Genomic DNA, 457,303 nt, shown 5'->3' with positions numbered 1-457,303 from the left:
ACCGAGCACAGGGAGCCCGCCATCACACGCCAGAACGTCACCGCGAAGCCCATCGACGCCCACGAGCCGTGGATGCGCGGACTGCACGCCGACACGGGCTACCTGCTGTACCGGCTGGGCCTGCGCTCGGGGCAGCTCTTCAACGCCTGCCTCCAGGAGTCGGGGCTGCGTCTGCGCCACTACGCCGTGCTGCGCTACCTCGCCACCACGGACGGCGCCCTGCAGCGCGAGCTGAGCGCACGGCTCGGCTACGACCCGAGCGCGATCGTCGGCCTGGTCGACGACCTGGAGAAGCTGGGCTTCGCCGAGCGCCGCCCCTCCCCCGACGACCGCCGCAGCCGGATCGTCGTGCTGACCGAGAGCGGCAGCGGCTTCCTGCGCGACACCGACGAGGCAGGCCTGCGCGTGACCGGCGAACTCCTGGGCCCGCTGGACCCGGCCGAGCGGGAGACCCTGCACGCGCTGCTGCTGCGCATCGCCGAGGACGGCCTGAACTGATGTTGTGCAAATGATTGACGGCTGCACGATGGATGCATAACTTCACGGACCAACCGCGCCCCGTCCCCAGGGAGCCCACCGTGCAGCCATCCCCGCTCTCCCCCCAACCCTCCCCCGATTCAAGGCAGTTGCGGCGCGTCGCCGTCTCCGGCCTGCTCGGCACCACCGTCGAGTTCTACGACTTCCTCGTCTACGGCACAGTCGCCGCGCTCGTCTTCGGCGAACTGTTCTTCCCTCGGGCCGACCCGGCGGTCGGCACCATCGCCGCGTTCGGCACCTTCGCCGCGGGTTATCTCGCCCGGCCGCTCGGCGGCATCGTCTTCGGGCACTTCGGCGACCGGCTCGGCCGCAAGTCGATGATGCTGCTGACCATGGTCCTGATGGGGTCCGGCAGCTTCCTCATCGGCCTGCTGCCGACGTACGACACCATCGGCGTCTGGGCCCCGGTGCTGCTGGTCGCCCTGCGCGTGGTGCAGGGCATCGCGATCGGCGGCGAGTGGGGCGGCGCGATGCTGATGGTCGTCGAGCACGCCGAACACGCGCGGGGTTCCCGGCGCGGCCTGTGGTCCAGCTTCACCCAGCTCGGCGCCCCGCTCGGTTCCGTGCTGTCGGCCGGTGTGGTCACCCTGGTCGCCACCCTGCCGGACGAGCAGTTCCGCTCCTGGGGCTGGCGGGTGCCGTTCCTGCTGAGCATCGTGCTGCTGGGCGTCGGCCTGTTCGTGCGGCTGAAGGTCGCCGAAAGTCCGCTGTTCGCGCAGGTCAAGCGGGATCCGGTGGCCCGGCCCCCGATCGTGGAGGTGCTGCGCCGCCCGAAGCCGGTCCTGCTGGCCGCCTGCGTGGGCATCGGCGCGTTCACCGCCCAGTCCCTGCTGACCAGCTTCATGATCTCCTACGCCGTCGGCGAGGGGTACACCCGCCCGCAGGTGCTGACCGCGGTCACCGTCGCCTCCTGCGTGGCCCTCGTCGTGCTGCCCGCCGCGTCCTCGCTGTCGGACCGGGTCGGCCGCCGGCCCGTCGTGCTCGCCGGTGCCGTCGCCTCGGCGGCGCTCGCCTTCCCGGTGCTGGCGCTGGTCGACTCGGGCTCCCCCGGCCTGCTGATCCTCGCCCTGGCGCTCGGCCACGGCGTCGCCCAGTCCACGATGTACGGGCCTCTGGGCGCGCTGCTCACCGAGATGTTCGGCACCCGCGTCCGCTACACCGGCGCCTCCCTCGGTTACCAGGGCGCGACCCTGATCGGCGCCGGGTTCTCCCCGCTGATCGCCGGCAGTCTCCTGGCGTCCTTCGGCGGCGGCAGCACCCCGGTGTCGCTGCTGCTGTGCGCGGGCGCGGCCGTCACGGCGGTCACCGTGTGGCGGCTGCGCGAGACGCACACGGACGCGCTGGACTCCCCCGCCGCCGCCCCCGCCCTGGAAGGAACCCCGCGTTGAGGATCCGCCTCGCCTTGCTGACGACCGCCTGCCTGTCCCTGGCGGCGACCGCCCTGCCCGCGCAGGCCGCCACCGAGGACACCCGCCTGGAGGGCCGGCTCCCGTCCGGCGCCGCGTACGTGATGGACGTCCCCTCGTCCTGGAACGGCACGGTCCTGCTCTACAGCCACGGCTACACCCCGGCCGGGGCCCCCAACCCGGCCCAGAACACGCCTGGTCCGGCCGCCCGCGACAAGCTCCTGGCCGGGGGATACGCCCTGATCGGCTCCTCGTACGCGACGAACGGCTGGGCGGTCACGGAGGCGGTGCCCGACCAGCTGGCCACGCTGGACCTGTTCACGGAGAAGTTCGGGGCGGCCCGGCGGACCCTGGCCTGGGGCACCTCCTACGGCGGCTTCGTCACCAGCATGCTCGCCGAGCGGCACGCCGGCCGGTTCGACGGATCACTCTCGATGTGCGGACTGGTGCAGGGCGGTGTCGCCAACTGGAACAGCACCCTGGACCCGGTGTTCGCACTGCGCACCCTGCTCGCCCCGGACTCCGGTGTCCGGCTCGCCGGATTCGCGGACCAGACCGAGGCGGTCGCCGCGGGCAAGGCGCTCGCCTCGAAGGCCGACGCGGCCCAGCGGACCCCCGGAGGCAGGGCCCGGATCGCCCTGGCCGCCGCCCTGCACAACATCCCCGGCTACAACGACCCCGCGCAGACGCGGCCGGGCCCCGACGACTTCGGTACGGCCCAGGCCAACCAGTACGCCGCCGTCCGGGGCCTGCTCCAACTGCCCGCGTTCAGCTGGCGGCAGGAGGCCGAGAGCCGGGCGGGCGGCAACCCGTCCTGGAACACGGGCGTCGACTACCGCTCGATGCTCGTACGCTCCCCGCTGTACAAAGAGGTGACGGAGCTGTACAAGGAGGCAGGACTGTCCTTGCGCACCGACCTCTCGGCTCTGGACCGGGCACCCCGGATCGCCGCCGACCCGTCGGCGGTGCGGTGGATGCGCGGCACCAGCGTGCTCTCCGGCCGCCTCACCGACCCCCAGCTGAACATCCACACGACCGGTGACGCCCTGATCCCGGTGCAGTCGGAGAACGCCTACCGGAGGGCCGCCACGGCGGCGGGCTCCGCCGGGCTCCTCCGCCAGGCCTACGTCGACCGCCCGGGCCACTGCACCTTCACCCCGGGCGAGACACTGGCCGCCCTGCACACCCTGGAGCACCGCCTGGACACCGGCCGCTGGGACGCCTCGCCGGGCGCCCTCAACTCCCGCGCGAGGGCGGTGGACCCGACGGCGGAGCCCCGCTACCTTCCGTACCGCCCCAGCAGTTACCCCCGCCCCTACGACCTCGCCCACCCGGGAGACGCCCGTCCATGACCGCCCCCACCGCGCCCGACCGGCTGCTGTCCGTGCTCGCGGCCTTCGACCACGAGCATCCGGCCCTGTGCCTGACGGACATCAGCCGGCGGGCCGGGCTGAGCCTGACCACCGCGCACCGGCTGGTCGGCGCGCTCACCGAGTGGGGCGCCCTGGAGCGGGACGAGTCCGGCGTCTACCACGTCGGACTGCGGCTGTGGGAACTCGCGGCCCTGGCCCCGCGCGGCCTCGCCCTGCGGCAGATCGCGCTGCCGTACCTGGAGGACCTGTACGAGGCGACGCACGAGAACGTGCAGCTGGCCGTGCGGGACGGCCGGGACGTCGTCTACATCGAGTGGCTGTCGGGGCGGTCGGCGGTCGGCGTGCACATCCGCATCGGCGCCCGCTGGCCGCTGCACGCCACCGGGGTCGGGCTCGCCCTGCTGGCCCACGACGACCCGGTGTTCCGGAAGGAGTACTGCGAGGGAGAACTCGCGTCCTTCACCCCGTACACCATCACCGAACCGGAGCGGCTGCGGCGGGTGCTGGCCGAGGTACGCAGGTCGGGGGTGGCGGTGAGCGACCGTCAGGTCACGGAGGACGCCCTGTCGGTGGCCGCGCCGGTGCGCGGTGCGGACGGCACCGTGACCGCCGCCGTGTCGATCGTGGTGCCCCACGCGGACGCCCAGGTGCCGGTCCTGGGTCCGGCGGTGCGGATGGCGGCGCGCGGGATCTCGCGGGCGCTGGGGTGGCAGCCCTGAGCGCTCAGGCCTCCCGGGCCGGGGCCAGGACCCAGCGGATGGTCCGGGTCAGGGCCCGGCCGGTGGGGCGCACGGCGAGGTCCTCGACGACCGGCACCCGGGGCAGCCACAGCATGCCGCGCGCCCAGGGCGGGAGCAGGGTGACGGCGTTCGCGGCCAGCCCGCCGTAGAAGGGCCGGACAGCCAGCGGCAGCGGGGGCTGGAACAGCAGGAAGCGGGCGGCTGCCCGGGCCTCGGGCGTGGCCCGCAGTTCGGGCCGGTAGGCGCTCAGGCGCTCGGTCAGTTCGCCGCGGTCGCGGGGCGGGTCGGCCACTCCCAGGGCCTCGGCGACGCGCGCGGTGTCGGTGACGTAGGCGTCGTAGCCGGCGGCGTCCAGGGGCCGGGCGCCGTAGCGTTCGTGGGCGCGCAGGAAGCTGTCCGTCTCGGCGGCGTGCACCCAGCCGAGCAGCTGCGGGTCGGCCGCGTGGTACGGCACGCCGTCGGCCGTCGTGCCGCGGATCCGTGCGTGAATGCCGCGCACGTGGTCGACGGCCTGCTGGGCGTCCGTGGCGGTGCCGTACGTCGTCACCGCCAGGAAGGTGCTGGTGCGCTGCAAGCGGCCCCACGGGTCGCCGCGGAAGCCGGAGTGGCCGGCGACGGCCGCCATCGCGAGCGGATGCAGCGACTGCAGCAGCAGAGCAGTGAGCCCGCCGATGAACATCGAGGCGTCGCCGTGGACCGTGCGGATCGGCCGGTCCGGCTCGAACCAGCGCGGGCCGGGGGTGTGGTGGATCCGGGCCCGGGTCGCGGATCCGCCGGGGCCCGCGACCCGGCGGAACAGGGCCTGGCCCAGCTGTTCACGGACTCCGGTCAGCACGGCGGCCTCCCCTCTCCTGCTGACCAGTGTCCGGCATGACCTGCCCGTCCGGGCCTGCCGGGACGCCTTCGTCAGGTTCCCGGCCCGGCCGCCGCACGGTCGGCCCGGCCGCCGGCGCCGAGCGGCCCGGTGTAGCGGACCGGGCCCGAGGCCTCCAGGCGGGGCAGTGCGCGGCGTGCCACGCGCAGGACCACCGGGGGCATGGCCGGGCGTATCGGCTGGGCCAGCCGCAGCCACGCCGGTGCGTACACGGCCGTACGGCGGCGCTCCATGCCCCTGACCAGGCGGGCGGCGACGGTCTCCACGGGGTACACGCGGCGGGCCGGCGGGGGCATGTGCAGACGCAGTTCGCGCAGGACGTCGTACCGGTCGGCGTCGCGGATCATGTCGGTGTCGGTCCAGTTGAGGTAGGCGATGCCCACCCCGACCCCGCGGTGCGCGACCTCCGCCCGCAGGGAGTGCGCGAAGGCCTCGACACCCGCCTTGGAGGCGCAGTAGGCGCTCATGAGCGGGGCGGCGCCGATCGAGGCCAGGGAGGCGACCTGGAAGAAGTAGCCGGCCGTGTCGATCAGGTCCGGCAGGAACGCCCGGGCGGTCTGGGCGCTGCCGGTGAGGTTGACGTCGATCACCCGGCGCCAGGCGGCCGGGTCCGAGGCGAGGAGCGAGCCGCCCTCGGCGATGCCGGCGTTGGCCACCACGGCCGAGGGACGGCCGAGCCGGGCTCGCACGGTGGTCGCCGCCGCCTCCAGCGCGGAGAGGTCGGTGACGTCGGCCTCCAGGGCGAGGGCCGGGCCCGGCAGCGAGGCGGCCACCGCGTCCAGGGCGGGCTTCTCGTGGCCGACGAGCGCCACCCGGGCGCCGCGCCGGGCGGCTTCGCGGGCCAGTGCCGCGCCCACGCCGCGGGCGGCTCCGGTGATGACGACGGTGCGCTCGGCGAGCGGGCTGCTGCTCATGGGCTGCCCTTTCCTTTCGGTGCCGGACCCACCCCCTCAGGGCCGGGTCAGCGCCTGGCTCCGGTGCGGTCGCGTTGGGCGAGGATCCGCTGGGCGCGGGCCAGACCGGGAGGCCGGTTGCGGCGCAGCGCGGCCCGGGCGGCGTTGGCTCCGGGCGCGCCGTGCACCCCGCCGCCGGGGTGGGCTCCGGAGGAGGCGAGGTACAGACCCGGCACCGGGGTCTCCGGGCGGCCGGTGCCGGGCAGGGGACGGAAGACGAGCTGCTGGTGCATCGCGGTGGTGCCTCCGTTGATGGCGCCGCCCGCGAGGTTGCCGTCGAGCGCCTCCAGGGTCGGGGGCGCCAGGATGCGGCGGCCTCGGATCAGTGAGCGGAAGCCGGGCGCGAAGCGCTCCACCTGGCGTTCGACGCGGTCGGCCATGAGCTCCTGGTCCTTGGTGTCCCAGCGGCCGGTGATGCCCTCGTCGGCCGCGTCGGCGCGGATCTCGTGGGGGATGTGCGTGTAGGCCCAGGCCGATTCGGTGCCCTGCGGGGAGCGGGTGGCGTCGGAGGTGGTCATCTGGCCGAAGATCAGGAACGGCCGGTCCGGGACCTGCCGCATGGCGATCTGCGCGGCGAAGCGGGTGAGTTCGTCCATGCCGTCGGCGAGGTGCACGGTGCCCGCCCGGGACGCCTGCTCGGTCTGCCAGGGCACCGGGCCGTCGAGCGCCCAGTCGACCTTGAAGGTGGCGAAGTCCCACTGGAAGCGCCGCAGGTCGTCCAGGAGCTGCGCGGGCAGGTGCTCGGGGTCGAGCAGCCCGCCGTACAGGGCGGGCACCGACACGTCCGCCAGCACCGCACGGCGGGCCGGCACCGCGTCCCCGCCCGCCGTGCGCACACCGACGGCCCGCCCGCCGCGGACGACGACGTGTTCGACGCGCTGCCCGCAGCGCACCCGCCCGCCCAGGGTCTCCAGCCGCCGGACCAGGGCGGAGGTCAGCGCGCCGGAGCCGCCGACCGGGACCGGGAAGCCGTAGGTCTGGCCCAGCATGGTCATCAGCCAGCCGAAGCCGCCGCTGCCCGCCGACTCGGGGGCGAGGTCCGCGTGCAGGGCGTTGCCGGCCAGCAGCAGGCGTCCGCCCTGGCCGCGGAACTCCTCCTCCCCGAGGCGCCGCACCGGCAGCACCAGGGTGCGGGCCATGCGCAGTCCGCCCGCGGCCCTCAGCCGCAGCGCCAGCCGGGCCGTGGCGCGCACGGGCGGGAAGGGGGCGAACAGGGCCTCAAGGATGCCGGGGCGCAGGCTCTGCCACACGTCGTGCAGCCGCCGCCAGGCGGCTCCGTCGCCCGGCTCGAAGGTGTCGAGGGATGCGGCGGTGGTGCCGATGTTCCGGTCCAGGACGGCGCAGCTGCCGTCGGTGAGGGGGTGGGCCAGCACGCTGGGCGCGTGGCTCCAGCGCAGCCCGTGCTCCTCGGGGTGGAGCGCGGCCAGGACGGGCGAAGCGGCCGCGAGGGGGTAGAAGGAGCTGAAGAGGTCGTTGACGAAGGCGGGGTCGACGCCCCGGTCGTGGCGTACGGCGCCGCCCGGTTCGGGCTGCTCCTCCAGCACCTCGACGCTCCATCCGGCGTCCGCGAGGACATTGGCGGCGACCAGTCCGTTGGGGCCCGCGCCGATCACCACGGCGTCAGGCATGGCCGGCTCCGTCCGCCTCGGATCCCACGGTCACCTGGCCCAGCGGGCGGCGGCGGCCGCTGCCCGGGGTCCGAGCCTCGGCCTCGCAGAGCTTGGCCAGGCGGGCCAGCATCGTACGGTGGCGCAGCTGGATCAGCGCTTCGAAGCCGACATTGTGCAGCCGGCCGCCCGCTCCCCGCAGGGGGTGCTCGTCCACGATCACCAGGCAGTGCTCGCCCCAGGGCCGCAGCTCGATGGCGATGCGTGCCGTGCCCAGCACACCGGCGTGGGCCTCCAGCTCCAGCCGGCTGCCCTCCTCGCAGTGGCGGACGACCGTCTCGTTGTCGAGCCGCAGGGGTCCGAGCCGGATCTCGTAGCGGATGGCCGCGCCGGTGCGGGGCCACTGTCCGCGCACGGGGTGGGACTCGGCGGTCCCCACCACCCACTCCGCGTAGCGGTGGCCGTCGGCGAGGACGTCCCACACGGCGCCCGGGCCGACTCGGATCAGGTGATGGCGTATGGCCACGGGTGCCTCCTGCTGCCTGGACCGGTAGTCCGTCGTCCACCCCGAGTGCCCCGCGACCCCGTGTTCAACAGCGCGCAGTGCCGAGGGCCCGGCCGGACAACCGTCGCGGCCCGCCGTGCGTCGGACTCTGCGGGGTGCCGGGCGGCACATGGGGCGAGGAGAGCCGGCGATGACACGGTCGGGCGGGGCGCCGCGGCGGGTGATGCGGCTGCTGGTGCTGCTGGTTCTCGCGGGTGCAGCCTGGCTCGTCATCGCCTGGGCCGGGCTTCCGGAGTGGACCATGGGTGTGGCTGTCGTCCTGCTGCTGATGCTCGACGACGTGCTGCGTCGCTGGGCGAAGAAGCGGGAGCCAGGTCTCGGCGTCAACAGCTGAGAGCGCTCTCACGCGGGTTCGCCTCCCACTCGGCCACCCACAACTCCCCGCAGCTCACCGGGCGTTCAAGCTGTGCACACACCACGACCCCCGCACTTTTCCTGGCTTTACCTCTTGACGCCCCGGACGGCGTGGAGCACATTGACGGCACTTTGAGAGCGCTCTCACCCCCCCCCTTCCCCGAGAGGCCCCCACATGAGCGGAACCTCAAGCACCCTCCGCAGACCCCGTCCCTTCCGACGGGCGTTCGTCGCCGTCGTCAGCACGCTCGGCCTCGCGGCGGCCGCCTCCGCGGTCGCCACCCCGTCCGCGAACGCCTCCGCGCCGCCGCCCCCGTCGGGCTGGACGCAGCTGTTCGTGGACGACTTCAACGGCGCCGCCGGCTCCGGCATCAACACCTCCGACTGGCGGTACGCGACGGGCAAGGGCTATCCCGGCGGTCCCGCCAACTGGGGCACCGGCGAGATCGAGACGATGACGAACAGCACGGCCAACGTCTCGCTCGACGGCAACGGCAACCTCCGGATCACGCCCCGGCGGGACGCCGCCGGCAACTGGACCTCCGGCCGCATCGAGACCAACCGCACCGACTTCCAGCCCCCGGCCGGCGGCAAGCTCCGCGTGGAGTCGCGCATCCAGGTGCCGAACGTCACCGGGGCGGCCGCCAAGGGCTACTGGCCGGCGTTCTGGATGCTGGGCGCCCCGTACCGCGGCGACTACTGGAACTGGCCGGCGGTCGGCGAGCTGGACATCATGGAGAACACCCAGGGCATGAACACGGTGTTCGCGACGATGCACTGCGGTACGTCACCGGGCGGCCCCTGCAACGAGACCAGCGGCATCGGCGGCTCTACGACCTGTCAGGGCACCTCCTGCCAGGCCGGCTTCCACACCTACCGCATGGAGTGGGACCGCTCGACGAGCGTCGAGGAGATCCGCTTCTATCTCGACGGCGTCAACTTCCACACCGTGCGCGCCAACCAGGTCGACGCGACGACCTGGAAGAACGCCACCGACCACGGCTTCTTCATCATCCTGAACGTCGCGATGGGCGGCGGCTTCCCCGACGCGTTCGGCGGTGGGCCGGACGCCGGGACGCAGCCGGGCCACGCCATGGTCGTCGACTACGTGCAGGTGCTGTCGTCCGGCGGCGGCACCACACCCCCGCCGACCGGGAACCGCGACGCCTACTCCGCCATCCAGGCGGAGTCCTACGACGGCCAGTCCGGCGTGATCACCGAGACGACGGCCGACTCGGGCGGCGGGCAGAACGTCGGCGCGCTCGCACACGGCGACTGGCTGCACTTCAAGGGCGTGAATTTCGGCTCCACGGCGGCCCGGCAGTTCAGCGCCCGGGTCGCGAGCGGAGCTGCGGGCGGCGTCAGCGGGCTGGTCGAGGTGCGGCTGGACAGCCGCAGCAACGCGCCGGTCGGGAGCTTCGCGGTGGGCAGCACCGGGGGCTGGCAGTCGTGGCGGACCGTTCCGGCGAACATCAGCGGCGTGACCGGCACGCACGACGTGTATCTGACCTTCACCAGCGGGCAGCCGGCGGATTTCGTGAACGTCAACTGGTTCACCTTCGGGCACTGAGAACGCACGAAGAGGGGCTCCACGCGCGCGTGGGGCCCCTCTTCACCGCCCTCAGCGCAGCTCCGCCCGGAAGGCCGCCGGGGTCCGGTCCGTGTGCTGGTGGAAGAACTTGGAGAAGTTGGCGGCGTCGGGGAAGCCGACCGCCGCGCCGACCCGGCCGATCGGCAGTTCGGTGTGGGCGAGGAGCCGTTTGGCCTCCAGGACGACGCGCTTGTCGATGAAGGCCTTGGGGGTCTCGCCGGTCGCGGCGCGCACCGCGCGGACCAGGGTGCGGCGGGAGTAGCCGAGCGCGTCGGCGTAGGCGCTGACGCTGTGGTTGGCGGCGAAGTCCCGCTCCACGGCGTCCCGGAAGAGGGTGAAGGTGGAGTCGGTGCGCCGGTGCAGAGCCGGGGCCGAACTCGCCGCGAGGTGGGCGAGCCGCAGCAGGAAGGCCGTCAGCGTGTGGCGCAGGACGGCGGTGTGCAGGCTCAGCGGGAGCGTGGCCGCGTCCTCGTACTCGCGCCGCAGTTGGGCGAGCGCGGCTTGCAGACCGGTGAGTTGGGCCGCGTCGGGGCGCAGCAGCGGCGGCAGGTCGTAGCGGTAGAGGCCGGTGGCCTCCACGGTCGAGCGGGGCAGGAAGCCGGGCTGCATGGTCAGCGCGGTTCCGCGGTACTCGCCGGTGCGCGAGAAGCGGTGGACCTGCCCCGGGCGGATCCACAGCAGGTCCCCGGCCGTGGCCTCGTACTCGCTGAAGTCGACCATGTGCCGGACCGGGCCCGCGCCGAACAGCATCACGACGTGGAAATCGATGCGGTGCACGCGCTCCAGGGGGGCGTCGGCGTGCCAGGTGCGGCCGGCCCCCATCGGCCCGACCTGCATGCCCACGCCGCCGACGCTCAGTTCGACCGGGAAGGGGAAAGTATCGATCCCGTCGCCGCCTTGGATGTTTCTGTCCGCCATATCCGCCTTGTACCGCCCCGTCGCGCGCCCTGCTGCCGGTGGGTGTCCCACTTTCACCACAGGCTGGCACACGCCGACCTTCCGGCGTAAAAGTCAGACTTTTAGTTTTGAACGCGCCAGACCAGCCACTTCGCTCCGATCGAGGACTTCTTGAAGATGAGCACGCAGTCAGCGGACAGTTTCGAATGGACCGAACTCGACCGGCGTGCCGTCGACACCGCCCGGCTCCTCGCGGCCGATGCCGTGCAGCGGGTGGGCAACGGACACCCCGGCACCGCGATGAGCCTGGCTCCTGCCGCCTACACGATCTTTCAGAAGGTGATGCGGCACGATCCCGCCGATCCCGAGTGGACCGGCCGTGACCGCTTCGTCCTGTCCCCCGGCCATACCTCGCTGACCCTCTACACGCAGCTCTACCTCGCGGGCTACGAACTGGAGCTGGACGACCTCAAGGCGTTCCGCACGCACGGCTCCAAGACGCCCGGCCACCCCGAGTACGGGCACACCGCCGGGGTGGAGACCACCACCGGCCCGCTGGGCCAGGGCGTCGCGAACGCCGTCGGCATGGCGATGGCCGCCCGGTACGAGCGCGGCCTGTTCGACCCGGACGCCCCCGAGGGCGACTCCCCCTTCGACCACACGATCTGGGCGATCGTCTCCGACGGGGACCTCCAGGAGGGCGTCTCCGCCGAGGCCTCCTCGCTCGCCGGCCACCAGAAGCTCGGCAACCTGGTCTTCCTCTACGACGACAACCACATCTCCATCGAGGGCGACACCGCGACCGCGTTCTCCGAGGACGTGCTGAAGCGCTACGAGGCCTACGGCTGGCACGTGCAGCGGATCGAGCCGCGGGAGGACGGCGACGTCGACGTACGCGCCCTGTACGCGGCTCTGAGGGCGGCTCAGGCGGAGACCGAGCGCCCCTCGATCATCGCGATGCGCACGATCATCGCCTGGCCCGCCCCGAACGCGCGCAACACCGAGGCCTCCCACGGCTCGGCGCTCGGCGAGGACGAGGTCGCGGCCACCAAGCGCCTCCTCGGCTTCGAGCCGGAGCGGTCCTTCGAGGTCGCCGACGAGGTGCTGGCCCACACCCGCCGGGCCCTGGACCGCGGCGCCGAGGCGCACACCGCCTGGGACAAGCGGATCGCCTCCTGGCGGTCCGACAACCCGAAGCGGGCCGTCACGTTCGACCGTGTCAGCAAGGGTGAGCTGCCCGAGGGCTGGGAGGACGCCCTGCCGGTGTTCGAGCCCGGCAAGGCGGTCGCCACCCGTGCCGCCTCCGGCAAGGTCCTCCAGGCGCTCGGCCCGGTCGTGCCCGAGCTGTGGGGCGGCTCGGCCGACCTGGCCGGCTCGAACAACACCACCATCGACAAGACCAGCTCGTTCCTCCCGGCGGACAACCCGCTGACGGAGGCCGACCCGTACGGCCGCACCGTGCACTTCGGCATCCGCGAGTTCTCCATGGCCGCGGAGATGAACGGCATCGCGCTGCACGGCAACACCCGCGTCTACGGCGGCACCTTCCTGGTCTTCTCCGACTACATGCGCAACGCGGTGCGGATGTCCGCCCTGATGCAGCTGCCGGTGACGTACGTGTGGACGCACGACTCCATCGGCCTCGGCGAGGACGGCCCGACCCACCAGCCGGTCGAGCACCTGGCCGCGCTGCGGGCCATCCCGGGCCTGAACGTCGTCCGCCCCGCCGACGCCAATGAGACCGCGGTCGTCTGGGCCGAGATCCTCAAGCGGCACGGCACCGCCCCGGCCCCGCACGGCCTCGCGCTCACCCGCCAGGGCGTGCCCACGTACGAGCCGGACCCGGACGCCGCGCGCGGCGGTTACGTGAGGTTCGAGGCCGAGGGCGGCACGCCCCAGGTGATCCTGATCGCCACCGGCTCCGAGGTGCACGTCGCCGCCGGGGCACGCGAGCTGCTCCAGGGCGCCGGAGTGCCGACCCGTGTCGTGTCGATGCCGTCCGTGGAGTGGTTCGAGGAGCAGCCGCGCTCCTACCGCGACAGCGTGCTGCCGCCGTCCGTGAAGGCCCGGGTCGCCGTCGAGGCCGGGATCGGGCTGACCTGGCACCGGTTCGTCGGGGACGCGGGACGCATCGTCTCCCTGGAGCACTTCGGTGCCTCCGCCGACGCGAAGACCCTGTTCGCCGAGTACGGCTTCACCCCCGAGAACGTCGTCGCCGCCGCGCGGGAATCCCTCGCCGCCGCCCGTGGCTGATCCGACCGCCCGAAAGAAGATGATCACTGTGACCGAAGCGACCGCGAACGCGGGAGCACTGAAGCGCCTGTCCGACGAGGGCGTGTCGATCTGGCTCGACGACCTGTCGCGCCGGCGGATCGAGTCCGGCAGCCTGGCCGGACTCGTCGCCACCAGGAACGTCGTCGGCGTCACCACCAACCCGTCCATCTTCCAGGCCGCCATCGGCTCCGGCGTGGGCTACGAGCAGCAGCTCGCCGACCTGGCGGTGCGCGGTGTGGCCGTCGACGAGGCGGTCCGGATGATGACCACCGCCGACGTCCGGTCCGCCGCCGACGTGCTGCGGCCGGTGTACGAGGCGAGTGGTGGCCGGGACGGCCGGGTCTCCATCGAGGTCGACCCGCGCCTCGCCCACGACACGGCGGCGACCGTCGCCGAGGCCCGGCAGCTTGCCTGGCTGGTGGACCGCCCGAACGTGATGATCAAGATCCCGGCGACGAAGGCGGGCCTGCCGGCGATCACGGAAGTGACCGGAGCGGGTATCAGTGTCAATGTGACGCTGATCTTCTCCCTGGAGCGCTACCGCGAGGTGATGGACGCCTACCTCGCCGGCCTGGAGAAGGCGCGGGCGGCCGGGCTCGGCCTGTCCGCGATCCACTCGGTCGCGTCGTTCTTCGTCTCCCGTGTGGACTCCGAGATCGACAAGCGGCTGACGCTGCTGGGCTCGGACGAGGCCCTCGCCCTGAAGGGTCGGGCGGCCCTGGCCAACGCCCGGCTCGCCTACGAGGCGTACGAACAGGCCTTCGAAGGGGAGCGCTGGCAGACCCTGGAAGGCGCCGGAGCCAACCGGCAGCGCCCCCTTTGGGCCTCCACCGGTGTGAAGGACCCCGCCTACAAGGACACCCTGTACGTGGACGAGCTGGTCGCCCCCGGCACGGTCAACACCATGCCGGAGGCCACGCTGAACGCCGTCGCCGACCACGGCGACGTCCGGGGCGACACGGTCACCGGCGGCTACGACCGGGCCCGGGCGGACCTGGCGGCCGTCGAACGGCTCGGCATTGCATACGACGAGGTGGTGCGGCAACTGGAGGATGAGGGCGTCGCCAAGTTCGAGGCGGCCTGGCAGGACCTGCTGGACGCGGTCACCAAGTCCTTGAACAGCAAGGGAGTTGACGCGGAATGAGCGAGGGCATCGAGGGCATCCCCCAGACGGCCGAACAGGAGACCAAGGGCACCAAGGAGGACAAGGAGGCCCGGGCGGCGCAGGAGGCTGCCGGGGTCGAGCAGACCGGGGTGAGCGGCACGGCGGAGGCCGCCCCGTCCGCGGACCGCGCCGACACCTACGCCGACATCGACATCGACATCGACATCGACATCGACACCGACTTCATCAACCCGCTGCGCGACCCGCGGGACCGCCGGCTGCCCAGGATCGCGGGCCCCTCCGGGCTGGTCATCTTCGGCGTCACCGGCGACCTGTCCCGCAAGAAGCTGATGCCGGCCGTGTACGACCTGGCCAACCGCGGCCTGCTGCCGCCGGGCTTCTCCCTGGTGGGCTTCGCCCGCCGGGACTGGGAGGACCAGGACTTCGCGCAGGTGGTGCACGACGCGGTCCGTGAGCACGCCCGCACCCCGTTCCGCGAGGAGGTCTGGCAGCAGCTCGCCGAGGGCATGCGGTTCATCCCCGGTGACTTCGACGACGACACGGCGTTCAAGCAGCTGCGCTCCGCCGTGGAGGAGCTGGACGCCTCCCGGGGCACCAGCGGCAACTACGCCTTCTACCTCTCGGTGCCGCCGAAGTTCTTCCCGAAGGTCGTCCAGCAGCTGAAGAAGCACAAGCTGGCGAGCGCCCCGGAGGGTTCCTGGCGCCGCGCGGTGATCGAGAAGCCGTTCGGGCATGATCTGCGGTCGGCCGAGGAGCTCAACCGCATCGTGCACGAGGTGTTCGATCCGGAGCAGGTCTTCCGCATCGACCACTACCTGGGCAAGGAGACCGTCCAGAACCTGCTGGCCCTGCGCTTCGCCAACCAGATGTTCGAGCCGATCTGGAACCGGTCCTTCGTGGACCACGTGCAGATCACCATGGCCGAGGACATCGGCATCGGCGGTCGGGCCGGGTACTACGACGGCATCGGCGCCGCCCGTGACGTCATCCAGAACCACCTGCTCCAGCTCATGGCGCTCACCGCGATGGAGGAACCGGCCGCCTTCGACGCCGCCTCGCTGCTCACCGAGAAGCTGAAGGTCCTCAAGGCCGTGCGGCTGCCGCAGGACCTGGGGCAGGGCACGGTGCGCGGACAGTACGCGGCGGCCTGGCAGGGCGGCACCAAGGTGCGCGGATACCTGGAGGAGGACGGCATCGACCAGTCCTCCACCACCGACACGTACGCCGCGGTCCGGCTCCAGGTGGACAACCGCCGCTGGGCCGGTGTCCCGTTCTACCTGCGCACCGGCAAGCGCCTCGGCCGCCGGGTGACGGAGATCGCCGTCGTCTTCCAGCGGGCCCCGCACTCCCCCTTCGACTCCACCGCGACCGAGGAGCTCGGCTCCAACGCGATCGTCATCCGCGTCCAGCCGGACGAGGGCATGACGGTCCGCTTCGGCTCGAAGGTGCCGGGCACCTCGATGGAGATCCGGGACGTGACGATGGACTTCGCCTACGGCGAGTCGTTCACCGAATCGAGCCCCGAGGCGTACGAACGGCTGATCCTTGACGTCCTCCTGGGCGACGCCAACCTGTTCCCCCGTCACCAGGAAGTGGAAGAGTCCTGGAAGATCCTCGACCCGATCGAGCAGTACTGGGCCACGCACGGCCGGCCCGCGCAGTACGCCTCGGGCAGCTGGGGACCCGAGGAGGCAGACGAGATGCTCGCACGAGACGGACGGAGCTGGCGCAGGCCATGAAGATCGACCTGACCGACACCACGGCAAGCAAGATCAACAAGGCGCTGGTGCAGGGCCGCCGCGCCATCGGCACGCCCGCCGTGGGCATGGTCCTGACGATGGTGATCGTCACGGACGAGGAGAACGCCTACGACGCGATCAAGGCGGCCGAGGAGGCCTCGCACGAGCACCCCTCGCGCACCCTGGTCGTCATCAAGCGGCACGCCCGCACCCCGCGCGACCGCCAGTCCTCCCGCCTCGACGCCGAGGTCCGGGTGGGCGCCGACGCGGGTACCGGCGAGACGGTGATCCTCAGGACCTACGGCGAGGTCTCCGACCACGCCGACTCGGTGGTGCTGCCGCTGCTGCTGCCGGACGCGCCGGTGGTGGTGTGGTGGCCGGTGGACGCCCCCGAGGTGCCCTCCAAGGACCCGCTCGGGGCACTGGCCCAGCGGCGGATCACCGACCTGTACGCCGTCGAGAACCCCCTGGAGACGCTCCAGGCCCGGGTCCGCTCCTACGCGCCCGGTGACACCGACCTGGCCTGGACCCGGCTGACGCCCTGGCGTTCGATGCTGGCGGCGGCGCTGGACCAGGCCCGGGCGCGGATCGTCTCGGCGGCGGTGGAGGCCGAGGCCGAGAACCCGGCCGCCGAGCTGCTGGCCCGCTGGCTGGAGGCGCGGCTGCACGTACAGGTCGACCGGGTGGTCACCGCCGGGCCGGTCGTCACGGCCGTGCGCCTGGGCACGGAGCACGGCGAGATCGTCATCGACCGCCCCGAGGGACCGCTGGCCACGCTGACCCTGCCGGGCCAGCCGTCGCGCACCCTCGCGCTGAAGGTCCGTGCCACCTCCGAACTCATCGCCGAGGAGCTGCGGCGCCTCGACGCGGACGAGATGTACGCCGTCGCCCTGAACGGCGCGGCCACCGAGGAGACCCCTGCCCATGTCTGACTCCCCCTCCGGAACCCCCCGGCTCACCCGGCGGCCCGAGTGGACCGCCTTGGAGGACCACCGCACGGACGCCCTGCCGCAGCCCGATCTGCGGGAGCTGTTCGCGGCGGACCCGGGACGCGCCGAGCGCTACGTCGTGCACGTGGGCGACCTGCGCATCGACTACTCCAAGCACCTGGTCACCGACGAGACGCTGGCCCTGCTCCAGGAGCTGGCCGCGGCGACGGGCGTGTTCGGGCTGCGCGATGCCATGTTCGCCGGCGAGAAGATCAACGTCACCGAGGACCGGGCCGTGCTGCACACCGCCCTGCGCGCGCCCCGGGACGCCGTCGTCGAGGTCGACGGCGAGAACGTCGTCCCGGGCGTGCACGCGGTGCTCGACCAGATGGCCGCCTTCGCGGACCGGGTGCGCTCCGGGGAGTGGACCGGCCACACCGGCCGGCGGATCCGCAACGTCGTCAACATCGGCATCGGCGGCTCGGACCTCGGTCCGGCGATGGCCTACGAGGCGCTGCGGCCGTTCACGGACCGGGATCTGACGTTCCGCTTCGTGTCGAACGTGGACGGCTCGGACCTGCACGAGGCGGTGCGTGACCTGGACCCGGCGGAGACGCTGTTCATCGTCGCGTCCAAGACCTTCACCACGATCGAGACGATCACGAACGCCACGTCGGCGCGCTCCTGGCTGCTGAAGGGCCTGGGGGGTGGGGGTACCTCCCGCTCGAGCGAAGCCGAGAGTGGGGGAGAGAAGGCAGTGGCGAAGCACTTCGTCGCCCTGTCGACCAACGCGGAGAAGGTCGCCGGCTTCGGCATCGACGTCGACAACATGTTCGAGTTCTGGGACTGGGTCGGCGGCCGCTACTCGTACGACTCCGCGATCGGCCTGTCCCTGATGATCGCCATCGGCCCGGACCGCTTCCGGGAGATGCTCGACGGCTTCCGCATCGTCGACGAGCACTTCCGCAACGCCCCGGCTGAGGCCAACGCCCCGCTCATCATGGGCCTGCTCGGCATCTGGTACGGCAACTTCCACGACGCCCAGTCGCACGCCGTGCTGCCCTACAGCCACTACCTGTCCAAGTTCACCGCCTACCTCCAGCAGCTCGACATGGAGTCCAACGGCAAGTCGGTGGACCGCGACGGGAACCCGGTGGACTGGCAGACCGGGCCGGTGGTGTGGGGCACGCCGGGCACCAACGGGCAGCACGCCTACTACCAGCTCATCCACCAGGGCACCAAGCTCATCCCGGCCGACCTGATCGGCTTCGCCCGGCCGGTCGCCGAGCTGAGCGGCGAACTGAAGGCGCAGCACGACCTGCTGATGGCCAACCTGTTCGCGCAGGGGCAGGCGCTCGCCTTCGGCAAGACCGCCGAGGAGGTACGCGCGGAGGGCGTGCCCGAGGAGCAGGTGCCGCACCGCACGTTCCGGGGCAACCACCCGACCACGACGATCCTCGCCACCGAACTGACCCCGTCGGTCCTCGGCCAGCTGGTCGCGCTCTACGAGCACAAGGTGTTCGTGCAGGGCGCGGTGTGGAACATCGACTCCTTCGACCAGTGGGGTGTCGAGCTCGGCAAGGTCCTCGCCAAACGCGTCGAGCCCGCCTTGACCGAGGGCGCTGACGTCCCCGGTCTCGACCCGTCCACGGCCGCGCTGGTGGCCGCCTACCGCAATCTTCGGGAAGTGAACTGACATGCAGATCGGTCTTGTGGGTCTCGGCAAGATGGGCGGCAACATGCGCGAGCGCCTGCGCAACGCCGGCCACACCGTCATCGGCTACGACACCAACCCGGACAAGTCGGACGTCGCCAGCCTGGCCGACCTCGTCAACCAACTGGAGGCGCCGCGCACGGTCTGGGTCATGGTCCCGGCGGGCGACCCCACCCAGCACGTCATCGACCGTCTGGCGGACCTCCTCAAGCCCTACGACACGGTGGTCGACGGCGGCAACTCCCGCTGGACGGACGACGAGAAGCACGCCGAGGAACTGAGCAAGCGCGGCATCGGCTTCGTCGACGCGGGCGTCTCCGGCGGCGTGTGGGGCCTCAAGAACGGCTACGCCCTGATGGTCGGCGGCGAGAAGGAGTACGTCGACCCACTCCGGCCGATCTTCGAGGCGCTGAAGCCGGAAGGCCCGTACGGCTTCGTCCACGCGGGCAAGGTGGGCGCCGGGCACTTCGCAAAGATGGTCCACAACGGCATCGAGTACGCCATGATGCAGGCCTACGCCGAGGGCTGGGAGCTGCTGGAGGCCGTGGACTCGGTGGACAACGTCCGCGAGGTGTTCCGCTCCTGGCAGGAGGGCACCGTCATCCGCTCCTGGCTGCTCGACCTCGCGGTCAACGCGCTCGACGAGGACGAGCACCTGGAGAACCTCCGGGGATTCGCCCAGGACTCCGGCGAGGGACGCTGGACCGTGGAGGCGGCGATCGACAACTCCGTGCCGCTGCCCGCGATCACCGCCTCCCTGTTCTCCCGATTCGCCTCCCGGCAGGACGACTCGCCGCAGATGAAGATGATCGCGGCGCTGCGCAACCAGTTCGGCGGCCACGCCGTCGAGTCCGCGAAGAAGGCGTAGGACGTGGGTGATCTGCTGCTCGTCCGCCACGGCGAGACGGAGTGGAGCCGGAGCGGACAGCACACCAGCTTCACCGACCTGCCCCTCACCCCGCACGGTGAGGAGCAGGCCGCGTCCCTCGCTCCGCTCCTGGCGGACCGTACCTTCGCGCTGGTGCTCACCAGCCCGCTCGCCCGCGCGGTGCGCACCGCCGAACTCGCGGGCCTGACCGGGACCCTGCGGGACGCGGACCTGCACGAGTGGTACTACGGCGCCTACGAGGGCGTCACCACCGAGGAGATACACCGCACCCGCCCCGACTGGGACCTGTGGACCGACGGGGGGCCGCCCGGCCCCGACGGCCGGCCCGGCGAGTCCCCCGAGGAGGTCGGCGAACGCGCCGACCGGGTGCTGGCCCGGGCGGAGAAGTCGCTGCCCGAGGGCGATGTGATGCTGGTGGCGCACGGCCACTTCCTCCGCGTCCTGACGGCCCGCCGGCTGGGTCTGCCCCCGGCGCGGGGGCAGTTGTTCCGGCTGGAGACCGGCACGGTCAGCCGGCTGTCCACCGAGCACGGCCGGCCCGTGATCGCGGAGTGGAACTCCAGGGCGTAACGAGCCCCGGCCGGAGGTGAGTTGACAGCCTCCGGCCGGGCGCGTCAGAGTCCCCGCTGATGGAGATCACCGACATGACACCCGCCGAGGAGCGGGTGTGGCGCGCCTTTCCGCGCGGGCAGGACGTGGACTTCCGGGGCCCGGCCGACGAGGACCCGGCGCGGGGCGCGGACTGGGGCCCCGAACGGACCGTGCGCGCGTCCGTGGTGCGGGCCCTGCTGCTGAGCCCCCCGCAGGAGGACGGGGAGACCGCCTCCCTCCGGCTGGCGGGCGCGCGGATCACGGGAGTGCTGAACCTCCAGTACAGCGACATCGACCACGCCGTGCGGCTCAGCGACTGCTTCTTCGAGGACGTGCCCGTGCTGTACGCGGCGCGGCTGCGCCAGCTGAACCTGCGCGGGTCCGTACTGCCCGGCCTGGAGGCCGCTACCCTGCGCGTGGACGGCGTCCTGCGCCTGTCGGACTGCCTCATCGACGGGCCCGTCAAGCTCGGTGGCGCGCAGATCTCCGGTGCCCTGTTCCTGGACGGGGCCGACATCGGCGAACCGCCCCCGGGCCAGCCGGCGCTCCAGCTCAACCACGTCACCATCGGGGACGGCCTGTCCGCGCCGGGCCTGCGCACACGCGGCGAGGTGCGGCTGACGGGTGCCTCGGTCGCCGGGACGATCGACCTCAACGAGACGCGGCTGGAGGCCGGTGCCGGAGAGATCGCCCTCGACGCCGAGACGCTCACGGCGGAGGGCGACGTCCTCCTGCGCAGCTCGTCGGTGAGCGGCTGGATCGGCCTGCGCGGCGCCCGCGTCGCGGGACGGCTCAACCTGTCGCACGCCGGCCTGGTGAACCCCGGGGGCCCGGCGCTGCGCGCCGGCAGCTGTGTCATCGGGGAACTCTGGCTGCGGGAGAGCCCCCCGTTGGAGGGCACGCTCAACCTGCGCCGCGCCCAGGTGGACGTCCTGTGGCTGGAGCCGGAGGTGATCCCGGAGAGGGTCCTGCTCGACGGCCTCGTCTACACCTCGCTCACTCCGCACATGCCCGCAGGCCGCCGCCTGACGATGCTGGAGCGGGACGGCGACGGCTATGTCCCGCACGCCTACGAGCAGTTGACCGCCGCCTACCGGCGGATCGGCGACGACCACGCCGCCCGGCTGGTCCAGCTCGCCAAGCAGCGCCGCCACCGCACCACCCTGCCCTGGTACGGCCGGCTGTGGGGTTATGTGCAGGACGCCACCGTCGGGTACGGCTTCCGCCCGCTGCGGGCGGCGGGCTGGCTGCTGTCGCTGCTCGTGATCGGCTCCCTCACCTTCGCGCTGCACCATCCCCCGCCGCTGAAGGCGGACGAGGCCCCGCAGTTCAACCCGGTGTTCTACACGCTCGACCTGCTCCTGCCCGTGATCTCCTTCGGGCAGGAGGGCGCGTTCGCGCCCGCCGGCCGGTACCAGTGGCTCTCCTACGCCCTGGTCGTCACGGGCTGGACGCTGGCCACCACCGTCGTCACCGGCATCACCCGGACCGTCAGCCGCCAGTGAGCGCCCGCACCGCGTGCTGCGCGGCCAGCCGCACCGGGGCGTTGACGGCGCCGTAGCCCCGGTAGCCGCCGTCGCGCTGGACCAGTTCGAAGAAGACCCGGCCGACCGTGCGGGTGTAGCAGTGGCGGAAGACGCCGTGGGCATCGCGGTCGTAGAGGATGCCCAGGTCGCGGTAGGTCTCCAGCTCGCCGTCGGCGAACTCGAAGCGGGCGGCGAGGTCGTCGTAGTAGTTCGCCGGGACCGGCAGCGGACTGCCGCCCGCGTCCCGGAAGCGGCGGGCCGCGGCGACCACGTCGTCGGTGGCCAGGGCGATGTGCTGGGCGTGGACGGTGTCGTCCGTGGGCGCGGCGCCGACCGTGAGGGCGATCCGGACGCTGCCGTCGGCGTTGGTGACGGCACGGCTGCGCATCAGACCGTAGGGGTCGGCGACGTCCACGCTCTCCTGGGCGTGCAGACCGAGCACCCCGCGGTGGAAGAGGGCCGCCTCGTCGAAGTGGTGCCAGGGCTGGGTGAGGGCGAGGTGGTCGATGCCCCGGATGCCCGCCTGCCCCGGCGGCCGGCCCGTGTCCTCGAAGTCGGCCCGCCAGCCGGGACGTTCCGGGCGGTCGCCGGCGCAGAAGAACAGCTCCGTGCCGTCGGGGGCGGCGACCGCGTCCAGCGGGGCGTCCTCCGGCGCGCGGCGGCGTGGCAGTACGGGCGCGAGCAGCGCCTCGGCTCGCCGGGCCGCCGCGGCCGGGTCCGGTGACTCCAGGCCGATCGCGGCGAGACGGGCGCCGTCCCGGCGGACGGCCGGCCCGGTGTTGACCAGGATCCGGGCGTCGCCCTGCTCCCACAGGCCGACGGGTTTACCGCGATGGCGTGCGGTGCGGGTGAAGCCCAGGGCGCCGAGCAGCGCGGCCAGGGGTTCGGCGTCGGGTGTGACCAGTTCGGCGAAGGCGACACCGGTGGGGAGGACGGGGCCGGGCAGCGGCGCCTTGCCCACCTCCTCCTGGAGCAGCAGCAGGGAGCGCCGGGCGTCGACGGCGGTCGGTCCGGCCTCGGACTGCCTGAACACGTCGTTGAAGACCTCCAGGGACAGCGGGCCGTCGTAGCCGGTGGCCAGCACGTGCCGCACCAGTCCCGCGACGTCGAAGCCGCCCTGGCCGGGGAAGCAGCGGTAGTGGCGGCTCCACTGGAGCACGTCCATGGCGAGCAGCGGGGCGTCGGCGAGCTGGAGGAAGAAGATCTTCTCGCCGGGGATGTCCTCGATGCCCTGGGGATCCGAGCCGCGCGAGAGGATGTGGAAGCTGTCCAGGCAGGTGCCGAGCGCCGGGTGCCCAGCGGCCTCGACGATGCGCCAGGCGTGGTCGTAGGTACTGACGTGCCGGCCCCAGGCGAGGGCCTCGTAGGCCACCCGGACACCGGATTCCCGGGCCGCGTCGGCGAGCCGGCTCAGCTGCTCGGCGGCGAGGGCGTCGTCGTCCACCGCCTGCGGGGAGACACTGGAGCAGACGAGGACCGTGGCGGCGCCGAGCCGGCGCATCAGCTCGAACTTGTGCCGGGCCCGCCGCAGGTTCCGGGCGAACTCGGCCTCGGGCACCGCCTCGATGTCCCGCATCGGCTGGTAGAGGTCGATGCGCAGACCGAGGTCGGCGCAGCGGACGCGGACGTCCTCGGGGGTGAGGGGGCTGGCCAGCAGGTCGTTCTCGAAGATCTCCACCCCGTCGAAGCCGGCCCGGGCGGCGGCGTCGAGTTTCTCGGTGAGGGAGCCGCTGAGGGAGACGGTGGCGATGGACGTACGCAACGGCGGTACCTCTCTCTAGTTCGAAGCCCCGACGGCCCCGGCCAGTTCGGTCAGGTCCGTCAGCATCCGCGCGGCGTCGGGTTCCCGACCGGTGAACAGGCGGAACGCGTCGGCGGCCTGGAAGGCGGCCATGCCCCCGCCGTCGAGGGTGGCGCAGCCCACGGCCCGGGCGGTGCGCAGCAGCTCGGTCTCCAGCGGCCGGTAGACCACCTCGGCGACCCACAGACCGGAGTGGAGCAGCTCGGCGGGCAGGGGCATACCGGGGTGGGCCGCCATGCCGGTGGGCGTGGCGTGGACGAGGCCGTCGGCGTGCGCGAGCAGCTCGGTCCGCCGTTCCGGGGGTGCGGCGGCGGCGCGTCCTTCCCCGAAGGCGCGGTTGAGGGAGCCGGCCAGGGCGGCGGCCCGCTCGGGCAGGGCGTCGACGACCGTGACGCGCTCGGCGCCGAGGGTGAGCATGGCGTGGGCGACGGCCGCGCCCGCACCACCGGCGCCCAGCTGCACGACCCGTTCCAGTGGCGCGTCGGGCAGCCCGCGTGCGAAGGAGGAGGCGAAACCGGTGGCGTCCGTGTTGTGGCCGACCGCGCGGCCGTCCTCGAAGACGACGGTGTTGACCGCGCCCAGCGCCTCGGCCTGCGGGGCGAGGGCGTCCAGGTGCTCGATGACGAGCTGCTTGCAGGGGTGCGTGATGTTGAGCCCGTCGAAGCCCAGGTCGCGGGCGGCCCGCAGCAGATCGCCCACCGCCTCGGGCGGCACTCCGAGGGTGTCGATGTCGATCAGCCGGTACACCAGGCGCAGGCCCTGCCGGTCGGCCTCCCGCTCGTGCAGGGCCGGACTGAGCGACGGGCCGATGCCGGAACCGATCAGCCCGACGAGATACGACCTGTTGGGCACGCGCGCCTCCTGAGGGGCTCACTAATGTACGAACCAGTACGTTAGCTATATCAGCCGGGGACGAGCCCGGGAAGACCCCCGCGGCCGGGCGGGCCCCTGCTTCTAGAATCACCGGCACCGGCCCCTCCGCCCTAAGGAACCTGATGACCAGCGTCGAAGAACCGGCACGGCCTGGCGAGCGCATCCGAGACGCGGCCCGCACCCGGGCCGAGATCCTCGACGTCGCCACGCAGGAGTTCGCGCGGGCCGGCTACGACGGGGCCCGGGTGGACGAGATCGCCGCCCGCACCCGCACCACCAAGCGGATGATCTACTACTACTTCGGCGGCAAGGAGCAGTTGTTCACGGCCGTGCTGGAGCGCGCGTACGGCGTGATCCGGGAGGCCGAGCAGCAGCTCGACGTCGACCATCTGGACCCGGTGGCGGCCATCCGGCGCCTGGCGGAGCTGACCTTCGACCACCACGAGCAGCACCCCGACTTCATCCGCCTGGTCAGCATCGAGAACATCCACGAGGCGCATCACATCGCGGCCTCCGAGAAGCTCGGGAAGATCGGCTCCCCCGCCCTGGACGTGATCCGCCGGATCCTGGCGTCGGGCCAGGACTCGGGGCTGTTCACGGCGGACGTCGACGCCGTCGACCTGCACGCGATGATCTCCTCGTTCTGCTTCTTCCGGGTCGCCAACCGGCACACCTTCGGCGCGCTGTTCGGCCGCGACCTCCTCGACCGGGCCCAGCGCGCGCACTACCGCGCCATGCTGGGCGACATGGTGATCGCGTACCTGACGGCGGAGCGGACGGCGGACTGAACACCCGGAGCGCGACCCCTTGACACCGGCGGCACTCGGGCGCAGCATCACTGGCCATCCCCTGTTAACTACCCAGTGGGTTAATTAGCCGCGATCCGGCACGTCCCCCTCTGCTCTCCGTTCATCTCACTCCGCCCAAGGTGGAGCCCGCCAAGGAGCCGCCGTGTCCGTCCCCGCCATGCCCTCAGGGTCCGCCGCCCCGCCCGGTCAGCCCAGGAAAGCCGCGACCGCCGCCTGGATCGGCAGTGCCCTGGAGTACTACGACTTCTTCATCTACGGCAGCGCCGCCGCGCTGATCTTCCCGGAGGTGTTCTTCGACGAGTCCGACCCGGCCACGGCGACCCTGCTGTCGCTGGCCACGTTCGGTGTCGCGTACGCCGCCCGCCCTGTCGGCGCGCTGGTGCTCGGGCACTTCGGGGACAAGCTCGGCCGCAAGAAGATCATGGTCTTCACGCTGATGCTGATGGGGCTGTCGACGTTCCTCATCGGCTGTCTGCCGACCCGGGACCAGGTCGGCGGCCTCGCCCCGGTCCTGCTGGTGCTGTGCCGGGTGCTGCAGGGCATCTCGGCGGCCGGTGAGCAGGCCAGCGCCAACTCCATGACCCTGGAACACGCGCCACCGGACCGGCGCGGCTTCTTCACCAGCTTCACGCTCAGCGGCACCCAGGGCGGCCAGTTGCTGGCCACGCTGGTCTTCATCCCCGTCGCCGCGATGCCCGAGGACCAGTTGCTGTCGTGGGGCTGGCGGCTGCCGTTCTGGCTGAGCGTCGCGGTCGCCGTCGTCGGCTGGGTCATCCGCCGCAAGCTGGACGAGACGCCGGCCTTCGCCCAGCAGGCCGCGGAGGACGGCGTGGCCAGGATGCCGCTCGTGGTGCTGCTCCGCGAGCACTGGGCGGACGTGCTGCGGGTGATCGCGGGTGCGCTGGTCGCCTCGGTCAGCACGATCTTCACGGTGTGGGCACTGGCGTACGCCACGAGCGACGCGGTCGGCATGTCGCGTACGGCCATGCTGTGGGTGGGCGCTCTGGCCAATGTCGTCGCGCTCGCCGCGATCCCGCTGTGGGCGACGCTGTCCGACCGGATCGGACGCCGCCCGGTGTTCCTGATCGGCGCCGCCGGCAGCGCGGTGACGATGTTCCTGTACCTCTGGGCGGTCTCCACGGGCTCCTACCCGCTGACGTTCCTGACGGGCATCGTCTGTTTCGGCGTGGTCTACAGCGCCGCGAACGGTGTGTGGCCCGCCTTCTACGGCGAGATGTTCACGACCCGGGTGCGGCTGTCCGGCGTGGCGGTCGGCACGCAGATCGGTTTCGCGGCGGCCGGGTTCGCGGTGACGTTCGCGGCGCAGATCGCGGGGCCGGGCGGCGACGACTGGTCGGCGGTGGCGCTGTTCACGGCGGCGTTGTGCGTGCCGCCGGTGATCGCGGCGGTGTCGGCGCGGGAGACGCACCGGGTTCCCACGGAGTCGCTGGGGGAACGGGCCGGGCTCGGGGCCGCGCAGCCGGAGAAGGTGACGGCCTGACGCCACGGTGTGCCTCAGGCACCCGCACCCGAGGACCTGAAGTGCATGGTCCTCGGGTGCGGGTGCGGGCGCGGGCGCCTGGGGGGTTGCCCCTGAGGGGCAGTGCCCCAGGCTCCTGAGAGGCACTGTCCTGGGCCTCACGCACCTGTTCTTGCGCGATCATGAACCGTTCCTGCGCCCCGAGGGGGTCTGAGGCGACCTGGGCGGGGTATGCCGGATCTCATCTCGAACAGCGCGACGGGAGAGAGCCATGGCACAGCTGCGACAAGAGATCGATCCGGGTGAGGCCGGGCTGGATCCGCAGGTGCTGGGCCGCCTGGACCGGCACTTCGCCCGGCTGGTCGACGACGGGCGTATGCCGGGCTTCCTCGTCGCCGTCGCCCGGGCCGGGCGCGTCGCCCATCTCACCACGCACGGCCTGCGCGACATCGCGGCCGGGCTCCCGGTGGAGCCCGACACGCTGTGGCGGGTCTACTCCATGACGAAGCCGGTCACCGCGGTCGCCGCGCTGCTGCTGGTGGAAGAGGGCCGGCTCTCGCTGGACGACCCGGTCGCCGACCACCTGCCCGCCTTCGCCGACCCGCGGGTCCACGTCGGCGGTTCCGGGGCGGAGGTCGAGACCCGCCCCGCCGAGGGCCCGATACTCGTCCGGCATCTGATGACCCACACCGCGGGTCTGACCTTCGGCTTCTACCACACGCACCCTGTCGACGCCCTGTACCGCGCGGCCGGCCTGGAGTCGTCGGTGCCGCCGGGCGCGGACCTGGCCGAGACCATCGAGGCGTACGCGAGCCTGCCGCTGCAGTTCGAGCCGGGCACCGAGTGGAACTACTCGGTGGCGAGCAACGTCCTGGGCCGGATCATCGAGGTCGTGTCCGGGCAGCCGCTCGACGCGTTCTGCGCCGAGCGGATCTTCGCACCGCTCGGCATGACGGACGCGGGCTTCCACGTCACGCCTGCCCAGGCGCCCCGGCTGTCCGAGATGTACGGGGAGAAGGAGGGCGGCGGCATCGAGCCGGCCCCGGGGCTCCCGCTGCACGGCCGGCCGCGGTTCCTGTCGGGCAGCGGCGGCATGGTGTGCTCGGCCCACGACTACCACCGCTTCATGGAGTTGCTGCGCCGCCGCGGCGAACTCGACGGCGTGCGGCTGCTCGCCCCGGGGACCGTGGAGCTCATGACCCGCAACCACCTGCCCGGCGGCGCCGACCTGCGGGCCTTCGGCAGCCGCCCCGCCCATGACGAGCCCGGCAACGAGGGGCTCGGCTTCGGCTTCAACTGCTCCGTGGTGATCGACCCGTCCCGCACGCTGGTGCCCTCCGGGCCCGGCGCCTTCGGCTGGAGCGGCGTGGCCACGACGACGTTCTGGGTGGACCCGGGCCGCGACCTGACGGTGCAGTTCATGACACAGGTGCGGCCCAAGACCTCCCACTCGGTCTTCAAGGACCTGAAGCGGCTCATCCACGAGGCCCTGTCGGACCGTTGACCGCTACCGGTCGACGCGCAGGGTGAACTCCACGCCGTCCCGGGCTAGTTCCCGCAGCCACTGCCCGGAGCGTGCGGCCGTCTCGGCTGCGCGGTTCAGACCCGGCGGCAGGGAGCCGTCCAGCACATGCCGGACACCCAGCGCGAGGGTCCGCGAGACGCAGCGGGCCATCGCGCTCTCCTCGGCGTCACCCACCAGGTCGAGGAGGTAACCGCCCTGCCACGACCGGCCCGACTCGGCGCGCACGTCCAGCGACACGGCGAGGACGACCCGGTCGTGGTCGTCGGCCGTGGTGGGGTAGGCGGCGGCCAGTTCCCGCGCGAGGGCGGCGATGCGTCCGTCGTCGCCGGCCTTGAGTTCCTCGAAGACGCCGTCCCAGGCGCGCAGCCAGCCCTCCAGACGCAGGGTGCCGCGCACGAACGTCCGCGGTGTCCAGGCGTCCGGCAGCCCGTACTGCGCGACGAAGGGGACGCTGTCGCGGTTGGGGTAGACCTCGAAGGTCTCCCCGTCGAGGACATGCCGCCGGGTGGCCTCCCAGGGCCGCTCGGCGACCGTCCGCTCACCGCCCTCGATGTAGCGGGCCGGGGAGCGCAGGGCGCCCAGGACACCCGCGGGTGCCCAGCTGAAGCGGTACGTGAAGTCGTTCGGGACGGCGGGGACCCCGCCGCAGTACGACGTGAGGGTGTACGAGGCGGGCGTCTCGTCGCCGATCGCCTCACGGGCCCGGGCGACCAGGTCATGGGCGAACAGGTGGTCGATGCCCGGGTCGAGCCCGGCCTCGGTGAGGACGACGAGCCCGGCCCGCCCAGCGGCCGGCACCTGCTCCAGCACCGCGTCCGACACATAGCTGGAGCACGCGAAGTGCGCCCCCTGACGTACGCACTCAGCGAGCAGCGGGGCGTGCTCCGGCGCGGGCAGCATCGACACGACGACATCGCCGGGCGCGAGTTCGGAGGCGAGCGCCGGCAGCGTGTACGCGCGGGGCTCGGCCCGGCCGGCGAGACCCAGCCGGCCGAGGGCTTCGGCGGCGCGGGCCTCGGTGCGGTGCCAGAGCCGGACGCGCCCGGCGGTGTCGCACAGCGCGGCGAGGCCGCTGCCCGTGGACAGGCCGGCGCCGATCCAGTGGACGGTGCCGCTCGCCGCCGCCGGTTCAGTGGTCATGGGGCTCCCCCTTGTCGAGGCCGAGTGCCCGGGACGCGTCACGGAACCGGTCCAGACAGCGTCCCCAGGCCCCGGAGACGCCGAAGTCGAGCAGGTGGGGCAGCAGGGCGGCCGAGAAGTCGGTGCTGGACTCCAGCGGCAGCAGGGAGGGCAGGTTGTCGATGGCGATGAGGTCGAGCGGGGGTTCGTCACGCAGCCGGCGGACCGGCTCGTCCCAGTCGGTGGTCTCGTCGTACACCGGAAGGACGTTGAGCGGGGAACCGACGTCGCAGGTCACGTCGCACAGGGTGCGCAGGCGGCGGCCGGGGGTGTCGAGGTCCTGCTCGCGGAGGAAGGGCGGGACGGGAGTGGTGGCGAGCACCGCGTTCACCATCACGTCGTGCCGCAGCAGGGCGGGGCGGTCCAGGTCCCGGGTCTCGGCGAGGTCCCAGCAGGTCGGGTCGACGCCCGCGGTGGTGAAGGCGGCGCGGGCGCCGCGGCCGCTGCGCCCCAGGGCACCGATGACGAGGCCGGTGAACTCGGCGTCGTCCGCGACGGGTTGCAGCGTCGCGTCCAGGTCCTCCTTGGTGGTCGGCGTCAGCGGTGCCCGCAGCCGGCCCCGGTGCCGGAGCACGGCCAGGGCGGCACCGAGATAGCCGGCCCAGAAGCCGAAGGCGGCCAGGCGCCGCCCGGTGTCGTCCACCAGGTACTCCAGGTCGAACAGCGTCCCGCCCCCGGCCGCGAACCGGCCCAGCAGCTCCGACGCTCCCGGCTGGCCCTTGTAGGCGTGGCCGAAGAAGATGTGCCGGTGCGTCAGCCCGGCCGGTTCCCCCGGCAGTTCCTTCAGGCCGAGCACGACGGCGTCCCGGGGCGCCGTCACCCAGGAGCCCGCGGGGGCGACACGGCAGCCGGCCGCCTCGTACTCCTCGATCGGGAAGACCCGCTGCGGGGACTCCTCGACGGTCAGTTCCGCTCCGTGCCCGACGAGCCGCCGGGCGTCGTCGGGCACGATCGGAGTGCGTCGCTCGGTCGTTCGGGCCTCGTGGCGCAGCCACAGATGGAGCTCGGTCATACCAGGTGGGCCTCCGGCGTGAGGCGTCGGCCGCTGAGGGCCGACGCTTCTGGGACGGACGTCCACGAAGCGTACGCGGCCCGCCTGCGGGTCGCGCACGGATTCGCCCAGGTCACGTCGGGGAGCCCGGACCGGCCACGGTGGTCAGGAGGAGCTGACCACCGCGTCCAGGTGCGGCAGGTGATGGTCGAGGCGCTCCCGCTTGGTGCGCAGATACGTGATGTTGTTCTCGCACGGCGGGATCAGCAGCGGCACCGTCTCGGCCACGGTGATGCCGTGGTCCACCAGCGCCTCGCGCTTGCGCGGGTTGTTGGACATCAGCCGCACCGACCGCACGCCGAGGTCCTCCAGGATCCGGGCGGCGACACCGTAGTCGCGGGCGTCGACCGGGAGGCCCAGGGCGAGGTTGGCCTCGACGGTGTCGAGCCCCTCCGCCTGCAGGGCCATCGCGCGCAGCTTGCCGAGCAGGCCGATGCCACGGCCTTCATGCCCTCTGAGGTAGACCACGACGCCCGCACCCTCGGAGACGACCGCGCGCAGGGCGGCGTCGAGCTGGTCGCCGCACTCGCAGTGCTGGGAGCCGAAGGCGTCACCCGTCAGGCACTCCGAGTGCAGCCGGATGAGGACGTCGTCCGGGCCGATCTCGCCATAGACCAGCGCGACCTGTTCGTCGCCGCGGTCGTGGTCCATGTAGCCGATCGCCTGGAATTTCCCGTACACGGTGGGCAAGGGGGCATTCACGACGCGTTCCACGCCGGTCCGCTGCGGTGCCTTCTTGCCGAGTACGCCAATGTTGTCTGTCATGATTCTCGAGTTCCTAAGCAGAGACGAAAGGCCGTGACGTTATGAGTGATCTGGTGCCGGCGGACACCACGGAAGACGTACGGACGCGGGGCGCCGGTGTCTCACGGCAGGTCGCGGTGCTTCCCGTGGGGAGCTTCGAGCAGCACGGTCCGTACCTCCCGCTGTCGACCGACACGCTCGTCGCCTGTGCCGTCGCGCGGGAGATAGCCGGCGCGTACCCGGTGCACCTCCTTCCTCCGGTGACGATCTCGTGCTCGCACGAGCACGCGGCCTGGCCGGGGACCGTCAGCATCTCCTCGGTGACCCTTCATGCGGTGGTTCGGGACATTGCGGATTCGCTGCGCCGGTCCGGGGTCGACACGCTGGTGGTGGTCAACGGGCACGGCGGCAACTACGTGCTGGGCAACGTGGTTCAGGAGTCCTCCGCGCGTGGCGAGCGGATGGCGCTCTTCCCGGCCGCGGAGGACTGGGAGGCAGCGCGCGAGCGGGCGGGGGTGATCACCTCGCTGCTCACCGACATGCACGCGGGGGAAATAGAGACCTCCATCCTTCTGCACGCTCATCCCGAAATGCTCCGACCCGGTTATGAGACCACTGATTTCGTCGCTGACGACCGGCGTCATCTGCTCACCCTCGGCATGTCCGGCTATACCGATTCCGGCGTCATCGGTCGTCCTTCGCTGGGTTCGGCGGAAAAGGGGAAGGAACTCCTGGCGAGCCTGGCGGATTCCTTCGGGGCGTATTTCTCGATGCTGACCTCCGACGCGTAGTCACCCTGCGGTGCGGGAGCGGGTTCCGGGGCCTGTGCGGTGGCCCGGGGCCCGGCCCGCAGGCCCGCGTACCAGCGCGCGACGAGCACGATCAGGCCGGGCAGGCTGGCCACGAGGCTGAGCACCCCGTAGACGACCGCGACGGCCAGTCCCCGGCCCGCGCCGAGCCCCGCGGCGCCGAACGCCCAGGCGGTGACGCCCTCCCGGGGCCCCCAGCCGCCCACGTTCAGGGGCAGGCCCATCGCCAGCAGGGCGAGGACCGCGAGGGGCAGCAGGACGGCCACGGAGGCGGCGGTCCCGGCGACACGGGCGGCGAGTACGAACATCGCGACGTAACCTGCCAGCACCACCACGGAGGAGACAACCACTCCGGGCCCGTTCCGGCGCGACAGCAGCCCTTCGCGGGCCTCGGCGAGGACCGCGCGCAGCTTGCGGCCGCGGGGGGAGGGCGCCGGGCGGTTCATGCGCAGGGCGAGGACGACGGCGAGCGCGCCCAGGGCGGTCAGGGCCGCGAGCGGGGCGATGTGCCGGGCCTCGTCCAGCACCGGGGACGGCATGACCAGCAGGACGACGGCGCCGACCGCGAACAACGCGATCTGCCCGGCGGTCCGTTCGAGGACGACGGCCTTCACTCCCCGCCGCAGATCCCCCTCGCTCTGCCCGTGCCGCACGGCCCGGTGCACATCGCCGAGGACGCCGCCGGGCAGGGCCGCGTTCAGGAACAGCGCGCGGTAGTAGTCGGCGACGGCCGGCCCGAACGGCAGCCGGATCCTGAGCCCCCGGGCGACGATGGCCCACCGCCACGCGCTGCACACGGTGGTGACGAGCCCGATGCCGAGCGCGAGCAGCAGCGACACGCCGTCGATCCGCCGCAGCCCCTCCAGGAAGACGCCGGTACCGAGCCGCCAGAACAGCACCGCCAGGATGGCGATTCCGGCGATGGTGCCGAGGTGCGTACGGACGGCGGGAGTGGCGAGCCGGGCGAGAGCGGTGCGAATGGGGCCGCGGGGGGTGGGGCCGGGGTTGTCCGGGCGGGTGCTGGTCGGGGTGGTGCTGTCCGTTCCGGTGCCGGTCGTTTCGGTGGCGGTGGGGCCGGTGCCGTTCCGGCCGGTGCCGATAGAGCCGACGCCGTCCAGGCCGGCGCTGCCCGTGCCGGCGTTGATCGGATCGGCGTTGATCGGGTCGGTGCCGTCCGGGCCGGTGGCATCAGGGCCGGTGCCGTCCGGGCCGCAGCCCTGGCCGGTGACCGGGCCGGCGCCCTCCAGGCCGGTGGCCGGCGACGGGACTTCGGTCGACCGGGCCGGGCCGGCCGGGGTCGAGGCGGCGGGGGCGCTGCTCTCGCCCACGGCCGGGCGCGGCACAGCCGTGTCCGCCCGGGCCGTGACCGCCGCACCGGACACCGGCACCGTACGGGTGCCGCTGCCGGTCGCGGGACGGCTCTCGGTGGGCGTGGTGCGCGGGCGCGTTCCCGTCGCCTGGGGGGTCATGACGCTCCGCCCACCGGGCGGGACAGGGCCAGGAGGTCGACGTGGTGGACGGTGACGCGCAACTCGCCCGCGGCCAGGGCCGCCAGCCGCTTGGTCAGGTAGACGTCGGCTTCGGCCCGCAGCTCGGGGCGTTCCTCGACGGCGGCGCCGACCCAGCCGCGCAGCCACTGCTCGGTGAGCGCGGCCTGCTCGGGACCGAGCTGCCAGGGGCTCGGGTGCAGCCGTACGGTCGCGCCGTGCTCGGAGAACGCCTCGGCCGCCGCCGTGACCGCGTCGGGGCCGAGCAGGCCGTCGCGGCGCTGGTGGTCGTTGAACGCCTGGGCGAGCTCCGCGTCCAGCGGGTGCGACGGGGTCAGTTCCACGCGCCCGGCGACGGACAGCGTCAGCAGGGCGGGGCAGCCGGCTCCGGCGCACGCGGCGGCGAAGGTGTCGATCTCCTCGCGGGTGAGGACGTCCAGCAGGGCCGACGCCGTGACCAGGGACGCGCCCTGCAGGGCGTCCGGGGTGAGTCGGGCGATGTCACCGCGCCGCGTCTCCACGGAGACCCGGCTGCCGTCGGCGGCCGAGCGCGGGGAGGCGACGGCGGCGAAATGCAGCAGGTAGGGGTCACGGTCGTGCAGGATCCAGTGCTGGGCGCCGTCCAGGCGGGGGGCGAGCCAGCGGCCCATGGAGCCGGTGCCGCAGCCCAGGTCGTGGATGACGATGCCCGACCTGCCCGGCAGGTTGGCGAGCCGGATCCGCAGCGGGTCGAGCAGGTCGTGCGCCCGCGCGGCGGCATCGGCCGGCTCCCGCAGCTCCAGCCACTCGGGCGCGTAGCGGGGCGGATCGTCCGGGCCCGCCTCACGCAGTTTGACGGTCGGCCGCGAGCCGGGCTTGCCGCTGGGCCCGGCACCGGGGATGACGCTCCCGGGGGCCTGCCCCGGACCGAACTCGATGCTGGAGCCCAGGCCCGGAATCATGCCGTCCGTCACTCCCGTGACCTCCCTCGGCCCGGGCTGGGCCGGAATCGCCCCGCTCTGCGGGGTCGTCGTCGCCGGGTTCGTCATGCTGACCTCCGGGGTTCGGTCGGGAGCCGGCGCAGCACCGCCGCCAGGCTCTGTGCGGTCGTCGCCCAGCCGCCGAGGGCGGCGCGGCGGCTGCGTGCGGCGGCCTTCAGCCGGCGTCGTACGTCCGCCTCGCCGAACCAGCCGCGCAGTTCGGCGGCGATGGCGGCGGGGTTCTCCGGCGGGACGAGGATGCCGGGGACACCGCCGTCGGGCGCGCGGCCGACCGCCTCCGGCAGCCCGCCGACGTCCGTGGCCATCACCGGGATGCCGCGTGCCAGGGCCTCGGTCACGGCCATGCCGTACGTCTCGGCGTAGGAGGTGAGGACCATCAGGTCGGCGGTGGCGTAGCTGGCGTCGAGCGCGGGGCCGGATTTCGGGCCGGCCAGTTCCAGGCGGTCCTGCAGGCCGTGCTCGGCGATGAGGGACCGCAGGTGGGCGACGTACTCCGGTTCCTGGGTCAGGCTCCCGACGCACACGCAGCTCCACGGCAGTTCGCGGACGGCGGCCAGCGCCTCCACCAGCCGGTGCTGGCCCTTGCGCGGGGTCACGGCGGCAACGCACAGCAGGCGCGACACACCGTCGGTGCCGGGCGCGAGCGGCGCGATGTCGGCGCCGGGTGCCGCGACGTGGACCCGCTCGGGCGGCAGGCCGTGGTGGGAGACCAGGCGGCGGACGGCCCAGTCGCTGGTGCCGATCACCGCCGGCACCGCCCGCAGCACGGTCCGCTCCTTGGCGTCCAGTTCGGCCGCGACCGCCGCGTCCAGCCCCGTCTCGTCACCGAGCGGGAGGTGGACGAGGACGGCCATGCTCAGCCGTTCCGCCTCGGGCACCACGATCTCCGGCACACCGCAGGCCACCAGCCCGTCGAGCAGGACGGCGGCCCCGTCGGGCAACCCGCTCAGGGTGCGGGCGAGTTCCGTGCGGGCGTCGGCCCCCGGCCGGGGCCAGTCACCGGCCACGGCGTGCTTGGTCACCTGCCAGCCGAAGCCGGGCAGGTCCAGGCAGACCCGCCGGTCGTAGGCGTTGCCGCCGCTGGGCGCCGCCGGGTCGTCGACGCCGCCCGGCAGCACGAAGTGCACGGTGCGCAGGGACATGGGGATGATCTCGGCGTTCTTCAGGGAAGCGTGCTGCACGGGAACATAATTCAGCCGCGCCGGCGCCGGACCCATGTGCTCGGGCCGCTCGATGGTCGTGTCGGTCACAACGCACGCTCGTAACTCGCCCAGGCGATGTGCGACTCGTGCAGCGTGACGGTGAGGCCCGCGATGCCCTTGGCGCCCTCGCCCAGCGCCCCCTTGTGGATGCGCTCGGCGAGCCGGTCGGCGATGACCTTGGCGAGGAACTCCGTGGAGGTGTTGACTCCGGCGAAGTCGGGCTCGTTGTCGAGGTTGCGGTAGTTCAGCTCGCTGACGACCGCGCCGAGTTCCTGGGTGGCCAGCCCGATGTCGACGACGATGTTGTCGTCGTCCAGCTGCTCGCGCCGGAACGTGGCGTCCACGAGGAACGTGGCCCCGTGCAGGCGCTGGGCCGGTCCGAAGACGTCGCCACGGAAGCTGTGGGCGATCATGATGTGATCGCGGACGGTGATGCTGAACAACGGACGACCCTCCAGGTGCGGCGCGTCTGCTCCCCCGCTCTACGGTGCCGGGGATGCCGAGTAGTACGGCTCGTTGCCTTCCCCTGTTCAGCCGTCCGTACGTCTTTTCTCAGGTCAGGCGCTCTTGTCGTGGCGAAACTCGTACCGGATGGAACGAATCGTCAGCCGATGCGTCAATCGCTCTCGTCGTAACGGACGCGGTGGCACAGCGCGGGGACCTCGCCGGAGACCAGTCGGGGCAGCACGTCCGGCAGCTCCTCGAAGGGGGACTCGCCGGTGACGAGGGCGTCGAGCGCGGGGTCGGCGAGCAGGTCCAGGGCGACCGCGAGCCGGTCGGCGTAGGTGCGGTTGGGGCGGGCCGGGGAGACGGTGCCGACCTGGCTGCTGCGGATGACGAGCCGCCGGGAGTGGAAGGCCTCACCGAGCGGGAGGCTGACCTGCCGGTCGCCGTACCAGCTGAGTTCCAGCACGGTCCCCTCGGCGGTGAGGAGTTCCAGGGACCTGGCGAGGCCCTGTTCCGTGGCACTGGCGTGCACGACCAGGTCGCGGTCCCCGTCGGCGTCCTCGGGGGTGGCGAAGCCGACCCCGAGCGCCTCGGCGGTCTTCGCGCGGGACGGGTCGGCGTCGACCAGCTGGACGCGGACGCCGGGGAACCGGGCGAGGAGGGCGGCCACCGAGCAGCCGACCATGCCGCCGCCGACCACGGCGATCCGGTCTCCGACCAGGGGCGCGGCGTCCCACAGGGCGTTGACGGCGGTCTCCACGGTCCCGGCGAGCACGGCCCGTTCGGCGGGCACGCCGTCCGGGACGGGGGTGACCGCGTCGGCCGGTACGACGTAGCGCGTCTGGTGCGGGTAGAGGCAGAAGACGGTGCGGCCGGTGAGTTCCCGGGGGCCTTCCTCCACCACGCCCACGTTGAGGTAGCCGTACTTCACCGGGCCCGGGAAGTCGCCCTCCTGGAACGGCGCGCGCATGGCGGTGTGCTGGCTGACGGGCACGCCGCCGCGGAAGACGAGCGTTTCGGTGCCGCGGCTCACTCCGGAGAAGAGCGTGCGGACCAGCACCTCGCCCTCGCCGGGGGCCGGCAGGGTGACGTCCCGGATGACGCCTCGCCCAGGCGAGTCGATCCAGAACGCCCTTGCGGTGTGCTTCATCGAAGTCCTCCTGAACGATCGGGAAGCTGCTTGCGTACCGAGGGGTGCACAGGCCGCGCACAAGGTAGCGGCGTTGATCGACTCTGTCACACGGCCGGAGGGTGTTCGGTGGCCCTGAACAACACTTACGACGCGAGGCTCCAGCAGGAGACCGCCCTGGGGGCGGGAGTGCAGGTCCTGCTGCTGGTCCTGATCGGCACGGCGATCGGGATGGGGCCGGCGGGCTGGCTGACCGGCCTCGCGTTCGCGATCGCCACCTGGGCGGTGCTCTCGCGGGCCCTGCACCGTTCCCGGCTGCGTTCGTTCGGCGCGGCCAACCGGGTCACCCTCGGCCGGGCCACCCTCGTCGGCGGGGTCACGGCCCTGGTTGCCGACTCCTTCCAGAGCTCACCGCCCGTGTCGCTGTTCGTGGGTCTGACGGCGGTGGCGCTGATCCTCGACGGCGTCGACGGCAAGGTGGCCCGACGCACCGGCACCTCGACACCGCTGGGCGCGCGCTTCGACATGGAGGTCGACGCCTTCCTGATCCTGGTGCTGAGCGTGTACGTGTCGATGCAACTGGGCCCGTGGGTGCTGCTGATCGGCGGCATGCGGTACGTCTTCGTCGCCGCCGCGCGGGTGTGGCCGTGGCTGACCGCCGCGCTCCCGCCGAGCACCGCCCGCAAGACGGTCGCCGCCCTCCAAGGCGTGCTCCTGCTGGTCGCGGGCGCCGATCTGCTGCCGTACGCGGGCAACTTCGCCGTCGCGGCCCTGGCCCTGGGCCTGCTGGTCTGGTCGTTCGGGCGTGACGTGCTGTGGCTGTACCGGACCTCACGCGTCGAGGAGCCGGTGGCGCCCCGTCAGGTGCGGGAACTGGTCGCCGGCTGACGACAGGTACGGCGGGGCGGTCAGTCGTCGAACCGCCCGCGCGCCGCCTCGATGTCACCGAGGTACCGGTGGGTCCAGCCGCAGATCGCGTCGACCGTGGCGCGCAGGGCCCGGCCGGGCTCGGTCAGGGTGTATTCGACCTTGGGCGGCACGGTGGGGTACACCGTCCGGTCGACCAGGCCGTTGCGCTCCAGCATCCGCAGGTTCTGGGTGAGCATCTTGTGGCTGACGCCCTCGACCTCGTCGCGCAACTCGCTGAAGCGCAGGGTGCGTTCCCCGAGGGCCTCGATGATCAGAAGCGCCCATTTGTTGGCCACGTCGGAGAAGATCTCCCGCGCCAGGGAGTCCGCCCGCCGCAGGTCCGCGTTCTCGGGCAGGTCCCTCAACTGCTTGGTCACCATCTGGTTCCCCCGTTACCGAAAAGTGCGTTCTTCCAGGTAGGCGGTCACTCTCCTACGGTTTCCCAGTAACCGCAAGAGAGCGCGGATGCGCGCCCGACGGAAGGACCCCGACTGTGACCACCACCGACGTCTACGACCACGGCATCCCGGCCGAGAGCCACTTCGGCTACGCGCAGGCGATCAGGTCCGGTGACCTGATCCATGTCTCCGGGCAGCTCGCGTTCGACGAGGCGGGCGGTTTCCGCCCCGAGGACGACCTCACAGCCCAGCTGGAGCGGACCTACATCAACCTCGACAGGGTCCTGGCCCACTACGGCGTGACGCGCAACCAGATCGTGTCCCAGACGCTGTACGCGGTGGACCTGGTGCGCAACTCCGAGGCCGTGGCGAAGGCCAACCGGGCGTACTTCGGTACCCACCGCCCGGTCAGCACGGCCCTGGGCGTCACCGAACTGACGTTTCACGGGCAGCTCCTCGAGATCGGCTGCGTGATCGACACACGGCTGCCCGCCTGAACGGGCCGGTCACCGACGCGTCCCGGTGCCCACCAGGGTCCGCTCGTACGGGTCGAGCAACACGCCCCGCACCTTGGTCGAGACGCCGGCGATGATCCGCTGGTGGGCCAGCGGCACGACCGCGTCCGTGCCGAGGATCGCCGCCTCTGCGGCCATGGCGGCGTCCTGCCGCTCACCGGTACCGTCGGTCCCGACGGCCTCGGCGACGGCCCGGTCGACCTTCTTGTCGCACAGCCGGGCCAGGTTGTAGCCGCCGTCGCAGGTGTAGTCGCCGCCGAGGACTCCGACGGGGTCGCCGGTGTCCAGGAGGCTGTTGCGGGCGCCGATGAACGCGTCGAACTTCCCGGCGAGCGCGTCGCTCTCCAGCCGTGAGTACTCGCGCACTTCCAGCTTCACCGTGAATCCGGCCTTCCGCAGCTGCTGTTGCACGACCTGGGCGACCTCGGGAAGCTCCGGCCGGTTGTCGTAGGTGGCCAGGGTGATCGTCGTACCGTCGGGCCGGGCGGGCTCGGCGCGGCCGGCCGGCTTCACCCGCTTGCTCTCGGCCCAGGTGACGGCGGGTCCGAAGAGACCGGCGCCCGGGTCGGCGTACCCCTCGAAGACTCCCTCGACGAGGGCGGAAGGCGCGATCGCCGTGCGGGCGGCGGCGCGCAGCTCCGGGTCCTTGAAGGGCCCGGTCTCCGTGTTGAGCTGCAGGCTGGTGGTCCGGGTGGTGCCGGCTTCCTTGAGGGTGGCCTCGTCGAGGGTCGCGGCCTGGGCGACGGGGATCGCCTCGGCGATGTCGACGTCACCGGTGCGGACGGCGTTGGCGCGGGCGGTGCCGTCCTTGACGAAGCGCACGTCGATGCCGGTGGCGTGGGCGAGGCCGTCCCAGTAGTCGTCGTAGCGGTCGAGGGTGGCGGAGCCGCCGCCGTTGACGTCGGTGATCTCGAAGGGGCCGGTGGCGGTGCCGACCGGGGTGGGGTTGCCCTTCTTCTCGTACGCCTTCGGGGAGAGGATCGCCAGGCTGGGGCCGGCCAGGCGCATGGGCAGGACGGGGTCGGGCTTCCGGGTGGTGATGCGGATGCCGTGCTCGCCGTCGGCCTTCGCGCCGAGGGTGACGCCGGCGAGGGCAGCGGGAGCGGGCTCGGCCTGGCCGGCGTGGGTGAGCGCGGCGGCCACGGCGGCCGGCGTGACGTCCGTGCCGTCCTGGAAAGTGGCCTCGCGCAAGGTGAACCGCCAGGTGCGGTCGCCCTCCCGTTGCCAGGACCGGGCGAGCGCGGGGGCCGCGGCGCCGTTGGCATCCAGGGCGGTGAGTCCCTCGGTGACGCCGAGTCGGCTGAGCAGGGTGGCGTCGGCTCCGTACGGCGAGAGGTTCTCGGCGGGCGGGAAGGCGAGGGCGACGCGCAGCCGCGAGCCCGACGACCCGCCCTCCGGCGAGGACTCCCCGCCGGGGGACACGAAGCAGCCGGCCAGACACGGCGCGAGGGCGAGGGCGGTGAGGAACCGGAGGCGGCTCTTGATGCTGCACTTGATGCTCGGATGACGCACTTGCACAGCATATGCATCAAGCGGAACACGCCGGTCAACCGGGTGATCCACGCCGGGGACGCTCCAGATCCCGTATGGAGCAGGAGATTTGACACGGGTACGGACCACTCCTTAAACCTATCCACATGACATCCATTTTCAAAAAGGTGGGGCGGTCGTGAGGGTCGCGTTCGTCGGCAAGGGCGGCAGCGGCAAGACCACGCTGTCAGCGCTCTTCTCCCGCCACCTGGCGCGCTCCGGCGCACCGGTCCTCGCCATCGACGGCGACATCAACCAGCATTTGGCCGAGGCGCTCGGCGGCACGGAGGAGCCCGCTCCTCCCCTGGGCGCGCACGTGCCCGAGATCAAGACCCTCCTGCGAGGCGACAATCCCCGCATCCCCTCCCCCGAGGCGATGATCAAGACGACTCCACCGGGTCGGGGATCCCGTCTCCTCCGCCCGCTCGGCGACGACGAACTGCACAGGCGGCACGTCGGCCGGGCGGGCGGCGTCCCCCTCATGGTGACGGGCGAGTTCGACGAGTCCGACCTGGGCGTGGCCTGCTACCACTCCAAGCTGGGTGCGGTGGAGCTGTATCTCGGCCACCTGATGGACGGCCCCGGCGAGTACGTCGTGGTCGACATGACGGCGGGCGCGGACGCCTTCGCGTCGGGCCTGTTCACCCGCTTCGACCTGACGTTCCTGGTGGCGGAACCCACCCGCAAGGGCGTCTCGGTGTACCGCCAGTACCGCGACCACGCGGAACAGTTCGGCATCCGCATCGCGGTCATCGGCAACAAGGTGACCGGCGAGGACGACCTGCTCTTCCTCAAGGAGCAGGTGGGCGACGACCTCCTGACTCACCTGGTGCACTCCCCCTGGATCCGCGCGGCGGAACAGGGCCGAGCCGGGTCCGGCCCGGACGCACTGGCGTCGCTGGAGCCGCACAACCGCCACGCCCTCACGGTCCTGCGCGAGGCGGTCGACTCCCACCCCCGCGACTGGGACCACCTCCACCGCCACGCGGTCGAGTTCCACCTGCGCAACGTCCACGCCTGGGCGGACGCGCGTACGGGCGGGGACCTGGCGGCGCAGGTGGATCCGGACTACGTGCCGGGCGGCGGGGCGGACGCCTGATCCCGGAAGGCCGCCAGGGCCGCAGTGAACGCCCCCGGATCGTCCCGCCACGGAAAGTGCCCCGCCCGGCTCTGCACGAGGAGTTCGGCCTGCGGGAACAAAGCGGCGTACTCCTTCATCACGCGCACGGGCGCGGCGATGTCGTACTCCCCGGCGACGACGAGTACCGGTGAGGGCGACTCGGCGAGAGCGGCACGCGCGGCGCCGGGGTCGAAGGCACCCTCGGAGGCATACACAGCCGCGGCCTCGTCGTTGCGCTGCTGCCGCTCGGCAGCGCGGAACTCCCGCGCCTCGCCGTCCCACCGGCCGAACCAGAAGGGGGCGACGGCCTCCCAGTCGGCAGGCTCCGCCCGGCCGGACGTGATCGCCTCCAGGGCCGCCTGTGCCGGGGTGAACCACGGTTCGTCCCGGCGCAGGCGGGCCGTCTCCAGCCTGTCCCCGGCGGTGATATCAAGGCCGACGGCGAACACACTGGGCGTGACGAGCACGAGCCTGCCCACCCGCTCCGGATACCGGGCCGCGTACAGTACGGCCAGGTTGGCCCCGGCGGAGTGCCCGAGCAGATCGATGCGCTCAAGCCCCAACTCCACACGCAGCGCCTCGACATCGCCGACCTGCCGGTCACAGCGATACGTCGCCGGGTCCCGCGGCACTGTGGAGTGGCCCGTGCCCCGGAGGTCCAGCCGGATCAAGGTGCGGTGGGCCGCGGAACCGCCCAGGTCTCCCAGGTAGACGGAGTCCTGCATGGGGCCGCCGGGGAGACAGACCAGCGGTGGCCCGTCCCCCGTGACGTGGTAGGCGAGGGTGGTGCCGTCGGGAGCGGTGAAGGCGGGCATGCGCGTGACCTTGTCAGGAGGTGGCGCAGTGGACAACGGGATTTCCGCTGCCGGAGTTGAGTGACGGTTGCTCCGGCTACTCGATTCCCGTGGCGTCGAGCAGCCGGACCACCTCCTTGCGCCCGTACCCGAGCAGCCGGGCGCGATCAGCGGCCATCAGCACCAAGTGGGCGGCGATCCTCGCTGCATATCCCTCCTTGTTGTCCGCGTCGAACCCTTCCTGGGGTTTCTCGACACCCAGACTGTTCATCACCAGCCCGTGCTCCCGGCGGACCTCCGCGACCGTACCGGCGACCGCGTCCATGAGCGTCTTGCCCGGCCGCTCGCACTCCAGGGCGAAGCACCCCTGGTCGACCGGCACGCATCCCTCCGGCGGACGCGCCCGCAGCCCCGCATACCTCTCGTCCTCGAACCCGCAGGACCGGAACTCGTCGTGCACCAAGGAGAACCGATGGAACCCGGGCGGAACGGGCGGCGGTGGAGGCGTGTACTCCCACCCGGCGTCCTCGTACAACTGCCGCTTCACCTCTTCTTCTTCGGCATGCGTCACGGTGAAGCCGTTGGCCTCGTTGCGCCCGGTCGTCGTGCCGTCGGGGTTGCGGTGGAAGTGCAGGCCCATGGTGTGCTCCCGTCACCGTGCTGAGAATGGACGACAAGTCCCGTCACCAGCTCGAACGGCCCGCGGGCCTGGCAGGTGCCCGCTCCCCGGAGCACCATCCGATCGCGTGAAAAGGCCAGCTGCGGGAACTTCCCGGCTCAACCGGGCGAGCGGTTGTTACGCTCCCCCGATGAGGATTCCGGGCCCCGCAGAGATCCAGGCACTGCACGAGAAGTACGCGCCCACCACCGAGGCGTTCACGCTCGTCCACACGCACTGCGAGATCGTCTGGGGAATCGCCGAGCAGCTCCTGGCCGCGCCCCACCTTGCCCATCTCGATGCCGAACTGGTCCGCGCCGGCTGCCTCCTCCACGACATCGGCGTCTACCGCCTCTACGGGGACGACGGCCGGCTGGACCACCGGAACTACATCAGGCACGGCCTGCTCGGCCACGAGATCCTCGAAGCGGAGGGCTTCCCCGACACCCTCCGCCGCTTCTGCTCGCACCACACCGGAGTGGGACTCACGCGGCAGGACATCGTGAGCCAGGGGCTGCCCCTCCCTCCCGCCGACTACGTGGCAGTAACGGAAGAGGAGAGGCTGGTGATGTACGCGGACAAGTTCCACACCAAGTCCCGGCCGTCGGCGTACCTCTCCCCCGGCGAATACGCCGCCCACATCCGCCGCTTCGGCGAGGACAAGGTGACCGCGTTCCAGGCCCTGCGCGCGGAGTTCGGCGACCCGGACCTCGTCCGGCCGGTGCCGGCCGGCGGCACACCCGTCCGGCCGTGACCGTTGGCGTCGTTCGCCGCCGTGATCAAGGCCGGAAGGCCGCCCCTCCTCGCGACCGGCGACGCCCTCCCGCCGCTCCTCGGCTCGCCGCCGGTCGGCACCCTCAGGCGCCGCAGGCCCGCCGTCCCACGAATGGCGGACGGCGGGCACTGCGTCACGGAGTCGAACGCCTCGAGTCGGCCGGAGTGATCACCCCCCTGTCGACAGGCACTTTTGGAGCAGCGGTTCCAGGCGCAGCCGTCCGTCTTCCTCCCGGTCGAACACCTGCATGGCGTCGAGGCAGGCGAAGCCCCACCGTGCTTCCTCTTCGTACCCACTGGTCTCGTAGGCGATGGCGGCCGTCACAACGTCTTCCGTGTCGGCCGTGCTGCCCTGGAACTGCTTGTCCAGCGCCCGGTAGCCCGCGGCGAGCGCGGCATCCGATTGCACACCCGTCGCCTCGACGAAGGCGCGGGCCTCGGAGAGGTCCGTGAGCATGCCGGCCAGCTTGCTCAGGACCCGGTCGGCGTCACCGAGTCCGGCGTGGAGCCGGTGCGCCCTGTCGACAAGCCAGGGCCAGCCACTGGTGACGGCATAAAGCCGCTCCAGGCGTTCTTCCGTGTTGAACGAACACCTCGCCCAGACGCTGTGCCCAGCCCCGCAGGCTGTGTCGGTCATGACGGCGGAGCACCACGGGAGCCGCCGGAATCTGCTGCTCACCGGCGAGCAGAGCCCGCCACAAGTGCAGCTGACCCGTGTCGGTCACCAGCACGACGGCCCGCGTGACCCCCGGGACGGTGGGGAGAAGGGCGCTCGCCAACTCGACCGCGTCACGACAGGTCTCCTGCTTGACCGGGTAGCGCGCGAAGTCGTGCTGGGGGGTGATGCTGTCCGCGGGGATGGTGGCGAAGTCCAGTGTGACGCCGTTGCTCAGGCCGACCGCGATCAACGGACCCCACTCGGCGGTGATATCCAGGCCGAGCAGCTTCGCGAAGAACTCCGCGGAATCCCGGTTGTCCCGGGCGTGGACGATCGTGTGGTTCAACTCGACTGACAAGGAATGCCTCCGAAGGCATGTCCCGACACCTCCATGCCTCACCCAGCCGGTGACCGACGCGCGATGCCGGCGTCCATCCTGGTCCTGTCGTCCAGATCGATCCGGCGGGCGGCATGGTGCCGCAGGAGCGAGACATCGGGTACCTGCTCCCCATGGGCGGCGCCCTCCACTACGGCGCCGCCAACACCTGAGTGGCAGCAACGGCTCCTCCTGAGCTCAAGCCCGCGGTAGCAGACGAGGGTGCAGGCGATGCTCATCGCACCGGCTCAGCCGGCCGGAGTGTCCGCTGCCGCCTCGCGTGCTTCGGTGAGGGCTCGCTGCCTGAGGTTGCCGCCGAACAACTGGATCGTGGTGGCGGCAAGGACGTCATCCCTGCCGATGGTCCGCCCGTCCCCCCTGCGGGTGGACAGGGCCAGGAGGGGATCCTTGAGGGACGGAGGTGGGGCCGGTTCGCCCGGCATCACCAGGGCGACCGAACCGAAGCGTTTGACCCCGCCCTCGCGGACGACCATGGCCGCGTCCCGGGCGAGGTCCGTCAGGAACACGCTCGCGATTCCCCTCAGGTCACGGACCATCGCCGGGACGGCCATCACCCCCTGGCTCCGCAGAAGCTTCCTGACCCCGGCCTCGAACCTGTGGGCGCCAACCACAGCACTCGGTCGACGCGACCTGCTGTGCTCAGGAGAAGGCACGATGACACCCTCGGCGTCGTGCACGACACCGGTCAGGCCCTGAAACGTCGGGCTGTGGTCGTACCACTGGCTCCCGACCTCGAGCTCGACGTTCCGGTCGATCGCCGACAGAAGGTCCCCGGGAACCAGCCTTTTCCGGGACTCCTCCGCCGCCGCTCTCCTCGCGCCGTCGATGATCTCCGTCAGCACTGTCCGCGTCACCGACGCGGCGGCCCGCGCGGCCGACCGGGAGACGTGCATCGGGGTCACGTCCCTGAACACCGCTTTCACGAGAGGAGGCTTGAACGGCGGGACATCCATGACCGAGGCGGTCTCGGGACCACTGCGCTCAAAGCGTGCGGGCTGTGCGGTCATCGGAAGAAACGCTCCCTGAGGTCGGACTGTTCAGAGGCCCACACTTCACCACGGGCGCTTCAGGTCCGGGCCGGGCCTGAGGGTTGAGCGACCGTCCGGAGAGTCGTGGCCGCGGACGTCTCGGCCAGGGCCATCGCCGCGAGGCCGCCGTAGGAGCCGCTCAGGAACGCCATCGTCCCGGTCCTCTCGGGCGGCCGAGCGACCACCTGCGCCGGTACATCGACGGCGGCCGGGCCGGCGATGCCGAACCGCGTCAATACGAAGGCGGAGGCTCAGCGCAACTCGGCGATCGGGCTCTCCAGGTAGGGCTCGATGAAGGAGACGGTCGCGCATCGCCGAGCAGGCCAAGGGCGACCACTGCCGTCGCCGCGGCGCCGGGCGGCCTCGGAATCCGTCCGCCCGGGATCCCGGAACGCCGGTGGGCAGGCGACCTCGCGAGGGAGGATGGCCGGCATGACGGTTGAAGGCCCCTCCATCGACTCCACCAGGCCGAGCATCGCCCGCGTCTACGACTACCTGCTCGGTGGCAAGGACAACTACGCAGTGGACCGGGAGGTCGGCGACGTGTTCTTCCGCGACCTCCCCGGCTCGGTGGCCATCGCCTTCGCCAACCGGGCGGCCCTGACGCGGGCGATCACGCAGATCGTGACGACCACCGACGTACGGCAGTTCATCGACCTGGGCAGTGGCCTGCCGACCGCCGACAACGTCCACCAGGTCGCGCAGCGGCACGCCCCGGAGTCCCGGATCGTGTACGTCGACAACGACCCCCAGGTGCTGGTCCACGGCTGCGCGCTGCTGGAGCAGAACGACCGGACCCGGGTCGTCCGGGCCGACGTACGCGACCCCGATGGCGTCCGCGCACACCCGGACACCCTGGAACTGATCGACTTCGACCGACCCGTCGCCGTCGTCCTCAGCGCCGTCCTCCACCACGTCAACGACGAGGAGGACCCGGCCGGGATCGTCCGCCACTGGCGCGACCACGTGCCGTCCGGGAGCCACTTCTTCGTCAGCCACTTCCGTTCCGGCGACAACCCGGAGACCGCGGAGGCCGAGCGGGTCCTCCAGCAGACCTTCGGCCGCGGCCGGTGGCGCACCGACGAGGAGATCGCTTCCCTGCTGGACGGCCTGGAGATCCTCGACCCCGGAATCGTCCCCGCACCCCTGTGGCGTCCCGACCCGGTCGGCAGCAACCCGTGGAGCGCCGACGGCGCGCAGCGGGAGCTCAGCGTCTGGCAGCACCTCATCGTCGCCGGGCTGGCCCGCAAGGCGTAGTGGCCTCGGCGGACGGCTATCCAGGGGGTGCTGGACCGGGCGGGGATCAACAGGGGCGGGACAAGGGAGTTGGACTCTCGACGGCGCCAAAACGGCTAATATCGCCTGAGTCTCGGCGGGGGGAGGGCATGGTGGCAGGGGCATCCGATGACCATTCCGCTGCCAAGGTGTGGGCACTGATCGGCGGAATCGCATCCGTGCTGTCGATCCTGGGCTGGCTGGGCTTGAACAACGTGGGCGAGCTGAAGGACTTGGTGGCCGACTCGCCCCCCTCCAGTTCCAGCCCGGCCCCGTACACGTCTTCGCCGACCGTCCGCATCCCCGATGACTCCGACACCGGTGAGGGGAAGGCTGACGAGCCCGACCCCGAGCCGTCGACACCCGCTCCGAATCCCACCGAAGAGGCGTTCGAGGCCATCTCGGCCGGCGACTGCCTGGCGGTCTACGACACGGGCCGCGGGGGCACCACCAGCGTCGACTGGAGCGTCGGTGCTCCGCCGGACCCCGTGTCGTGCGCCGGCGAGCAGGCGCAGGTCCAGGTGTCCGCCATCAACACGGCCTGCCCCACCGGCTATGGGAAGTCGTACTGGAGCTACCGGTCCGCCACCACCGGCGACTCCACGAAGCTCTGCCTCACCCGCGTCTACCACGCCAACTACTGCATTCTCGGCCGGCAGTCCGGCGACTCGATCTCCCTCGCCCTGATGACGGCCGTGGCCTGCCGACGCGAGCCGGTACCCGTCCCGTACAACCAGATCATGCACATCACAGGCGTCTACCGCGCCCCGGCGGGTGCCGACGCGAACAACTGCCGCCGGGTGGCAGGCGACCAGACGCGCTACTGGGCCGCCCTGGTGGACGACGGCGCCACGCTGCTGTGCACCACGATCTACCAGGGCGGCTGACCGGCGGCTCAGTTCCCCCAGCCCCCAAGTACGCCCGCGCAAGGGCCGGTTCAGACCCGTCTCTGTCGTCGTGACGGCCGTCGCGCCCGGGTTCACCGACACGGACGGCGTTGTCACCCGAAAGCCCTCACCCTGTGCGATTTCATCCCCCTTCACCCCAGTGCCGCATACCGTGAACCCGCCGCCCGAACACCTCTCGGCACAACGGGAAGCGGCGGCGACACGCAGGTCACGGGAGACGGAGGAAGAACGGGATGACACAGGCCGCCGCAGGGAGCGAGCGGGACGAACGGGTGCCGGGCCGCCGGTGGATCGTGCGTCTGGACCCCGTCGGCCGAGGCAGCGCGGAGGTGCGCGTCTCGTGCGGCCGACCCGCCTGTGCCGAGCGGCGTCTACACTCCGCGGCGGCAGGCCGTACGGCCGCGGTCGCCCACTTGAAGGCGCACCTGCACGCCACCCCCGCCCCCAGAGCCGACACCTACTGCGCCTGCCGGGCCGACGGCTGCCGCGCCCACCTCCCCGACACCGGCAGGCATGCGCGTACCGAACAACCCTGGCGGTGCGGCGGACCGATCGTCCTGGCCGTGATCACCGACCGGGCAGGACGCTGGTGGCAGGCCCTGGAGTGTTGTTCAAGGTGTGCCGCCGCCACTCCCGGGGCCCAGACCGCGGCCACCTCCCGTCCGTCCGCGCCCCGGGCCGCCGGCCGCCCGACCCCCGCAGCGGCGGGCACCGGCGCGGGCACGCCGCACTTCTCCGACCAGCAGATCACCACCCGGACGGGATGTCCGGCGCCCCTCCCCGTACCCGCACCCCGCCCCGTACCGGCGCGGCGCCGCCGCCCGTCGGAGGCGAGGATCGGCCGGCGCGTCATTCCGCGCGACCTGCGACCCGTGTCCCTGCGGGACGAACTCACCGAGCTCGGTGACCTCTTCCGCGCCTACCAGAAGCGCCCCGAGCCCGACCTGCCGCTGCTGGCCGATCTCCAGGAACGCAAGGCCCGCGCCTTCCTCACCTGGTCCGACGTCAGTTGCGACGTCACCCTGCGGCTGGAGGCCCAACGTGCCGAGCAGGCCGCCGCCGTCATCCGACGCCAGCACCAGCACCGCACCGGCTGCGTCCCGGACGGCGACGAACCGGGCGTGGCGCGCCTGCTGACCGTGCCGGCGCAGTGGGAGTACGCGCGCTCCGTCCTCGCGCACGTGGCCGGCCACACACCGCTGCCCGGAGCGGAAGCACGGCTGCTGGTGCTGATGCTGACCCTGCGCACCGCGCACACCGGCACCGGCAACCTCGTCGGCCAGGACGTCAACGCGCTGGGCCTGACCGACCCGGAGGACCTGGTCGAGCAGCTGACCGGCTGCGGCTGGCTGTCCCTCCCCGGCACCGTCGGCGACCTGCTCGCCTCCCGGCCGGAGAACCCCGCCCCGGTCACCGTCCCCTCCCTGGTGCCCGACGAGGACGGGACGGGCCCGTTCACGTTCGGCAGGAAGACACGGCCCAAGCTCTCCGGCTGGGCCCAGAGAGTCGTCTCGGACAAGAAGCTCCGCAAGGCCAAGGCACCCGCCGGCGCCCGGCTGCTCGCCGTGACGCTGGCCACGTGGACGGACGACGTGGGGCGCCTCGGACGCGGCCAGGGCGTCACCCTGAACGCCCTCGCCACCCGGGTCCCGGTCGGCTCCGGCGAACTCCGGGACCTGATCGACCGGCTGACCGCAGCGGACTGGCTCACCGACGCCGCCCTCACCGACACCCACCTCACCGGCCGGCTGACCGAACGCGTCCTCCCCCTCACCTGCCCCCTGCTGGATTGAGCTCCCGCCCACCCTCGTCCGCGACCGCACCCGTGGGCGGGGCGCCGTCGCCCCGCCCACGGGTTCACCACCACTCCACGTCGGTGGTCCGGGCGTTCTCCCCGTCGGCGAGCTCGGAGAATGCCACGCTGACGGTGGTGCATTGCTCGAAGCAGCGACCGAGGAGGCTGCTTCGGCAGCCCCTGCTTCCTGGCGGGCCAGCCGCCCGCCGTGCCCGTCCTCAGTCGACCTCCCGCACGCGTGCAGCGGTCCGCTCGGCTAGCTCGCGGACGCCCTTGGCGGCGTTGTCCGAGAGTTCGCCGAGTACGGCGTCGGCGGCGGTGAGGAGGGCACGGGCCTCCTCGGAGCGGCCCGCGTCGGCCAGGGCGAGGGTGAGCCGGTAGTGCTCCTCGGCGATGAAACGGCCGAGGTTGACCCGCTGCCAGTGGCGCAGTGAGTCGTCGCCCGGGGTGGCCAGGGCGTCGCGCACGGCAGCCAGGCTGTCCAGCGCCTGCGGCAGCCGGCCCGCCTCCCGTTCCAAGCGGGCGAGGGTGTGCCGCGCTGAGACCCGGTCCCATGCCGTCTCCTGGAGAGCGGCGTACAGGCGCTGGGCGCGCAGCGCCTGGGGAAGGTCGCCGAGTTCCTCGAAGTCCTGGGCGAGCCCGCTCAGCGGAGCCGTGGCCAGGGTGCGGGGCGCCCCGGGGCGGCGGAGTCTGCTCTGGTCCATGACGATGCTGTCGAGTTCGCGGATCAGCGTCACCCGCGCGAGGTCCGTCATCCCCTGGTCCCGCGCCAGGTCGGTCCATGTGGAGACCGGCTCGTCCGCCGGGTCCGTCCCGAACATCGACTCGTCGAGCTCCCGCGCCCACTGGCGCAACTCGTCCGCGCTCGCACCCGGTTCCGGCATACCGCCCAGGCCGCACGCCGTGTCGAAGTCCGTCTCCCGGACTTCGAGCAGCAGCGGCAGATCTCCGGTGTCCCCGTGCAGCCCCACCAGCACGGCAGCGAGCCGCAGTTCGTCCGTCATCGACGACCGTGTCTCGCGCCGCAGCAGATGCCGCAGCAACTCCAGATCGCCCTCGGCGCGGTCGAACTGCGCGGCCCGCAGGGTGAGCCGGCGCCGGACCGGGTCCTCGGCGACTTCACGCCATGCCGTGTGGTCGCCCTCCCGCAGGCGGGCGAGATCGGCGCGGCCCGCCGCGAGCACGGGCTCCCACAGCGGGGGACCGGCCGGGCCCAACCGGTCATACGCGCACCCCTCATCCGCGTTGAGCAGGACGAAGTCCGGCTCGGTGCGCAGCAGCGCGGCACGCAGTCTGCCCACCAGCTCGACCGGGGAGCGTTCCGGGAAGCCCAGCGCCGTACGGAGCTCGGCCCGCTCCTCGTCGATCCCGTAGCACTCACGGATCTCGTCCTCGGTCTCCGCGACGCACGCCAGGATCTTCTCCTCACCGTCGTCCGGCGACAGACGCGTGTAGCCGCGCCAGCCGGGCAGGCCGATCACGAGCTCCAGGGCCTCGTCGACGCTGGAGCCGACGATCCCCGCAGCGCCCTCCGAGTCGGCGTAGAGCACCGAGCCGTCCGCGCACACGAAGTACGTGCCGCCGGTGTCGTCCCCGGCCACCGTCTCCAGCGGCCCGCCCGAGGCGAGGCGGACCTCCTCGACATGACCGTGGGCGGCGCGGTCCAGGTCGAAGTCGAAGGGAAAGGCGGCCAGTTCGGCCAGGCGGCGGTCCTGCCGCAGCAGCCGTAGCGCGTGATCGGTCATGTCGCGGAAAGTAACACCGTCCACTGACCGCGGACTCGCGGCCCCTGCAGGAGGCCATGCGGACAGGGGATGCGGTCACGGCCGGCGGTTCGGGCGATCGCCCCGACGGGGGTACCTCGGCGGTGGCAGCCGCGTGGACGGTCCCGGCACGCACCGTGGCTCTCGCGCCACTTCAGCCCGCTTCCCCCGTACCGGGGACGAGCCCTCCGCCCCTCCCCCGTACAGCCCCCGCCTGTACACCCGCACCCGCGTGCTTCCCACCGCCACTCCAGGAACACCGTGGCGCTGGTCAAGGAATCAGCGGAGACAGGGATCGCGGCCCCTTCCCCCGAGGTCGACACCACCCGGAAGTCACCCAGGCCCAACGGCTGCCCCGAGCGGTCGTTGGGTGAGTGAACGGACGCGATGAACTTCTCACCGTCCACCGAGACCACCATCCCCTCGGCGACCCTCCCGTCGTCCTCGCGGACCACGGCGACGGCGTTCCCCTCGGGACGGCCGCTACGAGCGGACAACGGCATTGCCTGTCCGCAGAGTTGACACCTCCCGTTCCAGCCCCACACCGGCACCCCGCCTCCGGCTGGCCGCCGAGGCGGACTGTCGGCGGCTGCGCGTGGAGGTCTCCGACACCCGCGCGGAACGCCGACCCGTCGCCACGACCGCCACGGACCCCGATTCCGAGTCCGGCCGCGGCCTCCTCCTCGTCGCCGCCCTGGCCGACGACTGGGGCGTCACCGACCGCCGCGAGGGTCCCGGCAACACGGTGTGAGCGGTCGTGGCCGCCGCGTCGAGCGGCCGATAAGGCCCGCCGCCAGGCCCCTTCTCGATCAACCTGCCAAGCTGCCGGCCTGCCGCCGCACCCGTGACCACACGTTCACGCGGACGAACGCCGGCTCACCGGACCGACGACGCACCGGGCGCGTCGAGCCGCACGTGCGCTTCGGCTTCAGGCTTTGTGCAGCGGGAGAGATTCGCAAGGTTGCCGAGGAGCGGCGTGAGACCCGTAAGGTCACGGGTATGACGGACGATCAGCAGCAGGAGCAGGCTGTAACGGGCGCCTGGGCGAGGATCGAGAAGTGGCTGGAGCAGCACGCTCCGCGCTCCTACCGGATGCTTCCTCCGCCCGCCCCAGAGGCCGACGTCCGTGAGGTCGAGCAGGAACTCGACCTCACCGTCCCACCGGGCCTCAAGGCGTTCTACCGCCTCCGCAACGGGACGGGTCACCCCGGTGACTTCGGCTGGACACCCGAACCCGAGACCGGACTCCCCCCACAAGGACAGGAGACGGCCTGGCTGTTGCCGAGGAAGCATGGGATACCTCCCGTGCAGCATCTGCCGTACTGGGATGAAGGCCCTCACACGATCGGTATGCCGGACGACCCCGTGGTGCGATACCTGGCGTTCGCCGCGACCGACCGCAGCGGTCTGTACGGGCTGTTCACGGACTGCACGCCAGGGCCGGGGTACGGACGGATCGGCACCTTCGAAGAGGCCGGCATTCCCAAGCTGGGCGTGTGGCCGTCGTTTGCCGACTACCTCATCGAAGTCGCCGACGCCCTGTACGAGAACCGGGGTGTGGAGTACGCGGACGGACACCAGGACACGAAGGTGCCCGGCCTCGTCGATCAGGCCCTGGTGTGGGACGGTCCGGCGCATCCGCGGGATCCGGACTGGACGCGCTTCGCATAGCACCGTGGCCGGAGCACCACTGGATGCTCCGGCCACATGCTTGGTCAGTCAGAGGTCAGGTCAGTTCAGCCGACCTTCTTCCACGCGCAGACCGTGTCGGCGTTCTTACAGTGCTCGAAGCCGGGATCGCTGATGAAGAACCCGTCCTTGTCGAGCAGCCGCATCTGGGGAACGAACTTGATGCCGAGGTCACGGAAGGCGCCGGTGTTCTGATCCGTGGGAACGGATCCACGGCCACACTTCTCGTTCCACTTCGGGCCGGTGTAGCCGTCACGGTTCTCGGCAAGCAGTCCCCACGTGCCGCCGGTCATGGGCTTGGTGTAGAGCTGTGCGCACTCCTTACCGGAAGCAACCTGGTTCGGGCCCTTCGGCATGCCGCCGCTCTGGTACGTACTCGCGGGCGCGTACTCGTCGCACGATCCGTCGGGCGTGGCGGGGTTGGGCTTGAAACCGCTGGTTCCCGTGGGGCAGACGATGCCGCGGCTGTCGTCGTTGGTCCAGTCACCGCCATCCGGATCGGCGTTGTTGCCGGGGCCGAGGTAGGTGACGAGGGAGTCCCACTTCCGGCTGCCGGGGTGGGAGGGAAGCTTCTCCTGCAGCAGCCAGTAGTAGGCACCGGCCGCCGGGTACAGGTTGGTGTCCACCGTCCAGGTGGGCTTGAAGTACGGGAAGACACAGCCGGTCTTGATGCTGCCTCCGGCGATGTCGTCACAGCGCGGCGCCAGTTCCCGGACACGGACGTCGCCGCTGGTGCCGAGGCTGGTCTGCGCGTGAGCGTTGCCGGCGTCGACCGAACCGAGGAGGCTCCAGCCGAGGTCGAACTGCTCCTTGCCGGTGCCGTTCCAGATCGTCTGACTCTTCGCTGTCATGGCGTACGGGGCGCCGACTTCGCCAATCGCCCAGTGCGGCGTGGTGTTGAGGCCGTCGTTGCTCGACCACTTGACCTGCGAGCTGGTGCAGTCCTTGCAGTTGTCGCCCGGCTGCCAGGTGAGGTGAACGCCCTCGGTCGCGGCGTCGATCTGCGTCGGGACCACGGTGAGCTGCTGGTCGAACTCCGCACGGTCCGTGCCGGTGTCCGACTTCCTGTTGTACAGCTTGATCTGCTGGGACAGCGCGAACGTGGCGGTGCCGAACCTCGGCAGGTCATCGGCGTCGACGAAGATCAGGGTCGCGTAGCCGACGTTCTTGAGGCACGCCTCGCCCCGGTTCATGTAGTCCTTGCCGTCGGGTTTCGCGGCGCACCACGAGACCAGATCGGCGCCCCGAAGAGCTTGCCTCATCGCCCTCTTGGCGACCGCCGCGTCTTCGGCAGTCGGCGCGTCACGACTGATCTCGATGCACACCTTCCGACCGTCTGCGTCCGGGGCGGAGCATCTCCGGGAGGTGTCATCCCCGCGCAGTCCCCTGATCGGGCCGGGATCGGTACGCGTGAATTCGACCGGGGTCTGCGCGAGCGAGTCGATGCCGGACGTGGCCTGTGGTGCCGGGAAGGTGACGTACGGCTTCTCGGCCGGGGGGACGTTGATCTTGAAGGTGGAGTACGGGGACCAGTCGCTCTCGTACACGTTGCTGGTGACGTCGTACCCGGAGGAGCGGACCGCGTAGGTGACACCGTTCTTGAGTTTGCCGGCCGGAACCTTGACGGAGGCCGGTTTGCCGGCGGTCACCTCGCCGGAGACGAGGACGCCCCACTGGTTCTCGTCGGTCAGCTTGACGACCGTGGCCGTGGGCTTGCCGCTGGAATCGGTGGTGTGGACCTCGAACGTGGCGGTGGTCTTGTGACCGCTGGGGGCGATGACCGTGTTGCGTAACGTCGGTGTGGTGGTGTCGGTCTGCCACACGTTGTTGGTCTTCGTGAACGGCGGGCCGACTTCGGGGCCGTTGGGAGTGTTCGGCTCGGCGGCCGCGACGGTCCGTGCGCCGGGACCGTGAACGGCGGGAGGGCTGTCGGAGCCGACCGCATGGCTGATGCCGGGGGCACCGGACCCGATGACGATCGCGAGGATCGCACCGACGGTTAAGCGACGTCTTCTTGCAGTGGCGGGTATCAACCTGTGACCTCTCTCCTGGAGAACAACAGTTCGATACCAACAGGTCGTGGCGGCGCGGGCCATAGCCGAGATCACGGTTTGAGCGAGGAGGGAAAGAGATGAGCCACCAGGAATCCCGTATGCGTCGCCTCGAAGGCCGCCATCGCGAACAGGGGGGCGGATGCGTCCCGAAGCCATCAAGGTGGTCTCGGCAAGTCACGGAGGCGGACAGCGCTTTGCCTTACACCACGGTCGCCGGCCCCGCTGCGAAGTTGGTGCCGCCGGCATCGACGGGGTCGGTGACGGTCCAGGCACCGGGTGCATCTCCACAGGCGCGGATCAGTAGCAAGCCGACCAGGGAATGCCACTGCCCCCGGCTGAACGGCGGGTCAAGGGTGCGCTGAGCGTGGACACGCAGTCGGCCGTCGCCGTGCTGGTGGGGGCTGGTCTCGCCAGGACGGCAGGAATGCGGGAATCACTGCCGTCCTGCCGTCACTCACGGTGCCGGCCGAAGCGAGGAGAGCCACCGTCGAGCTCGAGGTGTCGGACGACCCCGCACGACGCACCGAGCCGCGGCGAGCGCGCTCACGCCTATGCGGCCAGCGCAGGGAACACGACCACCGAGCCGTCCTTGTCGCGGGAACCAGATCCACAGGTTGGGCGACGGCGTCTCCGCGATGGCACCGCGCGGTGCGGGCCCGGCACGGCACGGGCGGGTGCCCGGCCGGGACTTCCACGTCCGGCTGGCCGCCGAGGCTGTCGGCGGGCGGTTTCGCGTGGAGGTCTCCGACACCCGCACGGAACGCCGACCCGTCGCCACCACCCCCACGGAACCCGAAGCCGAGTCCGAGTCCGGCCGCGGCCTCCTCGTCGCCGCCCTGGCCGACGACTGGGGCGTCACCGACCGCTGCTCCGGCCCCGGCAAGACGGTGTGGGCGGTACTGGCTACCGCGTCGAGCGATCGGCCCGGCAGTATCCGTCCACAGGCACCGGCGCTCCCGCAGCACCCGGTCGGACTGCCACCGAGCCCATGACAACCGCCTCACGCGCACGATGGCTGCGCACCAAACCGACGGCGTACGGTGTCTGCGGCCGGGGCGGTCCTCGTCAGTTGGCTCGATGCCTACTCGGCCCCACAGTTCGCGGCCTGGGATTCAGTGAGCTCCTCGGGCCTCGTGCCGGTGCTCTCACCCTTCTTGCCCGCCTCGATGGGAGCGTGGCGCCTCCGTCGAAGAGCCTCATGCTCCTCGTCCGGAATCGTCATCGACTCAGCGAGCACGGCTGCGAGCGCGTCCACTTGAGTGTTTTCGATGTCGGCACGGAAGAGCCACCGGATGCTTTCGTCGCGCGTGATGAGGTCGATCGCCGGGCGCTCACTCTTGTCCTGTGTCGCTGCTCGGACGTATCGCACTCGGTCGATCGGGATTTCCTGACGGATTTCGCCCTGCTCGAGGAAGGCGTTCGTCTTGGTGATGATGATCCGGCGGTCCGTGACGGCGACCAGTGTCTTCGCCGCGGCCTTGTCCCTCGCTGCCGCCAGCTTCTCCTTCGCCCCGCCGATGATCGCGGAGATCGGGCCGAGGGCGTCGAGCTGGTCGGGGAAACCAAGAACACGCAGGGTCTCACCGTCCTCGACGTACCACCGCAGGATGCGGAGGTACGGCTCGAGTTCCAGCGATTCGGGTGCGCAGACGACCTCCGGAGCCTCGAGCGGAGGGGCCGGCGGACGAAGGGCGTCGGCGAGAGGTTCGATCGCCTCCAGAAGACGGGCGGAGGTCTGGCGGGCCGCCTTCGAGTCCCTCCGCTTTCCCGGCAGTGACGGTGACAGTGTCTCGCGTCCGGGAAGCTCGGCGATGATGCGCAGCTCCCGCGTCAGCGCGTCGACGAGGCCCGTCGTCTCGGGGAGGGAGGAGTCCAGCTCCGTGCGGGTGTCACGCGCGATGACGTCGACGAGCCGTGCTTCGTCGGCGTCTTCGCGTCCTGCCGTTCTCGCCTTTCCGGCGCGGAGCGCCTGGTAGCCGGTCCATGCCTTGAGGGAGGACAGCAGGGCGTGGGCGTCGAAGACGATCGCCTCGGCGTTCGTCTGAAGGTACTCCCGGAGGCGGCGTGTGTCGGCCTGATCGATCTGTCCGACGTGGCCGCGGACGTTCCGTCGGTACAGGTCGAGCTGCTTACTCAGCGACGCCTCATTACCCGCGACGTTCTCCCACAGGGAGGCGGGGACCGATCCGACCGCTCGCGCCTGGTCGATCGCGCGCTCGACCGTGCTGACGAGTCCTGTCAGTTCGGCCCACTGCTCGTTGCGGATGGTGGTGAGCACCTGGCTCGTCAGGGCGATGTTGGTCCTCACGAGGCCCGTGATCTCGCTCAGTTGCATCTGAAGCGCGACCATGGCCAGCGCCGGCCCGAGCGTTGCCGCGTTCTGCGCCATGCTCACGGACGTGACGGGGATGAGGCGGGCCTGAGCGACGATCTTGCCGTTGAGGAACACCGCCCCGAGGTTCGCTCCGTCCTTGACGGCGAGCGTTCCGCCTGCCTTCAGCAGGGCCTGTGTCGCGCTGCTGATTCTGTAGAGCCCCTGCACACCGGCGAACGCGTTGGCGAGGTTGCCGGCCACGGTCGCCGCGTCACCGATCGAGGCGAGGACCGTGGAGATCTTCTCGCGGTCGGCGGACGGCACGAGCCCGAAGTCGATCAGATCGGACTCGAGCTCCGCCGGGACCTCACCGAGGACGACAGCAATCCCTGGGAGCACCTCCGCCAGAACCGTCGACGCCGTCACCGAGTCGATGTCCGAGTCGGATGCCGGATCGTCCACAACTGGTGAGTCGGCGGTATCGCTCTGGCTGTTCTGCTCGGGATCCGCGATCTCTGTCGATTCCGAAGGGGCCTGCATCCGGTTTCCTCCCCACGAGGGCGCGCCACGGCCATGCGTCGGCGGCGTTCGCTGCCGAAGTCTACGGCTCGAGGGCCTGCGGTTCGGTGGCAACTGACGTACCGTCCCATGGCAGTTTCGACACTGCCCACTTGCGAGCACAAGGCGCTGAACCTGACCGCCGACGACGGCCACGGAGGTCGAATCCAGGGCTCGATGTCAGTGACTCGGCCTAATCTGCTCCTCGCGTCCGTTCACCCAGCACCGAGCCGCGCTCGCGGACAGGGCGGAGGGCTCAGCCGCGCGGCGCCGCATTCGCCCCACGCGCCCGCGCCGCGCGGCAGCAACCGCTCATACACGGACTTCGTCGGGGACCTCACGGGCTGGACGTGACGATCAGCCGCCGGTCAGCGTCGCCGCCACCGCCTGGAACCAGGCGCCGTGGGAGAACGGCTCGGGCGGGCCGACCTCCATGCCGAGTTCGGCGGCGGCCAGGGCGTAGTCCCCCCTCGTCCAGGGGCAGTGCGAGCAGCTCGTGGAGTTCACCCACGAGGCGTGCGACCAGGTGAGTGTCGGTCGTGGTGGCATAGTCGGCGACGGCGGCGTCGTGGTCGGGGAACTCGTCGACGATGTCCTGCGAGAACCAGCCCCCGAGGAGTTGCGCGGTCTCCGGGAAGCGCGCGTGCCACTCCCAGTGCGTCTGTGGGGACGACGGCTCTGGGACGTCGCCTTCCTCGATGCTCTTCTTCAGGTGATCGGCCAGCACCATCAACCAGTCACCGATCTCGGACTCTGCCATCCCGGTGTCCGGGATCGAGTAGAACTCGCCCAGCCTTTGCTTGATGCGGCCCGGTGGGTTTCGGCTGTATTCGCGCAGTTGGCGCTCCGCCTCCGCGAGGACCCACGGGCGGGTGTGCCAGGTGTGACGGAGGTAGGCGTCCAGCGCGCGGCTGCGCCGCTCCGGGGTGTCGTCGGCCGGCTGTCCCAGGTAGGCGCGCATCACCTGGTCCAGCTCGCCGTACCGGCGGTCGTGCTCGAGGGGCTTCATGGACATGTGCGTGCGGCCCCTACAGGTAGAACGGGACGGTCGTGTGGACGACGAAGCCGTGCGCGCTCGACGGCTCGCGGCGCAGCACGACGCGCGCCGCGCGGACGTCGACGGGCCCCAGCCCCGCCAGCAGGTCGCCCTCCAGTTGGACCCGGCCCACGGGGTCCTCTCGGGAGGGCCAGGCGGCCTCGATGGTGAGGCGGGCCCGGGTGCCCTGGGCGAGCCAGCGATGGATGACCTGCTCGTTGTCGGTCACCACCTGCTGGGTGGCCCAGTGGGCGGTCTCCCGGTCGGGGTAGGAGGCGGAACGGGTCAGCACGGGGGCATCCTCTCAAAGCATCTGGTCAGGAGCTGCGCTTGTACGGTTCGGCAGCCGGATCAGTAGTCGGAGAAGTTCCAGAACATGCCCACCTCGGTGCCGGAGACGACGATCAGGCCGCAGTCCTCCGAGTAGTCGTTGGTCAGCGCCAGCGGGCTGTAAGCCCAACTCGATGACGTGAAATCGAGCGTGCCGCGGACATGGCCGGGCTTCTTGACGTTGGTGTGATAGGTGGCCTCGTCTCCGTACCGTGCGAGGATCGTGCGTGCCATCGCTCGCAGTTCCTCCTCGCTCTCCGTGAAGCGCTTCAGGTTGGACAGGGTGCAGCAGTCGTCCGTGAGGGCCAGCAGCAGGTTCTCGGCGCTGGCCCGGTCGATCTCGTGGAGACGCGCCGCGATGTACTCCGGAGGGTGGACGCCGAACGGATACGTGGGGTACGTCTCGCGCTCCGGGGTCTGCGCCGTGTCGTCGAGACCGGTCCAGCCCCGGGGATCCGGTACGGCCCGGGCCATCAGCGCGAGGACGTCGAGGATCCAGTCCTCGTGGCGCCGCGGACCCGTGGCGTCGTACGGGAACGCGTCCTCGAACAGGTGGCGTACCGCGGCTTCCCAGGCAATCTGGTCGACGGACATGTGGTGCTGGCCTTTCTCGGCGGGGCGTCAGGCCTTGGAGGGCATCGACGTCATGACGGTGAACGGCGGGGTGCGGCTGCTGTCGTACCGGATCCTTGTGTCGATGCCGGTGCCGTCGTACGCCTTGGCGTTCATGCCCCCCTGCTTGTACCCGGACAGCGGGTCGTTCGGGTCGACCGGCTGCTTGAACACGCTGCGGCCGCTGGTCTCGCCGTTCGGAGCAGTCGAGTGAAACGGCTCGACCTCACCGTCACCCGGCGGCGGCGGGCCCTTGATCCACGCATCAATGGCCGCCTTGTTCTGGTTGAGGTTGTACTCGGTCAGCTTCTCCGCCCGCTGGTAGTTCGGGAAAGCCGAAGCTGCTTTGGGCATCGGCTTTCCGTACGGCCAGGCCTGCGTTGGCGTCGGGTTCGACTGCTGGTCGCGCAGGCGCTGCGCCAACTGCTCGTCCGTCTTACCGACGTGCCTGTCCAGGGTGTGACCATGCTCCAGGTACTCGTTGGCAGCGAGGTTGAGGTCGTACTTACCGGTCGAGTCGACCTTCAGCCAGACCTGCGAGTCCTTGAAGTCCTCCAGGGCCCGCATGCCGAAGCCTTCCGCACGCGCCTCCTGGGCTTCGAACTTCGGAGCGCTCCGGTGCGCCTCGTCTAACGGTCCCATGAGCGCGTTGAGTTGTGGTACGAGCGCGTCGACCCGTCGGTTGTACTCGGTGACGATCGCGTTCAGCTTGGCGGTGTCCATGTTCAGGACGATGCCCTGGCCCAGCTGGCTCGCGCCCTTGGCGACACCCTTGACCACGCCTTTGACCAGACCCTTGACGTCGTCCATGCCGACGCCGTCCTTGAGGTTGACCTCAACCTTGGGGATCGCGTCGCGCACGGCCTCGATGTAGACGTCCCACACCTCGCGGTTGAGGTAGACGGCCGCCTCGGCGAAGTCGTGGAGGAGATCGCTGACTTTCTGAGCCGTGTCGAACAGCACCGTCATCACGGGGTGGTTGGCGGTCTGCGAGGAGGAGCTGTCGTGTTTCCACTCGTAGTTCATGCGGCTCTTGCCCCACGACGTCGTGCCCCACAGCGAACTGCAGAAATGGCGCATCGCGTCGCGCCACTGGCTGTTGGTCTGCTGCGTGATGCTGTTGACGTTGCCGGTCAGCCCGCTCTCCGCCGTGGAGAGCGAACTGGTCGTCGCCATCCACGCCTGAGACAGCGAGTTCAGGTAGTGCTGCTGCGGGAACGGGTAGACCTCGGCGACCTTGCCCATCCGGAAGGCGTGCTCGACCACGGGCCTCAGTACGTCCCGGACCGGCTCGGGCACCCACTCGAAGAGCCTGCGGATGAAGTCGTCACCGCCGTCGTCGTCGCCCCACTTCAGATTCGGTACGGAGCCGTAGGCGGGCGGCTTCTCGATGACCTTCGGTAACGGCTGGACGACCGGCTTCGCCTTACCCGTCGGGTCGTTGGCCGCCTCCGCCTACGCATAGGCATTGGCCGTCGAAGTGAAGCCGACCGCCGCACCCCCGATGCTGACGACGCTCCTCGCCCACACCTCGATGAATCGGTTGCCCACCTTGACGTACGACGTCGCGAAGGCCTGGGGCGAGGTGCCGTAACCGCCGGCGTCCGGGTACTTGTGCAGATCGTCGAGGAGGCTCTTGGCGCCTTTGTCCATCACCGTCTGCTGGCTCGCGACACCGCCCGAGACGCGGTGGAGATCGGTCGGCTTGACGTCGATGGTGCCGTTCTGGCCCGGCGGCGTCCCCATCAGCCGGCCCCCCAGCCACGCACCGCCAGGATGGGCCGCCGGAACTCGGCCAGCAGTTCCGGAGGCCCGGCTTCTCTGGCGGCTCTGCGCGCCTGACCCCGATGAGCCCGGACGTCACCGGCGTACCGGCACCCTGTCCCCTTGATCGTGCGCCGCTGCGTCGCGTAGTCGATGTGGACGAGGTCGAACCGCTTCTCGTAGCCGGACCCCCACTCGATGTTGTCCGGAAGCGACCAGGCGAAGTATCCGGCCAGCGGGGCGCCCCTGCGGGCGGCGGACGCCCAGGCGGCGAGGTGCGCCACCACGGCTACTACAACGTCGACCCGACCGTCGTGCAGCATCACGGCTTCGCGGCGCCGAACCGGCCCGGGGTGCGCGGCGACCTGCTCGTGGTCTCGCTCGGCGGCAACGGGCAGTACGAGCGTGTCATCAACGACAGGGGCGCCGACGTCGGGGGCGTCCACGGTGCCGTCGACGGTGGTGTCGTACCCGGGAGGGAACGGCCCCTCCCTTCCGGACGGAAAGGAGGGGCCTGTCGCGGCGCTACCGCGCCGATGCCGCCACCGGCGCCGGCGCGTAGCCGGTGGGCCGGGCCGTGAACGTGCCGCGGCCCTGGGTGCGGCTGCGCAACCGGGTCGCGTAGCCGAACAGTTCGGCCAGCGGCACGGTGGCGGTGACGACCGCCGCGCCCGCACGGGTGACCGAGCCGGTCACCTTCCCGCGCCGGGCGGCGAGATCGCCGAGCACACCGCCGACCGCGTCCTCGGGCACGGTGACCGTGACCTCGACGACCGGCTCCAGCAGGACCATCGCGCAGGCGCGCAGGGCCTCCCGGAGACCGAGCCGGCCTGCCGTGCGGAACGCCGTCTCGGAGGAGTCCTTCACATGAGTCGCCCCGTCGGTCAGGGTGACCCGCAGCCCGGTCACCGGGTGCCCGCCGAGCGGGCCATCGGCGAGGGCGTCCCGGCAGCCGGCCTCGACCGCCCGCACGAACTCCTGCGGCACCCGTCCGCCGACGACGGCCGAACGGAACTCGAAACCTCCCTCGTCGTACGGCTCCACGTCGAGGACCACATGGGCGAACTGCCCCGCCCCGCCATCCTGTTTGACATGCCGGAACACCAGCCCCGACACACCCCGGCCCACGGTCTCGCGGTAACTGACCCGGGGACGGCCTACGTTGACCTCCAGGCCCAGATCGCGCCGGAGCTTCTCCACCGCCACCTCCAGGTGCAGTTCCCCCATGCCGGACAGCACCGTCTGCCCGGACTCCGGGTCGGACCGCACGACCAGCGAGGGATCCTCCTCGGTCAGCCGCGCCAGCCCCGACGCGAGCCGGCCGGTGTCACCGGCCCGGCGGGATTCGACCGCGACCGACACCACCGGTTCGGGCACACCGGGCGGTTCCAGGGAAAGCGGCGCGTCCGCCGCGGACAGGGTCGAGCCCGCGCGGGCGGACTTCAGCCCGACCACGGCCACGATGTCCCCGGCGACGGCTCGCTCCAGCGGGGCGTGCACGTCCAGCGGCGACGGCAAGTAGGCCACGACCGCGTCGAGCAGCGGCTCGACACCGCGGTTGCGGTACGCGGAGCCGCACAGCACGACCACGCCGTCACCGTCCCGGGTCACCTCGCGCAGCGCCGAGGAGAGGGTCCCCCCGGAGAGCGTGCCCGTGGCGCAGAACTCCTCCAGCGCGCCCGGGTGCAGTTCCGCCACGGCCTCCTCCAGCGACCGGCGGCGTTCATGGGCTGCGCCCCGCAGGTCGGCCGGCACCGGCACGTCCTCGGCGGTGCCGTCGTCGGACCACAGCAGTGCGCGCATGCGCACCAGGTCGACGACGCCGGTGAAGGTGTCCTCCGCGCCGATCGGCAACTGCACGACCAAGGGCGCCGGGTGAAGCCGTTCCCGGATCGACGCCACGGCAGCGTCGAGGTTGGCGCCGGCGCGGTCCATCTTGTTGACGAACGCGATCCTCGGCACGCCGTGCCGGTCGGCCTGCCGCCACACCGACTCGCTCTGCGGCTCCACCCCGGCCACCGCGTCGAACACGGCCACGGCACCGTCGAGAACGCGCAGCGCACGCTCGACTTCGTCGGCGAAGTCGACGTGCCCCGGGGTGTCGATGAGGTTGAGCCGGTGACCGTCCCAGGCGCAGCTCACCGCCGCGGCGAAGATGGTGATGCCCCGGTCGCGCTCCTGCGGGTCGAAGTCGGTGACGGTGGTGCCGTCGTGGACCTCGCCGCGCTTGTGCGTGGTTCCGGTGGCGAACAGGATCCGTTCGGTGACGGTGGTCTTGCCTGCGTCTACATGGGCGAGGATGCCGAGGTTGCGGACGACGGCGAGCGGGTTGAGGTGGGTGCGCACGGCCCGGGGCCTTTCGGTGCGATCAGAAATGGGGCAGCGCGATTCCCGGGCGAAGAGGGCCGGGTGAACCCGAACTCGACGTTGTGTCAGGACTGTTCGGGTGACGGGCGTTCTTCCCGGTCAGCCGGTGCCGCCGCGCAGCGGGCACCGGGGCGACGAAGACACGAGGATCACCTCGTGCTGCGGCAGGGAGACGGCGACAGCGGTGTGGTCACGCATGGCCGTCTCCCTTCGTTCGTCGCGATGGTGCCCGGCGCTCGGTAGTGGGCGGCGCCGGGTATGGGCGTGAGTGTAGGGAGACCGATGGGACCTGGGCCAGGGATTTTCCGACGCCGGGCGGTGAGCGGCGGGTGCGGGGCGGCCGGGGTTCGTTCCGTCGCGTCCCGGCCGACGGGGATCCAACGGTAGTTGCCGGTTGCGGCTGCCGAGCCTCGCTGCGCCCCACTGGTGTCCAAGCACCTCAGGGGTCTCGTCCGGTTCGCGCTCTACTCGCCGGGCCGGTGACTGCGGACTCTGGCCGTATGGGGGCTGTTGAAGAGGGGCTGCGCCGATTACAGGTGGGCCAGCACGCGTGTCCGCACTGCCGGTTGCCGCAGGATCGCGTGCCGACGCTGGAGCAGGACTGGGTTCTGCTGGAGCCGGGGCTGGAGGTGCCGGCGCATCTCGTGCCCGCGGAGCACCGGTGGATCACTCTGTCGGACGGCCGGGTCACGGTGTACGAGGTGTGCCCGCCGGACGGATCGCAGCGCTGCCGGATCGAGCACCGGCTGGCGTGCTCGAAGCAACCTTTGCCCGATCTCTGGCCGTGGCTGACGGCCCTGCGCGCGGAGAATGCCCGGGCGGCGCAGCGCCGGACCGGTCCGGAACCGCCCCGAACGCCGCAGGAGTGGCCGGACGCCGGGTAGGCGCGGCTCACCCCTACGACGGAGCCGAGGACGCGGATGCCCGGGCCGGGCCTTCAGAGGCACGGGCCGGACCGTATCTCCGGCGGGGTAAGCGTTCGTGGGGCGGTACATCGCCTGGACGCCGAGCTCCAGTTGCACGGTCGGTGGGACCGTGGCGATGCCCCGGGCGAGCGGGGAACGCCAGTTGAGCGTGCAGGGGCTACACGCATCCAGGAACGGGAGGCCGGAGGTCCTCTGATCGCAGACGAAACTCTGAGCTGGCGCTTCCGAACCCCTTGACTACCCGCGAGTTCCTCTGAGTTGCAGTTCCCGCACTCCCCTACCGCTCCCCGGCTGGACCCCCCGCTCCCCAGATTCTGCCAATTCCCCTGAATGACTCATCCCCACCAGCAAGTCACCTGCGAGACCTGCGAGTACGAGGAGCGCCTGCCGGCGTCCGCACCCACCGCAGCAAGTACCACTGACCACGCCGAAGCACCCCGCTCACCTACCGAAGTAGCAGGGCGGGGCGCTGCTCCGTCACGACTCGGTGAAGGTTGCACACAGTTCCCCCACAAGCGGTCTAAGGTGTTCCGACGTTCAACCTTTGGGGGAATGATGCGCGTTCGCGCTACTGCAGCCACGGCTGCCCTGTTTCTGGCCGCTCTGACCGCGTGCGGCGGCGGGGACAGCGACGGTGCGTCGGCCCAGACGAAGGCGCCGGCCGGCAAGACGAAGAAGGTCGACTGCACGAGCCAGACGCTCGACCAGGCCGAGTGGATGGAGCACTGCGCCGACGAGGCCAGCCCCGACCCCGACACCGGGGCGAAGTCGACAGGCCTGACGTTCGGCGAGTCGTACAAGTGGCCCGACGGATTGAAGGTCACCCTCGTAGACGCGAAGGTCTTCACCGACTTCGACAAGGACCTCCTGGAGTCGCCGGAGCCCGACAGCACCGACTTCCGGGTGACGCTGAAGCTGGAGAACGGCAGCAAGGAGCCGGTCGCCCTGGACGACCTGTCACTCATCGTGGAGGGGGCGACGAACGGCGGGGAGGCGGCGTTCACGATGTACGAGAACGGCTCGCAGCCGCTGGAAGGCCGGCTCGCCCCAGGTGTGACCGCTGCGAAGAACGCCGACCACGTTCTGGAGACGAAGTACGGCAAGAAGATCGTGGTGACGGTGCAGCGCAACAGCGAGAACTTCGACCTGGACTTCCCTGAGTTCACGGGCGAGATCACCGGCTGAGGCCAGGCACGACGAAGTCCCCACTCCCACGCCGTAGCGGGGCAGTGAGGCACTGTGGTTCACGACGTCGATCCGTTGACGGTGGCAGTGCAGGAGACTCACGCTGACACCGGAGTGCGCTGCACCATTCGCGAGCGGCTTCATCCCGCAGGGACGGACCCGCCCAGCCTGAAAGCCTTGGAGGTGATCGCATGACGACCGAGACGACCACCGAGAAGCCTGGCATCAGCGCCGCCGTCATCGTGAAGGACGGACGTGTGCTGATGGTGCGTCGTCGCCGCGGCTCTGAGAGCGAGCTCGTGTGGCAGTTCCCGGCAGGTCAGATCGAGCCGGGCGAAGCGGCCGAGGATGCGGCGGTTCGGGAGACGGTCGAAGAGACGGGGCTGGTCGTCACGGCGATCCGGCTTCTCGGCGAGCGCGTCCACCCGAAGACCAGTCGCGCCATGTCGTACACGGCCTGCGAGGTTGTCCAGGGCGAGGCCCGGGTCGTGGACGAGGAGGAACTCGACGCGGTCGCCTGGGTGTCGCACTCGGAGATCACGGACTATGTGCCGCACCCGTTGTACGAGAAGGTCCAGGGGTACCTCGACGACGTCTTGCCGCACTGACGGGCGCAACATCCACGCGAGCAGTTCGATCTTGTAGACCCGGGTGCGGTTGCGTCAATCCGGGCCTGGCACTCTTCGACTTCTGCTTTCGCCAGGGAAAGCAGAAGCTAGCGGAACGGCCTCTTCCGTTAGTGCTGGCGGGTCTCGCCCCGCTCGGTCGTCCGGGCGGAGGGCTCGTCATGTCACGTGGAGTTTGCGGTGCCGTCAGAGTTTGCGGGATCTCCGCCAGCGCGGGCAGTCGGAGTGGAGGCGACACGTGCGCCTAGGGCTCGGTAGAAGGTTCTTCTTTCCTCGCTGGTCATGGACTCGTAGTCGCGGAGAGCTTGGCTGAGGCTTGAGCCGGCTTGGAAGAGGACTCGGAGCACGCCCTCAGCAACGAGGAGTACGACGGCTCCTGCGGCTACGTAGAAGGAGAGCCGGGCTAGGTCTGGGTCCTTGGGGGGCTGGTTCGTGGCGGCCCATCGCAGAACATCGATCTGCACGACGACGAGCGTTGTGCAGACGGCGACCCAGACCGCCACGGCCAAGAAGGCGGCCGCGGAGCGGTAGAGGAAGCGGCGAGGCTTGGAGATGATCTCGATGATCGCATCCGTATCGGCGGGGTCTGGCTCAACGCCGCGTTGGATGGCTTTTCGGCTGCGGTTGGTGGAGTCGACAAGCAGGCGGGCGGCGTCCACGTAGACGCTGGTCCACCTGCGGAACAGCGCGTAGGTCTGAACCGATCCGACGAGCAGCGCCGCGAGGATCACCGTAGTGATCAGCGCAGCATAGTCTCCGCTCATGGCCCACTTCATGCGCCCCCCAATGCATTGCGGTGGGAGCGAACCTACAGCCTTCCCGCGGCCCACCGTGCAGGCGGCTGAGCGGGCGCCGCGGACGCATGAGCTGATCGCGACAGCCCTTCTGGGCGGGCCGGTACGTCAAGACTCGTGGAACGGCGCACCTTCGCTTCGGTGATGCCGGACGCGCGAGGCGGATTCCTGAAAGATCTCCGCGGATTCTCACCAGCGGCAGTCGGCGCGAAGCAACCCCCCTCCCCTGCTCGGCTTGTCCATGCGCTCACCGGTACGCGGTTAAGGCCGCCGTAGAAGCGTCGAGCAGGGGGAGATCCCAGAATTGCCAGCGCAGAAACCTACTCCGGCGGGGTGGGCGTGTCGTGGGTGCGGTACATCGCCTGGACGTCGAGTTCCAGCTGGACGGTCGGGCCGACCACGGCGATGCCCCGGGCCAGCATGGAACGCCAGTTGAGGGTGTAGTCCTCACGGTGCAGTTCCGCCGTCGCCAGGGCCGCGCAGCGCAACTCCTGGCCGTAGCCGCCGTTCACGGTGCCGAGGTAGGTCGTGTCCAGGGCCACCGAGCGGCTGACGCCGTGCATCGTGAGGGAGCCCTGCAGCGTCCACTTGCTGCCGCCCCGGTAGGCGAAGCGCGCACTGGTGAAGTCGATGTGCGGGAAGCGCTCGACATCGAGGAAGTCGGCGGACCGCAGGTGGTTGTCGCGGGTGCTGTTGCCGGTGGTGATGCTGGAGGCGTCGATGCGGACGTGCACGCGGGAGTCGGTCATGTCCGGGGCTATTCGGATGCCGCCCTCGAAGCGTTCGAAGCGGCCGTGCACATGGGCCATGCCGACATGCTTGGCGATGAACCGGATCGCCGTGTGCGGCGGGTCGAAGAGCCAGGTTCCGGGCGTGGGCAGCTGAAGCGCCTCGGCGGGCTGCAGCCACACGCGTTCGGTGGCCGTCGGGGCGCCCGGGCCCGTCTCGACCGTCTCGCGGTGCGGCCTCAGGCCCTGCGCCGAGATGAGCAGGCTGTACCGGCCGGGCGGCAGTGCCGCGAGGAAGTAGCCGTACGGGTCGGTGGTGCCGCGGGCGGCGACGCGGTGGGTGTCCAGGGCGGTGACGGTGACGTCCGCCGCGGCCAGCGGCGAGCCCATCGGGTCGACGACCTCGCGGGCGACGGCGCCCGCGCCGGCGGGGAGGGGGAGGGCGAGGCCCGCGGCCGCGGCGGGGGTGCTCTTGAGCCACCGGCGCCGGAGCAGTGCGAGGGCCATGGTGGTCACCTTTCTTCGGGTGTGCGGCCGGCCGGCGGCGATTCAGCGCACGCCGACGGCCGCACCTTGCTGCGGTCACACCCCCTTGTCGATCTTGACGGACCGGGCTCCGGTACGGGTGTCTCAATACGAGACAGTCAGGACTGCCCCCGGAAGGCGTCCGCGTGGTCGGCGGCCCACTGGGCGAAGGTGCGCGCGGGGCGGCCGGTGACCTTCTCGACGCTGCCGGAGACCGTACGGCCCACCTCGGGTGTGTTCCCGTACGCCATGAGCAAGAAGCCGATGACGTCCTCCGCGAGCCCCTCCGCCTGCCACTGCGCGACGGCCTGCTCCTCCGTCAGCTCGATCAGGGTGATCTCCCGGCCGACGGCTGTGGCGATCGTCTTCACCTTGTCGCCGACGGTCAGCACCTCGGGGCCGGTGATCACGTACTCCTGGCGGCCGTGCCCGTCCTGCGTGAGCGCGACCGCGGCGACGGCGCCGATGTCGCCCTCATGGACCATGGCGCTCAGCCGGTCGACGAACGGCTCCCGCACCTCGCCGGTTGCCACGATCCCGTCGGCCCACTCCAGGGCGTTGGCCATGAACTCGACCGGCATGAGCACGGTCCAGTCCACGCCGTCGTCGGCGCGCACCGCGTCCTCCAACGGGGTGGGGCCGCCGCCGTGGAGCACGGTGACGCGGCGGACCCCGGCGGAGCGGGCGAGCTCCAGGAGCCGGGGACCGGTCTCCAGCGGGATGAACGCGGCACCGCCGAAGGTGATCAGATGGAGGCCGGTGACCCCCTCCAGGGCCGTGGCCAGGCCGTCCGGCTCGGTGAGGTCGCCCTCGACGACCTCGACACCGGCCGGGAAGGAGGCCTTCGCGGCGTCACGCGTGAGGGCACGCACCTCGTGGCCCCGGTCGAGCAGCTCGGCGACGACCTGACGGCCCACGGTTCCGGTGGCGCCGGTGACAAGAATTCTCTGCGTCTGGGTCATGCCGCGACCCTAGGAAGGCTTGCGGTCATCTTCTGTCCCCGAGTCCGGAGGAGTGCCTCCGGCTTCCCATAGTGATCCGCAGGGGGTGGGGAAATTGGCGGAACGACGGCTCACGCGGCAGGACTTGGTCCGTCGTGACCGACGAAGCGGCTTCGTCGGAAGACGCCACGAGATCAGCATCTTCTAGTCCAGTCCCGGCCGGAATCCCGAGGCGGACGACTGCCGGTCCTCAGCCCTGGGCACGGCATCGCCGGTGTGGGCAAGCCGTCATTGCTCCGGCAGTGGGTCGCATCGCCGACGAGCACGGCGCTGCCGCGGTGCATCTCGCCGACCCCGTTCACAGTGCCGTCGAGGCGATGGCAGCCCTCAGCGAGCGGCTGAGCCCTCACGAGCTTCCGATGGTCCGACCATGGTGAAGGGCCCTTACAGTGGCGGGATGTCTGCATCTTCCGATCGGCGGGCCCTGGACCTGCTGGACGCCCATCTGGAGGCGCTGTGGGACGCGACGGGCGACGCGCTTTCGCCGGAGCCGTTGTTCGGCCTCGCGGCGGAAGAAGGGGAGCTCGTCCATTGGGCCCTCGACCGGCTCCGGAGCATGCCGCGTGAGCCGAAGGACGCCTTCTCCCGTGAAGTCGGCAGCCTGCTTGCGGAGTTCCGTTCCCGTCGCAGTCCCTGGAACGCGGCGGCGCTGCGGCTGCTGGACGACACGTACACCTTCGTGGCCACCGGCCCTCGAAGGCACGAGGACTGGTCGCACGACGTCCACGCCGTGCTGCACCGGACGGTCGCCGATCCCCGCGGCTGGGTCCGGCTGGACTGGGACCGCGCCAACCCCGCGCGCCGGACATTGCCCGCCTACCCTTTCGCCCCGCTGGGCCCGGCGGATTTGCGAGCCCACCTGTACCCCCTGGAGGCAGAGTCGGCGGTGACAGCACTGGCCGTCATGGCGGAGGAATGGCAGGCGGAGCCGGCCCCCGTCCGCTCCCGCCCGGACCGGGAGACCCTGCTGGCGGACGCTCGGTGCCTGCTCGACCGGTACCGGCCCGGTGTGAGCTACTGGACCAACGCGACGGCCGCCGCATCCGACACGGCCCCAGACTTTCTCGCGTCGGGCCTCCAGGGCACCACATCCCACTGCTTCCACACCGGCGAGTACATCGCCGGCCTCGACATATTCGAAGACCTGGGCTTGATCGCGGTGAACGAGGAAGAGGTAGGCGTCTTCTGGTCCTTCGGGGCGTACTGACGACCATCACGCCGCTGTGATGCGGCAGTTTGCTCGTGACTGGCGTGCGCGATCGCTGGTCTGTGCCACGAGAAGCCTGCATCCCCGCGGGTCATACGAGCGCCGGCGCGCGGCAGTTCGGGCGGGCGATGGCAAGGAACCAGACAGACGGTTCCGGCGGTCACGGGGTTGCCTGGCAGGGCGCAGCCGATCGCGGTCCACCCCGCCCCCTCTCAAGCCGACGATCACGTGATCAACAACTTCTGTCAGGACCTCTGAGGGGTGCTCCCCTCGGCGTGCTCCGGCGGGCCCCCTTCGTACGCCGCCAGCAACACGCCCCGTACCCCTTCCGCCGTCACCTCCCGCGGGTTGGCATACGGCTCGCCCGCGGCCCGGGCCGCCGCCGGGGCCACGTCCGCTTCCGCGAGGCCCAGTTCGGCGAGAGAGCGTGGGGCGCCGAGGCGGCCGGCCAGCTCCCACAGGGCGCGGGGCACGTCGTCGGTGCCGCCGAGGGCGCGGCTCAGTACGGTCAACGCCTGCGGTGCGGCGGGGGCGTTGTGGGCGAGGGCGTGGGGCAGGACGACGGTGTGGGTCTCGGCGTGGGGCAGGCCGTAGGTGCCGCCGAGGACGTGGCACAGCTTGTGGTGCAGCCCCATCGTGGTCGTGCCGAGGCACGCGCCGCACAGCCACGCCGCGTACAGGGCCCGGCCGCGCGCGTCGAGGTCCTCCGGGTCGGCGGCCAGCCGCGGCAGCGCCTCCGTCATCGCCCGGACGCCCTCCTCCGCCATGACCGAGACCAGCGGGGAGACGTCCGGGGCGTACAGCGCCTCGACGGCGTGCGCGAGCGCGTTGATCCCGCTGGTGACGGTCAGGGAGAGGGGCAGAGAGAGGGTGAGGCGGGGGTCGTAGACGACGCTGCGGGGCTGGACGACCGGGTCGCGGCCGGTGCGTTTGGCACCGTGCTCGGTCAGGCCCCACACCGGGGTCATCTCGGAGCCCGAGTACGTCGACGGCACGGCGATGAGCGGCAGTCCGGTGCGCAGGGCGATCGCCTTGCCGAGCCCGATGGCGGAGCCGCCGCCCACCGCGACGCAGCCGTCCGCGCCGGCCGCCCGGACAGCGGCGACGGCCCGGTCGGCGTCCTCGACGGGCACGTGCATCCGCGCCTCGGGGTGCAGCCCGGCACACCTGTCGCCGAGGGCGTCCGCCACCGTCCGTGCGACGGACTCGCCCCGGCTGCCGCACACCACGAGCATCCGCCTCAGGCCCAGGCGTGCCGCCTCGTCCGGGGTCGCCGTGACGGCCGCGCCGGGCCGGAAGACGACCCGCACGGGCCGGGTCTCGTACGTGAACTCTTCCTGGAACGTCATGCGGCCCGCTCCAGGACGAGGTCGAAGCGGGCGTGCCGGAAGGGGTTCGGCACGCCGAACTCCCGGGCCAGCGCAGGGTCGTCCGTCTCCGCGAAGTCCCGGACCAGACTCCGCTTCACGGCGAACACCGCGTCGGAGTCGAGGTAGTCGCCGCCGGCCACGAAGAGGTGCGTGGTGACCGGCGTGTGGCTCTCGGCCGTGGCGATGAAGTGGATGTGCGCGGGGCGGTAGGGGTGCCGTCCGGTCGCGCGCAGCAGCCCGCCCACGGGGCCGTCGGTCGGGATCGGATACGCCGCCGGGACGCAGGTGCGGAACCAGAAGCGGCCCTCGGCGTCGGCGGTGAACAGCCCGCGTCCGTTGCCCGCGGGCTGGACGCCGGGCTGCTGGACGTCGTAGTAGCCCTTGTCGTCGGCCTGCCAGACGTCGACGACGGCGCCGGGCAGTGGCGTGCCGTCGGCGGACCGCACCCGGCCGCTGACCACGCACCTCTCGCCGCCGCCCACCAGGTCGATGTCGTCGCCGAGCGCGCGGACCGGCGACTCGGTCAGGTGGAAGGGGCCCAGCACGGTCGACTCGGTCGCCCCGGCCGCGCGGTCGCCGTTCAGAGTCTCCACCAGCATGGACAGGCCCAGGACGTCCGACAGCAGGATGAACTCCTGCCGGGTGTCGGTGCAGGCCTGGCCGGTCGCCGTCAGGAAGGCGATCGCCCGATTCCATTCCTCCTGGGTGAGACGGGTCTCGCGTGCGAAGTCGTGCAGATGGCGGACGAGGCCGGTGAGCAGCTCGCCCAGCCTCGGGTCCGCGGTCCCGCGCAGGCTGGCGAGGACCTGCCCGGTGATGCCGGCTCCGGTCGCGTCGGTGGTCATCCCGGCTCCTCGTCGTCGACGTCCGCTTCTTCCGGCTCTTCCGTTGCTTCCAGCTCCCCCGCAGCTTCCATGATGGCGCGTTCAGGCATGCCCGAGGATGCGCCGCAGCGCGTCCGCGAGCAGTTTCCCCGCGTCCTCCGCGAGCAGTTTCCCGGCTTCCGGACCTGCGCCGGCGTGCCGGAAGGCGACGAACCCGTCCGGGCGTACGAGGAGGGCGCCCGCGTCCGGGATCTCCCGCAGCCGCGCCCAGTCGCCGTACGGGTCCTCGTACTGCTGCCCGGGGCCGATCACCACCGCGGTTATCTCCACCTCCTGCCCCTCGGCCGCCCGCACCCAGGCCTCTCCCCCGATGCCGGTCAGCAGGGTGAAGCGGCCCCGGCCGATCGTGTCGAGGGTGGAGAGCGTGCGGGTGCCGGAGGTGATCCAGGCGTGCGGGAGCCGGGCGCCGGGCCGGGAGGACGGCTGGTGGTACAGCTCGGGGTCGCGGGCGAAGCCAGGGTCGGGCGTGCCGTCCGGGACGATCGCGGCAGAACCGTCGGCGGGGTAACGCTGGTTGAGGTCGACGCCGTGCGCGTTGAACTCGTAGACCTTGTAGGCGATCGCCTCGCGCAGCTTCGCCCGCTGCTTCTCGGCGGCCTCGGTGGCGTCCTTGCGGGCGGCGATGTTGGCCCACAGCTGCTCGGGGGTCTGCGGGGAGAGTCCGTCGAGGGCCTCGAAGACCGGGGCGGTCTCCCGGATGGACCGGTTGGCGCGGGTGACGATCTGCCGGCCGACGTGGGCGCGCTCGGCGGTGTAGCTGTCGAGCAGCTTCGGGTGGGCGGTGCCGTCGAGGACCAGTTTGAGCTTCCAGGCGAGGTTGTAGGCGTCCTGGATCGAGGTGTTGGAGCCGAGGCCGTTGGACGGCGGATGCCGGTGCACGGCGTCGCCGGCGCAGAAGACGCGGCCGTTCGCGTACGACTCCGCGTACATCTCGTTGACCGTCCACGCCGAGGACGACCTGACGGTCACGGGGATGTCGTCGTCGCCGACGAGCTGCCGGACGACCGACTCGGCGTACTCGGTGGTCAGGTCGGGCGCGCCGGCGTTCACGTCGTAACCCCAGACGATCAGCCACTCGTTCCAGGGCCGTACGCAGCGCACCAGCCCCGCGCCGATGCCGCCGACCGTCGCGCCCGGGGCGAGGACCCAGTAGAGCGTGGACGGGCGGTGGGCGGTGTACTTGCTCAGGTCCGCCTCGAAGACGATGTTGATGCTGCCCGCCACGCCCATCTGACCGCCCATCGGCAGCCTGGCGTCCGCGGCGACCCTCGACCGTCCGCCGTCGGCGCCGATCAGGTACTTGGCGCGGATCTCGTAGGTGTCCCCGCGCAGCCGGTCGCGGACGGTGGCCGTGACGCCGTCGGCGTCCTGGGTGTGGGACAGGTACTCGTTCTGGAAGCGGAGCCGGGTGCCGCGGGCGACGGCGGCGTTGACGAGGACCGGTTCCATGAGGTGCTGCGGCATGTCGCACATGCGGGTGGGGCTGGCGAGTTCGTGCTCGGCCTGCACGAGCGGTTCGTTGCCCCAGGAGCGCACCCGGCCCAGTTCCTCGCCCGCCAGGCTGGTGCAGAACGTCGTGTTGCCCATCAGGTGCTGCGGTGTGGCCTGGGCAACGACCTCCTGCTCCACGCCGAGGTCGCGCAGCACCTCCATGGTGCGCTGGTTGGTGATGTGCGCGCGGGGGGTGTCGGCGAGTCTCGCGTAGCGGGTCACCACGATGTTGGGGACGCCGTAGGTGCTCAGGGCGAGCGCGGCCGAGGCACCGGCCGGGCCGCTGCCCACGATCAGGACGTCGGTCTCGACGACGGTGGACACGGGCGCTCCTGCGGAGGGGTTCGGGCGGCATGGAGGTCGGACGTCCGTGATCATGGCGTGCTCCGGCGGACCGCGGGTGTCTCATTACGAGACACCCGGTGGGGCGGGCCGTCCCGCCACAAGAGACCCCGTGCGGCGGGCCATCTCCCTGCGAGACCGCCGGTGGGCGGGCCGTCCCGTCACGAGACACCCCGTGCTGCGGACCGGCCGTCTCCCCGCGAGACCGTCGGCGGGCCGTCCCGTGACGGGAATCCGGTGCGGCACGCTCGGTCGGCAGCCGCGAGCCCGGCACCGGACGGCCCTCGCCGATCAACGGACCCAGCAGTTGTTGCCCGTTCAACCGAACCCGCTACGGTGGTGCGTGCCGTGACCACCACAGACCCTGCCCCCGCAGCCACCGCCCGGCCCTCTCTGAGCGCCGCCCGCGAGCGGTTCCTGTCGGGACGCCCGCTGCCCCCGGGCGTGCCGGAGGAGGTCCTCGCGGCGTGGCGGCGGGCGCGGTTCTTCGGTGTGCCGCACGACTTGACGGAGCCGGTGGCGGGTCCGCCGCTCCCCGGGGAGTCGGTACTGCTCGGCGCCGCCCGGCCGGTGCTCGACCGGGTCGCCCCCGCGCTGGGCGTGGACGGGTCGCTGCTCGTCCTGACCGACGAACGACTGCGCGTGCTGTGGACGGCGGGGAGCGTGCCCGGGTTGGGCGGGTGGGCCGCGCTGTCGGAGCAGGAGGTCGGCAACAACAGCGCGGCCCTCGCCCTGCGTGTCCGGAGCCGGGCCGAGGTGCACGGGCCCGAGCACTTCCTCGACCGGTGGCAGGACGTGTCCGCGGTCAGCGTCCCGGTGCTCGGCCCGGAGGGCGGGCAGGTGCTGGGCACACTGACGGTCGCGTCTCCGCTGTCCGCCGCGGGCCGGCCGCATCCGCAAGGGGCGCTCGCCGAGGCGACCGTCGCCGCGGTCGAGACCGAGCTGCGGGCGCGGGCCGGGCGGGGCGAGCGGGTGCTGCTGGACGCCTACGTGCGGGCGGCACGGGGACAGAACCGGGCCGTGGCAGCCCTCGACGGCCGCAACCGGCTGGTCAGCGACGCGGCCCAGCGTCTGCTGACGCCCGAGGTGCTCGCGGTGCTGGAACGTACGGCGGCCGACGCCCGGGACACGGACGTCACGGGCTTCGCGGAGCTGCCGGAGGGAGCCGGGTGCACCGCACATGTCACCCCGGTCCGCCTGGACGGCAGGACCATCGGGATCGTGGCCGCCCTGGACCCGCTCGACGATCCGGCGCCCCAGGCCCCGGCCTCCTCCCCGCCGGTCGCACTGACCGGCTCCTCGGTCTCCTGGCGGCACGCCGTCGGCCGTGCCGTCGAACTGGCCCGCTCCCAGGAGCCCCTGCTGCTCACCGGTGAGCGCGGCACGGGCAAGTCCGCGCTGGCGCGGGAGCTGTTCGGCCCGGACCCCGTCCAGGCCGCCGACGCGGCGCGGGACCCCGGCCTCGGCCAGGCTCTGCCCGCGTGGCAGCCCGGCCGCCCGCTCCTGCTCCGTCACGCCGAGCGCCTGGCACAGCCCGGCGTGGCGGCGCTCAACTCCCTGCTCGACCAGCACCCGGACACCCGGCTGGTGGTCACCTGCACACCCGGCGCACCGGTCGGCCCCTGCCTCGAGCGCCTGCTGGACAAAATGTCCGCCCGCTCGGTCACTCTGCCGCCCCTCCGCGAACGCACCGAGGACATACGGGAACTCCTGTCGGCCCTCGCACCCCGCACGACGCCCGGGCAGCCGCCGCTGACCTGGACCCTGGACGCCCTGCGTGCGCTCCAGCTGTACCCCTGGCCCGGGAACGTCACCGAGCTGGCCCACGTCGTACGGGCCCTGGCGGAGCGGCGGCGGGCGACCGGGCCGGTGCGCCGGGCGGAGCTGCCGGACGCCGTCCGCGAAGGGCCGGCCGCGCGCCCGCTCAGCCCGATGGAGCACGCCGAGCGCGCCGCGATCCTGGAGGCGCTGCGCCGCCACGGCGGCAACAAGGCACGCGCGGCCGCCGCGCTGGGGATCGGCCGGGCGACGCTGTACCGCAAGCTGCGGGAGTACCGGCGCTGAGGCGATGGCTACGGCACGGGAGGCATGACGCACAACAGCTAGGGCGGGTCGAGAAGATCTCGACCCGCCCTAGCTGATCTGTGTCCGAGGGGGGACTTGAACCCCCACGCCCGATAAAGGGCACTAGCACCTCAAGCTAGCGCGTCTGCCATTCCGCCACCCGGACCAGGTGTCTGCCGCCTTGCCAGGGGTGTTCCCCGCAGCGACACGGACAACAATACCAAGGTTTCGGAGTGCCTTTCACCTGCGTTTCCGCCCGCGTGGCGGGGGTCCCGGACCTCGCGCTCCGATACCTCTAGGGTCACACCATGAGTGACTGGATGGTTACGCAGAGCTCCTCGGTGGGACGTCGGCCCCGTGCGCTGTCACCGCTCAGGGAGCATCTGCGGGACACCTTCTGGTTCGCCCCGACCGCGGCGATGGTGTGCGTGTTCGTGGTCTGGGTGGGGGCGGAGGCGCTCGACACGGCGATCGTCGACGCGCTCCAGGAGGACCGGGACTACGAGACGCTCGACGAGCTGCTGCGGTTCGCGGAGGACGCGAGGGCCGTGGTGAGTGCGGTCGGCTCGGCGATGATGACCTTCATCGGTGTGGTCTTCAGCATCTCGCTGGTGGCCGTGCAGATGGCCAGCGGGCAGTTCACCCCGCGCGTGGTGCGGCTGTTCGTCCGGAGCCGGATCACCAAGGCGACCTTCGCGGTGTTCCTGGCGACCTTCGTGCTGACCCTGCTGGTCATGACGAGCTTCGACAGTGTCGAGGACCCCCGGGCCGTCACGTCGGTGCCTTTGGTGCAGGCGGTGCTCACCCTCTGCATGGTCGGGCTGAGCCTGCTGCTCTTCGTGCTGTACGTGAACTCCACGCTGAGGCTGATGCGGATCAGCCATGTGATCGCGCGAATCGCCTCGGAGTCGTTCCGGGTGACCGCCTCGATGCCCGTCCCGGCGGTCGGGCAGGAGGCACCCGGCCTGGGCGCTGTCACCGTGTGGGTACCGCACGAGGGCCAGGCGGGGGTGCTGCGGGACGTGCACGTCGCGCGGCTGGTGCGGGCGGCGCGCAAGCACGGGGTCGTGCTGCGGCTGATCCCGCGGATCGGGGACTTCGTGGTGCCGGGCATGCCCGTGCTGGCGGTGCACGGCGGGCCGGTCCCGCCGCGCCGGGTGCTGCGGTACGCGATCTCGGTGGGGGTGGAGCGGACCTACCACCAGGATCTCGGTTTCGGGCTGCGGCAGTTGTCCGACATCGCGTTGCGCGCCCTGTCGCCCGCGATCAACGATCCGACGACCGCCGTGCAGGCGCTGGACCGTGTCGTCCAGTTCCTGGCAGCACTGAGCCGACGGCCGCTGGACGCCGCCCTGCACCGGGACCGGGCCGGTGCGGTACGGCTGGTGCAGCCGGTGCCGGACTGGACCGAGCTGGTGGATCTCGGGTTCGCCGAGGTACGGGGATGCGCCGTCGGCAGCCCGCAGATCTCCCGGCGCATGCTGGCCGGTCTTGACGACCTGCTCCTGCTCGCGCCACCGGAACGGCGCGAGCCGCTGCTGCGGCATCGCGCACTGCTCCGTCAGGCCGTCGGCAAGGCGGCTCCGACCGCGTCGGACCGGGACTTCGCCCTGCGCCCGGACCGGCAGGGCATCGGCTGAGCGACGTCGCGGAGTGCCGCGTCGCGCGCCCGGCTTGGGGCCGGGGAGGGGTCGGGTGCCCGGTGGAGCCCGGACGTCCGGTGGGGCCGGGAGGTCCGTTGAGGCGGAGGTCCGGGCGACTCAGGGAGGTCCGGGAGGCCCGGGGATGTCCGGGAGGCCCGGGGAGATCCGGGAGGTTCGAGGAGGCCCGGCCCGCCATGGCAGGCCACTCAGAGACAACAGACCGCACAGACACGGCGGGCGACACAGACACGGCGGGCGACGGACCGCACCGACACGGCGGGCGACGCCGGCGCCCCGTCGGACCGTTACGGCGTCCGACGCCGGCTCCTCCTAGCGAACCCCGCGGGGAACCGGCGTCGGACGCGCCCCCCTACGTCAGGGCAGCAACTGGTACTCCGGGAAGTTCCCCGGCAGCCGCTCCCCCTCAGGTCCCCGGGTCACGGCGCGCACCAGCAGGTCACCGCCGACGAACGCGCCGCGCCAGGAAGCTCCGAGCCCGCCGAACAGTTCGTCGCGGTCGCCCCGGGAGCGGGGCGCGCCGTGGCCGACCTTGAACGCGCGGATCTGCGGGGCGAGCCGGTCGTACGTCGCCCGGTCGTCCGTGGACAGCGTGGCGACCAGCGCGCCGTTGGAGGCGTTCATCGCGGCCAGCAGCTCCGCTTCCGTGTCGACCAGGACGATCGTGTCGACCGGGCCGAACGGCTCCGCGTGGTGCAGCGGGGAGGACGAGGGCGGGTTGAGGAGCGTGACCGGCTGGACGTAGGCGGCGGTGTCCTGGCCAGGCAGGAAGCGGGCGTCGTCGGGCGCGGCCCGGTGCAGCGGTACGGCGCCGCGCTCGATCGCCTCGGCGACCTGGTCCTGCAGTTCCTTCGCCTTGGCAGCGTTGATGACCGGCCCGAAGTCCAGCTCCGGGTACGGGTCGTCAGGCTGCTCCACGGCGAGCGGATGCCCGACCCTGAGCGTGCGCACCGCCGGGAGGTACGCCGCCAGGAACGCGTCGAACAGGTGCCGCTGGACGACGAAGCGCGGGTACGCCGTGCAGCGCTGCTTGCCGTAGTCGAACAGCTTGGGGATCACCGCGGTGAGCGTGTCCCAGTCCGAGTGGTTCCAGATGCCCCAGGTGTTGAGTCCTTCCTGTTCGAGTACGTGTCGTTTGCCGAGGTCGGCGACGGCCGTGGCCACGGCGGCGCCGGTGTCACGGCCGCCGATGAAGGAGACGCAGCCGATCTCGGGCGCCCGCACCAGCGCCTGCGACAGCTCGCCTCCGCTGCCGCTGACGAGGGTCACGGGGATGCCCTCGCGGGCGGCGAGGGCACAGGCCAGGGTCAGACAGGCGACACCGCCGTCGGTCGGGGTCTTGGCGATGACCGCGTTGCCTGCCAGTGCCTGGACCAGCACTGCGTGAACGAGCACGCTCATCGGGTAGTTCCAGCTGGCGATGTTGGACACGGGGCCGTCCAGCGGGGCGCGCCCGGCGAGCATCGGTTCGATCCCGTCGACGTACCAGCGAACCCCGTCGATGGCCCGGTCGACGTCCGCCTGGGCGAGCCGCCAGGGCTTGCCGATCTCCCAGACGAGCAGCAGCGCGAGCAGACCGCGGTGTTCGGCGAGAGCGTCGAGGGTGGCCGCGACCCGGGCCCTGCGCTCCTCCAGGGGGAGGTGCCGCCAGGCGCGGTGCTGGTCGAGGGCGGCGTAGACGGCCCGGTGGGCGGTGGTCCCGTCCAGGCGTGGCGGGCCGGCGATCGGGCTGCCGTCGACGGGACTGACGGCGGGCAGGACCCGGCCGTCCTCCTGCCAGGCGCCGTTCCAGAGGTTGAGGACCCGGTCGTCGCGGAAGGCCTCGGGGGCGACGGCGAGACAGCGCCGCCACGCGTCGGGCCAGGACGTGCCGGACTTGAGGGTGAGGGTGGGTGCCAAGGGTTGCTCCGCTCTCGGTGCACAGTCGGGGGCGGGGAATTCGGCGGGGGGGGTGGCCGGGCAATCGGCCGGGGTATCGGCGTGGGTGGGGCGGTGATCGGCCAGGGAATCGGCGTGGGTGAGCCGGCAACGTGCCAGTGAGTCGAGTCGACATGGATGGGCCGGTAACGGCCGGAGCGGCGGCGTGGGTGGCCGCTAGCGGCCTTCGAGCCGCGCGAGCACCAGCTTCGCCGTCTCGGTCGGTGTGCTGCCGACGCTCACCCCGACCGCCTCCAGGGCCTCCTTCTTCGCGGCGGCCGTGCCGGAGGAGCCGGACACGATCGCGCCCGCGTGCCCCATGGTCTTGCCCTCGGGTGCGGTGAAACCGGCGATGTAGCCGACGACCGGCTTGGTGACGTGCTCGCGGATGTAGGCCGCCGCCCGTTCCTCCGCGTCGCCGCCGATCTCCCCGATGAGGACGATCAGTTCGGTGTCGGGGTCGTCCTGGAAGGCGGCGAGGCAGTCGATGTGGGTGGTGCCGACGACGGGGTCGCCGCCGATGCCGACGCAGGTGGAGAAGCCGATGTCGCGGAGCTCGTACATGAGCTGGTACGTCAGCGTGCCCGACTTGGAGACCAGTCCGACACGGCCCGGCTTGGTGATGTCGGACGGGATGATGCCCGCGTTGGACTGGCCGGGTGTGATGAGGCCCGGGCAGTTGGGGCCGACGATGCGGGTGCCCTTGCCCTCGGCGTAGGCGGTGAAGGCGACGGAGTCGTGGACGGGGATGCCCTCGGTGATGACGACGGCGAGGCCGATGCCGGCGTCGGCGGCCTCGACGACGGCTGCCTTGGCGAAGGCGGGCGGCACGAAGACCACGGTGACGTCCGCTCCCGTCGCACGCATGCCGTCGGCGACCGAGCCGAAGACGGGCACGGCCCTGGGGGCACCTCCCAGGCCCTTTAGGCACTGGGGGACGTCGAAGTCGACGGTGCGGCCCGCCTTGCGCGGGTTCACCCCGCCGACGACGTTCGTGCCGGCGGCGAGCATCCGCCGCGTGTGCTTCATGCCCTCGCCGCCGGTCATGCCCTGGACGAGGACCTTGCTCTCCTTGGTGAGGTAGATGGCCATGGCGTTCCCTCTCCTCAGGCCGTGGTGGCGAGTTCGGCGGCACGGGCGGCGGCGCCGTCCATGGTGGTGACCTGCTGGACCAGCGGATGCGCGTGCTCGTCGAGGACGGCCCGGCCCCGGGCCGCGTTGTTGCCGTCGAGCCGTACGACGAGCGGCTTGGTCAGCCGGACGGTCTCCAGGGCCCGCACGATGCCGTCGGCGACCGCGTCGCAGGCGGTGATCCCGCCGAAGACGTTGACGAAGACGGATTTCACGGCCGGGTCGGAGAGGATGACCGACAACCCGTCCGCCATCACCTGGGCGCTCGCTCCGCCGCCGATGTCGAGGAAGTTGGCGGGCCGCGCACCGCATCCCGCGACCACGTCGAGCGTCGACATGACGAGCCCCGCGCCGTTGCCGATGATGCCGACCTCGCCGTCCAGCTTCACGTAGTTGAGGCCCTTCGCGGCCGCGGCCGCCTCCAGCGGGTCGTCGTGCCCGGTGTCGTCCGCGCCCCAGCGTGCCTGCCGGAAACGGGCGTTGTCGTCGAGGGTGACCTTGCCGTCGAGAGCCAGGATCCGGCCCTCCTTCGTGCGGACGAGCGGGTTGACCTCGACGAGGAGGGCGTCCTCGCGGACCAGTACCTGCCACAGGCGCACGAGGACGTCGACGGCCTGGGGCGGCAGCCCGGCCGCGTCGGCGATCTCGGTGGCCTTGGCCGAGGTCACGCCCTCGGACGGGTCGACGGGGATGCGGGCGACCGCCTCCGGCCTCGTGGCGGCGACCTCCTCGATCTCCATGCCGCCCTCGGCCGAGGCGATCGCGAGGAAGCGGCCGGCCGCGCGGTCGAGTACGTAGGACACGTAGAACTCGGTCTCGATGTCGACGGGTTGGGCCAGCATGACCTTGCCGACCGTGTGGCCCTTGATGTCCATGCCCAGGATCTGGCGTGCGGTCAGCTCCGCGGCGGCCGGGTCGGCGGCGAGTTTCACGCCACCGGCCTTGCCGCGCCCACCGGTCTTCACCTGGGCCTTCACCACGACTCGGCCACCGAGCCGGCGTGCGATCTCGCGCGCTTCCTTGGGCGAGTCGGTCACCTCGGCCCGCGGCACCAAGATGCCGTGTTCTTCGAAGAGTTCCCTTGCCTGGTGTTCGTACAGGTCCATTTCGGCTCCTGACTGCTGTGTCTTCTGGGGAGCGACCCCCAGCCCCCGAAAATGCCGCACGCCCCCTGGACACCACCCACCGGATGCGGGATAACAAGCTTCATACAGTATTCGTCGACTGTATGCAATGTACTGCGAGCCGCTCCAAACCCCTACGAAGGGACAGGACTTCGCCATGCCCGACGACACCCAGGACTTGATTTCCGGTGGTCATCTCGTAGCCAAGGCGCTGAAGGCCGAGGGAGTCGACCGCATCTACACGCTGTGCGGCGGCCACATCATCGACATCTACGACGGCTGCGTCGACGAGGGCATCGAGGTCGTCGACGTACGCCACGAGCAGGTCGCCGCCCACGCCGCCGACGGTTACGCCCGCATCACCGGCAAGCCCGGCTGCGCGGTGGTCACCGCGGGCCCGGGGACGACCGACGCCGTCACCGGTGTCGCCAACGCCTTCCGCGCGGAGTCCCCGATGCTGCTGATCGGAGGTCAGGGGGCGCTCACCCAGCACAAGATGGGGTCTCTCCAGGACCTGCCGCACGTCGACATGATGAATCCCATCACCAAGTTCGCGGCGACCGTGCCCGACACGGCCCGCGCCGCGGACATGGTGTCCATGGCGTTCCGCGAGTGCTTCCACGGAGCGCCCGGCCCCTCCTTCCTGGAGATCCCGCGCGACGTGCTGGACGCCAAGGTCCCGGCCGGCAAGGCGCGCGTGCCACAGGAGGGCGCCTACCGCGCCTCGACCCGCTCGGCCGGCGACCCCGAGGCGGTCGAGAAGCTCGCCGACCTGCTGGTGCACGCCGAGAAGCCGGCCATCCTGCTCGGCAGCCAGGTGTGGACCACCCGCGGCACCGAGTCGGCCATCGAGCTCGTGCGCGCCCTCAACATCCCCGCCTACATGAACGGCGCGGGACGCGGCACCCTCCCGCCCGGCGACCCGCACCACTTCCAGCTCTCACGCCGGTACGCCTTCTCAGGCGCAGACATCATCGTCATCGTCGGGACGCCCTTCGACTTCCGCATGGGCTACGGCAAGCGGCTGTCGCCGGACGCGACCGTCGTGCAGATCGACCTCGACTACCGCACGGTCGGCAAGAACCGCGACATCGACCTCGGCATCGTGGGCGACGCCGGCCTGGTGCTGAAGTCGGTGACCGAGGCTGCCTCCGGACGCATCAACGGGGGTGCGTCCAGGCGCAAGGAGTGGCTGGACGAGCTCCGGGCGGCCGAGCAGACCGCGCTGGAGAAGCGGCTGCCGAACCTGAGGTCCGACGCCTCACCCATCCACCCCTACCGTCTGGTCAGCGAGATCAACGACTTCCTCACCGAGGACTCGATCTACATCGGCGACGGCGGCGACATCGTCACCTTCTCCGGCCAGGTCGTGCAGCCCAAGTCGCCGGGGCACTGGATGGACCCCGGCCCCCTCGGCACGCTCGGCGTCGGCGTCCCCTTCGTGCTCGCGGCCAAGCAGGCACGGCCCGACAAGGAGGTCGTCGCGCTCTTCGGCGACGGCGCGTTCTCCCTGACCGGCTGGGACTTCGAGACCCTCGTCCGCTACAACCTCCCGTTCGTCGGCATCGTCGGCAACAACTCCTCCATGAACCAGATCCGCTACGGCCAGGCCGCCAAGTACGGCAAGGACCGCGACCGGGTCGGCAACACCCTCGGCGACGTCCACTACGACAAGTTCGCCCAGATGCTGGGCGGTTACGGCGAGGAGGTCCGCGACCCCGCCGACATCGGCCCGGCACTGCGACGCGCCCGCGAATCCGGCAAGCCGTCGCTGATCAACGTCTGGGTCGATCCCGACGCGTACGCCCCCGGAACCATGAACCAGACCATGTACAAGTGAGGTGCCCCGATGACCACCCCGTCCACCAAGGCCCTCGAAGGCATCCGCGTCCTGGACATGACCCACGTCCAGTCCGGGCCGTCGGCGACCCAGCTGCTCGCCTGGCTCGGCGCGGACGTCGTCAAGCTGGAGGCGCCGACCGGCGACATCACGCGCAAGCAGCTGCGTGATCTGCCGGACGTCGACTCCCTCTACTTCACGATGCTCAACTGCAACAAGCGGAGCATCACCCTCAACACCAAGACCGAGCGCGGCAAGGAGATCCTCACCGAGCTGATCCGGCGCTCCGATGTCATGGTCGAGAACTTCGGCCCGGGCGCGGTGGACCGGATGGGCTTCACCTGGGACCGCATCCAGGAGATCAATCCACGGATCGTCTATGCCTCCATCAAGGGGTTCGGCGAGGGCCCGTACACCAACTTCAAGGCGTACGAGGTCGTCGCACAGGCCATGGGCGGGTCGATGTCGACCACCGGTTTCGAGGACGGGCCGCCGCTGGCGACGGGGGCCCAGATCGGGGACTCGGGGACGGGTGTGCACGCCGTGGCGGGCATCCTCGCCGCGCTCTATCAACGGGAGCGCACCGGGCGCGGGCAGCGGGTCAACGTGGCCATGCAGCACGCCGTACTCAACCTGTGCCGGGTGAAGCTGCGGGACCAGCAGCGTCTGGCACACGGGCCGCTCGCTGAATATCCCAACGACGACTTCGGCGACGAGGTTCCCAGGTCCGGAAACGCGTCCGGCGGCGGCCAGCCCGGCTGGGCCGTCAAGTGCGCGCCGGGCGGCCCGAACGACTACGTGTACGTCATCGTGCAGCCCGTCGGCTGGCAGCCGATCAGCGAGCTCATCGGCCGGCCCGAGCTGGCCGACGACCCCGAGTGGGCGACGCCCGAGTCGCGGCTGCCCAAGCTCGGCAAGATGTTCCAGCTGTTCGAGGAATGGTCCTCGACGCTGCCCAAGTGGGAGGTGCTGGAGCGGCTCAACGCGCGCAACATCCCCTGCGGGCCGATCCTCTCCACCCGGGAGATCATCGAGGACCGTTCGCTGGTCGCCAACGACATGGTCGTCACCGTTCCCCACCCCGAGCGCGGCGACTTCGTGACCGTCGGCAGCCCTCTCAAGCTGTCCGACTCCCCCGTTGAGGTGACCAGCTCCCCGCTGCTCGGCGAGCACAACGAAGAGGTCTACGTCGGCGAACTCGGCCTCGGCGACGAGGAAGTGCGCCTGCTCAAGTCGAACGGAGTGATCTGACGTGATGGCGGAAGACCGGGTCCTGCGGGTGCGGTCCCTCCTGGAGTCCGTGCGGGCCGAGGGACGGACCGCGCTGACCGCGCCCGAAGGCAAGGTGATCGCCGACGCGTACGGGATCGCCGTGCCGGGCGAGGAGCTGGCGACGGACGTCGACGAGGCCGTGGCGTTCGCGGCGCGCTTCGGCGGGCCCGTCGTGATGAAGATCGTCTCGCCGGACATCCTGCACAAGACCGATGCCGGCGGAGTGATCGTCGGGGTCGAGGGCGCGACCGGCGTACGGGCCGCGTTCCACGAGATCATCGACAATGCGCGCGCCTACGACGCCGACGCCCGCATCTCGGGCGTGCAGGTGCAGGAGCTGCTGCCGAAGGGGCAGGAGGTCATCGTCGGCGCCGTCACGGACCCGACGTTCGGGAAGGTGGTCGCCTTCGGGCTCGGCGGGGTCCTCGTCGAGGTCCTGAAGGACGTCACCTTCCGGCTCGCGCCGGTGGACGCCGACGAGGCGCTGTCGATGCTGGACTCGATCCGGTCGGCCGAGATCCTGCGCGGGGTACGCGGCCAGGCGGGCGTGGACCGTTGGGCCGTCGCCGAGCAGATCCGCCGGGTCTCGGAACTCGTCGCGGACTTCCCCGAGATCGCCGAGGTGGACCTCAACCCGGTGATCGCGACGGCGGAGGGGGCCGTCGCGGCCGACATCCGGGTGATCCTCGCCGAGTCGCAGCCCGTGCCGCGCCGGAAGTACTCGCGCGACGAGATCCTCGCGTCGATGCGCCGGCTGATGCAGCCGGGTTCGGTCGCCGTGATCGGCGCCTCCAACGAGCAGGGAAAGATCGGCAATTCGGTGATGCGCAACCTCATCGACGGCGGGTTCGCCGGGGAGATCCATCCGGTGAATCCCAAGGCCGATGACATTCTGGGCCGCAAGGCGTACAAGAGTGTCACGGACGTTCCCGGTGAGGTGGATGTGGCGGTCTTCGCGATCCCCGCCAAGTTCGTGGCCTCGGCCCTGGAGGAGGTGGGACGCAAGAAGATCCCGAACGCCGTGCTGATCCCCTCCGGGTTCGCGGAGACCGGCGAGCACGAACTCCAGGCGGAGATCGTGGAGATCGCCGAGCGGCACGGCGTACGGCTGCTGGGGCCGAACATCTACGGCTACTACTCGACCTGGCAGGACCTGTGCGCCACGTTCTGCACGCCGTACGACGTCAAGGGCGGGGTGGCGCTGACCTCGCAGTCGGGCGGCATCGGGATGGCCATCCTGGGCTTCGCCCGCACCACCAAGACGGGTGTGTCGGCGATCGTCGGGCTCGGCAACAAGTCGGACCTGGACGAGGACGATCTGCTGACCTGGTTCGGCGAGGACCCGAACACCCAGTGCATCGCGATGCACCTGGAGGACCTCAAAGACGGGCGCGCCTTCGTGGAGGCCGCCCGGGCGACCGTGCCGAAGAAGCCGGTGGTCGTACTGAAGGCCGGACGGACGGCGGCGGGGGCCAAGGCGGCCGGTTCGCACACCGGTGCCCTCGCCGGTGACGACGCCGTGTACGACGACATCCTGCGGCAGGCCGGGGTGATCCGCGCTCCGGGGCTGAACGACATGCTGGAGTACGCGCGCGCGTTGCCGGTGCTGCCCGCTCCCCAGGGCGACAACGTCGTGATCATCACGGGCGCCGGCGGCAGCGGTGTGCTGCTCTCCGACGCGGTGACGGACAACGGCCTGTCCCTGATGGAGATCCCGCCGGACCTGGACGAGGCGTTCCGGAAGTTCATCCCGCCCTTCGGGGCCGCGGGCAACCCGGTGGACATCACCGGGGGCGAGCCGCCGTCGACGTACGAGGCGACGATCCGGCTGGGCCTGGAGGACCCGCGCATCCACGCGCTCGTCCTCGGCTACTGGCACACCATCGTCACTCCTCCCATGGTCTTCGCGGAGCTCACCGCGCGCGTGGTGGCCGAGTTCCGGCAGCGGGGGATCGAGAAGCCCGTGGTGGCGTCGCTCGCGGGGGACGTGGAGGTCGAGGAGGCCTGCCAGTACCTCTTCGAGCACGGGGTGGTGGCGTACCCGTACACGACCGAGAAGCCGGTGGCCGTGCTCGGCGCGAAGTACCGCTGGGCGCGGGAGGCGGGACTGCTGGGGGGCGGTACATGAGGTGAGTGAGCGGGGGCCGGCCGACGGTGCGCGTCGGCCGGCCCCGGGAGCCGCACGCGCACGAAAGGCATGGGACAGGGGGCGCTGGCCAGATCTTTCGACGCAAGGGGTGCGACACGACATGACAACGACCGATCTGCCCACCACGGTTCCCTACCGGGAGGTCACCGACGCGAACGGTCGCGTCTACCGTCTCGGTGAGACCGACATCGACATCATGGGGCGCAAACGCAAGTGGATGGTGATCCTGCCCTGGATCGGCATGATGGGCATCTCCTCCGCCGAGTACGCGTTCGCGTCCGCCGAGGACACCCTGCACACCGCGCACAGCTGGAACAGCATGCACATCTTCTGGATGATGACCGTCTGGGTCTTCTTCCAGGCCGCGGTGGCCTTCCCCGCGGGCAAACTGCGGGAAAGCGGGAAGCTGCCGGCCCGCTGGGCCATGATGCTCGGCGCCACCGGCACGCTGCTGGGCTACCTGTCCCTCGCCTTCGCGCCGCACGTGGTCTTCGCCTACATCGGGTTCAGCATGTTCAGCGGCATGGGCGCAGGCATGGTGTACGCCACCTGCGTCAACATGGTCGGCAAGTGGTACCCGGAGCGCAAGGGCGGCAAGACCGGCTTCGTCAACGGCGGTTTCGCCTACGGCTCGGTGCCCTTCGTCTTCCTCTTCAACGGCTACATGGACCTGACCAACTTCCGCTGGGTGCTGGTCTCGGTGGGTGTGTTCCTGGCCGGGATGGTCGCGTTCTCCGGCTACTTCTTCAAGGACCCGCCGAAGAACTGGTGGCCCTCCGCGATCGACCCGCTGAACCCGCCGGACGACCCGCGCGCGGCCCGCTCGATGCGGATGAACCCGCCGGCGGTGCGCCAGTACTCCCCCAAGGAGGCGTGGAAGACCGGCCGGGTCGCGCTGATGTGGTTCTGTCTGGCGTGCACGTCCGGCGTGAACATCTTCGGCATCGCCTTCCAGGTGGAGATCGGCGAGGAGGCCGGGTTCGCGGGCGGGATCGTCGCCACGGCCATGTCCCTGAAGGCCATCGTCAACGGCACCGGCCGCGGTGTCATCGGCTGGCTCTCCGACCTGTACGGCCGCAAGCGGTGCCTGCTCGTCGTCTGCGTGATCCTGGGCCTGTCCCAGTACGGCATCCTCTGGTCGGCGAACGCCGAGAACCTCCCGCTGTTCCTGGTCTTCTCGTCGATCTCCGGTTTCGGCGGCGGCGCCATCTTCCCGATGTTCGCCGCGCTCACCGCCGACTACTTCGGTGAGAACAACAACGCGTCCAACTACGGCATGGTCTACAGCGCCAAGCTCGTCTCCGGCCTGGGCGCCGGCATGGGTGCCGTGGTCGTCGGTGCCTGGGGCCACTCCGGTGCCTTCATCCTGGCCGGCTCCATCTCCCTCTTCGCCGGCTGCGTGGCCCTGTTCCTGACGCCGCCGGGACGCGACAAGGAAACGCGCCGCATCTCCCCCAACCCGCAACCGCTCGGCGAGGACACGACCTGACATGACGCCGGATCCGACTGCGGCACCCAGACCTTCGGCACCGTCCGCCGCCGCACACCGTCCCCGTCGCCGTCGCCGAACGACCGTCTGCCATCCCCGCGTCCACCGCCTCGGCGGGACGGGCGGGGACGTCCCGGGCCGCGTGCGGCCCGCGGGCTGACCGTCCCCCACGTGAGGAGGCCCTTCCCCGGCCGGGGAAGGGCCTCCTCACGTCTCCGGGGTCGTCAGCACTTCTCCCTCAGGGAGTGCAGGTGCGCGCTGGAGCGGCGCGCGAAGGTGAAGGACTCGGCCGGGTTGTCGTGCTCGGCCTGCCAGTGGTGGGCCATGCGGTGGCCGCGCAGCCGGGTCACGGCGGATATGAACCGCTGGTAGTCGATGTCGCCGTCGCCGACGTCGGTCATGCGGTATCCGTACGGGTTCGACGGGTCACTCTCGCCGTCCTTCACGTGGAAGAGCGGGTAGCGGTCGGGCTGTCGCAGGACGTAGTTCAGCGGTTCGAAGGGCGCGGGTGTGCCGTCGGGCCGCTTGGAGAAGCGGAACTGGCCGACGTACGCCCAGTAGATGTCCATCTCCAGGTACACGAGGTCGGGGTCGGTCTCCTTGAGCAGGATGTCGTAGAGGCGGACCTTGGGGTTGTCGGTGGCGAAGGAGAACTCCTCGGAGTGGTTGTGCTGGTAGAACTTCATGCCCCGGGCCTTCGCCGCCGCCCCGTACGTGTTGAAGTCCTCGGCGGCGCGCTTCCAGGCGTCGACGGTCGAGCCGTAGCGGAACGGGCCGGCGGCCGTGCCGATGTGCCGGAGACCGAGGGCCTGGGCGTCGTCGAGGACCTTGGTGAGGTTCTGGGCGAACGTGTAGGCGCCCGGGTCGGAGGAGTAGTAGCCGACGTGGCTGCCGATCGGGTTCAGACCGTGGCTGCGGGCCAGGCGCTTGAGCTGGGCGAGGGTGATGGGGCCCGCCGAACCCTGGGTGTAGCCGGCGAACTCGACCTCGTCGTAGCCGTACCGCTCCAGTTCGGCGAAGACGGGGCCGAAGCCGAGGGTGGAGACCTTGTCGCGCAGGCTGTACAGCTGGATGCCGAGTCGGCCGGGCGGCAGGACGGGGCGGCCCCTGCCCTTGGCGCCGGACGCGGTGCCGGTGGACGCGGTGGCTGGGGCGGCGGTCGCCGGGGCCGCTGCGCCGAGCAAGGCGGCGGCGGTGGCGCCGGCGGCCACGCCGAGCATGCCTCGTCTGCTGAGGCGGTGGCCGAGTTCGGGGTCGGGCTGGGAGAAGCGGCTCATGCGTGGAACTCCTCGTGATCGCGGGGCGTTGTCAGTGGTGAGTGCTTCACTTGTGACCAGTCGGTACTGAGGGCTGTGGCCTCAGGCGAGACCGGCGAGTCGGAGCAGCAGTGACTTCACATCGGTGGCCGCGACGCGGTCGCCGACAGCACGGGGGGTGGAGCAGATGAGGAGCGGACCGTCGTCGTCGCTCGCCGGAAGGCGGCCGTGGCTGCCGCGAATAGGTGAGGGGTCCAAGGGCACGACCGCCATGCGGTAGCGCATGCCGAGCTTCTTGCGCACCAGTGCGGTGGCCGCCTTGACCTTGACGTACGGGTCGAGGGGATCCATGAAGAGTTCGACCGGGTCGTAGCCGGGTTTGCGGTGGATCTCGACGAGTTGCGCGAAGTCGGGTGCGCGGTCGTCGTCGAGCCAGTAGTAGTACGTGAACCAGGCGTCGGGCTCCGCCACGGCGACGAGTTCGCCGGCGCGCGGATGGTCGAGGTGATGGCTCTTCTTGCCCTCGTCGTCGAGGAGTTGGGCGATGCCGGGCAGATCGTCGAGCGCGGCCCGGGTGGCGTCGAGGTCCTCGGGGCGGCGCACGTAGACATGGGCGATCTGGTGGTCGGCGACCGCGAAGGCGCGGGACGCCATCGGGTCGAGGTACTCCATCCCGTCCTGTGTGTGCACCTCCAGCAGGCCGGCGCGGCGCAGGGCGCGATTGATGTCGACGTGCCGGTTCACACGGGTGATGCCGTACTCGGACAGTGCGACGACGGTGCGGCCCTCGGCGCGGGCGTCGTCCAGCAGCGGGGCCAGGGCGGCGTCCAGGTCGGTGGCCGCCTTCAGGGAGCGCGGGTCGTCGGGGCCGAAGCGCTGCAGGTCGTAGTCGAGATGAGGGAGGTAGCAGAGCGTCAGGTCGGGGTGCCGGGTGCGGATGATGTGGCGAGTCGCGTCGATGATCCACCGGCTGGAGACGAGGTCGGCCCCAGGGCCCCAGAAGTGGAACAGGGGGAACGTGCCGAACCTGTCGGTGAGTTCGTCGTGCAGGTCGGCAGGCCGGGTGTAGCAGTCGGGTTCCTTGCGTCCGTCGGCGTAGTAGACCGGACGGGGGGTGACGGTGATGTCGGTGTCCGCGCCCATGGCGTACCACCAGCAGATGTTCGCGACGGTGTAGCCGGGGTGGGCGCGGCGGGCGGCGTCCCAGAGCTTGTCGCCGGCCACCAGCCCGTTGTGCTGGCGCCACAGGAGGACGTCGCCGAGTTCGCGGAAGTACCAGCCGTTGCCGACGATGCCGTGCTCCGAGGGCATGGTGCCGGTGAGGAACGTGGACTGGGCGGCGCAGGTGACGGCGGGCAGGACGGTGCCGAGCGGGGCGCGGGAGCCGGACTGGCCGAGCGCCTTGAGGTGGGGCATGTGGTCGAGGAGACGGGGGGTGAGGCCGACGACATCGAGAACGAGGAGTGGAGTGGGGCGGTCCGTGGCGGCCGGGAGCGTGGCGGCCGGGCCCGGGTGCTCATGGGGGCCGGTGCTCATGGCAGCTCCTTCAGGCCGAGGTCGGTCAGCAGGTCGCGGGCGAGGGTGAGTTCGGCGGCGACGCCCTCGGTGAGCTGGGTGCGGCTCTTGGGGCGCGACTCGGGCGGAAGGGCCTGCCAGGTGTAGGTCTCGACCTCCAGGTGGCGGGTGAGCGGGGCCGGGCCGCCGACGAGCCGGGTCAGTGCGGATCTCAGGACCGGGAGGGTGGAGGTGAGGGGCGCGGCGGGGGCCGCGTGCAGCGGGACGTGGAAGTGGGCGCGCCAGGGTGAGGCGTCGGGCAGGGCGTGTCCGGCGAGGGCCTCGTCGAGGTCGTCCGTGGCGCGCAGGCCGGCCGCTGTGGCGGTGCGGGTCTGGTGCAGGAAGCGGGGTTCGGCGAAGGCGGCGAGGGCCTCGCGGACCTCGGGGAGATGGGGGTGTTCGGCGTGCAGGGCGGCGGAGAGCTGGGATTTGACGACGGGGACGCGCGCCTCGGCGAGGGCGTCGAAGGCGGCGTGCGGATCCTCGAAGGAGGTGGCGAGATGGCAGGTGTCGACGCAGATGCCGATGCGGTCGTGACCGATCGCGGTGATCGGGGCGATGGCGTCGCGGGTGGTCTCGACGACGCAGCCGGGTTCCGGTTCCAGGCCGACGCGGATGGAGCGGCCGGTCAGCTCCTCTATGGCGTCGAGGCGTTCGGCGAGGGTGCGCAGCGCGGCGCGGGCGGTGTTCGCGCGCTCGTCGTCGTACGCGGTGCGCCAGGCGAGGGGCAGCGTGGAGATGGTCCCGTCGGTGACGTCGTCGGGAAGGAGCCCGGCGAGGACGCGGGCCAGGGCGGTGGTGTGGTCGAGGCGTTCCGGGTCGGCCCAGTCCGGCTTGTAGACGCGGTACTTGACCTCCTCGGCGCCGAAGCCCTCATAGGGGAAGCCGTTGAGGGTGACGACCTCGAGGCCGCGCCGGTCCAGCTCGGTGCGCAGCCTGCGCAGTGCGGAGGGGTCGGTGACGAGGGCGTGGGCGGCGTCCTTCGCCAGCCACAGCCCGATGCCGAGCCGGTCGCGGCCCAGGCGGCGGCGGACGGGTTCGCAGTGGTCACGGAGCTGGGCGAGGACGCCGTCGAGGGTCTCGGCGGGATGGACGTTGGTGCAGTAGGCGAGGTGGACGGTGGAGCCGTCGGGGTGGCGGAAACGCATGGTTCACGCCTCCGCGGGGGTCACGCGGCCCGGCGTGCCGGCGCCGGTGTCCGGTTCGTACGGATCCCGCGGGGCGCCGCGCAAGATGGAGTTGCCCTCGTGGGTGGCCTCCGTACCGGTGACGTCGAGGCTGAGGCGGCCGCTGAGTCCATAGAAGGCGACGGGGTTGCGCCACAGCACCTGGTCGACGTCGTCCTCGTCGAAGCCCTCGGCCAGCATCAGGTCGCCGACCTTGCGGGTCTTGAGGGGGTCGCTCTTTCCCCAGTCGGCTGCGGAGTTCACCAGGACCTGTTCGGTCCCGTGGGAGCGCAGGATCGCGACCATGCGTTCCTCGTCCATCTTGGTGTCGGGATAGACGGAGAAGCCCAGCCAGCAGCCGCTGTCCCTGGTCTCCTTGACGGTGGTCTCGTTGAGGTGGTCGACCAGGACGCGGTCCGCGGGCAGGGCGGACTCCCGGACGACGTCGAGGGTGCGGCGCAGCCCGGCGAGCTTGTCGCGGTGGGGGGTGTGCACGAGGGCGGGCAGTCCGTGGTCGGCCGCGAGCTGAAGTTGCGCGGCGAGGGCGGTGTCCTCCGCAGGGGTCATGGAGTCATAGCCGATCTCCCCGACGGCCACGACGTTGTCCTTGACGAGATAACGCGGCAGCTCGTCGAGGACGGGCGCGCAGCGCGGGTCGTTCGCCTCCTTGGGATTGAGGGCGATCGTGCAGTGGTGGGCGATGCCGTACTGCGCTGCCCGGAAGGGCTCCCAGCCGAGGAGGGAATCGAAGTAGTCACGGAAGGAGGCGGGCGAGGTGCGGGGCTGGCCCAGCCAGAAGGAAGGCTCGACGACGGCACGCACACCGGCTGCGTACATGGCCTCGTAGTCGTCGGTGGTCCGGGATGTCATGTGGATGTGGGGGTCGAAGATGCGCATCAGGACTCCTTGCCGTGGGGGTGGTCAGTGCCCGGGGCAGCCGGGGTGACGGACTCGGTCAGGTCCAGGACGCGGTCCAGGTCCTCGGGGACGGAGCGGCCGGCTGCGGTGCGTTCGGCGGCGTAGTCGGCCAGCATGCGGGCGAGTTCGCCGTCGCCGGCGGCGCGCCGGGGCAGGTCCGCCACGTGATCGACGGGGACGCCGGTGAACAGGCACTTCAGCACGGCATGACGCCAGGCGTGGGCCGTCAGGTGCCGGGCGGCGTAGGGGCCGACGGCGGCGCTGAGGAGCCGGGTGTCGTTGGTGCGCAGGGCGTCCTCGATCAGTGGGAGGGCGCCCGGGCCGGACACGAGGTGGGGCAGGGCGTGCAGCACGGCTCGGCGTTCGTCGGCGGTGCCCTGGAAGTACACCCGGGTCAGCGCGTCGGTGCCGGCGCGGGCCGCGTCGAGGATCAGGACCCGTGCGGCGTCGGCGTGTGCGGGGCCGCAGCGCCGGCCGGCTTCGGCGAGCCGCAGCTCCCATACGGAGATGGGCCCGTGAAGGCCGGGGTGGGCGGCTGCCTCGTCGAGGGCGTGGTCGAGCCAGGTGCGGGCGGGTGGGTCCAGGTGGGTGGTGAGGTGGTGGCGAAGGTCTGTGAGGGAGGGGCGGATGGAGGTGGAGGCGGTGTCAGGGGTGGGTTCGCCGGTGTGGGTTCTGGCGCTCGGGGTGTCCTGGGCGCTCCCGGTTCTCGCCGTGGGAGTGGTGCGGGGGTGGCTCATCTGCTGCTCCCTTCAGGGGCGGTGGAGGGAGCGCCGTGGGGTGGCGCGGTCTGCTGGAAGGCCTCAGCGGGGCCGGGCGGGGCGGTGCCGGGCGAGGCGGTGGCCGCTGTCCGCTCGGCGTGGCGGAGGAACGGCAGGGAGTGCGCGGCGAAGTGAGGGCCGGCGTGGGAGTGGCGGGGCAGTTCGACGACGGTCAGGCCCTGGTAACCGGTGGCGGCGAGGGCCGCGAGGACCGGCGGGAAGTCGATCTCCCCCTCGCCGAACGGGAGGTGTTCGTGGACGCCGCGCCGCATGTCCTCGATCTGGACGTGCCGCAGCCAGGGGGCGGCGGCCCGCACGCAGTCGGCGGGAGAGAGGGGTTCGAGGCACTGACAGTGGCCGATGTCCAGGGTGAGGCCGAGGAGTTCGGGGTCGCCGAGGGAACGGCGGAGGTGGTGGAAGTCGGCCAGGGTGGCGAGGAGGTGGCCCGGCTCGGGTTCGACGGCGAGCGGGATGCCCGCGGAGGCGGCGGCGTCCAGGACGGGAGCGAGGGACTCGGCGAGGCGCTTCCACGCGGTGTCGGTGCCGGTTCCCTCCGGCACGGTCCCGCTGAAGCAGTGCACCGCGTGCGCGCCGAGGTCGGCGGCGACTTGGACGGCCCGGGCGAGCAGGTCGGTGCGGCGGGCCCGGTCCTCGGGGTCCGGGTCCAGCAGGGACGGGCCGTGCTTACGGCGGGGGTCGAGCACGTAGCGGGCACCCGTCTCGACGGTGACGCCCAGCCCGAGCGCGTCCAGCCGCTGCGCGACCCGGCGGGTACGGGCGGCGAGGCCGGGGGCGAGCGGGTCGAGGTGCATGTGGTCGAGGGTCAGTCCGACGCCGTCGTAGCCGAGGTCGGCGAGGAGCGAGAGGGCGTCGTCGAGCCGGAGATCGGCGAGACCGTTGGTGCCGTAGCCGAAGCGGAGGGAAGGGACGGCGCCGCCCGGCGGGGCGGTGGTCGCAGGAGCGGCGTCGGGCGAGGCGGCGGCCCGGACGGAGGGGGCGTCGGACACGGCGGCATCCCTGATGCCGGCCGACTGCGGGCCGGCCGACTGCGGGCCGTCCGGCTGCGGGCCGTCCGGCTGCGGGCCGTCCGGCTGCGGGCTGGTGGGGGCTGGTCGCGCAGTTCCCCGCGCCCCTTGAGGCCGGTGGGCCGAGGCGGGCGAGGCAGCGGCCCGGGCGGTGGGGTCGGATGAGGCAGAGCCCTGAGTGGGGCTGGTGGGTGAGACAGCCCGAGTTGTGTGTGAGGCCCTGGCCTCGCTGGTCTCCGAGGTCCGGGCTTCGGGGCTCATGTGACGCTCACCTTCTTCGCGAACCTCGCTCCGAGTGGGGCCAGAGCCGCAATGAGGAGGGAGGTGGCCGTGCCCCGGGAGCGGGCCGCCAGGGTGGCCTGGAGGGGGATGGTTGCGCGGATTCCGGCGCCGACAGCGCGTTGGGTGAGAGGAGGTGAGGGATTCAGGGCAGCGTGGAAGTAGGGGCGGGCGGCCGTCGCCGCGTAGGCGGCTCCGAGGGCGGTGGTGAACAGCGCCACGGAGTCCTGCCCGGGGTGCAGGGCCGGCCAACGGGGACCCGTCAGCCGGTGGGCGGTCCCAGTCTCCGGTCGGCGGCCTCTCATCGGCGGGGCGGAGCGACGCGTCATCTGTCGGGTCAGCAGAGCCGTTGTCGCCAGCGCCGCCAGGGGGGCCAGCGGTGAGCCTCCCCGGGCCTCCTGGCGGGAGACCGTGGTGACGGCCAGGGTGTGGGTGCCGAGGAGGCCCGCGGAGGGCAGGGCGGCGCGGGCATGGCCTGTCGTGGCCGCGGCTCCCAGGAGCAGGTCGAGGCCGCGGGCCGCGCCCATGGCCACGGGCCCGGCGGGTGTGTGCTTCAGGCCGAGGTCGTACGCCCAGACGGTTGCCGCCAGGGGCGCGGCGACGGCCAGGGCCGGGCGGCCCGCGCTCGCTGCCAGGGCCAGTCCGGCGCCGGTGAGGGCGCAGGCCGCCGTGAGTGCGGCGGCGGGCCGGACGCGGCCGGAGGGCAGGGGGCGGTGCGGGCGTTCGACGGCGTCGATGTCGCGGTCCGCCCAGTCGTTGAGGGCCATGCCGGCTTCGTAGAGGCAGAGGGAGGAACCGATGGCGAGCAAGGTGCGGGAGCCGGGTGCCGAACCGGTGGCGGCCGCGCCGGCCAGGGCGTCCCCCGGGACGCTGAACAGGGCCGGCAGACGCAGGAGTTCGGCCCAGGCGCGGCGACGCCGTGAGCGGCCTGCGCATGCGCAGGGCGCCGTGCCGTCGGTGATGCGACCGTCGGTGCCACTGGCGACCCCATTGTCGGCACCACCGGCGACACCACCGTGGGCACCACCGGCGACACCACCGTGGGCACCACCGACAACGCCACCGTGGGCACCACCGGCGGCACCACCGGCAACGCCACCGTCGGCACCACCGGCAACGCCACCGTCGGCACCACCATCGACACCACTGGCAACGCCTCCACAGGCATCGCTGGTGATGCCTCCACGGGCGTCGCCCCCGGACGCGCCGTCGCGGCATCCGCAGGAGTTCCGGCGCAGGGTCACAGCACTCCCCCCGTCTCCCTCTCCCCCGTTTCCCTCTTCCTCGTCTCCCTCTCCCCGGTGTCCCTCACCGACCGCGCGCCACGGCCGCCCTCTCCACCGGCCCGCCCGAGCCTCTGCCCGAAGCGGACCAGTTCCTCGTACTGCTCGGACAACCCCGCGGGACCCTCCCCGACCGGGTCCTTGAAGTAGAAGCCGAGCGCGCCGAGGGGACCGGACAGTCCTGCCTCGTGGGCGCGGGCGGTCAGGCGGGCCAGGTCCAGCACCAGGGGTGCCGCGAGGGCCGAGTCGCAGCCCTGCCAGGTGGTCTGGAGGATCATGCGGGTGCCGAGGAAGCCGTCGAAGGCGATGTGGTCCCAGGCGGTCTTCCAGTCGCCGAGGGCCGGGACGTCGTCGATGTGGACCTCGCCCTCGGGGACGGTGCCGAGGGTGTCGGCGAGGACGCGTTCCTTGCCCGCGTTCTTCGCCGCCGCGGCGGCCGGGTCGGCGAGGGCCGCGCCGTCTCCGCCGCCGAGCAGGTTGGTGCCGGACCAGGCCCGGACCCTCAGCGCCCGCTGGGCGAACATCGGGCCCAACACGGCTCGCAGCAGCGTCTGCCCGGTCTTGCCGTCCCGGCCGGCGTACGGCAGGCCGCTGTGCCCGGCCTCGCGGGCGGCGACGGGGTGGTGCATGCCCTCGGAGGGGGTGAAGTTGATGTAGGGGCAGCCCGCGCGCAGGGCGGCCAGGGCGTAGAGGGCGCTGGCCGGGAGTGGGGCGCCGGGCCCCTGGGAGGCGGGTTCGGTGGAGGCGACGTTCACGACCACGGCGCGTTCCAGGGCGTGGCGGCGCACGAAGTCGCGTAGGTCGTCGGCGAAGGCCGTGATCAGTTCGGCCTCGCTCCTGGTGTCCCCCGGTGTGGGGCCGCCGGGTCTGATCTCCCGGTCGGCGATGGCCAGTTCGGCCGAGACGGCGGTGGCGACGCCCGGGGGGAGGACGCCGCCGGCGGTGAGGGTCTCGGCGCGTTTGGGCAGGGGGCAGTCGAGGGTGTCGTGACCGCCGAAGACGAGGTCGGACAGGGCGGGAAGGCCGCTGTCGGTGAACGCCGGTGTCTCGGTGACCATGCCGGTGGGCGGGTGCAGTCCCGCGGTGACGGCGGCGCACCCCGTGACGACGGTGGTGGCGACGGAGCCTCTGGCTCCGATCAGCCACACCCCCACACGCGGTCGGGAGAGGGACGCGGACATGGGCAGCCTCCTGATCGTGCGCGAGCCCCGGGGGGAGGGACGGAGACGGCGGGCGGGGGTCCGGCGTCCCCCGCCCGCCGCCGTTCACTGGCCCTGGACGGGCAGTTCCTTGAGCTGGATGTTGCGGAAGGAGACATGGTCGGCGGCGCCGTGGTTCTGCAGGCCGATGTAGCCGTCGGTCAGGCTCCGCTGGGGGTCCTTGTTGGTGAAGTCGTTGATCTTGACTCCGTTGAGGAACACCTGGAGGCGTTCGCCCTGGACCTTGATCTCGTAGGAGTTCCACTGGCCGGGCGGCCGCAGAACCTGGTCACGGGCCTTGATGTTGGCCGATTTGAAGGAGTAGACGGAGCCCGTGGTGCGGTCGGCTGCGTCGGTGGCGTCGATCTGGATCTCGTAGCCCTTGTTCACCGCGGACCAGGGGTCGTCGGAGGCGGGGAAGCCCACGAAGATCCCGGAGTTGTCGTCGCCCCGCATCTTCCAGTCGAGCTTGAGCGAGTACGACGTGAGTTCCTTGGCCTGGTACCAGAGCAGACCCATGCCGCCCTCGGACTCCATGACGCCGTCCTTGACGACGAACGTGCCGGGGCCGGCCTGCTTCCAGCCGTCCAGGGTCTGGCCGTTGAAGATCTTGCGGTAGTCCTTGCCCGGCTTGCAGTCCGCCTTCACCTGGCCGGTGGCGTACTGGAGGCCGCCGAGCAGGTGGGCGCGGAAGGCTTCTTCGGCGTAGGACTCCTTGGTGTGGCCGCCGCCGGTGTAGAAGGAGCGGCCGCCGCCGTAGCTCTGGCACCAGGCGATCGGGTGATCGCCCTTCATGGTGCCGCCCTGGTAGGTGGTCTCGTCCAGGGTGGCGAGGACCTTGGCCTTCTCCCGCGGGTTGGTGCGGTAGTTGTACCACTCGTCGGTGCGCTCCCAGGCGTCGTCGAGGTGCCCGGTGGACGGGTGGTCGTGGTCCTCGACGCGGACGGTGGCCTTCTGGATGGCCGGGTGCGAGTCGAAGTAGGCGCCGACGAGGCCGCCGTAGAACTCCCAGTCGTACTCGGTGTCGGCGGCGGCGTGGATGCCCATGTAGCCGCCACCGCCCGCCACGTAGTTCTCGAACGCCTTCTGCTGTTCGGCGTTGAGGACGTCGCCCGTGGTGGACAGGAAGGCGACGGCGTCGTACTTGGCGAGGTTGGCCGTGGTGAACTGCCTGGCCTCCTCGGTGGCGTCGACCGTGATGCCGGCCGGGCCGCCGAGTTCCTTGAGCGCGGCGATGCCGGCCGGGATGGAGTCGTGCCGGAAGCCGGCGGTCTTGGAGAAGACCAGGACCTTCTTGCCGCCCTTGAAGGGCTCCTTGGAGAACTCGAAGTCGTCCACGTCGAACAGCGCGCCCTCACCGCCCTTGAAGACCAGGTAGATGTCCGTGGTCTTCTTCGGCAGCGACCGCAGGGGCACGTCGACGTTCTGGAACGTCTCCCAGCCGCCGGTCGGCGGAATGTAGGCCGAGCCGTGCAGCGGTCCGTCGGGGGAGCCGGTGCGCAGCTCGACGAAGCCGCCCGCGCCGCCGGAGGAGGCCCGCACGGTCATCTTCTTCTGACCGTCGAACCGGTAGGGGGTGAAGGAGATCCAGTCGCCGTCGTTGATGTCGCCGACGGTCTTGCCGCCGTTGGCGCCGGTCTTGGTGATGACCGACACGCCCGACTGGGTGGTGAAGTGCTCGCCCTGGCGGTGCAGCGGCTGGAGGACGGTGCGGGCGGTGCCGGTCAGGGGCTCCTGGCCGTTCGCCCCGCCGTCGGTGTAGCCGGCGCCGACGACGCCGTAGATGTTGGCGTTGGGGTCGTGGCCGCCGTCACCGGGGGGCGGCGTCAGGGTGCCCTCGCAGCCCATCTCGCTGGTCAGTTCGTGGGCGTGGGAGTCGTGGCCGAGGCTGTAGGTGACCTTGACCTTGGAGCAGTCGACGGTCTCCTCGGGGTCGGTGACGGTCACCTTGAACGGGACGGGCTTGCCGAACTCGGCCAGGGCGCCGTTGCCCGGGATGTCGATCTTCACCTTGGGCTCGGTGTTGCCGACCACGATCCGGATGCTGGCGTTGCCGGTGTTGCCCTCGGGGTCCTTGGCCGTGAAGGTCGCGCTGTAGGTGCCGACCTTCTTGTAGCGGTGGGTGGGGTTGAGACCCTCGCCCTTGGTGCCGTCGCCGAAGTCCCAGCTGTAAGTGAGGTTCGTGGAGTCGGCGTCCTTGGCGGAGGCGGTGAACTTCACCTTCAGACCGGCCGCGCCGGACGTCTTGTCGGCGTTCACCTCGGCGATCGGCGAGAAGCCGTCCTCGGCGTTCTCGATCCGGTACAGGGCGGAGTTCTCGTCGCCCTGGAACCAGGAGACGCCGTAGTCGAGGACGTAGAGCGCGCCGTCGGGGCCGAACTCCATGTCCATGATCTGGGTGCCGGTCCACGGGAAGTCGTTGATCTTCGCGACGGAGCCGTCGGCGTTCTGCTCGATGCGCTTGATCCAGCGGCGGCCGAACTCACCGGCGAAGAAGTCGCCGTCGTACGCTTCGGGGAACTTCACGCTGGAGTTCAGCCCGGGGTCGTAGCGGTAGACCGGGCCCGCCATCGGGGACTCGGAGCCGCTGCCGAACTCGGGCCGGGATCCGCCGTCGTACGGGATCCAGGCGGCCTCGGCGGGCGGCAGGTCGGTGAGGCCCGTGTTGTACGGCGAGGTGTTCTTGGGGGCTGCGCAGTCGAACGGCTGGCCGGACTCTTTGGTGGCGAAGTCGTAGTCGACGTAAGGGTCGTTGTCGCCGGTGCAGAAGGGCCAGCCGAAGTTGGCGGGCTTGGTCACCTTGGCGAACTCGACCTGCCCGCCGGGGCCGCGCTTCGGGTCGGCGGCGCCGGCGTCCGGGCCGTAGTCGCCGACGTAGACGGTGCCGGTCTTGTCGTCGACGCTCATCCGGAACGGGTTGCGGAAGCCCATCGCGTAGATCTCGGGGCGGGTCTTCTCGGTGCCCGGGGCGAAGAGGTTGCCCTCCGGGACGGTGTAGGAGCCGTCCTCGGCGACCTTGATGCGGAGGATCTTGCCGCGCAGGTCGTTGGTGTTGCCGGAGCTGCGGCGGGCGTCGAACGCCGGATTGCGGTTCGGCCGGTCGTCGATCGGCGTGTAGCCGTCGGAGGCGAAGGGGTTGGTGTCGTCGCCGGTCGAGAGGTAGAGGTTGCCGTCCGCGTCGAAGTCGATGTCGCCGCCGACGTGGCAGCAGATGCCCCGGGAGGCCGCGACGTCCAGGACCTTCTTCTCACTGGACATGTTCAGCGTGCCGTTGGCGTTGAGCACGAAGCGGGAGAGGCGGTTGACTCCGTCGAACTTCTTGAAGTCCTCGGCGGTGCCGGTCTCCGGGGCGTCGCCCGCGGGGGTGTCGAGCGGCGGGGCGTAGTAGAGGTAGACCGCCCGGTTGTTCTTGAAGTCCGGGTCGATGCCGACGCCTTGGAGGCCTTCCTCGTCGTGGCTGTAGACGGGGATCTTGCCGGCCACCTTGGTGACGCCGCCCTGGTCGGTGAGGCGCAGGGTGCCGTCGCGCGAGGTGTGCAGCACGCTGCGGTCGGGGAGCACGGCGAGCGACATCGGCTCGCCCGTCTCGGGCTCGCCCTTGGCGAGCGGCACCTGCTGGAACTGGCCCTCGGCGGCTGCCGGTTCGTCGTGCTCCGGGTGGCCGGGGTGGGCTCCGGCGACGGTGGCCGGGGTGCCCACGGCGAGGAGCAGGCCGGTGAACAGGGCGACGGTGGTGCGAAGTCCGGGCCGCCTGGGGGTGGCGGTGCTTCTGGGTCTGGTTCTGTGCACGAAGTCCCTCCGGGAACGGGGTGGGCCGTACGGGGTGGGTGCGAAGACGTGCGGTGCGGGCGCCGGGGTGCGCCGTCACCCCGGAGGTGCATGTGTCCTGAACACATCAAGGACGGTAACCGCGTCCGTCCGAGGCGAACACCCCTTGCGACGGACTCGGCCGGACTTTCTCCCAATCCGGGACAAAGCAGGATCTGTGCAGGTCGGAGGGGGGACCGGCGGTGTTGCCGGTCCCCGTCCCCCGACCTGCGCCGGGAGCGTGGTTCAGCTGTTGAACGCGGCGTCGAAGGACGCGCTGGGCGGCTCGAAGTCGAAGGCCTTGAGTCGGGTCAGCGCCTCGGGCGCCCCCTGGAGGCGGTCCATTCCGGCGTCCTCCCACTCGACGGAGACAGGACCCCGGTAGTCGATGGAGCGCAGCATCCGGAAGACGTCCTCCCACGGCACGTCACCGTGCCCGGCGGAGACGAAGTCCCAGCCGCGCCGAGGGTCGCCCCAGGGCAGGTGGGAGCCGAGCCGGCCGTTGCGTCCGTCCAGGCGCTTACGGGCCTCCTTGCAGTCGACGTGGTAGATCCGGTCGCGGAAGTCCCAGAGGAAACCGACCGGGTCGAGGTCCTGCCACACGAAATGGCTGGGGTCGAAGTTGAGACCGAAGGCGGGGCGCCGGCCGACGGCGTCGAGGGCGCGCTGCGTGGTCCAGTAGTCATAGGCGATCTCGCTCGGGTGGACCTCGTGCGCGAACCGCACGCCCTCGGCATCGAAGACGTCCAGGATCGGGTTCCAGCGGTCGGCGAAGTCCTGGTAGCCCCGCTCGATCATCGCTTCGGGGGCGGGCGGGAACATGGCGACCAGGTGCCAGATGGCGGAGCCCGTGAACCCGATGACGGTGTTCACGCCGAAGGCGGCCGCGGCCCGGGCGGTGTCCTTCATGCGTTCGGCGGCCCGCTGCCTGACCCCTTCCGGGTCCCCGTCGCCCCACACCACGTCGGGCAGGATGGCCTGGTGACGTTCGTCGATGATGGCGTCGCAGACGGCCTGGCCGGCCAGGTGGTTCGAGATCGCCCAGCACTTCAGGCCGTACTTGTCGAGCAGGGCCCGGCGACCGTCGAGGTACCCCGGGTCGGAAAGTGCCTTGTCGACTTCGAAGTGGTCCCCCCAGCAGGCGAGTTCGAGACCGTCGTAGCCGAAGTCGCGGGCCAGGCGGCAGACCTCCTCCAGGGGCAGGTCCGCCCACTGGCCGGTGAAGAGCGTGAAAGTGCGCGGCATCGAAAACGTGCCTCCTCAGACCGCGATCGGTGTGTAGACGGAGTTCTTCTCGGCGCTCTCCTCCACCGCCGCGAGCACGCGCTGCACCTGCAGCCCGTCGGCGAAGGAGGGTTCGGGGCGGCGGCCCTCGGCGATGGCGTGGACGAGGTCGCGTGCCTGGTGGACGAAGGTGTGCTCGTAGCCGAGGCCGTGGCCCGGCGGCCACCAGGCGTCCAGGTAGGGGTGGTCGGGTTCGGTGACGAGGATGCGGCGGAAGCCGGCCTCGGCGCCGGGCTCGGTGGCGTCGTGGAAGGACAGCTCGTTGAGCCGCTCCAGATCGAAGGCGAGCGAGCCGCGCTCGCCGTTGAGTTCGATGCGCAGGGCGTTCTTGCGGCCGGTGGCGTAGCGGGTGGCCTCGAAGGAGGCGAGGGCGCCGGAGGGGAAGCGGGCCGTGAACAGGGCGGCGTCGTCGACGGTGACCTGGCCGGTGCCGGCGGACGTGACGGCGGACAGCCCGCTCGTCGCGCCGGTGGGCAGGGGCCGTTCCCGCACGAAGGTCTCCGTCAGCGCGGAGACGCCCGCCAGCGGCTCCCCCACCAGGTACTGCGCGAGGTCGACGATGTGCGCGCCCAGGTCGCCGAGCGATCCCGAGCCCGCCTGCTCCCTGCGCAGTCGCCAGGTCAGCGGGAACTGCGGGTCGACCAGCCAGTCCTGGAGATACGTCACGCGCACGTGCCGCAGCCTGCCCAGGCGGCCCTCGGCGACCATGCGGCGGGCCTGGGCGGTCGCGGGCACCCGGCGGTAGTTGAAGCCGACCATCGCCATCTGGCCGCGGGCGTGCGCCTCCTCGGCCGCCCGCACCATGGAGGCGGCTTCCTCGACGGTGTTGGCCAGCGGCTTCTCGCACAGCACGTGCTTGCCGGCGGCCAGGGCGGCCAGGGCGATCTCGGCGTGGCTGTCGCCGGGGGTGCAGATGTCGACGAGGTCGACGTCGTCGCGCTCGACGAGGGCCCGCCAGTCGGTCTCGGTGGAGGCCCAGCCGTGCCGGGATGCCGCCACGCGGACGGCGGCGTCGTCCCGGCCGCAGATCACGGCCTGCACGGGGTTCAGCGGCAGGTCGAAGACGCGGCCCGCGGTCCGCCAGCCCTGGGAGTGGGCGGCCCCCATGAAGGCGTAGCCCACCATCCCCACGCGCAGGGGTGGCTTGCCCGCCTCGGTCCCCTCCGGCTGCTCCTGCGGCTGTCCCATACGGGTGTCCTCCTCGTCCTGGTCGGGGTGGCGCACGTGGGGGGTGCGGGGCGGCTCACTTGAAGCCGGTGGACATGTACTGGTCGACGTTGGTCTTGTCGACGACGGCCGAGTAGAGCGTGAGCGACGACGGGATCTCGAACTCGGCGAGGCCCCCGATGCCCTTGCTCTGGCCGAGGGCGCGGGCGAGGTCGATCGCCGAGGCGGCCATGGTCGGCGGGTACAGCACGGTCGCCTTGAGCACGCCGTCGTCCTGCTTGATGGCCTGGAAGGCGGAGAGCGCGCCGGCCCCGCCGACCATCAGGAAGTCGTCGCGCCCGGCCTGCTCGATGGCGCGCAGTGCGCCCACGCCCTGGTCGTCGTCGTGGTTCCACAGGGCGTCGAACTTCGACTGGGCCTGGAGCAGTTGAGCCATCTTGGCCTGACCGGACTCGACGGTGAACTCGGCGGCCTGGCGGGCGACCTTCTTGATGTTGGGGTAGTTCTTCAGGGCGTCGTCGAAGCCCTGGGTGCGCTGCTTGGTGAGCTCCAGGTTGTCCAGGCCGGCCAGTTCGATGACGCGGGCGCCGGACTTGCCCTTGAGCTTCTCGCCGATGTAGTGCCCGGCGTTGAGGCCCATGCCGTAGTTGTCGCCGCCGATCCAGCAGCGGTACGCCTGCGGGGTGTTGAAGATCCGGTCGAGGTTGACGACCGGGATGCCGGCGCGCATGGCCTTCAGGCCGACCTGGGTGAGGGCCTTGCCGTCGGCGGGCAGCACGACCAGGACGTCGACCTTCTTGTTGATGAGGGTCTCGATCTGGCCGATCTGCTGGGCGGTGTCGTTGGAGCCCTCGGTGATCTCCAGGGTGACGTCGGAGTACTTCTCGGCGCGGCTCTTGGCGTTGTCGTTGATGGCGTTGAGCCAGCCGTGGTCGGCCTGGGGTCCGGCGAAGCCGATGGTGACCTGCTTGCCGGGCTTGTCGTCGGCGGCCGGCTGGTTGTTGCCCGCCGGCTCGTCCTTGGATTCGGACGGCTCGTTGCTGGTGCACCCCGTGAGCAGGGCACCGGCGGAGACGGCGGCGGCCCCGAAGAGCAGCCCTCTGCGGCTCGTGATCTCGGTCATGGCGGGGAACCTTTCCTCAGGTCGTGCCAAGCGGGGAGCGGTACGGCTGTCAGGTCGTGCTCGCGGTACGACGCTGGACCAGCACCGCGGCGACGATGATCGCGCCCTTGGCGATCTGCTGGACGTCGCTCTGCAGGTTGTTCAGGGCGAAGATGTTGGTGATCGTGGTGAAGATCAGGACGCCGAGGACCGAGCCGACGATGGTGCCCCGGCCGCCGGTGAGCAGCGTGCCGCCGATGATCGCGGCGGCGATGGCGTCGAGTTCGTAGAGGTTGCCGTTGGTGTTCTGGCCGGAGCCGGCCAGGACGATCAGCAGGAAGGCCGCGATGCCGCAGCACAGCCCGGACAGCAGGTAGAGGTAGAGCCGCTGGCGGCGGACGTCGATGCCGGCGAGCCGGGCGGCCTCCGGGTTGCCGCCGACGGCGACGGTGCGGCGTCCGAAGGTGGTGCGGTTGAGCACCAGCCAGCCGATGACCGTGACGACGGCGAACACCATGACCAGCGGCGGGATGCCGAGGACATAGGCGTCGCGCTCCCCCAGGTCCAGGACCGAGGGCACGGTGACGATCTGCGTCTTGCCGTCGGTGATCTGCAGGGCGAGGCCGCGGGCCGAGGCCAGCATGGCGAGGGTAGCGATGAAGGGCACCATCGCGCCGTAGGCGATGAGGACGCCGTTGACCAGGCCGCAGCCGACGCCGACGATCACCGCTGTGAAGAGGATGCCGGCGAAGCCGTACTCCTGGGTGGCGACGGTGGTGGCCCACACGGAGGCGAGGGCGACGATCGCGCCGACCGACAGGTCGATGCCGCCGGAGACGATGACGAAGGTCATGCCGACGGTGACGACGCCGATCACCGAGGCCTGGGTGAGGACGAGTTGCAGGTTGCGGGTGTCGAGGAACTCGTCGGGCTTGGTGACGCCGCCGATGAGGATCAGCACGGCGAGCACGCCGAGCAGGGACAGCGTGCGGACGTCGGCGCGGATCAGCAGGCCGCGCCAGGCGGGGGGCCGGGCCGGGGGCACCTTGTCGGTGCTGCTGTCCAGCGGCGGGGAGACGGGCTGCGTCATGACGCCGGGCTTCCTTCCATGACCAGGTCGAGTACGCGGTGTTCGTCGAGTTCGCGGGCGGGTGCCGTGTGGACGACACGGCCCTCGCGCAGCACCAGCACACGGTCGGCGAGGCCGAGCACCTCGGGCACCTCGCTGGAGACCAGCAGGACGGCGAGGCCCTCGTCGGCGAGCCGGCGGATGACCGCGTAGAGCTCGGCGCGGGCGCCTACGTCGACGCCGCGGGTGGGTTCGTCGAGCAGCAGCACCTTGCAGCCGCGCAGCAGCCAGCGGGCGAGGACCGCCTTCTGCTGGTTGCCGCCGGACAGGGTGCGCACGGGCGCGGACGGGTTGTCGGGCCGCAGCGACAGCTCGCGGGTCGCGGCCCGGGCGGCGCCGAGTTCGGCGCCCCGGTCGATCCAGCCGGCGCGCGAGAAGCGGGACATGGAGGAGACCGACACGTTGCGGGTGACCGACTCCAGCATCAGCAGGCCCTGCGCCTTGCGTTCCTCGGGGGCGAGCCCGAGTCCGGCCCGGACGGCGGCCCGTACGCTGCCCGGCTTCAGAGCCCTGCCGTCGACCAGTACCTCACCGGTCGTCGGTTTGCGGGCGCCGTAGACGGTTTCCAGGATCTCGGAGCGGCCCGAGCCGACGAGTCCGGCGAGGCCGACGATCTCGCCGGGCCGCACCTCCAGGTCGAAGGGCTCGAACTCCCCTTGCCGCGAGAGCTGTTGAACCTTCAGGACGGGTTCGCCGGGCGGCGGGGAGACGGGCCGGTCGGGGAAGACGTACTCGACGTTGCGGCCGGTCATCAGGGCGACGACCTCGCGGGTGGGGGTGGACTTCGCCGGGAGCCCGTTCGCGACGGCCCGTCCGTCCTTCAGCACCGTCACCCGGTCGCCGATGCGGCGGATCTCCTCCAGGCGGTGCGAGATGTAGACGACGGCGACTCCCGCTGCGGTGAGGTCGCCGACGATGCGGAAGAGGTTGTCGACCTCGTCCGGGTCGAGGGCGGCGGACGGTTCGTCCATCACGATGAGCCGTACGTCGTGGGAGAGCGCCCGGGCCATGGAGACGATCTGCTGCTGGGCCGCGGACAGCTCCCCGACCAGCCGCGCCGGGTCGATCTCCGGGTGCCCAAGTCGCTTGAGCAGGGCGGCTGTTGATGTCCTGGCCGTCTTGCCGCGCACGACGAACCCGGCGGTGGTCGGCTCATGTCCCAGGTGCACGTTCTCGGCGACCGACAGGTGCTCGACCAGGTCGAGTTCCTGGTAGATGGTGGCGATGCCGAGGCGCATGGCGGCGATCGGCGAACGCAGTGTCACCTCCTCGCCGCGCCAGCGGATGCCGCCGGTGTCGGGCTGGTGGGCGCCGGCCAGCACCTTGATGAGGGTGGACTTGCCGGCCCCGTTCTGGCCGAGCAGGCAGTGCACCTCACCGGCCTGGACGTCGAGGTCGACGCCGTCGAGGGCCCGGACTCCGGGGAACGACTTGGTGATGCCGGACATGCTGAGCAGCGGTGGTTCTGGTGCCATGAGGTCCCCTTGGCGGGCGTGCGGGCCGGTTTCAGGGCAGGGCGGAGCGAAGCGGAGCGGGCACTGCGCAGGGCGCGGTGCTGGTACGCCGTACTGGACTCAGTGCTTACGCGGGTGAGAAGAGGTGGTCGCTGATGAGCCGGGCGCCGCCGATGACTCCGGCGGTGGGGCCCAGTTCGCCCAGGACGATGGGCAGGTTGCCGGTCGCGAGCGGGAGCGACTGGCGGTAGACCTGGGTGCGGATGGCGGCGAGCAGGGTGTGTCCGAGGCCGGTCACCCCGCCGCCGATCACCACCAGGCCCGGGTTGAAGAAGCTGACCAGGCCGGCGATGACCTGGCCGGTACGGTTGCCGCCCTCGCGGATCAGGTCGAGGGCCGTGGCGTCACCGGCGGAGGCCGCGGCGGCGACGTCGACGGCGGTGAGGCCGCCGTTCGTCTCCAGCCGCGAGGCCAGTTCGGCCGAAAGCCCCTGCTGGGCGGCTTCCACGGCGTCGCGGGCCAGGGCCGCCCCGCTGAAGTGGGCCTCCAGGCAGCCCCGGTTGCCGCAGGCGCAGGGGCGCCCGTCGGGGACGGCCTGGATGTGCCCGATGTCGCCGGCGCTGCCCGTCGTACCGCGGTAGACCTCACCGCCGACGACGATGCCGCAGCCGATGCCGGTGCCGATCTTGACGCAGAGGAAGTCGGCGACGGTACGGGCGACGCCCGCGTGCTGCTCCCCCATCGCCATCAGGTTCACGTCGTTGTCGACCATGACCGGGCAGCCGAGTTCCTGGCTGAGCGCCTCCCGCACGGGGAAGCCGTCCCAGCCGGGCATGATCGGCGGTGCCACCGGGATGCCCTCGGGGAAGCGGACCGGGCCCGGGACGCCGATGCCGGCGCCGTCGAATCCTTCCGCGAGCCCGGAGGCCCTCAGTTTCGCGGCCATGGCGAGGACCTGCTCGAAGACCGCGACGGGGCCTTCGCGCACGTCCATGGGCTGGTTGAGGTGCCCGAGGGTCTCCAGTTCGGCGTTGGTGACGGCGACGTCGACCGAGGTCGCGCCGATGTCGACGCCGAGGAAGCGCAGCTCGGGGTTGAGCCGGATGTTGTGGGAACGGCGGCCACCGCGCGAGGCGGCGAGTCCGTCGGCCACGACCAGCCCCGTCTCCAGCAGCCGGTCCACCTCGACGGCCAGCTTGGACCGCGAGAGGTCGACCTGGTCGCCCAGCTGGGCACGGGAGTTGGGGCCGCCGTCGCGCAACAGCGTGAGCAGCCGGGCCTGGTGGGCGTTCGCGGGTCGTGCGGTCATCCGTCTCACGAGCCCCTCCCCGCCTCGATCGGCCTGTGCGCGCCGGTTTTCCGCCACCTCGGTGGCGTGCTTTCGGAGGGAACGTAGCAGCGGCTGCCGGAGGTGGGAAGAAGTCGCGCAGGAATTGCCCCCTACTTTTTCCACTCACAGGACAAAGCGGCGGTGACGGGTGCTCGCATCGCGGGGCGGTTGTGGGGACGTTACGAGCGCGAACGCGCGTGGTACGACCGGCGCGTGTGCTCCGTGTGGTCGCGCATCAGCCGGGTGGCGCGCTGTTCGTCCCGGTCGGCGACCGCGGCGATCAGTTCGCGGTGCTCGATCCAGGACTGGTGGCCGCGCTGCCGGGCCACCGGCGTGTAGTACCAGCGCACACGCCGGTCGACCTGGGCCGCCAGTTCGGCGAGGACCGCGTTGCCGGCCAGCTCCATGATCTTGGCGTGGAAGCGGGCGTTCATGGCGACGGCCCCGTCCACGTCGTCGGCCTCGACGGCCTGCTCGCCCTCCGCGCACAGCGCTTCCAGGGCGGCGATGCCCGCGCTGTCCGCGCCCGCCGCCGCGAGCCGGGCCGCCTCGGCCTCCAGGAGCGTACGGACCGTGAGGAGTTGGTCGGCCTCCTCCTCCGTCGGCTCGTGCACGAACGCGCCCTGAGCGGGCCGCAGATCGACCCACCCCTCGGTGTTGAGCCGCTGCAGCGCCTCGCGCACCGGCTGCCGGGAGACCCCGAGATGCCCGGCCAGTTCACTCTCGACGAGATGCTGGCCGGGCTGCAGCGCACGGGTGGTGATGAGTTCGAGCAGTGCCTCGTAGACACGGTCGCGCAGCGGACCCGGGCGTTCCAGCTTGGGTACCGCCCCCTGGGGCAGGCCTGTCGACAGCATCGCGGTCCCCCTCCTCGGCCACGGCCGTGCACAGCGCGGCGCGAGCCGGTATCGCCGCAGAGTCAGTATCGATTGTCTTTCGTCTACAGTCTACGGCGCACAAGAGCCAGCATTTCGGGGAGTTGACCGCGTCACACCGCCCCGCGGCTCACAGTGCGAGGACCCCTCAGGGGCAGCGCACGACCTGCCCCGCGTACGACAGGTTCCCGCCGAAGCCGAACAGCAGCACCGGGTCGCCCGTGGCGACGGCTCCCTGCTCGATGAGCTTCGAGAAGGCCAGCGGGATGCTCGCGGCCGAGGTGTTGCCGGACTCGGTGACGTCGCGCGCGACGACGGCGTTGACGGCGCCGATCTTCTCCGCGAGGGGTTCGATGATGCGCAGGTTCGCCTGGTGCAGCACGAGTCCGGCGAGGTCGGCCGGCTCCAGACCGGCCCGTTCGCAGGCCCGGCGTGCGATGGGGGGCAGCTGCGTGGTGGCCCAGCGGTAGACGCTCTGCCCCTCCTGGGCGAAGCGGGGCGGGGTGCCCTCGATGCGCACCGCGTTGCCCATCTCGGGCACCGAGCCCCACAGCACCGGCCCGATGCCCGGCTCGTCGGCGGCCTCCACCACCGCGGCGCCCGCTCCGTCGCCGACGAGCACGCACGTGGTGCGGTCGCTCCAGTCGGCCACCTCGGACATCTTGTCGGCCCCTATGACCAGCACCCGGCGCGCGCCCCCCGCACGGACGGCGTGGTCGGCGGTGGCCAGGGCGTGGGTGAAGCCGGCGCACACGACGTTGAGGTCCATGGTCGCGGCCTGCGGGATACCCAGGCGGTTCGCGACCCGGGCGGCCATGTTGGGCGAGCGGTCGATGGCGGTGGAGGTGGCGACCAGCACCAGGTCGATGTCAGCCGGGCTCAGGCCGGCGGCGGCCAGGGCCTTGGCGGCGGCGTGGGCGGCCAGTTCGTCGACCGGCTCGTCGGGGCCCGCGATGTGGCGCGTGCGGATGCCCACCCGGCTCCTGATCCACTCGTCACTGGTGTCCACCAGGCCCGCCAGGTCCTCGTTGGTGAGCACCTTGGCGGGCTGGTAGTGGCCGACGGCGGCGATGCGCGAGCCGTTCATCTGGGTGGATCCCCCTCGTTGCCTTGGGTAGCGGATCCACCAGTCTGATCAGTGACTCACGGGTACGGCGGCAGCCAAGGCGACAGGAAACGGGCGCCTGGGTTGTCAGCTTCCGTCAGCACCTCGGACGCCCAGGCACCTGTCGAGCCCTTACCCCGTGAACAGCTGCGTCGCCTTTCGCACCAGTTCGTACAGCCCGTAGGCGAGCGGCACGCCCACCCACACCCAGGCGAAGGCGATCAGCCACCGCCGGTCCGGGCTAGGCGGACTCTGACTGCTGTCGCTCGACATGGGCGGCCTCCTTCGGAGCGGGGACGTGGTGGCGGGGGTCGACGGGCCGGACCAGTTCGTTGGCGACGAAGCCGACGACGAGCAGCCCGATCATGATGACGAACGACAGCCCGTACAGGGAGGCGCCGTGCCGGCCCGCCTCCTCCTGCCGGTCGGCGATCCAGTTCACGATCAGCGGGCCGAGCACCCCGGCCGTGGACCAGGCGGTGAGCAACCGCCCGTGAATGGCGCCGACCTGGTACGTACCGAACAAATCCTTCAGATACGCCGGAACCGTGGCGAAACCGCCACCGTAGAAGGAGAGGATGACCAGCGCGCACAGGACGAACAGGGGCTTGGAGGAGTCGCCGAAGAGGGCGATGAGCGCGTACATGAGCGCACCGACGCCCAGGTAGACGCGGTAGATGTTCTTGCGGCCGATGAGGTCGGACGTCGACGACCAGCCGATGCGGCCCGCCATGTTCGCCGCGGACAGCAGTGCGACGAAGCCGGCGGCGGCGGTGACCGAGACCGGTGTGGAGGTGTCCGCGAAGAAGTCCGTGATCATCGGCGCGGCCTTCTCCAGGATGCCGATACCGGCGGTGACGTTCATGCAGAGCACGATCCACAGGCACCAGAACTGCGGCGTGCGGATGGCCCGGTCGGCGGAGACCTGCGGACCGGCGAGGACACTCGGCCCGCTCTCCGCAGACCTCTCGCGGGGAGGCACCCGGACCAGCAGCACTCCCAGCAGCATGAAGACGGCGTACGACAGCCCGTGCACCAGGAAGGCGAGCGCGATGCCGGAGCTGTCGCCGCCGAACGACTCCAGCATCTGGGCCGACCACGGCGAGGCGATGAGCGCGCCGCCGCCGAAGCCCATGATGGCGATGCCGGTGGCCATGCCGGGCCGGTCCGGGAACCACTTGATCAGGGTGGAGACGGGCGAGATGTAGCCGATGCCGAGACCGATGCCGCCGACGAAGCCGTAGCCGAACACGATCAGCCAGTACTGCTCCAGGGACGCGCCCAGGGCGGAGAGCAGGAAGCCGGAGGAGAAGCAGACCAGGGCGACGGTCATCGCCCAGCGCGGACCCTTGCGCTCCACGAGCGTGCCGCCGAACGCGGCGGACAGGCCCAGCATGACGATGCCCAGCTGGAAGGGCAGCGCGCTCTGGGTGCCGCTGAGGCCGAGCGCTGACTCCAGGGGCGGTTTGAACACGCTCCAGGCGTAGGCCTGGCCGATGGAGAGATGGACGGAGAGAGCGGCGGGCGGAACGAGCCAGCGGCTCCAGCCCGGGGGCGCGACTGGGGGACTCATGAACCCCGGACGGTAGGGATCCGCAAGGGAGTTGAGAAGACGGCGGGTCGACCGTATGCGGTGAACGGTATCCAGCATGCGCCGAACGGTCGGCGCACGGGCCCTTGCCGCCCCAACCTCCATACTGTAGACAATATTTCGTCGACACAAGCCGTCCGCGAGCCATGCGCGACCCGTCGGGCGGCCTGACGGCAGCCACCTCCGCGGTATCCCTCAAACCGAACGGAGTGTTCCCGTGAAAGTCGCAGTTCTCGGCGCCGGTGCCATCGGCGCCTACGTCGGCGCCGCGCTCCACCGCGCGGGTGCCGAGGTGCATCTCATCGCCCGTGGACCGCATCTGGCGGCCATGAGGCAGCACGGAGTCCGGGTGCGCAGCCCACGCGGCGACTTCACCGCGCACCCCCACGCCACCGACGACCCGGTCGAAGTCGGCCCGGTCGACCATGTCTTCCTGGGCCTGAAGGCCAACGCGTACGCGGCGTGCGGGCCGCTGATCGCGCCTTTGCTGCACGAGACGACGTCAGTCGTCGCGGCCCAGAACGGCATCCCCTGGTGGTACTTCCACCGGCACGGCGGCCCGTACGACGGCCGTCGCGTCGAGAGTGTCGACCCGGACGGCGCGGTCAGTGCGGTGCTCGCGCCCGAACGGGCCATCGGCTGTGTCGTCTACGCGGCGACCGAACTCGAAGGCCCGGGCGTCGTACGCCACTTGGAGGGCACGCGGTTCTCCATCGGCGAGCCGGACCGCAGCAGCTCCGCGCGCTGCCTCGCCTTCAGCGAGGCCATGCAGGCGGGCGGGCTGAAGTGCCCGGTCGAACCCGACCTGCGGGGCGACATCTGGGTCAAGCTGCTCGGCAACATCTCGTTCAACCCGATCAGCGCCCTGGCCCGGGCGACCATGCGGCAGATGTGCCTGCACGGCGGCACCCGCAAGGTCATCGAGATCATGATGACCGAGACGCTGGCGGTCGCCGAGGCCCTCGGCTGCGAGGTCGGGGTCTCCATCGAGCGCCGGCTCGCCGGTGCCGAGCGGGTCGGCGACCACCGCACCTCCACGCTCCAGGACCTGGAGCGCGGCAAGCCGCTCGAACTCGACGTGCTGCTCGCGGCCGTGGTCGAGCTGGCGGAGATCACCGGCGTGGAGGTGCCCACCCTGCGCACCGTGCACGCCATCTCGGACCTGCTCGCGCTGAGGAGCGCCGCATGAGGAAACGCGACCGGACCCCCAAGACCTACACCCGGCTCACCCACCCGCTCGTCCGTGACTCCCGCGACGAGCCGTTCCGGCAGGCCACCTGGGAGGAGGCCCTGGACCGGGCCGCCCGGGGCCTCGGGCGCAACCGCGACGCCTTCGGCATGTTCAGCTGCGCCCGCGCCACCAACGAGATGAACTACGTGGCGCAGAAGTTCGCCCGGGTCGTCATGGGCACCAACAACGTCGACTCCTGCAACCGCACCTGTCACGCCCCGAGCGTGGCGGGCCTGTCGGCGGCGTTCGGCTCGGGCGGCGGGACGTCGTCGTACGAGGAGATCGAGCACACCGACGTCATCGTGATGTGGGGTTCCAACGCCCGGTTCGCGCACCCGATCTTCTTCCAGCACGTGCTGAAGGGGATCAGGAACGGCGCCCGGATGTACGCGGTCGATCCGCGCCGGACGTCGACCGCCGAGTGGGCGGAGAGCTGGATGGGGCTGAACGTCGGCACGGACATCCCGATGGCGCACGCGATCGGCCGCGAGATCATCCTCGCGGGGCTCGCGAACGAGGCGTTCATCGAGAGGGCGACCAGCGGCTTCGAGGAGTACAAGGCCCTGGTCGAGCCGTGGACGCTGTCGCTCGCCGAGAAGGTGACGGGCGTGCCGGCGGCGGCGATCCGCGAGCTGGCGCACGCCTACGCCCGTGCCGAGCGGGCCCAGTTGTGCTGGACGCTGGGCATCACCGAGCATCACAACGGCACCGACAACGTCCGCGCCCTGATCAACCTGTCCCTGCTCACCGGGCACGTCGGCCGCTACGGCTCCGGCCTGCAACCCCTGCGCGGGCAGAACAACGTGCAGGGCGGCGGCGACATGGGCGCGATCCCCAACCGGCTGCCCGGGTTTCAGGACATCCTCGACCCGGACACCCGGCTGAAGTTCGAGTCGGCCTGGGACACCGTGATCCAGCCGCACTACGGCCTGAACCTCACGGAGATGTTCGAGGCCATGGAGGACGGCTCGCTCAAGGCCGTCTACTGCATCGGCGAGAACCCCGCGCAGTCCGAGGCCGACAGCGAGCAGGCCGTACGGCGTCTGAAGGCCCTGGACTTCCTGGTCGTGCAGGACATCTTCCTGACGAAGACCGCCGAGCTCGCGGACGTCGTCCTGCCGGCCACCGCCGGCTGGGCGGAGACCGACGGCACGACCACCAACAGCGAACGGCGGGTCCAGCGCGTCCGCAAGGCCGTCACCCCGCCCGGCGAGGCCCGCGAGGACATCGACATCATCTGCGACCTCGCCGCCCGGCTCGGCCACGACTGGAAGTACGCCGACGCCGAGACCGTGTGGAACGAGCTGCGGTCCGTCTCGCCCGACCACTACGGCATGACGTACGAGCGCCTGGAGGAGCACCAGGGCATCCAGTGGCCCTGCCCGAGCACGGACGCCATCGAACCCACCTATCTGCACGGCCGGTTGTGGGAGACCGACCCCTCCCGGCGCGGCCCGCTCGCGCCCTTCGGCCTCGTGCAGCACGACCCGCCCGTGGACCTCACCGACGACCGGTATCCGATCAGGCTCACCACCGGGCGGCGGCTCGACTCGTACAACACCGGTGTGCAGAGCGGTGGTTACGCCTCGCCGCTCAGGCGCGGCGAGTTCATCGAACTGAGCCCCGAGGACGCCGAGCGCTACGGGGTCGTGGTCGGCGAGCACGTCCAGGTGAGCTCGCGGCGCGGGGCGGTGACCGCTCCCGTGTGGGTGGACACCGCACTGCGGCCCGGGCTCGCCTTCATGACCATGCACTTCCCCGACGAGGTGGACACCAACGCCCTGACGATCGAGGCGAACTGCCCGATCGCGGGGACGGCGGAGTTCAAGGCGTCGGCGATCCGGATCGAGAAGCTGCCCATCGCGACCATCGTGGGGTGACGCACTGTGGACCTGCACTTCGGTGACAGCAAGCCGACGCACGAGGAGCGGGCGGCCGTCGACGCCCTGCTCGGGCCTCCGGAGTCCTCCTGGGAGGGTGCCGACCGTTCCGACGCCGATCTGAGGTGGGCGCGTGGCGGACGCGAGGCCCGGGACCGCCGCGACCTGCTGCTGCCGGGGTTGCACGCCGTCAACGACCGGATCGGCTGGATCAGCGAGGGTGCCCTCGACTACCTGTGCCGGCGGCTGACCGTGCCGCCGGCGGAGGCCTACGGGGTCGCCACCTTCTACGCCATGTTCTCTCTCAAGCCGCGTCCGGCGACCGTGCTGCACGTCTGCACGGACCTGGCGTGCGCGGCGGCCGGGGCACCGGAACTGTGTGCCGGGATCGAGGCGCGGCTGGGCCTCGGCAGCGGGGTGAGCGTCGAGCGCAGCCCATGCCTGGGGCTGTGCGAACGGGCCCCGGCCGCGCTCGCGATCAAGGCCGGGGATCCCCTGCGTACGGCGGTCTCGGCGCCGGCGACCGTCGAGGAGGCCGTGCTCGCCGCGTCCTCGCCCGGCTCCGCGCCCGAGGAGCCGCCGGCCGCACTGGCGGTGCCCCAGGCGGGGCAGGACGGTCTGATGCTGCTGCACCGCGTCGGCGTGGTCGACCCGTCGTCCCTCGACGACTACCGCGCCCACGGCGGCTACACGGCTCTGCGCCGGGCGTTCGAGCTGGGTCCCGCCGGGGTCATCCGCGAGGTCACCGATTCGGGCCTGGTCGGACGCGGCGGCGCCGCCTTCCCCACCGGCCGCAAATGGCAGGCCACGGCCTCGCAGCCCGACCGTCCGCACTACCTCGTCTGCAACGCCGACGAGTCGGAGCCGGGCACCTTCAAGGACCGGGTGCTCATGGAGGGCGACCCGTACGCGCTCGTCGAAGCTATGACGATCGCCGGGTACGCCACCGGCGCCCACAAGGGCTATCTCTACCTGCGCGGCGAGTACCCCCGCGCCCTGCACCTGCTGGAGCACGCGATCGCGCAGGCCCGTGCGCGCGGACTGCTCGGCGACGACGTCCTCGGGCAGGGCTACGCCTTCGACATCGAGATCCGGCGCGGCGCCGGCGCCTACATCTGCGGTGAGGAGACAGCCCTGTTCAACTCCATCGAGGGCTACCGGGGCGAGCCCCGCTCCAAGCCGCCGTTCCCGGTGGAGAAGGGCCTGTTCGGCAAGCCGACGGTCGAGAACAACGTCGAGACGCTGGTCAACGTCCTGCCGATCCTGACCATGGGCGCCCCGGCGTACGCGGCGATCGGCACCGGGCGCTCCACCGGGCCGAAGCTGTTCTGCGTGTCCGGGAGCGTGGAGCGGCCCGGTGTCTACGAGGTGCCGTTCGGCGCGACGCTCGGGGAGGTGCTCACCCTGGCCGGGGTGCGCGAGGGGCTGCGGGCGGTACTGCTCGGCGGGGCGGCCGGCGGTTTCGTACGCGCCGACGAGCTGGACATCCCGATCACCTTCGAGGGCACACGCGAAGCCGGCACGACCCTGGGCTCCGGAGTCGTCATGGCCATCGACGACAGCGTGCCCCTGCCCCGGCTGCTGCTGCGCATCGCGGAGTTCTTCCGCGACGAGTCCTGCGGGCAGTGCGTGCCCTGCCGGGTCGGGACGGTACGGCAGGAGGAGGCGCTGCACCGGATCGTGGAGCGCACGGGCGCGGACGCCGCCGGGGACATCGCGCTGCTGCGGGAGGTCGGCCGCGCCATGCGGGACGCCTCGATCTGCGGTCTCGGGCAGACCGCGTGGAACGCCGTGGAATCCGCCATCGACCGTCTGGGGGCGTACGAATGACCGTCACACCGCTGGGGATCCCGCGCCGCATGCTGGAGTTCACCCTCGACGGCGAGGAGGCCCGGGTCCCCGAGGGCTCGACCATCCTGGACGCCTGCCGGGCGGCCGGGAAGGACGTGCCGACCCTGTGCGAGGGCGACACCCTGCGCCCCAAGAACGCCTGCCGGGTCTGCGTGGTCGAGGTCGAGGGGGCCAGGACGCTCGTCCCGGCCTGCTCGCGCAAGGCCGAGCCGGGCATGGAGGTCCGCACCGACACCGAGCGCGCCCGGCACAGCCGCAAGATCGTCCTGGAACTGCTCGCGTCCTCGGTCGACCTGTCGACGACCCCGAAGGTCGCCGGGTGGCTCAAGGAGTACGCGGCGAAACCGGACCGCTTCGGCCCGGACGCGGCCCGGCTGAACGAGGAACCGAAGGTCGACAACGACCTGTACGTGCGTGACTACGACAAGTGCATCCTCTGCTACAAGTGCGTCGACGCCTGCGGCGACCAGTGGCAGAACTCCTTCGCGATCTCGGTCGCCGGGCGCGGCTTCGACGCCCGTATCGCCGTGGAGCACGACGCGCCGCTCACCGACTCGGCGTGCGTGTACTGCGGCAACTGCATCGAGGTGTGCCCCACGGGCGCACTGTCGTTCAAGTCCGAGTTCGACATGCGGGCGGCGGGTACATGGGACGAGTCCGCCCAGACGGAGACGACCACGGTGTGCGCGTACTGCGGAGTGGGCTGCAACCTGACGCTGCACGTGCAGGACAATGAGATCGTGAAGGTCACCTCGCCGCACGACAACCCGGTGACCCACGGCAACCTCTGCATCAAGGGCCGCTTCGGCTACCAGCACGTACAGAACCGGGACTGATCAGGACATGGGACGAGTCACGGAACGACGCAAGGTTCTCCGCATCCGCGACGGGGCGGTCTCCAGCCGCCCGGACACGCTCGTCGCCGAGGAACCCCTGGAGATCCGGCTCAACGGCAAGCCGCTGGCGATCACCATGCGCACCCCGGGCGACGACTTCGCCCTGGCGGCGGGTTTCCTGGTGAGCGAGGGGGTGCTGGGCGCGCAGTCTGACCTGCGGAACATCGTCTACTGCGCGGGCGCCACGGCCGACGGGGTGAACACGTACAACGTGGTCGACGTGCAGACGGCCCCGGACGTGGTGGTCCCGGACATCACGCTGGAGCGCAACGTCTACACGACGTCGTCCTGCGGGCTGTGCGGCAAGGCGTCGCTGGACGCGGTGCGCACCACGGCCCGCTTCCCCATCGCCGACACTCCCCCGGTCCGGCTCTCCCCCGAGCTGCTCGCGAGCCTGCCCGACCGGCTGCGCGCGGCCCAGCGGGTCTTCGACCGGACGGGGGGCCTGCATGCCGCGGCCCTCTTCACGGAGGAGGGCGAGCTGCTGGACGTCCGGGAGGACGTGGGCCGGCACAACGCGGTCGACAAGCTGGTAGGCCGTGCCCTGCAGAACGGGGAGCTGCCGCTGTCCCGGGCGATCCTGCTGGTCTCGGGCCGGGCCTCCTTCGAGCTGGCGCAGAAGGCCGTGATGGCCGGCATCCCGGTCCTGGCGGCCGTGTCGGCGCCGTCCTCGCTCGCGGTGGATTTGGCGGCCGAGACGGGCCTGACGCTGGTGGGCTTCCTGCGGGGCAGCTCCATGAACGTGTACGCGGGTGAGGACCGGATCGCTCTGCGGGCCGCGGCCGCCCAGGGCTGAACCGGTCCCCCCGCGACACGGCGGCGGGGCCCCGACCGGCGGGGAGCGCCCCCTGCGCCGCAGGGGCCCCGTCTCGGCCTGCCCGGGACCGCCCGCCTAGTCGGCCGTGGCGGATATCCGGAGCAGCATCGCCGTGAACTGCTCCCGCTCGGCCGCCGACAGCGGTGCGAGCAGTTCGTCGTTGGCGGCGCGGGCCGCCTTCTCACACCGCTTCAGCAGCCGTGCTCCCCGCTCCGTGAGGGACACCGCGTTCTTGCGGCGGTCCTTCGGGTCGGGCTCGCGGACCACCAGGCCGGCCGACTGGAGGTCGTTGAGCACGCCGACCAGGTCCTTGGGGTCCAGCCGGACCCCGCGGCCGAGGTCGGCCTGGGCGACGGGCCCGAGGTCGCGGACGGCGGACAGCACCACGTGGTGCCACATCCGCATGTCCTCCTCGGCCAGCGCCGAGGCCACCAGGGCCCGGCCACGGGCGGCGGCACGGCCGAGCAGCCAGCTGGGCAGGGAGCGGATCGCGGGGAGGGGGGCTTCCGACATGGGCGCAGCCTAACCACAAAATCGTTGGTTGTTCCTATGATCCTCCTATACCGTTGGGTTTCCCCATGAATCCGTTGGGGCCACCAACGACCCCGGAGGTGCGATGCGCCGCGTCCGCTACGAATCCCGAGGCGGCCCCCTGTTCGTGGAAGAGGCCCCGCCCCCCGCGCCGGGCCCGGGGGAGCTGCTCGTGCGCGCGGAGGCGATCGGCGTCACGCTCCCGGTCGTCCGCAAGGTCGGCGAGGCGGCCGAGCCCGGCCCGCTGGGCGGTGAGATCGCCGGGGAGGTCATGGCCGTCGGCGAGGGCGTCAGCCGCTTCGGCACCGGCGACCGGGTGACGGGCCTGTGCTTCGGCCACGGCTACGCCGACTTCGCGCTGCTGCACGAGGCCATGGCATCCCCGGTTCCGGCGGACGCGAGCGCCGTCGACGCGGTGGCCCTGGTCCGCAGCGGCCTGGTCGCCCTCGGCGCCCTGGAGGCGGCCCGCCCCGAGCCGGGCGAGGCGGCCCTGGTCACCGCGGCAGCGAGCGGCGTCGGCCATCTGGCCGTACAGCTGGCCAGGACGCGCGGCGCCGGACGGGTGGTGGGAGCCGTCTCCGACCCGGCCAAGGCCGGCTTCGTCCGGGGCCTCGGCGCCGACCACGTCATCGCGTACGGCGACACCGGCTGGGGCACACCGGTCGACTACGTCCTGGACGCGGTGGGCGGTGAGCTGCTCACCCCGGCCCTGCACGCGCTCGTCCCCGAGGGGCGGCTGGTGGCCTACAGCTCGGGCGGCGGCACCATCCAGGCGTACGACCTGCTCCTGGACGCCAAGTCGGTGATCGGGTTCCAGATGGCCCGTATCGCCCGCGGGAAGCCGGAGTTGTACGAGCAGTGGCGCGAGGAACTGTGGCGGTTGTTCGCGGCGGGAGAGCTCAGGCCGGTGGTGCACGCGGAGTTCGCCCTGGAGGACGCGGCGAAGGCGCACGGGGAGATCGAGGGGCGGTCCAACCTGGGCAAGGTCGTCCTGATCCCCTGACGCACGCTTCTTGTGGGGGGTCTGTGTTCCCAAGTACCGTCTGTGGCCCCCACATTGGACGTGGGATGTCCGGATGACCGGATGTCTGTTCCCATGTCCGGGTGGTCCGGCCGACAGACGCATGAAGGGCAGGTCGCACCATGCCGTCAAGTCTTCGCGCACGTCTGAGATCCACCCTGACAGCCGCCGTCGCCGCCGGGGCGCTGCTCGCGCCCACCGCCCCGGCGCACAGTCAACCCGCCTCCGCGTTATCGGAGTTCGACCAGCAGGTGCTCTTCAGGGCGTCCCAGGACCCGGGCTACGCCTGCTTCCGGATCCCGGCGATCGTGCGCACCACCAGCGGCACGCTGCTCGCCTTCGCCGAGGGCCGCGTCCTCAACTGCGGTGACGCGGCCGACATCGACATCGTCGTCAAGCGCTCCACCGACGGCGGCCGCACCTGGGGGCCGCTCCAGGTCGTCACCGAGGGTGCGGGCGACACACACGGCAACCCGGCGCCCGTCGTGGACCGCAGAACGGGACGGATCCTGCTGGCCGAGACGTTCAACACCGGCCGCACGGACGCCGGGAACTGCTCCGTCCCCTGTGACCGCACCCCGCATCTGCAGTACAGCGACGACGACGGCCGGACCTGGTCGCAGCCGCGTGATCTGAGCGACGAGATCCTGCCCGAGCACTGGAACTCCTGGTACGCGACCGGTCCCGTGCACGGCATCCAGCTGACCCGCGGCAAGCACGCCGGGAGGCTGGTGTTCGGCGTCAACACCGAGACGTGGAACGGCAGCCGGATCTCCGCCAACCACGCGGCCCTCGTCGTCAGCGACGACGGCGGCGACTCCTGGCGGGTCGGCGCCACGGACACCTGGCCCATAGGGCAGGACGGCGTGTTCCGGCAGAAGCCGTCCGAGGTGACGCTCACCGAGCGCTCCGACGGCGCCCTGCTCGTCAGCGGCCGGGAGCAGGACGGCACCGACCTGGGCCACCGCTCCCAGACCGTCAGCAGGGACGGCGGCGACACCTTCGCCACGCCGTTCCGCGGCCTCCCCGACCTGTACACCCCGCAGGTCCAGGGCGCGACCCTGCGCCTCGGCGGCCGGATGCTGCTGTCCGCTCCGGCCGACCCCGACCGCCGCCGCACGATGATGGTCCGCTCCTCCTACGACGGCGGGCGCACCTGGGAGAGCGTGGACCGGGGCACGGTCGTCACCACGGACTGGTCCGGCTACTCCGACATGGCGGCCGTGGGCGGCGGGGCGGTGGGCCTGCTGTACGAGGGCGGCGCGGTCGACGCGCGCGACGAGATCCGCTTCGCCCGCTTCACCGAGGACTGGCTGAAACCGCGCCGGGGCGCCGACCCGACCACGCGCGACGCTGCGGCGGGCGCCAGGCCCGCGGCGGTGCTCGGCGGCGCCGGGCGCACGGCCGGTGTCCGCGGCGGTGCGCTGTCGTTCGACGGCACCGACGACGCCGTCCGGCTGCCCTACCGGTCCCGGCTCCCGCTCGGGGACGGGGACTTCACGGCCTCGCTGCACTTCCGCTACACGGCCACGACCGGCGAACAGCCCTTCCTGTGGATGGGCGGCATCGGCACCACCCAGCCGCAGATCTGGCTGCGCGGGGAACCGGCGGGCAACCGGGTCCGGGGGCTGATCACCACCCGGTCGGGCGCGACGACCGTCAGGTCCGCCTCGGTGTCGGCCGACGGCGCCCGCAACGACGGCCGCTGGCACCATCTGGCCCTGCGCCGCGGCGGAGGGCGGTTGACGCTCTTCCTCGACGGCGAGGCGATCGGCACCGCGGACGTGCCGGGCTCGGTCAGCCGCAACTCCCCGTTCGGCGTGCACATCGGACAGCGCATGGACAGCCGGGCGTTCCTCACCGGGGCGATCGACGACGTCCGGGTGTGGGGCCGGGCGCTGAGCGACGAGGAGCTGGCCGCCGGCGCCTCGGGCGCGGCCTCGCGGGGCACGGTGCTGTGGCTGCCCATGGACCAGGTGAGCGGCAGCAACTAACGTCACACGGCGTGCCCGACGACTCAGGAGCATTACGAGCACGACAGCGCACGGGAACCGGGATCGGCCTGCTGCTGGTCCTGGTTCTCGGCGCCGCACTGCTGATCGCCCTGCCCGGCGACGACGGTCCGGACGACGACGCCTGCCGGGCGCTGACGGTCGGCTCCTGGAAGGCGGACGACGGCCTCACCGCCGAGTTCGCCCGCTACGGCGACGACGCGGGCCGCACGGACGACTGGACCGGCGGCGACGGCACCCACTCGGTGCGACTGCCGGACGGCCGGGTGCTGTGGCTGTTCTCGGACACCTACCTGGGCCGGGTGTACGGGCCGCCCAACCCGCACGGCGAGTCCTACGCCTGGCGGGACGCCGGCACGCCGCTGGTGCGCAACTCCGCCGTGCTGATGCGCGACGGCCGCCTCGAATCCACCCTGCCCGCCCCGCTGTTCGCCGACCCGGCACCGAACCAGTGGCGCTGGCCGGTCGCCGCCCGCGTCGAACCCCGCTCCCCCGGCTCCTCGGAGCGGGTCGTCCGGGTCCTGCTGTGGGTGCGCACGGCGGGACAGTCCCCCTGGATCTACGGCGTGCCCACCGCGACCGAGGTCGCCACCCTTTCGCTTCCCGGGCTGCGCCTGGAGTCGATCACCGAGGTGCTCGACCAGCGGCCGGTCGCCGACCCGTCCCGGCGGGTGCTGTTCGGCACCACGCTGGTGGAGGAGGGCGGCTGGACCTATGTGTTCGGCGGCGACGACGGCCGGCCCGCCGCCCGCCCCGTCTCGCACGCGTACGCGGCACGGGTCCCCGAGGGCGCGCTCGCGGACCCGGCGGCGTGGCAGTACTGGAGCGGCTCGGCCTGGGTGCCCCGTGCCCGGCCCCGGCCGGTGCTCGGGGACGGGCGGCGCAGGGGCGTGGGCAGCGCCTTCTCGGTCGTCCGGGACGGCAGCACGTACGTACTGTTCACGATGGCCGCCGGCCCGAAGGGGCTGACCACCGTGGCGTCCTACTGGGCCTGCTCCCCCGCCGGGCCGTGGCACGGTCCGGCGAAGGAGTTCAGCCCGCCGCTGCCGCAGGGGCAGGTGGCCGCCTACAACCCGCAGGCGCATCCGGTGCTGAGCGGTCCGGGACGGCTCGTCCTGAGCTACGACGTCAACTGGCTGGAGATGACGGGCGCCGCCGCCCAGCTCAGCCGGAACGTGTCCCTGTACCGACCGCGGTTCGTGTCGCTGCGGCTGGCTGCGGCGCGCTGACCTCCGCCGCCGCATCCCGCGCGCGGCGCTTGGCGATCACCGCGCCCACGATCAGCTGCATCTGGTGGAAGAGCATCAGCGGCAGCACGGCGAGCGCGGCCTGCGCGCCGAACAGGACGCTCGCCATGGGCAGCCCGGCGGCCAGGGACTTCTTCGAGCCGGCGAACTGGATCGCGATCCGGTCCGCCCGGCCGAAGCGCAGCGCCTTGCCGCCGTACCAGGTGAGCAACAGCATCACGGCGAGGATCACGGCCTCGACGACGACCAGGCCGCCCAGCCGGGCGGGGCTGACCTGGTGCCAGATGCCCTGGACCACGCCCACGCTGAACGCGGTGTAGACGACGAGCAGGATCGAGCCGCGGTCCACCAGGCCGAGGACCTGCTTGTGGCGGGTGACGAAGCCGCCGATCCAGCGCCGCAGCAGCTGCCCGGCGAGGAAGGGGACCAGCAGTTGCAGCACGATCTTCAGCAGCGAGTCGGCGGAGAACCCGCCCCCGCTGCCGCCCAGCAGCGACGCGGCCAGCAGCGGGGTGGCGACGATGCCGACCAGGGAGGAGAAGGAGCCCGCGCAGATCGCGGCGGGCACGTTGCCGCGGGCCATCGAGGTGAAGGCGATCGACGACTGCACGGTCGACGGGACCAGGGTGAGGAAGAGCAGGCCCTGGTAGAGCGGGTGCGTGAGGATCACCGGCACCAGCCCGCGGGCCGCGAGTCCGAGCAGCGGGAAGACGAGGAAGGTGCAGGCCAGGACGGTGACGTGGAGCCGCCAGTGGCGCAGCCCGTCGAGCGCCTCACGGGTGGAGAGCCGGGCGCCGTACAGGAAGAAGAGGAGGGCGACCGCGGCCGTGGAGGCGCCGGAGGCGACGTCCGCGGCCGGCCCGCGTGCCGGGAACAGTGCGGCGAGGCCCACCGTCCCGAGGAGAAGCAGGATGTAGGGGTCGATCGGCATCCAGCTCGGCCAGCGCAGGCGTTTCACGGTGCTCCACTTGCTTGGTACTTCGGTCGGTCCGGGGCCGGAGCGGCCCCCTTCCATCGTGCTCCCCGACCCGGCGATCGGGAATCCCGTACACGGCTCTCACTGTCATCACGTTCCGCGATAACCTGACGGCATGTACGACCCGTCCCAGCTGCGCACGTTCCTTTCGGTGGCGCAGACGCTGAGCTTCACGCAGGCCGCGCGGCGCCTCGGGCTGCGGCAGTCGACGGTCAGCCAGCACGTGCGGCGGCTGGAGGACGCCGCAGGGCGGACGCTGTTCACCCGGGACACGCACTCCGTGGAGCTGACGGAGGACGGCGAGGCCATGCTCGGCTTCGCGCGCCGGATCCTGGAGGTGCACGAGCAGGCGGCGGCGTTCTTCGCGGGCACCCGGCTGCGCGGCCGGCTGCGCTTCGGCGCCTCGGAGGACTTCGTGCTGACCCGGCTGCCGGAGATCCTGGAGGGCTTCCGGCACGAGCACCCGGAGGTCGACCTGGAGCTGACGGTCGAGCTGTCGGGCACGCTGCACGAGCAGCTGGCCGCCGGGAAGCTGGACCTCGTCCTGGCCAAGCGGCGGCCCGAGGACCCGCGGGGCGAGCTGGTCCGGCACGACCGGCTGGTGTGGATCGGCGCGGAACGCCTCCGGCTCGACCCGGACCGCCCGGTGCCGCTCATCGTCTACCCGCCGCCGGGCATCACCCGCGCGCTCGCCCTGGAGGCCCTGGAGCGGCAGGGCCGGCAATGGCGGGTGGTGTGCACCAGCGGCAGCCTCAACGGCCTCGTCGCGGCGGCCCGGGCCGGCCTCGGCGTGATGGCGCACTCCCGCGGCCTCATCCCCCCGGGGCTGGTCCGGGTCCCGGACCGGGCGGGGCTGCCGGAACTGGGTCAGGTCGACTTCGTGCTCGTCCACGGCCGCCGCCGGTCCTCCGCCCAGGGCGCGGCGGACGCTCTGACGGCGGCGATCCTCGCGGGCGGGGACCGGCTGCACCGCACCGAGCGCAAGGGGCTGTGACGAACCGGAGTGACACAATCCGCCGCTGTCCCGCTGACGGAAGAGGGCCCGCTCAACGGCCCGCCGCGCCGCGGCCGCGCTCGTACAGATTCGGTGGAGATTACGGCACCGAAACTTACTCAACCGTCAGGATTGTGTCCGACCCTTCCCCATGTGAGCGCTTTTTCCCACGCTGACCAGCGCGGACCAGAGCGATGCCCGCCTCCGCGCCCCCTCCCGCCCCCTGTCCGGGTGGGGTAGCTTTCACGGCGCTGTGCGGGACGTCACTCGACAGGAGCGCTGAGGAGCGGGGAGCGGGGTTTGCGCGAGTTCACCATCCCTCCGTTGGCGTTGGCACCTCCGGTGGGCGGTCTGGCCGACGTGGTCTTCGAGCATGCCCAGGAGGACCCGCTGCACATCGCGCTGGGCCGCAAGGACGAGTCCGGCCAGTGGCGGGACGTCACCAGCGCCGAGTTCCGCGACGAGGTGCTCGCGCTGGCCAAGGGCCTGCTGGCGAGCGGCATCCGGTTCGGCGACCGGGTCGCGATCATGTCCCGCACGCGCTACGAGTGGACCCTCTTCGACTACGCGCTGTGGACGATCGGCGCCCAGGTCGTGCCGGTCTACCCCACGTCCTCGGCCGAGCAGTGCTTCTGGATGCTGTACGACGCCGAGGTGACGGCCGCGGTCGTGGAGCACGAGGACCACGCGATGACGATCGCCACCGTCATCGACCGGCTGCCCCAGCTGCGCCGGCTGTGGCAGCTCGACTCCGGCGCCGTGCACGAGCTGTACGACGCGGGCGCGCACCTCGACGACGAGATGGTGCACCGCCACCGGCAGGCCGTCACACCCGACTCGGTCGCCACGATCATCTACACCTCGGGCACCACCGGCCGCCCCAAGGGCTGTGTCATCACGCACGGCAACTTCATGTACGAGGCGGACACCGTCATCGAGCGCTGGGAGCCGGTGTTCCACTCCAAGCGCGGCGACGAGGCGGCGACCCTGCTGTTCCTGCCGCTCGCGCACGTCTTCGGGCGGATGGTCCAGGTCGCGGGGATCCGCGGCAAGGTGAAGTTCGGCCATCAGCCGCAGCTGAACGCGGCGGCCCTGCTGCCCGACCTGGCCGCGTTCAAGCCGACGTTCTTCCTGGCCGTGCCGTACATCTTCGAGAAGGTGTTCAACGCGGCCCGCCGCAAGGCCGAGAAGGAGGGCCGCTCCGGCCCCTTCGAGAAGGCCGTCGAGGTCGCGATCAAGTACGCCGACGCGCTGGAGGCCAAGGCCTGGGGCACCGGTCCCGGCCCGTCGGCGGGCCTGCGCATGCAGCACCAGCTGTTCGACAAGCTGGTCTACGGCAAGATCCGCGCCGCGATGGGCGGCCGCATCAAGCACGCCATGTCCGGCGGCTCGGCGATGGACCGCCGGCTCGGACTGTTCTTCGCCGGCGCGGGCGTGCACATCTACGAGGGCTACGGCCTGACGGAGTCCACGGCCGCCGCGACCGCCAATCCGCCCGGGCGCATCCGATTCGGCACGGTCGGGCAGCCCATCCCGGGCATGACCGTGCACATCGCGGACGACGGCGAGATCTGGCTGCACGGCGAGAACGTCTTCCAGGGATACCTCAACAACCAGAAGGCCACCGACGCCACCCTGCACGACGGCTGGCTCGCCACCGGCGACCTCGGCGCGCTGGACGAGGACGGCTTCCTCACCATCACCGGCCGCAAGAAGGAGATCCTGGTCACTTCCGGCGGCAAGAGCGTTTCGCCCGGGGTGCTGGAGGAACGCGTCCGGGACCATCCGCTGGTCAACCAGTGCATCGTCGTGGGCAACGACCGCCCGTACATCGCCGCCCTGGTCACCCTCGACCAGGAGGCCGTCGAGCACTGGCTGGCCATGCGGGCCAAGCCGCAGATGTCCCCGGCGGAGCTGGTGCGCGACGCGGATCTGGAGACGGAGGTGCGCCGCGCGGTGGTGGCCGCCAACACCCTTGTCTCGCAGGCCGAGTCGATCCGCACCTTCCGCATACTGGCCCAGCCGTTCACAGAGGAGCACGGGTTGCTGACCCCGTCCCTGAAGCTGAAGCGGAAGGCGATCGAGAAGGCGTACGAGAACGAGGTCGAAGCGCTCTACCGGGCGTGACATGTGCCTCGCGGGGCAGGTGTGGCTTCGGAATTCTCCCGTCAGGAATGCATCACCGCCCGTGATCGTTGACGATGGGAGTACACCTGACCACTTACCGAAGGATCGAGAGCTCGTGAGCAAGGTCCCCCCGATCATCCTGAACAACGGCGTCGAGATGCCCCAGCTGGGCTTCGGCGTCTGGCAGGTGCCGGACGACGAGGCCGAGACGGCCGTCGCGACGGCGCTGGAGGCCGGGTACCGCAGCATCGACACAGCGGCGATCTACGGCAACGAGGAGGGCACCGGCAAGGCCATCGCCGCCGCCGGTCTGCCCCGCGAGGAGCTCTTCGTCACCACGAAGCTCTGGAACGCCGACCAGGGGTACGACTCCACGCTGCGCGCCTTCGACACGTCGCTGGAGAAGCTCGGCCTGGACTACGTCGACCTGTACCTGATCCACTGGCCGACGCCGGAGCGGGGTCTGTACGTCGACACCTACAAGGCGTTCGAGAAGCTGCACGCCGACGGCCGGATCCGGGCCATCGGCGTCTCCAACTTCCTTCCCGAGCACCTTCAGAAGCTGATCGGTGAGACGTCGGTCGTCCCGGCGGTGAACCAGATAGAGCTGCACCCGCACCTGCAGCAGGGCGCCTCCCGCGCGTATCACGCGGAGCAGGGCATCGCCACGGAGGCCTGGTCGCCGCTCGGCCAGGGCAAGGGCCTGCTGGAGGTCCCGGCGATCGTGGCCATCGCCCGCAAGCACGAGCGCACCCCGGCCCAGGTCGTGCTGCGCTGGCACCTCCAGCTGGGCAACGTGGTGATCCCGAAGTCCGTGACCCCGTCACGGATCAAGGAGAACATCGACGTGTTCGACTTCAGCCTGGACGACGAGGACCTCGCGGCGATCAGCGCGCTGAACGAGGACCGCCGCATCGGCCCGGACCCGGCGGAGTTCAACGGCGCCTGAACCGCACCGGCGGCGCCCCGGCCCGGAGCCCCTCACGGGACCCGGGACCGGGGCGTCGTCGTTTCCGCCTCCTCAGACCGGCTGCCCCACGGGCCGTACCACCACCGTGTTGACGTCGACCCCGTCCGGCTGCCGCATCGCCCAGACGACCGAGTCGGCGATCTGGCCGGCGGTGAGGAGGTGGCCGGGCGGGAGGCTGCCGTAGGAGTCCCAGAAGGGGGTTTCCGTCCGGCCGGGCGCGACCAGGGTGACGCCCACGCCCCACTCGGTGACCTGCCGCCGGGTGTTCTCGGCGAGTCCGGTCACCGCCCACTTCGTCGCCCCGTAGAGGTTGCCGGGTCCGTGCACGAACCCGGCGACGCTGCCGACCAGGACGATCCGGCCGCGCGTCTCCTTCAGCGCGTCGACGGACGCCCGGATCAGCAGGGCCGGGCCGAGGACGTTCGTCAGCACCATGTCGGTCCAGCCGGCCGGGTCACCCTCCGCGACCGTGTCGTGGGTGGCGAAACCGGCGTTGGCGACGACCGTGTCGAGCCGTCCGAAGGTCTTCACGGTGGTGTCGACCGCCGCCCGGACGTCCTCGTACACGGCGGTGTCACCGACGAGCGTCAGCAGCCCGTCGGGCCGCCCCAGCTCCTCGGCGAACGCCCGCAGCCGCTCCTCCCCCCGCCCGGTGACGGCCACCCGGTGCCCGGCGTCCAGCAGTTGCCGGGCGACAGCGGCGCCGATACCGCTGCCCCCGCCGGTGATGAGCGCGACCTGAGAGTCGGACATGGATTCCCCCTGTGATCTGGGCCGGTGTGCGATGCCGGGGAGTCCATCACTTGGAGCACTCTCGAAGTCAAGGGCAGCCGTCTCGAAGTCAAGGCACGCCGTCGCTATGCGGGCCGGACCGCCGTGTGGACCGTGTGGGCCTCCAGGACGAACACGTCCGGACGGCGGTGCAGGCTCGCCTCGTCGTCCGGGTCGAGCAGGCGGTCGACGGTCGCCAGGTCCTCGGCGTCGAGCCCCTCGGCGAGCTTGTCGCGCATGTGCGACAGGGACGCCACGACATACGCACGCGCCCGGTCGGAGGCGGGCGCCGGGAGGTCGAGCAGGAAGCTGTGCGTCCTCGTGTGCTTCAGACCCGCGGCGGCCAGCAGGGCCGGCCAGTTCTCGGTCTCGGACACGTGCCCGGGCAGCTCGGTGCGCATCCGGGTGAACCACTCCGCCTCCACCGCGTCGATCCGCGCCTGGAGACCGGGCCGGCCGATACCGAAGTCGCGCGGCAGGAACCGCAGGGGCAGACCGCCCTCCATGAGGGCCAGCGTGCCGCCGGGCGCCAGCCGCTGCGCGAACGCGGCGAGCGCGGCCCGCTGGTCGCCGAGGTGGTGCAGACTGCGGCTGGCCCACAGCAGATCGGCGGGGTAGTCCAACTCACCCAGCACGTCGGGTAGTTCACCCGTGATCGTGCTGAAGCGGTCGGCGACCCCCTGCCGTTCGGCGCGTGCCCGGGCCCGCTCCAGCAGCCCGTCGGAACCGTCCACCGCCACGATCCGCGCGCCCGGGAACGTCTCCGCGAACAGACACGACACGACGCCCGGCCCGCTGCCCGCGTCGACGATCAGACCCGGTTCGGTCACCTCCTGGGCCAGCCAGCCCAGGGCCCGCTCGTACAGGGACGCGAACAGCTCCGCCGAAGCCTCCAGGGTCGGGCCCATCTCGGCCCAGTCGATGTCCGTGTGGCCGTGGTGGGAACCGTGGCCCCGCTCGTGGTCGTGGTGGTGGTGCGCCATGGTGGTCAGCCTCCCGCTCGGATGCGGTCAGCGTGCGACGGCGCACCGTGCGGAGGCCACTGCTGTTGCCGGTCCCGCAAAATCCGCCGGGGCACGGGCCCCGGCGGATCAGCGGTTCAGCACGGACGGGTCAGGACAGCGGCGGGTACGCGTTCTGCATCAGCTGCCGGAACTGGGCGGAGAACCAGTGCCCGGACACCGGCGCGTCCGGCAGGGCACCGGACATGTTGTTGTTGTTGCGCGGGTTGCCCGTGTAGGTCGGGTCGCACATGCGGTCGAAGCCCTTGCCCTCGTCGTTCGGGATGGCCTTGCTCGACCCGTCGGACTCTCCCGGCGGCTTCATCCACACGTAGGCGTCGATCCCGGCGGCCGGGGCCGCCTGCGGGCGCTCGCCGAGGCCGGCTCCGGACTGGTTGCACCAGTTGCCGGCGTTGAAGCGGCGGTCGTATCGCCCGCCGTCGACGTACGTGTCGACGCTCGTCGTCGCACCCGGTCCGGTGGGCCGTGCGGCACCACCCCAACCGTTGCGGGAGGTGTCGATCAGCATGCCGATGTTCGAGTTGAAGCCCACCGAGACCAGCTGGTTGCGGAAGGCCTGGGCGTAGGACAGCTCGTCGAGGTAGCGGTTCCAGTCGACCCACTTCGACTCGCGGACGGACTTGCCGGCCACGGTGTCGTTGATGGTGAAGTTGTTCTCCTTCAAAGCGCTGTAGTTCGCCGTGTTGGTGATGAAGCCGTGGACGTCGTTCACCGTGGCGCCCTCGGCGGTCGCCGCCTCCTTCATGATGGTGGCGGTGGGGCCGAAGTTGTCGTCCCAGCCGATCCAGCCGTGGTGTCCGGCGTCGACGTAGTTGTAGACGTTCGGCACGTCGCCGAGCTTGTTGAGCGCGTAGCCGACGCCCTTGACGTAGTTGCCGTTGGCCTTCATCACGTCGCACTGCGGGACGGCCGTCGGGCGGCTGCCGGTGTTGGTGACGAGGTTGGGCAGCGAGTCGATCTCGACCGTCGTGACGATTCGCAGCGAGGCGTACTTCGGGTCGGCGAGGATCGCCTTGATCGGGTCGATGTAGTCCGTCTTGTAGCGGCCGATCTCATCGGCCTTCAGCTCACCGTTGGAGGCGAGCGCGGAGCAGTCCCGGCCGGGCAGGTTGTAGATGACGAACTGCACGACGAGTTCGCCGGAGCCCTTCTGGCGCAGCGCCTCGTCGAGGTGGGCGCGCAGGCCCATCTTTCCGCCCGCGCCGTTGATGGCCGCGATCCGGTCCAGCCAGACTCCGGTCGGCTGGTTGGCGATCCGGCTGCCGCCCGGCTCGGCGGCGGCGTTCGCGGACCACTCGGGGTTCACGTACATCTTGGCGCCGCTGTACGGGTTGTCGACCCGGTTGGACGGCCCGCCCGGGTCCGGCGGATCCGTGGGGCCGCCGGACCCGCCGTCGACGTTGCAGGTCACGCCGTCGAGAGTGAAGGTGGCCGGGACCGCGTTGCTGCCGCTGTAGCTGCCCTGGAAGCCGAAGCTGACCGAACCGCCGGTCGCGAGCTGGGCGTTGTACGTCTCGTTGGCCGCGGTGACGGCGGCACCGCTCTGGCTCAGCTTGGCGTTCCAGCCGCTGGTGACCTTCTGGTTGCCGGCGTACGACCACTTCAGCGACCACGACGACTTGGCGGCGCTGTTGTTGGTGATGGTGACGGCGGCGGTGAAGCCGGTGCTCCACTGGTTCTGGATCTTGTAGTCGACGGTGCAGGGGACGGCGGCGACGTCGGCAGCGTCGACGGCGAAGGCGGTTCCGGTCGCTCCGGCGACCAGGGCCATGGCGGCCAGTAACGCTGTTCTCGTACGGCTCATGAGTGCGGGTTTCCCTTTCGGTGGTGGGGGTGTCAGCCGTTCAGGGCGCGCTCCGACAAGGACATGAGGAACCCGGCACCGGCACTCGCGCAGCCGGGGACGACCGCATGGGCGGCGGCTAAAAGTACTGAACGCGAGGGGTGTTGCATGAGCGACTCCGTGCAGGCCGGGTGCGTCGTGACGGACGCGTCGACTGATGGAACCGCTCCCACTGGTGTCAAGGAAGGTAGCGGCAAGTGTCGGCAAAGAACAGGGGAGTCACTGACTTTCGCTCAACTCCCGGCGTCGAATCTTTTCGACTCTTCGAGGGCCTTGACCGGTACCTGACCCCTCCGCACTATGGGAGCGCTCCCACTGGTTCAAGCCTTGACTTCTCCGAGCCGCAAGGAGGAACCAGCACCATGCATCCCCCACCCCGGAGACGCGGAGCGGTGCGGCGGCTGTGGACCGCAGCCCTCGCAGCTCTCGCGCTTCCGTTGACGATGCTCTCCTCAGGGTCGACTCCCGCGCAGGCGGCGGCACTTCAGTGCAGTGTCGACTACAAGACGAACGACTGGGGCTCCGGTTTCACGGTGGACCTGACCCTCACCAACCGCGGCACGGACGTCATCGACGGCTGGACGCTGACCTACGCCTACTCCGGCAACCAGAAGCTGGGCAACGGCTGGAACGGCGCCTGGTCGCAGTCCGGCCAGAACATCACCGTCAAGAACGCCTCCCACAACGCGCGGGTCGCCGCGGGCGCCGCCGTCTCCACCGGCGCCCAGTTCTCCTACAGCGGCGGCAACACCGCGCCGACGTCCTTCTCCGTCAACGGCACCCCCTGCACCGGCGCGCACCAGCCGCCGATCGCCGTGCTGACCAGCCCGAGCGCGGGCGCCGTGTACACCCAGGGCCAGGCGGTGCCGCTGGCGGCCACCGCCGCCGCCGCGGACGACGCCACGATCAGCAAGGTGGAGTTCTACGACGACACCAAGCTGCTCGGCACGGACACGAGCGCGCCCTACACGCTCTCCGTCCCGGACCTGACCGTGGGCAGCCACTCCCTGGTGGCGAAGGCGTACGACAGCATGGGCGCCTCCGCCGACTCCACCCCGGTCGGCATCACCGTCGCCTCCGGCCCGACCGTCGTGGCCTCGCCGCTCCAACTGGGCGTCCAGTCCGGCAAGTCGGGAACCTATGAGGTCAAGCTGTCCAAGCAGCCTTCCGCGAACGTCACGGTGACCTCGGCCCGCGCGAGCGGCAACTCGGGGCTCTCGGTCTCGGCCGGCGCCTCACTGACGTTCACGCCGCAGAACTGGAACACCGCGCAGAAGGTGACCGTCGCGGCAGCCGGCTCCGGTTCCGGGTCCGCCGTGTTCGAGTCGACGGCCGCGGGCCACGCCAAGGCCTCGGTCACCGTGACCCAGCTGGCGGCGGCGAAGGTCTACGACGCCCGCTTCCTGGAGCTGTACGGGAAGATCACCAACCCGGCGAACGGCTACTTCTCCCCCGAGGGCATCCCCTACCACTCGGTCGAGACGCTGATCGTCGAGGCGCCGGACCACGGCCACGAGACCACGTCGGAGGCGTACAGCTACCTCCTGTGGCTCCAGGCCATGTACGGCAAGGTGACGGGTGACTGGTCCAAGTTCAACGGCGCGTGGGACCTCATGGAGAAGTACATGATCCCCACCCGCGCCGACCAGCCGACCAACTCCTTCTACAACCCCGCCAAGCCCGCCACCTACGCCCCCGAGCTGGACACGCCGAACGAGTACCCGGCCAAGCTCGACACCGGTGTCGCGGTCGGCTCCGACCCGATCGCGGGCGAGCTGAAGAGCGCCTACGGCACGGACGACGTCTACGGCATGCACTGGCTGCAGGACGTGGACAACGTCTACGGCTACGGCAACTCGCCCGGCAAGTGCGAGGCGGGCCCGTCGGACACCGGCCCGTCGTACATCAACACCTTCCAGCGCGGCGCGCAGGAGTCGGTGTGGGAGACGGTGCCGCAGCCGACCTGCGACGCCTTCAAGTACGGCGGCAAGAACGGCTACCTGGACCTGTTCACCGGTGACGCCTCCTACGCCAAGCAGTGGAAGTTCACCAACGCTCCGGACGCCGACGCGCGGGCCGTGCAGGCCGCCTACTGGGCGGACCTGTGGGCCAAGGAGCAGGGCAAGGGCGGGCAGGTCTCCGGGACGGTCGCCAAGGCGGCCAAGATGGGTGACTACCTGCGCTACTCGATGTTCGACAAGTACTTCAAGAAGGTCGGCAACTGCGTCGGACCCTCGGCCTGTCCGGCGGGCACCGGCAAGGACGCCTCGTTCTACCTGATGTCCTGGTACTACGCCTGGGGCGGCGCCACCGACACCAGTGCCGGCTGGGCCTGGCGCATCGGTTCCAGCCACGCCCACGGCGGCTACCAGAACCCCCTCGCGGCCTACGCGCTCGGCAACTACGCGCCGCTGAAGCCCAAGTCGGCGACGGGCGCGGCGGACTGGGCCAAGTCCATGGACCGGCAGCTGGAGTTCTACCGCTGGCTGCAGTCGAGCGAGGGTGCCATCGCGGGCGGCGCGACCAACAGCTGGGCGGGCCGGTACGCGACCCCGCCCGCCGGCAAGTCGACGTTCTACGGCATGTACTACGACGAGAAGCCGGTGTACCACGACCCGCCGTCCAACCAGTGGTTCGGCTTCCAGGCGTGGTCCATGGAGCGGGTCGCCGAGCTGTACCAGCAGACGGGGAACGCGAAGGCCAAGACGGTCCTCGACAAGTGGGTCGACTGGGCGCTGTCCAAGACCACGTTCAACCCGGACGGCACCTTCCGGATCCCGTCGACGCTCCAGTGGTCGGGCCAGCCCGACACCTGGAACGCCTCCAGCCCCGGCGCCAACAGCGGGCTGCGCGTCACCGTCGCCGACTACACCAACGACGTCGGTGTGGCGGCCGCGTACGCCAAGACCCTGACGTACTACGCGGACCGCTCCGGTGACACGGAGGCCGCGGCGGCGGCGAAGAAGCTGCTGGACGGCATGTGGGCGAACCACCAGACCGATCTCGGGATCGCCGTTCCGGAGAACCGGGCCGACTACAACCGGTTCGACGACCCGGTGCACATCCCGAGCGGCTGGACGGGCACGATGCCGAACGGCGACGCGATCAACTCGTCGTCGACGTTCGACTCGATCCGGTCCTTCTACGAGGACGACCCGGCCTGGTCGAAGATCGAGAGCTATCTCGCGGGCGGTGCGGTGCCGTCGTTCACGTATCACCGGTTCTGGGCTCAGGCGGACATCGCCTTGGCCATGGGCTCGTACGCGGAGCTTCTCGAATAGCCCCCGCCGGGCGCTCCGCGGGGGGCGCGGGTTTGGTCTGCGGGCCATATGTGGCTGGTCGCGCCCACGCGGCGGAGCCGCATATCGATGCAGCCCCGCGCCCCCAAGACACAGGTGCGTCCGAAGCTCCGCGTTCGTGGTCTCGTCACCTGACGACGAGGCCGACCGGCCGGGCGGTCCCCACCCGCACTGGGGACCGCCCGGCCCTCGCACGTCCCCCACCTGGAAGGACCCCCACCGTGCGAAGAACCCGTATCCTCACGGCCGTGCTGGCGCTGGCGGCCGGTCTGCTGTCGGGCGCCCCCACCGCCCTGGCCGCCGGTCCCCCGGCGCCGAAGCTCGCCGCCGACACGTACACCTGGCAGAACGCCCGGATCGACGGGGGCGGGTTCGTACCCGGCATCGTCTTCAACCGTTCCGAGAAGAACCTGGCCTACGCCCGCACGGACATCGGCGGTGCCTACCGCTGGCAGGAGTCCTCCAAGACCTGGAGGCCGCTGCTGGACTCGGTCGGGTGGGACGACTGGGGGCACACGGGCGTGGTCAGCATCGCGACCGACTCCGTCGATCCGAACCGGGTGTACGCGGCGGTCGGGACGTACACGAACAGCTGGGACCCGAAGAACGGCGCCGTCATGCGCTCCTCCGACCGGGGCGCGAGCTGGCGGAAGACGAACCTGCCGTTCAAGCTGGGCGGCAACATGCCGGGGCGGGGCATGGGCGAGCGGCTGGCCGTCGACCCGAACCGCAACAGCGTGCTGTATCTGGGCGCGCCCAGCGGCAAGGGGCTGTGGCGGTCGACGGACTCGGGCACGACCTGGTCGCAGGTGGCGAACTTCCCCAACGTCGGCAACTACGCGCAGGACCCGAGCGACACGAGCGGCTACGCGTCCGACAACCAGGGCATCGTCTGGGTCACCTTCGACGAGTCCACGGGCACCGCCGGGAACGCCACGAAGACGGTCTACGTCGGGGTCGCCGACAAGGACAACGCGGTGTACCGGTCGACGGACGCGGGCGCGACCTGGCAGCGGCTGGCCGGGCAGCCCACCGGACAGCTGGCGCACAAGGGCGTCCTGGACGCGAAGAACGGCTACCTCTATCTCGCGTACAGCGACAAGGGCGGCCCGTACGACGGCGGCAAGGGCCGGCTGTGGCGGTACGCGACGGGCACGGGGACCTGGACGAACATCAGCCCGGTGGCGGAGGCCGACACCTTCTACGGCTTCAGCGGACTGACGGTGGACCGGCAGAAGCCGGGCACGGTCATGGCGACCGCATACAGCGCCTGGTGGCCCGACACGCAGATCTTCCGCTCCACGGACAGCGGCGCGACCTGGACCAAGGCGTGGGACTACACGTCGTACCCGAACCGCGAGAACCGCTACACGATGGACGTCTCGTCCTCGCCGTGGCTGACCTGGGCCGCCAATCCGCAACCGCCCGAGCAGACGCCGAAGCTCGGGTGGATGACCGAGGCCCTGGAGATCGACCCGTTCGACTCGAACCGGATGATGTACGGGACGGGGGCGACGATCTACGGCACGGAGAACCTCGGGAACTGGGACGGCGGCGGCAAGTTCACCGTCAAGCCGATGGTCCGGGGCCTGGAGGAGACGGCGGTCAACGACCTGGCCTCTCCCCCGTCCGGCGCCCCGCTGCTGAGCGCGCTCGGCGACATCGGCGGGTTCCGCCACACGGACCTGACGAAGGTGCCGTCGATGATGTTCACCCAGCCGAACTTCACGACGACCACGAGCCTGGACTTCGCCGAGTCGAAGCCGGACACGGTGGTGCGGACGGGCAACCTGGACTCGGGACCGCACATCGCGTTCTCGACGGACAACGGCGCCAACTGGTTCGCGGGGACCGACCCTTCGGGCGTGAGCGGCGGCGGCACGGTCGCGGCGGCGGCCGACGGCAGCCGGTTCGTGTGGAGCCCCGAGGGCGCCGGCGTGCACCACGCGACGGGCTTCGGCACGTCGTGGCAGGCCTCCCAGGGGATCCCCGCCGGGGCGGTCGTCGAGGCGGACCGCGTCGATCCGAAGACCTTCTACGGCTTCAAGTCCGGGAAGTTCTACGTCAGTACGGACGGCGGGGCGACCTTCAAGGCATCACCGGCGACGGGCCTGCCGAGCGGTGACAGTGTCCGCTTCAAGGCGCTGCCGGGCGGGAAGGGCGACGTGTGGCTGGCCGGTGGCGCGGCGGACGGCGCCTACGGTCTGTGGCACTCCACGGACGGCGGGGCGAGCTTCACCAAGCTGCCGGGCGTCGAGCAGGCCGACACCGTCGGCTTCGGCAAGGCGGCACCCGGCGCCTCCTACCAGACCCTCTACACCAGCGCGAAGATCGGCGGCGTGCGCGGCATCTTCCGTTCCACCGACAAGGGCGCGAGCTGGACCCGCATCAACGACGACGCCCACCAGTGGGGCTGGACGGGCGCGGCGATCACCGGCGACCCGCGCGTGTACGGCCGTGTCTACGTCTCCACGAACGGCCGGGGCGTCGTCTACGGCGACAGCTCCGGCGGCGGCACGACCGACCCGGGACCGGGCCCCGGCCCGGCACCGACGGGCGCCTGCAAGGTGACGTACAAGGTCACCAGCCAGTGGACGGGCGGCTTCCAGGCGGACGTCCAGCTCGCCAACACCGGCACGAGCGCCTGGAACGGCTGGTCCCTGAACTGGACCTTCCCCGACGGCCAGAAGCTGACGCAGGCGTGGAACGCCGAAGCGGCACAGTCGGGAGCTGCGGTCACGGCGAAGAACATCGGCTGGAACGGAAACGTGGCGGCGGGCTCGTCGGTGAGCTTCGGCTTCACGGCGAACTGGTCGGGCACGAACACCAAGCCGGCCGCCTTCACTCTGGGGGACCGGAACTGCACGGTCGCCTGAGCGGTGCTGCCGGGGCGCGCGCCGGACACGGCGGGCGCCCCCGGCGGCGCGGAAATCGAGAGGCGACAGGGGCAGGGGATACGGAACACTTGCCCGAGTGATCGTGATGCAGCCCGTCCTGGAGACCGGCGCCCCTGACGGCTTCGGCCTCTGGCCTGTCGCCGAGGCCGAGCCGTTCGGCTACCTGCCGCTCAACGGCGGGCTGTCCCCCGCCGAGGTCGGGACGGCGGTGATGTGCATCGCCCGCTGCAACGACATCGACCCCGGGCTGGACGACCGCCCGCCACGGCCCGCCGACCCGCTCGGGTCCTTCCTCCACGGCCTGCTGACCTTCGACACCCTCTTCGCCGCCGGCGGCATGCGGGTCACGGACCGCTCCGACGGCACCACGTTCACCCCGGGCTGCTGCAACGGGCTGGAGGACTGGCGTGACTGGCACCAGGTCCTCGACGGCAGCGGCCGGGCCTCCTTCGGCCACGACCCGGACCCGTGCGCCGAGCGCCTCGGGGACACCGTCCGGCTGACCGTCGACGCCGAGCGGAGCGACAGTCCGGTGATCGAGCTGTCCGTCACCGAACTGCACGACCTCCTCCGCGGTGCGGAGCGTGACCTGACGGGCTTTCTCGCGGCGGCGGCCGAGTGGGGGGCCCGGTACCTGCCCGGCCGCTCCGCCTCCGTCACGGCCGCCCTCGCCCGCGCCCTCGCCCTGCCGCTCACCCGGCCTTCCGGAACGACCGCAGGCTGAACACCGGGTCGGGGCGGGGCCGGTCCTGGTCGGGGAGGTGCGCGAGACGGGTGGCGAATCCGTCGGCGAGCGGGTCGCCCGGGGGCAGGGTGACGAACCAGCCCCGGCGCAGGTCGGCGATCGTGCGGCGGGGGCTGCGGCCCTGGCCGAAACCGGTGAAGCCGGCCTGCCCGGCCGGCGCCAGGCCGTGGGCAGCGGCGCAGGACATGACGTCCGCCGCCGCGTCCCGGACCGGGCTGGGCGGCCGGGAGGACAGGACGACATCGATGTCACTGCCCACGTTGTGGGAGGCGGCCTTGTCGACGGTGGTGACGTAGACCCCGCCGGGCCGCAGCACCCGGGCGCATTCGCCGACGATGGCCCGCACCTCGGCGGGCCCGGCGGCCAGATGCAGCAGCCACACGCTGCACACGGCGTCGAACTGCCCGTCCCGGAAGGGCAGCCGGCGGCTGTCGGCGCGCACGACCGCCCCGGGGAGCCGGGTGGAGGCCTGCCGGGCCATCGCCGGGGCGAGGTCGACGCCGGTCACCCGCAGGCCGTCGCGGGCGGCCGCGAGCCGGCGGGTCACGATGCCGGTGCCGCAGGCGACGTCGAGCAGACCGCGCGCGTTCGGCGGTATGAGGCTCAGCACCGCTTCCGCGGCGGCCGCCGCCCGGGGCTCACCGCCGCGCGAGGCGTCGTACCGCTCCGCTTCCTTGTCGTAGTCGAGCACTCCGTCAGTGTGCACCGTGGCCGGGGGCCAGGTCCTCCACCCTGCGGGCGAGCTCGAAGTCCTTGTCGGTCACGGCACCGCCCGCGCTGTGCGTGTGCAAGGCCAGGGAGACGGTGTTGTAGCCGAGCGTGAGGTCGGAGTGGTGGTTCAGCTCCTCCTGGACCTGGGCGATGTGCACGACCATCGCCGTCGCCGCGAAGTGCGAGCCGAGCCGGTAGGAGCGGATGAGACGGTCCCTGTCGAGCGACCAGCCCGGCAGCTCGGCCAGCCGGTCCTCGATCTCCTTCTGCGACAGCGGTTCGACGGGCATGGGCCGCGCTCCTTCCCTGGCTGCTGATCCTCCCAGCCTGCCACAGGTGGGCGGCCGGGGCCCTGGTCAGAGGGGTGTGCCTGTCCGGCACGACCGGTTCTCGACTACGGTCCCGGCATGACCACTCACCCGTCCATCGCCGAGAAGGGCGCGGGCCCCCTGCTGCGGGCCTGGCGGGAGCAGCGGCGCATCAGCCAGCTGGAGCTGGCCCTGCGCGCGGACTCCTCGGCCCGGCACATCAGCTTCGTCGAGACCGGCCGCTCCCGGCCCAGCGAGGAGATGGTGCTGCGGCTGGCCGAGCATCTGGACGTCCCCGTGCGGGAGCGCAACGCGCTTCTCCTGGCGGCCGGTTACGCGCCGCGCTACCCGGAGACCCCGCTGGACGACCCGGCGCTGGGCGCGCTGCGGGAGGGCATCGAGCGGCTGATCGGCGGCTACGAGCCGTATCCGGCGCTGGTGGTGGACGCGCTGTACAACGTGGTGGCCGCCAACCGGGGGGTCATGACGCTGGTCGACGGGGTCGGCGAGGCCCTGCTCGAACCGCCGCTGAACGCGATGCGGCTGGCCCTGCACCCGCAAGGACTCGCGCCGCGCATCCGCAATCTGCGCGCCTGGCGGGGGCATCTGCTGGAGCAGATGGAGCGGCAGATCGCGCTGCACCGCTCGGAGCCGCTGCGGGCGCTGTACGAGGAGGTCGCGGCGTATCCGGTGCCCGACGCGGATCCGGCGGACGAGCCGTCGGAGCCGGTGCCGTACTTCGCGCTGCCGCTGCGGATCGAGCACGGGGGGCGGACGCTGTCGTTCGTCTCCTCGATCTCCACGTTCAACACGCCGATGGACGTGACGGTCGCCGAGCTGGCCATCGAGACGCTGCTCCCGGCCGACCCGGCGACGGCCAAGTACCTTCAGGCTTCGCTGCTCTGACGGGCCCTCAGAGCCAGGTGCTGGAGCACGGCGAATCCGGCCACGACCAGGGCCTGGAGCACCGTCCACACGGCGCCCGGCGTGCTCGGCGTGAGCCACAGGGCCAGGGCGGCGAGGCTCACCGCCGACCAGGCGAGGTTGGCCTCGACGACGGCCCGCACGCCGAGCGCCGGGGGTCGCCTGCGGGCGGCCAGCAGGCCCACGCCCGCCGAGTAGAGGGCGAGGAACGCGCCCAGGGCGAGCAGCAGCGTGGCGTCGACCCCGAGGAACCGCCCCAGCGGGCCGGAGAACGCCAGGTAGGCGAGCGCGTTGGTGCCGGTGACGACGGCGTCCAGGGCGAGGAAGCGGCGCAGCATGGACTGCGGTTCCACGGTCCGGGCGAGCGCGGCGAGCTGGATCGCGGACATGGGGAATCACCCTCCGTCGGGTTGTGGTGCGGCGGCTGGGCCGGGCCCCGGGCCGGAGTGCGCCGGCCCGGGAACCGGTACGTTCACGATCCCGGTCCGGCGGTGTCCGGTCGATTACCCGCGGGGTAATGCCCCTGCCTCTCCTCCGCTTCCGGCGATCTCCTCGGTGCGAGCCCTGTGATCGGGCCGCCCGGACGTGACAGACTGATCACAGGCTTGGGCACGTTGGGGAGGCGTGGCGTGAGTGAACGGCGGGCCGCACCCACCGTGGGCCAGGTGGTCCTGGGCAAGCGGCTGCAAGAGCTGCGCGAGGCCGCGGGCCTCAGTCGTGACGAGGCCGCCAAGGTGCTGCGGGTCGCCCCGGCGACCGTCCGCCGGATGGAGACCGCCGACGTCGCGCTGAAGATCCCGTACGTGCAGATCCTGCTGACGGCGTACGGCGTGGCGGAGGACGAGGTGACGGCCTTCGTCGACCTCGCCGAGGAGGCGAACCGGCCGGGCTGGTGGCAGCGGTTCCACGACGTGCTGCCGGAGTGGTTCAGCCTGTACGTGAGCCTGGAGGGCGCCGCGCGGATCATCCGGTCGTACGAGCCGCACTTCGTGCCGGGGCTGCTGCAGACCGAGGGGTACGCGCGGGCCGTGCTGCAGGCCGGGACCATCGCGAACGCCGGGCCGGAAGCCGTGGAGCGGCATGTGTCGCTGCGGATGGAGCGGCAGCGGCTCCTGGACCGCGCCGATCCCCCGCACCTGTGGGTGATCATGGACGAGACGGTGCTGCGCCGCCCGGTGAGCGTCGACGGCCGGGTGATGCGCGACCAGCTGGACAAGCTGCTGGAGTACGCCGCGCGCGACCGGGTCACCCTCCAGATCGCCGAGTTCGCCGACGGCCCGCATCCGGGGACGTACGCCCCCTTCTCGCTGTTCCGCTTCGCCGAGCCGGAACTGCCCGACATGGTCTTCACCGAGTATCTGACCGGCGCGCTGTACCTGGACTCCCGCAAGGAGGTCTCCGCGCATCTCGAGGTGCTGGACCACATGACGGCCGGGGCGGGTTCGGCGCAGCGTACGGAGGAGTTGCTGCGGGAGTACCGGGACGGCTTCTGAGCTCGGACCGGCCGTGCTTCAGCGCCCTCCCGGCTGGGACAGCCACTGGGCCACCGCCTCCGAGATGGGCTGCCCTGTCTCCAGTTCCACGAAGCCGAACTGGCCGCTCTGGTTGCACTCGAGGAACCACCAGAAGCCGTCCTCGTCCTCGGCGAAGTCGAATGCCGCGTACGCCAGTTGGGCCCTGGCGAGGTAGTCGTGCACGGGCCTGCGGATCCGGTCGGGTGCCGCGACCGGCTGCCAGGTGTGCTCGGTGTCGCCGTAGCGTCCGTCGATCTGGTGCGGTTCGGCCGTCTTGCGCGCGGCGAACACCCGGCTGCCGACACAGGTCAGACGGACGTCGGCGCGCTTGGGCACGTACCGCTGGAGCAGCGCGGGGCCGGCCGCGACCCCCGAGAAGTCCGAGTCGGGCCCGATCAGGGTGGTCGGCAGCTCCAGCGGTTCGCCGGGTGGCGGCCCCGAGGCGGACTTCACCACCACCTCCCCGTACTCCTCGGCGAACTGCCGTGCCAGGCGCGGAAAGGTGGTGACGACGGTCGGCGGTACGGCGAGGCCGCTGAGGTGCGCGGCCCGCAACTGCCACGGCTTCAGTCGGGCCCGGTCGGCGTCGCGGGGATGGTTCATCCACCGGGCGGACGCCGAGTAGAGCATGCCGAACAGTGCCTGTCTGGTCTCGGCCGTCAGCCATGCCGAGGGCTCGGCGGCGTGCGCGGCCGGTTCCCCGGGTCTGCGGACCCATACGGAGCGCAGACCGCGCATGCTGACCACATGTCCGTTCGCCGACAGCAGGCCCTCGAAGTCGCCGTGGGTGTAGTGCGCGGACAGCACGGTGTCGTCCGGCAGGTCGGCGGGGTCGAGCCGCATGACGGGCACCGCCGTCTCGTGCAGCCTGGTCACCACCATGTCGGCGGTGACGTCTTCCTTGGACGTGAGGATCAGTACGGTCATCGCGGCAGGTGTCGTCAGTCGTCGAAGTGCGTCTTGGAACCGGCCGTGGAGGCCGTCGTGCCGACCGCCAGGAGGAGGTCGGGATCACTGACGGCCGGGCGCCCGTCGGGAAGCACGTTCAGCTGGAGCGACTCGTCGAAGCGGTAGGGCGTCACCACCGTGGGCAGCGAACTGGGGAGAGCGTAGTTGAGGGTGAACGGCCGCACTCGGAAACCTCCAGGCATCATCCACACCATCGACATCAACGGCGTGCGATTTCTTCACTACTTACACACCGGAAGAGACGCCGGAATCGTCACAGGGGCGTGCCTGCGGTGCCGCGTGCCGGGGTCACTCGTCCCTGCCGCCGCCCTCCCGGCCGCCGCCGGGCTGTCCGTTACCCGGCGTACCGTTCCTGCCGGGGGCGCCGTCGTCCGCGGCGCCTTCGCCGGGCCCGCCCGGGTCGCCGGACCTGCCCGGCGTGGGGGTCGCCCGCGCCAGCCGCTCCGCGCAGTACGCGTCGACCTCGGCCTCTCCGCCGGCCGCCGCGACGAGACGCCGCCAAGCGGTCGAGTCGAGTGCCTTTCCGCGGTCCTCGACCCGTTCGTAGGCACGGCAGTGGGCTGCGGTGTCCCGGGCGGCGGACGAGCCCTCTCCCCGCCCCGGACCGCCGGAGGGGGCCTGCGCGGTCTCCGCGGCCTGCCGGGTGGGGGCGAGGGCCGAGGGGTGCGCTGCCCCTTCGCCGGGACCGTTCGAGGACGAACCGGCCGAGCCGATGGCCCCGACCGCGACACCGCCCAGGGCGATGCTGGTGAGCAGGGCGGCCGCCGCCGTTTTCACCGGGCGCCCGGTGCGCCGGACGGCGGGGAGCCGCCAGTCGTCGCGGTGCCGGGTGCGTGCTCCGTGCGCTCCCGCGTCGCGGGCCGTCCGGAAGGCGGCGACGGCCATGCGCTCGGCGTCGGGGCCGGGGCCGCCCGCGAGCAGGGCGGCGGCCAGGGTCGTGTGCAGGGCGGTGTCGTCCCACGGGCCCGACGGGGCGGGCGCGGCCTCGCCGGGGCGCCCACGTCGGCCTGTGACTGCGTCGCGGCTCAGCCGATCACCCATGTCCGTTGTCCGTTCCTGCCTGAGCTGTTCGATGGGTCCGGCGTGCCGGATGGTGACGCCGGTCTGTCCGGCCACTGACGTCGTCGTGCAGGACGTCGACTCTCCAGCGGCCGGGACGCCTCATCCGTCACACCTTCGGCGGCCTCCGCCGCGAGACGCAGCTGACGCGCGAGGCGTTTCAGGCCCCGGTGCGTGGCGGTGCGCACCGCCCCGGGGCGCTTGCCCAGGACGCGGGCCGCGGAGGGGCCGTCCAGGCCCACGATGACGCGCAGGAGCACGGCCTCGGCCTGGTCCCGCGGCAGCCCGCGGACCAGTTCCAGGGCCCGCTCCGTGGAGACGGCCTCCAGCGCCTGCTCGTGGGTGCTGTGCGGGCCGGGGAGGTCCAGGACATCCTGTTCGATCACCCCGGGCCGGGGCCGTGCGCGCTGGCGGCGCACGTGGTCCAGTGCACGGTGCCGGGCGATCGTGGCCGTCCAGCCGCGAAAGCCCGCCCCGTCACCCTGGAACCGTCCGAGGTCCCGGGCGATCTGCAACCAGGCGTCGGACGCCACGTCCTCCGCGTCCTCACCGACCAGTCCGCGCAGATATCCGAGCAGCCCTGGCTGCACCAGCCGGTAGGCGACGGCGAAGGCGGTCTCGTCCCCGTCCTGGGCCCGCGCGACGGCCGCGCCCAGCTCCTCGTCGTGGGTCTGTGCGTAGCGCGATTGCCGTTCCTGACCCAAGACCGTCCTCGTTCGCACCGGGTTCATTGCGAGCGGCCGACGCGCCCCGTTCGCAGCGACACCCTCATGGAGACCAGCGCGCTGTCTCACAGAAGTGTCACCGCACCCCGGGCGCGTCTCATGTCACACCGGCCGGTCGTCGCGCAGTTCGGCGAAGAGCCTCTTCGCCTTCACCTCGTCCCATTTCAGGGCGTTCCTGGCGGCCCCGGTGGAGCCGGGCCCGGACACGGGGACGTTCAGCTGCCGGCCGCCGCCTCCCGAGACGCTCCGCATCGCCTGAAACAGCGACAGGAGGGTCTTCAGTTCCATGCCCTTGTCCACATCGAGGGTGTCCAGTCCCGCGCTCAGGGCGGGATACGCACGGAACGGGTCGAGCACGACACCTGGCGCGGCGGCCTTGCGGGCCAGGGCGGAGAGGAAAGCGCGCTGGTTCCTGGAGCGCCCGAGGTCGCCGTCCGCCTCCTGGTGCCGCTGGCGGACGAAGGCCAGGGCCTGGGCGCCGGTCAGGTCGTGACAGCCCTTGCGGAGCTTCAGACCCGACTTCGGGTCGTCGATTCTCCGGTCCACGCACATCTCCACACCGCCGACCGCGTCCACGACACCGACGAAGCCCGCGAAGCCGATCTCCGCGTAGTGGTCGACGCGCAGCCCCGTGTTCAGTTCGACGGTCCGGACGAGCATCCTGGGTCCGCCGAGGGAGTAGGCCGCGTTCAGCTTGTTCTTCGTCGCCCGGTGGAACTTGCCGGTGTTCGGGTCGACGTACGACGGGATGGTCACCCAGGAGTCGCGCGGCAGGCTCACCATGGTGGTGCCGTGGGCGCCGGTGTGCAGGAGCATCATCGAGTCGGTGCGGCTTCCTCCGGCCGTACCGGTGTGCAGTTCCTTCCTGGCCTGCTCCGACAGTCCGTCGCGGCCGTCCGAGCCGACGACGAGGTAGTTCGTCCCCCTCCCCTGCGGCGGCCGGTCCGGGAGCCCGCTCAGGTCGACGGACCTGTCCAGCTCGAACTCGGCCCAGGCGCAGGTGCCGGCGCCGGTGAGGGCCAGCGCGCACAGCAGCGCCGCCAGCAGGCGCACGGTACGCCGGACCCGGCCGGGGCGCGCCGAGGGGGGCCTGACGCCGGTGGTACGGCCGCCGCGCCCGGGCCGGGGGCCGCCCCCGTCCGGCCCGGCGAGAGGCCCGGCGGGCGGCTCCGGGGCATGCTCCGGGTACGGCCCGGCGGCGCCCTCCTGGTGCGGCGGGGCCTGGGTGTCGTACGGAGCCGGGGGCGGAGACGGGTGCGGGTACGGCCCAGGGCGGGTGCCGTCGTACGGGTACGGCCCAGGGTCGGTGCCGTGGTACGGGTACGGCCCGACGATGTAGCCCTCGTAGGGCCCGGCAGGCTCCTGGAGCGGAGGGGAGCCGCTCCGCCACACCTGTCCCGTGATCACCCGGTGACCGTCGTTCATGGGACGAACCATTCCTTCATCACCTCGATGACAGTTGTCGCTCGGGGGCCGGTCTTCTGAGCTGCTGGGTGGCGGCCGTGCCGGAACGCTGCATGCGGTGCCACTTCAGCCGGGTGCCGAGCAGCAGGGCGACCACGGACTGGATGACGACGAGGTACATGAGCTGCCGGTAGACGAAGAGCTGGAACGGCATGGACCACAGCGCCCACAGCCGCTCGCCGTCGAGTCTCAGCGCGTAGCCGGCGCAGACCAGCTGGACCCCGAGGAAGGCGAGCCACACGCCTGTCGCCTGCACGGGATCGGCGAAGAGCGCCCCGTACAGCGCGAAGAGGTCGACGACGGGCGCCAGCAGCGGCAGGACCACCTGGAAGACGGCCAGGTAGCTCAGGCCCCGGCGGGCGAAGCGGCCGGCCGCGCCCACTTCGACGACGGCCCGGCGGTGCTTCCACATGGCTTGCAGGGTGCCGTAGCACCAGCGATACCGCTGTCGCCACAACTGCCGCAGAGTGGTGGGCACTTCGGTCCAGGCGACGGCGGACTCCTCGTAGACCACACCCGCCAGCCTGCCCGCCACAGCGCCATCGTCAGATCGGTGTCCTCGGCGAGGGTGTCCTCGCTGACCCCGCCGACTCCCATGAGCGCGTCCCGGCGGAAGGCGCCGATGGCCCCCGGGACGGTCGGCATGCACTCCAGCACCTCGAACATGCGCCGGTCGAGGTTGAAACCGAAGACGTACTCCAGGTGCTGCCACCTGCCGAGCAGTCCACGCCGGTTGCCGACCTTGGTGTTGCCGCTGACGGCGCCGACGGCGGGATGCGCCAGCGGCTGGACGAGGCGGTGCAGGGCGTCGGGCTCGAAGACGGTGTCGGCGTCGACCATCACCACGATGTCGTGGGAGGCGTGGGCCAGACCGGTGTTGAGGGCCGCGGCCTTGCCCGAGTTGGGCTGCCGGATCACCCGTACCCGGGGGTCGTCGATCCAGGTCGCGAGGTCCGCCGTCCGATCCGTCGAGCCGTCGTCGATCACCAGGACTTCGAGGTACGGGTGCGTGGAGGCGAGCAGGGAACGGACGGTGGACTCGATGCCGGCCTCCTCGTTGTAGGCGGGCACGAGCACGGTCACGGGTGCGTCGACCTCCCGCAGCCAGGGGGCGCCGGGCCGGGGGCGGGTGAGGCGCCGGACGTGGGCGCGGGCGAAGAAGGTCAGCGAGAGCAGCCGTAGCAGGCCCAGCGCTCCGGCCACGCCCAGTACCCAGGTCATGAGGTGCGTGAAGGTGCTTCCGGCGAGGACGGTCCAGTTGAGGGCCTTGCCCTGCCATCGTTCCGCGGTGGACACCGGGGTGTCGGCGGGCGGCATGCCGACCGCGTCCGTCACGGTGGTGAACCGGTCGGCACGCGGGTCGTCCAGCAGCCGCTTCGTCTCGTCGTACGCCAGTTCCGTCTGGCTGAACTGCCGGATCTGGCCGTGCGCCGGATCACGGCCCGGTCGGTCGGCGGCGACCAGCGTGTAGCCGTCGGAGGCGGCCTTGCGGGCCGCCTGCCACTCGGCTCCGCACAGGGTGTCGACCTCGGTGGTCATCGGCATCCGCAGCAGGTCGGTACGGATGCCCGCGGTACCCGCGAGCGTCTTCTGGGTGAGACCCAGTTCCATGGCGAAGCGGACGCGCGACGAGGAACCGAGGTCGGCTCCCGTATAGGTGTTCGAGCCGATCTCGTGCCCCTCGGCGAGGATGCGCCGGACCAGGTCCGGATGGCGTGCCGCCTGGGAGCCGAACACGAAGAAGGTGGCGTGCGCGTGGTGCTCGCGCAGCAGGTCCAGCAGACGCGGGGTCCACTCGGGGTCGGGCCCGCCGTCGTAGGTGAGGGCCACGGTGCGTGCGGGCGCCGCGGCCGAGGACACCTTGTCCCCGTCGATGCCGCGCAGTACGGGGCCGCTCTCGCTCACGGAGCCGGGCACGGGCCTGGTGCACGGACGGCGGGTCTTGGCGGCGTCCACCTCGTGGACGGTCCAGCCCTCGAAGAGCAGGACGGCGAACACGATGGGCAGGGACAGGGCGAGCAGCCGCCAGTGTCCGCGGGGGTCACGCGAGCGGGCGTGCCGGCGGTGGGCTGAGCGACTCACGCAGCCGTCCCGGGTATGGGGTTAATCACAGCCGGGCCGGGGCCCGTTCCGCGCAACCCGGCGCCGGTCATGACCGCCGCCCTCCCGGCGCGATCTCCCCGGACCGTCCATCCGACCGCATCGGCACGGGATTCGGCCATGCGCCACATCGCCTTCACATGCCGGTCGGCCACGTCGAAGCCTGATGGACGTTGCAGAGTTTTCTGCTGTTTTGTCTTGGGATCGCGCTGATGCATGGGCGGCGAGTGTAGTCACATCCGAAGCCTCGGGTGTGCCGGAAACAGGCTGGCGAAGCCCCTTGGGGGGAGGTGTGACAGTCGGCGCCGCCGACGCGCTGGACTGTAGGGGTGCGGGGAAGTGCGTCTTCACATTCGTCCGTACCGAAGGGGCCCCGGCCGAGCGCCGGAGCCCCTTTCAGCGATGGTTTTCAGCCAACGGGACGTGTGTCCGGGGAGCGCTCGCGGCACGGCCGATCCGGTCGTGCGTCCTGACCCGTACGGACCCCGTCAACGGGTAGGCCCCTCTGGCCGCCCCTAGCGTCGGCACCACGGGGCGCACGCGAAGGAGGTCCGATGCCCGGATTCGAGGTGCTGTACCAGGCGGCCGCGCTGTGCCTGATGTACCCCGACGACGACTTCCGCGCCCGGCTGCCACTGTTGCGCGAAGCCGCCCCGCAGCTCAGGGAGTTCGCCGACCACGCGGCGGTCACCCCGCCGATGGAACTGGCCGCGCACTACGTCGAGGTGTTCGAGGCCGGGCAGGAGCACAGCCTGTATCTGAGCGCCTGGCGCGAGGCCGCCCCGGCGCCCTCCGAGGAGCTCTACCGCGCGCACGGCCTGGAGACCACCGGCGAGGAGCCGCCGGACTTCCTTCCCGCCGTTCTGGAGCTCACGGCCCGCACCGGCAGCGACGGGCTCCTGACGGAGCACCGCGACGGCCTGGACCGGCTCAGGTCCAGGCTCACCGCGTTCGGTACCCCGTACGCGACCGTCCTGGACGCGGTGTGCGCGACGTTGCCGCCGGCGAACACCGGTTCCTGACCCGGCCCGGTTACGGGATGCGGCCGTCGGGCAGAGCGCCGGCGAAGGCGCGCACCTCGTCCACGTCGCCGTGCAGGTACTCGCCCCAGCCGTCGCCCGTCCGGGCCCGTCCGATCTGGAGGGGGCCGGAGGTGCGCCGGCCGTTCGGGAGGTCCGCTGTAGCGCCGGCGCCGGTCTGGCCGTCGACGTAGAGCTTCACCCGGTCGGTCGCGTCGTCGTAGACCACGGCGACGCGGTGGCCGATGCCGTCACGGCCGTCCGCCCTCGCGAACCGGGCCACCACCTGTGAACCTCCCTCGGCCCGCCGGTCACGCGAGCTGCTGGAGGTTGACAGGGGGCACTGACTTCGCAGTAAGTGTTTTCCCTTGCCGCCGCGGGGAGTTGGCTAGGCGGCGCCGCCCTTCTCGTCCCGTCCGTTCTTCTCCTCGTCCACGATCTCCGCGTCCACGACTCCCTCCTCGTCCTGCGGCGCGGTGGGACGCTCCTCCGTGGGGGTCTGCTGGGCCTGGGCGTACATCGCCTGGCCCATCTTCTGGCTGACGGAGGCGAGTTTCTCGACGCCCGCGCGCAGGGCGGCGGTGTCCGCCTGCTGTGCCAGTCCCTCCTTCACCTCGGCGACGGCCGACTCGACCTCGGACTTCGTGTCGGCGGGGACACGGTCGCCGTTCTCGCGCAGGAAGTTCTCCGTCTGGTAGACGAGTTGCTCGGCCTGGTTGCGGGTCTCGGCGGCCTCGCGGCGTTTGCTGTCCTCCTCGGCGTACTGTTCGGCCTCGCGCATCATCCGGTCGATGTCGTCCTTGGGCAGGGCCGAGCCGCCGGTGACGGTCATCTTCTGCTCGCGGCCGGTCGCCAGGTCCTTGGCGGAGACGTGCATGATGCCGTTGGCGTCGATGTCGAAGGCGACCTCGATCTGCGGGACGCCGCGCGGGGCCGGCGGCAGGCCGGTGAGGTCGAAGACGCCGAGCTTCTTGTTGTACGCGGCGATCTCCCGTTCGCCCTGGTAGACCTGGATGCCGACGGAGGGCTGGTTGTCGGCCGCCGTCGTGAAGATCTCCGAACGCCGCGTCGGAATGGTCGTGTTGCGCTCGATGAGCTTGGTCATGATGCCGCCCTTGGTCTCGATGCCCAGGGACAGCGGGGTGACGTCGAGCAGCAGCACGTCCTTGACGTCGCCGCGGATGACGCCCGCCTGGAGCGCGGCGCCCACGGCCACGACCTCGTCGGGGTTGACGCCCTTGTGCGGGTCCTTGCCGGTGAGTTCCTTGACCAGGTCGGTCACCGCGGGCATCCGCGTCGAGCCGCCGACGAGGATCACGTGGTCGATCGCCGAGAGCTGCACGCCGGCGTCCTTCACCGCCTGGTGGAAGGGCGCCTTGCAGCGGTCCAGGAGATCGGCGGTGAGCTCCTGGAACTGGGCCCGGGTCAGCTTCTCGTCGAGGTGCAGGGGACCTTCGGCGGAGGCCGTGATGTAGGGCAGGTTGATCGTCGTCTCGGTCGAGCTGGACAGCTCGATCTTGGCCCGCTCGGCGCCCTCGCGCAGCCGCTGCACCGCCATCTTGTCGCTCGCGAGGTCGACACCGTTCTGGCCCTTGAAGCGCTTGATCAGGTACTCGACGATCCGCTGGTCCCAGTCGTCGCCGCCGAGGTGCGTGTCGCCGTTGGTGGCCTTCACCTCGATGACGCCCTCGCCCATCTCCAGCAGCGACACGTCGAAGGTGCCGCCGCCGAGGTCGAAGACGAGGACCGTCTGCTCGTTCTCCTTGTCCAGGCCGTAGGCGAGGGCCGCGGCCGTCGGCTCGTTGATGATCCGCAGCACCTTCAGGCCCGCGATCTCCCCGGCCTCCTTGGTGGCCTGCCGCTGGGTGTCGTCGAAGTAGGCGGGGACGGTGATGACCGCGTCGGTGACGTCCTCGCCGAGGTAGGACTCCGCGTCCCGCTTCAGCTTCTGCAGCACCCGCGCGGAGAGCTCCTGCGCCCGGTAGCGGGTGCCGTCCACGTCACCCTCGGCGGGGAAGCGCCAGTGCGCGTCGCCCATGTACCGCTTGACCGAGCGGGCGGTGCGCTCCACGTTGGTCACGGCCTGCCGCTTGGCCACCTCTCCGACGAGCACCTCGCCGTTCTTGGCGAACGCCACGACCGAGGGTGTGGTTCTGGCACCCTCCGCGTTGGCGATGACGGTGGGCTCGCCGCCTTCCAGCACGGCGACCACCGAGTTCGTGGTTCCGAGGTCGATCCCGACCGCTCGTCCCATCGCTGTCCCCTTCCGCCAGGGCGACGACTCGTCCCACTCTCCAGCACAAAACTTGAGTGCGCTGTTGTCAATGCCGCGAAGGGGTGACCGGGCCGCGCAGGGCCACCGCGCGCCGGGGCCGGTCGGTGACCAGCACGTCGACGCGCGGGTGGGCGAGGAAGGCCCGCATGAGGGCGTCGTCGTTGACGGTCCAGACCATGGTGAACAGGCCGTGCCGGGTCGCCTCGCGCAGCACGTTGGTCCTGGCCAGCCGCTGGTGGACGGCGACGCCGTGCGCTCCGCAGGCCCGGATGCGGCGGGCGGGGAACAGCTCGCTGAGCCGGGTCCCGGGCAGCCGGGCCAGGGCGAGTTCCCTGCGGTCGCGCCCCAGGGACAGGGCGGTGCGCACGCGGGGGTAGGCCCGGGTGACGGTGGCGACGGACCGGTCCTCCAGTGTGGTGACGACGAGCCCGTCCGTGCCGAGCAGGGCGACCGCCCGGTCGATCACCTCCCGCTCGTAGCCGGTCTCCTTGAGGTCGAGGTGGGCCACGAGCTTCCCGGCGATCAGCGCCATGACCTCGTCCACCACGGGCACGGCGTACCCGGCCCGCTCGCACAGCCCGGCATACGTGAGCGCGGACAGCGGCGGCCCGGCGGGGCCGACCCGGGGGTCGTGGTAGACGACGAGGACCCCGTCCTCGGTGCGGCGGATGTCGAACTCGACGTACTCCGCGCCGGACCCGATCGCGTCCTCGTACGCCTCCCAGGTGGCGGGGTCGGCGCGCTCGGAGCCGCCGCGGTGGGCGGAGACGGCGGGGTGGGGCGTCATGGTCGTCGGTTCCCGGAGGGCGAGCGGGGAGGCGGGACGGGGGCGAAGGCGTCGTCGGGCGCGGGCAGCAGCGAGCCGGAGCGCGTGCTGACCCGTCTGAGCAGGATCCAGCCGATCACGACCAGGAAGACGAAGGGCAGCCAGGCCAGCGCGTAGGCGGTGCCGTAGGCGCGCATGTCGAGGATGGAGCGGTGCTCGTCGACGTTCGTGCCGTTCACGCCGAAGAAGGCCAGCAGCAGGGTCGGCGGCAGGGCGATGAGGGTGGCCGCGGCGACCAGGCCGGAGACGGTGCGGTCGCGGCGGTCGTCGCGTTCGGCGAGTTCGGCGTCCAGGGCGGCGGAGCGGGCGCTGATCACCGAGGTCAGGCGCTCGACCATGCGGGCCGAGTTCTCCAGGCTGTCGCGGATGCCGAGGGCGTCACGCAGCGAGGACTGGAACGCCTCCGTGACCATCTCGGGGATCAGCAGGCTGTCGACGTAGGCCTCGACGCCGAAGGCCAGGTCGAGCTGGAGTTCGTTGACACCGGCGGAGAGGCGGGAGATCAGGGAGCGGATCTCGGTGGGCGAGTCGGTCAGGGCCTGCTCGTTGGCCTTCATCATGGCGAAGGCCGCCAGCCGGGCGCGCTGGAGCACCGACAGGGCGGAGATCATGCCGACGGCGACCAGGACCAGGCCGTTCTCCACGTGCGGGGCCCAGCCGGTCTGGACGGAGACGCCCCGGCCGAGGGCGGACAGGGTGAGGCCGTGGTTCCTGACGTTGGGCGCGAGGCTCGCGTCGTAGGGGGTTGCGGGGTTCCAGGGCATCCGGCCGCGGTAGACGATCTCGTTGAGCAGGATCGCCTTGCGGGCCTCGTCGGCGCTGAGCAGTTCGCGCTGTAACCGGCCGCCGGGAAAGACGAGTTGGTGCACGTTCTGGCCGTGGGCGAGCGGCCGGCCGCCGAGCTGCGCGGCCAGCGTCTGCAGGAGCGGGCGGTCGTCGAGCTCGATCCGTTCCCGGTCGAAGCAGGTGGTGGCCAGCCAGACGGCGAGGTCGCCGGCGGTGGTCTCGCCCGCGAAGGCGCAGTCCACGACGAGGGTGGCGTCGCCGCGCGGGCTGGTCACGACGAGGATCCGCAACGACGCGAGGCCCAGGCCGTGGTCGCCGTGCGGCAGCCGCAGCCGCCGGGGCGCGACCTGCTCGTCGAGGACCGGGACGGGCAGCACGTCCTGGCTGGTCATCAGGTGGGAGGCGAAGCGGCCGTAGTCGTAGCGGTCGACCAGGGCGCCGAGGGCGGTGTTCCGGGGGCGGAGCCGTCCGGAGAGGCTGAACAGCAGCAGGACGCGGGTCCGGTCGCGGGTGGCGGAGTCGAGCACCGTGGCGTTCGTGGACGTTCCCGGCAGCATCGCGTTCCTTCCGGCCCGGCGGTTCGAGGCGTCTGGTTCCTACCCCGGCCGGGGGTGGTGAACCGACGACGACGCGCGGGCCGCCCTTCCTGGGCGGGCCCGCGCGGCGGGGGTGACGCAGGTCAGGCGAGCTTGGCGGTCAGCGTGATGGGCGTGGCCTTGAGGGCCTGGCTGACCGGGCAGCCGGTCTTGGCCTCGTCGGCGGCGGCCTGGAAGGCAGCCTCGTCGATGCCGGGGACGGTGCCTTCGACGGTGAGGTGGATGCCGGTGATGCCCTCGCCCGGCTGGAAGGAGACGTCGGCCGAGGTGATGAGCTTGGTGGGCGGCGTCCCGGCCTTGTTGAGGATGTTGGAGAAGGCCATGGAGAAGCAGCTGGAGTGGGCGGCCGCGATCAGCTCCTCGGGGCTGGTCTTGCCGTTCGCCTCCTGGGCGCGCGAGGCCCACGTGACCGGCTGCTCGCCGATGGCGCCGGAGGAGTCGAAGGTGACGACACCGTTGCCCTCGAGCAGGTTGCCTTCCCAGACCGTGTGTGCGGAGCGCGTGGTAGCCACGAGTTCTTCCTTTCGCATGCGGACTCGCGTGCGGGCCCGTCACCGGGCCCCGTGTCCCCCATCCGATCACACTACGGCTCAACTCACGCGGAAGACCTCCCCTCTGGCGGTGAACGGCAGCCGCGCGCCCCGCGGGATCAGGTACGCGTGTTCGCGCCGCACCCGCAGCACGTCGCACCAGCCGTCGGTGATGATCAGGACGGGCGCGCCGGGCGGGAAGTCGTCGGCGCGGTGCAGCAGGTCGATGCCGGGCTGCAGGACGGTGCCGCCGCGGCCGTGGACGCGGACCCGGCCCGCGATCTCGGTGACGGGCAGGTAGCCGGCGTCGTGCGGGGCGGCGTCGCAGAACACGACCCGGGCGGCCGGTACGTCCCTCGCTCCGGCGTAGGAGGCGATGGCGCCGAGGGCCTTGCCGAGGAGGACACGGTCCATGGAACCGGAGGTGTCAAGGACCACGCCGAAGGTGCAGCGGGCGATCTCCTCGGGCGGGAAGTACCGTCCGGCGCGCGGGATGGCGGGGGTGGCCGCCTGGCGCCGTGAGGGGCGGGCGTAGGAGCGGACCGGCTCGGGGCGGGGCACGAACTCGTCGAACCAGCGGGCCAGCCGGGCGTCCCACGGCAGCGGCGGATGACTCAGCGCGCGGATCTCCTCGACCAGGCCGCCGGGCAGGAAGCCGCGCTCCTGCCGCTGGTGCAGGTCGAGGCCCTGGGCGAGGCCGCGGCGGTAGAAGGCGTCGAGGTCGACGTAGTCGCGGGGCGGGCCCAGCGGGCCGCCGAGGATGTCACCGACGCCCTTGCCGCGCAGTGTGGCCAGCCGGCGTGTGCGGCGCAGGTCGCCGGTGATGCGGTCGTAGACCTCCTCGGCGGACAGGCCGGCGAGCCCGGGGTCGTAGAGCAGCCCGTCGGGCATGCTGCCGACCTGCATCTCGGTCAGCCAGCCGTTGATGACGTAGTCGCAGGCGACGTTGAAGAGGTAGGGGTCGCGGGTGCCGCAGCGGTCGCCGTGGCGCAGGGCGGCGTGCAGCATCTCGTGGGCGAGGACGAACCGCCACTCCTCGTCGTCGAACCCGCGCAGCGGGTTGATGTAGATCTCGGCCGCCTCGGCGTCGACCGCCGCGATGGCGATGCCGTGGGCGCGGGCGACTTCGGCGTCGGCGACCAGCGTGATGCCGGACGCGATGCCGCCGAGCAGCGGATAGGAGGAGATGAACCAGCTCAGCGCCCGCTGCCAGGGACGCGGCCGGGGTGCCTCGCCGTCCAGGCTGTCGCGGCGGCCGCCCGCCATGTCCATCGCGGCGGACACCGTCCGGGTCAGGGCGGTGGCGAAGGCCAGCTGCCAGTCGGGCGGCTGGGACCAGCCCGTCCACCGCGTCAGCAGCTGGTCGGGCTCGTCGCCGGCCGTGCCGCAGCGCTCGTAGACGGCGGGCAGTCCGTCGCGGCGCCAGCGGGCGGCGAGCTGCTCCTCGTCGCCGTCCGGGTAGGAGGCGGGCAGGTGCTCGGGGGTCTCGCCGATGCTGAAGCCGAGCAGGAAGCGGTTGACGACGGCGCAGCGGGCGGCGAGGTCGAAGCGGTCGGGCTGGACGCGTTCGCCCTTGACGGCCGGGACGTGCCCGAAGCCGAGGTGGAGGACGGCGTGGGCGAGCGCCCAGGCCCAGGCTGCGGGCTCGGCGTGGCGCAGCGGGTGGACGTGCAGATCGCCGTCGGAGTCGACGACCACGAGCCCGTCGCGGGGCGCGAGACGGCACTCCTCGTGGCGGCAGACGTCGAACTCCACGGCCGCGAGAGCGGGGTTGGCTCTCAGCAGCCGCATTCCCTCGGCGAAGGCCTCCCCCGCGATGTCGCGCTTCTTCTTGGCGGGGCTCCGGCTCACCGGCGGGCCTCGACCAGCCGGGGCATGTCCCGGGCCGCCTCGACGAGGAACCAGGAGGGCAGCACGGGGTTGCCGTCGCTGTCGGAGGCGATGACCGTCTGGGCGACCTCGACGGAGATCTCGGCGAGCTGCACCAGCAGGGACTTGGCGCGGTAGGCGGTCTGCCGGCCGTTCGCGGACATGTGCTCCTTGCTCGCGGGCAGTTCCTTGACCAGGCGGCCGCGGAAGGAATCAGCGAGGTAGTAGAGCAGGTCGCGGTCCTCCGGCCGGTTCGGCCAGCGGGCGTCGCCCTTGACGATGGCGTCGATGCCGTACCGGCTGCGGACGACCTTGACGTAACCGCAGAAGGCGGTCGCGTGCGCCGGGGTCAGCGTGCCGTGCGCCAGGACCTTCAGGGTCTCCTCGTCGAGGTCCCGGCCGAAGGAGTACAGGGCGTCGGAGAGCAGGTGCCAGGAGCGGGGTGTGGAGAACGGCTCCTCCGTCTTCGGCGGCTTGGACCACAGGTGGTCGGGCCGGTCGGTGAGGTGGTCCACGATCCAGGGGTGGATGCCGTTGCTCGCGGCCCAGGTCAGCCAGTCCGCGGCGGAGGCCTCCAGGTGCACGTGTGCGAGGCGGTTGACGAGCGCGGAGGCGATGGGCCGGGCGAGGGCGTTGTCGGTGGCGCGGTTTCCGGCGCCGATGACGATCGATCCCTCGGGCAGCTCGTAATTGCCGATCCGGCGGTCCAGGATCAGCGAGTAGAACGCCTTCTGCACGTCCGGCGTGGCCGCGTTGAGTTCGTCCAGGAACAGGCAGTACGGCTCGTCGCGGGCGATCGTCTCCGGCGGGCAGAACACCGAGCGGCCGTCGCGGATCTGCGGGACGCCGATGAGGTCCTCAGGGGCGAGCTGGGTGCCCAGCAGGCTCACGCACTCCAGGCCCAGCGACTCGGCGAAGTTCCGTACCAGGGAGGACTTCCCGATGCCGGGAGCGCCCCAGAGGAACACCGGCCGGACGGTGGCCAGGCCGAGGAGCAGGTCCGGGATGCGGGCGGGCGTGACAGTGACGGCTGCCTGCAAAGCAGCGACTCCTCAGGGGTGTTCGAGACGGACGCGCGGGTGTGCGGCGTCCGGGACGAACAGTGTGTGCCGACGGTCCCGGTGGGCGCAGCCGAATTTCAGGCGGCGCGCTCCTCCTCGGCGGCCTCCAGCGGCACCTGCGGCCCGTTCGACTCGCGCAGCCAGCGCCGCAGCACCCGGTGAACCTGTTCGGCGCCCACGAGTTCCTCGCCCTCGCCGACCGGTGCGGAGACGCCGAGCGGGGACAGCAGGAAGGGTCTTCCCTGGGCGCCACCGAGGCCGCCGTGGGAGCCGATCTGCTCCTCGAAGGCGAGGACTTCGCCGTCGGCCGGGTCGTGGGAGGAGTTGACCATGATGTCGGCGGCGTGCGGGAAGGAGTGCGTACGGCGGACCGCTTCGGCGGCGCCGGGGCCGAACGGGGCGAGCGGGCCCGGGTCGTCGTCGAGGTCGGCCAGCGGGATCTCGGCGCCGTACGCGCCGAGTACGACACCGCCGTGCTCGTCGCTGCGGACCAGCAGGAAGCCGACGCCGGGGTGGTTGGCGAGGGTCGGCAGCAGGGCGGGATGGCGGGCGTCGATCTCCTCCTTGCTCATCCGGTGCGAGACGTCCGGGAACGAGATCAGGCCGAGGTTGCCGGAGGCCAGCACGATCGGCTCCTCGCGGCGCCCGGGGCGGCGCTGATCGCCGGCCTCCTCCACGGGGATGCGCAGTGCGGCGCGGACGGCGGCGCGGGCCTCCGCCCCGCTGCGGGTGTGCTCCGCCCTGCGCGGCACGGGCATGCCGCACCCGGCCCGCACCAGGTCGCCGAGGGTGAGGCCGTAGCGGGAGCGGAAGGTCTCGCCGGGGCTCTGGCCGTGATCGGAGAGCACGACGATCCGGTAAGGACGCGGGGCGTGTTCGGCGACGTTCTCGATCAGGGCGAGCGCGCGGTCGAGGCGTTCGAGGACCTTCTGCGCGTCGCGGCTCGCGGGGCCGGAGTGGTGAGCGACCTCGTCGTAGGCCACCAGGTCGGCGTAGACGGCGGTGCGTCCGGCGAGCATGTCGCCCGTGACGGCGGCGACGACGACGTCCCGCTCGACGACGGTCGCGAAGGCGCGGACGAGTGGGTAGAGGCCGCCGTGGGAGACGCGCGGGCGTTGTCTGCGAAGCTTCGCCCGGGTGGACTGGCCGATCTCGCGGCCCACCTCGGCGACGAAGGAGAGCGCTGTGCGCACGGCGTTGGCCGGGTCGGAGAAGTAGGCGAAGTAGCCGTCCCGGGAGCGGTTCTCCCGGCTGCGGCGGCGGGTGGCGATGGACAGCACGAGGGCCTGCTGGTCGGCGCCGCCGCTGAACAGGTTGCCGCGGCTGGCGCCGTCGACGGTGAGCAGCCCGCCGTGCCCCGCGTACTCGACGGCTCGGCTCTGGAGTTCGGCGGCGCTGGTCGGGCGGTTGCAGACGACCACTTCGCGGGTGTCCTTCTCGTACCAGCGGAAGGCGGGGACGTCGTGGTTGCTGCCGTGCAGGATGCCGAGCTGGCTGGCGCCGGTCTGGCTGGACCAGTCGGTGCGCCAGGGGGTGAGCCGGTGGGTGGGGCGGCCGCCGTCGCCTATGTCGAGCCAGCGGGCGACGGTGGGCATCAGGCCCTTGCCGACCGCGTCGAGCAGGGTGTCGTGACCGACGCCGTCCAGCTGGAGGAAGAGGGTGCCGGGGCTCGGCGGGCAGGGCGGTCCGGACCGGCGGCGCCGGTCGGAGAGCCGGTACAGCCTGCGGCGGTAGGCCTCGTCGTCGCGCACGGCCAGGGCGGCGCCGGTCGCCGACGCCACGGCCGACATCACGGCGGCGACCACGACGGCGGTCTCCGGGGCGGCGGCGCCGCGCTCGGCGGGGTTGAGGTGCAGGGCGAGAAGCAGCAGGGCCCCGTTCAGGAAGAACACCAGCAGTCCGAGCACGAGCGCCGGGACGAGGAGCAGGAGCCGCACGAGCAGCGGCCACACCAGGGCCGACAGCAGACCGAAGGCGCCGGCGCCGAAGGCCGCCGTGACGGCGATGTCGGTCGCGCTGTCGCCGTTCTCCGAACGGAGCCGGAAGTCCGGGAGGATCCCGGCGAGCACGAGCATGGTGACGGTGGAGACCGCCCACACCGCGGCACTCCGCCCCACCTGACTGGCGGCCCGCCGCCACCGCACGCCCCGCACGCCCAGCCACCTCACGTCTCCCGCCCGCAGCCGTCGCGGGCCCTCCCCCACAGTGTCTCAACGCCCGGTCGGGCCGTTTCGTCCCCAGGTCACGCCCCCCCGGGCCGGGGACGGCGTCAGCGCCCGTCGTAGCCGGCCGTCGGCATCGACAGCCGCCGGTGCACGCACGCCTTCATCGCCGCGTCGTACGCAGGCTCCGCATGCCCCACCGTCTCGACGCGTACACCACGACGGGCGCACTCGGCGGTGAACTCCTCGACGGAGGCGAGCGCGCTCTCCAGTACCCGTCGGCTGGGCGCGACGAACACGTCGAGGCCGGGCCGGACGCCGTCCCACAGCGCGCCGTGGTCGGGCCGCAGTCCCCGCACGAGTAACTCCCGGCTGACCACGTAGCCCCGCTCGGCCGCCCAGCGGGCGCACATCGCGTGCTGACTGCGGGAGTCGACCAGGAACGGGTCGTCGTCCAGCTCCTCCAGCGGCGTCAGACTCGCGATCGCCGTGACCCGCACCGGCACCATGACGCCCCCCTCACCTCCGGTTTAGCCGCCGACCCTACCCCTGCACGTAGGCTTCGGGGGAGTCGCGTGAAGGAGGCAAAGAAGTGCCGGTGGAGATCACCTGGTGGGGTCACGCCACTTGCACCGTCGAGGACTCGAACGTGCGCGTGCTCACGGATCCCCTGTTCGCACGCCGGCTCGCGCACCTGCGGCGCCGGCGCGGAGCGCTGCCACCCCCGGGCGCCCCCCAGGCGGACGTGGCGCTGGTGTCGCATCTGCACGCCGACCATCTGCACGTCCCGTCGCTGATGCGGCTGGCCGCGGGCACGCGCCTGCTCGTGCCCCGGGGCGCGCGCCGGGCGGTGCCCGGTCTGCGCCGGCTCGCGCACCTGCGGGTGAGCGAGGTGGCTCCCGGGGACGAGACCCCGGTCGGCGACATCGTCGTACGGGCCGTGCCCGCGCGGCACGACGGGCGGCGGCTGCCGTTCGGGCCGCACCGCTCCCCCGCCCTCGGCTACGTCATAGCCGGCGAGGCCCGGACGTACTTCGCCGGGGACACCGGCCTGTTCGACGACATGGCCAAGGAGGTCGGGCCGGTCGAGGTGGCTCTGCTGCCGGTGGGCGGCTGGGGGCCGTACCTGGGCGAGGGGCACCTGGACGCGGGCCGGGCGGCGCAGGCGCTGGAGCGGCTGGCGCCGCGCAGCGCGGTGCCGGTGCACTACGGCACGTACTGGCCGATCGGCATGGACGCCGTGCGCCCCCACGAGTTCCACGCGCCGGGGGACGAGTTCGTCCGGCTGGCCGCCCGGCACGCGCCGGATGTGGCGGTGCATCGGCTCGGGCACGGGGAGAGCGTGCGCCTGGAGGTGGCGCGGTGAGCTGGTCCGCGCCCGTGGCGCTGACCGGTGTGCCCCTGCTCGCGGCGTCGGCCGTCACACCGGCGTCCGTGGTTCCGGAGTCCACGCAGCAGGCGATCGGCTATCCGACGCTCTTTCTGCTGGTGCTGGCCGGGGCACTGGTGCCGGTGATCCCGACGGGGGCGCTGGTGAGTTCTGCTGCGGTGGTCGCCGTGCACCGGACGGCGCCGTTCTCCCTGGCGATGGTCTTCGTGACGGCGTCGCTGGCGGCGTTCCTGGGCGATGCGGCGCTGTACTGGCTGGGGCGGCGCGGGCTGAAGTCGAAGAACGGGTCGCGGTGGCTGGAGGCGATCCGGTCGCGGGCGCCGGAGGACCGGCTGGAGCAGGCGCAGGAGAAACTCGCCGCGCACGGGGTGGCGGTGCTGGTGCTGTCGCGGCTGGTGCCGGCAGGGCGTATCCCGGTGATGCTGGCCTGTCTGCTGGCGGAGTGGCCGATACGGAGGTTTGCCCGGGGGAATTTTCCGGCGTGTCTGGCCTGGGCCGTGACGTATCAGTTGATCGGGATTCTCGGGGGGTCATTGTTCGACGAGCCGTGGCAGGGCGTCCTGGCGGCGATCGTGCTGACCGTGCTGATCAGTGCGGTGCCGGCTGTGGTGCGGCGGGTGCGGTAGCGCCGTTCTGGGTGCGGTAGCGCAGTCCTGGGTGCGGTTGTTCTCGGGGTGCGGGTTCTCCGTGGTTGATCGCGCAGTTCCCCGCGCCCCTACGACACCTAGAGCACCTTCGACGCGCCGATGGGCATGTCCCAGAGGTTTTCCCGGGGCAGGCCCGCCTTCTCCCAGGCCGCGCGTACGCGCGTCAGGGGCTCCATGACCGGTTCCGCGGACAGGACGAACGTGCCCCAGTGCATGGGGGCCATCCTGGTCGCGCCCAGGTCCTGGGCCGCGCGGACGGCCTCCTCCGGGTCGCAGTGCACGTCGCGAAGCCACCAGCGGGGGTCGTAGGCGCCGATGGGCAGCAGGGCCAGGTCGATGCCGGGGTAGCGGCGGCCGATGCGGGAGAACCAGTGGCCGTAGCCGGTGTCGCCCGCGAAGTACACGCGCTGGCCGCCCTGGTCGGTGAGGACCCAGCCGCCCCACAGGCTGTGGCAGGTGTCGGTGAGGCTGCGCTTGGACCAGTGGTGGGAGGGGACGAAGTCGAAGCGGACGCCGTCCAGTTCGGCAGCCTCCCACCAGTCGAGCTCCGTCACGCGGGTGAAGCGGCGGCGGTGGAACCAGCGGGCGAGCCCGGCCGGCACGAACACCGGGGTGTCGCGCGGGAGGCGGCGCAGCGTGGGGGCGTCCAGGTGGTCGTAGTGGTTGTGGCTGATGACGACGGCGTCGACGCGCGGCAGGTCCTCCCACGGGACCCCCACGGGGGTGATCCGGGCCGGGGTGCCGAGGATCCGGCGCGACCACACCGGGTCGGTGAGCACGGTCAGTCCGCCGATGCGCAGCACCCAACTGGCGTGTCCCGCCCAGGTGACGGCGACGGTGCGGGCGTCGACGCGGGGCAGCGGGGCCGGGGCGTAGGGCAGCCGGGGGATGTCTGCCAGGCCCTCCGGTCCCGGTCTCACCGCACCCTCGCGGGCGAAGCGGGCCATGGCCTTCAGGCCTGGCAGCGGCGCGGTCAGCCGGTCGTGGAAGGTGCGCGGCCACACCCGCCGCTCGGCCAGCGGGCGGGGTTCGGCCAGGGGCGGGTACGGGGGCGCGAGGGGGGACGGGAGCGCGGGCTCGTCGGGTTCCCGGGTGGTCGTGCCGGCGGTCGCTTCGGACTGCTGCGTCATCGAGGAGGCTCCCATCGCTGAGCTTCGTCGCGGAGATCGTCGAAGACCGACTTCAGTCGGCTCAACGCGCGGTGCATCTGCGGCAGTTCCAACGGCGTGGGTGAGGTGAGGCATTCCACGCGGTCCGTGTCGGAACCGCCCACCAGTGCGCCGGTGGAGAGCCGCACGCGCGGGGCTTCGAGGTCGTCGCCGAAGCGGTGCCCGCCCGGGGCGGGCATGCCGAGGCGTGCGGTGAGGAAGTCCTCCAGTTCCTGTGCGTCGCCGACGCCGTGCGCGCTCAGCGCGGGGCGCAGCGGGGTCAGGTCCACGTACAGGTGGCGGCCGGAGCGCGGGGGCCGGGCGAGGGCGCCCGCGGCGACGACGGCCCTGTGCGCCTCGGCGGCCAGCAGCGCGTGCAGGCGCACGGTGGCCGCCACGCGTGCGGTGACCGCTTCCGGCTCCCCCAGGGCGTATCCGGCCGCCGCGGCGACGGGGGCGGCGACACGGGCGTCGAGGGCGGTGAGGACGTCGAGCACGCGCGCGTGCAGGCCCTCGCCGTCCTCACCGGCCGGGAGGCGGGCCACGGCCGCCGGCCAGCCGGGCGGGAGCAGCGCCCCGGCCAGGTCGGTGATGACGGTGACCCGGTCGGGCACCATCTCGGCGGGGCTGAGCAGCACGGTGTCGTGCGGGTCGTGCAGGGTGTCGCGCCAGGTCTCGTCGCTGACGAGGTGCAGGCCCTCCCCCTGGGCGGCCTCGACGGTCTCGTGGAGCAGTTCGGGAGGGGCGACGGTCGCCGTGGGGTCGTCGGCGACGGACAGCACGAGCAGCCGCGGGTCGCCGCCCTCGGCACGGACCCGGCGCACGGTCTCCAGCAGCGCGTACGGGTCGGGTACACCGCCGCTCTCCGGCGGGGTCGGCACGTGGAAGGCGGGCCGCCCCAGCAGACGTGCGTACGGCGCCCACCAGGCGGCACAGGGCCGCGGTACGAGGACGTCGCCGCCCAGGGCGGCGGTCAGTGCCAGCAGCAGGGCGGGCGAACCGGGGGCGGCGGCCACCCGGTCCGGGTCACAGTGCAGTCCCCGGCGGTGCCAGTAGCCGCAGGCGGCCTCGCGCAGGGCCCGGCTGCCGCCGGCCGGCTCGGGGCCGCCCCGGGAGGCCGCGGCGGCGAGCACCGCGGACAGCTCCGGCAGGACGGGCAGCCCGTCCTCGGGGAGCGGCGGCCCGAACCGGACGGGGCCGTGACCTTCGGGGGCCGTGCGCCGCATCCGTACCTCCGCAGTGCCAGTGCCTGGTGCCGCCGTGTGGTGTCGCCGTTGCCCTCGGCACCTGAGTACCCAGAGTTCCGCCGCCCCATGGGCGCCCGGCCGGGTCGTGACGGTCACGGCATGAGCGGGGCCGGTCCGGGGAAACCGGGTCCTCCCGGACGGGCGAACGGGCCCGGAGGGTCAGCGGCCGGGGTCGCTCTCCCGGTTGCGCAGCCGGTGCACGGCGGCTGCGAACGCGCCCGCGATCAGCACCCCGCCCGCGACCAGGGCGGGCACGGAGTCGGTGAAGGCGCCGCCGTCACCGGCCCGTACCCCGCGCTGGACCGGTGCCGCACCGCACTCGGTGTGGTGGCGTTCGCTGTGGTGCGAGGGTTCGGGGCAGGGCTTGTGGGTGGGGTGGTGCGTGGGGTGGTGTGTGGGCTGGTGCGACGGCTTGTGGGATCCGCCGCCGTGCGCCACGGTGAACGTCGCGCTCCACTCCGTGCCCTCCCCGCCGGGAGCGGCCGGGCAGGTGCCGTCGACGGTCCACGCCGAGTCCTGGCCCAGGGCGTCCGGATCGCCCTCGAAGTTGTCCGCGGAAGCGATGAGGGCCGTGCCGCGGTAGGTGGGGCCGGACACCTCGTCGTCGTTGCCGGTGACCCGCTGCAGCGGCACCGTGCCCTCGTCGAAGGCCTGTGAGGTGGCGTCGATGGTGTCGGGCGGCGGCCCCCCGGTCGGATCACAGCTGACCGAGACGGTGACGGTGCCTCCGGGTTGGACGGTGGCGGGGCTGACCTCGGCGGCCGGCTCGGCGAAGACGGCCGGCGCGGCGCCCACCAGGGCTGAGCCGGCCAGGACGGCGACGGACAGGGCGTGCAGGCAGCGGCGCATCGAGGGGACTCCTTCGGTAGTCATACCCCTCTGCCATGACAGCCCGCCCGCAGCGGGCCCGCTCGGGACCGGACCCCATTAGCGGGACAGCGGACGCCAACCGGGTGACAGCGTGAGAGCCCCGGCTCAGGCCACGTCCCGCATGACCTGTTCGCGCACCCGCCCGCAGCACCGGCTGATCAGCCGGGACACGTGCATCTGCGAGATGCCCAGCTCCTCGGCGATCCGGCTCTGCGTCATGTCTCCGAAGAACCGCATGTACAGGATCGCCCGCTCTCTTTCGGGCAGCGCCGCCAGCCGGGCCTTCACGGACTCCCGGTCGACGACCGTGTCCAGCGCCGGGTCGTCGGACCCCAGTGCGTCACTCAGGGAGTAGCCGTCCTCGCTGCCGGGCAGCTCCGCGTCCAGGGACAGGGCCGTGAAGCTCTCCAGCGCCTCCAGACCGGCCCGGACGTCCTCCTCGCTCATGTTCGCGTGCTCGGCGAGCTCGGTCACGGTGGGGCGGCGCCCGGAGATGGTCTGGGACAGGTCCTGGCCGGCGATACGCACACGGTTGCGCAGGTCCTGGACGCGGCGGGGCACGTGCAGGGTCCACATGTGGTCCCGGAAGTGCCGTTTGACCTCGCCGGTGATGGTCGGCACCGCGTAGCTCTCGAAGGCGTTGCCGCGCTCGGGGTCGTACCGGTCGACGGCTTTGACCAGGCCGAGGGCCGCGACCTGGCGCAGGTCCTCGAAGCTCTCGCCGCGGCTGCGGAAGCGTCCGGCGAGGCGGTCCGCCATGGGCAGCCAGGCCTCGACGATCTCGTCGCGGAGCGCGTCGCGCTCCGGGCCGGCGGGCATCGAGGTGAGCCTGCGGAAGGCCTCGGCGGTGTCGGGGGCGTCGTCGTGGGGGTGCCGTTTCGCGCTGGTTCGGGTCTGCATGATGCGTCGCAATTCCCTTGAAAGTGCTTTGGGTTGGACGGTCACCGTGGGAGCGCATCCGCTTCTGGACAGGGCCTCGGTGGCGGCGAGCGACGCCGCTCCCACGGGCGTGCCTCCTGTCCGAAGCACTCATGGGCGCCTGCCCCCGGCCCCCGCCGGCAAACCCGGAGAGGTTTTCCACGGTCGCGCAGGGTGACTCGTACTACCGGCTCTGTCCCCCTACGTCCGGGAGGTCGTACATGAGCACCAAGGTCGCCGACCAGGTTCTGCGGAGGCTGCGCGAGTGGGGAGTGGAGCAGGTCTTCGGCTATCCGGGGGACGGCATCAACGGCCTGCTCGCCGCGTGGGGCAGGGCCGAGAACGAGCCACGGTTCGTGCAGTCGAGGCACGAGGAGATGTCGGCGTTCCAGGCGGTGGGCTACGCCAAGTTCAGCGGCCGTCTCGGGGTGTGCGCGGCGACGTCGGGGCCGGGCGCGATCCATCTGCTGAACGGCCTGTACGACGCGAAGCTGGACCATGTGCCGGTGCTGGCGATCGTCGGCCAGACGCACCGCACCGCGATGGGCGGCTCGTACCAGCAGGAAGTCGATCTGCACACGCTGTACAAGGACGTCGCCTCCGAGTTCGTGGAGACGGTCACGGTGCCCGAGCAGCTGCCGAACGTGCTGGACCGGGCGATCCGCACCGCCTACGCGCGCCGCTGCCCGACCGCGGTCATCATTCCCGGGGACGTGCAGGAGCTCGACTACACGCCGCCGACGCACGAGTTCAAGATGGTGCCCTCCAGCCTGGACCGCGGCTCGTGGACGGCGGTGCCCTCCGACGACTCGGTGCGGCGGGCCGCCGAGATCCTCAACTCCGGTGACAAGGTGGCCATCCTGGTGGGCCAGGGCGCGGCCGGTGCGCGGGCCGAGGTGGAGCGGGTCGCCGAGCTGCTCGGCGCGGGCGTCGCCAAGGCGCTGCTCGGCAAGGACGTCCTCAGTGACGAACTGCCGTACGTCACCGGCTCGATCGGCCTGCTGGGCACCCGCCCGTCGTACGAGCTGATGCGGGACTGCGACACGCTGCTGACCATCGGTTCGTCGTTCCCGTACAGCCAGTTCCTGCCGGAGTTCGGCGAGGCGCGGGGCGTGCAGATCGACATCGATCCGCACATGATCGGGATGCGCTACCCGTACGAGGTGAACCTGGTCGGTGACGCGAAGGCCACCCTGGAGCGGCTGATCCCGCTGATCGAGGAGGGGCGCGGGCGCGAGTGGTACGACACTGTGTGCGACAACGTGACGCGCTGGCGTGACGTCATGGAGCGCCGGGCCGCACTCGACGCCGACCCGGTCAACCCGGAGTACGTGACCCGTGCGCTGGACCCGCTGCTGCCGGACGAGGCGATCGTCACGTGCGACTCGGGCTCGACGGCCAACTGGTACGCCCGGCACCTGACCATGAGGCCGGGCATGCGGGGCTCGCTCTCCGGCACGCTGGCGACGATGGGCTGCGGGGTGCCGTACGCGATCGGCGCCAAGTTCGCGCACCCGGACCGGCCGGCGATCGCGCTGGTGGGCGACGGAGCGATGCAGATGAACGGGATGGCGGAGCTGATCACGGCGGCGAAGTACCGGCATCTGTGGGAGGACCCGCGGCTGGTGGTCGCGGTGTTCAACAACCACGATCTGAATCAGGTCACGTGGGAGCTGCGGGCGATGGGGGGCGCGCCGTCGTTCCTGCCCTCGCAGGAGCTTCCGGACGTGCAGTACGCCGCGTTCGCCCGGTCCCTGGGGCTGACCGGCATCCGGGTGGAGAAGCCGGAGGACGTCGAGGCGGCCTGGCGGGCCGCGCTGGAGGCGGACGGCCCCGCGGTGGTGGAGTTCCTGACCGATCCGGCCGTCCCACCGATCCCGCCACACGCCACGTGGGACCAGATGGAGGCGACCGCCGCGTCGCTCCTGAAGGGCGACGCGGACCGGGGATCGGTGGTCAAACGGGGCTTCAGGGCGAAGGTGCAGGAGTTCCTGCCGGGGCGGGAGAAGAAGTAGCGGCTGCGGCGCCAGGGGGAACACCGGCCGGTTCGCGCCGGCCGGCGTCCTCCTGCGGCAGCAGCAGTTCCTCGTAACGGCCCAGCACCAGCACCACTCCGAGCATGAGCAGCGGGATGAACACAGCGAGCATCGCCATGACGGGTCCTTCCCCAGAGAGGTGTGGGGGGTGTGATCCGGGTCTCCCGCAGAACATGGCGCAAACCAGTGCGGGCGGTGGCGATCGGGCTCACGGAACCTGTGTCGCCCTCCGGTGTACGGGTACGCGGTGCGGGCCCCCGAACGTCTGGAGGGAGACATGCAGCGAGGCAGCGACCGGCTGAGCGTCCACCGGGACGACGAGATGAAGCACGAACTGCAGGGTCTGCTCAGGTCAGGGCACCCCACGCGCAGTGAGGAGTGGCACGACCCGGAGCCGGCCGCCGAGGACGACCCCGAGGTCGCCCACGGGCCGGTGACGCCGAGCCGTGCGCCGACGTCCCTGGAGTCGGTCCGGCTGGAACTGGCCCGGATCCTGGGCCGCAGGGCGTTCCCCGCGAGCGCGCGCGACCTGACCCGCGAGCTGCGCGGCCACCAGGCGCCCGACACCTTGGTAGAGGCCCTGGAGGGGCTGCCGCGCCAGGAGCGCTACGGCAACGTCCAGGAGCTGGCCCAGGCCCTGATCCGGGCCCGTGAGACCGGGCCGGAGGAGTACGCGTAGGGACCGTGCCGGGGGCGCCGCGGGCTGCCGTGGCGCCCCCGCCGGCCTGGGAACGGAGGGAAGGCTCCCGTGATGGCCGAGTACGTCAAGGACGTGATGACAGCGGGTGTGGTCGCGGTGCGCCCGGACGCCTCGCTCGTCGAGGCGGCGCAGCTGATGCGCACGCAGAACATCGGCGACGTGGTGGTGGCCGAAGGCCAGGATGTGATCGGGGTGCTCACCGACCGTGACATCACGGTACGGGCCGTCGCCGACGGCGCCGACCCGATGACGGTCAGCGCGCGGACCGCGTGCACCCCGAATCCGGTGACGGTGACGCCGGACGACCGCGTGGCGACGGCGGTGGCGCTGATGCGCGAGCACGCGGTGCGCCGGCTGCCCGTGGTGGAGAACGGGCTGCCGGTGGGGATCGTGAGCCTCGGCGACGTGGCCGAGGCCGAGGACCCCGCGTCGGCCCTCGCCGACATCAGCCGCGCCCAGCCCGATGCCCGGGGTGGTGGGTGAACACGGACCGGACGCAGCGCAGCGGCGTCGGCGCGGACGCCGGCCCCCGGAACGAAGATGAGCGGGAAAGGACGTAGAACATCATGCGTATCGCGTTTCTGGTCGCGCCCGAGGGCGTCGAGCAGATCGAGCTGACCGATCCGTGGCAGGCCGCGAAGGACGCGGGTCACGAGCCCGTGCTGGTGTCGACGCAGCAGGGCGAGATCCAGGCCTTCAACCACCTCGACAAGGCGGACACGTTCCCCGTGGACGAGGTCGTGGGCGACGCCTCGCCGGACTCCTTCGGTGCTCTCGTGCTGCCCGGCGGCGTCGCCAATCCGGACTTTCTGCGGATGGACGACAAGGCCGTGGCGTTCGTCCGGGACTTCTTCGAGCACGGCCGTCCGGTGGCGGCGATCTGCCACGCGCCGTGGACGCTGGTCGAGGCGGACGTCGTGCGCGGCCGGGAGCTCACGTCCTGGCCGAGCCTGCAGACGGACATCCGCAACGCGGGCGGCACCTGGGTCGACAAGCAGGTCAAGGTCTGCGACCACGGGGCGAACAAGCTGGTCACCAGCCGCAAGCCGGACGATCTGAAGGCGTTCTGCGAGACCTTCCTGGAGGTCTTCGCGCAGCAGGCCGCCTGACGGACCGGCGGCTGCGCCGGGCGTTCGGCGCGCCGCTCCGTTCCGGCGGTGTCCCGTGAGGGGCTCGGGTGCCGGGGTTCACGGGAGTCTACGACTCCCCGCTCCCCCGCTCCCGGGCCCCTTCGCGTGTGCGGCCCGCGGCCACCGGGCGGCGCGGGTTGCGGCGCAGATATTCGCCCTCCAGCTGCGCCATGCGCTCGTTGTGGGCGCGCAACGCGTCGTTCGACCCGTAGAGCAGTGTGTCGTGGCGCGTGCGGTGGATGGTCTCCAGCTCTTTCATGAGCTGCTGGTCGTCCAGCCGGTCAGGATCCACTCCGGTCATCGTGTCGCCCCGCTCCGTCGTGTTCGTCCCTGCGGTCCGGGTACCCGCCCCCGGAGCAACTGAGCACTGCCCCCGAGCGGCATCCGGGAGGAACCATGGATCTCGCCTTTCTGCACCCACTGTACGAACACCCCGGGCCTTGGGCCTCCGTGTACGTCGACACCTCGCGGCACACGGAGGGCACTCCCCACGAGCGGGAGCTGACGGCCCAGGCCATGGCCGGTGCGCTGGCCGAGCAGGGAGCGGACGAGGCGACGTGCCGGGCCGTGCGGGGCGCGATCGAGGATCTGCGGCACTCCTCCGAGCCGCACGGCCGGGCCCTGTTCGCCCGCGCCGGCGAGGTCGTCCTCGACCCGCCGCTGGTCCGCCCCCCGCAGGGCGGCGACTGGGCCGAATGGGCGCCGCTGCCGCGGGTCGCGCCCCTGCTGGAGCTGGCCGGCGAGGACCCCGTGTGCGTGGTGGCGTACGTCGACCGCAAGGGCGCGGACTTCGAGCTGCGCAACGCGCTGGGCCGGGAGGACGCCGGGAGCGTCAGCGGGCGGCAGTGGCCCGTGCACCGGACGGGCTCCGCGGACTGGTCCGAGCGGCACTTCCAGCTGCGGGTGGAGAACACCTGGGAGCACAACGCCGCGGAGATCGCCGACGCGCTCGCCGTGTGCCAGGAGGAGACCAGGGCCGACCTGCTGATTCTCGTCGGCGACGACCGGGAGCGGCGGTCCGTGCACGACCGGCTGCCCAAGCGGCTGCACGACCTGGTGGTGGAGGCGCCGCACGGTACGGGCAGCCGACTGCTCGACGAGGACGTGGAGCGGGCGCGGGCCGAGCATGTGGCGCGGCAGGCCGAGGCGGAGCTGGAGCGGTTCCGCGCTGCCCGGAACCCTGACGACGAGGGCCGGGCCGGGGCCGCCGAGGGGGTGCCCGCGCTGGTCGAGGCGGCGCGGGAGCACCGCATCGACGAGCTGCTGATCAGGGTGGACGGGCCGGACGCGCACCGCGAGGTGTGGATCGGGGAGGACCCCGACCAGCTCGCGGTGCGCCGCACGGACCTGAAGGTCCTCGGCGAGCAGCACTCGTGGCCGGCCCGGGCCGACGACGCGCTGATCCGCTCCGCGGTGGCCACGGACGCGCCCGCCCTTTCGGTCTCCGAGCGGGAGGTCCCGGTGGGCGGCCTCGGAGCGCTGCTGCGCTGGAAGTGACCGGGGTTGCCGTGCGCCCGGCCTTCGTAGCGGTGCTTCACACTTCGCGTGTGCGGGTACGTCGTGGCCGGGCGCGCCCACGCGGCGGAGCCGCACATCGATACAGACCCGCGCCCCTGAGGGGCGCGGCCCCCTAGCGGGCCCGTTCCACCCGGCGTTCGTCCCAGACCGGGTCCGGGGTCTCCCGGAGCCGTCGCTGCCGAAGACCAGGAAGCGGTCGAAGGAGCGGGCGAACCAGCGGTCGTGGGTGACCGCGAGGACCGTGCCGTCGAAGGCCTCCAGGCCCTCCTGGAGGGCCTCGGCGGACTCCAGGTCCAGGTTGTCGGTCGGTTCGTCGAGCAGCAGCGCCGTCACGCCCTGGAGCTCCAGCAGGAGGATCTGGAAGCGGGCCTGCTGGCCTCCGGAGAGACGCTCGAACGTCTGCTCCGCCTGCTGGGTCAGTTCGTAGCGGCGCAGCCGCGAGGACGCGGCGCCGCGGTCCTGGGCGTGCTCCTTCCACAGGATGTCCAGGAGCGTGCGGCCCTCCAGCTCCGGGTGCGCGTGCGTCTGCGCGAAGTGGCCGGGCACGACCCGGGCGCCCAGCTTCCAGTCGCCCGTGTGCGCCACGTCGTCGCCGGCGAGCAGACGCAGGAAGTGGGACTTGCCCGAGCCGTTGGAGCCGAGGACGGCGACACGCTCGCCGTAGAAGACCTCCAGGTCGAAGGGCTTCATCAGGCCGGTGAGCTCCAGGTTCGCGCAGGTGACGGCCCGGACGCCGGTGCGGCCGCCCTTGATCCGCATCCTGATGTCCTGCTCGCGCGGCGGCTCCGGGGGCGGGCCGGCCTCCTCGAACTTGCGCAGACGGGTCTGCGCGGCCGCGTAGCGGGAGGCCATCTCATGGCTGACGGCGGCCGCCTGACGCAGCGTCAGCACGAGCTTCTTCAGCTGTGCGTGCTTCTCGTCCCAGCGCCTGCGCAGCTCCTCGAAGCGGGCGAAGCGCTCGCGCCGGGCGTCGTGGAAGGTGGCGAAACCGCCGCCGTGCACCCAGGCGTCGGCACCGGCGGGGCCGGGCTCCAGGGAGATGATGCGCTGGGCCGCGCGGGCGAGGAGTTCACGGTCGTGGGAGACGAACAGAACCGTCTTGCGGGTCTCCTTCAGCCGTTCCTCCAGCCACCGCTTGCCGGGGACGTCGAGGTAGTTGTCGGGCTCGTCGAGGAGCAGCACCTCGTCGGTGCCGCGCAGCAGCGCCTCCAGGACGAGCCGTTTCTGCTCGCCGCCGGAGAGGGTGCGGACCTCCCGGAACTGCGCCTTGTCGTACGGCACACCGAGCGCTGCCATGGTGCACATGTCCCACAGCGTCTCGGCCTCATAGCCGCGCGCCTCGGCCCAGTCGGCGAGGGCCTGGGCGTACTTCAGCTGGGCCGCCTCGTCGTCGACGGTCATGATCGCGTGCTCGGCCTCGTCGACGGCCTTGGCGGCCTCGCGGATGCGGGGCGTCGCGACGGACACGAGCAGGTCCCGCACGGTCGTCTCGTCGCGTACGGATCCGACGAACTGCCGCATGACCCCGAGCCCGCCACCGACGACCACGGACCCGCCGTGCGGCTTGAGCTCACCGGCGAGCATCCGCAGCAGGGTGGTCTTCCCGGCGCCGTTGGGCCCCACGAGGGCCACCACGGCCCCCTCCCCCACCCGGAAGGAGACATCGCCCAGCAGCGCCCTTCCGTCGGGCAGGTAGTACTCCAGGTGCGCGGCTTCGAGGTGTCCCATGGGCGCGATTGTGTGGGGGAGCGGGGGTCGGGGGCAAACGGGTTTCGGGTGGCGCGGTGCCGGTCAGACCCGTTCCAGCGGCCGGTGCGGTCCGCTGGGGAGTTCCGCCTCGATCGTGTCGCCGGGGCGTACCACGCCGCCCTCGCGCACCACGCTCATGATCCCGGCCTTGCGCACGATGTCGCCCGCCTCGTCACGTCCGACGACCTGCTTGAGCAACCCGTCCTGGAAGAGGTCGATCTGCAGGCAGGGGTTGCGCAGCCCCGTGACCTCCAGGACGGCGCTGTCGCCGATGCGCAGCAGGGTGCCGGTGGGCAGTGCGAGCAGGTCGATGCCCCGGGTGGTGATGTTCTCGCCGAGTTCGCCGGGGGCCACCTTGAAGCCGTTCTCGCCGACCTCGGCGAAGAGCTCCTCGTGCATGAGGTGGACCTGGCGCAGATTGGGCTGGGTGGGGTCCTGGGCGACGCGCGAGCGGTGCTTGACCGTCACGCCGGCGTGCACGTCCCCCTCGACGCCGAGGCCGGTGAGCAGCGTGATGCTGTCCCGGTTGGGCTTGGTGAACGAGTACTCCCCGTTGCTGCTGACCGCCGTCACGTGCCCGCTCATCGGTCGGTTCCCCCTGTTTCGGTGATGATGATCAGCCATGAGCCTGCCCCGGGGCCGTCGGTGTGTCCACCCCCCTCCGGGTACCCGCACGGCATGACGCCCCACGATCCGGACCTCACCGTCCCGAAGCCCGGGCACCGTCCCCTGCGCGACCGGGCCCTCACCCTGGACCGCCGCCTCTTCGAGGCCGCAGCGGGCCGGCGCCGGCCCGGGGCGGACCCCGTCCTGCCCCGGCTGGGCCGCGGCGCGGGCCAGGGCGCGCTCTGGTTCGCGGCGGCCGCCGCCCTCGCCGTGAGCCGTACGCCCCGCGCCCGCAGGGCGGCGGCCCGCGGCCTGGCCTCCCTGGGCGTCGCCTCCCTCAGCGCCGGCGTCCTCGGCAGGCGCTCGGTCCGCCGCCCCCGCCCGGCGGCGCACGCGGTCCCGCCGGTCCGGCTGGTCCGTCTGGTCCGTCTGGTCCGTCTGGTCCGGCGGCTGAAGCGGCAGCCGGTCACCCTCTCGTTCCCCGACGGGCACGCCGCGTCCGCCGCCGCGTTCGCCACCGGTGTCGCGCTGGAGTCCCCGGGCTGGGGTGCGGTCGTCGCCCCGGTGGCCGCTTCGGTGACCCTGTCCCGCGTGCACACCGGCGTCCGCCGCCCGAGCGAAGCCCTGGCGGGCGCGGCCCTGGGTGCGGGCGCCGCGTTCGCCGTACGGGGACTGGTGCCGACGCGGGGCCAGGTCACTCCGCCGGCCCGCCCGCAGGCCGACGTCCCCGCACTGCTGCGGGGCGAGGGGCTCGTCCTCGTCGCGAACAGCGCCTCGGGCACCGCCGACCGGGCCCGTGCCCTGCGCGACGCCCTCCCGGGCGCCGAGGTGGTCGAGTGCGCCCCCGGCGAGGTGTCCGCGCGGCTGGAGGAGGCAGCCGGCCGTGCCCGGGTGCTGGGCGTGTGCGGCGGCGACGGCACGGTGAACACCGCCGCCCGCGTCGCCCTGCGCACCGGCCTGCCCCTGGCGGTGCTGCCCGGCGGCACCCTCAACCACTTCGCCTACGACCTGGGCGTGGAGGACGTGCGCGACCTGGCCCGGGCGCTGCGTCAGGGCGATGCCGTGCGCGTGGACGTGGGCCGGTACTCCTGCGGCGACCGGCACGGCGTCTTCCTCAACACGTGCAGCGTCGGCGTCTATCCGGAGCTGGTGCGCGAGCGGGAGCGCTGGTCCCACCGGATCGGCGGCTGGCCGGCCGGGGTGCTCACGGCGCTGCGCGTGCTGCGGACCGGCCGGCATCCGCTGGAGGCCGAGTTCCAGGGCCGTACGCGCCCGCTGTGGCTGCTGTTCGCCGGGAACGGCACCTACCACCGTATGGGGCTGGCCTCCGGGCGCCGGCGGGATCTCGCGGACGGGCAGCTCGACGTGCGGGTCGTGCACGGTGGCCGCCGGCCCGCCGGGCGGCTGCTGGCCGCCGCCCTCGCGGGCCCCCTGACCCGTTCCCCCGCCCATGCGGCCGTCCAGGTGGGACGGCTGCGCCTGGACCACGTGGCGCCCGGCACGCTCCTCGCCTACGACGGCGAGGTGACGGAGGTGGAAGGCCGCGTGACGCTGGAGAAGCTCCCCGAGGCGCTGACCGTGTACCGGCCGATCGCCGGCTACTGACACTCCGTCAGTCCACATTGCAGGATATGGGTCTCAATATATAGCGACCCTGCGTACGGTGATCTCCTGCCGACCCGACCGGAAGGGGTGGGATCCGCCATGCCGGAACCCCGCGAGACCGCCGTCTACACCCACGGACACCACGAGTCCGTGCTGCGCTCGCACACCTGGCGCACCGCCGCCAACTCGGCGGCCTACCTGCTGCCTTCGCTCAAGCCCCACATGAAGATCCTGGACATCGGCTGCGGGCCGGGCACGATCACCGCCGACCTGGCCGGACTCGTGCCCGACGGGCAGGTCACCGGCGTCGACCGGGCGCCGGAGATCCTGGAGCAGGCACGCGCCACGGCGGCCGGACGGGGGCTGGCCAACGTCCGCTTCGCGGTCGCCGACGTGCACGCCCTGGACTACCCGGACGACACGTTCTGCGTCGTCCACGCCCACCAGGTGCTCCAGCACGTGGGCGACCCGGTGCGGGCGCTGCGCGAGATGAAGCGGGTCGTCAGGCCCGGCGGGCTCGTCGCCGTCCGGGACGCGGACTACGAGGCCATGACCTGGTACCCCGCCTCCGAGGGGCTCGACGCCTGGCTGGACCTCTACCGCCGGGTCGCGCGGGCCAACGGCGGTGAGCCGGACGCCGGGCGCCGGCTGAAGTCCTGGGCGCTGCGGGCCGGGCTGACGGACATCACGGCGAGCTCGGGCACCTGGACCTACGCCACAGCGCAGGAGCGGGCCTGGTGGAGCGGGCTGTGGGCCGACCGCACCCTGGCCTCGACGTACGCGGACCGGGCCGTCGAGGGCGGGCACACGGACGAGGCGGGGCTGCGCCGCGCGGCCGCGGCCTGGCGGGAGTGGGGCGCGCGGGAGGACGGGTGGTTCAGCGTGCTGCACGGAGAAATTCTCTGCCGCAAGGAAGCCTGAAACACCATTTCCGGGACACCCTGAAAGCAGGAGGTTCGAATTATGGTTCCCATCCTGCTGGTGCTGCTTCTGGCTTTGGTTCTGTTCGGCGCCGGATTTGCAGTAAAGATTCTCTGGTGGATTGCACTCGCGGTTCTCGTCCTGTGGCTGCTGGGCTTCTTCGTCCGCGGCACGTCGGCAGCCGGCGGCAGGGGCCGTTGGTACAGGTGGTGAATGCGCACACGGCGCCCCGGGCCCGGTCAGGGCCCGGGGCGCCGCGCGTGGGGGTCAGTCCCGCGGAAGCAGCGGTCCGAGCGGCCCGAGGTCCAGGTTCAGGTCCTCGGGCCGCAGTCCGTAGCGGTCGCGCAGTTCCGTCATCCGCTCGTCGAGCAGCATGAGCGTGAGCCCGATCCGCTCCTCCTGCTCCTCGCTCAGGTCCCCCACGTCGAACCGGCGCAGCGCCTGGCGCTCCATGAGCTGGCGCAGCAGCTCCACCACCGTCAGCACGAGTTTGACCAGGTCCCGCTCGACCGTGTCGGGCTCCAGGTCCATGTGGTTGCGGCGCGGCCGGGGATGGTCGTCGGGGGTGGTCACAGCAGCTCCTCGAACGGTGAGGGCACCTGGGCGTTCACCGAGCTGATGAGCGCGTTGAGGTCGATACGGACGAGGTCGACGTCGGCGATGCGCAGGGTGATGTCCCCCGTGATCACGACGCCGCCGGCGAGCAGCCGGTCGAGCAGGTCCACGAGAGCGACCTCACGGCGTTCCACTACGGTCACGGATTCTCCCGGTCGGTCATGCGGTCTCCCCCGCGAACGAATAGGCCGCCCAGGGGCCGGTGAGTTCGATGCGCATTCCCGGCACCTCACCCTTCGTGCGGTCCACCAGCTCCACGAATTCCTCGGAATGCGCGCGGGGCACGAGATAAGCGGCGTTCAGCACGTTCCGCCCGGTCGCCTTGGAGAGCGCGGGATTCTGCGGGGGATGCATCCGGGAATCCTCCGCGAATGCGGAGAGCTCCTCGTGCAGTCGGGTCGAGAATGCCTCTGCCTTCTGCCACATTTCCTCGTGGGACCTGGTCTGCGTACGCCGCTGCCGCAGGTAGTCCCGGCCCGACGCGGGCTTCTGCGCGGGCCGGGCGCTCTCCTGCGGCTCGGACTCGGCGTACACCTTGACGCCCCACTCGACCCGGCCCTCCAGCCGGTCGAGGGTGCGCAGGAAGTCCTCCTCGCGGGCCTCCATCATCGTCCGTACGCCGCTGTCGTCGTGGAAGACGGTGCCGAGCCGCAGCGGCAGCGGGGTCGTGACGGTGGTGAGCGCGTCGATCACGCCCTGGTGGGCCCGGGCGGTCTCGGTGAGCCAGTCCAGGTCCTCCAGATGGCGCCGGAGTGGCTCCTCGGCGAAGTCCCGCTCCGGCACGTGGCTCACCACGGCCACCAGGCCGTGGTGAGCCAGTGCTCTGGGCGGATCACCCGCCACCCCCGTCAGCTGGGACTGGAGCGGCGTGCCGAAGGGGCGGCAGACGGCGTAGACGTACCGCAGTCCGGTCACGGTGCCTCCTTCTTCTCCGCCCGGCCGGGCTCCAGTTCCTCCAGCCGGGCCAGCCTCTCGCGCAACTCGGCGTTCTCACGGGTCAGTTCGTCACGGCGGGCCCGTGAGCTCAGCGCCGGGTCGGTCTCCCACCAGTCGATGCCCATCTCCTTCGCCTTGTCGACCGAGGCGACGATCAGACGCAGTTTGATCGTGAGGAGTTCGATGTCGAGCAGGTTGATCCGGATGTCGCCCGCGATGACGATGCCCTTGTCCAAAACCCGTTCAAGGATGTCGGCGAGGTTGGCACTGCTTCCCTGACCGTAGGGCTCGGGCATCCTGCTGGGCGTCGTCATCGCCGGCTCCCTGCCTCGACTTCCTCGTCCTCGTCTTCGTCCTCAGCCTCGGGCTCCTCCTCGTCCTCGGCCTCCTCGTCGTACTCGGCCTCGGAGTCGTCCTCGTACTCGGCCTCGGGCTCCTCTTCGCCCTCCTCTTCCGTCTCCTCCTCGTCGTACTCGCCCTCGGGCTCCTCGCCCTCGGGGCTCTCTTCCTCGGACTCCGATTCCTCCTCGGCGACGGCGTCCTCGTGACTGCGGACGACCTCGCCGTCGCGGATCTCGCCGCGCCAGCCGTCTTCCGCCTCGCCCTTGATCGTGATGAAGCGGACGAAGTTCTTCAGGTCGAGCCGGGCACGGCGGCCCTGGGAGCGCCAGATGTTGCCGGTCTTCTCGAAGAGGCCGGAGGGGTAGTACTCGATGACCAGCAGGACGCGCGTCAGGCCTTCGGTGAGTTCGTGGAAGGAGACGACGCCCTTCGTGGTGCCCTTGGCCCCCTCCGACGTCCAGGCGATGCGGTCGTCGGGGACCTGCTCCGTCGTCGTCGCCTTCCAGCTGCGGTTGGACCAGAAGACCTTCAACTGCCAGTCCGAGGTGGTGTCGTCGGCCTTGCTCGCGGCCTTGACGCCCTTCGCGAAGGTGCTGAAGTCCTGGTACTGGGTCCACTGGTCGTACGCCGTGCGCAGTGGTACGCCGACATCGATGTGCTCGATGATGACGGTGGGCTTGTTGCCGGAACGGCCCTTGCCCTTGCCCTTACCCTTGCCGCCCAGGCCCTTGAAGGCCCCTGTGACCTTGTCCTTGAGGCGCGAGCCGCCGAGCTCCAGAGCGGAGCGCAACGGCCCCTTGCCCTCGGCGATCTTGCGGCCCCCCTCGAGGGCGAGTTTGGCGAAGCCGGGGCTGTTGCCCTCGGCGATGTCGTTCAGCTTGCCGGTGGTCTCGCCGAGCTTGCGGCCGACGCCGGTCAGCATGCGGGTGGCCTGCGCGGCGAGGTACTCCTGCAACTCGGCCTTGAGCCGGTCTGTGGCCTCGCTGTGGGCCAGGTCGGTGAGCGGGTTCTTCGAAGCGCCGTTGGCGGTGGACTTCGCCGAGCCGAGAGTGTCGCTCATCCCTCACCGCCTCCCTTCTGCAGCCGGGACCGGGCGCCGCCGCCCCGGCTTCCGGAGGTCGCCTTCTTGGCGGGCGTGCTCTTCTTCGCCGCCGTCTTCTTCGCGGGCGCCTTCTTCGCGGCGGCCTTCTTCGCGGGGGCCTTCTTGGCAGGGGCCTTCTTCGCCGCCTTCTTCGCCGGCGCCTTCTTGGCGGGAGCCTTCTTCGCTTCGGGCTCCTCTTCCTCGTCCTCTTCCTGTTCCTCGTCGGCTTCGGAGCCCTCGGGCTCCTCGTCCTCCTCGGGCTCCTCGTCTTCCTCGGCTTCGGAGTCCTCAGGTTCCTCGTCCTCGTCGAGTCCGGAGTCCTCGGGTTCCTCGTCCTCGTACTCGGCGTCCTCGGCCTCGTCGTCTTGGCCGGGCACCACGCCGCTCAGCTGGTCGCGCACCTGGGCGGTCCGGCCGTGCAGCCGGTCGGCGAGGGCGTCGATCTGCCGTTCGACCATGGCACCGGAGGCGGCCTTGCCGACCCCGCGCAGGTCCTGCCGCAGCTGGTCGCCGATCTCCTTGAACTGCGGGTTGTTCCGCAGCTGCTGCTGGAGCAGATCCGCGACCATGCGCGGGCTCAGGTTCAGTTTCTTCCCGGCGACCAGCCCGCCGACGGCCATCGCCATCTTCAGCTTCTTGGTCCGTCCCAGGAGGTATCCGGCCCCTATGGCGAGACCCAGTCCCGTTCGGTTCATTGTGTTGTCCCGTTGCCTGTTCCCGCGCTGCCGCGCGAAGCGATCTCCAACCGGTCGAGGAGGTCGTCCTCAAGACGGTCGAACTCCTCCTCAGTGATCTCTCCGGCCTCCATCTGCTCCTCGAGGCGGGCCAGTTCGGCCCGGATCGTGGCGGGGTCGTAGTAGATCCGCTCGGCCTCCTGCACCACCTGTTTGATGGCCCAGGCACTGCCGCGTACCGGTGCGAACGGCAGCAGCAGCACCTCAGAGATCAGGCCCACGACGTCACCCCGCTCCGGTGTCCGTTCCGCTCGCCACGGTGCCCGCGGGCTCGGCAGGGCCGGGTTCGACGAAGCTGTACGGCGGCAGCGGACCGTTGACCCGCACCTCCAGGTGCGGCATGTCCTTGCGGACCTGCTCGACCGCGGCCAGGAAGGACTCGGCCGCATCCCGGTCCACCAGGAACGACACGTTGGCCAGCCAGCCGGTGGACTCCGGACCTACGCTCACGTCGTCGGCGGCCGACTCCAGGGCGCGCTGCACGGCGGCGCCGTCGTCGGCCTCCTTGGCCTTGACCGCGGCCGCGACCATCTCGCCAAGACGGATCTTGTCGTCGTAACTGCCGCCGCCCGCCTGCCGGTTGGCTTCCGCCAGACCGCGGATGTCGGGGCTCTCGGCCATCACCTGGTGCAGGACGGCCTCTTCGACGTGGTTGGCCTTGACGTTGTACTCGACCCGGTTGTCCAGGGCCCGCAGCCGCTCCTTGTAGTGCTCGGCGCGCTCGGCGAGCACCCCGGTGATGGAGGTGTCGTCCGGGGCGACGCTGCCGAACCGCATGGGCAGCACACAGCCGGCCGCACCCGCCTCGCTGAGCACGTTCTGGTGGGCGAGCAGCTCCTTGCGCTTGGGCCGCAGCCCGTCGGGGGCCTCGCTGACGACGGCCGCCAGGTCACCCTCGCGCAGGATGCGCACCGGGCGGGGCGGGTCGCCGACGCCGCTCATGCCCTCGGGGAGCCCGGGGTGCGAACTCGCCGCGATGCCGTAGACGTAGGTGCTCACTCCTGCTCCTCCTTACGGCGGGACGACGTGCTCTTGCGGGCTCGCGGACGGGACTCGCCCTGACGCTCCGAGCCGTCGTCACGCGCCTGCTTGAAGGCGTCGGATATGGTCTCGGCGGCGCCGGACAGCGCGCCCTTGGACTTGCCGCGCGCACCGGACTCGGTCATCTCTCCGACCAGATCGGGCAGGCCCGGGTCCTTGCGCGGCCCGGCCTCCAGGTCGAGCCGGTTGCACGCCTCGGCGAAGCGCAGATAGGTGTCGACGCTGGCGACGACGACGCGGACGTCGATCTTGAGGATCTCGATGCCGACCAGGGAGACTCGGACGAATGCGTCGATGACGAGCCCCCTGTCCAGGACGAGCTCAAGCACGTCGTAGAGACCGCTGCTGCCGCCTCCGCCGCCGGACTGCTGTGCCGGTACGACTGTCATGCCGGGTGTTCCTCCTCGTGTGTGGGTGCTGGTCCGGTCGGGCGGCCTAGCGGCCGCCGGGCCTGCGCGCGTCGGACCGACCGCGTTCGTAGCGGCGGACGCGCCGGTAACCCGTGAGCTGCCCCTCTGCGTCGAGCTCCACCTGGTAGCTCGCCATCAGGCTCATCGTGTCGGGCACGCGCTCGAGTTCGAGGACCTCGACCTCCAGCGCCCAGCCCTCCTCGGTCTGCTCGAAGGACGACACGGACTCGGCTTCCATGCCGGTGAGCTCCGCGAGCTGGCCGCGCGCCTGGCGCAGCACCTCCATCGGGCTCGGCCGGCTCTTGGCCGACTGGTTGTCGTTCGTCTTGCTCGTATTCGGGGAGTTCCGGGACCCCTGTGAATCCTGTGACTCTTGCGTGTTTTTTGTGTTCGACATGGCCACCTCCCCCTCCGTGTGGCCGCAAGCGTGTTCGCCAAACCTCTACAGGCGCATGCATCTGCCACCCGTCCGGCCGGCGACGGGGGGCCTCAGCCGCGCAGGGCGATCAGGCGCCGCCGGGCCGGTCCCAGCGCCCGGCCCCGGTTCAGCAGGCCTGACCAGGGGTTGGTCCGGGCCTGCTCGACGGCGTCGGCGATGGTCCAGCGGCGGGCGTGCAGCTCCGGGTCGTCCAGCTGGTCCCAGGTGACGGGGGTGGCCACCGGAGCGCCCGGGCGGGGGCGGACCGTGTAGGGCGCGACGGCGGTCTGGGCGTAGGCGTTGCGCTGGATGTCGAGGTAGAGCCGCCCACCGCGCTCCTTCTTGCGGGCTGCGGTGGTGAGCCGGTCGGGGTGGGCGCCGGCGAGGGTGTCGGCGACGTCCCGGGCGAAGGCGCGCACCTCGTCGAAGTCGTGCCTGCCGTTCAGCGGCACGATCACATGCAGCCCGCGTGAGCCGGTGGTCATCGGCGCCGAGGGCAGGTCGAGCTCGTCGAGCAGTTCCCCGAGCAGCCGGGCGGCCTCGCGTACGGCCTCGAAGTCGTCCCCCGCCGGGTCGAGGTCGAACACCAGCCGGTCGGGGTGGTCGACGCTGTCGGCGCGGGACAGCCAGCGGTGCAGGCTGATGCTCGCCTGGTCGGCCAGGTAGAGGAGGGTCGCGGTGTCGTCGCAGACGGTGTGGCGGACGGTGCCGCCCTCCTTGGCCACCTCGACGCGGGGGATCCACTCCGGGTAGTGGTCCGGGGTGTTCTTCTGCATGAACGTCGGGCCGTCGATGCCGTCGGGGTGCCGCTCCAGCATCAGCGGCCGGCCGCGCAGGTGCGGCAGCATGAAGGGCGCGACGGCCCGGTGGTAGTCCACCAGGTCGCCCTTGGTGTACTCCTTGGCGTCGCCGCCGGGGAAGAGCACCTTGTCCGGCCGGTGCACCTCCACCGTGCGGCGGCCCGCCCGCACCCTGCGCGTGCCGTCGCCGCCGCTCACCGCACGACCGCCTCCTCGACCAGCAGCCGCCCGGCCGCCGCGACGGACTCCGCGTCGATGCCCGAGGCGCGCAGCTGCTCCTCCGGGGACGCCGAGCCCGGCATCGTCCGTACGCCGAGCCGTACCAGGCGCGGTACGGGGCGCCCGTCGGTGAAGGCGTCGAGGACCGCGTCGCCGATGCCGCCCTCGGGGTGGTGGTCCTCCACGGTCACCAGGCAGCCGGTCTCCTCGGCGGCCCGGCGCAGCGTGGCCCGGTCGACGGGCTTCACGGAGTACAGGTCGATCACCCGCACCGCGATGCCCTCCTGCTCCAGGGCCTCGGCGGCGGCCAGCGCCTCGTGCACGGTGACGCCCGCCGCGACGAGGGTCAGCCGGTCCGCGCCGGAGGAGCGCAGCACCTTGCTGCCGCCGACCGGGAACTCCTCGTCGGGGGCGTAGATCACCGGGCTCTCGCCGCGCGAGGTGCGCAGGTAGCGCACGCCCTCCAGGCCGGCCATCGCGCCGACGAGCCGTGCGGTCTGGTTGGCGTCGCACGGATACAGCACGGTCGAGCCGTGCACCGCCCGCATCATCGCGAGGTCCTCCAGGCCCATCTGGCTGGGCCCGTCCTGGCCGATGGCGACGCCGGCGTGCGAACCGACGAGGTTGATGCCGGAGCCGCTGACGGACGCCATCCTGATGAAGTCGTACGCGCGGGTCAGGAAGGCCGCGAAGGTGGCGGCGTACGGCACCCAGCCGCGGGACGCGAGGCCGACGGCCGAGGCGACCAGCTGCTGCTCGGCGATGTAGCACTCGAAGTAGCGGTCGGGGTGCTCCTTGGCGAAGAACTCGGCGCGGGTGGAGTCGCCGACCTCGCCGTCCAGGGCGACGATGTCGCCGCGGCCGGTGCCGAGGGCGGTGAGCGCCTCACCGAAGGCGTTGCGGGTGGCGACCTCCTCGCCCTTGTCCCACTTGGGGAGTTCGAAGTTCCCGGTGTGGACGGAGTGCAGCATGCGGGCGGCGGGCGGCTCCTGCACCCGGACGCGGATGTCACGGGGGCCCCCGAGTGCGGCGATGGCCTCCTCCGCCTCCGGCAGCGGCTTGCCGTGCAGGCCCTCGCGGTCCTGGACGCCCTCGACGCCCTTGCCCTTGAGGGTGCGGGCGAGGATCGCGGTGGGCTGGCCCTTGGTGGACGCGGCCTCTCCGTAGGCGCGGTCGACGGCGTCCACGTCGTGGCCGTCGACCTCGATGGTGTGCCAGTCGAAGGCCTGGAAGCGGCGGGCGTAGGCGTCCAGGTCGTGGCCGTGCCGGGTGGGGCCGCGCTGGCCGAGACGGTTGACGTCGACGATCACGGTGAGGTTGTCCAGGTGCTCGTACCCGGCGTGCTCGGCGGCCTCCCACACGGACCCCTCGGCCAGCTCGCTGTCGCCGCACAGCACCCAGGTGCGGTAGCCGGTGCGGTCGAGCCGCTTGCCGGCCAGCGCGATGCCGACCCCGACCGGCAGCCCCTGCCCGAGCGAGCCGGTGGCCGTCTCGACCCATGGCAGGCGCTGCGGGGTCGGGTGTCCTTCCAGGCGACTGCCCAGCTTGCGAAACGTGAGCAGCTCTTCGTCGTCGATGGCGCCGGCCGCCTTGTACGCGGAGTACAGCAGCGGGGAGGCGTGGCCCTTGGAGAGGACGAAGCGGTCGTTGCCGGGGTGGGCGGGGCGGTCGAAGTCGTAGCGGAGGTGGTGCGCGAGCAGGACGGCCATCAGGTCGGCGGCGGACATCGAGGACGTCGGGTGCCCGGAGCCCGCCGCGGCGGCGGCGCGGACACTGTCCACCCGCAGCTGCTGTCCGAGGTCGGTGAGTTCACCGGTGTTCATGAGTCTCCTTTCGTGAAGTCGTCCGAGTCGTCCGGGACGTCGGTTCGCTTGACCGGGCCGGGGGCCGGGTGGTCGGGGCCCGGGGGGTGAGGCGGGGGCGCGGGGGCAGGCTGATTCTTGGCGGGCTCACCACCGGGCTGATTCTTGGCGGGCTCACCGCCCGGCTGGTTCTTGGCGGGCTCACCGCCCGTCTGATTCCTTGCCGGCTCGCCACCGGGCTGGTTCTTCGCGGCCTCGCCGACCGGCCGGCTCCTCACCGGCTCTCCGGCAGTACCCGCAGCCGTCGCAGTCGCCGCGGCAGGGCGGCCCTTCGCCGTCTCCCACTCCGACCGCAACTCACCGTGCCCGGAGCCGGGCGGGCCCGCAAGCGGGCGGCCCTTCGCCGTCTCCCACTCCGACCGCAACTGACCGTGACCGGAGCCCGGCGGGCCCGCGAGCGGGCGGCCCTTCGCCGTTTCGGGCTCGGACCGCGGCCGCGCGGCCCCGGATCCGGGTCGTACCTGGGTCGTCCCGGATCCGGGCTGCCCCTTCGCGGGCTCGTCGGGGGATCCGGCCCGGCCGGGCCCGCCCCCGTCGTCGGTGTCGGCCGCGAGCGCCGCGCCCGGCCCGGACCTGGCGTCCGCCCGCCGCCCGGGCCCGCCCGCCACGCGGGCCACCTCGGGCGAGGACGTGTCCAGCGGCACCGACCAGGACCGTACGAGCCCCAACTGCACAGCCTGGCGCGGCAGCACCGCGTCCAGCAGCCAGTCGGCCGCGACCCGGACCCGGTTCCCGGGCATCGCGGCAAGGTGGTAGCCCCGCGTCACCGCACCCGCCGGTACGCCGGACAAGGTCACGCCGAGCGGGTTGGCGGCGGCCTTCGCCCCGCCCAGGTCGACGACGAAGCCGAGGTCGCGGTGGCGGTAGGGCTTGCGCGACCCGCCGAGGCCGAGCGACGCGGCGACGTTCTCCGCCGCGATCTTGCCGTGCCGCCAGGCGTGCTGCGCGGTCATCGGCGTATAGCTCCCGGGGTTCTCCAGATCGGGTACGGCGGCCACGTCACCGCATGCGAACAGCTCCGGCCGGCCCGGCACCCGCAGGTGCGGGTCGACGAGCAGCCGACCCTTCTCCATCGGCAGCCCGAGGGACTCGACCAGCGGGTCGGGTCGTACGCCCACGCACCACACCAGCGTCCGGGTCTCGACGAACTCGCCGTCGGTCAGCACGACCCCGTCGTGCGTGGCCTCCTTCACGGAGGTCCCCATCCGCACGTCGACGCCCCGCTGCCGCAGCACCCGGTCGGCGGTGGCGGAGAGCTTCTCGTCCATCTCCGGCAGCACGCGCGGCGCCACGTCCAGCAGCATCCAGCGCGGCCGCATGCCCTGCCGCAGCGGGTGCTTGCGGACCTGAGCGTCGGTGAACATCTGCCCGTGCGCGGCGACCTCCGTGCCCGTGTACCCGGCGCCGACCACCACGAAGGTGCAGCGCGCGGCGCACGCCTCCGGGTCCTCGGCGGAAGCCGCGAGCTCCACCTGCCGGGTCACGTGATCGCGCAGGTACAGCGCCTCGGGCAGCCCCCGGAAGCCGTGCGCGTGCTCGGCGACCCCGGGGATGGGCAGCAGCTTGTTGACGCTGCCCGCGGCCAGCACCAGCCGGTCGTAGGAGAGCGAGCCCTCCTCGCCCTCCGGGCCGGTGTAGCGCAGGATGCCGTCGTCGAGGTCGATCCGTTCGGCCTCCCCCAGCACCAGCCGGACGTCCGGCAGCGAGTCGGAGAGGGAGACCGTGACCCGGCGCGGCTCCAGGATGCCGGCGGCGACCTGGGGCAGCAGGGGCAGGTACAGGAAGTAGTCGGTCGGGTTCAGCAGGGTGATGTGGGCCCGGCCCCGGGTGAGCCGGGACAGGGTGCGGGCCGTGCGGTACCCGGCGAAGCCGGCACCGACGATCAGGATGCGGGGTCGACTCACGGTCGCTCGCCTCCGGCGCTGTCGCGTAGCTCGGGAGCCTTCCGCGTCCCCCTGGCCTGGGCACCCAAACGTCGGCCGGGGGCCATCCGGCCCGTACGCGCCGGTTTCCGGCCCCGCGCCCGGGTAACCCGGTGCGGGATACGGACCGCCGACGTCGCGGAGGCACTCCCTCATGCCCGAGTACGGCTACTTCCTCTCGTGCGAGCAGTACGGACCCGCCGAGCTGATCGAGCAGGCGCGGATGGCCGAGCAGGCCGGATTCCAGGCGCTGTGGATCTCGGACCACTACCACCCCTGGAACGACGAGCAGGGCCAGAGCCCGTTCGTGTGGTCGGTGATCGGTGCGCTGTCGCAGGCGGTGTCCCTGCCGATCGAGACGGCGGTGACCTGCCCGACCGTCCGCATACACCCGGCGGTGGTGGCGCAGGCCGCTGCGACCAGCGCGGTGATGACGAACAACCGCTTCCGGCTCGGTGTCGGCTCCGGCGAGGCGCTCAACGAACACATCCTGGGCGACCACTGGCCGCCGGCGCACGTGCGTCTGGACATGCTGGAGGAGGCCATCCAGGTGATGCGCCGCCTGTTCACCGGGGAGGAGGTCAACCACCACGGCCCGCACTACACGGTCGAGAACGCCCGCCTGTACACGGTCCCGGACGAGCCGATCCCGATCGACATCTCCGGCTTCGGCCCGGCCGCGACCCAGCTCGCCTCCCGCGTCGGTGACGGCTACATCACGGTCATGCCGGACGAGGCGATGGTGGAGCAGTACCGCAAGGGCGGAGGCGGCGGTCATCTCGTCAGCGGTGGCACCAAGGTCTGCTACGACACCGACAAGGACGAGGCCGCCCGGACCGTCCACCGGCTCTGGGCGAACGAGCAACTGCCGGGTGAGCTCGGCCAGGTGCTGCCCTCCCCCAAGCACTTCGAGCAGGCGCAGCAGCTCGTCACCGAGGACATGGTGCGCGCGAACCGGGTGTGCGGCGACGACGTGGACGAGCACGTGGCGGAGCTGAAGCAGTTCGCCGACGCGGGCTTCGACCGGGTCTATGTGAACCAGATCGGGCCGGACCTGCGCGGCTTCTTCGACTTCTACCGCACGAAGGTGCTGCCGCAGCTCCAGCAGGCCGTCTGACGCACGCCCCGGGAAATCCAGGGACGGCCCTCGTACCGGGTCGCCTGTAGTGGCCGGCATGTCCGTGCGTCGACGTATGCGTGACGCCGTGCCGGAAGCGATCCGGGCCAGGGACAAGGGACAGGGCCAGGGCCGCCGTGAGTGCCCTGCGCGCCACTGGCGGCACTGGACAACGCCGGCGGCCTCACCGCTCGGTGCCGGCGGCCACCGAGGGCACCGCATACCGAGGGCACCGCGCGCAGCGCCTGGCGGCCGGCCGGCCAGCCGCGGGCAGGCACGGCCGACCTGCTAACCGCGGGCGGGCGCGGTCAGTTTGCGGGCTGCCAGGGCGGCGGCCCCCGCGGTGAGGACCGCGCCCATCCACCCGCGGTTCCGTGACAGCCACTGCTGCGGGCTCTTGCCGGTGGACTCGTCGTCGAAGCGCCCGTGGGCGCCGTGGTCCCGTCCGTGCGCGCCGTCCGCCGGGGACCACAGGTTCGCCGGGCCCTCGGGCCGGCCCTCCTCCTGCTGCGCGTCGACGTTGGTGCGGGCCAGGTAGCGCTCCAGCAGCCCGGGGACGACCGCGTTGGCGAGCAGCGTGGCGGCCGTGGAGCCGCCCACCCAGTACTCCCGGCGCCGTGCGTGCGACGACGCGTGCACGATGGCCCGGGCCGCGACCTCCGGCTGGTAGACGGGCGCAACGGGCCGTGCCCGCCCGGGCATCCGGTTCAGCACCCAGTCGAACTGCGGGGTGTTGAGGCCCGGCAGCTGCACCATCGTCGTCCGCACCCCGCTGCGCGCGTGCAGCAGCTCGCAGCGCAGCGACTCGTTGAACCCCTGGATCGCGTGCTTGGCCCCGCAGTACGCCGACTGCAGCGGGATGCCCCGGTAGGCGAGCGCGGAGCCGACCTGCACGATGGTGCCGCGGTCGCGCGGCAGCATGTGGCGCAGGGCGGCCCGGGTGCCGAACACATAGCCCAGGTACGTCACTTCGGTCACGCGGCGGAACTCGTCCGGGGTGACTTCCGTGAACGGCGCGAACACTCCGGTGAAGGCGTTGTTGACCCAGACGTCGATGTGGCCGTAGGCGTCGACGACCTGCTGGGCCGCGTCGTCGACGGCCTTGGCGTCGGAGACGTCCACGCCGACGACGAGTGCCTCGCCGCCGGCGCGCTCCACCTCGTCCGCCGCGGCGGCGAGTCCCTCACGTCCGCGGGCGAGCAGGGCGACCCTGTCGCCGCGGGCGGCGAAGGCCCGGACGGTGGCCCGACCGACGCCGCCGCCGGCTCCGGTCACCACGACCACACGGCCGCGCCGGTGCGATGTCGCTGCCGTGCGCACCCGGCATCACGCCCCGCGGTGGGGGACGTCCGGGGCCTCCGGCGGCCGCGGGGGCACGGGGCCCGGAACGTCCGCTCCGGCGGGCGGGGCCGGCGGCACGGGCGGGTACGGCATGCCGCCGACCGCCCCGGCGGCGGTCTGCCGGGCGCTGTCCCCGCCCGGCGCCGTGCCGGCCGCGTGGTCCGGGCCCGGGCGGGACGGCCGCGCCATGCCGCGCAGCACGTAGGCCAGGGCGCCCAGGATCACTGCGGTGATGAGTGCGGCGGCCCAGTCGGGCAGGCCGAGGGCGAGGGCCAGCCCCACGGCGAGCGCGAGGGCCGCGCCGGCGTACAGGGCGAGCGCGCCGGACGCGGCGTACAGGGCGGCCTTGCGGCGCTGCTTGCGCGTCTGCTCGCGCAGTTCGTCCCGTACGGTCTCGCGCGCCACCTGTGCCAGCTCGTCGACCAGGTGCTTGTCCAGATGCTCCAGGTGATCCAACGGCTTCATGCCCGGCCGGGTACCCTCACCCCCCTGCGCGTAACTAGGCTCGGCGGCATGGAGATTCTGGGTGCCACACTGCGCGTCTGCGTCGACGACCTCGAGACCGCGATCCCCTTCTACGAGCGGCTGGCGGGCGGCAGAGCCCAGCGCTTCGAGCGGGGAGGTGTCCAGGTGGCGGCGATCGGCTGCTTCCTGCTGATGAGCGGCCCCCCGGCCGAACTGGAGGTGCTGCGCAAGGTCGCGGCGACGATCGCCGTGACGGACGTCGAGGAGACCCACAAGGTGCTGACCGGACTGGGGGCGCACATCGTGGCGGGCCCGATCGCCTCACCGGCGGGCCGCAACCTGATCGCCCTGCATCCGGACGGCTCGGTCTACGAGTACGTGGACCGCCAGGCGTAGGCGTCGCCGCCGGGGCTCAGGGCCGGCCCTGCGGGGCTCAGGGCCGGCCTTGCGGGGCGATCATCTCGGTGGTGATCGCCCAGCGTTCGTGGTCGCGCCAGGCCCCGTCGACGAAGAGCATCTGCGGCGAGAAGCCCTCCAGGCGGAACCCGCAGGCGCGGGCCAGGGCGATCGACGCGGCGTTCCCGGGCTGGACGTTGATCTCCAGCCGGTGCAGCCGCATCGGGCCGAACGCGTGACCCACGACGAGGTCCAGTCCTTCGCGCATCAGCCCGCGCCCGGCGGCGTGCGCGAAGGCGCCGTAGCCCAGCGCCCCGGACTGGAAGCCGCCCTCGACGATGTTGTTGATGTTGATGAACCCGCCGATGGCCCCGTCGCTCTTCTCACAGACCAGGAACCCGGCCTTGGACCGGTCCTCGATCAGCCGGCCCGCGTAGGCGGTGTAGGCCTGCGCCGTGGTGGGCGGGAAGAGCCACGGGTGGTGCAGGTCCTTGCTCTCCCGGGCGCGGGCGGTGAACTCGGCACCGTCCTCGTAGGTGAAGTGGCGTATGCCCACCCGGGGGCCTTCGGCGAGGTGGCGGGATGCGTGGTGCGGCACCCCGCCACAGTAACCGCGCCGGCTGCGCCTCCCCAGTCGGGGCGTCCGGAGCCGGCGACCGGAAGCCGGAGGCGGTGCACGATGCCAGGCAGGGTGACGGTGAAGCTCTGGGTGACGTCCGGGACGCGCACCGGCGCGACCAGGCGGCGCACCAGGGTGCGGGTGCCGTCGGGGGCGATGTCGTAGAGGCAACCCGGATACCGACCAGTAGGCACCGGCCGGTCGTCATGGCGTGACACGGGCCAGGAGCCGTCCATCACCGGAACGAGGGTTTCTTGACAGGATCTCAGTAGCGGACCGCTCAGCTCAGGGCCGGTTCGTCCAGCGTCAACGTGCCCGCCTCGGTGTCCAGTTCGGCCACGGCCCCGAGGGGCATGGTCAGCGCGCCCTCGCTGTGCCCGAACCCGAACTCCTCCACGACCGGGACGCCCAGGCCGCCGAGCCGGTCGGCGAAGACCGCGCGCAGCCCCTCGCGAGGGCCGCAGTCCGCCCAGGAGCCGAGCACGATCCCGGCGGCCCCGTCGAGCCAGCCGGTGCGCAGGAGTTGGGTCAGGTACCGGTCCAGGCGGTACGGGCTCTCGCCGACGTCCTCCATCAGCAGCAGCCCGCCGCGTGCCCCGGGGCGGGCGTGCGGGGTGCCGAGGTCGCTCGCGAGCAGGCTCAGGCACCCGCCCAGGGTGACGCCCCGGGGACGGCCGGGGACCAGTGCGGTGCCGCCGGGGGGCACGGCCGTCAGGGTCCGCACGGACTCCGGCTCGAAGAGAGTGGCCCGCAGATGGCCTTGAGCCCGGGCGTTCTTGAGGAAGTCGACGCCGGCGGCGGCGGGCCCGTACAGGGTGACCAGGCCCAGGCGGGTGGCGAAGGCCTGGTGCAGGACGGTGACGTCGCTGAACCCGGCGAACACCTTCGGGCCCGCCGCCCGCATCGCCGCCCAGTCGAGCAGGTCGACCATGCGCTGCGCCCCGTACCCGCCCCGGGCGCACAGCACGGCCGCGACGGACGGATCGCACCAGGCGGCCTGCAGGTCGGCGGCGCGCTGCTCGTCCGTACCGGCGAGGTAGTCCAACTCCCTTTGCCGGTCCAGCACATGGGGTGCCACGACGGGGTCGAGGCCCCAGCCGCGCAGGATGTCGAGCCCGGCCTCAAGGCGTTCCTCGGGCACGGGCCCGCTGGGCGCGACGACGGCGACGCGGGCGCCGGGGGCGAGCCGGGGCGGTCGGACGAGCTGGTTCACTTGCTGAGCTCCAGAGTGGGGACGCCGGGCGGATCCAGGCGGAACACCTGGGCGTAGAGGGAGAGTTCGGCCTCCAGGGCGCGCACCATGGTCTCCGCCTTCCGGAAGCCGTGCCCCTCCCCCTCGAAGGCGAGATACGCGTGCGGCACCCTCCGGCCCTCCAGCCGGGCCAGGAACCGCTCGCACTGGACGGGCGGGCAGATCACGTCGTCCAGGCCCTGGAGCAGCAGGAACGGCACGGTGAGGCGGTCGGCGTGGGCGGCGGGCGAGCGTTCCGCGTACCGGGCGGGCACCTCGGCGAGCGGCCCGATCAGGCCCTCCAGGTACCGCGACTCGAAGTCGTGGGTCTCCCCCGTGCCCCAGCCGGCCAGGTCCAGGATCGGGTACTTGATGGTGCCGCAGGCGTAGACGTCGGTGGTGGTGAGCGAGGCGGCGGCCGTCCAGCCGCCCGCACTGCCGCCCCGGACGGCGAGCCGGGCGCGGTCGGCGGTGCCCTCCTCGGCGAGGGCCAGGGCGACGGCGGCGCAGTCCTCGACGTCGACCACGCCCCACTGCTCGCGCAGCCGCTCGCGGTAGGGGCGGCCGTACCCCGTGGAGCCGCCGTAGTTCACTTCGGCGACGCCGATGCCGCGCGAGGTGAAGTAGGCGATCTCCAGGTCGAGCACGAGCGGGGCCCGGCCGGTGGGCCCGCCGTGCGCCCAGACGACGTAGGGCGGCAGTTCGTCGCCGGGCGCGACGCAGCCGGGGTGGTGCGGCGGGTAGATGTGGGCGTGGATGTCGCGCCCGTCGGGGCCGGTGAAGGTGCGGATCTGCGGCTCGGGGTAGTACGCGGGATCGACGGCGTCGTCGTGCTCGGCGCCGACGACCCGGGCCCGGCCGGTGCGGGCGTCCAGCTCCACGACCTCGTAGGCGCTCCGCGGGCTGGCCCCGACGGCGACGACCCGTTCGCCGTGGGCGGCGAGGGTGGCGGTGAACTCGGTCCAGGGCCCGGCGGCGTCGACGACTTCGCCCGTCTCGGGGTCGAGTACGCCGAGGGCGGTGGCGCCCCGGCCGTGCACGACGGCGATCAGCCCGCTGTCGAGCGGCGTGAACCATCGCGAACCCGGCTTCCACAGCGCGCCGCCGAACTCCTCCTCGCGGGGGCACAGCGGCTGTCCGTCGAGGTAGAGGTTCCACCAGCCGGTGCGGTCGCTCGCGTGCAGCAGTCGGCCGTCGTGGGTCCAGTCGGCCTGGGCGATGGACTCGCCGGGGCCGCCGGCCACGGCCCGGGCGTCGCGCAGGGTGCCGTCGGGTGTGACCTCGGCGAGGAGCAGCTCGGTGCCGTCCCAGGGCATGCGCGGATGGTCCCAGGCGAGCCAGGCGGCCCGCCGCCCGTCGGGCGAGAGCTTCGGTCCGGTCACGAACCGGTGCCGCCCGTCGGTGAGTTCCCGTACGGCGTCCCGGTCCTCGGCGGCGGATCCGTCCAGCGGGACGGCGGCCAGGACGCGGCGCACGTCGGTGGGTCCGTCGCCGGTGAACTCCTCCAGCACGCACCACACTTCGCCCCGTTCGGGCAGCGGCAGCGGCTCGGCCCAGCGCAGGCCGGCGCCGACGGAGGACACGGGGGTGAGCGGTCGGGGTTCACCGCCCGGCTCCCAGCGGTAGAGCCGCTGGTCGGCGAAGTTCACGAACACCACCAGCGGTCCGGTGTCCCCCGCGAGGGCGGCCCACGGGTGCCCGCCGTACTCGACGACCCGGCTACGCACGTTCCACGGCGCGGGCAGCAGCGGCTCCTCCCGGCCGTCGGCGTGCCGCCGCACCAGCGTGCGGCGGCCGCCCTCGGCGGGGCGCGGCTCGGTCCACCACACCTCGTCGCCGACGAAACCCACGTACTCCGGGTGCCCGTCGTGCGCGGCGGTCAGGGCCGCGTCGATGGGCGAGGGCCACGCCCCGTAGGCCAGCGTCCGCACCGTCTCCCCCCCTCTCCTAGGCCGTCCGCAGAAACCGGTCGAGTACGCGGACACCGAAGTGCAGCGCCTCGACCGGTACCCGTTCGTCGACCCCGTGGAACATGGCCGCGTAGTCGTAGCCGTCCGGCAGCTTCAGCGGGGTGAAGCCGTAGCCGGTGATGCCGAGGCGGGAGAACTGCTTGGCGTCGGTGCCGCCGGACATGCAGAACGGCACGACGTGGCCCTCCGGCGCGAACTCCTCGACGGCGGCCCGCATGCCCGCGAACGTCGGCGAGGCCACCGGCGACTGAAGGGCGACCTCGCGGTGGTGGAACTCCCAGTCCACGTCCGGGCCGGTGAGCCGGTCGAGGGTGCTGCGGAACTCCTCCTCGCCGCCGGGCATGTACCGGCCGTCCACGTACGCCACGGCCTCCCCGGGAATGACGTTGATCTTGTAACCGGCGTCCAGCATGGTCGGGTTGGCGCTGTTGCGCAGGGTCGGCTCGACGAGCTTCGCGGCCGGGCCGAGCTTCTCCAGCAGCGCGTTCACGTCGGTGAGATCGGTCTCGATGCCGTAGAGCGCGGCGAGTTCGGTGAGGGCGGCGCGTACGGTCGGGGTGAGCCGCAGCGGCCACTCGTGCGCGCCGATCCGGGCGATCGCGCCCGCGAGGTGGGTGACGGCGTTGTCCCTGTTGACCTTGGAGCCGTGCCCGGCGCGTCCGCGGGCGGTGAGCTTCAGCCAGGCGGTGCCGCGTTCCCCGGCGGCGATCGGGTAGATCTGCCGCCCGTCGCCGTCGTGGAAGGTGAAGGCGCCCGACTCGCTGACGCCTTCGGTGCAGCCCTCGAACAGTTCGGGGTGCTCGTCGGCGAGGAACCCGGAGCCGTCCTCGGCGCTGGCCTCCTCGTCCGCGGTGAACGCGATGACGATGTCCCGGCGGGGCCGGACACCCTGCCGGGCCCAGCCGCGCACGACGGCCAGGATCATCGCGTCCATGTTCTTCATGTCGACGGCGCCGCGTCCCCAGACGACCCCGTCGCGGATCTCCCCGGAGAACGGGTGCACGCTCCAGTCGGCGGCCGCCGCGGGCACGACGTCCAGATGCCCGTGGAGCAGCAGGGCACCGGCCGAGGGGTCCGTACCCTCGATCCGGGCGACGACGTTGGTCCGCCCCTGGGTGCGCTCCAGCAGGACCGGTTCGATGCCGGCGTCGGCGAGCCGTGCGGCGGCGTACTCGGCGGCGGGCCGCTCCCGGCAGTCGCCGCCGCCCCGGTTGGTGGTGTCGATCCGGATGAGGTCGGACGTGTACGTCACGACCTCGTCCAGCGCCTGCTCGTCCACCTGGTCAGCCATACTGCTCCTCCACCGCGGCCGAGACGATCGTGGTGACCGCCTTGAAGGCGCGGATGCCCTCGTACATGGTCCCGCTCGTGTACGCCACCTTGCGCTCCCCGATCCGGTCCACACCCGGCACGACGGTGGCGGCCATCGCCAGGTGCTCCGCGTCGAACTCCACGGCCACGGTGAACGGGCCTCCGCGCACGGGTTCGTGACGGACCGCCAGCGCTGCCGCCTCCTTGGCCGCCGCCTGGATGTCGGCCGCGGTGCGACCGGGTGTGCGGCACACCGCCGCGTAGCGCGACACGTGGTCCTTCACCGCGACCTTCAGCGCCTCGGGCGCGTAGCCGAGTGCGTCCTCACAGGCGACGTCGTCCCCCGTGACCAGCACGACCGGCACCCCGTACTCGGCGGCGACATGGGCGTTGAGCAGCCCCTCGCTCGCCCGTACGTCGTTGAGCCACACGCCCGTGATGGAGTTGGCGAGGTAGGTGTGCGCGAGGACGCCCTCCATGCCGGCGCCCGCGTGGTAGCCGACGAACGCGATGCCGTCGACGTCGCCGTGCTGCACGCCCTCGACCATGGACAGCGCCTTGTGCCGGCCGGTGAGCATCCGGGCGCGGTCGTCGAGCTGCTCCAGCAGCAGGTTGCGCATGGTGGAGTGGGCCTCGTTGATGATCACCTCGTCGGCGCCGCCGTCGTGGAAGCCCCGCACGGCGGCGTTGACATCGGAGGTGAACAGCGAGCGGCAGCGCTCCCACTGCGAGGCGCCGGGCATCACGTCGTCGGGCCAGGTGACTCCGGTGGCGCCCTCCATGTCGGCGCTGATGAGGATTCTCATGACGTGCCGTCCAGGGCGGAGATCTTCATGGTTCGTCACGTTACGCGCTGTGCGCGCAAGCGGCTACGAGGTGGTCACCAACGGATCGGCAGGTCTGCGAGGAACGCGGTGAGGCGGTCGGCCAGCAGCCGGTGGTCGCGGGCCGAGTAGTGCCAGTGGCAGCCGGTGTGGTCCAGGCCGGTGGTGTCGAGGGGCCAGAAGCGGACCCCGCGGTCGCCCGCGGCGGTGCGTTCCCGGACGACGTGTTCGACATGGCCGGCGAAGGGGCCCGTGCCCGCGGCCAGGATGGTGGTCGCGGTGCCGTAGCGCTTGCGCAGCTTGGCGAGGAAGCCGCTGTAGGCGCTGCGGTAGGCGGCGGCGAGGCTCTCGTCCGTCCAGGGCTCGCCCGGGTTGACCGGGGTGGAGAAGTCGTTCGTGCCGAGGTGGACCACCACCAGCCGCGGGCGCCAGGTGCCCGGGTTCTGCCAGACGTCGCCCGGCACGTTCAGCAGCGCGCGGTCGTAGAAGGTGCGGTAGTTCACCTCCGGGGAGCCGCCGTTGTAGTTGCGCACCATGCCCTGGCCCGAGTACGCGTTGATCTGGTAGTCGGCGCGCAGCTTCCGGGCGGTGAGGGCGCCGTAGCTCACGTCGGCGTTGGTGGTGCGCTTGAGCTGCTCGTTGTCGCAGTCGCGGGAGGCGGAGAGGTTGCCGTAGCCGGCCGTGAGGGAGTCGCCGATGAACTCGATCTGACGGCTGCGGGCGGCCGGCTCGGCCAGAACGGCGCCGCCGGGTGCGGCGACGAAGCCGCCGAAGGCGCTGGTGCTCCACGGGGTGTCGTTGCGCTTGACGAGCCGGACGGTGTGCACGCCCTCGCGCAGGCCCCTGACCCAGTGGGTGGTCCTCCCCGGCGTGACGAGCGTCGCGACGGTGGCCCCGTCGACCTGGACGTCGTAGTCGGCGGCCGGATCGTCGAGGACGACGCCCACGCCGGTGCCCCGGATGCGTCCCTCGAAGTAGACGCCGGGCCAGCTGTACTGGAGCACGTCACCGGCGTCCTTGACCCGTCCCGCGGTGTGCACGCCGTCCTGTACCCCGCGTCGTTCCGGTGCGGCGACGGTCGTGACGGTCGCGGTGCCGACGAGCACCGTCGACACCGCCGACGCGACCAGCATCCGTAACCAGGGCATCGGCATGACGGTCCTCCGCGGGGGCGTGGCGGGTGAGGGACGGGTCAGAGTGACCGTACATCGACAAATCCATCGCCCACCAGACGGCGTCCGGCTCAGCGCCGGAGCCGGACGAAGCCGAACGACACGAGCGCCTCGGCCCGGCGCCCGGTGACGACGCACTCGGCGAGCCGGGGACCGGGGACCGGGCCCCGGGTGACCCCGAGCATGCCGTGGAGGTGGCGACGAAGGCGTTGGCGTGTCCCGGGACGCGGTCGATCACCGGAAGCCCGTCGGGCGGGAACGGCCGGCCTCCCACCCGGGGACCCCGGATCAGGCCGACCAGGTCGTCCGGACCGTCGAGCCGGCGGCCCGGGCAGTGCTTGCTCCCCACCTGACCGCCGCGCCTCTCATGGACCGGCCGACCGGCTCGGCGGCTGGGCGGCGGCGCGGAGCGCTGACCGCTGTGCCCTCTGACCGCCGACCCCCGACCACCGACCACCGACCGCTGCCAGCTGCCCGCCGGCCGCCGGCCTCAGGCCCTGCGCCCCGCCACCAGCCACGTGGAGGGCAGCTCGATGCGGGTGCCGTCGGGCCGGTACTCCGTGGTCTTCAGGGGCAGTCGGCCGCTCGCCAGGACGGTGAGGCCGGCCGAGCGCAGGTACTCGGGCACGGCCTCGTCCGAGACCTCGCCGGGCGCGAGACCATGCCGGAACACGGGCGCGAGCTTGGGCGGCGGACCGTCCGGGCCGCTCGCCAGGCCCCCCAGCACTTGCTTGGCGGCGCCCGAGAGCTCCACCAGGCAGGCGCGGCCACGGTCGCCGACCAGCGTGGCGATGCCGTCGACCAGGGGCTGCCGGTCGTCCGGCTCGCACTGGTGCAGGACGCCCCGCATATAGACGTTGGTGTCGCCGAGCTCCGCGTGCAGGGCCTGGGCCTCGTCCTTCCCGGCGGCGTCCAGCTGCCGGTAGGCGGCCTGTCCCGCCGGGTCGGAGCGCCGGGCGTGGTCGAGGGCCGCGGCGGACAGGTCGACACCCAGGACCCTCGGGAAGCGGTCGGCGAGGTAGCGGGTCTGGGTGCCGTTGCCGCAGCCGAGGTCCACCAGCGGCAGTGCGGGATCGGTCAGGTACGGCTCGAAGAGGGCCAGATGCGGGCCGACGGTCAGGACGGGTTCCGCGTCCCAGAACACCGCCCCGGGTTCGGCGGACGCCTCACGCCAGAAACCCTCCCAGGCCTCCCGGTACCGACTCGTCACGCTCATGGCCCACTCCCCAGGGGTGCGTACGAATCCCGCCGTGCGACGGGCGAGTACGGTGTATCGCGCCCCGGCCCCGGCCACAAGCACGCGGCAGGTACCTTCGAGCCCCGTTCGGCGCTGCGGTGTTCAGCGGCGCGGCAGCGTCAGCTCGAACCACACCGTCTTGCCGGTCTTGGTCCGGCTGGTGCCCCACTCGCGGGACAGGGTGCTGACGACGCGCAGACCGCGCCCGGCCTCGTCGAGAGGGCCCGCGCTGAGCAGCGTCGGCAACTCGTGGTCGTCGTCGTCCACCTCGCACAGCAGGGTGTCGCCGCGGACCAGGCGCAGTTCGACGGGCCGGGCGTGGGAGTGCCGTACGGCGTTGGTGACGAGTTCGCCGGCCATCAGCTCGGCGGGCGCGGCGAGCTTGGCCAGGCCCCAGTCGTGCAGCTGCTCGCGGACCGCCGCGCGGGCCCGGCTCACTTCGGCCGGGTCGAGGGCGAGGCGCCATTCGGCCACGTCGTCCGGCTCGATGCCGCCCAGGCGGGCCATCAGCAGCGCCACGTCGTCCTTGCGGCCACCCCGTGTGTTGAGGGCGCGGATGATGGTGTCGCAGGCGTCGTCCATGGACGCGGCGGGGTGCGCGGCCGACTCGCAGAGGGTCGCGAGGCCGACCCCGATGTCCTCGCCGCGGACCTCGACCAGCCCGTCGGTGCACATCACGAGCCGGTCGCCGGGTTCCACGCGCACGCGTACCGCCTCGAAGGGCACTCCCCCGACGCCGATGGGTGCGCCCGTGGGCAGGTCCAGCAGTTCGCTGCGGCCGTCCTCGGCCCGGACCAGGACGGGCGGGATGTGCCCGGCGTTGGCGAGGTGCAGCTCGCTCGCGATCGGGTCGTAGACGGCGTAGAGGCAGGTCGCCAGGTAGGTGTCGCCGAGGCGCTGGGCGAGGTCGTCGAGGTTGCGCAGCAGCTGGGCGGGCGGCAGGTCGAGCCCGGCCATGGTCTGCACGGCGGTGCGCAACTGGCCCATCATGGCGGCCGAGTTCAGTCCGTGGCCCATGACGTCGCCGACGACGAGCGCGGTGCGCCCGCCGTGGAGTTTCACGGCGTCGAACCAGTCGCCGCCGACCCTCCCGAGCTGCGTGCCCGGCAGATAGCGGGTGGCGATGTCGCAGCCCGTCATGCGGGGCGGGATGTGCGGCAGCATGCTGTCCTGGAGCGTCTCGGCGACGTTCTCCTGGAAGGTGTACATGCGCGCGTTGTCGAGCACGAGGCCCGCGCGGGCGGCGAGTTCGGCGCCGGTGACGCGGTCCATGTCGTTGAAGACGGGCCGCTCCGGGTGGCGCAGCAGGATCATGAACCCGAGGACGACGTTGCGCGCCTTGAGGGGCACGACCAGCATGGAGCGGCCGGTGATGAGGGGCCGGATGTCGCGCTTCTCGAACTGCGCGGCGATGGCGTGCCCCATCTCCTCGCTGATGCGCGGCACGAGGACGGGCTCGCCGCTGGTCATGCACTGGAAGAACGGCGTGTGCGCCGGGAACGGCATGGCCTCGCCGACGGGGACGACGTCGTCCCAGCGGCCCGGTTCGTCGGTGTGCTCGACGGCGACCCGGTGCCACATCGTGGTCGTGTCGGGCACGCCGTCCGCGAACTCCTCGCCGGCGACGACCTGTTCACGCAGGTACGTCCCGGCGACGTCGGTGAAGCGGGGCACGACCGCCCTGCTGACCTCGACGATCGTGCGGGACAGGTCGAGTGAGGTGCCGATGCGGCCGCTGACCTCGTTGAGGAATTCCAGGCGCTCGCGGACGGCGGCGTATTCGAGGTCCTCGCCCTCGTCCCGCAGCTCCTCCGGCACGGGTTCACCGGCGGCCAGGGCCCGCGCGGCCCGTTCGCGGCGCGCCTTGCGCTCGGCGCGCCGGGCCACGCCCCAGTCGGGGGTGACGGGGACCCGGTCGTTCTGGCTGAACTCCAGGATCGGGTAGCCGAGTTCGAGGATCTGTCCGACGATCCGGGCGCTCTCGCCGACGCTCATGCTGGGCATGATCTCGGGGAGGCGGCGGGCGAGGTCCGCCGCCCCGGGTAAGTCGGTGTGCAGCGCGAAGCCGGGCGCGATCCGCTCGAACGTCCCGTCACCCGCCCGCAGCCCGTCCGCGTCGGCGGCCAGCACGAGCAGCCGCTCGGGCCCGGGGCCCACCAGCGGATAGGCCCACCACAGGACGTCGACGCGGCCGTCCCCGGGCGCGGTGAGCCGGGCGCGGCCCGCCGCCGGGTAGGAGAGCCCTCCGTCGAGGGAGGATTCGAGGTCGGGGCCGAGACCGTCGCAGGCGGCGTACGAGGTGTCCTGCTCTTCGGGCAGGGCGCCGGAGACGGGGAGCAGGTCGAGGGCGGTGCGGCCGATCGCCTCTTCCTTGGGGGTGCCGAACAGGCGTCGTGCGCCGCGGCTCCAGTGGGACACGAGGCCGTCGCGGTCGACCACGACGACGGCCAGAGGGACGCGGCCGGGCTCGGCGGGTTCGGTCGCCGTGCCCTGCTCAGCCCTGTCGGTGCCACGGTCCATGGCCCAGGCCCTCTCTCCCACGGACGCAAGATCTGTGCCGGCGTCACCACCGTACGGCGCCCGCCGGTGGCGATGTGAGGCAATGCGGGAATTGCCCGCGCGAGGAGCGCACCGGCGTACGGCCCCGTACGCCGGTGCGGTCCGGTCCCCGGCCGGTGCCCGTTCAGTCCTCGTGGCTCAGCTGGAGATCCCGCTCGGTGCGGCCTCCTCCGGCGACCTGGAGCACGGTGGCGACGGGCGGGTAGCCGGCGGCGATGACGGTGTACTCGCCGGAGGACAGGTCGACGAAGCGGAACGTGCCGTTGGCGCCGGTGGTGAGGGTGTCGACGACGTTGCCCGCCACGTCGAGCAGCGTCACGCGGGCGTCCTCGACGGGCCGGCCGCCGCCCGCCCGGACCGTGCCGCGCAGCACGGCGCCGCCGGCCAGTTCGATGTCCCGGCGGGTCTCGCGGGCGGCCTGGACGGTGACAGGGAGGGCGGCCGGGCGGAAGGCGGGCGCACTGGCGGCGAGGGTGTACTCGCCGGCGACCAGCTCGGTGATGACGTAACCGCCCTCCCGGCCGCTGCGGGTGGTGGCCACGACCTCGCCGTGCACGTTGGTGAGCGTGACGGTGGCGTCCCGTACGGGCGTGCCGTCGGCGGTGACGACGGTGCCGATCAGGTTTCCGGCGCCGCCGAGGACGATGTCGAGTTCGACGGGGCGTTCGCCGACGGTCACGGAGACCGCCTGCGGCTGGTGGCCGCCGGCCGTGGCGATCAGCACGTAGGAGCCCGGGCCGGGGGTGGCCAGCGCGTAGCGCCCGTCCTCGCCGCTGGCGCCCCGCCCGGTCTGCTGCCCGGTGGCGTCGATGAGCGTGAGCGCAGCGCGGGGCACGACGGTCCCGTCGTGGTGCTGCACCGAGCCGCACACGGGCCCGCCGACGGCGTACGCCCGGGCCCGCGGGATCGTCCCCGGCGCCGTGCCCGGGTCGGTGACGGAGGCGTTGTGGGACACCAGTGGTTTCTCCTTGAGGAAGAGGGCGATGACCAGTCCGAGGACGAGCACCGGCACCAGGTAGAGGAAGATCCGCGGCATGGCGTCGGCGTACGCCCGGATGTAGCCGTCGCGCAGGGCCGGGGGCAGTGCGTGCACGAGCTGCGGGGTGAGGGACTCGGGGTCCGGCAGCCCGGTGCCCGCGCGGGCGGGCAGGCGCTCGGCGAGGGCGTGGGTGAGCCGGTCGGCGAACAGCGTTCCGAAGACGGCGGCTCCGACGCTGCCGCCGATCTGCCGGAAGTAGTTGTTGGCGCTGGTGGCGGTGCCCAGGTCGGCCGGGCGCACAGAGTTCTGCACGGCGAGGATCAGCACCGGCATCACCATGCCGATGCCTGCGCCGAGGACGGCCGTCCAGATGCTGTAGTGCAGCCGGGGTGTGCCCGCCTCCAGGCGCGACAGCAGCCACATGCCGGCGACGGAGAGGGCGCCGCCGAGGATCGGGTAGGCCTTGTAGCGGCCGGTGTGGCTGATGAGCCGGCCGACGATGACCGAGGCGCCGACGATGCCGGCCATCATCGGCAGCATGAGCAGGCCCGACTCGGTGGCGGTGGCCCCGTCGACCATCTGCAGGTACGTCGGCAGGTAGCCGGCGGCGCCGAACAGTGCGACACCGACCACCAGGCCGACCAGGCCGGTGACGTTGAAGACGGAGTCTCTGAACAGCCGCAGCGGGATGAGGGGTTCGACGGCGAAGTGCTCGGTGACGAGGAAGAGGACGGTCGCCGCCGCCGCTCCGGCCGCGAGGCCGAGGATCGTGCGCGAGTCCCAGGCGTACTCGGTGCCGCCCCAGCTGGTCAGCAGGACCAGGCAGGTGGAGGCGGCGGTCAGCAGCAGCGCGCCGAGGACGTCCAGCCGGGCCCTGGCGGCCGGCTTGGGGAGCTTCAGCGCGACGGCGACGACGGCGAGGGTGACCAGGCCGAAGGGGACGTTGACGTAGAAGCACCAGCGCCAGGAGAGGTGGTCGGTGAAGTAGCCGCCGAGCAGCGGCCCGGCCACGGAGGCGAGGCCGAAGGCGGCGCCGGTCAGGCCCAGATAGCGGCCGCGCTGCCGGGACGGCACGAGGTCCGCGATGATCGTCTGGACGCCGATCATGAGACCGCCCGCGCCGACGCCCTGCAGGGCGCGGAAGGCGATCAGCTGGTCCATGGTCTGCGCCCGGCCCGCGAGCGCGGAGCCGACGACGAAGACGACGATCGCGAACTGGAAGACGCCCTTGCGGCCGAGGAGATCGCCGAGTTTGCCGTAGATCGGCAAGCCGACGGTGGCGGTGAGCAGGTAGGCCGTGATCGCCCAGGACATCCGGTCCAGGCCGTGCAGTTCACCGACGATCTCCGGGAGGGCGGTGGCGACGATCATCTGCTCCAGGGCGGCCAGGAGAAGGGCCGTCAGGAGAGCGAAGAAGACCAGCCGCACCCGGCGCGGGCTCGGTCCGGTGTCCGGACCCGGCGGGGGTGCGGGGGTGTCGGGAGGCGCTACCGCCGGTTCGTCCTGCGCCAGAGTGATCCCGCCCACTCACCGCTCCCCTCGTCGCGCTGCCGCACAATTCCCGCGTAAAGGCGACAACTACGAGCAAGCGCGACGAGTTACGGCACGGCAGCGAGCGGCGCGGAGATCACCCGAACCGGTGAGGGGCGGCAACACCCCTGAGATGTCCGCGTCTTGGGCGGGTTACTTCTCCACCTCGGCGGCGAGCTTGGTGAGCATCGCGTCGTAGATGCGGCCGAGACCCTTGGGAGCGAAGGTCTTCTCGAAGAAGCCGCCGATGCCGCCGGCGCCGGTCCAGGTGGTGGTCACCACGACCCGGGACGTGCCCTCGCCGGCCGGGGTGACCCGCCAGGTGGTGACCATGGAGGAGTTGCGGTCCTTCTCGACCAGCTCACCGTCGGTGGGCTCGCTGACCTCCAGGAGGCAGTCGCGCACGCGCTTGCTGGTGGCCTGGAGCTTCCAGTGGACGAGGGTGCCCTCGCCGTCGCCGCCCTCCCGGACCTCGTACTCGCTGAACTGTTCGGGCAGCAGCTTCGCGCGCGTGCCGCTGTAGTCGGCGAGGGCGTCGAACACCGTCTCCGCGTCCGCCGCGACGATCCGCTCCGTAGTGGCTTCGACCTGCGCCATCGCTTTCCTCCAGGACCTGGTTGCTCGGGGGTCGGGGCAAGCCAACCACCCCGCTGCCCGGCCCCCCAAATCGGGGTGGCCGAACCGGTCGAACGCGTTCGGAAAACACCCTCGCACGATCAAGGGAACATGTGTTCTATTCTGTGGTCAGTGCTACCGAGGAGGCGTCATGCGCTGGGAGAACCTCACATCGGACTCCGAACACAGCCGGGCCGATGCCGCGCTGTTCGGCGCGGACGCGGTCACGACCCGCACGTTCGACACTCCGGAGTTCCGCGGGATCACCTTCCACGAGATCCGGGCCCGCTCGATCATCAACCGGGTGCCGGCGGTCTCACGGATGTCGTTCCAGTGGACGGTCAACCCCTATCGGGGCTGCTCGCACGCGTGCGTGTACTGCTTCGCGCGCAAGACGCACAGCTACCTGGACCTCGACACGGGCCTCGGCTTCGACAGCCAGATCGTGGTGAAGACCAATGCGCCGGAGCTGCTGCGCCGGCAGCTCGGCTCGCGCCGCTGGCAGGGCGAGCACATCGCGATGGGCACGAACGTCGACTGCTACCAGCGCGCCGAGGGCCGCTACCGGCTGATGCCGGGCATCATCGCGGCGCTGCGCGACCACGCGAACCCCTTCTCGATCCTCACCAAGGGCACGCTCATCCTGCGCGACCTGGAGCTGATCGAGCAGGCGGCGCGCGTGACCGACGTCGGCATCTCCGTGTCGGTCGGCTTCACGGACCAGGAGCTGTGGCGCACCGTCGAGCCGGGCACGCCCGCGCCCGAGCGGCGCCTCGAGGTGGTGCGCACCCTGGCCGGGCACGGCATCGGCTGCGGGGTGCTGATGGCGCCGGTGATCCCGTTCCTGAGCGACACGCCCGCCCAACTCCGCGCCACGGTGCGGGCGATCGCGGCCTCCGGTGCCACGTCCGTGACACCGCTGGTGCTGCATCTGCGGCCCGGCGCCCGCGAGTGGTTCATGACCTGGCTGGGGCAGCACCACCCGTACCTGGTGGCCCGCTACGAGCGGTTGTACGCGGAGGGCTCCTACGCCCCGAAGTGGTACCAGCGGCGGATCACCCGTCAGGTGCACGAACTGGCCGAGGAGTACGGCATCGGGCCCACCCGCGCGGAGATGCCGCGGCGGATCCGGCCCGCCGAGCCGGCCGACGAGCCGCCGGCCACGGGGCCGACCCAGCTCACGCTGCTCTGAGACGGTTCGAACCTGCCCCGTTACGAGCATTCGAGCGCATCCGAAGATCCAATCGGGTCATGAGTATTACCGAATGAGTTCTTCCGGGACCACCTTCCGGGACGATGCCGCGAGGACGGCGACCCTCGCGGTCCTTCATCCCGCCGTCCTGGGAGGACTCCATGAGAAAACGCGCAGCCGCGCTCTGCGGCGCCGCCGTCGTCATGGCCGGAACCTTCACGGCCGTTCCCGCCGAGGCGAGCGCACCCGGCACCGCGAACACCGTCCAGACCGCGGAGCTCACCTGGAAGAGCTGCGCCACCGACACATACCCGACGCTCCAGTGCGCGTCCCTGAAGGTGCCCCTCGACCACCGCAGGCCGCACGGGGAGAAGATCACCCTCGCCCTGTCGCGCGTCCCGCACACCGCGCGGGCCTACCAGGGCCCGCTGCTGGTCAACCCCGGCGGCCCCGGCGGCAGCGGGCTGACGCTCGCCGGATTCGTCGCGTCGTCGCTGCCCGCGAAGGTCGCGGCCCAGTACGACGTCATCGGCTTCGACCCGCGCGGGGTGGGGTCGAGCCAGCCCGCCCTGGACTGCGGGCCGGGCCACTTCGACCCCGTCCGCCCGGACTCCCTGCCCACGACGCCCGCGATCGAGAAGGCCAACCTCGACCGCGCCAGGGCCTTCGCCGCCGCGTGCGGCAAGAAGTACGGGCACCTCCTGCCGTACATCGACACCCCCAGCGCCGTGCGCGACATGGACGCGATCCGGCAGGCCCTGGGCGCAAAGAAGATCAACTACTTCGGCTACTCGTACGGCACCTACCTGGGCGCGGTCTACGCCAGGTTCTTCCCGGAGCGGGTCCGGCGCCTGGTCCTGGACTCCGTGGTCGACCCGACCGGCGTCTGGTACGAGGCCAACCTCAACCAGGACGTGGCCTTCAACGACCGTCACCGCGCCTTCCTGGCGTGGGTGGCCGAGAACGACGCGACGTACGGGCTGGGCACCGATCCGGAGCGGATCGAGGCCACGTGGTACGCGATGCGCGCGGCCCTGGCGAGGAAGCCGGCGGGCGGCACGGTGGGCGCCTCCGAGCTGGAGGACACCTTCATCCCGGGCGGCTACTACAACGGCTACTGGCCGAGCCTGGCGGAGGCGTTCGCGGCTCATGTGAACGACAAGGACTCCGAGCCGCTGGTCGAGGCGTACGAGAGCTTCGGCGCGGTCGACGCCTCCGGTGACAACGGCTACAGCGTCTACACCTCGGTGCAGTGCCGTGACGCGGCCTGGCCGCGCGACTGGGAGCAGTGGCGCAAGGACAACTGGGCGGTGTACGACAAGGCGCCGTTCATGACCTGGAGCAACGCCTGGTACAACGCGCCGTGCGCGTTCTGGCCGACGGACTCGCTGCGCCCGGTGAACGTGGCCAACGGCAAGCTGCCGCCGGCCCTGCTGTTCCAGGCGACCGGTGACGCGGCCACCCCCTACGAGGGAGCTGTCACCGCGCACCGTCTGCTGGCCCGTTCCAGCCTGGTGGTCGAGGAGGGCGGCGGCAACCACGGCATCACGCTGAGCGGCAACGCCTGCCTGGACGAGCACCTGGCGGCGTATCTCACGGACGGCACCGTGCCGCGCGGCTTCGGCGAGGCGGACGCGGTGTGCGAGGCGCTGCCCGACCCCGAGCCCACGGCGGCGACCGCCAAGGCGGTCAAGGCCTCCCCGAACGGCTCGGCGCTGCACGGCCTGCTCGGCTTCCGTCACTGAGCGGCTGACGACCCGTCGGGGGCACTGTCAGTGCCATGGTCCACCATGGGCCCATGAGTGAGCTGACGAGGATCCCCGCCCCCGACGGCGTCGCCGCCGCGCCCCAGTACAGCCATGTCATCCTGGGCACCGGCCGTTTCGTGGCGATCGCCGGCCAGCTCCCGCTCGACGAGCAGGGGCGGCTGGTCGGCGCGGGCGACGCAACAGCGCAGGCGGGCCAGGTCTTCGAGAACCTCCGACGCTGCCTGGCGGCGGCCGGCGCGACCTTCGACGACGTCGTCAAACTCACCTACTTCGTCACGGACATGGCCCATATGCCGGCCCTGCGCGCGGCCCGCGCCGGGCATATACCCGACGACCGGCTTCCGGCCGCGTCGGCGGTGCAGGTCGCGGCGCTGGTCCGGCCGGAGTTCCTCATGGAGGTCGAGGCGTTCGCGGTGGTCGCGCCATGAGCGGGCTGCGGATACGCGAGATGACGCTCGCCGACTGCGACCGCGTCGCGGAGATCCGCGTCGGCGGCTGGCGCAGCGCCTACCGGGGACTGATCCCGCAGTCGTACCTGGACGGGCTCAGCGTCGAGGAGGACGCCGAGCTCCGTCGCACCCGCCTCACGCAGGGCGACGGCAGTGTGGTGAACCTGGTCGCCGAGGACGACGGCGGCGAGCTCGTCGGCTGGGCCTGTCACGGCCCGTACCGGAAGGGCGAAGTCCTCACCCCGGACGCCGAGTTGTACGCCATATACGTCCATCCCCGGCATGTGGGACAGGGTGCGGGGCGGGCGCTGCTCGCCCGGTCCGTCGCGGGCTGCTCGGCCGCGGGCCACGGCCGTGTCCTCCTGTGGGTACTCAAGGGGAACGACCGGGCCCGCCGCTTCTACGAGCGGGCCGGCTTCCGGGCGGACGGCGCCGAGGAGCCCTTCGAGGTGGACGGGGTCGCCGTCCCGGAGGTTCGGTACGCCAGGACGCTCCCCCGCTGACGTCACCGCTGCTTCGGGATCCGCCCCAGCGCCCGCACCGCAGCCTCGGCCAGCGCAGGATGGGCGAGGGACTCGTTCAGGACGGGCCGGGCCCGGGTGTCGCCCAGCGCGCCGAGCCCGTCCACACAGGCGAGGGCCACGCGGCGGTACGGGTCGTGCGGTCGCAGGCGCCGCCGGAGCGTGGTGATCAGCGCGGGCACCGCCTCCGGGGCGCGCAGCTCGACCAGGAGCCGCACCGGCTGCAGGGCGTAGGCCACGCGCAGCTCGTTGGTGGCGAGGGCGGCGGCCGCCCGGGCGGTGCGCGGGTCGCCGAGCCGGGCCAGAGCGTGGGCGGCGGAGGCGCAGCGCGGGGGGTCGCGGTGGTTGAGCAGCAGCACCAGCGCCTCGAAGGCCCGCCGGTCCCGCGCCACCCCCAGCCGGAACGCGGCCAGTTCCCTCGCCCACAGGTGCTGCCCGGGTTCGGTCAGCACCGCCGCCAGGGCGTCGAGGTCGTCGGTCGCCACGAGCCGCTCGAACGCGGGCGGCGCCCCGGACTCCTGCCGTAAGCGCTCCGTGAGTGATCGCAACTCTTCGCTCATGCCTCAGAGATTAGGGGCGGCGTGGTCCGCGCGGGACGTACATCACAAAGACGAGGGCTGGCGTGCTCGTTACCCGCCAGTTAAGCTCAGACGAGCGAGTTACCCACTCGCATCCCTCGCGGCGGTCTGGTGACGCGGCTGTCGCGAGAGCAGTCGGTTCGGTGCCTCAGGTACCGCAGTACGGCTCGGCCCCGGGACAGGGCCGGTCGGATCCGCCGTCTCAACCCCGGGCGTGTGCACGCCCGCTGAGCGGCACCGGGCGTGTGCGCTTCGCAGCCCGGCCAACACCCGCACTTCATCACGCACCCGGTGCGCCCGTAGTCCGGCCCTGCCGGGCCGCCTCCGGCGCACCCGGAGCGCGTTCCCCGTCGTCACCCTCATCCTGGAGTCCCGCGATGGCCACTCCCCTTTCCGACCCGTCCCAGTCCCCGCTGCAGACCGTCGCCGTCGTCGGCCTCGGCACGATGGGCACCGGCATCGCCGAGGTCCTCGCCAAGGCCGGCCGCACGGTCATCGGCATCGACATCAGCGAGGCCCAGGCCGCCAAGTGCGTCGCCGCCCTGGAGGCCTCCACGGCCCGTGGCGTCGAGCGCGGCCGGCTGACCGAGCAGGAGCGCGCCGAGATCCTCGGCCGGGTCCGTACCTCCGCCGATCTGCGCACCGCGGCCGACGCCGACCTGGTCGTCGAGGTGGCCCCGGAGTCGTACGAGGTCAAGCAGCAGATCTTCCGGGAGCTGGACGGGATCGTGCGTCCGGAGACCATTCTGGCGACCGGTACCAACGCCCTGTCCGTGACCCGGCTGGCCGCCGAGTCGTCCCGCCCCGAGCGGGTGCTGGGCCTGCACTTCTTCAACCCCGCCCCGGCCATGAAGCTGGTCGAGGTCGTCTCCTCGGTGCTCACCGCGCCGGCGGCCGTCACGGCGGTCACCGATCTCGCGCTCGACCTCGGCAAGGAGCCCGTCGCGGTCGGCGACCGCCCCGGTTTCGTGGCGGACGGCCTGCTGTTCGGCTACCTCAACCAGGCCGCCGCGATGTACGAGGCCAAGTACGCCTCCCGCGAGGACATCGACGCCGCGATGCGGCTGGGCTGCGGACTGCCCATGGGCCCGCTGGCGCTGCTGGACCTGATCGGCGTCGACACCGCCCGCACGGTCCTGGAGGCCATGTACACCGCCTCCCGCGACCGGCTGCACGCCCCCGCCCCGATCCTCAAGCAGCTCAGTGAGGCCGGCCTGACGGGCCGCAAGGCGGGGCGCGGCTTCTACACGTACGAGGCGCCGGGCAGCCCGGCCGTCGTGCGCGACACGCTGACCCCGCCGGAGGGCGGCGACCTGGCCCCCGGCCGGGAGATCCGCTCGGTCGGTGTCGCGGGCTCGGGCACCATGGCCTCCGGGATCGCCGAGGTCTTCGCCAAGGCCGGGTACGAGGTGGTCCTGGCCGCCCGCAGCGCGGAGAAGGCGCAGACCGCCAAGGCCCGGATCGGCAAGTCCCTGGCCCGCTCGGTCGACAAGGGCCGGATGACCGCGGAGAGTGCCGCCGAGACCCTGGACCGCATCACCGCCACGGGCACCTACGACGACTTCGCCGGTGTCGACCTGGCCGTGGAGGCCGTCGCCGAGGACCTGGAGGTCAAGCGGCAGCTGTTCGCGGCCCTGGACAAGGTCTGCAAGCCGGGCGCGATCCTGGCCACGACGACCTCGTCGCTGCCGGTCGTCGCCTGCGCCCGGGCCACCTCGCGCCCGCAGGACGTGATCGGCATGCACTTCTTCAACCCGGCGCCGGCGATGAAGCTGGTCGAGGTGGTCCGTACGGTGCTGACGGCCGACGACGTCCACGCGACGGTCCGCGAGGTGTGCGGGCGGATCAGGAAGCACCCGGTCGACTGCGGCGACCGCGCCGGCTTCATCGTGAACGCGCTGCTGTTCCCGTACCTCAACAACGCGATCAAGATGGTGCAGGAGCACTACGCGACGCTCGACGACATCGACGCCGCGATGAAGCTGGGCGGCGGCTACCCGATGGGCCCGTTCGAGCTGCTGGACGTCGTCGGACTCGATGTCTCGCTCGCCATCGAGAAGGTTCTGCACCGCGAGTTCCGCGACCCGGGGCTCGCTCCGGCGCCGCTGCTGGAGCACCTGGTGGCCGCGGGCTGCCTCGGCCGCAAGACCGGCCGTGGCTTCCGCGAATATGCCAAGCGCTGAGCGTCCCGGCGACTGGTTCCGGTCCGGCGCTGAGTGGGGCGGCCTGCTCGGCCCGGACCGGTTCCACGAACCAGGCCATGCGCAGCGAGCTGCGCACATGCAGTACGTTCAGGGCATGCCCCAGCCCGCCAAGTCCTCACGTACACCAGCCGCGACCGAGGCGCCGGAGAGTGCCGCCGGCTCTCGCGCCGCCGCCCAGCGGCTCAAGATGCGCCGGGAACTGGCGGCCGCCGCGATGGAGCTGTTCGCGACCAAGGGGTACGAGGCGACCACCGTGGACGAGATCGCGGCCCAGGCCGGGGTCGCGCGCCGCACCTTCTTCCGCCACTTCCGCTCGAAGGAAGAGGCGATCTTCCCCGACCACGACGACACCCTGATCCGGGCCGAGGCGGTGCTCAACGCCGCGCCGGCGCACGAGCATCCGCTCGACACGGTGTGCCGTGGCATCAAGGAAGTCATGCGGATGTACGCGGCCCGGCCGGAGATCTCGGTCGCCCGCTACAAGCTGACGCGCGAGGTGCCCACCCTGCGGGAGGCGGAGATCGCGTCGGTGGCCCGCTACGAGCGCCTCTTCACCCGCTACCTCCTCGGCCACTTCGACGAGCGCGCGCACGCCGACGACGCCAACGACGACCCGCTGCTGGCGGAGGTCGCCGCGTCGGCCGTGGTCACCGCCCACAACCACGTGCTGCGGCGCTGGCTGCGCGCGGGCGCCCAGGGGGACGTGGAGGCGCAGCTGGACCACGCTTTCGCGATCGTGCGGAAGACCTTCGGCACGGGCATCGGCGCCGGGCGCTCCACGGACGCACAGCCGGCCGCGGCCACGGCCTCGGCACAGGGCGAGGTGCTGGTGACGGTCGCCCGCACCGACGCGCCGCTGGACGAGGTCATGCGGACGATCGAGCAGGCTCTGAAGGAGCGCTGAGCGACACTTTCGAGGGGCACGAAACGGCCCTTTCAAGGGGCACGGCGCGGCCCCCGAGGGGCCCGGAGCGCCTCACGCCGGTGTGATGACGGCCACCCCACGGGGTGGCCGTTTTGGCATGTCAGGGGCCGTTTTGCAGGCCCCTGGAGAGCCCGTTCGATCGATCATCGCTCATTTGTTACGTAAAGATTTCATCTGAGATCAAGTTCTGGCACTCAGTGCCTTGCGGGGTGACACGCGGTGTCATACGTTGAAGAGGTCCGGACGACGTCCCGGCAAGCTCACCCGCTTGCCCGCCCGGGCGCCTGCGTCACAGGCAACCTCCCGCGCCACCCAGCGCTGCCGATCAGCACCACCGCCGAACCGACGGCACACCCTCAACCCTCAGCAGCACCGACGTAACCATCGGCGCCCCTCCCTCAGGGCGCTCACCGCCGGAGGCAACACCGTGACCGTTAAGGACATCCTGGCCGCGATCCAGTCGCCCGACTCCACGTCGGAGGACTTCGCCGCCCTCCAGATCCCCGAGTCGTACCGCGCGATCACCGTGCACAAGGACGAGACGGAGATGTTCGCCGGACTCGCCACACGCGACAAGGACCCCCGCAAGTCGATCCACCTGGACGAGGTGCCGCTGCCCGAGCTCGGCCCGGGCGAGGCGCTGGTGGCCGTCATGGCCTCCTCGGTCAACTACAACTCGGTGTGGACGTCGATCTTCGAGCCGCTGTCCACCTTCGGCTTCCTGGAGCGCTACGGCCGCACCAACGAGCTGGCCAAGCGCCACGACCTGCCGTACCACATCATCGGCTCCGACCTGGCGGGCGTCGTCCTGCGCACCGGCCCGGGCGTCAACGCCTGGCGGCCCGGCGACGAGGTCGTCGCGCACTGCCTCTCCGTCGAGCTGGAGTCCAGCGACGGCCACAACGACACGATGCTCGACCCCGAGCAGCGCATCTGGGGCTTCGAGACCAACTTCGGCGGCCTCGCCGAGATCGCCCTGGTCAAGTCCAACCAGCTGATGCCGAAGCCCGACCACCTCAGCTGGGAGGAGGCCGCCGCCCCCGGCCTGGTCAACTCCACCGCCTACCGGCAGCTGGTCTCCCGCAACGGCGCCGGCATGAAGCAGGGCGACAACGTCCTGATCTGGGGCGCGAGCGGCGGGCTCGGCTCCTACGCCACCCAGTTCGCGCTGGCCGGCGGCGCCAACCCGATCTGTGTCGTCTCCAGCGAGCAGAAGGCGGACATCTGCCGCGCGATGGGCGCCGAGGCGATCATCGACCGCAGCGCCGAGGGCTACAAGTTCTGGAAGGACGAGACCACCCAGGACCCGAAGGAGTGGAAGCGCTTCGGCAAGCGCATCCGCGAGTTCACCGGCGGCGAGGACATCGACATCGTCTTCGAGCACCCCGGCCGCGAGACCTTCGGCGCGAGCGTCTACGTCACCCGCAAGGGCGGCACCATCACCACCTGCGCCTCGACCTCGGGCTACATGCACGAGTACGACAACCGCTACCTGTGGATGTCGCTGAAGCGGATCATCGGCTCGCACTTCGCCAACTACCGCGAGGCCTGGGAGGCCAACCGGCTCATCGCGAAGGGCAAGATCCACCCGACCCTGTCGAAGGTGTACTCCCTGGAGGACACCGGCCAGGCCGCCTACGACGTGCACCGCAACCTGCACCAGGGCAAGGTCGGCGTGCTGTGCATGGCCCCCGAGGAGGGCCTGGGCGTGCGCGACCACGAGAAGCGCGCCAAGCACATCGACGCCATCAACCGCTTCCGGAACATCTGAGACAGCCGAGGTCATCAATGACTGAGCGTCAGCCCGCCGAAGGCGTGCGGGAGAAGGACCGGCCGTGGCTCATGCGCACGTACGCCGGTCACTCCACGGCCGAGGCGTCCAACGAGCTGTACCGGCGCAACCTCGCCAAGGGCCAGACGGGTCTGTCGGTGGCGTTCGACCTGCCGACGCAGACCGGCTACGACTCCGACCACATCCTCGCCCGCGGCGAGGTCGGCCGGGTCGGCGTGCCGATCGCGCACGTCGGTGACATGCGCCGGCTGTTCCAGGACATCCCCCTGGAGCAGATGAACACCTCGATGACGATCAACGCCACCGCCATGTGGCTGCTGGCGCTCTACCAGGTCGTCGCCGAGGAGCAGGGCGCGGACATCACCAAGCTCCAGGGCACGACCCAGAACGACATCGTCAAGGAGTACCTGTCCCGCGGGACGCACGTCTTCCCGCCGGGGCCGAGCCTCCGTCTGACGACGGACATGATCGCGTACACGGTCTCCCACATCCCGAAGTGGAACCCGATCAACATCTGCAGCTACCACCTGCAGGAGGCGGGCGCCACGCCGGTCCAGGAGATCGCGTACGCGATGTCCACCGCGATCGCCGTCCTCGACGCCGTGCGCGACTCCGGCCAGGTGCCGCAGGAGCGCATGGGCGATGTCGTCGCGCGCATCTCGTTCTTCGTGAACGCGGGCGTCCGCTTCGTCGAGGAGATGTGCAAGATGCGGGCGTTCGGCCGCATCTGGGACCGCATCACCCGTGAGCGGTACGGCATCGAGAACGCCAAGCAGCGCCGCTTCCGCTACGGCGTCCAGGTGAACTCCCTGGGTCTGACGGAGGCGCAGCCGGAGAACAACGTCCAGCGGATCGTGCTGGAGATGCTGGCCGTCACCCTCTCCAAGGACGCCCGCGCGCGTGCCGTGCAGCTCCCCGCCTGGAACGAGGCCCTGGGCCTCCCCCGCCCCTGGGACCAGCAGTGGTCGCTGCGCATCCAGCAGGTGCTGGCGTACGAGAGCGACCTGCTGGAGTACGAGGACATCTTCGAGGGCTCGAAGGTGATCGAGGCGAAGGTGGAACGGCTGGTCGAGGAGTCGTTCGCCGAGATCGACCGCATCCAGGAGATGGGCGGCGCGATGGCGGCCGTCGAGTCCGGCTACCTCAAGTCGCAGCTGGTCTCCTCGCACGCCGAGCGCCGGGGCCGGATCGAGTCCGGCCAGGAGAAGATCATCGGCGTCAACATCTTCGAGGGCACCGAGCCGAACCCGCTGACCGCCGACCTGGACACCGCGATCCAGACGGTGGACCCGGCGGTCGAGGCCCGGGTCATCGCCGGGCTCCAGCAGTGGCGCGACAGCCGCTACCAGCCGCCGTTCAACCACCCGCGGCCCTGCAAGGCCCTGGAGCGGCTGAAGGAGGCCGCGCGCGGCAACGAGAACCTCATGGAGGCCACCCTGGAGTGCGCCCGGGCCGGGGCGACGACCGGCGAGTGGGCCGGGGCCCTGCGCGAGGTGTTCGGCGAGTTCCGGGCGCCCACGGGCGTCTCTTCGGCGCCGGTGGCCGTTCCGGTCGAGGAGGGCAGCGCGCTCGCCGTGGTCCGCCGCAAGGTCGACCTCACGGCCAAGGACCTGAACGTGGGCAAGCTGCGCTTCCTGGTCGGCAAGCCGGGCCTGGACGGGCACTCCAACGGCGCCGAGCAGATCGCGGTCCGCGCGCGCGACGCCGGCTTCGAGGTGGTCTACCAGGGCATTCGGCTGACGCCCGAGCAGATCGTGGACGCGGCCCTCGCCGAGGACGTGCACGCGGTCGGCCTGTCCATCCTGTCCGGCTCGCACGCCCAATTGGTGCCGGACGTCCTCGAACGGCTCCGTGTGGCCGGTGCCACAGATATACCGGTGATCGCCGGTGGCATCATCCCGAACGGTGATGCCGAGCAGCTCAGGGCAGCCGGAGTGGCCGCGGTCTTCACCCCGAAGGACTTCGACATCACCGGAATCATCGGCCGCATCGTCGACGAGATCCGGAAAGCGAACAAGCTCGACCCCCTGGAGGTCCCCGCATGACCGTCAACCGTCTGCGTCCCCGCCGCTCGTGTCTCGCGGTGCCGGGAAGCAATCCCCGCTTCCTGGAGAAGGCGCAGGGCCTCCCGGCGGACCAGGTCTTCCTCGACCTGGAGGACGCGTGCGCCCCGCTCGCCAAGCCCGAGGCGCGGCACACCATCGTGAAGTTCCTGAACGAGGGCGACTGGACGGGCAAGACGCGGGTCGTGCGCGTCAACGACTGGACCACGGAGTGGACGTACCGCGACGTCGTCACGGTCGTCGAGGGTGCCGGCCAGAACCTCGACTGCATCATGCTGCCGAAGGTGCAGACGGCCGAGCAGATCGTCGCTCTCGACCTCCTCCTCACCCAGATCGAGAAGACGATGGGCTTCGAGGTCGGCAAGATCGGCATCGAGGCGCAGATCGAGAACGCCCAGGGCCTGAACAACGTCAACGAGATCGCGACGGCCTCCCAGCGCGTCGAGACGATCATCTTCGGCCCGGCCGACTTCATGGCGTCGATCAACATGAAGTCGCTGGTCGTGGGCGAGCAGCCGCCCGGCTACCCGGCGGACGCCTACCACTACATCCTGATGAAGATCCTGATGGCCGCCCGCGCCAACAACCTCCAGGCGATCGACGGCCCCTACCTCCAGATCCGCAACATCGACGGCTACCGCGAGGTCGCCCAGCGCGCCGCCGCGCTCGGCTTCGACGGCAAGTGGGTGCTGCACCCGGGCCAGGTCGAGGCGTCCAACGAGATCTTCTCGCCGTCGCAGGAGGACTACGACCACGCCGAGCTGATCCTGGACGCGTACGACTACTACACGTCCGAGGCGGGCGGCAAGAAGGGCTCGGCGATGCTCGGCGACGAGATGATCGACGAGGCCAGCCGCAAGATGGCCCTGGTCATCTCCGGCAAGGGCCGCGCCGCCGGCATGCAGCGCACCAGCAAGTTCGAGATCCCGGAGGGCTGAGCGCGATGCAGTTCGGACGCACCTACGAGGAGTTCGAGGTCGGGGCGACGTACAAGCACTGGCCGGGCAAGACGGTCACGGAGTACGACGACCACCTGTTCTGTCTCCTCACCATGAACCACCACCCGCTCCACATGGACACCAACTATGCGGAGAAGACGACGGACTTCGGCAAGAACGTCGTCGTCGGCAACTACATCTACTCGCTGCTGCTCGGCATGAGCGTGCCGGACATCTCCGGCAAGGCGATCGCCAACCTGGAGATCGAGTCGCTCAAGCACGTGGCGCCGACCTTCCACGGCGACACGATCTACGGCCAGACGACCGTGCTCGACAAGTGGCCGTCCAAGTCGAAGAACGACCGCGGCATCGTCTACGTCGAGACCAAGGGCTACAAGCAGGACGGCACGCTGGTCTGCGTGTTCCGCCGCAAGGTGATGGTGCCGACCGAGACGTACATCAAGGAGCGCGGCGGCGAGCAGCCCGGCCGCCCGGAGCTGCGAGAGCAGGAGAAGTAGTCATGGCGCGACTCGCCCAGACCGCCGGTCTGACGGACATCCAGCAGGAGATCCTGTCCACCGTCCGGGACTTCGTGGACAAGGAGATCATTCCGGTCGCCACGGAGCTGGAGCACCGCGACGAGTACCCGCAGCAGATCGTCGACGGACTGAAGGAGTTGGGCCTGTTCGGCCTGATGATCCCCGAGGAGTACGGGGGTCTGGGCGAGTCGCTCCTGACCTACGCGCTGTGCGTGGAGGAGATCGCCCGCGGGTGGATGTCGGTGTCCGGCATCATCAACACGCACTTCATCGTGGCGTACATGCTCAAGCAGCACGGCACGCAGGAGCAGAAGGACCACTTCCTGCCGAGGATGGCGGCCGGCGACATCCGGGGCGCCTTCTCGATGTCGGAGCCGGCGCTCGGCTCCGACGTGTCGGCGATCTCGTCGAAGGCGGTGAAGGACGGCGAGGAGTACGTCCTCAACGGCCAGAAGATGTGGCTGACGAACGGTGGAACGTCGTCTCTGGTGGCCGTTCTGGTCAAGAGTGACGAAGGTCACCCCGAGGGTACCGCGCCCCACAAGTCGATGACGACCTTCCTCGTCGAGAAGGAGCCCGGTTTCGGCGAGGTCCGGCCCGGCCTCACGATCCCCGGCAAGATCGACAAGATGGGGTACAAGGGGGTCGACACCACCGAGCTCATCATGGATGGCCTGCGGATTCCTGCGGATCGGGTGCTCGGCGGGGTCACCGGCCGTGGTTTCTACCAGATGATGGACGGCGTGGAGGTCGGCCGCGTCAACGTGGCGGCGCGTGGCTGCGGCGTCGCTCAGCGTGCGTTCGAACTGGGGGTCCAGTACGCGCAGCAGCGTCACACCTTCGGGAAGGCGATCGCCCAGCACCAGGCGATCCAGTTCAAGCTGGCCGAGATGGCTACCAAGGTCGAGGCCGCCCATGCGATGATGGTGAACGCAGCACGCAAAAAGGACTCCGGGGAGCGAAACGACCTGGAGGCCGGGATGGCGAAGTACCTCGCCTCCGAGTACTGCAAGGAGGTCGTGGAAGATGCCTTCCGTATCCACGGGGGCTACGGCTTCTCCAAGGAGTACGAGATCGAGCGCCTCTACCGCGAGGCTCCGATGCTGCTCATCGGTGAAGGTACCGCCGAGATCCAGAAAATGATCATCGGCAGGCGGCTGCTCGAAGAGTATCGGTTCCAGGGCTAGATGTCCGGATACGGGGTGTTTTCTTGGAGAAGAAGATCACACCCCGTCAACACTCTTCTGCCGCCGACTCGGCTGCCTGGCTTACCCAGTTACGGCCCCGAGCCGCTACGATCGCCGGAAAGCCGCCGTCCCCCGTCAGAGTGCGGCATCATCTCCGCTACGAAGGTCATCCATGCCCCACAGCCAAACCTCTGCATCTCGCGACAGCCGGGCCGGCGTACGCCTCGCGCGCGGAGCATCGCCGTGGCTCCTTCCGACCGTCGCCACCGCAGCCCTCAGCCTGGCCCGGGCCCGCCGCTCCGGCGCGGCCAAGGCCGTCGCCGTTCCCGCCACCGCGCTCGCGGCGGGAATGCTGTGGTTCTTCCGCGACCCCGAGCGCGAGATCACCCAGGGCCGGGTCATCTCGCCCGCCGACGGTGTGGTGCAGAGCATCATGCCGTGGAAGGACGGCCGCACCCGCGTCGCGATCTTCATGAGCCCGCTCAACGTCCACGTCAACCGCGCGCCGCTGGCCGGCACGGTGACGTCGGTCGAGCACATCCCCGGTGGCTTCGTTCCCGCCTTCAACAAGGAGAGCGAGAACAACGAGCGGGTCGTCTGGCACTTCGACACCGAGCTCGGCGACATCGAGATGATCCAGATCGCCGGCGCGGTCGCCCGCCGCATCGTCCCCTACCTGCCCCAGGGCACCAAGGTGGAGCAGGGCGAGCGGATCGGCCTGATCCGCTTCGGCTCGCGTGTCGACCTGTACCTGCCCGAGGGCGTGGAGGTCGCGGTCGAGGTCGGTCAGAAGACGGTGGCTGGGGTGACTCGCATTGACCGTGATTGATCCCGATACCAAGGCCGGCTGGGTCCCGGAGGCCGACGAGGTCGACGAGGAAGAGGAGATGCCCCTCTCCCTCCGCCTGTCGATAGCGGACACCCTGACCCTCGGCAACGCCACGTGCGGCTTCATGGCGGTGTACTTCACCACCACCGGCATCCTGATCCCGCACCTCACGGGCAGCCAGGAGACCGGCATGGCCCGCCACAGCGCGGCCACGGCGGTCATCCTCATGCTCTGCGCGGCGGTCTTCGACCTCTTCGACGGCCTGGTGGCGCGCAAGCTGCGCTCCTCCCCCATGGGCGCCGAGCTGGACAACCTGTCCGACCTGATCAGCTTCGGCCTGGCACCGGCGTACTTCGTCCTCGTCTACGGCATGGTCGCGAACGACGCCCACCAGCGGGTGGCGGCGGTCGGGGCGATCGTGGTGCTGCTGGCGGTGGTGCTGCGGCTCGCGCGGTTCTCGTGCGTGACGGTGAAGGACGGCACGTTCCAGGGCATGCCCTCGCCGTTCGGTGCGCTGACGGTGGTCGCGATCGTGCTGCTGGAGCTGCCGTTCGAGGCCACGCTGCTGGCCATCGTGGGGACGGCGTGGCTGATGGTGAGCCGGGTCGAGTACCCGAAGCCGCGCGGCTGGCTCGCGGTGGCGATGCTGATCTGGATCGTCCTGTCCATGGGTCTGCTGGCGGCCTGGGCCTTCGGCGCGCCGGGCGGTCAGCTCCTCCTGCAGACGGGGTGCGCGCTCCAGCTGGTCACGGGAGCGGTGATTCCGCTGTTCGCCACGGCTCGCCGGGTGAACAACTTCCGCGACAACCGCCGCGAGGCACGGGCGGCGCAGCTTCCGTAGCGACCGTACGACGATGAAAGGCCCCGAGCTGAGAGCTCGGGGCCTTCTTCGTGTCTGCGGCGGCGGGATCCGCCCGGGTCAGGTCAGGAAGTCCCTGGCGATGCGTTCCGCGACCCGTTCCAGGATCGGGCCCGCCTCGGCGATGCACTTCGCCACGTCCGGCTCGGCGTCCGTCAGGGGGTAGGCCCGGCGGAAACCTGCGCGGCCCAGGGTCTGGGGCGGCAGGGCGAGGCGTCCGCAGACCGCCACGACGTCCTTGTCCGCGGCGCGGGCCGCGGCGGCGACACCCGCCGGGGCCTTGCCGTGCAGGGTCTGCTCGTCGAGGGAGCCCTCGCCGGTGATGACCAGGTCCGCGCGGTCCAGGGCGGGTGCGAAGCCCAGGACGTCGAGCATGACCTCGATGCCGGGGCGGAACCGGGCGCCGAGCAGCAGGGCGCCGTAGCCGATGCCGCCCGCCGCTCCCGCGCCCGGCGACGCCGCGTACTCGGCGGCCTTCGCACCGGCCGGCCCCTGGAGCACCTTCGCGAAGTGCGCGAGGGCGCTGTCCAGGGCCGCCACGTCCTCGGGCGAGGCGCCCTTCTGCGGGCCGTAGACCGCGGGTGCGCCCTTCGGGCCGGTCAGCGGGTTGTCGACGTCGCTCGCGAGCACCAGCTCGATCTCCGCCAGGCGCGGGTCGAGTCCCGACAGGTCGGCGGTGGCCAGCTCGGCGAGTCCGCCGCCGCCCGGTGGCACCGGCTCCCCTGCGGCGTCCAGGAACCGGGCGCCCAGCGCCGACAGCATCCCTGCGCCGCCATCGGTGGTGGCGCTGCCGCCGACTCCGAAGACGATCGTGCGGGCGCCCGCGTCCAGCGCGGCCCGCAGCAGCTCGCCGGAGCCGTACGTGGACGCCGTGAGCGGGGCGAAGACCCCGGCGGGCAGCCGCTGCAGCCCGCTCGCCTCGGCCATCTCCACGACCGCGGTTCCCTCGCGCAGCGCGAACGCCGCCGTCACCTCGTCGCCGAGGGGGCCGGCGACCCGGACCTCCCGGCGCTGGAACCCGGCCGCGACCGCCGCGGCCACGGTCCCGTCGCCGCCGTCGGCCACCGGAAGCGCCTCGACCTCCAGGTCCGGCAGGACCCGGCGCAGCCCGGCCGTGATCCGCTCGGCGACCTCCACGGCCGTCAGCGACCCCTTGAACTTGTCCGCGGCGACGAGCACCCGCTGTGCCTTCCGGGTGTCGCTCACTGCAGCGTCCGCCACTTGCACTCCCCTTGCTCTCCGGGCCCTCACGCACGTCAAGGCCAGTCGCGCCGCTGTGACCTTAACCGGCGGAGCCGCCGCCCGTCAGCCTGTGCCCACCCCCTGGACCGACGTCCGTCGGGGGCGCGGGGCCGCAAGCGCCGCCCGGAAACGGGTAGACCTCAATCATGACCCTCGTCGACACCGGAACGGCGCTCTCCGACCGCATCCTCGGCGGCTGGCAGGGCCGCATCGCGGGCAACATGCTCGGCAAACCGGTCGAGCAGGGCGAGGTGTGGACCCGCGACCGCATCGACCGGTACCTCAGACAGGCCGGCGCTCTCCCCCTCACCGACTACCTGCCCGAGCCGATCAGCGAGCACGAGGGCTTCGAGCTGCGGCCGGAATGGCGCCAGTGCGTCCGCGGCCGCATCCATGGCAGCTGCCGTGACGACGACGTCGACTACGCGATCCTCGGCCTCGACCTGCTGGAGACCCACGGCTTCGGCTTCAGCACCGAGCAGGTCGGGGACCTGTGGCTGCTGCGGCTGCCGCTTCTGCAGACGTTCACCGCCGAGCGAGCCGCGTACCGCAACCTCGCCAACGGGCTGAAGCCGCCGCTGACGGCGACGTACGACAACCCCTACCAGGAGTGGATCGGCGCCCTCATCCGCGCGGACATCTTCGGCTGGACCTGCCCGGGCGTCCCGCGCCGCGCGGCCCAGCTCGCCCGGCGGGACGCGGTGCTGTCGCACACCGGGAACGGGGTCTACGGGGCGATGTGGGCGGCGGCGCTGATCGCGGCGGCGTTCACCTCGCTCACCGTGCGGCACGCCGTCGACGAGGCCCTGGCCGTGATCCCGGCGAGCAGCCGCCTCGCCCGCACGGTACGCCGGGTGGTCTCCCTGCACGACACCCGGATGTCCTGGGAGGACACGCTCACCACAGTCGCCGAAGAGACCAGCGGCATGGGGTGGATCCACACCGTCCCGAACGCGGCCGTCCTCACCGCCGGTCTGCTCTACGGGGACGGTGACTTCACCCGCACCATCGCCCTGACCGTCCGCGGGGGCCTGGACACCGACTCCAACGGCGCGACGGCGGGTTCGGTGGCCGGTGTGTTCGGCGGGGCGAGGGCCATCCCCGGCCAGTGGACGGCCCCGCTGGAGGACACGGTCCGCAGCGCGGTGTTCGGCTTCGACGGGGTGCGGATCAGCGAACTGGCGGAACGGACGCTGCGGCTGGCGGAGCCCGCGGCCTGACCGCCGGAGATGAGGCGGGACGCGGTCGTTACCCTGCACCGATGACCTCCTCTCCTGACTACGCCGCCTACATCGCCTCCCTGCCCCGCGTCCTGGCCGGTGCCGCCGTGCTGTTCCGGGACGGCGAGGGCCGTGTGCTGCTCGTCGAGCCCAGCTACCGGGAGGGCTGGGTGCTGCCCGGCGGAACCGTCGAGTCCGACGACGGCGAGACCCCGCGGCAGGGTGCGCGGCGCGAGACGGCCGAGGAGATCGGCCTGGACCGGGAGCCCGGACGGCTGCTGGCGGTGGACTGGGTGCACGGCACGGGCCGCCCGCCGGTGGTGGCGTACCTGTACGACGGCGGGGTGCTGGGCGAGGACGAGTTCAAGGCGATCCGCCTCCAGGAGGAGGAGCTGCTGTCCTGGCGGCTGGTTCCGCGCGATGAGCTGAGCGGGTATCTGCGGGGCGCCCTCGGCGGCCGTGTCCTGGCCGCCCTCGACGTCCTGGCGGACGGGTCGGGCACGGCGGAGCTGGAGGACGGCCGCCGGGTGTTCTGACCGGCCCCGGCCGCTCCCCCCTCACCCCTCGGGGTTCGGTCGGATATCCGTTCGCTGCCGCCCCATGGCCCCGCCTACCCTCGGTGCCATGGCCAAGCCCCTCGTCGCCCTGCTCACCGGTGCCGGCATCAGCACGGACTCGGGCATCCCGGACTACCGCGGGCCGAACGGGCTGTGGCGCCGGGATCCCGAGGCCGAGAAGCTCGTCACGTACGAGTACTACATGGGCGATGCCGAGATCCGCCGCCGCTCCTGGCTGATGCGGCGCGAGACGGGGGCGCTGCGGGCCGAGCCCAACGCCGCGCACCGGGCGGTGGCGGAGCTGGAGCGGTCCGGGGTGCCGGTGCGGGTGATCACGCAGAACGTGGACGGGCTGCACCAGCTCGCCGGGATGCCGGCCCGCAAGGTGCTCGAACTGCACGGCTCGGCGCGGAGTTTCGTCTGCACGGGCTGCCACGCCCGGGGCCCGATGGCCGACGCGCTGGCCCGGGTGGAGGCCGGTGAGAAGGACCCGCCGTGCCTGGAGTGCGGCGGGATCCTGAAGCCGGCGACGGTGATGTTCGGCGAGCGGCTCGACCCCGTCGTCCTCGGCCAGGCGGCCGCCGTCAGCAAGGGGTGCCAGATCTTCGTCGCCGTCGGCACGAGCCTCCAGGTGCAGCCGGCGGCCGGCCTGGCCGGTGTCGCCGCCGACCACGGTGCCCGGCTGATCATCGTCAACGCCGAGCCGACGCCGTACGACGACCGTGCCGACGAGATCGTCCGCGATCCCATCGGCACGGCGCTGCCGGAGCTGCTGCGTGGCCTCACGGCCGCAGCGAGCCCCGCAGGTCCGCCAGGCGGGTGAGCGCGTCGCGGCCCTGCTCGCGCTCGGCCGCGGTGAGGTCGAGCGCGGCGGCCCTGGCGAGGGCGGTGGCGGTCGCCTCCTCGTCGTCGAGCCGTGCCGCGACGTCCGCGCGCAGGACGAGGAGCTGAAGCAGCTGGACGCGCGTCGGTGTCTCGTCCGTCAGGCCCAGCACCCGGTCGACGACCTTGGCGGCGCCCGCCGGGTCCCCCTTGGAGTCCGCCAGGAGGGACGCGAAGTGCAGGGCCCGCGCGAACGTCTCCTCGGGGGCGGGCCCGTGGTGCCGCTCCCCGCCGGTGCGCTGCCCGACGCGGACGCAGTTGCCCCCGGGGTCGGTCACGAGGAACTGCCGCACGCCGTACGCCATGTCCTTGAGCGGCCCGACCCGCGGGAGCCCCCGGGTGGGGATCCTGCCGTACGTCTTCCTGAGCCCGGCCCGGAACGCCCGGTAGAGGCCGTCGACGTCGTCGGTCAGGACGTAGCAGGTGCTGAACGACGCGGCCGGCTCGTACTGCTTCATGGCGAAGAACTGCAGCTCGATGCCGCCGCGTTCCACGACCGCGTACGGGTTGGGGCTGCGCTGCTGGTACGTCACCTCGAATCCGAGGGCGGTGTAGAAGTCCAGGACGGGCTGGAGGGTCCGGCAGGGCAGGATCGGGATCGTCTTCTCCGGCATGACGCCATTCTAGTCAAATTTGACGAGCCGTGGGAGGCGGGTCGCGGCGTCAGAAGAGTGAGGCTCCGCGTTCGAAGTCCAGCAGGCGCTGCTTGCGCTCCAGGCCGCCGCCGTACCCCGTCAGGCCCCCGTTCGCCCCGATCACCCGATGGCACGGCACGATGATGCCGATGGGATTGCGGCCGTTGGCGAGGCCGACCGCGCGGGAGGCGGTGGGGGTTCCGAGGATGCCGGCCAGCTGGCCGTAGGTACGGGTCTCGCCGTACGGGATGCGGCGCAGCGCGTCCCAGACGGTGCGCTGGAACGGGGTGCCATGCATGCGCAGTTCGACCGTGAACTCCTCCAGGTCGCCCGCGAAGTAGGCCTTCAGCTGCTCCTCCGCCTCGGCGAAGAGGGTGTCGTCGCGGGTGCCGAAGGTCTCCTCGGGCGGCCGGTGGCGCTGTTCGGTCATGTACAGGCCGCACAGGACACCGTCGTCGGCGACGAGGGTGAGAGGGCCGTACGGGCTGTCGGTCACGGTGTGCTGCTTCATCTTGACGTCCCTATACCGGAAGGAAGTTGATCGGGTGGCTGTCGGTCGCCCACAGGTACTGGACCGCGTAGGCCCGCCAGGGGCGCCAGGCCCCGGCGCGTGCGGTGAGCGCGGCGGGAGTGGACGGCAGACCCAGTTCCCGGGCCGCGCGGCGGATGCCGAGGTCGGTGGGGAGGAAGGCGTCCGGGTCGCCGAGCGCGCGCATGGCGATGACGTCCACCGTCCAGGGGCCGAAGCCGGGCAGGGCGAGGAGCCGCTCGCGGGTGCGGGGCCAGTCGCTCTCCACTCCGAGGTGGAGGTCGCCGTCGGCGAGGGCCCGGACCAGGGTGGTGAAGGTCGTGCGGCGGGTGCGCGGCATCGCCAGCGTCCCGGGGTCGAGCGCCGCGAGGGCCTCTGGGGCCGGGAAGAGGTGGGTGAGGCCTCCCTCGGGGTCCTCGACCGGGTCACCGTACGCGGTGACCAGACGGGCCGCGTGGGTGCGGGCGGCGGCGGTGGAGACCTGCTGGCCGAGCACGGCCCGGACGGCGAACTCGGCCTCGTCGACCGTGCGTGGCACGCGCCGGCCGGGCGCCTTGTCGACCAGGGGCGCGAGGACCGGATCCGTGCGGAGCTGGTCGTCGATGGCGACGGGGTCGGCGTCCAGGTCGAGCAGGCGGCGGCAGCGGCTGATGGCGACGGTCAGATCGCGCAGGTCGCTGAGGGTGAGGCAGCAGGCGATGTGGTCCGGGTTGGGGGTGAGGGCCACGATGCCGTGACCGTACGGGAGGCGCAGCGTGCGGCGGTAGGAGCCGTCGCGCCACTCCTCCACGCCGGGTACGGCCGTCGCGGCGAGGTGGCCGAAGAGGTTGTCGGGGTTGAGCGGGGCGCGGAACGGCAGGCGCAGGGACAGCGCCCCGGGTGTGCTCGTGCCCTGCCGCTTCGGGGCGCGGGCGCGCAGCTCGCTCGGGGCCAGGGCGAAGACCTCGCGGACCGTGTCGTTGAAGGTCCGGATCGAGGCGAAGCCCGCGGCGAAGGCGATCTGCGCCATGGGCAGGGCGGTCGTCTCGATGAGCAGCCGGGCCGTCTGGGCGCGCTGCGCGCGGGCGAGCGCGAGCGGGCCCGCGCCCAGCTCCGCGAGGAGCTGCCGCTCGACCTGCCGGGTGCTGTAGCCGAGCCGGCCGGCGAGGCCGGGCACGCCCTCGCGGTCCACGACCCCGTCGGCGATCAGCCGCATGGCGCGGGCCACCAGGTCGGCGCGCTGGTTCCACTCCGGGGAGCCGGGGCTGGTGTCGGGCCGGCAGCGTTTGCAGGCCCGGAACCCGGCCTGCTGACAGGCCGCCGCGCTCGGGTGGAAGACCATGTTCTGCGGCTTGGGCGGCACCACCGGGCAGCTGGGACGGCAGTAGATGCCGGTGGTCAGGACGGCCGTGAAGAACCAGCCGTCGAAGCGTGCGTCCTTCGACCGGACGGCGCGCACGCAGCGCTCGGTGTCGGTGTGCATCCCCATCTGCATGGGTCCAGCATCCGGCACCGGGCGGTGCGGGGCTGGCGAGAATCCGACATCGACGTGCCCGCCCGGCACCGCCCCACGGGCACAGATGAAGATTCATTCATGTGTTCGCGTGGGGCCGCTAGGATGACGTCATGGGTCATGGAGCCGTCACCCCCGTGCAGGACGCCGGCGAGCGCGTACGCCTGGACGCGGACAACGTCGCGAAGGTCGCCACCACGCTCCAGGCCCTGTCCACGCCCTCCCGGCTGCTGATCCTGGCGCGGCTGCGTGAAGGCCCGCTGCCGGCCACGGAGTTGGCCGCCGAGGTGGGCATGGAGCAGTCGGCCTGCTCGCACCAGCTGCGGCTGCTGCGCAATCTGGGCCTGGTCGTGGGCGAGCGGCGGGGCCGTTCGGTGGTGTACGCGCTGCACGACCACCATGTCGCCGAGCTGCTCGACCAGGCCGTGTATCACGTGGAGCACCTGCGGCTGGGCATCAGCGACGCCGCCGACTGAGGCGGCGCCGCCGACCCCTGGCTACGCGGTGGCGGTGGGCCGTCGCGAGGCCTCCATCGCCTCGCTCACGCGCGTGAGCGGACGCAGCCGGTAGGTGTACGCGTAGTCGCGGCCCGCGAGCAGCTTGAACTCGTCGTGCGTGTGCGCGCCCCAGCTGTTGTCGCCGCCCACGCCCATCTGGCGGTGGTTGAGCCGCAGGACCACCGCGTCCCGGGGGGTGAGCTGGTAGTCGTGGCGGGCGCCGACGGACAGGTCCTCGGGGGTGAAGTGCGAGGCGTTGACCTCCAGCAGCGGCTCACCGGACACGAGCAGTCCGCGGCCCCTGCCGTCGGTCAGCGCCGCCCAGCGGACGTCGGTCTTGTTGCCGTTCTCCTGGGGGCGCAGGTACGGGGTCCACTGCCCGGAGACGGTGCCGGAGTACAGGCCCACGTCGGTGGCGTTGCTGCGGTCCCACATGTTCTCCTCGGGGCCCCGGCCGTAGTAGTGCAGCCGGTCCAGGCCCCGCGGCAGGAACAGCAGGGTGCCGACCTCCGGGATGTACGGCAGGTTCGCCGCCCCCGGGTGCAGGGTGTTGTCGACCTTGATCTCGCCGTTGCCGAAGACCGTGTACGTCGTGCTGTACGTGGACTCCGTGCCGGTGGGCAGCGTGCCGGTGACGGTGACCTCGACGGCCCGGTCGTCCAGGGGCCGCACCCGTACGTCGGTCACCTTCCGCTTCGCTCCGGCGTCGCGCCACGTCTGGTTGCGGGTGTGCTGGCCGTTGCCGCGGTCGTTGTCGGTGGGCGCCCGCCAGAAGTTCGGGACGGGCCCTGAGGTGATGAGCCGGGTGCCGCCCGCCTCGTAGGAGGTGATGGTTCCGGTGCTCTTGTCGACGGTGACGGCGAAGCCCTTGCCCTTCACGGTGACGGTCCTGTCCCCGTCGGTGTGGGTGAGGGCGGGCACGGTACGCAGCGGCGCGGGCTGCACGGCCGGGCTGTCCGCGTCGAGTTCGAGCTGCTGCTTGGCCACCTCGAAGCCGGCCCCGGCCCAGGGGGTGGCTTCCCTGGTGGTGAAGGAGAGCTGGAGGAAGTACTCCGTGCCGGGTTCGGGCTTCGCCGGGAGCCGCACCGGGACCTTGATGTCCTTGCTGCTCAGCGGGGCGACGTTCAGCTGGTCGCGGGTCAGCCGGCCGCGCTGGACGACCTTGCCGTCGGCGACCAGGGACCAACGGCCCTCGAAATCCCTGAGGTTGGTGAACAGGTACTCGTTGGTGAGCGTGACGGCGCCGGGGCCGCCCGCGGCCTGAGCAACGCCGATGGCCTGGTAGATCTGCTTGACCTCGGCGGACTTGCCGGTGAGATTGCGATCGGGCAGGACGATGCCGTCGCCGGCGAAGGCACCGTCGTTGGGGTTGTCGCCCCAGTCGCCGCCGTACGCGTAGAAGGTCTTGTCGCGTGGGCGCTTCTCGGTGAGGCCGGCGGTGGCAGCGTCGAACCAGAAGCGCACGCCCTCGTCGTCGGGCTTGCGGGTGTCCGAGGCCAGTTCGGTGGCGCTCAGGGCGCGGGCGTAGACGCGGGCGCGGCGGATGGTGCCGCTGAACTCCCGGGTCGGGTTGTCGATGTCGGTGGCGAGTGACAGGGACGCGGTGTTGACGCCGGGGCGTCGGGTGGTGGTCCGGGTGCCGCGCACCTGGCCGTCGACGTACAGGGTGAGTGTCCCCGCGTCCGCGTCGAAGACGCCGGCGATGTGGTGCTCCCTGCCGGTCCAGCCGTCGGGCAGGGTCCAGCTCGCGGTGACCCACTGGCCGCCGCCGTGGATGAAGAACTCCAGGTTCTTGTCGGTCTGTTTGAGGGCGTACTGGGTGTCGCCCTTGGCGATGACGGGCTGATGGCCGCCGGTGAAGTCCGGGGTGACCCAGGCCTCCAGGGTCAGGGAGCCGGTGAGGTCGAGGCGGGGGTCGCGGGGGAAGACGGTGCCGCCCGAGACGCCCTTGGCTCGGTCGAAGGTGCCCGCGGGTGCCATGACCTCGCCGCGCAGCGCGCCCGGGCCGGACTCGGTGAGCAGCTTGCGCGTGGGGGTGGGCCAGCTCAGGGCCTGGTCGACGAAGTCCCAGATCCAGCCGCCCTGGAGGACGTCGTAGCGGCGGACGATGTCCCAGTACTTCTTGAAGTTGCCGTTGGAGTTGCCCATGCCGTGGGAGTACTCGATCATCACGTACGGCCGGGTGTCGCTCGTGTCCTTGGCGCGCTGCTCGACCCGTTGGGGGCTGTCGTACATCTCGGAGCGGATGTCGCTGATGCCCGGGCGGTCGTCGCCCTCGTACTGGATGACGCGGGTGGGGTCGTAGGAGCGGATCCAGTCGTGCATGGCGTTGAAGGTGGTGCCGCCGCCCGCCTCGTTGCCGAGGGACCAGATGACCACGGAGGCGTGGTTCTTGTCGCGGTGGACCATGTTCTGGGCGCGGACCACGCAGGCCTCGGTCCACTCGGGGTGGCCGCTTCCCGGGAACCTGTCGCGGATGCCGTGGGTCTCCAGGTTGGTCTCGTCGACGAGGTACAGGCCGTACTCGTCGGCGAGTTCGAGCCACAGCGGGCTGTTGGGGTAGTGCGAGGTGCGGACGCTGTTGATGTTGAGGCGCTTGATGATCCCGATGTCCTCGACCATCTGCGCGCGGGTGAGCGCCGAGCCGGTGACGGGATGCATCTCGTGCCGGTTGGTGCCGCGGAAGGAGACGGGCTGGCCGTTGATGCGCATCAGGCCGTCCTTCAGCGCGAACTCGCGCAGGCCGACCCGGTGCGAGAGGGTCTCGACCACCTTGCCCGCGGGGTCGCGCAGGCGGAGCACGGCGGTGTAGAGGTTGGGGTGCTCGGCCGACCACAGCTTCGGCGCGGGGACGGCTCTGGACGCCTCGACCGTCGCCTCGTCACCGTCGGGGACGTCGGCGGAACGGTTCAGGGGCCGGGGCCAGACCGCGTGGCCACGGGGGTCGTAGAGCTGGGTCTCGACGGTGTAGCGGCCCCCGCCCTTGCCGCCGTAGTCGCGTACGTGCGCGGTGACCTTGAGCTCGGCGGAGGTGTAGTCGTCGCCGAGCGGGGTGTCCAGCTTGAAGTCGCGCAGGTGCACGCTGGGCGTGGAGTACAGGTGGACCGAGCGGAAGATGCCGCTCAGCCGGATCATGTCCTGGTCCTCCAGCCACTCCGCGTCGGAGTAGCGGTACACCTCCACGGCGATCTGGTTGGTGCCCGGCTTGAGGTGGGGGGTGATGTCGTACTCGGCGGAGGTGTAGGAGTCCTCGTGGTAGCCCACCAGCTCGCCGTTGATCCACACGTAGTGGGCGGACTTGACGCCCTCGAAGTGCAGGAAGGTGCGCCGGCCACGCCAGTTGCGGGGCACGGTGAAGGTGCGGCGGTACTGGCCGACGGGGTTGTAGCGGGTCGGGGCGGCCGGCGGCTGGGCCTCCTCGCCGCGGCCGTTGGGACCCCACCAGGGGTAGGTGATGTTGACGTAGATCGGGACGTCGTAGCCGTGCAGCTGCCAGGCCGAGGGCACCGGGATGGTGTCCCAGCCGGAGTCGTCGACGTCGGTGCCGTAGAAGTCCTTGTCCCGGTCGTCGGGGCGGTCCACGTAGGCGAACTTCCAGGTGCCGTCGAGGCTCAGCCGGTACGGCGAACGCTCGCGGTCGCCCTTCAGGGCCTCTCCGAGGTCCGCGTAGGGCATGAGGGTGGTGTGCGGCGCCTCGGTGCCCACCCGGTACACGCTCAGGCCGTCGTTCCACTCGGGCGGACCGTCCGCCGCGGGGCGCCGGCCGGCCGCGTGCGCCGCCGCGGGCGACGCGGACAGGGCGAGCGCGCCGAGCACGGCGGCTCCCCCCTCCAGCAGTCGGCGGCGGCTGACGACCGGCCGGTCGGCGGGAGAAGGGTGCGAGTGGGGGTGCGGCATGACCGTGGCCTTCCTCGGTTCGACAGGGTGCTGCACGGACTGAGGGCATGTCAGATGGGAGCGCCAACGGCCCACCCCTGATGGGTGTTTCTGTTGGGATCCGTGCAACTGACGGTGACGGAGCAACTGCTGAGCAGGCACACCCTAGGACTCGAACACAAACGAAGCAATGATCCCGTCGGACTTTGTGCGGTCCTGATGGTTCCCCGGGGTCAGACGGCCGTCAGGCCGCACGGTCTTCAGCGCATACGGTCCTCAGGCCGCACGGTCCTCAGGCCGCACGGCCCTCAGCGCATACGGTCCTCAGGCCATGAGGAAGGTGAGAAGCTCGCCCGTCAGCCGGGCGGGCGCGTCCAGCGGGACGAGATGACCGGCCTGCGGGACGGGCACCAGCCGGGCTCCCGGGATCAGGCCGGCGAGTTCCTGCCCCCTGGCGAACGGGATCCAGGTGTCCTCGGTGCCCCAGCACACCGTGACGGGCAGGTCGATCGTCGGGTAGAGCGGCTGGATCTCGTCGGTGTAGCGCTGGTCGGCCTGCGCGATCTGCCGGTAGAAGGCCCCCTGGCCCTCCTCCCCCGTCCAGGGCCCGACCAGGGCGTCGAGGGTGGCGGGACGCAGGCCGAGGTGGCTCGCGGAGGAGACGTACTCGCGCACCAGGGCCTCGTGCAGTGCCGCCGGGAGCTGCTCGAAGACCCCGCTGTGCTCCCCGACCAGCCGGAAGAAGGGGGAGCCCCAGGGCTTCAGCGCCACCGGGTCGACCAGCGCGAGCCGCCGGTAGCGGGCCCCGTGCAGCAGATGGGCGCGCAGGGCCACGCACCCCCCGAAGTCGTGCGCGACGACCGCCGGCTCCTGAAGGCCCCAGTGCGCGAGCAGCTCGGCGAAGATCCGGCCCTGGGCGCCGAGTGAGACGTCCTGGCCGGCGTGCATGCCGGAGGAGCCGTACCCCGCCATGTCCCACACGTGCACGCGGTACCCGGCGGCGGCGAGGGCGGGCGCGATCTCGTGCCACACGTACGAGGAGAAGGGCGTCCCGTGCAGCAGCACCACCGGCTCTCCGCCGGGGTCGCCGAGCCGGTCCCAGCGCACGGTCCCCGACCCGGTGACCAGGCTCTCCCGCAGTATCCAGTCCGCCACGATCCCGCTCCCTCCCGTCACGAGCACCCACCCGCGGTTTTTTGTCATTTCGGCGCGACAGTGCCGCTCCTCCGACCGTAATGTGACCTCATCGGACAGCCAGAGCACCAGATCATGGCGGTACCTTTGCCGCGCCGGAAGGAGCGGCTCGCATGAACGGGTATGCGACGTCGGACCGCGACGCCGTCACGGCCGCGCCCGGCGGGCTGCTGGATCTGCTGAAGGTCGCGGCCGTGGTCCTGGACGCGGGCGGGCACATCGCGCTGTGGAGCCCCGAGATCGAGCAACTGCTCGGCTGGACCGCGGCGGAGGCCCTGCGGCAGCGCGCCGACACCCTTCTGGTCTCCCCCGAGAACCGGTCCCGCGGCAGGGAGCTCTTCGCCCAGGTCAGCACGGGGGCCCGGTGGGCCGGTGTCTTCCCGCTGCGGCACCGCGACGGCACGGAACGCGCCGTGGAGTTCCGTACGATGCGCCTCCTCGACCCCGACGGGCAGCCCCACCTGCTGGGACTCGCCACGGACGCGACGACCGTACGGCAGGTGGAGCGCGACCTCGCCCTCTCGCACAGCCTCGTCAACCAGACCCCGCTCGGCATCGCCGTCTTCGACAACGACCTGCGCTGGGTCGGGGTCAATCCCGCTCTGGAGCGGATCAACGGTGTGCCCGAGGAGGCCGTGCTGGGGCGCCGGGTGGGTGAGGTGCTGCCGGATCTGGACGTGGCGGCCATCGAGGCCCGGATGCGGCATGTCCTGGAGACCGGCAGACCCCTGCTCGACCAGCAGACCGTCGGGCGGACGGCGGCGGATCTCCAGGACCGCGCCTACTCGGAGTCGTACCACCGCATCGAGGACACCGACGGCCGGGTGCTCGGGCTGGCGATGGCCGTGCTGGACGTGACCGAGCGCCAGCAGGCCGCGGCGGAGGTCGCGCAGGCGCGCCAGCACCTGTCGGTGATCGCCGACGCGGGCATGAAGATCGGCACCACGCTGGACCTCCAGCAGACCGCCCGGGAGCTGGCCGGCGTGGTCGTGCCGCATCTCGCGGACCTGGCCGCCGTGGACGTCCTGGAGTCGGTCGTGGCCAGCGGCACCATCACGCCCGTGTCGGGCGGAGCCCCGGCCGAGTTCCGGGCGCTGGCCGTCGCGGCCGGCTACCCCACCGACGCCATCCACGCCGCCGACCCGGTGGGCGAGCTGGCCACGTACGGCTCGTCGCGGGTCATCACGCAGTGCGTGCGCAGCGCCCGCCCGGTCCTGATCGAGCGCGTGGACGGCAAGATGCTGCGGCGTCTGGCCCGGGACTCACGGGCCGCCCAGGCCCTGCACGAGGCCGGTGCCCACTCCTACCTGGCGCTGCCGCTGGTGGCCCGGGGCAAGGTGCTCGGCACGCTCTCGCTGTACCGCACGGTCAACGAGCGGCCCTTCGACGACCGGGACCAGGTGCTCGCCTCCGAACTCGCCGCCCGGGCCGCGATCTGCATCGACAACGCCCGCCTCTACGGCCGCGAGCGCGGCACCGCCCTGACCCTTCAGCGCAGCCTGCTGCCCAGCACCCCCGCCGAGCGGGAGGGGCTGGACATCGCCGCCCGCTACCGCCCGGCCCTCAGCGAGGTCGGCGGCGACTGGTACGACGTCCTGCCGCTGGGCCCGGGGCGCACCGGGCTGGTCGTCGGGGACGTCATGGGCAAGGGCGTCCAGGCCGCGGCGATCATGGGACAGCTGAGCACCGCGACGCGGGCGCTGGCGCGGCTGGACCTGCCGCCGGCCGAGCTGCTGCGCCACCTGGACGACATCGCCGGCTCGCTCGGTGACGCGATCGCGACGTGCGTGTACGCGGTGTGCGACCTGGGGCGCGGCACCTGCGAGCTGTCCAGCGCCGGGCATCTGCCGCCGGTGCTCGCCGGGGCGGACGGCAGCGCGAAGCTCCTCGATGTGCCGGGCGGCGTGCCGCTCGGGGTCGGCGGCGTGGAGTTCGGCACGGTGGAGGTCGACCTCGCCCCGGGCTCCCTGCTCGCCCTCTACACGGACGGGCTGGTCGAGAACCGCGCGGAGCCGATCGACACCGGCCTCGACACGCTGACCCGCCTGCTCGGGAACGCGGGGCCCAGCCTGCAGCGCGCGAGCGACAGTCTGCTCAGCGCGCTGAGTCCGGAACCGGACGACGACGTGGCCCTGCTGCTGGTCCGCACGCGGGCCTGAGCCGTGACGGCTCAGGCGTCACCCCTGCGTGGGGTGCACAGGGCCCAGATGATGAACGCGGACATCGCGATCATGACCACGGACCAGACCGGGTAGGCCGGCAGGGAGAGGAAGTTGGCGATGATGACGAGTCCGGCGATGCCCACGCCGGCGACCCGTGCCCAGCCCGACCCCTGGAACAGGCCCATGCTGACGAGAACGGCGACCACGCCCAGGATGAGGTGGATCCAGCCCCAGCCGGTGAGGTCGAACGCGAAGACGTAGTTGGGGGTCGAGACGAAGACCTCGTCCTCGGCGATGGCCGCGATGCCGCGCATCACGGCGAGGATCCCGGCGATCATGAGCATGACGGCCGCGAAGACCATCATGCCGGTGGCCAGGCCGTGCTTCGCCGTCCTGTGTCCGTGCGTAGGGTGTGTGGCGGTCATCTGCTGCCTCGTTTCGGGTGCGTCCGGCGCCGTCAGCGACCGGAGGTGGAGGTGGCGTGCGGCGAGGATGCCGACGGGCCGGACCCGCTCAGGACCAGGTCCTTGGCCTTGCGGAACTCCTCGTCCGTGATGTCACCGCGGGCGCGGATCTCGGACAGCCTGGTCAGTTCGTCGACCCTGCTGGGCCGGTCGTCGCCGCCCCTGGCGGTCTCCCGGATGTAGCTGTCCATGGCCTCCTGCTGCTCACGGGCGTGTGCGATCTCCCTGCGGCCCATGTTCTTGCCTCGGGCGATGACGTAGACGAACACCCCGAGGAAGGGGAGGACGATGCAGAACACCATCCAGCCCGTCTTGGCCCAGCCGCTCAGGGAGTCGTCGCGGAAGATGTCGAAGACGACCCGGAAGAGCAGGACGAACCACATGATCCACAGGAAGAACCACAGCATCGCCCAGAAGGCGCTCAGCAGCGGAAAGTCGTACGCCAGATAGGTCTGCGCACTCATGTCACTCCTCCGTCCCGGGCTCCCCGCCCGGCAGCCGTTTCATGCCGTCCTCAGCGTGCTCGCGGCCCGGACCGGGCCGCCTCACCCGGAGCGGGTGATCGTGCGGCCGCCGCGTGGCAGGCGGCGGGTGCCGAGCGCCCTGCGGTACCAGCCGGACGTGGCCACCGTCTCGCCGAGCGCCAGCCCCGAGACGGCCACCAGGAAGACCGCGATCAGCCACGACAGGAAGGTGAACACCGGCCCCAGCAGGCCGAACTCCTCCAGGCTGCGGTCCATGGCCGCGGGCATCAGCAGGCGGGCCGCCCAGCTGAGCACGACCGTCCCCGTCCCCGCCAGGACCGCTCCCGGCAGCAGCTCGCTCCAGCCGACCCTGGCACTCAGCAGCAGGTGCTGCGACCACCACCACAGCAGCGTCGCCCCCAGCAGGGACAGCACCGCTCCGAGAACCGGGCCCGCGCCGAAGCCGCTGCGTATCGGCGCCTGGAGGAGCAGGTAGACGAGCCAGACCACCAGCCACAGCGGCCAGCGCCAGGCCGCCGCCCGCAGCGGGAGCCGGGGCAGGTTCCAGCACCGCCGGCACACCGCCTGGAGCGCCCGGCTGAAGGCGGTCGCCGAGGCGAGTGTGACGAGCACGCCCACGGCCCCGGCCGTGTTCCCGGCGGGTCCGGTCGCCTCGAAGGCGCGGCGCACCTCCTGCAGCGTGTCGCCCTCGACCCCGACGACCTTCTGCAGTGCGTCGGCCAGCATGTCCTGCACGCCGTCGGGTGCGAACGCCGCCACCGTCATCAGCAGCGGAAGCGCGGCGAGGAAGGCCTGGGCGGCCAGCCGGACCGCCCCTTCCACGATGTTGAGCGCGGCCAGCCTGGGCAGCAGCCGCGCCGCGGGGCCCCACCTCAGGCGCGACGAGATCCGCTCGCCCCTCGACCTGCGGGACGGTGGAGTCGGGGCCGAGGTGCCGGACATGACTCATGGCGCCGCGGCCGGGCCGGTTCCCGTCGCGGCCGGGTGCTGCGCGGCGGCGGCGAGCGTCTCCAGGACGATCAGTACGACGACGACCAGGCCTGCCACGAGCGCGACCGCGCCGACCGTGGGGTGGTTCCACAGGACGAGGGCCAGGACGCCCGCGCCGATGACGATGCCGGTGGTCCACGAGCGGTGCTCGGCCAGGGCGAGGCCGGCGGACCCGGTGCGCATCCCGGCGCGGGACAGGCTCCGGCCGGCGGCCGAGGTGCCCCGGCGGGCGATGTTCCGTACGGCCCGGGCCCCGCGCCCGGGGCCGTAGAGGTACGCGGCCAGCGCGGTGATCACGGCGACGACCAGAAGGGTGCGGGTGCTGTCGCGCAGGAAGCGGACGAAGGTGTCGTAGATCGCCGCGGCGGCGTCGGGCGGCAGGGTCGCGCTCGGCACGGCGTCCAGGTAGGCCCGCCGCAGCAGGGCGAGTGCCACCAGCAGCACGGCCATCATCACGCCGACGCCCACAGCCGTGACCAGCAGCATCAGCCGGTGCCGGGGAGCGGCCCACACAGCGAGGGCGGCCAGGGCGACGGTCAGCACGGGCAGCCAGGCGCCCATGATGTTCAGCAGCCGCATCCCGTCCTGGGCCTTGCTCAGTTCCTCGGCCTGGAAGAGCGTGATGGTCCGCTCGGTGTCCGGGATGGCCGCGGCCTTCTCGAAGCCCGCGTCGACGAGACGCTGCCGTACCTCGTCGACCACCTGCCCGAGGTCGAGTTGCACGGTGTCGCCCTCGGCGCGGAGCGCGCCTTCGCGCTCTCCGGTGAGCATGCTCACCACGGCCGCGTGCGCGCGCCGGTTGGCGCCCTCCCACGCCTGCGCGAAGACATCGCTGGTCACGACGCGGCTGATGGTCCGGTCCACGACGTCGCGGACAGCGGAGCGCAAGGGCTCCGTGAGGGACTCGGAGGCCTCCACCACACGGGGCGGTGCCCCGGCGTCCGCCAAGGTCGTCGCGAGCGCCTCCGTCACCGCCTCGACGTCCACCTCCGCCACCACGCGCGCGGTCAGCCGGTCGGTCACCACGTCCTGGACCGCCGGGTCCGAGGCGAGCGGTGCCACGGTCTGCACGTACCGGCCCGTGTCCGAGACCTGGTCGTCCACCCAGGCGGCGGCGACCGACAGCGGAGCCAGCAGCAGGGCCAGGACGAGCAGCACACCGGCGCCCGAGTAGCGCAGCCGGCGGTGACGGACCCCTGCGTGACGGCGCAGCCGTTCGTACTCGGCTTGTTCTTCCGTGCTCAGCAAGCGCCCCGGTCCCCCGTCTCCTCCGGCGGGAGGTGACGGGACGGGACCGTCGGTCGGGGCCATGGCTGCTCCTCGAAGTGCGGTGACCGGCCTTGCGCCGTCACGTGTCCCGCCGGCTCAGGCGTTCCCGGTGGAGCCGTGCGGACCGGCGGCGGGCGATCCGCGCAGCGCCGCCCGCCACGCGAACGCGAGCCCGGCCTCGGCCAGTCCGAGCAGGACGAGCCACAGGCCGAGCAGCCGGGTCAGCGCGCGGGCCGACTCCGCGGGCAGGGCCAGCACCACGATGCCCGCGACGATGCCCAGCACCGCGGCGCCGAGGAGGAAGCCGCGGTGCGGCAGGTCCCGGGCGGCGAGGGCGGTGTAGAGCGTGAGGATGCCGGACACCAGCCAGACCAGGCCGACGATCAGCGACAGCGCGGTGATGGTCTGCAGCGGATTCCTCAGGCACAGCACTCCGGCCAGCACGTAGAGCACCGCCAGGAGCAGGCTGGGCAGGCGGTGGCCCTGCTCCTGCCGGGCAAAGGTCGCGACGAAGCGGAACGCCCCGGCCGCCAGCAGGTACAGGCCCATCAGCACCGCCACGACGTGCAGGGTGGCCTCGGGCCAGACCAGGAGCAGGACGCCCGGCACGAGGGTCGCCACCGCCGAGGCGAGGATCCACGTCCAGGAGCGTCCGAGGGCCGCCAGCACCTGGGCGGGGTCGCCCGCGGTGCCGTACGCCGTCCCCGGGGGCCCGGACGCGGCGCCGGTACGTGGCCCCTGGCTCGGTGACGTGGCCATGGCTCCTCCTCATCGGCGGTCCGCGCATCCGCGGGAGCGCTCCTGCCGAGCAGCGTCGCGCGCGGCGTCGGCCGCCGGATCACCCCCGGCGGGTGATCCCCTCCCGGCCTCGCCGGGGTGAGGTGGTAAGGACCCCATGTGCCGGCACAGGAGCACGAGACACGAGATGAACGATCCAGCGGTTGCCCGGACCGAGTCCGCCCGGCTCCGGCAGAAGCAGGACCAGGAGCAGGAACAGGAGCGAGAACGGCGTCGGCGGCCGCGGCGACGCGCGACGGCCGCGGTCCTCGTGCGTGCGGCGCTCATCGCGACCGGTCTCGTCACCGTCTACTACGTGCTGCCTCTGGACGGGCGGAGCACGAGCCGCACCTCGGCCCTGCTCGCCTGCGGTCTGCTGCTGGTCTTCGTGATCTTCTGGTGGGAGGTGCGGGCCATCGCGAACTCGCCCTACCCGCGGCTGAAGGCCGTCGAGGCCCTGGCCGCCACGCTGGTCCTCTTCCTGCTGCTCTTCGCGGGCACCTACTACCTGCTGGAGCACTCCACCCCGGGTTCGTTCAGCGAACCGCTGACCAAGACGGACTCCCTGTACTTCACGCTCACCACGTTCACCACGGTCGGATACGGGGACGTCACTCCCCGCACCCAGACGGGCCGCGTACTGACGATGGTTCAGATGGTGGGCGGGCTGCTGCTGGTGGGCGTTGCCGCACGGATCCTGGCCGGCGCAGTGCAGGCGGGCCTGCGCCGCCGGGGACGGGAACCCTCGGACGACTTCGCCTCGCGGCCGGAGGACTGAGACATGACCGTACCGGGCCCCCTCACCACCTACCTGTCGCCGGCCGAGCGAGCGGCCGAGGGGCGGAACGTGCGACGGCACGTCCCCCGCTCCTCCCACGGCTTCTTCGACGCGGGTCCGCAGCGCTTCGACCCGGTCGAGGTGCTGGAACGTCAGTCTGCGACCCGTGTACCGGAGTTGGTGCCGATCCGCTACGCCCGCATGCTGGAGTCCCCGTTCCGCTTCTACCGGGGCGCGGCGGCCATCATGGCGGCGGACCTCGGGGCCGCCGCGGACACCGGGCTGCGGGTGCAGCTCTGCGGCGACGCCCATCTGCTGAACTTCCGGCTGCTGGCCTCGCCGGAGCGCCATCTGGTGTTCGACATCAACGACTTCGACGAGACCCTGGCCGGGCCGTTCGAATGGGACGTCAAGCGGCTCGCGGCCAGTTTCGCCATCGCGGGCCGGGCCAACGGTTTCGAGACCGAGGAGCAGAACCAGGTCGTGGAGACGTGCGTACGGGCCTACCGGCAGCGGATGCGGGAGTTCGCCGGCATGCGCACCCTGGACATCTGGTACGCGCAGGACGACGCCGACCGGCTGCGGGAGCTGATGGCCGCGTCGATGGCCAAGGAGGCGAGGCGCCGTACCGCCGAGGCGACGGCGAAGGCCAGGACCCGCACCCACCTCCAGGCCTTCGCGAAACTCACCCGGGTCACGGACGAAGGCCGGCGGATCGCCCCCGACCCGCCCCTGATCACGCCGCTGCGCGACCTGGTGGACGACTCCGCGCCGCACGGGCAGGAGAAGGAGCTGCGCGCCGTCCTGGAGGGATACGTGCGGACCCTGTCGTCCGAGCGCCGGCATCTGCTGCGCCGCTACCGGCTGGTCGACATCGCCCGCAAGGTGGTGGGTGTCGGCAGCGTCGGCACCCGCTGCTGGATCGTGCTGCTGCTCGGCCGGGACGACGACGATCCGCTGCTGCTCCAGGCCAAGGAGGCACAGGCGTCGGTACTCGCCGACCACACCGACGGCATCCGCTACGACAACGAGGGCCGCCGCGTGGTGGCGGGCCAGCGGCTGATCCAGACGACCAGCGACATCCTCCTCGGCTGGACGCACGCCGTGGGCCTCGACGGGCACGAGCGGGACTTCTACGTACGTCAGCTGCGCGACTGGAAGGGCATCGCCCGGCCGGAGACGATGGACCCGGTCCTGCTGCGGCTGTTCGCCGGGCTGTGCGGGGCGAGTCTGGCGAGGGCCCATGCCCGCTCGGGCGATCCCATAGCCATCGGGGCCTACCTCGGCGGCGGGAACGGCTTCGATCGCGCGCTCACCGCGTTCGCGCAGTCCTACGCCGACCGGAACGAGCGGGACTTCGCCGCGCTGGGCGCCGCCGCCCGGTCCGGCAGGATTCGGACGGCGGCCTCGTGAGCCGGTCACTCCCGTGAGCCGGTCACTCCCGTGAGCCGGTCACTCCGGCAACTGGCGCATCTCCACGACCCTGAGCCCCAGCGACTGGAAACGGGTCAGCAGCCCGTACAGGTGGGCCTCGTCCACGACCGGGCCGTACAGCAGCGTCTGCCCGGACACCACCACGTGATCCAGTTCCGGGAAGACTTTCGCCAGTGTCTCCGACATCTGTCCGGCGATGCGGATCTCATAGCGCATGAGCTGCTCTCCCGCGGGCGGCCCGAGAGGGGGAGGCGCGCCCTTCCCTATCGATGGTCCGCTTCGGCGAACCGTGCGCCCTCACCCGGCGCAGGTGAACCTCCGCCCGCGACGCGCGGGGCCCGTGTCAGTGCTTGAGGACGAACTTGAAGGCGATGATCAGCAAACCGAGCGACAGGTTCACCGCCGCCGACGCGGCCAGCTGCCCCCGGGAGGCACCGGCCCGGACCGCCGCGGCCACCGACCAGCCGACCTGCTCCGCCACCGCCACGGCGAGCGCCAGCCACACGGCGCCCTGCACGTCCAGGCCCAGCAGCGGGCTGACGGCGACGGCGGCGGCCGGCGGGCCCGCGGCCTGCAGGATCGGCCACTCCTCGCGGCACACGTGCAGGACGGTCGCGCGGTCGACGGTCCGCCGCGACAGCCGCGCTCCGAACAACTGCGCGTGCACGTGCGCCAGCCAGAAGACCGCGCCGGTCAGCACGAGGAGCAGCACCAGTTCCAGCCGGGGCAGCGACCCCAGGGTTCCGGCACCGATCACCACCGAGGCGGCGAGCATGGCCCCGTAGACGCCGCCGGTGTAGTCGGCGTGGGCCCGGCGCTCCACGCCCTGTGCCTTGCGCGGGGCACCGCGGTCCGTGGCCATCAGCCGTCTGCCTCTCCGCCGGCCCGGCGGCCCGCGGGCCCGGTCGTGGCAGCCGGGCCGGGCCGCTGCGCGGAGCTCTGTCGCGCGGTCGGCAGATGCGAGGTGACCAGGAAACTGGCGAGGGTGATCCCGCCGGTGGCGAGGACGGCCGCCTTCAGTCCGTCGAGCTGGGCCGCCGCGTAGGAGTCCGTCACCGCCTCGACCTCCGCGGGCGGCAGACCGGCCCGCTCGGCCGCGGAACGGACCTGGTCCGTGGACACGAAGCTGACCCCGGCCTCCAGGGCGATGCCGGTCTGTCTGCGGGCCTCGTCCGACAGCCGGGGGTCGGCCTCGACCTGGCTGCTGAAGGCGTGCACCAGGGCTCCGATGAGCAGCGACCCGATGAGCGCGGTGCCCAGCGCGGAGCCCAGGTTCTGGGCCGTGAACTGGAGCCCGCCCGCCTCGCTGCGCTCCTCCTCGCCGACGCCCGACTGGACGACGTTGCCCAGCTGTGAGGCGAGCAGGCCCATGCCCACGCCCAGCACGGCCATGGCCCCGGCGAACTGTGCGTCGTCGATGGCCGGGTCGATCGTCGCCAGCAGCCACACGATCGCTCCCGCGAGGGTCAGCAGAGCCAGCCGCACCACCGGGCGCGGACCCGCCGACCGGCCGAGCCGTGCGGCGAAGAGGGAGGTCGCGAGCATGGTGAGGGACACCGGGAGCAGGCGCAGGCCGGTCTCGAACGCGTCGAAGCCCTGCACCACCTGCAGGTACAGCGGGATCGTGAAGAACAGCCCCAGCAGGATGAGGTTCTGGCTCACCAGCATCAGCAGGCCCGACCGCAGGACGGGTCTGCCCAGCAGCGACAGGTGCACCAGGGCGTCGGATCCCCGGGCGTCGCGCCGTCGCTCCCAGCGCACGAAGCCGTACAGGACCAGAGCTCCGGCGCCGACGACGAACAGAGTCGGGGCGAAGCCCAGGACGGTGAAGGGCGGGTTGCGCGGCTGCACCCAGCCCCAGGTGCTGCTCTGGAGCACGCCGAGCACGCACAGGGCGAGGCCGGTGGCCGACAGCACCGCGCCCACGCCGTCGAGCCGGGGCCGCGGGTCCTTCGGGGCCGTCCGGGGGATCAGCCGGCGGAAGAGCAGCACGACCACGACGACCAGGACCTCGCCCGCGAAGACCAGACGCCACGTGAGGTACGTCGTCATCCAGCCGCCCAGCAGCGGCCCCACCGCGATACCGGCTCCGGCTAGGCCGCCTATCACGCCGTAGGCGACGGCCCGGTCCCGTCCCCGGTAGGACTCGGCGACGAGTGCCGCCATGGACGGCAGGACCATGGCGGCGCCGAGCCCCTCGATCACCGACCAGCCCAGGGCGAGGACCCACAGGCTGGGCGCCACGGCGGTCAGTGCCGATCCCGTGCCGTAGACCACCAGCCCGAGGAGGAACATGCGCCGGCGTCCCAGGACGTCCCCGAGGCGTCCGCCGACCATCATGAACGCCGCCATGACCAGGGCGTACAGGGTGATGACCGCCTGGATGGCGGTGACCTCGGTGTCGAAGTCGTCGACCAGTTGGCTGATCGACACGTTCATGACCGAGGTGTCCAGCACCATCAGGAACTGGGCGGTGCCGAGGACGAGCAGGGTGCGCCAGCGTGTCACCCGTCCATCGCAGCCGCGGAGCGGCCGTCGCGCCTCACCCTCCCCGGGCGAGAGTGGCGGGACCGGGCCACGCGGTCACAGGATCCGGGCGTCGCGGGCGCGGCGCACCGCGTCGCCGCGGCGGCTCACCGCGAGCTTGCGGTAGATGCTCTTGAGGTGGGTCTTCACGGTGTTCACGGACACGTGGAGGTCGGCCGCGATCTCCTCCGTCGACCTCATCTCGGCCAGTCTGCACAGCACATCGTGTTCGCGCGCGCTCAGTTCCTCGACGACGAGCGCGGGCGGCTGGGGCTGTGCCGCGGGTGCGGGGCGGCCGTGCCCGGCTGCGGGGACGAGCCAGCCGCCCGCCAGCTCCCGCAGACGGCCGGTGCTCAGCAGCGGGCGGATCCAGGGGCCGCATTCCAGGAACGGCAGGCGCAGCTGCTCGCGCCGGCCGTCCAGGAGGGCTCGCCCGACCAGGCGGTGGGCGGCGGTGTGGTCGCCGAGCTCGTGGGCGGCCTGGGCGCGGACCAGCGTGGCCCGGACAGTCACCGCCGGCCCGGGCCGGTCGGTCTCCGGCAGGCGGTCGAGCATGTCGAGCGCTTCTTCCGGGTGGCCTGCCGCGAGCCGTGCCCGGGCGGCTTGCACGGCGCAGGCGGCCCGGCGGTCGGCCACCCGCTCCACGGCCTTGCGGGCCGACTCGGGATGCCCCTGGGCCAGGTGGGCGGCCGAGGCGAGGGCGGCGGCGTGGTCCTCGGCCCAGGGTGAGCTCATGACGGCCGGGACGATCGCGTCCGCCGCCGCGAGCGCGGCCCGGGCGTCTCCCCTGGCCAGGAGCAGCCGGCCCCGGGTGAGCACCCGGCCCGCTTCCTCGACGGGATCCGCTACGCGCGGGTGGGAGGCGGCGGCCTCGTCGAGAAGCGCTTGCGCCTCGTCGAGTTCGTCGCGGTCGATGAGGACGGCGGCCCGGACCAGGGTGCCGAGGCCGGCCCCGGACCGCTGCGGGAGGCTGTACCGCTGTGCCTGGCCGGCCGCCGCCAGGGCCTTGTGCTCCGCCCGGCCGAGCCAGCCGTTCAAGTAGTCGATCAGCGCCAGGTGGCCCAGAGCCTCCCAGCGGGGCAGCGCCATGGCCGCTCCGCCGGGGCGTCCGGCAACGGCCGACAGGACGTTCCGGGCGTCCTCGAAGCGCCCGGCCCACAGACGGGCGGAGCCCAGGTGGGTGAGCAGCAGGGCGTTCAGCTCCGGGTGCTCGTCGAGCAGATGCCCGGGAACCTCCGGCCTGAGGGCCGAGGCCTGCTCCGCGGCGCGCTCCGCCCTGCCCGGGGTTCCGGTCAGTCGCGCTGCCAGCGCCTCCAGCAGGGCGCAGGTGAGCCCGGCCGCCGCCGGGTCCGTCGCGCCGTCCCGGGCCAGCTCCTCCTCGGCCCGGTGCAGGTGCGCCAGGCCGTGTTCGACATCGCGGCCGGCCAGCTCGCGGGCGGCTCGGACGAGGTCCGGGGCCGGGCCCCTGACGTCGGGGCCCATCCGCTCGAACAGCGCGGACAGGTCGTCGGAGCGCAGGCCGGTGAACAGCTGCCCGAGGGCGAGGTCGTCGACCACGGCCCGTGCGGTGAACTCCCAGTCGTCGGCCGCCGCGCCCTGGGCGAGCGCTTCGGGCAGGGCTCCCGAGCGCCGCAGCCACTGGGCCGCCCGGCTGCGCAGTTCCGGCTCCAGGCCGGGGAAGCGCTCGCGCAGGTGGGCGCGGAGGATCTCGGCGAACAGGGGATGCAGGCTGTACCACGAGTGCCCGAGGTAGTGGACGAAGGCGTTCTCGCGCTGCAGCGCGGCCAGGATGGGCTCCGCGTCCGTGCGCTGTGTCAGCACGTTGACCAGGTCGGGGCAGCAGCGCTCCAGAACACTGATGCGCAGCAGCAGGTCCTGTGTGTCGGGTGCCTGCCGGTCGAGCACCTCGGCCAGCAGGAAGTCGGCCACCGCGCTGTGGTCCGCCTCGAACTGCTTCAGGTAGGTGTGCGGGTCCGTGCCCTGCAGGGCGGCCAGCGCACAGAGCCTGAGACCCGCGGCCCATCCCCGGGTCCGTTCGACCAGGGCCTGCACGGCGCTCGCGGACAGGTGCAGGCCGTGCCGGGTCAGAAGCTCGTGGGCCTCGTCGGGGGTGAAGGCCAGTTCGGCGTCCCGGATCTCCGTCATCTCGCCCGAAGCACGGTAGCGGTGCAGCGGCAGCAGGGCTTCGGTGCGGGTGACCAGGACCAGACGCAGGCCCTGCCCGGCGTGGTGCAGGACGAACTCCAGCTGCTCGGCGATCTCGCGGGAGACCACGCGGTCGAACTCGTCGAGGACGACGACCGTGGGATGGTCCCTGCCTTCGAGACCGGCGGCGAGCCGGGTGAGCGTCCGCTGGTCCACGCGGCCCGCCTCGGCGGGGCTGCCGACCTCGCTCGCCACCGGCACGCCGGCCGCGCGCAGAGCTTGCAGCACGTGGGCCCAGAAGACGCCGGGGGCCTGATCGGTGCTCTCGGCGGTGAGCCAGGCGACCGGGTGGCGCAGCCCGGACGCCCAGTCGGCGACCAGGAGCGTCTTGCCCGCGCCGGCCGACCCGTTGACCATCGTCAGGGGTGTCCCCAGGGCCTGGTCGAGGTGACCGGTCAGGCGCGGCCTGCGCACGAAGGTGGCGGGCCTGGCCGGCAGGGCGAACCGGGTGCGCAGCAGCGGGTCGCCGGTGGGGTCGGCACACGCGAACCCCGCCTCCGGCATCTCGTCTGCAGCGGCCATGGGGCTCACCCCCGCCTGCCGTCCGTCGGTCGGCCCTGACCTGGCGATCGTCTCGCTCAGCATCTCAGTGTTCGCCCTCCCGCGCACACCCTGGCCCGGGCCGGGGTGTGCGCGGGAGACCACCCGTGGCGGGCGATGCGGCGCCGCCGCGGCCGGAGTCTCCTTGAGTCACGCACCGCCGCCCGGCGTGCGGGGCGCATCGGCGACGATCATCCAGAGCAGGCCGCCCGGCACGGCCGGGGCGGCCCGGAACGGGAGTACGGACCATGTGCCGCTGGCTCGCCTACTCGGGCACCCCCGTGCTGCTCGACGACGTCCTCTACCGCCCCGAGCACTCGCTGATCGACCAGAGCCTGCACGCGCGGATGGGGGTCGAGACCACCAACGGCGACGGCTTCGGCGTCGGCTGGTACGCGTGGCATCTGCGCACCCCGGCCGTCATCCGCGACACGGGTCCGGCCTGGAGCAACCGCAATCTGCGGGAGATCGCCGACCACGTCCGCTCGTCGCTGTTCTTCGCCCATGTGCGGGCCTCGACCGGGACCGCCGTGCAGCAGACCAACTGCCACCCCTTCCGGCACGGACGCTGGATGTGGATGCACAACGGAGCGATCACCGGGTTCTCCGCGATGCGCCGGGATCTGATGATGTCGATAGCGCCGGAGCTGTTCCCTTCTCTGGAGGGCACGACGGATTCCGAGGTGATGTTCCACGTGGCCCTCACTCTCGGTCTCGACGGCGATCCGCCGAGCGCGGTGGCCCGGATGGCGGGGCTCGTCGAGCGGCTCGGTCACGAGAACGGGGTACCGGAGCCGCTCCAGATGACGGTCGCGGTGACCGACGGCGAGCGGGTGTGGTTCTTCCGGTACTCCAGTGGCGGGGCCTCGCGCTCGCTGTACTACAGCAGCCGGGTGGAGGACGTGCGTGCCCTGCACCCCGATCTCGCCTTCCTGAACCACATCTCGGACGAGACCCGGCTGGTGGTGTCGGAACCGCTGGGCGATCTTCCGGGGGTGTGGAACACCGTTCCGGAGAACAGCTACGGCGTGGTCCAGCCCGGCCGGGACCTGCTGCGGCACTTCGAGCCCGAGCCCGTCTGAGCGCTGCCGTGCCGCGGATCAGTGCAGATGCGCGGCGAACGCCTCGTACGCGGGCCGGTCGAAGAGGACGAACCTGACCTCCTCGACCGTCGTGTCGGCCGCCCGTACGGTCTCGATCGCGATGCGGGCGCCGTCGTCCATCGGCCAGCCGTAGACGCCGGTGGAGATGGCGGGGAACGCGACGCTGCGGGCGCCGAGTTCACCGGCGACGCGGAGCGACTCGCGGTAGCAGGAGGCGAGGAGGGCGGAGCGGTCCTCACTCGCGCTGAACACCGGGCCGACCGTGTGGACGACCCAGCGGGCGTCCAGGTCGCCCGCGGTGGTGGCGACCGCCCGGCCGGTGGGCAGGCCCTTGCCGAGGTGCGCCGCGCGGAGCCTGCGGCAGTCCTCCAGGATGGCGGGGCCGCCGCGGCGGTGGATCGCCCCGTCGACCCCTCCCCCGCCCAGCAGCGAGGAGTTGGCCGCGTTGACGATCGCGTCGACGCTCTCGCGGGTGATGTCGCCCTGGACCAGTTCGACGGCCGTCATATCTGCCTCAGTCTCTTCCAGACGGCCTTCGCCGCGTTGTGCCCCGACATGCCGTGCACTCCGGGGCCCGGCGGGGTCGCCGACGAGCAGATGAAAACGGCCGGATGCGGGGTGTTGTAGGGGAACAGGGTGGCCCTGGGACGCAGCAGCAGCTGGAGGCCGGAGGCGGCGCCGGAGGCGATGTCGCCGCCGACGTAGTTGGCGTTGCGGGCGGCGAGTTCGGGCGGGCCGGCCGTGGCGCGCGCCAGGACGCGGTCGCGGAACCCCGGGGCGAAGCGCTCCAGTTGGCGCTCGATGGTGTCGGTGAGGTCGCCGGTCCAGCCGTGCGGGACATGCCCGTAGGCCCAGAAGACGTGCTTGCCCGCCGGGGCCCGGGTGGGGTCGACGACGCTCGGCTGGACCGTGATCAGGAACGGCCTGTCGGGGGCCCGGCCTTCCCGGGACACCGCGCTCAGGGCCGCGCCGATCTCCGCGCTGCTCGCGCCGACCTGTACCGTGCCGGCGGCGCGGGCCTCCTTCGCGGTCCAGGGCACGGGGCCGTCCAGCGCGTAGTCGACCTTGAAGACGCCCGGGCCGTAGCGGTAGCCGGCGTAGTGGTTGCCGAAGCCGGCGATGCGGGCCAGGGCGGTGGGCGAGGTGTCGAAGACATACGCCCGGGCCGGCGGCAGGTCGTCCAGGCGCTTGACCTCGTAGTCGGTGTGGACGCTGCCGCCGAGGTCCTTCAGGTAGGCGGCGAGGGCGTCGGAGAGGGACTGGGAGCCGCCGCGGGCGACGGGCCAGCCGCGGGCGTGCGCCGCGAGGGCGAAGACCAGGCCGATGGCGCCGGTGGCGAAGCCGCCGAGCGGTGCCATGACGTGGGCGACGAGCCCGGAGAACAGGGCCTTGGCCGGTTCGTCGCGGAAGCGGCGCATCAGCAGGGTCGAGGGGGGCAGCCCGGCCAGGCCGAAGCGGGCGAGGGTCAGCGGGTCGCGGGGCAGGGCGGTCATCGGCAGGGACATGAAGTCCCGGGCGAGGGTGTCCCACTTGGGCAGGAAGGGCTCGATGAGCCTGCGGTACGCGCCGGCGTCGCGCGGGCCGAAGGAGGCGGCTGTCTCGCCGACCGTGCGGGCCAGGACGGCCGCCGTGCCGTCCGGGAAGGGGTGCGCCATGGGCAGCTCGGCGTGCAGCCACTCCAGGCCGTACCGCTCCAGCGGCAGGGCGCGGAAGGCCGGGGAGTTGATGGCGAGCGGGTGGGCCGCGGAGCACGGGTCGTGCCGGAAGCCGGGGAGGGTGAGCTCCTCGGTGCGGGCTCCGCCGCCCACGGTGCTGCGGGCTTCGAAGACGGCGACGGAGAAGCCGCGGCGGGCCAGCTCCACGGCCGCGGTCAGTCCGTTCGGCCCCGCACCCACTACGACGGCATCGAGCATCGACGGCACCTCTGACCCCTTCGTCAGCCGACGGCCACTGGGGATCAGGATATGCCCGGGGACTGACAGTCACCGGCCGCCGGTGATTTCCGGTGCGGAAGACCGCTTTGCGGCGACCGAAACCCCTCGCGTGCGCACACTGCGTAGCCAGTTGTGTGCACCACGCAATGGGATGCCGCTCAGGCCCCGCCCGACAGCAGGTTCACCACCCGGCGGGCCGTGGCCGCGTCGCGGGCGGCGGTGAAGGGCAGGGCGTTGCCGCCGGCGATGCGGAACGGCTCGCCCGTGAGCGTCAGGTGGGTGCCGCCGGCCTCCTCGACCAGCAGCAGACCGGCCGCGTGGTCCCAGGCGGCTTCCCAGGAGAACGCCACCGCGTCCGACTCGCCGCGGGCGATGGCGAGATACTCCAGTCCGGCCGAGCCGCACGGGCGCGGTGCCACGCCGTCGGCGCCCAGGCCGAGCAGGGCGTGCTTCTCCTCGTCCGTCGTGTAGTCGGGGTGGGAGGTGGCCACGCGCAGGTCCCGGCCGGGCTCCGGTGCTCCGGCGAACAGCCGCTCCCCGTCGAGGTGGGCGCCCTTGCCCCGCTGGGCGGTGGCGAGCCGGTCGCGGGCGGGCGCGTACGTCCAGGACGCGAGCAGGGTGCCGCGGTGAGCCAGGGCGACCAGGGTGCAGAACCCGGCCTCGCCGCGGACGAACTGGCGTGTCCCGTCGACCGGGTCGACGATCCAGACCGGCGCGTCACCGCGTATCGCCCCGTACGACGCCGGGTTGGCGTGGACCGCCTCCTCGCCGACCACGACCGACCCGGGCAGCAGGGCGACCAGCGCCTCGGTGAGGTACAGCTCGGCCTTGCGGTCGGCGTCGGTCACCAGGTCGTGCGGGCCGCTCTTCTGGTCGACCTCGTGCGCGGCCAGCCGGCGCCAGCGGGGCATGATCTCGGAGGCGGCCGCCTTGCGGATCGCCTCTTCGACGTCGGAGGCGTGCTGTGCGAGAAACTCTTCGATGGTTTCGTTGCTGTCGATCACCCCTCCATGACAACACGTGCCACTGACACGGCGCGCCCGCCCGGTGCACGGCGGGTGGCGTCGCGATGAACAGCGGGGCGTCCGGGCGCGGCCGGACGGCGGTGCGTATCGCGGGTTCGCACTCCGCCGACCGCCCGGCGGGTCACCGGCCCACCGCGTATCCCTGCATCCCGCGCGGGTTCGCCGCGGCCGACAGGACGCCCGTCTCCGGGTCGCGCGCGACCGCGCACAGCCTGCCTTCCGACCAGGGGCCGCCCACGGTCACGTCGTGGCCGCGGCGCCGCAGTTCCCCGACGACGGCCGGGTCGGTGCGGGACTCCACGGTGACACTGCCCGGGCGCATGCCGCGCGGGTAGAAGGAGCCGGGGAAGCTGTCGTTGTGCCAGTTCGGGGCGTCGATGGCGCCCTGGAGGTCGAGGCCGCCGCGCACGTGGGCGCGCAGCGCGACCGCGAGGAAGAAGTGCAACTGCCACTGGTCCTGCTGATCACCGCCGGGCGTGCCGAACGCCATGACGGGCACGCCGTCACGCAGGGCGATCGAGGGCGTCAGGGTGGTGCGCGGGCGGCGGCCGGGGGTCAGTGAGCCCGGCAGGCCCTCCTCCAGCCAGGTCATCTGGAGCCGGGTGCCGAGCGGGAAGCCGAGTTCGGGCACGACGGGGTTGGACTGGAGCCAGCCGCCGCTGGGCGTGGCCGAGACCATGTTGCCCCAGCGGTCGACGACGTCGAGGTGGCAGGTGTCGCCGCGGGTGGTCCCGTCGGCGAGGATCTCCGGTTCGCCCGGCACGGGGGACGCCGGGCTCTTGGCGACGGTCGGTTCGCCGGCCCCCAGGGCGTCGGAGCCCACCTGTGCGGCTGCGGCCACGCGCGCGTGCGCGCACAGGCGCGGGGTGCGTCCGCCGGGGCTGCCGGGCCGCAGGTCGTTCTCGGCCCGCTCGCCGACGAGGGCTCGGCGGGCCGTGTTGTACGGGGCGGACAGCAGGTCGTCGAGCGGTACGTCGGCGGCGTCCCCGTACCAGGCCTCCCGGTCGGCCATGGCGAGCTTGCAGTTCTCCACCAGGAGGTGGACGTAGTCGGCCGAACCGTACGGGGGCAGTTCGGTTGGGAGCAGGGCGAGTTGCTGGAGGAGGACGGGGCCCTGGCTCCAGGGGCCGGGCTTGCACACGGTCCAGCCGTTCCAGTCGTACGTCGCCGGTGTCTCGTATGTCGCGGACCAGGCGGCGAGGTCGGCGGCCGTGAGGGTGCCGGTGTGCCGCCGGCCGCTGGTGTCCTTGGTCGGGCGGCCGGCCTGGCGGACGAGGGCGTCGGCGATGAACCCGCCGCGCCACACCTGCCGGGCGGCCTCGATCCGCGCCTCCCTGTCGCCCGCGCCGGCGGTCTCGGCCAGCAACCGCTTCCAGGTGGCGGCGAGTGCGGGGTTGGCGAAGAGCTCGCCGGGGCGCGGTGCCTTGCCGCCGGGCAGGTAGACGTCCGCCGACGAGGTCCACTCCGTCTCGAACAGCTCGCGCACGGTCTCGACGGTCTCGCCGACGCGCTCCACGGGCGCGTGGCCGTGCTCGGCGTAGCCGATGGCGTACTTCAGGACGTCTTCGAGGGTCAGGGTGCCGTGGTCGCGCAGCAGCAGCATCCAGGCGTCGAACGCGCCCGGTACGGCGGCCGCGAGCGGCCCGGTGCCGGGGACGAGGTCCAGGCCGAGGCCCCGGTAGTGCGCGACGGTCGCCCCGGCCGGTGCGACGCCCTGCCCGCACAGCACCCGCACCTCACCGCCGGCCGGGGCGAGCAGGATCGGCACCTCGCCCGCGGGGCCGTTGAGGTGCGGCTCGACGACGTGCAGCACGAAGGCGCCCGCCACGGCCGCGTCGTAGGCGTTGCCGCCGTTCTCCAGGACGGCCATCGCGGACTGCGAGGCCAGCCAGTGGGTCGAGGAGACCATGCCGAAGGTGCCCTGGAGGGTGGGGCGGGTGGTGAACATGGGGTCTCTCACCTCGGGGTAGGCAGGACAGGTGCCAGGGAGAATCCCGGGGGGTCGGCGCCGGGGACCTCCTCCGCTTCCCCAGAAGGCTATCGATCGCCCTGCGCCCCCTCTTCCGCGCCTCCGTTCGGCGCGGGCAACCGGTGCACGATCCCCCGGCATGGGAGCCGAGGTGGGGGCCGGTGCCCGCCGGTTCGAGGGACGGAGGGCTCGGCATCGCGGCACGCGTTCGCCACAGTTTCGAGGCGTACCACCCCGTCGCGGCGGGCGGTACGGACGTACGGCGCTTCACGGACGTCCACGACCTCTCGCTGTTCCTCCGGGAGGGTCCGGGGCGCTGAGGCGCACGCCACCCGTCCCCCTCCCCTGGCCGAGATCCTGGAAAAACCTCGGGTAAACCGCCCACCGCCTGCTGAATCGCCCGATTTCCGGGCGGTGGAAAGGGGTGTCCCGTCACCGCGCAGCCACGGAGCGAGTTCACACTTCCGCACCACAGACACTCGTGTGAGACTGTCGTTCCGTCCGCCGTGCGGACCCGCTCCGCACCTTCCGTCCCCCACGAGAAGGGCGCCGTGCGTTCCCTACCTCTGCCCCTCGCCCTGACCGCCCGCCTGTCCCCAGTGGTGGTGCTCGCCGCGGCGGGCTGGGCGCTGTCGTCCGGTCCGCTCGCCGCGCCGCAGGCCGCCGAGCACAAGCCGGCCGAGGAGAAGACCGAGACACAGTCCGCGTCCGCCCCGTCGACGTCGACGGTGTCGAAGGCGTACTCGGCCGCGCCCGCCCCGTGCGAGAGCGTCGCCAAGAAGACGATCGAGTCGCTGGTGCCGGGCGCCAAGACGGCCGGCAAGGAGATCCCGTCCACGGACTCGGAGCTGCGCCGCACCTGCTCCTGGAACGCGCTCAAGGGCTACGACTACCGCTGGCTCGACGTCTCCTACGAGGTCATGGAGTCGGACGAGGCCGCGCAGAAGTCGTACGAGGAGCACACCGGGAAGAAGAGCGGCGGCGGGGCCGTTCCCGGCCTGGGCGACAGCGCGTACTCCGTCGTGAACCTGGTGACCGAGGACAAGCAGGAGACCCGCGAGGGCGTCGTGATCGCCCGCGCCTCCAACGCGCTGGTGATGATCACCTACAACGGCAGTGACTTCGAGTCGAAGAAGGCGCCCAGCACGGACACGATCAACAAGGGCGCCATCAAGGCCGCGAAGGAAGCGGTGGCCGCGCTGGAGAGCGACAAGGGCTGAGCGGCCCTCCAGCGCGCCCGCCTTCCTCACACGGTGCTGCGGCGGCGCGTCGCCATCAGCACCAGGTACAGGACCATCGACGTGCCCAGGCCCACCGCCCAGCCGTAGTCGGCCAGATCGGCCAGCGCCGGGATGGGACGGCCGTCGATCAGCGGCTTGAAGCTCGCGCCTCCGACGGCGAGGACACCGCCGACCGCGAAGGCGACGACGGCCCGCCAGTTCCAGCCGCCCTCGTACCAGTAGCGCCCGCCCGGGCGGTACAGGTCGGCGAGGTCGAGCCGGGCACGGCGCAGGATCCAGTAGTCGGCGATGAGGATGCCCGCGACGGTGCCGAGCAGGCCGCCGACCAGGCCCAGCCAGGTGAAGATGTAGCCCTGCGGGTCGGAGTAGAGCTTCCACGGGAAGATCAGCACCCCGAGGACGCAGGTGGCGAGGGCTCCGGCCCGGAAACTGATCCTGCGGGGCGCGATGTTGGAGAAGTCGAACGCCGGTGAGACCAGGTTGGCCGCGACGTTGACGGAGAGCGTCGCCACCAGCACGGTGACCAGCGCGAAGAGCAGGCCGACCGTGCTGTCGGTCTTGGCGGCGAGCTGCACCGGGTCCCAGATGGCCTCGCCGTAGACGGCCTGGCTGCCGGAGGTGACCATCACGGACAGGAACGCGAAGAGCGTCATGGTGGTCGGCAGGCCGAGGGCCTGGCCCCACGTCTGCGCCTTCTGGCTCCTGCCGTAGCGGGTGAAGTCGGGGATGTTCAGCGACAGCGTGGACCAGAAACCGATCATGCCCATGAGGGCGGGGGCGAACAGCTTCCAGAAGTCCGGGCCCCAGCCGAGCTTGGAGGGCTGGTCGAGCAGCGGGCCGAAGCCGCCCGCCTTGTCGCTCATCCACCACAGCATCACGAACGCCCCGACGAGCACGAAGGGCGCCGCCCAGTTCTCGAAGCGGCGGATGGTCTCCATGCCCCGGTAGATGATGACGACCTGCAGCGCCCAGAAGATCGCGAACGACAGCCACATCGTCCAGGCGTAGCCGCCGACCTTCGCGGCGTCCGTCCAGCCGGTGCCGATGAGCTTGCCGGCCAGGAAGTAGATCGCCTCGCCGCCGATCCAGGTCTGGATGCCGAACCAGCCGCACGCCACCAACGCCCGCACGACGGCGGGCAGGTTGGCGCCGCGGATGCCGAAGGAGGCGCGGGCGAAGACCGGGAAGGGAATGCCGTACTTGGGTCCGGCGTGCCCGGTGAGCAGCATCGGTATCAGCACGATGACGTTGGCCAGGGCGATGGTGAGCACCGCCTGCTTCCAGTCCATGCCGACGGCGATGAGTCCGGAGGCCAGGGTCCAGGAAGCGGTGTTGTGGGCCATGCCGACCCACAGCGCGGAGAAGTTGTAGGTGGTCCAGGTGCGCTTCTCGACCGGGACCGGCAGCAGGTCCTCGTTGGCGTAGGGGCCGGTCGGTGCGGGGGCGCCCGGGGCGATCTCCACCCGGCCGTCGGCGAGGGTGACTTGGGTGGGCGGCGGTGGGGCCGTGGGAGCGGTATCGGTCATGGGCCGGGCCAATCAGGGGAGGTGGGACGGGAAAGGCCGTGCGGTGGCGCCGATGGGGGGGTGCGCTCCGGGTGCACCGGGGAGCGTCCTGGGCCCCCTTCCCGAGCCGCTGGGAAGGGGGAGTTCTCAGGGGGTGGGGCAGCGGGGGTCAGCCGTTGACGGCCGGGATCACCCGCGATCCGTAGGCCTCGATCACGGCCTCCTGCGCGTCGTGCATGTCGTAGACGGCGAACTGGTCCACGCCGAGCGCGCGCAGCGCCTCCAGCTTCTCGATGTGCTTCTCGACCGGGCCGATCAGGCAGAACCGGTCGACGATCTCGTCGGGCACGAACTGGGTGTCCGGGTTGCCGGCGCGGCCGTGGTGGGAGTAGTCGTAGCCCTCGCGCGCCTTGATGTAGTCGGTGAGTTCCTCGGGGACGGCGGCCGAGTGCTCGCCGTACTTGGAGACCAGGTCGGCCACGTGGTTGCCGACCATGCCGCCGAACCAGCGGCACTGCTCGCGCGCGTGGGCGAGCGCCTCGGGCGAGTCGTCCTCCGTGACGTACGCCGGTGCGGCCACGCAGACGGTCACCTCGGCGGGGTCCCGGCCCGCGGCGACGGCGGCGTCCTTCACGGCCTTGACCATGTACTCGGTGAGATAGAGGTCGGCCAGCTGGAGGATGAACCCGTCCGCCTCCTCACCGGTCATCTTCAGGGCCTTGGGGCCGTACGCGGCCATCCACACGGGCAGTTCGGCGCCCGGCTTGATCCAGGGGAACCGGACGACGGTGCCGCCGCCGAGGTCGGCCTCCCGTCCGCTGCCGAGGTCCCGGATGACCTTCATGGCCTCGCTGATCCGGGCCAGGGTGTTGGGCTTGCGGCCGGCCACGCGCATCGCGGAGTCGCCGCGGCCGATGCCGCAGACCGTGCGGTTGCCGAACATGTCGTTGAGGGTGGCGAAGGTGGAGGCGGTGACCTCCCAGGTGCGGGTGCCCGGGTTGGTCACCATCGGCCCGACCTTCAGGGTCGTGGTGTTGGCGAGGATCTGGCTGTAGATCACGAACGGTTCCTGCCACAGCACGGCGGAGTCGAAGGTCCAGCCGTAGGCGAAGCCGTTGCGTTCCGCCCGCTTCATCAGGCTGATCACCCGCGAGGCCGGCGGGTCGGCCTGCAGGACGAGTCCGAAGTCCATCTGCGCCACTCCTAGTTGAGGTACTGACAGGTGGATCGCGGGGTGAACACGCCGTGCCCGGCGTGCCCGGTGTACTCCCGCTCGGTGATGACGGGTTCGCCGCGCGAGAGGACCGTCTCGACCCGGCCGGTGGTGCGTTTGCCCTCGTACGCCGAGTAGTCGACGTTCATGTGGTGCGTCTCGGCGGACATGACCTGCTCGGCATGCGGGTCGTAGATGACGACGTCGGCGTCGGCGCCCGGCGCGATGGTCCCCTTCTTCGGGTACAGGCCGAACATCCGGGCCGGGGACGCGCAGGCGATCTCGATCCAGCGGCGGCGGGAGATGTGCCCGTCGAGGACGGCCTGGTGGAGCAGGTCCATACGGTTCTCGACGCCCGGCAGGCCGTTGGGGATCTTGGAGAAGTCGCCGCGGCCGAGTTCCTTCTGGCCCACGAAGCAGAAGGGGCAGTGGTCGGTGGAGACGACCTGGAGGTCGTTGGTGCGCAGGCCCCGCCACAGTGCGGCCTGGTGTTCCTTCGGCCGCAGGGGTGTGCTGCACACGTACTTGGCACCCTCGAAGTCCGGCTCGGCGAGGTTGTCGGTGGACAGGAACAGGTACTGCGGGCAGGTCTCGCCGAAGACGGGCAGCCCGTCGTCGCGGGCCCGGGCCAGCTCGGCGACCGCCTCCGTCGCCGAGACGTGCACGACGTACAAGGGCGCCCCCGCCACCTGCGCGAGCTTGATGGCGCGGTGGGTGGCCTCGGCCTCCAGCAGGGCCTTGCGGACCTCGCCGTGGTAGCGCGGGTCGGTCTCGCCCCGGGCCAGGGCCTGCTCGACCAGGACGTCGATCGCGATGCCGTTCTCGGCGTGCATCATGATCAGGCCGCCGTTGTCGGCGGAGCGCTGCATGGCGCGCAGGATCTGGCCGTCGTCGCTGTAGAAGACGCCCGGGTACGCCATGAACTGCTTGAAGGAGGTGACGCCCTCCTCGACCAGGTGGTCCATCTCCTTGAGGGTGTGCTCGTTGACGTCGGAGACGATCATGTGGAAGCCGTAGTCGACGGCGCAGTTGCCGTCGGCCTTGGCGTGCCAGGCGTCGAGTCCCTCGCGCAGGCTGTGGCCGACACTCTGCACGGCGAAGTCGATGATCGTCGTCGTGCCGCCCCAGGCGGCGGCCCGGGTGCCGGTCTCGAAGGTGTCGGAGGCGAAGGTGCCGCCGAAGGGGAGCTCCATGTGGGTGTGGGCGTCGACGCCGCCGGGGATGACGTACTTTCCGGTGGCGTCGATGGTGCGGTCTGCGGTGAAGGCCTGCGCCGCCGGGGTGTTGGACGCGGCGAGGGCGGCGATGCGGCCGTCCTCGATCAGGACGTCGGCGTGGATCTCGTCGGATGCGGTGATGACGAGGCCGCCGCGGATGACGGTTCGGGTGCTCATGCTCTGTCGCTCCTCGCCGTGTGGACGTGCCGGTTGTGTGTGGCTGGTCGCGCAGTTCCCCGCGCCCCTGCCGGGGCGCTCACGGAGCTGTCAGTGGTCCGTACGCCCCCGGTGCGCGGTCCCGGTAGAACTGCCAGCGGTCGCGGACCTCGCGGAGTTTGGCCATGTCCAGGTCCCTCACCACCAGTTCGGGCTCCTTGTCGCTGGCCACCTCGCCGACGAACTGGGCCTCCGGGTCCACGAAGTACGAGGTGCCGTAGAAGTCGTTGTCGCCGTACTCCTCGACGCCGACCCGGTTGATCGCGCCGACGAAGTACTCGTTGGCGACGGCCGCCGCCGGCTGTTCCAGCTGCCAGAGGTAGCCGGACAGGCCGCGGGAGGTCGCCGACGGGTTGAAGACGATCTCGGCACCCGCGAGGCCGAGCGCGCGCCAGCCCTCGGGGAAGTGGCGGTCGTAGCAGATGTACACGCCGACCCGGCCGACCTTGGTGTCGAAGACGGGCCAGCCGCTGTTGCCGGGGCGGAAGTAGAACTTCTCCCAGAAGCCCCGCACTTGCGGGATGTGGGTCTTGCGGTACTTGCCGAGGTAGGAGCCGTCCGCGTCGATCACGGCGGCGGTGTTGTAGAGGACGCCGGGCTGCTCCTCCTCGTACATCGGCAGCACCAGGACGATGCCCAGCTCCTTCGCGAGGGCCTGGAAGCGGCGGACGATGGGGCCCTCGGGGATCTGCTCGGCGTACTCGTAGAAGGCCGGGTCCTGGACCTGGCAGAAGTACGGGCCGTAGAACAGCTCCTGGAAGCACAGGACGTGAGCGCCCTGCGCGGCCGCGTCGCGGACCGCCTGTTCGTGGACCTGGATCATCGATTCCTTGTCGCCCGTCCAGGCGGTCTGGAAGACGGCGGCGCGGATCACTCGGCTCATCGGGACCTCCGGTCGCTCGGTGTGCCGTGAGCCTAGGGAGGGCGAAGGGCGTCTTTGAGTTGCAGCGTGTCACGTCCGAGGGCGTGCGGCGTGCCACCGTGTCACTCTTTTGCTGACCCATGTTTCACCGCCGTTTTCCCAGGTGGTCGCGTGTTTCACTGCTGTTGCGCGTCGTGCGCGAGGAGTGCGATGTGCACCGAGGCGGCCTGCTCGAAGTCGTCGAGGTCCACCCCGAGGCGGGCCTGTATGGACTCCAGGCGGCGATAGAGGGCCGGCCGGGAGACATGGTGGAGCTGGGCGGTGCGGGACTTGTTGCGGCCGGTGGCGAGGTAGGTGCGCAGCACCGACAGCAGGTCCTCGTCGGTCTCGCGCAGCAGCCCGTCCAGCTCCCGCTCCGCGAAGGACTGCACGTGCGGGTCGTCGCGCAGCAGCCGGATCAGGCCCCGCAGGTGGACGTCCTTGAGGCGCACGACCGGCGGGAGGTCGAGGACGGCGCAGGAGTCGGCCACGGCGTCCGCGACGTGCTGGGCCTCGCGCAGTCCGGTGGGTACGTCGTCCCAGGCGGCGCGGGGTTCGGCCGCGGCCACGACGGTGTGCTCCGGGCCGGTCTCGGTGCGCAGCCGGGTCGCGAAATGCACGGCGAGGGCGCCCGCGTCCTGGTCCCGGGGCAGGCTGAGCAGCACGGCGGTGGCCCCGTCGGCGAGTTCGGCGACCAGCCCGGGCAGGCCCAGCAGCCGCAGGAGGCGTTCGAGGCGGGCGGGGTCGCCGTCGCGGACGACGAGCGGCACGAAGGTGCGCCGGTTGACCGGCAGCCCGGCCGCGCGGGCCCGGGGCAGCAGTTGCCGTGCCGGTACGACGCCGCTGACCAGGTCGGTCAGCAGGCTCTGCGCGGACTGCTCCTCCCAGGAGCAGGCGGCGCCGCCGGCGAGCATGCGGTGCAGGACGAGGGCCTCGGCGGCGCGGTCGGCCAGCAGCCGTCCGGTGGCGGTGTCGCCCCGGTAGCCGCACAGCACGATCCGGCCCCAGCGCTCCCCGCGCCCGCCCAGTTCGGCCCGGATCCAGCCGTCGCCCTCGACGCCGCCGGCCTGCCGGGCGATGCGCTCCCAGTCGCGCAGCACGTCGTCCACCGCGGGCCGCTCCCCCGCCGTGCCGAGGACACGATGGGCGAGGTTGGTGACGACGACCGGGCAGGCGCTGTGCCGGGCGACTTCGTCGAGCAGCCGTTGCAGCGGGGCGCCGGCGGTGATGAGGGCGGTGAGTTCGGTGCGGACGGCCTCGGAGAGGCTGACGGCGGCGAACTTGCGGCGCACCAGCCGCGACTGGACCTCCTCGGTCAGTTCGGCGAAGGGGAACGGCCGGTGCAGGACGACCATCGGCAGTCCGCACCGCTCGGCCGCCCGGCGCATCACGTCCGGCGCCGCGGGGAAGGCGCGGCCGAGTCCGAGGACGACGGCGGCGGCCTCCGCGCGGTGCAGCGACCGGACGTACTCGGCCTGCTTGTCCTCGTCGCCGGCGAGCAGCACTCCGGTGGTGAGGACCATCTCGCCGCCGGTGAGCATCACTCCGACGTCGGCGGCCTCGGCGACGTGCACCCAGCGCACGGGCCGGTCGAGGTGCTGCGCGCCGGCCACCACCTCGGGCTCCCCGGCGAGCACCCGCTCCAGGGTGAGGACCTGCCGGACCGACAGGGCGGGCTCCAGGGAATCCAGGGTGATGGTCATGATGGCGGGCCCCTTGCTCAGTGCACTGCTACGGGATGCTCCGCAGAGCGTTCTCGAGGATCGCGGCGCCCTCCTCGGCCTCCGCGACGTTGAGGGACAGCGGCGGGGCGACGCGCAGCGAACTGGTGTTGTGCCCGCCGCCCTTGCCGATCAGCAGGCCGCCCTCGCGGGCCGCCTCCAGCACGGCCGCCGCGGTCTGCGGATCGGCCTCGTCGGTCCCCGGTTTCGTGATCTCGATGCCGATCATCAGGCCGCGGCCGCGTACCTCCCGTACGGCCGGGACGTGCGCGGCGACCGCCCGCAGCCGTTCGATGAGCAGGCCGCCGACGCGCCGGGCGTTGCCCTGGAGGTCGTGTTCCAGCAGGTAGTTGAGGTTGGCGAGGCCGGCGGCCATGGTGATCTGGGTGCCGCCGAAGGTGGAGATGCTGTTGGAGTCCAGGCAGTTCATGATCTCGGAGCGGGCGACGACCCCGCCGATGGACATGCCGTTGCCGATGCCCTTGGCGAAGGTCATGATGTCGGGCGGTCCGTTGCGCCCGTGGGCCTGCCAGCCCCAGAAGTGCTCGCCGGTGCGGCCCCAGCCGGTCTGCACCTCGTCGGCGATCCACAGGATGCCGCGCTCGTGCAGCACCTCGCGGAAGGCGGCGTAGAGCCCGTCCGGCGGTGCCGTGAACCCGCCGACACCCTGGACGGGTTCGGCGATCAGCGCGGCCGGGGGGCGGGTGTGGCCGAGCAGGTCCTTCAGGTCGTCGACGCAGGCCGCGATGTAGGCGTCGTCGCTGAGGGAGGCGAACGGGCCGCGGGTACGCACGCCACCGTGCACGTACAGCGTCTGGAGCGGGGAGAGCGAGGTCGGGGACCAGCCGCTGTTGCCGGTGATGCCGACGGCGCTGAAGGAGCGGCCGTGGTAGCTGTTGCGCATCGCGAGGATGGTGTTGCTGCGCCGGTACGCGGTGGCGAGCAGCAGGGCGGTGTCGTTGGCCTCGGTGCCCGATGTGGTGAAGAAGACGCGGGCGTCCGGGATGCCGCTCAACTGGGCGATGCGCTCGGCGAGTTCGACCATCGGGCGGTTGAGGTACAGGGTGGAGGAGTGGATGATCCGTCCGGCCTGCTCGCTCACCGCCTTGGTCACCTCGGGCAGCGCGTGCGCCGTCATGGTGGTGAGGATGCCGCCGAAGAAGTCGAGGTACCGGTTGCCCTGCGCGTCCCAGACGTGGCGGCCCTCGCCGTGGGTGATCTCGAGGGGCTCCTCGTAGTAGAGGGCGAGCCAGTCCGGGAGCACGGCCCGGTGACGGCCCAGGAGGTCGTTGGTCACGGCTGAACCAGCCCTTCGTAGGCGTCGGGACGGCGGTCGCGGTAGAAGGCCCACGTCTGCCGTACCTCTTCGATGAGGTCGAGGTCGATGTCCCGGATCACGAGCTCCTCCTCGCTGTCGCTGGCGACGTCCCCCACGAACTGCCCGCGCGGGTCGACGAAGTAGCTCGTGCCGTAGAAGTCGTTGTCCCCGTACTCCTCCTGCCCGACACGGTTGATCGCGGCGATGTAGTACCCGTTGGCGACGGCGGCCGCGGGCTGCTCCAGCCGCCACAGGTGGGACGACAGGCTCCGGTGGGTGGCCGAGGGGTTGTAGACGAGCTGGGCGCCGGCCAGGCCGAGCTGGCGCCAGCCCTCCGGGAAGTGGCGGTCGTAGCAGATGTAGACGCCGACCTTGCCGACGGCCGTGTCGAAGACGGGCCAGCCGAGGTTCCCGGGCTTGAAGTAGAACTTCTCGCGGAAGCCCTTGAGCTGCGGGATGTGGTGCTTGCGGTACTTGCCGAGGTAGGTGCCGTCGGCGTCGATCACGGCCGCGGTGTTGTAGTAGAAGCCCGGCTGCTCCGCCTCGAACACCGGCGCGACGATCACCATGCCGGTCTCGCGCGCGAGCGCCCGCATCCGCCGCACGGTCGGCCCGTCGGGGACGGGCTCGGACCAGCGGTAGTGCTCCGGCTCCTCGACCTGACAGAAGTAGGGGCTGTTGAAGACCTCCTGGAAACCGATGATCTTCGCGCCCCGGCGGGCCGCCTCGCGGGCGTGCTCCTCGTGTTTCGCCACCATGGACTCGGTGTCGCCGGTCCAGGTGGCCTGGACCAGGGCGGCACGTACGACGTTGGCCATGAGCTGCTCCTTCGACGCGACGTCTGCGCCTCTACGCCCGTAGAAGCGGGCCGTAGAGCCACGAACGTAAGCCTCTGGCACGGGGTTGCCAAGACCATCGTCGCCAACCCGCGGGGCATTGCGCGATTCGCACTCCTGTGGGTGAGTCGCCCGGGGCGTGACGTCGCCGGTCAGGCGGCGTATCCGGCGACCCGCAGGGCGTGCACGAGATCCCAGCTGCGTTCGTCCGACACACCCCGGGCGGCCTCCAGGAGGAGCGGCACGAGGCGCCGCGGGTCTGGTGCGGCACTGCGGGCGGCTTCCTCGGGGGTCCGGGCCCTCACGTACGCGTCGAGCAGCACGCGCACCTCGCGGTGGCGCCCCTCGGTGGCGAGGCCGAGGACGGCGTCCCCGACCTCGCCGGGCGGCCGTGCGATCCCCTGCCGCAGCATCTGCTGTCCGTCCCCCGCCCGCCCGGCCGCGACCAGCGCGTCCGCGGCGGCGACCAGCCGCCCGGCGGGCAGCGAGGCGGCCTCCCACAGCAGGGTCTGCCAGTCGGCGTCCAGCCCGGCGCGGTGCAGGCGCTCCGCGAGCAGCGGAAACCGGGCGGGCTCCCACGAGGCGACCTCGGTCAGCAACGCGTGGGCCTCCCCGCTGCGCCCCTCGCCGCGCAGCCGGGCCAGCAGATCGACGGTCCGTCCGACCTCGGCCAGCTCCGCGTCCCCGGGCCGGCCGGCCTCCGGTGCCGCGCGTTCGACCACCGCCTCCTCGGCGGCCCCGGCGAAGCGCGCGCCGCGTGGGGTACGGCCGGGGGCCCTGGGGGCGGGCACGTGCAGCTCCGGCACGACGCCGGCCGGCGGCACGGCAACGGCTGCGGCACCCTCGTCCACCATCCCGGCGAAACGAGCACCGCCGCGACGCCGCTTGCGCTGCTTGGGGGTGGGGGGTTCGGGGGCGGCAGGGGTGGAGCCGGGGGCCGGGAGGCCGGCGGCCGAGCCGGTGGCGGCGGCTGGGGGTCCGGGAGCGGCGGGGGTGGAGCCGGCGGCCGGGGGGCTGGGAGCGGCGGCATCCCACGGGGCAGGCCGGCTCGTCGAGTGTTGCGGGGTGCGCCGCCCGGCCCCCAGGTCTCCGGCACCGTGCCGGTCGGCGGCACCGGTCCCGGTCCGCGGGGCCCCGGGCTCGTACCCGTCACCAGCCCTGGACGGTCTGGCGGCGGCGTCCTCCCACACCCTCGGGAGGACCTCCTGGTCACGTCTGTCCAGGTGGGCGATCCGCGCCCGGAGTTCCGCGCAGCGCGCCACGGCCCGTTCGTGGTCGTCACGGGCCCAGGCCAGGTCCAGACGCAGGGCGTCCGCCTGCTCGCGGGTCGTGGCCAAGGTCAGGTGGCGGGCCAGGGCGGCCTGGCGTTCGGCGGCGTACCTCTGTTCGCGCAGCATGACGTCGAGGCGGTCGCCCAGGGCGTCGCGACCCCCGGGCCGGCCGTCGTACGCGGCGAGCGCCGCGGCGTGCAGGGCACGGGCCCGGTCCGTCTCCGGGCCGGCTCCCCCCGGGCCGTACTGCCCGGCAAGATCCCGCAGCAGGGCCTCGACCACGTCCCAGGGCGGCATCTCGCGCCCGTCGAGGCAGGCCCGCATGCCCTCCGGGTCGCGCTGCCAGAACACCGCGCACCAGCCGCCGGACGGGTCGAGGCGTGCCAGCAGGCCGTCCAGGTAGGTCGCGAACTCACCGACTTCAACCGGGAGTTGATCCGCCGCCATCGCTCAACTCCCGTGAGGCCGGAGCATTCCGCCCCGTAGGCAACACCAGTCGTGTTACGGACGTGCTACGGGGAGTTTTCACGCGTGGCGCGGGTTCCTCAGAGGGGCACCAGGACGCATTGTCCGGCCAGGTCGTCCATGGACAGCCCGAGGACTCCGGCCAGCGCGGCGACCGTGAAGAAGGCCGGGGTCGGTGCCCGGCCGGTCTCGATCTTCCGGAGGGTCTCCGCGGAGATGCCCGCGCTCGCCGCGATCTCCGTCATGCTCCGGCCGCCACGCGCCTCACGCAGCAGCTTGCCGAGCCGCTCGCCGCGTTCGCGCTCTTCGGGGGTGAGAGGGGTGCGCACCATGAACCCCATTCTAATACCGGTATAGTAATTGGCATGATGGAGCTGAAGACAGACACTTCTATCGACGCGATGTACGAGGCGGGCCAAGTCGTCGCCCGTGCCCTGACGGCCGCACAGAAGGCCGCCGACGTGGGCGTCTCGCTGCTGGAGCTGGACGAGGTGGCACACGGCGTACTGCGCGAGGCGGGCGCGACCTCGCCCTTCCTGGGATACCGCCCGTCCTTCGCACCGACCCCCTTCCCTGCCGTCCTCTGCGTCTCGGTCAACGACGCGATCGTGCACGGCATCCCGGGCCGCTACCGCCTGCGCGACGGCGACCTCGTCTCGATCGACTTCGGCGCCGAACTGGGCGGCTGGGTCGGCGACTCCGCGCTCAGTTTCGTCGTGGGCACCCCGCGCGCGGCGGACCTCCGCCTGATCGAGACCGCCGAGCGGGCCCTCGCGGCCGGTATTCGGGCGGCCGTCGTCGGCAACCGCATCGGCGACATCGCCCACGCCATCGGCACGGTGTGCCGGGGCGCCGGTTACGGCATCCCCGACGGCTTCGGAGGCCACGGCATCGGCCGCCGCATGCACGAGGACCCCGGGGTGCCGAACGAGGGCCGCCCCGGGCGCGGCATGCGACTGCGGCACGGCATGGTGCTGGCGATCGAGCCCATGGTCGTCGCGGGCGGCACGGACGACTTTCACGCGGCCCCCGACGGCTGGACCCTGAAGACGAACGACGGCTCCCGCGCGGCCCACGCGGAGCACACGGTGGCGATCACGGACTCGGGACCGAGGATCCTGACCGCACGCTGACACCCGGCGGAATTATCCGGACACATCCCAAAGGTGCCCCTCGCCGACGATCGTGCGAAGGTGTTGTACGAGCGCGCCCCAGGTGTAACCGGCTGCCACCCGGGTTACCCGACCCCGGCACGTCGACAAGCGAGGGCGTCCCCCGCCCGCGCGCCGGGGACGCCGGGAACGGAAGGCCCATGAGCAGCGGCTTCACCAGCCCGGAGGGCTACGGCTCGGATCCCTTCGGAGAATTCCTCGCACGCTTCTTCGGCGGACCGCGCCCCGGTCCCCGGCAGATCGATCTCGGGCGGCTGCTCAGCCAGCCGGCCCGGGAGCTCGTCCGCGGCGCAGCCCAGTACGCCGCCGAGCACGGCAGCCGGGACCTCGACACCCAGCATCTGCTGCGGGCGGCACTCGCCACGGAACCCACCCGCACCCTGCTCACCAAGGCCGGTGCGAACCCCGACTCGCTGGCGTCGCAGATCGACGACCGGTCGGGGCCGACCCAGCACACCCCGGACGACGCCCCGCCGCCGACCGCGCTCTCCCTCACCCCGGCCGCCAAGCGGGCCCTGCTGGACGCGCACGACATGGCCCGGGCCCGCGGCTACGGCTACATCGGCCCGGAGCACGTGCTGAGCGCTCTTGCGTCGAACCCCGACTCCGCCGCCGGGCACATCCTCAACGCGGCCCGCTTCGCCCCCTCCGAGCCGCCCGAGGCGCCGGAGGTCCCCCAGTCCGAGCGTCCGCGCCCGACGAACACGCCGACCCTCGACAAGTACGGCCGTGACCTCACCGAGCTGGCCCGGCAGGGCCGGATCGACCCGGTGATCGGCCGGGACCAGGAGATCGAGCAGACCGTCGAGGTCCTGTCCCGGCGCGGCAAGAACAACCCGGTGCTGATCGGTGACGCGGGGGTCGGCAAGACGGCCATCGTGGAGGGGCTGGCGCAGCGCATCTCCGAGGCGGACGTGCCCGACGTGCTGATCGGGCGCCGCGTGGTCGCCCTGGACCTCACGGGCGTGGTCGCGGGCACCCGCTACCGGGGTGACTTCGAGGAGCGGATGAACAACATCGTGGGCGAGATCCGCGCCCACTCCGACCAGTTGATCATCTTCATCGACGAGCTGCACACGGTCGTGGGCGCCGGTTCCGGTGGCGGCGACGGCAGCTCCATGGACGCCGGCAACATCCTCAAGCCGGCCCTCGCCCGGGGCGAGCTGCACATCGTGGGCGCCACCACGCTGGAGGAGTACCGCCGGATCGAGAAGGACGCGGCGCTGGCCCGTCGCTTCCAGCCGATCATGGTGCCGGAGCCGACCGCCGCGGACGCCATCGAGATCCTGCGCGGCCTCCAGGACCGCTACGAGGCCCACCACCAGGTCCGCTACACCGACGAGGCCCTGGTCGCGGCCGTGGAGCTGTCCGACCGCTACCTCACCGACCGCCGCCTGCCCGACAAGGCGATCGACCTCATCGACCAGGCCGGTGCGCGGGTGCGGCTGCGGGCCCGGACCAAGGGCACGGACGTACGGGCCCTGGAGCGGGAGCTGGAGCAGCTGACCCGGGACAAGGACCAGGCCGTCGCCGACGAGCAGTACGAGCAGGCCACCCAGTTGCGCGACCGGATCGTGGAGCTGAAGCAGCGGATCACCGAGGCAGGCGGCGAGGGCGAGGTCGACGAGGGCCAGGACCTGGTGGTCGGGGCCGAGTCGATCGCCGAGGTGGTGTCCCGGCAGACGGGCATCCCGGTCGCCAGCCTCACCCAGGAGGAGAAGGACCGGCTGCTGGGGCTGGAGGAGCACCTGCACCAGCGGGTGGTCGGCCAGGACGAGGCGGTGCGGGTCGTCTCGGACGCGGTGCTGCGCTCCCGCGCCGGGCTGGCGGCCCCCGACCGCCCGATCGGCAGTTTCCTGTTCCTCGGCCCGACGGGCGTCGGCAAGACCGAACTGGCCCGGGCGCTCGCCGAGGCGCTGTTCGGCAGCGAGGACCGCATGGTCCGGCTCGACATGAGCGAGTACCAGGAGCGCCACACCGTCAGCCGGCTGGTCGGCGCCCCGCCCGGCTACGTCGGCCACGAGGAGGCGGGCCAGCTCACCGAGGTCGTGCGCCGCCACCCGTACTCGCTGCTGCTGCTGGACGAGGTGGAGAAGGCCCACCCGGACGTCTTCAACATCCTGCTCCAGGTCCTCGACGACGGCCGGCTGACCGACTCCCAGGGCCGCACGGTGGACTTCAGCAACACGGTCATCGTCATGACGAGCAACCTCGGCTCCGAGGCCATCACCCGCCGGGGCGCCACGACGGGCTTCGCCGCGGGCGGCGCCGACGCGGACGAGGAGGCCCGCCGCGAGCAGATCCTGCGGCCCCTGCGCGAGCACTTCCGCCCCGAGTTCCTCAACCGCATCGACGAGATCGTCGTCTTCCGCCAGCTCACCACGGAGCAGCTGCGCCGGATCACCAACCTCCTGCTGGACCGCACCCGTTCCCTCGTGCAGGGCAAGGGCATCACGGTGACCTTCACCGACCGCGCGGTGGAGTGGCTGGTCGACCGCGGCTACGAGCCGGAGTACGGCGCCCGCCCCCTCCGCCGAACGATCCAGCGCGAGGTGGACAACGAGCTGTCACGCCTGCTGCTGGACGGCAGGGTGGAGGAGGGTGGCCGGGTGACGGTGGACGTCGAGGACGGACACCTGGCCTTCGCGACGCAGGTGTCGGCAGCGTCCTCCTAGGGGCGCGGGGCTGTGTCGATCCGCGGCTCCGCCGCGGGGCGCGACCAGCCCCCGCGCGCCTGCACCCGGCGACTCAGCCCGCGGGTCGTACCACCATGGCCGATCCCCCACCCCGCCGCACGGTCTCAGCGGCTGCCAGCCACTTACCGCCCTGCAGCCGCTGAACACCCGTGGCGGCACCGATCTCCGGGTTGACCTTGAAGGAGTGCCCGATCGCTTCGAGCTCCTTCCTCACATCACTGTCGTACAGCCCGGGCTCCAGCTCGGTCTGCGCGGCGTTCCGCTGACTGGCCCGGGGCGCGGCGATCGCGTCGACCAGCGGCAGCCCCCGGTCGACGAACCCGGTGAGCGTCTGCAGAACGGTCGTGATGATCGTCGCGCCACCCGGCGACCCCAGCGCCACCACGGGCTGGTGGTGCCGGTCCAGCACGATCGTCGGCGAGATCGACGACCGCGGCCGCTTGCCCGGCCCCGGCAGGTTCGGGTCATGCACGGCCGGGTTCGCCGGGGCGAAGGAGAAGTCCGTCAGCTCGTTGTTGAGGATGAACCCCCGCCCGGGGACGGTGATCCCGCTGCCACCGGTCTGCTCGATGGTGAGCGTGTAGGCGACGACGTTCCCCCACTTGTCGGCCACCGTCAGGTGCGTGGTGCTGTCGCCCTCGTACGTCGTCGGGGCCGCCTTGTCCCCCGAGCCGCAGCGCGAGGGGTTACGCGGGTCCCCCGGTGCCACGGGACTCGTGAGCACCGCGTCGTCCTTGATCAGGCACTCGCGCGAGTCCGCGAACCGCTGGGACAGCAGTTCCTTCGTCGGTACGTCCTCGAAGGCCGGGTCACCGACCCACCGCCCACGGTCCGCGAACGCGATCCGGCTCGCCTCGATGAACCGGTGCAGGTACTTCGCCTTGCTCGCCTTCGACAGGTCGGTCCGCTCCAGGATGTTGAGCGCCTCACCGACGGTCGTACCGCCGGAGGAGGACGGCGCCATGGAGTAGACGCCGAGGCCCCGGTAGGAGGTCCTGGTGGGCGCCTGGACCTTGGTGCGGTAAGCGGCCAGGTCCTTGGCGGTCAGGTCGCCGGGCCGGGCGTTCCAGCCGGACCCGGGGTCCACCGGCGGCTTGTTGACGGTGTCGACGATGTCGCGGCCGAGCCGGCCGCGGTAGATCGCGTCGACGCCCTTGTGCCCCAGCTCCGCGTACGTGCGGGCGAGGTCGGGGTTCTTGAAGGTGGAGCCGACGACCGGGAGCCGTCCGCCCGGCAGGAACAGGTCGGCGGTGTCCGGGAAGTAGCGGAAGCGGGTCTCGTTGGACGCCGTCTGGGAGCGGAAGGTCTCGTCGACGGTGAAGCCGTCGCGCGCCAGCCGCTCGGCCGGCTTCAGGACACTCCCGAGGCGCTTGCTGCCCCACCGGTCGAGAGCCGTCTGCCAGGTGGCCGGCGTGCCCGGGGTGCCGACGCTCAGGCCGCTGCTGACGGCGTCGGCGAAGGCGAGGGGCTTGCCGTTCTCGAGGAACAGGTTCTTGTCGGCGCTCAAGGGGGCGGTCTCGCGGCCGTCGATGGTGCGTACCGTGCGGGACTTGGCGTCGTAGTACACGAAGTAGCCGCCCCCGCCGATGCCGGCGGAGTAGGGCTCGGTGACGCCGAGCGCGGCGGCTGTGGCGACAGCGGCGTCGACGGCGTTGCCGCCCTTCCTCAGGACCTCGATCCCGGCGGCGGAGGCATCCGGGTCGACACTGGAGACAGCGCCCCCGTAGCCGACGGCCAGCGGGGTTTTCCCACCGCCGGTGCTCTGCGCGGAGGGTGGCGGCGCCGCCGCTCCCACCGACACCACCACGGCGGCCGAAACCGCCAGGACCGTCAGATTCCGTGCGACAGGGCGACGCATCCGCACCTCCAGTCAAAGGCCGTCCGCGCAGCTTAATTCATCACCATGGCCGCGTCAGGCAGGCGTCGAACACCGGTGCGTCGGGCCCGCTACCATGCGCGCCCATGAATGACGACGTGCGCAACATCGTTCTGGGCGTGATCGCGGCGGGCATCAGTGCGGCGCTGGGCTGGCTCGCCCGTACGTTCCTGTGGAGGCGCAAACTCCGGCGCAAGCAGGCCTTCTTCGGGCTGCCCGAGAACTCCGAGTCCCTGCTCGTCGTCAACCGCGATCCGGCCGCGGGCGAACCGGCGGTCCATCGCTTCGACGTGTACGCGCTCCTTGAGCTCTCCGCGCTGATCAAGGACTGCGGGGCGCACCTCCACGTCGTCACCCAGGACGCGGCGCATCAGGGCTTCGGGGAGCGCACCGAGTTCTGTGTGGGCGGCCCGGGGTCGAACCGCCGCATGATGGCGCACATGTCGGCCATGCTGCCCGGGGTGCGCGTCAACATCGACGCCGAACCGGGCCCGGACCGGGGCGCCTTCCAGATCGGCGGCGAGCGCTACCGCATGGACCCGGGCATCACGGAGTACGTGCTGCTGGCCCGGCTCACCGTCGGCGACCGCCGGGACGCCCGGCCCGTGTTCCTCTTCTGCGGCCAGCGGGCCATCACCAACCAGGCCGCCACCCGCTATCTCGCCCGCAACCACGAGCGTCTGACCCGCAAGTACGGCACCGGATCGTTCGTGCTGCTGCTCAAGGTGATCAACTCGCAGGCGTACGGCCCGGACGTGGTCGAGCTGGTGGAGGACGTGACGCGGGCGGCGCAGACCGCGCTGCCCGCCGCGGCGACGGCTCCACGCACTACACACCGAGCCTCCTGAACTCCTCCACTGCTCAACAATCGTTACTGGCACGTAACTTACCGACGGGTTACCCCTGGTAAAGGGTCGAGGTTACCGTTCGGTCACTTTGCACTGACACGAGTGAGGAGTGACCGTGGGACCCCACCGCAAGGCCCTGCGCACCACCGCCGTAGGCGCCGTCTCGGCGACCCTGGTCGCCGGCACCGCCCTCGGATTCGCCCCCACCGCCCAGGCCGCCCCGAACCCCGTCCGCTTCGTCGACATCGCCGGCGACGGCGGCACCGTCCTCAAGGCCAACGTCGTGACCCCGGCCGGCGCCCGTGGCACCGACCGCTACCCGCTGCTCGTCATGCCCACGAGCTGGGGCCTGCCCCAGGTCGAGTACCTGGCCCAGGCGCAGAAGCTCGCCGACTCCGGGTACGTCGTGGTCACCTACAACGTGCGCGGCTTCTGGCAGTCGGGCGGCGAGATAGAAGTGGCGGGACCACCCGACGTCGCCGACGCCTCGAAGGTGATCGACTGGGCGCTCGCCCACACCCCCGCGGACGCCGGGCACATCGGCATGGCGGGCGTCTCCTACGGCGCGGGCATCAGCCTGCTCACCGCCGCGCACGACAAGCGGATCAAGGCGGTCGCCTCGCTCAGCGGCTGGGCCGACCTGACCGGCTCGATCTACGCCGGGCGCACGCAGCACCTCCAGGCCGCCGCCCTGCTGGACGGCGCGAGCGTGGTGACGGGCCGCCAGAGCGCGGAACTCCGCCAGACCTTCGACGACTTCTACAGCTCCAACCTGGCGAAGGAGCCGGAGCTCATCGCCTGGGGGAAGAAACGTTCCGCTGCGACCTACGTCGACCAGATCAACGAGAACGGCGCGGCGATCATGCTCGCCAACGCCTGGGGCGACAGCGTCTTCCCGCCCAACCAGTACGCCGACTTCTACGAGAAGCTGACCGGTCCGAAGCGGCTGGAGATGCGGCCCGGAGACCACGCCACCCCGGAGCTGACCGGACTGTTCGGGCTGCCCAACGACGTGTGGAAGGACACCGAGCGCTGGTTCGACCACTACCTCAGGGGCGAGGACAACGGCATCGACCGCGAGCAGCCCGTCCAGCTCAAGTCCCGTTCCACGGGCGGCTACGAGGGCTACCCGGACTGGAAGTCGGCGGGGCCGACGGACCGCAAGATCGCCCTCGGCGGCTCGAAGACGATCCGCGCGAACGTGAACTCGGGGGCGGACGGCGGCGTCGTCCTCCTGTCCAGCATCCTCGACCAGGTGGCCCGGCTGCCGCCCATGGCCTCCATCCCGCTGCTCCCCCGCCGCTGGGCCGCCGTGTGGCAGTCGGAGAAGTCGGCCACGGCCCAACAGGTTCGCGGGACGGCGAGGTTGCACACGACCCTCACCCCGACCAAGGAGAGCGGCACCCTCGTCGCCTACCTGTACGACGTGGGGCCGCTCGGCCTCGGCAAGCTGGTCACCCACGCGCCGTACACCTTCCACGGGCGCACCCCCGGAAAGCCGTTCGGCGTCGACCTGGAGCTGTACTCCACGGCCTACGACGTCCCGGCCGGGCATCGCCTCGCCCTGGTCGTCGACACGGTCGACCCGCTCTACATCGAGCACAACCCGTCCGGCGCGCAGCTGACCTTCTCCTCACCGGCGAACGACCCGTCGTACGTGTCGGTTCCGCTGCGCGAGCAGTGATCTCCGGCTGCCGCCGGACGGGCCTGGCCGATGTGAACCGCCGCCCCCGTGGCCTACGGGCCGTGGGGGCCGCACCCGGTGGGAAGTGCCCCGCGGACCGGGCGGGCGGTCTGCTCACCCCCGGCGGGATCGGCGGTCTTCGGCGAAGTCCCCCTCTCCGACAGGGATGAAGGGCACATCGTAGTCGAGGTCCGATCCGATGAGCCGTCCGGTGCCTGCCCGTTCAGTGCTTGAGGATCTTGGAGAGGAAGTCCTTGGCGCGGTCACTGCTCGGGTTGGTGAAGAACTCGTCGGGGGTGCGGTCCTCGACGATCCGGCCGTCGGACATGAAGACGACGCGGTTGGCGGCCGAGCGGGCGAAGCCCATCTCGTGTGTGACGACGATCATGGTCATGCCCTCGCGGGCGAGTTGCTTCATGACCTCCAGCACCTCGTTGATCATCTCCGGGTCGAGGGCCGAGGTCGGCTCATCGAAGAGCATCGCCTTGGGCTCCATGGCCAGGGCGCGGGCGATGGCCACGCGCTGCTGCTGACCTCCGGAGAGCTGCGCGGGGTACTTGCCCGCCTGGTCGGCGACGCCGACGCGGTCGAGGAGTTCGCGGGAGCGCTGGTCGGCGTCCTCCTTCTTGCGCCCGCGGACCTTGACCTGCCCCAGGGAGAGGTTCTGCAGGACGGTCTTGTGGGCGAAGAGGTTGAACGCCTGGAAGACCATCCCGACGTCGGCGCGCAGCCGGGCCAGGGGCTTGCCCTCCTCCGGCAGCGGCTGCCCGTCGAGGATGATCTCCCCGGACTCGATGGTCTCCAGCCGGTTGATCGCCCGGCACAAGGTGGACTTTCCCGACCCCGACGGGCCGATGACCACGACCACCTCCCCCCGGGCGACGGTGAGGTTGATGTCCTGCAGGACATGCAGTTCCCCGAAGTGCTTGTTGACGTCACGCAGCTCGATCAGCGGCTCGACGGCCATGCTCAGCCCTACTCACTCTCAGCTGTGTGGTGGTTGCCGCAACGTATCCAGGCAAGATCGAACTTGTCGGGCGACACGCACTTTTCGATCATTAGCCGTATTTACGTCGGACATTGGGCCAAAGGTTGCGGTCATGGGGCTCACGACTCCGCGACTTCGGCGTACAGCTGCGACAGCTCGGGGACCCCGTTCACCGCCCACTCGTGACCGGAGTCCACGACGTCGAACTCCCGGCCGGAGACCAGACGCACGACCGGTTGCCCGTCGGAGCGGATCTCCCAGGCGGCTCCCGGCACCGTGCGCACGATGACGGTGCCGAGGTAGAGCCCCGCGTCGTTGCCGAGCCAGGGCAGCGTCTCCTCGTCGTCCCGCCAGCGCGGCACGAGCTGGTCGAGCGCCTCCAGGGAGGCCGCCGAGTCGTCCAGCCGGACGCCCTCCCGGTACGCCTGGGAGCGGAGCAGTTCGCACTCGGCGAGGAGTTCCGCGATGCCTGCGGGGTCGGGGAACCCGACCTTCTGGCGCCGGTTGCCCAGGAAAGGGATGTTCATACTCCCAGCGTGTCATTCGTACCGCCGTACGCACCACAGGGCGCGCGGGTCCGCCGATCCCGGTCGAGTTCAGGCCGAGTTCACGCAGCGCGCGTTGACGGGTCACTCCCGTCTCCCTAACTTCACCGTGCGTCTTGTGTCCCGGCTGTCGTTGTCTCTTCGGTTTTCGTCTCTGCGTTCCGTCTGTTGCGTCGTGTGTCGATGAGCGGGAGGAGTCGGCCGTGCGCCGATGTGTCCGGGGGATCCTGGTCGTCCTGACCCTGTGCGGGTCGCTGGTTCCGGCAGTGTCGGCGCAGGCCGCCGAGCGGGGGCGGGCGGCGCCGGTGCCGCTGGAGCGGCTGTTCGACAACGTGGCCGTCAGTGACGACAGCCGGCCCGGGGAGGCCGACTTCGACGGCTCCGGCGCCTCCCTGTCGGCGCGGGACCTCACGGCCGCGGGCTGGACGCCCGGCCGTGCGCTCACCGTGCAGGGCGCCCGGCTGACCTGGCCGAAGCGCCGGCCCGGCGCACCCGACAACGTCCGCGCCGCCGGGCAGGACGTGCGGGTCACGGGCCGCGGGGACGCCCTGGCCTTCCTCGTGGCGGGCACCGCCGGCACGGAGGTGGGCGGCCCGGGCACGGTCACGTACGCGAACGGCACCCGCTCCGGGTACCGGCTGACCGCGCCCGACTGGCGTACCGGGCCGCTCGCGACCAGGGCGGTGGCCCTGCCGCACATCAACACGCCCGGCGGCCAACTCGCCCGGCAGGCCCGCCTGTACGTCGTGACGGTGCCGGTGGTGCCGGGGCGCGCGGTGAGATCGGTCCGGCTGCCGAGCGCGGCCGGGCTGCACGTCTTCGCGGTGTCGGTGCGGACCGCGACGCAGGGCTGGACGGGCAGCTGGACCACGGCCACCGGAGGCTACGCCGCCGTGGGCCCCTGGACGGACCGCACGCTGCGGCTGGTCGTGCACACGTCCTCCGGAGGGCCCCGCGTGCGCGTTCGGTTCGACAACACCTTCGCGGCCGCTCCGGTGCGGATCGGGAGCGCGACGGTCGCGGTGCAGGCGTCGGGGGCGGCCTCGCGGGGCACCCCGGTGGCGCTGTCGTTCGGCGGTGCGGCGGGCGTGGCGATCCCGGCCGGGGGCCAGGCGTACAGCGATCCGCTCGGCTTCTCCGTGCCCGCGGACGCCAATCTGCTGGTGAGCTTCCACCTGCCCGGGACCGTGACGGCCGCGCCGGTGCACGGGCTCGCCCAGCAGCGCTCGTACGTCAGCGAGGCCGGCGACCACGCGGCGGACGCCGCCGCCGGGGCCTACACCTCGGTGATCACCCGCTGGCCGCTGCTCGCCGGGGTCGACGTGAGCGGCGGCCCCGGCTCCGTGGTGCTGCTCGGGGACTCGATCACCGACGGCGACAAGTCCACGGTGGACGCGAACCGGCGCTGGCCGAACGTCCTGGCCGGCCGGCTCCTGAAGCAGAGCGCCGTCCCGCGCTACGGCGTGCTGAACCTCGGCATCTCGGGCAACCGCGTGGTCACCGACCGGTACCCCGGTGACGGGGTGTCCACGGACACGGCCGGGGTGAGCGCCCTGCACCGCTTCGACCGGGACGTCCTCGCCCAGCCGTCGGCACGTACGGCCGTCGTCTTCGAAGGCGTCAACGATCTGCGGTGGGGCACGTCGGCGGAGGCGGTGATCGCCGGGCTGCGCGAGCTGGCGGCGCGCGGGCACGCCCGGGGGCTGCGGATGCTCGCTGCGACGATCCTGCCCTGCGAGGGCGAGGCACGGTGCACCGCCGCCGTCGACGCCGAGCGGGTCGCGGTGAACGAGTGGATCCGCGGCGGCGAGGCCTTCGACGGCGTGCTCGACTTCGACGCGGTGGTCCGCGATCCGCAGCGGCCCGCCCGGATGCTCCCCGCCTACGACAGCGGGGACCGTCTGCACCCGGGCGACGCGGGGCTGGCGGCCCTGGCGGACTCGGTCGACCTGCGGCTGCTGCGGCCCTGAAGCCTCTAGACGTCCAGGTCCACGACGACGGGGGCGTGGTCCGAGGCGCCCTTGCCCTTGCGCTCCTCGCGGTCCACGTACGCGTCGCTGACCGCCTTCGCGAAGGGCGCGTTGGCGTACACCAGGTCGATGCGCATGCCGCGGTTCTTCGGGAAGGAGAGCTGGCGGTAGTCCCAGTACGTGAACGGGTGGTCGTACTTGAGGGGCCGCGGGACCACGTCGGACAGGCCCGCCTCGCGCAGGGAGGCCAGGGCGGCGCGCTCGGCGGGGGTGACGTGGGTGGAGCCCTCGAAGAAGGCGGGGTCGAAGACGTCGTCGTCCGTCGGCGCCACGTTGTAGTCGCCCATCACCGCGAAGGGGCGGCTGCCCGCCGCGTCACCGGCGACGGCGGCCTTGAGGGCCTCGAACCACTGGAGCTTGTAGGCGTAGTGCGGGTGGTCGACCTCCCGGCCGTTCGGCACGTAGACCGACCAGACGCGCAGCGGGCCGCAGGTCGCCGAGATGGCGCGGGGCTCCACCGAGCCGTCGAACCCGGGGTCGCCGGGCACGCCCTTGACGACGTCCTCGATGCCGACGCGGGAGAGCACCGCCACGCCGTTCCACCGGCCGGTCGCGTGGACCGCCGACTCGTAGCCCAGCTCGCGCAGCTGCTCCGAGGGGAACTGCTCCTCGGCGACCTTGGCCTCCTGGAGGCACAGCACGTCCGTGCCGCTGCTCTCCAGCCAGGCCAGGAGCCTCGGCAGGCGGGCGGTGATCGAGTTCACGTTCCAGGTCGCGATGCGCATGCCCCACAACCTACCCGGCGGGTCTGACAACGCCGCCCGGCCCCGTCAGACCTCGGCGGACTCCCCCGGCGTCAGCCGCAGGTGCTGCGCGCCGCCGAGCTGCCCGATCTGCCGGTCGTAGATCGGCCGGGCCAGGTCGGTGAGGAGGGCGTCGTGGATGTCGTAGGCACGCTGCGGCCTCACCTCGCGGACGTAGTCGATGACCTCGGAGATCTTGCTCCAGGGGGCCATGACGGGGAGCATCAGCGTCTCCACCGGGTGGTCGGGGACGGTGAGGGCGTCGCCGGGGTGGAAGACCGTGCCGCCGTCGAGGAGGTAGCCGACGTTGGTGACGCGCGGGATGTCCGGGTGGATCACCGCGTGGAGTTCGCCGTGGACCTGGACGTCGAAGCCGGCGGCGGTGAAGGTGTCGCCGTGGCCGACGGTGTGGACGCGGCCGGGGAAGGCGGAGGAGATCTTCTCCGCGACCGACCGCAGGGTCCAGATCCCGGCGGCCGGGTTGCTCTCCATCGCCGCGCGCAGCCGGGACTCGTCGAAGTGGTCGGGGTGCTCGTGGGTGACGAGGATCGCGTCCGCACCGAGCGCGGCGTCCTCCTCGGTGAAGGCGCCGGGGTCGAGGACGAGCGTCCGGCCGGCCTTCTCCAGACGGACGCAGGCGTGCGACTTCTTCGTGAGCTTCATGGGTCCATCCTGCCTCCGCGCCCTTCCCGCGGACTCACTCCTGGGGAGTGGTCTCCTCACGGATGACCTGCTGGGCCACCTTGAACGCGCTGTTCGCGGCCGGGACGCCGCAGTAGACGGCCGCCTGGAGCAGCACTTCCTTGATCTCCCCCGGGGTGAGGCCGTTGCGCAGGGCGGCTCTGGTGTGGAAGGCCAGCTCGTCCAGGTGGCCGCCGGCGACCAGGGCGGTGAGGGTGACGCAGCTGCGGGTGCGCCGGTCCAGGCCGGGGCGGTCCCAGATCTCGCCCCAGGCGTAGCGGGTGACGAACTCCTGGAAGTCCCCGGAGAACTCGTCGGCCTGGGCGAGCGCCCGGTCCACGTGCGCGTCGCCCAGCACCTCGCGGCGGACCTTGATCCCGGCGTCGTACGGGTCGGGCCGGCCCTGGGCCTGCGGCGGTACGGCGAGCGGGGCGATCTCGGCGACGGGCCCGGTTTGCAGGGGCTGCGGCGGGGCGGGAGACAGGACCGGCTTGAGGGCGGCCGCGGGCAGGGCGTTCTGGCCGGTGGAGGTCTCGAAGACGGGCTGCCAGGCGGTGGAGAAGTGCCGCACGAGCAGGTCGGTGACCGCACCGGGCTGCTCCACCGGGACCAGGTGGGAGGCGCCGGGCACGACGGCGAGGCGGGCGTCCGGGATGCCGGCGACCAGCGTGCGGGCCTCGGCCGGGCCGGTGACCTGGTCGTCCGATCCGACCAGGACCAGGGTCGGTACGCCGACCCGCCCGAGTTCGGGGCGCACGTCGAAGGAGGCGAGCGCCTCGCAGGAGGCGATGTAGCAGCCGGGGTCGGTGGTGCGCACCATCTGCACGGCCCACTCGGTGATCGCGGGCTGCGCGGCGGCGAACCCGCCGGTGAACCAGCGCTCGGGCGCGCTGCGGGCGATGGGGTCGAGGCCGTTGGTGCGGACTATCACGCCCCGCTGCCGGAACTCGTCGGCCGTGCCGAAGCGGGGCGAGGCGGCGATCAGCGCGAGCGAGGCGAGCCGCTCCGGGTGGCGCAGGGCCAGCTCGATGCCGACGGCACCGCCGAGCGCGCAGCCCGCGTAGCCGAAGCGCTGCACGCCGAGCCCTTCGAGGGTGGCCAGCAGCCGCGTGGTGAGGTCACTCACCGACCCCGCCGGGTACGCGGGAGCGCCGCCGTGGCCGGGCAGGTCGAACCGGAAGACGCGCCACTGCTTGGTCAGCTCGGGGATCTGGCGGTCCCACATGTGCCATGTGGTACCCAGTGAGGGACCCAGGATCAGGACGGGAGCCTCTTCTGGCCCGTCAAAGCGGTATTGCAGGGTGTTCGGTGGTGTCTCGCTCACCCGTCTGAGCCTCTCATCTGTCACGAGCCCCTATAACGCGGGGGTGTGGGAAACCGGTCTGACCAGGTTGAAGACCTCGCGGGCGGCATGCCGTTTGAGGCATCGGATGATCTCACGTCGGGTCTTGCCCTCCTGGGTGCGGCGTTCGTAGTACGCCTGGGTGCGCGGGTCGTGTCGCAGCCGGGTGAACACGATGCGGTGCAGGGCGGCGTTGGCCTGCCGGTCGCCGCCGTAGTTGAGCCGGCGTGTGATCCGACGACCGGAGGAGTACTCGATGGGGCTTACTCCGCAAAGGGCAGCAAAGGACGCCTCGGTGCTCAGACGCTCGGGGTTGTCCCCCATGGTGATCAGGAGAGTGACTGCGCTGTCCGGCCCGATGCCCACCGGTTCGAGTAACTGCGGGGCGTGGTTGATCGCCTGGGTGCGGGCCTTGACCGCGGAGTCCTTGGCGAGCTTGAACATCCGGGCGCTGTGCACCGGACCATCGCCGGACTTGGCCCGGGCCCGGGCGCGACCGCTGAGCACGGCCCGCGCGGCAGCCTGCGCATCGAAAGGGTCCGACTTCCCGAGCAAACGGCGGGCCGAGCGGTCGGGCCGATTCACCTCGTACACCTCGACGTGCTGAGCCAGCAGGTAGCGGGACAGGCCCGCGCCGTAGGTACCGGTGCCCTCCACACCGGCCCGGCGCACCGCCCCCAGCTTGCCGGCCCAGACGAGCAGCCGACGGTAGCCGGCCGCCGTGGCCGGAAAGGACTCGGTTCCCAAGACCTTCCCCAGGGGGGAGAGCACGGCGGCAACATGAACCTCGCCGTGCGTGTCCACGCCCAGGACGACCTCGCCCCGAACGGGGGGGATCCATGCTGGAGGAGATGCTGCGCTGTCTGGTCGTCATGGTGGTTCGCCTCCCGCGCGGTGACGTGCTGGGTGGATGGCACCGGCCCGCTCGGGCGGTCTGAACCGTGATGGCGCCTGAACTCGGCAAGGCCCCTATTGGGACACGCCCTGTGGCTCGGTGACAGCAGACACCATCCCGCACCGGCAGTCGACAAGCCCGTGACTGGACACTTCGGTCAAAGATCTCACGAGTCAGACCCTCGCCCGGGACGGCGCTGCGCAACCTTCCCACCAGTACTGGCACAAAAGCATCGCCCGATCACTTTCGGAAGACTTCGTCCGGACCGGTGACCAGTTGCTGCCGCAAGACGAGAGGATGGCCTGTTTCCTCGTCCGCTCGCGACCGGCATTGACAGACACCCGAGCCCGGACAGCAGCCGGAGGACAGAGTGCGGGAGGTCGTGCCGCAGATGCATGAGTGTGGCCGTCAACCGGTCGACGCCTTCCATCCGAGGGGCCCAACGCGACCCTGCGGATTCTGCTCGACCACTCGGTCGCGGAGGTCTTCACCGCCTCCGGCCGCATCCTCACCCTGCGCGTCTACCCCGTCGGCGACGGCCCTTGGCGCGTCCAGATGGGAGCCACTGGGGTGGCCTCCGCCGCGTACACGGTCGGGGCATGGGATCTGACACCGCCGGAACCGCTTGTTGGCGACATGGCGACCCGAGCGGCGGGCGATACCGGATAGTCAGAAACTCATCGACCTGGTCGGCACGGCTGGCGTGCCGACCGGGTCGATGGTGCTGGCGGGCGGGGACTGCGCTGAGTCAGTCTGTCGGGTTGCCCATCTTCCAGATGGTCATGGACTTGACGACGCTGCCGTCGCCGAAGAGCCGCAGGCCGAGAGAGTCCTGCCGGAAGGGGTAGGCGCGGGTGGTGATGGACTTGTGCGCGTTCGCGTATGCCTCGATCATCGAGCGGTCCAGGAACACGTCCAGTGACAACTCTCCGTTGGAGAGCGTCAGCGGACCTTTCTGGATGCCCAGGTTGGCGTCGACGCTGGAGTTGTCTCCGGATCGTGTTCGGTCGACGCCCAGTTGTCCGGCCGGGGCGTCGTAGAACAGACGGGTCCGTTCTTCGTCCCCGGGGCTGCGCAGCACATCGAGTCCGAAGGTGTCGGCGCTGCCCCGTTCCAGGGTCAGCTTGATGTGGAGCATGTCCCCCTTGATGTCTGCCAGGCGCGCGTTGGCGTCGGCGACGGAGGTCGGTTCGTTGATGTCGAGGAGCGGTTCGCCCACATGGAGCCGGGAGACCTCCTCGACCGGGCCGACTCCCAGGTCTCCGTCAGGTCGCATGGACAGTTGGACGGGGAGTCCGGCGTTGTGGGCCCAGCCGGCGTCATAGTGGGCGCGCTCCGTGCGCCGGTCCTGCGCGATGCTGAAGACGAGTGAGCGCTCCTTGTCGTCGACCGTGCCGCTGGGCCCGGTGAAGTGATCTCCGTAGTCGAGCAGCTTGGGCTCGGTAGTGTCGGGTGTCCATCGGCGGGCCTGGGCGTCCCAGGTGCCGACCCAGTAGTAGACGTACTTGCTGCTGTACTCGGCGGGGCCGACGGGAAAGGACGGGTTGACGAGCAGCGCCCGTCGCTGGCGTCCCTGGTCGTCCTTGCCGATGGGGAGGAAGGCGGGGAGCTCCCAGACCTGGCCGGTTCTGGGGTAGGCCGCCACGTCACCGACCATGAGAGGCCCCGAGTAGGTCCAGTCGGTGAGGTTCTTGGAGGTGTAAAGGAGCGCCGTCCCGCCGACGCTTTGGCCTGAGGTGGTCTGGACTCCCGAGCCGACCAACTGGAACCAGGTGTCTCCTTCCTTCCACACGTCCTGGTCGCGGAAGTCTCCGAAGCGGACCTTGCGTCCGGGGCCGACGTCCAGATCGGCGGTCTGGCTGGTCACCAGGGTCGGGTGCATCTTCCACTCGACCAGGTCCGGGTCGCCGGGGTCGGCGGGGCGTGCGAGTCCGGTTGCCTGATTGGGGCGCTGGGAATCGTTGCCGGCCGTGAACAGCAGGACGGGGACGCCGTTCTCGTCGAGGGTCGCGTCGCCGGACCAGACACCGTCGGGTGCCACACTCCCCGCGGTGGGGGCGAGGGCGACGGGTAGGTCTCGCCAGTGCACCAGATCTTCGCTGACCGCGTGCCCCCAGCCGATGTTGTGCCAGTAGGGGCCGTGGGAGTTGTGCTGGTAGAAGAGGTGGTACTTGCCGTTGACCTGGATGGGGGCGTGGGGCTCGTTCATCCAGTGGTTGGGGGCCGAGAAGTGGTAGCCCGGGCGGTAGCGGTCGCCGTCGTAGCGTGAGCGGTCCATGGCCATACGGGCTTCGGGGATGCTGCCCCCGGCGAATGTCTGCATGTCCTGCTCGTGGCCGGCGCGCACGGATTCGGCGGTGAGCGCGTCCGTGTGGACCTTCACCTCGTCGATCTGGCCGTTGAACATGTTTACGGCAAAGGTGCCGTTGATGATGGCGGGCTGGTTGTGGCGGCCGATGAGCAGGGGAACGTCGGCCTTGGCCAGACGGGCCGTGGTGGGGATGGCTGTCCGGGCGACCTGCTCGCCGTTCAGGTAGAGGCTGATGGTGCCCTCGCTCGGAGCGAAGACCGCCGCGATGTGCGCCCACTTGCCCGCGGCCAGAGCTGCCGCCTGGGGGACCGCCGTTTCGTACCAGGCGTCACCGGTGCCGATCCCGAACTGCCACGCGCCGTGCCGGCCGACGCCGAGCGAGAATCCTCGGCGGGCTGCCTTGTCCTGCTGGTTGACGACGGCCGAGGGCTTGCCTTCGTCGCCCCATTCGAAGGCGCGTGGTGCGACCCAGGCTTCGACGGTCATGCCGTCCGTGGGGAGTTGGGTCTGTGATGCGGCGCGGGTGACCCAGGTGGAGTAGCCGTCGAAGAGAAGGGCGCCGGAGAGAACGCCGTCCTCCTTCCGCTTGGTACGCCACAGTGGGTCGCTGTTCGGCTTGTAGACCGCGTTGTTGAAGACGTAGCTGATGGGATCCGCGCTCTGGCTGATCCGCTCCGTGGTCGCGGTGCCCTGGCCCTCGGCGAAGTCCCAGTAGGCGGCGAGCCCCTCGATGCCCGGCGACTTCGCAGTCGAGGCATGGAACCTGACCCCGGGCGGAATCCGTCAGGAACCGCTGCTGGCGAGCCAAGGGCAGGACGCGTAACGCGCCGCCTGTCCTACGTGTCCTCAAAACGCCGTCCTCACCTCGAAGCAGGTGAGGACGGCACCGTCGTCGACCTACCCGTTGACATCGGCGTACCAGCCGGACCCAGGCACAGGAGCCGCAGGCCCACGCCCTCCCCCAGAAAGGCAGAGAGTCACCATGCCCCGACACGGCTCCCCCAGCAGTGTCACCGTCCTTGGCGAGTGCGTCGCCGACACCTTCGCCGACCCTGGCCGGTCCAGCCTCAGCGAACTCGCACTGCGCGCCCTGCCCGGTGGCGGTCCCGCCAACACCGCCGTCGCCCTCGCCCGGCTCGGCACCCCCACCCGCTTCCTCGGACGATTCTCCAACGACGTCTTCGGCGCCCTCTTCCGAGACCGCCTCAGCGCCTCCGGCGTCGACCTGACCGGTAGCGTAAGCGCCCCCGAGCCCAGCACGCTCGCCGTCGCCGACCTCGACGAGACCGGCCAGGCCACCTACACCTTCTACGCCGACAACGCCGCCGACTGGCAATGGACCACCGCCGAACTCGCCGCCACCCAGCAGGACGACGCGGTCTGCCTACACACCGGATCCCTGGCCCTGGTACGCCAGCCCGGTGCCGGGCACATCGAGGACCACCTCGCCAGTGCCCGCGAGCACGTCACCGTATCCATCGACCCCAACGTCCGCCCCCTGCTCGTCCCGCCCTCGGCCTACCGAGAGCGGCTTCCTCGCTGGTGCGCCCTCGCCGACATCCTCAGCCTCAGCGAGGACGACCTTGCCCTGCTCCTCCCCGGTGCCGGCCTTGAAGAGGCTTGCGACACCTGGCACAGCGCCGGCGCACGCCTCGTCGTCATCACCCTCGGCGGACGCGGCGCACTCGCCTCCCTCGATGGCCACCGCGTCACCGTCCCGACCCCGGCCATCGACATCGTCGACACCGTCGGCGCCGGAGACTCCTTCACCGCTGGCCTGCTGCACCGCCTCGCCGCCGGCGGACACCTCGGCGGAGGACTCGACCGGCTGGGCCTCGAAGACGTCGCCGACGCGTGCTCGTTAGCCGCCCACGTGGCCGCTCTGACCTGCTCCGTCCCCGGCGCGAACCCGCCCAGGGCAGAACACCTGGCGACCCCGTTCCTCTCCGGGGAACGCCGCTTCACCAAGTCGGCGTCCCGTCCACTTCCACCCTCGTGCCCTGACCATGACCAAACCGCACACGCAAGGGCAGTGCCGTAGCCGACGCCGGTGGTGACCAACATGGTCGAGCTGTCGGCGACCATCGCGTGGCGGTACATATTGATCCGAAACGGTAGGTTTTCCACTCGCCCAGCACATTGCGAGCCCGAGCGCATGGCTGCTTTTGCAGGTTGCTTCAGGCTGTGGTCAAGCGGTCGAGCAGGTCACATGCGGAGTTCTGGAGTTCGGCGATGGTTGGGGCGAGGGCTCGTTGAGCAGCGACTTGGGCCGCGGCCAGGGCCGGTTGCCAGTGGGCGGTGTGTTCGACGTCGTGGTAGGCGCGTTGGGCCGCTGCCCGGGCGGCGTCGCGGATGGCAGGCGGCGAGTACTGGTTCATAGCTGTCCTGGAGTCCCGGACGGCAGCCCAGCCGGCGGCCTTGGCGCGGATCCAGACGTAGGGCCCGACGGCCGGGCCGACTGTGCGCCGGGCGGCTTCCTCGGCACTGCGGCGGGTCATGCGTTCGTCGGCCTTTCGCATGTCGCGCTCCCAACGCGGAGCGGCCCGCTTGGCATCGCGGGCGGCCCGCCGCACCACAGTGGGCGCGGCCTGCAAGATCTCCCGACGGGCGCGCCTTGCGGCCTCTACTGCCATGTCTCGGGTGGCGCGGCGCTCGGCTTCCAGGATGTCGTTCCATCCGGCTTCCCGAGCGGCCGCATGAACTACCGCCTCCATGGCGGCCCCAGCATTCCCCATAGCGATCTGGACTATGTGATCGATCTGGCTGTCCGGGGCATCCAGGGCGAGCCGGGGGACGGCTTTGAAGGCATCGCGCACGGCAGGCCCCCCAGCCAGGGCCGCGGCGCGCTAAACGCCGTGTCCCTGCCCGCCAGCCGCAGCCTCGCTGGCGTGTAGGTCCGGATCAACCAGTCGGCGCACATCCAGGCGTGAGCGCAGTCGGCAGGCATACAGGGAACATCTTTCATCTCCCCATCACCCGCGTAGGCGGCGAGGATACCGATTTGGCTGACGTCAACGGCGCAACGCGTGCCAACGACCCGGCGGATATAGGGCCGCAGCAGCTGTGTCCGGTGCACGTCCGGAATTCCTGGGTGCGGCGCCAGCGTTCAACGTGACCCGGTCGGTGCTGTATTTGGTGGTGAACGCCTGCAACGCACCTGCCATCGTTCGCTTGCCCGCACGCTGTCACCGGGTGGGTCCGCGACCTGTGCGGCGCCACGCCCCGGCCCCCGTCGCAGCGACGAGGCACCGCAGCTCGTCGAAGCATGGCAGGGTGACGGAATGTCATGGCTGGCTGAGGGTGAAACGGGCGCGAAGCAGGTCGGCGGCGCGTGAGCTGTGGCCGACGAGCAGGTCGAACGCTCCGGGCTCGACGATCCGGCGGCCTTCGGCGTCGACCAGGGAGCATGCCGCGGCGGGGATCGCCAGCCGGACCCGCACGCTGTCACCGGGTGGGACCGTGACCTGCCGCCAGGCCTTGAGTTCCCGCTCTGCCCACGTGACGCTCGTGACCGCGTCGCTGATGTAGGCCTGCACGGTCTCCAGTACCGGCCGAGCGCCGGTGTTGAAGACGGTTACCTCGGCGCGCACCACGCCGTCCAAGGGCACGACTTCATCGAGGACGGCCAGGTCGGTGTACTCGATGGTGCTGTAGGACAGGCCCTCCCCGAAGACGAAGAGTGGTTCCTGGGTCAGGTCGGCGTAACGGTCACCGTGCTGGCCGCGCACCTGGTTGTAGTAGACGGGCTGCTGCCCGACATGGCGTGGCACGGACAGGGGCAGGCGTCCCGACGGCTCGATGAGACCGAGGACGAGTTCGGCCACCGCCTGGCCGCCTCGCATGCCGGGGTTGAACGCCTCGATCAGCGCTGACGCCGCCAGCGCGGCGTCGGGGAGTACCGAGGGCTTGCTGTGGATCAGCACGACGACGACGGGTGTTGCGGTGGCGACGAGCGCCTCGAGGAGGGCGACCTGTCCGCCCTGCAGCTCCAGGGTCGCGGTCGAGCAGGTTTCACCGGTCAGCGCGACGGTGTCTCCGACGACGGCGAGGACGTAATCCGCCGCGCGCGCGAGGCTCACCGCCTCCGCGATCTGAGCCTCGTCGACGGGCGCGGGCGCAAGCAGAGGCGGACGTGGCTGTCCGTCGGGGTACACCGGCCCTTGCGGGTCGGGCACCAGGCGCTCGATGTCGGCGCCGCGGGCGTAGGTGACCGTCCACCCGTCGGGAACGGCTGTGCGGAACCCGTCGAGCACCGTCGTGACGGTCTCGCGCGGGTGCCCGTCCGGCATCCAGTCCACCTGACCGGAAGCGCCGGCCCAGTCGCCGAGCATGGCCTGCGGGTCGTCGCCGTTGGGACCGATCACGGCAATCGTGCGAGGGCCCTCAGGGGTCACGGTGTGGCCCTGACCGTCTACCGTCAATCCGCCCTCCAAGGGCAAGGTGCCGTCGTTGCGCAGCAGCACCAGTGACCTTCGGGCGAGTTCGAGGTTGAGGGCGGTGTGCTCGGCGCACCCGATCACGTCGGCCTGGCGTGCCTGGTCCGGCGCGCGGGGGTCCTCGAACAGGCCCAGTTCCAGTTTCAGTTTCAGGATCCGCCGGACCGCCTCGTCGACCTCCTCCTCTCGCAGCCGCCCCTGCGCGACTGCTTCCTGAGCGCCCTCGAAGAAGTCCGGTGTGGTCATCACCAGGTCGTTTCCGGCCCGCACCGCGACCGTTGCGGCCTCCACGGCATCTGCGCAGACCTTCTGCTCCCACACCATCCGGCCCACGTTGTCCCAGTCGGTCACGAGCGTGCCGGTGAACTCCCACTCGCCCTTGAGGACGTCGTTCAGGAGCCACTTGTTCGCCGTGATCGGGACCCCGTCCATCGCCTGGTAGCCGAGCATGAACGTGCGGCAGCCCTCGCGAGCGACCCTCTCGAACGGCGGCAGGAACCAAGAGCGCAGCTTGCGCCGGCTCAGGTCCGCCTCGCTCGCGTCGCGTCCGCCCTGCGTCTCCGAGTAGCCCGCGAAGTGCTTGGCGCAGGCCAGAATCGCTGTCGGGTCGTCCAGTCCCGCTCCCTGGTATCCGCGGACCATCGCGACGCCCAGCTCCCCGATGAGCAGTGGGTCCTCCCCGAAGGTCTCGCTCACACGGCCCCATCGCAGGTCGCGGGTGATGCACAGCACCGGCGAGAAGGTCCAGTGGATGCCCGTCGCGGCGACTTCCACCGCGGTGGCCCGGGCCATGCGCTCGACGAGCTCGGTGTCCCAGGTGCAGGCCATCCCCAACTGCGTGGGGAAGATCGTGGCACCCGGCCAGAACGAGTGGCCGTGGATGCAGTCGTCAGCGATGAGCAGCGGGATGCCCAGCCTGGTGGCTGCCGCCAGCTCGACGGCAGCGTGCATGCGCTCGGGCGAGGCATGCAGGATCGACCCGGCCAGCTTCGTGGCCACGACGTCCTCCAGGTCGCCCCGGGCGTCCAGCTGCAGCATCTGTCCGACCTTTTCCGGCAGCGTCATGCGGGCGAGCAGATCCTCGAGGCGTTCCTCGATCAGTTTCGAAGGGTCCCGGTAAAGCGGTGAGGTCGTGGTCACTGAGCCCACGGGGTGCTCTGGGCGACAGGAGGACTCCGATCCTGCCCCCTGGCCCGCGGTTGCCGGGTTCCGCTGTGCTTGTGAACTCATGAGTTCGATCTCCTGGGAAACTGTCGAGACGGTGCATCAGACGCCGTTGCCTGCGGGGTACGCCTGCAAGCGCGATGGCCTTGGCCACGTTGCCGTACCGGTGGAGGTTGGGTTCGGGCTGCGGACGAAGGTGTCGCAGGCGGCACCGCTTCGCTCAGGGATCCGCGGGGCCCCCTTCGCGTCCGCGGGCCACCAGTCGCAGTTGGTTGGTGCCCTGGGCCTGATGCGCCGCCACTAGGACTGGCGGTGATGACCGGCTTGCGGCGGGCAGCAACGGCGTCGTGGATGGTCAGGCGGTGGCCGGATTGCCTGTCGCGGCGCTGATGGACGCGGAGAGGGACCGCGAACTTGCGGTCACGCTCTCCGCGACGCACCGGCGAGGTCACTGGTGGGCAGCGGGTCAGGCCGGCGGGTTGGCAGGATCAGCGGTGCGCCCTGACGCAGTGGGTGTGTCGCGCCCGCGACCTCTACTTGCGTCGGGAGACCTCCGGTCAGCGTCATCGTGGTGTGCTCCGGGCCGATCTCGACGTCGAACTCGCGTCCCTGCCACAGCATCCGGCGCAGGGTGAGGCCGTCCAACTGAGGTGGCAGGGTCGGGTCGAGCCTGAGTCGGTCTTCACGCCAGCGCATCCCGCTGAAGCCGTAGAGGAACACCTGCAGGAAGCCGCCCTGTCCGGTGGTGAACGTGAACGCGCCTCCGTTACGTCCCTCGGCGAACTGGTTGAACGGTCCGCGTATGAACGGGTCCACGCTGCGCCGCATGAAGTCGTAGGCTGCGGAGCCGGGCGTACCCAGTGCGGCGTGGGCGATGGAGTGGATGGAGTCGGTCATGGACGGCCCGTCGGGGTCGGTGCGCGGCACGTAGTGGTCGAGATCGTTCCGCGCGACCTCGGCGGGCATGGGGTGCTCCCAGGGGTACTGCAGCATCACCACGTCGGCCTGCTTGATGGTTTCGCCGTCGTAGCCGTCGTACTGCGGATGGATGCCCAGATCCTCGTCGTACGGGACCCGCAGGCCGTCGGCGACCCGTTCCCACTCGGGGTCCGCGGCCACGCCCACGACCTTCGCCGCCTGGGTGGCGATCCGCAGGGTCTCCGCGGCCGCGACGTTGGTGTACACGCTGTTGTCGACCGGGAAGTGGTATTCGTCCGGGCCCATCACCTGGTTGATGTCATAGCCGCCGTCGTCGTGGGGAACGGCGGAGCTCACCCAGAACTCGGCGGCACCCTTCAGCACCGGCCAGGCGTTCTCGGCGAGCCAGTCGCGATCGCCGGTGGCGAGGTAGTACTGCCAGTGGGCGAGTGCGACGTCGGCGGTGATGTGGTGCTCGAGGTCACCCATTTCCCAGCCGGGTGGGGTCTGTTCGTCTCCGTGCAGCGCGCTCTCCCAGGGGAACCTCGCACCCCCGAACCCTGTCCGGGCCGCGTACGCCTGGGCCGCGGCCAGACGCTGCTGTCGATAGGTGTTCATGCCCGCCGCGATGTCCGGGTGCTGGGCCAGCAGCGCTGGATACATCCAGGTCTCGGTGTCCCAGAAGACGTGCCCGTTGTATCCGTCGCCGGACAGGCCGCACGGGGACAGGCTCCAATTCACCCCGGCGCGGGTGCTCTGCAGCAGGTAGAACATGCTCGCGCGGACCTGCAGCTGCAGCACCGGATCCCCCAGGACCTCGATGTCGGCCCGCCACAGGTCGTCCCACGCCACCTTGTGCTCGGTCAGCAGGTCACCGTACCCGGTGTCCGCCGCGGCCGCCGAGGCGGCGCGAGCAGCCGGCAACGGGTCTTCGCAGTCCTGGGAACTGGCCACGCCGACGTACTTGGTGACCGTGTACGTGCTGCCGGCCTCCACATCGAAGGTCGCCTGCACACCAACCGACTGGACCTCGTCGGTCTCGAACTCGGCGACGTGTGCCGCCACCCCGGTGGGCAGTTCCAGTCGCGACGCGAGCGCTGCGGTGATACCCGTGCCGAGCGTGGTCACCGTCTCGTACGACTCGGCCGCCGTACCGTCGTAGCCCTTGATCGACTGTTCGGTCAGCCTTGCGCTGGTCCCGTCGAAGACCCCGGACACGCGCGCGCTGCCACTCCAGTGCGGGGTGAAGGTGAGCTGGACGGCGGCCACCCGATGCCGGGCCCGGTGGACCAGTACCTGATACGTGAGATCGGTGCGGCGGCCCGCCGGTGAGGTCCACGTCGCCTGGGTGGTCAGCAACCCGGCCCGCAGGTCCAGTGTCTGCCGGTAGTCGCTGACCGCTCCCTGCTCCGGGTCGTCCTGTTCACCTGCCCGTGCCGCCTGTGGCAGCCAGCCGTAGGTGCCCGACTCGTCGGAGAACGCGAGCGTGGACCAAGTCGGGATGTTCGCGTACTTCTCGATCGGGCCGTCCTGGGCGAAGAACCCGGCCAGGTGCGCCTGGGCTTCGATCGGCGCCGTCGCGTATCCCGTCCCCGCCGCGGGGATCCGGCCACCGAAATAGCCGTTGGCGAGGAAGGTCGGGGCGTAGTCATCGTCGGTTTCGGTCGTGCTGAGCGTCCACCCGGTGTCGGGCCGGGATTCTTCTGTGGCGGTGGTGGTGTGGTCGTCGTGACCGGGAGGGGCGTGCCGGGACCGCGCGGGTGCCGGGTCGTGGGTGGGGTTGCCCTGGTCGGAGGGGTCTCCGTGGGGGGTCATGCGTGCCCTTCTCTGATAGGTCTTGTTGTGGGGTGCGTGGGCTGGGTGCGCTGGGTGGCTGGGCGTAGCCCGGAGTTCGATGGCCGGCCTTCTGAATGTGCGTGGCTCAGGACTTGGAGCCGGACAGGGCGATGCCTTCGACGATCTGGCGTTGCGCGAACGCGAACACGATCAACATCGGCGCCGCCAGCAATGTCGTGGCGGCCATCAGAGCGGGCCAGTCAGAGACGTACTGGCCCTTGAACTGGTTGACCAGCAGCGGCAGCGTGAACTTCTCGGAGCTGTTCAGGAAGATCAGCGGGAAGAAGAAGTTGTTCCACTGGCCGAGGAAGGTGAAGATCCCCAGCGCCGTGAGAGGGGTGCGCAGCAGCGGCAGGATGATCGTCACGAACCGGCGCACCCGCCCGGCGCCGTCGATCTGGGCGGCTTCCTCCAACTCCACGGGGATGCCTTTGATGTACTGACGCAGCAGGAAGACGCCGAAGGCGTTGAACAGTGCGGGCGGCACGATGATCGCGGCATGGGTGTCCACCCAGCCCAGCCAGCCCATGATGATGTACAGCGGGATGATCGTGAGCTGGCCGGGGACCATCATGGTCGCAAGGAAGACAATGAACAGCGGGCGGCGGCCCCAGAAGTCGATCCGCGAGAACGCGTAGGCGGCCATCGCCGAGGTGAGCAGGGAGACCGCGGTGACCGTCAGGGCGATGTAGGTGCTGTTCCAGAACCCGCGGACGAAGTCGGCCCCGCCCAGAGCGGTGCGGTAGCCCTGCTCGGTCCAGTCCTGAGGCAAGAGCTTGGGCGGCTGTACGAAGATCTCGCTCAAGGGTTTGAACGAGGAGAACAGCATCCAGGCGAACGGCAGCGCCATGCCGATGGCGCAGACGACGAGGACCGCGTGCAGCAGCAGTTTGCGACGGGCGGGCCGGCCGGAGCCGGAAGCCCCCTTGGCGGTCGTGACCGCGCGGCTGAGGGTGTCGGAGAAAGTACTCATTCTGTGTAGTGCACCCACTTCTTCTGGGCTGCGAGCTGGCAGCCGGTGACTACGAGCAGGGCCAGGAACAGGAGGAAGGCGAGAGCCGATGCCGCCCCGAAGTTGAACTCACCGAAGGCGATCCGGACCACCTCGTAGACGATGGTGCGGGCGGAGTCCGGAGCCCTGTCGTCGAAGAAGACGTAGATGTAGTCGAACACCTGGAAGGAGCCAATGATCGAGGTGATGGAGAGGAACAGGATGGTCGGGGACAGCAGCGGGATGGTGACGTGCCGCAGCTTCTGCCACTCCGAACAGCCGTCCAGCACGGCGGCCTCCAGGAACGAGCGGTCGATGCTCTGCAGCCCGGCCATGAACATGATCAGCTGGTAGCCCAGGCCCTGCCAGATCCCGACGATCGCGAAGGCGGGGATGACGAACCGGGCGTCCTGCAGCCAGTTCGGCGCGGGCAGCCCGATCCCGCGTAGCGCGTTGTTGACCGGGCTGATGTCGGGGTTGAAGAGCCACAGCCAGATCGCCGCGACCGCGACCGAAGAGGTGATCACCGGGGCGAAGAACGCCAGCCGGTACACCGGGGTCAGCTTGCCGGCACGCTGCATCAGCAGGGCGAAGAACAATCCCGTGAGCATCAGTCCCGGCACCTGCAACACCGTGAACCAGACGGTGTTGACCGCCGCGCGCTGAATGCGCTGGGAGGACATGACCTCCGTGAAGTTGGACAGGCCCGCGAAGGACCGGGTGCCGAACCCGTCCCAGTGGTAGAACGCCAGCACCAGGGCGAACAGCAGCGGGCCGACCATGAACACCACCAGCCCCAGCAACTGGGGCGCCAGGAACAGGTATCCCGCGGCCGTGTCCCGGCCCCGCCGACGCCGGCTCCGGCGGTCCGGGTGGACGTCCGGGTCCGCGGACGTCAGCCGCGCCCGGGCCCGGGAACCGGCGCTGCTGACGGCCATCAGGCGCCCCCGTTGATCAGCTTGACCACCTTGCCGCTGAACGAACGCGGCGTCTCGTTGCCCGCCTTGAGCATCTTGTCCACCATCACCGGGAGCTCTCGGGCGACCTTCGCGTTGCTGGCGATCGCGCTGGGGACGGCGTAGCCCTTGGCCGCGACATCGTTGAACAGGCTGCCGTGCGCGGGCACGTTGCCCTCGGTGACGACGTCGTCCAGGCCCTTGATCGACGGCACCGCGTTGCCGCCGCCGGACAGGCGGAACCTCTGCCCCTCGGCGTTCAGGAAGTTGCCGAGGAACTCCAGCGCCTTGGCCTGGTTCTTGGACTTGGCGTTGACCGACAGCGCCGCCGTGTTGACCGGTACCGGCATGACGTCCTTACCGGACAGGGAGGGCAAGGGGGTGATATCGAAGCCGAACTTGACCTTCTTCATGTTCGGCAGGATGACGCGGGGGTAGGTGAGGCAGGCCAGCTGGCCGGCGTAGAACAGCACGTCAGGGCCCTGTCCCTGCGGGAGGGCGCCGGAGTAGGTGATGTTTCCCGACTTCAACTGCTCGAACAGCCATGCCAGCGCCTCCTGGGACTTGGGGTCGGCGTCGAACACCGCCTTACCGGACTCGTCGAAGAGCGTCCCGCCGAAGGTGGACATCCAGCCGAACCAGTCGAACCAGTTGCTGCCATTGAGCACCAGCCCCCTCTTCTTGGTGGCGCGGATCTTGTCGAGCAGGTCGGTCAGCGCGCCCTGGGTCCAGGTGCCCGCCTCGAACCGGGCGGCCGGGTCGGTGCTGACGCCCGCCTCGGCCAAGAGGTCCTTGTTGAACCAGAACACCAACGGACTGCAGTCCACCGGCAGCCCGTACAGCCCGGGGCTGCCGTCCGCGGGCCTGCACCACCGGTACAGCCCTTCGTGGAAGTCATCGAGCCTGACCGCGGCGCTGCCACTGTCCAGGTAGTCGGTGAGGTCGAGCACCTGCTTGGTCTCGATCAGCTTGGCCATGTAGATGTCACCGACGTAGAAGGCGTCGGGAGCGGCGCCGGCCGACAGTTGCGGCAGCAGCTTGGAGAGGTAGTCACCCACGACCTGTTGGTAAGTGACCTTCACGCCCAGTTTCTCGGTCATCTTCTCGGAGAACCGACGGAACACTTCCGACTGGGGCGGCCCGTCCCAACCCGCCCACTTCAGTCCAGGTCCACTCCCCGCGGAGCCACCGCCGCATGCCGCGAGCGCGGGCGCGGCGGCCAGACCGAGACCGGCGAACATGCCCGCCTTGAGGAGGTTGCGGCGGTCAACAGTCGAGGCGGCAGCCGCCTCCTTGATCACATTCCTGCTTCTGAACACAGTCGTCCCTTCCGCTGACGGTACGTCGCCGTAGAGCAGCCCTTGATCGTTTCGCCGCGTCACGGCGCCTGGTCGAGCTTGTGGGCGCAGGTTCGCGGGCTCTCGGTGTCATCGATAAAACCTTTGTGTTACCGATAAAACGGGGACCGTAGGGGCGTTTGCCGCAGCAAGTCAAGAGGTCTGCACGCACGAGAAGGTGACCGTCGCAGCGGCGCCTGCACTGGGACGCTATCGGGAGAGGCCCGGCATATCCCGTGACCACTTCGCGGATATTCCACCAGTTCACGGGCGTCCTCGGCGCGAGGCGTGCGCATGACACACCCGGGGACGCTCGACGACAGCCCTCAGCGATCCTGTGGTCCTGATCGGCGCGACGCTGCGGGCGGGCGGGGGTCGAACATGCTTGACTGTCGCACTCCCTGCCCACCAGAATGAACGGATGAGTTTTACCGATCAACCATCGGTTCCGCAGCGCGGTCGCAAGCCGGCCGCTGAGGGAACGTCCGCGTCGTCAAGGCCGACCATGGCCATGGTGGCGGCGCGGGTGGGAGTCTCCAAGCAGACCGTTCACTACGCCTTGAACTCCCCGGACCGTCTCAGCCCAACTACGTTGCGGCGGGTCCTCAAAGCAGTCGACGAGTTGGGTTACCGACCCAACCAGGCTGCGCGTTCACTGCGCACGCAGTCTCCGCGGGCCGTGGGCTTTCGGCTGTTGCCGACCACCGAAGGTCAGTCGGGCGGGGTATGGGCGAGCTTTCTCTACGAACTCTCGGTAGCGGCACACCGAGCCGACCATGCGGTCTACTGCCACCCCGCCGCCACCGACGAGGAAGAGATCCAGGTCATCCAGGAGATCTTCAGCACGAACACCGTCGACTGCTTCGTGATCACTTTCACCCAGGACCACGACCCTCGCATCACCTTCCTACGCGAACGCGGCATTCCCTTCGTCTCCTTCGGGCGCCCCTGGGGTCATCCCATGTCGGACACGTGGTGGGTCGACGTCGACGGCGCCGCCGGTATGGAGCAGGCCGTGGACCATCTCGCCGAACGCGGTCACCGGCGCATTGCCTACTTGGGCTTGGACGGGCGCAACGGGTTCGGGGACGACCGGGAGTCCGGCTGGCGCCGCGCCATGCGTGCACACGGCTTCTCGACCCGTGATCTCGCGGTCCGCGGGTCCGACGAGATCAGCACGGGCCGGGAGCTCGCTGTTCGACTCCTCGACAGGAAGCAGCCGCCGACAGGCTTCGTGTGCGTCAGCGACACGATCGCGATCGGTGCGCTCCAGGCGTGCCGGGAGCGGGGACTGGCCGTCGGCCGTGACGTCGGCGTCGTGGGATTCGACGACAGCGTCGGCGCACACTTCGTCGACCCGGGATTGACCAGCCTCGCCCAGCCACTGGAATTGGTCGCACGACACACCATGCGCCTCCTCCTCGACCGGCTCAAGGACCCGGACGCCAAGGCCGAACAGGTCCTTCTCCGGCCCACCCTCGTGGTCCGAGAAAGCACCGTGCCCCGGTGAGTCCCAGCCAGGCTTCGCGGCTGCAGCGCGCTCCCGCCTCGACGCGCCGCTCGGGGTTGTCCCCCATGGTGATCAGGAGAGCGACGTGCTGCGGCGCGGGAACCGCACGCGGAGCCGGTCGGCAACCGGCGCAGGCGGACGAGGGCTGTTCTCCGACGGCCGGATCGCCCAGCATTGAGGTACGAACTACCTGTTCCGCAGCAAGGTGATCGGGGCTCGAACCATCCTCCAGGGGCGGGGAGTGACGTCGGCAGAGTAAGCGCCACACCCTGGTGGACCGGCTGCCTGGTGACCACTGGGAGCGGTGCGCACCAGGCCACTCCACCGGCCCGCCCCTCGCCGAGGTGGATGGATCAATGTCCGGCAACCACGCCGGACAGCTCGTTCGTGCTCTTCGGCAGGGTCACGGACGTGGCCTTCTTCCCTGACTCGATGTCGACGGCGTGCAGCTTGCGCTTGCCCGGCTCGGAGACTTACGCGGTGTGGTCGCGGACGAAGAGGGTGGGCCTGGCCTGCTGCCAGTCCAGCGGCTCCTGCCACTTGTCCACGACGGGGATCTTCTTCTCCACCTTGCCCGTCTCCGGGTCGATGACGTGAAGGATGCCGTTGGTGCCGAGGACGAGTGCCTCGCCGTGCGGTCCGCGTCCGAGCGAGCGGAAGGAGTAGCTGGTGCCCAGGTCGACCAGGCGCAGCTTCGCGGTCTCGGTGTTGATGAGTGAGATGCGGGTCGGTCGCTCCAGTTCGGCCTCCGGGTCGGTCTTGTAGTCACCGAGGAGGATCGGGGATGCGTCGCTGCCTCGCTGGTTGCCGATGCGGCCGTAGTCGTCGGGGGCGTCGACCTTGGTGAACTTGCCGTCCTTGTAGATCAGGAGGCCGTCCTCGCAGCCGATTCCGACGGCCTCGCCCTTGGCCGCGGCCTCGCCGTGGACGCCGGGGCAGTCCTCGTTGCGCTTGATCTCCTTGTTGTTCTGGTCGAGGACGAGGGCGCCGGTGCGCTTCTCCTCGGTGCCGAGGGTGCTGAGGAGGTGGCCGTTGCTCAGCTCGATGGCGACGCCGTGGTGCGGCTCGGCGGAGGTGTAGGTGCGGCCTTGCGGCTTCTCGCCGCCGTCGAGGTCGTCGGGGTCGAGGACGTTGACCTCGCCGGTGCCGTCGGTGAACAGCACCGTCTTGCCGGCGTGCAGGACGACGTGCCCGGGCTTGGCGCCCTTGTACTCGATGCCGGGGAAGGTCTGCTCGGCGGCGTTCAGGACGCGGAAGCCGGCGTCGGTGGAGACGATGACGTGGGAGTCGTCGCCCGCGGGGTTGAGGCGGTTGAAGCCGGGCAGCTCGATCGTCTTGGCCAGCTTCAGGCTCTCGCCGTCCAGGACGTACAGGCCGCCGTCGAACGTGGCGACCAGCGGTTCCTTGACCGCTACGGCCTTGGCTCCCGGAGCGTTCTTGGCCTGCGTGTCGGGCGAGGAGGTGTCTTCTCCTCCGCAGGCGGTCAGGACCGCGGAGGCTGCCAGGGCGAGAGCCGTGCCCGTGAAGGCTCTGTTGCGTATCGGCTTGTTCACCGGTGTGTTCCTTTCTGGGGCCGCGGGGGTGCGGCGTGGAGTGGGGGTACTGGTGGCCGGTCGGCCGGTGTTCACGTGGGAAGGCTCGGGTTCAGGCGCCGCTCAGGCCATCGGTCATGGCGGTGGTGTTCGCGCGCATCATCTGCAGGTAGGTGCCGGCGCCCTTGCCTGGCTCGGTCAGCGATTCGGAGTAGAGCTCGACGACGCGCACACCGTCGCCCAGCTCGGTGCGCAGAACCTCGGCCAGCCGCTTGGGCTGAGAGGAGTCGGCGAAAACGGTGCGCACTCCGGCCTCGCGCATGGCCTGGGTGAGCGAGCGCAGGTCGGAGGAGCTGGGAGAGGCCAGCGTCGTGCCGCTCGGGATCACCGCGCCGACCACCCGGAAGTGGAAGCGTTCGGCGAGGTAGCCGAAGACGTGGTGGTTGGTCACCAACGCCCGCTGTTTCTCCGGTATGCGGGCGAAGGACTTCTCCATCCAGGTGGTGAGGTCGGCGAGTTGTGTGTCGTAGCGGTCGGCGTTGGCGTGGATCGCCTTTTCGTCCACGCCGTCCACGTGTTCGGTGACCTGGTCGGCGATCAGGCCGGCGGCTTTGCGTACGCGGTTGGGGTCGGTCCAGAAGTGGGGATCGGGCTGCCCGGCTTCCTCCTCCGGGCCGCCGTCGTCGTATGCCTGGAAGGTGAGCGGGACGACCGCCTTGCCCACCTCGAAGGTGGCCACTCCGGACTCGCGGGCGGCGTCCACGTGCCGCAGGACGTTCTCCTCCAGCCCCAGCCCGTTGAAGACCACCAGGTCCGCGCGCTCCAGCTCGGCGGCCTGCACGGCCGACAGTCCGAAGGAGTGCGGGTCGGCGTTCGGTTTCATCAGCACGGTGACGTCGGCTTCGTCACCGACGATCTCCTGCGTGATGTCGCCCAGGATGTTGGTCGTCACCACGACCCGGGGGCGGTCGTCGTCGTTCGCGCAGGCGGTCGCCGCGCCGGCGGTGAAGAGGGTGAGCAAGGCCAGCAGGAACGTGCGCGGGCGCCGTGCCCCTGGCGTCTTCCGCGTCATCGCCCGGTCTCCACCATCAGGGACGGCGCGATGTCCAGGTCGAAGGTGCGCGCGACGCGCAGGTTGTCGTTGTAGTCGATCTCGTGCACGCGTTTGCCCTTGGGGTCGTTGAGGTAGGCGCGGCTGCGGTCGACCTCGACGATCGGTGCCGCGTTGCCGTCGGTGCCGGCGTCCAGGGCGCCCGTGATGAGTGGCTTCGTCCTGGTGACCTGCTTGCCGGTGGCGATGTCGTAGCCGTGCAGCGATCCGTCGGCCTCGAGGACGATCAGCACCGAGCCTTCGCCCGCGGTGTTGACGGAGATCACGGGAGCGCTGGTCCTCACCCGTTTCCATGTGCGTTCGGTGACGTCCAGGACCCACGCGGCCCGGTCGCCGGACGGCGCTGTGAGCGTGTCGCTGCCGGGCCGGTGGTGAAAGTCCGTGGCCCGTTCCTTTTCGGGTACGTCACTGTCGTACGGGATCTTCTCTGCCGTGAACGTGCCGTCGTCCTCCCGGACGAGCAAGGCGCCGTCGGCGCACCCGAGGACGGCTCCGCGCCGCGTGACGGCGTCGCCCTTCGGGTCCTCGCACCGTGCGTCAGGTGACGCGACGCGCTTGCCCTCGCGGTCGTACACCGCGAGCTTCCCGTCCTCCGTGAGGCCGAGCAGGTGCTCCGCGTACGGCACGACGGCTCCCGCGAGTGTCCCGGGAAGCGGGCGGGGGGATCCGATCCTGCCCTTTTCCAGTGCGGCCCGGCGGTAGATGGTGGCCCGGCCGTCCCCGTCGGTCACCACGGCCACGCCGGCGTCGCTGCGGATCCGCGCGTCCGCGCCTGCGGGCAGCCGGCCCACGCCACGCACGGTCGCGCGGTAGTAGTGCACGTGATCGCCGTGGTCCACCATCCAGGCACCGCTGTCCAGGACACGCGTGCCGCCCGCGGTGTGGAAGTAGGCGAACCGGCCGTCCGTGGTGAGGTGCGTGGTGCCCGTCGTCCGGGGCACCTCGTGTGCCTTTCCGGTGATCAGATCCAGGACTCGGGAGTCCCCGGTCTCCGGGTCGTTGAGCACCAGCCGGGACTGCTGCTCGGCCCGCTCCTGGGCCCCTTCGACGTACCCGTGCGGGGTGGAGGGCGAGGCAGCGGCTTTCGGGGTGGACGCGTTGCCGTCCTGGCCGGCGCAGCTCGTGGTGAGCAGTGCGACGGCAACGAGCGCGGCCGACGACCGGGCAGTGACGTTTCTTCCGACGAACAAGGGGATCGCCTCAGGCTTCTTTCAGTCTGTTGCCGCAGCGGGAGCGTCGACGAGGCGCGCACGGCGGTGGTGGCGGAGGGCGGATGCCAGGTGAGAGAGGAAGAACTGGACCACCGCGAGGCCCGAGACCGTCGCGCCGGCCGCGGTGCTCATGTGCCAGGACAGCAGCAGCCCGCCGAAGGTGGCGGTGATGCCGAGCAGCGCCGCGAGGGTCATGACGCCCCGCACGCTGCGCGCCCAGGGCAGCGCTGCCGCGGGCGGCGCGATGAGCAGGCCCAGGACCAGGAGCGTCCCCACGATGTGGAAGGAGGCGACGATGGCGAGCGCCAGCAGGCCGAGCAGCGCGGCGTGCGCCAGGCGGGGCCGCAGGCCGAGCGTGCGGGCCTTGCGCGGGTCGAAAGCCAGGGCGAGGAAGGCCCGGTGGCCGAGGACCGAGACGGCCAGCGCCAGGAGCAGCGCCACGCCCAGCAACACCAAGTCCTGTTCACGGACGGCGAGGACGTCACCGAAGAGGAACCCGGTCAGGTCGACCGCGAAGGACTGCGACCGCGAGACGATGATGACGCCGAGCGACAGCATCCCCACGAACAGCAGGCCGATGCCGGTGTCCTGGGAGAGTTTCGGGGTGCGGCCGAGGGTGGTGACGCCGGCGGTCATGACGGCCGCGCTCAGCAACGCCCCGACCAGCAGGTTGCCGCCCAGCAGCGCGGCGAGCGCGACTCCGGGCAGCAGCCCGTGAGACATGGCGTCACCGAGAAAGGCCATTCCCCTGAGCACCACCCAGGTGCCGGCCAGGGCACAGATCACCGACACCAACATCCCGCCCCACAAGGCCCTTTGGACGAAGGTCACCTGAAAGGGGTCCGTCAACCACTCCATGTGAACATATTACAATGACAATCATGTTCAAAACTTTCCCCTCCCCCTCTCCGGCCAAGGACACGACGCCCCGCGCCCGCTTCACCGAACTGTCCGCCGGATACCCGGGCCGCCCCGTTCTCCATGAACTCGACGCCGAAATACCGGCGTTGGCCCTCACCGCACTGGTCGGCCCGAACGGAAGCGGGAAGTCCACCCTGCTCGGCGTTCTCGCCGGAGTGATCCAGCCCACATCAGGCGAGCTGCACCACGCCGGCGACCGGCCACCGGCGTTCGTCCCCCAGCGCGGCGCCGTCGGTGACGCGCTACCCCTGACCGTCAGACAGACGGTGGAGATGGGGCGCTGGGGTGAGCGCGGGCCATGGCGCCGACTGACTCGGCAGGACCGCGCCATCGTGGACACGGCCATGGAACGACTGGGCATCATGGACCTCGCGTCCCGCCAGCTCGGGGAGCTGTCCGGCGGACAGAGACAACGCGCCCTGATCGCCCAAGGGCTCACCCAGGAGTCGGATCTGCTGCTCCTGGACGAACCCACCACTGGGCTCGATCCGGAGGCCAGGGAGCGGATCGCGGCCCTCCTGACCGAACTGGTCACCGACGGGGTGACCGTCGTCCAGGCCACACACGACCTGGAAGCCGCACGCTCGGCGGACACCTGCCTCCTGCTACGCGACGGTCACCTGGTGGGACAGGGCAACCCCGCGCAGCTTCTCACCGCCACGACACTCGCCCGAATGTGGCAGTCGGCGTGAAACGGCCCGTCGCAGCCCCTGGCGAGTGGCAAGGACGTCGTCATCCGGCGGGCCTCCCGCGACGCGGGCGCGAAGGCCGTCCAGTACCCGTACGAAGCCAACGCGAGCACCAACGACACGACGAGTGGCCCGTGGAAGACGCGGGCGACGGCCGCGTCCGGCTCCTCAACCGCCACAGCGGTCTGTACCTCACGGCGGGCAGCGCCCAGGGCGACCAGTTGGAGCAACGCCCGTATGGCGGCGCCGACCACCAGATGTTCACCGTCTCCCGAGGCCGCCGCCGTCGCCGGTGCGGCGGTGGTGGCCACGGCGTCCGCCCCGTCGAACCCGCCGGCCGTCAGCGACGGGTCCTCCAGCCGGAACCAGGACTCGTCGGGGACGACATGCCCGGGCAGTCCCGGCGGCACGACCACGGACCGCGCCTCGGTGCGGGCCGGTGCGCGCCCGACGACCGGGGCACCGGCCGCTCGAACACGGACCACCGTGGCGCGGTACTCGGCGGGACGTCCGGTGAACAGCCCTGCGCAAGGGGAGCACTGCTCCGCTCCCCGCACGTCCGCCCTCGGTGCACCTCTCGCGCGGTTCCTGATCCGAGCCGATTTGATCGCAGAACGGACAAGGCACCTCGTACGGAGTTCAAGGTGCGCGACAGTACTGCCACCCCGCAGTCCGGGTGACCCGAGTCGCACCGGAAACGGGCCCCGTCGTAAGCATTGACGGAACCGCGACCCAAACCTATCTTCTGCTCGAAGTACCGTACACAGTTCGGCTCCTCGAACAACATTGCTCAGGTGTCAGGGCAGTTCACGCAGAGATGGGACGAGCGTTGAACAGAACCCTCAGGGCGGCCCTCGCCCTCCTCACCTCGGTGACCGCCCTGCTGGGCCTCACCACCTTCGCCGGTACGGCCGGAGCCGCCCACCCGTCGGCGGGACAGACGACGCGGTACGCGATGACCGCGTTCACCAACAGCAGCGAGTCGAACATGTACGTGTACGACTCGCCGGACGCCACCGGATTCACCCTGCGAAAGGGCCCGGCCTACACCCCGCCGTCCGGTCTGATCCGAGACCCCAGCATCTTCAAGCACACCGACGGCTTGTACTACCTCACCTACACCACCAACTGGACCGGGAACACGATCGGTTTCGCCCGGAGCACCGACCGAGTGAACTGGACGTTCCTGTACAACCACACGATCCCTGTCAGCGGGCTGACCCGCACCTGGGCTCCCGAGTGGTTCATCGACACCGATGGCAGCGTCAACGTCATCGTGTCCCTGACGTCGGCGAGCACCGCGACCCACTTCACCGGCTACAAGATCACGGCGACCAACTCCGCGCTGACCGCCTGGTCCACACCCGCCCAGCTGGCGGGCATCGGCCCGAACTACATCGACACCTTCGTCGTCAAGGTCGGTTCCACCTACCACGCGTTCACCAAGAACGAGACGACGAAGTACATCGAGTACGCCACCGCCTCCAGCCTCACCGGCCCGTACACCTTCAAGAAGACCGGCAACTGGGCGGGCTTCGGCGACTGGGTCGAGGGCCCAGCCCTGGTCCGGCTCGACAACGGAGGCTGGCGCATCTACTACGACGGCTACCGCGCCGGCAAGTACTGGTACAGCGACAGCTACGACAACTTCGCCACCTGGTCCACGCCCACCGAGGTGCCCGGACTGTCCGGCCTCATACGCCACGCGACGGTGTTGAAGGAGACCGTCTCCGGTGGCGTCACCCTCCCGACCGACACCACTCGGTCCCTCCAGTCCGTCAATTTCCCGAGCCGTTACGCCGTGGTGCGCTCCGACAACCTCGGCTACATCGACCCGGTGACATCCTCCGGCAGCACCGCTGTCAAGCAGAGCGCAACCTTCACCGTCGTGCCCGGACTCGCGGACGCCAACTGCTACTCCTTCCGCGACTCCGCCGGACGCTATCTGCGGCACTGGGACTACCGGATCCGCTTCGACAGCAGCAGCGGCACGGCCGTCTTCGACAAAGACGCCACGTACTGCGCCCGCCCGGGCGCGACCGCGGGCTCGGTGAGCCTGGAGTCGTACAACTACCCGGGCCGCTACCTCCGCCACTACGACTACGCGCTGCGCATGGACCTCTACCAGAACACCGACACCTTCAGCGCCGACAGCTCCTTCACGGTGGTCAGCCCCTGGGCCTGATTGTCCAATCCCCTGCCGTGCCGTCGCGGACCCACGCGGCGGCACGGCCCCCCTGTCGCCTCGTCAGGCGAGCGAACAGGACCAACGGCAGTGCCGGAGGAGTCTCACGCGCATCGGCTCTCGTCGGCACGGCGGCCGCCACCAACGGCTCCGCCGTGATGCCGTCGGCCTGCCACGTATGACGCCACGTCGGCAGCAGGCAAGTCCTGTGACGCACTGAACCCGACCGCCGGACACGCGAGCGAACGCACCTACGAACCAGCAGTCACTCTGCCCTCACCGAGAGGTTCAAGATGTCTTCCTCCGTCAGCAGACGGCGCCTACTGCAAGCAGTGGGGGCCACCGCCGCCGCCTCTGCCACCGGATCCTTCGTCTGCGCGTCCCCCGCCCACGCGGCCGTGCCTCCCGCAAGGGCCGACATCGGGGTCTCCGCGCACCCCTTCGCACTCGACCAGGTCCGGCTCACCGCGAGCCGCTGGCTGGACAACCAGAACCGCACGCGGAACTACCTGCGGTTCGTCGATGTCGACCGGCTGCTGCACAACTTCCGCGCCAACCATCGGCTGTCCACCAACGGCGCGGCCGCGAACGGCGGTTGGGACGCCCCGGACTTCCCCTTCCGCACCCACGTCCAAGGGCACTTCCTCACGGCATGGGCGCAGCTGTACGCCGTGACCGGGGACACCGTCTGCCGGGACAAGGCAACCCACATGGTTGCCGAGTTGGCCAAATGCCAGGCCAACAACAGCGCCGCCGGCTTCAACGCCGGGTACCTCTCCGGCTACCCCGAGTCCGACTTCACCGCCCTCGAGCAGCGGACCCTGAGCAACGGCAACGTGCCGTACTACACCATCCACAAGACCCTCGCCGGCCTGCTGGACGTATGGCGCCACATCGGCAGCACACAAGCCCGTGACGTGCTGCTCGCGTTGGCGGGATGGGTGGACCTGCGCACCGGCCGGCTGAGCGGCCAGCAGATGCAGGCCATGCTGGGAACCGAGTTCGGCGGCATGAACGCCGTGCTGACCGATCTCCACCAGCAGACGGGCGACGCGCGGTGGCTCACCGTCGCCCGGCGGTTCGACCACGCCGCGGTGTTCGACCCGCTGGCGGCCAACCAGGACCGGCTCAGCGGACTGCACGCCAACACCCAGGTACCCAAGTGGATCGGGGCCGCCCGGGAGTACAAGGCCACCGGTACCGCTCGGTACCGGGACATCGCCACCAACGCCTGGAACTTCACCGTCGACGCGCACACCTATGCCATCGGCGGCAACAGCCAGGCGGAGCACTTCCGCGCCCCGAACGCCATCGCCGGCTACCTGAACAAGGACACCTGCGAAAGCTGCAACACCTTCAACATGCTCCTCCTCACGCGGGAGTTGTTCGCGCTGGACCCGAACCGGGCGGCGCTGTTCGACTACTACGAGCGGGCGTGGCTGAACCACATGATCGGCCAGCAGAACCCGGCCGACACCCATGGCCACGTCACCTACTTCACCCCGCTCAACCCGGGAGGCCGACGCGGTGTGGGTCCCGCGTGGGGCGGCGGCACCTGGAGCACCGACTACGGCACGTTCTGGTGCTGCCAGGGCACGGGCCTGGAGATGCACACCAGGCTGATGGACTCCATCTACTACCGCAGTGACGACACCCTGATCGTGAACCTGTTCGTGCCCTCGGTGCTCAACTGGTCGGAGCGCGGAATCACGGTCACCCAGACCACGGCATACCCCGTCAGCGACACGACGACCCTGCAGGTCACCGGCAACGTCAGCGGAACCTGGGCGATGCGCCTGCGCATCCCGGGCTGGACCGCCGGGGCCACTGTCAGCGTCAACGGCACGCGACAGGACATCGCCACCACGCCAGGCAGCTACGCCACCCTGACCCGCTCCTGGACCTCCGGCGACACGGTCACCGTCCGCCTGCCCATGCGGGTCATCATGCGAGCGGCCAACGACAACGCGAACGTCGCCGCGATCACCTACGGCCCGGTGGTCCTGTCCGGCAACTACGGCGACTCCACGCTCAGCTCCCTCCCCTCGCTGAACACGTCCTCGATCAGACGGACCAGCAGCACGTCACTGGCCTTCACCGCCACCGCCAACGGCTCCCCCGTCAACCTGGGCCCGTTCCACGACGCGCACGGCCACAACTACACCGTCTACTGGAACACCAGCGGCACCGTCCGGCTCGCCAACGTGGGCAGCGGTCTCGTGCTGGGCATCCAGAACATGTCCACGGCCGACGGTGGCCGCGCTCTGCAGTGGAACGACTCGGGCACCGCCGACCACGACTGGCACATGATCGCCGACGGAAACGGGGTCCGCTTCCGCAACGCCCACAGCGGCAAGGTGCTCGGCGTCTTGAACATGTCCACGGACGACGGCGCGACCGTCCTGCAGTGGTCGGACAACGGCACCGCCGACCACCGATGGACACTGCTCGACCAGGGAGACGGGACCTACAAGATCCGCAACGAGCACAGCGGCAGGTTGCTCGCCATCGCGAACAATTCCACCGCTGTCGGTGCGTTCGCGGTCCAGAGTTCGGACGACGGCACCGCCGACAACCGTTGGCGCATCGTGAGGAACTGAGTTCCGCCCCGGAAACAGACGGCCGCCCTCCACTCTTCCGTTTACCCGACAGTTCGACCCTTGTTCGGTATTCCGAACATAACCGCTCACTCAAGGAATGAGATCCCCATGCGCAGACGTGGTTTCAGCCGCAGGCACCTGCCTGTGGTGCTCGCGACCCTCATCGCTTCGGCGGCGACACTCGTCGCCAACCCCGCCCAGGCGGCCACCACCAGCGCCGTGCGCGGCGTTGCTTCCGGCCGGTGTCTCGATGTGCCGGGCGCCGGCCAGACCGACGGCACGAACGTGCAGATCTGGGACTGCACCGGCGGTACCAATCAGCGGTGGACGCTGACGGACAACAACCAGCTGACCGTGTACGGCAACAAGTGCCTGGACGTTCCGAACCACGCCACCACGGCCGGTACCCGGCCGGTGATCTGGTCCTGCAACGGCGGCACCAACCAGCAGTGGCGGGCGAACGCCGACGGCACGATCGTCGCCGTGGAGTCCGGGCTGTGTCTGGACGTCAGCGGCGGCGCCACGGCCAACGGCACGGCGGTGCAGCTGTGGAACTGCAACGGCGGCAACAATCAGAAGTGGACCGGCCTGTCCGGGACGCCCACCACGTGTGCACTTCCGTCGACGTATCGGTGGTCCTCGACCGGCCCGCTCGCGCAGCCGGGGAACGGCTGGCTCGCGCTGAAGGACTTCACCACCGTCCCGATCAACGGCCAGAACCTGGTGTACGCCACCAGCTCCGACGGAAACTCGTGGGGCGCGATGATGTTCAGTCCCTTCAGGAACTGGTCCGACATGGGGACAGCCACCCAGACCAAGGTAAACGGGTCAGTGGTGGCGCCCAAACTGTTCTACCTCTCGACCAAGAACATCTGGGTGCTGGCCTCGAACGGGTGGGACACCGGCTGGCCCTTCACCTACCGCACGTCCAGCGACCCCACCAACCCCAACAGCTGGTCCGCCCCGCAGCCGCTGTTCACCGGCAGCGTCCCGGTCGGCGGCCCGATCGACCCGACCCTGATCGCCGACGGCCAGAACATCCACCTGTTCTTCGCCAACGACAAGGGCAGCATCTTCAGGTCGACCATGCCGCTCGGGAACTTCCCCAGCAGCTTCGGCTCCTCCTACACAACGGTCATGACCGACACCGAGGAGCGCCTGTTCGAAGCCCCCGAGGTCTACAAGGTCCAGGGCCAGAACCAGTACCTCATGATCGTCGAGGCGCGGGGTGTCAACGGGCGCTACTTCCGCTCCTTCACCGCCACCAGCCTGACCGGCACGTGGACCGAGCAGGCCGGCACCGAGAGCAACCCCTTCGCGGGCAAGGCCAACACCAACCAGACCTGGACCAACGACATCAGCCACGGTGACCTGGTCCGCGTCAACGCCGACCAGACCATGACCATCGACCCCTGCAACCTGCAGTTCCTGTACCAGGGCAGGTCTCCGGCATCGGACGGCACCGACTACCTGAAGCTGCCGTACCGGCCGGCTCTGCTCACCCTGCAGCGCTGACCCAGGCGCGCCTGATCACAACCTCATGAGCGGCCCATCAGGCCCGCACAGCTGCGCGGGCCGGGAAGGTACCCCCCATGGTTTTACACAGACGACTGCTGCGTCTCCTCACGGCCACCGCGCTGACGCTCACCGCCTGCGTCACCGCCTCCGCCGACACGACCGCCGAGGCCGCGCCGGGCAGCCCGGCGCTCACCCCGCCACTGGGCTGGAACAGCTGGAACAGCTTCGGGTGCGGGATCACCGAGGCGCAGGTCCGCCAGGCCGCCGACGCGATGGTGTCCACGGGCATGAAGGGCGCGGGCTACCAGTACGTCGTCGTCGACGACTGCTGGTTCGACCCGCAGCGTGACGCGGCGGGCAACCTCCGGGCCAACCCGACCAAGTTCCCCAGCGGCATGAAGGCGCTCGGCGACTACATCCACAGCAAGGGCCTGAAGTTCGGCATCTACCAGGCGCCCAACGAGAAGACGTGCGCGCAGGGCGTGGGGACCTACCCCGGCTCCACCGGCAGCAAGGGCCACGAGGCCCAGGACGCCGCCACATTCGCCTCATGGGGCGTGGACTATCTCAAGTACGACTGGTGCTCCGGCAGCGGCACCCTCAACGAGCAGATCGCGCAGTTCACCATCATGCGCGACGCCCTGCGCGCAACCGGCCGTCCGATCGTCTACAGCATCAACCCCAACAGCTTCCACTCCCCCACCGGCGACAAGTACGACTGGGGTGAGGTCGCCGACCTGTGGCGGACGACCGAGGACCTGCTCGACATCTGGCAGAACAGCAACACCAACAGCTACCCGATGGGCGTCGGCAACGTCCTGGACGTCACCGCGCCGCTGGCCGCCCAGTCGGGCCCGGGAAACTGGAACGACCCCGACATGCTGGTCGTCGGCCGTCCCGGTCTGTCGCTGACCGAGTCCCGCTCCCACTTCGCCCTGTGGTCGCTGCTCTCGGCCCCGCTCATGGCCGGCAACGACATCCGCACCATGTCCGCCGACGTGAGCGCGATCTTGCGCAACCCCCGTCTGCTGGCGGTCAACCAGGATCCGCTGGGCGCGGGCGGGCGCAGGGTGCGCGACGACGGCGACACCGAGGTGTTCGCCAAGCCCCTGTCCGACGGATCGGTCGCCGTCGGCCTGTTCAACCGGGGAGGGAACACCACGACCATCACCGCCTCGGCCGCGCAGGTCGGCCTCACCGGAGGGTCGTTCACCCTCACCGACCTGTGGACCGGTGCCACGTCGAGCACGTCCGGGCAGATCTCGGCGAGCGTCCCGGCGCACGGTGTCGCCGTATTCAAGATGACCGGCGGCAGCCCGTTGGCCTCCACCACCGCACGCCTGCGTGGTGCCGGATCCGGCCGCTGTCTGGACGTGGACCGCGCCTCCACCGCAGCCGGGACGGCGTCGCTGATCTGGGACTGCCACACCGCAGCCAACCAGCTCTGGACCACGTGGGCCGGAGGCGAGATCCGCGTCTACGGTGACAAGTGCCTGGACGCCTACAACCAGGGCACCACCAACGGCACAAGGGTGATCATCTGGCCCTGCAACGGCCAGAACAACCAGAAGTGGACCGTGGGCGCCGACGGGTCGATCCGCAACGTCCGCGCCGGGCTCTGCCTGGACTCCGAACGATCAGGAACCGCCAACGGGACCCCGGTCATCCTGTGGACCTGCAACGGCCAGAGCAACCAGAAGTGGACCACGCTCCTGTAACCCGCCACGCCTACCACGGCGCAGGGAGACGCCCGATCGGTTGAGGGCAGTCCCACGACAGCAGACCAACTGCGGGGGACTGCCTTCCCGCACCGGAACCGGGACACCGAGCCCATCGGTGCAGGCACCGGCCAGGCGCTCTCGTGGCAGCTCACGTCCGGGTCCCGGGCGAGGTTGCCCAGCCATGCGGGGCCGCAGCCCGTCACGGCTGCGGCCCCGCCACGGCTCCCGGGTCAGGACGGGTCGCCGTACTGCAGGCCGCGTCCGTTGGTGCCGACGTAGACGCGGCCGAAGGTGTCGGGGTCGCCGGTGATGACGCCGACGCCGCCGATGGCGCCCCACTGGTGGGCGTCGTCGTTGACGCGGAGCCAGGTGGCGCCCTTGTCGGTGGAGCGGAAGACTCCGGTGACGTCCTTGACGGTGCCGATCAGGTACAGCGCCTGGTAGTTGGTGCCCGGCTTGGCCTTGCCGAAGCCGAGGGCGGAGGCGGACTGCACCGTCTTGAGCGTGGTGAAGGTCCGGCCGCCGTCGGTGGAGTGCAGCAGCCCCTTGCCGCCGCCGGCGATCCACAGGTCCCCGGCGATGCCGGGGACGGCCGTGAGCTTGCCGGAGGGCAGGTTGCCGGCGCGGGCGGTGAAGGTCGCGCCGCCGTCGGTGCTGGCGTGGAGCGTGCCGCCGGACAGCGCGTAGAAGGTCCTGGCCGAGGAGCGGTCGGCGACGATCACGGCGCCGGTGCCCAGGCCGCTGACCCTCGACCAGCTCGCCCCGTTGTCGGTCGAGCGGTACGGGGCCTGTCCGGCCTGGGTCCAGACGATGGTGGAGCCGTCCGCCGCGAGCGCGACATGCCCGTCCTGCGCACTGGCCACCGGCTCCGCCTTGAAGCCGTTCCAGCTGCGGCCGCCGTCGGTGGAGTAGGCGCCGTCCTGCGCGCCGCCACGGCCGACGCGGACCATCATCGAGGGCTTGGACTGAGCGAAGTCGATGTCGGTGCTGTTGGTCATCATCGGGTTGCTCAGCCGCCCGGAGGGCACCTTGGTCAGGGAGTCGTGCCGGAAGCCGCCCTGGTCGCCCATGGAGGTGATGACGGTGGCGCCGCCGGGCGGGGCGATCGCGTCCAGCAGCGCGGTCTCCTCCAGCCCTCGGGCGCCCATGCTCCAGTGGCTGGTGCCGCCGGTGTCGGAGGCGCTTGCGTCCTTGCTGCGCAGGATGCCGTTGCCGGTGCCGTACAGCACGTGCCCGGAGTTGAAGGGATCGATGGCCAGGGCGGTCATCCAGTGCCCGGTGTGGGTGCCGACGTAAGGGGCGGCGGAGGCGCTGCGCACCGACTTGTCAGCCAGTGCCTTCCATGTGGCGCCGCCGTCGGTGGTCCGATAGATCTCGTCCTCGGGCCACCAGCGGCCGAGGGTGGTGACCATCACCGTGGAGGGCTTGCGCGGGTCGACGGCCAGACCGGAGAAGCCGTAGTCGCCCTTGGACGGGGAGATGTTCTTCCATGCCCCGCTGCCCGGCGTGTACTTCCACACCGAGCCCGCCGTCACGCCGTTGGGTCCGAGGTTGTTGGTGTACGTCAGGTACAGCGAGCCGTCACCGGAGAGCACGCCGTGCTGCGGCAGCTGGCCGGTGGGCTGCCCGGAGACGGCCTGCCAGGTGCTGCCGCCGTCGGTGGAGCGGTACAGGGAGGTGGACCTGTCGTTGACGCCGACGTAGATCGTCTTGCTGCCGGCCGGGCCGTACGTCACGAAGGAGATGCCCGCCCCGCTGCCCGCCCCGTCCTTGACGGGGAACGAGGAGACCTGCCGCCATGTCACGCCGTGGTCGCTGCTGCGCCACAGGCCGTTCTTGCGGGTGCCCAGCAGCAGGGTGCCGTTGTCCGCGGGGTTGATCGCCAGCCGCTCGCCCGCGCCGCGGCCGTCCTCGTTGCCGCCCACCTTGAACGGCAGATCAGTGCGCTTGAAGGTGCGGCCCCGGTCAGTGGAGCGCAGGATCGCGCCGTTGCCGGCCCACTCGTTGGTGTAGGTGCCCGCCGAGAAGTAGAGCCGCTTAGGGTCGACGGGGTCGGTGGCCACCGCGTCGATGCCCAGCAGGTTCCAGTCCTTCTCGCCGATCCAGTCGGTCAGTGGGATCCACTGCTCGGCCGCGGTGTCCCAGCGGTAGGCGCCGCCCATGTCGGTACGTGCGTACAGCAGACCCTTCTCCCGCTGGTTGAACACCAGTCCGGTGACATAACCACCGCCCACCACCTGGGCGTTCTTCCACACATACGGACCGGCCGCGGCCGTGGTCCGCGCCGCGCCCGCCCCGGCCGCCTGGGGCTCGGCCGTCTTCACCAGCTTCCACTCCTGGTTGGCGCTGCCTGTGGCGGGATACTGGACGACTGCCGCGCCGTCTGCCTTGGAGCCCTTGGAGACGTCCAGCAGTTGGCCGCTCCTGCGCGAGGTGAAGGTGACGGCGTCGGAACCGCTCACCTCGTTGATCTTCCACTCCTGGGAGGTGGAGGAACTGTCGGTCTGCTGCTCCGTGGCGGCCGCCCGGGCGGTCGAGTCGCCCGCTATGCCCAGCACTTTGCCGCTGTTGCGGTTGACCAGCTCGTAGTAGCCGTCCCTGGTGGGCCGCAGCCTCCATTGCTGGTTGGCGGTGTTCTGGTCGGTCCACTGCTGGATACGGGTGCCGTCTGCGGCGGAGAAACCGTTGACGTCCAGCACCTTGCCGCTGCGCACGGAGACCAGCCGGTAGTAGGCGTCGCCATCGACCGTCGCGGCCTGCGAGTCCTCCTGTGCGATAAGGAGATACGGCACGAGAACGGCGGGCACGCCGAACAGCAGACCAGTGGCGGTCCAGCGGCGGCGGTGACGCCCGCGGCGTCCGCCGTTCGTGGGGTTGTTCATGGGGAGGCGTTCTCCTTGCATGCTGTTCAACAGTGGAAACCCGGATCCGGCCACTGGAACTGGCCGGATCCGCTCCCTTGTCGTCACAGACGTCACACAAGGTTGCCGCGAGCCGGGAATTGCTTCTCAGGGACCAGGCTGGGGACCAGCCCAGCGCCTCGGCGGGCTGCCTCGTCATCGCTGCCACAGCCGCCACCACGGCCTGGCTGTCCTCCCTGACGGTGCAGGCCACGGTGCCGTCGCCAGGCACGCGTCCGGCCTGGTCGAGCACGACGTCCACGACTTCGCCTGATGGGCCGCCGCCGTCCCCGGCGGGACACCGTCCGAAGCCCGGGATCACCGCCCTGGGGTCGACGGGTGTCAGCCGTCGTCCTTGAGGTCTCCGGCGCTGGGAACGCCCGGCGCCACTGCGGATCCGTTCCCGACCGTCCTCCGCCACCGGTGTTCTCCCGCAATCCGCGCCCGGTTGAAGACGAGCATCCGGCCGGGCCCCGCGGACCGTGTCGCCCCGTTGATGGTGACGCTCGTGATGTGGCCCCACGCGCGCGGCAATCCGGCGCGCAGCCTGGGGAGTTCGGCGAGCAGGTCGTACGAACGGGGCCACCACGCTCTGTCGATGGGCTGGGGTGTACCGCCGTGGGGGGCCAGGCGCAGGCGGAGAAGGGGATGGGAGGGAGGAGGGGGTCGCAGCGCGGTGGTCATGAAAGCTCCTGTCAACCGCCGTGTGGCGGAGGACGTGAGTGGCCGGTGTCAGGCGCGGCGGGCGGCCACGCGGTCCGGAGTGGGCCAGCGCACGTCGTATACCCAGCCGAGGCGTTCCAGGAGGCGGATGACAGCGGCGGAGGGGTCGAGCCCGCCGCGGTCGACGCCGTGGCCCTCACGCTCCGAAACAAGGCAGGCCGGATCGCGTGGCCACCGCGTTGACACGGACCGTCGCCGGACGTTGACTGGCGGCACGGCGCAGGGCCATGCCACTCCCGAACACACGGCGAAGCATTCCGCCCACCCGCGTCGCCAAGACCCCGCGGGAACCCACCTACCGGACAACAGCGAGGCCGATCACGACCGTTGCACGGACGATCAGGAACACGGCGCAGACGATGAAGGGCAGGATCGTCGAAGAGCTCGGCCGGGGCACCCGCAACAGGCGACTGCAACGCCGAGGCAGGATCGACCGGGTCTCCGGAATCCTGAAACAGGCCGTCGAGAAGACCAAGAGCGCCTTCGGGCGGAACGGAAGCAGCACCCGATGATGTATGACCAGACACGCGCCCAGCAGCCCGCGGGCCAAACCCGGGGGCCCACCGAACGCCGTGCCCCGGGCCCGGAGCCACTGCTCCCGTCGGCCGAAAGGGACAAGATCGTCCAGAGCCTCCGACACGCCCTCAACCACTTCCCCGACACTCCGCGCGAGGCGCTGGAAGAGGCCGAGAGCGCCTACGACGAAGCCACCGCCCAGCTCGTGAACGCCCTCGCGGAACGGCGGCGTCTCCTGCGCGCCGGGTGGCAGGACCAGGCCCCCGGAACACAGTCCGACGAACTCCGGCACGCGCTGAGGCAGTACCGGGAGATCACCCAGCGGCTGCTCCAGCTCTAGGCGGCCGCATACTCCGCGCTGTGGCGGAGCGCGGAGTAGTGTGGACAGTACCGAGGGCATCTCGCACACCGGCTTCCACGCCGGGTCGTCCCCGGCGAAAGATGAAACCCGGGCCGCCGCAGAGGCGGCCCGGAGACGGGTCCGCATCATGTCGGCGACCTTGTACCCAACCCTGCCGCACCCCGAGCCCGTCGCAACCCCGGCCGCGCGTCTCGCACTGAAGACCGACCGCCCCTCCAGCGGACTCCTGGACGGAGCCTGGTGGCCCCGTTCCCGTGATCTGCTGAGCGAACTGCCGGCACTCACCGACGTGTTGGATCCCCTGTGGGGCCGCATCACCCGCATCGCCGTAAACCCGGAACACTGGCCGGTCATCCCCCGCACGGTTCCCGTGGACGGCCACATCGTCAAGGTCGGCTGGTTCACCCCGGAGATCGACCCCCACAAGCTGCTGCTGCTCTCCTACGGCACCGGCCGCTGGGATCTCCTGGTCATCCCGCCCGAGACCGGGGCGGAGTCGGCGGCCCGGCTGATGGCAGCCGCGTCCGACCACGACGGCCCGCCCCTGACCGCGAGCGCGCTCATCGCCGCGGACGAGGCCCGGCACGGCGTCCTGGCGGCCGACCAGCCACTGGACCCGGACGAGGCATGGGAGTACGAGGGCGGCGCCTCCACGGTGTCCGTAGCCGTTCCCCAACAGACCGGCCCGCCCGGCCGGGCCAGCCGACTGATCATCGGTATGTGAGGTGGCCGCCATGAACGCCTTTCTGACAGCCGCCGCCTTCGTGGTCCTCATCGCAGCGGCGGCGTACGTGATCCACCGGCTCAACCTCCAGCACGCCGACAGGATCGCCGCGTACCGGTACAGCACCCCCCGGCCCGGCCGCCGCGGCCACGGCACGCCGCAGCCCGCGGTGGGACCGGACCGGTCCGAGTCGCCGACCCCCGACGAACGACGGGACCACCGCGACGGGGGCCGCGGCCGCTTCCCGCCGCGCCGCCGCCGTAGCCGTACCACCCACCACAGGTGATCAGCCGGTTCCCCCACCGGCCGCGCACGGACCGTCGACTCGGCCTGCGAGGAGCGGCCGGGACCCTGAACCATGGCAGGTCGTCCGGCAGCTGGCAGGCCCGACCACCTTGCCCATCGGCTTCGGAGGTGAAGAGCCCCGGATCAGCGGGCAGATGCTCCGACGCGGCGGCCGAGTGCTGTGCTTCGCCGACGGCCTGATCGAGGAGCACGAAGCCGGCGAAGAACAACTCATTCCTGATCGAATGGCGCGGCGGCGCCGCCGAACACCTCGCCCTCCTGGAGTGAGCCGACCACCGCACCACCAAGGGTCCGCCGCCGTGGCCGGGCGTTTTCAGCGGGCCGGGCGCCGAGGGGAGCGCCACATGGAGCGGGCCGCCAGGTAGAGCAGATCGGCGATGAGGAGTAGCACGCCGGCGGACAACAGAGAGAGCATGCCGTCGACGGCCGCGCCGATGACGATCAGCGCGATGCCGGCGATGAGCAGGGTCAGGCAGAGGACCATGACGGGATGCATCCCTGAGAAGGAACCGCGCGGGATCTGCGTGGCCTCTCGAGTACGGCGGGACACGCTGCGACTCTCCCCGGTGTCGCGTCGGCCGAGGAGTGGTAAGTGACCGCCCCGGCACACAGGCCGCTACCAGTAGTGGCGGCGTCCGCCGACGGCGTACCCCACCGATCCCAGGATCCGCGGGATGATGCCAACGATGACCAGGTGATCCCGATGATCTCCATGCGCATCCGTGCCTCGCCGAGCGCCGCCTGCTCTCCGTCGGCGGACTCGGCGTCTCGTCCTGCGGTATCCCGCTCCGGTGCCCGCCGCACGGAAGTGGTCACGCGTGGCGTCCGGCGGCCGGGGGGGTACGTGGTCGACCGAGTCGGTGAACCGGCTCAGCGCCACGCGCGCCACGTGGGAAGCGATCTTCGCAACGACCCGGTCGGCGATGGTGATCGCACCGCGCTCCCCACGGGGAATGCCCGGACGCAGATTGGCTTCACCGGTCACTACCGCCAGTCTCCCCGTGCCCGTCGCCGGTCATCGCGGATCCGCTCCTGCCTGTCCCGGCGGCGAACGAAGTCGCCCGGTTCGAGATCGCCTTCCACGAACCGCCCGACCACGAGTCCGACGACGCCCAGCCCAAGAACCAGCAGGAAGGCCCAGAAGTCACCGAAGTACGCGGCGAAACCCAGCGCCATTCCGGCCATCAGGCCCACCACGGCTCTACTCATCACGCGCTCCTTCACTCACGCGGGCTGCTCCGCCTCGGCTACTGGATCCGCTGCCGCTCTTCCCCTTCGTCCTCCTCGTCGGGGAGCTTCACATCGCTGACCATGATGTTGACTTCCACGACTTCCCGGCCCGCCATCCGCTCCACTGCGGAAATCACGTTCTCGCGCACCTCACCGGCCACGTCCGTGATGGAGACGCCGTAGTCGACGACGATCTCCAGATCGATGGCCGCCTGCTTCTCGCCGACCTCGACACTGACCCCACGCGTGGCGGACCTGCCACTGCCGGCACCGGGCATCCGCTCCCGCATGGATCCCATTGAGCGCGCGAATCCGCTGCCCAGGGCATAGACGCCGCGCACGTCCCGTGCTGCCATTCCGGCGATCTTCTCCACCACCACATCGGCGACCGTCGTCCGGCCACGAGAACCGGGCGCACCGCCATACCTTGCGCCGGTGTTCTCAGTCATCAGGAAGTTCCTCCCTCTGGAGGAGGGCACCTTACACCCTTTATTCAGACTATATTCATAATTAGGAAGTTTGCCTGAGATACGGCGTATGAGGCCTGATAACTCCGGGCGCAGTTGCGGCAGGAAGAGGACCGCGGCCATGGAAGAAGGAGGGTGAGAGGCCGGTGAAAACCGAGGCGTGGACGCAGGCAGTACGGCACCGGCTCGACCTGGGCCGGCTGCTCCCGCTCGGTGGGCCCGGCGACAGGACATGGATCACCGAACAAGCAGCCGTCCGGGTCCTCGAGCTCGCGGCCGCTGAGATACCCGGTGTCCGGCTGGAGTCTCTGCCCATCGGGCCAACACCGCTCGAGCCCGTGTCCGAGCCGACCGTCCGTCCGCCGGCCAGCGCGCTACCGCCTGGCCCGCTCAGGATCGAAGCCGCATGCACAGCACCCCTCAGGCAGCCGCTGCCCGAGACCACCGACCAGTTGAGGAGCGCACTGCTCAACGCGGCCGCTGAACGTCTCGGCCTGGCCACCGTGACAGCCGACCTGCGCGTCACGGATCTCGATGACGGCCCGGAGACGGGCGTGAAGTCGCGTACCGCAGCAAGTGCCATGAGGCCCGCGCCGGAAACCGTAACCACCCGAAGCTCGCCCACGGTGACCGGAACGGATCCATATGGGGCCCGTCCGGGAACTGGCGAACGTCGCGGCTGGTGTTCCGGGCGTCGCCCGCCTCACCGCCGCGCTGGGAAGCCGCCCGGTCAAGGTGAAGGACCATGACGATCCACCCGGCCGCCACATCGAGGTCCAGCTCGCGGTCGCCCGCGGCCACCATCCGCTGGAAGTCGCCCGCGCCGTCCGGGCCGCCGTAGCCGACGCCGCCACCACCGACACATCCGGCCCGGGCACCGCCGCCGTCCTCATCACAGAAGCCGCAGCCTAGCCAGGCGTCAGCGGCAGCTCGACGCGTTGGGCCTGATCCGGTCCCGCTTCTCCGGCCTCACCCTCGGGCGCAGGTCACACCACGGCCACCGCCTGGCCCGAACGCACAGACACCCCCCTCGGCCTTGCCATTTCTACTGTCGGCGCCTCAGCACTCTCCGGATCAGCAGGAAGGCCGCAACGGCGATCAGGGCAATCCCCACGAGGATCACGAGGACCCCGACGACGACCAGGACCGTCCCAAGCAGGATCAGAAGCGCCCCGATGACGAGAAGAAACATCGCGAGAACGGTCACGGTCGCCTCCTGTCCCCCCCCTCCGACTCTGGCCCTTTCCGACCCTCCATCGCAAACACATCCGGACAAATACATGAATGTCCTTCCCTCGGCAGTGCCCGCCTGCTGGGGTCCGGCCCATTCACGGGCCGGCCTCGGTTCTGCCGTGAAAGCGCGCGGATCGCTCCACAAGCCTGTCCTGTCACGGCGTGAGACCTGCCTGGCAGGGACCCCGCATTCGGACAATGAGCCTGCGCTGCCGCTGACAGACGAAGCAGACGTCTCCAAGCGCATCCCCACCTGCGGCCCGGCCTCAGCAGTTCCCAAGGCGGCACCGAGCCAACTGTCTCGGCGGCGAGCAGCGTCCACCAACTGTCGCCGATCCTCACGAAGACCAGCCAGCCCACCGCGTAGGCCGCGGTCACCTTGCATTTGTGGGAGCGAATGGTGCCTCCCGGTTGGGCGCGGAGAGTCCCTGGGTAACAGGCTGCGCCTCGGCCGTCAGAGCCGCGGCGTCGCCCCCTCCTTGCTCGGGTGCGCAGAAGGGGAGAAGCCGGGCGCAACGGTGCCCTTGACGGACGTTGCACGCACCTATTTGAGAAGCCCCGTCGGACGCGCCGACGAGGCTTCTCGTCGAACACCGCTATCACACACCTGTAACCGACTGCGTCGACTCCCCCGGACCAAAACGCTCTGACCTGGAATGGTGCGGTCACCTTGGACTGACCTGGACGCCGACAGACGGTCTCTACAACCTGTGCCTCCCGATCAGTGCCGCCAGGCGACGCAGCCCCTCGTCGATCCGGGGCCCGGTGACCGAGCTGAGGGAGAGACGCAGTTGGCACTCGGTCCCGGGACCGGTGCCGAAGTGGCTCATCGGCGTCCACAGCACGCCGTGCTCGCGGGCGGAGACCTCCAGCAGCGCGTCGTCGGCGGGGAAGGGCACGGTGACGACGATGAAGAAGCCTCCGTGCGGGACGTTCCAGGTGACGCCCGAACCGCTGTCCTGCGGGAAGTGGTGGGCCAGTCCCGCCAGCAGGCGCTCGCGGTTGTCCCGGTAGAGGGCGATCTCCCGGGCGTTGGCCTCGCGCAGCGCGCAGTCGTGGGTGAGGAGCTTGCCGGCGATCACCGCCTGGGCGATGGGCGACGTGTTGACCGTGAGCATGCTCTTCAGCTTCGACAGCTCGTCGGCCAGGAGTCCGCTCGTGCCGTCCGCGGCCGTCACCCGCTGATCGGCCAGGACGTAGCCGACGCGGGCTCCCGGCAGACCGGTCTTGGCGAAGGAGCCCAGGTAGACGACCCGGCCCCGGGTGTCGAGCGACTTCAGGGTCGGGAGGGGGGCGCCGTCGGCGGTGAAGTAGCCGTACGGGTTGTCCTCCAGCAGCAGCAGGTCGAGGCGCTCGGCGAGGTCGAGCAGTGCTTGCCGCGCCGGCACGTCGATGCTGACGCCCGAGGGGTTGGAGAAGTCGGGGATGAGATAGCACGCGCGGGGGCGCAGACCCTGAGCGCGAGCGTCGAGCACGACCTCCTCCAGGTGGGCGGGGTCGATGCCGTGCGGTCCCTCCCGGACCTCCAGGACGGGCATGTCGACGAGCCGGGCGGCGCCGGTGATACCGACGTACGTGGGTGAGACGGCGAGCAGGACGTCGCGGGGGCCGGTCCGCAGCGCCCGCAGGACCAGGAACATGGCCTCCTGGCAGCCCACGGTGACGACGATCGCCTCGGGGTCGGCCACGATGTCCTCGTCGACGGCGAGGTGCCGGGTGATCAGCTCATGGACGATGCCCTTGGTACGGCCGTACTGGTAGAAGGTGCGCCGAACCTCGTCCTCGCCGAGGCGCCGGTCCTCACGCAGATGACGCTCGTAGCGTTCGAGGTACTGGTGGACGAGGGAGGTTTCGAAGAATCCCTCGTACGGGCGGCCGGGGGCGAAGGAGATCGCCTCGGGGAAGCGCTGGGCGATCTCGTTGAGGAAGGTCATCGAGCCGAGCGCCGGATCGGTGAGCGAGGCGTGCAGATCCGTCAGTTCGAGCGTCGCGGGGCCGGCCGGGCGGCTGCCGGCCTTCGGCTCCAGGGGGGCGGTCACCACGGCGAGGGTCCTCCGTCGGATGCGCGGCGGGTCCGCAGCAGGGTGGCCGCGGAGGGGTCGGTGCAGCCGGCCAGGCCGAGGGCGTCGCGGAATTCGGCGGCCAGCAGATCGAGGGTGCGGCGGACGCCGTCGGTCCCCGCGACCGCGAGACCCCACAGCAGGGGCCGTCCCACGAGGACGCCGCGGGCGCCCAGGGCGAGGGCCTTGAGGATGTCGACGCCGCCGCGGACACCGGAGTCGAGGAGGACCTCGCAGGCGGCGGGGAGCGCCGCGCGGACTTCGGGGAGGGCCTCCAGGGCCGGGACCGCGCCGTCGAGCTGGCGTCCGCCGTGGTTGGACACGACGACGGCGTCGGCCCCGCACGCCGCGGCACGGGCGGCGTCGGCGGGGTCCAGGACGCCCTTGACGATCAGCGGCAGCCGGGTGCGGCGGCGCAGTTCCTCCAGGTCGGGCCAGGACAGGGAGGGGTCGAAGGCGGCGGCGGTGTGGCGGGCCACCGCCGAGGCCCCCGCCGACGCCCGGTGGGCGGCGGAGGCGGTGCCCGTGGTGAGGTTGGCGGCGACGACGTCTTCGGGCAGGGCGAAGCCGTTGCGGACGTCCCGCAGGCGGCGGCCCATCCAGGGGACGTCCACGGTGAGCATGACGGCCGCGCAGCCGGCGTCCTCGGCCCGGCGTACGAGGTCGAAGGTCGTGGCGCGGTCGCGCAGCCAGTAGAGCTGGAACCAGGTGGTGCCGGCGACGGCGGCGACGTCCTCGACGGTACGGCTGCTGAGGGTGGCGACGGTGAAGGGGATGCCGGCTTCCTTGGCGGCACGGGCCGCGGCCAGTTCGCCGTCGGGGTGGACGAGCCCGTGGTAGCCGATGGGAGCGACGGCCACGGGCATCGCGGCGGGCAGACCGAGCAGGGTCGTCGCCGGATCGCAGCCCGACACGTCCCGCAGGGCCCGCGGAACGATGCGGGTCGCCTCGAAGGCCCTGCGGTTGGCGGCGAGGGTGAGTTCGGATCCGGCGCCGCCGGCCACGAAATCCCGTACCGGGACCGGCAGAAGCCCGTGCGCGGCCTGCTCGATGTCGGCGAGGCTGTGGAGGTGTTCCAGGGCCGTCGCGGGGGCTGCCCGGTCGGTGTGCGTCACAGCCCGGGGCCGTTGCGTCGGGACATCTCCAGCTCGACGGCCTCGTACAGGGCCCTGATGTTGGACGAGCCGAAGGTCTGCGCGCCGAGCCGTTCGATGACCTCGAAGAACAGGGTCCGCCGGGGGTGGGCGGAGCGGGTGAAGATCTGGAAGAGCTGGCCGGCGTGGTCCTCGTCGACGAGGAGGTTGAGGCTTCTGAGGGTGTCGAGGTCGTGGCGCCGCAGGGCCACCCGGCGGCCGAGGAGTTCGTAGTAGGTGGCGGGGGTGGTGAGGAACTCGACGCCGCGCCGGGTCAGGGCGCGGACGGTGGAGGCGGCGTCGGGGCTGGAGAAGGCGATGTGCTGGACGCCGGAGCCGCCGTGGTTCTTGAGGAAGTCGTCGATCTGGCCGGGCTCGGCCTCGGGGTCGGGCTGGATGAGTGTGAGGGTGATGTCGCCGGAGCGGCTCTGGACCACCTTCGACAGCATCGCCTGGGCGCCGACGGCTATCCGCTCCTCGAAGATCTCGCGGAAGCCGAGGGCCTCGCGGTAGTGGTCCACGGTGTCGGCGAGTTCGCCGACCTCCAGGCAGACGGCGAAGTGGTCGATCTCCAGGAGCCCCGGCCCGTCGGCGGCCTGCGCGGGGGCGGCGGGGGCCAGGGGCTCGAAACCGGGGGGCAGGTCGTCGCTGTCGCCTCGTTCGACGAGGGTGTGGACCACGTCGCCGAAGCCCGACACGGCGGCGGCGGTGGGTGTTCCCGGGCCGGCCTGCGGGGCCGGCCCGGCGACGGGGCGGGCGCCGCGGGCGACGGCGTGTTCGTACGCGGCGGCGGCGTCGGCGGTGCGCAGGGCGATGCGCGCGACGCCGTCGCCGTGCTGCTGCACGTAGGCGGTGGCCGGGTGGTCGTCGTCGGTGCCCTGGGTGAGGATCAGCAGGGTCCGGCCGTGGCGCAGGGCGAGGGCCCGGTGGTGGGGTCCCCGGGCCGTGCCGACGGGAGTGAAGGCGTAGTGCTCGGTCCAGTGGGCGCTCGCGCGGTCGAGGTCCTCGACGTAGAACTCCACGTGGTCGAGGCGGAGGTCGTCGACGGGCAGTGCTGCGTCGTTGCGGGCGATCTCTGCTGCCGTGGTCATGGGTGGGGTCCGTTTCTTCCTCGGTGTGGCGTGGGGCGCCGCGGGTCAGACGACGGGAGCGGGCGGCTGCCCGTCCCAGACGACGGGGCAGAACTCCGGGTCCGCGTAGTCCGGCGTGCCCTGCGCGGTCCGGCGGACGAGGACGTCGTGGTTGTAGGTGGCGAAGGTGCCGTCGGCGAGTGGGAAGGCCCGGTGGTGGTTGTCCCCGTCCTGCAGGTGGAGGGAGATCGCGCGGCGCGGCTCCGTCGAGAGGTTGGCGCCGCTGCCGTGGTAGGTGCGGCAGTGGTGGAAGCTGACGTGGCCCTCGGGTATGACCATCGGGACCTTGCGGACCTCCGCGCCGTTGGCCTGCGCGGTGCGGTTCAGGACCGACTCGGCGTCGCTGCCCAGTTCGACGAAGTGGCGGGCGGTGACGGCGTCGCGGTCGAGCTCCTGCCAGCGGTGGCTGCCGTCGATCATCGTGATCGTGCCCATCCGCTCGTCGCAGGTGTGGAAGGGGATGAACGCGGTGAGCATGCGCTCGGAGCTGGAGGTGGCCCAGTAGTCCCGGTCGAAGTGCCAGGGGACGACGTTGCTCGGCTCCTCGGCGCTCGGCGGCTTGAGGATCAGGGTGGACTGGAAGACCCGTATCCGGTCGGCCCGGGCGAGCCGTGCGGCGACGGCTCCCAGCAGGGGCTTGCGCAGCACGCGGGCGATCTCGTCGCTCTCGTAGTGGATGTAGTCGTTGTGCCGCTGGACGGCGCCCTTCTCGGGGGTCCAGTACGCGAGGCGCGGCGGCCGGGCGGGCAGGGTGCGGCTGCGGGCACCGGCGTAGAACTCCTCGGAGGCGCTGCGCAGGAGGGCCGTCTCCTCGTCGGTGAACAGCTTCTGCGACAGGTACCAGCCGTGCTCCGCGTAGAAGGCGACGTCGGCGTCGGTGGGGAGGAGGGCGCGTTCCTCGTCGGTGAGGGTGGAGGCGTCAGCGGGTGCGGACACGGGAGTCTCCTTCCGGGTGGTGCGGGAACCGGGTGGTGGGCGGGGCGGGGCGGGCCGGGATGTCCGCGAGGACACGGTCGCTGAGGGCCGTCCACGCCTCGGCGGTCCGCCGGTGGAACGGGTGGGCGAGGTACCGGGCGAGGGCGGCCTCGTCGTCGAGGAGGCCGAGGACGGCGTAGTCGTGGGCGGCGGCGCGGTCCGTGATGTTGCGCCCGCAGGTCCAGGCCCGCAGGTCCGGTATCTCCTCCCCCATGCGCTCCTGGAGTTCCTCGGCGGCGCGGACCTCGGGGCTGTCCCAGGTGATGCCTGGCTTCAGACGGAACAGAACGATGTGGTGGATCATCTGGTCTTCTCCGCGACGCGGTTCAGGGCCGCCCACAGGCGGGTGATGTCGTCGGCGGTCGTGTGGATGTTGGCGAGGGAGATGCGGATGACGTAGCCGTCGCGGATGACGGAGTGGGAGACGAAGGCCTCGCCGGCGTCGTTGAGTTCCGCGACGATGCGGGCGTTGAGGGCGTCGAGGGCGGCCCGCCCCTCGGGGGTGTCGGTCCGTGGCCCGTCCGACGGCTGGTAGCGCAGGCACACCAGCGGGTAGTCGGACGGCACCGGGCAGTGCCAGTCGGGGTGCGCCGCTGCCAGACCCCGGAGTTCGCCCGCGAGAGCGACGGCGTGATCGAGGCGGCTGCGCAGTCCGTCGAGGCCGAAGGCCCGGATGACCCACCACAGTTTGAGGGCACGGAAGCCCCGCCCCAGCTGGGGTGAGAGGTCCATGAAGTCGGCCGCGCCACCGGGGTGGGCGGAGGTGAGGTACTCGGGGACGAGCCGGTAGGTGTTGGCGAGGGCCCCGCGACGGCGGCAGTGCAGGGACGTGGCGTCGAGGGGGACGAAGAGCGTCTTCTGCGGATTGACGACGAGGGAGTCTCCGACGGACACGTCCTCCAGGGCGGGCCGCAGGGCGGTGGACAGCGCGAACAGCCCGCCGTAGGCGGCGTCGACGTGGAGCCACACACCGTGGCGCCGGCAGATGTCGGCGATGGGGCCCAGCGGATCGGCCGCGGCGACCGACGTGGTGCCGACGGTGGCGACCACGGCGACGGGCCGCCGGCCTGCCGCCACGTCCTCGGCGATGGCCGCTTCGAGCAGGTCCGGCCGCATGCGGTAGCCGCTGTCGGCCGGAATCCGCACGACATTGCGCAGTCCGACCCCGAGCGTGATGGCCGCCTTGTCCACGGAGCTGTGAGCCTGGTCGGAGGTGTAGATCCGGGGGACGGCCGCGTCCGGGCCGGCCAGACCGTGCTCGCGTACGTCGTGCGGGTACGCCGCGTCCCGGGCCGCGCCGAGGGCGTACAGGGTGGCCAGCGAGGCCCCGCCGACGAGGACGGCGTCCGCGTCGGCGGGGTAGCCGGCCATGTCCGCGAGCCAGCGCAGCACGACCAGTTCGAGGGCGGATGCCGAGGGACTGGTCTTCCACAGCATGGCGTTGACGTTGAGGGCCGCCGTCATGGTCTCGGCCAGGACCCCCGGAAAGCTGGCGCAGGTGGAGAAGTAGCCGTGGAAGGCCGGGTGGTTCCACTGCACCAGATCGGGGACGACCTGGTCCCACGTGTCGGCCAGGATGCGTGAGAAGTCCTCCCCCCGTTCGGGGGCGGCCGTGTCGAGCCGTGCCATCAGCCCGGCCGGGTCGTACGGGCGGGCCACCGGAACGTCCCGGACGTGCTCGAAGTGCTCCCGCAGGGATGCGAGCAGTTCCCGGCCGTGCCGCTCGAAGTCGACGGGGGCCCAGTCGCCGGTGTCTCCGAGCGTGGTGGAGGGCTCAGCCATGCGCCTGTCCGCCGTGCTGCGCGCCCTCGTGACCGTCGGCCTCGACGTCGACGGGGAGTTCGGTGAAGTAGACGATGCCCCGCGGGCCGTCGCAGTACTGCTCGTAGAACTCGCCGAGCAGTTCCTCCTCCTTCTTGATGAAGACCTCGTGCTCGGCGCGACTGCGCCAGGAGTACATCATCCAGATCTCCGACTCGCGCTCCTGGAGCTGGTAGAAGCGCCCGTGCTCGCACCAGCCCGGGTCGCCGTGGGCGCCGGGGCCGACGATGTCGTCCATCACCTGCATGAGTTCGAGGGCCCGGCCGGCGAACTCGTCCTTCAGCTTCCAGGTCTCGATGACGGTGACCTTGTCGGTGCTCATGGTGTTCCTCGCAATGGGTGAGTGATCGAGTGGTGGAAAGGTGGTCGTGCCGGTTGGTCGGTCAGTGGTCGGTGACGGCGGCGGTGATGGCTTCGATCTCGCCGCTGACGGCTGCCATCACGGACTCCACGAACGCGGTCGCCTGCGGGCCGGGGACGAACTCGGCGACGAGGCGGAGCGCGTCGGGCCGGTCCTCGAAGAGGAAGATGAGGGGCAGTTTGGCGATGCCGGTGAACACCTCCACGGCCTCGAAGAGCGTCGCCCCGGGGGCGGGCCGGCGGACTTCGGCGAGCATGGCGTGCACCAGCGGGGCATCGGGCCGGGCCTGAAAGGTCCGCAGATCGCTCAGCGCCACGTCCGAGTGGTCCAGGGTCTCCAGGAGGCCGTGGCGCAGCTCCGCCAGGTGGGCCGGGACGGAGGTGTCCGAGGTGCGGGGGCCGGCGACGAGCGGGACCACGTTGGTGAGGCAGGCGACCTGCCGGTCCTCGTCGCTCCGCTTGGTCATCGGCGTGGCGAGCGACACCGCACCCGTGGCGAGCCGGCGGGCGAGGACCGTGGTCAGCGCCGCGTGCAGAACGCCGAAGACGCTGGTGCGGGCCTTCCGCGTGGTGGCCAGCAGGGCCGCGTGGGCGGGCCCGGTGAGGCGGAGCTCCCTGCGGTCGGCGGTGTCACCGGGCGGCACGGGGACGGCGGAGCCCTCCTGGAGGGGGGACAGCCGCTGCTGCCACCAGGCGCGCAGGGCGTCCGGTTCGGCCGGGGCGCGCCAGGTGCCGACGGCGGCGCGCGGCGGCGGGGCCGGACGGTCCAGCAGCAGGTTCTCCAGGTGTTCGAGCAGGACGTCCACGGCGAGTGCGTCGATGGCGATGTGGTGGATGACGAGGAGGAGGGTGGTGGGCCGGCCGGGCAGCAGGTACGCGCGCATCTTCAGGGGGTCGGCGAGGTCGAACGGGCGGCGGCCGACGGCTGTCGCCGCCGCGTCCCCGCGGGGGCCGTCGGCCGGGACGTGACCCAGTCGGAAGGCGAGGGCGGCCGGATCCGCCGCCTCCTTGACGAGCTGTCCGCCGCGCAGGAGGTAGGCGGTGCGCAGGGCGGGGAGGTCACGGACGCAGTCCCGGAGGGCCTTCTCCAGGCGGTCGGCGGAGATCTCGCGGGTGAAGGTCAGCCGGTAGACCTCGTTGTTGCCACAGCTGCCGGGGGCGAGCATGTCGGCGAGCCAGATGTTCTGCTCGCCGACGCCGCACGCCTGGGTGCCGGGGGCCTCGGCCGGCGCGCCGGCCGGGGCCGGGCGGGCGTTGCCTCGGCGGCGGCGGACCAGGTCGGCGAGGGCGGCGACGTCCTCGCAGCGGTAGATCTCCCTCAGGGGCACGTCGGTGGCGTGTTCGTGCAGCAGCCTCCGCCGCAGCGCGATGAGTTCGAGGGACGTCAGACCGTGCAGCCGGTGGTGGCCGGAGGCCGGGTCCGGGGCGGTCGTGCAGCGCGCGAGGATGTCCTCGATGCGGTCCGCGCCGCTGTCGGCTGCGGAGGCCGCCGTGTCCGTGTCGGCGCCCGGGCGGGCGAGGAGGGTGAACAGGGCCTCCTCGTCGATCTTGCCGCTCATGGTCGCCGGGAGGGCGGGGACGATCAGGACGTCGTGGGGGACGCTGTAACGGGGCAGGACCGCGGCGAGCTTGGCCCGGATGTCCTCGGGGTGCGCGGTTCCCTCCGGCGTCGCCGTGACGAAGGCGGCGAGCCGGGTGCCGGCGGGGGTTTCCCGGGCGGCGACGTGACCGTTGGCGACACCCGGGCACGCCAGCAGGTGGGTGGTGATCTCCTGGAGGTCGACCCGGATCCCGTTGACCTTGCACTGGCGGTCGGACCGGCCGAGGCAGGTCAGCACCCCCGAGGCGTCGCGCACGACCACGTCCCCCGTGCGGTAGGAGGGGTGGGCCGCGCCGGGACGCCGGAAGAACGCCGTGCTGTCGCGGGCGTGCGCCGACAGGTACCCGGCGGTGACGTTGGGGCCGGTGACGACCAGTTCCCCCGGTTCGCCCGCGGTGCAGGGGGTGCCGTCCGGTGCCAGGACCTCGGCGGTGACCCCGGGCAGCGGGAGGCCGATCGGGATGGTGGTGGTGCCGTCGAGGTCGTCGGGGGTGACGACGTGGTGCGTGGTGTAGACGGTGGCCTCGGTCGGCCCGTAGGCGTTGATGAGCCGCAGTGAGCGGCCCGCGGTGATGCGGCGGGCCAGTTCCACGCGCAGCGGTTCGCCCAGCGAGGTCACCACCTTGAGGCCGGCCGGCAGCGTGTGGTGTTCCAGGTGGCGGGCCAGGTTGCCGGGCACGTTGGCCAGTGAGGTGAGGGGGACGGTGCTGTCCCCGATCCGGAAGAGGTCCTCGAAGAGGACGAGGGCGCCTCCGTGGACGAGGGGGGCGAGGATCTCGGCGAAGGAGACGTCGAAGCCGACGGAGATGGTGAACGCCGCGTTGGCCATTTCCTCGGGCGTGTACGTGTCGTGCAGCCAGTCGGTGAAGAAGGACAGGTTCGCGGCCGAGACCGGCACGGCCTTGGGCAGGCCCGTCGAGCCGGATGTGTACAGGACGTAGGCGACGGGGCCCGGCGTGGCGGGGACCTGCGCCTCGGTCGGGGTGCCGCCCGGGTGGGCGGCGTGCAGCCCGGATCTGGTCAGGACGGGGGTGCCCGTCTCGCGGAGGGCGGCCCCGTCGGGGTGGTCGTCCTCCAGGACGAGCAGGTCGCAGCCGGCGTCCGCCAGCATGAACGTGAGCCGTGCGGGCGGTATCCGGTCGTCGACCGGCAGGTAGGCGGCGCCGATCCACTGGGTGGCGAGGAAGAGCGCCACGGTGTCCGGCGAACGGTCGACGCAGACGGCGACCGTGGTGCCGGGGCCGAGGCCGCGTGCGCGCAGGGCGTGCGCATGGCTGAGGACGGTGGCGAAGAGCCGGGTGTAGGTGACGGTGGTGGTGCCGTCGATGAGCGCCGTGCGGGGGCCGTGCCCGTGGGCGGCGCGCCGCAGCAGCTCGTTGACGTCCATGTCAGTGCTCCGTGCGCGTGAGGGCGGTCGGTGGGGCGAGTTCGGGCGCGGCCAGGTAGCCGGCGAGGTCGGCCGGGGACCACACGGCGTTGTGGTTGACCACCTCGGCGACGGCGGGGTGGTCGTCCAGCGGGAAGCGGTGCAGGCGCTGCGGCTGTCCGGTCTCGGGCCGGCCGGCGAGCCTGCCGGCCAGTGCGGCCACCCACACCTCGTTCGGGTCGAGGTCCGCGACCATCCGGTACCAGTCGCCGTCGGGCAGCGGTTCGGGATGGTGGCCGGCGGCGCGCAGTCCGGCGAGCATGCCGCGCGAGCTGCACACCAGGTTGGGGGCGGCGTTGACGAAGCGGCAGCCGGGCCGGCCCGTCGGGCGCGCCTCCTGCGTCACGACACGGGCCACCACGTCGCCGGGCAGGGCCTGGAACAGCTCGTCGCCGCTCAGGTCGAAGCTGCGCGGGTAGTGGCCGGTCGCGAGGATGGCCCTGGTCCAGCTCCAGATGGCGTCGCCGGCGTTGATCCGGCGGGTGGTGCGGTCCCCGAAGACGTTCGGGATGCGCAGGACGACGGCGGACAGGCCGAGTTCGCCGGCGAGGCGGAAGTGGTGCTCGGCGAGGGCCTTGGAGCGGCCGTAGCCGTCGGACTCCGGCGGGAGAGCGGTCACCGGGCCGGCGGTGATCTCGCTGCCCTGGGCGTACGCCGTCGTGGTGAAGACAGCGGTGGTGGACAGGTAGGTGAGGTTCTTGCGCCGGGCGGTGGCGGCGAACTCGACGATGCCGGCGGCGCTGTCGGTGTTGACGGCGGCGAGGTTCGCGTACGGGTAGACGTGGTTGACGGCGGCCGCACTGTGGATCACCCAGGCGACCTGTTCGGCGAGGGCCTCGTACCGCGCATGGTCGAGGCCGAGGCGCGGGCGGGCGATGTCGCCGTCGACGCAGCTGAGCAGGTCCTCGCGGGCCCGGTCCCAGCCGGGCGTCGGGCGCAGCAGGCCGACGAGGGCGGCGCGGCGCTCCTCGCCCCCGCGCAGCAGGCACACCACGCGCCGTCCGGCGGCCAGGAGTTCGGCGAGGACGTGGGCGCCGACGAAGCCGGTGGCGCCGGTCAGCAGTACGGGGCCGTCCGGGTCGGCGGCGGTCTCGGCGACGGTCAGGCCGGCGTACCGGCCGGCGACGGCACGGATGGCCTCGGCGTCCGCACCGGCCGCGCCGCCGGTGTTCCCGGCGGGCCCGGCCGCGGTGCCGGCGGCCCCGTCGCCCGGGGCGGCCTCGGCGGCAGCCGCGTCGAGCTGGGCGCGGACATGCGCGCCGGTGGGCTTCGCCATGAACTCCTCGACGGAGAGCTCCACTCCGGTGAGGCGGTCGATCTCGTCCAGGAGGTGCAGCAGGCCGAAGGAGTCCCCGCCGAGCGCGAAGAAGTCCTCGTCCATCGCGGTCACCGGTTCCGCCGTGTGCTGCGAGAACAGTTCGAGCAGCTGCGCATCGGTGACCGGCGCCGCCGGGTCCGCGGTGCCGGCTGTGCCGGCGGCTTCGGTCCCGGCCCGGGCGGCGGCCGCGGCGTCCGCTGCGGCCTCGGGGCGTACGACGGGCTCGTACGGGACCCGGCCCGGTATCCGGACGACGGGGCGGGGGGCGCGGCGGGCTGCCTCGTCGGCGCCGATCAGGCTGCGGGCGTCCTGGAGCAGCACGTGGGCGTTGGTGCCGCCCACGCCGAGGGAGGAGACACCGGCGATGAGCGGGGCGTCCGCGTCCCGGCCGGCACGCAGGTCCACGGCGGCGCGGGCCACGTTCAGCGAGCCGTCGGACCAGTCGTGCGCGGTGGTCGGGGCGGTGAAGTTGATCTGGGGCGGCACGGTGCCGTGCGTCAGGATCAACGCGGACTTGATCACCCCGAACAGGCCCGCGGCTACGTCGCAGTGGCCGATGTTGGCCTTCACGGAGCCGACGTGGCGGCCACCGGGTCCCGCGGGGCCGTACGCCTTGGCCAGGGCGCGCAGTTCGATGGGGTCGCCGACGCGGGTGCCGGTGCCGTGGGCCTCGATGTAGGACACCTGGTCGGGTTCGAGTTCGGCGACGTCGAGGGCGGTGGTGACGCAGTCGAGCTGCCCGTCGAGGCCGGGGGCGGCGAAGCCCGCCTTGCGGTCCCCGTCGTTGTTGACGGCGCTTCCCAGGACGACGGCGTGAACGGGGTCGCCGTCGGTCAGGGCGTCTTCGAGGCGCTTGAGCAGGACGACGGCGGCGCCGTTGCCGGGGACCGTGCCGTTGGCGTCGTCCGAGAAGGGCCGGCAGCGGCCGTCGGCCGAGTAGATGCCGCCCTCACGGACGTCGTAGCCGGTCTCGCCGGGCGCGTGGATGCTCGCCGCGGCGACCAGGGCGCGGTCGCACTGGAAGGAATTGAGGGCCTGGACCGCCTGGTTGAGGGCGACCAGCGACGAGGAGCAGCCGGTGCCGATGTGGAGGGCGGGCCCGGTGAGGCCGAGCCGGTAGGCGATCCGGGTGGCCAGGTAGTCGCCCTGCGTGCCCTCCAGGATCTGGCTGACGTTGCGGGCCCACAGGTCGGGGCGGTGCAGCAGGATCTCCTCGAAGAACGACGACGGGCTGCACGAGGAGAAGACACCGGTCACGGAGTCCTGGCCGGAACCGGCCGTCCGCAGGCACTCCCAGGCGAGTTCGAGGAGCAGCCGGTGCTGCGGGTCGGTGAGGCCGGCTTCGTAGTCCGAGATCCCGAAGGGTTCGGCGGCGAACCAGTGGGCGTCGGGGATGTGGGAGGTGAGGCTGACGTGTCCGTCGGTGACGGGTCCACGGGTGAACACGTCCCGGCCGTCCGTCAGGAGCCGCCAGAAGCCGTCGGTGGTGTCGATGCCGGCCGGCAGCTTGAGGTGCACGCCGACGATGGCGATGCGGTCGTCGAAGGTCATCGTCCCTCCACCGGGTCGAGGGCCGGTGCGTCGGCGGCCGTGGCTGCGCGGTGGCGGCGGTCGGCCCTGACGAAGGGCACATGCACGAGGATCTTGAGGCTCATCCCGACGACGAACACGACCACCGCGGCCTGCAGGGAGCGGTCGAAGAGGAGGCCGAAGAGGGAGAAGCCGAGCATCCGGCCCAGGGCGTTGAACATCATGACCAGGCTCTGGCCCTTGCCGAGCATCTCGCTGGGCACGTTCGCGTGCATGAAGCTGACGAAGTACGTGCCGTAGACGCCGAAGGCGAGGAAGAGGAGGAAGCAGGCGAGGGTGAGGACGCCCAGGCGCAGCAGCGTCCCGTCGGTCATGGCGTCGACGGCGGGGCCTATGAGCAGGATCAGGAAGACGGCGGCGCCGACGATCATGGCGCCCATGCTGAGGGCCAGGCTCATGGAGGTGCCCCAGCGCTTGGTGTGGGGCACGACCAGCAGGGAGAGGATGCCGGCGCCTGCGCAGACGGCTTCCAGGTAGCCGTACTCGACGGAACCGGCGTGGAAGACCTGGGTGATGACGAAGGGCAGGCCCACCGTGATGAAGGGGTACATGAACAGGTGGGTGGTGAACCCGTTGGCCATCAGGGAGGTCAGCCGGGTGTCCGAGGTGATCAGCTTGCGGAACATGCCCAGTTCCTCGCGGGCGACGGCGCGCACGCCCTTGGCGCCGCTCCCGGCCGCCCTCGCCTGCGTGTAGACGACTCCCCGCTGGCACAGGAAGCCCGCGGCGAAGAGGGCGGCGGTGCTGATGGCGGTGGCGGCGAAGCCCGCTGTGGAGTAGAGCAGGACACCCACGACGGGACCGATCATGCGCACGGCGTCGCCGATGCCGAACAGCAGGTTGTTGGTGTCCAGGATGTCCTTCTCGTCGATGACGTCGGGGACGATGCTGGAGAAGCTGGTGGTGACGAAGGACTCGCAGACGGAGAAGCAGAAGACGGTCGCGTAGACGAGTGCCACGGTGGCGTCGGTACCGAGGAGCCACGCTCCCAGCAGGAACGCCACGGCGACCACCACGCGCAGCGCGTCGCACACCAGGATGATGTTCTTGCGGTTGAAGCGGTCACAGACGACGCCGGTGACGAGGCTCAGCGCGAAGAAGGGAACGGTGCCGACCAGCAGGGCGAGCCCGAGGTCGGTGGCCCGGCCGGTGAGGTCGAGCAGGTACACCGCCATCGCGGCGTTGAAGCCGAAGGTGGCGAGCCGGCTGGCCGATGAGCCCAGCACCAGTCGGGCCACCGGACCCGACCTCATGGCTTTGAAGGCTTCGAAGGTCTTCACTTCCCACTTCCTGTCTCGCGTCGGGCCCTGCGCTTGCGGGCCAGTCGTTCCCGGGCGGACGGCGCGGCCGGTGCCGTGTCCCGGTCGGTCCGGGTCCGTTCGTGGACGTGCCGTGCCTGGAGGTCGACGGACGGCTTCTCGTAGAGGTCGATCAGTTCGAAGCAGCCGGGGAACCGGTCGTTCAGGAGGGTGAGCAGCCGGAGCATCGTCAGGGAGGTGCCGCCGTGGTCGAAGAAGCCGCGGTGGTCGTCCACGGGGGTGCCGGGCAGGACGGTCCGCCACAGTTCCCGGACGCCGGCACGGGGCCCGACGGCGTCGCCGTCGCTCTCTGGTGTGCGGGCGGGTTCGGGCGCGGCCCAGGAGCGGTCGGCCAGGGCCCGGAAGTCGGCCTTGCCGTTGGGCGTGAGCGGGATCTCCCGGCAGAACCGCAGCCGGTGGCCGCGCATGTATCCGGGCAGGGACTCGCGCACACGCCGGGCGACAGCCCCCGCGATCTCCGCCTCGGAGACGGCGCCTTCCCGCAGGAGCGCGTAGAGGATCACGCCGGTGCGCTCGGGGTTGGCGGTGACGCGGAGGTCCTCGATGCCGGGTACGCCCGTGAGGAGGGCGGTGTACTCGCCCGGTTCGACACGGAATCCGGAGATCTTCATCATGGCTCCGGCGCGCTCGACGAAGCGCAGTCCGTGGGTGCCGTCGCGCAGGACGACGTCGCCGGTCGGGTAGGCGGCGACGGCCGCTCCGCCGACGTAGCCGTCGAACAACTGGGGTCCGTGGACGACCAGTTCACCGCGGCCTTCGACGGGAACGGGGGCGCCGAACCGTGACCTGACCTCGCACACGACTTCGCTCAGGGGCGCGCCGAGGGTGGAGGGCGGGGTGCCGGGGAGGATCTCGCCGACCAGGCTGACGGGGCCGTTCTCGGTGGGACCGTAGACGTTGAACAGGCGGGGCCCGGCGGGGAAGTGACGGAACCAGGTCTGTGCGGCGCCGGCCGGGTAGTCCTCCCCGCCCACGGCGCAGACGCGGACGTCGCGCAGCCGGTCGAAGTCCTCGTCGCTCATGGAGGAGACGAGGAAGGCCCAGTAGGACGTCGGCAGCGGCAGGTGGGTGACCCGTTCGCGGGCGACGAAGGCCGCGAACGCGGCGGGGTCGGCGCGCTCCTCGGGCGGCAGCACGGCGAGCCGGTTGCCGACGAGGACGGACAGGCCGAGTTCCTCGATGAACACGTCGTAGGCGGGGTTGCCGCACTGGGCGATGACGGCGTCGGCGCCGCCATACGCCGCGTTGATGCCGTCGACGTAGGCGTCCAGCGAGGTGATGCCGAGCCGGACGCCCTTCGGGCGGCCGGTGGAGCCGGAGGTGAACATGATGTGGGAGGGCGACGCCGGCCCGCCCGGGCAGGGCGGCGGGACGGGGAGCCCGGTCGCGTCGTCGCCGGTGGTGAGCGCCGGGTACGGTGCCGGGACCGCCTGGGGGTCGTCGGCGACGACGACGTCGGCGTCCACGGTCGCGAGGATCTCGCTGATGCGCTCGGGCGGGTTGGAGGTGTCCAGCGGTACGTGGACGGCGCCCATGCGGGAGCAGGCCAGCAGGGTGACGACGTGGTCCAGGACCTGGCCGGAGAGGCAGGCCACGACGGACTTGCGGCCGGCGCCGCGGGCGGCGAGGAGGGCTGCGAGGGCGTCGACGCGGTCGTGGAGCCCGGCGGCGCTCAGGCGGATGTCCCGTTCGGTGTAGGCGATGTCGCCGGTACGTCCGTCCCACGCCGTCCGGAAGCGCTCGTACGCGCTGCGGCGGGCGGGGGCCCGCTCGGGCGCGGTGGCGGACAGGATGCGGTCCTCCCCACCCGTGAACGTGCCGAGCGGGCGGTCCGGGCCGGCCAGGCCCCAGCGCAGCCACTCTTCGACGTGACCGGCCAGGGCGCGGACGGTGGAGGCGGCGAACAGGCCGGGGTCGTACTCCCAGAACAGGTGCAGCGCGCCGTCGATGATCTTGGCGTCGACGATGAGGTCGAGCTTCGCGGGGCCGCTCGGGAGCAGGAAGCGTTCCGCCAGGACGTCGCCGAGGCGGAAGGTCTCCCCGCCCTCGTCGTTGAAGGACAGCATGATCTGGTAGAGCGGGTTCCTGCTGCCGTCGCGGTGCGGGGCGCAGGCTCCCACGACGTCCTCGACACTGAAGCCGGTGCGGCCGAGGGCGGCGGTGACCATGTCCCGGTTGGCGTGGAGAAGCTCCCTGAAGGTGACGTCGGCTCCGCCGATGCGGGTGCGCAGCGGGAGGGTCTCCATGAAGAGGCCGATGGTGTCGTGGTGGCGTGTGTCGCCGCGGTTGGCCGTGGGCACACCGATGACCACGTCGTCCTCGTGGCTCATGTTGCACACGGCCAGGGCCAGGGCGGTGTGGACCACGTGGAAGGGGGTCGCGCCCCACATCCGGCAGGTCTCCGCGAGGGTGGCGGTGTCGGTGTCGTCGAGGACCCGGTGGAAGGTCGCGGCCGGGTTCTCCCGGTCGCCGCGTCCTCCGTCGAGCGTGGGCAGGTTGTGGCAGGCGGGTGCCCCGGTGAGCAGTTCGGTCCACCACGCGGTGTCGCGGGCGGCGTCCTGCCGGGCGAGGGCGGCGGCGTGGTGTCCGAAGGGGAGCGGGCTCGACGCGTCAGCGCGTGCGGTTCCCCCGGCGAGTTCGGCGTAGCGGGCCGCGAGGTCCTCCAGGAGGATCCGCTCCGACCAGCCGTCGAAGACGACGTGGTGGACGACCATCTGGAGCAGGGCCGATCCGTCGGGTAGCGGGTGGCAGCCGGCGCGGAACAGGGGGCCGCCGAAGACGTTGACGGATTCCCGGCGGGCTTCGGCCAGTTGCCGGGCGGCCTCGTCCTCGTCGGCGCAGGGGCGCGGCGCGGCGATGTGGTCGGTGACGGTACCGGGCCCGGGGTGCAGGACCAGTCGCTCGCCCTCCTCCGCGATCCGCGCGGTGAGCAGGGGGTGCCGTTCGAGGACGGCTTCCAGTGCCCGGTGCAGCAGGGTGAGATCGACACCCGGGGCGAGGCGGAAGCACATCGGGTTGACGTAGTCGGCGCCGGTACCGAGCTTCTCCAGCAGGTAGAGGCGGCTCTGGGCGGGGGTCAGGTCGAAGGAGGCGGGGGCAGCGGTCTCGTCCGGTGCCGGCGGCGGGACGGGAGGGGCGGCGAGCAGTTCGGCCTGCCCGGCGAGGGTGCTCTCGCGGTAGAGCGCTTCGAGGGTCAGGCCGGCGTCGAACTCCTCGTTGATGCGGCGCAGCAGGATCGTGGTGGACAGGGAGTTACCGCCGAGGGAGAAGAACGACACCTCGGCCGGCAGGGGTTCGGCGGTGCCGAGGACCTCCTGCCAGACCTCTTCCAGCCGGCGGGCGACGGATGCGGGGCCGGCCGGGGAGGGGGCCGCCGTGGCCATCGGGGCGCGGGCGTCCGCGTCACGGTGCAGCCGGTCGAGGTCGACCTTGCCGTTGGGGGTGAGCGGCAGCTCGGGCAGCAGGAACAGCGTGTCGGGCACCATGTGGGCGGGCAGCTGCCTGCGCAGGGTGTCGCGCAGTGCCGTCCCGGTGGCGGTGGTGCGCGGCAGGGAGTCGTCCGTCACGACGTGGGCGCGCAGGCTGCGGCCGTCGGGGGAGACTTCGCAGACGCAGTCGGTGACGCCGTCGACGCTCCCGATGGCGGTCTCGATCTCGGGCAGGCTCACCCGGAACCCGCGGATCTTGATCTCCCTGGTGGCGCGGCCGTGGTAGCGCAGGCCGGCGGGGGTGAGCGAGGCGAGGTCCCCGCTGTGGTAGCCGGTCGCGCCGTCGAGGGCCGCCACCGGGCGGAACGCCGCTTCGGTCTGCCCGGGGTCGAGGTAACCGCGGGCCAGGCTCTCGCCGAGGATGACGATCTCGCCGCGCTGGTCGGGCAGGCAGAGGCTGCCCCGGGTCACGACCGCGATGGTGGTGTTGCAGATCGGGGTGCCGATCCGGACCGAGCCCCGGGCGAGGTCGGCGCCGGTGACGCGGTGGACCACGCAGCCGACGGTGGCCTCGGTCGGACCGTACTCGTTGAACAGACTGCCGTCGGGGAAGGCCCGGTACCAGGGGGCGGCCACGCCCGCCTTGAGCTCCTCGCCGCCGATGACGAAGGTGTGGCGGTCGGACCGGATCTCCTGGACGGCACCGAGGTTGGCCAGGGCCACGAGGTGGGACGGGGTCAGTTTGAACAGCCGCGGGCCGCCGGGGCCGAGTTCGCGCAGGAGCCCGGGCAGTTCGTCGCCTTCCCCGACGATCCGCAGGGTGAGCCCGGCGGAGAGCGCGAAGAGGGTGGTGGTGACGGTGGCGTCGAAGGACAGCGGCCCGGCGACCACCGCGTCCTCGGGGCCGTGTTCCAGGTAGGTTCCGGCGCAGTGGGCGAGGTAGTTGGTGAGTGCGCGGTGGGTGACGGCCACGCCCTTGGGGCGGCCGGTGGATCCCGAGGTGAAGATCACGTAGCAGAGGTCGGTGCCCGCGGGGCGGCGCGCGGGCGGGGCGACGCCCGGCGCGGGTGCCGGGAACTCCGAGCGGGTCACGGTGCGGACCGGGTAGCGGTCGCGGTCGTCGTCCTCGACCAGGGCGAAGCGGATGCCGTGCGCCTCGAGGAGGTCCGCGGCGTTGCGGCGCAGGTGCTCGGAGTCCATGGGCACGTAGGCCGCGCCGAGCTTGTTGACCGCGAGGACGGCGACCAGGGACTCGGCGGACCGGCTCAGCGTGAGGGCGACCAGGTCGCGGGGGCGGACCCCGCGCGTGTGCAGGAGGACGGCCAGGGCGTCGGCGCGGGCGTCGAGGGTGCGGTGGTCCCATGAGTCGCCCTGCGGGGTGCGGACCGCGGGCCGGTCGCCGTGGGCTGCGACGACGCGGGCGTGGGCGTCCAGCCAGGTGGTGTCGGTCAGCGGCACGGCCGGCCCGCTGAGCAGGGCGACGCTTGCACCCTGGGCGGCCGGGCCCGTGACCCCGGTGAACTGGTGGGCGGAGGGCGGAAGTTGAGGCTGCCCCGCGGTAGCCCGGAGGAAGGACTCGAACAGGTCGGCGGTACGGGCGATGCGCTCGGCGGAGAACAGCGCGCTGGCGTACTCCCAGTGCACGTGCAGCCGTCCGTCGACGATCTTCGCGTTGAGGGTGAGGTCGAACTTCGACTCGACGGTCGCCGCCTTGACGCTACGGCCGTGCCCGGTGTGGAAGGGGAAGGTCTCGGAGCCCTCCGGCTGGAGGGCCAGCATGATCTGGAACACCGGGTTGGCGCCGGCGAGGCGCGGCGGGTTGAGTTCCCGCACCACGTGGTCGAAGGGCACCGCCATGTGGGCGAAGGCGTCGTGGAAGAACTCCTTGGCGCGGACGACGGCCGTCTCGACGGGACTGTTCCAGTCCAACTGGTGGCGGAAGGCCACGGTGTTGACGTACATGCCGACCGCGCGGCCGTCGTCCTGCGTCTCACGGCAGTCCACCGGGGAGCCGATGACGACGTCGTCCTCGCCGGAGAGGAAGGAGACGAACAGCGCGACCAGCGTGTTGAGGGCGACGAACGTGGTGGTGCGGTGGCGCCGGGCCAGATCGGTGACCAGCGCGGTGGTGCCGGCCTCCAGCACGGTGTGCAGGGCCGCGCCGTCCTGGGGGGCCAGACGCTCCGGGCGCTCCCCGTCGAGCGGGAGGGCGTGCAGGACGGGGGCACCGGACAGATGGCGCACCCAGAACGCGGTGCTGTCGGCGGTGGGGCTCTGTGCGGTGGCGAGATGGCGCAGGAAGCCCGCGCCGTCCTCCTTCCACTGGGGCGTCCGGCCCGCCAGGCGTGCCTCGTACGCGGTGCGCAGGTCGGCGATGAACAGTTCCTCGGACGTGCCGTCGAAGATGGCGTGGTGGATGGCCATCGCGAGGAAGTGGCGGTCGGCCGCCGCGGTGATCAGGGCCGCGTCGAGAAGGGGGCCTGTCTCCAGGTCGAAGGGCCGGTTGAGGCGGTCGTGCAGGATCCGCTCGGCGCCGGCGATGTCGAGGCCGGGCAGGTGCAGACGGGCGAGGGCGTAGTCCTCGGTCGCGCGGCCGCGCAGGACCACGGTCTCGTCCGCGGCGTGGAACCGGGAGCGCAGGACGCGGTGGTGGCCGACGACGTCGTCGAAGGCGGTCGTCAGGATGTCGGCGGACAGCGGGCCGGAGAGGTCCAGCAGGGTGAGCGAGTTGTAGAGGGTGGAGGGGCCGGTGGCCTGGGCCATGGTCCAGAAGCGCTGCTGGAGGGGTGAGATCGGCACGGAGTCCGGGGCGGCCGGGCGGGCCGGGGCGCCGTCGGCAGGTGTGGCGGCACCGTTGCCGGCGGCCGGGGCGCCGGCGGCTCCCGTGCCGCCGCGGACGAGGGTGGCGAACTCGCGGAGCACGGGCCGGTCGAAGACCGCCTTCACCCTCAGGTCGACACCGAATGCCTGGTTGACGGCGTGCACGTACTTCGTCGCCAGCAGGGAGTGCCCGCCGATGGCGAAGAAGTCGCTCTCGCGATCGATCGGGGTGCCGGGATCGAGCAGCCCGCGCAGGATCTCCGCGAGACGGCGCTCGTCGTCGTCGGCGAGGTCTCCGAGGGCGTCGTTCCCGGCTCGGCGCGGTACGAGGGCGAGCAGGGCACGCTGGTCGATCTTGCCGGTCTTGTTGAGCGGGAAGGCCGGCACCTCGACGATGCGGTCGGGGCACATGTGGCGGGGCAGCACGTCGGTGAGGGCGGACGCGACCCGGTCCGTCCAGGCCCTGCCGTGCGGATCGGCCGGCGGGGTGTGGACGAGCGGGCGGACGCGGGCGGTGGTGTCGTGACGGGTGCCCAGGTGCCGGCTGTCGGCCAGCCCTGAGGCGCCCTCGCGGAACAGGGCCACGTCCAGGCGGCTGAGCCGGCCGTGTTCGTCGCGGGCGTAGTGGGCGCTGGCGTGCAGCCCGTCCGCGGCAGCGGAGGCGAGGATCGCGTCCATCTCGCTCCGGCCGGCGCTCGGCGCGGCCGGCCGGGCGGCCGCCGCGCCGACGCCCGAGGCGATGGCGTGGAGGTTCTCGCAGTGCGCGGCGGTGCGGTCGTTGCGCACGCCTCGCAGCACGGCCATGTCGAGCGTCCCGGCGGCCAGTTCGGCGCGCAGCCGGTCGAGATCGGCCGGGCCGCCCTCGCGCACGGCCGGGCCGGCGGCCGGACGGGCCAGGAGCGGCGCGTCCTTGGTGAGGACGACGTCGTAGCGGAAGTCGAGGAGTTCGCTGGAGTGCCGGCTGACGCGTGGCAGGACGCTGACGCCCGCCACGTCCGTTCTGGTCCGGGCGTACTCCTCCCAGTAGAGGTCGGACAGCAGCAGCTCGCCGGTGGCGTCGGAGTGGGAGCGCGCCAGGCGCAGGCGTTCGATCGCGGGGCGCGGCTCGGGCAGGGCGGCGTCGCGGGCGTCGACCAGGGAGAGGCTGAATTCGTCGAGCAGGTCGGTGTTGCGGACGTCGCCGACGAAGACGTGGCGGACGGTGTCGATGGCGAGGACCTTGTCCAGCACCGATTCCAGGTATGCGGCGTCCGGGAAGTACTGCACCACCGAGTTGATGATCACGGTGTCGACGCCGGCGGTGCGCACGCGGTCCGCGTACCGGTCGATCTCGGCCGCTTCGCAGGTGAAGAACGAGAGGTCGCCGGTGTCGACCGACTGGGCGTTGGCCCGGTTCGCCTCGATGATCGAGGACGAGAAGTCGCAGGCGAGGTAGGAACGGACGCTGCGGCTGAGCGGGTAGGCGATGATGCCGAGACCGCACCCGATCTCCAGCACGTTGACCGGCCCCAGGGCCGTGATCCGGCTCAGGGTGGAGTCGAGCCAGGCACGCATCTGCGCCTCGGGGATCCGCTCGCCGGTGTAGGAGCTGATCCAGCCGGAGGTGTTGAACTCGATGTCTCCGGTGACCCGCTCGCTGTACGCGTAGTCGTAGAACTCGCGCCACTGGTCGACGGTGGCGGTGCCGTCGCCCGGCTCCCCTGGCCGGTCTCCGGCGGTCGCGGTGCGGGCACGCTGGACGAAGCCGACGAGGGAGCGCGGCTCGTCGGGGCCGCCGGTGACCAGCACCTCTCCGCGGGCGACGTCCGGCGCAAACTCCAACGCGGCCTTGATCTCGCCGAGTTCGACGCGGTGGCCTCGGATCTTGACCTGGCCGTCGCGGCGGCCGAGGAAGACGACCTGGCCGTCGTTGCGCAGGCGCACCTGGTCGCCCGTGCGGTAGCCGCGGGTGGTCCCGTCGGTGAAGAACGGGCCGGTGCCGTCGAGGGGCCGGCCGAGGTAGCCGGCCGCCACCTGGGGGCCGCGCAGGACGAGTTCGCCGGCGGTGCCGAAGGGCACCTGCCTGCCGTGCTCGTCCTCGACGGTGAACTCGATGCCGGGCAGCGGCCGGCCGATCGCGAACACGCGCTCGTCGCGGTCGGCGAAATCGGCGACGAAGACGCCGACGGTGGTCTCGGACGGTCCGTAGTGGTTGAACACCCGGACGTCCGAGGGGACGCTGCGCAGGGTCCGCACGAGGGCACGGGAGGCGGCCTCACCGCCGAGCACCAGCGTCGTGCGCGGCAGCAGTTCCGCGATCGGGTGCGTCTCCAGGAGCGCTTCGAGGTGGCTGGGCGTGATCTTCAGGACGTCGACGGCACGCTCGCGCAGGAAGGTCCGCATGGCGGCGCCGTCCAGAACGTCGTCCCGGGTGGCGATCTCCAGACGGCCGCCGCTGGCGAGGGCACCGAACAGCACGGTGTTGCCGAAGTCGGTGGCCGGGCTGGAGTGCCAGGCGTGCCCGGCACGGGCGCGCAGTCCGAGCCGCGGGACGACGCCGCCGAGATAGGCGGCGAGGTTCCCGTACGTGACGCGCACGCCCTTGGGGCGGCCGGTGGAGCCCGAGGTGAAGACGTGGTACAGGTCGTGGTCGGCGGGGACCTCGGCCAGGCCGGGCAGGGGCCCGTCCGGCGCTGCGAGGGTACGGACGTCGACGACGTCGATGCCGTGCGCGGCGGCCTCGGCGCTCAGGTCGGGCAGGTCCTCGGCCACCAGCAGGCAGGCCGGGCGGCTGGTCTCCAGGACCGAGGCCCGGCGGGGCGCCGCGTCGTCCCGGTCCACGACGACGTAGGTGGCGCCGATGGAGAGGATGCCGACGACGGCGTGCACCAGTTCCAGGGAGCGGTCCATGGCGAGGGCGTACACCGCGTCTCGGCCGTGCCGGGCCAGGAGCGCGGCCCCGGTGCGCCGGCCCTCGTCGAGCAGCTCGGCGTACGTGTCCTGCCGGTGGCCGTCGGACACGGCGATCCGGTCGGGTTCGGCGGCGGCGACGGCGGCGATCCGCCGCAGCACGTCGAGCGCGACGGGGCCGCCGTTGCAGGCGGGGGTGGCCGGCCGGCTCGGGGTGCCGGCGTCCGGCGCCGGACGGTTCTCGAGGGCAGCCGGCGCTCCGGAGTCCAGGGCGGTGAGGCCGGCCACCGGGCGATCGGGGTGCTCGGCGGCCTCGGACAGCAGGGCGGCGAACCAGTCCGCCCAGCGCTCGATGGTGGCCCGCTCGAAGAGGCCGTCGTGGTAGACCCACTCGATCTCCCGGGTCCGCCCGTCGCCGTGGACGAATATCTCCAGGTCGAAACGGCTGTTGCGGTGCGCCTCGGGAAGCTCCTCGGTGACCGCGCCGCCGAAGACGGGACGGGTGACCCGGTTGTTCTGCAGGACGAGCACGATCTGGAAGACGGGGGTGGTGTGCTCCTCCCTTCCCTCCACCAGCCGCTCGACGACCTTCTCGAACGGTGCCTGCTGGAAGGTGTAGCCGAACTCCGTCTCGTCCTTCTTGACGGCGAGGACCTCCCGGAACGTGGCCCCGGCGGGGACCGCGCCGCGCACCGAGATCATGTTCACGAAGAATCCGATGGTGCCGTGGATGTCCCGCTGCTCGCGGTTGGCGATCGGGCTGCCGACCACCGTCTCCTCCTGGCCGCTGATGCGGGCGAGGAGGATGCCGAGGAGTGCGTGCAGGCCGGCGAACTCGGTCGCGTCGTCCGCCAGGCAGACCTTCCGGAAGGCGGCGTACGCCTCGGTGTCCAGGCTGCGGCGCACCACGTCCGCCCGGCGGTGGGCCGCCGGGTCGGGGGTGAAGTCCGTGGGCAGGGCGTGGCGCAGCGGGGCTCCGGCGAGGCGTCGCTCCCACTGGTCGACGAGGCTGTCGAGGACGTCTCCGGTCAGGGTGGCGCGCTGCCAGCGGGCGTAGTCACGGTAGGCGCGGTCGGGGCGGACCGGGGAGCCGGGGCCGGGCCGCGGGTCCTCGTAGTACGCGGCGAGGCGGTCCAGGATGAGCGAGATCGACCAGCCGTCGCAGGCGATGTGATGGATGTTCAGGACGATGTGGTGCAGGCCCTCGGGGCCGGTGACGATGCGGCAGCGCACGGGAACGTCGTTGCGCAGGTCGAACTGGTGGTCCGATTCGGCCTGTTCGAGCTTGCGGGCCAGACGCTCGGCCTCTTCTGCCGTGTCCGCGCTGCACCGGTCGATCCAGGGTCCGTCGTCGAGGAGTTCCTGGTGGACGGCGTCACCGCGGGTGCGGAAGACGGTGCGCAGGGCGTCGTTGTCGGCGACGACGCCGCGCAGGGCCTCGGCGAACCGGTCGGGGTCGAAGGGGCCGCGGACGGCGAGGACACTGACCGAGTTGTACGCCTCGGACCGCTCGGCTATCTCGTGGAGCAGCCAGAGGCGCTCCTGCTGGTGGCTCGGCGGAACCGGAGCGAGGTCCGCGGACGCGGCGTCCTGTCCCCCGTCGGCTGCCGGGATGGCCTGGGTGCGGGGCAGCAGGGCCGCGATGATCTGCGCCTTGTTCTCACGGACGTAGGCGCGCTCCTCGGGCGTGAGCACCTCGGCGCCGGTCGACCGCAGCCGGCCGTCCCCGAGGAAGAAGCGGACGCCGCGGCTTGCCGCCTCCCGAAGGAAGGTGAGCGGTGCGTCCTGTGGTGCGTTGCCCTGAGCCACTGCCATTCCCATCCCCTGATCCCCTGTCTCCGCCCGGCGTACGGGGCGCTCATGACGCCCTCGGTCCGCCCGGGCCGCCGCCCCCGTGCAGGGCGGCCCGGGCGGGCGCGGTCGGGCCATGGTCGCCGGTCCGGGCGCGCCCGCCCGTTGTCAACGTCGTACGGTGGTCGGCTCCTCGGCCGGGGTGCTCACCCCGTCAGCCGAGGTAGCGCCCCCCGGAGCCCTGACGACGGACGTCCAAGGTGGCGCAGTGGAACGATCCGCCGAAGGAGTAGACGTGCCGGAAGTCGACGGGCACGCACTCGAAGCCCCAGGCGGTGAGCGCCTCGATCATGGGCTCCTCCTGCCGCTCGACGACCACGGTGCGCTCATCGAGGGACAGCACGTTCATGCTGAGCCACGCGCTGCAGAAGTACATCGGCCAGGTCGCCGGCAGCACCGGCTTGGGAGCCTCCAGGATTTCCCAGTCCTTGAAAAGGGGATGGGGGACGTAGCGCTCGGGGTGGACCAGGAGTTTGCCTGGTGCGAGCGGCACGATCGAGGCGTCGATGTGCATGGCGTGCGGGTCGTCGACCGGAATCTCGTGAATTCGGAATTCGGGACCGAGGGCCCGCCTCATCCAGTTGATTCCGAATTCATTGGTCACATGACTGCGCTGCACGATGATGTCGTGCCCGAACCGCATGAAATCGGCGGCGTCGAAGACCGGCTCGAATTCCGAGATCGCGTAGCCCTGCTCGGTCTCGGGGTTGAAGTCCCCGTCGAACAGCTCGTCGCTCAGCTGGGGCCGCGGGGCGGCGAGCCAGCCACCGCCGCGCTGGAAGTACGACTTGATCAGGCCGCGGAAGGCATCCACCTCGTGAGTACGGCAGCGCCAGGACATGGGCGCCTCGACTATGGTGTCGCCGACGACGATCAGCAGGTCACGCGGCATGCCGCCGGACATGCCGCCCGGGCTCTGCCACTGCGGGCTGGAGAAGGCGCGTCCGTAGTCGACGTCGTCGGGGCGGACCACCTTGATGCCGCGGCCCTGAAGCGTCGCGGCGAGGGTGTCCAGCTCGGCGTCGGCCGCGGCCAGGTGCTCGGCGGGGAAGGGGCGGCCGCCCGATTCCTTGAAGGCCCGGATGCCCTCGTCGGGCATGGTGGCGAGCATGGAATCCTGCCAGGACGGGAAAACCCCGCCGGCCAGCCGGCCGACGACGACCTCCTCCAGCGGATCCCATTCGGTGAACGAGCTGACGACCGGAGTGGTGGCGGGCTCGGCGTGGTGAGTGTGCACAGAAATGACTGATTCCCCGTTTCCAGAATTGTCACATCGTCGCGGTAGGCGACCGTCGCAGGATTTCGATCGCCGCTGCAATTCTCGGCGGCACGAAAGCAATCTATCCGCTGCGAGTCGCATTGCAAGGCGTTTCTGGAAGATTTTTCATCCACCGTATTCCGCCGTGCGGGCAGCACGAATTCAGGCGCCGCGGGACGAACCGCGGACCCTGAATTCATGCCGGAGACGCCTCGTGGCGCTTTCGCGCTCGGGTGGGATGCGCCCGGAGGGCGCGAGGACCGGCTACCAGTCCGTGACGGCGAGCGAGTGACTCGCCCCGGACGCCGCGAGCGCCACTCGCTCCGCGTCGATCGCGGCTGCCATGTCGCGCAGGACGCGCAGCTCCATGACGCTCTTCATGGACAGTTCGAGCTCGAAGGTCCTCTTGATGGCCCCGGCGAGCGCGACCGCGTGCATGCTGTTGCCACCGAGCGCGAAGAAGTTGGAGCAGGCGTGCACGTCCGCCGAGCCGAGGATCTCCTGCCACAGGCCGGCCAGGAGTTCCTCCGTCTCCCCGCGCAGTTCCTCGCTCCGTTCGGTCCCGGGGGCCGCCACGGAGGTCAGCAGGGCGGCCCGGTCGACCTTTCCGTTCTCGTTGAGGGGGAACTCCTCGACGAGGTGGACCGATTGGGGCACGGCCTGGGCGGGCAGGGCCGAGCGGGTGCCCTGGAGGAGGCTGCCGGGATCCGGGGCTGTGCCGGGCGCGGCCTCGACGAAGGCGAGGAGTCCGGCGCCGCCGCCGGGGTGCCTGCGCACGGCGACGACCGCCCTGCGCACCCGCGGGTCGCGCTCCAGCGCGGCCTCCACCTCGGCGGGTTCTATACGCACGCCACTGATCTTGACCTGGTCGTCGAGCCGGCCGAGGAAGTCGAGCAGGCCGTCCTCGCCCATACGGACCTTGTCGCCGGTGCGGTAGACGCGCTCGACGCCCGCGCCCGCGGGCGCCGCGACGAACCGTCGCGCCGTCATCTCCTCGTCGACGTAACCGAGGGCCAGGCAGACACCGCCGATCAGCAGCTCACCGGCCGTGCCGCGGGGGACGATCCGGTCGTCCTCGTCGACGACGCACAGGGTCACGCCCGGGATGGGCCCGCCGATGGGCGGACACGTACGGTCCGCGTCGCCGAGCAGCGCGGACGTGACGTTGATCGTGGCCTCTGCGGGCCCGTAGACGTTGTGCACCCGCGTGGTGACCTCGGCACGCGGCCAGGTGCGCAGCCGGTCGCCGCCGATCAGGAGGTCGCGCAGCCGCAGGCCGTCGGGCCATTCTCCGCCGAGCAGCGGCTCGGCCATCGGGGTGGCCAGCACGCTCACGTCGACGCGGGCGTCACGGAACCACTCCACGAGCGCCCCGGTCGAGTAGCGGGCGGAGTCGGGGGCGACGGAGAGCGTGGCGCCGTAGGCCAGCCCGCCCCACAGGTCGCCGAGGTGCGGGTCGAAGGGGGCAGCCATGAGCAGGCTGATGCGGTCGCCCGGGCCGAGGCCGGTGAGGTCGTGGTACCAGCGCACCAGGTTCCCCAGCGAGTCGGCGCCGACGGCCACGGCCTTCGGCTTGCCCGTGGAACCGGAGGTGAGGACGGCGTACAGGGTTCCCGGCGGCGCCGGAGCCGATCCGGGGGCCGGGGTGAGGAGTTCGGCCAGGACGCGCGGTACGGCGTTCGCGCCGGCGGACGGCACGGGAAGTTCGTGGGCCGTGCCCGTGCCGGGAAGGATCTCGGGCGCACCGACGACGGCGCGGATCCGCACGTCCGCCAGCAGGCCGGCCAGCCGGTCCTCCCCCGGGCCGGGCCCGAGCGGCAGGTAGACGGCTCCGAGCCTGGCCAGGGCCACGGCGACGGCGACCAGCGCCGCGGAGCGGTCCAGGCAGACGGCGACGATGTCCCCGGTGGTGACCTTGTCGCGCAGCCGGTCGGCCACCGCGTCCGCGATGGCGTCGATCTCCCGATAGGTGAAGGTGTGTACACCGTCCTCGACGGCGGCCGCATCCGGGGTCTCACTCACCCAACGGCTGAACCGCGCAATGACGTTCTCCCCCGCTGCCGGCGGCGATGTCCGCCCCCCGTGGGCGACGCTCGGCACCTCGGTCATGCTCGTCCTCTCGCACTGGGCACGCCCTGGCCGGATCACGGCTGGCCGTACCTCGAAAACCCCCGGGCCCGGCCGTGCGGCCGGGCACTTTCCGCAGTGTGCGGGACGAGGGCAACGGAGAGGTCCTGCCCGCAGGCAGGGTCGACTGTTCTGCTGGCGGCGCGTTGCGCGACCGCCTCCCCCTACCGTCCGGGGCCGGGTCGAACGGCCGGACGGCTTTGCTGTCCCACACGTGCATTGCACACGATCTACTCGGATACATCCGATGGAGCACGAGCCGCCGTCCCCGGCCGCTCGGCGCTCAGTAGATACTCTCGCCCGGATGGCGTCAAGTACCTTCCGGACGGGCGTTCTTCGAGGTCCAGCCGCTGCAACCTGCTGTTTTCCACTCAACAGTTGGCTGGCGTGAGGCACCTTTTTCGGACAACGACCACCACCGGACCACCACCGGACCACCACGGGAGCGGCACGTGACAGAGAAGCTCGAAGACAGTCCCTGGATCCGCCGATTTCACGAAAGCGTGCCCGGCGCAACGCGTCTGGTGTGCTTCCCGTTCGCGGGTGGCTCGGCTTCGTATTTCTACGAACTGTCCCAAAGGCTGAGGGCTGTTGTGGAGGTTCTGGCCGTGCAGTACCCCGGGCGGCACGACCGCATGGGAGAAGCGTGCGTGGAGAGCGTCCCCGAACTCGCCGCGGGTGTGGCCGAGGCACTGGCCGCATCCGCGGACGACCGGCCCGTGGTGTTTTTCGGCCACAGTATGGGCGCGCTGGTGGCCTTCGAGACGGCGATCGCCCTGAGCGGTGGTGGCTCGGCTCCGCGCGCCCTGCTCGTCTCCGCCAGCCGGGGCCCGTCCGTGCCCGCCCGCCGGGACGAGAACTTCGGGACGGACGCGGAGATCATGGCGGATCTCAGGGAGTTGAACGGCACCAGCGAACAGCTGCTGGCCAACGAGGCGCTCATGCAGGTCGTGCTGCCGGTGGTGCGCGCCGACTACCGGGCCGTGGCGCGTTACCGCAGTTCGCCTGAGGCCCGGGTGAGCTGCCCGGTCACCGCCCTGACCGGGGACGACGACCCGCTGGTCGACCAGTCCGAGGCCCGTGTCTGGGAGCGGCACACGACCGGCGGCTTCCGCCTGCGGCAGTTCCCGGGGGGTCACTTCTTCCTGGACGAGAACCGGGACCGGCTGTGTGAGGAGCTGGCTCTGCTGACGGCCTCGGCAGCGGCGCTCGGCCACTGACCCGGGGCGCGCGGCGCGGACGGCGGGGCCGCGCCGCGCGAAGAGCGTGCCGGGGGTGGGGTCAGAAGTCGCCCGGCACGCCCAGGCCGGTGAGGGCGCCGACCGGGTCCGGGTCGGGAGTGCCTCTCGGCCACCAGTCGTCGTGGCCCGGCTCGGACTCGTAGGCGTACCAGAGACCGTCGCAGCCGAGGCGGAGCTGGAGGTGGCCCCGGGGGTGGGTGAGGTGGTTGCGCCAGGGGCGGAAGGCGGGCAGGTCGGCGGCGAGCAGGAGGGGGCGGGCCCGGTCGAACCGCCCGGCCGGCGGGTCCCACGGCTCCTCCAGGACGGCGAGGCCCTCCAGCCCTCCCTGACGCCAGGCGGCGACCGCCCGGGCCAGCTCGGACGGGGTGCGGCCCGCCGCCGCGGCGAGGGACGCGTAGAGCGACCGGGTCCCGGCGGTGAGTCCCGCGCCCGGGCGGGCCGCGGCCAGGCGCACCGCGTCCTGCCAGAAGGTCAGCTGCCCGACCGGGTCACGGCCCGTGCCGAGCAGGGCGTGGGCGCGGGCGGCGGCGTCCGTGGCGAGCTGGTCCAGCGCGAAGGGGTCCGGGCCGCCGGGGGCCGCCGGGTAGGCCGGGGGCTGCTCGGGGTGCGCGGGCGGAGGCAGTGGTGCGGGCAGGGGCGCCAGGGCGCTCGACGCGAGGACCTCCGCGGCCCGCACGCCGGGCAGGGGCGCCGGGCCCTTGTCCCGCGCGGCGCGCGCCGCGCGGGTGGCGCTCAGCCGGGACAGCGCGTCGAGCAGTTCCCGCTCGCCCCGGCCGCGCAGCAGGAGCAGGACGAAGGGGTCGGCGTCGAGCAGCCGGGCGGTCTGGTAGCAGAGGGCGGCCGCGTGCTTGCAGGGGTGACCGCGGTCGGGGCAGCTGCACCGGGGCTCCAGGTCACCGGGGCCGGGCAGCAGCGGCACGCCGCACTCCGCGAGGGACTGGGGCATCTCCTTGTCGAGCAGCGCGGCGATGTGCCCGGGGCGGTCGGCGGCCGCGTCGAGGAAGCGGTCCCAGTCGGTGTCGTCGAGCGTGCGCAGGCGTACCTGCACCCGGTACGGGCGGGGGCGGCTGCCCTGGACGTAGGCCAGCACGAGCCCCGGCGTCACGGTGATGGCGTCGACATGCCCCTGCCCCGCGTATCCCCGACCGCGCTCCAGCCGCTTCACGTCCAGTGCGCCCTGCTCCAGCGCACCGACCCAGGCGTTTCCCCACCAGCTCTCGGCGAAGCGGTCGCCGTCCCGGGGCGGGAACGGCGGGAAGGTACGGCGGAGTTCGTGGTCACGGTTGGGAGCGGCCATGGAACGGGCTGCCCGGGGCGTGCTGCGGGCCGCAGAGATCACGGGCGAGGCCGAGACCGGCACGGGCCCGGCGTTCACGGAGCTGGGTTGCTCGGGGCGGCGGGGCGGGACGTGACCCGGAGCGGGGGGCGGCGGGGCCGTGGGCGACGGCGCCGGGGCGCCGGTGCCTGCGGCGGGGGCGGGGTCCGGCGAGGCCGGGCCGTCGGTGCCCGCGGCGGGGGCAGGGTCCGGCGAGGCCGGGCCGCCGGTGCCCGCGGCGGGGGCAGGGTCCGGCAGGGCCGGACCGCCGGTGCGCGCAGCCCGGCCCGAATCCGCGAGTCCCGACACGCCGGGCTCAGCGAAGGCGTCGGCAGGAGCTGGGCCGGGGTCCCGGAAGGCCGGACCGCCGGTAGGCGCGACCCGACCCGCATCCGCGAGTTCAGGGGCGCCGGGCTCGGCCGGGGCGCTGATATCCGCTCCCTGGGCGGGGGCCCGCAGCGCCGGACCGCCGGTGCGCGCAGCCCGGCCCGAATCCGCGAGTCCCGACACGCCGGGCTCAGCGAAGGCGTCGGCAGGAGCGGGGCCGGGGTCCCGGAAGGCCGGACCGCCGGTAGGCGCGACCCGACCCGCATCCGCGAGTCCCGAAACGCCGGGCTCGGCCGGGGCGCCGGTGTCCGCGGCGGAGCCGGGGGCCCAGAGGGCCGGACCGCCGGTGGGCACGACCGGGCCCGAACCCGTGACTCCCGAAACGCCGGGCTCCGCCGGAGCGCCGGTGCCCGCGGCGCGGCCGGGGCCCTCAAGGACCGGGCTCCCGCGCTCAACCGGGCCCGAACCCGCAACTCCCGGGGCATCAGGTTCGGCCGGGGCGTCCGAAGGCCCGTGCCGGTGGCCCGGGCTTTCGGCTCCGTCCTGCGCCTCGGGACCCGGTTCGGTCAGAGCGCGCCCGCGATCCGGCGCCTCTTGGCCCGACCCCGCCAACCCGTGCCCCCCACCCGACATCTCCGGGCCCCGCCCACCGAGCCCGTGCCCAGCACCCGACACCTCCGGGTCCGACCCGGCCAACTCGTGACCCGGCGCCTCCGGGCCCGGCCCGCCGAGCCCGCCCAGCCCCCCCGACCCGGAACGGTCATCGGAGGTCGGCTCGTGTGAGTCCGGCATCCGGAAGGCGTCGGACAGGAATCGCCGTATGTCATGCGCGGCCGAGGCGGGGGCGTCCGTGGCCGCGCGTCGGGCGGCCGCTGCTCTGTCGTCGACGTGGCGCTGCCGGGCCCGGCGCCTGCGGCGCGCACCTTCCCGTTCGGTCTCCTCCCGGGCCCGCCGCGCGTCGTCCCGTGCCGCGCGCAGCGCCTCACGCGCGACGTCCGCAGCCCGCGGCTCGACACCCGCCCGGGCAGCGGATCGCGCAGGGGCCGCACCCGCCGGGGTGGCCCCCGCCGGGCTCGGCTGCGAGCCGCCGGCTGCCCACGGCCCGGGCGTCTCGGCCGCCGCCTCCGTGCCCTCCGGCGCGTCGGCGATGTGGGGCGCACCCGCGACCTCCGAACCGCCATCCGCCTCGGAGGCGACCATGCCGTCCTGCCCACCGGCCTCGTCAGGGTCTCCGGCTCCCCCGACGGCCTCGGTGGCGCCCGTAGCGCCCGTGGTACCGGTCGCACCCGTCGCACCGGCGACCCGAGACCCACCCCCGCCACCTCGCCCACCAGCGCCGGCCCCGGGCACATCCGGGTCCCCGGGCGTGGCGGCCCGCTCGGAGGAGTGAGCGGCCTCGAAGGCGTCGGGATCCTCCCGCCCGCTCCCCCGCTGCTCCAACACCGCCCTCCGCAGCGCCTCGCGTGCCGCGTCTGCCGGTCCGGGTGTCTCCTGGCCGGTGGCTCCCCCGGCCGGGGACGGCTCCGGACGGGCTGCGGATGCGCGGTCGGCGTCCTGGGCCGCGCGTTCCCGGGCCTCTCGCAGGGCCCGGCGAGCCTCGTCGGCCGGGCCGGGTGTCATGACGACCTCCGCAGGGACACCAGGTCGGACAGCTCCCGGTCGGTCAGTTCCGTGAGGGAGGACTCGCCGGAGCCGAGGATCGCGTCGGCCAGGGCGCGCTTGGACTGGAGCATCTCGGCGATGCGGTCCTCGACGGTGCCCTCGGTGATGAGGCGGTGCACCTGCACCGGCTGGGTCTGGCCGATGCGGTAGGCACGGTCGGTCGCCTGCTCCTCGACGGCCGGGTTCCACCAGCGGTCGAAGTGCACGACGTGTCCCGCCCGGGTGAGGTTGAGGCCGGTGCCCGCCGCCTTGAGCGACAGCACCAGGACGGGCGTCGAACCGGCCTGGAAGCGGTCCACCATGCGTTCCCGCTCGGGGACCGGCGTACCGCCGTGGAGGAGGTCGACCGGGACCGCGCGGGTGGCCAGGTGGGAGGTGATCAGGCGGGCCATCCCGACGTACTGCGTGAAGACGAGGGCGGATCCGTCCTCGGCCAGCAGCGTGTCCAGCAGCTCGTCGAGGAGGGCGAGTTTGCCGGAGCGGGCGGCGAGTCTGTCGCCCGCGGCCGGGTGGTGCTCCTCCTTGAGGAACAGTGCCGGGTGGTTGCAGATCTGCTTCAGCGACGTGAGGAGCTTCAGCACCAGGCCGCGGCGGGGCATGCCCTCGGCGGTCTCGATGGCGAGCATCGACTCGCGGACCACCGCCTCGTACAGCGCGGCCTGTTCGCGGGTGAGCGGCACCGGGTGGTCGGTCTCGGTCTTGGGCGGCAGCTCGGGCACGATGCCCGGGTCGGACTTCTTGCGGCGCAGCAGGAAGGGCCGGACCAGGCGGGCGAGGCGCTCCACCGCTTCCTCGTCCTCGCCGTTCTCCACGGCACGCGCGTGCCGGGCGCGGAAGGACTTCAGCGGGCCGAGGAGGCCGGGGGTCGTCCAGTCGAGCAGGGCCCACAGCTCCGAGAGGTTGTTCTCGACGGGCGTGCCGGTCAGGGCCACGCGCGCGGGGGCCGGGATCGTGCGCAGCGCCTTGGCGGTGGCCGAGTAAGGGTTCTTGACGTGCTGCGCCTCGTCGGCGACGACCATGCCCCAGGCTCGCTCGGCCAGGGCGGGAGCCGCCGAGCGCATGGTGCCGTAGGTGGTGAGGACGAAGCCGCCGTCCAGGCCGTCGAGGCTGCGGTCCGGGCCGTGGAAGCGGCGGACCGGCACGCCGGGGGCGAAGCGGTTGATCTCCCGCTGCCAGTTGCCCAGCAGGGAGGCCGGGCACACGACCAGGGTGGGCTCGGTGCGCGCCCGCTTCAGGTGCAGGGCGATGAGGGTGACGGTCTTGCCGAGGCCCATGTCGTCGGCGAGGCAGCCGCCTAGACCGAGGGTGGTCATCAGGTCGAGCCAGGCCAGGCCCCGCAGTTGGTAGTCCCGGAGGGTGGCCTGAAGGGCCGAGGGCGGTTCGGCCGGGCGGATCCCCGCGGTCAGGCGGTCGCGCAGGGCGGCCAGCGCGCCCACGGGGACGGCCTCGACCGTCTCGCCGTCCACGTCGGCCGTGCCGGTGAGGGCGACGGACAGCGCGTCGACCGGGTCGAGCAGGCCCAGGTCCCGTTTGCGGGCCTTGCGCACCAGCGCCGGGTCGACCAGCACCCATTGGTCGCGCAGCCGGACGACCGGGCGGTGGGCCTCGGCGAGCGCGTCCATCTCGGTGTCGGTGAGCGGGTCGCCGCCGAGCGCCAGCTGCCAGCGGAACTGGAGGAGGTCCTCGCTCTCGAAGAAGCCGGTGCCGTCGGTCGCCGAGCCGGGGGCCGGGCGGACCACCGCAGCGGCGGACAGGTCCTGCGCGAGGTCCCGCGGCCAGTGCACGGCGACCCCGGACGCGGCGAGCCGGGTCGCCGCGACCCCGAGCAGGTCGCTCAGCTCGTCCTCGGTCAGGGCCAGCACGTCGGGCACGTCCTGGTCGGCGAGCCGGTCGAGCGGGGGCCAGACGCGGGCCGCCCGGCGGACGGCGAGGGCGGCGTCCACGCGCGCGCGGGGCCCGAAGGCGTCGTCGGCCTCCCCCGCCCACAGGGCCGCCGTGTCGGCCACGAGAGTGGGGTCGGCGAGGCTGTGCACCTGGACGATCGCCGCGCCGGCACTGCGGGCACGGCCGTCGGAGGCGTCGTCGAACAGGTCGTATGCCGACAGGTCAAGGCGGAGCGAGATCCGCACGCCGGCGTCCATGCCGGCGGCGACTTCGGCGGCCCAGTCGTGAGCGGCGGGCAGATGCTGGGGTTCGCGGGCCGCGAAGGGCCTGCCGGAGGTGTGGGGCGCGGCCGGGGTGCGGGGCAGGGTGTCGGCGACCGCGTCCAGGAAGGCGCGGACGAGCGCTTCCGGTTCGGGCAGCCGGACCGGGCCGGGGCCGGGCAGCGGGACGGCGTGTCCCTCGTAGGGCAGGGCGGCGGCGACGGCGCGCAGGTGCGCGATGTCGTCCGGGTCGAGGGGGCCGGCGCGCCAGGCGTCGTGGCCGGTGGAGGTGAGGCCGGGCAGCAGCCGGCCGCGGGCGGTCAGCCGCAGGGCGTGCAGGGCGGCGGCGCCCCAGCAGGCCGTGGCGGGGTGGGCTCCCGGGTCGTGCCGGGCGCGCACGAGGAGCGGCAGGGCCACTTCGAGCGGGAGGGTCAGCGCTGGGGTGGTGCGCCGCCGGACCCCGGCGGCGCCGTGCCGTCGTACGACGGTCAGCTCGGCGGTGGCGGTGTGCTCCGGGTCCCCGGCGGGCAGGGGCTCACCCTCGGGGTCCCAGAAGGCGATGCGTCCCTCGCGCGGGAGGGGCGCGGGCAGGAAGACGGCCGGGAACCGGACCGGGACCGCGGGCGCCTCGGCCCGCTCGGCCACAGCAGTCGTGTCGCCCATACGTCCGGTCACCTCCCGCCCGCGTTTCGGATCAGCTGTCTCCGACTCTACGGGCGGCGTCTGACAATCGGCCCCGGCGACGGTCAGGGCACGGTCCGCGCGACCACGTACACCCAGGGGTACGCCGGGTTGGACAGGTCCACGACCACGTCGTGGGTGGGTGCCGGATTCTTCTGCCGGTGGACGAAGCCGTACCAGGCGTCGGTCGTGGCGAACTTCCAGCCGGTGATCTTCCGGTCGCGGGCGCCGATGGTGATGTGGCCCTGCTTCAGGTCCTTCCGCGTCACACCCAGGCCGGTCAGGTAGGCGTCGAGGCCGGCGGCGTTGGTCTCGAACTGGGTGTAGAGGCGGCTGGTCTTCCAGTTGTTGGTCTCGTAGTACGCCACGTGCCAGGCCGGGTGCGGGACGGGCACCTGGTAGATCCGGCGCTGGAGCTTGGAGGGCCAGCCCTCGGTCAGGCCGGTCGCCGAGTACTTCGCCTCCTTGTCCTTGCCGCTGTCGCGGCTCTGGTTCGCGGAGATCACGAGGTAGCCGGCCGGGATGCCGATGAGGAGCACGATGATCAGCAGGGTGAGGGACCTGCGGCGGATCATGTGGCGGCGGTCCTCGGCCGGACGGTCCGGCTCGTCGGGCCAGGAGCCCTGGTGGGGCAGGGAGGCGGTCACGGCGTCTCCTGGGTACTGCGGAGCGACTGCGTGTAGCGCTCGTACCGCTCGAAGCGCTCCACGCGGCGGCGCTTGGCGCGACGGAAGCGGCGGGCGACCAGCCGGGCGAGGTCGGCCGCGCCGACCATGCCGGCCTCGGGGCCGAGCTGGGCGCGGACGATACGGGCCTCGGGGCGGTAGCCGCGGCCGGTGAGGTGCCGCTTGAAGGCGTCCCGGGCCGGGCCGATCAGCAGGTCGTCGGCGGCCGATACACCGCCGCCGATCACGAAGCAGGACGGGTCGAGGGCGGCGGCGAGGTTGGCGATGCCGACGCCGAGCCACTGGCCGATGTCCTGGAGCAGCTCGATGCACATGGCGTCACCGTCACGGGCCAGCTCGGTGATCATCGGGCCGGTGATGTCGCCGATGCTGCCCTTGACGTGCTCGATGATCCCGTACGCGACGGGCGAGTCGGCGGCGGCCAGCTCGCGGGCCTCGCGGACCAGGGCGTTTCCGGAGCTGTACTGCTCCCAGCAGCCGCGGTTGCCGCACGGGCAGCGGTGGCCGCCGGGCACGACCTGCATGTGGCCGAACTCGCCGGCGACGCCGTACTTGCCGCGCTTGACCTGGCCGTCCTCCAGGATCGCGCCGCCGATGCCGGTGCCGAGGGTGATCATGACGAGGTGGTCCTCGCCGCGGCCGGCGCCGAAGCGCCATTCCGCCCAGGCCGCGGTGTTGGCGTCGTTGTCCACGAGGACCGGGACGGAGAGACGGCCCGAGAGGCGGTCGCGGAGCGGTTCGTTGCGCCAGGACAGGTGGGGCGCGAACAGCACGCGGTTGCGGTCGGCGTCCACCCAGCCGGCCGCACCGATGCCGACGGCGTGCACGTCGTGCCGGTCGGAGAGGTCCAGGACCAGCTCGGCGATGGTGTCCTCGACGACCTTGGGGCTCTTGGACTTGTCCGGGGTCTCCGTGCGGAGCATCTCCAGAATGTTGCCGTCGGCGTCGACGACGCCCGCCATCACCTTCGTACCGCCGATGTCGATGCCGACCGTGGGCACGCGGGGCGCCGTCAGGTGCGAGCGGCGCTCCCGGGTGCCGACGGTGCGCAGGGCGGTGGCACGGCGGGAGCCGATGGGGGCGGTGAAGTCGCGGTAGGTGCTCATCGCGCCCGATTCTGCCTCACGGGGCGGCACGGTGCGGAGCACAGGGGTGGTGCCGATCGCCGCCGGGTGCGGGGCGGTGGGGGCTGGTCGCTCAGTTCCCCGCGCCCCTCAAGAACGCACCAGCAACTGGAATTCGAAGCTGTAGCGCGTCGGACGGTAGGTGTGGGTGCCGAATTCCACCGCCCGGCCCGTGTCGTCGAACGTGACGCGTTGCATGGTGAGCAGCGGGGCCCCCGTCTCCTCCGCCAGGCGCTCCGCCTCCTCCGTCGTCGCCGCGCGGGCGCCGATCGACTGGCGGGCGCTGTGCAGGGTGATGCCCGCGGCTCGCATCAGACGGTAGAGGCCGGTGGTCTCCAGCTGGTCCGTGTCGAGATCGATGAGGCCGGGGGGCAGGAAGTTGCAGAGGTAGGCCATGGGCTCGCCGTGGGCGAGGCGGAGGCGCTCCACGCGGTGGACGTCGCTGTCCTCGGCGACGCCGAGCGCGGCGGCGACCTCGGCGGAGGCGGGGACGAGCTTGTTGACGAGGACCCGGGTGGCCGGGCGCTGGCCCGCCGCCTCCAGGTCGTCGTAGAGGCTGCTGAGCTCCAGTGGGCGCTTCACCTGGCTGTGCACGACCTGGGTGCCCACGCCGCGGCGGCGGACGAGGAGGCCCTTGTCGACGAGCGACTGGATCGCCTGGCGGACGGTCGGCCGGGACAGGCCGAGCCGGGCGGCGAGTTCGATCTCGTTGCCCAGCAGGCTGCCGGGGGTCAGCGTGCCGTGCTCGATCGCGGCCTCCAGCTGCTGGGACAGCTGGAAGTACAACGGCACGGGGGAACTGCGGTCCACGCTCAGCTCGAGCTGCACGGTCGGGTCCACTTCTGGTTTCGGCACGGGGCGAGCGTAGCTCCGTGCGTTGTTGACGGGAAGTCGTGTAGTCAGATTGTCCGGACATACAGATTGACAGCGGCGCGTCGGGCACGCACTTTGTTTTCATGCGCATCGGCGTCATCGGTACGGGCCGCATCGGCACCATCCACGCGAACACGCTGAGCCGGCATCGCGACGTCGGCTCACTGATCCTCACGGACGCGGACGCCGCCAGGGCCCAGGAACTGGCACACCGGCTGGGTGAGACGGCGGCGCCCGGCGTGGAGGAGATCTTCCGCTGGGGGGTCGACGCGGTGGTGATCACGACGGCCACGTCGGCCCACGCCGAACTGATCGGTCGGGCAGCACGCTCGGGCCTGCCGGTGTTCTGCGAGAAACCCATCGCGCTGGACCTGCCGGGGACCTTGAGCGCGATCTCCGAGGTCGAGACGGCCGGGACGGTTCTGCAGATGGGCTTCCAGCGCCGCTTCGACGCGGGCTACACGGGTGCGCGCGAGGCCGTGCGCTCCGGCCGGCTGGGGCGGCTGCACACCGTGCGGGCCCTGACCAGCGACCAGGCGCCGCCGGACGCCGCGTGGCTGCCGCTGTCCGGCGGGCTGTACCGGGACACGCTGATCCACGACTTCGACGTGCTGCGCTGGGTGACCGGCCGGGAGGTGACGGACGTCTACGCCGCCGGGTCCGACGCCGGTCCCCGGATGTTCCGCGAGGCGGGCGACGTCGACACCGCCGCCGCGCTGCTCACCCTGGACGACGGCACGCTCGCCACGCTCACCGCGACCCGGATGAACGGGGCCGGCTACGACGTGCGCATGGAGCTCGCCGGGGAGCGCGACCAGATCGTGGTCGGTCTGGACGACCGTACGCCGATCGCGTCCACCGAGCCGACCGGGCCGCCGGCCGCGGACAAGCCGTGGACGGGCTTCCTGGAGCGCTTCGGCCCTGCCTACGAGGCCGAGCTGAACGCGTTCGTGGAGGTCGTGAGGGGCGAGCGGGCCAATCCCTGCGACGGGCGCGAGGCGCTGCAGGCGCTGCGGATCGCCGAGGCGTGCGAGCTGTCGCGGCGGGGGCGCAGGCCGGTGCACCTCGCGGAGATCGCCGGCGCCTCCCCCGCGTTCGCCTGACGGCCAGCCGCCGCGGTCAGCGCTCTTCCCGCTCCTCCTCCAGGAGTCCCGCGTCGTAGGCGAGCAGCGCGATCTGCACCCGGTTGTTGAGGTCCAGCTTGGCCAGGATGCGCGAGACGTGTGTCTTCACGGTGGCGACGCTCATGAACAGGCCGGTGGCGATCGCGGCGTTGGCAAGGCCCCGGCCGACCGCGACGGCGACCTCGCGCTCGCGGTCGTTGAGTGCGGCCAGGCGTTCGCGCGCGCGGGTGCGGCGCGTGTCGGCCGCGGTGCCGACGGCGTGCCGCATCAGCTGGCGGGTGACCGTGGGCGACAGGACCGGGTCGCCGGCCGCGACCCGGCGCACCGCCGCGAGGATCTCGGCCGGCGGAGTGTCCTTGAGGACGAATCCGGCGGCACCCACGCGCAGCGCGCGCAGCACCTGCTCGTCGGCGTGGAACGTGGTGAGGACCACCACCTGCGGGGCGTCCTCGCGGGCGCGCAGCCGCTCCGTGGCCGTGAGACCGTCCACCGTCGGCATCCTGATGTCCATGAGCACGACGTCCGGGCGGGTGCGGTCGACGAGGGCCTCCGCCTCGGCGCCGTCGGCGGCCTCGCCGACGATCTCGATGTCGTCGGCGCCGCCCATCATCAAGGACAGCCCGGCCCGCACCAGCGGATCGTCATCGACGAGGAGCAGTCTGATCGCAGTCATGGGCCTTACGTAATCACGGCCGGGCCGGGCTGCGGGGCACGATGTGTCACCCCCACGGCAGCCACGCCCGCACCTCGAACCCGCCCTGCGGCGTGGGCCCGTGCTCCAGCCGGCCGCCGGCGAGGGTCGCCCGCTCCGTGAGGCCGATCAGGCCCTGGCCGGAGCCGGGGACGGGCGGTACCTCGCCCTCGGGCGGCGGGTTGTGCACCCGGACGGTGAGGCCGGTGCCCGGGGTGCCGGTGACGGTCACCGTGACGTCCGTGCCGGGTGCGTGCTTGCGCGCGTTGGTCAGGCCCTCCTGGGCGATCCGGTAGGCAGTGCGGCCGACGGAGGACGGGACGGCGGCGGGGTCCTCGACGCGGTGGTCGAGGGAGACCTTCATGCCCGCCTCGCGGGACTCGGCGACCAGGGTGTCCAGCGCCGCGAGCGTCGGCTGCGGACGGCCCGTGTCGTCCGGCTCGCCCGCCCGCAGCACACCGATGATCTCCCGCAGGTCCTGGAGCGCCTCGTGCGCGCTCTCCCGGATCACGCCCGCCGCCCGCGCCGTCTCCGCCGGGGGCGCGTCGGGCCGGAACTCCAGGGCGCCGGCGTGCACGCTCAGCAGGGTCAGCCGGTGGGCGAGCACGTCGTGCATCTCGCGCGCGATGGCCTCGCGGGCGAGCCGCTGCGCCTGCTCGGCCCGCAGCCGCGCCTCCGTCTCGGCGCGCCGGGCCCGGTCCTGGAGGCTCACCATGAGCTGCCGCTTGGCCCGGACGAACATGCCCCAGCCGACGGCGGCCACCGTGAGCAGCCCGGCGAAGAGAACGGCCACCGGGTAGGGGACGTCCGCTTCGGGGCGCACCCAGTAGAAGAGGGGCACCAGCGCCACGTTGACGCCGCCCACCCAGGCCACGTACCGGAAGGGGCGGTGCACGGCCAGGGTGAACAGGGCGATGAGGCCCGCCCCACCCGAGGTGTCCGAGAAGATGCCGAGGGGGGTCAGCGCCACGGCCAGTCCCAGGGGCCAGCGGCGCCGCAGCCACACCGCCGCGCAGGCCAGCGCACCGGTCACCTGGTCGGCGACGGCGAGTCCGTCCGGCACGTGCGGGTTGTCGGCGAGCGCCTCGACGGCCGTCACCCCCACCACCACGGCCAGCAGGAAGCAGGAGAAGTCGACGGCCCAGTCGCGGGCGGTGCGCCGGGGCCGCCGCCCGGCCCGAGCGGCGTCGGGGTCGAGTTCGTGCAGGAGGGCCGACGGGAAGAACCATCTGCGCCCGGTCGACAGCGCGGGCGTCTCTCCCACGGGTACCGGGGAGGCTTGCCCCACGTCGTCACCCCTCACGAGGGCCAAATCTACGCAGCGCAGGCCCCTCGCACCCGCCCTCGCGCGCGATCGTCGACGAAAGTCGCCACGGCGCAGACTTTCGATGCCGTCGTGGCGCCGGAGCGGGGACTTCCGCTCCCGGCGGCCCGCCTGGCGGCCGATGTGCGTGGGGGACCGGCGGGGCGAGGCTGACGGCATGAAGCAGGTACTGGAGATTCTCGGCTTCCTCGCCCTGGTCCAGGGCGTGGCGGGCCTGGTGCACGAGTTCACCGACTGGAACTGGGGCCTGGTGCAGCGGCTGGGGTTCCTCGACGGCTACGAGGTCTACGCGAGCGTCGCGCTGCTCGCGCTGGGTGCCGCCCTGTTCGCGGCGGCCGGGAGCCGGAAGTCCGTCTGAACGGCCTGACGGACGTCCGGCCCGCGGGGCCGGCGGGGCTCAGCAGCCGTAGTCGACCAGGTCGAACGACTCGTAGTGGTCGGCCGTGTAGTAGTCCTCCTGGTTCTGCTCACCGGTGACGATGCGCCGCGCACCGCGGGTGGAGGAGCCCGGGGTGATGACCGTGTACTCGTGGTAGTAGCCGGAGGACTGGCCGGGCAGGATGCCTTCCCGGTTCTGGAAGACGGTGCCGTCCTGGTCGAACGGGTAGGGACCGCCCTGCTCGATCAGGTCGAGCGTGTCGTGGGCCTGGGACGGCAGGGCGCTGTAGCAGATGTCGCCGACGGCGGTGGGGGCGGCGTCGGCCGTGGTCGCGGAGACGGTCGTGCCGACGAGGAGGGCGGACAGGAGGGCGGCTGCTGCGCCGAGCCGCGAGGCGCGTGGGGGGAAGTTCATGGACCTCATGATGACGCGCGTAGACGCTGGCATGTCAATGACAAGCATGGAGAATTTCCTGTGAAGCCCCGTGCGTTCGCGGGAAGTTCACCCGCACACCGGCGCCCTCACGCGTCCTCCGGCAGTCCGAACTCGCCGTACTCCGGGCGGCCCTTCAGGTCGTACGTCTGGACCGACACGCCCGCGCCGGTGACGCTCCCGCCGGTGTGCTCGAACGCGGTCGGTACAGCGCCCTCCGTGAACAGCCGGAACCCGGAGCCGAGCACGACCGGGAAGGTCAGCAGGTGCAGGGTGTCGACGAGGTCGAGCGCCAGCAGGGACCGGACGAGGGCACCGCTGCCGTGCACCTGGACCTCGCCGTCGGTGCGTTCCTTCACGGCGGCGACCTCTTCCGCGAGATCACCGGCCAGTACCGTGGTGCCCGCCCAGCCGGGGTCCGTCAGGGTCGAGGACGGCACGTACTTCGGCAGGGAGTTCAGCTTGGAGGCGACCGGGTCGGCGGGGTCGGTCACCTTGGGCCAGTACGTGGCGAAGATGTCGTAGGTCCGGCGGCCGAGCAGGAAGGCGCCCGGGCGGGCGAAGACCTCTTCGATGAACCGACCGAAGTCCTCGTCGGCGTACGGGAAGCTCCAGCCGCCGTGGGTGAAACCGCCCCGGGTGTCCTCCTGCGGCCCGCCGGGGGCCTGGTAGACGCCGTCGAGGGTGACGAAGAGGGTGGAGACGAGCTTGCCCATGGCGGGTGCCTTCCTTCCGGTGGGCCGGGATCTGCTGCCATCGGCTCAGACCCCGGCGCCGCCCGCAACTCATCGCTGGGCCGTACGCCCGCCCCCGGAACCACGCGCCCGGCCGGCGGTCCCACCTCGACGTCCGTTCGCCGCCAGCGCCGGTGCCGTACGGCCGCTGGGATGGACACATGACGACTCAGGCAACTCTGCACGGCAAGGTGGCTCTCGTGACCGGCGGGAGCCGTGGGATCGGCGCGGCGACGGCGGTACGGCTGGCACGGGAGGGCGCGGACGTGGCCGTCGGCTACGTGAACGGCAAGGAGGCGGCCGACGACGTCGTACGGGCCGTGAAGGAGCTGGGGCGCCGGGCGGTGGCGCTGCGCGCGGACACGGGGGATGCCACGGAGGCGGCCGAGATGGTGGACGCGGCGGCGGAGGCCCTGGGCGGGCTCGACATCCTGGTCAACAACGCCGGTGTGGGGGTGATCGGTCCGCTGGACACCCTGTCGCTCGCGGACGTGGACCGGGTCCTCGACGTCAACGTACGGGGTGTCTTCCTGGCCTCCCAGGCGGCCGCGGCGCGGATGCCCGAGGGCGGGCGGATCATCACGATCGGCAGTTGCATGGCCCAGCGGGTGCCGGGGTCCGGCGGGACGCTCTACGCGACGAGCAAGGCGGCCCTGGCCGGTCTGACGAAGGCGCTGGCCAGGGAGCTGGGCGGACGGGGCATCACGGCCAACCTCGTCCTTCCCGGCCCGATCGACACGGACATGAACCCGGCGGACGGGCCGTACGCGGCCGGCCAGGCGGCGATGACGGCGCTGGGCCGGTTCGGGACGGCGGACGAGGTGGCGTCGACGGTCGCCTACCTGGCGGGGGCGACGTACGTGACCGGGGCGGAGTTCCCGGTGGACGGGGGCCACGCGGCGTGAGGCGCGTGGGGCGCGCCGGTGCCGTCCGGCGGGCGCGCCCCACGGTCAGCCGGTGCCGTCCGGCGGGCGCGCCCCACGATCACGGGGTGGTTCAGCCACCCAGCTCCTGGTGGCGTGCCGCCAGCCGGGTCGTGCCCTCCTGGGTCAGGGAGCCGAACAGCCGGAGCCGGGAGATGCCCCCGTCGGGGAAGATGTCCACGCGCGCGTGCGTGCCGACGGCCGGGGCGGGCAGGACGAAGCGGTGGTTGGTGTCGGGCTGGAGGCGGGTGCGGGGCAGGATCTCCTGCCAGTCGCCGTCCTCGCCGTCCCTGACCGACACCGACGCCCAGCCGGCGCTGTTGCCCTTGAGGTAGGCGGTGTCGATCTCCAGGGCCCGGATCTGCGCCTGGGCGGCCAGCCGGTAGCGGATCCAGTCGTGTCCCTGGTCGCGGCGGCGGCGGGTCTCCCAGCCGTCGTCCATCTTGAGGGAGCGGCCCGGCTGGATGGTGTTGGAGGCGGGCGAGTAGAAGCGGTTGGAGGCGTCCTCGGCCCGGCCGCCGTTCTCCAGGGCGACGACGTCGAAGGTGCCGAGCGCCTCCAGCCACGCCGGGTCGGGGACGACCTCGCCGTGGACGCGCAGGCGCGCGATGCCGCCGTCGGGGTGCTGGTTGACCCGCAGGTGCGTGAAGCACTGCTCGACGTCGACGGCGAACCCGTTCGCCGCGTGGCCGCCGACCGGGGTGCGCGGGACGAGGGTCGTCCACTTCACGTCGTCCCCGAGGAGTTCCTCCGGCGACGGGGAGCCGATGACGCGGGTGGCCTCGACGGACACGGCCTGCGGGTAGTTGCCGCGGAAGTGGGCGGTGTCGACGACGATCCCGCGGATCACGCCCGGGGCGCCGAGGCGGACCAGCGCCCAGTCGTGGTCCTCGGCGGTCGGCCAGGGGTGGCCGGCGGAGGCGCCGCGGCGGCGGCGCGTCTCCCAGCCGTCCATGATCTTGCCCTTGTGGCCGAAGTGCTCGGGGTCGAACTCGGCGGGCCCGGGCACCAGCAGGTTCTCGCGCTGGGCGAAGAACTCGTCGTTGGCGGCGATGACACCGGCACCGAGGCGCCGGTCGGCGAGGTCGGTGTACTGGGTGAAGGGGAAGTCGGCGGTGCGGTAGTCCGCGTACGGGTCGCCGCCTCCGTAGGGGTTCGCGTCGCCGGTGAAGCTGGGGATCGCCGTCACGATGATCAGGTCTGCCTTTCGGGTGTCCGGGATGGGATTCAGTGGGTCCGGGTGAGGAGCCGCCCCTTCGGTTCGGTGAACTCGCCGTCCGCGACGATGCGCTGCCCGCGCAGCCAGGTGGACTTCACGACGCCGTGCAGGGTCTTGCCGGCGTAGGCCGTGACGCGGTTGCGGTGCTGGAGGGCGACCGGGTCGACGGTGAAGGTCTCGTCGGGGGCGAGGACGGCGAAGTCGGCGTCGCGGCCCACCGCGATGGCGCCCTTGCGGTCGTCGAGCCCGACCAGTTCGGAGGTGCGCGCGGACATCCAGCGCACCACGTCCTCCAGTCCGTGCCCGCGCCTGCGGGCCTCCGTCCACACCGCGGCCAGGCTCAGCTGGAGTCCGGAGATGCCGCCCCAGGCCGTCGCGAAGTCGTCGGTCTTCAGGTCCGCCGTGGACGGGGAGTGGTCGGTGACGATGCAGTCGATGGTGCCGTCGGCGAGCGCCTGCCAGAGCAGGTCCTGGTTGGCGGCCTCGCGGATGGGCGGGCAGCACTTGAACTCGCTTGCGCCGTCGGGGACTTCCTCGGCGGTGAGGGTCAGGTAGTGGGGGCAGGTCTCCACGGTGACGCGGACGCCCTCCGCCCGTGCCTGGGCGATCATCGGCAGGGCGTCGCTGGAGGAGAGGTGCAGGACGTGCACGCGCGCGTGGAGGGCCTTCGCCTCGCGGATGAGCTGGGCGATGGCGGTGTCCTCGGCGTCCCGGGGGCGGGAGGCGAGGAAGTCGGCGTACTTCGGGCCCGGCTGCTGCGGGGCGGAGGCCAGGAGGCGGGGGTCCTCGGCGTGCACGATGAGCAGTCCGCCGAAGGCGGCGATCTCGGCCATGGTGCGGGCGAGGGGATCCCGCTCCAGGTGCGGGAACTCGTCGACGCCGGACGGCGACAGGAACGCCTTGAAGCCGAACACACCGGCCTCGTGCAGCGGGCGGAGTTCCTTGATGTTGTCGGGCAGCGCGCCGCCCCAGAAGCCGACGTCGATGTGCGCCTTGTCGGCGGCGACCCGCTGCTTGGTGCGCAGGTGCGGGACGGTCGTGGTGGGCGGGAGGGAGTTGAGGGGCATGTCGACGAGGGTCGTGATGCCACCGGCCGCCGCTGCGCGCGTGGCGGTCCAGAAGCCCTCCCACTCGGTGCGGCCCGGGTCGTTGACGTGCACGTGCGTGTCGACGAGGCCGGGCAGCAGGACGTGGTCGCCCAGGTCCTCCAGGCGGGCGCTCTCCGGTACGGGCGCGTCGTACGGGAGGACGGCCGTGATCGTGCCGGCGGCGACCGCGACCGATGCGGCGCGGGTCCCCTCGGGAGTGATGACACGCGTCGAGCGAAGCACCAGTTCAGCGTCGGACACCCGAACCCCTTACTTCCAGTCACTTCCGCGTAACGGAATTCAACTTTCTGTTGAAGGAGTCTTCACTCCCTCTTCGGCGACGTCAAGGGCACACTTGACCGCGGCACCCTCGCCGAACACTCCTGGACGTTTCCATAAAGCGGAATTAGACTTCCAGCACGCAGAACGTAGCTACGTACAAGCGGGGAGTCAACCGACTGCCGGGTAGGCTTCTGCCCTTCCCGCCCGCCCCGAAAGGAACGCGCCGTGCCGACGTCCAGCGCCAGCACCACCGACTCCGCCCGGTCCTCCGCCAACGGCGGCGTCCAGTCCCTGGAGCGCGCCTTCGACCTGCTCGAACGAATGGCGGACGCGGGTGGCGAGGTCGGCCTGAGCGAGCTGTCCGCGAGCAGCGGGCTGCCCCTGCCGACCATCCACCGCCTGATGCGCACACTGGTGGCCTGCGGGTACGTACGTCAGCAGCCCAACCGGCGGTACGCGCTCGGCCCGCGCCTGATCCGCCTCGGCGAGTCGGCCTCCCGGCTGCTGGGCACCTGGGCACGGCCGTACCTGGCGCGGCTCGTCGAGGAGACCGGCGAGACGGCGAACATGGCCCTGCTGGACGGGGACGAGATCGTCTACGTGGCGCAGGTGCCGTCGAAGCACTCGATGCGCATGTTCACGGAGGTCGGCCGGCGGGTACTGCCGCACTCCACGGGCGTGGGCAAGGCCCTGCTGGCCGGTTTCCCGCCGGAGGAGGTCCGGGCGCTGCTCTCCCGTACGGGCATGCCCGCGGCGACGGAGAAGACGATCACGACGCCCGACGGCTTCCTCGCCGCCCTGGAGGACGTGCGCCGGCAGGGCTACGCCATAGACGACAACGAGCAGGAGATCGGGGTCCGTTGCCTCGCGGTCCCGGTGCCCGACTCCCCCACCGCCGCGGCCATCTCCATCTCGGGCCCGGCGGGACGGGTCACGGAGGCGGCGACGGACAAGATCGTGCCGGTGCTCCAGCAGGTCGCGGGGGAACTGTCCGAGGCGCTCGCGAGCCAGAGCCCCGCATAACGGTACGGACCCCACGGCACGGCGCCCCACCGCCGGGCCCGAAAGGCCAGGGCTGCGACCGCCGGGCCGGAAAGGCCAGGGCTACGACCGCAGCCCGGGCCCCGGCGCTCGGATCAGCCCCGCGTCCCACCGGACCTGGCGCGCACCTCCGGGTCTAGCCCTGGCCCCGCATCGGCCCCCCGAAGAGATCCACCGCCCGCCGGACCTCCCTCAGTTCCGCCGACAGCGCGCTCACCGAGCCGATCGCGCCCGCGATCAGCAGCAGGGAGCGGCGCAGGCCGGGGATCTCGGGGATGCCGTCGGCGGCCATGGCGGCCACGGCGGCCAGTTCCTCCTCGGCGATGGTCCGGTCGGCGAACTCGCCGGGATGGGCGGCCAGTCGGCGGCGCAACCGCGACACGGCGGAGCGCAGCTCCGTCACGCGCGGGTCCTCGACGCCGCCTGTCACAGGCCCCTGCCGCTTCTGCTCGGCGCTCCGCAACACAGTCCTCCCCCTCGCACCTGGTCGTGCGCGTGCCCTTCCGACACGAAGTCCCCCACACCGGGCAGCCGTCGGGCACCCGGCCGGTCGGTGCGGGCGACAGTAAACGACGCGGACCACCAGGCGCCAGTCCATTGCGTCATCGACTTGTTTCGCTGAGTGACTTTCTGGCCCGAGGCGCACGCCCGTGCGGCGCGCGCCCCGCGGCGTCGCACCCCTGTACGGGGCGTGCGGTATGCAGGAGCCATGACGACACGGGAGACGACGGGCGGGGCACGGGCGGTTGCGGGACTGCTGCTCGCGGCAGGTGGCGGACGGCGGCTCGGCGGGCGGCCCAAGGCACTGCTGCCGCACCGGGGACGGCCTCTGGTGGAGCACGCGGTGCGGGTGCTGCGGGAGGGCGGCTGCGCGACCGTCCACGTGGTGCTGGGCGCCCAGGCCGGCGAGGTGCGCGCACGGGCCTCACTGCCCGGCTGCGTCCTGGTCGACAACCCCGACTGGGAGCAGGGCATGGGGAGTTCCCTGCGCGCCGGGCTCGCCTCCCTGACCGGCACGGACACACGGGCCGCGCTGGTGTCGCTCGTCGACCAGCCCGGCATCGGGCCCGAGGCGGTGGCCCGGGTCCTCGCGGCGTACGAGGGCGAGGAGTCACTCGTCTCCGCCGCGTACGAGGGTGTGCGCGGCCATCCGGTGCTGTTCGGCGCCGCCCACTGGGCGGGCATCGCCGCGACTGCGCAAGGGGACCGGGGGGCACGCGCCTATCTGAAGGAGCACCGGCCGGAGGTCGCCCTCGTGGAGTGCGGGGACGTCGCCCGGCCCTTCGACATCGACACCGAAGCCGATCTGGCCCACCTGGAGTGAGCGGGGTGGCACGGAGCGCCACCTTGCCTCGACCCGGAGAATCTCGACATCAACAGACGATTGAACTTCCACTATGAGGAAACTAGTATCCACTGTTCAGAAGCGCCCGTCTGCTCCGCGGGCGCCGAACGCCGTATCCGGGAAGACTGGCACCCGGTGCCAAGCACGCCGGCTCGTCTTCACAGCTCGCTGAAGGAAGTGACCGTTCATGTCCGCTCCAGCGCCGTCCCCGCTGGCCATCGTCGACGCCGAGCCCCTGCCCCGGCAGGAGGAGGTCCTCACCGAAGCGGCGCTCGCCTTCGTGGCCGAGCTGCACCGGCGGTTCACGCCCCGGCGTGACGAGCTCCTCGCCCGCCGCGCCGAGCGCCGCGCCGAGATCGCCCGCACCTCCACCCTCGGCTTCCTCCCGGAGACGGCCGCGATCCGCGCCGACGACTCCTGGAGGGTCGCGCCGGCCCCGGACGCCCTGAACGACCGCCGGGTCGAGATCACCGGCCCCACCGACCGCAAGATGACCATCAACGCCCTCAACTCGGGCGCGAAGGTGTGGCTCGCGGACTTCGAGGACGCCTCCGCGCCCACCTGGGAGAACGTGGTCCTCGGCCAGGTCAACCTGAGCGACGCCTACACCCGGAACATCGACTTCACCGACGCGAAGTCCGGCAAGTCCTACGCCCTCAAGGCGGACGAGGAACTCGCCACGGTCGTCATGCGCCCGCGCGGCTGGCACCTGAACGAGCGTCACCTCGTCGACGCCGACGGCACCCCCGTGCCCGGCGCGCTCGTCGACTTCGGCCTGTACTTCTTCCACAACGTCCAGCGCCTGCTCGACCTCGGCAAGGGCCCGTACTTCTACCTCCCGAAGACGGAGTCCCACCTGGAGGCCCGCCTCTGGAACGAGGTGTTCGTCTTCGCGCAGGAGTACTGCGGCATCCCGCAGGGCACGGTCCGCGCGACCGTCCTCATCGAGACGATCACCGCCGCGTACGAGATGGAGGAGATCCTCTACGAGCTGCGCGACCACGCCTCCGGGCTGAACGCCGGCCGCTGGGACTACCTGTTCTCCATCGTCAAGAACTTCCGTGACGGCGGCGCCAGGTTCGTCCTGCCGGACCGCAACGCGGTGACGATGACGGCCCCGTTCATGCGCGCCTACACCGAACTCCTCGTCCGCACCTGCCACAAGCGCGGCGCGCACGCCATCGGCGGCATGGCGGCGTTCATCCCGTCCCGCCGGGACGCGGAGGTCAACAAGGTCGCCTTCGAGAAGGTCCGCGCCGACAAGGACCGCGAGGCCGGCGACGGCTTCGACGGCTCCTGGGTCGCCCACCCCGACCTCGTGCCGATCGCCATGGAGTCCTTCGACAAGGTCCTCGGCGACAAGCCGAACCAGAAGGACCGGCTGCGCGAGGACGTCGACGTCAAGGCGGCCGATCTCATCGCCGTCGACTCGCTCGACGCCAAGCCCACCTACGCGGGTCTGGTCAACGCCGTGCAGGTCGGCATCCGTTACATCGAGGCCTGGCTGCGCGGCATGGGCGCAGTCGCCATCTTCAACCTGATGGAGGACGCGGCCACCGCCGAGATCTCCCGCTCCCAGATCTGGCAGTGGATCAACGCGGAGGTCGTCCTCGACAACGGCGAGCAGGTCACCGCCGACCTGGCCCGCAAGGTCGCCGCCGAGGAACTCGCGAACATCCGGGCCGAGATCGGCGACGAGGCCTTCACGGCCGGCAACTGGCAGCAGGCCCACGACCTGCTGCTGACGGTCTCCCTCGACGAGGACTACGCCGACTTCCTGACGCTGCCGGCCTACGAGCAGCTGAAGGGCTGACTCAGTCCGCGGACGGCTTCTCCGAGTGGCCCAGGGACTTCCCCGGGGCCACTCGGTCGCGTACGGCCTGCTTCACGGCCGTCGGCTCCGGGAAGCCCTGCTCGCGCCGGTCCCAGACGACCTCGTCACCGACGCGGACCTTGAACACCCCGCCCGTGCCGGGCTTCAGGGCCAGTTCCGTGAGTTCGGCCTCGAAGGTCGTGAGCAGTTCCTGCGCCAGCCAGGCCGCGCGGGGCAGCCAGCGGCACTGGGTGCAGTACTCGATCTCGACCCGCCGCGCCGCGCCCGGCGAGTCCTCCGGCAGTTCGATCTCGATCCGCTGAACGTCCGTCATCCGAGGTGCACCGACCAATCCTGCTGAGCCGCGGGCTTGCCGTGCAGGTCGGGCACCTGCTTGAGCCACGCGGGGCGTCCTTGCTGGTTCTTCGCCGCCCGCAGGGCCTCCTCGGCGGCGAGTTCCTCCCGGGTGGGGAAGCCCGTGGGCAGCCAGTCCCCGGAGGCCTGCACGCGCGCGTGCAGGTACGTCACGTACGCCGCGCGCACCTCGTCCGCGGTGGCGAAGCCCGGCTCGTCATCGAGCCAGGCGTCCGGGACCTCGGCGAGGATCCGCCGCAGCAGCTCCTCGGTGACCCGGGGCGCCAGCTCGGCGTCGGCGGCCCGGACGTCGGGCCCGTAGTGGCCGAGGGCGTGGTGCCGGAAGTCGTAGGTCTTGCGGGGGTCGGCGGCGTCCCAGCGGTGGTGGAAGACCAGGGCGGCGCCGTGGTCGATCAGCCACAGGCGCGGGGGTGCGACGCCGAGGGTGGGCCAGACCATCAGGTTGGAACTGTGCACCGTGCGGTCGACGTTCACGGTCAGGGCGTCCAGCCAGACGACCTTCCCCGCCTCCAGCGGACCGACGGGGAAGACCCGGGCGAGCTCCGGCGTGAGGTCACGGGCGCCCGGCAGGTGATCCATGCCGAGGTTGACGCCCGCGCTGGCCGCGTGCAGGCCCCGCACCTCCTGGTGCGGCTCGTGGTCCGCGATCGCCGGGTCGAAGTGCACCAGGACCAGCTCGGGGAAGCGCAGCCCGAGGGCGCGGGCCAGCTCCCCCACGATCACCTCGGCGACGAGCGCCTTGCGGCCCTGCGCGGAGCCGGTGAACTTCACGACGTAGGTGCCGAGGTCGTCCGCCTCGACGACGCCCGGGACGGAACCGCCGGATCGCAGCGGTTCGATGTAGCGGGTCGCGGTGACCTCTCTCAGCATGGTCCAGGGCTCCACGGAGGGCAGAATCCGAAGGGGCCATCGTAACCAGGCACGACAGCCGGTAAGGAGCCTCGGCCCACGGCCGGATCCCGGCCGGCCTCAGCGTGCCGCGGGCGCGGGTGCCGTTGCGCGGAGGGCGCCCAGGACGAAGCCGCCGCACCGTGCTCTTCAGCTGTGCCGGTCAGGTGATGTCGTCGCCCTCGCGGGCCGAGGCGTCATACGGCCGCAGGAGATCGCGATGTCCCGCCCTCGCCTTCACACGGCCCGAAGGACCTGATGAGTCCGGACGCGGAACCCTCTTGTCAAGACGATATTAGGTTAGGCTAACCTTCGCCGCGTGAGATCTGGTGAAGAAACGGCCGGCGGACTGCGTCTGCGCGGGCATCAGCTGTCGGCCACGGGCGTGACCGTGTCGTACGACGGCACCGACGTCGTGCACGACGCGGCGATCGCGCTGCGGCCCGGCGAGGTGACCGTCCTGGTCGGTCCCAACGGCAGCGGGAAGTCGACGCTGCTGCGGACGATCGCCCGGCTGCAGCGGGCCCGCCGGGCCGAGCTCAGCATCGACGGCGACACCGACGGCCTCGCCCTGTCCGCCCGCGAGTTCGCCCGGTACGTCGCCCTGCTGACCCAGGGGCGCCCCACGCCGAGCGGGCTGACCGTGCGGGATCTCGTCGAGTTCGGCCGCTATCCGTACCGGGGCCGCTTCGGCCGGCCGGATCCGGACGCGCCCGCCGCCGTCGAACGGGCGCTGGCGCTGACCGGGGTGACGGACCTCGCCGCGCGCGGCGCCGACCACCTCTCCGGCGGGCAGTTGCAGCGCGTGTGGCTCGCGAGCTGCCTCGCCCAGGAGACCGGCGTCCTGCTGCTGGACGAGCCGACGACCTATCTCGACCTGCGCTACCAGATCGAACTCCTCGACCTCGTCCGCGACCTGGCGGACGACCACGGGATCGCCGTCGGGGTCGTGCTGCACGACCTCGACCAGGCGGCGGCCATCGCCGACCGGATCACGCTGCTCGAAGCGGGCCGGATCGTCGCCGACGGCCGGCCCGAGGAGGTCCTGACCCCGGAGCGGCTGACCGCCGTCTACGGCATCCGGATCGATGTCGACACAGACCCCCACACCGGCCGGATACGGACCCGTCCGATCGGCCGGCACCACACCCGCTCCAACCGAAGCGAAAGGCTCGGCACCACCTCATGAGACGTCTCCTGCTCACCGCGGCCACCACCACCGCCGCGGCGCTCACCCTCGCCGCCTGCGGCACCACCGAGCCGGCCGCCGACAGCGCGAAGAAGAAGACCTCCGAGGCCATCAGCCTCACCGACTCCACCGGCGCGAAGGTGAAGCTGGACGGTCCGGCCAAGAAGGTCGTCGCCACCGAGTGGAACGAGGTCGAGAGCCTCATCACCCTCGGCGTCGACCCGGTGGGCGTCGCCGACGTCAAGGGCTACAAGACCTGGGACACCGCCGTCCCGCTGAAGAACGAGCCGAAGGACATCGGCACGCGCGGCGAGCCGAGCATGGACACCATCGCCTCGCTCTCCCCCGACCTGATCGTGGCCAGCTCCGACCTGCCGGACGCGGCCGTGAAGCAGCTGCGGAAGATCGCCCCGGTCCTGGAGATCAAGTCGGCGGACGCCTCCGACCAGATCGGGCAGATGTTCACCAACCTCGACCTCATCGCCAAGGCCACCGGCACCACCGACAAGGCCGAGGCCGCGCGCAAGAGCTTCGAGGCCAAGATCGCCGAGGGCAAGAAGACCCTCGCCGACGCGAAGCTCGCCGGCACCGGCATCGCCTTCTCCGACGGTTATGTGACGTCGAACCAGGTCTCCCTGCGCCCCTACACCAGCGGCTCCCTCATCGGCGCCGTCAACGAGCGGCTCGGCCTGAAGAACGCCTGGAAGGTCAAGGGCGACCCGGCCTACGGCCTCGGCACCACCGACGTCGAGGGCCTGACCGCCCTGCCGAAGGGCGTGCAGTTCGCCTACATCGGCAACGACGGCGACAAGTCCAGCAACCCGTTCTCCGGGCAGCTGAAGAAGAACGCCGTGTGGACCTCCCTGCCGTTCGTGAAGGCGGACCGGGTGCACCGGCTGCCCGACGGCATCTGGATGTTCGGCGGTCCCGAGTCGATGGAGGCGTACGTCGACGCCGTCGTCGGCGCGCTGAAGAAGTAGCGAGGCCATGGCCGTCACCGAAGCCCCCTCCGTCGCCCGTCCGCCGGCGGCCGCGTCCCGGACGGGTGCGGCCGCGGTGACGGCCGGGCTCGTCCTCCTGGTCGCCGCCCTCGCGGTCGTCGACATCACCCAGGGCACGGCCTCCGTCGGACCCGGCCAGGTCTTCAAGGCCCTGACCGGGCAGGCCGATCCGGGCGACGCGTCCGTCGTGATCGCCTCCCGGCTGCCGCGGATGACCGCCGGCATCCTGGTCGGCGTCGTCCTCGGCATCGCGGGCGCGGTCCTGCAGGCCGTCAGCCGCAACGTGCTCGCCTCGCCCGACACCCTGGCGGTGAACGCCGGTTCGTACCTGGCCCTGGGGCTGGTCGGCGCGACCGGCGTCTCGCTGCCCCTGCTCGCCTCCTCCGGCGTGGCCTTCGCGGGCGGGCTGGCGGCGGCCGCCGTCGTCCTCGCGCTGTCCGGCCTCGGCACGGGCACCGTGCGGCTGGTCCTCGCCGGCACCGCGCTCGCACTGGGCCTGAACTCCGTCACCGAAGGGCTGCTCCTGCTGTTCCCGCAGCAGACGGAGGGCCTCTACCAGTGGAACCAGGGCAGCATCAGCCAGAACGGCTTCGACGGCGTCCTGCAGATGCTGCCCGTCGCCCTGGTGGGGCTCGCGGGGCTGCTGCTGGTCGCCCGCCGGGTCGACGCGCTCGCCCTCGGGGACGACGCGGCGCGCGGTCTCGGCGTCCCCGTGCGGGCCACCCGGGTCACGGTGGTGGTCCTGGCGGCGCTGCTGTCCGCCGCGGCCGTCACGCTCGCCGGGCCCATCGGCTTCGTCGGCCTGTGCGCCCCGGCGCTGGTCCGTCCGCTCGCCCGCCGGTTCCGGGGGTTCGTCCGGGCCCGGGCGGTCCTGCCCGTGGCCGGTCTGGCCGGTGCGGCGCTGGTGCTCGGGTCGGACGTGCTGCTGCGGACCCTCATCCCCGCGGACACGGCGGTCGCCGTCCCCACGGGCATCGTCACCAGCCTGGTCGGTGCCGTCTTCCTGGTGGTGACGGCCCTGCGCCTCAAGGACACCGCCGGGGCCGACGCGCCGGACCGGCTGCGCATCCCGAGCCGGACGGCGTTCCTCGTCACCGTGGCCGCACTCGCCGCGGCGGTCGTCGGCGTCACGCTGGCCGGCGTTCTGTTGGGCGACAGCAAACTCCTGCTCGGCGATGTCGCCAACTGGGTGCAGGGACGGGCCGGGCAGACCGTCTCGTTCGTCCTGGACACCCGCGTGCCGCGGGTGCTCGCGGCGCTGTGCGCGGGCGCGGCGCTCGCCCTGGCCGGCACGCTGGTGCAGGCCGTGACCCGCAACCCCCTGGCGGAGCCCGGCGTGCTGGGCGTCTCCGGCGGTGCCGCGCTGGGTGCCGTCCTGCTGGTCACCACCGTGCCCGCGGCCGGTTCCTGGGGGGTCGCCGGTGCGGCCTTCGGGGGCGCGGCGCTGGCCTCGGCCATCGTCTTCGGCCTGTCCGCCCGGGGCGGTTACCGGCAGAACCGGCTGGTCCTCGTCGGCATCGGCATGGCGGCCGGTTCCACGGCCCTGATCAGCCTGCTCATCGTGCTCACCGACCCGTTCAACGCCACCAAGGCGCTGACCTGGCTGTCCGGTTCCACCTACGGGCGGACCATGACCGACGTCGTGCCCGTCGCGCTCGTCCTGGCCCTGGGCCTGGCCGTCGCGTTCGCCCGGCGCACTGAGCTGGACCTCGTCTCCCTGGACGAGGACACCCCACGGCTGCTCGGCCTCGGACTGCCGCGGGCCAGGCTGGGCTTGCTGGTGACGGGGGTGCTGCTCGCCGCGACCGCCGTCGCCTCGGCCGGCACGATCGGCTTCGTGGGCCTGGTGGCTCCGCACGCGGCCCGTGCCCTGGTGGGCCGGCGGCACGGGCGGGTCGTACCGGTCGCCGTCCTGCTCGGCGCGGCGCTGGTGTGCACCGCCGATCTGATCGGCCGGACCGTCATCGCCCCTGCCCAGCTGGGCGCCGGCCTGATGACGGCGGTGATCGGCACGCCCTACTTCCTGCACCTGCTGGTTCGCGGCCGGAAAGCGACATGACGCCTGAAAGGGGCATCAATAGTTAAAGTGCCCCGAAATTTCCTATTGTGTGGATGTACATGCAATGGGAGCGAGGGAGCATGGCCAAGGACATCGCGGACCCGGGCCCGCCCCCGGAGGCGAGTCTGAAACCCAATGCGATCGGGTTCCTCGACGCCCTGGTCATCGGGCTCAACGCGACCTCCCCCGCGTACTCCGTGGCGGCGGTCATCGGCCCGATCGTGGCGCTGGTGGGCATCTACGCCCCCGGGGTGATGCTCGCGTCGTTCGTGCCCATGCTGCTGATCGCATCGGCGTTCTACTACCTCAACAAGGTCGACCAGGACTGCGGCACGACGTTCTCCTGGGTCACCCGGGCCATGGGGCCGTGGGCGGGCTGGCTGGGCGGCTGGGCCATCGCGATGACGGGTGTCCTGGTCGTCGGGTCGCTCGCGGACGTGGCCGTGACGTTCTTCCTGCTCGCCGTGGGCCTGGACGGCTGGGCCGACAACGACGCGGTGCGCCAGGTGCTGACGGTGCTGCTCATCCTGGTGATGACGGCCGTCTGCGTGATCGGCACCGAGGTGTCGGCCAAGGTGCAGAACGTCCTGATCCTGGCCCAGGTGGCCTGTCTGCTGGCCTTCGCCGTGGTGGCGCTCTACCGCGTCTACGCCGACACCGGCACCCTCGACGCCGTCGACCCGGAGTTCGGCTGGCTCGACCCGTTCGGAGCCGGCGGGGCGTCACTGACCGCGTCCCTGCTGCTGGGTGTGTTCATCTACTGGGGATGGGAGTCCGCGGTCAACCTCACCGAGGAGGTCGAGGACTCGGCCACCGCCCCCGGCAGGGCGGCCGTCTGGTCGACCGTGCTGCTGCTGGTGACCTACCTCGCGGTCGCCTTCGCGGTCGTGGCCTACGCCGGAACGGACTACCTCGCCGAGAACGCGGCGGAGGAGGAGTTCATCTTCGCCCTGCTCGCCGAAGAGGTGATGGGCGGCTGGGACTGGGTCGTCCTCCTCGCCGTCTCGACGTCGGCGCTCGCGTCCACGCAGACGACGATCATCCCGGCGTCGCGCACGGGCCTGTCCATGGCACGCCGGCACGCGCTGCCCGCGCACTTCGGCCGTATCCACCCGCGGTTCCGCACCCCGGACGTGAGCACCTGGTGGGTCGCCGGCATCGCCATCGCCTGGTACCTCGTCCTCTACCACGTCAGCGAGAACGCCCTCTTCGACTCCCTCACCGCCCTGTCGCTGCTGATCGCCTTCTACTACGCGCTCACGGGCCTGGCCTGCGCGGTCTACTACCGTCGCCAGCTGACCCGCAGCGCCCGCAACTTCTTCCTGATCGGCCTCGGCCCGCTGATCGGCGCGGGGCTGCTGGCGTGGCTGCTGGTGGAATCCGTGGCGGACATGTCCGACCCCGAGAACTCCTACAGCGGCGTCTCGTGGTTCGGCATCGGTCCGCCCCTCGTCATCGGCATCGGCATCGCGGTGACGGGCGTGGTCCTCATGCTCGTGTGGCGGCTGCTGGCGCCCGCCTTCTGGTCGGAGCACCCGAGCGTGGTCGACCCGGACCTCGTCGACGGCAAGGAGTCCTGAACATGTCGGTGGTCCTCGGCTACGACGAGTCCCCGGGCGCCCTGAGCGCGCTGCGTGTCGCCATCGAGGTGGCGACCGCGTACGACGAGCCGCTGGTGATCGTCCACGGCGTCGCCGTCCCCGGCGTCACGGGCGAGGAGTACGGCGCTCATCACGAGGCCGTCCGCGAGGCCGGCAGCACCGCGCTCTCCCACGCGGTCCGGGTGGCCGACGAGGCCGGTGTGCGGACGTCGGTGGAGCTCATCGACGAGCGGCCCGCGCAGGCGCTGATCGAGGCGGCGGCCCGGCACGGCGCCAGGGTCATCGTGGTGGGCACGTGGGGCGAGAGCCCGGTGCGGGGCGCGCTGCTGGGCTCCACACCGCACAAGCTGCTGCACCTGTCGACCGTGCCCGTGCTGTGCGTGCCGGCCCGGTCATGAGCCGCCCGGGCGGCGTCGCCCGGGCGGCTTGAACACGTACAGGCCGAGGATGTCGGGCAGCGGCGCGACGCCGGGGCCGCCCTCGCGCACCCAGGAGACGACGTCCTCGGTGGCGGCCGGGTCGTTGACCAGTCCGAGCCACACCGGCCGGGCTCCGGCGGCCCGGCCCGCCGCCGAGGGCTGGACGACGACGACGTTGGCCTGGTCGCAGACGTCGAGGCAGTCGGAGACGCGCACCGGCGCCGCCTCGCGCAGGCGTTCGGTCTGGGCGGCGTGATCGACGCCTCTGATCTTGCGGGTGCCGCAGCAGCAGTCCCGGCAGACGACGATGCGGCAGGGGACCCGTGCGTTCGGCGTCGCGGACATGCCGCACCCTCCCTCTCTGCGTATGGCGATGATCATGTCACGCCGGCGCCGGGCCCGGAGGGGCAGGTCCCTTCGCGGAGCGGGTTGGGCAGGGGCCGGTAGCGGGCGTCGGCGCCGTCCGCGCCCGTCCACCGCAGCAGCAGGTTGGTCTTCGCGGGGAGGGTCGGCGAGCTGAGCAGGGCGGGGATCTCCGGTAGGTCGTGGCGGGCCAGTTCGCGGCGGGCGGCGGGCCAGGGGTCGAAACCGGGGTGGCCTTCGGCGAGGGCGCCGGCGATCTCCATGAGGTGGTTGACGACCAGGCAGTACACGAGCCGCTCCCAGCCGGCCTCCCGCGACACGTCCGGCAGCAGTTTCACGCCTTCGGCGTCCCGGTACAGCGCCTGCACCGGCAGGCCGTCGACGTCCACGGCTACCAGGGTGTTCTGGAGGTGGGCCTCGATGACGACGCCGTGCTCGGCGAACGCCGTCAGCGCCGGGGGCACGACCTGGGCCAGGTAGGCCGCCCACCAGGCAGCGGGGTCGGGGGCCCCGTCGAGCGGGCTGCCGTCGAAGCCCTCGACCAGACCGGCGGCGAGCAGCGGGGTCGCGCCGGGCAGGAGGTGGTCGCCGAAGCCGTCGCGCACGAGGACGGCCAGGGCCTCGAAGGCGAAGTCGGCGGTGCGGTACCCGCGGTCGCCGAGCCAGGCCGGGGGCCCGTCGAGCGTCGCGAAGGCGGCGCGGACGGCCGCGTCCGTCCTGCGCAGGGCCAGCAGGTCGCGGCGCCACAGCCGGCGGATGTCGTTGGTGATGCGCACGTCCAGGCTGAACTTCAGGAACAGGTCGTGCCCTGGCGCGTAGAGCGTGCGGATCGCGGCCGTGGGCCAGGTGTCGAAGGTGGTGGTGCCGAGCCGGATCAGCCTGCCGTCGGCGAAGGCGGCGTCGAGTTCGGGGGCGGCCAGGTCGAGCTGCCAGGGGTGGGCCGGGAGCAGGCGGTAGCCGGGCGGGGCCGTGCCCAGGGCGTCGAGGGCGGTGGTGTCGCCCTCCTGGACGACGGTGTCCTCGCGCAGCCCGAGCAGGGCCATCGGGAAACGGGCGTACGCCTCGGGCGCGTACGGCAGCCAGCCGGTGGCGGGGCCGCCCCCGCGCGCCTTGGGGGCGGGGTGGTGGGTGTGGCCGGTGAGGAGGGACTGCTCGGAACGCTGGTAGAGGTCGCCGGGCGGGACGGCCCGGGCCCGGGCGGCGAGCAGGGCGGCCACGGCGTCCCGGCTGTCGAGCATCTCGGCGGGCAGTTCGTGGTTGGGCAGGCCGGTGTGCCGGCGCAGTTCCTCGGCGACGAGTTTGACCAGCTCGGTGTGGTCGAGGCGGTGCCAGGCGCCCGCGGCCTCGACCTCCGGTTCGGCGGGCCGCCGCGTTCCGCGCACCCGCAGCAGGCGGTCCCCGCCGGGCAGTCGGCAGACGCGGCGGTCGCCCTCCCGGCGCACCGGCCGGGCCACCTCCCGCAGCAGGCAGTTCAGCAGGGGCACGGCGGCATATGCGTCGGCGAGGTGCCCGGTGGCCGGGTCGTCACCGTGGGCCGAGTCGTCGTCGGCGGGCGGGGGCATGAGGTCCACGCGTTCCACTCGTCCCTACGGTCCTTCCAGCGTTCCGGGCGGAGATGATCAGTATGTCGGTCGTCGCCATTCCGCTGTGACGCCCCTATTCGTACCCGAGGAGCCCGCCCGTGCACCGTCCCCCCTCCGCCGAGACCGAGGTCGCCGACGAGCTGTCCGTCGTACGGCCCGGGCTGCTGCCGCGGTACGAGGCCGAACTGCCCGGCGCCCGGGCGGCCGTGCTGTCCCGGCTGTGGCGCGGTCTCGCCCACGATCCGCTGCCCTGGGTCACCCGTGGCGAACAGGACGGGGACGGTCTGACGCTGTCCCTGTCCGACGGCCGCCTGCTGCACGGCCCCCGGCCGGATCCCTACGCCACCGGCCCGTACGTCACCGCCGTACGGCTCGACGGGACGGCCTACGCGGATCCGGCGCGGCTGATGACCGACCTCGCCGTACCGCACTCCGCCTCCTTCGCCGTCGAACTCGGTCACAGTGTCGCCTCGTTGGCGCTGTCGAGAGCGGGGCAGGAGGGCGGCCGGGACGACTGGCCGGAGAGCGACTGGGAGTGGGAGCAGCGGATCACCGACGGGCATCCCTTCCATCCGACGTGCCGGTCCCGGCCCGGCTTCTCGGTGGCCGAGCAGCTGGCCTACGGGCCCGAGCACCGGCCGGTCGTGGAGCTGGGCTTGGTGCCGGTACGGGCCGAGGAGTGCCTGGTCACGGGCGTCTGGCCGCGGGAGCTGCGGGACGGGGAGCGGGTGGTGCTGCCGGTGCACCCGTGGCAGGCGGCGCACGTCCTGAAGCGGGTGTGCGAGGAACGGCGCCCCGCGCATCCGCTGATGTCCCTGCGGACGCTGGCCCTGCCCGGCGGGCCGCATGTGAAGACCTCGCTGAGCGCCCGGCTGACGTCCTCGGTGCGGGACATCTCGCTGCCCTCGGTGGCCGCGTCGGCGATGCTGTCGGACTTCGCCGCGACTCCGGCGGCGCGCACGGACGGCCTGCTGCACGTCACCCGCACCCTGGGCGCGGCGGCGGCCGGGTCCCCCGACTTCGCGGCCGTCCTGCGGGAGTCGCCGCAGACGTACGCGGGCGGCGGCGAGCGGGTCCTGCCGGTGGCGGCACTCGCCACCACCGCCCTCCCCCACTCCCCCGCCTGGCTGGCGGGTTTCGCCCGGCTCGCGCTGACCGTCGGACTGCGGCTGCTGGAGCTGGGCGTGGCCCTGGAGGCGCACGGCCAGAACCTCCTGGTGGTCCTGTCGGCGGCGGGCGATCCGCTGCGGCTGGTCTACCGCGACCTGGCCGACATCCGCGTCAGCCCGGCCCGCCTCGCCCGGCACGGCATCACGGTGCCAGAGCTGCCGGCCCGGATGGTCACGGACGACGAACGCGCGCTGCGCCGCAAGCTGTTCGGCTCGCTCGTGGCGGGCGCGCTGGCCGGCACGGCCGGGTCGGGCCCGGCGCTCGCGGCGGCCCTGGAGACGGCCGTGCGGGACCTGCCGCGCACCCCCGACCTCGCGGCACTGTGCACGGATCCCCTGCCCACGAAGGCACTGACGCTGATGCGGCTGTCGCCGCGGACACCCGGGGACCAGTGGGCGGAACTGGCCAATCCCCTTCGTTGAGACCCGTTTTGGAAGCGGAGCCGGATGATCAATAGGATCCGGCGATGATCACAAGAACACGGCTGGTGGCAGGGGTCTGTGCCCTGCTCGCCACGCTGACGGCCGGGCTCGCCTTCCCGGCCGGAGCGGCCGCCGGAGAACCCACGGGCCAGGACGCCCCCAAGGTCGACCTCGTCCTCGATGTGAGCGGCTCGATGCGCGCCCGGGACATCGACGGCCGGTCGCGGATGGCCGCCGCGAAGCAGGCGTTCAACGAGGTGCTCGACGCGACGCCCGAGGAGGTCGAACTCGGTATCCGCACCCTCGGCGCGAACTACCCCGGGGACGACCGCAAGACGGGCTGCAAGGACACGGCGCAGCTCTACCCCGTCGGCCCGCTCGACCGCACCGAGGCCAAGACGGCCGTCGCCACTCTCACCCCGACGGGCTGGACGCCGATCGGCCCGGCCCTGCTGAAGGCGGCGGGCGATCTGGACGGCGGCGACGGCTCCAAGCGCATCGTGCTGATCAGCGACGGCGAGGACACCTGCGCGCCCCTCGACCCGTGCGAAGTGGCCCGCGAGATAGCGGCCAAGGGCATCGGCCTGACCATCGACACCCTGGGCCTGGTGCCGACCGCCAAGCTGAGCCGGCAGCTGAGCTGCATCGCCGAGGCCACCGGCGGCACCTACACGTCGGTCGAGCACCAGGACGAACTCACCGACCGTGTGAACCAGTTGGTGGACCGGGCGGCCGATCCGGTGGTGACGCCGGTGCCGGCCAAGGGCGCCGACCGGTGCGCCGGGGCGCCGACGCTGAAGTCGGGACTGTACTCGGACCGCGAGGAGTTCGGGCAGCAGCGCTGGTACCGGGTGGACGTGCGGCCGGGGCAGGAGCTGCGCGCCTCGGTGAGCGTCGCGGCGGACCGGGCGGTGAACCCCGGCTACGGCGTGCTGATGCGGGCCGTGACGTCCAAGGGCCGCGAGATCGTACGCGGCGAGGCGGCGGGCAACGGCCGTACGGACGCGATCTCGACGGGCCTGCGCTATCCGAAGGCGGAGGGCGACGACGAGGACGCTCCCGCCGAGGTGGTCTGCCTCGGCGTCTCGCACTCCTTCTCGGCGGCCCCCGGCGTGAAGACCACGCCCGGACTGCCGCTGGAGCTGACCGTGGACGTGGTGGACGCTCCGAGCCAGGCCGGCGATGTGGCCGCCTTCGGCCTCGGCCGCGGCTGGTGGCTGCTCGGCGTGCTGATCCTCACCGGCTTCCTCGCCGGTCTCGTCTGGGGCTGGCTGTCGCGCTGGCGGGTCGCGGTCTGGAGGACCAACTGATGCGAATGGTACGAGTGTTGAGCGCGGCGTTGCTGACCCTCGGCCTGGCGGCCGCCCCGGCGGCGGCCGACGCCTCGCCGAGCCCGTCGCAGGACGGGGCGTCGGCTCGCACCCAGGCCGGTACGTCGTTCCGCACGGCGGCGGAGATCGAGCAGGGGCAGCCGGCCACGGCGAGCGGCTCCACCGGTGACTACCTGTACTGGTCGTTCCCCGCCGACACCGGGCAGCGCCCCACGGTCAAGGCGACGGTGAAGCTCCCGGAGAGCCACGCGTCCCAGACCTGGCAGATCGACGTCTACGACGGTCTGCGCCGCCGCCAGGCCTGCCGGTACGGGGCGCAGACGCGCACCGCGGCGGCGGACGTCTCCTCCGTGGAGCTGGCCTGTGTGCTGCGCACGGTCCGCGCCTGGTCGGAGCCCTGGGAGAACGACCCGCTGCCCGGCACCTACTACGTCCGGCTGACGGCCACCGGCGTCGCCACCGCCGACCTCGGTCTTCCCATCGGCAGCGAAGTGCGGGTGGACTCCCGCGACATCGGCGGATCCGCGGCGGTGGACGGCTCGCTCACCGAGCCGCTGGTGCCGGGCGTCGCCACGAAGCCCGGGCAGGAGCGGGAGGACGCCGCGGTGCCGGCCGGTCTCGAACCCAAGGACGGCTGGGCGTCCGGCTGGTGGTCGGACCGGTGGGTGTGGACCGCGGCCGGCGGGATCCTCGCCGCGCTCGCGGGGGTCGGCGGGTACGCGCTGACGCGCGGCAGTGGGCGGCCGTCCCGAGCCCCTGCCGCCTGACCGGCCCGCACCTGACCGGTCCTCACCTGCTCGATCTACGCCTGATCGGTTTCCAGAAGGCCCGCTGACCGCGGGCCTTCTGTCATGCCTCGCGCAGTGCCTTGGCGAGCGCACCCTCGCCGCTCACCTCGACCCGCCCCGCACGCACGGCATGGGCGAGGCTCAGCTCGCCGCGGGCGATGGCCGTGCACGTGGCCGTGTCCAGGGCCAGCCGGGCGTCCGGCTCCCCGGGGGCGGGCCCGTCGCCGTACACGGGCCCCTCCTCGGCACCGGCATGCAGATGGAACAAGCCTTCCTCCAGGCGGACTTCGACGAGCCCCTCCTCGTCCAGCAGACGCAGCAGGGGCAGGGCGAACCAGTGCGCCCGGACCGCGTCCGTCGGCCGGCGTTCCCCGAGCCCGGACCGCCCCCACTCCCCCAGCGCCTGTATCACCGGCAGCAACTCCCTCCCGCGCGGCGTGAGTTCGTACACGAAGGCCGCACCGGGCGGCGGCAGCCGGCGCCGGGTCGACAGGCCGTCGCGCTCCATGTCCTTCAGCCGCGAGGCGAGTACGTCGGTGCTGACGCCGGGCAGGTCCGCGTGCAGGTCGGTGTAGCGGCGGGGGCCGGCGAGGAGCTCCCGGACGATCAGCAGGGTCCAGCGGTCGCCGACGACATCGAGCGCACGGGCGGCGGAGCAGTACTGGTCGTAGCTTCGGCGAGGTGGCATGCGACGCAGTCTAGACAACTTGTTGGACTTTCCAAGCGCGTACTTGGTAAAACCAAGCAACACAGTTCGGCAGAGGAGAAGCGGCGCATGGAGTTCCGGCAGTCGAGCAAGCTCAGCGAGGTCTGTTACGAGATCCGCGGCCCGGTGATCGAGCAGGCCGACGCGCTGGAGGAGGCGGGCCACAGCGTGCTGCGCCTGAACACCGGCAATCCGGCGCTCTTCGGGTTCGAGGCTCCCGAGGAGATCCTCCAGGACATGATCCGGATGCTGCCGCAGGCCCACGGCTACACCGACTCGCGCGGCATCCTCTCCGCCCGCCGCGCGGTCGCCCAGCGCTACCAGACCCTCGGCCTGGAGGTCGGCGTCGACGACGTCTTCCTCGGCAACGGCGTCTCGGAGCTGGTGTCGATGGCCGTCCAGGCGCTCATCGAGGACGGCGACGAGATCCTGATCCCCGCCCCGGACTTCCCCCTGTGGACGGCGGTGACGACCCTCGCGGGCGGCAAGGCGGTCCACTACCTGTGCGACGAGCAGGCCGACTGGTATCCCGACCTCGACGACATGGAGTCGAAGATCACCGACCGGACGAAGGCGGTGGTGATCATCAACCCGAACAACCCGACCGGCGCCGTCTACCCCAAGGAGATCGTCGAGGGCATCCTCGGCCTCGCCCGGCGGCACGGCCTCATGGTCTTCGCCGACGAGATCTACGACCAGATCCTCTACGACGACGCCGTGCACCACTCGGCCGCCGCCCTCGCCCCCGACCTGGTGGTCCTCACCTTCTGCGGCCTGTCCAAGACCTACCGCGTGGCGGGCTTCCGCTCCGGCTGGCTGGTGGTCACGGGACCGCGGCAGCACGCCAAGGACTACCTGGAGGGCCTCACCATGCTGGCCTCCATGCGGCTGTGCGCCAACGCGCCCGCCCAGTACGCCATTCAGGCCGCGCTCGGCGGCCGGCAGTCCATCCGCGAGCTGACCACCCCGGGCGGCCGACTGCTGGAGCAGCGGAACGTCGCCTGGGAGAAGCTGAACGAGATCCCCGGCGTGACGTGCGTGAAGCCCAAGGGCGCGCTGTACGCGTTCCCGCGTCTCGACCCGAAGGTGCACAAGATCCACGACGACGAGAAGTTCGTCCTGGACCTGCTGCTGCGGGAGAAGATCCAGGTCGTGCAAGGCACGGGTTTCAACTGGCCGACCCCGGACCACTTCCGCATCCTGACCCTGCCGCAAGCGGACGACCTGGAGGCGGCGATCGGCCGGATCGGCCGGTTCCTCGGCGGGTACCGCCAGTAGACGCCGGGCGTTTTCCGCCGATCTGCGGGGACGACCGGAAAGGGTCTTTGAGCCGGACGGAGGCCGGGCGCGGGGCGTGAGCGCCGCGCAGAAGGGAACGTCGTCTTCGGTCCTTCCCCCAGGCAGGAGCGGAGACAAGTGATGACCACCACGCAAGGTGAAGCCCGGGTCGGCACACCACGGCCGGCGGACCTCCGGTTGCCGGGCATCGTGCTCGGGGTGGGCATGGGCGGGTTCGCCGACGGCATCCTGCTGCACCAGTTGCTGCAGTGGCACCACATGCTCTCCAGCACCAACCAGGACCGCATCGGGGTGAAGTACTACAACCCCCACACCGTCTCCGGTCTGGAGATGAACACCCTGTGGGACGGCGTCTTCCACACCGTGTGCTGGCTTTCGGTCCTCCTGGGGCTGGCCGTGCTGTACTCGCGGGTCACCCACGACCGGCGGCGGGTGTGGACCTCCCGGGTGCTGTGGGGCTGGATGCTCGTCGGCTGGGGCCTGTTCAACCTCGTGGAGGGCGTCCTGGACCACCACGTCCTCGGCATCCACCACGTCCACGCCGGGGAGGGCCAGATGTGGTGGGACATCGGCTTCCTCGTCCTGGGCGCCCTGCTGGTCGCCGTCGGCCACCTGCTCCAGCGCGGCGGCCGGTTCTTCGACCCCGGTGCGCCCGCCGACCGCAGTGCGGGCCGGCAGGGCTGATGGACCACCACCACCTGCCCGGGCACGGGCAGGACGCGGCCGGTGGCGCCCTGGACTGGCTGCCGCCCGCGCTCGTGCTGCTCGCCGCCGTTGGCGCCTACCTGCTGCTCGTGCGCAGGGCGCGCCACCGCAATCCGGCCCGCGGCTGGAGCCGGTGGCGGACCGGATTCTTCCTGGGCGGGATCGTCCTGCTCGGTGTCGCGCTGCTGCCGCCCGTGGCCCCCTTCGCCCACGAGGACTTCCGCGGGCACATGGCCCAGCACCTCCTCATCGGCATGTACGCGCCGCTCGCCCTGGTCCTGGCCGCCCCCGTCACACTCCTGCTGCGCACCCTGCCGGCGCCCTCCGGCCGACGGCTGACCGCGGTGCTGCACAGCCTGCCCGCCCGCGTGATCGCCCGCCCGGCGGTCGCGCTGGTCCTCTCCACGGGCAGCCTCGTGGTGCTGTACTTCACCCCCCTGTACAACGCCACCGCTACCAGCCCCGCCGCGCACTGGCTGCTGCACGCGCACTTCCTGCTCTCCGGATGCCTGTTCGCCCACGCCGTCGCCGGCCCCGACCCGGCCCCCGCCAGGCCGGGCGTCCGGGCCCGGCTGGTCTGCCTCGGCGTCGCGGTCGCCGCGCACGCCGTGATCTCCCAGTTGATGTACGCCGGCTTCCGGGTCTACATCCACGCGCCGGTCGACCAGGTGCAGGGCGGCGCGGAGATCATGTACTACGGCGGTGACCTGGCCGAGTTGCTGCTGGCCGCCGCGTTGGTCGCCACGTGGCGACCCGAACCCCGGCACGCGACGGGCCGTGGTGCGTGGCGGGGAGCCGTCCCGGCCCGCGATGTCAGTGGCGGGTCGTAGCCTTCGAGCAGGTGGGGCGAGGGGCCCCGGGACTGCCCGAGGCCGGAGAGGAGCACGCCGTGACCCGACCGCCGACCGCCGCGCAGCGGCGTGTCATCGACGCCGCCGACCCGGTGACCGGGCGGCTCCGGGGCACGGAGTCGCAGCTGACGGCACTGGTGAAGCGAGGGCTGGCCTTCCGGCACCCACGGCCGCCGCACGACCACTTCCTGACGCCCGAGGGGCACCGGGTACGGCAGGGCATCACGCCGGTGCCCGAGCCCGCCGGGCCCGGGGAGGCCCCCACGCCGACGGGCGTGTTCGCCGCACGCGTCGGCGGCGAGGAAACCGCCGCGGATGCCGGGCCCGCCCGGCGCCGTGAGGTGCACAGCGCCTGGCAGGGGCTGCTGGAGCTGCGCCGGATGACCAACCCCGGCGGGGGCACGGACCGGCCGTGCGGCTGGGAGCGTACGCATCTGGTGCGGGCCGCCGCGCTGGCTCTGGAGGCGGCCGGGCACGCTCCGGCGGGGCGGGAGGGCGAGGGCTACCGCGTGCGGGAGACCCCGCAGCCGGAGGCCGTCGCCGTGCACGAGCCGGACGGCGCGGCGCTCCGGGCCTGCGCGGCCACCCTGGAGGGGGCAGGCTGGCAGGTGAGCGAGCACCGAGAGCCGCGCACCGGGAACCGGTATCTGCTGGCTTCACCGCGCAGGGCGTGATGGGCATGCCAAGATCGGTGGATCGTTGTGCAGTGCACGAGAACCCGAAGGGGAAGCCGTGAGCGAGCCGTTTTCCGTCCCGGTGACCGTCCGTGGATACGAGACCGATGTCCAGGGGCACCTCAACCAGGCGGTCTACCTGAACTACGCGGAGCACGCCCGCTGGTCGCTGCTCCACGCCGCCGGGATCAGCCAGTCCGCCCTCATCGGAAGCGGCGTGGGTCCGGTCGCCCTGGAGACGACCATCCGCTACAAACGCGAGCTGCTCGCAGGTGACGAGGTCGAGGTGACCTGCGCGTTCGTATGGAGCGGCGGCAAGACGTTCCGGATCGAGCAGAGCGTCCTGAAGGCGGACGGCTCGGTGGCCGCGGAGATCACGGCGGTCGGCGGGATCCTGGACCTGGAGAAGCGCAAGCTGGTCGCCGATCCCGCCGAGGTCTTCAAGAAGCTGGCGTCGGACCCGGGGCTGTTCGGGCTCTCGTAGGGCCGTGGGCCGGATCACCGGCGGGCGGTCGCGCGGCGCGGGACGGTCAGCGCACGCCGCGTTCCTCCAGAGCCGCTCTCAGGCTGCGCAGGGCGTAGTAGACGCGGGACTTCACCGTGCCCTGGGGGACGCCCAGCGCCGTGGCCGCCTGATGCGTGGTGCGGTCGGCGAAGAAGGTGGCCTCCAGGGCCTCGCGGTGTGCCGGCGTCAGGGCCCGGAGGGCCTCGTGCAGGACGATGGACGACAGCATCCGTTCGATGTCGTCGGCGTCGCTGCCCAGTTCGGTCAGCCAGTCGGCGCCGCCTATCTCCTGCGGGCGGGCCGCCTTCGTCCGGTGTGCGTCGATCACGATGTTGCGGGCGATGCGGAACATCCAGGGGCGTACGGCCATGCCCTCGGCGTCGGCGAGCGTCTGCTTGTTCCAGCAGCGCAGCAGCGTCTCCTGGAGGACGTCCTCCGTGCGGTGGGTGTCCCCGCCCAGCATGCGCAGCACGTACGAGTAGAGGGCGGGGCCGTGCTCCAGGTAGAGGTTCCTCAGCGCCCGTTCCTCGGGCGACACGGCGCTCGCGGACCCGATCACCGTCACGTTCATGGTGTGCTCCTGCTCCTGCTCCTTGGGGCGGCCCGCCCAGCCGTGGCGGCTGGAACCGGGGCCTCCGGTGGAACGGAGTGTGGTCAGGGGCGTTCCACGCTCGTTTGACGCTCATTTGACGCTCGGTCCACGCCTCGTACATCGCCCGCCCGGTCACACGCAGGCCGACAGCGACTCCACCTGGGCGCGCACCCGGCGGGCCAGCCGTTCGTCGGCCGGCGCGAGGCGGCCGAGGCCGCGCAACCGGTTCCACATGTGCAGCAGTTCGCTGCCATGGATGACCGCCGCCCTGCCGTCCTCCAGCCGCTGCCAGGCGGCCGCCGCCCGTGCGATCGCCGCCGGGGCCCCCGGGTCGGCGGCGCCGCACAGGATGCGGGCCACCGAGAGGGCCAGTACGGTCGCCTCCCTGTGGTCCCCGCGCAGGTGTGCCAGATACGCCTCCATGGCCCGTGCCTCCAGCGCGTTCGGGTGCTCCGTGCCCGCCGACCGCGTCAGTGCCTCGCGCAGGGCGGTCGCCTCGGCGGACGCCTCCTCGATCCGGCCGGCGGCCGTCAGCGCGTTGATGTGCGCCACCCGGTCAGCGAGTTCCGGCGCAAGGGGGCGGGACGGCTGCGGAGGCGGGACGGGTCCGGGAGGAGCCGTCGCCGCGGCCCGGGCCCGGGCGACCGCCGCGGCGACGGCAGAGACGGGAGTGGGAGTGGGAGCGGGGGCGGGGGCGGGAGCCGGCGGCGGTTCGGGGGCGTGGCCCGGCGGTGGTCCGGGGGCGTGGCCCGTCGTGTCCGTCCGCTCCGCCGGGTCGAGGAGGCGGCTGGAGCCGTCGGGTGCCACCTGAAGCACGAAGTGAGCCCCTGCGGGGCCGTCGTTCACCGTGGCCTCGACCGCGGCGCCGCGCTCCTGCGCGTGGCGTTGCAGACGGTCCAGCACGGCCTCGTGCACCGAACCGTCCTTTTCGACGGCCAGGAGCTCGCCGTTGATCTCGGCGAGTCCCTCACCCGGGATGCGCACCGCGAAGTGGGTCATGGCTGCGAGTCCTCCTGATGCTCAAGTGCCGGAAGCGGCGGACGCGGACGGGGAAGACGTGGGGTCCGGGTCCGTTCCCCGGGTGACGCCCGGGCTGACTCCGGGGGTGACGCCAGGGGTTACTCCGGGGGTGACGCCCGGGGTTACTCCGGGGGTGGCACCGGGGGGCGGGGCTGCCACACCCGCGTACTTGGCGAACTGGGCCCGGACGGCGAGGACGTAGCCCTGTGCCTCGTTCGTCTGCGGCACCCCCTTGGCCGCGCGCACGGCGTCCATCCCCACGTGGTAGCCGGCCAGCGCGAGGTCCAGGACGCTGCCGGTGGCCTCGTTCGCGTCGATCATCCGCTGGGCCTGACCGGCCAGATCACACAGATGACGGCCCTGCGCCATGATCGAGTCCTCGGCGTCGAACGCCGAGGTCTCGTCGTTGTCGTCGTCGTCCTCGCCGTACTTCTCGAAGACCGCGGGCGGCAGTTGGGAGATGCCCTCCTCGCCGTTCTCGCCGACCAGGTCCCGGTTGAAGCCGGACTCCCGCTCGATCTGCGAGGCGATGACGACCGGGCCGATCGTCCCGCACAGGTCACCGGCCTCCTCGATCGGGTCCACGAGATCCTCCGGCACCGTCGAGGTGTCCAGTTCGCCGCCGCCGTCGCCGTTGAAGACGGCGATCACCTCGTCCGCGTCGTCCGCACCGGCGGAACCGTCTCCGCCTCCGCCCGAGAACAGCAGGATCAGCGCGATGAGCGGCGCCAGCAGGACCCCGAACCCGCCGATGATGATGATCACGACCAGGGTGCCGAGCAGCGCGAGCGGCGACAGCAGGCAGCCGCAGCCGGTACCGGCGGCGATGGTGTTCCGGACGGCGGTGGAGGTCCCGCCCTCCCCGCTTTCTCCCGTGCCCGCGCTCATGTGGGCCCGCCTTCTTCCTCTTGCCTTGAACCGCGACGGCTGGACGGCCCGTTGTGCTGTCGACGGGCTCGGGAGATCGAAACGGGCCCGGGAGCAATTCAGTTCAAACCCGTGGACATCAGATGATCCAGCACAGCCGAAGCGCGAGCGGAGAAGGAGGGCTGACCGCACATGAGCACTCCTGAGGCGACGCCGCCGTCGAACCCGCAGTCATGGGTCCGGGGGCCGAAGCCCGGACGGCCGGCGGCCCCCGGCGGTGGTACCTCCGGCACGGGCACCCCGCCGAGCGCGGGACAGGGCCCGGCCCTCTCGACGGGTCGCGCCCCCACGACGCCTCCGAACGCCGCGCGGACGCCCGGCCCGAGCCCCGCGTCCGGGCCGGGCCCCGCGTCCGGCCCGGGCCCCTTGCCGGGGCCTGGCACGGGGCCGGGCACAGCGTCGGGGCCGAGCACAGGGCCGAGGTCGGGCACAGCGCCCGGGCCGAGCACAGGGCCGAGGTCGGGCACAGGGCCGGCGCCTGACACGGGGCCGGCGCCTGGCACAAGGCCGCGGCCAGGCACAAGGCCGGCGCCGGGCACAAGGCCGGGGCAGGGGCAGGCCGCCCGAAAGGGCTCTGCCGTCTCCGCCCTCCGGACCCCGCCCCCGTCCCCCGGTGGCGGCGAGGCTCCCTGGGACGAGCCGGTGCGGCGCACCCCGGTGCGCCGGAGGTCACGGGACGAGATCGGGTGGGTCAAGGCCCACGGCGGGGCCGGCGCCACCTCGCTCGCCGAGGCGCTCGGCGGGGTCGACGTGGGTGCGCGCTGGCCGGATCCCGCGCGGGGCGAGCCGCGCCGGATCATGCTGGTCGGCCGGACGAGTATGCGCGGACTGGGCGCCGTGTCCCGGGCGTTGGGCGCGCTGCGGGACGGCAAGGCCCCGCAGGGGGTCGACCTGCTGGGTGTCGTCCTCGTCGCCGACGCCCCCGGGCGGCTCCCGCTCGGTCTGCTGCGCCGCGTCCGGGTCGTCCGCTCGGTCGCGCGCGTGCAGCGCGTGCCGTGGATCCCGGCCTGGCGCGTGGGCGGTCAGCCCGCGCGCCTGCCCCGGCAACTCAGCGTGCTCGCCGACCTGGTGGGCGCCGACGGTGAAGGAACCGAAGCATGACGTCCCCCCTCACGGGCCTCGCCCTGCCCTTCGACGGGCGGCTCGCCGCCTACAGCCCGACCCCCGACGCCGCCGCCATCCTCGGGATCCTCGCCTGGTGCGCCTCGGCAGCGGGGGTCGCCGGCCTGCTCATCGTCGGCATGCAGATGGCGATCCAGCTGCGGCGCGGCGAACCGGGCGAGGGTGGCACGTACTTCCGCGGCTTCTTCTTCGTCACCCTCGCCTGCCTGCTCGCCACGACAGCCGGCCCGATCGTCGCGTTCCTCGGTGATCTGTCCCTCCACTGAGGGCCGGGCACCTCCTCCGCACCACCCACCTCACCCGCTCCCCGCGCCCGCCGCTGACGCGCGGCGCCGACCACCCGGAGATCCCATGTCCCTGCTCCACGAAGCCACCACCCTGCTCGCCGCCGGTGTCCCTCAGCCGAAGAGCAACGCCCCCGGCGCACTCACCAGCAAGGTCAACACCGTGCTCGGCATAGCCGCCTGGGCCGGCACCGCCGCCGGCGTCGCCGGAGTGCTGATCACCGGCACGATGATGGCCATCTCGCTCAAGCGCGGTGAGAGCTCCGAGCACATGAGCCGTCTGGGCATGGTGCTCGGCGGCTGCGTCCTGGTCGCCACGGCGGGCCCGCTGGTCGGCTTCGTCTTCAAATGAGTTCGGGCGACGGGACGATCGAGATGTTCACAAGCAGGGAATACCGGGAGCCACGCCGGTACCGGTCCGATCCGTCGGAACCGTACTGGAAGCAGCGCGGCTGGCAGGTGTCGGCGGCGTTCCTCGGCGTCGTCGTGCTGCTGAGCGGGATCGTCGCCCTGACGGCGGGCCGGGGCACCGCGGACGACGGCGCGAGCGCCCCGCCGTCGAAGGGGCCGCTGTCCGGCACCCCGGCCATGAAGGACGGCCGGCCCGACGGTTGCCGCACCGACGACAGCCGCGGCGGCGTCATGCCCACGTCTCCGCCGGACGACGTCGACTGGCGCGCCCTCGGTGTCGCGCGCGTGCCCGTCTCGGCGTCGGCCGGTCCGACCCTGACCCAGGGTCCCGTGTGGTGGTGTTTCGCGCACACACCGGCCGGGGCCGTGCTGGCCGCCCACATCATTCCCTCGCACATGAGCGGACCCGACTGGCGGACGATCGTGCAGGAGCAGGTCGTGGCCGGCCCGGGCCGGGACCTGTTCGTCTTCAAGCGGTCCACCGTCCGGGACGACGCCCCGGGCGGCACGCGGGACACCGGCTCCTCTTCCGGCTCCCGCCGGGACGCCGGGTCCGGCAGCTCGTCCGCCGCGTCCTACGCCGGATTCTCGGTGCCCGCGTACTCCGGCGCGGCGGCGACCGTGGAGCTGCTGCTCAAAACCGGTCAGGGCTACGCCACGACCTCCGTCGCCCTGCGCTGGAGCGGCGGCGACTGGAAGGTGCAGCCCTCCGACAACGGTGCCCTGCACACGCCGGTGAAGGCGGTCCAGGGGACCAACGGCCATCTCCTCTGGGGGGTTTGACATGGCGTGTCCGACCGGCAATCCCATCGTCGACATCGCGGTCGGATTCTTCAGCTTCCTCGGCGACCCCATCGGGACCATCGTCGAAGGCGTGGCGAACGCCGTACTCGCGGGCGCCATCGCGGTGTTCGGGGCGCTGACCACCGGCATCCCGACCCTCTCGGGGACCACCACCGCCCGCGACATCAACAGCCAGACCCAGTGGATCGTGGTGTACCTGGCGGTCGGCTCGCTGCTGTTCGCGTCCGCCCGGATGGCGATCGAGCGGCGCGGGACGGCCGGCACCACCGCGCTGAAGGGCATCATGCGGGTCGTCCTGGTCTCGGGTGCCGCCACCACCGTGGTCACGGCCGCCGCCGCCCTCTCCGACGACTACTCCACCTACCTGTTCAACGCGGGTGCGGAGAAGCAGCTGAGCGCCGTGGGCGCCTGCTCCGACGGCAACGGCATCGAGGCCTTCCTGCTGCTGGTCCTCGCCTTCCTGCTGCTGATCGCCGGGATCATCCACACGATCCTGCTCTACATCCGGCTCGGTGTCATGATCCTGTTGCTGGGCACCCTTCCGCTGGCCGCCGCCGCGTCGATGACGGACTGGGGCGGCGGCTGGTGGCGCAAGCACCTCGGCTGGATGATCGCCTGGCTGTTGTACAAACCGGCGGCCGGGCTGGTGCTGTACGCGGGTTCGGCCATGATCAGCTCGGGCCGGGACGGCGGCAGCGACATCAACGAACGCATCGCCGGCATCGGCGTGATGCTGTTGTCCGCCGTCGCCCTGCCCGCCCTGCTGAAGCTCGTCGTGCCCGCCACCGCCGCACTCGGCGGGGCGTCCGCGATGTCCGGGGCGATGTCCACGGTCGGCGGGTCCCTGGCGTCCGGTGCCCGTTCGCTCGGCTCCAGCGGCGGCAGCGGCGGGCAGAGCGGTCCGCGCGGCGCGTCGGGGGCGTCCGGTTCGGGCGGCTCGGGCGGATCGCAGGGCTCGGGCGGGACGTCCGGCGCGCCGGGCGCGCCCGGTCCCGGCGGCGCGGGACGCCCGGGCGCCTCGGGCGCAGGAGCGGGCGGCGGGAGCGGGGCGGCCGCGGGCGCGGGCCGGGCGGCCGCGGCGGCGGGCGGTCCGGTCGGTGTCGCCGTCGGGGCGGCGGTGACGGCGGCACAGATCGCCGGCCGCACCGCATCCGGCTCGCTGGAGGGAGCGGACCCGGACAAGGGGCACAACACCTGACCCTGCGGCCCGGACGGTCCGACGTCCCTGCCGAACTGTCCGTCCCCTCGCACCCCGAACGGCCGCCGGGCTCCCGATCCCCCCGCGGAGCCCGGCGGCCCCTCCCTCCTTCGCCGTGCCGCCCGTGCCCCGGCCCGTCACCCCACCACTCCAGTGCCTCCACGAAGGGAAAACGGACCCTCATGTCCACGGAAGCCGTCACCCACCCGACCTACGGGAACTGGCGCCGCCCCCGGCGTCCCGGGCTCGGCCCGCTCGGGCTCGTCGGCACCTTCGGTGTCTTCGGCGGGCTCGTCCTCACGCTGCTCGCGTCCCTGATCTCGCTGTACGCGGCGATGGTGGTGTTCACCCCCATCGCGGTGCTGCTGGTCCCGCTCGCCGTCCGCACCCAGGACGGCCGCAACGTCTACCAGCTGATGGCCCTGCGCATCGGCTGGCGGCGGCGCAAAGCCAAGGGGGCGCACCTGTACGTCTCCGGGCCGCTGTCCGCCCGGCCCGGCGGCCGGTTCCGTCCGCCGGGGCTGCTCAACAAGGTGGACGCGACCGAGGGCCGGGACGCCTACGACCGCCCCTTCGGCGTGCTGCACCACCCGAGCCGCAACCTCTACACGATCGTGCTGGGCTGCGACCCCGACGGCGGTGCGCTCGTCGACCCCGACCAGGTGGACGTCTGGGTCGCCCTGTGGGGCGAGTGGCTGGCCCGGCTGGCCCACGAGCCCGGGCTGCGCGGCGCGTCGGTGATCGTGGAGACCGCCCCCGACCCCGGCACCCGGCTCGCCCACGAGGTGCTGCCCCGCATCCGGGCGAACGCGCCGGCCGCGGCCCGGGCCGTGATGGAGGAGGTCGTCGAGCGGTACCCCACCGCGTCCTCCGAGATGCACACGTACGTCAGCCTCACCTACGGCGTGCCCGCCAACCAGCGCCGGAAGAAGGAGGACGTGATCACGGACCTCGCCATCCGCATCCCCGGTCTGCTCAGCGGTCTGGTGGCAGCCGGCGGCGGAGCGGCCTACCCGCTGTCGGCGGAACGGATCGCGGAGGTCGTACGGGTGGCCTACGACCCGGCGGTCGCCGCCGACGTCCTCGACGCCCGGGCCCGGCACGGCGGCACGGGCCTGGAGTGGGAGGACGCCGGTCCCGCCGCCGCCGTCGAGACCGTGGGCAGCTACCAGCACGACTCGGGGGTCTCCCGGACCTGGCTGATGACGCTCGCGCCGCGCGGCACCGTCCGGTCCTCGGTGCTGCGGGGCATGCTGGAGGCGGCGCCCGGCACCCGGCGCAAGCGGATCGCTCTCGTGTACCGGCCGATCGACCCGGCCACCTCGGCCCGGATCGTCGAGGCGGACCGGCGCAGCGCCCAGTTCATGGCGACGTCGGGCCGGGGCATGGTGCAGGCCCGCGCGGCCTCGGAGATGCGGGCGGCGGAGCAGACCGCGGCCGAGGAGGCGTCGGGCGCGGGGCTCGTGGAGTTCTCGCTCATGCTGACGGTCACCGTCGACACCATGGAGCAGCTCGCCGACGCGAGCGTCACCGTGCGCAATCTGACGGCGGCCTCCCGGGTGCTGATGCGGCCCGCGGACCGGATGCAGGCGGCGGCGTTCAGCTGCACACTGCCCGCCGGGATCCTTCCGTGGGAGCAGACCCTGATCCCCCACGAACTGCAGGAGGCGCTGTGAGCCGGCGCGAGGAGAAGCGGGCCGAACAGGCCGACCGGCTGGCCGAGTTGCAGGCGCGCGAGGAACTGGGCGCGTTGCGCGCCGGAGCGGGTGCCGCCCGGCCGGTCGAGCCCGGGCGGGGCGAGGGGCCGGGCGAGGACGGCGGCGGGCGGAGCCGCAGGGGCCGGAAAGGCCGGAATGAGAGCGGGTCCCGTCCGCGCGGGCTTTTCGTGCCGCCGCGCGGCTGGTACGGGCCCGGGGGTGGGCGGGTCGGCTATCTGGACCCGCCGACCATGTGGCGGGCCACTACCGTGCAGGCGTGCGGCATGTGGCCGTTCGCCGCCGGTTCCGGCTCGCCCATGACGGGCGTACCGCTGGGACAGCACCTGTTCACCGGGGCCACGGTCTGCGGCGACCCGTTGAACTGGTTCACCCGGGCCCGCTACATCTCCAACCCTTCACTGTTCATGCTCGGCATGCCGGGCCTGGGCAAGTCCACGCTCGTCAACCGCATGCTGATCGGTCTGTCCGCGACCGGGGTCGTCCCGCTGGTCCTCGGTGACCTCAAGCCCGACTACGCCGACACCGTCCGCGCCCTGGGTGGCCAGGTGATCTCCATCGGCCGCGGCCGGGGCGGCATCAACGTCCTCGACCCCGGCGCCATGGGCGCGGCGGCGGCCCGGATCGGCGGCGAGGCGGGCGAGGTGCTGAAGGCCGAGACGCACGGCCGGGTGCTGAACATGGTGGCCGCGCTGATCACCATCGTGCGCGGCCGGCCGATGGACGACCACGAGCAGTCCGTGCTCTCCGCCGTCCTGCACCACCTGCGCGAACGCAGCCCGCAGGGCCGTACGGTGCTGCTGCCGGACGTGCTCAGGGTGCTCGCCGAGGGCCCCGACCGGGTGCGCGCCGTCACCCTCGACCGGGGGGACGACGCCCGCTACCGGGACGCCGTCGACCCGCTGCACCGCTCCCTGCTGGGCATCCTCGACGGTCCGCTGGGCGACACGTTCGCCTCCGAGACCTCCACGCGCATCGACCCGGCCGCCCCGGCGGTGTGCATCGACATCTCCGGCATCGGCGAGGCCGACACCCAGCTGACCGCCGCCGCGATGCTCGCCGCCTGGTCCGACGGGCTCGGCACGGTGGCCGCCTCGCACGCTCTCGCGGACGCCGGCCTCGAACCGCGGCGCTGGTTCTTCACGGTGCTCGACGAGTTGTGGCGCCCGCTGCGCGCGGCCTCCGGCATCGTCGACCGCATCGACGCACTGACACGTCTGAACCGCTCCCTCGGCCTGGGCGACGCCAAGATCACCCACACGCTCAAGGACGCCGAGGCCCTCGGCACCGACGCCGACCGGGCCAAGGCCCGGGGGTTCGTGGAGCGGGCGGGGATGGTGGTGTGCGCGGGGCTGCCGAAGGCGGAGATGGAGGATCTCGGCAAGGTGGTGGGGCTGTCCCGGCGCGAGATCGAGCTCGTGTCGTCGTGGTCCTCCCCACCCGGCTGGGGGGTCTCGGGCGAGCACGAGGAGCCGCCCGGCCGGGGCCGCTTCCTCATCAAGGTCGGCGGGCGCCCCGGCATCCCGATCAAGGTCGCCATCACCGACGCCGAACGCCGGCTGCACGACACCAACACCCGGTGGACGCCGAACGAGAAGACCGTCGAGCGGGCCGTCGAGCAGGAACTCGCCCACACCGCCGCGCAGGTGGCCCGGGCCGCCCGGGAGGGGGCGTACGCGCTGCCCACCGGGCCCGAGGGCCCGGCGGCCGGCGGCGACGCGGGGAGGTGGACCTCGTGAGGGCTCCGGGCACCGGCAGCGCGCACGAGCAGCTGCCATGGGCGATCGTGGCGCTCGCCGGGACCGGTCTGGTCATGTTCACCGTCGTCTGGTCCGGCGGGACCCTCGGGTCCGGGCTGACCGGCAACGGCTGGCACAGCCCCGCGTTCGCCCTGTCCACCGTGACGCGACTGGCCACCGACGGGCCCGGCGGCCTGTGGCCAGGGACACCGGCCGCGGCGCTCTACGGGGGCATGCTCGGCCTGCTCGCGCTCGTCGCCCTGCCCGTAGCTCTGCTGCTGCGTGTCCTGCTGGGCCGGGCCGGCCGCACCAAGGGCCTGGCAGGGCGGCGCGAACTCGCCGCGATGTGCCCCAAGGGCATCGAGGGCCGCGCCCGCGAACTGCGCCCCACCCTGGGCGGCCGTGACCGGCTCCACCCGGACGAGACCGGCAACCTCCTGGGCGACCTCGTGCCCAACGGGCCCGAGTTGCGCAGCAGTCACGAGGACGTGGAGCTCGACCTGATGGCGCCGCGGGCCGGCAAGTCCACCGGCATCGCGGTCCCCCGGGTGCTGCGCGCCCAGGGCGCGGTCCTGCTCACGTCCAACAAGTCGGACGTGTACGCCGTCACCCGCGCCGAACGCGAGAAGGCGGGCACGGTCTGGACGTTCGACCCGCAGGGCATCGCGCACACCCCGCGCGCCCTGTGGTGGGACCTGCTGGGCGAGTGCCACACCATCGAGGGCTCCCGCCGCATGGCCGGTCACTTCGTGGCGTCCGTCAACGACGACACGGCGAAGAAGGACTTCTGGATCTCGGCCGCCCAGAACACCCTCACGGCTCTCTTCCTGGCGGCGGCCCGCAGCGGCACCCGCCTGCCCGAACTGCTCGGCTGGCTCGCCGACCCCGCCGACCGCACCCCGGTCGACCTGCTGCGCGACGCCGGACTCGCGGCGATGGCCGAGCAGTTGCAGGGCACCGTCCGCGGTGCGGTCGAGACCCGGGACGGCATCTACGAGACCGCCCGCCAGACCGTGTCCTGCCTGCTCGACCCGGAGATCCTCGCCTGGGTCACACCCGACCCCCGGCTCCCGGAGTTCCGCCCCGACCGGCACGTCCTCGGCCGGGACACGCTCTACCTGCTGTCCAAGGACGGCGGCGGTTCCGCGGCCGGCGTCATCGCCGGGCTCGCCGACGCGACGATGCGGGCCGGTGTGGTCGCCGCCGAGCGCATGGGCGGCCGGCTGGATCCGCCGCTGACCGCGGTCCTCGACGAGGCCGCCAACGTCTGCCGCATCTCCGATCTGCCCGACCTGTACTCGCACTTCGGCTCCCGGGGCATCAACGTCGTCACGCTGCTGCAGAGTTACCGGCAGGGCGCCCGGGTGTGGGGCGAGGTCGGCATGGACGCGCTGTGGAGCGCGGCGACGGTCAAGCTCCTCGGCGCGGGTCTGGACGACGCCGACTTCGTGCAGAAGATCTCCACGCTCGTCGGCCAGCACGACGTCCGCACCCCCACCGTCTCGCGCGGCAAGGAGGGCACGTCCCGGTCGTACTCCTACCGCCAGGAGGCCGTCCTGCCGCCGGACCGCATCCGTGCCCTGCCCAAGGGCACGGCCCTGCTGCTCGCCACCGGCGTCAAGCCCGCGCTCATCCGGCTGCGCCCCTGGTACAAGGAGCCCGGCGCGGCGGCGATCTCGGCGGCGGCGAAGGCGGAGACGGCGGCCATCACGGAGCGGGCCGCACGCCGTCTCCCGTCCGGTCCGCGCGCTGTTCCGGGTCCGCCGGGGCCGCAGGGGGTGCCGCTGTCCAAGCAGGTGTCGTGACCCCGCGCGGAACGGCCCGGGGGCGGCGCCGTCCCCGGGTGACGGCGCGCAGCAGGTGCTCGGCCGGCCCGTACCGCGTCCGCGCCGCGAGCCACGCGCCGAGCGCCAGCTGCACGGCGTAGAGCAGGACGCACCCGGCCAGGACCGCGACCGTGCCGACGCGGTCGTGGAGCCCCGGCCCGTATCCGGAGAACACCCAGGCGAGGACGAGTGACTGGGTGAGGTAGTGGCTGAGCGCCACGCGCCCGGCGGCGGCGAGCACACCGGCCGCCGCCGGGACGCGGTCCCCGGCCCGCCGCAGCAGCAGGAGCAGACCGCAGGCATACGACGTGGCGAGCGCCGGGGCGGTCAGGACGCTCACGGCCTGCCCGACCAGGAACCAGCGACCGTCCAGCGGCCCGCTCGCGCAGCACGCGGCGACCGCACCACCGCCGAGGCCCAGGGGCAGCGTGCGCAGGGCGGTCCGGCGCAGCCACACACGGTCCCGGCCGCGCCGCTCGGCCAGCCGGCTCTTCGCCGCCGCCAGCCCGCCGAGGAACGCGGCCAGCATGGCGGGCGCGTACAGCAGGCCGGTGCCGAGCGCGGCCGGCAGGTCCCGCACGTGGGTGCCGAGCACCGAGGCGGCGTCGCCCCGGTAGGCGGCGGCGCGCTCGGCGGCCCGGGGTGCGTACGCGGTGGCGGTGACCGGCTCGGTGAGGGCGACGGTCAGCAGCCCGTACCCGAGCAGCAGCGCCGACAGGAGCAGCAGCAGGGTGGCCGCGAGCCTCAGCGCGGCGCGGACGGTGAGCCCTCTCAGCCCGTACAGCACCAGGGCGAGGACGGCGTACGTCGTCAGGACGTCCCCGGGGTACAGAAGGACCGCGTGGAGCGCGCCCAGAACGAACAGGCCTGCCGTGCGCCGCAGATGGCGAGGGGCGAAGGCGGCACCGGCCCGGCGCGCGGCTCGGGCCTGGAAGACGAAGCTGTAGCCGAAGAGGAAGGAGAACAGGACGTAGAACTTGGCGGTGACCAGCGCGGTCACCAGCCACCCGGCGACCCGGTCCGGGGCGGGCGCCCCCGGTCCGCCGCCGAAGACCGTGGACGGGCCCGCCACGAGCAGGGCGTTGACCACGAGGATGCCGAAGAGGGCGAACCCGCGCAGCACGTCGAGTTCGCCGACCCGCGGAGCACCGGCCCGGCTCACCCGGCCGTCACGACCTCGGTGCCGAACGCCAGTGTGGCGGACAGGAACCAGCCGAACGACGGGGCCAGCAGGTGCCGGGACGTCCACAGTCTGGCCCCGGTGGGCCGATCGCGCGCGTACACGACCGGCACGCTGCCGCCGACCGGGGGCATGCCGCAGATCGGCCCGAGCGGGCCCGGATCGAGGACGACGTCCCTTCCCAGGTGGTCGGAGAACAGCACCAGCCCGCCGCGCCGCGGGTCGGTCGCCGCGCGGGCCGTCCCCCGCCCCGTCACCCGCCGGCCGCGCGCCCACCGGGCGGCGGCGGTCGCCGGCGCCCGGATCACGGCCGGCAGACTGCCGAGGCCGAGCCCCGTACCCAGCGCGAGCAGCACCACCTGTGCGTTCACATCAATCCCTTCACCCGGTGCCCTGAGGGCACAACGGGCCGCGGGGCCAAGCCGGTTCACACCGCCCTTGAACCTCCGCGGGCCACGCGGCCGTTGTGCGGGTGGCCCGATGACCTCGAAGGAGCCAAGAAGGAGCCACGAACCGCATGAGACAGATCCCGGGCGCGCACGGCCGCCGGACGGCGGCCGTCGTCACGCTGGCCCTGGCCCTGACGGCGACGCTCCACCAGCCCGCCGTCGCCGAACCGCAGACCCTCGCCGAGGTGCGCGCCGAACTCGACCGCCTCTACCACCGGGCCGAGGTCGCCACGGAGAAGTACAACGCGCTGGACGGCAAAGTCACCCGGCAGGAGGAGCGCCTCGGCACGCTCCGGGCCCAAGTGGCCGCGGCCGAGCGGAAACTGAGCCGTCTGACCGGCCTGGCCGGGGCGGCGGCCCGCTCCCAGTACCGCGGGGGCGGTGTCCCCGCCGAGGTGCAGTTCGCCCTGGCCGGTGATCCGGAACGCGCGCTGGACAACGCCTCCCTGGTCCGTCGGGCGCAGCTGGGTACCCAGCGGGTGATCAGCGCCCTGACCACGACGAAGGAGGAACTGCGCACCCGCGGCGACGCGGCGGCCGAGGAGCTGAAGCGGCTGCGCCGGAACCGCGGTTCCCTGGACTCGCACCGCAGGACGATCCGCTCGCGCATCGACGAGGCCCGGACGGTGGAGTCGCGGCTGGAGCAGAAGCAGCGCCGTGAACTGGCCGCGCTCGAACGCAGGACGGCCGACGAGGCCCAGGCGGAGTGGGTGCGGTCGGGCGTCCTCGACGGCGGGGGCACCGAGGGCAGCAGCGCGGGCCGCGAGGCCGTGGCCTTCGCTACCGGGGAGCTCGGCAAGCCGTACGTCTGGGGCGCCGAGGGCCCCGACTCCTACGACTGCTCCGGTCTCACCTCGAAGGCGTGGCTGGCGGCGGGCGTGGTCGTCCCGCGCACCTCGCAGGAGCAGTGGCGGCTGCTGCACCGCGTCCCGGTGGGGAAGATGCGCCCCGGTGACCTGATCATCTACAACGCCGACGCCAGTCATGTCTCGCTCTACATCGGCGACGGCCGGATGATCCACGCCCCTCGCCCGGGGCGTCGGGTGACGGTGGCACCGGCCGGGTCGATGCAGATCCTCGGGGTGGTGCGGCCCGACGCCTGACCTCCCGTACACGGCTCCGGCGGGCACGCGACGCCCCGGAGCACCGGTCCTCCAGCCGCCACGCACCAGCAGGAGATTGCCATGTCCACCACCCAGACGTCCCCCGCCGGCTCCGGGACCCCGGCCGACGCGTCCGCCCCGGCGTCCGGCGGGGAGCCGCCCGCCCCGCCGCGTTTCATCCTCTACCTGGACGGACCCGCCTACGCGCAGACGCTGCGCCAACTGACCCTGTGGACGCACCACGTGCTGCTGCCGGTGTACGGCAGGGAGGTCACCTCGCAGTCGCCCTGGTGCCCCGTCTGGTGGGAACACCCCGAGGCGGTCGCCCAGTTGCACGGCCTGTGGCTCGCCTGGGGTGATCTCACCGGGCCCGGCTCCGACATGACCGGCCCGGCCGTCTGGCACCGCGACCACCTGTCGTCGGTCATGGGCACCCTGCGGGACCCGCAGGGCCCGTTCGCGGGCTGCAAGCCCGGCATGCACCGCCCGAAGGAGAAACCCACCGTGGAGACGACGGACCCCTTCGGACCGCCGCCTCCTCCCCCGCCGCCGTCCCCGTGGTCGTGACCCTGGCCGCCGGGCGGGCGCCCGGGCGATCGGCAGGTACGGGCGGAAGGTGATGAACCGTCCGCCCCGCCGCCCCGTTGTGGTTCCCGATCGGTACAGCCATCCGGTCGGCGGTGCCGGACCCGGCACCGTCACAGGCTCCCCCCAGGGAGCGCTCACCTCCCGGAAGGAAGGGTGACATGGCAGGATCCGAACACTCGGACGACAGCGCCAATTCAAACGCCAGTTCTTACTCGTCGGTCAGGATTTCCGACGATGGAAGGCGGGCGCGGGCCCGGGTCTCCAGCGCGGCGGTCCCGGACGACGCGCCCCCGCTGTTCGCCGACGCCGGCACCGGCGTGTACGACCAGTCCGCCCGGCAGTTCTACGCGGTCAACACGGCCCAGCCGAAGGGCCGGCAGGTCGCGCGGTGGAGCAAGAGCGCCGCCGCGTGGGTCGCGGAGAACAAGTCCCGCATCGTCAAGGCACTGGTCGACGTCACACCGACGATCATCCAGGGCGCCTCGTCGTTCACGTCCGGCCGGGCCGCCACGATCGTGAACGGCGTCGGCATAGCCACGCAGGCCGGAGTGGCGGGCTACGAGCTCTACGGCCAGGCCAAGCAGGCGCGGGCGGGCGGCCACGTGGACCCGGTCCAGGTCGGCGCGAGCCTCGGCAGGCTCGCTTCCACGGCGCTGAACACCTACGCCGCCGTGGCCGACCAGGAGTCCTCGACGACCAAGATGGTCGGCGGAGCGGGTTCGTGGGTGGCCGGAGGGGCCACGATGACCGACGTCATGCACCACGCCCACACCGACCCGGGACGGGCGGCGGAGGACCCCGGCTACGAGATGTACGGGATGCACCGCAACCCGGTGCTCGGCAACCAGCCGGGGCAGTATCCGCCCGGGTTCACCCCGGCCCCGGCGCCGCCGTCCTCCACTTCGTCACTGTCGGCGCCGGCCGGCAACGCCCCGGCCAACAACACCCCGGCCGGGAACTTCAGCCCGGCCGGCACCTCCAGCGGACGCGTGAGCAGTCAGCAGCCGGCACAGCCGCAGCTGTCCGCGAAGGCCCAGGGCAAGAAGCCTGCCGGCAACGGCCGCTAGGGACACCGCACACCGCGCCACCGTCCGGTGGGGGCGTGCCGGGGCTGAACCGCCGGCCCGGCACGCCCGTTGTCCCCCCTTGTCCGCACCTTCCGACCTGAGAGAGGGCCACCGTGGCGGATGACGACGCGGCATCCCCGAACCGGAACCGGCCGGCCGGGGAGCGTCCCGAGGCCGCACTGGCGCGTGAGCTGATCGCGACCGAGTACCGCCTGCGGGAAGGACGCCGCGGCGCCGGACGCGACGCGGCGGACACGCCGGGCGCCCGGAGCCGTCCGGCGGAGCTCCTGCGCAGGCTCGTCGACCGGCTCTCCGCCCGCATCCGGGCCGGTGCCGGCGCCCCGGACGCGGGCGTGCCCGGGTCCGGGCCCGGGTCCGGGGCCGGGCCCGGGTCCGGGGCCGGGCCCGGGTCCGGGGCCGGGCCCGGGTCCGGGGCCGGGCCCGGGTCCGGGGCCGGGCCCGGGTCCGGGGCCGGGCAGCCGCTCCCGGCACAGACGACCGCCCCCGCCGGGACCCGTGTGGACGGGCCGTCCCCGGAGGGTTCCGGGCCGTCGGCGCACCCGGACGTGGTGCGCCTGGAGCGGCGGATCGGCCGGCTGCCGACGCTCCGGCACGAGGCGTTCGAGGACGCGGTGCTCCACCTCTTGCGGACCGACGACCGGTTCAGGAAGGCGTACGAGCGGTCCCCGGAGAGCATGCCGACGGTCGCCCGGTACGCGGCCAACGCCTACACGCGGGAGGCGCTGCGGGAGTCGTCTGCGGGCGCGGACCCACGGGAGCGCGCGTCGACGCGGGGCGGCCCGTCCCGGACCGCGTCGCTCACGCGCGCGAACGCCACCACCGACAGCGGTACGCAGACGGAGACCTCGGCCGGAACGCGCACCGCCGCCGAGGCGCTGGACGCCGCCCGCGACCGGATCATGGCAGCCGACGCACGGCAGTTCGCGGCGCTGCGCGCTCGCTGGGAGCGTGCGGCCGACCGGGAGCGGCCGGACACGGCCCCGGGGCGGGACCGGAGCGGCTTCGAGGGCCCACGGCAGGACGAGATGACCGACGGGCAGGCCTTAGGGGCGGCCCAGCGGGCGCGGGGGGAACGGCCCGGCGCCGGCGCCACCGCCTCCCCCGCCTCCTCCGCCTCCAGCGCCTCCAGCGCCTCCAGCGAGGATCTCGCCGGCGAGGGCTTCCGAGCCGCCGCCGAAGCCCGTCGGGAGCAACGGGGCAACGGCCCCACCGCCGTTCCCCGCTCCACCGACGCCTTCGACGGCCAGGCCTTCCTCGCGGCCGAGCGAGCCGCTCAGGGGGCCGCCAAGGGAGCCGTTCAGGGGGCCGGGCCGGGTCCGGACCCCGCCGGGCCGCCGACGGACGCCGTCAGGAGCGCGCCCCCGCCGCCCCTGCTCGGCAGCGAGGGACACGCGGCCGTACGCGGCTCCCTCGACACCCTCCGGCCCTTCTCACCTCCACGGCCCCGGGCACCCCGGACACGCCGACGCGTCCGCACCGCCCGGCGCCGGTCCACAGCCCCACCACCCCCACCACCGCCCAGAAGAGAGGACGGACATGACGTACGTCGCCCCCGCGGGAGGCGCGGTCCATGCGTGAACCGCGCATCCGCAGCCGCATCTCGTTCCTGCTCGCGCTGCTCCTGGTCGTGGCCGGTGTCACCGGCACCGCGCTGTTGATCCAGAACGAGCGCCCGGACGGCGTGAGCATCGCGGGCACACCGGCCGCCGGTGTCGGCTCCCCCGAGCACACGGTCACCTTCCGCAACACGACGGACCACCGCATCTGGATCGGCAGCACGGTCAACGCCGACGGGTCGGCCCCGCTCACCGGGCTGCCCACGCTGGACCCGGGCCGGTCGGCCACCGTCACCGTTCCCGAGCAGTCCGGCGCCGGGCACTGGCGCGGCAAGTTCTTCGCCCGCGAAGGCTGCACCGGCGAGGAGGGGACCACGTTCCACTGCGCCGTCGGCGACTGCGGCCCCTACGCCGACCGGTGCTCGACCGGTGAACAGCCCACCGGGCTGGCCGAGTTCAACTTCGACCCGAAGGACGGCGCGGCGCCCTGGTACAACGTCAGTTACGTCAACGCCGTCGCGTCGCCCATCACCATCACACCGGACGGCGTGACGCCGCCCCGGTCGGGCGAGTGTGCGCCGGCGGGGTGCGCCACGGATCTGCTCGCCGCCTGCCCTGCGGACGACCTGGTCCGGGACCAGGCCACCGGCCGGCCGCTGGTGTGCGTGAACCCGAACCGGGACGCGAAGACGCCCTACAGTGACGCGCTGGCCGCGCAGTGCCCGACCGCCTACAGCTGGTCCAAGCACGACACCGAGCGGGGCAACCAGGTCGTGTACCAGTGCCGCGAGTGCACCGGCCTGACCGTCACCTTCCACGGCACCGACGACGGCGCCGCGCCGGCCCCCGCCGCCACCGCCACCGGGCAGCCCGGCAGCGACGGCATCCCCGCGGCCTCCCGCAAGGGCGTCGCCCTGAACCCCGTGGCGGGCGCCTCCGAGGCCCTGGCCGACTCCGGTTCGTCCTGGTACTACAACTGGGCCTCCGCCGCCGGCGGCGTCACCGGCAGCCCCGGCACCGAGTTCGTCCCGATGATCTGGGGTCCGGACTCGGTCACCGACGCCGAACTGGGGCAGGCCGCCCGCGAGGGGAAGGCGCTGCTCGGGTTCAACGAGCCGGACCACCCGGGCCAGGCCGACATGTCGCCCGAGCAGGCCCTGGACCTGTGGCCGCGGCTGGAGTCCACCGGCCTGCGGCTGGGCGCACCCGCGGTCGCCTCCGGCGCCGACGTGCCGGGCGGTTGGCTGGACCGGTTCATGACCGGGGCCGAACAGCGGGGCGCCCGGGTCGACTTCATCCCCGTGCACTGGTACGGCGCCGACTTCGGACCCGGCGCCGCCGATCAGTTGCGCGGCTATCTGCAGGCCGTCCACGACCGCTACAAGAAGCCGGTCTGGCTCACCGAGTACGCCCTGACCGACTTCTCCCGGGGTGCCCCGCGCTACCCGAGCGAGCAGGAGCAGAACGACTTCGTCCGGTCCTCCACCGAGATGCTGAACAAGCTGGACTTCGTCGAGCGGTACGCGTGGTTCGCGCTGTCGAAGGAGACCAGCCCGACGGGTCTGTACGACGGGGCGGTGCCCAGCGCGAGCGGGCGGATCTACCGCGAGGTGCGCTGAGGCACCGCCTCCCGAAAAGGACGGCGCGTCCGTTGAACCGTCCCCCTCCTCGCCCGCGTTGTGCGGGTGCCCGCCGGCGGTTCGCCGGCGGGCCTCACGAGCGAAGGAGAGTCATGTCAGGCGGTCCGTCTCGGCTCGGCCTCCCGGGCGCGCGCGTCGGCCGGGCCGTCCGGCAGACGGTCGAGCCGCTCACGGACCTGCTCGGCGTCCGGATGGCCGAACTCCGCGAAGATCGCGAGGGCGTGCCGCCAGCTCGCCCGGGCCGCCTCGGGCTCTCCGCCGTCGAGGTGGACGTCCCCGAGATGGCCCAGCGTGTGGCCCTCGCCCCAGCGGTTGCCGATGTCCCGGTGGGTCGCGAGCGCCCGGCGGTAGTGGCCGACGGACTCGCCGTGCCGGCCGAGCCGGTGGTGGATCGTGCCGAGGATGTCGAGGGTGACGCCCTCGACCCAGCGGTTGCCGCCATCCCGCAGGACGACCAGCGCCCGCCCCAGGCAGTCGAGGGCCTCGTCGTAGCGTCCCAACCGCTGGTAGGCGTCGCCCAGGTTGCTCAGGGCGATGCCCTCACCCCAGACGTTGCCCGCGATGCGGTCGAGGGCCAGCCCGCGGCGGGCGTACTCGACGGCTTCGCGGAGCCGGCCGGCGTGCAGGTAGGCGTCGCCCAGATTGGCGATCACCGATGCCCGGGCCACCCTGTCCCCCAGCTCCCGGCTCAGCGCCAGCGCCTGGTGCAGGTGCTCGACGGCCTCGTCGAACCGGCCGGCGTTGCGCAGCGCGGCGGCCGTGTCGGACAGGCCCTGTGCCTGCCCTTCCCGGTCCCCGGCGCCGCGGGCCGCGGCCAGTCCCGTCCGTGTGGTGTCCAGCCAGTCGTGCACGTGGCTGCGGAGGTAGAAGAACCCCCACAGGACGGCGGGCAGTCGCCACGCGGTGCCGGTGTGCCCGGCCTGGGCGGCCTGGTGCACGGCGACGATCAGGTTGGGCCGTTCGGTCTCGCACCAGTCCAGCGCCCGTTCGTGCGTGGTGAACTCCAGCGGCCGGCAGTCCTCCGGCCTCGGCTCCAGCGGGATGCGACGGCGGGTGGGGGTGATGTGCGGGTAGGCCGCGTCGGCGGTGTGCAGATACCAGGTCAGCAACCGCTGGAGCGCCAGATCCCGCTCCTGCGGGGTCTCCTCCACCCGCACGCGTTCGGCGGCGTACACACGGAGCAGGTCGTGCAGGGTATAGCGCCCCGGGAAGTGCTCGGTGAGCAGGTGGGCACGGGTCAGTTCGGCGAGGAGCCCTCGCGCCTCACGCGGAGCGAGCCCGGCGAGGGCGGCCGCCGCCGGCGCGGAGATGTCCGGCCCCGCGTGCAGCCCCAGGAGCCGGAACAGACGCGCGGCCGGAGCGGACAGCGCCTTGTAGGACCAGGAGAAGACGGCCCGCACGTCGGTGGTGATGTCGTCGCCGCCGGTGAAGGCGTCCAGGCTGCCGTGGCTTTCGTTCACCTCGTCGGCGATGGCGCTCAGCGGGAACCCCGGGTGGGCGCAGGCGTGCGCGGCGACGATGGCGAGGGCGAGCGGCAGGCGGGCGCACCGCGCGATGATCTCGTCCGCGGCCCGTGGTTCTGCGGCCAGCCGGCCGCTGCCGAGGCGCCGGGCCAGCAGGTCGTGCGCCTCGGCCGGGGAGAGCTGGTCCAGCGTCAGGGGGTGCGCCCCCTCACCGGCGACCAGGCCCGTGAGCCGGTTGCGGCTGGTGACGATGACCAGGCAGCCCGGGGACCCGGGCAGCAGCGGGCGCACCTGTTCGGTGTCGCGGGCGTTGTCGAGCAGGATCAGCACCCTGCGGCGGGCCAGCAGGCTGCGGTACAGCGCGACCTGGGCGTCGAGGCCGGCGGGTATGCGCATCGGCGGTACGCCGAGCGCGTCGAGGAAGCCGCGCACCGCTTCGTCCGGCGTCAGCGCGGAGCCGGTCGGGTCGAAACCGCGCAGGTTGACGTAGAGCTGACCACCGGGGAACCGGCCGGCGACGCGGTGGGCCCAGTGCACCGCCAGGGTCGACTTGCCGATCCCGCCCATGCCTCCGATCGCGCTGATCACCACGGTCGACGGAGGGCTGCCGTCCCGGGGCAGCAGGTCCCCGATCAGGCCGAGTTCGGTGTCGCGTCCGGCGAACGTCGGCAGGTCCGCGGGCAGTTGCGCGGGGCGGGCCGGCTGGAACGGCGACCCGTGCGGGTCGCCGGGGCCGGGCCGTGCCGCGTCGTCCGGCGTCACCCCTCCCGCCGTGGCACCGTCGGCCGGCGTCGCCCCTCCCGCCGTGGCACCGTCGGCCGGCGTCGCCCCTCCCGCCGTGGCACCGTCGGCCGTCGTCCCGTCCTCCGGTGCGGCGCCGGACCGTGCCGCCCGTACGGACGGCCGGGCCTGCCCGGGCACCGCCGGAGCCGGGCTCGGGGCCGGGTGCGGCATCAGGGCCGGGTCGGCGGCCAGGATGCGGTCGTGCAGGTCCTGGAGCGACAGGCCGGGTTCGACGCCCAGTTCCGCCACCAGGGCAGCGCGTGTCCCACGGTACGCGGCCAGTGCCTCGGCCTGCCGTCCCGACCGGTACAGGGCGAGCATGAGCAGACGGCACAACTCCTCGCGCAGGGGGTGCCCGGCGGTGAGCGGGAACAGCTCGGCGATCACCTCATGGTGGCGTCCGAGTTCGATATCGGCGTCCAGCCGGGCCTCCAGCGCGGCCAGCCACTCCTCGTCCAGCCAGGAGCGCGCCGTCTCGGCGAGCGGGCCCGGGACTCCGGTCAGCGCGGCGCCCCGCCAGCCGTCGAGCGCGGCGCGCAGCAGGTCCGCGGCGCCGGACACGTCGCCCGCGGCGCGCGCCTCCTTCGCCTCCGCGACCCGGCGCTGGAACACGGCGAGGTCCAGGCCGTCGTCCGGAACGCGCAGCAGATATCCGTCACCGACGGAGACGAGCGCCCGGGGCTGCTCCGCCGGCCTGCGGTCGGGCTCCAGCACCTTGCGCAGGCGCGACACGTAGGTCCGCAGAACGGACACTGCGGCAGCGGGCGGCTCCTCTCCCCAGACGGCGTCGATGAGTTCGCCGAGCGGCAGGGGGCGCCCGCGACGTAAGAGGAGCGCCGCCAGCACCACCCTCTGCTGCGGCGAGCCGATGTCGAGTTCCCGCTCCCCGCGCCACGCCCGGACCGGCCCCAGCACAGCGAAACGGAAGGTATTCACGTTGTCCACGTTCGGACTCTAGTGCGCACCCGCTCCGGCACGCCCACTTCAGCGGAACATGCCGTTCCGTCACCTGTCACCGCTGACGTGCCGGTCCTTCCCCTTTTCAGCGCCGAGTTGAACCGCGACCGGCCGGTGTCCGTTGCGTACGCGGGCACCGCCGACACATCCCGGCCGCGCGAAAGGCCGGGAACAGCAGAGAGGAACGCCGATGAGCCCGGGCCAAGAGGAAGCGGACGAGCCGGTCACCGTGACCGAACACGCCACGCACCGGGGGCCGTCCGATCCGTCCCCGCACTTCACGGTGGTCATCTCCGGCGACGGATCGGCCGCCGTCGACGGTGAACCGGTGCCGGTCGCGGAGGGAACGACGGTCGACGCCGCGATCCTCGACCTCCTGCACGCACACGCGCGCGACCGGAACACCGCCGTCACGGCGGCGATCTCCGACCCCGCCGCCGGGTATGTGGCGCACGTCGAGGTCTTCCCGGACGGCTCCAGCGCGCTGCGGCAGCAGGAGGAAGCGGCGGCGGAGGAGGGAGTGACGGGGCCGGTGACGTCCCTCGTCCCCGAGGTCGGCGACCCCGCCGGGAAGGACCGGGAGAGCCGGGACGACCGGGACCACCGGGAGGATCGGGACGACCATGAGGACCGGGACGACCGGGAGAATCCTGACGACGTCGACGAGGCGGCCTACGAGCTGCCCGAGCCCGAGAGGGCCCAGGCCGCCCGCCCCGTACCGCAGCCCGCGCCCGCTCGCCGACCCGGCGCACGCCAGTCGGACGACGAGTTCGACGGGCCCGGACTGCTCGGCAGGCCCCTGGTGGTCGGGCCGGTGGCGCTCGGGGTGGCCGCCCTGGTCGTCGTGCCGCTGGTGATCCTGGGCAGCGGCGGTTCCGGCGACGGCGGAGACCGGGAGGAGACGGCCGCGCGTGCGGGCGGTTCGCCGTCGGCCTCGGCCTCCCCGGCCCTGTCGCCCTCCTCTCTGCCGATCCCGCCCCCGCCCGTCTCCCCCTCGGCCACGGACAAAGCCAAGGACAAGGACAAGGAGGGGACCGGCAAGAAGCCGACACCGAAGGACACGCCGGGGGCGAAGGGCGCGGGCGGGGTCACCGTGACCGTCACGGCCAGGCCCCCGGCGGCCACCACCACCGTCACCGCCGAGCCCCCGCAGGACACCGCGGCCAGTGCCGTGAAGCGGCTCGCCGCGAACGACCCCTCCGGACGGCACATCTGCTACCGCGCGTACGTCTCCGGGCAGGGCTGGCAGAAGCCGGTGTGCGACGGCACGATCGCCGGCACATCGGGCCGGAACCGGCCGATCAAGGCCCTCAACATCGCGGTGCACGGCATCGGCGGATCGGCCGCCAACGCCTTCCGGCACACGGCGGAGCCGGTCGACGGCCGAGGCAAGTGGCAGCCCAGCTGGACGGCCGTCACCGGCGACGGCCGGAACTTCACCATCGGCAGCGCGAAACGGAACGCGCCGAACATGCTGGGCTTCGCGATGAACGTCGGGACCGGCGAGATCTGCAACACCGTCCGCCTGCGCGGCCACGACTGGGGCGGGCGGGTATGCAGCAAGCCCCGCCCCGACTTCACCTTCGGCGGCACCCTGGACAACGAGGTCTGGCTGGAGGCCGTGAAGCTCACGGTGTGAGCGTGCGGCGGTCACGCCGCCGCACGCCGCCGGATCGTCATGTCCATCGTGAGGGCGGCGAGTTCCGGCAGCGCGGTCTGTTTCGTCTGGACCGTGAGCAGTGCAATGTCCCCGGACGCGTGCCGGACGCAGATCTGGCCTCCCACCCGGCACCGAGGCCAGGGGCCGGCGCCGTCGGCCGGTCGGCTCGTTCCCCCTGGTCCCCTGGTCCTCGGTCAACCATCAGTTGACCGAGGCAGCCCAAGGGGGAGCCAGGGAGGTTCAGGACGCGGCCGGGGCCTTCGGGGCGCCCGTAAGCTCCTCGCCCGCCTCCATCGGGTGGGTGACGTCATGGGCGTCGCGGCCGCCCCGGCCCAGGTGGTTGAAGACCAGGTTGAGCAGCACGGCCGCCACGCAGCCCGTGGAGATGCCCGAGTCCAGGACGATCCGGGCCGTCTCCGGGAAGGCGTGGTAGAACTCCGGCGCCGTGATGGGGATGATGCCGACGGCCAAGGACACGGCCACGATCAGGACGTTGTTGTCCTTGTCCAGAGCGGCCCGGACGAGGGTCTGGATGCCGCTGGCGGCGACCGAGCCGAACAGGACCACGCCCGCCCCGCCGAGCACCGGGCGCGGTACGACGGCGATCAGCGAGGCGGCCATCGGGCACAGGCCCATCAGCACCAGGAAGCCGCCGCCCGCGGCGACGACGTAGCGGCTGCGGATCTTCGTCATGGCGACCAGGCCGATGTTCTGCGCGAAGGCGCTGCACATGAAGCCGTTGAAGAGGGGGCTGACCGCCGAGCCGAGGGTGTCGGCGCGCAGGCCGGCCGCGATGGTCCTCTCGTCGGCCGGGCGGTCGACGATCTCGCCCAGCGCCAGCATGTCGGCGGTCGATTCGGTCATCGACACCACCATCACCACGCACATCGAGATGATCGCGGCGAGCTGGAACTGCGGGGCGCCGAAGTGGAACGGGGTGGGGAAGCCGATGACGGCCGCGTCCGCGACAGGGCCGAAGTCCGTGGCGCCCAACGGGATCGCGATCAGCGTGCCGATCACGAGGCCGAGCAGCACGGCGATCTGCTTGACGAAGCCCGTGGTGAAGCGGCGCAGCAGCAGCACGATCAGCAGGGTGACGGCGGCCAGGCCCAGGTTGGTCGCCGAGCCGTAGTCGTGCGCCGTCGGGTCGGGCCCCTGCGCCCAGCCGAAGGCGACGGGGAGCAGCGATATGCCGATCAGGGTGATGACCGTGCCCGTGACGACGGGCGGGAAGAAGCGGATCGCCTTGCAGAAGACGGGGGCCGCCAGGAAACCCAGGAGACCGGCGACGATGACCGCGCCGAAGATGATGGGCAGGGCGTCGGACTTGTCCTCGGTGGAGGCGACGATCGCGGTCATCGGGGCGACACCGGCGAAGGTGACGCCGTTGACGAACGGCAGCCGGGCGCCGATCTTCCAGATGCCGAGGGTCTGCAGGAAGGTGGCGAGGCCCGCGGTGAACAGGCAGGCGCCGGTGAGGAAGGTCAGGTCGCCGGCGGAGAGGCCGATGGCCGCGCCGACGATCAGGGGCGGGGCGACGACGCCCGCGTACATGGCGGCCACGTGCTGCAGGCCGGTCGTCGCCATCTTGAGCGCGGGGAGTTTTTCGTCAACGGGGTGGTCGGCCACGGCGGCGTCCCTCCGGTCGGTTACACGGCCGCGCCGATGCGGCCGTGGGTGTCAGGGAGGTGGTGCGGGTGGTCGTGCGGGACCGGACATGCGGCGGACGGTGGTGGCCGTTCCGGGGCGCGCGCGTCCGCGCGCACCCCGGAGACGACCGCCGTGGTCCCCGCTCGGGTCCACGGCCACCGGCCGGGAGCCGTCCCTCCCGGCCGGAGTCATCCGGGTGTTCAGGCCTCGGCGGCGATCCTCGCCAGCCGCCGGGCCTCGTCCCGTGTGGCGCGGGCGATGGCGTCCTCGTCGGCCGTGAGCAGCCGTCCGTCCTCGACGATCTGCCGGCCGTTCACGAAGGAGGCGGTCACCGGGGCGGCCGCGCCGAAGACCAGGGCGGTCACCGGGTCGGCGATGGAGGCGTGGGCGAGGGTGTCCAGCTTCCACAGCACGAGGTCGGCGAGCTTGCCGGGCTCCAGGGAGCCGGTCTCGGCGGCCCTTCCGAGGACCTGGGCGCCGCCGTACGTCCCGAGGCGCAGGGCCTGACGGGCGTTCAGGGCGGCTTCCCTGTGGCCGCCGAGGCGGTTGATGAGGAGCGCGTTGCGCAGTTCGGTGTGCAGTTCGCCGGACTCGTTGGAGGCGGTGCCGTCGACGCCGAGGCCTACGGGGACGCCGGCCGCGAGCATGTCGGGGACGCGGGCGATGCCGGCGGCGAGGCGGGCGTTGGAGGACGGGCAGTGCGCGACGCCGGTGCCGGACCGGGCGAAGGCGGCGATGTCGGAGTCGTTCATGTGGACGCAGTGCGCCATCCACACGTCCTCGCCGAGCCAGCCGGTGGACTCGAAGTAGTCGGTCGGGCCCATGCCGAACAGTTCGTGGCAGAACTTCTCCTCCTCCACGGTCTCCGAGCCGTGGGTGTGCAGCCGGACGCCGAGGCGGCGGGCCAACTGAGCGCCGTCACGCAGCAGTTCGGTGGAGACGGAGAAGGGCGAGCAGGGCGCGACGGCGATCTGCGTCATGGCGTCGAAGGAGGAGTCGTGGTGCTGCCGTACGGTCTCCTCGGTGGCCGCCAGCGCCCCGTCGAGGGTCTCGACGGCGAAGTCCGGGGGCAGGCCGCCGTCCTTCTCGCTGCGGTCCATGGAGCCGCGGGCGAGGGTGAAGCGCACGCCCATGTCGCGGGCGGCGCCGATGATCGCACCGGAGAGGTCTCCGGAGCCCTGCGGGAAGACGTAGTGGTGGTCCATGGCGGTGGTGACGCCGCCGCGGGCCATCATCGCGAGGGAGCCCTGGGCGGCCGCGCGGACCATCGGCTCGTCGATGCGCGCCCAGGTGGGGTACAGCGCGACGAGCCAGTTGAAGAGGTTGTGGTCCGTGGCCAGGCCCCGGGTGATCCACTGGTAGAAGTGGTGGTGGGTGTTGATCAGGCCGGGGGTCACGAGGTGACCGGAGGCGTCGATGCGGCGGGCGACGTTCTCCAGGCCCCCGGGGGCCGCGCCCGCGCCGAGTGACTCGATGCGGTTGCCGGCGAGGACGACGTGCCCGGAGGCGTACTCGGTGTCGTGTCCGTCGACGGTCGCGATCGCGCAGTTCTCGATGACGATGCGCCGGTCTGCTGCCATGGTTCGTCCTTTGCGCTGTGGTGGAGAGGGCACGGCAGGACCCTGGAGGTTTTGAGTGCCGTGGCCGGGAGAAGGGTGCCCCGGCCACGGGTGCCGAAAGGGGAGCGTCAGAGGTTGGTGAGGTCCACGGGGATCTTCGCCTCACAGCCGTCCCGGAGGACCGTCGCCTCGATCAGGCCGTAGGGGCGGTCGGCGGCGAAGTACACCTCATTGTCGTTCTTCAGCCCGAACGGCTCCAGGTCCACCAGGAAGTGGTGCTTGTTCGGGAGGGAGAAGCGGACCTCGTCGATCTCACTGCGGTGGTTGATGATCCGCGAACCCATCTGGTACAGGGTCTGCTGGAGCGAGAGGGAGTAGGTCTCGGCGAAGGCCTGGAGCATGTGCTTCTTCACCTGCTCGTAGGACTTCTCCCAGTGGGGCATGCGCTGCTCGTCGTCGGTCCAGTTGAACCGCCAGCGGCCGGAGACCTCGGTGGCCAGGATCCGGTCGTAGGCCTCCTTCAGGGTCGTGTACTTGTCCTTGACGTAGCCCCAGAACTCGGAGTTGGTCGAGTTCATCACGACGAGGTCCTTCAGGCCGGACACGACCTCCCAGCGCTCACCGTCGTAGGTGATCTGGGTGAGCCGGGTCTCCTGGCCCTTGCGGACGAAGGAGTGCTTGACCTCGTCGGCGCCGCTGAACCGGGAGTTGGCGTCGGAGGCCTCGATCCGCTCCCAGGCGTACTCCTCGATGCGGATCCGGGCCCGGTGGATCGGCTCCTGGCTGGTGACGAAGTGCCGGGCGAGGTGGATGCCGAACTGCTCGGCGGACTCGATGCCGTGCTCCTTGGCGAACGCGTACACCGTGTTCTTGGTGGTGTCGGTCGGCAGCACGTTGGCGTTCGAGCCGGAGTAGTGGACCTCGTCCATGTCGCCGGAGAGGGCGACGGAGACGTTGAGGTCCTTGATGTGGTGGGTGGCGCCGTCCCGCGTGATCTTGACGACTCGGTTCTCGGCCTTGCCGTACTGGTTCTGTCCCAGGATCACAGGGCGGGCCGGGCGGGAAATGTCTGCCATCTCTAGCTAGCTCCCTCGGTATACGGAGTAGCCGAACGGGTTGAGCAGCAGCGGTACGTGGTAGTGCTCGCCCGGCACGACGGCGAACGTGATCGCCACCTCCGGGAAGAACACACCGGCGCCGCTGTCCCGATTCGCGGGGGCGTCCTGCTGCGCATCGGCCTTCTGGTTCGCAGATTTCTCGAAGTACGGCTCGACGGCGAAGTCGAGCCGTACGTGGGTGGTGCCCTCCGGCAGGGCCGGGAGGTCCTTGCACCGGCCGTCCGCGTCGGTGGCGGAGCCGCCGAGCGCCTGCCAATCCGCCGTGCGCCCGGCGCGGGCGGCGAGGTGGACGGCGACGCCCTCGGCGGGGCGGCCGACGCTGGTGTCCAGGATGTGCGTGGACACGGATGCGGTGGTGCTGGTGCTCATGGTCGGGCGTCCTCTTCAGTCGTCTTCGACGAGGCGGGCGAGCCGGATACGGTTGATCTTGCCCAGTTCGGTGCGGACGATCTCCCGCTCCCGCTCCGGCGGGTTGCCGATCCGTTCCCGGACCGCGTCGCGCATCTGCTCGCCGGTCCGGCCGGTGGCGCAGATCAGGAAGACATGGCCGAACCTCTCCTGGTAGGCGAGGTTCAGTTCCAGCATCTCCGCCTTGAGCGCGTCGGAGGCGCCGGCCATGCCGCTCTGCTCCCGGGCCGAGGTGGGGTCGCCGGGCTTGGGCCGGCCGATGGGCGGATGGCCGGCCATCGCCTCGTCGAGATCACCGGCCGTCAGCTCCGCCATGGCGGCGTCGCTCGCGGCGTACAGGTCCTCGCAGGTGGCGTAGGGGCGGGCGGCCAGCAGGCGCTTCGCCCACGCCGTGGAGGCGCACGCCTCGCGGAGGGCGGTGTACGCCGCGTGCTCCTCAAGGGTGTTGAACCGGGTCAGGCCCGGCGGCGTGGAAGTGGACGTCACGGGAGCCTCCGTGGCCGGTGTCGGCCTTCGTGCTGAACGGGCGTGCCGACAGCTAACGCCCTCCCCCGACAGCACGTCAACAGTTTGTTGAAAATTCGGGGCACGAAACCGGACCGCCGCGGGGCCGGCCGGTCAGGCCCCCTTCTCGCGGTTGAGGTAGTTGTAGACGGTGAAGCGGCTGACACCGAGGGCACTCGCCACGGTCTCCACGCCGTGCCGTACGGAGAAGGCGCCACGCGCCTCGAGTATGCGCACGACCTCCTGCTTGGCCCTGCGGTCCAGATCGGCCAGCGGCACGCCCTTGCGACGCTCCATGGCGGCCAGGATGTGATCGAGGGAGTCGGCGAGCTGCGGCAGCCGGACGGCGACGGCGTCCCTGCCCTCCCAGGCCAGGACGACGTCGTCGGGACCGGCCTCGTCGGGCGGGATCATCTCGCCGCCCATGGCGTCGACCAGGGGTTTCACGGCCGCGATGAACGGCTCGCCCCCCGCGCCGCTCACGCCTCGCCCTCCTCGACCACGTTGACCTGGAGCGTGACCCGGGTGGCACCGGCCTCCAGGGTCTTGCGGAGCAGGGCGTCCACGGCGCCGAGCACCGCGTCGGCGCCGCCCTCCGCGGTGTTGCCGAACGGGCCCACGTCCACGGCGTCCAGCTCGGCGGCCTCCACGACCTCGCGGGCCACCACCGCGTGCGCGGGCGCCTCGTCCAGGTCGAACGGCTCGGTCGTGAACTCCACTCTCAGTCGCACGCGCTCAACCTAACGCGCGGGGCGGACTTTCCGGCAGCCCCTCTTGACAGCCCGTGCACCCCACAGGCAATCTTCCGTTAAGCAGAAACATGATTCCGCAATACGGAAAAGCACCATGGAAAACGCTCACACCATGGAAGACACGGAAGGGAGCGCCGCCCCGATGGGATTCGCAGACCAGCGCTTCAACGTCAACCTGTCGATCCTCTTCACGGAGCTCCCCCTCCTGGAGCGCCCCGCGGCCGCCGCCGCGGCGGGCTTCACCGCGGTAGAGCTGTGGTGGCCCTGGGTCGACTCGCCGGTCCCCGAGCAGGCCGAGCTCGACGCCCTGAAGCACGCGATCGAGGAGGCCGGCGTCCAGCTCACCGGCCTGAACTTCTACGCCGGGCAGCTCCCGGGCCCGGACCGCGGCGCCCTGTCGGTTCCCGGTGAGGAGTCGGAGCGGTACCGCGCCAACATCGACGTGGCCGCCGGCTTCGCCGCCTCGCTGGGCTGCACGGCGCTCAACGCGCTGTACGGCAACCGCGTCGAGGGCGTGGACCCGGCCGAGCAGGACGCGCTCGCCCTGGAGAACCTGGCTCTCGCGGCCCGGGCCGCCGGCCGGATCGGCGCGGTCCTGCTGATCGAGGCGCTGAACCGGCCCGAGTCCCCGCTGTACCCGCTGGTGTCGGCCCCGGCCGCCGTGGAGGTCGTCGACAAGGTCAACGAGGCGACGGGACTGGGCAACGCCCGCTTCCTCATGGACCTCTACCACCTGTCCATGAACGGCGAGGACCTCCCCGCGGTGATCGAGCGGTTCGCCGCGAGGACCGGGCACGTGCAGATCGCCGACAACCCGGGCCGCGGCGCGCCGGGGACCGGCTCGCTGCCCCTCGAAGACCTCCTCGACCAGCTGAAGAAGGCGGGCTACGACGGCTGGGTCGGCCTCGAGTACAAGCCGGGCGACCGCCCGAGCGCCGAGGCCTTCGACTGGCTGGCCCGCTGACCCCCGTACCGAAAGGCACCCCCATCATGAGCAACGCACTCCCCAAGGTCGCCTGGATCGGCCTCGGCATCATGGGCTCCCCGATGTCCGAGAACCTGATCAAGGCGGGCTACCAGGTCACCGGCTTCACGCTGGAGCAGGACAAGCTGGACCGGCTGGCCGCCGCCGGTGGCACCGCGGCCGGTTCGATCGCCGAGGCCGTGCGGGACGCCGACGTCGTCATCACGATGGTTCCCGCGTCCCCGCAGGTCGAGGCCATCGCCTACGGCCCGGACGGCATCCTGGAGAACGCGCGGTCCGGCGCGCTGCTGATCGACATGTCGTCGATCACCCCGCAGACCTCGGTCGACCTGGCGAAGGCGGCGAAGGACAAGGGCATCCGCGTCCTGGACGCCCCGGTGTCCGGCGGTGAGGCCGGCGCCATCGAGGCCGTGCTGTCCATCATGGTCGGCGGCGAGCAGGCCGACTTCGACCAGGCCGAGCCGGTCTTCGAGGCGCTCGGCAAGACCATCGTGCTGTGCGGTCCGCACGGCTCGGGCCAGACCGTGAAGGCCGCCAACCAGCTGATCGTCGCCGTGAACATCCAGGCGTGCGCCGAGGCCGTGGTCTTCCTGGAGAAGTCCGGCGTGGACCTGAAGGCGGCCCTGGACGTCCTGGGCGGCGGGCTCGCCGGCTCGACCGTGCTGACCCGCAAGAAGGACAACTTCCTCGGCCGGGACTTCAAGCCGGGCTTCCGGATCGACCTGCACCACAAGGACATGGGCATCGTCACCGACGCCGCCCGCACCGTCGGCGCGGCCCTGCCCGTCGGCGCCGTGGTCGCCCAGCTGGTCGCGTCCCTGCGGGCGCAGGGCGACGGCGGCCTCGACCACTCGGCGCTGCTGCGGGCCGTGGAGCGGCTCTCCGGCGCCCAGGTCTGACCCTCCCCCGACCCTCGTGGCCCGGGGGTCCCCCGATCCCCGGGCGGCGCCGCCGCTGACAACTGTCCTGTCGCGCCCAGAGCGGCGGCCCCGCCCGGCATCAGAAGAACCTCGCGCACGTCCACGCCGCCGGCCCCGAGTACGGGCGGCGCGTGGAGGAGGCGGTCCGCGCCCTGCGCGAGGACTGAAACTCCCTGACCGTGTCCGACCGCCCGGGGCGACCCGGATGAGGGGTGGTCCCCCGGGCACGGACACGGTCAGGGCGCGGACCGCGGCGGCGTGCGAGCCAGTGCGGTGGTGAAGGGTCCGGACCGGCTTCTCGACCTGAGGGAAACCGGCCCCGGAGCCCGTCGCACCCGCCGCGGTCCCAGCACCACCCACCCCTCTCCCCTCGACCCCGTCCGGCGGCGCGAACGTCCTGTCGCGCCCAGCCTCGCGCCGCCGGACGGCCAGCCGTTCCCAGGGTGCGGATCGGTCCCGTTCGCAGCAGCCTGAAGGCATGGCACCTCACACCGAGCACCCGCATGTCGTGGTCCACGCCCCCGCACTGGACGGCTCCCGCCGGGTCACCCTGGGCGAGGAGCCGCTGGGCGTCGCCACCCACACCGACGACGTCGCCGAGATCCTGCGGCTGGCCGACCTGTATGTCACGGACGTCGCGGAGAGCGACCTCGTGGAGTGGCAGGGCGGCGGGCCGGACGACTGGCCGGGGCTGTCGGAGCACCACGAGGCGTGAGCGCGCCTACGGCACCGGTCGTACAGCCCGTACGGAACCCTCAAATCAACCTCTGGACCCGGCCCCGGGGGCTTCAACTGCCCCCGGGGCCGGGCACATTCTCGTCACACGGGGTCCGCCGGCACGGGGGCGGCGGGCCCCGGTACGGGGGTGAAGCCATGAGCGACGGTACGGCGGCCCGGCTGGAGCCGCACGAGATCGCACTGCTGGGGGACGGCCCGCGGGCCGCCGTGACCGTCGCCGTGGTGGACCTGCATCTGCGGGGCCTGGTGGAGCCCGACCTGCCCGGGACGGTCCGGGCACGTGTCGTGGACGCCGGGGAAGCGGTCGAGGCCGTACAGCCGCCCTCTCCCCTCGCGGCCGCGGTGCACGGCTGCCTGCGCGCGCCCGCGGAGCCCAAGGCCTTGGTGAAGGATCCCGGCATCCGTCTCGCCGTGGCCGTCATGCGCATCCCGCTCGCGGAGGCGGGCCTGCTGCGCTATCCCCTGCTCGGCGCGACCCGCGCCGCCCGCCGCCACGTCCGGGAGCTGCGGCACGAGCATCCCCTGCCGGCGAGTCGGCACGGCCTGAGCGACCGTGAACGGCTGCTGCTGGTCGCCCTGCACGGTGAGGCCCGCCCTGCGGCTGCTGGTGCCGCGGTTCGCCCTGCGGGCGGGTCTGGTCCGGCGGGCCGAGGTGGGCGGCGCGGACCTCTTCCAGCACTCGCCGCGCGGGACGGGCGGCGTCGGTGGGGGCGTCTACTACTGCGGCGGGGGCGGCGGAGGCGGCGGGGACTGACCCTCGGGGCGGGAGTCCCGGAGGAAGACAGAAGGGGCGGTCCGTCCTTCCGGACGGGCCGCCCCCTGTGCTGCGCGGGTGTCAGACCTTCAGCGTCCTGATCGACGTCGGCGCATGGCCCGGCTCCGTGGCGATCTCCTCGAACTCCACGACGTTGCCGATGTCGTTGGTGGTCGACATGGAGATGTTGGTGACGCGCTCCAGGATCGCCTCGACGACGACCGGGACCCGGTGCTCCGCGGCCAGCTTCTTGGCCTGCTCGAAGGCGTCGCCCAGCTCGGCGGGGTCGGTGACGCGGATGGCCTTGCAGCCGAGGCCTTCGGCGACCTTGACGTGGTCGACGCCGTAGACGCCGAGCTCCGGGGAGTTGAGGTTCTCAAACTCCAGGTTGACCTGGAAGTCGATCTCGAACGCCCGCTGCGCCTGCCGGATCAGGCCCAGGTAGGAGTTGTTCACCAGGACGTGCACGTACGGGATGCGGTGCTGCGCGCCGACGGCGAGTTCCTCCAGCATGAACTGGAAGTCGTAGTCCCCGGAGAGGGCGACGACGGACGCCTCCGGGTCGGCCTTGGCGACGCCGAGTGCGGCCGGGATGGTCCAGCCGAGCGGACCGGCCTGGCCGCAGTTGATCCAGTGCCGGGGCCGGTAGACGTGCAGCATCTGGGCGCCGGCGATCTGCGAGAGGCCGATGGTGGAGACGTACCGGGTCTCCGGGCCGAAGGCCTTGTTCATCTCCTCGTAGACGCGCTGCGGCTTGATCGGGATGTCGTCGAAGTGCGTACGGCGCTGGAGGGTCGCCTTGCGCTCCTGCGCGGCCTCGGCCCACGCGGAACGGTCGGGCAGCCCGCCGGCCGCCTTCAGCTCGCGGGCGACCTCGACGAACAGTTCCAGGGCGGCCTTGGCGTCGGAGGCGATGCCGTAGTCCGGGGCGAAGATCTTGCCGATCTGGGTGGGCTCGATGTCGACGTGAACGAACGTCCGCCCGGCCGTGTAGACGTCGAGCTTGCCGGTGTGGCGGTTGGCCCAGCGGTTGCCGATGCCGAGGACGAAGTCGGACTCCAGGAAGGTCGCGTTGCCGTAGCGGTGCGAGGTCTGCAGGCCCACCATGCCGGCGTTCAGTTCATGGTCGTCCGGCAGCAGGCCCCAGCCCATCAGGGTCGGGACGACCGGGGTGCCGGTCAGTTCGGCGAACTCCACGAGGAGTTCGGCGGCGTCGGCGTTGATGATGCCGCCACCCGCGACGATCAGGGGCCGCTCGGAGGCGTTCAGCATCCCGATGGCCTTCTCGATCTGGGCGCGGGACGCGGCGGGCTTGTAGACCGGGAGGGGCTCGTACGTCTCCGGGTCGAACTCGATCTCCGTCAGCTGGACGTCGATCGGCAGGTCGATGAGGACCGGGCCGGGGCGGCCGGAGCGCATCAGGTGGAAGGCCTGCTGGAAGACGCCCGGGACCTGCGCGGCCTCCAGCACCGTGACGGCCATCTTCGTGACCGGTTTGGCGATGGAGGCGATGTCGACGGCCTGGAAGTCCTCCTTGTGGATCACGGCGGTCGGGGCCTGGCCCGTGATGCACAGGATCGGGATGGAGTCGCCGGTCGCGGAGTACAGACCCGTGATCATGTCGGTGCCGGCCGGGCCCGATGTGCCGATGCAGACGCCGATGTTGCCCGGGTGGGTGCGGGTGTAGCCCTCGGCCATGTGCGAGGCGCCCTCGACGTGCCGGGCGAGGGTGTGGGCGATGCCGCCGGAGGCCTTGAGCGCCGCGTAGAACGGGTTGATCGCCGCGCCGGGGACACCGAACGCGTCGGCGACGCCCTCACGCTTGAGGATCTCAACTGCCGCGCGGGCAGCGGTCATTCGAGCCATCGAGTACTCCTGCTTCGGCTGTCGGATTCGCACTCCCGTCGCGCCCCGCGGTGAGCTTCTTCCGTATTGCGGAATTTGTTTTCTACTATCTGGAATGAATGTATGCGGGGTGGGCGAGGGGCGTCAAGAGACGCCAAGCGCCGGACAGGGCGGGCCCCGAGGGAGCACGATGGGCACGCTGTCCCGACGCGACACGGTTCTGGAGTGGCCATGACCGAGACCGTTGCGGTGCGCTGCCCGGCCTGCCGCCGCGAGCACCGCTACACGGCTCCCGCTTACCCCTGCGCGTGCGGCGCGCCGGTCGCCCCGCGACTGGACCGCGACGGCTCGCCGACGCCCGTCTCGCACCGCGTCTGGCAGGACGACTGGGTGACGGTGCGGTGCGGCTCCTGCGGGCGGCACGGCGAGTGGCCGCACCCGGAGGTGGGGTGCGCGTGCGGAGTGGTGCTGCGGGTGGCGGTGGTGGAGGGCCGGGGCGGAATCGGGGACCACCACCCGGCGTCCGGCGGGACGTCGCCCGCCGGGAGCGCGAGGACCGGCCGGGACGCGGCGGTGGGCCAGGACGAGCCGTCCGCCACCGAGGCTACGGCGGCCGGGGACGACGGAGGCTGCCAGGAGACGACGAGGGCCCGGGACGACGGGGGCGCCCAGGAGGCGACGGCGGCCGGGGACGACGCGGGCCGCCGGGAGACGACGACGGCCCGGGACCACACGAACGGCCGGGAGACGACGACGGCCCGGGACCACACGGACGGCCGGGAGACGACGACGGCCCACGACGACGGGAGCGGCCAGGACGCCGCACCCTGCCTTCGCCCGCCGGCGGGCCCGCACCCGGAGCCCGCCTCCCCCCAAGCGTGCGCTGCCGACGATGCCGCCTCCGCCGATACCGCCGCCCCCACCGACGCCGCACCCCACCCCGAGGCACCCACCACCGCCGACGCCACACCCGCCGCTTCCCCCACCGGCACAGGCGACGCCACCTCCGCCGCCGCAGGCGACTCCACCCCCGCCACCTCCACCGCCCCCGGAGACGCCGCCCCCGCCCACACCTCCGCCGCCCCGGCCGACGCCACCCCCGCCCGGCCCCCCTTCCGGTCCGTCACCATCCGCACCGCCCTCGACGCCGTCACCGCCACCGCGCTGTATCTGCGCTGGCTCGGATACCGGGGTGTGCGGCGGGCGGACCAGCGGCCCCCGTCCGGTATCGGACTGGCCGCCCGCGGTGTCGTCGCGCAGGTGGACCCTGCCGTGCGCCCGGCGGGTCTGCGGGACGTGGAGTGCCTGTGGCTGACGGCCATGACCGAGTCCGCCGACGGCCTCTACTTCTCCCTCGCCGGATACGCCGACGACGCCCGGGCCCGCGCCGACGCCCTGGGCGTCCCGCTGTTCGTCCTGGACCTCACCGGCACACCGAGGCCGGTGAACGCCCCGGCCGAGACCCTGGCCGCGACCGGCTCCGGGAAGCGGGCCCCCTGACCACGCCGGCGCACCGCATACTCACCGCATGCGCATCCGCCCCGCGACCCCGGCCGAACTCCCCGCCCTCCAGGACGTCGAGCGGGCCGCCGGCGCTCCCTTCCGCGACCTCGGCATGCCGGAGATCGCCGACGACGAGCCGCCCGCCCTCGACGTCCTGGAGCACTACCGCAGGGCGGGCCGCTGCTGGGTAGCCGCCTCCGGCCCGCAGGACGGGCCGGTCGCCTACCTCCTCGCCGAACCGGTCGACGGCGCCCTGCACATCGAGCAGGTCTCGGTCCACCCGCGGGCCGCACGCCGGGGCGTGGGCCGAGCCCTCCTGGCCCACGCCGCCGACCGCGCCCGCGAGGAGGGGCTGACCTCCCTGACGCTGACCACCTTCACGGACGTCCCGTGGAACGCCCCCTACTACGAGCGCCTCGGCTTCCGCCCGCTCCCCGAGGAGGACCTCACGCCCGGCCTCCGCGCGATCCGCGCCACGGAGGCCGCACACGGCCTGAACCGCTGGCCGCGGGTGTGCATGCGCGCACCGCTGTGACGGGCGGGCAGCCCTCCGCGCCGCCCCTCAACCGTCCGCGAACCGCTCCCGCAGCTCCACCTTGCGTACCTTCCCGGACACCGTCATCGGGAAGGAGTCGAGGATCCGCACCCGGGCCGGCACCTTGTAGTGCGCCAACTGCCCCTCGCAGAAGGCCCGGAGCTCCTCCAGTGTCGGCGGGTCGTCCGGGTCGCGTGCGATGACGCAGGCCAGGACCTCCTCGCCGTAGCGCTCGTCCGGGACGCCGACGACCTGGACGTCCTGGATCTTCGGGTGGCCGTAGAGGAACTCCTCGATCTCGCGGGGGTAGATGTTCTCCCCGCCCCGGATGATCATGTCCTTGATGCGGCCGACGATCTCGACGTAGCCGTCCTCGCGCATCACGGCGAGGTCGCCCGTGTGCATCCAGCGGCCGGCGTCGACGGACTCGGCGGTCTTCTCCGGCTCGTTCCAGTAGCCGAGCATCACGCTGTAGCCGCGGGTGCACAACTCGCCCGCCGTGCCGCGCGGCCGGGTGACCCCCGTCGCCGGGTCGACGATCTTGACCTCGATGTGCGGCAGGACCCGGCCGACCGTGCCGGTGCGGTGCTCCAGGTCGTCGTCCCGGCGGGTCTGGAGGGACACCGGGGACGTCTCGGTCATGCCGTAGCAGATGGAGACCTCCGCCATGTGCATCTCGGCGACCACCCGCTTCATCACCTCCACCGGGCAGGGCGAGCCCGCCATGATGCCGGTGCGCAGGGAGGAGAGGTCGTAGGAGGCGAAGTCGGGGAGGTTCAGCTCGGCGATGAACATCGTCGGGACGCCGTAGAGCGAGGTGCAGCGCTCCTGCTGCACCGCGTCGAGGGTCGCCTTCGGGTCGAAGGACGGGGCGGGGATGACCACGCAGGCGCCGTGCGAGGTGGCGGCGAGATTGCCCATCACCATGCCGAAGCAGTGGTAGAAGGGCACCGGGACGCAGATCCGGTCCTGCTCGGAGTAGGCGATCGACTCACCGACGAAGTAGCCGTTGTTGAGGATGTTGTGGTGGGAGAGGGTCGCGCCCTTGGGGAAGCCCGTGGTGCCGGAGGTGTACTGGATGTTGATCGGGTCGTCGCAGGACAGTTCGTCGTACGTTGCGCCGGGGACCGCCCGGCCGAGCAGCGCCTCCCAGCCCGGGTCGCCGAAGTACACCACCTCCCGCAACTCCGGGACGCGACCGCGCACTTGCTCGACCATCGCCCGGTAGTCGCTCGTCTTGTGGCTGAGGGAGGCGAACAGCAGGGAGACGCCCGCCTGCTTCAGGACGTACTCCACCTCGTGGGTGCGGTACGCCGGGTTGATGTTCACCATGATCGCGCCGATGCGGGCGGTGGCGTACTGGACGAGCACCCACTCGGGGCAGTTGACGGCCCAGATGCCCACCCGGTCGCCCTTGGCGACACCGGAGGCGTGCAGGGCGGAGGCCAGCTCGTCGACCGCCGCGCCGAACTCGGCGTACGTCCAGCGCCGTCCGGACGGCACGTCGACCAGCGCCTCGCGGTCCGGCCAGGCGGCCACCGCCCGGTCCAGGTTGGCCCCGATGGTGTCGCCGAGCAGCGCCGTCCCGCCGGTTCCGTGGCTGTAGGAGTTCACCGGAAGTCCTCCTCGCGGTACTCGGCGTCCGACCCGGCCGCCGTGGCCTCACGCAGCTCGATCCGGCGGATCTTGCCGGAGACGGTCTTGGGCAGGGCCCCGAACTCCAGGCGGCGGATGCGCTTGTAGGGGGCCAGCGTCTCCCGGGAGTGCTCGAACAGGACCTTGGCCGTGTCGGGGCCGGGCTGCCAGCCCTCCGCCAGGACGACGTAGGCCTTCGGGACGGCGAGCCGCAGTTCGTCCGGGGCGGGCACGACCGCCGCCTCTGCGACCGCCTCGTGCTCCAGCAGCGCGCTCTCCAGCTCGAACGGGCTGATCTTGTAGTCGGAGGCCTTGAAGACGTCGTCACTTCGCCCGATATAGACCAGATATCCCTCTTCATCCCTGGATGCGACATCCCCCGTGCGGTAGTAGCCGCCGGCCATCGCCTCCGCCGTGCGGTCGGCGTCGCCGTGGTATCCGGTCATCAGGCCGACGGGGCGGTCCGACAGGTCGAGCGCGATCTCGCCTTCGGCCGCGCCCGGCGCGCCGGAGACCGGGTCGAGGAGCTCGACGCGGTAGCCGGGGCTCGGCCGGCCCATGGAGCCGGTCTTGAGCGGCTGGCCGGGACTGTTGGCGACCTGCACGGCCGTCTCGGTCTGGCCGAAACCGTCCCGGATGGTGCGGTTCCAGGCCCGGCGGACCTGCTCGATGACCTCCGGGTTGAGCGGCTCACCGGCCGCGACGACCTCGCGGGGCGGGGTGCGCAGCTGCGTCAGGTCGGCCTGGATGAGCATGCGCCACACGGTCGGCGGGGCGCAGAAGGTGGTGACGCCCGCCCGGTCCATCTCGGTCATGAGACGGACGGCGTCGAAACGCGTGTAGTTGTGCAGGAAGACGGTCGCCTCGGCGTTCCACGGGGCGAACAGGTTGGACCAGGCGTGCTTGGCCCAGCCGGGTGAGGAGATGTTCAGGTGTACGTCGCCGGGTTTCAGGCCGATCCAGTACATGGTCGACAGATGGCCGATCGGGTACGACGTGTGGGTGTGCTCGACGAGTTTGGGCCGGGCGGTGGTGCCCGAGGTGAAGTAGAGCATCAGCGGGTCGTCGGCCCGGGTGGGGCCGTCGGGGGTGAAGCCGGCCGAGGCGCCGTAGGCGTCGTCCAGCGGCAGCCAGCCGTCCGGCACCGCGCCGGCGGCGCCCGCGGCGATGCGCGTGTAGTCGCCGGGGACATCGGCGAACTTGCCGGTGTCCTCGGGGCGCGCGATGACGTGCCGGACCCGGCCGCGCTCGACGCGGTCGCGCAGGTCGGCGGGGCCCAGCAGCGGGGTGGCCGGGATGACCACCGCGCGCAGCTTCATCGCGGCGAGGGCGGTGATCCACAGTTCGGCCTGGTTGCCGAGCATGACGAGGATCCGGTCCTCGGCGCGCACGCCCCGGGCGCGCAGCCAGGTGGCGAACTGCGCCGACCGTACCGACATCTCCCCGAAGGACAGCCGGGTCTCACGGCCGTCCTCCTCGACGAGGTGCAGGGCGGTGCGGGCGTTGCCGTCGGCGATCTCGTCGAACCAGTCGAGCGCCCAGTTGAAGTACTCGGGGCGGGGCCAGCGGAAGCCCTCGTAGGCCCTCGGGTAGTCCTCGCGGTGCTCCAGCAGGAAATCCCGCGCGTCGCGGAACAGTGCCGTCGCCGATGTCATCTGTCCTCCTGGGTGCCGGACCATTGCCGGGCGGCTCCGAGCCATCGTGTAATCCGTGATGCAGGTCTCACTACCCCCGAACGGGGGGTGCGCCCGCGCAGGAGCCGTAGTGAAGGGGCGATCAGGTGACGACAGACGCGTCCGACGCGGTCGAGATGCGCAACGCGCTGCTGCGCCTGCGGCGGGGCACCGGCCTTCCGATCGCCTTCGGCGGCCTGCTGGAGGCCGGGCAGCAGATGCGCATCAGCGAGCTGAGCGGCACGGCGACGCACGCCCTGCGGTCGCTGGTGGTGACGTCCGGCACCGGTCTCGGCGGCAAGACGGTGGCGCTGTCCCGGCCGTGTGTGGTGACGGACTATTCGGCGTCGCGGCAGATCAGCCACGAGTACGACGCCCCGGTGGCCGTGGAGGGGCTGCGCTCGGTGCTGGCCGTGCCGGTGGTGGTGCGGCACCGGGTGCGCGGGGTGCTGTACGGGGCGCTGCGCACGGCCCTGCCGCTGGGCGGCCGGATGCTGGACGCGGCGGTCGAGGCGGCGCGGGACCTGGAGCGGGCGCTGGCCGTCCGGGACGAGGCCCGCACGCTCGTCGCCGGGGCGGGTCCGGGGTGGGAGCAGGTGCGGGAGGCGCACGCGGCTCTGCGGGCGCTGGCCGGGCGGATCACGGACCCGGAGCTGCGCGCGGAGCTGCTCGGCGCGTGCGCGCTGCTGACGGCCGAGTCCGCCGAGTCCGCCGGGTCGGCGGCCGAATCCGGCGGGTCGGCCCGGGTCCGGCTGGCGCCGCGCGAGGTGGACGTCCTGGCGTGTGTCGCGGCGGGTGCGACGAACGCCGTCGCCGCCGACCGGCTGGGCGTGACGCCGGAGACCGTCAAGGGGTACCTGCGGTCGGCCATGCGGAAGCTGCGGGCCCGCACCCGTGGCGAGGCGGTGGTCGCCGCGCGCCGGGCGGGGTGGTTGCCGTAGGTTTGTGGTGTTTTCTGTCGCACGTGATCGTTCGAGCCGCCGGAGCGTACCCGACGGGGCACCGGCCTCGCGTTCCGCCGCATTCGGGAGACCGATGAATTCGCCCGCCGGCACCCGTTGTAATTTCCCTCACGACGCCGTCCCTCCGAAATTCAAAGAGCTGTTGCCTAATATTGGCCAGGACACGACACAGGGAGGGGAGCCGTGACCGTGCGACGGGACTTCCAGGAGCCTCCCAGGAGCCGCCCCGACCTGGTCATCGGCCGAGAGGAACTGTTCACCTCGGCCCGTGAGCAGCTCGGCCGGGGCGGCAGTGTGCTGCTGCACGGTCCGGCCGGAATTGGAAAGTCGACGGTCCTGCGGGCGCTGGCCGCGGATTACGGCGGTGCGGCGCGGACGGTGTTGCGCTGCTCGGCGACCGAGTCGGAATCCCACCTGCCCTTCCTGGCGCTGGCCGACCTGTTCGGGCTGGTCCTGGAGGACGTGTCGGCTGCACTGCCCGGCGCCCAGCGCACCGCCCTGGAGTCGGCGCTGACCGGCCGCGGCGAGTCCACCCTCCAGCGGGACGGGCTCGCGCTGCGTCTGGCGGTGCTGTCGGCGCTGCGGGTCCTCGCCGCGAAGGGCCCGGTGCTGGTGGTCGCCGACGATCTGCAGTGGCTGGATGCCGCCAGTGCGGAACTGCTCGGCTTCGCGGCCCGCCGGCTGGGTGACACGCCCGTGCAGATGCTGTGCGCGGTGCGGACCGAGGGCCAGGAGTACGACCGGCACCTGCCGGCGTCCCCGCCCGACACGCTCGCCGTCCGGCTGGGCCCGCTGAACCGTACGCAGGTCTCGGCGCTGCTCGACCACCGCGGTTACACGCCCCTGTCCCGCTCCACGGTCCGCGACATCCACCGCACCAGCGGCGGCAACCCGCTCTTCGCGCTGGAGCTGGGGCGTGCCCTGGCCGAGAGCCCGGCCCGGCCGCGCCCGGGCGAGCCGCTGCCGGTGCCCACCTCGCTGCGGGCCCTGGTGCTGAGCCGGCTGGAGATGCTGTCGGACGAGGCGCGCCGCACCCTCCTGGTGGCCAGCGCCGGTGCCCGTCCCACGCTGGCGCTGCTGCACGCGGCCGGCCGGGAGCACGCCGAGGCCGAGACGGCCCAGGCGGCGGCCCTGGGGCTGCTCGCCACGGACCCCGAGGCACCGGCCCTGCGGTTCGCGCACCCGCTGATCTCGGCCGCGCTCTACGCGGAGGCCCCGGCGCAGGAGCGGCGGGCCGTGCACGCCGCGCTGTCCACGGCGGCCTCCGACCCGATCGAGCGGGCCCGGCACCTGGCCCTGGCGACCACCGGCACCGACCCGGACGTGGCGGCCCGGCTCGCCGAGGCCGGGGCGCTGGCCCGGGACCGCGGCGCCCCTTCCGTGGCGGCCTCGCTCGGGCTGCTCGCCGCCCGGCACACCCCGGCGGACAGCACCCCGGGCCCCGACGAGCGGCGTCTGCAGGCCGCGGAGGACGCGATCACCGCCGGCGAGGCCGATCTCGCCCGGGACATCGCACGTGACGTACTGACGCGTGCCACCGTGCCCGCGGAGCGGGTGCGGGCGTGGATGGTGGTCATCGAGGCGGCCGGGCAGGCCCTCGGTGACGTCGACGCCGTCTTCCCGCAGGTCCTGGCCGACGCGGGAGACGACCCGTGTCTGCTCGCCCAGGTCTACTACCAGCTGGCCTGGCGCGGCCTGGTCGTCGAGGGCGACTTCGCCGAGGCCCGCCAGGAGGCGGCGCACGCGGCGGAGCTGGCCGCCCGGGGCGGGGACCGCCGGACCGAGTTGATGGCGCTGTCCTTCCAGGCCTCCACCGAGACCCTGATGGGCCACCCGGACGCCCCCGCGACCGTCAAACGGGCGCTGAAGGAACCCCAGGACCCCTATGTGGCCTGCCACCACAACGGCGCCGGATCGGCACGGTTCCGCTGGCTGATCATGAGCGACCAGCTGCCCGAGGCGCGGGCGACGATCACCGCGCTGCTCCGGGAGGTGCGCCGGCGCGGGATGGTCGAGAGCGAGGTGCACTTCCTGCGCTTCCTCGCCGACACGGAACTGCGCTCCGGGCACTGCGGCCGGGCCCTGGACCTGGCCCGCGAGAGCCTGCGGCTCGCCCGGGACTCCGGGATCGGCGAAGGTGCCTCGGCCATGCTCGCCTCCCTCGCGGAGGCCTCCGCCGGGGACGTCGACCGGGCCCTGGCCCTCGCCCGGGAGGCGGCGGACCACGCCGAGGTCGACGGTGACCAGATGTACCTGTCCCGGGCCCTCGCGGCGCTGGGCTACGCCCAGTTGGTGGCCGGCGACCCGGCCGCCGCCGTCCGTTCGCTGCGCCGGGTGCGGGAGCTGGAGCAGGGTCTCGGCATCAACGACCCCGGGCGCGGGCGCTGGCACGGCGACCTCGCCGAGTCCCTGGTCCGCATCGGCGAGCCGGGCGAGGCCCAGGACGTCATCGACACGACCCGGGCGCACGCCCTGCGGCTGGGCCGGCAGAGCGTGCTGGCCGTCCTCGACCGGGCCGAGGCGCTGGTGCGGGCGGCGCGCGGCGAACACGAGGCCGCCGTCGTCCGGTTGACGTCCGTGCAGGACCGGCTCGGCCGGCTCGGGTACGGCCTGGAGGAGGCCCGGGCCGCCTTCGCGCTGGCCCGGCTGCGCGCCCAGGCCGCCGCCCTCCCCCGCACGGGCGCGAGGCCGCTGCCGGGACCGGCGTCGTACGACGAGGCCGCCCGGCTGTTCCGGCGCTGCCGCGCGCTGCCCTGGCTGCGGCAGGTCGACGCCGCCGCCACGGCCGGTCCCACCGCGGCGGAACCGCCCGCCGCCGCGCCGGCCGTCGCCCTGGACGCGCTGGAGGGCCTGGCCGCGATGGAGCGTCAGGTCGCATCGCTGGTGATGGAGGGCGCGACCAACCGGGAGATCGCGGCACGCCTGTTCATCAGCGTCAAGACCGTCGAGGCCACCCTCACCCGGGTCTACCGCAAGCTCGGGATCCGCTCCCGGGTGGACATCGTCCGGCTGGCCGCCGGCCGCCGAACGACCTGACGCCACCTGGGTTTACGCGACCGGACCGAGGGTTATCCCTCCCCAACTCCCTTAGGGGGTTCCCTCATTGGGAGCCCCCTCGTCCGGGCTCTAGCTTTGGGGCGTGCCGCTCGCCGGGCACACGGAGATCCGAACAACGGCGTCAGGGTCCCCGTGCACGACCACCCGCGCGACCCCCCACCGGCAACTCCCCAAGGAGACCCATGTTCGGGCTCAACGCCGCCAAGAAGGCCGCCGCCGTCGCCGCGGCGACCGCTGCCGCCGCCACGACCGCGCTGCTCGCCGCCCCCACGGCCGTCGCCGCGCCCCAGCCGATCGTCGGCGGCACCACGACCACGACGTCCGCGTACCCCTTCGTCATGCAGATCACGGACGCCTCGCAGAACCAGTTCTGCGGCGGCACGCTCGTCTCGCCCAAGAAGGTCGTCACCGCCGCGCACTGCATGGTCGGCGAGACCACGAGCAGCGTGCGCGTCGTCGGTGGCCGCACCTACCTCAACGGCACCAACGGCACGGTCGCCAGAGTCAGCAAGATCTGGATCCACCCGAGTTACACCGACACCTCCAACGGCGACGACGTGGCCGTGCTGACGCTGTCGACCTCGATGCCGTACACCCCGGCGAAGTACGTCTCCTCCTCCCAGACCTCGGTGTACGCGGCCGGCACCACCGCCCGCATCCTCGGCTGGGGCGACACCTCCGAGAACGGCAGCGCCTCCAACCAGCTGCGCACCGCGACCGTACCGACCGTGTCCGACTCCAGTTGCGCGAGCTCCTACGGCTCCGACTTCGTGCAGAGCGACATGGTGTGCGCCGGAAAGACCTCCGGCGGCGTGGACACCTGCCAGGGCGACAGCGGCGGCCCCCTGCTCATCGGGGGCGTCCTGGCAGGCATCACTTCCTGGGGCGAAGGCTGCGCCCAGGCCGGTTTCCCGGGTGTCTACACCCGGCTGACCACCTTCTCCAACCTGGTCACGACGCAGGTCAACTCGTGATCAGCAGCTGACTCCTGAGTACCCCTCAGGTGAAAGACCAGGGGGCGTTGCGGGCCTCCACGAGCGGCCCGCAACGCCCCCTCTCCATGTCGGGACGGTCTCTAGCCCCGTACGACGCCGAACCGGATGTCGTAGGACGACCCCGGGTGCATGACCCGCAGCATCCGCTCCCCCTCGGCCGTGACGTCGTCCCGTCGGCTCCGGCTGAGGCGGTCGAAGGGTTCGATCACGAGCGCGTCCTCCTCCAGTCGCCACAGCCCGGCGAGGAAGCCGTCGACAAGGAGCGTGCAGTAGGCCATGTTCCCCTTCCAGGAGCGGCCGCGGTGCTCGGGCGGGACGACGCGGGTGCGGTCGGCGTGCGAGAGCAGCAGGTTGTCGAACTCGGGGAGGAAGCGCGGCGGTGCGGGGGTCTCCGGGCCGGGGCGGGGGGCGTCCGGGAGGTCGAAGAGTTCGACGCCGGTCTCGTCCCGGAAGGTCACGAGCTGCGGGCGGAGGCGTTCGAAGGCGTCGCGCATCCGGGTCATGCCGGCCCAGGCCTGCATGTCCTGCACCGACGCCGGGCCGAAGGCGGCGAGATAGCGCAGGACGACCGCGTCGGGCGCGGGGGCCGGCTGCGCGGGCCGGCCGAGCCAGTGCTCGGCGGTGGTGAGACGGACCTGCCCGCTGCGCCCCCACAGCCCCCGGGGCGTCACCTGCACGAGCGGGAGACGGCAGCGGGCGGCGACGGCCAGGGCCTGCGGATCGGCGTCGGGCCACTCCCGGAGCAGGGCCTCGCGCAGCTGCGTCATGGTGCGGGGCTCGGTCTCGACGAGGTCGCGGGCGAGTCCGGCGAGCCGCTCCAGGTCGACACCGGCGAGTCCCTTGCGGAAGGTGACGAGTTCCCGGTCCCGGGCGGGCTGCACCAGCGGCCGCAGGGTGAGGCAGTCGTCCGCGGTGTGGGTGTGGATGGTGGAGCGCATCGTGACGATCCGGACGGCCTCGCGGTCCGCCATCAGCCGGGACAGCGCCTCGGGGGTGAAGCCGTCGAGGCGGGCGGCGAGCGCATAGTAGGGCGGCTTGACGTTCTGCGCCTGGAGCCCGACCAGATGCTCGACGGCCGCCGCGACGGACAGCCGGGCCGGGCGCAGGAGCAGCTGCCGGTCGAGGGTCGCGCGGTTGAGGGCACGCGTGCCGAGCAGGGGTGCCGTGCCGGTGACGCTCCGCTTGGTGTTCGCCATGCGATGCACGGTAGCGGGGGTTGCGGACGGATTCTGTCCGCAACTTGACGGGTTCCGGTGCCGGCTTCGCGTGGAGCCGGCCGGGGTTCACGGCTGAACGGGGGCGAGGACGGCCGGGGTTCGCCTTCGCGTGGTCGCCCCCGCCCAGCACGTGTCCTGCTGTGTGACCTCGTCTGCGCGAGTCCCTACCTCGTCCTTGAGCGGCGGGACCGGCTCCGGTCGGGCGCCGCGGGATGTCCGCCCATATCTCAGGCCACCGGATCGAGGAAGGTGAGCACGGATGCGTCCTCCTCGATCAGTGGGGCGAGCGCGGCGTTGAACGGGCCGCCGTACGGGGCGCCCAGGTGTGCCCGGAAGGCGTCCTCGTCCCGGTACACCTCGAAGATCCAGAAGGCGCGCGGGTGGGTGGTCCTGGTGTAGACGTCGAAGACGAGGTTGCCCGCTTCCGTCCGCACGTTGCGGGCGTAGTCCCGCAGCAGCCGGGCGACTTCCTCCTCCGTTCCCTCGCGGGCGGTGAACTCGGCGAACAGGGTTTTCTTCACGGTGCGTCGACCTCCGTGGTCGCAGACGGCTGGGGGATCAGTTCCGGTAGGTGTCGAGATGGCGGACCTCGGCCTCGTCCAGCTTCACCGAGCCGTTCTCGGCGAAGACCCGCACTCCGTCGCTGGCGGGGTCGGGGAAGATCTGGTCGGTGATCACGGCCTCGCCGTTGCCGCCGAAAACCTCGACGGACGACCGGTCGACCAGGATCCGCAGCTTCACCTTGCCCTTCTCGGCCTTGAGCGGTGCGCGCTGGATGCCGGGGAAGGTGCTGTGGAAGTCCACGGTGCCGGAGCGGGTGCGGTCGACGTACAGCTCCTCGGTGGTGGCGTCGTAGCCGATGACCGTCTCCTCGCCCCCGGCGCCGGTGCGCACCTTCAGTCCGAAGCGGTCGGCGTCCCTGAGGGAGAAGGTCGCCTCGATGTCGAGCGCCTTGCCCTCGGCGGCAGGGCCGATCAGCGGCTTCGACGTGCTCTTGACCATGATGCCCGTCGCGGTCTCCGAACGGATGCGAAGGGAGTCGAGGCTGTTCACCGGCTTGCTGATCAGGCGGATCCGGCCGTCGACGGTGCGCAGGGCCATCTCCCGGGGGACGGTCTGCGCGCCGCGCCAGGGTGAGGTCGGGACGGCGCCGGCGTAGTCCCAGTTGTCCATCCAGCCGATCATGTACCGCTTGCCGCCGGGAGCGTTCTCCCAGGACACGGCCGCGTAGTAGTCCTTGCCGTAGTCGGCCCAGTCCGCGCGTTGCAGGACGGACTCGGCGGGGGCGTCGGCGGCGGTGAACCGGTCGGCCAGGAGGTGACCCCAGCCCCCGGTGTTCATGTCGGCGATCTGGATCTGCGCCTTCTTGCCGGCGTAGGGGCGCAGGTCGAAGGAGGCCCAGTCCAGCGTCTCGCTGCCCGCGCCCGTGGCGCTGCTGACGATCTCGCCGTCGACGAGCAGGTTGACGGACGTCTCCTCGGAGAGGGGCCGGGCCCGGGTGTCCGAGAGCACGATGTGGTCGACGTTGATATGACCCCAGCCACCCGTGTTGTCGTCGACGATCTCTATCCGCGCCTTCTTGCCGGCGAGGTCACGGACGTCCCAGGCGGCCCAGTTGAGCGTCTCGGTGTCCTTTCCGGTGGCGCTGCGTACGACCTTGCCGCCGACGACGAGTTCGACGGCGGTGGGGTTCGCGTGGCCGGCCGGGTGGGCGCCGCCGCCGACGAGGAAGTCGATGTAGTCCTTGTCGATGGTGAACTCGGGTGAGGTGAGGGTGCCGGTGGTGGCGTCACCGTTCAGATAGCTGTTGGCCAGGCCGTCGCCCAGCCACCCCGTCACCTGCTGCTGGTCGGGAAGGGTGCCGGTGGCGGGGGCCGTGCCGAAGGCGTCACCGGTCTTCGTCCAGTCGCCGTAGGAGCCGCCTTCGAAATCGCCGATGACCGTGCCCTCGGGGACGGGTCCGCGCTCCAGGACGGTTCCCTCCTCGTGCGGGTGCCTGCCGCCGCCGATCTTGAAGTTCAGGTAGGGGCTGTCGACGGTGAAGGAGGGTGAGGTGAGGGTGCCGGTCGCGGAGTCGCCGCCGTGGAAGCTGTTGGCGAGGCCCTTTCCCTCGAACCCCTCGACGGGCAGCTGCCCGTCCAGCGCCCCGGCCGACGGCCCCTGTCCGAAGGCGGTTCCGGTGGTCGTCCAGGTACCGAAGCCGGTGCCCTCGAAGTCCTGCACGACCGTGCCGCCGGGCGGGGTGTAGGTGCCCTTGTCGTCGGCCGTGAACTTCTCGCCGTCGAAGTCACCGATGAAGTACTGGGCAGCCGAACCGCCCGCGATGCCACCGGGATTGATGTTGACGACCAGGACCCACTTGATCTTCTTCTTGTTCCCGTCGACCGCGAGGGGGAACAGGTCGGGGCACTCCCACACACCGCCTGTCGCTCCCGCCGGACCGAACTCGCTCTGCAGCTTCCAGTCCTTGAGGTTCTTGGAGGAGTAGAACCGCACCTTGTGCTCGGCGGACAGCGACACCGTCATCAGCCAGCTCTTGGTGGGCTCGTACCACTGCACCTTGGGATCGCGGAAGTCCTTCGAGCCGATGTCGATGACGGGGTTGCCCTGGTACTTGGTCCAGGTGCGGCCCCGGTCGGTGCTGTAGGCGAGCGCCTGTGCCTGGGTGCCCGTGCTCTTGTCGAAGCCGGTGTAGACCGCCACCATGGCCGGGTTCTTCTTCGTGCCGAACCCGGTGGTGTTGTCCCGGTCGACGACAGCGCTGCCGGAGAAGACCATCTCCTCGTCGTCGTGCGACAGGGCGAGCGGCAGCTCCTTCCAGTGCACGAGGTCCTTGCTCACCGCGTGGCCCCAGGACATGTCGCCCCACGCGTTGCCGTTGGGGTTGTACTGGTAGAAGAGGTGGTATTCGCCCTTGTAGTAGACGAGGCCGTTGGGGTCGTTCATCCAGTTCTTCTGCGGCGTGTAGTGGAACTGGGGACGGTAGGTCTCGGAGTACGGCGGGGTGTCGGAGGCGACGGCCTGAGGGGCGAGCGTGGCGGTGGACAGGGCGCACACGGTCACCACCGCCGGAATCATCCGTCTGCGGGCATGCCGGGATACACGTCCAGAGCTCATGGTCTCTCCTGTGCTGCGGCCGCCCACACGGCGGAACCTGGGCCGCTCCGGTATGGACCGGCCGAGAAGTGCACGCCCGGGTCGCGCCCTCGTCCACGGCGTCGGCCCAGGGATGTCATCGTTGACTTGTGTCATCGATGACATCGCGATGGCCCGATGATGGAGGCAGTTCGACCGTCCCGTCAACGGTCCGGGCGTGATCGCTCCGACGCGGCGCGTCCGTCCGTCAGACGCGGTCGGCCGTCGCGAGCCGCGTCAGCTCGTGCTGCCACGGCGGGTTCGGACCGGCCACCGAGCACGTCAGCGAGGCGACCCGGACGGCGAACCGGCAGGCCTCCTCGACGTCGCCGAGCCGCAGATCCGTCAGCCGGCCGCCCAGGATCCCCAGGGTGCCGAGGTGATGCAGCAGGCCGGCGGTGAAGGAGTCCCCCGCCCCCACCGTGTCGACCACCCTCGTCGTGACCGCCGGCACCTCCACCCGTTCGCCGTCGAGCGAGGCCAGGACACCGTCTCCGCCGCGCGTGATCACGACGAGCCGGGCCCCCGCGGCATGCCAGATGTCGCACGCCCGCCCGGGGGGCGTGCCGGGCAGCAGGAGTTCGAGGTCGTCCTCACTGAGCCGCAGGATGTCGGTGAGCCGGCACCAGTGCCGCAGCCTCTCGCGGTAGACCTCGGGGCGTACCAGCAGCGGACGCACATTGGGGTCGATGCTGATGGTGGCCCGGGGGGCCGCCGCCGCCAGGAACTCCTCCACCACGGCCGCTCCGGGTTCGCGCACCAACGCGAGCGACCCCGTGTGCACACAGGCGGATCCGGACAGGTCCGCACCGGCGAGTTCCTGGGCCGTCCACTGCCAGTCGGCCGTGTTCTGCGCATGGAAGGAGAACGCGGCCTGCCCCTGGGCGTCCAGTTCCGCCACGGCCAGCGTGCTGGGTTCGGCCGCCTTGACGGCGTCCGACAGGTCCACACCGGACTCCTCCAGATGCGCCCGGAACAGGCGGCCGAACACGTCGTCGGACAGGCGCGCGAGGAAGCGGGCGGGGGTGCCGAGGCGGGCCAGCGACACGGCCGTGTTCGCAGGTCCACCCCCGGGCAGCACCCGCAGGGCGAGTTCGTTCGAGGCACCTGCGGGCTCGGCGAACGCATCCGCGACGCATTCTCCCAGGACGGTGATCTGACGCGGGCTCATGGGCTGCTCTCCTCTGCGACCGTGCGGCGAACGGATGCGCCGCGACCAGATCGCCGATCAGCTGCGGGGGACGGCGACCGGGGACGTTGCCGATTTGTGACGCGGGCAAGGCATTGACGTTGCCGGGAGTGGGAGTCCATCATCCTCGCCATGCAGTGTCAACGATGACATAAGTCAACGATGACACCTCGGGACGGCATGCTCCGATGCCGGCCACGCCGCTCGTTATCCCGCAGGAGTCGTTCATGTCTCGCACCACTCGTCTGCCCCTTTCCCTTCTCAGAGCCGCCGCGTGCACCGGCGCAGCGGCCCTCGCCCTGACGGCCTGCGGATCCGGCTCCGGTTCGGGATCGGGTTCGGGTTCGGCCGGATCCGGTTCGGGCGACGTCAAGGTCGGTCTGATCACCAAGACCGACACCAACCCGTTCTTCGTGAAGATGAAGGAGGGTGCCGAGAAGGCCGCCAAGGACGAGGGCGTTCAGCTCATGACCGCGGCCGGGAAGTTCGACGGCGACAACGCCGGTCAGGTCACCGCCATCGAGAACATGGTCGCCTCGGGTGTGAAGGGCATCCTGATCACCCCGAGCGACTCCAAGGCGATCGTTCCCGCGATCGAGAAGGCCAAGGCCAAGGGCGTCCTGGTCATCGCGCTCGACACCCCGACCGAGCCGCAGAGCGCCGTCGACGCCCTCTTCGCCACCGACAACCTCAAGGCCGGCGAGCTGATCGGCGAGTACGCCAAGGCCGCCATGAAGGGCAAGACCGCGAAGATCGCGGCCCTCGACCTGGCTCCGGGCGTCTCCGTCGGCGTCCAGCGGCACAACGGCTTCCTCAAGGGCTTCGGTGCCACCGACAAGGACGTCGCCTGTGCGCAGGACACCGGTGGCGACCAGTCCAAGGGCCAGACGGCGATGGAGAACTGCCTCCAGAAGGAACCCGGCATCAACGTCGTCTACACCATCAACGAACCGGCCGCCCTGGGCGCGTACACCGCGCTGAAGGCCAAGGGCCGCGAGAAGGACGTCCTGATCGTCTCCGTGGACGGCGGCTGCACCGGAACCCGGGCCGTCAAGGACGGCAAGATCGCCGCGACCTCGCAGCAGTACCCGCTGAAGATGGCCGCCGAGGGCGTCAAGGCCGTCGTGACCTTCGCCAAGGACGGCAAGAAGGCGTCCGGTTACACCGACACCGGCGTCACCCTGATCACCGACAAGGCGCAGGCAGGGGTCACGTCCAAGGACACCGCCTACGGCCTGGACAACTGCTGGGGCTGAGCCGCCCCGAGGACCGCCCGCACCGCCTCACCCCTCAGCCGGCGGGCCGGCTCCCACCTCCCCGGCCGGGAGCCGGCCGCCTCCTCATCCTCCGTCAAGGACCTCGCATGACTGCCACGTCCACGCCACCCTCGACATCCTCGCCCTACGCCGAGCTCAAGGCGCCGACCACGGTCCGCAGGCTGCTGACGCAACCGACCACCGGTCCGCTGTTCGCACTGCTGCTGGCCTGTGTGTTCTTCTCCGTCTCGACCGACCAGTTCCTCACGGGCGGGAACTTCTCACTGATCGTCCAGCAGGTCATGGTCGTCGGAACACTGGCGATCGGTCAGACACTGATCATTCTCACCGCGGGCATCGATCTGTCGTGCGGGGCCGTGATGGCGTTCGGCAGCATCGTGATCGCCAAGATGGCGGCCGAGGGCTCCGTGCCCCCGCTCGTCGCCATCGCCCTGGGCCTGGTCGTCTGCGGCGGCTTCGGCCTGCTCAACGGGCTGCTGGTGCAGAAGATCCCGCTGCCGCCGTTCATCGTCACCCTCGGCATGCTGAACGTGGCGTTCGCGCTGACCCACATCTACTCCGAGGAGCAGACGGTCAGCAACCTGCCCGGCCCGCTGACGGCCCTGGGGCAGACCTTCCCCCTGGGCAGGACGGACATCACCTACGGTTCCCTGGTCACGATCGGCCTGTTCCTCCTCCTCGCCTACGCACTGAGCAGTACGGGATGGGGCCGGCACGTCTACGCCCTGGGCAACAGCCAGGAGGCGGCCCGCCTGAACGGCATCCGCACCTCCCGGCTGACCATCGGCGTGTACACCGCGGCCGGCGTCCTCTACGGCATCGCGGCCCTGCTCCTCATCTCCCGTACGGGCGTGGGCGACCCGCAGGCGGGACAGACCGACAACCTGGACAGCATCACCGCCGTCGTCCTCGGCGGCACCAGCCTCTTCGGCGGACGCGGCTCGGTCCTGGGCACCTTCATCGGCGTTCTCATCGTCGGCGTCTTCCGCAACGGGCTCCAGCTGATGGGCGTCGCCTCCATCTACCAGACCCTGATCACCGGTGTGCTGGTGATCCTCGCGGTGACCGTCGACCAGATCTCCCGGAAGAAGGCCCGATGAGCGCCATCTCCTCCCCCACGCCGATCCTTCAGGCCCGCGGACTGGTCAAGCGCTACGGCCATGTCACCGCCATCGACGGCGCCGACTTCGACCTGCTGCCCGGCGAGGTGCTCGCCGTCATCGGCGACAACGGCGCCGGCAAGACCAGCCTCATCAAAGCCCTCACCGGCGCGGTGACCCCCGACGCGGGTGAGATACGGCTGAACGGCCAACCCATCACCTTCTCCGGCCCGCAGAGCGCCCGCGCCCACGGCATCGAGACGGTGTATCAGGACCTGGCCGTGGCCTCCTCGATGGACATCGCGTCGAACATGTTCCTGGGCCGTGAGCTGCGTCGCCCCGGAGTCCTCGGCAGCGTCTTCCGCATGCTGGACAAGAAGCGGATGCGCCAGGAGGCGGCCGAGCACATGGCGGACCTGAAGATCGGACTGCGTTCGCTGACACAGGCGGTCGAAACCCTCTCCGGCGGACAGCGCCAGGCGGTGGCCGTGGCCCGTTCCGTCGCGTGGGCCCGCAGCGTCGTCGTCATGGACGAACCCACCGCCGCGCTCGGTGTCAAGGAGTCCGGTCAGGTCCTGGACCTCATCCGCCGCGTCCGGGACAAGGGCATGCCGGTCGTCCTGATCAGCCACAACATGCCCCATGTCTTCGAGATCGCCGACCGGATCCACGTCCATCGGCTGGGCCGTCGCGCCGCTCTGATCAAGCCTTCCGACTACTCCATGGCGGAGGTCGTCGCCATCATGACCGGTGCACTCGGCGTCGACGAGGCCGGGGATACTGTCGTGGCGGATTCCGCGGCCGCGAAGGCCGCCGGAGTCCAGGCCACCTGACCACGCGAACTCACTGGTTCCCGGCCGAGGCCGCGGCCGGAACCGACGAGCACAGGAGACAGTTCTCCCCCATGGCAGCGAACCGCCGCCCGACCCTGGCCGACGTCGCACGCGAAGTCGGTGTCAGCGCCAAGACGGTCTCCCGCGTCCTCAACGAGGACGGGCCCGCCTCCGCCGAGACGAGGCAACAGGTCCTCGCCGCCGTGGCCAAGCTCGGCTTCCAGCCGAACCTCATGGCACGCAACATCCGTGTCGGCGGACCCGACACCACCATCGGGCTGGTCATTCCCGACCTGGGCAACCCCTTCTTCGGTGCCGTGGCCCGGAGCATCGAGGACACCGTCCGCGAACGGGGACTCACCCTCCTCATGGGCTCCTCCGCGGACGACCCCGACCGCGAGCGGGACCTGACCGACAAGTTCCTCGCCCGGCGCGTCAGCGTCCTGATGGTCGTGCCGTCCGTCGGCGCCGATCACTCCCACCTCAAGGCGCACCGCACCCGGGGCCTGCCCGTGGTCTTCCTCGACCGCCCGGGAGCCGGCCTGTCCACGGACAGCGTGGTCAGCTCCAACCGCACGGGCGCGCACGACGGCGTCGCCCACCTCATCGCCCATGGCCACCGGCGCATCGGCTTCGTCGGCGACCTGCCCACCAAGCTCTACACCCGCCGTGAACGTCTCGCCGGGTACCGCGAGGCCCTCCAGGAAGCCGGTATCTCCTACGACCGCTCCCTGGTCGCCAACGCCCACGACCGGCACGGGGCTTCCGCCGTCACCTCCCAGCTGCTCGGCCTGGACGATCCCCCCACCGCCCTGTTCGCCGGCAACAACATCGTCGCCCTGGGCATAGTCACGGAACTGGCTCGCAGCAAGAGGAAGGACGTCGCCGTCGTCACCTTCGACGACGTGGAACTGGCCGAGGCCCTCGAACCGGCCCTGACGGTCGTCGCCCAGGACGCCGAGGACATCGGAAGGGCAGCCGCCGCGACCGCACTGGCACGTCTCGACGGTGACCGCTCCCGCGCACGCACCATCACCGTCCCCACCCGCCTCATCATCCGGGGTTCGGGGGAGCGCCCGGCTCCGCGCGCGGGAGCCGGGCCCGGGCCGGGCTGAGCCGCGACGCCGTCATCGCCGACTGACGACATCCGCGCAGGTTGTTACGCCCGCCGCGCCGCCGGGTACTCAGCTGTGCGTCCCCGGAACCCGCACCACTCGCACCACACGGGAGATCCGATGCTCCGACGTCCTCCGCGGCCAGATCGCCCCCGCACCCTTTGAACGACAGCCCCGGGCGGAAGGGCGGAAGGCATGGAACGAGGCGCAGACCCGAGGCGGTCGGCTCTGATCGTGATCGACATGATCAACACGTACGACCACGAGGACGCCGAGCTCCTCGTGCCGTCCGTGGAGCAGATCGTGCCGGTCCTGACCGAACTGCTCGGCCGGGCCCGGGAGGCGGACGTCCCCGTGATCTACGTGAACGACAACTTCGGGTTGTGGCGCTCGCACCACGGAGAGCTGCTGGACGCGGCCCTGTCCCAGCGGCACGCCCACCTGATCGAGCCGATCCGGCCCGACGACCGCTCGCTCTTCGTCATGAAGGCCCGCCACTCGGTGTTCTTCGAGACACCCTTGTCCTACCTCCTGTGGAGCCTGGGCGTCGGACACGTGGTGATGACCGGCCAGGTCACCGAGCAGTGCGTCCTCTACTCCGCCCTGGACGCGCACATCCGCCACCTGGAGGTGACGGTGCCGAGGGACGCCGTCGCCTCCATCCATCCCCACCTGGCGTCCGCGGCCCTGGAGATGATGGAGCGCAACATGGGCGCCCGGATCGTCACGGCGAAGGAGACCGAGTTCGCGCCTGCCGAGGCCTGAGACCCGCCTTTTGCCCCCGACGCCATTACCTGACTAAGGTCAGAGAATGGCGAAGGAGCAGGTGGAGCAGGTACGGCGCTTCAACCGGACGGTCGCCGAGCGGGTGGGGGTGCTGCACGATCACTATCTGGGTGGTGCGCGTCCCTACGGCCAGGCGCGGCTGCTCTGGCAGATCGGTGACGGCGGCACGCACGACGTCCGCGGTGTCCGGGAGCGGCTCGGTCTCGACTCCGGCTATGTGAGCCGGCTGCTGCGGGCGCTCGAACGGGACGGCCTCGTCACCGTCGAACCCCACCCCGGCGACCGGCGGTTCCGCACCGTTCGGCTGACCGAGGCCGGGCGGCAGGAGCGTGCGCTGCTCGACGACCGCAGCGACGCACTCGCCGCCTCCCTCCTCGGCCCGCTCGACGCCCGGCAGCGGGAGCGGCTGACCTCCGCCATGGCCGAGGTCGAGCGCCTGCTGACCGCCTCGATGGTCTCCCTGGAGGATCTCGACCCCGATCACCCGGACGCCGTGCACTGCCTGCGGTCCTACGCCGCCGAGCTGAGCGAGCTCTTCGACGGCGGTTTCGACCCCGGCCACAGCCTGCTGCCCGACGCGGGCGAGCTGCGCGCGCCGCGCGGGCTGTTCCTCGTCGCCCGTTTGCACGGCGAACCGGTGGCCTGCGCCGGGCTCAAGCTGCCGGCCGGGGCCCCCGCGGAGATCAAGCGGTTGTGGGTCTCCCCCGGGACCAGGGGACTCGGCCTGGCCCGACGCCTGCTGTCCGAACTGGAGGCACGTGCCGCCGGGCACGGAAGCGACCGGGTGCGGCTCGACACCAACCAGGCGCTGACGGCGGCCATGCGTCTCTACCGCGCCAGCGGGTACATCGAGGTACCCGCCTTCAACGACGAGCCCTACGCCCACCACTGGTTCGAGAAGCAGCTGTGACACTGCGGGCGCATCGGGCTCAGCCGCAGCGGCGGCCGGAGTTGATGCAGGTGACCGCCTTCTTCATCAGCCGCTCGGGCATGGCGTTGATGAAGTCGCCATGGTCGGTGATGGGCTTGTGCAGCGACTCGGGGAAGCTGTCCACGGCGAAGGCGGTGCTGCCGGCCAGGCCGCTGTAGGTGAGGCGCTGCACGAGCTGCGGGACCGCCTTGAAGCCGGACGGGCAGTTGCCGCGGGCGTCGGCGAAGGCGACATGGCTGCGGTGGTTGGCGCTGTCGGTGTTCCGTCCGTCCCAGCAGCTCTGGAACCGCTCGGTGCGGACCACCTCGCTGCCGGCGGGGCAGATCGGGTACTTGTCCTTGAGCTGGACGCGGTTCTCGAAGCCGGTGCAGGACCAGGCCGCGTTGGCGTTGGCGCCGCCGTTCGCGTTCGCCTTGGCGTCACCGGTGATGATGCGCAGGAAGCGCGGCATGGCGACCACCTTGCCGCGGGGGCTGCCGACGAAGGTGAGGCTCGCGGAGGTGGGGGTGAGGATCTTGCCGATGTTGCCCTCGGCTCCGCCGCCGGGCTTGCCGGCGTCCGCCTCCTCGGCTCCGTTGCGGTCGCGCAGCACCGGCCAGTAGTAGGTCGAGCGGTCACCGTTGCTGCACGTGGTGTCCGCCGCGGCCAGGGTGTCGTCGGTCGTGAAGGCGTCGACGCCTATGGCGCCGACGTAGTCATGGGTGTGGTGAGCGCCGTTGCCCACTCCGGGGGCGACGATCACGTTGTCGGAGTTGTGCCGGCCTTCGGCGTTGACACCGCAGCGGGTCGTGAAGGCGCCCTTGGACGCGTTGCGGCTGTTGCGGGGCCGGGCGGGCACGTTGGGGGCGACCTTGGTGATGTCCACGAAGTCCTCGGGCACCGGGCCGTTGCCGGCGGCCGGGGATGGGCTCGCGCCCTGCTCCTTCTGCCCCTGGCCCTTTTGCCCCTGGCCCGTCTGCCCCTGCCGGCCTTGCTGTCCCTGGCCCTTCTGCCCCTGGCCGGCGCCTGCCAGCGTGCAGGCGGCCAGGCTGCTCAGCCCCTGCGGCCGGGGCGCGCCCGTGCGACTGATCGCGATGGCGATGCGGTCGACGGTGGCGGTCCGCTTGTCCTTGAGCGGGCCCAGGATGGCGTTCTGCACGAAGTCCGGCCCGCCCTGCCCGCGCGTGGCGGCCAGCCGGTTGCCCGCCTCGGTGATCTGGGTCTGCAGCAGGCGCAGGTTGCGGTCGACCTCCGCGCGTGCTTGTCGGGGCACGTCCGGCAGCCGGTCGGCGACCGAGGGGCAGGAAAGGGGTGAGGCAGCGCGGGTCGTGGCACTGGGGGCGTCGGTCGCGTTGGCCTGCATATTGACCAGCGCGAGTCCGACACCGCCCGCGGCCAGCCCGGCGATCAGGACGATCGCGTTGCGCCGCTTCCGGTTGCGCCTGTGTCCCTGGTTCATGGTGACCCTTCCGTTCCTGTGTCAGGTGGGAACACCGTGGCCGTTGGGACGAGGGCCGACCACTGGTTCCGACCTCGCGTCACCAGCGCGTAAGAAATCGCGTAAGGACTGGCACCCCCGCGCCGCCCCGCCGGTCAGCGGTGCTCGGGGTTGTCCGCGCCCGGGCGGCAGCCGGCGTCCCACTGCGAGCGCTGGTTGCCGTGGGCGGGGACCCCTCCGGTGCGCTTCAGCAGGGCCGCGAGGTGCATCAGGTTCCAGGTCATGAAACTGGTGTTGCGGTTGGTGAAGTCGTTCTCCGGGCCGCCCGAGTCCGGGTCCAGGTACGACGGTCCGGGCCCGGCCGCGCCGATCCAGCCGGCGTCCGCCTGGGGCGGGATCGTGTAGCCGAGGTGCTGGAGGCTGTAGAGGACGTTCATCGCGCAGTGCTTGATGCCGTCCTCGTTGCCGGTGATGAGACAGCCGCCGACCCGGCCGTAGTAGGCGTACTGCCCCTGGGAGTTGAGCAGTGAGGAGCAGGCGTAGAGGCGCTCGATGACCTGCTTGGTGACGGAGCTGTTGTCGCCCAGCCAGATGGGCCCGGCCAGGACCAGGATGTCTGCTGCCATGACCCGCTCGTACAGCGCAGGCCAGACGTCCGTGGCGAAGCCGTGCTCGGTCATGTCCGGGTAGACACCGGGCGCGATGTCGTGGTCGACGGCACGGATCAGCTCCGTGGTCACGCCGGCGTCGTCCATGATCGACCGGCTCTTGTCGATCAGGCCCTGGGTGTGGCTGCGCTGCGGGGAGGGTTTGAGGGTGCAGTTGATGTACAGGGCGGTCAGGTCCTCGAAGCGGTGGGCCGCGTCGGGTGCGGAGGGGGCTGTCATGGGGGCAGGGTCTCGCGTCGGGTCCGGTTTGTTGCGTTTCGGCACACCCGTACCCGTCTTACGGAGTCATGACGTACGGCCGCGTTCCCGTGGGCCGGCGCCGGCCGGCGCCTAGCGTGCCCGTATGCGCGTACTGGTCACCGGCGGTGCCGGGTTCATCGGGTCCCATGTGGTCACCACCCTGCGGAAGCGGGGGCACGAAGCGGTCGTGTTCGACGTACGGGAGGATCCTGCTGCGGACGTGCGGGACCCCGCAGCCGTGCGCCGCGCCCTGACCGGTGTGGACGCCGTGTGCCACCAGGCCGCGATGGTCGGGCTCGGCGACGGGGTCGCCGACGCGGCGGACTACGTCGCGCACAACGACCTGGGGACGGCCGTGCTGCTCGCGGCCATGGCGGAGACGGGCGTGGCGACCCTCGTGCTCGCCGGATCGATGGTCGTCTACGGCGAGGGAGGGTACGCGTGTGCGCGGCACGGGGTGGTGAGGCCCGGGCCACGGGCCGTGGCCGCGCTCGACGCGGGCCGGTTCGAGCCGCCGTGCCCGGTGTGCGGAGCGGACCTCTCCCCCGGCCTGGTAGGCGAGGACGCCCCGGCCGATCCGCGGAACGTGTACGCGTCGACCAAGCTCGCCCAGGAGCATCTGGCCGCCGCCTGGGCCCGCTGCACCGGCGGGTCGGCGATGTCGCTGCGCTACCACAACGTGTACGGGCCGGGCATGCCCCGGGACACCCCCTACGCCGGGGTGGCCTCCTTCTTCCGCTCGGCGCTCGCCCGGGGCGAGGCCCCGCGGGTGTTCGAGGACGGGCGGCAGCGCAGGGACTTCGTGCACGTCCGGGACGTGGCAGCGGCGAACGCCGTGGCGCTGGAGGCGGAGGCCGCCCCGGGCGCGCTCACCGTGTACAACACCGGAAGCGGTACCCCGAACACCGTCGGCGCGATGGCCCGGGCGCTGGCCGCCGCGCACGGCGGACCCGAGCCGGTCGTCACGGGTGAGTACCGGCTCGGGGACGTACGACACATCACCGCGGACTCTTCGCGGCTGCGGGCGGAGCTGGGCTGGAAGCCGGCGGTCGGCTTCGAGGAGGGCATGACGGAGTTCGCGCGGGCGGGGATGCGGGGCGCGTAGGCGGCCCTCGCGCAGCTGCCGGCGAACACCGGGCTGGACCGCGTCATGTGACCTGTGAGGGTGTCTCAGCCCCACAGTGTCTCAGGCGGCGCAGCAGCGACCCCCGGTCTCAGCTCTCCCCTACCGCCCTTGCCCGGGCCGTACGAGCCGGCTCATGACGCCGAGTACGAGGCGCGATTCCTGGACCGCTCGCGGACGCGGTCGTGGACGGTCGACGTACGCGTCAGTCGGCCCCAAGGCCGACCGCCAGCGTCAGTTCAAGCACCCGGTGTGGCGATGCGAGATCCGGAAACAGCTCCCGCAGCTGCGCCATCCGGTACCGGACCGTCTGGGGGTGGACGAACAACGCCGCCGCCACCTCCTCCCGCCTGCCCTGGTGCAGCAGCCACGCCCGCAACGTCTCCTCCAGCCGCCGCGCGGTCGCGACGGGCAAGGTCCGCAACGGTGCGAGGGCTCGGGCACGCAGGTCTGCGAACGCCTCCATGTCGGCGCTCAGTACCAGCTCGGGCAGGTGGTCCTCGGTATCGCGGATATCGGAGGAGAGGGAGCGCGCGCGTGCGGCTCGTGCGTACGAGGCGGACGCACGAGTCCATGGCCGGGCCGGGCCGACCACGGCGGTGCGGTCGGTCAGGCGCCGCAGGAGATGTGACCGGTCGGCGTCCGGGACGAGCAGCACACCGGTGGCGTCCGGCAGATCGTCGAGGAAGAGGGTGCTCGGGTCGAGCGTGCGGTAGGCAGGCCGGGCCTGGGCGGCGGGCAGCAGGACCGCGGTCAGTGAAACGGGGGGCTGCCACCCGGCCCGTTGAGCAGAGGCCAGCAGCACGTCCGGGCTCGCGCCGGCGAGGAGGTCGCGGGCCAGGTGTTCCAAGTGGCGCTCGTGGTCCCGGCCCCGGGCGGCCAGTTCGTCGGCATGGCCCGCGGCGCTCGCGGCGGAGAGCTCATCGATGTAGGCGAAGGTCAGCTCGGCGAACTTGGCGACCTCGGCGGCGGGCAGACCTGCCGGTACGGCACCGGCGGCCAGGCATCGCCAGGCCACGCGGGCGCCGACGCGGTAGGCGCTGAGCAGTGCGTCCATGGAACGGCCGTCGCGCACCTCGCCGCGGCCCAGCTCGTAGGCCGCGTCACCGCCGTCGCCGCCCGTGGCGTTGCCGCTCGCGAGGTCCAGGTAGTGCCCCAGCGCGGTGCGGACGGCTCGGCGGATGGTGCCGCCCATGCTGCCCGAAAGGGCGTTGGCGTAAGGGGGGACCTCATCGATGATCGCCTGGACGACCTCGTCGGCGGTGGTCTTCACCGCGGCCCGCAGTGCGGTGACCGTCGTCTCGTCCAGGGCCAGCTCGCTGGCTCTGCGGATTACATGACTCATCTTTTGTTCCCTGCGAACAATTCAGCCGACCAGATTTACGTCCTGCGGTCAGGACTTTACGCCTTGCGGCGCAGCAAGCTGGAGTCATGACGAGTGCAGCCCTCCGCAGCAGGGCTTGGAAACTGCTGGAGATGGCCACGACGCCGCTCCTGCCGTCGGACTATCTCGACCTGGTCAGCCCGCTGCGTGCGGGCGCTGACCTGCGTGGGCGCATCGAGGCCGTCCACCCCGAGACGCGTGACGCCGCGACCCTCGTGATCAGGCCGGGGCGGGGCTGGCGCGGCCACACGGCCGGCCAGTACGTGCGGATCGGGGTCGACGTCGACGGGGTGCGCCTGTGGCGTGCCTACTCGCTCACCTCGCCGACAGACCGCCGGGACGGCCGCGTCACGATCACCGTGAAGGCGATCCCGGACGGCAAGGTCAGCAACCACCTGGTCCGCCGGGTGAAACCGGGCACGCTGATCCAGCTCGACCAGGCGACCGGTGACTTCGTGCTGCCGCGGGCCAAGCCCGCCAAGGTGCTCTACCTGACGGCCGGCAGCGGCATCACGCCCGTGATGGGCATGCTGCGTGACACCGAGTTCGACGACGTCGTCATGGTCCACTGCGCACCACAACCACAGGACGTGATCTTCCGCAACGAACTGCACGGGCTGGTAGCGGACAAGAAGCTGCGGCTCACCGAGGTGCACACCGACACGGACGGTGTGCTCGACATCGGCCGTCTCGACGAACTCGTGCCCGACTGGGCCGAGCGCGAGACCTGGGCCTGCGGGCCCGCGGGCCTGCTCGACGCCGCCGAAGAGCACTGGAGAGAGCACGGCGTACCGGAGCGCCTGCACACCGAGCGCTTCCGCCCCGGCATCGTCGCCGCCGGCGTCGGCGGCGAGGTCACGTTCAGCACCACCGGCAAGACCGTCGACGCGGACGGCGCCACGCCGTTGCTGGACGTCGGCGAGGAGGCCGGCGTGCTCATGCCCTCCGGGTGCCGCATGGGCATCTGCTTCGGCTGCGTCACGCCGCTCAAGGCGGGTGCCGTCCGCGACCTGCGCACCGGCGAGATCACCGAGGCCGAGCCGGGCGTCCTCATCCAGACCTGTGTGTCCGCCGCGGCGGGCCCTTGCGACATCGAACGGTAGGAACACACCTTGACCGCCATCGACCCCACCGCCCACCTGACCGCGGAGCAGATCGAGGAACTGGGCCGCGAGCTGGACGCGATCCGCGACGAGGTGATCGCCGGCCGTGGCGAGAAGGACGCCGCCTACATCCGCAAGGTCATCTCGGCGCAGCGCAAGCTCGAGCTGGTCAGCAGGGGCGTGCTGCTGTTCTCGTTCTTCCCGCCCGCGTGGCTGATCGGCACCGCCGGTCTGTCCGTGGCGAAGATCATGGACAACATGGAGATCGGCCACAACATCCTGCACGGCCAGTGGGACTGGATGCGGGACCCGAAGATCCACTCCACCACCTGGGACTGGGATCACGTCTCGCCGGCTGATCAGTGGAAGCACTCGCACAACGAGCTGCACCACACGTACACCAACGTGATCGGCAAGGACAACGACCTCGGCTACGGCATCATGCGCGTCGACGAGGACCAGAAGTGGCACCCGTTCCACCTCGGCCAGCCGCTGTGGAATTTCATCAACGCCTGCTTCTTCGAGTACGGCATCGCAGCGTACGACCTGGAGCTCGGCAAGAACCTGAACAAGCGCCGCCGCAAGAACCCGGAGTTCCGCGCGCGGGCCAAGGACGTGGGCCGAAAGATCCGCAAGCAGGTGCTCAAGGACTACGTGATCCACCCGCTGCTGTCGGGCCCGTCGTTCCTCCCCACGCTCGCCGCCACGTTCACCGCCAACCTGGTCCGGAACCTGTGGACCCACTCGGTGATCATGTGCGGCCACTTCCCCGAGGGCGTGCAGGTCTTCGAGCGCCGGTCGATCAAGGGCGAGACGCGCGGCCAGTGGTACCTGCGCCAGATGATGGGCTCGGCGAACATCAGCGGCAGCAAGGCCATGCACTTCATGACCGGCAACCTGTCGCACCAGATCGAGCACCACCTGTTCCCGGACCTGCCGAGCAACCGGTACGCCGAGGTCGCGGTGAAGGTGCGCGCGCTGTTCGAGAAGTACGAGCTGGAGTACGTCACCGGGCCGCTTCCCAAGCAGGTGTTCTCCGCGTGGCGCAAGGTCTTCCGGCTCTCGCTGCCCAACAAGAAGCCCAAGGTCACGACGCCGGACCGTGAGCAGGAGCTCGTCGCGGCCTGATCGGTCACGAAGCCGCCGCCGGCAGCACCACCTCGAAGCGGCAGCCCCCGGGGATGTTGCGTACACCGGCCCGGCCCTGGTGGGCCTCCACGATGCCGCGCACGATGGCGAGGCCGAGGCCCGCCCCGGCCGGGGGCGTCCGGGCGTGTGTGCCGCGCCAGCCGGTGTCGAAGACGCGCGGCAGGTCCTCCTCGGGAATGCCGCCGCAGCCGTCCGTCACCGACAGGACGACGCCCTCGGGGGAACGCTCGGCGGCGATCGCGACCGTGCCGTCGGCCGGAGTCCGGCGGATCGCGTTGACCAGCAGGTTGCCCAGCACCCGGCTCATCTCCTTGCCGTCCACCTCCACCGGCACCGGCTCGACCCGGCCGCCCACCAGCCGCACCCCGTGCGCGCGGGCGAGGGGGTCGACGCCGGCGAGGGCGTCGCCGACCAGGTCGTACAGGGAGATCCGGGTGGGGGTCAGGGCCAGGGTCCCGGCGTGGATGCGGGAGAGCTCGAAGAGGTCGCCGACCATGTCGTTGAGGCGTTCGACCTCGGTCCGCATCTGACGGAGATAGCGGTCGGGGTCGGCGGCGACGCCGTCCTCCAGCGCCTCCGACATGGCGCGCAGACCGGCCAGCGGGGTCCGCAGGTCGTGCGAGATCCAGGCGACGAGTTCACGGCGGGAGGCCTCCAGGGCACGTTCCCGCTCCCGGGACTCGGCGAGTCTGGCGCTGGTGGCCGCCAGCTCCCGGCTCACCGCGGCGAGTTCGGCGGTGGCGGGCCCGCCGGGGGCGGCGAAGTCCCCGCCGTCGCCGAAGGAGCGCGCCGCCACGGCGAGTTCACGGCTGCGGGCGACGACCCAGCGCCCCAGCAGCAGGGCGGTGGCCAGGGAGACGACGGCCGCCATGGCGACGACGGTCGTGACGACGGTCAGGTCGTGCGCCGACAGGAACATCGCCCAGGCGACGGCGAGCGTGCCCGCGAGCATCGCGACGACGCCGACCGCCGCCACCACCGCGAGCGAGACGGTCAGCGAACGCCGGCGGATCAGGCGCAGTACGCCCGCCCCCGCCAGCCCTGTCGCGGCGGCACCGGCGAAGGCGTACAGGGCGATCAGGAGGTTGTCGCGCACGGTCACTCGTTCCCTTCACCGGGTTCACCGGGTTCACCGGGTTCGAAGCGGTAGCCCACGCCCCAGACGGTCTGGATCAGGCGGGGCCGGGCCGGGTCGTCCTCGACCTTGCCGCGCAGACGGCGGACGTGGACCGTGACGGTCGACAGGTCGCCGAAGTCCCACCCCCAGACCTCACGCATCAGGTCCTCGCGGCCGAAGGCCCGCCCCGGGTGCCGCAGGAAGAAGGAGAGCAGGTCGAACTCGCGCAGGGTGAGGGCGAGTTCGGTGCCGTTCTTGGTGGCGCGGCGGGCCGTCGGCTCGACGGTCAGACCGGCCGCTCCCAGCCGGTCCCCCGTGGCCGCGGGGCGGCTGCGCCGCAGCACCGACTCGACGCGCAGGACGAGTTCGCGTGGGCTGAAGGGCTTGGTGACGTAGTCGTCGGCGCCGACCTCCAGGCCCAGGATGCGGTCGTCCTCGTCGCCGCGGGCGGTGAGCATGATGACGGGTACGGGGCCGTGGCCGCGGATCCGCCGGCACACTTCCAGACCGTCCATGCCGGGCAGCATCAGGTCGAGCACGACGAGGTCCGGCCGGCGCGCGGCGGCTCGGGTGAGGGCGCTCGGGCCGTCGTCGGCGCGGTCGACGGCGTAACCGGCGCGATCCAGGTATCCGGCGACGACCTCGGCGACGGTCGGATCGTCGTCGACGACCAGGATTCTGGGGGCCCCGCCCGCGGTCCCGGGGGGCTCGTACGGCTGCTGCATGCCTCCAGCCTGGCACCAGGCCGCCACCGGCGGGGGCCGGGCACCGCTCCGGCCGCCCGACGTCCGCGTTTCGTAAGGAGTGATGGCCCGGTATGCCCGATTCGCGTTCGTAGGGTGAAGCCGTGACGATGACACCTCCGGACGTCGACGTGGTGCTGCCCTGCCTGAACGAGGCCGAGGCCCTTCCCTGGGTGCTCGAACGGATTCCGCCGGGCTGGCGCGCACTCGTCGTCGACAACGGTTCCACGGACGGCTCGGCCGGCATCGCCCGCGCGTGGGGCGCGACCGTGGTGCACGAGCCGCGGCGGGGCTTCGGCGCGGCCTGCCACGCCGGACTGACGGCCGCCACCGCCGACGTGGTGTGCTTCTGCGACTGCGACGCCTCCCTCGACCCGGGGCTCCTGGTCCCCTTCGTGCGCGAAGTGCGCGACGGCGGGGCCGACCTGGTGCTCGGGCGGCGGCGTCCGCAGGGCCGGGGCGCGTGGCCGCCGCATGCCCGGGCCGGCAATCTCGCGCTCGCCCGGATGCTGCGCCGCCGCACCGGGCTGCGCCTGCACGATCTCGGCCCCCTGCGCGCCGCCCGGCGGCAGGCGCTGCTCGCCCTCGGCCTCAGCGACCGGCGCAGCGGCTATCCGCTCCAGATGGTCGTCCGCGCGGCCGACGCGGGCTGGCGGATCGCCGAGCACGACGTGCCGTACCTGCCCCGTGCGGGGGCCTCGAAGGTGACGGGGACGTGGCGCGGTACGTGGCAGGCCGTACGGGACATGAGCCGCGTGCTGGCCGAAACGCCCGCGGACGAGAGGGGAAGCACCGTGCACGAAAGGGGGACCGTCCGTTGACCACGCTCCTCGTCATCGCCAAGGAGCCGCGACCGGGCCGGGTGAAGACACGGCTCACGCCGCCGTTCACGCCCGGGGAGGCGGCCGAACTGGCCGAAGCGGCCCTCGCGGACACGCTGCACGCCGTGGCCGCCACGCCCGCCACCCGGCGCGTCCTGGTGCTCGACGGTGCCCCCGGCCCCTGGCTGCCGCCGGGTTTCGACGTCGTGGCGCAGTGCGCGGGCGGTCTCGACGAACGGCTGGCGGAGGCCTTCGCGGGCTGCGCCGGCCCCGCCCTGCTCATCGGCATGGACACCCCGCAGGTGACCCCGGAGCTGCTCACCGTCGACTTCGCAGGCTGCGACGCCTGGTTCGGCCCGGCGGAGGACGGCGGCTTCTGGGCCCTCGGACTGGCGTGCCCGGACCCCGCTCTGCTGCGGGGCGTGCCCATGTCGACGCCGGTGACGGGTGCCGTGCAGCGGGAGCGGCTGTCCGCCGCCGGACTGCGGGTGCGCGACCTGCCGCCCCTGCGCGACGTCGACACCGCCGCCGATGCCCACGCCGTCGCCGCACTCGCCCCGCGGGGGCGCTTCGCGGCGCGGCTGGCCCGGTGTCCGGCGGCCGGGGGGCCGGTCGCCGGGCCGGGCCCGCGCCCGGTCGGTCCCCGATGAGCGCCCCGTCCGCGACCGCCCTGGCGTGGGCCGCCGCCGACCCCTACGACGCCGCCCTGCGCGCCGGCCGCGGCCCGCTGTTCCTGCGGCGCACGGACGGCTGGCTGCTGCCGCTGGAGGTGGAGCGCTGGTGCGCCGGGGCCGACCCGGTCGACCGGGACGTGCTGGACCGGTGCGAGGGTGCCGTGCTGGACGTGGGATGCGGGCCCGGACGGCTCGTGGCCGAACTGGCCGCCCGGGGGCGGGCCGCCCTCGGGATCGACGTCAGCGAGGCCGCGGTGGAGCACACCGTTCGGCTCGGGGGCCAGGCGCTGCGGCGGTCGGTGTTCGAGCAGCTGCCCGGCGAGGGCCGCTGGGACACCGTGCTGCTCATGGACGGCAACATCGGCATCGGCGGCGACCCGCGTGCCCTGCTGGAGCGGGTCGCCGGGCTGCTGCGCCCCGGGGGTCTGCTGATCGCCGAGACGGTCCCCGCGGACGTCGACGAACGCGTGCGCGTGCACATCACCGACGCCCGTGCCGCCACCGGCGACCCCTTCCCGTGGGCGCGGCTGGGCACCAGGGCGCTGCTCGGGTACGCGCGGGGTTGGGAGCGGGCGGGTCAGTGGACGGCCGGCGGACGGCACTTCGCCGCCCTGCGCAGCCGCAGCAGCCGCACCACCAGCAGCAGCGCCGAGCCGCCGAAGAGGACGGCGGTGATCAGCAGCCAGCGCGCGAGGAACACGTCGGCGGGCAGACCGGTGGCGGACCGGTAGCGCCGCTCGACCGCGCCGCTGATCAGCGGGAACCACACGAGGAGCAGCAGCCCGGACAGGGCGGCCGGTACGCGCACGTACATGACCCACTCCCGGCGGCGGGCCGCGCCGAACACGGATACCAGCGCCCGGTCCGCCGCCGCGTACAGCGGCAGCAGCACGAGGTCGTGCAGCAGTGCCGCGCCCACGATCCACAGCGCCACGCCGAACCAGTC

General features: G+C 71.9%; 382 protein-coding genes, 1 tRNA gene and 12 pseudogenes. 165 read left to right on the top strand and 230 right to left on the bottom strand.

From position 1 onward, the window contains the following. The first annotated feature begins 72 nt into the window (after positions 1-72). The 4 genes from RFN52_RS33970 to RFN52_RS33955 all read left to right on the top strand — a co-directional run bounded on the left by RFN52_RS33970 (position 73) and on the right by RFN52_RS33955 (position 4,035). Positions 73-498: a MarR family winged helix-turn-helix transcriptional regulator gene (locus RFN52_RS33970; protein ID WP_062931721.1), complete on the top strand. Its 426-nt coding sequence runs from the start codon at positions 73-75 to the stop codon at positions 496-498. Positions 499-578: 80 nt separating this feature from the next. After that, entirely contained in the window at positions 579-1,925 is a 1,347-nt protein-coding gene (locus RFN52_RS33965; RefSeq protein WP_184852102.1) for an MFS transporter, read from the top strand. Then, a complete protein-coding gene (locus RFN52_RS33960) occupies positions 1,922-3,295 on the top strand; it encodes an alpha/beta hydrolase family protein (RefSeq protein WP_311241122.1) in 1,374 nt (457 codons plus the stop codon). Before RFN52_RS33965 ends, RFN52_RS33960 begins: the two co-directional genes overlap by 4 nt. Then, entirely contained in the window at positions 3,292-4,035 is a 744-nt protein-coding gene (locus RFN52_RS33955) for an IclR family transcriptional regulator (RefSeq protein ID WP_184852098.1), read from the top strand. Before RFN52_RS33960 ends, RFN52_RS33955 begins: the two co-directional genes overlap by 4 nt. A 4-nt stretch (positions 4,036-4,039) precedes the next feature. On the opposite strand, the gene RFN52_RS33950 is transcribed toward RFN52_RS33955, so the two are convergent. The 4 genes from RFN52_RS33950 to RFN52_RS33935 all read right to left on the bottom strand — a co-directional run bounded on the left by RFN52_RS33950 (position 4,040) and on the right by RFN52_RS33935 (position 8,016). After that, positions 4,040-4,891: an oxygenase MpaB family protein gene (locus RFN52_RS33950; RefSeq protein ID WP_184852095.1), complete on the bottom strand. Its 852-nt coding sequence runs from the start codon at positions 4,889-4,891 to the stop codon at positions 4,040-4,042. Between the two features lie 71 nt (positions 4,892-4,962). Then, positions 4,963-5,844: an SDR family oxidoreductase gene (locus tag RFN52_RS33945; protein ID WP_184852093.1), complete on the bottom strand. Its 882-nt coding sequence runs from the start codon at positions 5,842-5,844 to the stop codon at positions 4,963-4,965. 47 nt (positions 5,845-5,891) lie between these two features. Next, positions 5,892-7,511: a phytoene desaturase family protein gene (locus tag RFN52_RS33940; protein WP_184852091.1), complete on the bottom strand. Its 1,620-nt coding sequence runs from the start codon at positions 7,509-7,511 to the stop codon at positions 5,892-5,894. Then, positions 7,504-8,016, bottom strand: coding sequence for an SRPBCC family protein (locus RFN52_RS33935; protein WP_184852088.1), 513 nt, complete (start codon positions 8,014-8,016; stop codon positions 7,504-7,506). The genes RFN52_RS33940 and RFN52_RS33935 overlap by 8 nt, the downstream gene beginning before the upstream one ends. Positions 8,017-8,185: 169 nt before the next feature. Between RFN52_RS33935 and RFN52_RS33930 the strand changes: the two genes are divergently transcribed. Further along, positions 8,186-8,389, top strand: coding sequence for a hypothetical protein (locus RFN52_RS33930; RefSeq protein WP_184852086.1), 204 nt, complete (start codon positions 8,186-8,188; stop codon positions 8,387-8,389). Between the two features lie 195 nt (positions 8,390-8,584). After that, positions 8,585-9,979 (top strand): glycoside hydrolase family 16 protein, encoded by a 1,395-nt coding sequence (locus RFN52_RS33925; RefSeq protein WP_184852084.1) that lies wholly within the window; start codon positions 8,585-8,587, stop codon positions 9,977-9,979. Positions 9,980-10,030: 51 nt separating this feature from the next. Here RFN52_RS33925 and RFN52_RS33920 read toward each other — a convergent pair whose 3' ends face one another. Then, positions 10,031-10,918, bottom strand: a complete 888-nt coding sequence (locus tag RFN52_RS33920) for a helix-turn-helix domain-containing protein (RefSeq protein WP_184852082.1) — start codon at positions 10,916-10,918, stop codon at positions 10,031-10,033. Positions 10,919-11,074: 156 nt separating this feature from the next. Between RFN52_RS33920 and tkt the strand changes: the two genes are divergently transcribed. Genes tkt through RFN52_RS33880 form a run of 8 tightly spaced genes read left to right on the top strand, consistent with a single transcriptional unit; the run spans position 11,075 to position 21,664 of the window. Next, positions 11,075-13,150: a transketolase gene (tkt, locus tag RFN52_RS33915; protein WP_184852080.1), complete on the top strand. Its 2,076-nt coding sequence runs from the start codon at positions 11,075-11,077 to the stop codon at positions 13,148-13,150. A 19-nt stretch (positions 13,151-13,169) separates the two neighbouring features. After that, positions 13,170-14,315, top strand: a complete 1,146-nt coding sequence (gene tal, locus RFN52_RS33910) for a transaldolase (protein ID WP_184852078.1) — start codon at positions 13,170-13,172, stop codon at positions 14,313-14,315. Beyond that, positions 14,312-16,036, top strand: coding sequence for a glucose-6-phosphate dehydrogenase (zwf, locus tag RFN52_RS33905; RefSeq protein WP_311241121.1), 1,725 nt, complete (start codon positions 14,312-14,314; stop codon positions 16,034-16,036). Before tal ends, zwf begins: the two co-directional genes overlap by 4 nt. After that, positions 16,033-16,968 carry a glucose-6-phosphate dehydrogenase assembly protein OpcA gene (gene opcA, locus RFN52_RS33900; protein WP_184852076.1) on the top strand — a complete coding sequence of 312 codons (936 nt, stop codon included), beginning with the start codon at positions 16,033-16,035 and terminating at the stop codon, positions 16,966-16,968. The genes zwf and opcA overlap by 4 nt, the downstream gene beginning before the upstream one ends. Continuing rightward, positions 16,961-18,661 carry a glucose-6-phosphate isomerase gene (gene pgi, locus RFN52_RS33895; protein ID WP_184852074.1) on the top strand — a complete coding sequence of 567 codons (1,701 nt, stop codon included), beginning with the start codon at positions 16,961-16,963 and terminating at the stop codon, positions 18,659-18,661. Before opcA ends, pgi begins: the two co-directional genes overlap by 8 nt. Position 18,662: 1 nt before the next feature. Beyond that, a complete protein-coding gene (gene gnd / locus RFN52_RS33890; RefSeq protein WP_184852072.1) occupies positions 18,663-19,547 on the top strand; it encodes a phosphogluconate dehydrogenase (NAD(+)-dependent, decarboxylating) in 885 nt (294 codons plus the stop codon). A gap of 3 nt (positions 19,548-19,550) precedes the next feature. Continuing rightward, on the top strand, positions 19,551-20,138 hold the full coding sequence (locus RFN52_RS33885; protein WP_184852070.1) for a histidine phosphatase family protein: 588 nt from the start codon (positions 19,551-19,553) through the stop codon (positions 20,136-20,138). Positions 20,139-20,197: 59 nt separating this feature from the next. Next, on the top strand, positions 20,198-21,664 hold the full coding sequence (locus RFN52_RS33880; RefSeq protein WP_184852068.1) for a membrane-associated oxidoreductase: 1,467 nt from the start codon (positions 20,198-20,200) through the stop codon (positions 21,662-21,664). Here RFN52_RS33880 and RFN52_RS33875 read toward each other — a convergent pair. After that, entirely contained in the window at positions 21,651-23,447 is a 1,797-nt protein-coding gene (locus tag RFN52_RS33875; protein WP_184852066.1) for a bifunctional sugar phosphate isomerase/epimerase/4-hydroxyphenylpyruvate dioxygenase family protein, read from the bottom strand. The two genes, RFN52_RS33880 and RFN52_RS33875, sit on opposite strands and share 14 nt — an antisense overlap. A gap of 15 nt (positions 23,448-23,462) precedes the next feature. Continuing rightward, positions 23,463-24,338 carry a shikimate dehydrogenase gene (locus tag RFN52_RS33870; protein WP_184852064.1) on the bottom strand — a complete coding sequence of 292 codons (876 nt, stop codon included), beginning with the start codon at positions 24,336-24,338 and terminating at the stop codon, positions 23,463-23,465. Positions 24,339-24,481: 143 nt separating this feature from the next. Here RFN52_RS33870 and RFN52_RS33865 point away from each other — a divergent pair, with 143 nt between their 5' ends. The 3 genes from RFN52_RS33865 (at position 24,482) to RFN52_RS33855 (ending at position 28,152) form a co-directional block, all read left to right on the top strand. Then, positions 24,482-25,147, top strand: coding sequence for a TetR family transcriptional regulator (locus RFN52_RS33865; protein ID WP_184852062.1), 666 nt, complete (start codon positions 24,482-24,484; stop codon positions 25,145-25,147). 163 nt (positions 25,148-25,310) lie between these two features. Then, positions 25,311-26,669 carry an MFS transporter gene (locus RFN52_RS33860; protein WP_184852060.1) on the top strand — a complete coding sequence of 453 codons (1,359 nt, stop codon included), beginning with the start codon at positions 25,311-25,313 and terminating at the stop codon, positions 26,667-26,669. A 250-nt stretch (positions 26,670-26,919) separates the two neighbouring features. Then, complete coding sequence (locus tag RFN52_RS33855; RefSeq protein WP_184852058.1) at positions 26,920-28,152, top strand: serine hydrolase domain-containing protein; 1,233 nt, start codon at positions 26,920-26,922, stop codon at positions 28,150-28,152. Between the two features lie 3 nt (positions 28,153-28,155). Here the strand turns inward: RFN52_RS33855 and RFN52_RS33850 are convergent, their stop codons facing one another. The 3 genes from RFN52_RS33850 to ribA form a co-directional block, all read right to left on the bottom strand. Then, positions 28,156-29,313, bottom strand: a complete 1,158-nt coding sequence (locus tag RFN52_RS33850) for a saccharopine dehydrogenase family protein (protein WP_184852056.1) — start codon at positions 29,311-29,313, stop codon at positions 28,156-28,158. Further along, the gene (locus RFN52_RS33845) at positions 29,303-30,364 is read right to left on the bottom strand and encodes a saccharopine dehydrogenase (protein WP_184852054.1); all 1,062 of its coding nucleotides are present in this window, start codon (positions 30,362-30,364) and stop codon (positions 29,303-29,305) included. Before RFN52_RS33845 ends, RFN52_RS33850 begins: the two co-directional genes overlap by 11 nt. Before the next feature lie 144 nt (positions 30,365-30,508). Continuing rightward, the gene (gene ribA, locus RFN52_RS33840) at positions 30,509-31,168 is read right to left on the bottom strand and encodes a GTP cyclohydrolase II (protein ID WP_031108505.1); all 660 of its coding nucleotides are present in this window, start codon (positions 31,166-31,168) and stop codon (positions 30,509-30,511) included. Positions 31,169-31,209: 41 nt separating this feature from the next. Between ribA and RFN52_RS33835 the strand changes: the two genes are divergently transcribed. Next, entirely contained in the window at positions 31,210-31,938 is a 729-nt protein-coding gene (locus tag RFN52_RS33835; protein ID WP_184852052.1) for a creatininase family protein, read from the top strand. A 158-nt stretch (positions 31,939-32,096) separates the two neighbouring features. Here the strand turns inward: RFN52_RS33835 and RFN52_RS33830 are convergent. The 5 genes and pseudogenes from RFN52_RS33830 to RFN52_RS33810 form a co-directional block, all read right to left on the bottom strand. After that, positions 32,097-33,425: pseudogene (locus RFN52_RS33830) on the bottom strand (lysylphosphatidylglycerol synthase transmembrane domain-containing protein); the annotation flags it as partial. Then, positions 33,422-34,471 carry a methyltransferase domain-containing protein gene (locus tag RFN52_RS33825; RefSeq protein WP_184852050.1) on the bottom strand — a complete coding sequence of 350 codons (1,050 nt, stop codon included), beginning with the start codon at positions 34,469-34,471 and terminating at the stop codon, positions 33,422-33,424. The pseudogene RFN52_RS33830 and the gene RFN52_RS33825, both read right to left, overlap by 4 nt. Further along, positions 34,468-35,673: a glycosyltransferase family 4 protein gene (locus RFN52_RS33820; protein WP_373308420.1), complete on the bottom strand. Its 1,206-nt coding sequence runs from the start codon at positions 35,671-35,673 to the stop codon at positions 34,468-34,470. The genes RFN52_RS33825 and RFN52_RS33820 overlap by 4 nt, the downstream gene beginning before the upstream one ends. After that, complete coding sequence (locus RFN52_RS33815; protein ID WP_062930213.1) at positions 35,670-36,068, bottom strand: 6-pyruvoyl trahydropterin synthase family protein; 399 nt, start codon at positions 36,066-36,068, stop codon at positions 35,670-35,672. Before RFN52_RS33815 ends, RFN52_RS33820 begins: the two co-directional genes overlap by 4 nt. Positions 36,069-36,241: 173 nt before the next feature. Next, positions 36,242-37,222, bottom strand: a complete 981-nt coding sequence (locus RFN52_RS33810; RefSeq protein ID WP_184852048.1) for a zinc-dependent alcohol dehydrogenase — start codon at positions 37,220-37,222, stop codon at positions 36,242-36,244. Between the two features lie 108 nt (positions 37,223-37,330). On the opposite strand from RFN52_RS33810, the gene RFN52_RS33805 reads away from it, so the two are divergent. Beyond that, positions 37,331-38,089 carry a CDP-alcohol phosphatidyltransferase family protein gene (locus RFN52_RS33805; RefSeq protein WP_184852046.1) on the top strand — a complete coding sequence of 253 codons (759 nt, stop codon included), beginning with the start codon at positions 37,331-37,333 and terminating at the stop codon, positions 38,087-38,089. 20 nt (positions 38,090-38,109) lie between these two features. On the opposite strand, the gene RFN52_RS33800 is transcribed toward RFN52_RS33805, so the two are convergent. Then, complete coding sequence (locus RFN52_RS33800) at positions 38,110-38,490, bottom strand: winged helix-turn-helix transcriptional regulator (protein ID WP_184852043.1); 381 nt, start codon at positions 38,488-38,490, stop codon at positions 38,110-38,112. A 113-nt stretch (positions 38,491-38,603) separates the two neighbouring features. Between RFN52_RS33800 and RFN52_RS33795 the strand changes: the two genes are divergently transcribed. Continuing rightward, on the top strand, positions 38,604-39,005 hold the full coding sequence (locus RFN52_RS33795; protein ID WP_184852041.1) for a RidA family protein: 402 nt from the start codon (positions 38,604-38,606) through the stop codon (positions 39,003-39,005). Between the two features lie 9 nt (positions 39,006-39,014). Here the strand turns inward: RFN52_RS33795 and RFN52_RS33790 are convergent, their stop codons facing one another. Beyond that, positions 39,015-40,535 (bottom strand): ABC transporter substrate-binding protein, encoded by a 1,521-nt coding sequence (locus RFN52_RS33790; RefSeq protein ID WP_311241120.1) that lies wholly within the window; start codon positions 40,533-40,535, stop codon positions 39,015-39,017. Between the two features lie 157 nt (positions 40,536-40,692). Here RFN52_RS33790 and RFN52_RS33785 point away from each other — a divergent pair, with 157 nt between their 5' ends. Then, positions 40,693-41,652, top strand: a complete 960-nt coding sequence (locus RFN52_RS33785; protein ID WP_184852039.1) for an ATP-binding protein — start codon at positions 40,693-40,695, stop codon at positions 41,650-41,652. On the opposite strand, the gene RFN52_RS33780 is transcribed toward RFN52_RS33785, so the two are convergent. Together RFN52_RS33780 and RFN52_RS33775 are read right to left on the bottom strand one after the other, a co-directional pair. Next, the gene (locus RFN52_RS33780; RefSeq protein ID WP_184852037.1) at positions 41,622-42,488 is read right to left on the bottom strand and encodes an alpha/beta fold hydrolase; all 867 of its coding nucleotides are present in this window, start codon (positions 42,486-42,488) and stop codon (positions 41,622-41,624) included. The genes RFN52_RS33785 and RFN52_RS33780 overlap by 31 nt on opposite strands. Before the next feature lie 76 nt (positions 42,489-42,564). Continuing rightward, entirely contained in the window at positions 42,565-43,107 is a 543-nt protein-coding gene (locus tag RFN52_RS33775; protein ID WP_184852035.1) for a hypothetical protein, read from the bottom strand. A gap of 169 nt (positions 43,108-43,276) precedes the next feature. Between RFN52_RS33775 and RFN52_RS33770 the strand changes: the two genes are divergently transcribed. Continuing rightward, entirely contained in the window at positions 43,277-43,879 is a 603-nt protein-coding gene (locus RFN52_RS33770; RefSeq protein ID WP_184852032.1) for an HD domain-containing protein, read from the top strand. A gap of 189 nt (positions 43,880-44,068) precedes the next feature. Here the strand turns inward: RFN52_RS33770 and RFN52_RS33765 are convergent, their stop codons facing one another. From RFN52_RS33765 to RFN52_RS33755, 3 genes and pseudogenes are all read right to left on the bottom strand, one after another. Further along, complete coding sequence (locus tag RFN52_RS33765) at positions 44,069-44,356, bottom strand: hypothetical protein (protein ID WP_184852030.1); 288 nt, start codon at positions 44,354-44,356, stop codon at positions 44,069-44,071. A 373-nt stretch (positions 44,357-44,729) separates the two neighbouring features. Beyond that, positions 44,730-44,915: pseudogene (locus RFN52_RS33760) on the bottom strand (VOC family protein); the annotation flags it as partial. A 266-nt stretch (positions 44,916-45,181) separates the two neighbouring features. Further along, positions 45,182-45,961: a hypothetical protein gene (locus tag RFN52_RS33755; RefSeq protein WP_184852029.1), complete on the bottom strand. Its 780-nt coding sequence runs from the start codon at positions 45,959-45,961 to the stop codon at positions 45,182-45,184. Positions 45,962-46,405: 444 nt separating this feature from the next. Between RFN52_RS33755 and RFN52_RS33750 the strand changes: the two genes are divergently transcribed. From RFN52_RS33750 to RFN52_RS33740, 3 genes are all read left to right on the top strand, one after another. After that, entirely contained in the window at positions 46,406-47,239 is an 834-nt protein-coding gene (locus tag RFN52_RS33750; RefSeq protein ID WP_184852028.1) for an SAM-dependent methyltransferase, read from the top strand. A gap of 167 nt (positions 47,240-47,406) precedes the next feature. After that, the gene (locus tag RFN52_RS33745; protein ID WP_184852027.1) at positions 47,407-48,144 is read left to right on the top strand and encodes an LppU/SCO3897 family protein; all 738 of its coding nucleotides are present in this window, start codon (positions 47,407-47,409) and stop codon (positions 48,142-48,144) included. A gap of 254 nt (positions 48,145-48,398) precedes the next feature. Next, positions 48,399-49,958, top strand: a complete 1,560-nt coding sequence (locus tag RFN52_RS33740) for a hypothetical protein (protein ID WP_184852026.1) — start codon at positions 48,399-48,401, stop codon at positions 49,956-49,958. Positions 49,959-50,178: 220 nt separating this feature from the next. Here the strand turns inward: RFN52_RS33740 and RFN52_RS33735 are convergent, their stop codons facing one another. Beyond that, the gene (locus RFN52_RS33735) at positions 50,179-51,705 is read right to left on the bottom strand and encodes a hypothetical protein (protein ID WP_184852025.1); all 1,527 of its coding nucleotides are present in this window, start codon (positions 51,703-51,705) and stop codon (positions 50,179-50,181) included. 520 nt (positions 51,706-52,225) lie between these two features. Between RFN52_RS33735 and RFN52_RS33730 the strand changes: the two genes are divergently transcribed. Both RFN52_RS33730 and RFN52_RS33725 read left to right on the top strand, forming a co-directional pair. Next, entirely contained in the window at positions 52,226-52,474 is a 249-nt protein-coding gene (locus tag RFN52_RS33730) for an ATP-binding protein (protein ID WP_311241119.1), read from the top strand. 248 nt (positions 52,475-52,722) lie between these two features. Further along, positions 52,723-53,394: an SMI1/KNR4 family protein gene (locus RFN52_RS33725; RefSeq protein WP_184852024.1), complete on the top strand. Its 672-nt coding sequence runs from the start codon at positions 52,723-52,725 to the stop codon at positions 53,392-53,394. A gap of 65 nt (positions 53,395-53,459) precedes the next feature. Here the strand turns inward: RFN52_RS33725 and RFN52_RS33720 are convergent, their stop codons facing one another. Next, positions 53,460-55,445, bottom strand: a complete 1,986-nt coding sequence (locus tag RFN52_RS33720) for a hypothetical protein (protein ID WP_184852023.1) — start codon at positions 55,443-55,445, stop codon at positions 53,460-53,462. A gap of 656 nt (positions 55,446-56,101) precedes the next feature. Here RFN52_RS33720 and RFN52_RS33715 point away from each other — a divergent pair. After that, positions 56,102-56,458 carry an ATP-binding protein gene (locus RFN52_RS33715; protein WP_308431891.1) on the top strand — a complete coding sequence of 119 codons (357 nt, stop codon included), beginning with the start codon at positions 56,102-56,104 and terminating at the stop codon, positions 56,456-56,458. Between the two features lie 89 nt (positions 56,459-56,547). On the opposite strand, the gene RFN52_RS33710 is transcribed toward RFN52_RS33715, so the two are convergent. The 7 genes and pseudogenes from RFN52_RS33710 to RFN52_RS33680 all read right to left on the bottom strand — a co-directional run bounded on the left by RFN52_RS33710 (position 56,548) and on the right by RFN52_RS33680 (position 62,403). Next, positions 56,548-58,494: a hypothetical protein gene (locus tag RFN52_RS33710; protein ID WP_311241118.1), complete on the bottom strand. Its 1,947-nt coding sequence runs from the start codon at positions 58,492-58,494 to the stop codon at positions 56,548-56,550. A gap of 201 nt (positions 58,495-58,695) precedes the next feature. Further along, positions 58,696-59,353: pseudogene (locus tag RFN52_RS33705) on the bottom strand (contact-dependent growth inhibition system immunity protein). A gap of 13 nt (positions 59,354-59,366) precedes the next feature. Next, complete coding sequence (locus RFN52_RS33700; RefSeq protein WP_184852021.1) at positions 59,367-59,666, bottom strand: RNase A-like domain-containing protein; 300 nt, start codon at positions 59,664-59,666, stop codon at positions 59,367-59,369. A 59-nt stretch (positions 59,667-59,725) separates the two neighbouring features. Further along, the gene (locus tag RFN52_RS33695; RefSeq protein WP_184852019.1) at positions 59,726-60,298 is read right to left on the bottom strand and encodes a hypothetical protein; all 573 of its coding nucleotides are present in this window, start codon (positions 60,296-60,298) and stop codon (positions 59,726-59,728) included. 27 nt (positions 60,299-60,325) lie between these two features. Then, the gene (locus RFN52_RS33690) at positions 60,326-61,615 is read right to left on the bottom strand and encodes an RNase A-like domain-containing protein (RefSeq protein ID WP_311241117.1); all 1,290 of its coding nucleotides are present in this window, start codon (positions 61,613-61,615) and stop codon (positions 60,326-60,328) included. Between the two features lie 156 nt (positions 61,616-61,771). Further along, positions 61,772-62,062, bottom strand: a complete 291-nt coding sequence (locus RFN52_RS33685) for a hypothetical protein (RefSeq protein ID WP_311241116.1) — start codon at positions 62,060-62,062, stop codon at positions 61,772-61,774. Beyond that, a complete protein-coding gene (locus RFN52_RS33680; protein WP_184854126.1) occupies positions 62,062-62,403 on the bottom strand; it encodes a family 1 glycosylhydrolase in 342 nt (113 codons plus the stop codon). The genes RFN52_RS33685 and RFN52_RS33680 overlap by 1 nt, the downstream gene beginning before the upstream one ends. Between RFN52_RS33680 and RFN52_RS33675 the strand changes: the two are divergent. Beyond that, positions 62,371-62,554 (top strand): annotated as a pseudogene (locus RFN52_RS33675) (coagulation factor 5/8 type domain-containing protein); the annotation flags it as partial. The gene RFN52_RS33680 and the pseudogene RFN52_RS33675 overlap by 33 nt on opposite strands. Before the next feature lie 51 nt (positions 62,555-62,605). On the opposite strand, the gene RFN52_RS33670 reads toward RFN52_RS33675, so the two are convergent. Then, positions 62,606-64,426: an elongation factor G gene (locus RFN52_RS33670; RefSeq protein ID WP_184852017.1), complete on the bottom strand. Its 1,821-nt coding sequence runs from the start codon at positions 64,424-64,426 to the stop codon at positions 62,606-62,608. A gap of 521 nt (positions 64,427-64,947) precedes the next feature. On the opposite strand from RFN52_RS33670, the gene RFN52_RS33665 reads away from it, so the two are divergent. Continuing rightward, positions 64,948-65,331 carry a DUF6083 domain-containing protein gene (locus RFN52_RS33665; RefSeq protein ID WP_184852015.1) on the top strand — a complete coding sequence of 128 codons (384 nt, stop codon included), beginning with the start codon at positions 64,948-64,950 and terminating at the stop codon, positions 65,329-65,331. A 102-nt stretch (positions 65,332-65,433) separates the two neighbouring features. Here the strand turns inward: RFN52_RS33665 and RFN52_RS40260 are convergent. Then, a pseudogene (locus RFN52_RS40260) lies at positions 65,434-65,523 on the bottom strand (YceI family protein); the annotation flags it as partial. 402 nt (positions 65,524-65,925) lie between these two features. Here RFN52_RS40260 and RFN52_RS33660 point away from each other — a divergent pair. Together RFN52_RS33660 and RFN52_RS33655 are read left to right on the top strand one after the other, a co-directional pair. Next, positions 65,926-66,558 carry a hypothetical protein gene (locus tag RFN52_RS33660; RefSeq protein ID WP_184852013.1) on the top strand — a complete coding sequence of 211 codons (633 nt, stop codon included), beginning with the start codon at positions 65,926-65,928 and terminating at the stop codon, positions 66,556-66,558. A 191-nt stretch (positions 66,559-66,749) separates the two neighbouring features. Next, positions 66,750-67,166, top strand: coding sequence for an NUDIX hydrolase (locus RFN52_RS33655; RefSeq protein WP_184852011.1), 417 nt, complete (start codon positions 66,750-66,752; stop codon positions 67,164-67,166). Positions 67,167-67,348: 182 nt separating this feature from the next. Here the strand turns inward: RFN52_RS33655 and RFN52_RS33650 are convergent, their stop codons facing one another. The 3 genes from RFN52_RS33650 to RFN52_RS33640 form a co-directional block, all read right to left on the bottom strand. Then, the gene (locus RFN52_RS33650) at positions 67,349-67,948 is read right to left on the bottom strand and encodes a hypothetical protein (protein ID WP_184852008.1); all 600 of its coding nucleotides are present in this window, start codon (positions 67,946-67,948) and stop codon (positions 67,349-67,351) included. Positions 67,949-68,298: 350 nt separating this feature from the next. After that, a complete protein-coding gene (locus RFN52_RS33645) occupies positions 68,299-69,213 on the bottom strand; it encodes a YceI family protein (RefSeq protein WP_184852006.1) in 915 nt (304 codons plus the stop codon). 137 nt (positions 69,214-69,350) lie between these two features. After that, positions 69,351-70,193 (bottom strand): SDR family oxidoreductase, encoded by an 843-nt coding sequence (locus RFN52_RS33640; protein ID WP_184852004.1) that lies wholly within the window; start codon positions 70,191-70,193, stop codon positions 69,351-69,353. Between the two features lie 436 nt (positions 70,194-70,629). On the opposite strand from RFN52_RS33640, the gene RFN52_RS33635 reads away from it, so the two are divergent. Continuing rightward, positions 70,630-71,439, top strand: coding sequence for a hypothetical protein (locus RFN52_RS33635; protein ID WP_184852002.1), 810 nt, complete (start codon positions 70,630-70,632; stop codon positions 71,437-71,439). A gap of 245 nt (positions 71,440-71,684) precedes the next feature. Here RFN52_RS33635 and RFN52_RS33630 read toward each other — a convergent pair whose 3' ends face one another. The 3 genes from RFN52_RS33630 to RFN52_RS33620 form a co-directional block, all read right to left on the bottom strand. Beyond that, complete coding sequence (locus tag RFN52_RS33630) at positions 71,685-72,788, bottom strand: maleylacetate reductase (protein ID WP_184852000.1); 1,104 nt, start codon at positions 72,786-72,788, stop codon at positions 71,685-71,687. Continuing rightward, the gene (locus RFN52_RS33625; RefSeq protein ID WP_184851990.1) at positions 72,785-73,654 is read right to left on the bottom strand and encodes an intradiol ring-cleavage dioxygenase; all 870 of its coding nucleotides are present in this window, start codon (positions 73,652-73,654) and stop codon (positions 72,785-72,787) included. Before RFN52_RS33625 ends, RFN52_RS33630 begins: the two co-directional genes overlap by 4 nt. Positions 73,655-73,735: 81 nt before the next feature. Next, positions 73,736-75,508 (bottom strand): FAD-dependent oxidoreductase, encoded by a 1,773-nt coding sequence (locus RFN52_RS33620; RefSeq protein ID WP_184851987.1) that lies wholly within the window; start codon positions 75,506-75,508, stop codon positions 73,736-73,738. Between the two features lie 366 nt (positions 75,509-75,874). Here RFN52_RS33620 and RFN52_RS33615 point away from each other — a divergent pair, with 366 nt between their 5' ends. Next, positions 75,875-77,590 (top strand): sigma-54-dependent Fis family transcriptional regulator, encoded by a 1,716-nt coding sequence (locus tag RFN52_RS33615; RefSeq protein ID WP_184851985.1) that lies wholly within the window; start codon positions 75,875-75,877, stop codon positions 77,588-77,590. Between the two features lie 81 nt (positions 77,591-77,671). On the opposite strand, the gene RFN52_RS33610 is transcribed toward RFN52_RS33615, so the two are convergent. After that, positions 77,672-77,756 (bottom strand) — tRNA-Leu (locus RFN52_RS33610). 142 nt (positions 77,757-77,898) lie between these two features. Here RFN52_RS33610 and RFN52_RS33605 point away from each other — a divergent pair. Next, the gene (locus RFN52_RS33605) at positions 77,899-79,230 is read left to right on the top strand and encodes a DUF2254 domain-containing protein (protein ID WP_184851983.1); all 1,332 of its coding nucleotides are present in this window, start codon (positions 77,899-77,901) and stop codon (positions 79,228-79,230) included. A 378-nt stretch (positions 79,231-79,608) separates the two neighbouring features. Here RFN52_RS33605 and RFN52_RS33600 read toward each other — a convergent pair whose 3' ends face one another. The 3 genes from RFN52_RS33600 to sucC all read right to left on the bottom strand — a co-directional run bounded on the left by RFN52_RS33600 (position 79,609) and on the right by sucC (position 83,405). Beyond that, complete coding sequence (locus tag RFN52_RS33600; protein WP_184851982.1) at positions 79,609-81,150, bottom strand: aldehyde dehydrogenase family protein; 1,542 nt, start codon at positions 81,148-81,150, stop codon at positions 79,609-79,611. Between the two features lie 195 nt (positions 81,151-81,345). Then, entirely contained in the window at positions 81,346-82,260 is a 915-nt protein-coding gene (gene sucD, locus RFN52_RS33595) for a succinate--CoA ligase subunit alpha (RefSeq protein WP_184851981.1), read from the bottom strand. Positions 82,261-82,274: 14 nt separating this feature from the next. Next, positions 82,275-83,405, bottom strand: coding sequence for an ADP-forming succinate--CoA ligase subunit beta (sucC, locus tag RFN52_RS33590; protein ID WP_184851980.1), 1,131 nt, complete (start codon positions 83,403-83,405; stop codon positions 82,275-82,277). Positions 83,406-83,580: 175 nt separating this feature from the next. Between sucC and RFN52_RS33585 the strand changes: the two genes are divergently transcribed. The 4 genes from RFN52_RS33585 (at position 83,581) to RFN52_RS33570 (ending at position 90,173) form a co-directional block, all read left to right on the top strand. After that, on the top strand, positions 83,581-85,263 hold the full coding sequence (locus RFN52_RS33585; RefSeq protein WP_184851979.1) for a thiamine pyrophosphate-binding protein: 1,683 nt from the start codon (positions 83,581-83,583) through the stop codon (positions 85,261-85,263). Between the two features lie 9 nt (positions 85,264-85,272). Beyond that, entirely contained in the window at positions 85,273-86,514 is a 1,242-nt protein-coding gene (frc, locus tag RFN52_RS33580; protein WP_184851978.1) for a formyl-CoA transferase, read from the top strand. 4 nt (positions 86,515-86,518) lie between these two features. Beyond that, on the top strand, positions 86,519-88,663 hold the full coding sequence (locus RFN52_RS33575; protein WP_184851977.1) for an acetate--CoA ligase family protein: 2,145 nt from the start codon (positions 86,519-86,521) through the stop codon (positions 88,661-88,663). A gap of 121 nt (positions 88,664-88,784) precedes the next feature. Beyond that, complete coding sequence (locus RFN52_RS33570) at positions 88,785-90,173, top strand: OFA family MFS transporter (RefSeq protein ID WP_184851976.1); 1,389 nt, start codon at positions 88,785-88,787, stop codon at positions 90,171-90,173. Positions 90,174-90,397: 224 nt separating this feature from the next. Here the strand turns inward: RFN52_RS33570 and RFN52_RS33565 are convergent, their stop codons facing one another. The 19 genes from RFN52_RS33565 to RFN52_RS33475 all read right to left on the bottom strand — a co-directional run bounded on the left by RFN52_RS33565 (position 90,398) and on the right by RFN52_RS33475 (position 114,437). Beyond that, positions 90,398-91,450, bottom strand: coding sequence for a sugar phosphate isomerase/epimerase family protein (locus RFN52_RS33565; protein WP_184851975.1), 1,053 nt, complete (start codon positions 91,448-91,450; stop codon positions 90,398-90,400). Positions 91,451-91,531: 81 nt separating this feature from the next. Beyond that, complete coding sequence (locus RFN52_RS33560; RefSeq protein WP_184851974.1) at positions 91,532-92,965, bottom strand: alkaline phosphatase family protein; 1,434 nt, start codon at positions 92,963-92,965, stop codon at positions 91,532-91,534. Further along, positions 92,962-94,131, bottom strand: coding sequence for a metabolite traffic protein EboE (eboE, locus tag RFN52_RS33555; RefSeq protein ID WP_184851972.1), 1,170 nt, complete (start codon positions 94,129-94,131; stop codon positions 92,962-92,964). Before eboE ends, RFN52_RS33560 begins: the two co-directional genes overlap by 4 nt. 3 nt (positions 94,132-94,134) lie before the next feature. Continuing rightward, on the bottom strand, positions 94,135-95,046 hold the full coding sequence (locus RFN52_RS33550; RefSeq protein ID WP_184851970.1) for a TatD family hydrolase: 912 nt from the start codon (positions 95,044-95,046) through the stop codon (positions 94,135-94,137). Next, entirely contained in the window at positions 95,046-95,804 is a 759-nt protein-coding gene (locus RFN52_RS33545) for an EboA domain-containing protein (protein ID WP_184851968.1), read from the bottom strand. Before RFN52_RS33545 ends, RFN52_RS33550 begins: the two co-directional genes overlap by 1 nt. After that, the gene (locus RFN52_RS33540; protein ID WP_311241115.1) at positions 95,801-96,832 is read right to left on the bottom strand and encodes a sugar phosphate isomerase/epimerase family protein; all 1,032 of its coding nucleotides are present in this window, start codon (positions 96,830-96,832) and stop codon (positions 95,801-95,803) included. The genes RFN52_RS33545 and RFN52_RS33540 overlap by 4 nt, the downstream gene beginning before the upstream one ends. Positions 96,833-97,107: 275 nt before the next feature. Further along, the gene (locus RFN52_RS33535) at positions 97,108-98,091 is read right to left on the bottom strand and encodes an SCO3242 family prenyltransferase (RefSeq protein WP_184854125.1); all 984 of its coding nucleotides are present in this window, start codon (positions 98,089-98,091) and stop codon (positions 97,108-97,110) included. 278 nt (positions 98,092-98,369) lie between these two features. After that, positions 98,370-99,593 (bottom strand): inositol-3-phosphate synthase, encoded by a 1,224-nt coding sequence (locus RFN52_RS33530; RefSeq protein WP_311241114.1) that lies wholly within the window; start codon positions 99,591-99,593, stop codon positions 98,370-98,372. An 84-nt stretch (positions 99,594-99,677) separates the two neighbouring features. Continuing rightward, positions 99,678-103,400, bottom strand: coding sequence for a ThuA domain-containing protein (locus tag RFN52_RS33525; RefSeq protein WP_184851966.1), 3,723 nt, complete (start codon positions 103,398-103,400; stop codon positions 99,678-99,680). Between the two features lie 264 nt (positions 103,401-103,664). Then, the gene (locus RFN52_RS33520) at positions 103,665-104,663 is read right to left on the bottom strand and encodes a sugar phosphate isomerase/epimerase family protein (protein ID WP_184851964.1); all 999 of its coding nucleotides are present in this window, start codon (positions 104,661-104,663) and stop codon (positions 103,665-103,667) included. A gap of 15 nt (positions 104,664-104,678) precedes the next feature. Next, complete coding sequence (locus tag RFN52_RS33515) at positions 104,679-105,890, bottom strand: Gfo/Idh/MocA family protein (RefSeq protein ID WP_184851962.1); 1,212 nt, start codon at positions 105,888-105,890, stop codon at positions 104,679-104,681. A gap of 55 nt (positions 105,891-105,945) precedes the next feature. Continuing rightward, complete coding sequence (locus RFN52_RS33510) at positions 105,946-106,992, bottom strand: substrate-binding domain-containing protein (RefSeq protein ID WP_184851960.1); 1,047 nt, start codon at positions 106,990-106,992, stop codon at positions 105,946-105,948. A gap of 49 nt (positions 106,993-107,041) precedes the next feature. Further along, the gene (locus tag RFN52_RS33505; protein ID WP_184851957.1) at positions 107,042-108,061 is read right to left on the bottom strand and encodes an ABC transporter permease; all 1,020 of its coding nucleotides are present in this window, start codon (positions 108,059-108,061) and stop codon (positions 107,042-107,044) included. Beyond that, on the bottom strand, positions 108,058-109,575 hold the full coding sequence (locus RFN52_RS33500; RefSeq protein ID WP_184851955.1) for a sugar ABC transporter ATP-binding protein: 1,518 nt from the start codon (positions 109,573-109,575) through the stop codon (positions 108,058-108,060). Before RFN52_RS33500 ends, RFN52_RS33505 begins: the two co-directional genes overlap by 4 nt. A 106-nt stretch (positions 109,576-109,681) precedes the next feature. Then, positions 109,682-110,863, bottom strand: a complete 1,182-nt coding sequence (locus RFN52_RS33495) for an ROK family transcriptional regulator (protein WP_107453847.1) — start codon at positions 110,861-110,863, stop codon at positions 109,682-109,684. A gap of 200 nt (positions 110,864-111,063) precedes the next feature. After that, positions 111,064-111,741 (bottom strand): GntR family transcriptional regulator, encoded by a 678-nt coding sequence (locus RFN52_RS33490; protein ID WP_184851953.1) that lies wholly within the window; start codon positions 111,739-111,741, stop codon positions 111,064-111,066. A 166-nt stretch (positions 111,742-111,907) separates the two neighbouring features. After that, positions 111,908-112,846 (bottom strand): beta-ketoacyl-ACP synthase III, encoded by a 939-nt coding sequence (locus tag RFN52_RS33485; protein ID WP_184851950.1) that lies wholly within the window; start codon positions 112,844-112,846, stop codon positions 111,908-111,910. A 150-nt stretch (positions 112,847-112,996) separates the two neighbouring features. Further along, positions 112,997-113,137, bottom strand: coding sequence for an MFS transporter small subunit (locus RFN52_RS33480; protein ID WP_010045941.1), 141 nt, complete (start codon positions 113,135-113,137; stop codon positions 112,997-112,999). Next, complete coding sequence (locus RFN52_RS33475; protein WP_184851948.1) at positions 113,106-114,437, bottom strand: OFA family MFS transporter; 1,332 nt, start codon at positions 114,435-114,437, stop codon at positions 113,106-113,108. Before RFN52_RS33475 ends, RFN52_RS33480 begins: the two co-directional genes overlap by 32 nt. Positions 114,438-114,672: 235 nt before the next feature. Between RFN52_RS33475 and RFN52_RS33470 the strand changes: the two genes are divergently transcribed. From RFN52_RS33470 to fdhD, 5 genes are read left to right on the top strand one after another with little or no spacing between them, the layout of a single operon-like run. After that, positions 114,673-115,644, top strand: a complete 972-nt coding sequence (locus RFN52_RS33470) for a 2-dehydropantoate 2-reductase (protein WP_184851946.1) — start codon at positions 114,673-114,675, stop codon at positions 115,642-115,644. Then, positions 115,641-117,566, top strand: a complete 1,926-nt coding sequence (locus tag RFN52_RS33465; protein WP_184851944.1) for a molybdopterin oxidoreductase family protein — start codon at positions 115,641-115,643, stop codon at positions 117,564-117,566. Before RFN52_RS33470 ends, RFN52_RS33465 begins: the two co-directional genes overlap by 4 nt. A gap of 6 nt (positions 117,567-117,572) precedes the next feature. After that, positions 117,573-119,396, top strand: coding sequence for an NAD(P)H-dependent oxidoreductase subunit E (locus RFN52_RS33460; protein WP_184851942.1), 1,824 nt, complete (start codon positions 117,573-117,575; stop codon positions 119,394-119,396). After that, positions 119,393-120,253, top strand: a complete 861-nt coding sequence (locus RFN52_RS33455) for a 2Fe-2S iron-sulfur cluster-binding protein (protein WP_184851940.1) — start codon at positions 119,393-119,395, stop codon at positions 120,251-120,253. The genes RFN52_RS33460 and RFN52_RS33455 overlap by 4 nt, the downstream gene beginning before the upstream one ends. 7 nt (positions 120,254-120,260) lie before the next feature. After that, the gene (gene fdhD / locus RFN52_RS33450; RefSeq protein ID WP_184851938.1) at positions 120,261-121,109 is read left to right on the top strand and encodes a formate dehydrogenase accessory sulfurtransferase FdhD; all 849 of its coding nucleotides are present in this window, start codon (positions 120,261-120,263) and stop codon (positions 121,107-121,109) included. Between the two features lie 96 nt (positions 121,110-121,205). Here the strand turns inward: fdhD and RFN52_RS33445 are convergent, their stop codons facing one another. Then, positions 121,206-121,643 carry a MarR family winged helix-turn-helix transcriptional regulator gene (locus RFN52_RS33445; RefSeq protein ID WP_184851936.1) on the bottom strand — a complete coding sequence of 146 codons (438 nt, stop codon included), beginning with the start codon at positions 121,641-121,643 and terminating at the stop codon, positions 121,206-121,208. Positions 121,644-121,746: 103 nt separating this feature from the next. On the opposite strand from RFN52_RS33445, the gene RFN52_RS33440 reads away from it, so the two are divergent. From RFN52_RS33440 to RFN52_RS33430, 3 genes are all read left to right on the top strand, one after another. Further along, positions 121,747-122,664: a quinone oxidoreductase family protein gene (locus tag RFN52_RS33440; RefSeq protein ID WP_184851934.1), complete on the top strand. Its 918-nt coding sequence runs from the start codon at positions 121,747-121,749 to the stop codon at positions 122,662-122,664. Between the two features lie 140 nt (positions 122,665-122,804). Next, positions 122,805-124,676 (top strand): exo-alpha-sialidase, encoded by a 1,872-nt coding sequence (locus RFN52_RS33435; protein ID WP_184851932.1) that lies wholly within the window; start codon positions 122,805-122,807, stop codon positions 124,674-124,676. Between the two features lie 11 nt (positions 124,677-124,687). Then, positions 124,688-125,923 (top strand): DUF5005 domain-containing protein, encoded by a 1,236-nt coding sequence (locus tag RFN52_RS33430; RefSeq protein ID WP_184851930.1) that lies wholly within the window; start codon positions 124,688-124,690, stop codon positions 125,921-125,923. Here RFN52_RS33430 and RFN52_RS33425 read toward each other — a convergent pair. Further along, positions 125,859-126,872 carry a bile acid:sodium symporter family protein gene (locus RFN52_RS33425; RefSeq protein ID WP_184854124.1) on the bottom strand — a complete coding sequence of 338 codons (1,014 nt, stop codon included), beginning with the start codon at positions 126,870-126,872 and terminating at the stop codon, positions 125,859-125,861. The two genes, RFN52_RS33430 and RFN52_RS33425, sit on opposite strands and share 65 nt — an antisense overlap. A 160-nt stretch (positions 126,873-127,032) precedes the next feature. On the opposite strand from RFN52_RS33425, the gene RFN52_RS33420 reads away from it, so the two are divergent. The 3 genes from RFN52_RS33420 (at position 127,033) to RFN52_RS33410 (ending at position 130,987) form a co-directional block, all read left to right on the top strand. Further along, positions 127,033-127,911 (top strand): LysR substrate-binding domain-containing protein, encoded by an 879-nt coding sequence (locus tag RFN52_RS33420; protein ID WP_184851928.1) that lies wholly within the window; start codon positions 127,033-127,035, stop codon positions 127,909-127,911. A 300-nt stretch (positions 127,912-128,211) separates the two neighbouring features. Beyond that, positions 128,212-130,038 (top strand): AMP-dependent synthetase/ligase, encoded by a 1,827-nt coding sequence (locus tag RFN52_RS33415; protein WP_184851926.1) that lies wholly within the window; start codon positions 128,212-128,214, stop codon positions 130,036-130,038. Between the two features lie 157 nt (positions 130,039-130,195). Continuing rightward, the gene (locus RFN52_RS33410) at positions 130,196-130,987 is read left to right on the top strand and encodes an aldo/keto reductase (RefSeq protein WP_184854123.1); all 792 of its coding nucleotides are present in this window, start codon (positions 130,196-130,198) and stop codon (positions 130,985-130,987) included. 72 nt (positions 130,988-131,059) lie between these two features. Here the strand turns inward: RFN52_RS33410 and RFN52_RS33405 are convergent, their stop codons facing one another. From RFN52_RS33405 to RFN52_RS33395, 3 genes are all read right to left on the bottom strand, one after another. Next, positions 131,060-131,761 (bottom strand): SDR family oxidoreductase, encoded by a 702-nt coding sequence (locus RFN52_RS33405; protein ID WP_184851924.1) that lies wholly within the window; start codon positions 131,759-131,761, stop codon positions 131,060-131,062. A gap of 104 nt (positions 131,762-131,865) precedes the next feature. After that, a complete protein-coding gene (locus tag RFN52_RS33400) occupies positions 131,866-132,762 on the bottom strand; it encodes a class I SAM-dependent methyltransferase (RefSeq protein ID WP_184851922.1) in 897 nt (298 codons plus the stop codon). Between the two features lie 130 nt (positions 132,763-132,892). Further along, on the bottom strand, positions 132,893-134,605 hold the full coding sequence (locus RFN52_RS33395; protein ID WP_184851920.1) for a glycoside hydrolase family 6 protein: 1,713 nt from the start codon (positions 134,603-134,605) through the stop codon (positions 132,893-132,895). Positions 134,606-135,006: 401 nt separating this feature from the next. Between RFN52_RS33395 and RFN52_RS33390 the strand changes: the two genes are divergently transcribed. From RFN52_RS33390 to RFN52_RS33380, 3 genes are all read left to right on the top strand, one after another. Then, complete coding sequence (locus tag RFN52_RS33390; RefSeq protein WP_184851917.1) at positions 135,007-137,925, top strand: glycoside hydrolase family 48 protein; 2,919 nt, start codon at positions 135,007-135,009, stop codon at positions 137,923-137,925. A 239-nt stretch (positions 137,926-138,164) separates the two neighbouring features. Then, positions 138,165-140,819, top strand: a complete 2,655-nt coding sequence (locus RFN52_RS33385; protein ID WP_184851915.1) for a cellulose binding domain-containing protein — start codon at positions 138,165-138,167, stop codon at positions 140,817-140,819. Between the two features lie 106 nt (positions 140,820-140,925). Continuing rightward, positions 140,926-141,564, top strand: a complete 639-nt coding sequence (locus RFN52_RS33380; protein WP_229856148.1) for a hypothetical protein — start codon at positions 140,926-140,928, stop codon at positions 141,562-141,564. On the opposite strand, the gene RFN52_RS33375 is transcribed toward RFN52_RS33380, so the two are convergent. Beyond that, positions 141,533-142,276, bottom strand: a complete 744-nt coding sequence (locus tag RFN52_RS33375) for a class I SAM-dependent methyltransferase (protein ID WP_184851910.1) — start codon at positions 142,274-142,276, stop codon at positions 141,533-141,535. The genes RFN52_RS33380 and RFN52_RS33375 overlap by 32 nt on opposite strands. A gap of 4 nt (positions 142,277-142,280) precedes the next feature. Then, a complete protein-coding gene (locus RFN52_RS33370; RefSeq protein ID WP_184851908.1) occupies positions 142,281-142,586 on the bottom strand; it encodes a 4a-hydroxytetrahydrobiopterin dehydratase in 306 nt (101 codons plus the stop codon). A gap of 117 nt (positions 142,587-142,703) precedes the next feature. Between RFN52_RS33370 and RFN52_RS33365 the strand changes: the two genes are divergently transcribed. Then, complete coding sequence (locus RFN52_RS33365; protein ID WP_184851907.1) at positions 142,704-143,510, top strand: helix-turn-helix domain-containing protein; 807 nt, start codon at positions 142,704-142,706, stop codon at positions 143,508-143,510. Here the strand turns inward: RFN52_RS33365 and RFN52_RS33360 are convergent. After that, the gene (locus RFN52_RS33360) at positions 143,492-143,917 is read right to left on the bottom strand and encodes a hypothetical protein (protein ID WP_184851905.1); all 426 of its coding nucleotides are present in this window, start codon (positions 143,915-143,917) and stop codon (positions 143,492-143,494) included. The genes RFN52_RS33365 and RFN52_RS33360 overlap by 19 nt on opposite strands. Positions 143,918-144,157: 240 nt before the next feature. Here RFN52_RS33360 and RFN52_RS33355 point away from each other — a divergent pair, with 240 nt between their 5' ends. Beyond that, the gene (locus RFN52_RS33355) at positions 144,158-145,021 is read left to right on the top strand and encodes a Sco1979 family transcriptional regulator (RefSeq protein WP_184851903.1); all 864 of its coding nucleotides are present in this window, start codon (positions 144,158-144,160) and stop codon (positions 145,019-145,021) included. A gap of 18 nt (positions 145,022-145,039) precedes the next feature. On the opposite strand, the gene tgmB is transcribed toward RFN52_RS33355, so the two are convergent. From tgmB to RFN52_RS33320, 7 genes and pseudogenes are all read right to left on the bottom strand, one after another. Continuing rightward, positions 145,040-145,969 carry an ATP-grasp ribosomal peptide maturase gene (tgmB, locus tag RFN52_RS33350; protein ID WP_184851901.1) on the bottom strand — a complete coding sequence of 310 codons (930 nt, stop codon included), beginning with the start codon at positions 145,967-145,969 and terminating at the stop codon, positions 145,040-145,042. A gap of 14 nt (positions 145,970-145,983) precedes the next feature. After that, complete coding sequence (gene tgmA / locus RFN52_RS33345; RefSeq protein ID WP_184851899.1) at positions 145,984-146,175, bottom strand: putative ATP-grasp-modified RiPP; 192 nt, start codon at positions 146,173-146,175, stop codon at positions 145,984-145,986. 124 nt (positions 146,176-146,299) lie between these two features. Continuing rightward, the gene (locus RFN52_RS33340; RefSeq protein WP_184851897.1) at positions 146,300-147,052 is read right to left on the bottom strand and encodes a hypothetical protein; all 753 of its coding nucleotides are present in this window, start codon (positions 147,050-147,052) and stop codon (positions 146,300-146,302) included. Next, entirely contained in the window at positions 147,037-147,801 is a 765-nt protein-coding gene (locus RFN52_RS33335) for an RNA polymerase sigma factor (protein WP_184851895.1), read from the bottom strand. The genes RFN52_RS33340 and RFN52_RS33335 overlap by 16 nt, the downstream gene beginning before the upstream one ends. A gap of 96 nt (positions 147,802-147,897) precedes the next feature. Then, positions 147,898-149,220, bottom strand: coding sequence for an LCP family protein (locus RFN52_RS33330; protein WP_184851893.1), 1,323 nt, complete (start codon positions 149,218-149,220; stop codon positions 147,898-147,900). 19 nt (positions 149,221-149,239) lie between these two features. Next, positions 149,240-151,341, bottom strand: a pseudogene (locus tag RFN52_RS33325) (bifunctional polysaccharide deacetylase/glycosyltransferase family 2 protein). Then, positions 151,338-151,577, bottom strand: coding sequence for a hypothetical protein (locus RFN52_RS33320; RefSeq protein WP_184851891.1), 240 nt, complete (start codon positions 151,575-151,577; stop codon positions 151,338-151,340). Before RFN52_RS33320 ends, RFN52_RS33325 begins: the two are co-directional and overlap by 4 nt. 336 nt (positions 151,578-151,913) lie before the next feature. On the opposite strand from RFN52_RS33320, the gene RFN52_RS33315 reads away from it, so the two are divergent. After that, positions 151,914-152,381 (top strand): nitrate reductase molybdenum cofactor assembly chaperone, encoded by a 468-nt coding sequence (locus tag RFN52_RS33315; protein ID WP_184851889.1) that lies wholly within the window; start codon positions 151,914-151,916, stop codon positions 152,379-152,381. A 10-nt stretch (positions 152,382-152,391) separates the two neighbouring features. Here RFN52_RS33315 and RFN52_RS33310 read toward each other — a convergent pair whose 3' ends face one another. From RFN52_RS33310 to RFN52_RS33270, 9 genes are all read right to left on the bottom strand, one after another. Continuing rightward, positions 152,392-152,661 carry a LamG-like jellyroll fold domain-containing protein gene (locus RFN52_RS33310; RefSeq protein ID WP_311241112.1) on the bottom strand — a complete coding sequence of 90 codons (270 nt, stop codon included), beginning with the start codon at positions 152,659-152,661 and terminating at the stop codon, positions 152,392-152,394. Between the two features lie 105 nt (positions 152,662-152,766). Further along, positions 152,767-154,632 (bottom strand): molecular chaperone DnaK, encoded by a 1,866-nt coding sequence (dnaK, locus tag RFN52_RS33305; RefSeq protein ID WP_184851887.1) that lies wholly within the window; start codon positions 154,630-154,632, stop codon positions 152,767-152,769. Between the two features lie 67 nt (positions 154,633-154,699). Then, complete coding sequence (locus RFN52_RS33300) at positions 154,700-155,440, bottom strand: glycerophosphodiester phosphodiesterase family protein (protein WP_184851885.1); 741 nt, start codon at positions 155,438-155,440, stop codon at positions 154,700-154,702. Continuing rightward, on the bottom strand, positions 155,437-156,822 hold the full coding sequence (locus RFN52_RS33295) for a hypothetical protein (RefSeq protein WP_184851883.1): 1,386 nt from the start codon (positions 156,820-156,822) through the stop codon (positions 155,437-155,439). Before RFN52_RS33295 ends, RFN52_RS33300 begins: the two co-directional genes overlap by 4 nt. Positions 156,823-156,944: 122 nt before the next feature. Continuing rightward, positions 156,945-157,373 carry an OsmC family peroxiredoxin gene (locus RFN52_RS33290; RefSeq protein WP_030843761.1) on the bottom strand — a complete coding sequence of 143 codons (429 nt, stop codon included), beginning with the start codon at positions 157,371-157,373 and terminating at the stop codon, positions 156,945-156,947. 78 nt (positions 157,374-157,451) lie between these two features. Continuing rightward, positions 157,452-159,182 carry a vWA domain-containing protein gene (locus RFN52_RS33285; RefSeq protein WP_184854121.1) on the bottom strand — a complete coding sequence of 577 codons (1,731 nt, stop codon included), beginning with the start codon at positions 159,180-159,182 and terminating at the stop codon, positions 157,452-157,454. A gap of 56 nt (positions 159,183-159,238) precedes the next feature. Beyond that, positions 159,239-160,300, bottom strand: a complete 1,062-nt coding sequence (locus tag RFN52_RS33280; protein WP_184851880.1) for an ATP-binding protein — start codon at positions 160,298-160,300, stop codon at positions 159,239-159,241. 98 nt (positions 160,301-160,398) lie between these two features. Further along, a complete protein-coding gene (locus tag RFN52_RS33275; protein ID WP_184854120.1) occupies positions 160,399-162,474 on the bottom strand; it encodes a phage holin family protein in 2,076 nt (691 codons plus the stop codon). Positions 162,475-162,590: 116 nt separating this feature from the next. Beyond that, positions 162,591-162,992 (bottom strand): hypothetical protein, encoded by a 402-nt coding sequence (locus RFN52_RS33270; protein ID WP_102913940.1) that lies wholly within the window; start codon positions 162,990-162,992, stop codon positions 162,591-162,593. An 83-nt stretch (positions 162,993-163,075) separates the two neighbouring features. Between RFN52_RS33270 and RFN52_RS33265 the strand changes: the two genes are divergently transcribed. Both RFN52_RS33265 and RFN52_RS33260 read left to right on the top strand, forming a co-directional pair. Beyond that, positions 163,076-163,849, top strand: coding sequence for an MBL fold metallo-hydrolase (locus RFN52_RS33265; RefSeq protein WP_184851878.1), 774 nt, complete (start codon positions 163,076-163,078; stop codon positions 163,847-163,849). A 35-nt stretch (positions 163,850-163,884) separates the two neighbouring features. Further along, positions 163,885-164,499: a DedA family protein gene (locus RFN52_RS33260; protein ID WP_374050227.1), complete on the top strand. Its 615-nt coding sequence runs from the start codon at positions 163,885-163,887 to the stop codon at positions 164,497-164,499. 98 nt (positions 164,500-164,597) lie between these two features. On the opposite strand, the gene RFN52_RS33255 is transcribed toward RFN52_RS33260, so the two are convergent. The 4 genes from RFN52_RS33255 to RFN52_RS33240 all read right to left on the bottom strand — a co-directional run bounded on the left by RFN52_RS33255 (position 164,598) and on the right by RFN52_RS33240 (position 168,685). Continuing rightward, positions 164,598-165,650: an MBL fold metallo-hydrolase gene (locus tag RFN52_RS33255; protein ID WP_184851876.1), complete on the bottom strand. Its 1,053-nt coding sequence runs from the start codon at positions 165,648-165,650 to the stop codon at positions 164,598-164,600. After that, positions 165,647-166,894, bottom strand: a complete 1,248-nt coding sequence (locus RFN52_RS33250) for an aminotransferase class I/II-fold pyridoxal phosphate-dependent enzyme (RefSeq protein ID WP_184851874.1) — start codon at positions 166,892-166,894, stop codon at positions 165,647-165,649. The genes RFN52_RS33255 and RFN52_RS33250 overlap by 4 nt, the downstream gene beginning before the upstream one ends. A 180-nt stretch (positions 166,895-167,074) precedes the next feature. After that, positions 167,075-167,764, bottom strand: a complete 690-nt coding sequence (locus tag RFN52_RS33245; protein ID WP_184854118.1) for a hypothetical protein — start codon at positions 167,762-167,764, stop codon at positions 167,075-167,077. 126 nt (positions 167,765-167,890) lie between these two features. Beyond that, a complete protein-coding gene (locus RFN52_RS33240) occupies positions 167,891-168,685 on the bottom strand; it encodes an RNA polymerase sigma factor SigF (protein ID WP_184851872.1) in 795 nt (264 codons plus the stop codon). Positions 168,686-168,924: 239 nt separating this feature from the next. Between RFN52_RS33240 and RFN52_RS33235 the strand changes: the two genes are divergently transcribed. Beyond that, positions 168,925-170,718 carry a thiamine pyrophosphate-requiring protein gene (locus RFN52_RS33235; protein ID WP_184851870.1) on the top strand — a complete coding sequence of 598 codons (1,794 nt, stop codon included), beginning with the start codon at positions 168,925-168,927 and terminating at the stop codon, positions 170,716-170,718. On the opposite strand, the gene RFN52_RS33230 is transcribed toward RFN52_RS33235, so the two are convergent. Further along, positions 170,672-170,857, bottom strand: a complete 186-nt coding sequence (locus tag RFN52_RS33230; RefSeq protein WP_184851868.1) for a hypothetical protein — start codon at positions 170,855-170,857, stop codon at positions 170,672-170,674. The two genes, RFN52_RS33235 and RFN52_RS33230, sit on opposite strands and share 47 nt — an antisense overlap. Before the next feature lie 159 nt (positions 170,858-171,016). Between RFN52_RS33230 and RFN52_RS33225 the strand changes: the two genes are divergently transcribed. From RFN52_RS33225 to RFN52_RS33215, 3 genes are all read left to right on the top strand, one after another. Further along, positions 171,017-171,418, top strand: coding sequence for a DUF2795 domain-containing protein (locus RFN52_RS33225; RefSeq protein ID WP_184851866.1), 402 nt, complete (start codon positions 171,017-171,019; stop codon positions 171,416-171,418). Positions 171,419-171,490: 72 nt separating this feature from the next. Next, on the top strand, positions 171,491-171,922 hold the full coding sequence (locus RFN52_RS33220; protein ID WP_184851864.1) for a CBS domain-containing protein: 432 nt from the start codon (positions 171,491-171,493) through the stop codon (positions 171,920-171,922). Between the two features lie 83 nt (positions 171,923-172,005). Then, positions 172,006-172,548: a type 1 glutamine amidotransferase domain-containing protein gene (locus RFN52_RS33215; protein WP_184851862.1), complete on the top strand. Its 543-nt coding sequence runs from the start codon at positions 172,006-172,008 to the stop codon at positions 172,546-172,548. A gap of 88 nt (positions 172,549-172,636) precedes the next feature. On the opposite strand, the gene RFN52_RS33210 is transcribed toward RFN52_RS33215, so the two are convergent. Next, positions 172,637-172,870, bottom strand: a complete 234-nt coding sequence (locus tag RFN52_RS33210) for a DUF6158 family protein (RefSeq protein ID WP_184851860.1) — start codon at positions 172,868-172,870, stop codon at positions 172,637-172,639. A 95-nt stretch (positions 172,871-172,965) separates the two neighbouring features. Between RFN52_RS33210 and RFN52_RS33205 the strand changes: the two genes are divergently transcribed. After that, the gene (locus RFN52_RS33205) at positions 172,966-174,066 is read left to right on the top strand and encodes a baeRF2 domain-containing protein (RefSeq protein WP_184851858.1); all 1,101 of its coding nucleotides are present in this window, start codon (positions 172,966-172,968) and stop codon (positions 174,064-174,066) included. A gap of 133 nt (positions 174,067-174,199) precedes the next feature. On the opposite strand, the pseudogene RFN52_RS33200 reads toward RFN52_RS33205, so the two are convergent. Both RFN52_RS33200 and RFN52_RS33195 read right to left on the bottom strand, forming a co-directional pair. Beyond that, positions 174,200-175,815: pseudogene (locus tag RFN52_RS33200) on the bottom strand (ATP-binding cassette domain-containing protein). 63 nt (positions 175,816-175,878) lie between these two features. Next, entirely contained in the window at positions 175,879-176,421 is a 543-nt protein-coding gene (locus RFN52_RS33195; protein WP_184851856.1) for an MOSC domain-containing protein, read from the bottom strand. Positions 176,422-176,514: 93 nt separating this feature from the next. On the opposite strand from RFN52_RS33195, the gene RFN52_RS33190 reads away from it, so the two are divergent. The 3 genes from RFN52_RS33190 (at position 176,515) to RFN52_RS33180 (ending at position 179,181) form a co-directional block, all read left to right on the top strand. Then, entirely contained in the window at positions 176,515-178,047 is a 1,533-nt protein-coding gene (locus RFN52_RS33190; protein WP_184851854.1) for a diacylglycerol/lipid kinase family protein, read from the top strand. A 99-nt stretch (positions 178,048-178,146) separates the two neighbouring features. Continuing rightward, positions 178,147-178,968, top strand: coding sequence for a class I SAM-dependent methyltransferase (locus RFN52_RS33185; RefSeq protein ID WP_184851852.1), 822 nt, complete (start codon positions 178,147-178,149; stop codon positions 178,966-178,968). Between the two features lie 42 nt (positions 178,969-179,010). Further along, positions 179,011-179,181, top strand: a complete 171-nt coding sequence (locus tag RFN52_RS33180) for a hypothetical protein (protein ID WP_031136400.1) — start codon at positions 179,011-179,013, stop codon at positions 179,179-179,181. Between the two features lie 54 nt (positions 179,182-179,235). Here the strand turns inward: RFN52_RS33180 and RFN52_RS33175 are convergent, their stop codons facing one another. From RFN52_RS33175 to RFN52_RS33115, 13 genes are all read right to left on the bottom strand, one after another. Then, positions 179,236-179,499, bottom strand: a complete 264-nt coding sequence (locus RFN52_RS33175) for a gas vesicle protein K (RefSeq protein ID WP_030843810.1) — start codon at positions 179,497-179,499, stop codon at positions 179,236-179,238. Positions 179,500-179,537: 38 nt separating this feature from the next. Then, positions 179,538-179,726, bottom strand: a complete 189-nt coding sequence (locus RFN52_RS33170; RefSeq protein ID WP_003994122.1) for a gas vesicle protein — start codon at positions 179,724-179,726, stop codon at positions 179,538-179,540. A 16-nt stretch (positions 179,727-179,742) separates the two neighbouring features. Beyond that, positions 179,743-180,498: a GvpL/GvpF family gas vesicle protein gene (locus RFN52_RS33165; RefSeq protein WP_184851850.1), complete on the bottom strand. Its 756-nt coding sequence runs from the start codon at positions 180,496-180,498 to the stop codon at positions 179,743-179,745. Continuing rightward, positions 180,495-180,833, bottom strand: a complete 339-nt coding sequence (locus RFN52_RS33160) for a gas vesicle protein (RefSeq protein ID WP_053673813.1) — start codon at positions 180,831-180,833, stop codon at positions 180,495-180,497. Before RFN52_RS33160 ends, RFN52_RS33165 begins: the two co-directional genes overlap by 4 nt. Then, the gene (locus RFN52_RS33155; RefSeq protein ID WP_184851848.1) at positions 180,830-181,921 is read right to left on the bottom strand and encodes an SRPBCC family protein; all 1,092 of its coding nucleotides are present in this window, start codon (positions 181,919-181,921) and stop codon (positions 180,830-180,832) included. Before RFN52_RS33155 ends, RFN52_RS33160 begins: the two co-directional genes overlap by 4 nt. Then, complete coding sequence (locus RFN52_RS33150; RefSeq protein ID WP_184851846.1) at positions 181,918-182,637, bottom strand: DNA primase; 720 nt, start codon at positions 182,635-182,637, stop codon at positions 181,918-181,920. The genes RFN52_RS33155 and RFN52_RS33150 overlap by 4 nt, the downstream gene beginning before the upstream one ends. Further along, positions 182,634-182,897 (bottom strand): gas vesicle protein GvpG, encoded by a 264-nt coding sequence (locus RFN52_RS33145; RefSeq protein WP_107454425.1) that lies wholly within the window; start codon positions 182,895-182,897, stop codon positions 182,634-182,636. Before RFN52_RS33145 ends, RFN52_RS33150 begins: the two co-directional genes overlap by 4 nt. A 4-nt stretch (positions 182,898-182,901) precedes the next feature. Further along, the gene (locus tag RFN52_RS33140) at positions 182,902-183,675 is read right to left on the bottom strand and encodes a GvpL/GvpF family gas vesicle protein (RefSeq protein WP_184851844.1); all 774 of its coding nucleotides are present in this window, start codon (positions 183,673-183,675) and stop codon (positions 182,902-182,904) included. Beyond that, positions 183,672-184,106 carry a gas vesicle structural protein GvpA gene (locus RFN52_RS33135; RefSeq protein WP_184851842.1) on the bottom strand — a complete coding sequence of 145 codons (435 nt, stop codon included), beginning with the start codon at positions 184,104-184,106 and terminating at the stop codon, positions 183,672-183,674. The genes RFN52_RS33140 and RFN52_RS33135 overlap by 4 nt, the downstream gene beginning before the upstream one ends. A gap of 46 nt (positions 184,107-184,152) precedes the next feature. After that, positions 184,153-184,524: a gas vesicle protein GvpO gene (locus RFN52_RS33130; RefSeq protein WP_184851840.1), complete on the bottom strand. Its 372-nt coding sequence runs from the start codon at positions 184,522-184,524 to the stop codon at positions 184,153-184,155. A gap of 92 nt (positions 184,525-184,616) precedes the next feature. Further along, positions 184,617-185,543 carry a non-homologous end-joining DNA ligase gene (ligD, locus tag RFN52_RS33125; protein ID WP_184851838.1) on the bottom strand — a complete coding sequence of 309 codons (927 nt, stop codon included), beginning with the start codon at positions 185,541-185,543 and terminating at the stop codon, positions 184,617-184,619. Continuing rightward, positions 185,540-187,387, bottom strand: a complete 1,848-nt coding sequence (locus RFN52_RS33120; protein WP_184851836.1) for a transketolase — start codon at positions 187,385-187,387, stop codon at positions 185,540-185,542. The genes ligD and RFN52_RS33120 overlap by 4 nt, the downstream gene beginning before the upstream one ends. After that, on the bottom strand, positions 187,384-189,330 hold the full coding sequence (locus RFN52_RS33115) for an FAD-dependent oxidoreductase (RefSeq protein WP_184851834.1): 1,947 nt from the start codon (positions 189,328-189,330) through the stop codon (positions 187,384-187,386). The genes RFN52_RS33120 and RFN52_RS33115 overlap by 4 nt, the downstream gene beginning before the upstream one ends. A gap of 172 nt (positions 189,331-189,502) precedes the next feature. Between RFN52_RS33115 and RFN52_RS33110 the strand changes: the two genes are divergently transcribed. Next, positions 189,503-190,465 (top strand): LLM class F420-dependent oxidoreductase, encoded by a 963-nt coding sequence (locus RFN52_RS33110; RefSeq protein WP_184851832.1) that lies wholly within the window; start codon positions 189,503-189,505, stop codon positions 190,463-190,465. Between the two features lie 288 nt (positions 190,466-190,753). Here the strand turns inward: RFN52_RS33110 and RFN52_RS33105 are convergent, their stop codons facing one another. Together RFN52_RS33105 and RFN52_RS33100 are read right to left on the bottom strand one after the other, a co-directional pair. Then, positions 190,754-191,785: an SDR family oxidoreductase gene (locus tag RFN52_RS33105; RefSeq protein WP_184851830.1), complete on the bottom strand. Its 1,032-nt coding sequence runs from the start codon at positions 191,783-191,785 to the stop codon at positions 190,754-190,756. A gap of 6 nt (positions 191,786-191,791) precedes the next feature. Beyond that, entirely contained in the window at positions 191,792-192,271 is a 480-nt protein-coding gene (locus RFN52_RS33100; protein WP_184851828.1) for a phage holin family protein, read from the bottom strand. A 48-nt stretch (positions 192,272-192,319) separates the two neighbouring features. Between RFN52_RS33100 and RFN52_RS33095 the strand changes: the two genes are divergently transcribed. Then, on the top strand, positions 192,320-192,667 hold the full coding sequence (locus RFN52_RS33095; protein WP_107453794.1) for a VOC family protein: 348 nt from the start codon (positions 192,320-192,322) through the stop codon (positions 192,665-192,667). A 37-nt stretch (positions 192,668-192,704) separates the two neighbouring features. On the opposite strand, the gene RFN52_RS33090 is transcribed toward RFN52_RS33095, so the two are convergent. From RFN52_RS33090 to RFN52_RS33045, 11 genes and pseudogenes are all read right to left on the bottom strand, one after another. After that, the gene (locus RFN52_RS33090; protein ID WP_184851826.1) at positions 192,705-193,265 is read right to left on the bottom strand and encodes a GNAT family N-acetyltransferase; all 561 of its coding nucleotides are present in this window, start codon (positions 193,263-193,265) and stop codon (positions 192,705-192,707) included. Beyond that, a pseudogene (locus tag RFN52_RS40140) lies at positions 193,223-193,453 on the bottom strand (peptidase S15); the annotation flags it as partial. The pseudogene RFN52_RS40140 and the gene RFN52_RS33090, both read right to left, overlap by 43 nt. Positions 193,454-193,566: 113 nt before the next feature. Then, entirely contained in the window at positions 193,567-194,499 is a 933-nt protein-coding gene (locus tag RFN52_RS33085; protein ID WP_184851824.1) for a S66 peptidase family protein, read from the bottom strand. Then, complete coding sequence (locus RFN52_RS33080) at positions 194,496-196,448, bottom strand: prolyl oligopeptidase family serine peptidase (protein ID WP_184851822.1); 1,953 nt, start codon at positions 196,446-196,448, stop codon at positions 194,496-194,498. Before RFN52_RS33080 ends, RFN52_RS33085 begins: the two co-directional genes overlap by 4 nt. 16 nt (positions 196,449-196,464) lie before the next feature. Further along, on the bottom strand, positions 196,465-197,778 hold the full coding sequence (locus RFN52_RS33075; protein ID WP_184851820.1) for a M20/M25/M40 family metallo-hydrolase: 1,314 nt from the start codon (positions 197,776-197,778) through the stop codon (positions 196,465-196,467). Beyond that, positions 197,771-198,604, bottom strand: a complete 834-nt coding sequence (locus RFN52_RS33070; RefSeq protein ID WP_184851818.1) for a M55 family metallopeptidase — start codon at positions 198,602-198,604, stop codon at positions 197,771-197,773. The genes RFN52_RS33075 and RFN52_RS33070 overlap by 8 nt, the downstream gene beginning before the upstream one ends. A gap of 74 nt (positions 198,605-198,678) precedes the next feature. Further along, complete coding sequence (locus RFN52_RS33065) at positions 198,679-199,770, bottom strand: SGNH/GDSL hydrolase family protein (RefSeq protein ID WP_311241111.1); 1,092 nt, start codon at positions 199,768-199,770, stop codon at positions 198,679-198,681. A gap of 514 nt (positions 199,771-200,284) precedes the next feature. Beyond that, positions 200,285-201,010: a class I SAM-dependent methyltransferase gene (locus tag RFN52_RS33060; RefSeq protein WP_184851816.1), complete on the bottom strand. Its 726-nt coding sequence runs from the start codon at positions 201,008-201,010 to the stop codon at positions 200,285-200,287. Between the two features lie 123 nt (positions 201,011-201,133). Continuing rightward, positions 201,134-203,551 (bottom strand): ATP-binding SpoIIE family protein phosphatase, encoded by a 2,418-nt coding sequence (locus RFN52_RS33055; RefSeq protein ID WP_184851814.1) that lies wholly within the window; start codon positions 203,549-203,551, stop codon positions 201,134-201,136. A gap of 163 nt (positions 203,552-203,714) precedes the next feature. Further along, entirely contained in the window at positions 203,715-206,096 is a 2,382-nt protein-coding gene (locus RFN52_RS33050; RefSeq protein WP_184851811.1) for an MFS transporter, read from the bottom strand. Between the two features lie 156 nt (positions 206,097-206,252). Then, positions 206,253-206,696 (bottom strand): SRPBCC family protein, encoded by a 444-nt coding sequence (locus tag RFN52_RS33045; RefSeq protein ID WP_161363059.1) that lies wholly within the window; start codon positions 206,694-206,696, stop codon positions 206,253-206,255. 169 nt (positions 206,697-206,865) lie between these two features. Between RFN52_RS33045 and RFN52_RS33040 the strand changes: the two genes are divergently transcribed. The 4 genes from RFN52_RS33040 (at position 206,866) to RFN52_RS33025 (ending at position 210,627) form a co-directional block, all read left to right on the top strand. Next, positions 206,866-207,906, top strand: a complete 1,041-nt coding sequence (locus RFN52_RS33040) for an Rv2578c family radical SAM protein (RefSeq protein WP_184851809.1) — start codon at positions 206,866-206,868, stop codon at positions 207,904-207,906. A 161-nt stretch (positions 207,907-208,067) separates the two neighbouring features. Beyond that, complete coding sequence (locus RFN52_RS33035) at positions 208,068-209,651, top strand: alpha/beta hydrolase (RefSeq protein WP_184851807.1); 1,584 nt, start codon at positions 208,068-208,070, stop codon at positions 209,649-209,651. A gap of 53 nt (positions 209,652-209,704) precedes the next feature. Beyond that, complete coding sequence (locus tag RFN52_RS33030; protein ID WP_184851805.1) at positions 209,705-210,103, top strand: RidA family protein; 399 nt, start codon at positions 209,705-209,707, stop codon at positions 210,101-210,103. Further along, positions 210,100-210,627: a GNAT family N-acetyltransferase gene (locus RFN52_RS33025; protein ID WP_184851803.1), complete on the top strand. Its 528-nt coding sequence runs from the start codon at positions 210,100-210,102 to the stop codon at positions 210,625-210,627. The genes RFN52_RS33030 and RFN52_RS33025 overlap by 4 nt, the downstream gene beginning before the upstream one ends. A 2-nt stretch (positions 210,628-210,629) precedes the next feature. Here RFN52_RS33025 and RFN52_RS33020 read toward each other — a convergent pair whose 3' ends face one another. Next, positions 210,630-211,205: an adenylosuccinate lyase gene (locus RFN52_RS33020; protein ID WP_184851801.1), complete on the bottom strand. Its 576-nt coding sequence runs from the start codon at positions 211,203-211,205 to the stop codon at positions 210,630-210,632. Positions 211,206-211,600: 395 nt separating this feature from the next. Here RFN52_RS33020 and RFN52_RS33015 point away from each other — a divergent pair, with 395 nt between their 5' ends. From RFN52_RS33015 to pssA, 9 genes are all read left to right on the top strand, one after another. Then, the gene (locus RFN52_RS33015) at positions 211,601-213,406 is read left to right on the top strand and encodes a 3-hydroxyacyl-CoA dehydrogenase family protein (protein ID WP_184851799.1); all 1,806 of its coding nucleotides are present in this window, start codon (positions 211,601-211,603) and stop codon (positions 213,404-213,406) included. A 115-nt stretch (positions 213,407-213,521) separates the two neighbouring features. After that, positions 213,522-214,331: a TetR family transcriptional regulator gene (locus RFN52_RS33010; protein ID WP_229856054.1), complete on the top strand. Its 810-nt coding sequence runs from the start codon at positions 213,522-213,524 to the stop codon at positions 214,329-214,331. A gap of 448 nt (positions 214,332-214,779) precedes the next feature. After that, positions 214,780-216,123 carry a crotonyl-CoA carboxylase/reductase gene (gene ccrA, locus RFN52_RS33005; RefSeq protein ID WP_184851795.1) on the top strand — a complete coding sequence of 448 codons (1,344 nt, stop codon included), beginning with the start codon at positions 214,780-214,782 and terminating at the stop codon, positions 216,121-216,123. Between the two features lie 17 nt (positions 216,124-216,140). Then, complete coding sequence (locus RFN52_RS33000) at positions 216,141-218,189, top strand: ethylmalonyl-CoA mutase (protein WP_184851794.1); 2,049 nt, start codon at positions 216,141-216,143, stop codon at positions 218,187-218,189. Continuing rightward, on the top strand, positions 218,186-219,145 hold the full coding sequence (locus RFN52_RS32995; RefSeq protein ID WP_020119114.1) for an HpcH/HpaI aldolase/citrate lyase family protein: 960 nt from the start codon (positions 218,186-218,188) through the stop codon (positions 219,143-219,145). The genes RFN52_RS33000 and RFN52_RS32995 overlap by 4 nt, the downstream gene beginning before the upstream one ends. Before the next feature lie 5 nt (positions 219,146-219,150). After that, positions 219,151-219,663 carry a MaoC family dehydratase gene (locus tag RFN52_RS32990; protein ID WP_030843910.1) on the top strand — a complete coding sequence of 171 codons (513 nt, stop codon included), beginning with the start codon at positions 219,151-219,153 and terminating at the stop codon, positions 219,661-219,663. A 2-nt stretch (positions 219,664-219,665) separates the two neighbouring features. Then, positions 219,666-220,871 (top strand): acyl-CoA dehydrogenase family protein, encoded by a 1,206-nt coding sequence (locus tag RFN52_RS32985; protein WP_184851792.1) that lies wholly within the window; start codon positions 219,666-219,668, stop codon positions 220,869-220,871. Between the two features lie 172 nt (positions 220,872-221,043). Then, positions 221,044-221,700 carry a phosphatidylserine decarboxylase gene (locus tag RFN52_RS32980; protein ID WP_161363078.1) on the top strand — a complete coding sequence of 219 codons (657 nt, stop codon included), beginning with the start codon at positions 221,044-221,046 and terminating at the stop codon, positions 221,698-221,700. A gap of 58 nt (positions 221,701-221,758) precedes the next feature. After that, positions 221,759-222,541 carry a CDP-diacylglycerol--serine O-phosphatidyltransferase gene (gene pssA / locus RFN52_RS32975; protein ID WP_037667928.1) on the top strand — a complete coding sequence of 261 codons (783 nt, stop codon included), beginning with the start codon at positions 221,759-221,761 and terminating at the stop codon, positions 222,539-222,541. Positions 222,542-222,619: 78 nt separating this feature from the next. On the opposite strand, the gene RFN52_RS32970 is transcribed toward pssA, so the two are convergent. Next, complete coding sequence (locus tag RFN52_RS32970) at positions 222,620-223,738, bottom strand: glycerate kinase (RefSeq protein ID WP_184854116.1); 1,119 nt, start codon at positions 223,736-223,738, stop codon at positions 222,620-222,622. 209 nt (positions 223,739-223,947) lie between these two features. Here RFN52_RS32970 and RFN52_RS32965 point away from each other — a divergent pair, with 209 nt between their 5' ends. From RFN52_RS32965 to RFN52_RS32955, 3 genes are all read left to right on the top strand, one after another. Then, complete coding sequence (locus RFN52_RS32965; protein WP_184851790.1) at positions 223,948-225,021, top strand: ADP-ribosylglycohydrolase family protein; 1,074 nt, start codon at positions 223,948-223,950, stop codon at positions 225,019-225,021. Positions 225,022-225,062: 41 nt separating this feature from the next. After that, positions 225,063-225,557, top strand: a complete 495-nt coding sequence (locus tag RFN52_RS32960) for an NUDIX domain-containing protein (RefSeq protein ID WP_184851789.1) — start codon at positions 225,063-225,065, stop codon at positions 225,555-225,557. An 88-nt stretch (positions 225,558-225,645) separates the two neighbouring features. Continuing rightward, positions 225,646-226,401: an SIR2 family NAD-dependent protein deacylase gene (locus RFN52_RS32955; protein ID WP_184851786.1), complete on the top strand. Its 756-nt coding sequence runs from the start codon at positions 225,646-225,648 to the stop codon at positions 226,399-226,401. Here RFN52_RS32955 and RFN52_RS32950 read toward each other — a convergent pair. The 3 genes from RFN52_RS32950 to RFN52_RS32940 are packed head-to-tail and all read right to left on the bottom strand — an operon-like array spanning position 226,361 to position 229,098. Continuing rightward, positions 226,361-227,074 (bottom strand): bleomycin resistance protein, encoded by a 714-nt coding sequence (locus tag RFN52_RS32950; protein WP_184851769.1) that lies wholly within the window; start codon positions 227,072-227,074, stop codon positions 226,361-226,363. The two genes, RFN52_RS32955 and RFN52_RS32950, sit on opposite strands and share 41 nt — an antisense overlap. A 49-nt stretch (positions 227,075-227,123) precedes the next feature. Next, complete coding sequence (locus RFN52_RS32945; RefSeq protein WP_184851767.1) at positions 227,124-227,606, bottom strand: methylated-DNA--[protein]-cysteine S-methyltransferase; 483 nt, start codon at positions 227,604-227,606, stop codon at positions 227,124-227,126. A 10-nt stretch (positions 227,607-227,616) separates the two neighbouring features. After that, entirely contained in the window at positions 227,617-229,098 is a 1,482-nt protein-coding gene (locus RFN52_RS32940) for an AlkA N-terminal domain-containing protein (protein WP_311241110.1), read from the bottom strand. Positions 229,099-229,229: 131 nt separating this feature from the next. Here RFN52_RS32940 and RFN52_RS32935 point away from each other — a divergent pair, with 131 nt between their 5' ends. Beyond that, positions 229,230-229,592: an ArsR/SmtB family transcription factor gene (locus tag RFN52_RS32935; RefSeq protein WP_033309205.1), complete on the top strand. Its 363-nt coding sequence runs from the start codon at positions 229,230-229,232 to the stop codon at positions 229,590-229,592. Positions 229,593-229,613: 21 nt separating this feature from the next. Here RFN52_RS32935 and RFN52_RS32930 read toward each other — a convergent pair whose 3' ends face one another. After that, positions 229,614-233,510 (bottom strand): glycoside hydrolase family 2 TIM barrel-domain containing protein, encoded by a 3,897-nt coding sequence (locus RFN52_RS32930; RefSeq protein WP_184851764.1) that lies wholly within the window; start codon positions 233,508-233,510, stop codon positions 229,614-229,616. Positions 233,511-233,813: 303 nt separating this feature from the next. Continuing rightward, positions 233,814-234,644 carry an alpha/beta fold hydrolase gene (locus RFN52_RS32925; protein ID WP_184851762.1) on the bottom strand — a complete coding sequence of 277 codons (831 nt, stop codon included), beginning with the start codon at positions 234,642-234,644 and terminating at the stop codon, positions 233,814-233,816. Between the two features lie 152 nt (positions 234,645-234,796). On the opposite strand from RFN52_RS32925, the gene RFN52_RS32920 reads away from it, so the two are divergent. Then, positions 234,797-236,842, top strand: coding sequence for a SpoIIE family protein phosphatase (locus RFN52_RS32920; RefSeq protein ID WP_184851760.1), 2,046 nt, complete (start codon positions 234,797-234,799; stop codon positions 236,840-236,842). Positions 236,843-236,853: 11 nt separating this feature from the next. Here the strand turns inward: RFN52_RS32920 and RFN52_RS32915 are convergent, their stop codons facing one another. The 5 genes from RFN52_RS32915 to RFN52_RS32895 all read right to left on the bottom strand — a co-directional run bounded on the left by RFN52_RS32915 (position 236,854) and on the right by RFN52_RS32895 (position 240,812). Further along, on the bottom strand, positions 236,854-237,270 hold the full coding sequence (locus RFN52_RS32915) for a DUF7144 family membrane protein (protein WP_184851758.1): 417 nt from the start codon (positions 237,268-237,270) through the stop codon (positions 236,854-236,856). Between the two features lie 32 nt (positions 237,271-237,302). Next, entirely contained in the window at positions 237,303-237,773 is a 471-nt protein-coding gene (locus RFN52_RS32910; protein WP_184851755.1) for an SHOCT domain-containing protein, read from the bottom strand. A gap of 81 nt (positions 237,774-237,854) precedes the next feature. Further along, positions 237,855-238,736: a YhjD/YihY/BrkB family envelope integrity protein gene (locus RFN52_RS32905; protein ID WP_184851753.1), complete on the bottom strand. Its 882-nt coding sequence runs from the start codon at positions 238,734-238,736 to the stop codon at positions 237,855-237,857. A 3-nt stretch (positions 238,737-238,739) separates the two neighbouring features. Further along, a complete protein-coding gene (locus tag RFN52_RS32900) occupies positions 238,740-240,095 on the bottom strand; it encodes a hypothetical protein (RefSeq protein ID WP_184851751.1) in 1,356 nt (451 codons plus the stop codon). 54 nt (positions 240,096-240,149) lie between these two features. Beyond that, entirely contained in the window at positions 240,150-240,812 is a 663-nt protein-coding gene (locus tag RFN52_RS32895; protein WP_184851749.1) for an HdeD family acid-resistance protein, read from the bottom strand. 166 nt (positions 240,813-240,978) lie between these two features. On the opposite strand from RFN52_RS32895, the gene RFN52_RS32890 reads away from it, so the two are divergent. Beyond that, the gene (locus tag RFN52_RS32890) at positions 240,979-241,608 is read left to right on the top strand and encodes a potassium channel family protein (RefSeq protein WP_184851747.1); all 630 of its coding nucleotides are present in this window, start codon (positions 240,979-240,981) and stop codon (positions 241,606-241,608) included. 3 nt (positions 241,609-241,611) lie between these two features. Next, positions 241,612-243,021, top strand: a complete 1,410-nt coding sequence (locus tag RFN52_RS32885) for a DUF2252 domain-containing protein (protein ID WP_184851745.1) — start codon at positions 241,612-241,614, stop codon at positions 243,019-243,021. Between the two features lie 39 nt (positions 243,022-243,060). Here the strand turns inward: RFN52_RS32885 and RFN52_RS32880 are convergent, their stop codons facing one another. From RFN52_RS32880 to RFN52_RS32865, 4 genes are all read right to left on the bottom strand, one after another. Continuing rightward, a complete protein-coding gene (locus tag RFN52_RS32880; protein ID WP_062930072.1) occupies positions 243,061-243,258 on the bottom strand; it encodes a DUF8691 family protein in 198 nt (65 codons plus the stop codon). 127 nt (positions 243,259-243,385) lie between these two features. Continuing rightward, positions 243,386-243,904, bottom strand: a complete 519-nt coding sequence (locus tag RFN52_RS32875) for a hypothetical protein (RefSeq protein ID WP_184851743.1) — start codon at positions 243,902-243,904, stop codon at positions 243,386-243,388. Next, entirely contained in the window at positions 243,904-245,550 is a 1,647-nt protein-coding gene (locus tag RFN52_RS32870; protein ID WP_184851741.1) for an MFS transporter, read from the bottom strand. Before RFN52_RS32870 ends, RFN52_RS32875 begins: the two co-directional genes overlap by 1 nt. Positions 245,551-245,625: 75 nt before the next feature. Beyond that, on the bottom strand, positions 245,626-248,295 hold the full coding sequence (locus RFN52_RS32865; RefSeq protein ID WP_184851739.1) for a winged helix-turn-helix domain-containing protein: 2,670 nt from the start codon (positions 248,293-248,295) through the stop codon (positions 245,626-245,628). 266 nt (positions 248,296-248,561) lie between these two features. Between RFN52_RS32865 and RFN52_RS32860 the strand changes: the two genes are divergently transcribed. Then, positions 248,562-249,395, top strand: coding sequence for a class II glutamine amidotransferase (locus RFN52_RS32860; protein WP_184851737.1), 834 nt, complete (start codon positions 248,562-248,564; stop codon positions 249,393-249,395). Positions 249,396-249,413: 18 nt separating this feature from the next. Here RFN52_RS32860 and RFN52_RS32855 read toward each other — a convergent pair whose 3' ends face one another. The 4 genes from RFN52_RS32855 to RFN52_RS32840 all read right to left on the bottom strand — a co-directional run bounded on the left by RFN52_RS32855 (position 249,414) and on the right by RFN52_RS32840 (position 254,323). Then, positions 249,414-249,923, bottom strand: a complete 510-nt coding sequence (locus tag RFN52_RS32855) for an O-acetyl-ADP-ribose deacetylase (RefSeq protein ID WP_184851735.1) — start codon at positions 249,921-249,923, stop codon at positions 249,414-249,416. After that, positions 249,920-251,329 (bottom strand): phytoene desaturase family protein, encoded by a 1,410-nt coding sequence (locus RFN52_RS32850; protein ID WP_184851733.1) that lies wholly within the window; start codon positions 251,327-251,329, stop codon positions 249,920-249,922. Before RFN52_RS32850 ends, RFN52_RS32855 begins: the two co-directional genes overlap by 4 nt. 179 nt (positions 251,330-251,508) lie before the next feature. After that, a complete protein-coding gene (locus RFN52_RS32845) occupies positions 251,509-252,354 on the bottom strand; it encodes an inositol monophosphatase family protein (protein ID WP_184851731.1) in 846 nt (281 codons plus the stop codon). Positions 252,355-252,496: 142 nt separating this feature from the next. After that, positions 252,497-254,323 carry a gamma-glutamyltransferase family protein gene (locus RFN52_RS32840; RefSeq protein ID WP_184851729.1) on the bottom strand — a complete coding sequence of 609 codons (1,827 nt, stop codon included), beginning with the start codon at positions 254,321-254,323 and terminating at the stop codon, positions 252,497-252,499. Between the two features lie 182 nt (positions 254,324-254,505). Between RFN52_RS32840 and RFN52_RS32835 the strand changes: the two genes are divergently transcribed. Both RFN52_RS32835 and RFN52_RS32830 read left to right on the top strand, forming a co-directional pair. Then, positions 254,506-254,664, top strand: coding sequence for a hypothetical protein (locus tag RFN52_RS32835; RefSeq protein WP_184851727.1), 159 nt, complete (start codon positions 254,506-254,508; stop codon positions 254,662-254,664). 231 nt (positions 254,665-254,895) lie between these two features. After that, the gene (locus RFN52_RS32830; protein WP_184851724.1) at positions 254,896-255,564 is read left to right on the top strand and encodes a hypothetical protein; all 669 of its coding nucleotides are present in this window, start codon (positions 254,896-254,898) and stop codon (positions 255,562-255,564) included. A 26-nt stretch (positions 255,565-255,590) separates the two neighbouring features. Here the strand turns inward: RFN52_RS32830 and RFN52_RS32825 are convergent, their stop codons facing one another. From RFN52_RS32825 to RFN52_RS32785, 9 genes are all read right to left on the bottom strand, one after another. Continuing rightward, a complete protein-coding gene (locus RFN52_RS32825; protein WP_184851723.1) occupies positions 255,591-257,111 on the bottom strand; it encodes an NCS1 family nucleobase:cation symporter-1 in 1,521 nt (506 codons plus the stop codon). Between the two features lie 148 nt (positions 257,112-257,259). Further along, positions 257,260-258,282, bottom strand: coding sequence for a TIGR03842 family LLM class F420-dependent oxidoreductase (locus tag RFN52_RS32820; RefSeq protein ID WP_184851721.1), 1,023 nt, complete (start codon positions 258,280-258,282; stop codon positions 257,260-257,262). Between the two features lie 11 nt (positions 258,283-258,293). After that, positions 258,294-259,697, bottom strand: coding sequence for a dihydropyrimidinase (gene hydA / locus RFN52_RS32815; RefSeq protein WP_184851719.1), 1,404 nt, complete (start codon positions 259,695-259,697; stop codon positions 258,294-258,296). A gap of 79 nt (positions 259,698-259,776) precedes the next feature. Next, positions 259,777-260,619, bottom strand: coding sequence for a nitrilase-related carbon-nitrogen hydrolase (locus tag RFN52_RS32810; RefSeq protein ID WP_184851717.1), 843 nt, complete (start codon positions 260,617-260,619; stop codon positions 259,777-259,779). Between the two features lie 155 nt (positions 260,620-260,774). Next, positions 260,775-262,340 carry a PucR family transcriptional regulator gene (locus RFN52_RS32805; protein WP_184851715.1) on the bottom strand — a complete coding sequence of 522 codons (1,566 nt, stop codon included), beginning with the start codon at positions 262,338-262,340 and terminating at the stop codon, positions 260,775-260,777. 28 nt (positions 262,341-262,368) lie between these two features. Further along, positions 262,369-263,655 (bottom strand): aspartate aminotransferase family protein, encoded by a 1,287-nt coding sequence (locus RFN52_RS32800; protein ID WP_184851713.1) that lies wholly within the window; start codon positions 263,653-263,655, stop codon positions 262,369-262,371. Continuing rightward, on the bottom strand, positions 263,652-264,494 hold the full coding sequence (locus tag RFN52_RS32795) for a nitrilase-related carbon-nitrogen hydrolase (RefSeq protein WP_184851711.1): 843 nt from the start codon (positions 264,492-264,494) through the stop codon (positions 263,652-263,654). Before RFN52_RS32795 ends, RFN52_RS32800 begins: the two co-directional genes overlap by 4 nt. Before the next feature lie 170 nt (positions 264,495-264,664). Beyond that, positions 264,665-266,230 (bottom strand): hypothetical protein, encoded by a 1,566-nt coding sequence (locus RFN52_RS32790; protein WP_184851709.1) that lies wholly within the window; start codon positions 266,228-266,230, stop codon positions 264,665-264,667. Positions 266,231-266,328: 98 nt separating this feature from the next. Beyond that, the gene (locus RFN52_RS32785; protein WP_184851707.1) at positions 266,329-266,589 is read right to left on the bottom strand and encodes a helix-turn-helix domain-containing protein; all 261 of its coding nucleotides are present in this window, start codon (positions 266,587-266,589) and stop codon (positions 266,329-266,331) included. 24 nt (positions 266,590-266,613) lie between these two features. Here RFN52_RS32785 and map point away from each other — a divergent pair, with 24 nt between their 5' ends. Together map and RFN52_RS32775 are read left to right on the top strand one after the other, a co-directional pair. After that, positions 266,614-267,381, top strand: a complete 768-nt coding sequence (gene map, locus RFN52_RS32780; protein WP_184851705.1) for a type I methionyl aminopeptidase — start codon at positions 266,614-266,616, stop codon at positions 267,379-267,381. 179 nt (positions 267,382-267,560) lie between these two features. Next, the gene (locus RFN52_RS32775; RefSeq protein ID WP_184851703.1) at positions 267,561-270,095 is read left to right on the top strand and encodes an ATP-dependent Clp protease ATP-binding subunit; all 2,535 of its coding nucleotides are present in this window, start codon (positions 267,561-267,563) and stop codon (positions 270,093-270,095) included. Positions 270,096-270,168: 73 nt separating this feature from the next. On the opposite strand, the gene ggt is transcribed toward RFN52_RS32775, so the two are convergent. Next, positions 270,169-271,974, bottom strand: a complete 1,806-nt coding sequence (gene ggt / locus RFN52_RS32770) for a gamma-glutamyltransferase (protein ID WP_184851701.1) — start codon at positions 271,972-271,974, stop codon at positions 270,169-270,171. 104 nt (positions 271,975-272,078) lie between these two features. Here ggt and RFN52_RS32765 point away from each other — a divergent pair, with 104 nt between their 5' ends. After that, a complete protein-coding gene (locus RFN52_RS32765; RefSeq protein ID WP_184851699.1) occupies positions 272,079-272,840 on the top strand; it encodes a hypothetical protein in 762 nt (253 codons plus the stop codon). A gap of 115 nt (positions 272,841-272,955) precedes the next feature. Continuing rightward, on the top strand, positions 272,956-274,524 hold the full coding sequence (locus RFN52_RS32760) for a CocE/NonD family hydrolase (protein WP_184851697.1): 1,569 nt from the start codon (positions 272,956-272,958) through the stop codon (positions 274,522-274,524). A gap of 223 nt (positions 274,525-274,747) precedes the next feature. On the opposite strand, the gene RFN52_RS32755 is transcribed toward RFN52_RS32760, so the two are convergent. Further along, positions 274,748-275,491 carry an amino acid ABC transporter ATP-binding protein gene (locus RFN52_RS32755; RefSeq protein WP_184851695.1) on the bottom strand — a complete coding sequence of 248 codons (744 nt, stop codon included), beginning with the start codon at positions 275,489-275,491 and terminating at the stop codon, positions 274,748-274,750. A gap of 140 nt (positions 275,492-275,631) precedes the next feature. Next, positions 275,632-276,039 carry a DUF6278 family protein gene (locus RFN52_RS32750; protein ID WP_062930051.1) on the bottom strand — a complete coding sequence of 136 codons (408 nt, stop codon included), beginning with the start codon at positions 276,037-276,039 and terminating at the stop codon, positions 275,632-275,634. Between the two features lie 221 nt (positions 276,040-276,260). Between RFN52_RS32750 and RFN52_RS32745 the strand changes: the two genes are divergently transcribed. Next, positions 276,261-278,027, top strand: coding sequence for an SGNH/GDSL hydrolase family protein (locus tag RFN52_RS32745; RefSeq protein ID WP_184851693.1), 1,767 nt, complete (start codon positions 276,261-276,263; stop codon positions 278,025-278,027). A 5-nt stretch (positions 278,028-278,032) separates the two neighbouring features. Here RFN52_RS32745 and RFN52_RS32740 read toward each other — a convergent pair whose 3' ends face one another. The 4 genes from RFN52_RS32740 to RFN52_RS32725 are packed head-to-tail and all read right to left on the bottom strand — an operon-like array spanning position 278,033 to position 281,690. Then, a complete protein-coding gene (locus tag RFN52_RS32740; RefSeq protein WP_184851691.1) occupies positions 278,033-278,812 on the bottom strand; it encodes an exodeoxyribonuclease III in 780 nt (259 codons plus the stop codon). 45 nt (positions 278,813-278,857) lie between these two features. Then, entirely contained in the window at positions 278,858-279,493 is a 636-nt protein-coding gene (locus tag RFN52_RS32735; protein ID WP_184851689.1) for an MBL fold metallo-hydrolase, read from the bottom strand. Positions 279,494-279,527: 34 nt separating this feature from the next. Continuing rightward, entirely contained in the window at positions 279,528-280,835 is a 1,308-nt protein-coding gene (gene pcaDC / locus RFN52_RS32730) for a bifunctional 3-oxoadipate enol-lactonase/4-carboxymuconolactone decarboxylase PcaDC (RefSeq protein WP_184851687.1), read from the bottom strand. A 30-nt stretch (positions 280,836-280,865) separates the two neighbouring features. Further along, positions 280,866-281,690 carry a transposase gene (locus RFN52_RS32725; protein WP_184854114.1) on the bottom strand — a complete coding sequence of 275 codons (825 nt, stop codon included), beginning with the start codon at positions 281,688-281,690 and terminating at the stop codon, positions 280,866-280,868. 457 nt (positions 281,691-282,147) lie between these two features. Here RFN52_RS32725 and RFN52_RS32720 point away from each other — a divergent pair, with 457 nt between their 5' ends. Next, entirely contained in the window at positions 282,148-282,417 is a 270-nt protein-coding gene (locus RFN52_RS32720; RefSeq protein WP_311241108.1) for a GH32 C-terminal domain-containing protein, read from the top strand. Between the two features lie 79 nt (positions 282,418-282,496). On the opposite strand, the gene RFN52_RS32715 is transcribed toward RFN52_RS32720, so the two are convergent. Then, positions 282,497-284,659: a GH32 C-terminal domain-containing protein gene (locus RFN52_RS32715; RefSeq protein ID WP_311241249.1), complete on the bottom strand. Its 2,163-nt coding sequence runs from the start codon at positions 284,657-284,659 to the stop codon at positions 282,497-282,499. A 382-nt stretch (positions 284,660-285,041) separates the two neighbouring features. Between RFN52_RS32715 and RFN52_RS32710 the strand changes: the two genes are divergently transcribed. Beyond that, positions 285,042-286,100, top strand: a complete 1,059-nt coding sequence (locus RFN52_RS32710; protein ID WP_184851683.1) for a carbohydrate kinase family protein — start codon at positions 285,042-285,044, stop codon at positions 286,098-286,100. 136 nt (positions 286,101-286,236) lie between these two features. On the opposite strand, the gene RFN52_RS32705 is transcribed toward RFN52_RS32710, so the two are convergent. After that, entirely contained in the window at positions 286,237-286,578 is a 342-nt protein-coding gene (locus tag RFN52_RS32705; protein ID WP_184851681.1) for a hypothetical protein, read from the bottom strand. Between the two features lie 177 nt (positions 286,579-286,755). Here RFN52_RS32705 and RFN52_RS32700 point away from each other — a divergent pair, with 177 nt between their 5' ends. Then, positions 286,756-286,953, top strand: a complete 198-nt coding sequence (locus RFN52_RS32700) for a hypothetical protein (protein WP_184851679.1) — start codon at positions 286,756-286,758, stop codon at positions 286,951-286,953. A 390-nt stretch (positions 286,954-287,343) separates the two neighbouring features. On the opposite strand, the gene RFN52_RS32695 is transcribed toward RFN52_RS32700, so the two are convergent. From RFN52_RS32695 to RFN52_RS32675, 5 genes are all read right to left on the bottom strand, one after another. Next, positions 287,344-289,635: an exo-beta-d-1,3/1,6-glucosidase gene (locus RFN52_RS32695; RefSeq protein ID WP_445082013.1), complete on the bottom strand. Its 2,292-nt coding sequence runs from the start codon at positions 289,633-289,635 to the stop codon at positions 287,344-287,346. Positions 289,636-290,079: 444 nt separating this feature from the next. Next, complete coding sequence (locus tag RFN52_RS32690) at positions 290,080-292,392, bottom strand: glycosyl hydrolase family 65 domain-containing protein (RefSeq protein ID WP_184851675.1); 2,313 nt, start codon at positions 292,390-292,392, stop codon at positions 290,080-290,082. A gap of 106 nt (positions 292,393-292,498) precedes the next feature. Continuing rightward, positions 292,499-293,386 (bottom strand): carbohydrate ABC transporter permease, encoded by an 888-nt coding sequence (locus RFN52_RS32685; protein WP_184851673.1) that lies wholly within the window; start codon positions 293,384-293,386, stop codon positions 292,499-292,501. Continuing rightward, a complete protein-coding gene (locus RFN52_RS32680; protein WP_184851671.1) occupies positions 293,383-294,342 on the bottom strand; it encodes a carbohydrate ABC transporter permease in 960 nt (319 codons plus the stop codon). Before RFN52_RS32680 ends, RFN52_RS32685 begins: the two co-directional genes overlap by 4 nt. Then, positions 294,342-295,679 (bottom strand): ABC transporter substrate-binding protein, encoded by a 1,338-nt coding sequence (locus tag RFN52_RS32675; RefSeq protein ID WP_311241106.1) that lies wholly within the window; start codon positions 295,677-295,679, stop codon positions 294,342-294,344. The genes RFN52_RS32680 and RFN52_RS32675 overlap by 1 nt, the downstream gene beginning before the upstream one ends. A gap of 439 nt (positions 295,680-296,118) precedes the next feature. On the opposite strand from RFN52_RS32675, the gene RFN52_RS32670 reads away from it, so the two are divergent. Next, positions 296,119-297,207, top strand: a complete 1,089-nt coding sequence (locus RFN52_RS32670; RefSeq protein ID WP_184851669.1) for a LacI family DNA-binding transcriptional regulator — start codon at positions 296,119-296,121, stop codon at positions 297,205-297,207. Positions 297,208-297,560: 353 nt separating this feature from the next. Here the strand turns inward: RFN52_RS32670 and aztD are convergent. The 4 genes and pseudogenes from aztD to aztB form a co-directional block, all read right to left on the bottom strand. Then, positions 297,561-298,760, bottom strand: a pseudogene (gene aztD, locus RFN52_RS32665) (zinc metallochaperone AztD). Positions 298,761-298,851: 91 nt separating this feature from the next. Next, positions 298,852-299,811: a zinc ABC transporter substrate-binding protein AztC gene (gene aztC, locus RFN52_RS32660; RefSeq protein WP_184851667.1), complete on the bottom strand. Its 960-nt coding sequence runs from the start codon at positions 299,809-299,811 to the stop codon at positions 298,852-298,854. Then, on the bottom strand, positions 299,808-301,040 hold the full coding sequence (locus tag RFN52_RS32655; RefSeq protein WP_184851665.1) for a hypothetical protein: 1,233 nt from the start codon (positions 301,038-301,040) through the stop codon (positions 299,808-299,810). Before RFN52_RS32655 ends, aztC begins: the two co-directional genes overlap by 4 nt. A gap of 21 nt (positions 301,041-301,061) precedes the next feature. After that, positions 301,062-301,919, bottom strand: coding sequence for a zinc ABC transporter permease AztB (gene aztB, locus RFN52_RS32650; RefSeq protein ID WP_184851664.1), 858 nt, complete (start codon positions 301,917-301,919; stop codon positions 301,062-301,064). Positions 301,920-301,933: 14 nt separating this feature from the next. Here aztB and aztA point away from each other — a divergent pair, with 14 nt between their 5' ends. Beyond that, positions 301,934-302,674 (top strand): zinc ABC transporter ATP-binding protein AztA, encoded by a 741-nt coding sequence (gene aztA, locus RFN52_RS32645; protein WP_184851662.1) that lies wholly within the window; start codon positions 301,934-301,936, stop codon positions 302,672-302,674. Here aztA and RFN52_RS32640 read toward each other — a convergent pair. Further along, positions 302,599-303,156: a hypothetical protein gene (locus RFN52_RS32640; RefSeq protein WP_184851660.1), complete on the bottom strand. Its 558-nt coding sequence runs from the start codon at positions 303,154-303,156 to the stop codon at positions 302,599-302,601. The two genes, aztA and RFN52_RS32640, sit on opposite strands and share 76 nt — an antisense overlap. 344 nt (positions 303,157-303,500) lie before the next feature. Between RFN52_RS32640 and RFN52_RS32635 the strand changes: the two genes are divergently transcribed. The 4 genes from RFN52_RS32635 to RFN52_RS32620 all read left to right on the top strand — a co-directional run bounded on the left by RFN52_RS32635 (position 303,501) and on the right by RFN52_RS32620 (position 310,692). Next, positions 303,501-304,856 carry a glycoside hydrolase family 43 protein gene (locus RFN52_RS32635; protein WP_311241105.1) on the top strand — a complete coding sequence of 452 codons (1,356 nt, stop codon included), beginning with the start codon at positions 303,501-303,503 and terminating at the stop codon, positions 304,854-304,856. 293 nt (positions 304,857-305,149) lie between these two features. Continuing rightward, positions 305,150-307,456: a beta-L-arabinofuranosidase domain-containing protein gene (locus tag RFN52_RS32630; RefSeq protein ID WP_184851655.1), complete on the top strand. Its 2,307-nt coding sequence runs from the start codon at positions 305,150-305,152 to the stop codon at positions 307,454-307,456. A gap of 108 nt (positions 307,457-307,564) precedes the next feature. After that, positions 307,565-308,971: a non-reducing end alpha-L-arabinofuranosidase family hydrolase gene (locus RFN52_RS32625; RefSeq protein ID WP_184851653.1), complete on the top strand. Its 1,407-nt coding sequence runs from the start codon at positions 307,565-307,567 to the stop codon at positions 308,969-308,971. A gap of 77 nt (positions 308,972-309,048) precedes the next feature. Next, a complete protein-coding gene (locus tag RFN52_RS32620; RefSeq protein WP_184851651.1) occupies positions 309,049-310,692 on the top strand; it encodes a glycoside hydrolase family 27 protein in 1,644 nt (547 codons plus the stop codon). Between the two features lie 233 nt (positions 310,693-310,925). On the opposite strand, the gene RFN52_RS32615 is transcribed toward RFN52_RS32620, so the two are convergent. The 3 genes and pseudogenes from RFN52_RS32615 to RFN52_RS32605 all read right to left on the bottom strand — a co-directional run. Continuing rightward, a complete protein-coding gene (locus RFN52_RS32615) occupies positions 310,926-313,577 on the bottom strand; it encodes an RICIN domain-containing protein (protein WP_184851649.1) in 2,652 nt (883 codons plus the stop codon). 360 nt (positions 313,578-313,937) lie between these two features. After that, positions 313,938-314,279 (bottom strand): DUF5994 family protein, encoded by a 342-nt coding sequence (locus RFN52_RS32610; protein WP_311241104.1) that lies wholly within the window; start codon positions 314,277-314,279, stop codon positions 313,938-313,940. Positions 314,280-314,327: 48 nt separating this feature from the next. Then, a pseudogene (locus RFN52_RS32605) lies at positions 314,328-314,450 on the bottom strand (acyl-CoA desaturase); the annotation flags it as partial. Between the two features lie 376 nt (positions 314,451-314,826). Here RFN52_RS32605 and RFN52_RS32600 point away from each other — a divergent pair. From RFN52_RS32600 to RFN52_RS32585, 4 genes and pseudogenes are all read left to right on the top strand, one after another. After that, on the top strand, positions 314,827-315,174 hold the full coding sequence (locus RFN52_RS32600; protein ID WP_184851647.1) for a hypothetical protein: 348 nt from the start codon (positions 314,827-314,829) through the stop codon (positions 315,172-315,174). A 40-nt stretch (positions 315,175-315,214) separates the two neighbouring features. Next, positions 315,215-315,919, top strand: a complete 705-nt coding sequence (locus RFN52_RS32595) for a DUF5994 family protein (RefSeq protein WP_184851645.1) — start codon at positions 315,215-315,217, stop codon at positions 315,917-315,919. A gap of 10 nt (positions 315,920-315,929) precedes the next feature. Beyond that, positions 315,930-316,205, top strand: a complete 276-nt coding sequence (locus RFN52_RS32590; protein ID WP_184851643.1) for a hypothetical protein — start codon at positions 315,930-315,932, stop codon at positions 316,203-316,205. A gap of 76 nt (positions 316,206-316,281) precedes the next feature. Further along, a pseudogene (locus RFN52_RS32585) lies at positions 316,282-316,492 on the top strand (serine/threonine-protein phosphatase); the annotation flags it as partial. Between the two features lie 46 nt (positions 316,493-316,538). Here RFN52_RS32585 and RFN52_RS32580 read toward each other — a convergent pair. The 3 genes from RFN52_RS32580 to RFN52_RS32565 form a co-directional block, all read right to left on the bottom strand. After that, positions 316,539-316,775 carry a hypothetical protein gene (locus tag RFN52_RS32580; protein WP_184854234.1) on the bottom strand — a complete coding sequence of 79 codons (237 nt, stop codon included), beginning with the start codon at positions 316,773-316,775 and terminating at the stop codon, positions 316,539-316,541. A 434-nt stretch (positions 316,776-317,209) separates the two neighbouring features. Further along, positions 317,210-317,434: a hypothetical protein gene (locus RFN52_RS32570; RefSeq protein WP_184847373.1), complete on the bottom strand. Its 225-nt coding sequence runs from the start codon at positions 317,432-317,434 to the stop codon at positions 317,210-317,212. Between the two features lie 38 nt (positions 317,435-317,472). Then, positions 317,473-317,904 carry an Asp23/Gls24 family envelope stress response protein gene (locus RFN52_RS32565; RefSeq protein ID WP_184851641.1) on the bottom strand — a complete coding sequence of 144 codons (432 nt, stop codon included), beginning with the start codon at positions 317,902-317,904 and terminating at the stop codon, positions 317,473-317,475. Between the two features lie 663 nt (positions 317,905-318,567). Between RFN52_RS32565 and RFN52_RS32560 the strand changes: the two genes are divergently transcribed. Continuing rightward, positions 318,568-318,834: a hypothetical protein gene (locus RFN52_RS32560; protein ID WP_311241103.1), complete on the top strand. Its 267-nt coding sequence runs from the start codon at positions 318,568-318,570 to the stop codon at positions 318,832-318,834. Positions 318,835-318,967: 133 nt separating this feature from the next. Here RFN52_RS32560 and RFN52_RS32555 read toward each other — a convergent pair whose 3' ends face one another. The 14 genes from RFN52_RS32555 to RFN52_RS32490 all read right to left on the bottom strand — a co-directional run bounded on the left by RFN52_RS32555 (position 318,968) and on the right by RFN52_RS32490 (position 348,155). Continuing rightward, positions 318,968-319,129, bottom strand: a complete 162-nt coding sequence (locus tag RFN52_RS32555) for a hypothetical protein (protein ID WP_184851639.1) — start codon at positions 319,127-319,129, stop codon at positions 318,968-318,970. 727 nt (positions 319,130-319,856) lie between these two features. Further along, positions 319,857-321,197, bottom strand: a complete 1,341-nt coding sequence (locus RFN52_RS32550; protein ID WP_374050190.1) for an aminotransferase-like domain-containing protein — start codon at positions 321,195-321,197, stop codon at positions 319,857-319,859. After that, positions 321,191-322,330: an alpha-hydroxy acid oxidase gene (locus RFN52_RS32545; RefSeq protein ID WP_311241102.1), complete on the bottom strand. Its 1,140-nt coding sequence runs from the start codon at positions 322,328-322,330 to the stop codon at positions 321,191-321,193. The genes RFN52_RS32550 and RFN52_RS32545 overlap by 7 nt, the downstream gene beginning before the upstream one ends. Beyond that, positions 322,327-323,439: a 4-hydroxyphenylpyruvate dioxygenase gene (gene hppD, locus RFN52_RS32540; RefSeq protein WP_184851637.1), complete on the bottom strand. Its 1,113-nt coding sequence runs from the start codon at positions 323,437-323,439 to the stop codon at positions 322,327-322,329. Before hppD ends, RFN52_RS32545 begins: the two co-directional genes overlap by 4 nt. A gap of 45 nt (positions 323,440-323,484) precedes the next feature. Beyond that, positions 323,485-324,414 carry a phytanoyl-CoA dioxygenase family protein gene (locus RFN52_RS32535; protein WP_184851635.1) on the bottom strand — a complete coding sequence of 310 codons (930 nt, stop codon included), beginning with the start codon at positions 324,412-324,414 and terminating at the stop codon, positions 323,485-323,487. Beyond that, positions 324,398-324,757: a Dabb family protein gene (locus RFN52_RS32530; RefSeq protein ID WP_184851633.1), complete on the bottom strand. Its 360-nt coding sequence runs from the start codon at positions 324,755-324,757 to the stop codon at positions 324,398-324,400. The genes RFN52_RS32535 and RFN52_RS32530 overlap by 17 nt, the downstream gene beginning before the upstream one ends. Continuing rightward, positions 324,754-326,235, bottom strand: coding sequence for a pyridoxal phosphate-dependent decarboxylase family protein (locus tag RFN52_RS32525; protein ID WP_184851631.1), 1,482 nt, complete (start codon positions 326,233-326,235; stop codon positions 324,754-324,756). Before RFN52_RS32525 ends, RFN52_RS32530 begins: the two co-directional genes overlap by 4 nt. Beyond that, positions 326,228-326,596 (bottom strand): hypothetical protein, encoded by a 369-nt coding sequence (locus tag RFN52_RS32520; RefSeq protein WP_184851629.1) that lies wholly within the window; start codon positions 326,594-326,596, stop codon positions 326,228-326,230. The genes RFN52_RS32525 and RFN52_RS32520 overlap by 8 nt, the downstream gene beginning before the upstream one ends. Before the next feature lie 61 nt (positions 326,597-326,657). After that, positions 326,658-329,621 carry an amino acid adenylation domain-containing protein gene (locus RFN52_RS32515; RefSeq protein ID WP_184851627.1) on the bottom strand — a complete coding sequence of 988 codons (2,964 nt, stop codon included), beginning with the start codon at positions 329,619-329,621 and terminating at the stop codon, positions 326,658-326,660. 1 nt (position 329,622) lies between these two features. Continuing rightward, the gene (locus RFN52_RS32510) at positions 329,623-332,529 is read right to left on the bottom strand and encodes a beta-ketoacyl synthase N-terminal-like domain-containing protein (protein ID WP_184851625.1); all 2,907 of its coding nucleotides are present in this window, start codon (positions 332,527-332,529) and stop codon (positions 329,623-329,625) included. After that, positions 332,526-333,848, bottom strand: a complete 1,323-nt coding sequence (locus RFN52_RS32505; protein WP_184851623.1) for an MFS transporter — start codon at positions 333,846-333,848, stop codon at positions 332,526-332,528. The genes RFN52_RS32510 and RFN52_RS32505 overlap by 4 nt, the downstream gene beginning before the upstream one ends. Continuing rightward, positions 333,845-344,839: a D-alanine--poly(phosphoribitol) ligase subunit DltA gene (dltA, locus tag RFN52_RS32500; RefSeq protein WP_184851621.1), complete on the bottom strand. Its 10,995-nt coding sequence runs from the start codon at positions 344,837-344,839 to the stop codon at positions 333,845-333,847. The genes RFN52_RS32505 and dltA overlap by 4 nt, the downstream gene beginning before the upstream one ends. A gap of 190 nt (positions 344,840-345,029) precedes the next feature. Further along, positions 345,030-346,112, bottom strand: coding sequence for an amidinotransferase (locus RFN52_RS32495; RefSeq protein WP_229856059.1), 1,083 nt, complete (start codon positions 346,110-346,112; stop codon positions 345,030-345,032). 285 nt (positions 346,113-346,397) lie between these two features. Continuing rightward, entirely contained in the window at positions 346,398-348,155 is a 1,758-nt protein-coding gene (locus RFN52_RS32490; protein ID WP_184851619.1) for a non-ribosomal peptide synthetase, read from the bottom strand. Between the two features lie 557 nt (positions 348,156-348,712). Here RFN52_RS32490 and RFN52_RS32485 point away from each other — a divergent pair. Then, positions 348,713-349,480, top strand: coding sequence for a thioesterase II family protein (locus RFN52_RS32485; protein WP_184851617.1), 768 nt, complete (start codon positions 348,713-348,715; stop codon positions 349,478-349,480). A 61-nt stretch (positions 349,481-349,541) separates the two neighbouring features. On the opposite strand, the gene RFN52_RS32480 is transcribed toward RFN52_RS32485, so the two are convergent. The 5 genes from RFN52_RS32480 to RFN52_RS32460 form a co-directional block, all read right to left on the bottom strand. Beyond that, positions 349,542-351,497 carry an SWIM zinc finger family protein gene (locus RFN52_RS32480; RefSeq protein WP_184851615.1) on the bottom strand — a complete coding sequence of 652 codons (1,956 nt, stop codon included), beginning with the start codon at positions 351,495-351,497 and terminating at the stop codon, positions 349,542-349,544. A gap of 1,262 nt (positions 351,498-352,759) precedes the next feature. Next, a complete protein-coding gene (locus RFN52_RS32475; RefSeq protein WP_184851613.1) occupies positions 352,760-355,612 on the bottom strand; it encodes an SCO1167/SCO6262 family helicase in 2,853 nt (950 codons plus the stop codon). A gap of 83 nt (positions 355,613-355,695) precedes the next feature. After that, positions 355,696-356,277 carry a sugar kinase gene (locus RFN52_RS32470; RefSeq protein ID WP_184851611.1) on the bottom strand — a complete coding sequence of 194 codons (582 nt, stop codon included), beginning with the start codon at positions 356,275-356,277 and terminating at the stop codon, positions 355,696-355,698. Next, positions 356,274-357,422 carry an ROK family glucokinase gene (locus RFN52_RS32465; RefSeq protein WP_033306570.1) on the bottom strand — a complete coding sequence of 383 codons (1,149 nt, stop codon included), beginning with the start codon at positions 357,420-357,422 and terminating at the stop codon, positions 356,274-356,276. Before RFN52_RS32465 ends, RFN52_RS32470 begins: the two co-directional genes overlap by 4 nt. Before the next feature lie 108 nt (positions 357,423-357,530). Continuing rightward, the gene (locus RFN52_RS32460; protein ID WP_184854109.1) at positions 357,531-358,268 is read right to left on the bottom strand and encodes a GntR family transcriptional regulator; all 738 of its coding nucleotides are present in this window, start codon (positions 358,266-358,268) and stop codon (positions 357,531-357,533) included. A 128-nt stretch (positions 358,269-358,396) separates the two neighbouring features. On the opposite strand from RFN52_RS32460, the gene RFN52_RS32455 reads away from it, so the two are divergent. Next, positions 358,397-359,416 carry a Gfo/Idh/MocA family protein gene (locus RFN52_RS32455; RefSeq protein WP_184851609.1) on the top strand — a complete coding sequence of 340 codons (1,020 nt, stop codon included), beginning with the start codon at positions 358,397-358,399 and terminating at the stop codon, positions 359,414-359,416. A 16-nt stretch (positions 359,417-359,432) separates the two neighbouring features. On the opposite strand, the gene RFN52_RS32450 is transcribed toward RFN52_RS32455, so the two are convergent. Continuing rightward, positions 359,433-360,110 (bottom strand): response regulator, encoded by a 678-nt coding sequence (locus RFN52_RS32450; protein WP_184851607.1) that lies wholly within the window; start codon positions 360,108-360,110, stop codon positions 359,433-359,435. 46 nt (positions 360,111-360,156) lie between these two features. Continuing rightward, on the bottom strand, positions 360,157-361,416 hold the full coding sequence (locus tag RFN52_RS32445; RefSeq protein ID WP_229856062.1) for a sensor histidine kinase: 1,260 nt from the start codon (positions 361,414-361,416) through the stop codon (positions 360,157-360,159). 193 nt (positions 361,417-361,609) lie between these two features. Here RFN52_RS32445 and RFN52_RS32440 point away from each other — a divergent pair, with 193 nt between their 5' ends. Beyond that, positions 361,610-361,810 carry a hypothetical protein gene (locus tag RFN52_RS32440; protein ID WP_184851605.1) on the top strand — a complete coding sequence of 67 codons (201 nt, stop codon included), beginning with the start codon at positions 361,610-361,612 and terminating at the stop codon, positions 361,808-361,810. 39 nt (positions 361,811-361,849) lie between these two features. On the opposite strand, the gene RFN52_RS32435 is transcribed toward RFN52_RS32440, so the two are convergent. After that, positions 361,850-362,245 (bottom strand): guanyl-specific ribonuclease, encoded by a 396-nt coding sequence (locus RFN52_RS32435; protein ID WP_184851603.1) that lies wholly within the window; start codon positions 362,243-362,245, stop codon positions 361,850-361,852. A 107-nt stretch (positions 362,246-362,352) separates the two neighbouring features. Next, positions 362,353-362,979, bottom strand: coding sequence for a dihydrofolate reductase family protein (locus RFN52_RS32430; protein ID WP_184851601.1), 627 nt, complete (start codon positions 362,977-362,979; stop codon positions 362,353-362,355). A 179-nt stretch (positions 362,980-363,158) separates the two neighbouring features. Here RFN52_RS32430 and RFN52_RS32425 point away from each other — a divergent pair, with 179 nt between their 5' ends. Beyond that, positions 363,159-363,902, top strand: a complete 744-nt coding sequence (locus tag RFN52_RS32425; protein ID WP_184851599.1) for a 3-oxoacyl-ACP reductase family protein — start codon at positions 363,159-363,161, stop codon at positions 363,900-363,902. A 91-nt stretch (positions 363,903-363,993) separates the two neighbouring features. On the opposite strand, the gene alc is transcribed toward RFN52_RS32425, so the two are convergent. Further along, positions 363,994-365,109: an allantoicase gene (alc, locus tag RFN52_RS32420; protein WP_184851597.1), complete on the bottom strand. Its 1,116-nt coding sequence runs from the start codon at positions 365,107-365,109 to the stop codon at positions 363,994-363,996. Positions 365,110-365,147: 38 nt separating this feature from the next. Further along, a complete protein-coding gene (gene allB / locus RFN52_RS32415) occupies positions 365,148-366,488 on the bottom strand; it encodes an allantoinase AllB (protein ID WP_184851596.1) in 1,341 nt (446 codons plus the stop codon). A 246-nt stretch (positions 366,489-366,734) separates the two neighbouring features. Between allB and RFN52_RS32410 the strand changes: the two genes are divergently transcribed. Beyond that, the gene (locus tag RFN52_RS32410; protein ID WP_161369035.1) at positions 366,735-367,532 is read left to right on the top strand and encodes an IclR family transcriptional regulator; all 798 of its coding nucleotides are present in this window, start codon (positions 366,735-366,737) and stop codon (positions 367,530-367,532) included. Positions 367,533-367,686: 154 nt separating this feature from the next. Here RFN52_RS32410 and RFN52_RS32405 read toward each other — a convergent pair whose 3' ends face one another. Beyond that, positions 367,687-367,980, bottom strand: a complete 294-nt coding sequence (locus tag RFN52_RS32405) for a DUF5955 family protein (RefSeq protein ID WP_374050225.1) — start codon at positions 367,978-367,980, stop codon at positions 367,687-367,689. Between the two features lie 279 nt (positions 367,981-368,259). Here RFN52_RS32405 and RFN52_RS32400 point away from each other — a divergent pair, with 279 nt between their 5' ends. After that, positions 368,260-368,874, top strand: a complete 615-nt coding sequence (locus tag RFN52_RS32400) for a nucleotidyltransferase family protein (RefSeq protein ID WP_184851592.1) — start codon at positions 368,260-368,262, stop codon at positions 368,872-368,874. Between the two features lie 208 nt (positions 368,875-369,082). Next, entirely contained in the window at positions 369,083-370,708 is a 1,626-nt protein-coding gene (aceB, locus tag RFN52_RS32395; RefSeq protein WP_184851590.1) for a malate synthase A, read from the top strand. Position 370,709: 1 nt separating this feature from the next. Here the strand turns inward: aceB and RFN52_RS32390 are convergent, their stop codons facing one another. Beyond that, entirely contained in the window at positions 370,710-371,042 is a 333-nt protein-coding gene (locus tag RFN52_RS32390) for an Rdx family protein (RefSeq protein WP_184851588.1), read from the bottom strand. After that, on the bottom strand, positions 371,039-371,953 hold the full coding sequence (locus tag RFN52_RS32385; protein ID WP_184851586.1) for a HipA family kinase: 915 nt from the start codon (positions 371,951-371,953) through the stop codon (positions 371,039-371,041). Before RFN52_RS32385 ends, RFN52_RS32390 begins: the two co-directional genes overlap by 4 nt. A gap of 337 nt (positions 371,954-372,290) precedes the next feature. On the opposite strand from RFN52_RS32385, the gene RFN52_RS32380 reads away from it, so the two are divergent. The 5 genes from RFN52_RS32380 to RFN52_RS32360 all read left to right on the top strand — a co-directional run bounded on the left by RFN52_RS32380 (position 372,291) and on the right by RFN52_RS32360 (position 378,219). Then, positions 372,291-373,160 (top strand): ABC transporter ATP-binding protein, encoded by an 870-nt coding sequence (locus RFN52_RS32380; RefSeq protein WP_184851584.1) that lies wholly within the window; start codon positions 372,291-372,293, stop codon positions 373,158-373,160. Continuing rightward, positions 373,157-374,140: an ABC transporter substrate-binding protein gene (locus tag RFN52_RS32375; RefSeq protein WP_184851582.1), complete on the top strand. Its 984-nt coding sequence runs from the start codon at positions 373,157-373,159 to the stop codon at positions 374,138-374,140. Before RFN52_RS32380 ends, RFN52_RS32375 begins: the two co-directional genes overlap by 4 nt. Positions 374,141-374,147: 7 nt before the next feature. After that, positions 374,148-376,220 carry an iron ABC transporter permease gene (locus RFN52_RS32370; protein WP_184851580.1) on the top strand — a complete coding sequence of 691 codons (2,073 nt, stop codon included), beginning with the start codon at positions 374,148-374,150 and terminating at the stop codon, positions 376,218-376,220. An 80-nt stretch (positions 376,221-376,300) separates the two neighbouring features. Further along, entirely contained in the window at positions 376,301-377,800 is a 1,500-nt protein-coding gene (locus RFN52_RS32365; protein ID WP_184851578.1) for an APC family permease, read from the top strand. A 2-nt stretch (positions 377,801-377,802) separates the two neighbouring features. Continuing rightward, positions 377,803-378,219, top strand: a complete 417-nt coding sequence (locus tag RFN52_RS32360) for a universal stress protein (protein ID WP_184851576.1) — start codon at positions 377,803-377,805, stop codon at positions 378,217-378,219. Here the strand turns inward: RFN52_RS32360 and RFN52_RS32355 are convergent. Together RFN52_RS32355 and RFN52_RS32350 are read right to left on the bottom strand one after the other, a co-directional pair. Further along, positions 378,214-378,585 carry a (2Fe-2S) ferredoxin domain-containing protein gene (locus RFN52_RS32355; RefSeq protein WP_184851574.1) on the bottom strand — a complete coding sequence of 124 codons (372 nt, stop codon included), beginning with the start codon at positions 378,583-378,585 and terminating at the stop codon, positions 378,214-378,216. The genes RFN52_RS32360 and RFN52_RS32355 overlap by 6 nt on opposite strands. Positions 378,586-378,617: 32 nt before the next feature. Beyond that, a complete protein-coding gene (locus RFN52_RS32350; RefSeq protein ID WP_374050189.1) occupies positions 378,618-380,183 on the bottom strand; it encodes an IucA/IucC family protein in 1,566 nt (521 codons plus the stop codon). Positions 380,184-380,284: 101 nt separating this feature from the next. Here RFN52_RS32350 and RFN52_RS32345 point away from each other — a divergent pair, with 101 nt between their 5' ends. The 3 genes from RFN52_RS32345 to RFN52_RS32335 are packed head-to-tail and all read left to right on the top strand — an operon-like array spanning position 380,285 to position 383,876. Beyond that, positions 380,285-381,778 carry an IucA/IucC family protein gene (locus tag RFN52_RS32345; RefSeq protein ID WP_184851572.1) on the top strand — a complete coding sequence of 498 codons (1,494 nt, stop codon included), beginning with the start codon at positions 380,285-380,287 and terminating at the stop codon, positions 381,776-381,778. A gap of 44 nt (positions 381,779-381,822) precedes the next feature. Continuing rightward, positions 381,823-383,088: a VWA domain-containing protein gene (locus RFN52_RS32340; protein WP_184851570.1), complete on the top strand. Its 1,266-nt coding sequence runs from the start codon at positions 381,823-381,825 to the stop codon at positions 383,086-383,088. Continuing rightward, entirely contained in the window at positions 383,088-383,876 is a 789-nt protein-coding gene (locus RFN52_RS32335) for a hypothetical protein (protein WP_184851568.1), read from the top strand. Before RFN52_RS32340 ends, RFN52_RS32335 begins: the two co-directional genes overlap by 1 nt. A gap of 82 nt (positions 383,877-383,958) precedes the next feature. Here the strand turns inward: RFN52_RS32335 and RFN52_RS32330 are convergent, their stop codons facing one another. Further along, positions 383,959-384,585 (bottom strand): winged helix-turn-helix transcriptional regulator, encoded by a 627-nt coding sequence (locus RFN52_RS32330; RefSeq protein ID WP_184851566.1) that lies wholly within the window; start codon positions 384,583-384,585, stop codon positions 383,959-383,961. Between the two features lie 87 nt (positions 384,586-384,672). Between RFN52_RS32330 and RFN52_RS32325 the strand changes: the two genes are divergently transcribed. The 5 genes from RFN52_RS32325 to RFN52_RS32305 all read left to right on the top strand — a co-directional run bounded on the left by RFN52_RS32325 (position 384,673) and on the right by RFN52_RS32305 (position 388,616). Next, a complete protein-coding gene (locus RFN52_RS32325) occupies positions 384,673-385,881 on the top strand; it encodes a pyridoxal phosphate-dependent aminotransferase (protein ID WP_184851564.1) in 1,209 nt (402 codons plus the stop codon). A 141-nt stretch (positions 385,882-386,022) separates the two neighbouring features. Further along, entirely contained in the window at positions 386,023-386,586 is a 564-nt protein-coding gene (locus RFN52_RS32320) for a DUF2243 domain-containing protein (protein ID WP_184851562.1), read from the top strand. After that, positions 386,586-387,437, top strand: coding sequence for a cytochrome c oxidase assembly protein (locus RFN52_RS32315; RefSeq protein ID WP_184851560.1), 852 nt, complete (start codon positions 386,586-386,588; stop codon positions 387,435-387,437). The genes RFN52_RS32320 and RFN52_RS32315 overlap by 1 nt, the downstream gene beginning before the upstream one ends. Positions 387,438-387,496: 59 nt before the next feature. Beyond that, positions 387,497-388,132, top strand: coding sequence for a hypothetical protein (locus RFN52_RS32310; protein ID WP_184851558.1), 636 nt, complete (start codon positions 387,497-387,499; stop codon positions 388,130-388,132). 58 nt (positions 388,133-388,190) lie between these two features. Then, positions 388,191-388,616: an acyl-CoA thioesterase gene (locus RFN52_RS32305; protein ID WP_184851556.1), complete on the top strand. Its 426-nt coding sequence runs from the start codon at positions 388,191-388,193 to the stop codon at positions 388,614-388,616. Between the two features lie 46 nt (positions 388,617-388,662). Here RFN52_RS32305 and RFN52_RS32300 read toward each other — a convergent pair whose 3' ends face one another. From RFN52_RS32300 to RFN52_RS32290, 3 genes are all read right to left on the bottom strand, one after another. Then, positions 388,663-389,208 (bottom strand): sigma-70 family RNA polymerase sigma factor, encoded by a 546-nt coding sequence (locus RFN52_RS32300; protein WP_184851554.1) that lies wholly within the window; start codon positions 389,206-389,208, stop codon positions 388,663-388,665. Positions 389,209-389,361: 153 nt separating this feature from the next. After that, positions 389,362-390,228: a hypothetical protein gene (locus RFN52_RS32295; RefSeq protein ID WP_184851552.1), complete on the bottom strand. Its 867-nt coding sequence runs from the start codon at positions 390,226-390,228 to the stop codon at positions 389,362-389,364. 21 nt (positions 390,229-390,249) lie between these two features. Further along, positions 390,250-391,137, bottom strand: a complete 888-nt coding sequence (locus RFN52_RS32290; protein ID WP_184851550.1) for a lytic transglycosylase domain-containing protein — start codon at positions 391,135-391,137, stop codon at positions 390,250-390,252. 681 nt (positions 391,138-391,818) lie between these two features. Here RFN52_RS32290 and RFN52_RS32285 point away from each other — a divergent pair. The 8 genes from RFN52_RS32285 (at position 391,819) to RFN52_RS32250 (ending at position 400,254) form a co-directional block, all read left to right on the top strand. Next, positions 391,819-392,277: a hypothetical protein gene (locus RFN52_RS32285; RefSeq protein WP_184851548.1), complete on the top strand. Its 459-nt coding sequence runs from the start codon at positions 391,819-391,821 to the stop codon at positions 392,275-392,277. After that, positions 392,274-392,564, top strand: a complete 291-nt coding sequence (locus RFN52_RS32280) for a hypothetical protein (RefSeq protein WP_184851546.1) — start codon at positions 392,274-392,276, stop codon at positions 392,562-392,564. The genes RFN52_RS32285 and RFN52_RS32280 overlap by 4 nt, the downstream gene beginning before the upstream one ends. Positions 392,565-392,649: 85 nt before the next feature. Then, positions 392,650-392,934 carry a hypothetical protein gene (locus RFN52_RS32275; protein WP_184851544.1) on the top strand — a complete coding sequence of 95 codons (285 nt, stop codon included), beginning with the start codon at positions 392,650-392,652 and terminating at the stop codon, positions 392,932-392,934. A 23-nt stretch (positions 392,935-392,957) separates the two neighbouring features. Next, the gene (locus RFN52_RS32270; RefSeq protein WP_184851542.1) at positions 392,958-393,776 is read left to right on the top strand and encodes a DUF8175 domain-containg protein; all 819 of its coding nucleotides are present in this window, start codon (positions 392,958-392,960) and stop codon (positions 393,774-393,776) included. 1 nt (position 393,777) lies between these two features. Continuing rightward, a complete protein-coding gene (locus RFN52_RS32265; protein ID WP_184851540.1) occupies positions 393,778-394,995 on the top strand; it encodes a hypothetical protein in 1,218 nt (405 codons plus the stop codon). A 182-nt stretch (positions 394,996-395,177) separates the two neighbouring features. Beyond that, a complete protein-coding gene (locus RFN52_RS32260) occupies positions 395,178-396,671 on the top strand; it encodes an SCO6880 family protein (RefSeq protein ID WP_184851538.1) in 1,494 nt (497 codons plus the stop codon). A gap of 209 nt (positions 396,672-396,880) precedes the next feature. Next, positions 396,881-398,449 (top strand): putative type IV secretion/conjugal transfer ATPase, encoded by a 1,569-nt coding sequence (locus tag RFN52_RS32255; protein WP_374050224.1) that lies wholly within the window; start codon positions 396,881-396,883, stop codon positions 398,447-398,449. Positions 398,450-398,523: 74 nt separating this feature from the next. After that, positions 398,524-400,254: a type IV secretory system conjugative DNA transfer family protein gene (locus tag RFN52_RS32250; protein ID WP_184854106.1), complete on the top strand. Its 1,731-nt coding sequence runs from the start codon at positions 398,524-398,526 to the stop codon at positions 400,252-400,254. On the opposite strand, the gene RFN52_RS32245 is transcribed toward RFN52_RS32250, so the two are convergent. Next, positions 400,157-401,437, bottom strand: a complete 1,281-nt coding sequence (locus tag RFN52_RS32245; protein ID WP_184851534.1) for a DUF418 domain-containing protein — start codon at positions 401,435-401,437, stop codon at positions 400,157-400,159. The two genes, RFN52_RS32250 and RFN52_RS32245, sit on opposite strands and share 98 nt — an antisense overlap. After that, complete coding sequence (locus RFN52_RS32240; protein WP_184851532.1) at positions 401,434-401,826, bottom strand: hypothetical protein; 393 nt, start codon at positions 401,824-401,826, stop codon at positions 401,434-401,436. The genes RFN52_RS32245 and RFN52_RS32240 overlap by 4 nt, the downstream gene beginning before the upstream one ends. Before the next feature lie 146 nt (positions 401,827-401,972). Here RFN52_RS32240 and RFN52_RS32235 point away from each other — a divergent pair, with 146 nt between their 5' ends. The 5 genes from RFN52_RS32235 (at position 401,973) to RFN52_RS32215 (ending at position 407,858) form a co-directional block, all read left to right on the top strand. Next, on the top strand, positions 401,973-403,007 hold the full coding sequence (locus RFN52_RS32235; protein ID WP_184851530.1) for a C40 family peptidase: 1,035 nt from the start codon (positions 401,973-401,975) through the stop codon (positions 403,005-403,007). An 81-nt stretch (positions 403,008-403,088) separates the two neighbouring features. Then, the gene (locus tag RFN52_RS32230) at positions 403,089-403,574 is read left to right on the top strand and encodes a DUF4913 domain-containing protein (RefSeq protein WP_184851528.1); all 486 of its coding nucleotides are present in this window, start codon (positions 403,089-403,091) and stop codon (positions 403,572-403,574) included. Between the two features lie 179 nt (positions 403,575-403,753). Beyond that, a complete protein-coding gene (locus RFN52_RS32225) occupies positions 403,754-404,662 on the top strand; it encodes a hypothetical protein (protein WP_184851526.1) in 909 nt (302 codons plus the stop codon). Positions 404,663-404,775: 113 nt separating this feature from the next. Further along, positions 404,776-406,341, top strand: a complete 1,566-nt coding sequence (locus RFN52_RS32220) for a hypothetical protein (protein ID WP_311241101.1) — start codon at positions 404,776-404,778, stop codon at positions 406,339-406,341. Next, the gene (locus RFN52_RS32215; protein WP_184851521.1) at positions 406,254-407,858 is read left to right on the top strand and encodes a glycosyl hydrolase; all 1,605 of its coding nucleotides are present in this window, start codon (positions 406,254-406,256) and stop codon (positions 407,856-407,858) included. Before RFN52_RS32220 ends, RFN52_RS32215 begins: the two co-directional genes overlap by 88 nt. Positions 407,859-407,974: 116 nt before the next feature. Here the strand turns inward: RFN52_RS32215 and RFN52_RS32210 are convergent, their stop codons facing one another. Then, positions 407,975-411,070: an AfsR/SARP family transcriptional regulator gene (locus RFN52_RS32210; RefSeq protein WP_311241100.1), complete on the bottom strand. Its 3,096-nt coding sequence runs from the start codon at positions 411,068-411,070 to the stop codon at positions 407,975-407,977. Between the two features lie 202 nt (positions 411,071-411,272). Between RFN52_RS32210 and RFN52_RS32205 the strand changes: the two genes are divergently transcribed. After that, a complete protein-coding gene (locus RFN52_RS32205) occupies positions 411,273-412,721 on the top strand; it encodes a hypothetical protein (RefSeq protein ID WP_184851519.1) in 1,449 nt (482 codons plus the stop codon). 261 nt (positions 412,722-412,982) lie between these two features. On the opposite strand, the gene RFN52_RS32200 is transcribed toward RFN52_RS32205, so the two are convergent. The 7 genes from RFN52_RS32200 to RFN52_RS32170 form a co-directional block, all read right to left on the bottom strand. Beyond that, on the bottom strand, positions 412,983-414,371 hold the full coding sequence (locus RFN52_RS32200; RefSeq protein ID WP_184851517.1) for a nucleobase:cation symporter-2 family protein: 1,389 nt from the start codon (positions 414,369-414,371) through the stop codon (positions 412,983-412,985). A 221-nt stretch (positions 414,372-414,592) separates the two neighbouring features. Then, positions 414,593-415,972 carry an 8-oxoguanine deaminase gene (locus RFN52_RS32195; protein ID WP_184851515.1) on the bottom strand — a complete coding sequence of 460 codons (1,380 nt, stop codon included), beginning with the start codon at positions 415,970-415,972 and terminating at the stop codon, positions 414,593-414,595. Between the two features lie 107 nt (positions 415,973-416,079). Then, positions 416,080-417,027 carry a factor-independent urate hydroxylase gene (gene pucL, locus RFN52_RS32190; protein ID WP_184851513.1) on the bottom strand — a complete coding sequence of 316 codons (948 nt, stop codon included), beginning with the start codon at positions 417,025-417,027 and terminating at the stop codon, positions 416,080-416,082. Between the two features lie 6 nt (positions 417,028-417,033). Continuing rightward, complete coding sequence (uraH, locus tag RFN52_RS32185) at positions 417,034-417,438, bottom strand: hydroxyisourate hydrolase (RefSeq protein ID WP_184851511.1); 405 nt, start codon at positions 417,436-417,438, stop codon at positions 417,034-417,036. Positions 417,439-417,453: 15 nt separating this feature from the next. Further along, positions 417,454-417,963, bottom strand: coding sequence for a 2-oxo-4-hydroxy-4-carboxy-5-ureidoimidazoline decarboxylase (uraD, locus tag RFN52_RS32180; protein WP_184851509.1), 510 nt, complete (start codon positions 417,961-417,963; stop codon positions 417,454-417,456). Between the two features lie 132 nt (positions 417,964-418,095). Further along, on the bottom strand, positions 418,096-418,464 hold the full coding sequence (locus RFN52_RS32175) for a helix-turn-helix domain-containing protein (protein ID WP_184851507.1): 369 nt from the start codon (positions 418,462-418,464) through the stop codon (positions 418,096-418,098). After that, a complete protein-coding gene (locus RFN52_RS32170; protein ID WP_184851505.1) occupies positions 418,461-418,712 on the bottom strand; it encodes a hypothetical protein in 252 nt (83 codons plus the stop codon). The genes RFN52_RS32175 and RFN52_RS32170 overlap by 4 nt, the downstream gene beginning before the upstream one ends. A gap of 163 nt (positions 418,713-418,875) precedes the next feature. Here RFN52_RS32170 and RFN52_RS32165 point away from each other — a divergent pair, with 163 nt between their 5' ends. The 4 genes from RFN52_RS32165 to RFN52_RS32150 all read left to right on the top strand — a co-directional run bounded on the left by RFN52_RS32165 (position 418,876) and on the right by RFN52_RS32150 (position 422,231). Further along, a complete protein-coding gene (locus RFN52_RS32165; RefSeq protein ID WP_184851503.1) occupies positions 418,876-419,697 on the top strand; it encodes a TIM barrel protein in 822 nt (273 codons plus the stop codon). 26 nt (positions 419,698-419,723) lie between these two features. Then, positions 419,724-420,617: a 2-hydroxy-3-oxopropionate reductase gene (locus tag RFN52_RS32160; RefSeq protein ID WP_184851501.1), complete on the top strand. Its 894-nt coding sequence runs from the start codon at positions 419,724-419,726 to the stop codon at positions 420,615-420,617. Positions 420,618-421,116: 499 nt separating this feature from the next. Continuing rightward, on the top strand, positions 421,117-421,353 hold the full coding sequence (locus tag RFN52_RS32155) for a hypothetical protein (RefSeq protein ID WP_184851499.1): 237 nt from the start codon (positions 421,117-421,119) through the stop codon (positions 421,351-421,353). Positions 421,354-421,511: 158 nt separating this feature from the next. Further along, positions 421,512-422,231: a TIGR04222 domain-containing membrane protein gene (locus RFN52_RS32150; RefSeq protein ID WP_311241099.1), complete on the top strand. Its 720-nt coding sequence runs from the start codon at positions 421,512-421,514 to the stop codon at positions 422,229-422,231. On the opposite strand, the gene gcl is transcribed toward RFN52_RS32150, so the two are convergent. Continuing rightward, positions 422,212-423,996, bottom strand: coding sequence for a glyoxylate carboligase (gcl, locus tag RFN52_RS32145; RefSeq protein WP_184851497.1), 1,785 nt, complete (start codon positions 423,994-423,996; stop codon positions 422,212-422,214). The two genes, RFN52_RS32150 and gcl, sit on opposite strands and share 20 nt — an antisense overlap. A 1,083-nt stretch (positions 423,997-425,079) precedes the next feature. Between gcl and RFN52_RS32135 the strand changes: the two are divergent. Beyond that, a pseudogene (locus RFN52_RS32135) lies at positions 425,080-425,475 on the top strand (hypothetical protein); the annotation flags it as partial. Between the two features lie 28 nt (positions 425,476-425,503). Continuing rightward, the gene (locus RFN52_RS32130; RefSeq protein ID WP_184851495.1) at positions 425,504-426,013 is read left to right on the top strand and encodes a GNAT family N-acetyltransferase; all 510 of its coding nucleotides are present in this window, start codon (positions 425,504-425,506) and stop codon (positions 426,011-426,013) included. 27 nt (positions 426,014-426,040) lie between these two features. Here the strand turns inward: RFN52_RS32130 and RFN52_RS32125 are convergent, their stop codons facing one another. Beyond that, positions 426,041-427,627 (bottom strand): AMP-binding protein, encoded by a 1,587-nt coding sequence (locus tag RFN52_RS32125; RefSeq protein WP_184851493.1) that lies wholly within the window; start codon positions 427,625-427,627, stop codon positions 426,041-426,043. Continuing rightward, positions 427,624-429,303 (bottom strand): AMP-binding protein, encoded by a 1,680-nt coding sequence (locus tag RFN52_RS32120; RefSeq protein ID WP_184851491.1) that lies wholly within the window; start codon positions 429,301-429,303, stop codon positions 427,624-427,626. The genes RFN52_RS32125 and RFN52_RS32120 overlap by 4 nt, the downstream gene beginning before the upstream one ends. 125 nt (positions 429,304-429,428) lie before the next feature. Here RFN52_RS32120 and RFN52_RS32115 point away from each other — a divergent pair, with 125 nt between their 5' ends. The 3 genes from RFN52_RS32115 (at position 429,429) to RFN52_RS32105 (ending at position 434,314) form a co-directional block, all read left to right on the top strand. Beyond that, complete coding sequence (locus RFN52_RS32115; protein WP_184851489.1) at positions 429,429-430,262, top strand: helix-turn-helix transcriptional regulator; 834 nt, start codon at positions 429,429-429,431, stop codon at positions 430,260-430,262. A gap of 204 nt (positions 430,263-430,466) precedes the next feature. Next, on the top strand, positions 430,467-433,319 hold the full coding sequence (locus RFN52_RS32110) for a helix-turn-helix transcriptional regulator (protein WP_184851487.1): 2,853 nt from the start codon (positions 430,467-430,469) through the stop codon (positions 433,317-433,319). A gap of 203 nt (positions 433,320-433,522) precedes the next feature. Then, a complete protein-coding gene (locus RFN52_RS32105) occupies positions 433,523-434,314 on the top strand; it encodes a S1 family peptidase (protein WP_184851485.1) in 792 nt (263 codons plus the stop codon). A 101-nt stretch (positions 434,315-434,415) separates the two neighbouring features. On the opposite strand, the gene RFN52_RS32100 is transcribed toward RFN52_RS32105, so the two are convergent. From RFN52_RS32100 to RFN52_RS32085, 4 genes are all read right to left on the bottom strand, one after another. Then, positions 434,416-435,531 (bottom strand): winged helix DNA-binding domain-containing protein, encoded by a 1,116-nt coding sequence (locus RFN52_RS32100; protein WP_184851483.1) that lies wholly within the window; start codon positions 435,529-435,531, stop codon positions 434,416-434,418. A gap of 248 nt (positions 435,532-435,779) precedes the next feature. Beyond that, positions 435,780-436,073, bottom strand: a complete 294-nt coding sequence (locus RFN52_RS32095; protein ID WP_184851481.1) for a putative quinol monooxygenase — start codon at positions 436,071-436,073, stop codon at positions 435,780-435,782. A 37-nt stretch (positions 436,074-436,110) separates the two neighbouring features. Beyond that, complete coding sequence (locus RFN52_RS32090) at positions 436,111-438,669, bottom strand: GH32 C-terminal domain-containing protein (protein ID WP_184851479.1); 2,559 nt, start codon at positions 438,667-438,669, stop codon at positions 436,111-436,113. A 226-nt stretch (positions 438,670-438,895) separates the two neighbouring features. Continuing rightward, positions 438,896-439,858: a carbohydrate kinase family protein gene (locus tag RFN52_RS32085; protein ID WP_184851477.1), complete on the bottom strand. Its 963-nt coding sequence runs from the start codon at positions 439,856-439,858 to the stop codon at positions 438,896-438,898. Positions 439,859-440,103: 245 nt separating this feature from the next. Between RFN52_RS32085 and RFN52_RS32080 the strand changes: the two genes are divergently transcribed. The 6 genes from RFN52_RS32080 (at position 440,104) to RFN52_RS32055 (ending at position 445,897) form a co-directional block, all read left to right on the top strand. Beyond that, positions 440,104-441,132 carry a sugar ABC transporter substrate-binding protein gene (locus RFN52_RS32080; RefSeq protein WP_184851475.1) on the top strand — a complete coding sequence of 343 codons (1,029 nt, stop codon included), beginning with the start codon at positions 440,104-440,106 and terminating at the stop codon, positions 441,130-441,132. 107 nt (positions 441,133-441,239) lie between these two features. Further along, positions 441,240-442,253, top strand: coding sequence for an ABC transporter permease (locus tag RFN52_RS32075; protein WP_184851473.1), 1,014 nt, complete (start codon positions 441,240-441,242; stop codon positions 442,251-442,253). Further along, a complete protein-coding gene (locus RFN52_RS32070; RefSeq protein ID WP_184851471.1) occupies positions 442,250-443,086 on the top strand; it encodes an ATP-binding cassette domain-containing protein in 837 nt (278 codons plus the stop codon). The genes RFN52_RS32075 and RFN52_RS32070 overlap by 4 nt, the downstream gene beginning before the upstream one ends. Before the next feature lie 71 nt (positions 443,087-443,157). Beyond that, complete coding sequence (locus tag RFN52_RS32065; RefSeq protein ID WP_184851470.1) at positions 443,158-444,201, top strand: LacI family DNA-binding transcriptional regulator; 1,044 nt, start codon at positions 443,158-443,160, stop codon at positions 444,199-444,201. Between the two features lie 195 nt (positions 444,202-444,396). After that, complete coding sequence (locus RFN52_RS32060; RefSeq protein ID WP_184851468.1) at positions 444,397-444,966, top strand: cysteine hydrolase family protein; 570 nt, start codon at positions 444,397-444,399, stop codon at positions 444,964-444,966. 46 nt (positions 444,967-445,012) lie between these two features. After that, positions 445,013-445,897, top strand: coding sequence for a bifunctional helix-turn-helix transcriptional regulator/GNAT family N-acetyltransferase (locus tag RFN52_RS32055; protein ID WP_184851466.1), 885 nt, complete (start codon positions 445,013-445,015; stop codon positions 445,895-445,897). Positions 445,898-445,916: 19 nt separating this feature from the next. Here the strand turns inward: RFN52_RS32055 and RFN52_RS32050 are convergent, their stop codons facing one another. After that, positions 445,917-447,356, bottom strand: coding sequence for a DUF1996 domain-containing protein (locus RFN52_RS32050; protein ID WP_184851463.1), 1,440 nt, complete (start codon positions 447,354-447,356; stop codon positions 445,917-445,919). A gap of 134 nt (positions 447,357-447,490) precedes the next feature. Continuing rightward, the gene (locus RFN52_RS32045) at positions 447,491-448,222 is read right to left on the bottom strand and encodes a flavodoxin family protein (RefSeq protein ID WP_184851461.1); all 732 of its coding nucleotides are present in this window, start codon (positions 448,220-448,222) and stop codon (positions 447,491-447,493) included. Positions 448,223-448,346: 124 nt separating this feature from the next. Between RFN52_RS32045 and RFN52_RS32040 the strand changes: the two genes are divergently transcribed. Further along, positions 448,347-449,348: an NAD-dependent epimerase/dehydratase family protein gene (locus RFN52_RS32040; RefSeq protein ID WP_184851459.1), complete on the top strand. Its 1,002-nt coding sequence runs from the start codon at positions 448,347-448,349 to the stop codon at positions 449,346-449,348. A gap of 223 nt (positions 449,349-449,571) precedes the next feature. Here the strand turns inward: RFN52_RS32040 and RFN52_RS32035 are convergent, their stop codons facing one another. Continuing rightward, positions 449,572-450,711 carry a PucR-like N-terminal domain-containing protein gene (locus RFN52_RS32035; protein ID WP_184851457.1) on the bottom strand — a complete coding sequence of 380 codons (1,140 nt, stop codon included), beginning with the start codon at positions 450,709-450,711 and terminating at the stop codon, positions 449,572-449,574. 86 nt (positions 450,712-450,797) lie between these two features. Between RFN52_RS32035 and RFN52_RS32030 the strand changes: the two genes are divergently transcribed. Further along, positions 450,798-451,853 carry a ferredoxin reductase gene (locus tag RFN52_RS32030; protein ID WP_184851455.1) on the top strand — a complete coding sequence of 352 codons (1,056 nt, stop codon included), beginning with the start codon at positions 450,798-450,800 and terminating at the stop codon, positions 451,851-451,853. 9 nt (positions 451,854-451,862) lie between these two features. Continuing rightward, complete coding sequence (locus RFN52_RS32025; protein ID WP_184851453.1) at positions 451,863-452,981, top strand: fatty acid desaturase family protein; 1,119 nt, start codon at positions 451,863-451,865, stop codon at positions 452,979-452,981. A 4-nt stretch (positions 452,982-452,985) separates the two neighbouring features. On the opposite strand, the gene RFN52_RS32020 is transcribed toward RFN52_RS32025, so the two are convergent. Both RFN52_RS32020 and RFN52_RS32015 read right to left on the bottom strand, forming a co-directional pair. Then, positions 452,986-454,098: a sensor histidine kinase gene (locus RFN52_RS32020; protein WP_184851451.1), complete on the bottom strand. Its 1,113-nt coding sequence runs from the start codon at positions 454,096-454,098 to the stop codon at positions 452,986-452,988. Between the two features lie 2 nt (positions 454,099-454,100). After that, on the bottom strand, positions 454,101-454,844 hold the full coding sequence (locus RFN52_RS32015; RefSeq protein WP_184851449.1) for a response regulator transcription factor: 744 nt from the start codon (positions 454,842-454,844) through the stop codon (positions 454,101-454,103). Between the two features lie 128 nt (positions 454,845-454,972). On the opposite strand from RFN52_RS32015, the gene RFN52_RS32010 reads away from it, so the two are divergent. Genes RFN52_RS32010 through RFN52_RS32000 form a run of 3 tightly spaced genes read left to right on the top strand, consistent with a single transcriptional unit; the run spans position 454,973 to position 457,088 of the window. Further along, positions 454,973-455,683, top strand: coding sequence for a glycosyltransferase family 2 protein (locus RFN52_RS32010; RefSeq protein ID WP_184854104.1), 711 nt, complete (start codon positions 454,973-454,975; stop codon positions 455,681-455,683). Continuing rightward, positions 455,680-456,333, top strand: a complete 654-nt coding sequence (locus tag RFN52_RS32005) for a TIGR04282 family arsenosugar biosynthesis glycosyltransferase (RefSeq protein ID WP_184851446.1) — start codon at positions 455,680-455,682, stop codon at positions 456,331-456,333. The genes RFN52_RS32010 and RFN52_RS32005 overlap by 4 nt, the downstream gene beginning before the upstream one ends. Then, entirely contained in the window at positions 456,330-457,088 is a 759-nt protein-coding gene (locus RFN52_RS32000; protein WP_184851444.1) for a class I SAM-dependent methyltransferase, read from the top strand. The genes RFN52_RS32005 and RFN52_RS32000 overlap by 4 nt, the downstream gene beginning before the upstream one ends. The last annotated feature ends 215 nt before the right edge of the window (positions 457,089-457,303 follow it).

The sequence above is a fragment of the Streptomyces collinus genome, from assembly GCF_031348265.1.
Taxonomy (GTDB): Bacteria; Actinomycetota; Actinomycetes; order Streptomycetales; family Streptomycetaceae; genus Streptomyces; species Streptomyces collinus.
Note: the sequence above shows the minus strand (reverse complement) of the source record. Positions and strands in the feature narration are given on the sequence as shown.

Excerpts from the sequence above, each read along its gene's own strand:
- RFN52_RS33095 (WP_107453794.1), top strand. The coding sequence starts at position 192,320 with ATGGAGATTCTGGGTGCCACACTGCGCGTCTGCGTCGACGACCTCGAG.
- RFN52_RS33570 (WP_184851976.1), top strand. The coding sequence starts at position 88,785 with ATGACAACGACCGATCTGCCCACCACGGTTCCCTACCGGGAGGTCACC.
- RFN52_RS33120 (WP_184851836.1), bottom strand. The coding sequence starts at position 187,387 with ATGAACACCGGTGAACTCACCGACCTCGGACAGCAGCTGCGGGTGGAC.
- tal (WP_184852078.1), top strand. The coding sequence starts at position 13,170 with ATGATCACTGTGACCGAAGCGACCGCGAACGCGGGAGCACTGAAGCGC.
- RFN52_RS33515 (WP_184851962.1), bottom strand. The coding sequence starts at position 105,890 with ATGGGACAGCCGCAGGAGCAGCCGGAGGGGACCGAGGCGGGCAAGCCA.
- RFN52_RS33510 (WP_184851960.1), bottom strand. The coding sequence starts at position 106,992 with ATGACCGAGATCACGAGCCGCAGAGGGCTGCTCTTCGGGGCCGCCGCC.
- RFN52_RS33740 (WP_184852026.1), top strand. The coding sequence starts at position 48,399 with ATGACACAGGCCGCCGCAGGGAGCGAGCGGGACGAACGGGTGCCGGGC.
- RFN52_RS32155 (WP_184851499.1), top strand. The coding sequence starts at position 421,117 with ATGGCACCTCACACCGAGCACCCGCATGTCGTGGTCCACGCCCCCGCA.
- RFN52_RS33040 (WP_184851809.1), top strand. The coding sequence starts at position 206,866 with ATGCGCTGGGAGAACCTCACATCGGACTCCGAACACAGCCGGGCCGAT.
- RFN52_RS32750 (WP_062930051.1), bottom strand. The coding sequence starts at position 276,039 with ATGAACATCCCTTTCCTGGGCAACCGGCGCCAGAAGGTCGGGTTCCCC.
- RFN52_RS32040 (WP_184851459.1), top strand. The coding sequence starts at position 448,347 with ATGCGCGTACTGGTCACCGGCGGTGCCGGGTTCATCGGGTCCCATGTG.
- RFN52_RS32015 (WP_184851449.1), bottom strand. The coding sequence starts at position 454,844 with ATGCAGCAGCCGTACGAGCCCCCCGGGACCGCGGGCGGGGCCCCCAGA.
- RFN52_RS33565 (WP_184851975.1), bottom strand. The coding sequence starts at position 91,450 with ATGAGCCGCTTCTCCCAGCCCGACCCCGAACTCGGCCACCGCCTCAGC.
- aztB (WP_184851664.1), bottom strand. The coding sequence starts at position 301,919 with ATGGAGTGGTTGACGGACCCCTTTCAGGTGACCTTCGTCCAAAGGGCC.
- RFN52_RS33255 (WP_184851876.1), bottom strand. The coding sequence starts at position 165,650 with ATGACGCAGCAGTCCGAAGCGACCGCCGGCACGACCACCCGGGAACCC.
- RFN52_RS32875 (WP_184851743.1), bottom strand. The coding sequence starts at position 243,904 with ATGGCCACGGACCGCGGTGCCCCGCGCAAGGCACAGGGCGTGGAGCGC.
- RFN52_RS32340 (WP_184851570.1), top strand. The coding sequence starts at position 381,823 with ATGATCACAAGAACACGGCTGGTGGCAGGGGTCTGTGCCCTGCTCGCC.
- RFN52_RS32195 (WP_184851515.1), bottom strand. The coding sequence starts at position 415,972 with ATGGCAGCAGACCGGCGCATCGTCATCGAGAACTGCGCGATCGCGACC.
- RFN52_RS33655 (WP_184852011.1), top strand. The coding sequence starts at position 66,750 with ATGACGACCGAGACGACCACCGAGAAGCCTGGCATCAGCGCCGCCGTC.
- RFN52_RS32055 (WP_184851466.1), top strand. The coding sequence starts at position 445,013 with ATGGCGAAGGAGCAGGTGGAGCAGGTACGGCGCTTCAACCGGACGGTC.
- RFN52_RS33010 (WP_229856054.1), top strand. The coding sequence starts at position 213,522 with ATGCCCCAGCCCGCCAAGTCCTCACGTACACCAGCCGCGACCGAGGCG.
- RFN52_RS33550 (WP_184851970.1), bottom strand. The coding sequence starts at position 95,046 with ATGCGCATCTTCGACCCCCACATCCACATGACATCCCGGACCACCGAC.
- RFN52_RS33045 (WP_161363059.1), bottom strand. The coding sequence starts at position 206,696 with ATGGCGCAGGTCGAAGCCACTACGGAGCGGATCGTCGCGGCGGACGCG.
- RFN52_RS32920 (WP_184851760.1), top strand. The coding sequence starts at position 234,797 with ATGAACGGGTATGCGACGTCGGACCGCGACGCCGTCACGGCCGCGCCC.
- RFN52_RS33100 (WP_184851828.1), bottom strand. The coding sequence starts at position 192,271 with ATGAAGCCGTTGGATCACCTGGAGCATCTGGACAAGCACCTGGTCGAC.
- RFN52_RS32820 (WP_184851721.1), bottom strand. The coding sequence starts at position 258,282 with ATGGACTTCGGACTCGTCCTGCAGGCCGACCCGCCGGCCTCGCGGGTG.
- RFN52_RS32030 (WP_184851455.1), top strand. The coding sequence starts at position 450,798 with ATGACGAGTGCAGCCCTCCGCAGCAGGGCTTGGAAACTGCTGGAGATG.
- RFN52_RS32515 (WP_184851627.1), bottom strand. The coding sequence starts at position 329,621 with ATGGACGTCAACGAGCTGCTGCGGCGCGCCGCCCACGGGCACGGCCCC.
- RFN52_RS33855 (WP_184852058.1), top strand. The coding sequence starts at position 26,920 with ATGGCACAGCTGCGACAAGAGATCGATCCGGGTGAGGCCGGGCTGGAT.
- RFN52_RS32280 (WP_184851546.1), top strand. The coding sequence starts at position 392,274 with ATGACGTCCCCCCTCACGGGCCTCGCCCTGCCCTTCGACGGGCGGCTC.
- RFN52_RS32260 (WP_184851538.1), top strand. The coding sequence starts at position 395,178 with ATGTCCACGGAAGCCGTCACCCACCCGACCTACGGGAACTGGCGCCGC.
- RFN52_RS32890 (WP_184851747.1), top strand. The coding sequence starts at position 240,979 with ATGAACGATCCAGCGGTTGCCCGGACCGAGTCCGCCCGGCTCCGGCAG.
- RFN52_RS33770 (WP_184852032.1), top strand. The coding sequence starts at position 43,277 with ATGAGGATTCCGGGCCCCGCAGAGATCCAGGCACTGCACGAGAAGTAC.
- RFN52_RS32360 (WP_184851576.1), top strand. The coding sequence starts at position 377,803 with ATGTCGGTGGTCCTCGGCTACGACGAGTCCCCGGGCGCCCTGAGCGCG.
- RFN52_RS32935 (WP_033309205.1), top strand. The coding sequence starts at position 229,230 with ATGGGTCATGGAGCCGTCACCCCCGTGCAGGACGCCGGCGAGCGCGTA.
- RFN52_RS32035 (WP_184851457.1), bottom strand. The coding sequence starts at position 450,711 with ATGAGTCATGTAATCCGCAGAGCCAGCGAGCTGGCCCTGGACGAGACG.
- RFN52_RS33775 (WP_184852035.1), bottom strand. The coding sequence starts at position 43,107 with ATGGGCCTGCACTTCCACCGCAACCCCGACGGCACGACGACCGGGCGC.
- RFN52_RS32265 (WP_184851540.1), top strand. The coding sequence starts at position 393,778 with ATGGCGTGTCCGACCGGCAATCCCATCGTCGACATCGCGGTCGGATTC.
- RFN52_RS33015 (WP_184851799.1), top strand. The coding sequence starts at position 211,601 with ATGGCCACTCCCCTTTCCGACCCGTCCCAGTCCCCGCTGCAGACCGTC.
- RFN52_RS33030 (WP_184851805.1), top strand. The coding sequence starts at position 209,705 with ATGAGTGAGCTGACGAGGATCCCCGCCCCCGACGGCGTCGCCGCCGCG.
- RFN52_RS33180 (WP_031136400.1), top strand. The coding sequence starts at position 179,011 with ATGGTTCCCATCCTGCTGGTGCTGCTTCTGGCTTTGGTTCTGTTCGGC.
- RFN52_RS33240 (WP_184851872.1), bottom strand. The coding sequence starts at position 168,685 with ATGCAGACCCGAACCAGCGCGAAACGGCACCCCCACGACGACGCCCCC.
- RFN52_RS32105 (WP_184851485.1), top strand. The coding sequence starts at position 433,523 with ATGTTCGGGCTCAACGCCGCCAAGAAGGCCGCCGCCGTCGCCGCGGCG.
- RFN52_RS32330 (WP_184851566.1), bottom strand. The coding sequence starts at position 384,585 with ATGCCACCTCGCCGAAGCTACGACCAGTACTGCTCCGCCGCCCGTGCG.
- RFN52_RS32690 (WP_184851675.1), bottom strand. The coding sequence starts at position 292,392 with ATGACCCCCCACGGAGACCCCTCCGACCAGGGCAACCCCACCCACGAC.
- hppD (WP_184851637.1), bottom strand. The coding sequence starts at position 323,439 with ATGACCACGGCAGCAGAGATCGCCCGCAACGACGCAGCACTGCCCGTC.
- ggt (WP_184851701.1), bottom strand. The coding sequence starts at position 271,974 with ATGCGTCGCCCTGTCGCACGGAATCTGACGGTCCTGGCGGTTTCGGCC.
- RFN52_RS33490 (WP_184851953.1), bottom strand. The coding sequence starts at position 111,741 with ATGCTGTCGACAGGCCTGCCCCAGGGGGCGGTACCCAAGCTGGAACGC.
- RFN52_RS33635 (WP_184852002.1), top strand. The coding sequence starts at position 70,630 with ATGTCTGCATCTTCCGATCGGCGGGCCCTGGACCTGCTGGACGCCCAT.
- hydA (WP_184851719.1), bottom strand. The coding sequence starts at position 259,697 with ATGAGCACCCGAACCGTCATCCGCGGCGGCCTCGTCATCACCGCATCC.
- RFN52_RS33070 (WP_184851818.1), bottom strand. The coding sequence starts at position 198,604 with ATGAGAATCCTCATCAGCGCCGACATGGAGGGCGCCACCGGAGTCACC.
- RFN52_RS33330 (WP_184851893.1), bottom strand. The coding sequence starts at position 149,220 with ATGAACGACGGTCACCGGGTGATCACGGGACAGGTGTGGCGGAGCGGC.
- RFN52_RS32430 (WP_184851601.1), bottom strand. The coding sequence starts at position 362,979 with ATGGGCAAGCTCGTCTCCACCCTCTTCGTCACCCTCGACGGCGTCTAC.
- RFN52_RS32230 (WP_184851528.1), top strand. The coding sequence starts at position 403,089 with ATGTCCACCACCCAGACGTCCCCCGCCGGCTCCGGGACCCCGGCCGAC.
- RFN52_RS32450 (WP_184851607.1), bottom strand. The coding sequence starts at position 360,110 with ATGACTGCGATCAGACTGCTCCTCGTCGATGACGATCCGCTGGTGCGG.
- RFN52_RS33235 (WP_184851870.1), top strand. The coding sequence starts at position 168,925 with ATGAGCACCAAGGTCGCCGACCAGGTTCTGCGGAGGCTGCGCGAGTGG.
- RFN52_RS32065 (WP_184851470.1), top strand. The coding sequence starts at position 443,158 with ATGGCAGCGAACCGCCGCCCGACCCTGGCCGACGTCGCACGCGAAGTC.
- RFN52_RS33575 (WP_184851977.1), top strand. The coding sequence starts at position 86,519 with ATGGCGGAAGACCGGGTCCTGCGGGTGCGGTCCCTCCTGGAGTCCGTG.
- RFN52_RS33215 (WP_184851862.1), top strand. The coding sequence starts at position 172,006 with ATGCGTATCGCGTTTCTGGTCGCGCCCGAGGGCGTCGAGCAGATCGAG.
- RFN52_RS33920 (WP_184852082.1), bottom strand. The coding sequence starts at position 10,918 with ATGGCGGACAGAAACATCCAAGGCGGCGACGGGATCGATACTTTCCCC.
- RFN52_RS32165 (WP_184851503.1), top strand. The coding sequence starts at position 418,876 with ATGGGATTCGCAGACCAGCGCTTCAACGTCAACCTGTCGATCCTCTTC.
- RFN52_RS32290 (WP_184851550.1), bottom strand. The coding sequence starts at position 391,137 with ATGAGCGCGGGCACGGGAGAAAGCGGGGAGGGCGGGACCTCCACCGCC.
- RFN52_RS32755 (WP_184851695.1), bottom strand. The coding sequence starts at position 275,491 with ATGGCCGTCGAGCCGCTGATCGAGCTGCGTGACGTCAACAAGCACTTC.
- RFN52_RS32945 (WP_184851767.1), bottom strand. The coding sequence starts at position 227,606 with ATGAAGCAGCACACCGTGACCGACAGCCCGTACGGCCCTCTCACCCTC.
- RFN52_RS33605 (WP_184851983.1), top strand. The coding sequence starts at position 77,899 with ATGAGTGACTGGATGGTTACGCAGAGCTCCTCGGTGGGACGTCGGCCC.
- RFN52_RS32440 (WP_184851605.1), top strand. The coding sequence starts at position 361,610 with ATGAAGCAGGTACTGGAGATTCTCGGCTTCCTCGCCCTGGTCCAGGGC.
- RFN52_RS33060 (WP_184851816.1), bottom strand. The coding sequence starts at position 201,010 with ATGAGCGTGACGAGTCGGTACCGGGAGGCCTGGGAGGGTTTCTGGCGT.
- RFN52_RS33365 (WP_184851907.1), top strand. The coding sequence starts at position 142,704 with ATGACCACTCACCCGTCCATCGCCGAGAAGGGCGCGGGCCCCCTGCTG.
- zwf (WP_311241121.1), top strand. The coding sequence starts at position 14,312 with ATGAGCGAGGGCATCGAGGGCATCCCCCAGACGGCCGAACAGGAGACC.
- RFN52_RS33850 (WP_184852056.1), bottom strand. The coding sequence starts at position 29,313 with ATGACCACTGAACCGGCGGCGGCGAGCGGCACCGTCCACTGGATCGGC.
- RFN52_RS33300 (WP_184851885.1), bottom strand. The coding sequence starts at position 155,440 with ATGACGCCCCACCCCGCCGTCTCCGCCCACCGCGGCGGCTCCGAGCGC.
- RFN52_RS33495 (WP_107453847.1), bottom strand. The coding sequence starts at position 110,863 with ATGACCGCACGACCCGCGAACGCCCACCAGGCCCGGCTGCTCACGCTG.
- RFN52_RS32365 (WP_184851578.1), top strand. The coding sequence starts at position 376,301 with ATGGCCAAGGACATCGCGGACCCGGGCCCGCCCCCGGAGGCGAGTCTG.
- RFN52_RS33485 (WP_184851950.1), bottom strand. The coding sequence starts at position 112,846 with ATGAACGGCTCGCGCATCGCCGCCGTCGGCCACTACCAGCCCGCCAAG.
- RFN52_RS33440 (WP_184851934.1), top strand. The coding sequence starts at position 121,747 with ATGCGCCGCGTCCGCTACGAATCCCGAGGCGGCCCCCTGTTCGTGGAA.
- RFN52_RS32905 (WP_184851753.1), bottom strand. The coding sequence starts at position 238,736 with ATGTCCGGCACCTCGGCCCCGACTCCACCGTCCCGCAGGTCGAGGGGC.
- RFN52_RS33445 (WP_184851936.1), bottom strand. The coding sequence starts at position 121,643 with ATGTCGGAAGCCCCCCTCCCCGCGATCCGCTCCCTGCCCAGCTGGCTG.
- frc (WP_184851978.1), top strand. The coding sequence starts at position 85,273 with ATGACCACCCCGTCCACCAAGGCCCTCGAAGGCATCCGCGTCCTGGAC.
- RFN52_RS32955 (WP_184851786.1), top strand. The coding sequence starts at position 225,646 with ATGGCCAAGCCCCTCGTCGCCCTGCTCACCGGTGCCGGCATCAGCACG.
- RFN52_RS33765 (WP_184852030.1), bottom strand. The coding sequence starts at position 44,356 with ATGCTCACGGACCTCTCCGAGGCCCGCGCCTTCGTCGAGGCGACGGGT.
- RFN52_RS32930 (WP_184851764.1), bottom strand. The coding sequence starts at position 233,510 with ATGCCGCACCCCCACTCGCACCCTTCTCCCGCCGACCGGCCGGTCGTC.
- map (WP_184851705.1), top strand. The coding sequence starts at position 266,614 with ATGATGGAGCTGAAGACAGACACTTCTATCGACGCGATGTACGAGGCG.
- RFN52_RS33210 (WP_184851860.1), bottom strand. The coding sequence starts at position 172,870 with ATGACCGGAGTGGATCCTGACCGGCTGGACGACCAGCAGCTCATGAAA.
- RFN52_RS32880 (WP_062930072.1), bottom strand. The coding sequence starts at position 243,258 with ATGCGCTATGAGATCCGCATCGCCGGACAGATGTCGGAGACACTGGCG.
- RFN52_RS33335 (WP_184851895.1), bottom strand. The coding sequence starts at position 147,801 with ATGAACCCGGTGCGAACGAGGACGGTCTTGGGTCAGGAACGGCAATCG.
- RFN52_RS32680 (WP_184851671.1), bottom strand. The coding sequence starts at position 294,342 with ATGGCCGTCAGCAGCGCCGGTTCCCGGGCCCGGGCGCGGCTGACGTCC.
- sucC (WP_184851980.1), bottom strand. The coding sequence starts at position 83,405 with ATGGACCTGTACGAACACCAGGCAAGGGAACTCTTCGAAGAACACGGC.
- RFN52_RS32385 (WP_184851586.1), bottom strand. The coding sequence starts at position 371,953 with ATGCTGAGAGAGGTCACCGCGACCCGCTACATCGAACCGCTGCGATCC.
- tkt (WP_184852080.1), top strand. The coding sequence starts at position 11,075 with ATGAGCACGCAGTCAGCGGACAGTTTCGAATGGACCGAACTCGACCGG.
- RFN52_RS33475 (WP_184851948.1), bottom strand. The coding sequence starts at position 114,437 with ATGAGTCCCCCAGTCGCGCCCCCGGGCTGGAGCCGCTGGCTCGTTCCG.
- RFN52_RS33665 (WP_184852015.1), top strand. The coding sequence starts at position 64,948 with ATGGGGGCTGTTGAAGAGGGGCTGCGCCGATTACAGGTGGGCCAGCAC.
- pucL (WP_184851513.1), bottom strand. The coding sequence starts at position 417,027 with ATGGCAGACATTTCCCGCCCGGCCCGCCCTGTGATCCTGGGACAGAAC.
- RFN52_RS33750 (WP_184852028.1), top strand. The coding sequence starts at position 46,406 with ATGGCCGGCATGACGGTTGAAGGCCCCTCCATCGACTCCACCAGGCCG.
- RFN52_RS32370 (WP_184851580.1), top strand. The coding sequence starts at position 374,148 with ATGGCCGTCACCGAAGCCCCCTCCGTCGCCCGTCCGCCGGCGGCCGCG.
- RFN52_RS33715 (WP_308431891.1), top strand. The coding sequence starts at position 56,102 with ATGGCACCGCGCGGTGCGGGCCCGGCACGGCACGGGCGGGTGCCCGGC.
- RFN52_RS33000 (WP_184851794.1), top strand. The coding sequence starts at position 216,141 with ATGACTGAGCGTCAGCCCGCCGAAGGCGTGCGGGAGAAGGACCGGCCG.
- RFN52_RS33150 (WP_184851846.1), bottom strand. The coding sequence starts at position 182,637 with ATGAACCGAACGGGACTGGGTCTCGCCATAGGGGCCGGATACCTCCTG.
- RFN52_RS32965 (WP_184851790.1), top strand. The coding sequence starts at position 223,948 with ATGACCCTCGTCGACACCGGAACGGCGCTCTCCGACCGCATCCTCGGC.
- RFN52_RS32705 (WP_184851681.1), bottom strand. The coding sequence starts at position 286,578 with ATGCGAAAGGCCGACGAACGCATGACCCGCCGCAGTGCCGAGGAAGCC.
- RFN52_RS33545 (WP_184851968.1), bottom strand. The coding sequence starts at position 95,804 with ATGAGCCACCCCCGCACCACTCCCACGGCGAGAACCGGGAGCGCCCAG.
- RFN52_RS32150 (WP_311241099.1), top strand. The coding sequence starts at position 421,512 with ATGAGCGACGGTACGGCGGCCCGGCTGGAGCCGCACGAGATCGCACTG.
- eboE (WP_184851972.1), bottom strand. The coding sequence starts at position 94,131 with ATGCGTTTCCGCCACCCCGACGGCTCCACCGTCCACCTCGCCTACTGC.
- RFN52_RS32630 (WP_184851655.1), top strand. The coding sequence starts at position 305,150 with ATGTCTTCCTCCGTCAGCAGACGGCGCCTACTGCAAGCAGTGGGGGCC.
- RFN52_RS32915 (WP_184851758.1), bottom strand. The coding sequence starts at position 237,270 with ATGACCGCCACACACCCTACGCACGGACACAGGACGGCGAAGCACGGC.
- RFN52_RS33930 (WP_184852086.1), top strand. The coding sequence starts at position 8,186 with ATGACACGGTCGGGCGGGGCGCCGCGGCGGGTGATGCGGCTGCTGGTG.
- RFN52_RS32400 (WP_184851592.1), top strand. The coding sequence starts at position 368,260 with ATGACGACACGGGAGACGACGGGCGGGGCACGGGCGGTTGCGGGACTG.
- RFN52_RS32275 (WP_184851544.1), top strand. The coding sequence starts at position 392,650 with ATGTCCCTGCTCCACGAAGCCACCACCCTGCTCGCCGCCGGTGTCCCT.
- RFN52_RS32120 (WP_184851491.1), bottom strand. The coding sequence starts at position 429,303 with ATGACATCGGCGACGGCACTGTTCCGCGACGCGCGGGATTTCCTGCTG.
- RFN52_RS33245 (WP_184854118.1), bottom strand. The coding sequence starts at position 167,764 with ATGCGCCGCTGCCTGCACGCCCTGTCCGTCGCCGTCCTGGCCGGCTCA.
- RFN52_RS32080 (WP_184851475.1), top strand. The coding sequence starts at position 440,104 with ATGTCTCGCACCACTCGTCTGCCCCTTTCCCTTCTCAGAGCCGCCGCG.
- RFN52_RS32950 (WP_184851769.1), bottom strand. The coding sequence starts at position 227,074 with ATGCCGGAGAAGACGATCCCGATCCTGCCCTGCCGGACCCTCCAGCCC.
- RFN52_RS32570 (WP_184847373.1), bottom strand. The coding sequence starts at position 317,434 with ATGAGTAGAGCCGTGGTGGGCCTGATGGCCGGAATGGCGCTGGGTTTC.
- RFN52_RS32995 (WP_020119114.1), top strand. The coding sequence starts at position 218,186 with ATGACCGTCAACCGTCTGCGTCCCCGCCGCTCGTGTCTCGCGGTGCCG.
- RFN52_RS33320 (WP_184851891.1), bottom strand. The coding sequence starts at position 151,577 with ATGCATCAGCGCGATCCCAAGACAAAACAGCAGAAAACTCTGCAACGT.
- RFN52_RS32090 (WP_184851479.1), bottom strand. The coding sequence starts at position 438,669 with ATGAGCTCTGGACGTGTATCCCGGCATGCCCGCAGACGGATGATTCCG.
- RFN52_RS33505 (WP_184851957.1), bottom strand. The coding sequence starts at position 108,061 with ATGACGCAGCCCGTCTCCCCGCCGCTGGACAGCAGCACCGACAAGGTG.
- RFN52_RS32050 (WP_184851463.1), bottom strand. The coding sequence starts at position 447,356 with ATGAACCAGGGACACAGGCGCAACCGGAAGCGGCGCAACGCGATCGTC.
- RFN52_RS33735 (WP_184852025.1), bottom strand. The coding sequence starts at position 51,705 with ATGACCGATCACGCGCTACGGCTGCTGCGGCAGGACCGCCGCCTGGCC.
- RFN52_RS32895 (WP_184851749.1), bottom strand. The coding sequence starts at position 240,812 with ATGGCCACGTCACCGAGCCAGGGGCCACGTACCGGCGCCGCGTCCGGG.
- RFN52_RS32960 (WP_184851789.1), top strand. The coding sequence starts at position 225,063 with ATGACCTCCTCTCCTGACTACGCCGCCTACATCGCCTCCCTGCCCCGC.
- RFN52_RS32910 (WP_184851755.1), bottom strand. The coding sequence starts at position 237,773 with ATGAGTGCGCAGACCTATCTGGCGTACGACTTTCCGCTGCTGAGCGCC.
- RFN52_RS32160 (WP_184851501.1), top strand. The coding sequence starts at position 419,724 with ATGAGCAACGCACTCCCCAAGGTCGCCTGGATCGGCCTCGGCATCATG.
- RFN52_RS33390 (WP_184851917.1), top strand. The coding sequence starts at position 135,007 with ATGCATCCCCCACCCCGGAGACGCGGAGCGGTGCGGCGGCTGTGGACC.
- RFN52_RS33075 (WP_184851820.1), bottom strand. The coding sequence starts at position 197,778 with ATGGCTGACCAGGTGGACGAGCAGGCGCTGGACGAGGTCGTGACGTAC.
- RFN52_RS32520 (WP_184851629.1), bottom strand. The coding sequence starts at position 326,596 with ATGAGCACCGACAAGGTCACCGTCATCGAGACCTGGAAGCTGAAGGAC.
- RFN52_RS33135 (WP_184851842.1), bottom strand. The coding sequence starts at position 184,106 with ATGACAGTCGTACCGGCACAGCAGTCCGGCGGCGGAGGCGGCAGCAGC.
- uraH (WP_184851511.1), bottom strand. The coding sequence starts at position 417,438 with ATGAGCACCAGCACCACCGCATCCGTGTCCACGCACATCCTGGACACC.
- RFN52_RS33725 (WP_184852024.1), top strand. The coding sequence starts at position 52,723 with ATGACGGACGATCAGCAGCAGGAGCAGGCTGTAACGGGCGCCTGGGCG.
- RFN52_RS32465 (WP_033306570.1), bottom strand. The coding sequence starts at position 357,422 with ATGAGCACCTACCGCGACTTCACCGCCCCCATCGGCTCCCGCCGTGCC.
- RFN52_RS32130 (WP_184851495.1), top strand. The coding sequence starts at position 425,504 with ATGCGCATCCGCCCCGCGACCCCGGCCGAACTCCCCGCCCTCCAGGAC.
- RFN52_RS33425 (WP_184854124.1), bottom strand. The coding sequence starts at position 126,872 with ATGCCGATCGACCCCTACATCCTGCTTCTCCTCGGGACGGTGGGCCTC.
- RFN52_RS33530 (WP_311241114.1), bottom strand. The coding sequence starts at position 99,593 with ATGTCCGCGTCCCTCTCCCGACCGCGTGTGGGGGTGTGGCTGATCGGA.
- RFN52_RS33340 (WP_184851897.1), bottom strand. The coding sequence starts at position 147,052 with ATGGGTGATCGGCTGAGCCGCGACGCAGTCACAGGCCGACGTGGGCGC.
- RFN52_RS33695 (WP_184852019.1), bottom strand. The coding sequence starts at position 60,298 with ATGTCCGTCGACCAGATTGCCTGGGAAGCCGCGGTACGCCACCTGTTC.
- RFN52_RS32865 (WP_184851739.1), bottom strand. The coding sequence starts at position 248,295 with ATGGCCGCTGCAGACGAGATGCCGGAGGCGGGGTTCGCGTGTGCCGAC.
- RFN52_RS32685 (WP_184851673.1), bottom strand. The coding sequence starts at position 293,386 with ATGAGTACTTTCTCCGACACCCTCAGCCGCGCGGTCACGACCGCCAAG.
- RFN52_RS33360 (WP_184851905.1), bottom strand. The coding sequence starts at position 143,917 with ATGTCCGCGATCCAGCTCGCCGCGCTCGCCCGGACCGTGGAACCGCAG.
- RFN52_RS32085 (WP_184851477.1), bottom strand. The coding sequence starts at position 439,858 with ATGAGCCCGCGTCAGATCACCGTCCTGGGAGAATGCGTCGCGGATGCG.
- aceB (WP_184851590.1), top strand. The coding sequence starts at position 369,083 with ATGTCCGCTCCAGCGCCGTCCCCGCTGGCCATCGTCGACGCCGAGCCC.
- RFN52_RS33865 (WP_184852062.1), top strand. The coding sequence starts at position 24,482 with ATGACCAGCGTCGAAGAACCGGCACGGCCTGGCGAGCGCATCCGAGAC.
- RFN52_RS32990 (WP_030843910.1), top strand. The coding sequence starts at position 219,151 with ATGCAGTTCGGACGCACCTACGAGGAGTTCGAGGTCGGGGCGACGTAC.
- RFN52_RS33395 (WP_184851920.1), bottom strand. The coding sequence starts at position 134,605 with ATGAGCCGTACGAGAACAGCGTTACTGGCCGCCATGGCCCTGGTCGCC.
- RFN52_RS32860 (WP_184851737.1), top strand. The coding sequence starts at position 248,562 with ATGTGCCGCTGGCTCGCCTACTCGGGCACCCCCGTGCTGCTCGACGAC.
- RFN52_RS33455 (WP_184851940.1), top strand. The coding sequence starts at position 119,393 with ATGACCGTCACACCGCTGGGGATCCCGCGCCGCATGCTGGAGTTCACC.
- RFN52_RS32560 (WP_311241103.1), top strand. The coding sequence starts at position 318,568 with ATGGGGCCCGTCCGGGAACTGGCGAACGTCGCGGCTGGTGTTCCGGGC.
- RFN52_RS32060 (WP_184851468.1), top strand. The coding sequence starts at position 444,397 with ATGGAACGAGGCGCAGACCCGAGGCGGTCGGCTCTGATCGTGATCGAC.
- RFN52_RS32530 (WP_184851633.1), bottom strand. The coding sequence starts at position 324,757 with ATGATCCACCACATCGTTCTGTTCCGTCTGAAGCCAGGCATCACCTGG.
- RFN52_RS33435 (WP_184851932.1), top strand. The coding sequence starts at position 122,805 with ATGCCGTCAAGTCTTCGCGCACGTCTGAGATCCACCCTGACAGCCGCC.
- fdhD (WP_184851938.1), top strand. The coding sequence starts at position 120,261 with ATGGGACGAGTCACGGAACGACGCAAGGTTCTCCGCATCCGCGACGGG.
- RFN52_RS32215 (WP_184851521.1), top strand. The coding sequence starts at position 406,254 with ATGCGTGAACCGCGCATCCGCAGCCGCATCTCGTTCCTGCTCGCGCTG.
- RFN52_RS32525 (WP_184851631.1), bottom strand. The coding sequence starts at position 326,235 with ATGGCTGAGCCCTCCACCACGCTCGGAGACACCGGCGACTGGGCCCCC.
- RFN52_RS32075 (WP_184851473.1), top strand. The coding sequence starts at position 441,240 with ATGACTGCCACGTCCACGCCACCCTCGACATCCTCGCCCTACGCCGAG.
- RFN52_RS32610 (WP_311241104.1), bottom strand. The coding sequence starts at position 314,279 with ATGACCACCGCGCTGCGACCCCCTCCTCCCTCCCATCCCCTTCTCCGC.
- RFN52_RS32670 (WP_184851669.1), top strand. The coding sequence starts at position 296,119 with ATGAGTTTTACCGATCAACCATCGGTTCCGCAGCGCGGTCGCAAGCCG.
- RFN52_RS33295 (WP_184851883.1), bottom strand. The coding sequence starts at position 156,822 with ATGCTGCCGGGAACGTCCACGAACGCCACGGTGCTCGACTCCGCCACC.
- RFN52_RS33880 (WP_184852068.1), top strand. The coding sequence starts at position 20,198 with ATGGAGATCACCGACATGACACCCGCCGAGGAGCGGGTGTGGCGCGCC.
- RFN52_RS32000 (WP_184851444.1), top strand. The coding sequence starts at position 456,330 with ATGAGCGCCCCGTCCGCGACCGCCCTGGCGTGGGCCGCCGCCGACCCC.
- RFN52_RS33680 (WP_184854126.1), bottom strand. The coding sequence starts at position 62,403 with ATGCTGCACGACGGTCGGGTCGACGTTGTAGTAGCCGTGGTGGCGCAC.
- RFN52_RS32425 (WP_184851599.1), top strand. The coding sequence starts at position 363,159 with ATGACGACTCAGGCAACTCTGCACGGCAAGGTGGCTCTCGTGACCGGC.
- RFN52_RS33835 (WP_184852052.1), top strand. The coding sequence starts at position 31,210 with ATGAGTGATCTGGTGCCGGCGGACACCACGGAAGACGTACGGACGCGG.
- RFN52_RS32375 (WP_184851582.1), top strand. The coding sequence starts at position 373,157 with ATGAGACGTCTCCTGCTCACCGCGGCCACCACCACCGCCGCGGCGCTC.
- RFN52_RS32205 (WP_184851519.1), top strand. The coding sequence starts at position 411,273 with ATGAGCCCGGGCCAAGAGGAAGCGGACGAGCCGGTCACCGTGACCGAA.
- RFN52_RS32045 (WP_184851461.1), bottom strand. The coding sequence starts at position 448,222 with ATGACAGCCCCCTCCGCACCCGACGCGGCCCACCGCTTCGAGGACCTG.
- RFN52_RS33130 (WP_184851840.1), bottom strand. The coding sequence starts at position 184,524 with ATGTCGAACACAAAAAACACGCAAGAGTCACAGGATTCACAGGGGTCC.
- RFN52_RS32825 (WP_184851723.1), bottom strand. The coding sequence starts at position 257,111 with ATGACCGATACCGCTCCCACGGCCCCACCGCCGCCCACCCAAGTCACC.
- RFN52_RS33560 (WP_184851974.1), bottom strand. The coding sequence starts at position 92,965 with ATGAGCACCGGCCCCCATGAGCACCCGGGCCCGGCCGCCACGCTCCCG.
- RFN52_RS33285 (WP_184854121.1), bottom strand. The coding sequence starts at position 159,182 with ATGCGGCTGCTGAGAGCCAACCCCGCTCTCGCGGCCGTGGAGTTCGAC.
- RFN52_RS32765 (WP_184851699.1), top strand. The coding sequence starts at position 272,079 with ATGAATGACGACGTGCGCAACATCGTTCTGGGCGTGATCGCGGCGGGC.
- RFN52_RS33270 (WP_102913940.1), bottom strand. The coding sequence starts at position 162,992 with ATGGTGCCGGTGCGGGTCACGGCGATCGCGAGTCTGACGCCGCTGGAG.
- RFN52_RS33685 (WP_311241116.1), bottom strand. The coding sequence starts at position 62,062 with ATGGGGACGCCGCCGGGCCAGAACGGCACCATCGACGTCAAGCCGACC.
- dnaK (WP_184851887.1), bottom strand. The coding sequence starts at position 154,632 with ATGGGACGAGCGGTCGGGATCGACCTCGGAACCACGAACTCGGTGGTC.
- RFN52_RS33370 (WP_184851908.1), bottom strand. The coding sequence starts at position 142,586 with ATGCCCGTCGAACCGCTGTCGCAGAAGGAGATCGAGGACCGGCTGGCC.
- RFN52_RS33400 (WP_184851922.1), bottom strand. The coding sequence starts at position 132,762 with ATGGCGCACCACCACCACGACCACGAGCGGGGCCACGGTTCCCACCAC.
- RFN52_RS33025 (WP_184851803.1), top strand. The coding sequence starts at position 210,100 with ATGAGCGGGCTGCGGATACGCGAGATGACGCTCGCCGACTGCGACCGC.
- RFN52_RS33420 (WP_184851928.1), top strand. The coding sequence starts at position 127,033 with ATGTACGACCCGTCCCAGCTGCGCACGTTCCTTTCGGTGGCGCAGACG.
- RFN52_RS32625 (WP_184851653.1), top strand. The coding sequence starts at position 307,565 with ATGCGCAGACGTGGTTTCAGCCGCAGGCACCTGCCTGTGGTGCTCGCG.
- RFN52_RS32355 (WP_184851574.1), bottom strand. The coding sequence starts at position 378,585 with ATGTCCGCGACGCCGAACGCACGGGTCCCCTGCCGCATCGTCGTCTGC.
- RFN52_RS32735 (WP_184851689.1), bottom strand. The coding sequence starts at position 279,493 with ATGAAGCTCACGAAGAAGTCGCACGCCTGCGTCCGTCTGGAGAAGGCC.
- RFN52_RS32270 (WP_184851542.1), top strand. The coding sequence starts at position 392,958 with ATGTTCACAAGCAGGGAATACCGGGAGCCACGCCGGTACCGGTCCGAT.
- RFN52_RS33405 (WP_184851924.1), bottom strand. The coding sequence starts at position 131,761 with ATGTCCGACTCTCAGGTCGCGCTCATCACCGGCGGGGGCAGCGGTATC.
- RFN52_RS33055 (WP_184851814.1), bottom strand. The coding sequence starts at position 203,551 with ATGGACCGTGGCACCGACAGGGCTGAGCAGGGCACGGCGACCGAACCC.
- RFN52_RS33195 (WP_184851856.1), bottom strand. The coding sequence starts at position 176,421 with ATGAGCGGGCACGTGACGGCGGTCAGCAGCAACGGGGAGTACTCGTTC.
- sucD (WP_184851981.1), bottom strand. The coding sequence starts at position 82,260 with ATGGCCATCTACCTCACCAAGGAGAGCAAGGTCCTCGTCCAGGGCATG.
- RFN52_RS33110 (WP_184851832.1), top strand. The coding sequence starts at position 189,503 with ATGCCCGAGTACGGCTACTTCCTCTCGTGCGAGCAGTACGGACCCGCC.
- RFN52_RS32070 (WP_184851471.1), top strand. The coding sequence starts at position 442,250 with ATGAGCGCCATCTCCTCCCCCACGCCGATCCTTCAGGCCCGCGGACTG.
- RFN52_RS32795 (WP_184851711.1), bottom strand. The coding sequence starts at position 264,494 with ATGGCCAACGTCGTACGTGCCGCCCTGGTCCAGGCCACCTGGACCGGC.
- RFN52_RS33625 (WP_184851990.1), bottom strand. The coding sequence starts at position 73,654 with ATGACCACCGACGCGACCGGAGCCGGCATCACCGGGCAGGTCCTCGCC.
- RFN52_RS32850 (WP_184851733.1), bottom strand. The coding sequence starts at position 251,329 with ATGCTCGATGCCGTCGTAGTGGGTGCGGGGCCGAACGGACTGACCGCG.
- RFN52_RS33020 (WP_184851801.1), bottom strand. The coding sequence starts at position 211,205 with ATGAGCGAAGAGTTGCGATCACTCACGGAGCGCTTACGGCAGGAGTCC.
- RFN52_RS32320 (WP_184851562.1), top strand. The coding sequence starts at position 386,023 with ATGACCACCACGCAAGGTGAAGCCCGGGTCGGCACACCACGGCCGGCG.
- RFN52_RS32225 (WP_184851526.1), top strand. The coding sequence starts at position 403,754 with ATGGCAGGATCCGAACACTCGGACGACAGCGCCAATTCAAACGCCAGT.
- RFN52_RS33925 (WP_184852084.1), top strand. The coding sequence starts at position 8,585 with ATGAGCGGAACCTCAAGCACCCTCCGCAGACCCCGTCCCTTCCGACGG.
- RFN52_RS32510 (WP_184851625.1), bottom strand. The coding sequence starts at position 332,529 with ATGACCTTCGACGACCGCATCGCCATCGTCGGCGTGCACCTCAAGCTG.
- RFN52_RS32855 (WP_184851735.1), bottom strand. The coding sequence starts at position 249,923 with ATGACGGCCGTCGAACTGGTCCAGGGCGACATCACCCGCGAGAGCGTC.
- RFN52_RS32740 (WP_184851691.1), bottom strand. The coding sequence starts at position 278,812 with ATGCGCATCGCGACCTGGAACGTGAACTCGATCACCGCCCGCCTGCCG.
- gnd (WP_184852072.1), top strand. The coding sequence starts at position 18,663 with ATGCAGATCGGTCTTGTGGGTCTCGGCAAGATGGGCGGCAACATGCGC.
- RFN52_RS32455 (WP_184851609.1), top strand. The coding sequence starts at position 358,397 with ATGCGCATCGGCGTCATCGGTACGGGCCGCATCGGCACCATCCACGCG.
- RFN52_RS32250 (WP_184854106.1), top strand. The coding sequence starts at position 398,524 with ATGTTCACCGTCGTCTGGTCCGGCGGGACCCTCGGGTCCGGGCTGACC.
- RFN52_RS33155 (WP_184851848.1), bottom strand. The coding sequence starts at position 181,921 with ATGAGCGACACTCTCGGCTCGGCGAAGTCCACCGCCAACGGCGCTTCG.
- RFN52_RS32980 (WP_161363078.1), top strand. The coding sequence starts at position 221,044 with ATGCCCCACAGCCAAACCTCTGCATCTCGCGACAGCCGGGCCGGCGTA.
- RFN52_RS32335 (WP_184851568.1), top strand. The coding sequence starts at position 383,088 with ATGCGAATGGTACGAGTGTTGAGCGCGGCGTTGCTGACCCTCGGCCTG.
- RFN52_RS33065 (WP_311241111.1), bottom strand. The coding sequence starts at position 199,770 with ATGCCCTGGTTACGGATGCTGGTCGCGTCGGCGGTGTCGACGGTGCTC.
- RFN52_RS32940 (WP_311241110.1), bottom strand. The coding sequence starts at position 229,098 with ATGCAGATGGGGATGCACACCGACACCGAGCGCTGCGTGCGCGCCGTC.
- RFN52_RS33315 (WP_184851889.1), top strand. The coding sequence starts at position 151,914 with ATGCCCGGATTCGAGGTGCTGTACCAGGCGGCCGCGCTGTGCCTGATG.
- RFN52_RS33480 (WP_010045941.1), bottom strand. The coding sequence starts at position 113,137 with ATGTCGAGCGACAGCAGTCAGAGTCCGCCTAGCCCGGACCGGCGGTGG.
- RFN52_RS33825 (WP_184852050.1), bottom strand. The coding sequence starts at position 34,471 with ATGACGAACCCGGCGACGACGACCCCGCAGAGCGGGGCGATTCCGGCC.
- aztA (WP_184851662.1), top strand. The coding sequence starts at position 301,934 with ATGACAATCATGTTCAAAACTTTCCCCTCCCCCTCTCCGGCCAAGGAC.
- RFN52_RS32435 (WP_184851603.1), bottom strand. The coding sequence starts at position 362,245 with ATGAACTTCCCCCCACGCGCCTCGCGGCTCGGCGCAGCAGCCGCCCTC.
- RFN52_RS32565 (WP_184851641.1), bottom strand. The coding sequence starts at position 317,904 with ATGACTGAGAACACCGGCGCAAGGTATGGCGGTGCGCCCGGTTCTCGT.
- RFN52_RS33640 (WP_184852004.1), bottom strand. The coding sequence starts at position 70,193 with ATGACCCAGACGCAGAGAATTCTTGTCACCGGCGCCACCGGAACCGTG.
- RFN52_RS33250 (WP_184851874.1), bottom strand. The coding sequence starts at position 166,894 with ATGCGGCGCACGGCCCCCGAAGGTCACGGCCCCGTCCGGTTCGGGCCG.
- RFN52_RS32805 (WP_184851715.1), bottom strand. The coding sequence starts at position 262,340 with ATGACCATCACCCTGGATTCCCTGGAGCCCGCCCTGTCGGTCCGGCAG.
- RFN52_RS33230 (WP_184851868.1), bottom strand. The coding sequence starts at position 170,857 with ATGGCGATGCTCGCTGTGTTCATCCCGCTGCTCATGCTCGGAGTGGTG.
- RFN52_RS33845 (WP_184852054.1), bottom strand. The coding sequence starts at position 30,364 with ATGACCGAGCTCCATCTGTGGCTGCGCCACGAGGCCCGAACGACCGAG.
- RFN52_RS32390 (WP_184851588.1), bottom strand. The coding sequence starts at position 371,042 with ATGACGGACGTTCAGCGGATCGAGATCGAACTGCCGGAGGACTCGCCG.
- RFN52_RS33185 (WP_184851852.1), top strand. The coding sequence starts at position 178,147 with ATGCCGGAACCCCGCGAGACCGCCGTCTACACCCACGGACACCACGAG.
- RFN52_RS33755 (WP_184852029.1), bottom strand. The coding sequence starts at position 45,961 with ATGACCGCACAGCCCGCACGCTTTGAGCGCAGTGGTCCCGAGACCGCC.
- RFN52_RS32295 (WP_184851552.1), bottom strand. The coding sequence starts at position 390,228 with ATGACCCACTTCGCGGTGCGCATCCCGGGTGAGGGACTCGCCGAGATC.
- RFN52_RS33940 (WP_184852091.1), bottom strand. The coding sequence starts at position 7,511 with ATGCCTGACGCCGTGGTGATCGGCGCGGGCCCCAACGGACTGGTCGCC.
- aztC (WP_184851667.1), bottom strand. The coding sequence starts at position 299,811 with ATGACGCGGAAGACGCCAGGGGCACGGCGCCCGCGCACGTTCCTGCTG.
- RFN52_RS33645 (WP_184852006.1), bottom strand. The coding sequence starts at position 69,213 with ATGGCCCTCGCACTGCTCCGGCGCCGGTGGCTCAAGAGCACCCCCGCC.
- RFN52_RS32790 (WP_184851709.1), bottom strand. The coding sequence starts at position 266,230 with ATGGCGGCGGATCAACTCCCGGTTGAAGTCGGTGAGTTCGCGACCTAC.
- RFN52_RS33225 (WP_184851866.1), top strand. The coding sequence starts at position 171,017 with ATGCAGCGAGGCAGCGACCGGCTGAGCGTCCACCGGGACGACGAGATG.
- RFN52_RS32775 (WP_184851703.1), top strand. The coding sequence starts at position 267,561 with ATGAGCAGCGGCTTCACCAGCCCGGAGGGCTACGGCTCGGATCCCTTC.
- RFN52_RS33160 (WP_053673813.1), bottom strand. The coding sequence starts at position 180,833 with ATGACGACGCCCAGCAGGATGCCCGAGCCCTACGGTCAGGGAAGCAGT.
- RFN52_RS33810 (WP_184852048.1), bottom strand. The coding sequence starts at position 37,222 with ATGAAGCACACCGCAAGGGCGTTCTGGATCGACTCGCCTGGGCGAGGC.
- RFN52_RS33220 (WP_184851864.1), top strand. The coding sequence starts at position 171,491 with ATGGCCGAGTACGTCAAGGACGTGATGACAGCGGGTGTGGTCGCGGTG.
- RFN52_RS32100 (WP_184851483.1), bottom strand. The coding sequence starts at position 435,531 with ATGGCGAACACCAAGCGGAGCGTCACCGGCACGGCACCCCTGCTCGGC.
- RFN52_RS33660 (WP_184852013.1), top strand. The coding sequence starts at position 65,926 with ATGATGCGCGTTCGCGCTACTGCAGCCACGGCTGCCCTGTTTCTGGCC.
- RFN52_RS33190 (WP_184851854.1), top strand. The coding sequence starts at position 176,515 with ATGACGCCCCACGATCCGGACCTCACCGTCCCGAAGCCCGGGCACCGT.
- RFN52_RS33500 (WP_184851955.1), bottom strand. The coding sequence starts at position 109,575 with ATGGCACCAGAACCACCGCTGCTCAGCATGTCCGGCATCACCAAGTCG.
- RFN52_RS32710 (WP_184851683.1), top strand. The coding sequence starts at position 285,042 with ATGCCCCGACACGGCTCCCCCAGCAGTGTCACCGTCCTTGGCGAGTGC.
- RFN52_RS32810 (WP_184851717.1), bottom strand. The coding sequence starts at position 260,619 with ATGAGCCGAGTGATCCGCGCCGCCGTCTTCCAGACCGCCTGGACGGGC.
- RFN52_RS32325 (WP_184851564.1), top strand. The coding sequence starts at position 384,673 with ATGGAGTTCCGGCAGTCGAGCAAGCTCAGCGAGGTCTGTTACGAGATC.
- RFN52_RS33650 (WP_184852008.1), bottom strand. The coding sequence starts at position 67,948 with ATGAGCGGAGACTATGCTGCGCTGATCACTACGGTGATCCTCGCGGCG.
- RFN52_RS32235 (WP_184851530.1), top strand. The coding sequence starts at position 401,973 with ATGAGACAGATCCCGGGCGCGCACGGCCGCCGGACGGCGGCCGTCGTC.
- RFN52_RS33175 (WP_030843810.1), bottom strand. The coding sequence starts at position 179,499 with ATGGACCTGGAGCCCGACACGGTCGAGCGGGACCTGGTCAAACTCGTG.
- RFN52_RS33970 (WP_062931721.1), top strand. The coding sequence starts at position 73 with ATGCGCGGACTGCACGCCGACACGGGCTACCTGCTGTACCGGCTGGGC.
- RFN52_RS33800 (WP_184852043.1), bottom strand. The coding sequence starts at position 38,490 with ATGGTGACCAAGCAGTTGAGGGACCTGCCCGAGAACGCGGACCTGCGG.
- pgi (WP_184852074.1), top strand. The coding sequence starts at position 16,961 with ATGTCTGACTCCCCCTCCGGAACCCCCCGGCTCACCCGGCGGCCCGAG.
- RFN52_RS32785 (WP_184851707.1), bottom strand. The coding sequence starts at position 266,589 with ATGGGGTTCATGGTGCGCACCCCTCTCACCCCCGAAGAGCGCGAACGC.
- dltA (WP_184851621.1), bottom strand. The coding sequence starts at position 344,839 with ATGGCAGTGGCTCAGGGCAACGCACCACAGGACGCACCGCTCACCTTC.
- RFN52_RS33465 (WP_184851944.1), top strand. The coding sequence starts at position 115,641 with ATGAGGAAACGCGACCGGACCCCCAAGACCTACACCCGGCTCACCCAC.
- RFN52_RS32590 (WP_184851643.1), top strand. The coding sequence starts at position 315,930 with ATGAACGCCTTTCTGACAGCCGCCGCCTTCGTGGTCCTCATCGCAGCG.
- RFN52_RS33945 (WP_184852093.1), bottom strand. The coding sequence starts at position 5,844 with ATGAGCAGCAGCCCGCTCGCCGAGCGCACCGTCGTCATCACCGGAGCC.
- RFN52_RS32700 (WP_184851679.1), top strand. The coding sequence starts at position 286,756 with ATGAACTACCGCCTCCATGGCGGCCCCAGCATTCCCCATAGCGATCTG.
- gcl (WP_184851497.1), bottom strand. The coding sequence starts at position 423,996 with ATGGCTCGAATGACCGCTGCCCGCGCGGCAGTTGAGATCCTCAAGCGT.
- RFN52_RS33585 (WP_184851979.1), top strand. The coding sequence starts at position 83,581 with ATGCCCGACGACACCCAGGACTTGATTTCCGGTGGTCATCTCGTAGCC.
- pssA (WP_037667928.1), top strand. The coding sequence starts at position 221,759 with ATGCCCCTCTCCCTCCGCCTGTCGATAGCGGACACCCTGACCCTCGGC.
- RFN52_RS32010 (WP_184854104.1), top strand. The coding sequence starts at position 454,973 with ATGACACCTCCGGACGTCGACGTGGTGCTGCCCTGCCTGAACGAGGCC.
- RFN52_RS32840 (WP_184851729.1), bottom strand. The coding sequence starts at position 254,323 with ATGTTCACCACCCGCCCCACCCTCCAGGGCACCTTCGGCATGGTCTCC.
- opcA (WP_184852076.1), top strand. The coding sequence starts at position 16,033 with ATGAAGATCGACCTGACCGACACCACGGCAAGCAAGATCAACAAGGCG.
- RFN52_RS32315 (WP_184851560.1), top strand. The coding sequence starts at position 386,586 with ATGGACCACCACCACCTGCCCGGGCACGGGCAGGACGCGGCCGGTGGC.
- RFN52_RS32475 (WP_184851613.1), bottom strand. The coding sequence starts at position 355,612 with ATGGGCGACACGACTGCTGTGGCCGAGCGGGCCGAGGCGCCCGCGGTC.
- RFN52_RS33410 (WP_184854123.1), top strand. The coding sequence starts at position 130,196 with ATGCCCCAGCTGGGCTTCGGCGTCTGGCAGGTGCCGGACGACGAGGCC.
- RFN52_RS33380 (WP_229856148.1), top strand. The coding sequence starts at position 140,926 with ATGCAGCCCGTCCTGGAGACCGGCGCCCCTGACGGCTTCGGCCTCTGG.
- RFN52_RS32900 (WP_184851751.1), bottom strand. The coding sequence starts at position 240,095 with ATGGCCCCGACCGACGGTCCCGTCCCGTCACCTCCCGCCGGAGGAGAC.
- tgmB (WP_184851901.1), bottom strand. The coding sequence starts at position 145,969 with ATGACCGTACTGATCCTCACGTCCAAGGAAGACGTCACCGCCGACATG.
- RFN52_RS33780 (WP_184852037.1), bottom strand. The coding sequence starts at position 42,488 with ATGCCCGCCTTCACCGCTCCCGACGGCACCACCCTCGCCTACCACGTC.
- RFN52_RS32600 (WP_184851647.1), top strand. The coding sequence starts at position 314,827 with ATGATGTATGACCAGACACGCGCCCAGCAGCCCGCGGGCCAAACCCGG.
- RFN52_RS32300 (WP_184851554.1), bottom strand. The coding sequence starts at position 389,208 with ATGAACGTGACGGTGATCGGGTCCGCGAGCGCCGTGTCGCCCGAGGAA.
- RFN52_RS33630 (WP_184852000.1), bottom strand. The coding sequence starts at position 72,788 with ATGACGTTCCAGGAAGAGTTCACGTACGAGACCCGGCCCGTGCGGGTC.
- RFN52_RS33955 (WP_184852098.1), top strand. The coding sequence starts at position 3,292 with ATGACCGCCCCCACCGCGCCCGACCGGCTGCTGTCCGTGCTCGCGGCC.
- ribA (WP_031108505.1), bottom strand. The coding sequence starts at position 31,168 with ATGACAGACAACATTGGCGTACTCGGCAAGAAGGCACCGCAGCGGACC.
- RFN52_RS32885 (WP_184851745.1), top strand. The coding sequence starts at position 241,612 with ATGACCGTACCGGGCCCCCTCACCACCTACCTGTCGCCGGCCGAGCGA.
- RFN52_RS33035 (WP_184851807.1), top strand. The coding sequence starts at position 208,068 with ATGAGAAAACGCGCAGCCGCGCTCTGCGGCGCCGCCGTCGTCATGGCC.
- RFN52_RS32620 (WP_184851651.1), top strand. The coding sequence starts at position 309,049 with ATGGTTTTACACAGACGACTGCTGCGTCTCCTCACGGCCACCGCGCTG.
- RFN52_RS32985 (WP_184851792.1), top strand. The coding sequence starts at position 219,666 with ATGGCGCGACTCGCCCAGACCGCCGGTCTGACGGACATCCAGCAGGAG.
- RFN52_RS32615 (WP_184851649.1), bottom strand. The coding sequence starts at position 313,577 with ATGAACAACCCCACGAACGGCGGACGCCGCGGGCGTCACCGCCGCCGC.
- RFN52_RS33205 (WP_184851858.1), top strand. The coding sequence starts at position 172,966 with ATGGATCTCGCCTTTCTGCACCCACTGTACGAACACCCCGGGCCTTGG.
- RFN52_RS33520 (WP_184851964.1), bottom strand. The coding sequence starts at position 104,663 with ATGCCGCGCACTTTCACGCTCTTCACCGGCCAGTGGGCGGACCTGCCC.